The organism is Senegalimassilia faecalis (assembly GCF_004135645.1).
Classification (GTDB): domain Bacteria; phylum Actinomycetota; class Coriobacteriia; order Coriobacteriales; family Eggerthellaceae; genus Senegalimassilia; species Senegalimassilia faecalis.
In genome coordinates, this window is sequence record NZ_SDPW01000001.1 from 1555504 (window position 1) to 2016876 (window position 461373).

363 protein-coding genes, 2 tRNA genes, 6 rRNA genes and 6 pseudogenes (2 of these 377 cut by a window edge) are annotated in these 461373 nt (G+C 62.5%); 251 read left to right on the forward strand and 126 right to left on the reverse strand.

Annotated elements, in window-relative coordinates; all coding sequences use genetic code 11:
• The 3 genes from ET524_RS06575 to ET524_RS06585 form a co-directional block, all read left to right on the forward strand.
• Window positions 1-103 carry the 3' end of a TorD/DmsD family molecular chaperone gene (locus ET524_RS06575; RefSeq protein ID WP_129424277.1) on the forward strand. 611 nt of this gene lie to the left of the window's left edge, so 103 of the gene's 714 nt are visible here — the last part of the coding sequence; the start codon falls outside the window, past its left edge; the stop codon is at window positions 101-103.
• 210 nt (window positions 104-313) lie between these two features.
• Window positions 314-955 (forward strand): 4Fe-4S dicluster domain-containing protein, encoded by a 642-nt coding sequence (locus ET524_RS06580; protein WP_129424279.1) that lies wholly within the window; start codon window positions 314-316, stop codon window positions 953-955.
• An 11-nt stretch (window positions 956-966) separates the two neighbouring features.
• Window positions 967-1923 (forward strand): 4Fe-4S binding protein, encoded by a 957-nt coding sequence (locus tag ET524_RS06585; protein ID WP_129424281.1) that lies wholly within the window; start codon window positions 967-969, stop codon window positions 1921-1923.
• 18 nt (window positions 1924-1941) lie between these two features.
• On the opposite strand, the gene ET524_RS06590 is transcribed toward ET524_RS06585, so the two are convergent.
• Complete coding sequence (locus tag ET524_RS06590) at window positions 1942-2373, reverse strand: hypothetical protein (RefSeq protein WP_129424283.1); 432 nt, start codon at window positions 2371-2373, stop codon at window positions 1942-1944.
• Window positions 2374-2751: 378 nt separating this feature from the next.
• Between ET524_RS06590 and ET524_RS06595 the strand changes: the two genes are divergently transcribed.
• A complete protein-coding gene (locus tag ET524_RS06595) occupies window positions 2752-4347 on the forward strand; it encodes a hypothetical protein (protein WP_129424285.1) in 1596 nt (531 codons plus the stop codon).
• Between the two features lie 799 nt (window positions 4348-5146).
• Here the strand turns inward: ET524_RS06595 and ET524_RS06600 are convergent.
• Window positions 5147-6115: a hypothetical protein gene (locus ET524_RS06600; protein WP_129424287.1), complete on the reverse strand. Its 969-nt coding sequence runs from the start codon at window positions 6113-6115 to the stop codon at window positions 5147-5149.
• 1668 nt (window positions 6116-7783) lie between these two features.
• Here ET524_RS06600 and ET524_RS06605 point away from each other — a divergent pair.
• The gene (locus tag ET524_RS06605) at window positions 7784-9100 is read left to right on the forward strand and encodes a glycosyltransferase family 2 protein (protein ID WP_129424289.1); all 1317 of its coding nucleotides are present in this window, start codon (window positions 7784-7786) and stop codon (window positions 9098-9100) included.
• Window positions 9101-9190: 90 nt separating this feature from the next.
• On the opposite strand, the gene ET524_RS06610 is transcribed toward ET524_RS06605, so the two are convergent.
• Window positions 9191-9997, reverse strand: a complete 807-nt coding sequence (locus tag ET524_RS06610) for a ComF family protein (RefSeq protein WP_201738704.1) — start codon at window positions 9995-9997, stop codon at window positions 9191-9193.
• 351 nt (window positions 9998-10348) lie between these two features.
• Here ET524_RS06610 and ET524_RS06615 point away from each other — a divergent pair, with 351 nt between their 5' ends.
• A complete protein-coding gene (locus tag ET524_RS06615) occupies window positions 10349-11368 on the forward strand; it encodes a substrate-binding periplasmic protein (RefSeq protein ID WP_129424291.1) in 1020 nt (339 codons plus the stop codon).
• 194 nt (window positions 11369-11562) lie between these two features.
• Window positions 11563-12930: a nickel pincer cofactor biosynthesis protein LarB gene (gene larB, locus ET524_RS06620; RefSeq protein WP_129424293.1), complete on the forward strand. Its 1368-nt coding sequence runs from the start codon at window positions 11563-11565 to the stop codon at window positions 12928-12930.
• Between the two features lie 123 nt (window positions 12931-13053).
• Here larB and ET524_RS06625 read toward each other — a convergent pair whose 3' ends face one another.
• The gene (locus ET524_RS06625; RefSeq protein WP_129424295.1) at window positions 13054-16053 is read right to left on the reverse strand and encodes an insulinase family protein; all 3000 of its coding nucleotides are present in this window, start codon (window positions 16051-16053) and stop codon (window positions 13054-13056) included.
• Between the two features lie 191 nt (window positions 16054-16244).
• On the opposite strand from ET524_RS06625, the gene ET524_RS06630 reads away from it, so the two are divergent.
• The 20 genes from ET524_RS06630 (at window position 16245) to ET524_RS06725 (ending at window position 38197) form a co-directional block, all read left to right on the forward strand.
• Window positions 16245-16643, forward strand: coding sequence for an SURF2 Surfeit locus protein 2 (locus tag ET524_RS06630; protein WP_129424297.1), 399 nt, complete (start codon window positions 16245-16247; stop codon window positions 16641-16643).
• A 24-nt stretch (window positions 16644-16667) separates the two neighbouring features.
• On the forward strand, window positions 16668-17819 hold the full coding sequence (locus ET524_RS06635) for a histone-lysine N-methyltransferase (protein ID WP_129424299.1): 1152 nt from the start codon (window positions 16668-16670) through the stop codon (window positions 17817-17819).
• A gap of 219 nt (window positions 17820-18038) precedes the next feature.
• Entirely contained in the window at window positions 18039-19085 is a 1047-nt protein-coding gene (gene mreB / locus ET524_RS06640) for a rod shape-determining protein (RefSeq protein ID WP_374047757.1), read from the forward strand.
• A gap of 15 nt (window positions 19086-19100) precedes the next feature.
• Window positions 19101-20189, forward strand: a complete 1089-nt coding sequence (mreC, locus tag ET524_RS06645; RefSeq protein ID WP_129424301.1) for a rod shape-determining protein MreC — start codon at window positions 19101-19103, stop codon at window positions 20187-20189.
• Window positions 20190-20192: 3 nt separating this feature from the next.
• Window positions 20193-20717, forward strand: coding sequence for a rod shape-determining protein MreD (gene mreD / locus ET524_RS06650; RefSeq protein ID WP_129424303.1), 525 nt, complete (start codon window positions 20193-20195; stop codon window positions 20715-20717).
• Window positions 20718-20726: 9 nt separating this feature from the next.
• Complete coding sequence (gene mrdA, locus ET524_RS06655) at window positions 20727-22889, forward strand: penicillin-binding protein 2 (protein ID WP_129424305.1); 2163 nt, start codon at window positions 20727-20729, stop codon at window positions 22887-22889.
• Window positions 22890-22906: 17 nt separating this feature from the next.
• Entirely contained in the window at window positions 22907-24109 is a 1203-nt protein-coding gene (locus ET524_RS06660; RefSeq protein ID WP_129424307.1) for an FtsW/RodA/SpoVE family cell cycle protein, read from the forward strand.
• 12 nt (window positions 24110-24121) lie between these two features.
• Complete coding sequence (locus ET524_RS06665) at window positions 24122-25243, forward strand: hypothetical protein (protein ID WP_129424309.1); 1122 nt, start codon at window positions 24122-24124, stop codon at window positions 25241-25243.
• Between the two features lie 138 nt (window positions 25244-25381).
• Entirely contained in the window at window positions 25382-27529 is a 2148-nt protein-coding gene (locus tag ET524_RS06670; RefSeq protein WP_236648273.1) for a TIGR03960 family B12-binding radical SAM protein, read from the forward strand.
• Complete coding sequence (locus ET524_RS06675) at window positions 27529-28260, forward strand: TIGR03936 family radical SAM-associated protein (protein WP_129424311.1); 732 nt, start codon at window positions 27529-27531, stop codon at window positions 28258-28260. Before ET524_RS06670 ends, ET524_RS06675 begins: the two co-directional genes overlap by 1 nt.
• A gap of 231 nt (window positions 28261-28491) precedes the next feature.
• Window positions 28492-28568, forward strand: a tRNA-Asp gene (locus ET524_RS06680).
• A 24-nt stretch (window positions 28569-28592) separates the two neighbouring features.
• A tRNA-Asp gene (locus ET524_RS06685) sits at window positions 28593-28669 on the forward strand.
• A 344-nt stretch (window positions 28670-29013) separates the two neighbouring features.
• Entirely contained in the window at window positions 29014-29568 is a 555-nt protein-coding gene (locus ET524_RS06690) for a MarR family winged helix-turn-helix transcriptional regulator (RefSeq protein WP_161566622.1), read from the forward strand.
• A complete protein-coding gene (locus ET524_RS06695; RefSeq protein WP_129424321.1) occupies window positions 29559-31724 on the forward strand; it encodes an ABC transporter ATP-binding protein in 2166 nt (721 codons plus the stop codon). Before ET524_RS06690 ends, ET524_RS06695 begins: the two co-directional genes overlap by 10 nt.
• Entirely contained in the window at window positions 31721-33589 is a 1869-nt protein-coding gene (locus tag ET524_RS06700; RefSeq protein WP_129424323.1) for an ABC transporter ATP-binding protein, read from the forward strand. The genes ET524_RS06695 and ET524_RS06700 overlap by 4 nt, the downstream gene beginning before the upstream one ends.
• A gap of 44 nt (window positions 33590-33633) precedes the next feature.
• Window positions 33634-34347, forward strand: a complete 714-nt coding sequence (locus tag ET524_RS06705; RefSeq protein WP_129424325.1) for an HAD family hydrolase — start codon at window positions 33634-33636, stop codon at window positions 34345-34347.
• A 176-nt stretch (window positions 34348-34523) separates the two neighbouring features.
• On the forward strand, window positions 34524-36089 hold the full coding sequence (locus ET524_RS06710; RefSeq protein WP_129424327.1) for an ATP-binding protein: 1566 nt from the start codon (window positions 34524-34526) through the stop codon (window positions 36087-36089).
• On the forward strand, window positions 36089-36667 hold the full coding sequence (locus tag ET524_RS06715; protein WP_129424330.1) for an RrF2 family transcriptional regulator: 579 nt from the start codon (window positions 36089-36091) through the stop codon (window positions 36665-36667). Before ET524_RS06710 ends, ET524_RS06715 begins: the two co-directional genes overlap by 1 nt.
• 3 nt (window positions 36668-36670) lie before the next feature.
• Window positions 36671-37564, forward strand: a complete 894-nt coding sequence (locus ET524_RS06720; RefSeq protein ID WP_236648274.1) for an HhH-GPD family protein — start codon at window positions 36671-36673, stop codon at window positions 37562-37564.
• Between the two features lie 54 nt (window positions 37565-37618).
• Window positions 37619-38197, forward strand: a complete 579-nt coding sequence (locus ET524_RS06725; RefSeq protein ID WP_129424332.1) for a manganese efflux pump MntP — start codon at window positions 37619-37621, stop codon at window positions 38195-38197.
• Between the two features lie 89 nt (window positions 38198-38286).
• Here ET524_RS06725 and pheA read toward each other — a convergent pair whose 3' ends face one another.
• Window positions 38287-39141, reverse strand: coding sequence for a prephenate dehydratase (gene pheA, locus ET524_RS06730; RefSeq protein ID WP_129424334.1), 855 nt, complete (start codon window positions 39139-39141; stop codon window positions 38287-38289).
• 446 nt (window positions 39142-39587) lie between these two features.
• Here pheA and ET524_RS06735 point away from each other — a divergent pair, with 446 nt between their 5' ends.
• From ET524_RS06735 to ET524_RS06755, 5 genes are all read left to right on the forward strand, one after another.
• On the forward strand, window positions 39588-40850 hold the full coding sequence (locus ET524_RS06735) for a hydrogenase small subunit (protein ID WP_236648275.1): 1263 nt from the start codon (window positions 39588-39590) through the stop codon (window positions 40848-40850).
• Window positions 40851-40853: 3 nt separating this feature from the next.
• The gene (locus tag ET524_RS06740) at window positions 40854-42500 is read left to right on the forward strand and encodes a nickel-dependent hydrogenase large subunit (protein WP_129424338.1); all 1647 of its coding nucleotides are present in this window, start codon (window positions 40854-40856) and stop codon (window positions 42498-42500) included.
• A 1-nt stretch (window position 42501) separates the two neighbouring features.
• Entirely contained in the window at window positions 42502-43200 is a 699-nt protein-coding gene (locus ET524_RS06745; protein WP_129424340.1) for a cytochrome b/b6 domain-containing protein, read from the forward strand.
• Between the two features lie 90 nt (window positions 43201-43290).
• Complete coding sequence (locus ET524_RS06750) at window positions 43291-43719, forward strand: viscotoxin-A3 (RefSeq protein ID WP_129424342.1); 429 nt, start codon at window positions 43291-43293, stop codon at window positions 43717-43719.
• Between the two features lie 180 nt (window positions 43720-43899).
• Window positions 43900-44442 (forward strand): hydrogenase maturation protease, encoded by a 543-nt coding sequence (locus tag ET524_RS06755; RefSeq protein ID WP_236648276.1) that lies wholly within the window; start codon window positions 43900-43902, stop codon window positions 44440-44442.
• Between the two features lie 236 nt (window positions 44443-44678).
• Here the strand turns inward: ET524_RS06755 and ET524_RS06760 are convergent, their stop codons facing one another.
• The 3 genes from ET524_RS06760 to nth form a co-directional block, all read right to left on the reverse strand.
• Window positions 44679-45224, reverse strand: coding sequence for a CarD family transcriptional regulator (locus tag ET524_RS06760; protein ID WP_129424346.1), 546 nt, complete (start codon window positions 45222-45224; stop codon window positions 44679-44681).
• Between the two features lie 280 nt (window positions 45225-45504).
• Complete coding sequence (locus tag ET524_RS06765; RefSeq protein ID WP_129424348.1) at window positions 45505-46221, reverse strand: YczE/YyaS/YitT family protein; 717 nt, start codon at window positions 46219-46221, stop codon at window positions 45505-45507.
• Window positions 46222-46437: 216 nt separating this feature from the next.
• Window positions 46438-47100 (reverse strand): endonuclease III, encoded by a 663-nt coding sequence (nth, locus tag ET524_RS06770; RefSeq protein ID WP_129424350.1) that lies wholly within the window; start codon window positions 47098-47100, stop codon window positions 46438-46440.
• A gap of 391 nt (window positions 47101-47491) precedes the next feature.
• Between nth and ET524_RS06775 the strand changes: the two genes are divergently transcribed.
• Window positions 47492-48256 carry an HAD family hydrolase gene (locus tag ET524_RS06775; RefSeq protein ID WP_129424352.1) on the forward strand — a complete coding sequence of 255 codons (765 nt, stop codon included), beginning with the start codon at window positions 47492-47494 and terminating at the stop codon, window positions 48254-48256.
• Between the two features lie 151 nt (window positions 48257-48407).
• Window positions 48408-51929 carry a transcription-repair coupling factor gene (mfd, locus tag ET524_RS06780; protein WP_201738707.1) on the forward strand — a complete coding sequence of 1174 codons (3522 nt, stop codon included), beginning with the start codon at window positions 48408-48410 and terminating at the stop codon, window positions 51927-51929.
• A gap of 269 nt (window positions 51930-52198) precedes the next feature.
• On the opposite strand, the gene ET524_RS06785 is transcribed toward mfd, so the two are convergent.
• Entirely contained in the window at window positions 52199-52963 is a 765-nt protein-coding gene (locus ET524_RS06785; protein WP_201738708.1) for an NAD(P)H-hydrate epimerase, read from the reverse strand.
• 107 nt (window positions 52964-53070) lie between these two features.
• On the reverse strand, window positions 53071-53541 hold the full coding sequence (locus ET524_RS06790) for a methylated-DNA--[protein]-cysteine S-methyltransferase (RefSeq protein ID WP_129424356.1): 471 nt from the start codon (window positions 53539-53541) through the stop codon (window positions 53071-53073).
• Between the two features lie 120 nt (window positions 53542-53661).
• Here ET524_RS06790 and rpe point away from each other — a divergent pair, with 120 nt between their 5' ends.
• The 5 genes from rpe to ET524_RS06815 all read left to right on the forward strand — a co-directional run bounded on the left by rpe (window position 53662) and on the right by ET524_RS06815 (window position 58323).
• The gene (rpe, locus tag ET524_RS06795; protein WP_129424358.1) at window positions 53662-54366 is read left to right on the forward strand and encodes a ribulose-phosphate 3-epimerase; all 705 of its coding nucleotides are present in this window, start codon (window positions 53662-53664) and stop codon (window positions 54364-54366) included.
• A gap of 7 nt (window positions 54367-54373) precedes the next feature.
• A complete protein-coding gene (locus tag ET524_RS06800; protein WP_201738709.1) occupies window positions 54374-55582 on the forward strand; it encodes a cysteine desulfurase family protein in 1209 nt (402 codons plus the stop codon).
• Between the two features lie 106 nt (window positions 55583-55688).
• Window positions 55689-56501, forward strand: coding sequence for a histidinol-phosphatase HisJ family protein (locus ET524_RS06805; protein WP_129424360.1), 813 nt, complete (start codon window positions 55689-55691; stop codon window positions 56499-56501).
• A gap of 77 nt (window positions 56502-56578) precedes the next feature.
• Entirely contained in the window at window positions 56579-57538 is a 960-nt protein-coding gene (locus tag ET524_RS06810) for a Nif3-like dinuclear metal center hexameric protein (RefSeq protein WP_201738710.1), read from the forward strand.
• A gap of 59 nt (window positions 57539-57597) precedes the next feature.
• Window positions 57598-58323 carry a zinc ribbon domain-containing protein gene (locus ET524_RS06815; protein WP_129424362.1) on the forward strand — a complete coding sequence of 242 codons (726 nt, stop codon included), beginning with the start codon at window positions 57598-57600 and terminating at the stop codon, window positions 58321-58323.
• Between the two features lie 146 nt (window positions 58324-58469).
• On the opposite strand, the gene rpmB is transcribed toward ET524_RS06815, so the two are convergent.
• Window positions 58470-58661 (reverse strand): 50S ribosomal protein L28, encoded by a 192-nt coding sequence (gene rpmB, locus ET524_RS06820; protein WP_129424364.1) that lies wholly within the window; start codon window positions 58659-58661, stop codon window positions 58470-58472.
• A 225-nt stretch (window positions 58662-58886) separates the two neighbouring features.
• Here rpmB and ET524_RS06825 point away from each other — a divergent pair, with 225 nt between their 5' ends.
• The 24 genes and pseudogenes from ET524_RS06825 (at window position 58887) to ppdK (ending at window position 85515) form a co-directional block, all read left to right on the forward strand.
• Window positions 58887-59234, forward strand: a complete 348-nt coding sequence (locus ET524_RS06825; RefSeq protein ID WP_129424366.1) for an Asp23/Gls24 family envelope stress response protein — start codon at window positions 58887-58889, stop codon at window positions 59232-59234.
• Window positions 59235-59295: 61 nt separating this feature from the next.
• On the forward strand, window positions 59296-60927 hold the full coding sequence (locus ET524_RS06830) for a DAK2 domain-containing protein (protein WP_129424368.1): 1632 nt from the start codon (window positions 59296-59298) through the stop codon (window positions 60925-60927).
• A 9-nt stretch (window positions 60928-60936) separates the two neighbouring features.
• Entirely contained in the window at window positions 60937-63117 is a 2181-nt protein-coding gene (recG, locus tag ET524_RS06835; protein ID WP_129424370.1) for an ATP-dependent DNA helicase RecG, read from the forward strand.
• Between the two features lie 9 nt (window positions 63118-63126).
• Window positions 63127-63714, forward strand: coding sequence for a 16S rRNA (guanine(966)-N(2))-methyltransferase RsmD (rsmD, locus tag ET524_RS06840; RefSeq protein WP_129424372.1), 588 nt, complete (start codon window positions 63127-63129; stop codon window positions 63712-63714).
• A 33-nt stretch (window positions 63715-63747) separates the two neighbouring features.
• Complete coding sequence (coaD, locus tag ET524_RS06845) at window positions 63748-64230, forward strand: pantetheine-phosphate adenylyltransferase (RefSeq protein WP_129424374.1); 483 nt, start codon at window positions 63748-63750, stop codon at window positions 64228-64230.
• 155 nt (window positions 64231-64385) lie between these two features.
• Window positions 64386-64862 carry an ATP synthase subunit B family protein gene (locus ET524_RS06850; protein WP_129424376.1) on the forward strand — a complete coding sequence of 159 codons (477 nt, stop codon included), beginning with the start codon at window positions 64386-64388 and terminating at the stop codon, window positions 64860-64862.
• Window positions 64862-65422, forward strand: coding sequence for a YceD family protein (locus tag ET524_RS06855; RefSeq protein ID WP_129424378.1), 561 nt, complete (start codon window positions 64862-64864; stop codon window positions 65420-65422). The genes ET524_RS06850 and ET524_RS06855 overlap by 1 nt, the downstream gene beginning before the upstream one ends.
• Before the next feature lie 151 nt (window positions 65423-65573).
• Complete coding sequence (rpmF, locus tag ET524_RS06860; RefSeq protein WP_129424380.1) at window positions 65574-65753, forward strand: 50S ribosomal protein L32; 180 nt, start codon at window positions 65574-65576, stop codon at window positions 65751-65753.
• 117 nt (window positions 65754-65870) lie between these two features.
• Window positions 65871-66887, forward strand: a complete 1017-nt coding sequence (plsX, locus tag ET524_RS06865) for a phosphate acyltransferase PlsX (protein ID WP_129424382.1) — start codon at window positions 65871-65873, stop codon at window positions 66885-66887.
• Between the two features lie 75 nt (window positions 66888-66962).
• Window positions 66963-67808 (forward strand): ribonuclease III, encoded by an 846-nt coding sequence (gene rnc, locus ET524_RS06870; protein WP_129424384.1) that lies wholly within the window; start codon window positions 66963-66965, stop codon window positions 67806-67808.
• Between the two features lie 3 nt (window positions 67809-67811).
• Window positions 67812-71366 carry a chromosome segregation protein SMC gene (smc, locus tag ET524_RS06875; protein WP_129424386.1) on the forward strand — a complete coding sequence of 1185 codons (3555 nt, stop codon included), beginning with the start codon at window positions 67812-67814 and terminating at the stop codon, window positions 71364-71366.
• Window positions 71367-71603: 237 nt separating this feature from the next.
• The gene (gene ftsY, locus ET524_RS06880) at window positions 71604-72530 is read left to right on the forward strand and encodes a signal recognition particle-docking protein FtsY (protein ID WP_129424388.1); all 927 of its coding nucleotides are present in this window, start codon (window positions 71604-71606) and stop codon (window positions 72528-72530) included.
• 1 nt (window position 72531) lies between these two features.
• Window positions 72532-73533, forward strand: a complete 1002-nt coding sequence (locus tag ET524_RS06885; protein WP_129424390.1) for an MBL fold metallo-hydrolase — start codon at window positions 72532-72534, stop codon at window positions 73531-73533.
• 284 nt (window positions 73534-73817) lie between these two features.
• Window positions 73818-75236, forward strand: coding sequence for a signal recognition particle protein (ffh, locus tag ET524_RS06890; RefSeq protein WP_129424392.1), 1419 nt, complete (start codon window positions 73818-73820; stop codon window positions 75234-75236).
• A gap of 253 nt (window positions 75237-75489) precedes the next feature.
• Window positions 75490-75996 carry a GNAT family N-acetyltransferase gene (locus ET524_RS06895; protein ID WP_129424394.1) on the forward strand — a complete coding sequence of 169 codons (507 nt, stop codon included), beginning with the start codon at window positions 75490-75492 and terminating at the stop codon, window positions 75994-75996.
• Between the two features lie 216 nt (window positions 75997-76212).
• Window positions 76213-76452, forward strand: a pseudogene (gene rpsP / locus ET524_RS06900) (30S ribosomal protein S16); the annotation flags it as partial.
• Window positions 76453-76460: 8 nt separating this feature from the next.
• On the forward strand, window positions 76461-76715 hold the full coding sequence (locus ET524_RS06905; protein WP_129424398.1) for a KH domain-containing protein: 255 nt from the start codon (window positions 76461-76463) through the stop codon (window positions 76713-76715).
• 104 nt (window positions 76716-76819) lie between these two features.
• Window positions 76820-77233, forward strand: a complete 414-nt coding sequence (locus tag ET524_RS06910; protein WP_201738711.1) for a ribosome maturation factor RimM — start codon at window positions 76820-76822, stop codon at window positions 77231-77233.
• A 24-nt stretch (window positions 77234-77257) separates the two neighbouring features.
• Window positions 77258-77992: a tRNA (guanosine(37)-N1)-methyltransferase TrmD gene (gene trmD / locus ET524_RS06915; RefSeq protein ID WP_129424402.1), complete on the forward strand. Its 735-nt coding sequence runs from the start codon at window positions 77258-77260 to the stop codon at window positions 77990-77992.
• A gap of 82 nt (window positions 77993-78074) precedes the next feature.
• A complete protein-coding gene (lepB, locus tag ET524_RS06920; RefSeq protein ID WP_129424404.1) occupies window positions 78075-78641 on the forward strand; it encodes a signal peptidase I in 567 nt (188 codons plus the stop codon).
• 57 nt (window positions 78642-78698) lie between these two features.
• The gene (gene glyQ, locus ET524_RS06925; protein WP_129424406.1) at window positions 78699-79661 is read left to right on the forward strand and encodes a glycine--tRNA ligase subunit alpha; all 963 of its coding nucleotides are present in this window, start codon (window positions 78699-78701) and stop codon (window positions 79659-79661) included.
• Window positions 79662-79664: 3 nt separating this feature from the next.
• Window positions 79665-81752, forward strand: coding sequence for a glycine--tRNA ligase subunit beta (gene glyS / locus ET524_RS06930; RefSeq protein ID WP_129424408.1), 2088 nt, complete (start codon window positions 79665-79667; stop codon window positions 81750-81752).
• A gap of 93 nt (window positions 81753-81845) precedes the next feature.
• Window positions 81846-82736, forward strand: a complete 891-nt coding sequence (locus ET524_RS06935) for a pyruvate, water dikinase regulatory protein (protein WP_129424411.1) — start codon at window positions 81846-81848, stop codon at window positions 82734-82736.
• Window positions 82737-82788: 52 nt separating this feature from the next.
• A complete protein-coding gene (ppdK, locus tag ET524_RS06940; protein ID WP_129424413.1) occupies window positions 82789-85515 on the forward strand; it encodes a pyruvate, phosphate dikinase in 2727 nt (908 codons plus the stop codon).
• 396 nt (window positions 85516-85911) lie between these two features.
• On the opposite strand, the gene ET524_RS06945 is transcribed toward ppdK, so the two are convergent.
• From ET524_RS06945 to ET524_RS06970, 6 genes are all read right to left on the reverse strand, one after another.
• Complete coding sequence (locus tag ET524_RS06945; RefSeq protein WP_129424415.1) at window positions 85912-86712, reverse strand: hypothetical protein; 801 nt, start codon at window positions 86710-86712, stop codon at window positions 85912-85914.
• Between the two features lie 40 nt (window positions 86713-86752).
• The gene (locus ET524_RS06950; protein WP_129424417.1) at window positions 86753-87523 is read right to left on the reverse strand and encodes a DUF4428 domain-containing protein; all 771 of its coding nucleotides are present in this window, start codon (window positions 87521-87523) and stop codon (window positions 86753-86755) included.
• Between the two features lie 215 nt (window positions 87524-87738).
• Window positions 87739-88374 (reverse strand): response regulator transcription factor, encoded by a 636-nt coding sequence (locus tag ET524_RS06955; protein ID WP_129424419.1) that lies wholly within the window; start codon window positions 88372-88374, stop codon window positions 87739-87741.
• A complete protein-coding gene (locus tag ET524_RS06960) occupies window positions 88371-89849 on the reverse strand; it encodes an ATP-binding protein (RefSeq protein WP_129424421.1) in 1479 nt (492 codons plus the stop codon). The genes ET524_RS06955 and ET524_RS06960 overlap by 4 nt, the downstream gene beginning before the upstream one ends.
• Complete coding sequence (locus ET524_RS06965; RefSeq protein WP_129424423.1) at window positions 89846-91627, reverse strand: hypothetical protein; 1782 nt, start codon at window positions 91625-91627, stop codon at window positions 89846-89848. Before ET524_RS06965 ends, ET524_RS06960 begins: the two co-directional genes overlap by 4 nt.
• Window positions 91628-92117: 490 nt before the next feature.
• Entirely contained in the window at window positions 92118-92699 is a 582-nt protein-coding gene (locus tag ET524_RS06970) for a DUF5692 family protein (protein WP_236648277.1), read from the reverse strand.
• Between ET524_RS06970 and ET524_RS06975 the strand changes: the two genes are divergently transcribed.
• The gene (locus tag ET524_RS06975; RefSeq protein WP_201738874.1) at window positions 92680-93078 is read left to right on the forward strand and encodes a hypothetical protein; all 399 of its coding nucleotides are present in this window, start codon (window positions 92680-92682) and stop codon (window positions 93076-93078) included. The two genes, ET524_RS06970 and ET524_RS06975, sit on opposite strands and share 20 nt — an antisense overlap.
• Before the next feature lie 141 nt (window positions 93079-93219).
• Here ET524_RS06975 and ET524_RS06980 read toward each other — a convergent pair whose 3' ends face one another.
• Both ET524_RS06980 and ET524_RS06985 read right to left on the reverse strand, forming a co-directional pair.
• On the reverse strand, window positions 93220-93906 hold the full coding sequence (locus tag ET524_RS06980; RefSeq protein ID WP_129424428.1) for a cytochrome c3 family protein: 687 nt from the start codon (window positions 93904-93906) through the stop codon (window positions 93220-93222).
• 135 nt (window positions 93907-94041) lie between these two features.
• Window positions 94042-95697, reverse strand: a complete 1656-nt coding sequence (locus ET524_RS06985) for an FAD-binding protein (RefSeq protein WP_129424430.1) — start codon at window positions 95695-95697, stop codon at window positions 94042-94044.
• Window positions 95698-96012: 315 nt separating this feature from the next.
• Here ET524_RS06985 and ET524_RS06990 point away from each other — a divergent pair, with 315 nt between their 5' ends.
• Entirely contained in the window at window positions 96013-97500 is a 1488-nt protein-coding gene (locus ET524_RS06990; protein ID WP_129424432.1) for a response regulator transcription factor, read from the forward strand.
• 34 nt (window positions 97501-97534) lie between these two features.
• Here the strand turns inward: ET524_RS06990 and ET524_RS06995 are convergent, their stop codons facing one another.
• Window positions 97535-98443 (reverse strand): MarR family transcriptional regulator, encoded by a 909-nt coding sequence (locus ET524_RS06995; RefSeq protein ID WP_201738712.1) that lies wholly within the window; start codon window positions 98441-98443, stop codon window positions 97535-97537.
• Between the two features lie 463 nt (window positions 98444-98906).
• Between ET524_RS06995 and ET524_RS07000 the strand changes: the two genes are divergently transcribed.
• The 8 genes from ET524_RS07000 to panF all read left to right on the forward strand — a co-directional run bounded on the left by ET524_RS07000 (window position 98907) and on the right by panF (window position 107383).
• Complete coding sequence (locus tag ET524_RS07000; protein ID WP_129424436.1) at window positions 98907-99950, forward strand: deoxyguanosinetriphosphate triphosphohydrolase; 1044 nt, start codon at window positions 98907-98909, stop codon at window positions 99948-99950.
• A 65-nt stretch (window positions 99951-100015) separates the two neighbouring features.
• Complete coding sequence (locus ET524_RS07005; protein WP_129424438.1) at window positions 100016-100891, forward strand: AzlC family ABC transporter permease; 876 nt, start codon at window positions 100016-100018, stop codon at window positions 100889-100891.
• Complete coding sequence (locus tag ET524_RS07010) at window positions 100888-101229, forward strand: AzlD domain-containing protein (RefSeq protein ID WP_129424440.1); 342 nt, start codon at window positions 100888-100890, stop codon at window positions 101227-101229. Before ET524_RS07005 ends, ET524_RS07010 begins: the two co-directional genes overlap by 4 nt.
• Before the next feature lie 400 nt (window positions 101230-101629).
• Entirely contained in the window at window positions 101630-102130 is a 501-nt protein-coding gene (locus tag ET524_RS07015) for a zinc ribbon domain-containing protein (RefSeq protein ID WP_129424442.1), read from the forward strand.
• Between the two features lie 368 nt (window positions 102131-102498).
• On the forward strand, window positions 102499-104391 hold the full coding sequence (thrS, locus tag ET524_RS07020) for a threonine--tRNA ligase (protein WP_129424444.1): 1893 nt from the start codon (window positions 102499-102501) through the stop codon (window positions 104389-104391).
• A gap of 78 nt (window positions 104392-104469) precedes the next feature.
• Window positions 104470-105468 carry a tRNA (guanine(46)-N(7))-methyltransferase TrmB gene (trmB, locus tag ET524_RS07025; protein ID WP_129424446.1) on the forward strand — a complete coding sequence of 333 codons (999 nt, stop codon included), beginning with the start codon at window positions 104470-104472 and terminating at the stop codon, window positions 105466-105468.
• Window positions 105469-105610: 142 nt separating this feature from the next.
• Complete coding sequence (locus tag ET524_RS07030) at window positions 105611-105892, forward strand: YhdT family protein (protein WP_129424448.1); 282 nt, start codon at window positions 105611-105613, stop codon at window positions 105890-105892.
• A 3-nt stretch (window positions 105893-105895) separates the two neighbouring features.
• Window positions 105896-107383, forward strand: a complete 1488-nt coding sequence (gene panF, locus ET524_RS07035; protein ID WP_129424450.1) for a sodium/pantothenate symporter — start codon at window positions 105896-105898, stop codon at window positions 107381-107383.
• A gap of 219 nt (window positions 107384-107602) precedes the next feature.
• Here panF and ET524_RS07040 read toward each other — a convergent pair whose 3' ends face one another.
• A complete protein-coding gene (locus ET524_RS07040) occupies window positions 107603-109243 on the reverse strand; it encodes a cation:proton antiporter domain-containing protein (RefSeq protein WP_129424452.1) in 1641 nt (546 codons plus the stop codon).
• 146 nt (window positions 109244-109389) lie between these two features.
• Window positions 109390-110319 (reverse strand): patatin-like phospholipase family protein, encoded by a 930-nt coding sequence (locus ET524_RS07045; RefSeq protein ID WP_129424454.1) that lies wholly within the window; start codon window positions 110317-110319, stop codon window positions 109390-109392.
• A 241-nt stretch (window positions 110320-110560) separates the two neighbouring features.
• Here ET524_RS07045 and trxA point away from each other — a divergent pair, with 241 nt between their 5' ends.
• The 6 genes from trxA (at window position 110561) to ET524_RS07075 (ending at window position 116057) form a co-directional block, all read left to right on the forward strand.
• Window positions 110561-110872, forward strand: coding sequence for a thioredoxin (gene trxA / locus ET524_RS07050; protein WP_129424456.1), 312 nt, complete (start codon window positions 110561-110563; stop codon window positions 110870-110872).
• 159 nt (window positions 110873-111031) lie between these two features.
• Window positions 111032-111226, forward strand: coding sequence for a response regulator (locus ET524_RS07055; protein ID WP_129424458.1), 195 nt, complete (start codon window positions 111032-111034; stop codon window positions 111224-111226).
• A 118-nt stretch (window positions 111227-111344) separates the two neighbouring features.
• Complete coding sequence (locus tag ET524_RS07060; protein WP_129424461.1) at window positions 111345-112649, forward strand: MATE family efflux transporter; 1305 nt, start codon at window positions 111345-111347, stop codon at window positions 112647-112649.
• A gap of 140 nt (window positions 112650-112789) precedes the next feature.
• A complete protein-coding gene (gene trxB / locus ET524_RS07065; RefSeq protein ID WP_129424463.1) occupies window positions 112790-113785 on the forward strand; it encodes a thioredoxin-disulfide reductase in 996 nt (331 codons plus the stop codon).
• Window positions 113786-113904: 119 nt separating this feature from the next.
• On the forward strand, window positions 113905-114963 hold the full coding sequence (gene prfA, locus ET524_RS07070) for a peptide chain release factor 1 (protein WP_129426149.1): 1059 nt from the start codon (window positions 113905-113907) through the stop codon (window positions 114961-114963).
• Between the two features lie 11 nt (window positions 114964-114974).
• Window positions 114975-116057, forward strand: coding sequence for a N5-glutamine methyltransferase family protein (locus tag ET524_RS07075; protein ID WP_129424465.1), 1083 nt, complete (start codon window positions 114975-114977; stop codon window positions 116055-116057).
• Between the two features lie 203 nt (window positions 116058-116260).
• Here ET524_RS07075 and ET524_RS11940 read toward each other — a convergent pair whose 3' ends face one another.
• The gene (locus ET524_RS11940) at window positions 116261-116812 is read right to left on the reverse strand and encodes a gamma carbonic anhydrase family protein (protein WP_129424468.1); all 552 of its coding nucleotides are present in this window, start codon (window positions 116810-116812) and stop codon (window positions 116261-116263) included.
• 487 nt (window positions 116813-117299) lie between these two features.
• On the opposite strand from ET524_RS11940, the gene ilvD reads away from it, so the two are divergent.
• The 6 genes from ilvD to ET524_RS07110 all read left to right on the forward strand — a co-directional run bounded on the left by ilvD (window position 117300) and on the right by ET524_RS07110 (window position 126288).
• The gene (gene ilvD, locus ET524_RS07085) at window positions 117300-118976 is read left to right on the forward strand and encodes a dihydroxy-acid dehydratase (protein ID WP_129424470.1); all 1677 of its coding nucleotides are present in this window, start codon (window positions 117300-117302) and stop codon (window positions 118974-118976) included.
• Complete coding sequence (gene ilvB, locus ET524_RS07090) at window positions 118973-120931, forward strand: biosynthetic-type acetolactate synthase large subunit (RefSeq protein WP_129424472.1); 1959 nt, start codon at window positions 118973-118975, stop codon at window positions 120929-120931. Before ilvD ends, ilvB begins: the two co-directional genes overlap by 4 nt.
• Window positions 120928-121413: an acetolactate synthase small subunit gene (gene ilvN, locus ET524_RS07095; RefSeq protein WP_129424474.1), complete on the forward strand. Its 486-nt coding sequence runs from the start codon at window positions 120928-120930 to the stop codon at window positions 121411-121413. The genes ilvB and ilvN overlap by 4 nt, the downstream gene beginning before the upstream one ends.
• A gap of 154 nt (window positions 121414-121567) precedes the next feature.
• Entirely contained in the window at window positions 121568-122572 is a 1005-nt protein-coding gene (gene ilvC, locus ET524_RS07100; protein WP_129424476.1) for a ketol-acid reductoisomerase, read from the forward strand.
• Between the two features lie 338 nt (window positions 122573-122910).
• Window positions 122911-124491, forward strand: a complete 1581-nt coding sequence (serA, locus tag ET524_RS07105; RefSeq protein WP_129424478.1) for a phosphoglycerate dehydrogenase — start codon at window positions 122911-122913, stop codon at window positions 124489-124491.
• A 264-nt stretch (window positions 124492-124755) separates the two neighbouring features.
• Window positions 124756-126288, forward strand: a complete 1533-nt coding sequence (locus ET524_RS07110) for a 2-isopropylmalate synthase (RefSeq protein WP_129424480.1) — start codon at window positions 124756-124758, stop codon at window positions 126286-126288.
• Window positions 126289-126444: 156 nt separating this feature from the next.
• Here the strand turns inward: ET524_RS07110 and ET524_RS07115 are convergent, their stop codons facing one another.
• Window positions 126445-127098: a TetR/AcrR family transcriptional regulator C-terminal domain-containing protein gene (locus ET524_RS07115; RefSeq protein ID WP_129424482.1), complete on the reverse strand. Its 654-nt coding sequence runs from the start codon at window positions 127096-127098 to the stop codon at window positions 126445-126447.
• A 425-nt stretch (window positions 127099-127523) separates the two neighbouring features.
• Between ET524_RS07115 and ET524_RS07120 the strand changes: the two genes are divergently transcribed.
• Together ET524_RS07120 and ET524_RS07125 are read left to right on the forward strand one after the other, a co-directional pair.
• Window positions 127524-129605: an oxidoreductase gene (locus tag ET524_RS07120; RefSeq protein ID WP_129424484.1), complete on the forward strand. Its 2082-nt coding sequence runs from the start codon at window positions 127524-127526 to the stop codon at window positions 129603-129605.
• Window positions 129606-129774: 169 nt separating this feature from the next.
• On the forward strand, window positions 129775-130959 hold the full coding sequence (locus tag ET524_RS07125) for an acyl-CoA dehydrogenase family protein (protein ID WP_129424486.1): 1185 nt from the start codon (window positions 129775-129777) through the stop codon (window positions 130957-130959).
• A 173-nt stretch (window positions 130960-131132) separates the two neighbouring features.
• Here the strand turns inward: ET524_RS07125 and ET524_RS07130 are convergent, their stop codons facing one another.
• Window positions 131133-131918 carry a phage tail protein gene (locus ET524_RS07130; protein WP_129424488.1) on the reverse strand — a complete coding sequence of 262 codons (786 nt, stop codon included), beginning with the start codon at window positions 131916-131918 and terminating at the stop codon, window positions 131133-131135.
• Window positions 131919-132357: 439 nt separating this feature from the next.
• Here ET524_RS07130 and ET524_RS07135 point away from each other — a divergent pair, with 439 nt between their 5' ends.
• The 6 genes from ET524_RS07135 to ET524_RS07160 all read left to right on the forward strand — a co-directional run bounded on the left by ET524_RS07135 (window position 132358) and on the right by ET524_RS07160 (window position 139245).
• Entirely contained in the window at window positions 132358-133116 is a 759-nt protein-coding gene (locus tag ET524_RS07135; RefSeq protein WP_129424490.1) for an electron transfer flavoprotein subunit beta/FixA family protein, read from the forward strand.
• A gap of 59 nt (window positions 133117-133175) precedes the next feature.
• Entirely contained in the window at window positions 133176-134156 is a 981-nt protein-coding gene (locus tag ET524_RS07140) for an electron transfer flavoprotein subunit alpha/FixB family protein (RefSeq protein WP_129424492.1), read from the forward strand.
• 67 nt (window positions 134157-134223) lie between these two features.
• Window positions 134224-136287, forward strand: coding sequence for a heterodisulfide reductase-related iron-sulfur binding cluster (locus tag ET524_RS07145; protein ID WP_129424494.1), 2064 nt, complete (start codon window positions 134224-134226; stop codon window positions 136285-136287).
• The gene (locus ET524_RS07150) at window positions 136287-137195 is read left to right on the forward strand and encodes an NUDIX hydrolase (protein ID WP_236648279.1); all 909 of its coding nucleotides are present in this window, start codon (window positions 136287-136289) and stop codon (window positions 137193-137195) included. Before ET524_RS07145 ends, ET524_RS07150 begins: the two co-directional genes overlap by 1 nt.
• A complete protein-coding gene (locus ET524_RS07155) occupies window positions 137192-137995 on the forward strand; it encodes an MBL fold metallo-hydrolase (protein ID WP_161566623.1) in 804 nt (267 codons plus the stop codon). The genes ET524_RS07150 and ET524_RS07155 overlap by 4 nt, the downstream gene beginning before the upstream one ends.
• A 104-nt stretch (window positions 137996-138099) precedes the next feature.
• Window positions 138100-139245, forward strand: coding sequence for an acyl-CoA dehydrogenase family protein (locus ET524_RS07160; protein WP_129424500.1), 1146 nt, complete (start codon window positions 138100-138102; stop codon window positions 139243-139245).
• A 295-nt stretch (window positions 139246-139540) separates the two neighbouring features.
• Here the strand turns inward: ET524_RS07160 and fadK are convergent, their stop codons facing one another.
• Both fadK and ET524_RS07170 read right to left on the reverse strand, forming a co-directional pair.
• Window positions 139541-141178 (reverse strand): medium-chain fatty-acid--CoA ligase, encoded by a 1638-nt coding sequence (gene fadK, locus ET524_RS07165; protein ID WP_129424502.1) that lies wholly within the window; start codon window positions 141176-141178, stop codon window positions 139541-139543.
• A gap of 145 nt (window positions 141179-141323) precedes the next feature.
• Entirely contained in the window at window positions 141324-142520 is a 1197-nt protein-coding gene (locus ET524_RS07170; RefSeq protein ID WP_129424504.1) for an acyl-CoA dehydrogenase family protein, read from the reverse strand.
• 357 nt (window positions 142521-142877) lie between these two features.
• Between ET524_RS07170 and ET524_RS07175 the strand changes: the two genes are divergently transcribed.
• Together ET524_RS07175 and ET524_RS07180 are read left to right on the forward strand one after the other, a co-directional pair.
• Entirely contained in the window at window positions 142878-143756 is an 879-nt protein-coding gene (locus tag ET524_RS07175) for an enoyl-CoA hydratase/isomerase family protein (protein ID WP_129424506.1), read from the forward strand.
• 138 nt (window positions 143757-143894) lie between these two features.
• Window positions 143895-144509, forward strand: a complete 615-nt coding sequence (locus tag ET524_RS07180) for a flavodoxin family protein (RefSeq protein ID WP_129424508.1) — start codon at window positions 143895-143897, stop codon at window positions 144507-144509.
• Window positions 144510-144897: 388 nt separating this feature from the next.
• Here the strand turns inward: ET524_RS07180 and ET524_RS07185 are convergent, their stop codons facing one another.
• Window positions 144898-145875, reverse strand: coding sequence for a LysR family transcriptional regulator (locus ET524_RS07185; RefSeq protein WP_129424510.1), 978 nt, complete (start codon window positions 145873-145875; stop codon window positions 144898-144900).
• A 375-nt stretch (window positions 145876-146250) separates the two neighbouring features.
• Between ET524_RS07185 and ET524_RS07190 the strand changes: the two genes are divergently transcribed.
• The 5 genes from ET524_RS07190 to ET524_RS07210 all read left to right on the forward strand — a co-directional run bounded on the left by ET524_RS07190 (window position 146251) and on the right by ET524_RS07210 (window position 153234).
• Window positions 146251-148923 (forward strand): molybdopterin-containing oxidoreductase family protein, encoded by a 2673-nt coding sequence (locus ET524_RS07190; RefSeq protein ID WP_129424512.1) that lies wholly within the window; start codon window positions 146251-146253, stop codon window positions 148921-148923.
• Between the two features lie 25 nt (window positions 148924-148948).
• Window positions 148949-149692, forward strand: a complete 744-nt coding sequence (locus ET524_RS07195) for a 4Fe-4S dicluster domain-containing protein (protein ID WP_129424515.1) — start codon at window positions 148949-148951, stop codon at window positions 149690-149692.
• A gap of 140 nt (window positions 149693-149832) precedes the next feature.
• On the forward strand, window positions 149833-151152 hold the full coding sequence (locus ET524_RS07200; protein WP_129424517.1) for a GntP family permease: 1320 nt from the start codon (window positions 149833-149835) through the stop codon (window positions 151150-151152).
• Window positions 151153-151324: 172 nt separating this feature from the next.
• Window positions 151325-151615 (forward strand): hypothetical protein, encoded by a 291-nt coding sequence (locus tag ET524_RS07205; protein ID WP_129424519.1) that lies wholly within the window; start codon window positions 151325-151327, stop codon window positions 151613-151615.
• A gap of 137 nt (window positions 151616-151752) precedes the next feature.
• Window positions 151753-153234 carry a hypothetical protein gene (locus ET524_RS07210; protein WP_129424521.1) on the forward strand — a complete coding sequence of 494 codons (1482 nt, stop codon included), beginning with the start codon at window positions 151753-151755 and terminating at the stop codon, window positions 153232-153234.
• A gap of 21 nt (window positions 153235-153255) precedes the next feature.
• Here the strand turns inward: ET524_RS07210 and ET524_RS07215 are convergent, their stop codons facing one another.
• Both ET524_RS07215 and ET524_RS07220 read right to left on the reverse strand, forming a co-directional pair.
• On the reverse strand, window positions 153256-153813 hold the full coding sequence (locus ET524_RS07215; protein WP_129424523.1) for a flavin reductase family protein: 558 nt from the start codon (window positions 153811-153813) through the stop codon (window positions 153256-153258).
• A 24-nt stretch (window positions 153814-153837) separates the two neighbouring features.
• Window positions 153838-154278 carry a PadR family transcriptional regulator gene (locus ET524_RS07220; RefSeq protein WP_129424525.1) on the reverse strand — a complete coding sequence of 147 codons (441 nt, stop codon included), beginning with the start codon at window positions 154276-154278 and terminating at the stop codon, window positions 153838-153840.
• 367 nt (window positions 154279-154645) lie between these two features.
• Here ET524_RS07220 and ET524_RS07225 point away from each other — a divergent pair, with 367 nt between their 5' ends.
• The 17 genes from ET524_RS07225 to ET524_RS07300 all read left to right on the forward strand — a co-directional run bounded on the left by ET524_RS07225 (window position 154646) and on the right by ET524_RS07300 (window position 178028).
• The gene (locus tag ET524_RS07225) at window positions 154646-157534 is read left to right on the forward strand and encodes a molybdopterin-dependent oxidoreductase (RefSeq protein ID WP_129424527.1); all 2889 of its coding nucleotides are present in this window, start codon (window positions 154646-154648) and stop codon (window positions 157532-157534) included.
• Window positions 157535-157538: 4 nt separating this feature from the next.
• On the forward strand, window positions 157539-158120 hold the full coding sequence (locus ET524_RS07230; protein ID WP_129424529.1) for a 4Fe-4S dicluster domain-containing protein: 582 nt from the start codon (window positions 157539-157541) through the stop codon (window positions 158118-158120).
• On the forward strand, window positions 158117-159097 hold the full coding sequence (gene nrfD, locus ET524_RS07235; RefSeq protein ID WP_129424531.1) for an NrfD/PsrC family molybdoenzyme membrane anchor subunit: 981 nt from the start codon (window positions 158117-158119) through the stop codon (window positions 159095-159097). The genes ET524_RS07230 and nrfD overlap by 4 nt, the downstream gene beginning before the upstream one ends.
• Before the next feature lie 73 nt (window positions 159098-159170).
• Window positions 159171-160106: a heterodisulfide reductase-related iron-sulfur binding cluster gene (locus tag ET524_RS07240; protein WP_129424533.1), complete on the forward strand. Its 936-nt coding sequence runs from the start codon at window positions 159171-159173 to the stop codon at window positions 160104-160106.
• Entirely contained in the window at window positions 160103-162388 is a 2286-nt protein-coding gene (locus tag ET524_RS07245) for a molybdopterin-containing oxidoreductase family protein (RefSeq protein ID WP_201738713.1), read from the forward strand. The genes ET524_RS07240 and ET524_RS07245 overlap by 4 nt, the downstream gene beginning before the upstream one ends.
• Window positions 162385-163245, forward strand: a complete 861-nt coding sequence (locus tag ET524_RS07250) for a TIGR04282 family arsenosugar biosynthesis glycosyltransferase (protein WP_129424535.1) — start codon at window positions 162385-162387, stop codon at window positions 163243-163245. The genes ET524_RS07245 and ET524_RS07250 overlap by 4 nt, the downstream gene beginning before the upstream one ends.
• Before the next feature lie 6 nt (window positions 163246-163251).
• Complete coding sequence (locus ET524_RS07255) at window positions 163252-164580, forward strand: radical SAM protein (RefSeq protein WP_129424537.1); 1329 nt, start codon at window positions 163252-163254, stop codon at window positions 164578-164580.
• Complete coding sequence (locus ET524_RS11540; protein WP_161566624.1) at window positions 164553-165611, forward strand: DUF169 domain-containing protein; 1059 nt, start codon at window positions 164553-164555, stop codon at window positions 165609-165611. Before ET524_RS07255 ends, ET524_RS11540 begins: the two co-directional genes overlap by 28 nt.
• A 9-nt stretch (window positions 165612-165620) precedes the next feature.
• Window positions 165621-166055, forward strand: a complete 435-nt coding sequence (locus ET524_RS07265) for a GNAT family N-acetyltransferase (protein WP_129424539.1) — start codon at window positions 165621-165623, stop codon at window positions 166053-166055.
• Between the two features lie 161 nt (window positions 166056-166216).
• Window positions 166217-167287 (forward strand): (Fe-S)-binding protein, encoded by a 1071-nt coding sequence (locus ET524_RS07270; protein ID WP_161566625.1) that lies wholly within the window; start codon window positions 166217-166219, stop codon window positions 167285-167287.
• A gap of 151 nt (window positions 167288-167438) precedes the next feature.
• Window positions 167439-168761, forward strand: a complete 1323-nt coding sequence (locus tag ET524_RS07275) for an ABC transporter substrate-binding protein (RefSeq protein WP_201738714.1) — start codon at window positions 167439-167441, stop codon at window positions 168759-168761.
• Between the two features lie 40 nt (window positions 168762-168801).
• A complete protein-coding gene (locus tag ET524_RS07280; RefSeq protein ID WP_129424543.1) occupies window positions 168802-169692 on the forward strand; it encodes an ABC transporter permease in 891 nt (296 codons plus the stop codon).
• Window positions 169689-170519, forward strand: coding sequence for an ABC transporter permease (locus tag ET524_RS07285; protein WP_129424545.1), 831 nt, complete (start codon window positions 169689-169691; stop codon window positions 170517-170519). The genes ET524_RS07280 and ET524_RS07285 overlap by 4 nt, the downstream gene beginning before the upstream one ends.
• A 7-nt stretch (window positions 170520-170526) precedes the next feature.
• Entirely contained in the window at window positions 170527-171576 is a 1050-nt protein-coding gene (locus ET524_RS07290) for an ABC transporter ATP-binding protein (protein WP_129424547.1), read from the forward strand.
• Between the two features lie 765 nt (window positions 171577-172341).
• Window positions 172342-172479: a hypothetical protein gene (locus ET524_RS11545; protein ID WP_161566626.1), complete on the forward strand. Its 138-nt coding sequence runs from the start codon at window positions 172342-172344 to the stop codon at window positions 172477-172479.
• Window positions 172480-172730: 251 nt separating this feature from the next.
• A complete protein-coding gene (locus ET524_RS07295) occupies window positions 172731-177254 on the forward strand; it encodes a beta strand repeat-containing protein (protein ID WP_129424549.1) in 4524 nt (1507 codons plus the stop codon).
• A gap of 282 nt (window positions 177255-177536) precedes the next feature.
• Window positions 177537-178028 (forward strand): hypothetical protein, encoded by a 492-nt coding sequence (locus tag ET524_RS07300; RefSeq protein ID WP_129424551.1) that lies wholly within the window; start codon window positions 177537-177539, stop codon window positions 178026-178028.
• 180 nt (window positions 178029-178208) lie between these two features.
• Here ET524_RS07300 and ET524_RS07305 read toward each other — a convergent pair whose 3' ends face one another.
• On the reverse strand, window positions 178209-179438 hold the full coding sequence (locus ET524_RS07305; RefSeq protein WP_161566627.1) for a nucleotidyltransferase family protein: 1230 nt from the start codon (window positions 179436-179438) through the stop codon (window positions 178209-178211).
• Window positions 179439-179653: 215 nt separating this feature from the next.
• On the opposite strand from ET524_RS07305, the gene ET524_RS07310 reads away from it, so the two are divergent.
• The 5 genes from ET524_RS07310 to ET524_RS07330 all read left to right on the forward strand — a co-directional run bounded on the left by ET524_RS07310 (window position 179654) and on the right by ET524_RS07330 (window position 184223).
• Complete coding sequence (locus tag ET524_RS07310; RefSeq protein ID WP_129424555.1) at window positions 179654-180508, forward strand: hypothetical protein; 855 nt, start codon at window positions 179654-179656, stop codon at window positions 180506-180508.
• A complete protein-coding gene (locus ET524_RS07315; RefSeq protein ID WP_129424557.1) occupies window positions 180498-180764 on the forward strand; it encodes a PqqD family protein in 267 nt (88 codons plus the stop codon). The genes ET524_RS07310 and ET524_RS07315 overlap by 11 nt, the downstream gene beginning before the upstream one ends.
• Window positions 180765-180798: 34 nt before the next feature.
• Window positions 180799-181401 (forward strand): S24/S26 family peptidase, encoded by a 603-nt coding sequence (locus ET524_RS07320; protein WP_201738715.1) that lies wholly within the window; start codon window positions 180799-180801, stop codon window positions 181399-181401.
• Window positions 181398-183338 carry an ABC transporter ATP-binding protein gene (locus ET524_RS07325; RefSeq protein WP_129422791.1) on the forward strand — a complete coding sequence of 647 codons (1941 nt, stop codon included), beginning with the start codon at window positions 181398-181400 and terminating at the stop codon, window positions 183336-183338. Before ET524_RS07320 ends, ET524_RS07325 begins: the two co-directional genes overlap by 4 nt.
• A gap of 429 nt (window positions 183339-183767) precedes the next feature.
• On the forward strand, window positions 183768-184223 hold the full coding sequence (locus ET524_RS07330) for a transposase (protein WP_129424561.1): 456 nt from the start codon (window positions 183768-183770) through the stop codon (window positions 184221-184223).
• Window positions 184224-184240: 17 nt separating this feature from the next.
• On the opposite strand, the gene istB (ET524_RS07335) is transcribed toward ET524_RS07330, so the two are convergent.
• From istB (ET524_RS07335) to ET524_RS07350, 5 genes are all read right to left on the reverse strand, one after another.
• On the reverse strand, window positions 184241-185029 hold the full coding sequence (gene istB, locus ET524_RS07335; RefSeq protein ID WP_129423107.1) for an IS21-like element helper ATPase IstB: 789 nt from the start codon (window positions 185027-185029) through the stop codon (window positions 184241-184243).
• Entirely contained in the window at window positions 185026-186264 is a 1239-nt protein-coding gene (istA, locus tag ET524_RS07340) for an IS21 family transposase (protein ID WP_118449093.1), read from the reverse strand. The genes istB (ET524_RS07335) and istA (ET524_RS07340) overlap by 4 nt, the downstream gene beginning before the upstream one ends.
• Before the next feature lie 144 nt (window positions 186265-186408).
• A complete protein-coding gene (locus ET524_RS11725; RefSeq protein WP_201738716.1) occupies window positions 186409-186561 on the reverse strand; it encodes a hypothetical protein in 153 nt (50 codons plus the stop codon).
• The gene (locus tag ET524_RS07345; RefSeq protein WP_129424563.1) at window positions 186545-187534 is read right to left on the reverse strand and encodes a hypothetical protein; all 990 of its coding nucleotides are present in this window, start codon (window positions 187532-187534) and stop codon (window positions 186545-186547) included. The genes ET524_RS11725 and ET524_RS07345 overlap by 17 nt, the downstream gene beginning before the upstream one ends.
• A gap of 262 nt (window positions 187535-187796) precedes the next feature.
• Window positions 187797-188396, reverse strand: a complete 600-nt coding sequence (locus ET524_RS07350; protein WP_161566628.1) for an ATP-binding protein — start codon at window positions 188394-188396, stop codon at window positions 187797-187799.
• Window positions 188397-188629: 233 nt separating this feature from the next.
• Here ET524_RS07350 and ET524_RS11945 point away from each other — a divergent pair.
• The 7 genes and pseudogenes from ET524_RS11945 to ET524_RS07380 form a co-directional block, all read left to right on the forward strand.
• Window positions 188630-188734: pseudogene (locus ET524_RS11945) on the forward strand (sugar transferase); the annotation flags it as partial.
• A gap of 56 nt (window positions 188735-188790) precedes the next feature.
• Window positions 188791-189027 (forward strand): annotated as a pseudogene (locus tag ET524_RS11950) (IS3 family transposase); the annotation flags it as partial.
• Window positions 188979-189698, forward strand: a complete 720-nt coding sequence (locus tag ET524_RS07360; protein WP_161566629.1) for an FAD binding domain-containing protein — start codon at window positions 188979-188981, stop codon at window positions 189696-189698. The pseudogene ET524_RS11950 and the gene ET524_RS07360, both read left to right, overlap by 49 nt.
• Window positions 189699-190172, forward strand: coding sequence for a (2Fe-2S)-binding protein (locus ET524_RS07365; RefSeq protein WP_129424569.1), 474 nt, complete (start codon window positions 189699-189701; stop codon window positions 190170-190172).
• A complete protein-coding gene (locus ET524_RS07370) occupies window positions 190165-191433 on the forward strand; it encodes a xanthine dehydrogenase family protein molybdopterin-binding subunit (RefSeq protein ID WP_201738718.1) in 1269 nt (422 codons plus the stop codon). Before ET524_RS07365 ends, ET524_RS07370 begins: the two co-directional genes overlap by 8 nt.
• 89 nt (window positions 191434-191522) lie before the next feature.
• Window positions 191523-192056, forward strand: coding sequence for a selenium cofactor biosynthesis protein YqeC (gene yqeC, locus ET524_RS07375; protein ID WP_161566630.1), 534 nt, complete (start codon window positions 191523-191525; stop codon window positions 192054-192056).
• A 114-nt stretch (window positions 192057-192170) separates the two neighbouring features.
• Window positions 192171-192719 carry a hypothetical protein gene (locus ET524_RS07380; protein ID WP_129424575.1) on the forward strand — a complete coding sequence of 183 codons (549 nt, stop codon included), beginning with the start codon at window positions 192171-192173 and terminating at the stop codon, window positions 192717-192719.
• 56 nt (window positions 192720-192775) lie between these two features.
• Here the strand turns inward: ET524_RS07380 and ET524_RS07385 are convergent, their stop codons facing one another.
• The 3 genes from ET524_RS07385 to ET524_RS07395 all read right to left on the reverse strand — a co-directional run bounded on the left by ET524_RS07385 (window position 192776) and on the right by ET524_RS07395 (window position 194775).
• Entirely contained in the window at window positions 192776-193498 is a 723-nt protein-coding gene (locus tag ET524_RS07385; RefSeq protein ID WP_201738719.1) for a TetR/AcrR family transcriptional regulator, read from the reverse strand.
• 63 nt (window positions 193499-193561) lie between these two features.
• Window positions 193562-193798, reverse strand: a complete 237-nt coding sequence (locus tag ET524_RS07390; protein ID WP_201738720.1) for a DUF5692 family protein — start codon at window positions 193796-193798, stop codon at window positions 193562-193564.
• A complete protein-coding gene (locus ET524_RS07395; RefSeq protein ID WP_129424579.1) occupies window positions 193753-194775 on the reverse strand; it encodes a DUF5692 family protein in 1023 nt (340 codons plus the stop codon). Before ET524_RS07395 ends, ET524_RS07390 begins: the two co-directional genes overlap by 46 nt.
• 489 nt (window positions 194776-195264) lie before the next feature.
• Between ET524_RS07395 and ET524_RS07400 the strand changes: the two genes are divergently transcribed.
• Complete coding sequence (locus ET524_RS07400; protein WP_129424582.1) at window positions 195265-196530, forward strand: RidA family protein; 1266 nt, start codon at window positions 195265-195267, stop codon at window positions 196528-196530.
• Window positions 196531-196729: 199 nt separating this feature from the next.
• A pseudogene (locus ET524_RS12180) lies at window positions 196730-196927 on the forward strand (substrate-binding domain-containing protein); the annotation flags it as partial.
• Between the two features lie 40 nt (window positions 196928-196967).
• Here ET524_RS12180 and ET524_RS07410 read toward each other — a convergent pair.
• Window positions 196968-197192, reverse strand: a complete 225-nt coding sequence (locus ET524_RS07410) for an IS3 family transposase (protein ID WP_129424584.1) — start codon at window positions 197190-197192, stop codon at window positions 196968-196970.
• An 8-nt stretch (window positions 197193-197200) separates the two neighbouring features.
• Window positions 197201-198127, reverse strand: coding sequence for an IS3 family transposase (locus ET524_RS07415; RefSeq protein ID WP_129424586.1), 927 nt, complete (start codon window positions 198125-198127; stop codon window positions 197201-197203).
• 366 nt (window positions 198128-198493) lie between these two features.
• Here ET524_RS07415 and tsaA point away from each other — a divergent pair, with 366 nt between their 5' ends.
• A complete protein-coding gene (gene tsaA / locus ET524_RS07420) occupies window positions 198494-199375 on the forward strand; it encodes a tRNA (N6-threonylcarbamoyladenosine(37)-N6)-methyltransferase TrmO (RefSeq protein ID WP_236648280.1) in 882 nt (293 codons plus the stop codon).
• 448 nt (window positions 199376-199823) lie between these two features.
• On the opposite strand, the gene ET524_RS07425 is transcribed toward tsaA, so the two are convergent.
• From ET524_RS07425 to ET524_RS07470, 10 genes are all read right to left on the reverse strand, one after another.
• The gene (locus tag ET524_RS07425) at window positions 199824-200810 is read right to left on the reverse strand and encodes a DMT family transporter (protein ID WP_201738721.1); all 987 of its coding nucleotides are present in this window, start codon (window positions 200808-200810) and stop codon (window positions 199824-199826) included.
• A gap of 627 nt (window positions 200811-201437) precedes the next feature.
• Window positions 201438-201803, reverse strand: a complete 366-nt coding sequence (locus ET524_RS07430; RefSeq protein WP_129424590.1) for a 3-hydroxyisobutyrate dehydrogenase — start codon at window positions 201801-201803, stop codon at window positions 201438-201440.
• Between the two features lie 114 nt (window positions 201804-201917).
• On the reverse strand, window positions 201918-203291 hold the full coding sequence (locus ET524_RS07435; RefSeq protein WP_201738722.1) for an MFS transporter: 1374 nt from the start codon (window positions 203289-203291) through the stop codon (window positions 201918-201920).
• A gap of 253 nt (window positions 203292-203544) precedes the next feature.
• Window positions 203545-204660, reverse strand: coding sequence for a 5-methyltetrahydropteroyltriglutamate--homocysteine S-methyltransferase (locus ET524_RS07440; protein ID WP_201738723.1), 1116 nt, complete (start codon window positions 204658-204660; stop codon window positions 203545-203547).
• Between the two features lie 273 nt (window positions 204661-204933).
• Window positions 204934-205857 carry a LysR family transcriptional regulator gene (locus ET524_RS07445; protein WP_129424596.1) on the reverse strand — a complete coding sequence of 308 codons (924 nt, stop codon included), beginning with the start codon at window positions 205855-205857 and terminating at the stop codon, window positions 204934-204936.
• A 96-nt stretch (window positions 205858-205953) separates the two neighbouring features.
• Window positions 205954-206328 (reverse strand): fluoride efflux transporter FluC, encoded by a 375-nt coding sequence (locus tag ET524_RS07450; RefSeq protein ID WP_129424598.1) that lies wholly within the window; start codon window positions 206326-206328, stop codon window positions 205954-205956.
• Window positions 206325-206954, reverse strand: a complete 630-nt coding sequence (locus tag ET524_RS07455; RefSeq protein ID WP_129424600.1) for a fluoride efflux transporter FluC — start codon at window positions 206952-206954, stop codon at window positions 206325-206327. Before ET524_RS07455 ends, ET524_RS07450 begins: the two co-directional genes overlap by 4 nt.
• Window positions 206955-206983: 29 nt before the next feature.
• Window positions 206984-208150 (reverse strand): toxic anion resistance protein, encoded by a 1167-nt coding sequence (locus ET524_RS07460; RefSeq protein WP_129424602.1) that lies wholly within the window; start codon window positions 208148-208150, stop codon window positions 206984-206986.
• Between the two features lie 303 nt (window positions 208151-208453).
• The gene (locus ET524_RS07465) at window positions 208454-209611 is read right to left on the reverse strand and encodes a 5-bromo-4-chloroindolyl phosphate hydrolysis family protein (RefSeq protein WP_129424604.1); all 1158 of its coding nucleotides are present in this window, start codon (window positions 209609-209611) and stop codon (window positions 208454-208456) included.
• Between the two features lie 353 nt (window positions 209612-209964).
• A complete protein-coding gene (locus ET524_RS07470) occupies window positions 209965-210273 on the reverse strand; it encodes a hypothetical protein (protein WP_129424606.1) in 309 nt (102 codons plus the stop codon).
• Window positions 210274-210847: 574 nt separating this feature from the next.
• Between ET524_RS07470 and ET524_RS07475 the strand changes: the two genes are divergently transcribed.
• The 5 genes from ET524_RS07475 (at window position 210848) to ET524_RS07495 (ending at window position 218325) form a co-directional block, all read left to right on the forward strand.
• A 16S ribosomal RNA gene (locus tag ET524_RS07475) occupies window positions 210848-212360 on the forward strand.
• Window positions 212361-212647: 287 nt separating this feature from the next.
• Window positions 212648-215625 (forward strand): 23S ribosomal RNA (locus tag ET524_RS07480).
• Between the two features lie 124 nt (window positions 215626-215749).
• Window positions 215750-215864, forward strand: a 5S ribosomal RNA gene (rrf, locus tag ET524_RS07485).
• Together the 16S, 23S and 5S rRNA genes form the textbook arrangement of a ribosomal RNA operon.
• Window positions 215865-216176: 312 nt before the next feature.
• A complete protein-coding gene (locus ET524_RS07490; RefSeq protein WP_129424608.1) occupies window positions 216177-216794 on the forward strand; it encodes a uracil-DNA glycosylase in 618 nt (205 codons plus the stop codon).
• A 106-nt stretch (window positions 216795-216900) separates the two neighbouring features.
• Window positions 216901-218325, forward strand: coding sequence for a bifunctional folylpolyglutamate synthase/dihydrofolate synthase (locus ET524_RS07495; protein ID WP_129424610.1), 1425 nt, complete (start codon window positions 216901-216903; stop codon window positions 218323-218325).
• Window positions 218326-218559: 234 nt separating this feature from the next.
• Here ET524_RS07495 and ET524_RS07500 read toward each other — a convergent pair whose 3' ends face one another.
• Window positions 218560-218778, reverse strand: coding sequence for an acyl carrier protein (locus ET524_RS07500; RefSeq protein WP_129424612.1), 219 nt, complete (start codon window positions 218776-218778; stop codon window positions 218560-218562).
• Window positions 218779-219134: 356 nt separating this feature from the next.
• Window positions 219135-219692, reverse strand: coding sequence for a ribosome hibernation-promoting factor, HPF/YfiA family (gene hpf, locus ET524_RS07505; protein ID WP_129424614.1), 558 nt, complete (start codon window positions 219690-219692; stop codon window positions 219135-219137).
• Window positions 219693-220067: 375 nt separating this feature from the next.
• On the opposite strand from hpf, the pseudogene ET524_RS12185 reads away from it, so the two are divergent.
• From ET524_RS12185 to ET524_RS07550, 10 genes and pseudogenes are all read left to right on the forward strand, one after another.
• Window positions 220068-220160 (forward strand): annotated as a pseudogene (locus ET524_RS12185) (hypothetical protein); the annotation flags it as partial.
• 73 nt (window positions 220161-220233) lie between these two features.
• On the forward strand, window positions 220234-221463 hold the full coding sequence (gene nhaA / locus ET524_RS07510) for a Na+/H+ antiporter NhaA (protein ID WP_269089566.1): 1230 nt from the start codon (window positions 220234-220236) through the stop codon (window positions 221461-221463).
• A gap of 292 nt (window positions 221464-221755) precedes the next feature.
• Window positions 221756-223138: a bifunctional UDP-N-acetylglucosamine diphosphorylase/glucosamine-1-phosphate N-acetyltransferase GlmU gene (gene glmU / locus ET524_RS07515; RefSeq protein ID WP_129424616.1), complete on the forward strand. Its 1383-nt coding sequence runs from the start codon at window positions 221756-221758 to the stop codon at window positions 223136-223138.
• Between the two features lie 171 nt (window positions 223139-223309).
• Complete coding sequence (locus tag ET524_RS07520) at window positions 223310-224287, forward strand: ribose-phosphate diphosphokinase (protein WP_236648281.1); 978 nt, start codon at window positions 223310-223312, stop codon at window positions 224285-224287.
• 11 nt (window positions 224288-224298) lie between these two features.
• Window positions 224299-224856, forward strand: a complete 558-nt coding sequence (gene pth, locus ET524_RS07525; RefSeq protein ID WP_129424618.1) for an aminoacyl-tRNA hydrolase — start codon at window positions 224299-224301, stop codon at window positions 224854-224856.
• Between the two features lie 84 nt (window positions 224857-224940).
• On the forward strand, window positions 224941-226314 hold the full coding sequence (locus ET524_RS07530) for a DHA2 family efflux MFS transporter permease subunit (RefSeq protein ID WP_129424620.1): 1374 nt from the start codon (window positions 224941-224943) through the stop codon (window positions 226312-226314).
• A gap of 393 nt (window positions 226315-226707) precedes the next feature.
• Window positions 226708-227553: a transporter substrate-binding domain-containing protein gene (locus ET524_RS07535; protein ID WP_129424622.1), complete on the forward strand. Its 846-nt coding sequence runs from the start codon at window positions 226708-226710 to the stop codon at window positions 227551-227553.
• Between the two features lie 183 nt (window positions 227554-227736).
• Entirely contained in the window at window positions 227737-228390 is a 654-nt protein-coding gene (locus ET524_RS07540) for an amino acid ABC transporter permease (protein ID WP_129424624.1), read from the forward strand.
• A 239-nt stretch (window positions 228391-228629) separates the two neighbouring features.
• The gene (locus tag ET524_RS07545) at window positions 228630-229394 is read left to right on the forward strand and encodes an amino acid ABC transporter ATP-binding protein (protein WP_129424626.1); all 765 of its coding nucleotides are present in this window, start codon (window positions 228630-228632) and stop codon (window positions 229392-229394) included.
• 1 nt (window position 229395) lies between these two features.
• Entirely contained in the window at window positions 229396-230121 is a 726-nt protein-coding gene (locus ET524_RS07550; protein ID WP_201738726.1) for a histidine phosphatase family protein, read from the forward strand.
• A gap of 171 nt (window positions 230122-230292) precedes the next feature.
• On the opposite strand, the gene ET524_RS07555 is transcribed toward ET524_RS07550, so the two are convergent.
• Together ET524_RS07555 and ET524_RS07560 are read right to left on the reverse strand one after the other, a co-directional pair.
• Window positions 230293-232392, reverse strand: coding sequence for a DUF4012 domain-containing protein (locus ET524_RS07555; protein ID WP_129424630.1), 2100 nt, complete (start codon window positions 232390-232392; stop codon window positions 230293-230295).
• 236 nt (window positions 232393-232628) lie between these two features.
• Window positions 232629-234272, reverse strand: a complete 1644-nt coding sequence (locus ET524_RS07560; RefSeq protein WP_129424632.1) for a DEAD/DEAH box helicase — start codon at window positions 234270-234272, stop codon at window positions 232629-232631.
• A gap of 383 nt (window positions 234273-234655) precedes the next feature.
• Here ET524_RS07560 and ET524_RS07565 point away from each other — a divergent pair, with 383 nt between their 5' ends.
• The 7 genes from ET524_RS07565 to ET524_RS07590 all read left to right on the forward strand — a co-directional run bounded on the left by ET524_RS07565 (window position 234656) and on the right by ET524_RS07590 (window position 240023).
• Window positions 234656-235321, forward strand: coding sequence for a YveK family protein (locus ET524_RS07565; RefSeq protein ID WP_129424634.1), 666 nt, complete (start codon window positions 234656-234658; stop codon window positions 235319-235321).
• A gap of 3 nt (window positions 235322-235324) precedes the next feature.
• On the forward strand, window positions 235325-236140 hold the full coding sequence (locus ET524_RS07570; RefSeq protein ID WP_129424636.1) for a CpsD/CapB family tyrosine-protein kinase: 816 nt from the start codon (window positions 235325-235327) through the stop codon (window positions 236138-236140).
• Window positions 236141-236154: 14 nt separating this feature from the next.
• On the forward strand, window positions 236155-236799 hold the full coding sequence (locus ET524_RS07575) for a CpsB/CapC family capsule biosynthesis tyrosine phosphatase (protein ID WP_129424638.1): 645 nt from the start codon (window positions 236155-236157) through the stop codon (window positions 236797-236799).
• 572 nt (window positions 236800-237371) lie between these two features.
• Window positions 237372-237527: a hypothetical protein gene (locus ET524_RS11550; protein WP_161566631.1), complete on the forward strand. Its 156-nt coding sequence runs from the start codon at window positions 237372-237374 to the stop codon at window positions 237525-237527.
• A gap of 13 nt (window positions 237528-237540) precedes the next feature.
• Complete coding sequence (locus ET524_RS07580; RefSeq protein WP_129424640.1) at window positions 237541-238407, forward strand: trimeric intracellular cation channel family protein; 867 nt, start codon at window positions 237541-237543, stop codon at window positions 238405-238407.
• A 120-nt stretch (window positions 238408-238527) separates the two neighbouring features.
• Window positions 238528-239274: a 23S rRNA (guanosine(2251)-2'-O)-methyltransferase RlmB gene (rlmB, locus tag ET524_RS07585; RefSeq protein ID WP_129424642.1), complete on the forward strand. Its 747-nt coding sequence runs from the start codon at window positions 238528-238530 to the stop codon at window positions 239272-239274.
• A gap of 206 nt (window positions 239275-239480) precedes the next feature.
• A complete protein-coding gene (locus ET524_RS07590) occupies window positions 239481-240023 on the forward strand; it encodes an NYN domain-containing protein (protein WP_129424644.1) in 543 nt (180 codons plus the stop codon).
• Between the two features lie 38 nt (window positions 240024-240061).
• Here the strand turns inward: ET524_RS07590 and ET524_RS07595 are convergent, their stop codons facing one another.
• Both ET524_RS07595 and ET524_RS07600 read right to left on the reverse strand, forming a co-directional pair.
• Entirely contained in the window at window positions 240062-241063 is a 1002-nt protein-coding gene (locus ET524_RS07595) for a glycosyltransferase family 2 protein (RefSeq protein ID WP_161566632.1), read from the reverse strand.
• A gap of 218 nt (window positions 241064-241281) precedes the next feature.
• Entirely contained in the window at window positions 241282-244278 is a 2997-nt protein-coding gene (locus tag ET524_RS07600; protein ID WP_129424648.1) for a YfhO family protein, read from the reverse strand.
• A gap of 359 nt (window positions 244279-244637) precedes the next feature.
• Between ET524_RS07600 and rpoB the strand changes: the two genes are divergently transcribed.
• The 4 genes from rpoB to glmM all read left to right on the forward strand — a co-directional run bounded on the left by rpoB (window position 244638) and on the right by glmM (window position 254771).
• The gene (rpoB, locus tag ET524_RS07605) at window positions 244638-248189 is read left to right on the forward strand and encodes a DNA-directed RNA polymerase subunit beta (RefSeq protein ID WP_129424650.1); all 3552 of its coding nucleotides are present in this window, start codon (window positions 244638-244640) and stop codon (window positions 248187-248189) included.
• The gene (locus ET524_RS07610; protein ID WP_129424652.1) at window positions 248190-252602 is read left to right on the forward strand and encodes a DNA-directed RNA polymerase subunit beta'; all 4413 of its coding nucleotides are present in this window, start codon (window positions 248190-248192) and stop codon (window positions 252600-252602) included.
• 300 nt (window positions 252603-252902) lie between these two features.
• On the forward strand, window positions 252903-253388 hold the full coding sequence (locus ET524_RS07615; RefSeq protein ID WP_129424654.1) for a phosphoribosyl-ATP pyrophosphatase: 486 nt from the start codon (window positions 252903-252905) through the stop codon (window positions 253386-253388).
• 48 nt (window positions 253389-253436) lie between these two features.
• On the forward strand, window positions 253437-254771 hold the full coding sequence (gene glmM, locus ET524_RS07620) for a phosphoglucosamine mutase (RefSeq protein ID WP_129424656.1): 1335 nt from the start codon (window positions 253437-253439) through the stop codon (window positions 254769-254771).
• Window positions 254772-255057: 286 nt separating this feature from the next.
• Here the strand turns inward: glmM and ET524_RS07625 are convergent, their stop codons facing one another.
• Window positions 255058-256548 carry a glycoside hydrolase family 73 protein gene (locus ET524_RS07625; RefSeq protein WP_236648282.1) on the reverse strand — a complete coding sequence of 497 codons (1491 nt, stop codon included), beginning with the start codon at window positions 256546-256548 and terminating at the stop codon, window positions 255058-255060.
• A 481-nt stretch (window positions 256549-257029) separates the two neighbouring features.
• Here ET524_RS07625 and ET524_RS07630 point away from each other — a divergent pair, with 481 nt between their 5' ends.
• Window positions 257030-257947: a serine O-acetyltransferase gene (locus ET524_RS07630; RefSeq protein ID WP_236648283.1), complete on the forward strand. Its 918-nt coding sequence runs from the start codon at window positions 257030-257032 to the stop codon at window positions 257945-257947.
• Between the two features lie 58 nt (window positions 257948-258005).
• On the opposite strand, the gene ppk1 is transcribed toward ET524_RS07630, so the two are convergent.
• Together ppk1 and ET524_RS07640 are read right to left on the reverse strand one after the other, a co-directional pair.
• Complete coding sequence (ppk1, locus tag ET524_RS07635; protein WP_201738727.1) at window positions 258006-260729, reverse strand: polyphosphate kinase 1; 2724 nt, start codon at window positions 260727-260729, stop codon at window positions 258006-258008.
• Window positions 260730-260990: 261 nt separating this feature from the next.
• Window positions 260991-261941 carry a Ppx/GppA phosphatase family protein gene (locus ET524_RS07640; protein WP_129424662.1) on the reverse strand — a complete coding sequence of 317 codons (951 nt, stop codon included), beginning with the start codon at window positions 261939-261941 and terminating at the stop codon, window positions 260991-260993.
• A 318-nt stretch (window positions 261942-262259) separates the two neighbouring features.
• Between ET524_RS07640 and ET524_RS11955 the strand changes: the two genes are divergently transcribed.
• The 7 genes from ET524_RS11955 (at window position 262260) to ET524_RS07675 (ending at window position 279547) form a co-directional block, all read left to right on the forward strand.
• A complete protein-coding gene (locus ET524_RS11955; RefSeq protein ID WP_129424664.1) occupies window positions 262260-266186 on the forward strand; it encodes an InlB B-repeat-containing protein in 3927 nt (1308 codons plus the stop codon).
• Window positions 266086-272247, forward strand: a complete 6162-nt coding sequence (locus ET524_RS07650; protein ID WP_330854451.1) for an InlB B-repeat-containing protein — start codon at window positions 266086-266088, stop codon at window positions 272245-272247. Before ET524_RS11955 ends, ET524_RS07650 begins: the two co-directional genes overlap by 101 nt.
• 156 nt (window positions 272248-272403) lie before the next feature.
• Complete coding sequence (locus tag ET524_RS07655; RefSeq protein WP_129424668.1) at window positions 272404-274143, forward strand: polyphosphate--AMP phosphotransferase; 1740 nt, start codon at window positions 272404-272406, stop codon at window positions 274141-274143.
• Between the two features lie 366 nt (window positions 274144-274509).
• Window positions 274510-275523 (forward strand): class B sortase, encoded by a 1014-nt coding sequence (gene srtB / locus ET524_RS07660; RefSeq protein WP_129424670.1) that lies wholly within the window; start codon window positions 274510-274512, stop codon window positions 275521-275523.
• Window positions 275520-277025: an amidophosphoribosyltransferase gene (purF, locus tag ET524_RS07665; protein WP_129424671.1), complete on the forward strand. Its 1506-nt coding sequence runs from the start codon at window positions 275520-275522 to the stop codon at window positions 277023-277025. Before srtB ends, purF begins: the two co-directional genes overlap by 4 nt.
• Window positions 277026-277311: 286 nt before the next feature.
• The gene (purM, locus tag ET524_RS07670) at window positions 277312-278394 is read left to right on the forward strand and encodes a phosphoribosylformylglycinamidine cyclo-ligase (RefSeq protein ID WP_129424673.1); all 1083 of its coding nucleotides are present in this window, start codon (window positions 277312-277314) and stop codon (window positions 278392-278394) included.
• Window positions 278395-278869: 475 nt separating this feature from the next.
• Complete coding sequence (locus ET524_RS07675) at window positions 278870-279547, forward strand: DUF3800 domain-containing protein (protein ID WP_161566633.1); 678 nt, start codon at window positions 278870-278872, stop codon at window positions 279545-279547.
• Between the two features lie 216 nt (window positions 279548-279763).
• Here the strand turns inward: ET524_RS07675 and ET524_RS07680 are convergent, their stop codons facing one another.
• A complete protein-coding gene (locus tag ET524_RS07680) occupies window positions 279764-280753 on the reverse strand; it encodes an XdhC family protein (RefSeq protein ID WP_129424677.1) in 990 nt (329 codons plus the stop codon).
• Between the two features lie 223 nt (window positions 280754-280976).
• Window positions 280977-281690 carry a phosphoribosylglycinamide formyltransferase gene (gene purN, locus ET524_RS07685; protein WP_129424679.1) on the reverse strand — a complete coding sequence of 238 codons (714 nt, stop codon included), beginning with the start codon at window positions 281688-281690 and terminating at the stop codon, window positions 280977-280979.
• Window positions 281691-282455: 765 nt separating this feature from the next.
• On the opposite strand from purN, the gene purH reads away from it, so the two are divergent.
• From purH to ET524_RS07715, 6 genes are all read left to right on the forward strand, one after another.
• On the forward strand, window positions 282456-284096 hold the full coding sequence (gene purH / locus ET524_RS07690; RefSeq protein ID WP_129424681.1) for a bifunctional phosphoribosylaminoimidazolecarboxamide formyltransferase/IMP cyclohydrolase: 1641 nt from the start codon (window positions 282456-282458) through the stop codon (window positions 284094-284096).
• 224 nt (window positions 284097-284320) lie between these two features.
• The gene (locus tag ET524_RS07695; RefSeq protein ID WP_129424683.1) at window positions 284321-285196 is read left to right on the forward strand and encodes a J domain-containing protein; all 876 of its coding nucleotides are present in this window, start codon (window positions 284321-284323) and stop codon (window positions 285194-285196) included.
• Between the two features lie 219 nt (window positions 285197-285415).
• Window positions 285416-286780, forward strand: coding sequence for an ATP-grasp domain-containing protein (locus ET524_RS07700; protein WP_129424685.1), 1365 nt, complete (start codon window positions 285416-285418; stop codon window positions 286778-286780).
• A gap of 13 nt (window positions 286781-286793) precedes the next feature.
• Window positions 286794-288131, forward strand: a complete 1338-nt coding sequence (locus ET524_RS07705; protein WP_129424687.1) for a lysylphosphatidylglycerol synthase transmembrane domain-containing protein — start codon at window positions 286794-286796, stop codon at window positions 288129-288131.
• An 82-nt stretch (window positions 288132-288213) separates the two neighbouring features.
• Complete coding sequence (locus ET524_RS07710; protein ID WP_129424689.1) at window positions 288214-288642, forward strand: PaaI family thioesterase; 429 nt, start codon at window positions 288214-288216, stop codon at window positions 288640-288642.
• 61 nt (window positions 288643-288703) lie between these two features.
• Window positions 288704-289192, forward strand: coding sequence for a PaaI family thioesterase (locus tag ET524_RS07715; RefSeq protein WP_161566634.1), 489 nt, complete (start codon window positions 288704-288706; stop codon window positions 289190-289192).
• Window positions 289193-289334: 142 nt separating this feature from the next.
• On the opposite strand, the gene ET524_RS07720 is transcribed toward ET524_RS07715, so the two are convergent.
• Genes ET524_RS07720 through ET524_RS07730 form a run of 3 tightly spaced genes read right to left on the reverse strand, consistent with a single transcriptional unit; the run spans window position 289335 to window position 294040 of the window.
• Window positions 289335-290195, reverse strand: a complete 861-nt coding sequence (locus ET524_RS07720; protein ID WP_129424693.1) for a dimethyl sulfoxide reductase anchor subunit family protein — start codon at window positions 290193-290195, stop codon at window positions 289335-289337.
• Window positions 290195-290875 carry a 4Fe-4S dicluster domain-containing protein gene (locus ET524_RS07725; protein WP_129424695.1) on the reverse strand — a complete coding sequence of 227 codons (681 nt, stop codon included), beginning with the start codon at window positions 290873-290875 and terminating at the stop codon, window positions 290195-290197. Before ET524_RS07725 ends, ET524_RS07720 begins: the two co-directional genes overlap by 1 nt.
• Window positions 290876-290878: 3 nt before the next feature.
• Window positions 290879-294040 carry a molybdopterin-containing oxidoreductase family protein gene (locus ET524_RS07730; protein ID WP_129424697.1) on the reverse strand — a complete coding sequence of 1054 codons (3162 nt, stop codon included), beginning with the start codon at window positions 294038-294040 and terminating at the stop codon, window positions 290879-290881.
• 365 nt (window positions 294041-294405) lie between these two features.
• On the opposite strand from ET524_RS07730, the gene ET524_RS07735 reads away from it, so the two are divergent.
• Window positions 294406-296160 carry a helix-turn-helix transcriptional regulator gene (locus ET524_RS07735; RefSeq protein ID WP_201738728.1) on the forward strand — a complete coding sequence of 585 codons (1755 nt, stop codon included), beginning with the start codon at window positions 294406-294408 and terminating at the stop codon, window positions 296158-296160.
• 354 nt (window positions 296161-296514) lie between these two features.
• On the opposite strand, the gene ET524_RS07740 is transcribed toward ET524_RS07735, so the two are convergent.
• The 4 genes from ET524_RS07740 to ET524_RS11960 form a co-directional block, all read right to left on the reverse strand.
• The gene (locus ET524_RS07740; protein WP_129424699.1) at window positions 296515-296838 is read right to left on the reverse strand and encodes a type II toxin-antitoxin system RelE/ParE family toxin; all 324 of its coding nucleotides are present in this window, start codon (window positions 296836-296838) and stop codon (window positions 296515-296517) included.
• The gene (locus tag ET524_RS07745) at window positions 296813-297088 is read right to left on the reverse strand and encodes a type II toxin-antitoxin system prevent-host-death family antitoxin (protein WP_129424701.1); all 276 of its coding nucleotides are present in this window, start codon (window positions 297086-297088) and stop codon (window positions 296813-296815) included. The genes ET524_RS07740 and ET524_RS07745 overlap by 26 nt, the downstream gene beginning before the upstream one ends.
• A gap of 381 nt (window positions 297089-297469) precedes the next feature.
• Entirely contained in the window at window positions 297470-298747 is a 1278-nt protein-coding gene (locus ET524_RS07750) for an MFS transporter (RefSeq protein ID WP_161566635.1), read from the reverse strand.
• Between the two features lie 134 nt (window positions 298748-298881).
• Window positions 298882-299913, reverse strand: a complete 1032-nt coding sequence (locus ET524_RS11960; RefSeq protein WP_236648284.1) for an epoxyqueuosine reductase QueH — start codon at window positions 299911-299913, stop codon at window positions 298882-298884.
• Window positions 299914-300038: 125 nt separating this feature from the next.
• Here ET524_RS11960 and ET524_RS07760 point away from each other — a divergent pair, with 125 nt between their 5' ends.
• The 4 genes from ET524_RS07760 (at window position 300039) to ET524_RS07775 (ending at window position 305782) form a co-directional block, all read left to right on the forward strand.
• On the forward strand, window positions 300039-300941 hold the full coding sequence (locus ET524_RS07760) for an HAD family hydrolase (protein WP_129424705.1): 903 nt from the start codon (window positions 300039-300041) through the stop codon (window positions 300939-300941).
• A 3-nt stretch (window positions 300942-300944) separates the two neighbouring features.
• Complete coding sequence (tgt, locus tag ET524_RS07765; protein ID WP_129424707.1) at window positions 300945-302090, forward strand: tRNA guanosine(34) transglycosylase Tgt; 1146 nt, start codon at window positions 300945-300947, stop codon at window positions 302088-302090.
• Window positions 302091-302691: 601 nt separating this feature from the next.
• A complete protein-coding gene (locus tag ET524_RS07770; RefSeq protein WP_129424709.1) occupies window positions 302692-304131 on the forward strand; it encodes an alanine/glycine:cation symporter family protein in 1440 nt (479 codons plus the stop codon).
• A gap of 121 nt (window positions 304132-304252) precedes the next feature.
• Window positions 304253-305782 (forward strand): uracil-xanthine permease family protein, encoded by a 1530-nt coding sequence (locus ET524_RS07775; RefSeq protein WP_201738729.1) that lies wholly within the window; start codon window positions 304253-304255, stop codon window positions 305780-305782.
• A 68-nt stretch (window positions 305783-305850) separates the two neighbouring features.
• Here the strand turns inward: ET524_RS07775 and ET524_RS07780 are convergent, their stop codons facing one another.
• Window positions 305851-306450 (reverse strand): nucleotidyltransferase family protein, encoded by a 600-nt coding sequence (locus ET524_RS07780; protein WP_129424711.1) that lies wholly within the window; start codon window positions 306448-306450, stop codon window positions 305851-305853.
• A 144-nt stretch (window positions 306451-306594) separates the two neighbouring features.
• Here ET524_RS07780 and ET524_RS07785 point away from each other — a divergent pair, with 144 nt between their 5' ends.
• From ET524_RS07785 to ET524_RS07810, 6 genes are read left to right on the forward strand one after another with little or no spacing between them, the layout of a single operon-like run.
• Window positions 306595-307365 (forward strand): FAD binding domain-containing protein, encoded by a 771-nt coding sequence (locus ET524_RS07785; RefSeq protein ID WP_201738730.1) that lies wholly within the window; start codon window positions 306595-306597, stop codon window positions 307363-307365.
• Entirely contained in the window at window positions 307366-308001 is a 636-nt protein-coding gene (locus tag ET524_RS07790; protein WP_129424713.1) for a (2Fe-2S)-binding protein, read from the forward strand. It abuts the gene before it with no gap.
• Window positions 307994-310285, forward strand: coding sequence for a xanthine dehydrogenase family protein molybdopterin-binding subunit (locus tag ET524_RS07795; RefSeq protein ID WP_129424715.1), 2292 nt, complete (start codon window positions 307994-307996; stop codon window positions 310283-310285). Before ET524_RS07790 ends, ET524_RS07795 begins: the two co-directional genes overlap by 8 nt.
• A gap of 35 nt (window positions 310286-310320) precedes the next feature.
• Window positions 310321-310959 carry a selenium cofactor biosynthesis protein YqeC gene (yqeC, locus tag ET524_RS07800; RefSeq protein WP_201738731.1) on the forward strand — a complete coding sequence of 213 codons (639 nt, stop codon included), beginning with the start codon at window positions 310321-310323 and terminating at the stop codon, window positions 310957-310959.
• A complete protein-coding gene (yqeB, locus tag ET524_RS07805) occupies window positions 310947-311762 on the forward strand; it encodes a selenium-dependent molybdenum cofactor biosynthesis protein YqeB (protein ID WP_129424717.1) in 816 nt (271 codons plus the stop codon). Before yqeC (ET524_RS07800) ends, yqeB begins: the two co-directional genes overlap by 13 nt.
• Window positions 311763-311764: 2 nt before the next feature.
• On the forward strand, window positions 311765-312883 hold the full coding sequence (locus ET524_RS07810) for an XdhC family protein (protein WP_161566636.1): 1119 nt from the start codon (window positions 311765-311767) through the stop codon (window positions 312881-312883).
• Window positions 312884-313128: 245 nt separating this feature from the next.
• Here ET524_RS07810 and ET524_RS11745 read toward each other — a convergent pair.
• A pseudogene (locus tag ET524_RS11745) lies at window positions 313129-313401 on the reverse strand (iron-containing alcohol dehydrogenase); the annotation flags it as partial.
• Window positions 313402-313922: 521 nt separating this feature from the next.
• Between ET524_RS11745 and ET524_RS07820 the strand changes: the two are divergent.
• Complete coding sequence (locus ET524_RS07820; protein WP_161566637.1) at window positions 313923-314678, forward strand: alpha/beta hydrolase; 756 nt, start codon at window positions 313923-313925, stop codon at window positions 314676-314678.
• A gap of 159 nt (window positions 314679-314837) precedes the next feature.
• Here ET524_RS07820 and ET524_RS07825 read toward each other — a convergent pair whose 3' ends face one another.
• Together ET524_RS07825 and ET524_RS07830 are read right to left on the reverse strand one after the other, a co-directional pair.
• Window positions 314838-315308, reverse strand: coding sequence for a LysR family transcriptional regulator substrate-binding protein (locus ET524_RS07825; RefSeq protein WP_161566638.1), 471 nt, complete (start codon window positions 315306-315308; stop codon window positions 314838-314840).
• 129 nt (window positions 315309-315437) lie between these two features.
• On the reverse strand, window positions 315438-315704 hold the full coding sequence (locus tag ET524_RS07830) for a helix-turn-helix domain-containing protein (protein ID WP_129424725.1): 267 nt from the start codon (window positions 315702-315704) through the stop codon (window positions 315438-315440).
• A gap of 330 nt (window positions 315705-316034) precedes the next feature.
• Between ET524_RS07830 and ET524_RS07835 the strand changes: the two genes are divergently transcribed.
• Together ET524_RS07835 and ET524_RS07840 are read left to right on the forward strand one after the other, a co-directional pair.
• The gene (locus ET524_RS07835; protein WP_161566639.1) at window positions 316035-316574 is read left to right on the forward strand and encodes an EamA family transporter; all 540 of its coding nucleotides are present in this window, start codon (window positions 316035-316037) and stop codon (window positions 316572-316574) included.
• The gene (locus ET524_RS07840; RefSeq protein ID WP_129424729.1) at window positions 316575-316928 is read left to right on the forward strand and encodes a DMT family transporter; all 354 of its coding nucleotides are present in this window, start codon (window positions 316575-316577) and stop codon (window positions 316926-316928) included. It begins immediately after the preceding gene.
• A 231-nt stretch (window positions 316929-317159) separates the two neighbouring features.
• Here ET524_RS07840 and ET524_RS07845 read toward each other — a convergent pair whose 3' ends face one another.
• The gene (locus ET524_RS07845) at window positions 317160-317981 is read right to left on the reverse strand and encodes a PDDEXK family nuclease (RefSeq protein ID WP_129424731.1); all 822 of its coding nucleotides are present in this window, start codon (window positions 317979-317981) and stop codon (window positions 317160-317162) included.
• Between the two features lie 139 nt (window positions 317982-318120).
• Entirely contained in the window at window positions 318121-319287 is a 1167-nt protein-coding gene (locus ET524_RS07850; RefSeq protein ID WP_161566640.1) for a cellulase family glycosylhydrolase, read from the reverse strand.
• 687 nt (window positions 319288-319974) lie between these two features.
• Here ET524_RS07850 and ET524_RS07855 point away from each other — a divergent pair.
• The 21 genes from ET524_RS07855 (at window position 319975) to ET524_RS07960 (ending at window position 352294) form a co-directional block, all read left to right on the forward strand.
• Window positions 319975-321288, forward strand: a complete 1314-nt coding sequence (locus ET524_RS07855) for an aminoacetone oxidase family FAD-binding enzyme (protein ID WP_129424735.1) — start codon at window positions 319975-319977, stop codon at window positions 321286-321288.
• Window positions 321289-321301: 13 nt separating this feature from the next.
• On the forward strand, window positions 321302-323083 hold the full coding sequence (locus ET524_RS07860; protein ID WP_129424737.1) for an NAD(P)/FAD-dependent oxidoreductase: 1782 nt from the start codon (window positions 321302-321304) through the stop codon (window positions 323081-323083).
• A gap of 501 nt (window positions 323084-323584) precedes the next feature.
• Window positions 323585-330904: a DUF4430 domain-containing protein gene (locus ET524_RS07870; RefSeq protein WP_161566641.1), complete on the forward strand. Its 7320-nt coding sequence runs from the start codon at window positions 323585-323587 to the stop codon at window positions 330902-330904.
• Between the two features lie 4 nt (window positions 330905-330908).
• Window positions 330909-331757 carry a DUF4430 domain-containing protein gene (locus ET524_RS07875; protein ID WP_129424743.1) on the forward strand — a complete coding sequence of 283 codons (849 nt, stop codon included), beginning with the start codon at window positions 330909-330911 and terminating at the stop codon, window positions 331755-331757.
• Between the two features lie 64 nt (window positions 331758-331821).
• Window positions 331822-332697: an energy-coupling factor transporter transmembrane component T family protein gene (locus ET524_RS07880; RefSeq protein ID WP_129424745.1), complete on the forward strand. Its 876-nt coding sequence runs from the start codon at window positions 331822-331824 to the stop codon at window positions 332695-332697.
• A 60-nt stretch (window positions 332698-332757) separates the two neighbouring features.
• Window positions 332758-334323, forward strand: coding sequence for an ABC transporter ATP-binding protein (locus ET524_RS07885; protein WP_236648285.1), 1566 nt, complete (start codon window positions 332758-332760; stop codon window positions 334321-334323).
• A 197-nt stretch (window positions 334324-334520) separates the two neighbouring features.
• Complete coding sequence (locus ET524_RS07890; protein ID WP_236648286.1) at window positions 334521-335111, forward strand: ECF transporter S component; 591 nt, start codon at window positions 334521-334523, stop codon at window positions 335109-335111.
• Window positions 335112-335435: 324 nt separating this feature from the next.
• A 16S ribosomal RNA gene (locus tag ET524_RS07895) occupies window positions 335436-336948 on the forward strand.
• 286 nt (window positions 336949-337234) lie between these two features.
• Window positions 337235-340213 (forward strand): 23S ribosomal RNA (locus ET524_RS07900).
• A 124-nt stretch (window positions 340214-340337) separates the two neighbouring features.
• A 5S ribosomal RNA gene (rrf, locus tag ET524_RS07905) occupies window positions 340338-340452 on the forward strand.
• A gap of 582 nt (window positions 340453-341034) precedes the next feature.
• On the forward strand, window positions 341035-341898 hold the full coding sequence (locus tag ET524_RS07910) for a hypothetical protein (protein WP_129424749.1): 864 nt from the start codon (window positions 341035-341037) through the stop codon (window positions 341896-341898).
• 10 nt (window positions 341899-341908) lie between these two features.
• Window positions 341909-342802 (forward strand): hypothetical protein, encoded by an 894-nt coding sequence (locus tag ET524_RS07915; protein WP_129424751.1) that lies wholly within the window; start codon window positions 341909-341911, stop codon window positions 342800-342802.
• 13 nt (window positions 342803-342815) lie between these two features.
• Window positions 342816-343709 carry a hypothetical protein gene (locus tag ET524_RS07920; RefSeq protein WP_129424753.1) on the forward strand — a complete coding sequence of 298 codons (894 nt, stop codon included), beginning with the start codon at window positions 342816-342818 and terminating at the stop codon, window positions 343707-343709.
• Complete coding sequence (locus ET524_RS07925) at window positions 343710-344522, forward strand: hypothetical protein (RefSeq protein ID WP_129424755.1); 813 nt, start codon at window positions 343710-343712, stop codon at window positions 344520-344522. It begins immediately after the preceding gene.
• 31 nt (window positions 344523-344553) lie between these two features.
• The gene (locus ET524_RS07930; protein ID WP_129424757.1) at window positions 344554-345327 is read left to right on the forward strand and encodes a signal peptidase I; all 774 of its coding nucleotides are present in this window, start codon (window positions 344554-344556) and stop codon (window positions 345325-345327) included.
• Between the two features lie 125 nt (window positions 345328-345452).
• Window positions 345453-347168 (forward strand): hypothetical protein, encoded by a 1716-nt coding sequence (locus tag ET524_RS07935; RefSeq protein ID WP_129424759.1) that lies wholly within the window; start codon window positions 345453-345455, stop codon window positions 347166-347168.
• 60 nt (window positions 347169-347228) lie between these two features.
• Window positions 347229-348875 (forward strand): DUF2357 domain-containing protein, encoded by a 1647-nt coding sequence (locus tag ET524_RS07940; protein WP_129424761.1) that lies wholly within the window; start codon window positions 347229-347231, stop codon window positions 348873-348875.
• A 155-nt stretch (window positions 348876-349030) separates the two neighbouring features.
• Entirely contained in the window at window positions 349031-350269 is a 1239-nt protein-coding gene (istA, locus tag ET524_RS07945; RefSeq protein WP_118449093.1) for an IS21 family transposase, read from the forward strand.
• Complete coding sequence (gene istB / locus ET524_RS07950) at window positions 350266-351054, forward strand: IS21-like element helper ATPase IstB (protein ID WP_129423107.1); 789 nt, start codon at window positions 350266-350268, stop codon at window positions 351052-351054. The genes istA (ET524_RS07945) and istB (ET524_RS07950) overlap by 4 nt, the downstream gene beginning before the upstream one ends.
• A 23-nt stretch (window positions 351055-351077) precedes the next feature.
• Window positions 351078-351575 (forward strand): hypothetical protein, encoded by a 498-nt coding sequence (locus ET524_RS07955; protein ID WP_129424763.1) that lies wholly within the window; start codon window positions 351078-351080, stop codon window positions 351573-351575.
• A complete protein-coding gene (locus ET524_RS07960; RefSeq protein WP_129424765.1) occupies window positions 351575-352294 on the forward strand; it encodes a signal peptidase I in 720 nt (239 codons plus the stop codon). The genes ET524_RS07955 and ET524_RS07960 overlap by 1 nt, the downstream gene beginning before the upstream one ends.
• A 251-nt stretch (window positions 352295-352545) precedes the next feature.
• Here the strand turns inward: ET524_RS07960 and ET524_RS07965 are convergent, their stop codons facing one another.
• Both ET524_RS07965 and ET524_RS07970 read right to left on the reverse strand, forming a co-directional pair.
• Complete coding sequence (locus ET524_RS07965) at window positions 352546-353766, reverse strand: LL-diaminopimelate aminotransferase (protein WP_129424767.1); 1221 nt, start codon at window positions 353764-353766, stop codon at window positions 352546-352548.
• 189 nt (window positions 353767-353955) lie between these two features.
• Window positions 353956-354585 carry a flavodoxin family protein gene (locus tag ET524_RS07970; protein WP_129424769.1) on the reverse strand — a complete coding sequence of 210 codons (630 nt, stop codon included), beginning with the start codon at window positions 354583-354585 and terminating at the stop codon, window positions 353956-353958.
• A gap of 333 nt (window positions 354586-354918) precedes the next feature.
• Between ET524_RS07970 and ET524_RS07975 the strand changes: the two genes are divergently transcribed.
• Window positions 354919-357816: an excinuclease ABC subunit UvrA gene (locus ET524_RS07975; RefSeq protein WP_236648287.1), complete on the forward strand. Its 2898-nt coding sequence runs from the start codon at window positions 354919-354921 to the stop codon at window positions 357814-357816.
• A gap of 428 nt (window positions 357817-358244) precedes the next feature.
• On the opposite strand, the gene ET524_RS07980 is transcribed toward ET524_RS07975, so the two are convergent.
• Both ET524_RS07980 and ET524_RS07985 read right to left on the reverse strand, forming a co-directional pair.
• Complete coding sequence (locus ET524_RS07980; protein ID WP_129424771.1) at window positions 358245-358781, reverse strand: hypothetical protein; 537 nt, start codon at window positions 358779-358781, stop codon at window positions 358245-358247.
• Between the two features lie 407 nt (window positions 358782-359188).
• Window positions 359189-360661 (reverse strand): DHA2 family efflux MFS transporter permease subunit, encoded by a 1473-nt coding sequence (locus tag ET524_RS07985; RefSeq protein WP_201738732.1) that lies wholly within the window; start codon window positions 360659-360661, stop codon window positions 359189-359191.
• A gap of 465 nt (window positions 360662-361126) precedes the next feature.
• Between ET524_RS07985 and ET524_RS07990 the strand changes: the two genes are divergently transcribed.
• The 8 genes from ET524_RS07990 (at window position 361127) to ET524_RS08025 (ending at window position 371201) form a co-directional block, all read left to right on the forward strand.
• The gene (locus ET524_RS07990; RefSeq protein WP_129424773.1) at window positions 361127-361567 is read left to right on the forward strand and encodes a hypothetical protein; all 441 of its coding nucleotides are present in this window, start codon (window positions 361127-361129) and stop codon (window positions 361565-361567) included.
• Window positions 361568-361772: 205 nt separating this feature from the next.
• Window positions 361773-363221, forward strand: coding sequence for a hypothetical protein (locus ET524_RS07995; RefSeq protein WP_129424775.1), 1449 nt, complete (start codon window positions 361773-361775; stop codon window positions 363219-363221).
• A gap of 264 nt (window positions 363222-363485) precedes the next feature.
• Window positions 363486-364835: an SPFH domain-containing protein gene (locus ET524_RS08000; RefSeq protein ID WP_129424777.1), complete on the forward strand. Its 1350-nt coding sequence runs from the start codon at window positions 363486-363488 to the stop codon at window positions 364833-364835.
• Window positions 364836-365250: 415 nt separating this feature from the next.
• Window positions 365251-365913: a Crp/Fnr family transcriptional regulator gene (locus tag ET524_RS08005; protein ID WP_161566643.1), complete on the forward strand. Its 663-nt coding sequence runs from the start codon at window positions 365251-365253 to the stop codon at window positions 365911-365913.
• 195 nt (window positions 365914-366108) lie between these two features.
• The gene (locus ET524_RS08010) at window positions 366109-367002 is read left to right on the forward strand and encodes an aldose 1-epimerase family protein (RefSeq protein WP_129424781.1); all 894 of its coding nucleotides are present in this window, start codon (window positions 366109-366111) and stop codon (window positions 367000-367002) included.
• Window positions 367003-367699: 697 nt separating this feature from the next.
• Window positions 367700-368815, forward strand: coding sequence for a 5-methyltetrahydropteroyltriglutamate--homocysteine S-methyltransferase (locus ET524_RS08015; protein ID WP_129424783.1), 1116 nt, complete (start codon window positions 367700-367702; stop codon window positions 368813-368815).
• Window positions 368816-369436: 621 nt separating this feature from the next.
• Complete coding sequence (locus ET524_RS08020; protein WP_129424785.1) at window positions 369437-370312, forward strand: MerR family transcriptional regulator; 876 nt, start codon at window positions 369437-369439, stop codon at window positions 370310-370312.
• Between the two features lie 37 nt (window positions 370313-370349).
• Window positions 370350-371201: a hypothetical protein gene (locus ET524_RS08025; protein ID WP_129424787.1), complete on the forward strand. Its 852-nt coding sequence runs from the start codon at window positions 370350-370352 to the stop codon at window positions 371199-371201.
• A 138-nt stretch (window positions 371202-371339) separates the two neighbouring features.
• On the opposite strand, the gene ET524_RS08030 is transcribed toward ET524_RS08025, so the two are convergent.
• A complete protein-coding gene (locus tag ET524_RS08030; RefSeq protein ID WP_129424789.1) occupies window positions 371340-371555 on the reverse strand; it encodes a helix-turn-helix domain-containing protein in 216 nt (71 codons plus the stop codon).
• Window positions 371556-371673: 118 nt separating this feature from the next.
• Here ET524_RS08030 and ET524_RS08035 point away from each other — a divergent pair, with 118 nt between their 5' ends.
• Entirely contained in the window at window positions 371674-372750 is a 1077-nt protein-coding gene (locus ET524_RS08035; protein ID WP_129424791.1) for a hypothetical protein, read from the forward strand.
• Window positions 372751-372765: 15 nt separating this feature from the next.
• On the forward strand, window positions 372766-373473 hold the full coding sequence (locus ET524_RS08040; protein WP_129424793.1) for a hypothetical protein: 708 nt from the start codon (window positions 372766-372768) through the stop codon (window positions 373471-373473).
• A 173-nt stretch (window positions 373474-373646) separates the two neighbouring features.
• On the opposite strand, the gene ET524_RS08045 is transcribed toward ET524_RS08040, so the two are convergent.
• The 3 genes from ET524_RS08045 to ET524_RS08055 all read right to left on the reverse strand — a co-directional run bounded on the left by ET524_RS08045 (window position 373647) and on the right by ET524_RS08055 (window position 376713).
• The gene (locus ET524_RS08045) at window positions 373647-374018 is read right to left on the reverse strand and encodes an ATP-binding protein (RefSeq protein WP_129424795.1); all 372 of its coding nucleotides are present in this window, start codon (window positions 374016-374018) and stop codon (window positions 373647-373649) included.
• 349 nt (window positions 374019-374367) lie between these two features.
• Window positions 374368-375039, reverse strand: a complete 672-nt coding sequence (locus tag ET524_RS08050) for a cytochrome c3 family protein (RefSeq protein ID WP_129424797.1) — start codon at window positions 375037-375039, stop codon at window positions 374368-374370.
• A gap of 30 nt (window positions 375040-375069) precedes the next feature.
• Window positions 375070-376713, reverse strand: coding sequence for an FAD-dependent oxidoreductase (locus ET524_RS08055; RefSeq protein WP_129424799.1), 1644 nt, complete (start codon window positions 376711-376713; stop codon window positions 375070-375072).
• A gap of 341 nt (window positions 376714-377054) precedes the next feature.
• Between ET524_RS08055 and ET524_RS08060 the strand changes: the two genes are divergently transcribed.
• The 3 genes from ET524_RS08060 (at window position 377055) to ET524_RS08070 (ending at window position 380791) form a co-directional block, all read left to right on the forward strand.
• A complete protein-coding gene (locus tag ET524_RS08060; RefSeq protein WP_161566645.1) occupies window positions 377055-378524 on the forward strand; it encodes a helix-turn-helix transcriptional regulator in 1470 nt (489 codons plus the stop codon).
• Between the two features lie 28 nt (window positions 378525-378552).
• On the forward strand, window positions 378553-379488 hold the full coding sequence (locus ET524_RS08065; protein ID WP_129424804.1) for an FAD:protein FMN transferase: 936 nt from the start codon (window positions 378553-378555) through the stop codon (window positions 379486-379488).
• A 373-nt stretch (window positions 379489-379861) separates the two neighbouring features.
• Window positions 379862-380791, forward strand: a complete 930-nt coding sequence (locus ET524_RS08070) for an SPFH domain-containing protein (RefSeq protein ID WP_129424807.1) — start codon at window positions 379862-379864, stop codon at window positions 380789-380791.
• Between the two features lie 7 nt (window positions 380792-380798).
• On the opposite strand, the gene ET524_RS08075 is transcribed toward ET524_RS08070, so the two are convergent.
• Together ET524_RS08075 and ET524_RS08080 are read right to left on the reverse strand one after the other, a co-directional pair.
• Window positions 380799-381629, reverse strand: coding sequence for a deoxyribonuclease IV (locus ET524_RS08075; RefSeq protein WP_129424809.1), 831 nt, complete (start codon window positions 381627-381629; stop codon window positions 380799-380801).
• Window positions 381630-381894: 265 nt separating this feature from the next.
• The gene (locus ET524_RS08080) at window positions 381895-382950 is read right to left on the reverse strand and encodes a YeiH family protein (RefSeq protein ID WP_129424811.1); all 1056 of its coding nucleotides are present in this window, start codon (window positions 382948-382950) and stop codon (window positions 381895-381897) included.
• Between the two features lie 437 nt (window positions 382951-383387).
• On the opposite strand from ET524_RS08080, the gene ET524_RS11560 reads away from it, so the two are divergent.
• From ET524_RS11560 to ET524_RS08095, 3 genes are all read left to right on the forward strand, one after another.
• A complete protein-coding gene (locus ET524_RS11560) occupies window positions 383388-384212 on the forward strand; it encodes a TipAS antibiotic-recognition domain-containing protein (protein WP_161566646.1) in 825 nt (274 codons plus the stop codon).
• 568 nt (window positions 384213-384780) lie between these two features.
• Window positions 384781-386124: a uracil-xanthine permease family protein gene (locus ET524_RS08090; RefSeq protein WP_129424813.1), complete on the forward strand. Its 1344-nt coding sequence runs from the start codon at window positions 384781-384783 to the stop codon at window positions 386122-386124.
• Window positions 386125-386515: 391 nt separating this feature from the next.
• Window positions 386516-387094 (forward strand): carbonic anhydrase, encoded by a 579-nt coding sequence (locus ET524_RS08095; RefSeq protein WP_129424815.1) that lies wholly within the window; start codon window positions 386516-386518, stop codon window positions 387092-387094.
• Window positions 387095-387117: 23 nt separating this feature from the next.
• On the opposite strand, the gene ET524_RS08100 is transcribed toward ET524_RS08095, so the two are convergent.
• Together ET524_RS08100 and ET524_RS08105 are read right to left on the reverse strand one after the other, a co-directional pair.
• A complete protein-coding gene (locus tag ET524_RS08100) occupies window positions 387118-387594 on the reverse strand; it encodes a flavodoxin (protein WP_129424817.1) in 477 nt (158 codons plus the stop codon).
• Between the two features lie 362 nt (window positions 387595-387956).
• On the reverse strand, window positions 387957-388844 hold the full coding sequence (locus ET524_RS08105) for a ChbG/HpnK family deacetylase (protein WP_129424819.1): 888 nt from the start codon (window positions 388842-388844) through the stop codon (window positions 387957-387959).
• Window positions 388845-389235: 391 nt separating this feature from the next.
• Between ET524_RS08105 and ET524_RS08110 the strand changes: the two genes are divergently transcribed.
• A complete protein-coding gene (locus tag ET524_RS08110) occupies window positions 389236-391089 on the forward strand; it encodes a hypothetical protein (protein ID WP_129424821.1) in 1854 nt (617 codons plus the stop codon).
• A 318-nt stretch (window positions 391090-391407) separates the two neighbouring features.
• Window positions 391408-393240, forward strand: a complete 1833-nt coding sequence (locus ET524_RS08115; protein ID WP_129424823.1) for an ABC-F family ATP-binding cassette domain-containing protein — start codon at window positions 391408-391410, stop codon at window positions 393238-393240.
• A gap of 111 nt (window positions 393241-393351) precedes the next feature.
• Here ET524_RS08115 and ET524_RS08120 read toward each other — a convergent pair whose 3' ends face one another.
• Entirely contained in the window at window positions 393352-394152 is an 801-nt protein-coding gene (locus tag ET524_RS08120; protein WP_129424825.1) for an SDR family NAD(P)-dependent oxidoreductase, read from the reverse strand.
• A 253-nt stretch (window positions 394153-394405) separates the two neighbouring features.
• Here ET524_RS08120 and pdxR point away from each other — a divergent pair, with 253 nt between their 5' ends.
• From pdxR to ET524_RS08140, 4 genes are all read left to right on the forward strand, one after another.
• The gene (pdxR, locus tag ET524_RS08125) at window positions 394406-396094 is read left to right on the forward strand and encodes a MocR-like pyridoxine biosynthesis transcription factor PdxR (protein WP_161566647.1); all 1689 of its coding nucleotides are present in this window, start codon (window positions 394406-394408) and stop codon (window positions 396092-396094) included.
• A gap of 490 nt (window positions 396095-396584) precedes the next feature.
• Window positions 396585-397379 (forward strand): HAD family hydrolase, encoded by a 795-nt coding sequence (locus ET524_RS08130; protein WP_129424829.1) that lies wholly within the window; start codon window positions 396585-396587, stop codon window positions 397377-397379.
• A 119-nt stretch (window positions 397380-397498) separates the two neighbouring features.
• Complete coding sequence (locus ET524_RS08135; protein WP_129424831.1) at window positions 397499-398209, forward strand: DNA-3-methyladenine glycosylase family protein; 711 nt, start codon at window positions 397499-397501, stop codon at window positions 398207-398209.
• Window positions 398209-398793 carry a methylated-DNA--[protein]-cysteine S-methyltransferase gene (locus ET524_RS08140; protein WP_236648289.1) on the forward strand — a complete coding sequence of 195 codons (585 nt, stop codon included), beginning with the start codon at window positions 398209-398211 and terminating at the stop codon, window positions 398791-398793. The genes ET524_RS08135 and ET524_RS08140 overlap by 1 nt, the downstream gene beginning before the upstream one ends.
• 201 nt (window positions 398794-398994) lie before the next feature.
• Here ET524_RS08140 and ET524_RS08145 read toward each other — a convergent pair whose 3' ends face one another.
• Complete coding sequence (locus tag ET524_RS08145; RefSeq protein ID WP_129424833.1) at window positions 398995-400314, reverse strand: dicarboxylate/amino acid:cation symporter; 1320 nt, start codon at window positions 400312-400314, stop codon at window positions 398995-398997.
• 333 nt (window positions 400315-400647) lie between these two features.
• Window positions 400648-401043: a hypothetical protein gene (locus ET524_RS08150; RefSeq protein ID WP_129424835.1), complete on the reverse strand. Its 396-nt coding sequence runs from the start codon at window positions 401041-401043 to the stop codon at window positions 400648-400650.
• A 281-nt stretch (window positions 401044-401324) separates the two neighbouring features.
• Here ET524_RS08150 and ET524_RS08155 point away from each other — a divergent pair, with 281 nt between their 5' ends.
• From ET524_RS08155 to ET524_RS08165, 3 genes are read left to right on the forward strand one after another with little or no spacing between them, the layout of a single operon-like run.
• Window positions 401325-401564, forward strand: a complete 240-nt coding sequence (locus ET524_RS08155) for a hypothetical protein (RefSeq protein ID WP_129424837.1) — start codon at window positions 401325-401327, stop codon at window positions 401562-401564.
• Window positions 401565-401600: 36 nt separating this feature from the next.
• Entirely contained in the window at window positions 401601-402884 is a 1284-nt protein-coding gene (locus ET524_RS08160; RefSeq protein WP_129424839.1) for a Y-family DNA polymerase, read from the forward strand.
• Window positions 402877-403137, forward strand: a complete 261-nt coding sequence (locus ET524_RS08165; protein ID WP_129424841.1) for a hypothetical protein — start codon at window positions 402877-402879, stop codon at window positions 403135-403137. The genes ET524_RS08160 and ET524_RS08165 overlap by 8 nt, the downstream gene beginning before the upstream one ends.
• On the opposite strand, the gene ET524_RS08170 is transcribed toward ET524_RS08165, so the two are convergent.
• Window positions 403088-404092, reverse strand: a complete 1005-nt coding sequence (locus ET524_RS08170) for an EamA family transporter (RefSeq protein ID WP_129424843.1) — start codon at window positions 404090-404092, stop codon at window positions 403088-403090. The genes ET524_RS08165 and ET524_RS08170 overlap by 50 nt on opposite strands.
• A 119-nt stretch (window positions 404093-404211) precedes the next feature.
• Here ET524_RS08170 and ET524_RS08175 point away from each other — a divergent pair, with 119 nt between their 5' ends.
• Both ET524_RS08175 and ET524_RS08180 read left to right on the forward strand, forming a co-directional pair.
• A complete protein-coding gene (locus ET524_RS08175) occupies window positions 404212-404634 on the forward strand; it encodes a peptide deformylase (RefSeq protein WP_129424845.1) in 423 nt (140 codons plus the stop codon).
• Between the two features lie 227 nt (window positions 404635-404861).
• Window positions 404862-406856 carry a bifunctional metallophosphatase/5'-nucleotidase gene (locus tag ET524_RS08180; protein WP_129424847.1) on the forward strand — a complete coding sequence of 665 codons (1995 nt, stop codon included), beginning with the start codon at window positions 404862-404864 and terminating at the stop codon, window positions 406854-406856.
• Window positions 406857-406976: 120 nt separating this feature from the next.
• Here the strand turns inward: ET524_RS08180 and ET524_RS08185 are convergent, their stop codons facing one another.
• The 3 genes from ET524_RS08185 to ET524_RS08195 form a co-directional block, all read right to left on the reverse strand.
• Window positions 406977-407180, reverse strand: a complete 204-nt coding sequence (locus tag ET524_RS08185; protein ID WP_129424849.1) for a hypothetical protein — start codon at window positions 407178-407180, stop codon at window positions 406977-406979.
• A 357-nt stretch (window positions 407181-407537) separates the two neighbouring features.
• Window positions 407538-407768 carry a hypothetical protein gene (locus tag ET524_RS08190; RefSeq protein WP_129424851.1) on the reverse strand — a complete coding sequence of 77 codons (231 nt, stop codon included), beginning with the start codon at window positions 407766-407768 and terminating at the stop codon, window positions 407538-407540.
• Window positions 407769-407783: 15 nt separating this feature from the next.
• Window positions 407784-408968 carry an inorganic phosphate transporter gene (locus ET524_RS08195; RefSeq protein WP_129424853.1) on the reverse strand — a complete coding sequence of 395 codons (1185 nt, stop codon included), beginning with the start codon at window positions 408966-408968 and terminating at the stop codon, window positions 407784-407786.
• A gap of 429 nt (window positions 408969-409397) precedes the next feature.
• On the opposite strand from ET524_RS08195, the gene ET524_RS08200 reads away from it, so the two are divergent.
• Entirely contained in the window at window positions 409398-410954 is a 1557-nt protein-coding gene (locus ET524_RS08200) for an aminotransferase class I/II-fold pyridoxal phosphate-dependent enzyme (RefSeq protein WP_129424855.1), read from the forward strand.
• A gap of 216 nt (window positions 410955-411170) precedes the next feature.
• On the opposite strand, the gene ET524_RS08205 is transcribed toward ET524_RS08200, so the two are convergent.
• The 3 genes from ET524_RS08205 to ET524_RS11755 all read right to left on the reverse strand — a co-directional run bounded on the left by ET524_RS08205 (window position 411171) and on the right by ET524_RS11755 (window position 413728).
• The gene (locus ET524_RS08205) at window positions 411171-411959 is read right to left on the reverse strand and encodes a response regulator (protein ID WP_129424857.1); all 789 of its coding nucleotides are present in this window, start codon (window positions 411957-411959) and stop codon (window positions 411171-411173) included.
• Window positions 411960-411962: 3 nt separating this feature from the next.
• Window positions 411963-413249: a sensor histidine kinase gene (locus tag ET524_RS08210; RefSeq protein WP_129424859.1), complete on the reverse strand. Its 1287-nt coding sequence runs from the start codon at window positions 413247-413249 to the stop codon at window positions 411963-411965.
• A 209-nt stretch (window positions 413250-413458) separates the two neighbouring features.
• Entirely contained in the window at window positions 413459-413728 is a 270-nt protein-coding gene (locus ET524_RS11755) for a hypothetical protein (protein ID WP_201738734.1), read from the reverse strand.
• Here ET524_RS11755 and ET524_RS11760 point away from each other — a divergent pair, their 5' ends adjacent.
• Window positions 413729-414250 (forward strand): aldo/keto reductase, encoded by a 522-nt coding sequence (locus ET524_RS11760; RefSeq protein WP_201738735.1) that lies wholly within the window; start codon window positions 413729-413731, stop codon window positions 414248-414250.
• Window positions 414251-414336: 86 nt separating this feature from the next.
• Here ET524_RS11760 and ET524_RS08220 read toward each other — a convergent pair whose 3' ends face one another.
• From ET524_RS08220 to ET524_RS08240, 5 genes are all read right to left on the reverse strand, one after another.
• A complete protein-coding gene (locus tag ET524_RS08220; RefSeq protein ID WP_129424861.1) occupies window positions 414337-415818 on the reverse strand; it encodes an AAA family ATPase in 1482 nt (493 codons plus the stop codon).
• On the reverse strand, window positions 415815-416267 hold the full coding sequence (locus tag ET524_RS08225; RefSeq protein ID WP_129424863.1) for a hypothetical protein: 453 nt from the start codon (window positions 416265-416267) through the stop codon (window positions 415815-415817). Before ET524_RS08225 ends, ET524_RS08220 begins: the two co-directional genes overlap by 4 nt.
• A gap of 144 nt (window positions 416268-416411) precedes the next feature.
• Window positions 416412-418403, reverse strand: coding sequence for a RecQ family ATP-dependent DNA helicase (locus ET524_RS08230; RefSeq protein WP_129424865.1), 1992 nt, complete (start codon window positions 418401-418403; stop codon window positions 416412-416414).
• A complete protein-coding gene (locus ET524_RS08235; RefSeq protein WP_236648290.1) occupies window positions 418404-418976 on the reverse strand; it encodes a peptide deformylase in 573 nt (190 codons plus the stop codon).
• Window positions 418977-419080: 104 nt separating this feature from the next.
• A complete protein-coding gene (locus tag ET524_RS08240) occupies window positions 419081-420385 on the reverse strand; it encodes an amidohydrolase family protein (RefSeq protein WP_129424867.1) in 1305 nt (434 codons plus the stop codon).
• A gap of 530 nt (window positions 420386-420915) precedes the next feature.
• Between ET524_RS08240 and ET524_RS08245 the strand changes: the two genes are divergently transcribed.
• Both ET524_RS08245 and ET524_RS11765 read left to right on the forward strand, forming a co-directional pair.
• Entirely contained in the window at window positions 420916-421185 is a 270-nt protein-coding gene (locus tag ET524_RS08245) for a BrnT family toxin (RefSeq protein ID WP_129424869.1), read from the forward strand.
• Window positions 421169-421372: a hypothetical protein gene (locus tag ET524_RS11765; RefSeq protein ID WP_201738736.1), complete on the forward strand. Its 204-nt coding sequence runs from the start codon at window positions 421169-421171 to the stop codon at window positions 421370-421372. Before ET524_RS08245 ends, ET524_RS11765 begins: the two co-directional genes overlap by 17 nt.
• A 116-nt stretch (window positions 421373-421488) precedes the next feature.
• Here ET524_RS11765 and fusA read toward each other — a convergent pair whose 3' ends face one another.
• The gene (fusA, locus tag ET524_RS08255) at window positions 421489-423555 is read right to left on the reverse strand and encodes an elongation factor G (protein WP_129424871.1); all 2067 of its coding nucleotides are present in this window, start codon (window positions 423553-423555) and stop codon (window positions 421489-421491) included.
• Window positions 423556-424155: 600 nt separating this feature from the next.
• Between fusA and ET524_RS08260 the strand changes: the two genes are divergently transcribed.
• The gene (locus tag ET524_RS08260; RefSeq protein WP_129424873.1) at window positions 424156-424518 is read left to right on the forward strand and encodes a hypothetical protein; all 363 of its coding nucleotides are present in this window, start codon (window positions 424156-424158) and stop codon (window positions 424516-424518) included.
• Window positions 424519-424853: 335 nt separating this feature from the next.
• A complete protein-coding gene (gene bsh, locus ET524_RS08265; protein WP_129424875.1) occupies window positions 424854-425783 on the forward strand; it encodes a choloylglycine hydrolase in 930 nt (309 codons plus the stop codon).
• Window positions 425784-425901: 118 nt separating this feature from the next.
• On the opposite strand, the gene ET524_RS08270 is transcribed toward bsh, so the two are convergent.
• Window positions 425902-427752 (reverse strand): OmpH family outer membrane protein, encoded by a 1851-nt coding sequence (locus ET524_RS08270; protein WP_129424877.1) that lies wholly within the window; start codon window positions 427750-427752, stop codon window positions 425902-425904.
• 198 nt (window positions 427753-427950) lie between these two features.
• Here ET524_RS08270 and ET524_RS08275 point away from each other — a divergent pair, with 198 nt between their 5' ends.
• From ET524_RS08275 to ET524_RS08300, 6 genes are all read left to right on the forward strand, one after another.
• Window positions 427951-428811 (forward strand): Mrp/NBP35 family ATP-binding protein, encoded by an 861-nt coding sequence (locus ET524_RS08275; protein WP_129424879.1) that lies wholly within the window; start codon window positions 427951-427953, stop codon window positions 428809-428811.
• A gap of 324 nt (window positions 428812-429135) precedes the next feature.
• A complete protein-coding gene (locus ET524_RS08280) occupies window positions 429136-429522 on the forward strand; it encodes a glutamine amidotransferase-related protein (RefSeq protein WP_129424881.1) in 387 nt (128 codons plus the stop codon).
• A gap of 12 nt (window positions 429523-429534) precedes the next feature.
• On the forward strand, window positions 429535-430572 hold the full coding sequence (gene trpD / locus ET524_RS08285) for an anthranilate phosphoribosyltransferase (RefSeq protein WP_129424883.1): 1038 nt from the start codon (window positions 429535-429537) through the stop codon (window positions 430570-430572).
• Window positions 430573-430873: 301 nt separating this feature from the next.
• Entirely contained in the window at window positions 430874-431758 is an 885-nt protein-coding gene (gene trpC, locus ET524_RS08290) for an indole-3-glycerol phosphate synthase TrpC (RefSeq protein WP_201738737.1), read from the forward strand.
• Between the two features lie 117 nt (window positions 431759-431875).
• Window positions 431876-432622: a phosphoribosylanthranilate isomerase gene (locus ET524_RS08295; RefSeq protein WP_129424887.1), complete on the forward strand. Its 747-nt coding sequence runs from the start codon at window positions 431876-431878 to the stop codon at window positions 432620-432622.
• Window positions 432623-432629: 7 nt separating this feature from the next.
• The gene (locus ET524_RS08300) at window positions 432630-433151 is read left to right on the forward strand and encodes a flavodoxin (RefSeq protein ID WP_129424889.1); all 522 of its coding nucleotides are present in this window, start codon (window positions 432630-432632) and stop codon (window positions 433149-433151) included.
• A 578-nt stretch (window positions 433152-433729) separates the two neighbouring features.
• Here the strand turns inward: ET524_RS08300 and ET524_RS08305 are convergent.
• From ET524_RS08305 to serC, 17 genes are all read right to left on the reverse strand, one after another.
• Window positions 433730-434236: a CBS domain-containing protein gene (locus ET524_RS08305; RefSeq protein ID WP_129424891.1), complete on the reverse strand. Its 507-nt coding sequence runs from the start codon at window positions 434234-434236 to the stop codon at window positions 433730-433732.
• Window positions 434236-435912 carry a DHA2 family efflux MFS transporter permease subunit gene (locus tag ET524_RS08310; RefSeq protein WP_236648291.1) on the reverse strand — a complete coding sequence of 559 codons (1677 nt, stop codon included), beginning with the start codon at window positions 435910-435912 and terminating at the stop codon, window positions 434236-434238. Before ET524_RS08310 ends, ET524_RS08305 begins: the two co-directional genes overlap by 1 nt.
• Window positions 435913-436623: 711 nt before the next feature.
• Window positions 436624-437637 carry an NAD(P)H-dependent glycerol-3-phosphate dehydrogenase gene (locus tag ET524_RS08315; RefSeq protein WP_201738738.1) on the reverse strand — a complete coding sequence of 338 codons (1014 nt, stop codon included), beginning with the start codon at window positions 437635-437637 and terminating at the stop codon, window positions 436624-436626.
• A gap of 6 nt (window positions 437638-437643) precedes the next feature.
• On the reverse strand, window positions 437644-438306 hold the full coding sequence (locus ET524_RS08320; protein ID WP_129424893.1) for a glycerol-3-phosphate acyltransferase: 663 nt from the start codon (window positions 438304-438306) through the stop codon (window positions 437644-437646).
• Window positions 438307-438318: 12 nt separating this feature from the next.
• Window positions 438319-439635: a ribosome biogenesis GTPase Der gene (gene der, locus ET524_RS08325; RefSeq protein ID WP_129424895.1), complete on the reverse strand. Its 1317-nt coding sequence runs from the start codon at window positions 439633-439635 to the stop codon at window positions 438319-438321.
• Between the two features lie 40 nt (window positions 439636-439675).
• Window positions 439676-441088 carry a DUF512 domain-containing protein gene (locus tag ET524_RS08330; RefSeq protein WP_129424897.1) on the reverse strand — a complete coding sequence of 471 codons (1413 nt, stop codon included), beginning with the start codon at window positions 441086-441088 and terminating at the stop codon, window positions 439676-439678.
• 263 nt (window positions 441089-441351) lie between these two features.
• The gene (locus ET524_RS08335) at window positions 441352-442059 is read right to left on the reverse strand and encodes a LytR/AlgR family response regulator transcription factor (RefSeq protein WP_129424899.1); all 708 of its coding nucleotides are present in this window, start codon (window positions 442057-442059) and stop codon (window positions 441352-441354) included.
• A gap of 324 nt (window positions 442060-442383) precedes the next feature.
• Window positions 442384-443220, reverse strand: coding sequence for a 4-hydroxy-3-methylbut-2-enyl diphosphate reductase (gene ispH / locus ET524_RS08340; RefSeq protein ID WP_129424901.1), 837 nt, complete (start codon window positions 443218-443220; stop codon window positions 442384-442386).
• A 12-nt stretch (window positions 443221-443232) separates the two neighbouring features.
• Window positions 443233-444081, reverse strand: a complete 849-nt coding sequence (locus tag ET524_RS08345) for a lysophospholipid acyltransferase family protein (protein ID WP_129424903.1) — start codon at window positions 444079-444081, stop codon at window positions 443233-443235.
• Window positions 444078-444758, reverse strand: a complete 681-nt coding sequence (cmk, locus tag ET524_RS08350; RefSeq protein ID WP_129424905.1) for a (d)CMP kinase — start codon at window positions 444756-444758, stop codon at window positions 444078-444080. The genes ET524_RS08345 and cmk overlap by 4 nt, the downstream gene beginning before the upstream one ends.
• Window positions 444755-446077: a 3-phosphoshikimate 1-carboxyvinyltransferase gene (aroA, locus tag ET524_RS08355; RefSeq protein WP_201738739.1), complete on the reverse strand. Its 1323-nt coding sequence runs from the start codon at window positions 446075-446077 to the stop codon at window positions 444755-444757. The genes cmk and aroA overlap by 4 nt, the downstream gene beginning before the upstream one ends.
• Complete coding sequence (locus tag ET524_RS08360; protein ID WP_129424909.1) at window positions 446067-447239, reverse strand: prephenate dehydrogenase/arogenate dehydrogenase family protein; 1173 nt, start codon at window positions 447237-447239, stop codon at window positions 446067-446069. The genes aroA and ET524_RS08360 overlap by 11 nt, the downstream gene beginning before the upstream one ends.
• A 175-nt stretch (window positions 447240-447414) precedes the next feature.
• Entirely contained in the window at window positions 447415-448296 is an 882-nt protein-coding gene (locus ET524_RS08365) for a pseudouridine synthase (RefSeq protein ID WP_129424911.1), read from the reverse strand.
• A 13-nt stretch (window positions 448297-448309) separates the two neighbouring features.
• Entirely contained in the window at window positions 448310-449119 is an 810-nt protein-coding gene (scpB, locus tag ET524_RS08370; RefSeq protein ID WP_129424913.1) for an SMC-Scp complex subunit ScpB, read from the reverse strand.
• A gap of 11 nt (window positions 449120-449130) precedes the next feature.
• A complete protein-coding gene (locus tag ET524_RS08375) occupies window positions 449131-449922 on the reverse strand; it encodes a segregation and condensation protein A (protein ID WP_129424915.1) in 792 nt (263 codons plus the stop codon).
• 14 nt (window positions 449923-449936) lie between these two features.
• Window positions 449937-450620: a site-2 protease family protein gene (locus ET524_RS08380; protein WP_129424917.1), complete on the reverse strand. Its 684-nt coding sequence runs from the start codon at window positions 450618-450620 to the stop codon at window positions 449937-449939.
• Window positions 450621-450813: 193 nt separating this feature from the next.
• A complete protein-coding gene (serC, locus tag ET524_RS08385) occupies window positions 450814-451896 on the reverse strand; it encodes a 3-phosphoserine/phosphohydroxythreonine transaminase (RefSeq protein ID WP_129424919.1) in 1083 nt (360 codons plus the stop codon).
• Between the two features lie 263 nt (window positions 451897-452159).
• Between serC and nadA the strand changes: the two genes are divergently transcribed.
• From nadA to ET524_RS08405, 4 genes are read left to right on the forward strand one after another with little or no spacing between them, the layout of a single operon-like run.
• The gene (nadA, locus tag ET524_RS08390; protein ID WP_129424921.1) at window positions 452160-453131 is read left to right on the forward strand and encodes a quinolinate synthase NadA; all 972 of its coding nucleotides are present in this window, start codon (window positions 452160-452162) and stop codon (window positions 453129-453131) included.
• An 11-nt stretch (window positions 453132-453142) separates the two neighbouring features.
• Window positions 453143-454951, forward strand: a complete 1809-nt coding sequence (locus ET524_RS08395; protein ID WP_236648292.1) for an L-aspartate oxidase — start codon at window positions 453143-453145, stop codon at window positions 454949-454951.
• A complete protein-coding gene (nadC, locus tag ET524_RS08400; RefSeq protein WP_129424923.1) occupies window positions 454948-455958 on the forward strand; it encodes a carboxylating nicotinate-nucleotide diphosphorylase in 1011 nt (336 codons plus the stop codon). The genes ET524_RS08395 and nadC overlap by 4 nt, the downstream gene beginning before the upstream one ends.
• 1 nt (window position 455959) lies before the next feature.
• Window positions 455960-456544 (forward strand): transcription repressor NadR, encoded by a 585-nt coding sequence (locus ET524_RS08405; RefSeq protein WP_129424925.1) that lies wholly within the window; start codon window positions 455960-455962, stop codon window positions 456542-456544.
• 25 nt (window positions 456545-456569) lie between these two features.
• Here the strand turns inward: ET524_RS08405 and ET524_RS08410 are convergent, their stop codons facing one another.
• The 5 genes in view from ET524_RS08410 to abc-f are tightly spaced (at most 60 nt apart) and all read right to left on the reverse strand, a layout consistent with a single transcriptional unit that may run on beyond the window.
• On the reverse strand, window positions 456570-457550 hold the full coding sequence (locus tag ET524_RS08410) for an FHA domain-containing protein (protein WP_161566648.1): 981 nt from the start codon (window positions 457548-457550) through the stop codon (window positions 456570-456572).
• Window positions 457551-457554: 4 nt separating this feature from the next.
• Window positions 457555-459453 (reverse strand): protein kinase domain-containing protein, encoded by a 1899-nt coding sequence (locus ET524_RS08415; protein WP_129424929.1) that lies wholly within the window; start codon window positions 459451-459453, stop codon window positions 457555-457557.
• Window positions 459450-460697 (reverse strand): hypothetical protein, encoded by a 1248-nt coding sequence (locus ET524_RS08420; protein WP_129424931.1) that lies wholly within the window; start codon window positions 460695-460697, stop codon window positions 459450-459452. Before ET524_RS08420 ends, ET524_RS08415 begins: the two co-directional genes overlap by 4 nt.
• A gap of 60 nt (window positions 460698-460757) precedes the next feature.
• Window positions 460758-461219: a tRNA (cytidine(34)-2'-O)-methyltransferase gene (locus tag ET524_RS08425; RefSeq protein WP_201738740.1), complete on the reverse strand. Its 462-nt coding sequence runs from the start codon at window positions 461217-461219 to the stop codon at window positions 460758-460760.
• Window positions 461220-461229: 10 nt separating this feature from the next.
• On the reverse strand, window positions 461230-461373 hold the 3' portion of the coding sequence (gene abc-f, locus ET524_RS08430) for a ribosomal protection-like ABC-F family protein (RefSeq protein WP_129424936.1). Its footprint extends 1929 nt past the window's final position; only the last 144 of its 2073 coding nucleotides appear in the window; its start codon lies off the right edge, out of view; its stop codon occupies window positions 461230-461232.

Sequence of the window (461373 nt, forward strand, 5' to 3'; positions counted from 1 at the left end):
TTACGAGGGGCTTTCGTATATGACGGACGGTTTTTTACAGGTGGACACCGAGCTGATGGAGGACATGCTGTCTGACGACGAGGACGAGCAGCCGGCCGAATAGGGCGATTCCGTTGGCGGACGAGGCGCAGGCGCCAAAGCGCTTGGGCAGGCGTGGCCGCTGGATTTTGCCCGGCACTGCCGGCTTCGCCCGAGTCCGCAGGGCGCGGCGGCGGGAAATGCGAGGGTTGGGCGCGTTGCGCCTGGCGATAGGCGGCGGGCGCGGCGTGCGTGCGGCGTTCGCGGTAAGAGAAAGGTTCTAAGGGGGTAATTCATGGAGGAGGCCGAGAAAACGTATGCCGGCATGTCGCGGCGTGCGTTTGCCTTGGGATGCGGCGGCGCCGCAACGCTTCTGGCCTTGGGCGGCTTGAAGGTGGTGCCGGCGGTTGCGCAGGTTCGCCCGCCGGGCGGCCAGGACGAGGACCACGTGATCAGTGCGTGCGTGCGCTGCGAGCGCTGCATCGAGGCGTGCCCGCGTCGGGTGCTGCGCTCGTCGCACCTTGAGGACGGCGTCCTGGGTGTTCGCCTGCCTGCCGCCAACTTCGACGTGGGCTGGTGCGATTTCTGCACCGAGGAAAACGGCGGCGTGCCGCTGTGCGTGGAGGCGTGCCCCACGAAGGCGCTGCGTTTGGACGCGGGTGCCACGGCGCAGACCACCATCATCGGCAAGGCGGTTATCGAGCAAAGCTGGTGTCTGGCCTGGGCGCGCTACAACGGCTGCCGGTTCTGCTACGACGCGTGCCCCTACGAGGCCATCACGCTTGACGACTACAAGCGCCCTGTGGTGGTTGGAGATAAGTGCAACGGGTGCGGCGCGTGCCAAACGTCGTGCGTGTCGCCGAAAGAGGGCTCCATTGTCGAAGGCGCCACGGCGCGCGCTATCGTTGTCAAGCCGCTTGACCAGGTCAGCGCGTAAAGGGGGATGTCATGAAGTTGAAAACGTTGCGAACCATCGTCCCCTTGGCCGTGCTGGCGCTGGCCGGTGTCGGCTACGTGCTGCACGTGGGGTTCGGCGATCTTTCAGCGCTGGGTTGGGGCAGCATTTCCGTGCTGTGCCCGCTTGGCGCGCTCGGCACCATGCTGGCAAGCAAAACCATGGTGCCGCATGCGGTGATTTCCCTGGTCATTGCGCTGGTTGCCATCGTACTGCTTGGCAGGGCGTTTTGCGGTTGGATCTGCCCTGTGCCCGTGGTGTCGAAGCTGCGCGGCGCGTTTTCGCGTCCCGATAAGGCCGGCAAGGGCAAGGATGCTGCGGATGCTGCGGCGCCTGCGCCCGCGGTCGAGCTGACGGAGAAGGAGAAGGCGCTGTTGAAGGGCGCGTGCAAGTCGCACGGGTGCGCCGGGGCTGCGGCGCCGAACAACTCGCGCAACCTGGTGCTGGGCTCGGCGCTGCTTTCGGCGGCCATCTTCGGCTTCCCGGTATTTTGCCTGGTATGCCCCATTGGCCTAACGTTTGCGCTCGTGTTCGTGCTTATCGCGCTGTTCGGCTCGGGCGACGTGACGTGGTCTGTGGTGGCCATTCCGGCGTTGCTGCTGGTAGAAGTGGTGTTCTTCCGCAAATGGTGCAGCCATATCTGCCCGCTTTCCGCGCTGATGAGCCTGGCGGGGCGGCTGAACCGCACGTTCCGCCCGCAGGTGGACGTCGCGAAATGCATCGAGACGGAGTCGGGCCGCACGTGCGGGCGCTGCGCGCAGGTGTGCGAGCAAGGCATCGACCCGCGTCATCCCCAGCTGGGCACCTCGTGGAACGAGTGCACGCGTTGCGGCGAGTGTATCGAGGGCTGCCCGGGCAACGCCATCAAGCTGAAGGCGTTTGCGGGCACGGGCAAGCTGCCCGAAACGGCGGGCGCCGACGCTTTGCCGACTAGCGGCGAGAAGCGGTAACGCCTGCGTGTTGATTGCTTATTGCCCGGTGGTGCCACGAACGCCGCGCCACCGGGCCACCTTGAGGATGGGCGCTGCAGGCGGTGCGCCTATCCTCAAGGCGGCTCGGGTGTTCCTCTCCCCATAACAGGCCTTTTCCGGGCTGCCTTCCCCCTCCCTTCGAAAGGAGCGACGGACATGATCGACATTCCCAACAGCAATGCGCAGGTAAAGTGCCTGGTAGGCGCGCCGCAAACGGGACGCACCGATGCGCTGGTGCAAGAAGCGGCCCGCCGCGCCGCTGAAGGAGCGCGCGTTCTGTTCGTCTGCGCCCGCGAACGCGATAAGCGGGCAGTTGGCCAGCGTATTGATGCTGCAATTACGACTTTGCGCGCCGGAGATAATCGTGCCAGAATGTTTACTCCAGATGATGCTGATTGGGGCGTCGTGAATGACGTGATGGACGAACAAATCATCGCGGAAAGTTTCTCCGAAAAGGCTGTTATCGAAAACGCTGAAACTTCGTATGATGCGGGGAGCGCAGATGGGGCACGCGCTTGCGGGAAAGCGCTGACGATGGAGAGTACAAGTGCGCAGGCTACCGATGAAACTATTGCTTGCAAGTTTGAGGAAGAACCTTCGCAAACTGAGTCGGCGGTACGAAGTGTTGAATCATTAACGAGTGACGAGACTTTCGCGCCTGATGACACCATAGTTTCGCCGTTAATTTCACGTGATGTCGACTTCCTTTCTGGTGCTGAGGTGCGGTCTTTAACTGCTGGCTCCTTTGAAAAGGGCGAACCGGGCGCTGCTTACATTCTTTCTTGCGCAGAGGTTGCGCAAGCTGTTTTGGCCGCGTCTGAGGCGCAGGCGGTGTTTGGCCGCGGTTCGCGCGTGCTTGAGCCGTACGAGGAGACTGTTTTGCTGGAAGACCTGAAGGTCAGCCAGATGAAGAACCGCCGCCTTCGCAAAGTACTGGCGTACTTGCGTGCGGGCTGGAGCAACCTGTCCGACGATACTTGGGAGCAAACGGCTGAAGAAGACCTGGTCATCGAACGAATGCGCGCGAACCTTCGCTTTACAGGCGGCGTGCTTGCGTGCGAGGCGTCGAACCTGGCGCTGCATGCGTTGCGCGAGCACGATGCGCTGCGACAGCGCGTTTCGTGGGACTATGTGCTCGCTGACGATTTCGAGTTGCTCAGCCGCGCGTCGCAGCACTTGGTGCGCATGGTTGCCGCCTACGGCCTTACGGTGGCGACAGCCGAGCGCCCTGGTCTTCCCGGCGACGAGGAATACCCCTGCTTCGAAGGCGCGGCCGAACTTCTGGCAGCGTTTCCTGGCGCGCAGGTTGCGCGCTTGACCGAAAGCGGCCAGGCGCCCGAGGTGCGCCACCGTGTGCAGGGGTTGCTTGCCGATTCCGCCCTTGCGCCCCTGATCAGGCACGACGCGATGGGCCAGGCGACGCCGTCCGCGGAACCTCTTGACGCCGATACTTGCGAAGGCGTTGCCGAGCCCGCGTTGCGCATGGCGCCAAGTTTGGAGGCGGAGCTGCAGGCGCTTGCCGTCGAGGCGAATGCGGCGCTTGAGCGCGGCGAAAGCGTGCTGATCGTCGGTACGAATCGCCTGTGGCGGCGCAACGTTGCCGCGAACTTGCAGCGCGTTGGCCTGCCCGTTCTCCAGCTGCGCGGTGATAAGCTGCACCTGAAGGATTTTCGCGATGAAAAGCAGTGCGAGCGAGCGCGTGCCGACGCGCTGTACCGTTTACGGGTGAACGCGGCTGACGACGTGGCGTGGCGTACGCTGCTTGCGCTTGGCGACAGCGTGGCGCGAAGCGCGGCTGTCGATTACCTGCGCCAGGCGGTTGGTGCGGGCGCTGCTGGTGCACCGGTTCGCCTTCGCGAAGCGCTCGAGCTGCTTGACGCGGGCAACGTGGCGGCCGACAGCCTAACGGCCCCACTGCTTGACGACTTGCTTGCGGCATATTGCCAGGTAAAAGACGCGTTTGAATTCGAAGAGCACGCGAAGCCTGGGGATTGCGTGTTGCCGCGTGAGCAAGCGGTTTCTGGTGAGGCAGATTCGCAGCAAAACGACGCGCCGTCAAGCAGCAAGCCGAATATCTTGGTCGCAAGCCCAGATCAGGCGGCAGGTTTACGGTTTGACGTGGTCGTGTTCGGCGGCTTCGTCAACGGCCTTATCCCGTGTCGCGCATATTGCGATCCGGTGGGCATGGCCGAGCAATCGCGACGCCGGGAGCACGCCCGCGACGTGCGAACCGTATACGGCGTGGCGTCCTGCGCGCGCAAACGGCTGCTGTTCACCGGTTTCGCCACCTGCAGCCTGCAAGCGGCCGAAACCATGGACGTCCACATCGAAAGCATCAAACTCCGCAAAGGCCTGCGTACCGTAACCACCCAACCCAGCGAGCTGGCGAACCTGTTGCACTAGAGCGCCCCCCCGCCATGGGGCGTTTTCGGTGGAGCGTTCATGTCCTGCAGTGTTTTCGCCAGAGCTCTCTCGTTGCGGCGTTTGCTCCAGAACGTCATTTCGCCGCAGTATTTCTGCAAGCACGCCTTTGCTCTGCAATGCTCTTGCTGGTCCGGAATGCTCTTGCTGGTCCGCCGCGCATCGTTTTCTTCCGCCGCCGCTGTCCATTTCCCTGATTTTTTGACCCGGGGCCTCCTGCTGCGAAGAGGGGAGGTGCGTATTCGGGGAAGCCTCGAATGCGCGTGTGGGGAAATGGTTGCGGTGGGGTTCCAAAAATGCGGGAAGTGGGAAAGAGCGACTCCGGAGGGATTCCGAACAGGCGCGAAGTGGGAAAGGCAAAGCGGTGTCTTCGTTGCCGGTTGGTCACCAGGTTGCCAAAATCGCATGTTCTGGGAAGAGAGAGCAACCCCCGAATGCATGCAAGATGCCAATTTGGTCGAAGTGGGAATTTGCTTGCTCCCACTTCGACCAAAAACGGAAAGGCTGCAAGCCATTTGGAAGGCAAAGCGTAGCAAGGGAGAATGCGGGGAACATTGCGAAGGGGGGAGCGGCGAAGGGCGTCGCTTGGTCCTATCGAGCGCCCGCTTCGACCAGGTGCCGCTTGGTCCCAACAATCTGCCTACTTACCGGGTCTCGCTTGCTCTCATGGAGCGCCCGCTTCGACTGGGCATTGCTTGCTTCCGTTCAGCCGCCTACTTCGGCCGAGGGCGGCTTTCTCCGCGCAAGCACAACCTTTTCCGTTCCGCGCTGTCGCAGAACACTAAAACCGCTCCAATTTCCGAAAATCACTGAAGCAAACGTGCTTCTTCCAAAACTCGATGCGCCGTGCGTTGGCCTGTTCGTAGCGCTCAACTGCTGCGGGATTGCTGCTGGCAAGCGAGACTTTGGGCGTGCGTGGCCTTTTCAGCGCGATGCGAATCTGCTCGGCAACGTCTGCATACGAGCGATATTCCAAAGCCTGGTCTGTCGACATGCTGATGTAGGCCGCAGAATCAATCGTCGCTAGCTGGTTGCGGCGTCTTGCGTCGCGCGCAAGGCCCGCGCGGGTTGCGTGTACCGCGTCGGCGTCGTAGTCAAGCAGCACGTTCCGCTCTATCCCGTCTTTGCCGCGCGCGGTGATCGTCAAATCGGGGATGCGCGTGGCGTAGCGTGTGCCTTCCGAAGTTGCCCCGCTGGTCACGCGAACGGCCTGGTTGAGCGCGACTTTTCCGACGTTGAATCCTCCAAGCCGCGTGGGAAGGCCATATCCCATAGCAAGTGCAGATTCCATCGGCGAGCGCGCCCCATCCTTCACGAAAGCAAGCGCACGGCGGGCTTTGGCGCATCCGCGCATTCCCGGCACCGCGTCAAGGAATGCGGCAAGTTGCCTTGCGCTGGTAAGCGGCTTGTCCGCTCCTTCCCGATGCGCCACGCCGCCTTTGCTTGCGGCATCGATGCGGTAGGAGGAGCAAAGCGCGAACCCGAAGTAAATTGCCTCGTCAACCGTGTAAGTCGATGCAAGTTGGAGGAATACAAGCTCGGGGCTGCACACGCACGCAATGGCCCCGCTTGGGAACTTCGTCCGTCGGAAAGAGCCGGCGGGTAACGGTCTTGACGCCACATGGGACACGGTAACCTGGTCGTTGCGCTTTCCATTCGCGGACGAGACGAGCACGTCAAGGGGGCCTGTTGCATTGAGCTCGCTTTTCAGCGCGGCAACGAAGCTGTTTGGCGGCGCTGATAGTGGCACGTGTGTATGCGATGCCAAGGTTTTGCGGCCAGGTTTTTCGTTCGAGGATCGCATGAGAAGCCGAAATGCAGTCAAGTGGGAAAGGCAGACATCCATGGTGGTTTTCTCTTTTCGTATCGAGGTGGCTATGCTAATTGAGCGGTGCGAATGGCTGGCTGCGGAAGGATGGAGAGAAACTGGCTGGGGCCATTAGCGAGGGCGGTAACGAGTGAAGGCTGATTGTCGCTTGCGACGTTTTGCCAGTTGGTAGGTGTAGCGAGTTTGACTGACCCGGCGTGCTTGTCGGCGTTGCGGGACGCAATGCTCTGCCCGGGCTATAGGATGGGAGGGCCCGCGCCAAGATTCCGGGGCTTTTCATTATGAAGATCAAACCTTGCAGATGTTTTGCAGGTTTGACGGCTTACAACACACCTGACCTTGCGGGAATTGTCCCCGTGATTCGATCGAGAGCTCGCCGGCATGTTGCCGCTAGTCGATTTGCTTGCTTTGCACGGTTTCTTGGAGTTCGGGTTGTGGGAATTTCGGCGCTCGAAAATGCTTTGCAGACGTTTGCGAATAACGTAATCGAGAACGAGCCAAGCGTCCGATTGCGGCGATTCGGACGCGGCATTGCCGCCGGTTATCGTAGCGGCTCCATTTTGCGGCTGCGGTGTTCGAGGTCGTCTTGCTGGTGGGCTTAAATCGCGCGAAATGGGAAAGAGGCGCAGCGCGCGAAGGCGGAAAACACGCGAAGTGGGAAAGGCCAGTTCTGCGCGAAGGCGAGAAAAACGCGATGTGGGAAAGCCGGGGTATGGCGAAACGCCGTAAAGCTAGGTTTGAAGGGAATAAGCGCCCGAAATGGGAGCGATTCGTAAGGGTAGGGCTCGCTAACATGTCGAACATAGCGGGAAGTTCATCCCACTTCGGCCAAAAAGGGCATTGCTGCCAGCGAATTGGCGCGTCGAGTTGCTTGGACTGTGCTTGCCTCGGCGTTGAGAATTCGAAGCATCGCGGCTTGCTGCGAAGCGGCGGTGAGCAGTGACGTAGTGCCTGCTGCGAAATAAGAGTTTGCGCTGCTGCGTTCGTCTCGGTTCGGGGACTCGCGGTGTCGCGGTTTAGGGCGAAACGCAGTTCGCGGTGTTGCGAATTGTGCCGAAACGTGGGCTTGCGCGACATTGGAGGATCGAGGCATCGCGGTTTGGAGCGAAAGGCGGTTCGCGGTGTTGCGAGTTGTCGCGAAATGAGGGGCTGCGATGCTGCGGTACTTGTTGCTACGGGCTTGGGCGTCTCAACACCGTTTCTACTGCGTGTCCCGAAGCACTTTCGGGCCATGGTTGCTCGCGCCGCATAGGGCTTGGCTTCCCGGGCATGCGCGCAGTTGCCATAGCCGCCCGTCGCCTGACGGCTGGCGGAGAATGTGGAGAGCGTGTGCGCAAGAGGTGTGCAAACCCGACAATTCGCGCCGCGCTGGCCATGCAAAAGTGGCAAACACGCACAGATGCAGGACAAATGCGAATTCGGTCGCTATAATTCTACAAGTTTGAAACGTTCCGCCTACAGCATGAACCCGAAACGCAATCAGCGCGCGGGACGTTCCCGGCTTCCCTGCGCAAGTATCGGAGGCGGGAAAGCGCCATCAGGGCGCATAGGTCGGCCGCGAAGCGAGTGCGGCCCGTAAAAGGAGCAAAGGTGCTAGATCAGTTCTTCTCGCAGGTTTCGTTTGTTGACATATTCAACTTCTGCGTGTTTCTTGCATTCACCATCTGCTATACGTACCAGCTGTACTACGTGTTCGTGGTGCTAACCCACAAACCCAAACAGCTGGTAGCGAAAAAGAACCACAAGTTCGCCGTGGTCATCAGCGCGCGCAACGAAAGCGCCGTCATCGGGCAGCTTATCCACTCCATCAAGGTGCAGAACTACCCGTCCGAGCTCATCGACGTGTTCGTTATCGCCGACAACTGCACGGACAACACGGCCGATGTGGCTCGCGAAGCTGGCGCTACGGTGTTCCCGCGCTTCAACTCCGAGCAGGTGGGCAAGGGCTACGCGCTTGATTACGGCTTCAACGTCATTCTCGGCCAGTATGCCGACCGCGGCTACGAGGCCTACTTTGTGTTCGACGCCGATAACGTGCTTGACGTGAACTATTTCCGCGAAATGAACAAGACGTTCGACAACGGCGCCGTGGCCTCCACCAGCTACCGCAACTCCAAAAACTACGACAGCAACTGGATTTCCGCAGGTTATGCCGTGTGGTTCCTGCGCGAGGCGAAGTTCCTCAACCAGGCGCGCCTGACATTGAACACCAGCTGCGCCATCTCGGGCACCGGCTTTTTCATCTCGGCGAAGGTCATCGAGCGCAACGGCGGTTGGAAGTGGCATCTGCTTACCGAGGACATCGAGTTCTCGGCGAACTCCATCTTGGAAGGCGAGCGCATCAGCTACACGCCCACGGCCATCCTCTACGACGAGCAGCCCATCACGTTCCGCGATTCGTGGAACCAGCGCTTCCGCTGGGCGAAGGGCTTCTACCAGGTGTTTTGGCACTACGGCGCGCGCCTGGCGAAAGGCATCGTCACCAACCCGAAGGGCAGCCGCTTCGCGTGCTACGACATGCTCATGACCATTGCGCCCGGCATGCTGCTGACCATCATCAGCGTCACGTTCAACGCCATCATCATCGCGCTGGCTGCGGCGGGCATGATGTCGACGGGCGTCATGGTGGCCTCGTCGGTGTCGTCGATTTGCTTCTGCCTGATGAACTACCTGGTGTTCATGTTCATGTTCGGCGTACTTACCACGTTCGTGGAATGGGACTCCATCCACTCCACCACGGCGAAGAAGATTCGCTACATGTTCACGTTCCCGTTCTTTATGCTGACGTACGTGCCCATTGCACTGGTGGCGTTGGTGAAGAAGTGCAACTGGAAGCCCATTAAGCACTCCATCAACGTTGATGTGCAGGAGTTCGCGCAAAGCGAGTCGCGTCGCGAGCGCGCGTAAGGGCGTGTGCGTAGGGAAAATCGCAAACAACGAAGTGCAAACGAAAGGCGGTCTGCGGGCCGCCTTTCTTGCGTAGGGGATGGCGGCTCCTCACACCCGCGCGAACACGAGGCAGTGGAGCGTTTGGGCGCCGGCTGCGCGTAAGGCGTCGCAGGCGGCGGACATGGTGGAGCCCGTGGTGCACACGTCGTCGACAAGCAGCGCGTGCGGCGGCACCGTTGCGCCTTCGATGACGCGGAAGCGGCCGCTCAAGTTGCCGATGCGCCCTTTGCGCCCGAGGGTGCGCTGGTCAAGCGTGCGCGGTGGCGCAAGCAGGCCGACGCGGCGCAGGCCAAGCGCGCAGGCTACCTCGCGCGAAAGCTCGTCGACGTGGTCGAATCCGCGCCGGCGCTTCGCGGCGCCGCTGGCGGGGATGGGCACGCACACGGGCGCGTCAGTCAGCCAGCCGGGCGGAACCTGTGGCGCCATCAGGCACGCCATCTCGCGGGCAAGGCGCCGCTCGCCGCCGTCTTTCCAGCTGCGCACGATGCGCGCGGCCGCGTCGTCGTAGGTGACGGCGGCGGTCATGCCGTCGAACGCAGGGCGCCTGCGCCCGATGGCAGCCAGCATCACCTCGTTGCACTCGCAGCACTGCAGCCGTCCGAACGGCGCGCCGCAACGCGGGCAGGCGCGCCACCAATCCACGTAGCGAAGCGCGGTGCGGCAGTGCTCGCACAGCGGCTCGCCGGGCGCGTCGCACACGGCGCAGCGCGTCGGCCACACGGTTTCGGCCAACGCCTCGGCGGCGCCAAGCCCGTACAGGGCGATCGTGTTCGCTATGTTCGCGGCAATGGTCATGCCCTCAAGCGTATCAGCCCCACCTTGCGCACCTTTTGCGCACATCGCTCCCGCGAACACGCGAAACCTTGCCCGCGCGCACGCCCCCTGCAGATTCTGCGCATGCTTGTGCCGGCCGGGCGCGCATCTGCTAAACTACTTACCACTTCTTTCGAGTCTGTAGTTGCGGGCCCTCGGGGCCCTAGTCCATGGCAGATGCGGTCAAAAGGATCCACGTAAGCCGCGCGGCCCGGCCGCCGACGAGCATGGCGTATCCTAGAGGTAAGACGCACCTTCCGTTTATACGAGCGACATACCGTCGCGACGGAGGAGAGGGCGGCGCGAAAGCTAAACCCCGGTGCGCGAGTGTGGGGTCAAAAACTAGGTCAGTCGAAAGAAGCCTTTTCAAGAACTAGATGGAGGAAGTTCGGTATGAAGCATTTCAAGCGCTTTGCGGCATGTTGCGCTGCGGTTGCGTGCGCGGCGGCCATGTTGCTTACGGCTGCGGGTTGCCAGCAGCAGCAGGAGCCCTATTCTCCCCCCGAGGCAACGCCGCAGGTCAGCAAGCCAACCATCGCGCAAGAGGGCGTGCTGCGCGTGGGCGTGAACGCCAGCAACGCGCCGCTGGCCGGGCAGCCTTCCTCTTCCACGAAAATCGTCGGCATCGATGTTGACATGGCGGCGGCGCTGGCCGATCAGCTGGGCCTGAAGCTTGAAGTCACCGATGTGGGAACCGAGGCAGCTTCTGCGTTGTCGTCGGGCAAGGTTGACCTGGTCATGGGCGTCAGCAAGGCCGATTCGTCCGCCACGTTCTGGACGTCGGACACGTACCTGCCCACGGCGGTTGCCCTGTTCGCGCAGTCGTCGAACTCCACGGTGCCCACGAACACCGCGGCCACGAAAATTGCCGCGCAGGTGTCGTCGAACAGCGCCTGGGCCGTGACGAACGAGTACGACGACAGCACCATCACCACCACCGACGACCTGAAGAGCGCGTTCTCCTCCTTGCAGTCGGGCCAGGTGCAGTATGTGGCCGCCGATGCCGTGGTGGGCACGTACGTGGCGAACAACGCTGGCATGGATGTGCACATGGTGGCGCTCATGCAGTCCGTCGGCGGGTACTCCGTGGGCGTGCTTGACGGAAACACCCAGCTCAAGCAGGCCGTTTCGAATGCACTTTCCGCACTGAACAGCAATGGCGTGGCTGCGGTCATTCAGAAGAAGTGGCTAGGCCAGAAAATGGACCTATCCAGCATTAAGCTGACGGCGGGCGCGCTTTCTTCAAGCGATAGCGAATCCGACAGCAAGGATTCCGGCAAGTCCGATACCGCTGCCGACACGGCAACCACCACCGACCCCGTTGCCGCGGCGCTTGCCGCCACCACGGCCGGCCGGAATTCCTCCAGCACGGCTGCCAGCGATTCGGCAACTACTACGACTTCCACGAACTAGCGGCAGGGCGCCAAGCGGCAACCTGCAATCACGCGGCCCTTGCGTACTTCGCAGGGGCCGCTTTGCGTTTGGGCGCGCTATTGCGTAGCGAATTCGTGTACGCTGGCGAACGCGCCTTGACCTGAAGCCAGCTTCAGGTTGTGTAATATTCACGAAAGCATAGTGAAGCGATTGATGATAGGGAAGGGAACGGCTTGGACGAACGGCGGATGCGCGAAATGCTTGAACGCGTGGCGGCAGGCGAGCTTACGCCTGAATTGGCGGAAGGAATGCTTGCGGGGCAGGGCTTCACCGACTTGGATTTTGCGAAGGTTGATACGCAGCGTGCGGCGCGCACGGGCGCAGGCGAGGTGGTGTACGGCGCAGGCAAAACGGCCGAGCAAATCGCCAAGATTTGCCGCGCGCTTGCTGCGGCTGGTCAGCTATGCGTGCTGGTAACGCGGCTTGACGCAGAAAAAGCCCGCGAAGTTGATTGCCTTCTGGCGCAAGCCGATGACGAAGCGCCCGCCGGCCTTGCATTCGAGTATCGTCCCATTCCTAAGCTGGGCATTTACGGTGCCATTCCCGCGCCTGCGCGCGCAAGCTACGTTGCCGTGGCGTGCGCCGGCACCAGTGACCTTTACTGCGCCGAAGAGGCGGCCGTCACGGCCGAGGTGCTTGGCTCGCGCGTGGTGCGCCTGTACGACGTGGGCGTAGCCGGCATTCACCGGCTGCTTGCGCATGCGGACGACCTTGCGGGCGCCGCGGCCATCGTGGCAGTGGCCGGCATGGAGGGCGCGCTTGCAAGCGTGGTGGGCGGCATGGCGAAATGTCCGGTCATCGCGGTGCCCACATCGGTGGGCTACGGCGCCAGCTTCAACGGGCTGGCCGCGCTTCTGGCCATGCTGAACTCGTGCGCCTCGGGCGTTTCCGTTGTGAACATCGACAACGGTTTCGGGGCGGGCTATCAGGCTCATATGATCGAATCGGCGTGCGGAGTCGCGCGCGAAGAAAGGGGCGGCGCCATGAACACGCTGCGTTGGAATTTGTCGGAGAACGCCACGCGCGCTCAACTTCTGGGTGACACGCTGTTGCAGTTACCGGAAGGTGCGCGCGAACAGCTTGAGCAGGCGGCGGCCGCCGCGGGCGTGCCCGAGCGGCACCACCACAATATCGGCGAAGTGCTGGCCACCATCGATACGCTGGCCGTAAGCGACCGCGTGAAGGCCGACTTGCGAGCGGTGTACACCATCCTGGCTGAGGCCGAGGCCGCGGCGCACGGTTGCGCGGTTGGCGAAACGCACTTCCATGAGGTGGGAGACGGCGCGCGCATCCGCAACACGTTGCTGCTGTGTCTGGCCATCGAGCAGGCAAACCCGCAGCGTATTGTGGCAACGCCGGCGCAAACGGGCGAAGGCACGGTGATGTGCGCTCACGGCGAGCTGGCCATTCCCGCGCCGGCCACGGCGGCCATCATCGCGCGCGGCATCCCCACGGCCACCCGCAAACTACCCGGTGAACGCATGACCCCCACCAGCGCCGCCATCATCCTGCACTTCGTGGACGAGTTCGCGGGGGAATAGCGGAAGCAAGCTCAACGAACCCCCCCCCCGCACGCAAAAGCGCCCCGCATTCCGTTCGGGAATGCGGGGCGCTTGCTATCTCGCCTCATCCAGCTTGTCAACCAGCTTCGCCAGTCGAACTCGTTACTCGTTCAGCAAATCCACCACGTGCAGGTCGGCCTTGGCGCTCTCGATGATGTCTTTGTTGCCGAACACGCACAGGGCGCCCTTCGCCAGCACGCCTTCGATGGTGCCGGCCAGCTGGTGCAGCTGCTCGGGCGTGGTGTCGATCATCTGCTGGCGCGTCTCGGGGCGCGCCTCGGGGCTGCGGCGGCTGAAGAAATCGCCGTCCTGGCGGCGCACCAGCATGCGCGCCTTCAGCGGCGTGTCGAACCCGGCCACGGTGCTGACGATGTAGCCGTCCATCTCCTCGCGCGTGGGCTCGAACGCCGCCAGCCATGCGGGCGTAGCGTTCATGCGCGCAAGCGTCTCGTCGAGGTGCGGGTCGCGGTACGAATAGAAGCGCACGGTGCCCGAGCGCACAGCCTGGAACCCGGCGCCGTACGCGCCTCCCTTCACGCGCACCTCGTTCCACAGGTAGTCGTACGACAGCACGCGCGACGCGATCTGCCACGCGCCCGTGTACGGCGCGCCGAGCGCGCGGCGGTCGTAGCCGCAGGCCACGTAGCACACGTCGGTGGGCACGATGAACGCCTCGTTGAGCACCTTCGGCTCGGGAACCGCAAGCGCGGCCGCCGGGCGCTCGCTTTCGGGCGCGCAAATGTCCGCGCACTCCCAGAAGCGGTCGAACTCGGCATCGCCGCCGGCAAACGACATGGTAAGGTTTTCGGCGCCAAACAGCTTGTGCGACACTTCACCCAGGCGTTTCACCAGATCATCGGCTCGTTCGTCGAAATGCTCCAGCAAATCTTTCAGGAACTGGTAGAAGCCCACGCCGCCAAGCTGCTGGCGCACCACGCTTGTCGGCAGGAAGTACGACGTCAGGCGCGCCATGGCTGCCGAGTGCCCCGCGTTCGCGAAGCTTTGCTCCATGCCGATGCGGCGCTGCTTGAGCGCGTCGCGGATCTTGCCCGTGTCAGTAAACTGCGTGGACGCCAGAATCTCGCCCGGCAGCTTCGCCAGCCACTCGATGTTCTCCGCCAGCGCTGACGCGCCCGCCACGAACACGGGACGGAACGTGGCCGGGTCGGCTTCGTCTTCGTAAATCTCGCAGAACACCGAGAAGTTGCCCAGCTTGCCGTTCGTGAGCGTGTCGATCTCGGACGCAGTGTGCGAACCCGTGGCCAGCTTGCCCAGCACGATGCTCAGCACGGCCGCGTACGGCAGGTCTTCGAACGCAAGCGCGCTCATGTCGAAGTAGCGGTAGGCGTACGCCAACCCGCGCGTGGGCAGCGTATGACGAATGCACGGCACCGGCGTTCCCTCCACCAGGCCATATGCGGGTTCCACGGGCGCCGGGCCAATGTCGGCCACCGTCAGCTGCGGCAGCGTTGCCAGCGCCTCAGGCGAATCGGGCGTCTCCTGCAGGCGGCGCAGTTCGGCCACCTCGGCCTCAATGCGCGCGAAATCCTCGGGCGCAAAGCCCTCGGCCACGGCTGCCAGGCGCGCGGCCTCGCCGTCGTCGGCCTGCTTGACCGGGACCACTTCCACCTCGGCCATGTGGCGGCTTTCCAAAAACACGCTGCGGATAAGCTCCTCGAAATACCCCTGGTCAAGCGCGCGGCGCAGGTAAGCGAAGTCGTCCTCGTAGCGCAGGTACGTGGTAGCCAGCGCATCGTCGTACAGCCACCCGCACAGCGCCGACATGGTCAGCGCAACGCCGTCTGCCACGCCGAAGTCGCGCTCGCGCATGACGAACTCGGCGCGCGACAACGACGCCTCCACCAGCGCATGGTCAAGCCCGCCCGCGGCCAGGCGCGAAAGCTCGTCGTTCACCACGGTGCGGAACCGCTTGCGTGCGTCTTCGCCCAGCCCGCGCAGCTGGATGACCGCGAACGGCTGCTGCACGGAATCGGCCAGGTAAGCTTGCACGTCGCCGGCCAGGCCCGCATCCAGAAGCGCGCGCTTCAGCGGCGCCTCGTTGCTGCCGGCGATGGCGTCAAGCAGGATGTCGCAGGCCACGATGCGCGTGCGCTCGCGCACGTGCCCGATAACGTAGCCCAGCCCCATGCAGGCGTTTTCCGGCGCGGTTGCCATGGTGCGGCGAACGCCCAGCGCGCACACGGGCGCCTGCTCGGGCAACGTGCGCGGTTCAAGCGGCGCCAGTCCGGCCGCCGCGCGCTCGGCAGCGCGTTTCGCCTGTTCAGCAGCCACCGGCGTCAGGTAGCGCTCGTCCAAAAACGCCAGCATACGGTTCAAATCCACGTTGCCGTACAGCGTTAGGTAGCTGTTGTCCAGGCGGTAGTGGCGCTCGTGCTCTTCCAGGTAGTGCTCGTAGGTTAGCGTGGGGATAGCCTCGGGCGTGCCGCCGGACTCGAACGCATACGGCGTGTCGGGGAACAGGCTTGCCTGCAGCTGGTCGTACAGCACGCTGGACGCATCGGACAGCGCGCCTTTCATCTCGTTGTACACCACGCCGTTGTACGTAAGCTGCGGCCGCGCCGCCGCCTCGGCGCCGGTTCCTTCGCTATCTGCGCCCGCTTCGCCTTCGCCAGCCTCATCGGCCGCCACCAGCTCGTAGTGCCAGCCTTCCTGCTCGAACACCTGGCGCTTGCGGTAGATATCGGGGTGCAGCACGGCGTCCATGTACACGTCGGCCAGGTTCATGAGGTCCTGGTCGTTCGTGGACGCGACGGGGTATAGCGTTTTGTCGCCGAACGTCATGGCGTTTAAAAACGTTTGCATGCTGGTTTTCAGCAGGTTGACGAACGGCTCTTTGACCGGGAATTTCTCCGATCCGCACAGTACGGAATGCTCCAGGATGTGAAACACCCCCGTGTCGTCGGCCGGCGGCGTGCGAAACGCGATGGAGAATGCCTTGTTGTCGTCGGCGTTTTGCAGGTACAGCAGCTTCGCGCCGCTGACGTTGTGCAAAAGCGTGTACGCCGTGCCGTCGATTTCGGGCAGCGGCTCGGCCGTGAGCACGGTAAACCCGTGCAGGTTCTGTCCTTGGACCAGGTCCATGAAGACCGCCTTTCTTACTAATGTATGGCGTTGTTGCATGGCGCTATTGTCGCACAACGGCCGCGCCCCGCGCCGCGCGTTGCCGGCGCTCCGTGGTTTTTCTCGCGCACGCGCGGGCCCGGCGCGGCTATCCGATATAATCAGCGGGTAAACGCAGACGGCAAGCAAGCAAAGCAAGGCAGGAGGCCCCCGTGGCGGACGACAAGCGCTTTTCCCACATCACGGTGAATGCCGGCGAAGACGATGACGTGGTCATTCAGGCAGGCGCGTACGCCACAACGCCCCAGGTGCAGGCCGAAGCTGTCGAAGAAATGCCTGCTGACCAGGCGCAATGGAAAGCCGAAGCGCCGTCTGGCGAAAGCGAGCCCGTTTACGAGCCCGAGCCGGAACCCGCGTCTGAGCCCGCGAGTGCTTTCGAGTCCAAGCCCGCAGCGCCCCAGCACGCCGCTCGCCCGGCCGACGACTACAACGAGCAAACGCTCGAGGACCTGGAAGCCGGCCCCATGTCGGGCATGCAGAAGGCCGTGCTTGCCGGCGTGGCCATCATCATCGTGGCGGCCATCGTGTACTTCACGTGCTTCATGCACTAGTTGCAGCAATAGGAAGGTGAGACCATGTCTAAACACAGCTTCAACGTAGCCCGTGGCGCTCGCAAAGAACAACCTGATCAAGATACGTCGCTTGGCCTGACCGAGGCGTTCGCGCCCATCGGTGCCGGTGGCAGCTTCGCCGACAACGGCACGGTCGATGGCGACACGAACCTGGGCCTGACCGAAGCGTTCGCGCCCGTGCCCGCCAGCCACGGCGCGCACGCGGGCGGTTTCAAGTACCAGGGCGACACCAGCGAAGACTACGCCGACCCGGTGGAAAGCTTAGAGCCGCGCGACGAGCCCGTGTTCGGCGACGAGATTCCCGCTCCCGCGCCCGACCCCGTGCACGTGCGCGGCAAGCACGGCCGCGTGGCCGCGGTGGTGGAAGAGCATCCGCACCTGAAGAAGTCGCGCCGCGTGCGCAAGGTGCTGGTGGTCATTGTGGTGCTGCTAATCGCGCTCATCTGCGCGCTGGGCTATTACGCCTGGCAGCTGGCTAACGAGTCCAGCCGCGCCATGGTGCAGCAAACCCAGGCGCAGCAGCAGTCCACCGACGTGGGCAACCTGTCGCAGGATAATTCCGGCAAGGACGCCGCGTCGGCCACGGCGAAGAAAACCGAGGTGCCCAACCTGGCCAGCGTGCTGGGCATGACGCAGGACCAGGCCGTTGAGCAGCTGAAACACGGCGCTACCGTCACGTCCAGCAAAGACGTGAACGAAGAGGGCAACGCCGTGAAGAAAAGCGTCACCATCGCGCTGACCACCGAGCCCGCCGATACGCGTTCCGGCACGCCCAGCGTGTACCTGGGCTTGAACGAGGACGGCAAGATCATCCAGGCGGGCTATTCCGCGGCCACCGCGTCGCTGGGATACGGGTCGCTCAGCTTCGCCGATGCGGTGAAGAACGAGCACGTGGTGGAAAAGACGCTGCGCGACGCGGGCGTGCCCGTGGTCGATGGCGCGGCCACGCTGCCCACCGACAAGACGGCGTACTCCACGTACGCCACCGACGGCACCACGCTGGTGAAGGAGAACTGCTCGTTCAGCGGCCAGGTGGACATCAACGGCGCGTCGCACGACTGGTCAAGCGTGCTGCTGTACGACTACAGCACAGCCAACGCCTCCGGCAACCTAGCCGACACCATCCGCATCATCTACATCTACGTGAACGCCTAACCGCGCAAACGCAGTAAAAGGTGAACGTGCTTGAAAGAGCGCTTGTGACCGCACGGTTGCGAGCGCTCTTGCTGTTGCTTGGCGCACATATCGCGGGGAAAATGCTTAATGCGTGTCCCTGATGGATTTCCTTGCGCATGTGATGAGGGCGCAAATGCCCTGTGCTAGAATCGGGTTTCACTAGAAACGTAGCACAAGGGGTTTGCCTAAATGTCATTCTTGGATTTTTTCTCGGGGCTCACTGGCCAGATGTCGTGTGACATGGCCATTGACCTTGGCACCGCGAATACCCTGGTCGCCATCCCGGGCGAGGGCATTGTGGTCAACGAGCCTTCCGTTGTGGCTATCGAGAAAAGCACGCATCGCGTGTTGGCCGTCGGCCACGAAGCCAAGAACATGATCAACCATACGCCCGACGCATTTTCCGCCGAGCATCCGCTGCATGACGGCGTGGTGGCCGATTACGACGTCACCGAGGCCATGATCAGCGCATTCATCAACAAGGCCGCGCCGCGCAAGTACCCGTGGCAGGCCAAGCCGCGCATCGTCATCTGCATTCCGTGCGGCGCAACCTCCGTGGAGAAGCGCGCCGTGTTCGAAGCGGCCGTGCAGGCGGGCGCGCGCCAAGCATACCTGATCGAGGAACCCATGGCCGCCGCCATGGGCGCCGACCTGCCCGTCACCGAGCCTACCGGCTCCATGGTGGTGGACATCGGCGGCGGCACCACCGAGGTGGCCGTCATCTCGCTTGGCGGCATCGTCACGTCTTCCAGCCTGCGCTTGGCCGGCAACCGCATGGACGAGGCCATCGCCATGCACCTGCGCGACCTTCTGGGCATCAAGATCGGCGAGCGTACGGCCGAGATCATCAAAATCAAAATCGGCTCCATCCTGCCGTTCGAGGACGGCCGCGAACGTGACATGATCATCTCCGGTCAGGACGTCATCACCGAGCAGCCCAAGGAAGTCACCATCCAGTCCGAGGACGTGCGCCAGGCGCTTATCGCCCCGTGCGAGGAAATGGTGGTGCACATCAAGGAAACGTTCAAGAAAACGAACCCTGACCTGGCCTCCGACATCATCCAGAACGGCATCCTGCTTACGGGCGGCGGCGGACTTCTTTCCGGTTTGGACCGCTACCTTACCGACAAGCTGGAAATTCCCGTGTGGGTAAGCGAAACGGCGCTGACGAACGTGGTTATGGGTTGCCTGAAGGTTCTTGAGACCCCGCAGGCGCTCAAGCAGACGCTCATGCGCTCGAAATAGGACAAGCCTTAGGTTATGGCACTCAATTTTCAACAACAAGGCTCGGCGCTTATGCGCCGAGTTCTGCTCATTGGGCTTATCGTCGCATCCGTCGTCATGATGACGGTGTACGGGCGCGAAGGCGAAACCGGCCCGCTGCACACGCTGCAGTCGGCCGTGTCCGGCGCGGTCAGCCCGCTGCGCATCGTGGGCGGCTCCATCGAGTCGGCCACTTCCACGGTCGGCGACACGGTGGACAACATCACGGCCGATCAAAGCACGCTTTCGGGCTTGCGCGAATACAACGAGCAGCTGGTGCAGCAGTATTCCCAAATGGAAGAGTACAAGCAGGAAGCGCAGCGTCTGCAGAAGCTGCTTGACCTGAAAGACACGTACCAGATCGAAGGCACGGGCGCGCGCGTCATCGGGCGCAGCTCCGAGGCCTGGAGCCAGACGGTCATCATCAACAAGGGCTCGGACGACGGCGTTTCCACTGGTCAGACGGTTCTGGGCACGTCGGGCGTTGTAGGGCAGATCGTGTCCACGTCCTCGCACACGGCAACGGTGCGCCTGCTGACCGACCCGCAGTCGGGCGCGGCGGCCATGGTGCAGTCAAGCCGCGCGGAGGGCATCTTGCGCGGCAGCCTGGTGGGCCTTCTGTACCTGGAAGACCTTGACGCCGACGCTGAGGTGAACGTGGGAGACGTCGTTGTCACGTCGGGCCTTGGCGGCAGCTATGCGCGCGGGCTTATCATCGGCACGGTGGTGAAGGTGGACGCGCAGCAGGGCGACACGTCGCGCCGCGCCGTGGTTTCGCCGAACGACGCCATCTCCACGCTTGAGGACGTGCTGGTGGTTTCCAGCGTAGGCGCATCGGCCGATGACGACGATTCCTCGTCCTCTTCCGCCTCAAGCGCGTCGGGCGCAAGCAGCTCGTCGACTTCCGGCTCGGGCAGCTCCGCATCGACCGGCACGTCTTCGGGCTCGAACGCCAGCTCGTCGTCGAGTGGCGCCACTAGCTCGAACTCAAGCAACGCATCCGCATCTTCTGGCAACTCGAACAATTCAAACGGGTCGAACAACTCGACGAACGCGAATGCAACGTCAAGCGAAGGGGGGCGCTAACCTATGGCAGAGAAGAACAACTTCGTGCTAGTCATCGGCGCCATCGTGGCCTTCGTGCTGCAGATCGCCCTGGCCCCCGCCATCGCGCTGTTCTCCGCGCAGCCGAACTTTCTTCTGGCGTACGCCATCGTGGTGGCCATCGTTATCCCGAACGAGGCGGGCCCGGTGCTGCCGTTTGTCATGGGCCTGCTGTACGACCTGACGGGCACGGGCCCGGTCGGCGGCATGGCGCTTCTGCTGGTCATCGCATGCTTCATCGCCTCGCGCGTGTTCTCGCTTATGGACAACGACACGCTGTTCATGCCGCTTGCCATTTTCGTGGCCTGCGCGCTTTTGGCCGAGTTGGCCTATGGCATGCTGCTTATGGCGTGCGGCTTGGCGGCAAACCCTGTGGAAGCCCTGGTCACGCGCGCGCTGCCGTGCGCGCTGTACGATTGCGCCGTGGGGCTAGTGCTGTACTTCGTGATGGTGCGCCTTCTGGCGGGCGGTACCCAGGACCGCGGGTTGCGCACGCCGAAGCTTCGCTAAGGAGGCGGCATGCTTTCAGCAATCATCGCCGCTATCATCGCGCTTATCGTCGTTGCCGCCATTTTGGTGGTGCTGTACGTGGTGTTGCGCGGCCGCAAAACCGAAAACGTCAGCGTGAAGCGCGATGTGCGCTCCATTCAATCGGTGGGCGTGAAATCGTCGCTGCCCGATTCGCACCGCGTTCCTGCCGGCGGCGTGGCGCGCGGCGCATCGCCCGCTCAACCGGTGGCGAATCCTGCCGACAGCCTGAAATCTCGTTTCGTGGCTGTGGGCATTTTGGCGGGCGCTATCTTCGGCACGCTTGCCACGAAGCTGTGGAGCATGCAGGTGCTTTCCGGCGACGCATTCAAGCGCGAATCGGAAGATAACCAATACACCACCGTGTACACGCCGGCCCCGCGCGGCTACATCCTTGACGCCGACGGCAACGCCATCGTGAAAAACCGCACGTCGCTGACGGTGCTTGCCGACCCCGACGTGGCCGACGACCACGATGTGGTGGCGCGCCTGTCCACGGTGCTTGGCGTGCCCGACGGCATCGTGCGCAAGCGCATCAAGGACTCCACTTCCGGCGCGCAAAGCCAGCGCGTGGTGGCAAGCGACGCCAGCATGCGCAACGTGGCGTTCATCGCCGAGCACGCCGACGCGTTCCCGGGCATCACCGTGCAAACGCGCACGGTGCGCGATTACCCGCACGGCGCGCTGGCGGCGCACGCGGTGGGCTACACGGGCAGCGTCACGGCCGACGACGTGGCCAGCGTGGCCGAAGGCCGCGATTTGGAGCTGGGCGATGCGGTAGGCAGAAGCGGCGTCGAGCAGATGTACGACAACCTGCTTGCCGGCGACCACGGCGAGCGCAAGGTCATGGCCGACGCGCAGGGCAACGTGGTGGAAGTGGTCAGCGAAACGCAGCCTGTCAAGGGATCGGACGTGTACCTGACGCTGAAGTCGTCGGTGCAGTACGCTGCCGACAAAGCGCTTGCGGACACTATTTGCCCTGATGGCGGGGCTATTGGCTCGGGCAAAGGCACGGGCGGCGCCGTGGTGGTCATGGACGTCACCGACGGCAGCATCATCGCGCTTTCCAGCTATCCCACGTTCACGCCTTCCACGTTCGTCGGCGGCATCACGCAGGACGAGCTTGACTTGCTGCAATCAACCGAGGCGTTCAGCCCGCTGCTCAACCGAGCTGTGCAGGGCACGTACCCGGCCGCATCCACGTACAAGGCCTTCACCGGCCTGGCCGCGCTTGAAAACGGCATGGCAACGGCCGACGAAACGTGGACGTGCACGGGCGAGTGGGACGGCTTCAATTCCGGCGATGTGCAGAAATGCTGGAAGGAAGGCGGCCACGGCACGCTTGATCTGCGCGGCGGCATCGTGAACTCGTGCGACGTCGTGTTCTACGACATCGGCTACAAGTTCTGGGACGCCGGCGCGAACAAGGGCAAGTCGGCCACGCTTCTGCAGGACTTCCTGAAGAAGTATCGCCTTGACCAAACCACCGGCATCGACCTGTCCGGCGAAGCGGCCGGCCGCATTCCCACGCCCGAGTGGAAGGCCGGATACTTCCGCGACACGCCCGAGGACGCGCAGTGGAAGGGCGGCGACTACACGAACATGTGCATCGGCCAGGGCTACGTGCTGGTCACGCCGCTTGAGATTGCCGTAGGCTATGGCGCCCTGGCGTCGGGCAACATCGTCAAGCCTCACCTGCTCAAAGAGGTGCGCAACGCCGCGGGCGACGTGGCGTTGACGTATCAGTCGCAGGTGGTTGACACGCCGGACGTGTCCATGAGCGACCTGGCCGTCATCCGCAACGCGCTGCGCGGCGTCACCACCGACACCGAAAGCATCGCGAAGCTTTTCAACGAGCAGGGCATCGATCCCGAAACCGTGGCCTGCAAAACGGGCACGGCAGAATATACGGATATGGAAGATACGGCGTGGTTCGCCTGCTACGCGCCCTACGACAACCCGAAGTACGTGGCGGCGTGCCTGGTTGAGCATGGCGGCGGCGGTTCGGCGGTTGCCGGTCCCATTGCCGCGAAGGTCATGGCGGCTGCGCTTGCGTCCGATTCCGCATCGGGTGATGTGGGAACCATCGAAGGTTCGTCGGGCCGTTCGCTGGAAGGCGCCGGCAAAAGCACGTCAGGCGGACGTTCGGACTAACGGAAAGGGGGAGCACCATGCCGCAATTGCCTCAAATCAATTCGCTGCGTCATCCGGAAGCATCCATGTCGCGCTCGGCGGGTCGTTCGCGCCGCTTTCCGTGGCTGAACCTGCCGTTCCTCGTTGTCATCGTGCTGCTGGTGGGCTATGGCCTGACCATCGTGTATTCCGCCGTGCGCGTGGACGCCGACTACCAGTACAGCCGCCAGATCGGCGGCGTGGCCGTGGGCGTCATCTGCATGATCTTGATGTGGCGCTTCGATTACCGGCGTCTGTCGGAATACACCACGCTGTTTCTGATCGTGAACGTGGTGCTTATCCTGTCGCCGCACATCCCGGGCCTGGGCACCGACGCGGGCATGGGCGCGAAAAGCTGGATCAAGCTGGGCATGCAGATCCAGCCCGGCGAGTTCGCGAAGATCACCGTCATCCTGATGGACGCGGCCGTGATGGCGCGCTACGGCGGGCGGCTTGACGATCCGCGCGAGTACCTGAAGGCCTTAGGCATCATGCTGGTGCCGTTTGTGTGCATCATGACGCAGCCCGACTTGGGCACGGGCCTGGTTTACCTGTGCATTGCCGCGTTCGCCCTGGTCATGGGTGGTGCACGCCCGAAATACCTGCTTATCACGCTGGCTGTGGGCATAGCGGCCATCGCCGCCGTGTTCGCCATCGACGAGGTGTTCAAGTCCTCAACGGGAGAATACAAGCTGCTCAAGCAGTACCAGCGCAACCGCCTGCTGGTGTTCATGGACCAGTCGGGCACGGCAACCACCGACGAGGGCTACAACCTGCAACAGGCGAAGGTGGCCATCGGCTCGGGCGGGTTGTTCGGGAAAGGCCTGTTCCAGGGTACGCAGCACTCGCTGGGACTTTTGCCCGAGGCGCCCACCGACTTCATCTTCTGCGTGCTTGCAGAAGAGCTGGGGTTTTTCGGGGCGCTGGTGCTGCTGGGCCTGTACGCGGCGCTCGTTTTGATATGCTTTCGCATAGCGCGCGGTGCCGGCGACCTGTTCGGCATGGTCATCGTCATGTGCGTGGTGGGGATGTGGCTGTTCCAGATTCTCGAGAACATCGGCATGGACTGCGGCCTTATGCCCATCACGGGCATTCCGCTGCCGTTCATGAGCTACGGCTCGTCGTTCATGGTGGTGAATTTCTTCATGCTCGGCATGATTGGGTCGGTGTGGACGCACAACTCCGCGCTTAAACAGCACTAGGAAAGGAACGCCATGCAGCTTCCTGTGGATATCGGGGCGGTGCTTGAAGAGGCCGTCAACGTCGAGGCCGCGCGCGCGGTGCCTATCTCCGTCAGCGTGTATGTGGACCCCAGCGCGCCCGGCGACGTGCAGGCCCACGTGCGCCAGGCGTTTGCCAGCGCATCGGAAACGGCGCGTGTATCGCTCATCTACCTGGACGGACGCCTGTTCGAGCCCAATCCTGACGACGACATGGCCGCCATTGTGGCCGGCCTTGACGAGCGCGTGGGGGCGTGCGCGGCAGCGTGCCGCGCGGCGGGCGTGCCCACCATGGTGGCAACCACGTTGCCGCAGTTGGTGGCCGCCATCGCGAAGGCCGCGGGCAACGCCATTCCCGAGGCGGACATCGTTGCGCCGAAGCTGACGGCGAAGGTGTACGAGCACGTGTCCACCGCCGCGGCAAGCGCGCCGGCCATCGGCGCATCGTGGGGCGCTCCGAAGCCGCCGCAAGACGACGACGTGGGTATTCACGAACCCATCGAGCTGACCGAAGAAGCGCGCGCCACGCTTGATGCGCGCATGGGCGCGTGGGTTGCGGCGGCGTGCAGGGGCAAGCGTCTGGCGTTTGCCTGGGCATTCCCGTTCGTGCGCCGTCCGCTGGCGCTGGAAACCGTCAACGCCACGGCCGTGCAAAACGCCGGTGTTGGCCTGCTGTTTTTGATTCCGGGCGCCGATTTGCCCGTCATGACGCTCAACCAGGCAAAGATGTTGCTGCAGATTTCGGCCGCCTACGGTCAGTCGCTTGACGCCGGCCGCGTGCGCGAGCTTGCGGCGCTGGTGGGCGGCGCGTTCGCGTGCCGCACGGTGGCGCGCCAGCTTACGGCTGCCGTGCCCGTGCTTGGCTGGGCCGTGAAGGCTGCCGTGGGGTATTCGGGCACGCAGGCCATGGGCCGCGCGGCCATCGAGTACTATGCGGGCGGCCCGACGGTGGCGAAGTTCGCCGAGTACGTGGCTGGCGCGCGCGACAAGGTGGTTGCCGCCGTGGCGAAGCAGGCCGCGGGCGCGGCCGCCGAAAACGGCGCGGCCGCGGTGGACGCCGTGCGCCAGAAAGCCGGCGACGCGGTGGCGGGCCTGCGCGCGAAGCTGGGCCGGTAAGGCGCGGCGGCAGCCGCTCATGTCCAAATAGCAAGCTCCGGGCGCGTTGCAAAGCGTGCCCGATTGTTCTCGCGGTCATTCCGTATTTCGTGAAAAGCCCAGGTCATGTGGCCTGCGGGCAGAATCAAGGGGGATAACGTGACAGATTTGTGGCCGCGGCTTGAGCCGCTGCTGGCAAGCGCCGAGCGTCCGGCGCGCTACTTGAACCACGAGTTTGGCTGCGTGTACAAGCTCGAAGCCGACTTCAGGTTCTGCATGATGTACCCGGACACCTACGAGCTGGGGCAGGCCAACCAGGCGCTGCGCATCTTGGTGAACGTGGTGAACGCCGTGGACGGCATGGTGGCCGAGCGTGCGTTTCTGCCGGCGGCGGAATTCTGCGACACCATGCGCCGCGAGGGCCTGCCGCTGTTCTCCATCGAAAGCTGCGCGCCCGTGGCCGAGTTCGATGCGCTTGGCGTCACGCTGTCGCACGAGCTGGTGGCCACGAACGTGCTTGAGGCGCTTGACCTGGCGGGCATCCCGCTGCATGCCCAAGACCGCGGCGAAGACGACATCTTCGTGATCGCCGGCGGTCCGTGCACGTTCAACCCCGAGCCGTACGCGCCGTTTTTCGACTTCTTCATCATCGGCGAAGGCGAGGAGACGCTGCCCGAATGCTTGCAGGTCATCCGCCGCATGCGCGGTGAAGGCGCCAAGCGCGCCGACATCCTGCGCGCCCTGGCGCACATGGAGGGCTACTACGTGCCCAGCCTGTACCGCTGGCGCAGCGCCGAGGAAGCGCAGCAGGCGGGCAGCTGGATTGAGCCGGTCGAAGAGGGCCTGCCTGCGCACATCCAGAAGCGCGTGTTCGAGGGGTTCGCGGAAAGCCCCGGGTGGGAGCCGTGCATCGTGCCATTCACCGAGGTGGTGCAAGATCGCCTGAACGTGGAGGTGCTGCGCGGGTGCGCCCGCGGTTGCCGCTTCTGCCAGGCGGGCATGATGTACCGCCCCGTGCGCGAGCGCTCGGCCGACAACATCGTGAACTCGGTCATCGAAGGCCTGGCGGAAACAGGCTATGACGAGGTCAGCCTTACGTCGCTGTCGTCGACCGACCACTCGCAGATCGCCGACATCCTCACGCGCCTGAACAAGCAGTTCGAGGGGAAGGGCGTGCGCATTTCCGTGCCGTCGCAGCGCCTGGACAGCTTCGGCGTGGACATGGCGGGCCTGGTGGCCGGGCAGAAGAAAGGCGGCCTGACGTTCGCGCCCGAAGCCGGCACGCAGCGTCTGCGCGACGTCATCAACAAGCAGGTGACCGAAGACGACCTGTTCGGGGCCATCGATGCGGCGTTCGGCGCGGGATGGCGCCGTTGCAAGCTGTACTTCATGATCGGCCTGCCCACTGAAACCGACGACGACATCAAGGGCATCGCCAGCCTGGTGCAGCGCGCTTACGATCGCGCGAAGAAGGCCGTGCCCGTGGAGCAGCGCGGCAACATCCGCATGTCGGTGTCGTGCGCGCTGTTCGTGCCGAAGGCCCAGACGCCGTTTCAGTGGGACGGGCAGATCGCGCCGGAAGAGGCGCTGCGTCGCGTTGCGCTGCTGCGCCGTTCCGTGAAGTACCGCGCCATCGACGTGCACTGGCACGACCCGTCCACCAGCTTCGTCGAGGCCGTCATGAGCCGCGGCGGCAGGCAGGCGGCGGCGTGGGTGGAGGCCGCGTGGCGCCGCGGCGCGCGCTTCGATGCCTGGACAGAGCACTTTCGCGAGCAGGCGTGGCGCGATGCGGCAACCGAAGTGGGGCTTGACCCCGCCGTGGTGGCCCAGACCAGCTACGATACCAGCTACGTCATGCCGTGGGAGCACATTTCCACGGGCGTGTCCACGCGCTTTTTGGCGCACGAGCGCAAGAAGGCGGCGGCCGAGCGCACCACGCCGGACTGCACGTTCGAGCGCTGCGCCGCGTGCGGCGCGTGCCCGGGCTTAGGCGTGGACAACCAGCTGGCGCAGCCGCGCATCGCTAGTGGCTCGAACGCGCATGCAGATGAGGCTGGCGAAGGCGCCGCTGCTTCTGTGGGCGTCGCCGGTGCGTCTGGCCAGGCGGAAGCCGGCGAAACGACGGTGGTCGCCACTGGACAAGATATTGCTGCAGCTAACAAGGTTGCGTCGGCTGTTGTTGCTGACAATGATGTTGTCGTTTCCGGTGTTGGTGACGGTGCTGCAGCTGACGCGACTTCCGTCGCTGATGCGTCTAGCGATGCTGCGCCCGCTGTCGCGTCCGCAGCTGAGCGAGGGGAGGAATAATGGCCGAGCAGCAAACGCTTCGCATGCGCATCACGTTCGCCAAGCAAGGGCGCCTGGCGTTGCTTTCGCACCTTGAGATTGCCCGCGCGCTCGAACGCGCTGTGCGCCGCGCGCAGCTTCCCTTCGCCGTGTCGCAGGGCTTCAGCCCGCATATGAAGATCGCGTTCGGCGCGGCGCTGCCGGTGGGCGTGGGCGGCACGCACGAGATGGTCGACCTGCAGCTTGTGCGCTACGTGCGCCCCGACGAGGCGCTGGCGGCTCTGCAAGCGGCAAGCGTGCCCGACCTGATGGTGAAGGAGTGCGTCTACATCGAGCCGAAGGCGCCCGCCGCCTCGGCCGCGTTCCCGCTGAGCACGTATCGAGCCATCCTGTCGGCGGCCCCGGCTCAGCTGCCGGTGCCGGCGCAGGTGCGCATTATCCGCAAGAAAAAGGAGAAGGTGCTCAACGTCGCTGAGTTTCTGGTGGGCGACATGGTGCTTGAGGGCAGCGCGCTCACGTTCACGCTCGAGCAGAAGCCCACAGGCAGCCTGCGCCCCGACAAGTTGTTGGCGGCGTGCCTGGAGCAGGTCAACGGCCCCGCGCTGGCGGCTGACGAAGCAGGCCAGGAACCCGAAGAGGTGCCGCTGGCGTTTTTGCTGGACAACGCTTGGACGCAGTCCATCGAGCCGCCCACCGCGGGCCAGTCGCTGCGCGTGCTGTCCATGACCCGCATCGACCAGCGCGCAAAATAACCTGACAAGGGGACAGGTCATTCGTTAGGTTTGTGGGACAAAGGGACAGTCCCTTTGTCCCACTTTGCGGCACCAGCTTCGTCTTTCCGCCGTTTGTTATGCTTTCCCGACATGCTTGTCGAGCGTGTGTAGGGGCCGGGGAAGGCCGGATTTCGGATCGGCAAAACTTTTTGAAAAAAAGTTCTTGCGTCGGGTCGGTATCTCCTGTATAGTACATTCTCGCAGCTGAACGGGGTGTTAGCTCAGTTGGTTAGAGCGCCGGCCTGTCACGTCGGAGGTCGCGAGTTCAAGTCTCGTACATCCCGCCATTTTCTTTCAGCAGCATTCACCTTGGGGTGTTAGCTCAGTTGGTTAGAGCGCCGGCCTGTCACGTCGGAGGTCGCGAGTTCAAGTCTCGTACATCCCGCCATTCAAAATCGAAAGCCGCCTTCGGGCGGCTTTTCTTTTGTTCCCTCATCTTTCGCAGCCATTCATTCGCGATGTGTTTTTCCTTCGAGGGAAAGGCTCATAGCCAATGTGGGTATCCTGCGCGCGCTGCGCAATGATGGTCAAAGGCTTTGGCGAACTAGGAAATACGAGAGAGGCTCGCCCGAAACGGGACAAAGGGACTGTCCGTCCCATTTCGGGCGCACTTGCTTGAAATGTGTTGAGTTTTTTACCGTTACGGGCATTGTGTTGCAAATTCCTTTAGCAGTGATATGTTTTAGCAGCTAAATATTTAGGAACTAAAACATGTTGCGAAAGGAGTTGCGCATGGACGATTCCATACAGGAATTGCGTCAAGAATTGTTCTCGGCGGTTGTTCGCATGCGCCGGGCAAGCACGCATCCGCCGGTGCCGGTGGGAGTTACGCCCGCCGAAGGCCAAGCGATGATCGCGATAGCGCGTTTGGAACAGCAGGGCGCAAGCGTTCGCTCCGGCGAAGTGGCAAAATGCAGCCACTCAACGCCAAGCGCCATGTCGCAGGTGCTGAAGTCCCTTGAGGAAAAGGGCTTTATCACGCGTCAGCGCAGCGCCGGGGATTGCCGCGGCGTGACCGTCCATTTGACTGAGCGGGGCTGGAAGCTTGAAACGCGGCATCGTCGCATGCACGATCGCCGCCTTGACGAGGCGCTGGCGTATTTGGGCCAAGACGACGCCCGGGAGTTCGTGCGCATCGTGAAGCGGCTGTCCGAATTCAACGCCACGCACCCGTGGACCGTTGCTGAAGAGGATATCGCTTCGGGCTTCTATAGCGAAGCATCCGTAGACGGCCCCGAGGTGCAGCCAGGCCGAACCGTCGAACAAGGTGATGTCCCGTGCGCATAATCAAGAACCTGCTCGAGCACAAGGTTGCCGTGCTGCTGATTGTGGCGCTGCTGTGCGTGCAGGCGGCGTGCGACCTGGCGCTGCCGAACTACACGTCCGATATCGTTGACGTGGGTATCCAACAGCAAGGCGTCGAGGACGTGGCCGCAACGCAGCTTTCCGAGCGCACGCACGACCTGGTGGCCATGATGCTGCCCGAATCCGACGAGCAAACCTTCGCCGACGCCTACGCGCAAAACGCCGACGGCATGTACGACCTCACCGATACCGGCCGCGAAAACCGCGCGGAGCTCAATAGCTCCATGGCGCTGCCGTTGACGGTGGTGCACTACGCCGACCAGATTCCCGATCTTGACCTTGACCAGGCGAAAGCCGCCTACGACGCCGGCATGGTCGGCAAGGACGACGTCCTGTCTATGCTCGACCAAGCGCGCGAATCCATGGGAGACATGGCCGACACGCTTATCGCGCAGCAGGGCATCGCCGCCGCGCGCGCCGAGTACGAGCAACTCGGCTTCAACATGGACGACATGCAGATGAGCTACCTGCTGTCTACGGGCGCGAAGATGCTGGCGCTGGCGGCGCTAGGCATGCTGGTGGCCGTCATCGTGGGCTTTTTGGCGTCGCGCACGGCCGCGAAGGTTGGCCGCAGCCTGCGTGAACGCCTGTTCAACAAGGTGGTCAGCTTCTCCGACGCCGAGGTGCAGTCGTTCAGCGCCGCGTCGCTGATCACGCGCGGCACCAACGACGTGCAGCTGGTGCAGATGGTCATCGTCATGCTGCTGCGCATGGTGCTGTACGCGCCCATCCTGGCCATCGGCGGCATCATCATGATCGCGCGCACCGACCTGTCCATGGGCTGGATCATTATCGCGGCCGTGGTTGCCATCGGCGTGGTCATCGTCTTCTTGATGAAGGTTGCCATGCCGAAGTTCAAGATCATGCAGAAGCTCATCGACCGCGTGAACCTGGTGTCGCGCGAGATCCTCACGGGCTTGCCCGTCATCCGCGCGTTCGGCCGCGAGCAGCACGAGGAGGCGCGCTTCGACGAAGCGAACACGCGCCTGATGAAGACGCAGCTGTTCACGAACCGCGTCATGACGTTCATGATGCCGCTCATGATGCTCATCATGAACCTGGTGTCGGTGGGCATCATCTGGTTCGGCGGCCACGCCATCGACGCGGGCTCGCTGCAAACGGGCGACCTCATCGCGTTCATCACGTACTCCATGGTCATCATCATGGGCTTCCTGATGATCGGCATGATCTCCATCATGCTGCCGCGCGCCAACGTGGCGGCCGAGCGCATCGACGAGGTGCTCATCTGCGAACCCTCCATCGCCGACCCGGCGCCTGAACAGGCCAAAGACGCCCAGCTTGCCGCCGCGGCCGCACCGGGCGCGCAAATCGCGTTCAACGACGTGAGCTTCCGCTACTCCGATTCCGCCGAATGCGTGCTTGAACACGTCAGCTTCACGGCCGAAGCGGGCAAGACCACGGCCATCATCGGATCGACGGGCAGCGGCAAGTCCACGGTGCTCAAGCTGGCCGAGCGCTTCTACGACGTCACATCGGGCAGCGTCACCATCGATGGCGTCGACGTGCGCGAAGTCAGCCAGCATGCGCTGCGCGCCCAGCTTGGCTACGTGCCGCAGAAGGCGTTCCTGTTCAGCGGCACCATCGCCAGCAACATCGGTTACGGCGCGCAAGACGCCGGCGAAGAGCGCATCCGCATGGCGGCCGACGTGGCGCAGGCGTCCGAGTTCATCGGCGAACGCGAAGAAGGCCTGTCCACGCCCATCGCGCAGGGTGGCACGAACGTCTCCGGCGGCCAGCGCCAGCGCCTGGCCATCGCCCGCGCCCTTGCCACCGATGCGCGCGCGTACCTGTTCGACGACAGCTTCAGCGCGCTTGACTACAAAACCGACGCCGCGCTGCGCCACCAGCTGGCCAGCCGCCTGGCGGGCAAGACCGTCGTCATCGTAGCTCAGCGCATCTCCACGGTGCTTACCGCCGACCGCATCGTCGTGCTTGACGAAGGCCGCGTGGTTGGCTGCGGCACGCACGCCGAACTCATGCAAACGTGCGAGGAATATCGCGAGATCGCCATGTCGCAGCTATCGGAAGCGGAACTGAAAGGGGGTGATGCGAAATGAGCGGGAAGAGCGAGGATTTGAAGAAGGTAACGCAGCGCCGCCCGCACGGCCCGGGCGCGCGCATGATGCCGGGCGAGAAGGCCGCTGACTTCAAGGGGTCCATCGGCAAGCTGCTGCGCTTTATGGGCCAGTTCAAAGCGCCGCTCATCTGCGCCATCGTGTTCGCCATCGGCTCGGCCGCGTTCAACATCGTGGGTCCGAAGGTGCTTTCGCAGGCCACCACCGAGCTGTTCGAGGGCATCGTGGCGAAAGTGGGCGGCACGGGCGGCATCGACTTCGACGCCATCGCCGGCATCATCGCGGCAACGCTGACGCTGTACGTCGTCAGCGCCGCGTGCAGCTTCGTGCAAGGCTGGATGATGACGAGCGTGTCGCAGCGCACGTGCTACGGTCTGCGCCGCGCCATCGCCGAGAAGATCGACCGCATGCCCGTGGGGTATTTCGAGCGCACGTCCACCGGCGACACGCTGTCGCGCATCACCAACGACGTGGACACGCTTGGCCAAAGCCTCAACCAAGGCGTCACGCAGCTGATCACGTCCGTGACCACCCTCATCGGCGTAGTGGTGATGATGCTGTCCATCAACCCGCTGCTCACGGGCATCACCGTGCTTATCCTGCCGGTGTCGCTCGTGCTCATCGCCGCGGTGGTGAAGTCGTCGCAGAAGCACTTCCGCGCCCAGCAGGCCAGCCTTGGCGCCATCAACGGCCAGGTGGAAGAGACGTTTTCCGGCCACGCCATCGTGCGTGCGTTCAACCAGGAAGGCGCCGTGGCCGAAACGTTCGGGCAGACGAACGGCAAGCTGTACGAAAGCGCGTGGAAGTCGCAGTTCCTTTCGGGCCTCATGATGCCCGTCATGAGCTTCGTGGGCAACTTGGGCTACGTGGCCGTGGCGCTGGTGGGCAGCGTGCTTGCCGTGCAGGGCGCCATCACCGTCGGCGACATCCAGGCGTTCATCCAGTACGTGAAGAACTTCACGCAGCCCATCACGCAGCTGTCGCAGGTGGGCAACGTGCTGCAGCAGATGGCCGCCGCGGCAGAGCGCATCTTCGCCTTCCTCGACGAGCCCGAGCTTGAGCCCGAGCAGCCGAAGGCGAAGGCGGCCGACGTGCCCTGCGACGTGGAGTTCGACCATGTGCACTTCGGTTACGACCCCGCCAAGTCCATCATCAAGGACTTCTCGGCGAAGGTTGCCGAAGGCCAGACCGTGGCGCTGGTGGGCCCGACGGGCGCCGGCAAAACCACTATGGTGAAGCTGCTCATGCGCTTCTACGATGTTGACGCGGGCGCCATCCGCATCGGCGGCACCAATGTGCGCGATTTTTCCCGCACCGACGTGCGCGACCAGTTCGGCATGGTGCTGCAGGACACGTGGCTGTTCAACGGCACCGTGCGCGACAACATCGCCTACGGCAAGCTCGACGCCACCGACGAGGAGGTGGAAGCTGCCGCGCGCGCCGCGTACGTGCACCACTTCATCACCACGCTGCCGCAGGGCTACAACACGGTGATCAACGAGGATGCCACCAACATCAGCGCAGGTCAACGCCAGCTTCTGACCATTGCGCGCGCCATATTGGCCAACAGGCGCATGCTGATTTTGGACGAGGCGACTTCAAGCGTGGACACGCGCACCGAGGAGCGCATCCAAAAGGCCATGGACAACCTTATGGCCGGCCGCACGTCGTTCGTGATTGCCCACCGGCTGTCCACCATCAAAAACGCCGACCTTATCCTGGTGTTGCAGCACGGTGACATTGTGGAGCAAGGCACACATGAAGAGCTGCTTTCGCTTGGCGGTGCGTACGCGGAACTGTATAATTCTCAGTTCGAAGACAACGTCGAAGACGAGGAGCGCGAATAGGTCGCACGGCCCGTTTCGGCATGAAGCGAAAGCGCGTGCAACCTATGACCGCACAAAACGATACGCAGCAAACGGCAAGCCGCACGGGGGAAGGCCCGGTGCGGCTTGCCGCGTTTGATTTCGATGGAACGGCGCTTGACGGCAACTCGCCGGTCATTCTGGTGAAGTTTCTGGTGCGCCGGCGCATGCTCAACCCGTCGGTGGTGCTGCGCATCGGACTTTGGGCCGCGGCGTACAAGCTGCGCCTGCCGCAGAACGAGGCGTGGGTACGCGGGCTGGTGTTCCGCGCGTTTGCGGGCAAACCGGTGGAGCAGGTCGACCAGTTCCTGTACGACTTCTACGACGAATGCGTGGGGCCGCGTGTGCGTGCGGCGGCGCGGCAGGCCATGGAGCAGTGGCATGAGCAGGGCGTGAAGGTGGTGTGCGTATCGGCCACGTTCGAGCCCATTGTGGTGCGTGCCATGCGCGATTTGCCGTTCGACTACCAGATTTCCACGCGCATGAAGGTCAACCCCGACGGCACGTATGGTTGCGAAGTGGAAGGCTTGCCGGTGGAAGGCGACCAGAAGATGATAGAGCTGCGCCGTTTCGCGAACGCGAAGTGGGGCGTGGGCGGCTGGGAGCTTGAGGCGGCCTACGGCGACCACCATTCCGATCGCGCCATGCTTGCCGCCGCGAAGCAGGCGTTCGCCGTGTGCCCCGACCGCCCGCTGTCGCGCACCGCGCGCGAACGCGGCTACCAAGTGCTTGAGTGGTAGCGCGCCCATTCCCTCTTGCAGATAGTTGATTTTGGAAACGGCTTAGAAACGCCCCAGGTCGCGTGCGCCCTGGGGTTTGCGGGATTGTTTCAATTTCGTGCGCGCTTATGCACAGGCGCGCGTATCCGCTAAAATGTTACCGACTTATAGCTAATTACCTGAAGGGGGTTGGGTCGATGCTGGAGAGCAATATGAACAATATGCCCAGCCAAAACGATGATCGGGACAGCTCGGTTGGCGAATACCTGTCGCGTGCCGCGGCCGCGGTGGCGCAGGGCAACCAGATGCTGGCCTTGCATTTGTACCTGGCGGCGTTCGAGCGCGGCCAAGCGGCGGACGATTCCGTGCCCACGGAGGCCGCCATCGACGGGCTGAAGCGCGCGTGGCGCTTGGCGTGCAGCCTGAAAGAGCGCAGCATCGCCGAGTACGTGTTCGAGCGCATGGAGCCGTACCTGTCGTCGGACGAGGTGGCCGCCTGCGCTGAGCAGCTGCAGGAATTGGCGCTTTCGAAGCTTGAAGAATTCGGGCTGTCGCGCGATGAACTTGAGGACATGACGGACATGATCTCGCAGGACATCATCGGCGGCGATGCGCACCTGCTGCGCGTCGAGCACCTTACGGACATGCCCGCGCCGCGCCGCGAAGACGCCCCGGCGCCGCAGGTGCCCGAAGCGCCCACCGGCCAAGCGCCCGAAGATGCGCCGCAGCCGCCGGCGCCCGTTACGGCCGGTGGCGCGCCTGCGCCGGCGCGCAAGCCTGCGGCAGGTCCGGCGGCCCCCGGCACGCCGCCCGCGCAGCAAAAGCAGGTGCTGTCGTCTATGGAACACGTCACGTACAAGGAATTGGTCGGCTTCGACCAGGCCGTGGCCGACATGTCGGCCTTCGGCATCGGCATGCAGAAAGACCCGGCGTTCCAAGAGCTGGTCAAACAGTTGAACGTGCGCCACGGGCTTGACCGCATGCCCGCGTGCGACGCGCTGCTTATGCGCAGCCCCGCGCGCGAGGATGCGAACCGCTTCATGACGGCCACCGTCGGCGAGCTGGACCTTCCCGTGCTGCGCATGCGCATGGAAGAGAACATGCAGGGCATGCCGGTGCTGTGCGTCATGGCGCAGGCCGACCGCCAGCCGAAGCTCAACAAGGCGCACAACGATTTCGAGGAACCGGGCGTGCTGGTCATCGAGGACATCGACCTGTGGTCGGCCCCGGTGTTCGACGCCCCTGAAGACCTTGGCGGGCTGATCATGTCCACGCTGTCGCGCGGCGCGCGCGAGGCGGTGAACCTCATCCGCAATTCGGCCGACAACCCCGACGTGTTCGTGCTGTGCACGGCCGCGGCCGGAAACGACATCGACCCGTTCTTCTTCGACTTGCTCGGACCGCTTTCCGCCATCGAAATCGACAACCCCAACGACAAGGAGCGCGCTGACATCTGGATGGACATCGCGCGCGAGCATCCTTCCATTCGCGGGGTCGATCGCGACGTGCTGGTGAAGTACTCGAAGGGCATGCCTCGTTACGACATGTACATGGCCGCGCGCGAAGCTATCGAAGAGGCGTACAAAGACAGCCTCATGCAGCGCCGCTACATTCCGGTGACCACGGACAACCTGTTCGACAAGCTGGCTGCCTACCAGCCGCTTGAATCGGCGGAATACAAAGCGCTTGAGCAAGCGGTGATCGATGACTTTAGGAGGGAGCTCGATCACTTAGACGACCTGTTGAAGGGGGAGGGCCAGTAATGGACATCACGCGGCGGTGCGACTACGCGTTGCGCATTTTGGAGGCGGCTTACCTGCGAGGCGACCAGTACGTGTCGGTTTCCGACATTTCCGAGCAGGAGGACATCCCGTATGCGTTTGCGCGCAGCATTCAGCACGACCTGGTGAAAGGCGGGCTCATCAAAACGGTGCGCGGCGCGCGCGGCGGTCTGGCGCTTGATTGCGACCCGGCGCAGATCACGCTGCTGGAGGTGCTTGAGGCCGTGCAGGGCCCGGTGAGCGTGTCGCTGTGCGCGGTTGATTCCGAGTATTGCAAGCGCCGCGGCGGGTGCTCGTACAACAAGCTGTGGATGGGCGCCGACAGCCTGCTCAACGCGTATTTCGACTCCATCACGCTCAAGGATTTGATGGAGCAGGGCGCGCGCCATCCCGCCATCAAGCAGGCCATTGCGGCAGCGCCGCCGCGGGCGCGCATGGCGTGCCCGGTGGACGCATGCGGCGGATGCGGCGCGGCCGGCAAGGCGGGCGCGAAGGCTGCGGCGAAACAGAAGCCGGCTGCCGGCGCTTCTGCCGCGACTGCATCTGCGGACGCGGAGTAGCGCGTGGCCCGCAAGGATATCGAGGAATTGGCAGCGTCCGCGGTGTGGCCCGCGGGCGCTGCTTTGTCGCAGCAGGAGTTTTGCGCGCACGTGCGCTCCGAGGGCACGCGCCTGTACCGCGATTTGCCCTGGCGGGGAATCGACGATGCCTACGGGGTGCTGGTCAGCGAAGTGATGCTGCAGCAAACCCAGGTCAAGCGCGTGTTGGGGCGCTGGGAACACTTCATGGGCATGTTCCCCACGCCCGATGCGCTGGCTGCGGCGGCGCCGGCCGACGTGCTGGCCGAGTGGCAGGGGCTTGGCTACAACCGCCGCGCTTTGGCGCTGAAGCGCGCGGCCGAGGAGTGCTCGCAGCACCACGCCGGCGCGCTGCCAGTGGGCGTTGACGCGCTGCAGCAGCTTCCCGGCATCGGGCCGGCAACGGCGGCGGGCATCACGGCGTTCGCGCGCAACCAGCGCGCCGTGTACATCGAGACGAACGTGCGCACGGTGTTTTTACACCTGCTGTTTCCCGATGAAGAGGCCGTGCCCGACAAGCAGCTTGAGCCGCTGGTGGCGGCGTGCTGCCCGCCGGCGGGGCAGGTTCGCGCGTGGTATTACGCGCTGCTTGACGTGGGTGCGCACCTGAAGTCCCAGGTCACTAACCCGTCAAGGCGCAGTGCGCACTATACGCGCCAGTCGGCGTTCGAAGGGTCGCGCCGCCAGAAGCGCGCCGAGCTGGTGCGCATCGTGCTGGCGTGCCCGGGCATAGCGCTTGGGCAGGCGGCGAAGCGCCTTGACGCCGAAGAGCGCGCCGCCGGGCGCGACGCGGTGGACCCGCAGCTGTTCGCATCCATCGTGGCGGATTTGACGCGCGAAGGGTTTTTCCGCGAAGAAGACGGAAAGCTGTTCGCGTGATGGTGCTTACGGGGGTAGGCGCGTGCGGGTTGGGTGAAAGGCGAGAGGACTATCGTGGGTTTCGTTGAGTTGTTTTTGATCGGCGTGGGGCTGTCTATGGACGCGTTCGCCGTTTCCATCTGCAAGGGTTTGGGCATGAGCAGGCTGAACATGCGCCAGGCGGCGGTCATCTCGCTGTTTTTCGGCGGGTTCCAGGCGCTTATGCCGCTTATCGGCTGGGCGCTGGGAAGTCAGCTGGCCGATTTCATTACGCCGATCGACCACTGGATTGCGTTCGGCCTGTTGGCGTTCGTGGGCGGCAAGATGCTGTGGGACGCCTTCTACGAAGACGACGAGGCCGAAGGCGTCCAAACCGACGAGAAGCTTGACCTCAAAGAGCTGCTGATGCTGGCCATCGCCACGTCCATCGACGCGCTTGCCGTGGGCATCACGTTCGCGTTTCTGCAGGCGGCAATCGTGCCGTCTATCACCATCATCGGCCTGACCACGTTCGTCATCAGCTTCGTCGGCGTTGCCGTGGGGCACTTCTTCGGCGCCCGTTTCGAAAAGCCCGCCACCATCGTCGGCGGCGTGGTGCTGATTTTGATCGGCGTGAAGATTCTGCTGGAGCATTTGGGAGTTATTGCGTTTTAGGAAATCAGTGACACGCCCGCGGCGCTATCTAATAAGGCCCGAGCTTTCGCTCGGGCCTACGTTTTGGGACGTGACGGGAAATCCTTCCCTTACTCTACGGGGTAGCTTCCCAGGACCTTCACCTCGCGCAGCTTCAGGCGCAGGCAGTTCAGGGCCGTTTGCACTTCCAGGTCAGACGTGGAGCCTTCGATGTCCACGAAGAACATATAATCGCCCAGCGCCTGCTTCGTGGGGCGGCTTTGGATCTTCACCAGGTTGATGCCCGCGTAGGCGAACTCGGACAGGATCATCAGCAGCGCGCCGGGGCGGTTGGCCTGCAGGAACAGCGCCAACGACGTCTTGAACTTCGTGCCGGTCAGCACGGGCACGTGCCCCTGGCGGCCGATAAGCGCGAACGACGTCTGATTGCCGAAGTGGTCCTCGATGCACGCCTCTTCCACGCGCGCGCCGTACAGCTCGGCCGCGAACGCGTTGCCGATGCCCGCCACCGACTTGTCGGCCGCCGCGCGCCGCGCGCTGTCGGCGGTGGACGCCACGGTCATGGTGGGGATGCCGTGCAGCTTGTCGTTGAGGTAGCGGCGGCACTGCCCTAAGCCCTGCGGGTGGCTGACAACGGTTTTCACATCGTCGCGCGTGGCGTCGGGGTGCATGATCAAGCAGTGGTGGATGTCAAGCACGTGCTCGCCCAAGATGGTGGCGCTGGAGCGGAACGCGAAGTTGTCAAGCGTGGCGGTCACCGGGCCCTCAAGCGCGTTTTCCGTGGCAACAACGCCGTACTCGGTTCTGCCGCGGTCCACGCAATCGAACACCTCGGAAAGCGACGGGCACTCGACAAGCTCGGGGTTTTCGATGCCAAGCCGATGCGCGAACGCGCGCGCCGCTTCGTCATGATACGTGCCGGCTGGGCCCAGATAGGCGAACGAGGGAGCGGTAGCTTCACTCATGCGAACGGTCTCCTTTATGCAAAAATGTTAATTATTGTCGCGAAGATATGATAACGGTTCTGCATCAAAAATGCCGTGATAAGATACGGCGCTGGAGTGGAGACGGTTGACGATGGAGGTCTGCGACTTCATCGTCAATCGGCGTACAGCATGTTCTGCGTGCTGGGTCCACAAGCGTGCAAAAGGGATGTTCGAGCCTCTTGGCGTTCCCTATGGGAATGATCGGGAAGTTCAGGGCCTTGCCTATATATGAAGGCAAGTGTCCTATCCGTTGACCGCGTGGCGCAATGTTTTATCGGGTAAACAGCACCATTTACAGGGCGAACGGCATCGCTTGCGTGCGCTTCTGTCGCACATCTTCACTCCTCGTGCAAAACTTGGTCTAACGGAAAAGACCAGACGAGAGACACCTAAAAGGAGGTGTGCGTATGGAAGGAGAGGCCACAATGTCCGCTTTTGCGAACATGCTTGAGGCCAGGGGGGTCACTCGCCGCGACTTCATGAAGTTGTGTGGCACCGTGGCCGCTGCAGCCGGGCTGTCGCAGCTGACGGTCCCGCAGGTAGCCCAGGCGCTCGAGACGTCCGTCATCGGCGCCACGAAGGGCAACCTCTATCCGGTTATCTGGATCGAGGGCGCGTCCTGCACCGGTTGCACCGAGTCGTTCGCCCAGGCTCAGACGCCCAACGCCGCGGAAGTGGTGCTGGACATGATCTCGCTCAACTACTCCGAGACGTTGTCCGCAGCCGCGGGCTACTCGATGGAGGAAGCCAAGGAGCAGACCATCGAAGCCGGCGATTACATCCTCATCTACGAAGGCGCCATTCAGGAAGGCTGGGGCGGCAACGCCCTGCGCGTGGCGGGCAAGCCCGGCACGGAGCACCTGATCGAGGGCGCGAAGAACGCCAACGCCGTCGTGGCGCTGGGTTCGTGCGCCGTCAACGGCGGCTGGATGGGTGCTAAGCCCAACGTCACGAACGCCATGGGCGTCGAGCAGTACCTCAAGAAGGCCGGCATCAACGTGCCCGTGGTCAACATCCCCGGCTGCCCGGCCAACCCCGAGTGGCTCACCAGCGTGCTGGTGGACGTCGTGCTCATGAAGCTCAAGCCCGCTGACCTTGACCTCAACTCCGAGGGCAAGCCCGCCGGCATCTTCAACCAAACCATTCACGACAACTGCGAGCGTCGCGGCCACTTCGAGAACGGCGAATTCGTTTACGAGTTCGGTTCCGAAGAGGAGAAGAAGGGCTACTGCCTGTACCCGCTGGGTTGCCGCGGTCCTCAGACGAAGTCCAACTGCGGCGTGGTCATGTGGAACGACCGCCGCAGCTGGTGCGTGCAGGCCGGCGCTCCGTGCATCGGCTGCTGCGAGGCCAACCCGAACGATCCGGGCCAGAACTGGGTTGAGGTGAACACCCCGTTCATCAAGCGTCACCGTTCGCTGCACATCGGCGACTGGGACGTGCAGCCCACCACCATCGCCGTGGGCATCACGGGCCTTCTGGCCGCTGCGCTGGTTGTGCACGGCTTCGGCATGAAGGCCACCGGCCGTATGGACGGCGGCGCGGACTTCGAGCCCAAGCGCTCCTGGGATGCTAAGCACCCCGACAAGTCTGTCGGCACGTACGAGATCTCCGAGGCCGAGCGCGAGAAGCTGTACAAGGAGAACACGGGCCACGACGACCCGAATGCACCCAAGGGAGGGAGGTAAGCCATGACGCGTTCCGTAATCGATCCCGTAACCCGTATCGAGGGCCATCTGCGCGTAGAGATGGAAGTTGAGAACGGCAAGGTTTCCGACGCCTGGGTTTCCGGTGGCTGCTTCCGCGGCATCGAGCTGGTCGTCGAGAACCGCACGCCCGAAGACGCTGCCCAGATCGTGCAGCGCATCTGCGGTGTGTGCCCGGTGTCCCACGCCCATGCCAGCTCCATTGCTGCTGAGAAGGCCTATGGCATCACCATCTCCAACAACGCCCGCATCATCCGCAACATCCTTGAAGGCGCCCAGTTCCTGCACAGCCACATCCTGTGGTTCTACAACCTGGCCGGCCTTGACTACGTCAACCCGCTGAACGCCCTGAAGGCCAACCCCGCCGACGCCATGGATTTGGCGCGCGCGGCCGGCACTTCCACGAACAGCGATTTCATCGCCCTGAAGGAGCATCTGTCCCAGTTCGCCGAGAACGGCCAGCTGTCCATCTTCAGCGGCAACTGGTTCGACGCTGAAGACGGCACCGGCTTCAAGCTGCCGCCCGAGCTCGACCTTATCTGCACGGCGCACTACCTGGAGGCCCTGGGCATGCAGGCCAAGGCTTCCCAGATTTCCGCGCTGCTTGGCGGCAAGATGCCCCACGTCATGACGCTGCGCCCCGGCGGCACCGCGTTCGTGCCCACCGACCAGAAGCTTGACGACCTCAAGGCGCTGGTCGACGAGCTGTACACGTGGATCGAAGCTACCATGATCCCCGACGTGCTGGCCATCGCGCCGTACTACACCGACGCCCTGCAGTGGGGCAAGGGCCCGGGCCGCTACATCGCCTGGGGCGTGTTCGAGCGCGAAGACTTCAAGATGGCGAACCGCTACCTGCCCTCCGGCGTGCTTGACGAGAACCTCAACCTCACCGACCCGGACGAGAAGGCCATCGCCGAATGGGTCGGCCGTTCTTGGTACAAGGGTTCGGAAACCTACCAGGCGCCGAACTTCACCACCGAGCCGGAGTACACCGACTACGACGTGAACGACCGCTACACGTGGGTAAAGTGCCCGTCGTACAACGGCAACTCGATGGAGGCCACCAGCCTTTCCCGTATCCTGGCCGCTTACAAGCGCAACGTCCCGTTCGTGAAGGAGCACGTCGACGCGTTCCTGGAGGCCCTGGGCCATCCGGGCGACCTGTCTATCGCGCAGTCCACGCTCGGCCGTACCGCTATCCGCCAGATCGAGACGCTCTACATCGCCACGTGCATGAAGGAATGGGTCGACGAGCTTATCGAGGCCGTGAAGTCCGGTGACTCCGAGTACTTCCGCGCTCCTTCCACCACCACGGGCGACGGCACGGGCTTCTGGGAGGCTCCGCGCGGCGCGCTTTACCACAGCGAGTCGGTCAAGGACGGCAAGATCCAGGGTTACCAGATCATCATTCCGTCCACGTGGAACTTGGCTCCGAAGAACGAGAAGGGTCAGCACGGCCCGCTCGAGGAGGCGCTGATCGGCGTGCCGGTGGGCGACATCGAAAAGCCCATCAACGCGCTGCGCACGGTGCATTCCTTCGACCCCTGCACGGCCTGCTCGGTGCACATTTCCGAGCCCGCCACGGGCAAGCGTTTCGAGACCGTCACGAGCCCTTGGGGGGTGAAGTAACATGGCGCATTTGGCACACTATCGCGAGGCGCATCCGCTGCCGTTCGTTATCACGCACTGGATCAACCTTGTTGCCATGATCCTGCTGATTTTCACGGGCTTCTACATTCACTACCCGTTCTTCTGGGGTTTTGAGTCCATGGCTCGCGGCATTCACGTGTTCTTCGGCTTCGTGCTGTTCATCAACTGCATCGCGCGTCTGATCATGGCCTTCATCGTGAAGTCCTCGCCGACTGGCGGCACCCGCAAGCAGGTGACCGACTACAAGACGTGGCTTCCTCAGAAGGACAACCTGCATCAGGGCCCGCAGTGGATCAAGTACTACCTGTTCTTCAAGAAGGATCACCCGCTGGCTGCTAAGCTGGGCGTTCCGCAGAAGATCAGCTACCTGCTTATCCCCGTGCTCATCATCCTGATGTTCTACACGGGCTGCGCTCTGTGGGTGCCCACGGCTGATCTGCCGCTGTTCGCTGCCGGCACCAACCTGGTGGGCGGGCTTATGAGCATGCGCATTATCCACTACTTCATGATGTTCGTGTTCATCTGCTTCATGTTCATCCACGTGTACCTGGCCAACGTCGAAGGCATTGCCCCGTCGCTGCTCATGTTCTTCCATAAGGAGCATGGCGGCCTGGTGTACGACCCCGATATCCACAACATCATCGGTGAGGACGATCTGGGTCACGGCGAGAAGCACTAGTTCGCTTTTGTGGTCTGCGAAGGCCCGGCCGCGTTTGCGCTGCCGGGCCTTTTTCGTGCTGCGAGGGTTTGGCCTTATGCAAGGAGATTCATGGCTGAGTTGACTGATGAGCAGATTGCCGCTGAAGAGCGCTTTCTTGAGGGAATTCCGCGCTGGAACATCGGTGCGTTGTTTTTGCCGCCCATTTGGGGGCCGGCGCACGGTTTTTGGGCGACCATTTTGTTCTACCCGCTGTGGCTGTTCGCCGATAACTCGTTCTACGCGGCGTACTCGCAGCGGACGACGCTTTCGATGGTGCTGGCCGTTGTGGTTGGAGTGGTGTTGGTTACCGTGACGTTTTTGTTTGCGCGGCTCAGCCAGCCGTTTGCCGCGCATCGGGCGGTGGCGCGCGGCGTGTCGAAGGAGACGTACGTGCGCCGCGAGCGCATCTGGGCCGTGGTGTGCGTGGTGATCGGCTGCGTCATGATTGGGTTTGCCACCTGGTACAACCTGATGATTCGTCCCGGGTTGGGGGCGTAGCGCATGGCTTGCGAATGTGATGGACGTACGGTTGGTGATGAGTTGCGTGAGCGTGGGGCCGCGTGCGCTGGTGTACCCTCTGCGAATGGCGAGGGATTTGAGGATGCCTGCGGTGCTGGTGATGAGGGGCTGTCATGCGATGACGTCTTTCGGCATGAGGGCTGGGGGTTGCATGAGTATGTGCTGAGTAGCGAAGCGGTGCCTGCTGCATTGCGGCCGGAACGCATTGCGGTGCTGTGCGTTGGCAATCGGCTGATGCTTGACGATGGCATAGGCCCTGCGGTTTACGATGCGCTGGTTGCGCAGTATGACGTTCCTGAAAACGTTGAGCTGCTTGACCTGGGGTGTTTGTCGCTGGCTATGATCGACCGTGTGCGCGAGTTTGACGTGATTCTGACGGTAGACGCCGTGGACGATTCCGGTGAACCTGCAGGTACTATCTTGCGGTACGCTCCCGATGCCATGGCGCGCCACGTAGGCATCACCGCTAGCTTGCACGATCTGAAGCTGATCGACTTGTTCGATTCCGCTGCGCTGTTAGGCTATCAAGCCGAAGGCCTGTGCTTAGGCATGCAAGTGGAGAACGCGTCACCAGCAGAAGCCACCGAAGGCCTCACGCCCGCTGTGCATAAAGCGCTTCCTTTGCTGGTAGAAGTGATAGCCGGTGAGCTGGCAAGGTTGGGAAGCCCCCTTGAGAAGCGTAAATCTATCAACCAAGATTAGTTGCGGGGATTGGGTAACGTTGCAACAAAACCCGTAGCGTCGAGCGAAAGCTCGACACCAATTAGAAAGGCGAAGCGCACCACGCATCTCAACAATTGCGCTTCCGCGCAAAAAAGTGTGACGCGCCTACGGCGCTGTTCTGAAACGGTTGAGCTTTCGCTCAATCCTACGAAATCAGGTTGCAACAGCTTTTTGAACTGCGGTTTCGCCAGAGTTTAAGCCTTTATCTGCGAACGCTACTCGTTCAACTTCGCTTCCGCTTCCTTAATGCGCTTCACCAGGAAATCCTGCACCTCCTCACGTGGAATATCCAACGAAATGGCCAGCTCATCGCACAGCAAGCCTTCCGCAAGGTCCAGATACTTCTTGTCAACCGCCGTTGCATGGTGGCCGTTTTCTTCGCGGGCCAGCGTGCGTTCGTGGCACGTTTTGATGATAGGGACCAGATCCTTTGGCGACAGCGTTTTCAGGTACGCGTCGTACGTCTCCTTCATGTGACGCTGCTTGAGCGACGACGTGTTGGCCGTTGCGGGCAGGTTGTCGTCGACGTCTGCCGGTTCAGCGCCGGCTATGGAATCGATGAGGTCAAGCGCCTCTTGCTTCTGCATGACGGGGCGCATGATGGGCGGTTTTGCGGCATCGCAGGCGACGAACAGCTTCAGTGATCGTTCAAATACGGCGTGCAGTTCCCAATAATCCTTGTTGTCGAAATACTTTTCACGTTTTTCCGCGATGGTGCACACGTGGTGTTTGAAGATGACAGTATCGCCGACGTTGGCCATGAAGCCTCCTTGAGTGCGTTGCAGTGGCGGCAGACGCGCCGGGCAAAATGCTGGTGGAGGGCTGCTCGGTTGGTGTGATTTGCAATCCAACAAACATAATTATACCAGGTCGGCACGAATAAAGCCTTCGATTCTCCACAGCTTTGGATCTTTGACCGGTTTTGTGTCCGCGGATGCGTGTTGTGGGTTTTGGATTTCCTTACATCGGTCTTAATCGATGCTTTTCGAATCTCTGGAATCGCTCGCGAATTTCATTCACGTAGCTATCTTTCTGCGCGGGCTACCCCAGTTGTCCTTGTGCGGCTTGCACGACGCTTGTGCTCTTCACGCCCAAAAGTGGGTCGGACAACTTTTCTTTGAACAGCTTCATGAAGATCTTCAGTGCCAGTCCGTTGCCAAACGCGGCTACGATGGTTCCTTCGCGAATGCCTACGATGCCGCCCAGACACGTCAGAGAGATGGCGAACGTGGCGATGACGCAGAGCGGATCCCAAATCAGCTTCGCCGTGGAATTCTTCAGGCCGAAGCGGTAGCTGATGCCCTGCATGACGCCTTCGCTGGGCAGCGCGATGATGTTCGGCGGCAGATAGTACACGTAGCCGAAGCCCATGATGATAAGGCTGAGCCCTAGATATCCCAGCTGCGCCGCATAATTCGTAGGGTCGTGTGCGAACGAGAACAGTAAGTTCGTGAAGTCTACCACCACACCGAACGCCATGGACACGGGCACCTGCAGGAGGTTTTTCAGTTCGAACGCGCGGCCTTTCAAGATGATTTGCAGCACGACGAAGCTGGTGTAGAAGATGGCGGTCCAGGTGCCCATCGACCAGCCGTTCGCAAGGCCCGCCACGTAGGCCATTGATGATGCCGGCGAGATGCCCAGGCCTGATTTCACGGAGCATGAAATGGCCAGGGCCACAAGAAACAGTCCGATGCAATAGGATATCCAACGGCGCACCAAGAGGTTGGTAACGCTGAGCTTTTCATTTGCTTGCATGAAGATGCCTTTCGCGGTTTATGCGCGGCCGTTCGCGGTCGTGCGTCATGAAACGCCGCTTATTGTAGAGAGGTGCGCGCGCGGAAGCGACACCCGAACAGGGTTACTTCATGCGGTCTGCAAAAGGCGATGGGCACTGACGAAGATTTGCCCGGTTGCCTTGCGCTTTGGTTGAGAGCTACGAGTGACTCGGGTACTTTGCTCTGTTCCGGATGTTTACTTTTTGCCGGCGCTGGGGCAGAGATCTGAGAGAAAGCATGTCTCGCATTTCGGACGTCGTGCGATGCACGTTTCGCGACCGAACAGCACCCACTGGTGGTTGATGGGGCCCCAATAATCGCGCGGGTATAGTTTCAGCAGCGCTGTTTCCGTTTTCTGCGGCGTGTCCGCCGAGGGGCCTACCAGCTTCAGTTTGTGCGCGATGCGGAACACGTGCGTGTCCACCGCAATACCCTCAACAATGCCGAATGCTTCATTCAGCACTACGTTGGCGGTTTTGCGGCCCACGCCGGGCAGCTTCTGCATGAGTTGCATATCGCGGGGGATTTCGCCGCCGAATTCCGTTACCACCATGCGTGCGCATTTGATGCAGTTTGCGGCTTTAGCATGATAGAAACCGATGGTGCGGATGATGCTTTCGACATCCGCGATTTCTGCTTGCGCAAGCGCTTCGGGCGTGGGGTAGCGCTCCCACAGCGCCGGCGTTACTTTATTCACGCCTTTGTCGGTGGTTTGCGCCGACAGCAGCACGGCGATGGTGAGCTTGAACGGGTCGCCCCAGTAGTGCAGCGCGCATTCGGCGGCGGGGTAGTGCTCGTTCATGCGCTCGGCAATTTTCAGCGCGCGTTCCTTTTTGTCCTTCATCAATTCGCGCGGCATGGGCGCTCCTTTCCGTGTGCTTGGAGCAAGTATACCGCTGCGTTCCGCTGGGTATCTTTCTATTTTAGCTTGCAGGTTTGCAAGCTTTTGCTTTGGCAGTTTTGCTGTTTCAGAGTTTCAATATATCGAAGCATCCTCTAATAGCTCTACATTGCTCGCTTTCTCTTTGCGTATTTATCCGCATTACCATTCGGCAATTCCTTGTGGTGTTGTAAGTCCTTGTTGTATGGAGGTTGTTGTACGTATAACAAAGCCAGCACTTCGAATTCTTTGTGCCATATGGCCATCTATTCTTGCTACTTGCAATTCTTGAACTTCTTAAGATGGTCGCTCTTGTTACTTGCTGCTATACACTGTTGGCGAATTTTGTTTCCGAACGAAAGCGATAGCTATGCATAAGAAGTATTTCTTCTTCGATTACGACGGCACCCTTGCGGCGCCTTTGACGCAGACCATTCCGGCTAGTGCCCTTGAAGCAATTCGGCGCTTGCGGCAGGCTGGCCATTTCGTTGGGTTGGCTACGGGCCGTCTTCAGGCGAACGCGCTTGATTACGTGCAATCGTGCGGTATCACCACGCTGGTTGCCGATGGCGGCAACTCCGTAACCCTTGATGGGAAGCTTGTTTGGATGGAAAGCATGCCGGTTGGTCCGTGCAAAGATTTGCTCCATCGACTTGATGCTCAGGGCATTCCTTGGGCTGTGATGACGGAAAACGTAATGCGCCGCTATAGCCGCAGTGAAGCGTTCGAAATGGCGTCTTCCGATGCCTATGCACCCACTGTTGTAACACCTGATTTGAGCATCGACTCGCTGTCGACTATCTACAAGATGTTCGTGCCCTTAGCGCCCGAAGACGAGCATGTGGTGGACTTCGGTTCTGTCTCTCATACGCGCTATGACGCACAGTGTGTCTTCTGCGAACCTACCGACAAATCTATAGGAATCAAGAAGCTGTGCGACAATATAGGAGCACCCTATAAAGACGTAGTTGTTTTCGGAGACGGCTATAATGACCTGAATATGTTCATTCCCGAGTGGACAAGCATCGCCATGGGCAATGGCAGGGAGCCGCTGAAGCAGAAGGCGGATTATGTAACTTCGCGCTATGACGAAGATGGAATCTTGCGCGCGGTGGAACATTTCGGTTGGATTTAAAACACGAACAAATGTAGTATTTTGCGTGCGCCTCTTTAAGTGAGGCGTTGTGGCCGGGCGGCGCATGATACATTGATGCAAAGATTATTGCCGCGAAGGAATGGCCTTCGCGGCTTTTCGCGTCTGCCAAGAAGCTTGAGGCGGGGCGCATATGCGTTTGCGGGAGGAATGCATGCTCATCGACAGCTTACGATTCGCGTTGGAGCGCTCGGGGTGTTTGGACGAGTTTTGGGGCAAGTTGGATGCCGCCGGTGACGGCACGCTTGGCGTTGCGAATAGCGCGCGCCCGTTTTTGGTTGCTGCGCGGTTCTCGCATCGTCCGCAAACCACGCTGGTGGTAGTTGCTGGCGAAGAGGCGGCCATCACGTTTGCGCGCAGCTTATCGGCCTACCTTGGCGAAGACAAGGTGTTGCGCTTTCCCGAGCGCGCTGATCTTCCGTTTGCGAAAAAGCCGGCGGATTTGGCCACCATCGCGCGCCGCATGGAAGCAGCGCATGCGCTGCAAACGGGGCGCCAGGTGGTGGTGGTTGCCAGCGCGCGGGCGCTGCTGCGCATGCTGCCGCCGGCGGAGGCGAAGGCTGCCGCGCCGCTCACGTTTGCGGCCGGCGTAGAGCTAGCGGACATGCCGGGCGCACAGGCCGCGGGCATCAACGAGTTCGATGATTTGATCCACGCGCTTGAGGCGCGCGGGTTTGCGAACACGGGTGAGCTTGATGGCCCGGGCTCGTTCTGTACGCGCGGTGGCACCATCGACGTGTACCCGGGCAACCTCACGTATCCGGTGCGGCTTGATTTCTTCGGCGACGAGCTCGATGAGATTCGCCGCATCGTTCCATCCACGGGGCAAACCATCTCAAGTCTGCAGCAGGTGGAAATCTATCCGGTCGTTGAATTCTCGTGCAGCAAATCGGGGCTGGCTCGCGCCCGCAAGAAGTTGGCAGCGCAAGCAGGCACGAACCCGGCGTTGCGGCAGGTGGCGGAACATCTGGAAAACGCCGAGGGCGGTCTGCGTTTCGAAGGCAGCGACGTGCTGTTGCCGTATTTGTATGAAAAGCCGGTAACGCTCGGCTCGTATCTGCGCAAAGACGCGCTGTCGGTGCTTATCGAGCCGCGCAGCCTGTTTGACGACATGATGCACGCCTCGGAGGAGCTTGAAGCGCGCGCGAAGGGGACGAACATTGCGCTTGAGGGTTTGTTTGCGGCGGCGCCCCAGGTCAGCTTCGGCGATTGCCAGCGCGCAACGTACGTGTCCATCATGCGCGTCGGCGGCAACGTGGACGTAGAGCTGCCGGTGAAGCGCGTGGAAGTAGCCGGGCATCCCGACAAGCTGTTCGGGCGCCTGCGCAGCTTGGTGGACGACGGTTTCACGGTGGTGTTCAGCGCGCCGAACCGCCGCAGCCGCGCTGATATGATGCTGGCGTTCGTGGACCAGGGCCTTCCCATTCAGGAATGGCTTGACGCCGAAGAAGACCCTAACGACCTGGATGGCCAGAAGAAGCGCCGCCTGCGCCGCGGCGTGGTCAACGTGGTGGACGTGGACATCCCGCTGGGCATGATCATCCCGAAGGCGAAGCTGGGCATGATCAGCGTGTCCGACACGCAGGGGGCTTCAACGGCGCGTCCGAGCCGCCACATCGACATCACCGAGATCACGTTCCCGTATAAGCCGGGCGATTACGTAGTGCACGCGCAGCATGGCGTGGCGCACTTCAAAGAGCTGGTGCGGCGCGAAATCGACGGCACGGCCCGCGATTACCTGTTGCTGGAATACGCCGAGGGCGACAAGCTGTTCGTGCCGGTCGAGCAGCTCGATCGCGTCACGCGCTACGTGGGCCCCGAGGGCTCCACGCCTCGTTGCACGCGCCTGAACACGGCCGACTGGTCGCGCGCCATGAAGAAGGCCAGCGCCGCCACGAAGAAGCTTGCATTCGACCTGGTGGACGTGTACGCGCGCCGCGCAAGTGCGCAGGGCTATGCGTTCGGGCCCGACACGCCGGCGCAGCGCGAAATGGAAGAGTCGTTTCCCTATCAGGAAACGCCTGACCAGCTGGCCGCCATCGCGGACGTGAAAGCCGACATGCGCAGCACGAAGCCCATGGATCGCCTGGTGTGCGGTGATGTGGGATTTGGCAAAACCGAGGTGGCGTTGCGCGCGGCGTTCGCGGCGACGCAGGACAAAAAGCAGGTGATGGTGCTGTGCCCCACCACTATTTTGGCGCAGCAGCACTACACGAACTTCAAAGACCGCTTCGACCCGTTCGGCGTGACTGTCGAGGTGCTCAGTCGCTTCCGCACGCCGCAGCAGCAAGCAGCGGCGCTCAAAGGTTTTGCCGACGGTAGCGTGGACGTGCTGGTGGGCACGCACCGCTTGCTATCGCGCGATGTGAACCCGCACGACTTGGGCCTGGTCATCATCGACGAGGAACAGCGTTTCGGTGTGGGCCATAAAGAGCAGATGAAGAACCTGCGCGAAAGCATCGACGTGCTCACGCTTTCTGCAACGCCTATTCCGCGCACCATGCAGATGTCGCTGTCGGGCGTGCGCGACATGAGCCTCATCCTCACGCCGCCCGACGATCGCCGTCCGGTTGAAGTGCACGTAGGGGAGTGGGACCCCGACCTGGTCAGTGCCGCTATCAGGCGCGAGCTGGCGCGCGGCGGGCAGGTGTACTACGTGTCGAACCGCGTGCGCTCCATCGAAGAGGCGGTGCGCTGCGTGCAGGCAGCGGCTGGCGAAGCGCGCGTGGGCGTAGCGCACGGGCAGATGGACCGCGACACGCTTGAGAAGGTGATGGAGGAGTTTTCGGCTGGCCAGCTTGATGTGCTGGTGGCCACTACCATCATCGAGTCGGGTATCGACAACCCGCACACGAATACGCTTATCATCGAGGACTCGCAGCGGTTGGGCTTGGCACAGATGTACCAGCTCAAAGGTCGCGTAGGCCGCAGCTCCACGCAGGCGTACGCGTACTTCATGTTCCCCGAGCACGTCAGCCTCACCGAAGAGGCGCAGGCGCGTCTAACGGCGCTTGACGAGCACACCGACTTGGGCAGCGGCATGCGCATTGCCATGCGCGACCTGGAGATCCGCGGCGCGGGCAGCCTTATGGGTGCCGAGCAGTCGGGCAACATGTCGGCCGTGGGCTTCGACCTGTTCGCGCAGATGCTGGCCTCGGCGGTGAACGCCACGCGCGAAGGCGACTTGAAGGCAGCCGACGGCCTGCCGCCGGCGCTGTCCGACATTACCGTGAACCTGCCAGGGCATACCTATCTACCTGAAGAGTACGTGCCCGAGGCCGATGAACGCGTGCTGTGGTACCGTAAAATCGCAAGCGCGGCCACCGTGGGGGCCGTCGAGGACATTTACGAAGACATGGCGACTAAGCGTCCCGACATGCCGCAGGCGGCGAAAAACCTGTTCGAGAAAGCCCGCATTAAGGCGTTCGCGAACGAGCATCACATCAAAACGGTGTCGGTGGTTGCGGGCAAGCTGGTGGTCGAACCCATCGACATCCCGCGCGACAAGATGACGCCGCTGCGCCGCGCCGGCGGCCGCTACCTTGCCGACAAGCGCAAGCTGCAGCTGCCGCTCAAATACTTCCGCCTCACCGAAAAAGACAACCTCTTCACCCCCGTGGCCAAATTCCTCAAAGAAATGCACGGCGAGGAGTAAGGAAGCGGAGCATGGGTAGGTTGGTCGAATCGCGATAAAAGAACGTGACGTGCCCTATGGGCACTAACGAAAAAGGTCGGAGCTTTCGCTCCGACCTACATGTACCTACCCAAGTTGAACGTGCAAGAACAAAGACGCAACCATGCGCTACCGATTGAAAAGGGTTGCTAAATGGATCTCGTTGCTGGGCGAAAGCGCTCGCAGTCAGAATCGTAGGGTCGAGCGAGAGCTCGATCCATGGAAAAGAGCGCGAAGCGCGACACTGATTTTTATAATGCGTCGCTATATCGCCCTATGCTGTTCACCAGGGGCGCAAGCTTCATTGAGCCAGTCCATCGCGCGGCTTCTGGTTCCACCAAGCCGGGTTTGTAGACGATCATGGTTACGGTTGCGTCGGCGTGGATGCATGGTTGGGCGGCAAGGCCCGTTTGGGCTGACATGCCCGAGGGAACGTCAGCGGCAACCAGGCAGACGGCGCCAGCGTCCTCTGCCGGCTTGCGTGATGAAGCGCTTTCGTGGCGTTGATTCGCGAGTTTGATCCACGTTGCATAAGGTTCGCGCACTTCTGTACCGGAAAAGCCTGTTCCCAAGATGGCATCTACGATGCAGTGCGCTTCGTTAAGTCCCAGTTTCAGCTGCTCAGCGTTGGGCGCTACCAACACCGTCAGCGGAAGTTGGTTGGTTTGCGCAGCGGCAAGCGCCTTAAGCGCTGCGCTGTGCGCGGGCTCGGCTGTGAGGGCTTCGGCCGGCCGTGGGGTTACCAGCGTTACCGGCCAGCCGGCTTGCGCAAGCGCACGTGCGCATACCCAGCCGTCGCCGCCGTTGTTGCCGCTGCCGCAGAGCACCACTACGGGTGCGGGGCCAGCAAGTTGGGCTTGCACTTCGTCTGCGATAGCGTTGCCAGCACGTTCCATCAGCTCGGCAAGCGAGGTTCCGCCGGCAGCAATAGCCTGCTCAAGCTTCGCCACATCCGCCACATCCAAAACAGGTCGATGCTCGAAGCCAGAATCCTTCTCGATATCTTCGCCGATCATATGCGGGTTCCTTTCCAGCTGCTGACCAACGTAACGTGCGCATAAAAACATGGTGACGCGCCCTTTCGGCGCTGTCGACCGGGGGCTGAACTCTCGCTCATAAGACCTTACCCTTGCTGCTCGAAGCGCAAAAGGGCGGCGCGCACGCGGGCGGGTTTGCCTTCGCCCCAGGGCTGGCCGTTCGCGCGCACCAGCCGATGCGTGGGCACCACCAGGGCAAACGGGTTCGCGCGCACGGCGCCGCCTACGGCGCGGTGCGCGCCGGCATGCCCGATGCGGCTGGCCAAGTCGGCAGCAGTGACCGTTTGCGCATACGGCACATCGGCAAGCGCCTTCCGCACCTGCTGCTGAAACGGCGTGCCCACCTCGGCCAACGGCAGATTGAACGTGGTGCGCTTGCGGGCAAGGTATTCCTGAATCTGCGTGGCGGCTAGGTTGGTAAGCTCACTGGGTGCCTGCGCGCCCGAAAGCGCCACGCGGCCAAGGGCAACGCGCGTGATGGCGCGCCCGTTCGCGGCAACGGTAATGGGCCCGGCCGGCGTGAAATAGGTGTAGAACGTTGAGCTGCTCTGTTGCATCAAGCCTCTTTCGGTAGCTTGTCGATATTATACGGCTGCCGCGCGCCGCGTCGTCGGGCCAGGCGCGGTGCGCTAGAATACGCACAAGAAGACGAAAACCCCAAGGGGAAGGAGCCGGGCGTGTTCGAGCCGGTCAAAATCGCTCCGTCCATTCTGTCGGCGGACTTCATGAACCTGCAGCGCGACATCAAGGTCATCGAGGCGGGCGGCGCGGGATACGTGCACGTCGACGTCATGGACGGCCACTTCGTGCCGAACCTGACCATGGGCGTGCCCGTGGTCAAGCAGCTGAAGAAGATTACGAACATGCCGCTTGACGTGCATCTGATGATCTCGAACCCGCTTGACCAGCTGCCGTGGTTTTTGGACGCCGGCGCCGACATCGTCACGGTGCACGCCGAGGCCGCCGCGGGCTATCAGCTTGAGCGCGCCGTCGAGATGATCCACTCTGCTGGCGTGAAGGCTGCCGCATCGGTGAAGCCGCACACGCCGGTGGAGGTGCTGGCCCCCGTCATGGCGCAGCTTGACATGGTGCTGGTCATGAGCGTGGAACCGGGCTTTTCCGGCCAAAGCTATATTGAAGGCTCTGAGCGCAAGGTTGCGCGCGTGGTGGAGCTGGCGCGCGCGGTGGGCGCAAGCCCGCTTATCGAGGTGGACGGCGGCATCGGCGTGAAAACGGCTCCGCTCGTGGCAGCTGCCGGCGCCGACGTGCTGGTGTGCGGCTCGGCCGTGTGCGGCGCCGCCGACCCGGCCGCTGCAATCGCCGAGGTCACGCAAGCGGCCGAAGCCGCGCGCAAGGCGGCGCTTGCCGCGAAGGAGGCGTAGGGCCCAGATGGTGGCGAAGGTTCCCGACAACTACGTATACCTTGACTACGCCGCAACGGCGCCGCTTATCGAAGAGGCCGCGCAGGCCATGGCCCCCTACATGCAGCCCGGCCGCGCCAACATCGCCTACGGCGGCAACGCGAACAGCCTGCACGTGCCCGGCCGCGCCGCGTTCGCGGCGCTTGAGGACGCCCGCCGCCGCATCGCCCGCGCGCTCGGCGCGCAGCGTCCCGACGAGCTTATCTTGACCAGCGGCGCCACCGAGGCCGACAACGCCGCGCTGTTCGGTCTGGCCAACGCCGCCGTGGCCGCTCGCCGTCGCGCGGGCGCGGGCGACTTCACGCCGCACGTGGTGATTTCGGCCATCGAGCATGACGCCGTGCTTGCGCCCGCCAAGCGCTTGGAGCAGCAGGGCTTCCGCGTCACGCGCGTGGCCCCGAACCGCGCCGGCTTCATCACGCCCGAAGCGCTTGCGGCCGTACTTGATGCTAACACGGTGCTTGTCAGCGTCATGACCGCCAACTCCGAGCTCGGGTCCATCCAGCCGGTAGCCGAGCTGGCGAAGGTGGCCCACGCCGCCGGCGCGCTGTTCCACACCGACGCCACGCAGGCGCTGGGCAAAACGCCTGTTGACGTGCGCGCTTGGGGCTGCGACGCTGCATCGTTTTCCGCGCACAAGGTAGGCGGCCCGAAGGGTATCGGCGCGCTGTACGTGAAGGCGCGCACGCCCTTCGATGCGTACCTGCTTGGCGGCGGGCAAGAGGCGGGCAGGCGCTCCGGCACGCAAAACGTTGCCGGCGCAGCGGGCTTCGCCGCAGCCGTCGAAGCCGCGCAGGCCAACCAACCCGCAGAAACGCAGCGCCTGGCCGCGCTGCGCGACAAGCTGTACGCGGCGCTTGCCACCACGCCTGGCGTGCACCCCACGGTGGACGTGGCACCGGGCAGCACTGAATACCTGCCCAACATCGTGCACGTGCTGGTGGACGCGCTTGAAAGCGAAACGCTCATCCTGCGCTTCGACATGCGCGGCTTCGGCGTATCGGGCGGTTCGGCGTGCAGCTCGCACTCGCTCGAGCCAAGCCACGTGCTGCGCGCCATAGGCATCGGCGACGACGCGGCGCACGGTGCGCTGCGCATCTCCATGGGCCGCTACACCACCGAAGCCGACATCGACAATTTCATCGCGGCGGTCGGGCCGGTGCTTGACTGGGAATAACAACGATACGGGGCTGCCGCTAGGGCGGCCCCGTTGCATCTGGGCAACGAAAAGCCCGCGCGTCGGCCGCCGGCCCGCGCAGGCAGCACACCGAAAGGAAGCGAACATGGAACTGGTCACCATGCACGCGCACACGAACTACACGGGCCACGGTCACGGAACCGTGGCCGAGCTGGTGAACGCCGCGGCGGCAACCGGTATTTCCGCCATTGCCGTCACCGAGCATTACCCCATGTCAGAGGCCATGGATCCTACAAACGAGGTTTCCATGCCGTGGGAGCGCATGCCGCAGTACCTCATCGACATTGCCGCGGCCGCCGCAGCGCACCCCGCTATGGACGTTCTGCCCGGCTGCGAGGTCGACTGGCTGGGCGCGCAGGAAGACCGCGACTTTTCCGCGCTTGATTTCAGCAACTTCGTCCACGTGCTGGGCAGCGTGCACTACCTGGACGGCTGGGCGTTCGACGACCCGGCGCAGGAGGCGCGCTGGCACGACGTGGGCGTCGACGCGGTGTGGCGCCGCTACTTCGAGGTGTGGTGCGAAGCGGCCAGCTGCCGCGAGGCGCCGTTCGCGTGCATGGCGCACCCCGACCTGGTGAAGAAATTCGGCTACCGCCCCAGCTTCAACCCGCAGCCGCTCTACGACCAGGCCGCCGAAGCCGTGGTCGCCGGCGGGCGCATGGTGGAGGTGAACACGTCGGGCCTCACGTACGCGTGCGCCGAGCTGTTCCCTGCGCCTGACCTGCTGCGCACGTTTTTCCGCGCGGGCATCCCGTGCACCATCGGCACCGACGCGCACGACCCGGCCGTGGTGGCGCGCAACCTCATGCCGGGCCTGCGCGCCATGTACGACGCAGGGTACCGTTGCGTGACGGTTCCGACGAAATCCGGCGATCGCCGCGAAATCGTACTAGAGTAGTAGGTGCAAGCAATGCCCGCGAAGCGGGCCGGCGCGGGGCAGCGGGCCGCGCGCCGTGGCGAAGAAGCCGCAAACTCATGGGAAGGTACGTGATGGACATGGCTTCGAAGAAGATCAAGATCGAAGGTTCCGGCGAAGGCAGCGAGCCGAAGAAGGAATCGAAAAAGGAGAAGAAGCAGGCGCTTGCCCGCATGACGGCTGGCACGTTGTCAGCGCACACGTTTCGCCTGACGGTGGGCGCGCTCGAGCGCGCGCTTCTGGCCGAATACCCGGCGGCAGACGCCGAGGAGTGGGACCGCACGGGTCTTCTGGTGGGCGACCCGGCGGCGCAGGTGCGCGCCGTGGCCGTGGCGCTTGACCCCACGGTGGCGGCCATCGACGCGGCTGCCGAGGCCGGCGCAAACGTGCTGGTCACGCACCACCCGGCGTTTTTGGCGCCGCCCACGTCGTTCAAGCCCGCGGCATCGGTGGCGCAAAACCCCGGCGCCGGCGTGTACCGCGCCATCGAGCGCGGCGTGGCGCTTATGAACTTCCACACGGCGCTCGACGTTTCCGCGCGCGCCCAGCGCATGCTGCCCGGCATGCTGGGCCTGTCGCTGCGCGGCGTGGTGGAGCCGCTGGCGGGCTGCGCCGAAAAAGGCTATGGGCAGCTGTGCGCGGTAGCCGACGAGCGCCTGACGCTCGGCCAGCTGGCGGCGCGCTGCACCAGCGTGTTCGGCCGCGCCCCGCGCGTGTGGGGCGATTTCGACCGCCTCGTTTCGCGCGTGGTCACGTGCACGGGCTCGGCCGGCCCCACGGGCAAGCTGGCGCTTGCCAACCACGCCGATGTGCTGGTGGCCGGCGAGGTGAAGTACCACGACGCGCTTGACCTGTCGCAGGCGGGCATGGCCGTCATCGACCTGGGCCACGACACGTCCGAGCTGCCGTTTTGCCGCGTGCTTGCCGCAAGCGTGCGCGACGCCGGCGTGCCCGACGAGCTGGTCATGGTGGTGGGACAGCAAGACAACTGGGCGTACCCCGAAGCGGTACGCGTATAGCAGAAGGCAAACCGCGCCTGGCATGCGCGCTTGCCAGGCGCCCGATCATAAGGAACAGCATGAGAATCGATTCGGACGTTTTGGCAACGCTTCTGCACATGCAGGAGCTCGACGTGCAGGTCATCCGCACGAACAAGCAGCTTGAGGACATGCCCGAGCGCAAGGTCATCCTTGACGCCATGGCGCGCCGCCGCGCCGTCGAGCAGAAATCCGAGCAGGTTGAGGCGCTGGCCGAAAAGGCGGAGGCGAAGCTTGCCCGCATCACGGAGGAAGACGACGGGCTGGCCGAGAAGGCGCACCGCGTGCAGGCCGAGATTGACGAGGTCAAAGGCGACTTCCGCAGCGTCGAGGCGCGCACGAAGGAGCTTTCGGGCATCCAGAAGCGCCGCGAAGCGCTTGAGGAGGACATGCGCGCTGCCGACGCGGAGCTTGGGAAGATCAACGCCGTGCGCAACCAGGTCAAGGCCATCCTCGCGAAGATCGACGAATCCGAGCAGGCCGCGAAAAGCGTGTTCGTGGATAAGGGCGGCAAGCTCAAGCAGCATATCGCCGGGCTGCAAAAGCAGCGCGCCGACCTTGCCGCCGACGTGCCGGCCGACGTGCTGAAACTCTACGAGCGCACGTCCGGTGCTACAGGCGGCGTGCCGCTCGCGCTTCTGTCCGAAGACCGCTGCGGCGCCTGCCGCACACCCATCGACCACGGCCGCATCGTGGACATGCGCACCCAGGGCAACGTAGGCACCTGCCCGAACTGCGGCCGCATGCTGGTCCTGAAAGCCGACTAACCGCCCGAACTGGGACAAGGGGACAGTCCCTTTGTCCCAGTTTTCGTTACGGAAGCGTTTCCTCTGACAACAAGGAAAACGGCACGAAGGCAACAAAAAAGCCTGCCCCGTCGGGCAGGCTTTTTCGATTCCAGAAAAGGTTTCGCTTATGCGCGGGTGACCTTGCCGGCCTTCATGCACTTCGTGCAGACGTTGGCCTTGCGGACATGACCCTTAGCGTCCTTGATGGTGACCTTCTGGATGTTGGGACGGAACCAGCGGTTCGTCACGCGGTGGGAATGGCTGACGCTGCGACCAGCGACGGGGCCCTTACCGCAAACTTCGCAAATCTTAGACATTACTCATCACTCCATGTACCTAGGTTGCATGCATTCGGCTTCTGATAAAGCCGCTCTTGCACAAAAGCCCTCATACTATAGCACACGCTTCAACGTCCTCACAAGAATTTTTCGTGTATATGGGCTTTAGCCGCGCAGCATGCATACCGTCTGCACAAATGCATGCGCTATACTCACGAAAGAAGTTTCGAGCCCGCATGTTTTCGCGCGCCAGAAAGGAACGCCATGAACGATACCATTCCCGGCAACCTTCACGTTGCCAACGATGTCCTGGCCGACATGGTCGGCAACGCCGCGCTTGAGTGCTACGGCGTCGTCGGCATGGCCGCACCTTCGGCAGCCGACGGCATCGCCAAGATCCTGCCCGCCTCGCGCCTGCGCCGCGGCGTGGTGGTCACCACCACCGACGCCGGCGTGCACGTTGCGCTGTACGTGGTCATCGAGTACGGCACCAACATCAACACGGTGTCGCAAAACCTCGTCGACCAAGTCACGTTCGTCTTGAAGGAATATGCGCGCGTCCCGCTTGACGGGGTGGAAGTGCATGTGCAGGGCGTCAAGGTCCGCAAGTAGCGCTTTTGCCGACAACGGGCGGCGCGCCACCGCGCAGCCTTCATGAAGGAGAATCCCATCAATGTCTGACACTTATACCAGCAACGACCTGGTGAACGCCATTGCGGCCGCCAGCAAGAACCTCAGCGCGCGAAAAGACGAGGTCAACCGCTTAAACGTCTTTCCCGTGCCCGACGGCGACACCGGCACGAACATGTCGCTGACGCTTGAGTCGGTCGTTGCGAACCTGGCCAAGCTGCCCATCGGCGCTTCCGGTGCCGAAATCCGCAAGGCCATCACCAACGGTGCGCTCATGGGCGCCCGCGGCAACTCCGGCGTCATCACGTCGCAGATTCTGCGCGGCCTGTGCGAAGGTTCGGCCGGCCACGACGCCGTGAACGCCGAGTCCATCGAGGCCGCGCTTGCCAAGGCGCAGGACGTGGCGTTCAAAGCCGTGCGCAAGCCGGTGGAAGGCACCATCCTCACCGTGCTGAAAGATTCCGCCGCTGCCGCCAAGCACGCGCGCAAGAAGAAGATGTCGCCGGCCGACGCGCTGGCCTACGTGGTGGAGGAAGCCTACGCGTCCGTGCAGCGCACGCCCGAGCTTCTGCCCGTGCTGAAGGAAAACGGCGTGGTCGACTCCGGCGGCTATGGCCTGGCCATCCTCATCGACAGCTTCGTGGCCGCGCTGACCGGCAAGGAAGGCCCGCTTGTCGACGAGCTGGCATTCGCGCGCGACGCCGCCCCGAAGGTCGAGATCGAGCAGATCAACGACTGGGAAGGCAGCGAATACACGTACTGCAACGAGTTCCTGGTTGACTCCGACGTGCTCGACAAGAACGAGGCCCTGTACTTCCTGTCCACCATGGGCGACTGTGAGCTGTGCGTGGGCGAGCGCCCGAAGTTCAAGGTGCACGTGCACTCCAACACGCCCGACAAGGTGCTGGCGTACTTCCTGGAGCGCGGCCAGATTTCGGAAGTGTTCATCCACAACATGAAGCTGCAGTCCGAGGAGCGCACGGAAAAGCTGGAGGCCGAAGCCGCCGCCGAGCACAAGCCGCTGGGCTTTGTGGCCGTGGCCGCCGGCGCGGGCAACGCGAAGATCCTCGAATCGCTGGGCGTCGACGTGGTGGTGTCCGGCGGGCAGACCATGAACCCGTCCACGAAGGACCTGCTCGACGCGGCCGCCAAGGTCAATGCCGACGCGGTCATCTTCCTGCCGAACAACAAGAACATCATCATGGCGGCCCAGTCCGCCTGCGAGCTGGCCGAAAAGCCGTGCGGCGTCGTTCCCACGAAGTCCGTGCCGCAGGCCTTCGCCGCCATGTTCGGCGTGGACGCCGACGCAACGCTTGAGGAAAACGTCGAGGCCATGACCGAAGCGTTCGAGGACGTCAAGTGCGGCGAGGTCACCACGGCCATCAAGGACTCGAAGGACGCCAACGGCAACCCCATCGCCGACGGCGATGTCATCGGCATCTCCGACGGCGCCATCTACGCCGTGGGTGCAAGCGTGTCCGACGTGGTTATGGGCCTGCTTGAGCACATGGAGGCCGAAGACTGCGACACGTGCACGCTACTTGCCGGCGAAGACCTCTCCGACGAGGACTTCCAGGCTCTGCAGGCGCGCATCGAGCAGGCTTACGAAGACCTTGAGATCGACGCGCACCGCGGTGGCCAGCCGTTGTACCCCGTCGTCTTCTCCGTGGAATAGGGGCGCGCGGTGGCCGATAGGCTCACAGCTACCCTTGCATTAGATAAACCCGCCTCGCGCGTGAAGCTGGTCAGCCCGGCTCGCGCGCAGGCGCTTTCGCAGCTAGGCGTGCGCACGGTCCGCGACTTGTGCACGCACTATCCGCGACGCTACGTCGACCTGTCGAAGCGCGAAACGGTTGCCACCGCGCGCATCGGCGGGTCGTGCACTATCCAGGGCCAGGTCCACGAGGTAAAGCTGAAGCGCCCGCGCCCGCAGCTTACGCTGGTGGAAATTTCCGTCGTGGACGAAACGGGCGTGCTAATGGTCACGTGCTTTCGCCAGCCGTGGCTGAAAGACCAGCTCAAGCCCGGCATGCCCATTGCCGTGGCCGGCAAGGTGGAGTTCAACTACGGCTTCAAGCGCATGGTGAACCCCTACCTGGAGCCGCTTGAGGCGGGGCAGTCGGCCGAGGGCATGATCATCCCTGTGCACCCTGCGTGCGAGAAGATCTCGGCCGCGTGGATGCGCCGCATCGTGGAAAACGCTCTTGACATGGTACGCGGCTGCTATGACCCGCTGCCGCTTGACCTGCGCGCGAAGTACCGCCTTATGTCGCGCACGCAGGCGCTTTCGTGCATCCATTTCCCGCAATCTATGGACGAGGTGGCCCAGGCGCGCCGCCGTCTGGTGTACGAAGAGCTGCTGCTGCTTGAGCTGGCGCTTATGGAGCAGGCGCAAAACCGCAGCGCCGGCGCCACCCCCACCGCGCACGTGGTGGACGGCCCGTGCGCGGCCGCGCTTGAGTGCGTGCTGCCGTTTTCGCTCACCGACGAGCAGGTTGCCGCACGCAACGACATATTCGCCCAGATGGCAGCCCCGTGCGCGGCGAACCACATGCTGCTTGGCGACGTGGGCACGGGCAAAACGGCCGTGGCTGCCTTCGCGCTTGCCGCCGTGGCCGACACGGGCACGCAGGCCGCGCTCATGGCGCCCACCGAGGTGCTTGCGCGTCAGCACGCCAAAAGCCTGGGCGCCTGGTTCGACCAGATCGGCGTTACTTGGGGCTTGCTCACGGGTGCCACGCCCGACGAAGAACGCCAGCGCATCGTGCGCGAAACGCTTACCGGCAAGCTGCAGGTGCTCATTGGCACGCACGCGCTTTTGGAAGACGACGTGCGCTTCGACAAGCTTTCGCTTGCGGTCATCGACGAGCAGCAGCGCTTCGGCGTGGAGCAGCGCGCGGCCCTGCTCATGAAAGGCGGCGCGCCCGACGCGCTGTTCCTTACGGCCACGCCCATCCCGCGCACGTTGGCGCTGGCCGTGTTCGGCGACATGACGCTGTCCTACATCCACCGCCGCCCGCACGACGCGGCGCGCCGCACCACGCACGTGCTGGCGAAGGCCGACCAGGGGCAGGCCTACGATGCGGCGCGCGCGGCGCTTGAGCGCGGCGAACAGGTGTACGTGGTGTGCCCGCTCATCGGGCAGGACGGCGCCGCCCGCGACAGCCGCGCCGGCGGGCGCCGACGCGAAACGGACGAGGAGGCCTACGAGTACGCGGCCATCAGCATCGAGTCCGACGGCGATTTCTCGGGCGACAACGTCACGGCCGCCACGAAAGAGGCCGCCTACCTGCAGGAAACGGTGTTCGCCGACTGGCGCGTCGAGCTGCTGCACGGCCGCATGAAGACCGCCGAGAAAGACGAGGTCATGGCACGTTTTCGCGCAAACGAAACGCAGGTGCTCGTGGCCACCACCGTCATCGAGGTGGGCGTTGACGTGCCCAACGCCACCGTCATGATCGTGGCCGACGCCGACCGCTTCGGCTTGGCGCAGCTCCATCAGCTGCGCGGCCGCGTGGGGCGCGGCGAAAAGCCCGCGCAGGTGTTTTTGCTTTCCGCGTCGAAATCCGAGGCGTCGCTGGCACGCCTTGCGGCCATGGAGCGCACCGACGACGGCTTCGAACTGGCGAAATACGACTTGTCGCTGCGCCGCGAGGGCGATATCCTGGGAAATCGCCAAAGCGGGGCAAGCGTGCTGAAGCTGGTGAACGTCGTGCGCGACGAGCGCATCATCGAGGCGGCCCACGCCGACGCGGCAGCCATCATGGCGGCCGATCCCGCGCTTTCAGATCTTGACCACCAGGCGCTTGCCCTTGAGGTGCGCCGAACGTTTCCCGCAGACGCCGCCGGCGCCGCGGCCCACTAGGAGGTTGCCATGAGAATCATCGCGGGCGAATTCCGCGGACGCACGCTGCTTGCCCCGAAAGGCGACGGCACCCGTCCCACCACCGACCGCGTGCGCGAATCGGTCATGAGCACGGTGTTCAGCGCGCGCGGCGGCTTCGAGGACGCCATGGTGCTCGACGCGTTCGCCGGCTCGGGGGCGCTGGGGCTCGAAGCGCTCTCGCGCGGGGCAGCGCGCGCCGTGTTCTACGAGCGCGCCCCCGAAGCGGCGAAGGTGCTGCAGAAGAACGTGGAGAAGATGGGCCTTGAGCCGCGCCGCGCCACCGTCACGCGTGCCGACGTGCTCGAACGCGCGCCGCAGTTCTCGCGCCCGCCGTTCGACCTCATCTTCTTGGACCCGCCCTACGCCTACGCCGCCGCCGACGTGCTGGGCATGGTTGCGGGCCTGGTTGAGCGCGGCGTGGCGGCGCCCGACGCGCTGGTGGTGTACGAGCACGCGCTTACCAGCAACGACGAAGCTGCCGCCGCAGCCGCCGAATGCGGGTTCGAACTTGCATCGCGCAAGAAGTACGGCGATACTACCGTAGATGTGCTGTGTGCCAGCGCCTGCGCAGATTGATCCATCGAAACGAAAGAGGGAGTTGCACCAACCATGAAGCGTGCATTGATTCCGGGGACGTTCGACCCCATCACCAGCGGTCATTTCGACGTGATTGCCCGCGCATCGCAGCTGTTCGACGAGATCATCGTCGCGCCGGCCGCGTCCATCAAGAAGTCTCCGCTGTTCACGCTTGAGGAGCGCGTGGCGTTTATCGAGCAGGCCACGGCCGACCTGCCGTGCGTGAAGGTGGCGCCGTTCGACGGCCTGCTGGTGGACTTCGCCAAGGAAATGGAGGCCACGGCGGTGGTGAAGGGCCTGCGCGCCATCACCGACTTCGAATACGAGTTCCAGATGACGGCCATGAACTACCAGCTGTCGCCCGAGCTGGAAACCGTGTTCATCATGTCCCCGCCGCAGTACATGTACCTGTCAAGCTCCATCGTGCGCGAGATCGCGCAGATGGGCGGCGACGTGGAGCAGTTCGTGCCCGCCTGCGTCAACGCCGCGCTCAAGGAAAAGTACGGCAACCGCTAACGTGCATGCCGTTTGCCCAGCGCCTGTGTGCATGCTTTGTGCTTCACGGGCGCCGGGCGCGCTCACATGCTATTATGATTATCTGCATGCATGGGCTTTAGTCCCGCATGCTCAAACGCAGTTTCAACGCAGCAAGCCTGGGTGGAAGGATCATCATGGACGAAACAGGAGTCTTGGGGCTTTTGGAAGAGCTCTCGATTCTGCTTGAGGACTCTAAGCCGGTGTTCGGTAAGACGAACCTGCGCCAGGTCGATATCGCTGCCGCTTTCGAGATCATGGACGAGATTCGCGACACGTTCCCCAGCGAATTCTCTCAGTCGCGCCAGATCGTGCGCGAACGCCAAAGCCTGCTTGACGATGCGGAGGCCGAGGCCAACCGCATGATCGAGGATGCGCGCAGCCAGGCGATGACCATCGCCTCCGAGCAGGAAATCGTGCGCATTTCCCAACAGCAGGCCGACCAGCTGCTCGCCGACGCGCGCGAGCTTGAGCGCCAAACGCGTGCGGGCGCGGAAGATTACGCCGACGAGGTGTTCGGCCACGTCGAGCAAAGCCTCGACACGCTGCTGAACAACGTGCGCCGTTGCCGCGACCGTCTGAACGCCAACGCCATGGCGCAGGGCCGCCAGTAATGGACGCCGTGAAATTCGAGGTCCCGCCCGAGCTCTTCGTCACCGCGGAGAGCTCTTCTTTTGCGGGGCAGTTGAACTTGGGCACGCTTGAGGCCGGCCCCGACACGTATCGGTTCAAGAAGCCCATCGATTGGAACGTCACGGTCAGCAACACCGGCGACGCGCTGCTAGTCATGGGTCGCGCCCATGCGCTGGCCAGCGTGCCGTGCGCGCGCTGCCTTGACGATTTCGACGTGGAACTTGACGGGGAAGTGGAAGGGTATTTCCTGCTCAGCCCCGATGATGCCGCGCCTGAAGACATGGAAGACGACGAGTTCGAGGTGCTGGGGGCCGACAAGGTGCTAGACCTTGAGCCGCTTATCGTCGCGGCTATTTTGGTGGAGGCGCCGCTGGTGCCGCTGTGCCGCGAGGATTGCGCCGGTTTGTGCGCGCAGTGCGGGGCGAACCTCAACGAGGGCCCGTGCGCGTGCCAGGCGCAGCCCGACGACGACCTGCCGCGCATGTCCGACGGTCGCGTCAGCCCCTTCGCCGCGCTGAAGGACATCGATTTCGGGCAATAGCCTGGAATTATGGAACCTGCATGGTTTGGGTTGCGGCTGCAAACCTAACCCTTGCGGGTACGGAAATACTTTGGTAATATATCACCTCGCGTGTTTACCAAGCGAACGAGCGAGCGCCCAGCGCGCCCGACATAAAGCAAGGAGATAGATCATGGCAGTACCTAAGCAAAAAATGGGCCGCGCCCGCACTCATTCCCGTCGTTCCGCTAACGACAAAATCGCAGCCCCTTCCCGTTCCATCTGCCCGCAGTGCGGCGAGGCTAAGCTTCCGCATCGCGTGTGCCCGAACTGCGGTTTCTACAAGAACCGCGAGGTCATCGAGACGGAGTAACTCCGTCGGAGCGTGATTTAGCATTCGAGTGAGCCTCTCTTGCGCCCTAGCGCCGGGGAGGCTTTCTTGCGTTTGGCAGGCGGGTAGTGCGCCCGTAACCCTGAAGGAGGAAGTTGCATGAGCCAGAAGGTGACCATTGCCGTCGACGCCATGGGCGGCGACCATGCTCCCGACGTGGTGCTTGAAGGTGTGGCGGCCGCGCTTGCCGCCGACGCGGATATCTCGGTGGTGCTGTGCGGCCCGAAGGCCGTCGTCGAGCCGTTTGCCGCGTCGCACGAGCGTTGCCGCGCGCAGGTGACCACGCAGGTCATCGACATGGCCGAGCACCCCGCCCGAGCCGTTCGCAAGAAGAAGGACTCGTCGCTGGTGGTGGGCTGCCGCCTGGTGAAAGAGGGCGCCGCGCAAGGCTTTTTCTCCGCCGGCTCCACCGGCGCGTGCCTGGCAGCCGGAACGCTGGTCATGGGCCGCATCAAGGGCGTGTCGCGCCCGTGCCTGGCCACGGTGGTGCCGTCTCCCGTGCGTCCCATCATCATGTGCGACGTGGGGGCGAACGCAGACTGCAAGCCCGACTACCTGGTGCAGTTCGCCCAGATGGGAAGCGTGTACGCGCAGAAGATCTTCGGGTACGAAAAGCCTAGCGTGGCGCTTTTGAACATCGGCGAGGAGGACACGAAGGGCAGCCAGTTCGCCCAAGACGCCCATCAGCTGCTGCGCCGTCGCGTGCCGAACTTCGTGGGCAACTGCGAGGGGCGCGACGTGCTTGCCGCAACGTACGATGTGGTGGTTACCGACGGCTTCACGGGCAACGTGTGCCTGAAAACCATCGAGGGCGCGGCGAAAGTGCTGTTCGGCGCTGTGAAAGACGCCATGATGTCGTCCACGAAGGCGAAAATCGGCGCGCTGTGCGTCAAAGACAGCCTGCGCGGCCTGAAAGACGTCGTGTCGCCCGACACATATGGCGGCGCGCCTTTGCTCGGCGTGCGCGGCGCGTGCATCGTCGGTCACGGCAGCTCGAACGCCACGGCTATCAAAAACGGCGTGCTTACCACGGCGCGCGTTGTTCGCCAAGGTGTTTCTGAAATAATCGAGCACATGGTAGCCAAGGGAAACGACTCGGATACAATTACCCAATAATATGATGAAGCGCCTCGCGCATGCGTTACCGTATGAGGGGCAAACGGATAGCAAACGTTTTAGGTTCGAGGGCTTATGAACTTAACTGCTGAACAATCAGAAAAGCTTGAGCGCGCCGAGGAAATCCTCGGGTACACGTTCAAGGAAAAGCAATTCATCTTGTCGGCCATCACGCACCCTTCGGCCACGGAAGGCCGTTCGGTGCGTTATTCCTACGAGCGCCTGGAGTTTTTGGGCGATTCGGTGTTGGGCGCCATTGTGGCCGACGCCGCGTTCGAGCGATTCCATGAACTTGACGAAGGCGGTCTTACGCGCATCAAAGTGGCGTTGGTGTCGGGCGCAAGCCTGTCCGATGTGGCCTCTGGCCTGGGCTTTGCCGACATCATCGTGTTCGGTTCGTCCGAAACGGGCACGGGCAAGCGCGGCCTGCATTCGGCGCTTGAAAACGTGTACGAGGCCGTTGTCGCTGCGCTGTATTTGGACGGCGGAACGGACGTCGCGCGCGATTTCATCTACCGAACGCTTATCCCGCGCATGTCCGAGGAGCTGGCGTTAGAGCCGGAAAACCCGAAGAGCGCGCTGCAGGAAAAGCTGCAGGAAGACGGCATCACGCCCACGTACAAGCTGGTGGAAACGCAGGGCCCGCCGCACGACCGCACGTTCGTGGCGCAGGTGTTCGCCGGCAATCAGGGGCTTGCGCGCGGCACGGGCCGCACGAAGAAGGAAGCCGAAAGCCAGGCGGCGAAAAGCACGCTCGCGCGGCTCGGCGAGTTTTTCGGTTTGGGCATGGACGATACGGCCCGCGCCGAGAAGGCCGCCGCTGCCAAGCAGGCCAAGGCGGAAAAAGCCGCCGCGAAAGCTGAGGAAAAGGCGCGCAAGAAGCACGAGAAAGAGCGCCACAAGCAGCTGAAGCAAGGGTAAGCCGTGTACCTGAAATCGCTGGTGCTCAAGGGCTTCAAGTCGTTCGCCGACCGAAGCGCCCTTTCCATGGAGCCGGGCATCACGGCCATCGTGGGCCCGAACGGTTCCGGTAAATCGAATATCTCCGACGCCGTGTTATGGGTGCTAGGCGAACGCAACGCCAAGCACCTGCGCGGCGCTTCCATGGAAGACGTCATCTTTGCAGGCTCGTCGGCCCGAAAGGCCACGGGTCTTGCCGAGGTTGAGCTGGTGCTTGACAATTCCGACGGCAAGCTGCCCGTGGAATTCGACGAAGTGTCTATCGCGCGCCGCATGTACCGCACGGGCGAAAGCGAGTACCTGATCAACGGGTCGCTGGCCCGCCGCATGGACGTGCTGGACATCCTGCACGATTCCGGCCTGGGCACGGGCACGCATTCCATCATCAGCCAGGGCAGCCTGGATTCCATCCTGCAATCGAAGCCGGAGGACCGCCGCGCGCTCATCGAGGAAGCAGCCGGCGTGCTCAAGCACAAGCAGCGCAAGGCGAAAAGCGAGCGCAAGCTTGCCGCCATGGACTCCACGCTTGCGCGCGTGCGCGACGTGGTGGGCGAGGTTGAGCGCCAGCTGGGCCCGCTTGAGCGCAAGGCGAAGAAGGCGCGCGCCTACCAGGAGCTTTCCGCGCAGCTGACCGACGTCAGCTTGGCGCTTGCCGTGGACGATCTGCGCGCGCTGCGCCGCAGCTGGGATAGCGCGTGCGCGCAAGAACAGCAGCTGGTGGCCGACCTGCAGGTTCGCCATCAGGCCATTTCGGCGGCAGAATCTGAGGCCGAGGCGTTGCAGGAGCAGATTCGCCGCGAAACGCAGCAGGCGGGCGACCTGTCGAAGCGCTATCAGCGCGCATCGGCGGTGGTCGAGCGCTTCGATGGCGCTACGTTGCTGCTGCACGAGAAGCGCCGCGCCGCGCAAAGCTACGAGGCCGATATGCGCGTGTCGCTAGAGTCGGGGCGCGCCAAGCGCGCGGCGGCCGTGGAGGAGCGCGATCAGGCGCAAGCGCAGCTTGCCGCCGTGCGCCGCGACTTGGAGGCTGCGCAGAACAAGGTGGCGCAGCTTGAGGCCGATCGCAAGCAGAATGCCGACGAGCGCCGCAACGTGGAAGGAGAGCTTGACCGCTTGGGGCGGCAGCGTCGCGACCACGAACGCCAGGAGCAGGACGCGCGGCGTCGGTTGACGCAAACGCAGGAGGCACTGGCGAACGGCTTGGCGCACGCGAAGCTGGTGGAAGGGCGCGCGAAAGAGCTGGAGCTGGCGTTAGCGCATGCCGAGGAGCAGGCGCAAAAGCTTGAAGACAACCGCCGGGCGGCGGCCGAGGCGCTTGAGGGCGTGCAGGCCGCCGAGGCCGCGGCGCGCGCACGCGTGGCCGGCGCCATGAAGCAGCGCGATGCCGCGCGTTCCCAGGTTGACGCGGCGCATCGCCAGGTGGCAACGCTTGAAAGTCGAATTTCCGCGCTTGAAGAGGTGGAACGCACGTCGGCAGCCGCCGGCCCGGCGCGCGGGTGGCTGGTGAAGCACGCCGAGCTGTCGGGGCAGGTGCTCGACCCGCTGTCGCACGCCGTGCGCGCGCAAGAGGGCTTCGAGGGCCTGGTGGAGGCGCTGCTTGGCGCCGACGTTGCGGCGCTGATGGTGCAGCGCGCCGACCAGGCGGGCCAGCTTGTGCGCACGCTGTTGGAGTCGGGCCAGGCCGGCGAAGTGGTGCTGCTGCCACGGCAAGGCATGCAGGCGGCCGTTTCCGCCCGCGATGCCGTCGCAGCTTGCGGTGGGCGTGCGCTGGTGGATGCGCTTACCTATGGGCAGGAAGATGCGCCCGCCGTCGAGGCGTTGCTCGGCGACGTGGTGGTGTGCGAGAACCTTGACGCGGCCATTGCCGCGCACGCGGGCTGCGCGGCGCCCGTACGCTTCGTGACGTCCGATGGCTGCATCGTGTGGCCTTCCGGCAAGCTGACGGTGGGCGCAGCATGCGCCGGCGGCGAGGGCGTGCTTGCTCGCGCGCGCCAGCTTGACGAATCGCGTCAGGAGCTGGTGGGCGCGAAGGTCGCGCACGCGCAGGCGCAGGAAGCGGAGCGCACGGCCGAGGAAGCGCTGCGGCAGGCCCAGGCCGAAAGCCTGCAGCTGTCGCAGAAGCTTGCCGAGCAGCGCGGCAACACGCAGGCCGCCCAAACGGAGGCCATGCGTGCCGCCGACGCGCTCAGCTCGTGCCGCCGCGAGTTCGCCGACGTGGAGCGCCAGCGCCAGCAGGCCGACAAGACGGTTGCCGAGGCGCGCCCCACGGTGGAGAAGCTTGAAACGCAGCTTGCCGAGCTTGCTGCCGCGGCCGAGCGTCGCGCCGCGCGCACCGAAGAGCTCAACGAGCAGGTGGTTCCGCTGCGCAAAGCTGCGGCGCAGCTGCGCGATAGCTTGTCGGAAGCGAAGCTTTCCGCGGCCACGCTGCGCGAGCGCGACACGTACACGTCGCGCATCGTGTCGGCGCGCACGCGCGACGTGGAATCGGTCGACGCCGCCGAGGCCGACCAGCGTCGCCAGCTAGCGCGCAAGATCGTGGCGCGCCAGCGCATCGCGCCATTGCTGACGCTCATCGACGAGCTGTCGGCATCGGCCCGTCGTCGCACGCGCGCACTCGAAGAGCAGGCGCAGGCGGCGCAGGATTCGTCGTCGGGCCTGCATACCCAGGTCAACGCCGCGCGCGCGGCCGCCAAGGCCGCGCACGAGGCTTATGACGGCGTGAACGCGCAGCTGTCGGCCGCGCGCGTGGAGAAAGGCCGCCTTGAGGTGCAGGTCGACGCCGCCGTGAACACCATCGTGCAGGACATGGGCGTGCCGCTTGACCACGCGCTTGAGCTTGACCCGCTCGAGGATCGCGGGCAGGCCGAGGACGCCGCGTTCAAGCTGAAGCGCCGCATCGCGAACATGGGCGCCATCAACCCCGATGCCGCTGCCGAATACGACGAGGTGCGCGCCCGCTACGACTATCTGGCCGCGCAGCTTGCCGACCTTGACGGCGCGCGCCGCAGCCTGGCGAAGATCGTGCGCGTGATCGATGCGCGCATGAAAGACGACTTCGTCACTACGTTCGAGCAGGTCAACGATAACTTCCGCAGCATCTTCGCCACGTTGTTCCCCGGAGGTTCGGCCGAGCTCATCCTCACCGACCCCGACGACGTGGAGAACACGGGCGTGGAGGTGAACGCGCAGCCGGCGGGCAAGCGCATCACGAAGATGATGCTCATGTCCGGCGGCGAGAAGTCGCTCACGGCGCTGGCGCTGCTGTTCGCGGTGTACCGCATCCGCAGCGCGCCGTTCTACATCCTCGACGAGGTGGAGGCGGCCCTTGACGACAGCAACCTGCGGCGCCTGACGGCTTATCTGCAGTCTATCCGTAGCGACACGCAGCTCATCATGATCACGCACCAGCGCCGCACCATGGAGATGTCCGACGTGCTGTTCGGCGTGTCCATGCAAAAAGACGGCGTCACGAAAGTCATCAGCCAAAAACTCGACCGAGCCCTGCAATACGCCGAATAGCGAAAGCCCCCGCAGCGGGGCTTTCGCTGCTTCAAGGCCGCAAGCGTAAAGCGCCTGTTAGCGGTGCTCGATAAATTCGTGTGCGTTTTCCCTGCTCGTGCGCTTATTGCGTCAACGGGTTATACTTTGTTGCGAAACAAATGCGGGCGCGCGCCCGCAAGTGGCCACGCGGGCGAAAGGTGAGCGCCCGGCGCAGCCGCTTCTCGGTTAAGGGATCGTCACAGCAAAGGAACCACCATGGGATTTTTCGACCGCATCAGCCAAGGCTTGCAGCGCTCGCGCGACAAGTTCAAAGAAGAGATGAACGTCCTGCTTGACCGCGGGCCCGATCTTGACGAGGAATTCTGGGACGGTCTGGAAGAAACGCTTATCCTGGCCGACATCGGCGGCGCGGCGGCGTGCGACATCGTCGAGCGCCTGCGCGAGCAGGCAACGCGCAAGGCGTTGCCCGACGCCTACGCCGTGCTCGACATGCTCAACGACCAGATTGCCGAAACGTTCACCGAAGGCGGGCAGGAAATCTTGGGCGGCGATCCGGCGTGCGTGCTGTTCGTCGGCATCAACGGCACGGGTAAAACCACCACGGTGGGCAAGCTTTCCAAGGAAGCGCACGACGCGGGCCGCAAGGTCATCTTGGGCAGCGCCGACACGTTCCGCGCCGCGGCCATCGAGCAGCTGGAGGTGTGGGCGCGCCGCGCCGACGTGGAGATGGTCACGCGCGAGCGCGGTGCTGACCCGGCCAGCGTGTGCTACGACACGCTCGAGCGCGCCGAGGCCGAAGGCGCCGATCTGGTGCTCATCGACACGGCCGGGCGCCTGCACACGTCGGCCGACCTCATGCGCGAGCTCACGAAAGTGGTGAACGTCGTGCGCAAGCGCTCGCAGCTGCCCGTGTACACGGTGCTCGTCATCGACGCCACCACCGGCCAAAACGGCCTGCAGCAGGCGCGCGAGTTCAACCGCGAGCTGGACCTGGACGCGCTTATCGTCACGAAGCTCGATGGCACGGCGAAGGGCGGCATCGCGCTGGCCGTCAGCCACGAGCTTGAGCTGCCCATCATCAAGATCGGCGTGGGCGAGGGCCTTGACGACCTGCGCGATTTCGACGCGCACGACTTCGCCCGCGCGCTGGTGGGCGCCTTCGACGAACGCCAGGCGAACTAGCATGGACGGCCGCATCGAGCAGGTTCACCAAAGCCCCGACGTATACAAGATCGAGGTTCCCTTCGAGAACATCTCCACGTCGGCCACGAACTGCTACGTAGTCAAAGACGGCGACGATGCGCTGGTAGTGGACACGGGCGCGCCTACCGATGAAGGCGCCGCCGTGCTGTCGGCCGCGCTCGATGAGCTGGCCGTCGACCGCGACCGCGCGAAGTGGTTTCTCACGCATTTGCATATGGACCACGCAGGCCTGGTGGACCAGGTGGTGCCTGACGGCGGCTTTCTGCTGATCGGCGCCAACGAGGTTGCCGCGGTGCGCGCAAGCCGCACGGGCATGTTCCTGGAAACGCTGCGCCGCCTGTACCGCCGCCAGGGCGTGCCGCTGGCAAGCCTGTCGGTGGCCGCGCGCTTAGGCATCGAGGTGCAGATGTTCGACCCCGCGCGCCTGCGCACGCTTCTGCTGCACGACGGCGATACGGTAACGGTGGGCCGCTGGGAGTTTAAGGTTGTCGAAACGCCTGGTCACACGCCTGGTCACTTGTCGCTGGTCCATCCGGAAAGCCGCATTTTGTTCGGCGGCGACCACGCGCTGTTCGTCATCAGCCCCTCCATCGCGCTGTTCGCCGATGGTCAAGACGGCCTGCAAACGTACTTCGACAGCATGCAGAAGGTGCAAAACCTCGGCATCAGCCAGCTGTACCATTCGCACGGCCCCATCCGCGATGGCTTCGAGGAACGCTTCACGTGGCTGGTGGAGCACCACGAAGCGCGCCTTGCTGAAGCCGAAGGCATCATCGCGCGCATCCCGCACCTAACCGGCTACAAGATCATCCGCACGCTGAAGTGGAACGTGCCGTTCGACGAATGGGACGATATCCCCATCATGCAGCGCTGGTGCATCCTCACGCAGGGCATCGTGTACCTGAACCACCTGGTGGCCACGGATCGCATCGCCGCGAAGGACTACGGCGACGGCGTGCTGCTCTACGAATCCGTGCAATAGCCGGCGGCGGACGCGCCGCAGGTGATATGGCGGGCTGAAGGCGGGCGACAGTGGGGAAGAGGCGGCGGCTAGCAAGGTCAGGGCGGGGCACGCGCTTTTGACGTTCCGTCACCCCCTGGTGTCTGCCGTTCGTTCTCCGCGCTCACAAACACCCATCCCGAAGCGGGTCCTTATGGGCTCGCTTCGCTGTTTTTCCCGCCGGCCCGCTGCCGGCGGCCTTGTCCGCTATAATTCAAAAGATTGCAAAACCGAAAACCCACGTGACACGCAAGAAGAGGCGCTTCATGTTCGATAACCTATCAGATCGCCTGCAAGGCATCTTCTCCGGCCTGCGCGGCAAGGGCCGCCTGACCGAGGACGACATCAACTCCGCCATGCGCGAGGTGCGCATGGCCATGCTGGAAGCCGACGTCAACTTCAAGGTGGTCAAGCAGTTCGTGGCGCGCACGAAGGAGCGCTGCCTTGACGCCGAGGTGCTCGACTCCCTGTCCCCGACGCAAAACGTCATCAAAATCGTCACCGACGAGCTCACGGAGCTGCTTGGCCGCACGGACAGCAAGCTGGTGCTGTCAAGCCGCATCCCGAACGTCATCATGCTCGTGGGCCTGCAAGGCTCGGGCAAAACCACGGCGGCCGCCAAGCTGGCCTACCGCCTGAAAGCCGAAGGCCACAGCCCGCTTCTGGCCGCGTGCGACGTGTACCGCCCCGCCGCCGCCGACCAGCTGGAAACGCTCGGCAACGAAATCGGCGTGCGCGTGTTCCGCGGCGACGGCAAAGACCCGGTGGCCATCGCCGAGGGCGGCATCAAGGACGCCATCGCGAACCTGCGCGACGTGGTCATCGTGGACACGGCGGGCCGTTTGCACGTCGACGAGCAGATGATGGAAGAGGCCCAGGCTATCAAGCGCGCCGTCAAGCCCGACCAAATCCTCATGGTCGTCGACGCCATGACCGGCCAAGACGTCGTGAACGTGGCGGCCGCCTTCGCCGAGCGCGTCGATTTCGACGGCGTCATCATGTCGAAGATGGACGGCGACGCCCGCGGCGGCGGCGCGCTTTCCATCCGCGAGGTCACGGGCAAGCCCATCAAGTTCATCAGCGCCGGCGAAAAGCCCGACTCGCTGGAAGAATTCCACCCCGATCGCATGGCGCGCCGCATCCTAGGCATGGGCGATATGCTCTCGCTCATCGAGTCCGCCGTGAAGGTGCAGCAGGAAGAGGAAGAGAAGGCCGAGACCGAGCGTCTCATGAAAAGCCAGCTCAACCTCAACGACTTCATCACCATGAACCGCCAAATCCGCAAGATGGGCGGCGTGTCGAAGCTTATCGCGGCTCTGCCCGGCGGCGAGAAGGCACTCGGCCAAGGCCAGGTGGACGAGGGTGCGCTTGACCGCATGGAGGTCATCATCAACTCCATGACGAAGGCTGAGCGCGAAAAGCCCGAGCTCTTAAACGGCAGTCGCCGCGCCCGCATCGCCGCCGGCGCCGGCGTGCACGTCTCGGAAGTGAACCAGCTCATGAAGAAGTTCAACGAGACGAAGAAGATGATGAAGAAGATGATGCCCGCCGTAGAGGACATGGGCAACAAGAAGGGCAAAAAGGGCAAGAAAGGCAAGCGCCGCCGCATGGGCATCCCAGGCATGGGCGGCATGAGCATGTCGGACCTGAAGAAGATTCAAGACATGATGGGGGATGTTAAGTAGTTCCGCTTGCCTACGGCAAACGGAACCGCTCGACGCTACGGCCGCCTGCGGCACGCCGCCTGGACCTTCAACTGCGCGAGCATGGCCCAAAGGCCTATGCTCGCTTGTTTCAGGCCCATGCGACGCACCACAGGCGCCCTCGCTGACTTTGACTGCACATCGGCGTTTTTGTTTGCCGGTAGGTTTTTGACTGTACATCGACGTTATCAAACGAGCGTCCGTAGGGGATGGGCGCTTGGAGAAAGGGGAAGCTATGGAGTTGCAGATTCGTCCGTATCAGGCCGACGACATCAAGGCCATGGTGCGCATTTGGAACGAGGTTGTGGAAGCGGGCGATGCGTTCCCGCAGGTCACACCGCTGACAGAGCAAAACGCCGACGAGTTTTTCTCCGCGCAAACCGCTACGATGGTGGCCGAGGTGAACGGCATCATCTTCGGCATGTACATCCTGCACCCGAACAGCATCGGGCGCTGCGCGCACATCGCCAACGCCAGCTTCGCCGTGGCCGGCGCCTCTCGCGGGCTTGGCCTTGGCCGCAAGCTGGTGGAGAACTGCATCGAAACGTGCGGCAAGAAGGGTTTCCGCGGCCTGCAGTTCAACGCGGTGGTGGCCTCAAACGTTAGCGCGCAGCACCTCTACGAGTCCATCGGCTTCACGAAGGTGGGCAAGATCCCGGGCGGTTTCATCAACGGCCTGGGCGGCTACGAGGACATCTTCATCTACTACATCGACACGCTTGACGCCTCGCAGCCCTGCTGAGGCTGACGGCGCCGCCGGGTGCGGCCGTGCGCGCCGCGGGCGCGGATGCATGCGGCGCGGTTCGCTTTATTCGTGAACACCTGGTGATAACGAAAGCGAAGGCTTGTCAGATTGCCGCTTTCGCCTTATCATAAACAACTGCTGTTTTGCTGCGCGCTTTTAGCGGGCTGGCAATAAGGTTCATTTTTTAGAAGAAGCAAGAAGGAGTTACTCTTCATGGTTAAGATTCGCCTGGCTCGTCACGGCGCCAAGAAGCGTCCGTACTACCGTATCGTTGTTGCTGATTCTCGCTGCCCGCGCGACGGCAAGTTCATCGACGACATCGGCCGTTACAACCCGCTGACCGAGCCCGCTATGATCAAGATCGACCTGGAGAAGTGCGATCAGTGGCTGGCTAACGGCGCTCAGCCCACCGACACCGTCGCTGCGCTCATCAAGAAGTGCCGCGAGCAGGCGTAAGCATCATGGCAACTCAGACCGAGGATATCGCCGGGCTGGTTCAGTCCGTCATTCGTCCGCTCATCGATCATGAGGACGACTTGGTCATCGATGCGCGTGAAACCGAAGATGGTTCCATCTTCGTGGAAGTTCGCGTGAACGAGGAAGACGCCGGCAAGGTCATCGGCCGCCAGGGTCGCGTGATCAAGGCCATCCGCACGCTTGCGCGCGCGGCGGCTTCCAGCACGAACACGCACGTTGACGTGGAGCTGCTCGATTAATGGGCGCTTGGGTCCGCGTAGCCGAATTCACGAAAGCTAAGCATGTCAAGGGAGGGCTCGTCGCGCGTAGCGTGGCGGGTCTTCCCTTCTTGCTTGAAGAGGGCATGCACTGCGCTTTCGTGCCGCCGGTCATCGATGTGCCGCGCGAAGGCACCATATGCGATATGCGCGACGATGCGAAGGGCGTCGTTGTGTTCTTCGACACCGTCACCGATGCGAACACCGCCGACGCGCTGATGGGCTGCTCGGTGCTTGTGCGTCGCGCCGACCTGCCCGAAGGCGTGCTTGAGCTTGAAGAGGGCGGCATCGAGGGGTTCGACGTCATCGACGCGAAATGCGGCCTGATCGGCACGGCCGTCTCCATCAACGAAATGCCCGGGCAGCACCTGCTCGAGGTAGCGCGCGAAGGTTCCGGCAAAACGGTGCTTATTCCGGTAGTCGACGAGTTCCTTGAAGGGGTGGACGAAGCGGATCGGTGCATCTTCGTGAACCTGCCCGATGGCCTGCTTGACCTGTAACCGCCCCGCCAAGAAGGGAGCCTCATGATCATCGAAACGCTTTCGACGTTTCCCGATATGTACGCTTCCGTCATGGGCGCGTCCATGATGCGTATTGCCCAAGAGAAGGGCATCCTGGAATTTCACGCCCATGACCTGCGCGATTGGACGCACGACCGCCATCGCACCACCGACGACGAACCCTACGGCGGCGGCGACGGCCTTGTCATGAAATGCGCCCCCATCTTCGAAGCCTACGAAGACATCTGCAGCCGCGCAAGCAAGCCCTACACCATCTTCCTAGCTCCGCAAGGCCGTCGCTTCGACGACGCCGCCGCCTGTGAGCTGGCCAAGCAAGATCACCTGCTGTTCATCTGCGGCCACTACGAGGGCATCGACGAGCGCGCCTACACGCTGGCCGACCAGGTTATCTCGCTGGGCGATTACGTGCTTACCAGCGGCGAGCTTGCCAGCATGGTGGTCATCGACGCGGTGGTGCGCAAGCTTCCGGGCGTGCTGGGCGCCGAAACGGGCGCGCTCGGCGAAAGCTTCGCCGACGGCCTGCTGGAATACCCGCAGTATACGCGCCCGGCGAACTTCAACAGCATGGAGGTGCCGCCGGTGCTGCTGTCGGGCAACCACGGCGCCGTGGACGTGTGGCGCCGTCAGCAAAGCTTGGAGCGCACGTGGCGGCTGCGCCCCGACCTGCTTGAGGGCGTGGCGCTTACCGACGCTGACCGCGCATTTCTGCAGACTTTATCAACCGCCGATGGACGCTAGGCCCCCAGCGGTATCATAGGCAGCTAGCGCACGCGGGGCACTCCGCCTGCGTGCGGTCCATCGAAAGGAAATGCAGTACTTCATGAGCGCAGGTCAACACGCCACCGACTCGCACGGCGGCATTCTTAGAACCTTCTTCAGCATCGTTGTCATGGTCGCCTTCGTCCTGGGGCTTTCCTGGGCGCTGCGCACGTTCGTGTTCACGGCCTACGAAATCCCCTCGGGCTCCATGGAGGAAACTATCATGACCGGCGACATGGTGTTCGCCGAAAAGGTCAGCTACTACTTCCGCGACCCCGAACCGGGCGACATCGTCACGTTCACCGACCCTGAAATCCCTGGTCGCACGCTTATCAAGCGTTGCATCGCCACGGCAGGGCAAACCATCAACATCACCGGCGACGGCATTCTGTACATCGATGGCGTAGCCCAATCGGAAACCTACACGCACGGCAAGCCCACGCTGCCGCTTTCCAACAGCTCCATCACCTTCCCCTACACGGTGCCGCAAGGCCACATCTGGGTGATGGGCGACAATCGCACGAACTCGCAAGATTCCAGATACTTCGGCGCGGTCCCCACAAGCTCGGTCACGGGCAGGGGCGTGCTGGTATATTGGCCCGTTTCGGAATTCGGCGTGCTCGAATAGCCGCAAACGTGCAGACACAAGGCAAGTAAGGGAACACGGAAAAGGACAAGGAGAACCATGTCAACCGAAACCTTCGCCGCGAACGCGGGGCAGGGCGCAGGCGCAAACCAGCCGCCTACGTTCCAGGACATCGTCATGAACCTGCAGCATTACTGGGCCAGCCAGGGCTGCGTTGTTTTGCAGCCGTACGACGGCGCCGTGGGCGCGGGCACGAACCACACCGCCACCACGCTGCGCTCCTTGGGCCCCGACACGTGGCGCACGTGCTACGTGCAGGGTTGCCGCCGTCCCACCGACGGCCGCTACGGCGAAAACCCCAACCGCCTGCAGTACTACTACCAGTTCCAGGTGCTCATGAAGCCGAGCCCCGACAACATCCAGGACCTGTACCTGGGCAGCCTGCGCGCCATCGGCATCGACCCCGACAAGCACGACGTGCGCTTCGTCGAGGACGACTGGGAAAGCCCGACGCTGGGCGCCTGGGGCCTTGGCTGGGAAGTGTGGCTCAACGGCATGGAGGTCACGCAGTTCACGTATTTCCAGCAGGTGGGCGGCTTCGAGTGCTCGCCCGTGCCCGTGGAAATCGCGTACGGCCTTGAGCGTTTGACCATGTACATCCAGGGCGTCGACAGCGTCTACGACATCATCTGGGCGCGCGGCGACGACGGCGTGGAGTTCACGTACGGCGACGTGTACCTGGAAAACGAGCGCGAATTCTCCACGTACAACTTCGAGGTGGGCAACACCGATTTCCTGTTCGAAGCGTTCAACCAGTACGAGCGCGAGGCGGGGCTGTGCCTGGAACACAACCTGCCGCTGCCGGCGTATGACTGGGTGCTGAAGTGCTGCCACACGTTCAACCTGCTTGACGCGCGCGGCGTCATCTCCGCCACCGAGCGCATGGCCTACATCCTGCGCGTGCGCTCCATGGTGAAGGAATGCTGCGCATCGTATATCGCCAACGTCGTCGGCGAAGGCGAGAGCGATTGCGCGCCCGCCGATGAGAAGAAGGGGGAGTAACCCATGGCCGAAAAGCACACGCTCGCGTTCGAAATCGGCGTCGAGGAAATTCCCGCGTTCGACCTTGATTCGGCGAACAAGCAGCTTGAGAAGATGGTGCCCGCTGCGTTTACCGATGCGCGCATCCCGTTCGATTCCGTGGAGATCCACTCCAGCCCGCGCCGTCTGATCGTCATGGCCTATGGCGTGGCCGACGCAACCGAGGCGCTGGTGGAAGAATACAAGGGCCCCGCGGCGAAGATCGCGTTCGACGCCGACGGCAACCCCACGAAGGCCGCCATCGGCTTCGCGCGCGGCAAGGGCCTTATGCCCGAAAACCTTGAGCGCCGCGAGGTCAAGGGCGTCGAATACGTATTCGCCACCAAGAACATCCCGGCAACGCCTGTGGCCGACCTTCTGCCCGACATCTTGGCCGGCTTCATCACGGCCATCAAGTGGCCGCGCTCGCAGCGCTGGGCTGCCTACAGCGAGTACTTTGTGCGCCCCGTGCGCTGGATCGTGGCCATGCTCGACGACGTCGTGCTGCCCGTCAGCTTCGCCGGCGCCACGTCCGGCAACGTCACGTTCGGCCATCGCGTGCTTGCCCCCGGGGCGCACACGGTGGACACGGCCGCGAACCTGCTTGACGTGGTGCGCGCCGCCTACGTCATCCCCACGCAGTCCGAGCGCGAGCGCATCATCCGCGAAGGCGTGGCCGCCATCGAGGCCGAAACGGGCTTCACGGCCGAGTTGCCGGCGAAAACGCTGCTTGAGGTGGTGAACCTGTCCGAGTATCCGCAACCGCTCGTGTCCACGTTCGACGAGGAATTCCTGCAGGTGCCGGAAGAGATCATCGTCGACGCCATGCTCATGCACCAGCGCTACTTCCCGCTGTACGACGCCGACCACAAGCTGACGAACAAGTTCATCATCGTGTCGAACGGCAACCCGGAGTGCGCCGCCACCATCATCGACGGCAACGAGCGCGTTGTGCGCGCCCGCCTAGACGACGCGAAGTTCTTCTACGAGGAAGACCTGAAGCACCCGCTGGAGTTCTACGTGAACAAGCTGGACAAGGTGGTGTTCCAGGAGTCGCTGGGCACGGTGAAGCAGAAGGCCGAGCGCCTGGTGAAGCTGGCCGGCGCGCTTGCCGCCGACGCGCAGCTGTCCGAGGCCGACGCCGCCGACCTGGTGCGCGCCGCGCAGCTGTGCAAGGCCGACCTGGTCACGAACGCTGTCATCGAGTTCACATCCGTCCAGGGCGTCATGGGCAGCTACTATGCCGCCGCTTCCGGCGAAACGCCGCAGGTGGCGCAGGCCATCGGGCAGCACTACCAGCCGCGCTTCGCCGGCGATGAGCTGCCGGAAACCACGGTGGGCAAGCTGGTGGCCTTGGCCGACAAACTTGACACCATCTGCGGCCTGTTCAGCGTGGGCCAGGGCCCCACGGGCTCGTCCGACCCGTTCGCGCTGCGCCGCAGCGCCATCGGCATCGTGAACATGCTGGAGGCGGGCGTGAGCATTTCGCTGGCAGCGGCTATCGACTGCTCGCTGGCGGCGTTCGCCGAGCAGGGCGTCCAGTTCGACGCCGCCGCCGTGCGCGCCGAGGTCGTCGACTTCTTCGTCACGCGTACGAAGGTCATGCTGCGCGACGCCGGCGTGGAGGCCGACACCATCGACGCCGTGCTTGCCGCAGGCGTTGAGGAGCCGGCTGTCATCGGCCAGCGCGCCCATGCGCTTGAGGACGCCCGCGCCAACGACGCCGAGACGTTCGACAACCTGGCCACGGCCTATGCGCGCGCGAACAACCTGCGCAAGCCCGAGCTGGGCAGCGCCGTGGACGAAGGCCTGCTCACCGAGCCGGAGCGCCCGCTGGCCGCGGCTGTGGCCCAGGCGGAAGGTACCGTTGCCGCCGCGCTTGAGGCCGACAGCTTCGCTGCCGCGCTTTCCGAGCTGGCGGCCCTGCGCGCGCCCATCGACGGCTTCTTCGCCGACGTCATGGTCATGGACGAGGACCCGGCGCTGCGCGACAACCGCCTGCGCCTGCTCAACCGCTTCGTGGCCGTGTTCGCCAACGTGGCGGACTTCGGCAAGATGGCGAAGTCGAAATAGCGCGCAAGCGTGTAAACTTTGAAGGGCGGCGGCCATGGGGGCCGGCCGCCCTTTTTCGTATCCATCAGGCGTCTTCGCAAGGAGGCATGCTTCATGCAAGAGGAGTTCATCGTGCACGAGAACACAACGTCGCTGCCGACGATCCACGTCATCAGCGACTCGGTGGGCCTGACGGCCCAAGCTATGGCACGCGCCGCGGCCGCCCAGTTCGGAGAGACGAACCCCAACATCGAGGTGCTGTCCCACGTGCGCTCCGCCGAACAGATCCGCACCTGGATCAACGAGCACACGGCGCTGCACGCCAGCCGCGGCGACGCGCGCGTGCTCATCTTCTACACGCTTGTCGACGGCGACCTGCGCCACGCGCTTACCGAATACGCCGCCACGAAGCCCAGCGTCACGGCCGTCGACCTGCTCACCGAGGCCATCGGCTCCATCGCGAAGCTCTCGGGCCAGGTGCCCAGCAAGCGCCCCGGCGGCCTGCACGTGGCCGACCAGCACTACTTCCGCCGCATCGAGGCCATCGAGTTCACCATCGCCCACGACGACGGCCGCAACCCGCAGGAGATGACGCAGGCCGACATCGTGCTTCTAGGCGTGTCGCGCTCATCGAAAACGCCCACGAGCATCTATTTGGCGCAGCAGGGCTACAAGGTTTCCAACATTCCGCTCGACCCGTCCACCGAACCGCCGAAAGAGGTGTTCGAAGTGGACCGCACGCGCCTGTTCGGCCTGATGACAACGCCTGAGGTGCTCATCGGAATTCGCCAGCGCCGCCTGGGAAATGCTGCTGTCGTGGCATCAAAATATGCCGACCCCGAATACGTTTACGAGGACCTCGACAAGGCCCGCGCGCTCATGCGAAAACTCGGCGCAATCGTCGTTCACACCGAAAATCGCGCCGTTGAAGAAACCGCTCAAGAGATTTTGCGGTACTACGAACGGGTGCACCCCGCAGGTGCTGATATAGTTAAGGAGTCCTGATTTCACAAGTCCGGTAAAAACCAAGGACGACCTTAGGTTAGGAGTTAGAAAAGTGACTGCAGAAGTCAAGCGGGTTTACGCATTCGGCAAAGACGCCGAGGGCAACAACGTCACGGAAGGCAACACGAACATGAAAGCCATCCTGGGCGGCAAGGGCGCCAACCTTGCCGAGATGGCCAACATCGGTCTGCCGGTGCCTCCGGGGTTCACCATCTCGTGCCAGACGTGCATGGAGTATGCGAACGCCGACAACACGTGGCCTGAAGGCGCGCTCGACACCATTCACGAGTATCGTCTGGACCTGGAAAAGCGCATCGGCAAGAAAATCGGCGACGCGGAAGACCCGCTGCTGGTTTCCGTCCGTTCCGGCGCCCCCATGTCCATGCCCGGCATGATGGACACGGTTTTGAACCTGGGCCTGAACGACCAGTCCATCCACGGCCTTATCAAACAGACGGAAAACCCCCGTTTCGCATGGGACTCCTACCGCCGCTTCATCCAGATGTTCTCCAACGTCGTCATGGGTCTTGATGGCGACCTGTTCGAGAACGCCATCACGGCCATGAAGAATGCGCGCGGCGTCGCTTCCGACACCGACCTCACGGCTGAGGACCTGCAGCAGCTCGTGGTCGAGTTCAAGCAGATCTTCTCCGAGAACGTCTCGGGCGTGGAATACCCCAGCCTCGTCGTCGACGGCGTGGTGGCCTTCCCGCAGGATCCCATGGTGCAGCTGAAGCTGGCCATCGAGGCCGTGTTCGGCAGCTGGAACAACCCGCGTGCCACGCTGTACCGCAAGAAGAACAAGATCTCCGATGACCTGGGCACCGCCGTCAACGTGCAGTGCATGGTCTTCGGCAACAAGGGCAACACCTCCGCCACCGGCGTTGCGTTCACGCGCAACCCCGCTAACGGCGAGAAGGAATTCTACGGCGACTACCTGGTCAACGCCCAGGGCGAAGACGTCGTCGCCGGCATCCGCAATACCAGCCCCATCGCTGATCTGAAGCACGTCGAGGGCCTCGAGGAAGCCGGCCAGCAGCTCGAAGAGATCTTCGTGGTGCTGGAGAACCACTTCCGCGACATGTGCGACATCGAGTTCACCATCGAGCAGGGCAAGCTGTACATGCTGCAGACCCGCGTCGGCAAGCGTACCGCCGCCGCCGCGCTGCACATCGCCATCGAGATGGAGAAGGAAGGCCTCATCACGAAGGAAGAGGCCGTCATGCGCGTCGAGCCCGAGCAGCTCGACCAGCTGCTGCACCCGCAGTTCGACAAGAACGCCGAGTACGACGTGCTCGCGCGCGGCCTGAACGCCTCCCCGGGCGCTGCCGTGGGCGAGGCCGTGTTCTCCGCTGCCGACGCCGTGGCCGCCGCCGAGGCCGGCCGCAAGTGCGTGCTCGTGCGTTGGGAAACCACGCCCGACGACCTGGCCGGCATGATTGCCGCCGAGGGCATCCTGACCAGCCATGGCGGCAAGACGTCCCACGCGGCCGTTATCGCCCGCGGTATGGGCGCGCCGTGCGTGTGCGGCGTCGAGGCGCTGAAGATCGACGCCGAGAAGAAGCAGGCGGCCGTCACCGGCACCGATGTGGTCATCAAGGAAGGCGACATGATTTCGCTGGACGGCACGACCGGCATCGTGGTGCTCGGCGCTGTTGACCTGGTGCTTCCCGAGCTTACCGGCGACCTGGACACCATCCTGGAGTGGGCCGACGAGTTCCGCACCTTGGGCGTGCGCGCGAACGCCGACAACCCCGAGGATGCTCAGCTGTCCCGCGACTTCGGTGCGCAGGGCATCGGCCTGTGCCGTACGGAGCACATGTTCCTGGGCGACCGCAAGCAGATCATCCAGACGTTCATCCTGAACGAGGACGAGGACATCCGCCAGAAGGCCGTCGACCAGTTGTTCGAGGCTCAGACGGGCGACTTCTACGGCATGTTCAAGGCCATGGACGGCCTGCCGGTTATCGTCCGCCTGCTCGACCCGCCGCTGCACGAGTTCCTGGAGAGCCCGCGTGCGCTTGACGTGGAGATCGCGCGCCTGGAGGCTACCGGCGGCGACAAGGGCGTCATCGCCGAGAAGCGCGCCCTCATGGAGCAGATCGACGCCATGGCCGAGGCCAACCCGATGCTGGGTCTGCGCGGCTGCCGCCTGGGCATCGTGTATCCCATCCTGCCCGTCATGCAGGTGCGCGCCATCGCCACGGCTGCTGCCAAGCTGAAGAAGGAAGGCCTCGATCCGAAGCCCGAGATCATGATTCCGCTGGTGTCCGTGGTTCCCGAGCTGGCCAAGCTGCGCGAAGTTGCCGAGCAGACCATCGCGGAAGTGGCCGCTGAGCAGGGCGTCGAGCTGAACATCGAAATCGGCACCATGATCGAGCTGCCGCGCGCGGCCGTCACCGCCGACGAGATTGCCACGAAGGCCGACTTCTTCTCCTTCGGCACGAACGACCTCACGCAGACGACGTTCGGCTTCAGCCGCGACGACGTCGAGGCCGAGTTCATCCCGCAGTACCTCAAGGAGCGCCTGCTGCCCTACAACCCGTTCGCCACGGTTGACCCCGGCGTTGCCAAGCTGGTGAAGATGGGCGTTGAGCTGGGCCACCAGGGCAACCCGAACCTCACCTGTGGCGTGTGCGGCGAGCACGGCGGCGACCCGGACTCCATCCACACGTTCCACAACATCGGCCTGGACTACGTGTCCTGCAGCCCGTACCGCGTGCCGCTGGCGCGTCTGGCCGCCGGCCAGGCAGCCATCGAGGCCAAGCAGGCAGAATAGCCCGCAAAAGCCCTACGGCATATGGAATGCGAAGGGAGCCCCCGCGGGGGCTCCCTTTTTGGTATGGGGGGGTGCATGGTGCGTTGCTGACGGCGGCCTGCATTGCGGCCGCGCTGATAAAAGAGTGACACGCCTTCGGCGCTATCTAATAGGTGTCGAGCTTTCGCTCGACGCTACGAGTGAGGCGCGAACACTTACAACATCGCAGGTCGATAAGGGGTTCAACCCGATTTTCGTAGGATTGAGCGAAAGCTCAACCCAGCCAAAGCAGCGCCGTAGGCGCGTCACGCATTTTCAAAGCGACACTTTGGGGCAAAGGGACAGTCCCTTTGCCCCAAAAACGGGGGCCGGTTTTCACCGGCCCCCGTTGCGTCTGCGGCGCTTTGTTGTTGTTCGCTACGAGAGCGTAATGGGATATTGGCGAATCTCGTCGTAGGTGTTTTTGTCGCACAGCTCAAGCGTGCCCTTGACGTTCACAAGGTCGTCGATGCTTGCCACGTCGGCCTCGTCGAACTCAAGCCTGTCGTCGGCGCTCGTTCCCACGTTCAGGGACGTGAACAGGTACGGATCGACCATCTTGCTGTTCACCGAGAAGCTGTCGGTCAGGTAGGTGAGGCTGAGGTCCTGGTCGCTTTTGTTGACGGCCGTGAATTTGTAGCCCACGGCTCCGGTCCAGTCCTGGAACTTCGCCGTGATGGTGACGGTGATTAGGTCGTCGTCGATAATCGTCTTGTTCATGGGCTCTTCGGTATCATCGGAGATGCTGCTGGCGCTGGACGCTGCTGCCGAGCTTGCATCGGCGCTGGTGCTGGCCGTGCCGCGCACGAATACCATGGCTTCGCCGTCGGCTTCCATCGACAGCTTCTCGTCTGCCAGCTTTGCAACTACGGTGCTGCCTTCGATGGTCATCTCGGCTTCCGTGGCGCTTTTCGCCTTCCAGGTGCCTTCGATGGTTTCGCCGAGCATCGTGAACTTCAACGTTCCGTCATCGTTGAGGGTCAGCCCCACGGTCATGCCGAAGGCTTCAAGCATTGCCAGGTCGTCTTCGTTTGTGGTCTCTCCGTCGCTGGTGACGCTTGCCAGCTTCCAGTCGCCGGAGAAATTCTTGGTGTAATCGGTTTGCGCGCAGCCTACCAGTGCAAGGCAGAATGCAAGCAGCAGCGTGGCCGTTAAGGCGATGATTCTCGTGGTCTTCATGGTCTCTTCCTTTCTAACTCGTTTACTTCCTGTGGCAGATTTACGCTCCCACGGTGCCGCCGCAGTATTCGCAGCGTCCCGAGGCATCGGGCGTGGTGGTGGCGCCGCACAAGGGGCACGTTCGCGTTGCCGTGGGCGCGGCGGCGGCAACGGGCGCGGTGGCATCAGGCGCGACGACGGCTGCAGCACCAGCCTCGCGCGCCGCTGCGCGCGCATCGCACAGCGCCGAGCGGATTTCCTGCGCAATGCGATCGGCCTCGCGGTATTCAATGGAATTGCGATGCTCGATGCGGTAGTCGTTCACCCTGAACGTGATGCTTTCGTAATAGGGAAGATTTACGTGGATGGTGAGGTACACGTCGTAGTCGATGTCGTAACGTGGGGGCTCGTAGTCGTGCTCCTCGCCGTCGGAATCGGTCCAGTGCAGCTCCGTTTTCGTTTCGCGGATCTCGGTGTCGCAGCCGGTTACTTGGGAGAAGTCCAGCACGTCGGGATTGGTGTTGCGCCACTGCTTGTTCGTGGCAACCAGGAAGCGCCCCGCGTCTTCGTCGAGCAGCACTTTCGTGCCGAAACCCAGCGTGCGCGTAGGGTTGAATGCTGCCACGCGGTCGGCGTTTTGCTCACGCCACGCCAGTTGGTCGCGAATCTGGCTGACGCTTGAGCTCCGGCGGTCGCTGAACCACGGCGACAGCTTCGCTGCGCAGTCCTTGCACAGGTTGCCGTCGTCAAGCTTACGGTTTCCCAAAAGGCCAATCTCGCCGCCGCAGATATCGCAGGTCTTCTTCTCGAACATTTTTCCGAATAGTCCCATGTCATGCCTCCTTCGCGCCGGATGCCTGCGCGCATCGTCTGTGCGTGAGTTCATGATGCCGCAGGGCGGCGCGGCGCAGAAGCGCCCTGCGGCCAAGTTTTGGCTGCGGGCTTAGGACTTGCGGCTTATAGACTGGGACGGCGGAGCGGGAAAGCCTGTTGCGGCGGGGCGGGAAGCCTATGGGGCGAGGTGCCAATTGCAGCGGGGCGGCAAGCCTACTCCTCTTGCGACCCCTTCGTCATGCTGGGCACGATAAGGCCTGTTGAAACGGCATGCACGGCAAGTCTCAGGATGTTGTCGTAGCCCGTTTTCGCAAGGATCTCGGAAATGTGGCGCTTCACGGTGCCTTCGCTGAGATAAAGCTCGGCGGCAATTTCCTTGCGCGTTTTCGTTTCGCACACCAGGCGCAAAATCGCCAATTCCGTGTCGGTAAGCTGGGCGGCGTCGGAAAAGATGCTCTGCTGCGCCAAGGGGAACGTGGAGTAGCCGTCCATGGTGGAGCGAATGATGCTCAAAAGCTCGGCGGTTCCTACGTTTTTGTACACGAAGCTGTCCACGCCGGCGTTGCGCGCTTGCTCGATGAACGTGATTTCGGGCATGCCCGTCATGATGATGACCTTCACGTCGGGCCGCGCGGCCTTGATCTTGCGCGCCGCGACGATGCCGCTGGAATCGTTCTCGGTGCACACGTCAAGCAACGCGCACGTGGCGCCAGATGTCTCGACGGCCTCAAGCGCCAAGGCGGCATCGCCAAGCGAGGCCACCACGTCGATGTCGCTTTGCGCGCCGATGGCGCAGGCAAGCGACTCGCGCAGCATGGCTTGGTCTTCAACGATGGCAAGCTTGATCATGGTTGCTCCTTTCGGCCGGCTCCGTAAGGCTCCGCGCCGCTTTCGGCTGATAGGCGGGCTATTTCTATGGTGAAGGGGTCAAACGACGCAACGCGGAATTCCAAGCCGGCGTGCTGAGCGGCCTGCCGCATGCCGGGTATCCCGCTGCCAGGGGTTATGGCGCAGGTGGCGCCCCGCCCGTCATTGGCGATGCGCATGGCTAAAGGCTCATCGCTGGCGAACAGGTGCACCTCGATGCGACGCGCCTGCGCGTGCTTGACGGCATTGGTGGTTGCTTCGCGAACGATGTGCACCAGCGCCTCGGCCTTTTCGGACGCCTTGGGCAGCGCGCCTTGAACCTGCACGGAAACGCCGGAAAGGGCGAACGCCTGCACGATGGCCTCAAGCTGCGCCGTGCTGTCGGGTTCCGCGGCGTCGTCAAGGTCGTCGATGATGCCGCGCGTCAGCCGCGCTACCTCGGCAAGCGCTTCGGGCGTGGGGTCGGGCGCTTCTAGAAAGCGGTGCAGAATGGACAGCCGCTGCCCGATCGTGTCGTGGATGCGCGCTTTCATGGCAACGATGGCCTCGTTTCTTGCCACTTCCTGCACGTGGTCAAGCGAGTCGCGCAGCTCGCGGTTCGCAGCTTCAAGCAGGCTGTTCGTGCGCTGTATGCCGGTGTTGATCGATTCTTCCTCGGTGACGTCGGTGGCCATCAAAAGGCGGCAAGTGGTTGCACGCAGGTTCACGGTTTCGCGTTTGAACTGCACCATCTGTCTCCCGGGAAGCTCGATGCGAGCCTCGTCGCGCGAGTGCGGCATGTTCTGCAGCTTTGCGAGGCCTTCGAGTTCGGCCCACAGCTTGCTGGTGTCGGAAAGATCGGTGGCGAACCCCAGCGCGATAAGACGCGTGCGCATGACGTCGTTCATGTACAGGATGCAGTGCTTCTCGTTCGTCCAGATGATGCCTTCGGGAAGCTTGTCGAGCGCATCGATAAGGGAAAGCTTCGAGACTGAACATACCAGGTGGCGTATGTCAAGCAGCAACGATGCGCTGACGCGGAACACGAAGAACGCCGCGTCGGCGATAAGCAGGTAGATCGCGCCAGGGCCAAGCGCGCTGATGACGGGCGGCGTGCAAAGCACAAGAAGCGCGACCTCGAACGTCATGGCCGGCTTGCGGTAGACAATGGCAAGCGCCGCCCCCAGGCAGGCGATTCCTAGGCTTACCCACAGGATCGGCTCGATGGCCATGGTGAGGGTTCGAAGTCGAATGAGCATGTCGCCGTGGTTCGTGGAAGCCTCGCACGCAACGCAGCACGCCAATGCAAGGTGGCCCGCGAGAAACGCTTCGTAGGTTATGGCGGCCAGGGGCGGTTTGCCCGGCTTGCGGCGTGTGACTAGGAAGGCCGCGTGCAGGGCCTGCCCCGAGGCAAGCAGGAAGAAGGCGGCGATAAGCGCAACAAGCACGGCGTTTGCCGAGGTCGAAAGGAAGTTCATGGCACGTCCTTTCGCGGAATGGGGACGCGCACGAAGATGCATACGCTTTCACCATCTTGCTCGAAGCGATGCGTCGTGTTGCGTTTGGCAAGGTTCGCGCGCAGCTTGGCCAGCGTTTCGACCATGTGCGCGCTTTCGATGGCGCTACTTGTGAGCATGGCGCGTAGCTCGGCGTTGTCTTCGTGTTCGTGAACGTTCAGCATAAGAACGGCGTCGTCGGCGGCGCTTGCCGCTGCGGCAAGATCGTACAGGCAGTCGTACAGGACGCTTACCACGCAGGCGTCAAGCGCGTGCTCGGTCTGCACGAACGCGGCGCAATCCACGCCGATGGAGCGCAGGTCGGAGGCGGTTTCGTTAAACACCAGCTGCAAGCGGTCGCGGTCGAACTCGGGATCGCTTTTCTCGGACACCACCAAGGCGCCTTTGCGCTTGCAATAGGCAACCAGCAGCTTTGCTTCCGTCAGCATTTCGTTGCGTTTGGTTTTGGCGTGCGGGGTGTTTTCGGCGGGCAGGCCGTCGACCAGCTGCTTGATGCGCAGGCTCTGGTCCTTCAGGGCGTCTTCAACGTCCGCCATCAGCTCGCGCTCGTTGCGCAGCCGCCACGCCTCGCGCTGCACCGCGGCTTCCCGCTCAAGCGCGCTGTTGCTGCGCCGCAGCTGCGCTTGCTGCTCCTCAAGCGTTGCGCGCCGCGCATCTATGTCGGAAACGTCTTGCGCAAGCAGCGCGCGGCCTCCGCTGACGGGGTACACCTTGAACAGCGTGTGCGCAACGCCGGTTGTGCGAAACGCCCACGATTCGGCCGGCAGCGTATCCGAGCGCTGCACAACGCGCGCGGCTTCGTTCGTTTGCGGGCAAGCTTGCTCGGTTTGGAAGACGGTGTTGCTTTCTTCGTCAAGAATCTTCAGGTCGAAAGGCAGCTTGCGAAACGCATTTTCGTACCATAAGTATGAGGGGAACAGCTTCACGTCGAGCGCAATCTCCAGCGCGACTATCACCAAAACGCAGTACATCAGCGAGAAGTTCAGCGAAACCATGGCGATGATGCGCAGCGCATACAGCGCGTTGAGCGTGGTCCCTACGCCGGCGATCACGGCAAGGGGAACGAGCGCGATTTTGAGTTGCATGCGCGCCGCAAGGAAAAGCGTGGCGAAGAACGCGAGGTACAGCAGCACTTGCCAGCCGACGACGAGATAGTAGCCAGGCGCATAGCGGTAGCTGCCCGACCAGCTTGCATCGGCGAAGTCGAACACGAACACGCCGTGGTGCAGGTTGTTGGTGAGCACCAGTGCAATGAGCGCCGCCGTTATGCCTGCGAAAACGCGCATTGCGCGGCGTGTGGCGGGCTTGTCGTCAAGCGCGGCGGCACGCAGCGCGCAATCGAGGCAAAGAAGGGGAATGACCGTCATGGGAATGTAGTAGCAGTACCACAAAAGCGATTCGACAAGGTCGTTATCAAGGTGGAACTTCACCAGCACGGCAAGCATCCACAGCACGATAAGCCCGGCCACGCTTACCAGGTTGCGCGCTATTTTCGCATCGGGGCAGCGCAGGTAGGCGCTAAAGCCCCACGCGGCGGCTAGCGGCCCGAGCGCAATCATGTAATTCGATGACGAACGGCGGCTTGAAAAGGGGTTTGGCTCGGGGGCGGGCAGCGCGTCCGACGCCTGCATGGCACACAGCAAAAGGGCGAACGCGGCCGCAAGGGCCGCGGCAATGGCGAGCACCGTGCGCTTGGATATGTTGGCCGGGCGTTTCATGATGCCAGTATAGTTGAGCATCGTCTCATTGTTTTGGCCGCATGTCCCAACTTCGCGCGTTTGTCTGGGACACGCGGCCTGGGACAAAGGGACTGTCCCTTTGTCCCGTTGGTGCTCGGGCAGCGGAACGCCCCCCTTGTGGCCGCTTTTCAAATAGGTGACGCGCCTTCGGCGCTATCTTATAGGTGTCGAGCTTGCTCGACGCTACGAAATCTTGTTGCGGGCTTCGATGAGATTGCGGCGTTGTCGGAGCTCGAGGCCTCGATTTGTAGGGTTGAGCGAAAGCTCAGCCCAGCTAAAGCAGCGCCGAAGGCGCGTCACTGCTTTATGGGCCTTGCCCCGCGAGCGCAAGCGGCAATGGGGCTGGCGCAACGCGAAGAGGGCGGAGCATTTGCTCCGCCCTCGATTCGCCTCATCTGCAAGGGTTATCGCAGTCAGCTGAACCACGCCGTGCTCGTTGCGCCCCCGCTTCTTCCTTTCTCAGCACGGCCTTCTCGTGCAAGCCTCGCTCTTACGCGGCATTCTCCTCGCGCGACATGGCCTTCTCGTAATCCTTCGTGCCCACGAAAATCTCGTTCGTGTACGGGTTGCGGCCCAGCTTCTTGCTGCGGTAGGCCACGTATCCCAGCGCTGCGATGTTCGCGCCTAAGGCCAGCAGCGAAACCACCAGGTTCACGTTCGGGTCGTTCACCGACTGCACGGCGAAGATGGAGTCGTTGGCGAACAGGGGGCACACCTGGCAGAACATGCACCACAGCGCCAGCGTGTTCGCGCGGTTTTGGATCCAGCCGCCCTTGTTCCACAGCATGCCGGCCACGGTGGGGGCCAGAAGCAGCGCCAGGCCGCAGTACCAGGAGTGCGTCGGCAGGCAGTTGTAGGTGTAGCAGAAGTTCCAGATGTCGTAGGAGATGATGAACACCCAGGTCATGTCAGGCCACAGCATGTCCTGCTTCTTCTTCGACACGTAGATGCCGAACCAACCGGTCATGACGAAGATGTTCAAGATGCCCGCGATGCCGTTGAACACGTTGTGCCAGCCGCCGTGCAGCTCCACGCCCTCGGTGGAGATCCACGTGGTGCCGAACGCGCGCACGGCGCTTTCGCTTGTGTGCCTGCTGGTGGTGGCAAGCGGCATCCTGTCCGGCGCGCAGGTGGGCTCCATGTCATCGAAGCTGCCGGGTGCCGGCATGCTGCTGGTGGCGGCCGCGGTGTTCACGGCGTTCATCGGCACGCTGCTTGGAGCGGCGGCGCAGGTGGTGTGCTCGTGCATGGCGCGCGCCGGCAGGCGCGCAAGCTGGAATCTGGTCGGCGCGGCCGCGGCGTGCGGCGCGGTGGTGATGGTGCTGACGGTGCTCATGTTCGCGGCCATCAACACGGCAAGCCCGAACCTGGCAGCAGTAGGCGGCCTGTTCGCGCTCGACGCCGCCGTGAACGTGGCAATGCTGCTGGTAGCGGCCCGCTTCACGAAGTAGCAAGGTGTGAAAACTGCGCAGCATAATGCACGCGGCTCCATTTGACGTGCGCGCATAAAGCTCGGCAACGCAAAAGCCCCCGCCAATTCGTTTGGCGAGGGCTTTTCGCGCTTTGCGTGCGAATGGCGACGGGCTGATTGACTACTTCAGCGCTGATTCGGCGATCTGCTTGCCGGTTTTGTAGTCAACCCAGCCTTGCGGCATGCTCGCGGCGGCGTCGTTGTGGCATTCCGTGCACGCCATCACCGACGCACGGTGCGACTTGTGGCAGTCGCTGCAGGTCGCATCGCCGTGATGGTTGCTGTGCGGGTTGAACGAGCGGTCGGCCGTGACGTCCATCAGCTGGCTGCGCGTGGTGATTTCGGCGCCGGCGGCGTCGGTGTGGCAGCCGCTCTTCAGGCAAAACGCCGCTTCGTCGGACGAATTCTGCCCCGAGTTCTCCATCAGCTCGGTGATCGATGTTTCTGCGAGCGGGTAATAGTAGTCGCCCGTGATGGTTTCCGTAACCTCGCCGATCTGCTGGCCAAGGGAGGGAACGTGGCACGACAGGCACTCCACGCCTGCCTGCTTGTGCGTGACGGCAAGCATCGAACTGGCATCGCTGACGTTGTTGCCCCACTTATCGACTGCCGGCGTACCTGGTTGCGCTTCGAACGTGTCCACATAGGTGCTCATGGGCGTGTGGCACACGCCGCAAAAACCCGGTGTGTTGTGCCACGTCCAAAAACCAATGCCGGCTACGATGACCACGGCAACGACGATGCCCGCGATCAGCGGTTTCTTGCTTTTCTTTGCTTTCGCGTTTGATGCGCTCGACGGCGTGTCCATGGCTGTCTCCTCTAGAAGTTCGTCTGCGAATATATGCTGAGCGCCCGGAGGGAAGAAAGGGCGCTCAGCGAGGGGGGAAGTCCCGCATCTGCGGTGGGCTTCATGCCGGCGCGCAAGATGGGAGATAAGGATGTGCTACAGGCTTGCCACGTACTTGCCGGCCACGTAGCCCTGCGTGTGGGCGCGTCCAAGCGACAGGCCGGGCATCCACATGGTGTAGTCAACGCCTGCGAAGAAGTTGCCGGCAACGTTGCCGATGGCGAACAGACCGGGGATAGCCTCGTTCGTGCCGTCCTTGAGCACGCGCATGTGTTCGTCAACGTTCACGCCCGACACGATGGCGGACACGCGCACATGGCGATGGATTCCATAGAATGGAGGCGTGTCGATGGGGGCCAGGTACTTGGTCTCTTTGCCGAAGTCCTCGTCCACGCCCTTGGCCACCAGCTCGTTGTAGCGCTCCACAGCCTTCTTGAAGGCGGCGGCGTCGGTGATGCCGAGCTTTTTGGCCAGCTCATCAAGGGTGTCTGCCTTGAACGTGGCAATCTGGCCCTCGTAGACGCCCTTTTTCTCGCCGGGTTCCTCGGGCATATAGGCCTTGATGGCTTCCTGGTCGAACAGCTTGCCCGGCCAGCTTGCGGCCGTCTCGGTGTAGTTGTTGTCGAAGATTTGGCAGTAGTTACCTTGATCGGTTTCGCTGCGCAAGAAGTTGTTCATGATGGACATGCCGCAGGTCTCATCGCAGAAGCGCGTGCCATCCATCTTCACGGCCAAAAACGGCATGTCGCACATGGATCCCGGACCGGCATCGAAGTCATGGAGCATCTTGGTGTGCCCGATTTCCTCCATCGCGCCGCCTGCCCAGATGGCCATCTTGTGTCCGTCGCCGGTCTTGTTCGTCTGTTTGCGGCCGAGGTTCTTCAGATCGGGGATATAGTAGTTGACCATGTCGTCGTCGTTTTGGTAGTCGCCGGCGGCCAGGATGACGCCCTTCTTGGCGTTGAATTGGATGTTGCCATCGCTTCCCTTGGCGATGACGCCGGTGATGCCGCTCGAATCGCCCACCAGCTGCTTGGCCTCGGTGGAGTAGAAGAAATCCACGCCCTGCTTCTCGGCGTATTCCGCCAGGGCCTTCATGCCCTCGCCGGTGTTATAGGGCTTCGGGCCGAAATCGATGGAAAGGTAGTTCACCTCGTAGCCGTTGACTTTCTGTACCCCGGACGTCCATTTCTTGGTGGTGTCGGAAACCTGCGCGCCGCACTGCTGCGCGGTTTCAAACAGCCAGGTGATGGCCTCGCCGGAGTTCTTCGCCCATAGCTCAACCTGTTCACGCTTGGCGCGGTATTCGTGCTTGGCAAGCAGCGTGGATACCACGGCTTCGACGCCGGCTGGGTCGGACTTGTCAAGCAGGATGCCGGTTGCGGTGTTGCCCTGCGAGATGGCGGTGCTTTCCTTCTGGATGACCGCGACGCTTGCGCCTGCCTGCTTGGCGGTGATGGCGGCGGGCACGCCTGCAGCACCTGCGCCCACAATCACCACGTCGTAGTCCTTGGTTTCCTTGATGTCGGTGATGGCCGCCGGCGCATCGAGGAAGCTCGGCAGCCCGGCGCGGCTGTGGCCGGCTGCGGTGGTCGTGCCTGCGTCTGCGCCGCCCTTTGCGGCTTTGGCATCGCTGGAAGCCGAAGATGCGCTCTTGGGCGCACACCCGGCGAACAGCGAGGCGCCGGCGACGCCCGCAGCGGCGATGCCGCTCATTTTGAACAGGTCGCGGCGCGACATTTCCTTGGACATGGTTACTCCTTTCCTATGGAGGCCCGCGCTTGCGCTTGGCTTAAGGCGGGGCCTGGCAACGTTCCCCTTCCTTGCAATTCCCCGTTGCCGTGTCTTCACCGTATCTTCACAATCGCGTCGATGCATCGGCCGGCTTCGTTGTTCGGGGGGCTATTTCTATAACCCTGTCGGATAACCCACTTTCGAACTGGGGAAATGCAGCTGTTTATTTCGCCTGCCGACTCGGCAGGCGAAGCGCCTTCGTATAGAATGGAAAGCGGGGAGAGGGTTTAGCACAGCGCATAACCCTCGTTGAGAAGAGGGATGTGACGGGATATGACAAGAATCGCAGCCGCGAAGGAAGCGGGGGAGGAAAACGCCGCGCCTCAGGCACGCCGCCGGTTGAGGGGCCTGTATGCACCCATTCCGCTGGCGTTTTTGGGTCTGGGCGTGTACCGCGCGTGGATCGAGATTACGTTCGTCGGTTCGTTCGTGAGCTTCCCGGCGTTTTCGCTCTCGACGCGCGACCTATTCGATTTTAGTGCCGTTGCCGAGATGGTACTGTTTGTTTTGCTGGCCCGCAGGATCGGGCCGCTGTACACGAAGCGCTGGCCGTTCGCGTTGTGCGCGACGGCCATGCTCGCTTCGACGGTGTTGTTGTTCGCCTCGTTTTTCGCGCCGGGGCTGGCAGAATCGCTCGGCGTGGTAACCTCGGTTGCCGGCGGCGTGGGGCTGGGCCTTATCATCTTGATTTGGAGCGAGCTGTACGGGTGTTTGAACCCCATTCGCGTGACGCTGTATTATGCGGCGTCGCTCGTCGTCGGTGCGCTTATCATCTACTTATATATGGGGTTGAAGATGCCGTGGCTGTTCGTCATGACGGCGCTTTTGCCTATCGTGTCGCTTGCGAGTGCGCGCAAGGGGTTTGCGCTGCTGCCCGAGGGCGAGCGCCCGCAAAAGGCGTGGGTGAGTATCTCGGTGCCGTGGAAGATCATCTTGCTCATGGGCTTTTTCGCGTTTTCGTACGGTATCGTCGAGGCAAACGCCTACCAGGGCTATTTCGGCCCGCATTCCTCACCGGGAACGTTCGCGGTATCGGGTGTGGTGCTGCTCGGCGTGCTCGTTAAGCGCGACAAATTCGATTTCAACACGTTGTGCCGCATTGCGTTGCCGCTGACGGTGGTGGCGTTGTTCTTGATTTCCGTACTTGGGTTCACTGACGACTACCTCAGCGGATTTTGCGTGGCGGGTGGCTACACGGCGTTCTCCATCCTCATCATGGTGCTGTGCAGCAACCTGTGCTATCGCTACGGGGTATCTGCCATCTGGCTGTTCGGCATGGAGCGCAGCTTGCGGCTTGTATTCATGTTCCTGGGGCGCTGCATGTACGAATACGGGTCGGTCATCACCGTCGGCTCAGTGCGGGGGACAACCATCGCAAGCGGCATCGCCATTTTGGCCGTGGTGATGGGGACGTTTTTCCTGCTGTCCCAAAAGGAGCTGTCCAGCAAGTGGGGCGCATCGTTTTTGGTGGGGCCCGAAGGTAACGGGGAGGCCGTGCGCAAGCAGGAGCTTGCCGATCGCTGCGAGCTTTTGGCAAAACGATTCGGCCTGACGTCGCGCGAAACGGAGGTGCTCATCTTGCTTGCGCAGCGCAAGACCGTCGGCATGATCGAGCGCGAGCTCTACATAGCCAACGGAACAGCGAAAGCGCACGTGCGTCACGTGTACCAGAAGTTCGACATCCACTCCCGCGAGGAGCTGTTCGACCTACTCGGGGTGGACGGCCTGCAGGAAAACGTTGAGGCGAAAAACGCTGGTTGATGCGCTGCGGGTGCCAGTAGCGTCGGGGCGGCGTTTATCGTTCCAGCGGGCGCAGCTTTCCCAGGCTGCTGAGGCGCTCGGCTTCCTCGCGGCGTTGCAGGTCGGCCATCACCACGTGCCCGGCGCGCGCGATGTCGGCGCACTTCTCGGGCGTCAGGCGGCTCCACAGATACTTCGTGGCCACGCGGTCCACGCCGGCAAGCACGATCTGCTGCATGCGCTCTCCCTCACCGGTGGTCACCACGTACACCGCCTTGCGGTCGTCGGGCGAGCTCATGCGCTCCACCCAGCCGCGCGCCGCCAGCCGGTCGGTGGCGCGCACGGCCGTGGCGCTGGTCAGCTTCAGCTCGCGCGCCACGTCCACGATGCGCATGGGGTGTCCCACTTCGCCAAGCCGTTGCAGCACGCGGCACTCCGAAAACGTGGCGCCGTCGCACGACTCGGCAAGCGCGTGCTCCATGCGTCGGCGCAGCACCTCGAACGACGCCAAGGCGCGCGACGCGAAGAACTTGCGCGACATCTCGCGCGAAAGCGGCGGCTCGATGGTGGCGCCGGCCATGACGGCGGCCTCCAGGATAGAGCGAAACGGTGCCGTTTGCGTGGGGAACAGGCGATACAGCTGCGCGATGATGGCCGTGTTCGCCCGCTCGATGTGCGCGATGCCCGCCTCAAGCACGCGCACGGCCGACCCGCGCCGCCCCGGTGCCGCCACGCGCTGCGCGAACCCGGCGTCTTCAAGCGTGTTCACGGCGTGCGTCACCACGTTGGGCTTCAGGTCCAAAATCAGCCCCAGGTCCTTCTGCGCGATGGCCTCCGGCTCGGCGGCGGCCAGCTTCACCAGCACGCGGTACTGCGTGCAGTTCAGGCAGCTAACCTCGTGCAGGCCCGATTTCAGGCCTTCGTGGGCCAGCTCGAAGGCCACGAAGAACGCGGAATCGAGCACAAGCCGCTCGTTAGCTTGCCGTGTGGACGTTGGTGCCATGTCAGCCTTTCAGTTTCGCTACATACGTGAATACATCGTACTCTATTTCGCCCCACCTGTGGCCTTTTGTCCCACATATGTTGCGAACCTTTCCATAATCTTCGCCGCTCGCTTCGAGTTCGCGTATCTGAGCTGGCGCATGCGGAAAGCGAAAGGGATTTGCTTTTGCCGGGGAAGGCGGCGAAAGCGGCGGCTGCGGGGTTGCTCGCTTCGCCCGTTCGCTCGTTGGCGGCGCTCGGCGGACTGCAGGCAAGTCCGAGGCTTCCCAAGCGTTTTGCCGCGGCGTTGCCTCGGCGCCGCGGCTCGTGCCGTCGTGCGGGCGCGGCGGTTATCGGCTGCCCAATTTCCCCATCTGCCAGGTGCTTTGCCCAGCTGGGCGCTATACTGTGCACAGGCGGAAAACCTCAAGCGCAAGGAGGCCACCATGAACATCGTTCACCGTGAAGACCAGCAGCAGCGCGAGCACGTGCTCCTGTCGCCCGACGCCGCGTTCTCGGACGAAACGGAAGGCCGCGCGCAGTCGGCGCAGCCCGACTTCCTGCGCACGGAATACCAGCGCGACCGCGATAAGATCTTGCACTCGAAAAGCTTCCGCCGCCTGTCGCACAAAACGCAGGTGTTTCTTGCCGCCGAGGGCGACCATTTCCGCACGCGGCTCACGCACACGCTTGAAGTGGCGCAGATCGCGCGCACCATCGCCCGCGCGCTCGGCCTCAACGAAGACCTCACCGAAGCCATCTCGCTTGGCCACGACCTGGGCCACACGCCGTTCGGCCACACGGGCGAGGCCGCCTTGGCCGCGTGCCTGGCGCGCCATCGCGGCATCGACCCGGCAAGCGCCCAGGCAGCAGCGCAGTACCGCCACAACGAGCAAAGCCTGCGCGTCGTCGAGCGCATCGAGAACGGCGGGCGCGGCCTCAACCTCACGGCCGAGGTGCGCGACGGCATCCTGCACCACACCGGCCCCGTGCGCGCCGACACGTTCGAGGGCCGCATCGTGGCCACGGCCGACCGCATCGCGTACGTCAACCACGACATCGACGACGCCATCCGCGCCGGCCTGCTCACCGAGGCCGCGCTGCCCGAAAGCACGCGCCGCGTCCTTGGCCCTGACCATTCCAGCCGCATCGAGCTGCTGGTCCGCAACATGGTGGAAACCTCGGCGGCCGCCGACGACATCATGCTGTCCGCGCCGGTGTGGGACGCCATGAACGAGCTGCGCAGCTTCCTGTTCGCCAACGTCTACACCGCCCCGCAGGTGCTTGTGGAGGTGCAGAAGGCGAAATGCCTGGTGGCACAGCTGTTCGATTACTACGTTGCCAACATCGGCGAAGTGCCCGAGGAATACCGCGCCATCTCCGGCGGCGATGACCTGCAGGCCGTCACCGACTACATCGCCGGCATGACCGACCGCTTCGCCACCGCCGCGTTCAACCGCCTGTTCGTTCCCCGCGACTTCATGCGCTAAGCGCGTCCGGGCCGCAATTGCAACCCCTGTTTTCGCGGCGTGCGAACGGCTATAATCAGGCGGCTATGAAACTCTCAAACGACATCCAACCGGCGGTGCAGGCCGCCATCCCCATCGTGCTGGGCTATATCGCCATCGGCATTCCCTGTGGCATCCTTGAAGACTCCATCGGCTTAAACGCGGTGCAGGTGTTCTTCCTGTCCTGCATGTTCTATTCCGGCGCCGGCCAGTTCATGATTCCGAACATGTGGCTGGCGGGCAGCCCCATCGCGTCGATCGTGGCCAGCGTGTCGCTGGTGAACACGCGCCAGATGCTGTACTCGGCGTCGTTTGCGCCCATGTGCGCCAACGAGCGCAAAGGCCTGTCGTTTCTGTTCTCGGCCACGGTCACCGACGAAAGCTTCGGCGTGAACATGGCGAACTTCGCCACGGGAACGTGGAACGTGCGCCGCGCCACCGTGGTGAACCTGTGCTCGTGTGCGTCGTGGACGCTGTCCAACGTTGCCGGCGTGCTTATCGGCAGCGCGCTGGGCATTCCGCTAGCCATCGCCAGTTTCGCCATGACGTCTATCTTTATTTGCTTACTGGTCACGCAGAAGGTCACGTTCGAAAACGCCGTGGCTGCGTTCGTTGCCATGGTGGGCGTGTTCACGTGCAAGGCCGTCGGGCTGGCCGGCCCTGCCATCTTGGTGGGCGCCGTGCTTGGCGTGGTGGCCGCCATGCTCGTGTCGCAGGTGCGCCGAGGTCGCGTTGCCGAGGCTGCCGCGCTCGACGCGCAGGTCGAAAGCGCGCAGGCGGGCGAGGCGAATGCTGCCGATGCGCGGGCTCGCTCTTGCCAGGATGTCGATCTTCCGTGCGGTAATCCGGCCGACGTAAACGCCGCACCTCGTAATAGCGCGCAGGCGGGCGAGAGCGCGCAGGAAGGCGGTGAGGGTCGATGAGCATGCAAGATTTCGCCATCGTGTTCGCAACGTGCCTGGTCACCATGCTTATCTGCCGCTGCGTGCCGCTGTTCGCCCTGAAAGGCCGCCAGCTGCCCGAAGGCTTGGCGCGCGCGCTCGGGTTCATCCCGCCGGCCGCGTTCGCCGCGCTGGTTGCTAACGACCTGCTGTCCCCGGGCATGTTCGACGCGGGCCTGTGGCCTGCGGCTATGCCGCTTGCGGCAGCGGCCGTCGTCGTGGCGGTGGCATGGAGGACGAAGTCGCTTCTGTGGTGCGCCATCGCCGGCTGCGCCAGCTACGCCGCGCTCGCATTCTTCTTCGCCCCCGGCCTGTTCTAGTGCTGCGGCCGCCTGCGCAATGCGGCGTCTTGCGGAAACGAGCGCTTGCTCGCTTGAACTATTCTCAAAGCCAACAAGAGGACGGGGCGGTTTGTCAACTATTTGCTTCAAGCGCCAGGCGTCGGGCTACCGGGCGGTACCGGTCCTGCCGCCCGCTATCCGCGCTTTGCGTATGGTCGCTTCTCCTTGCTTCGCCTCGCGCGCTCCGCTTCCTTCGCTATCCTTCGCTGCACCTGCGCAGATTGCGGAAATTGACGGGGAATGGGGGAACATCCTTGCGGCTTTGCTATAATCACGGGTCGTATATGTGCTAATCGGGAAACCGGGCGGCCTCACCGCGCACGTTTCGCGTCAGGCGCATCGATAAGGCGCCTACCTGAAAAGAAAGAATGGGGACATTATGAGCGAACTGCTTTCGCAGCTGATCACGCCTGAAATCCAGATGGCGTTCACCGTTGTGGTGGTGCTGCTGGTCATCCTATATATCCTGTCCATCGTATGGGTTGCGCGCGACGCGTACCTGCGCGGCACGTACTGGTACGTGTGGGGCATCGTGGCGCTCGTGCCGCTTGTCGGCGTCATCGCGTACTGCCTGCTGCGCCCGCCGCTGCTGCTCATCGACCGCGACGAGCAGGAACTGGAAGTTGCCCTCAAGCAGCGCCAGCTCATGCACTACGGCGAATGCGCGAACTGCGGCTATCCCGTCGAGGCCGACTACGTGCTGTGCCCGAACTGCCATCAGCGCCTGAAGAACCTGTGCTCCCACTGCGGCCACGCGCTTGAGCCGTCGTGGACGGTGTGCCCGTACTGCGCCAGCCCCGTTGCCGGCCAGCGCCAAGCCCGTCGCGCCCCGCAGCCCCAGGCGCAACAGCGCGCCCCGCGCCCGCAGCGCCCGGAATAGCGCACGCTTACCGCAAGCAAATCGCGAGCCGCCCACAAAGGCGGCTCGTTTCGTCTTAATGGGACAAAGGAACAGTCCCTTTGTCCCATTCCGGATACGAAAGCGCCCGCTTGCGCAAGACGCTTGCCATGCAACGCCTTCGCCATTTGAAACCTCTGGCGCTTAAGGTCGGGCCCGCATGCCGAATCGTCCCAAGCGCTTCCGCTCGCTGTTGCGTGGTGCTTCTATGCGCGCGCGGGGTAATTCGTTCCAAAACAACCCGGTTACGGTAGGATGAAGGCCGTTGCCGTGGTGTACTATACGGTAACCGCAATACACATGCTGCGCAGGCGTTTTGCACCTGCCCGGCCCCAAGAAAGGAACGTATCATGGAAATCGTTTTGCCCGACGGATCGAAGAAAACGCTCGACGCCGGCGCAACCGTCGCTGATGTGGCGGCTTCCATCGGCGCGGGCCTTGCGAAGGCCGCGCTCGCCGGAAAGATCGACGGCGAGCTCGTCGACCTGACCGCAACCGTGCACGACGGCGCCGCCGTGGAGATCATCACGGCGAAAAGCCCCGAGGCGCTGCACATCCTGCGCCACTCCTGCGCTCACATCATGGCCGAAGCCGTGCAGGAGCTCTACCCCGGCACGCAGATCGCGTTCGGCCCCGCCACCGACGACGGCTACTTCTACGACTTCTTGCTGCCCGAGAACATCTCGTCGGACGATTTCGGCGCCATCGAGAAGAAAATGACCGAGATCATCAAGAAAAACGAGCCGTTCGTGCGCGAGGTGGTCACCGTCGAGCAGGCGAAGGAAATCTTCGCCGACCAGCGCTTCAAGCTTGAGCACATCGACGACCTCACCGACGAGGAGATCACCATTTACCGTCACGGGTCGTTCGTCGACCTGTGCTCCGGCCCGCACATTCCCTCTGCCGGCAAAATCGGCGCCATCAAGCTCATGAAGCTTGCGGGCGCGTACTGGCGCGCCGACGCCAGCCGCGAGCAGCTGCAGCGCCTGTACGGCACGGCGTTCTTCAAGAAGGCCGAGCTGGACGAGTACCTGCACAACCTCGAAGAGGCCGAGAAGCGCGACCATCGCAAGATCGGCCGCGAGATGGACCTGTTCATGATGCGCGACGAGGCCCCCGGCTTCCCGTTCTTCCTGCCTAACGGCATGCTGCTGAAGAACACGCTGCTTGAGTACTGGCGCGAGATTCACCATAAGGCCGGCTACGTGGAAATCTCCACGCCGCTGATCATGAACCGCCACCTGTGGGAAACCTCCGGCCATTGGGACCACTACAAGGACAACATGTACTCCACCACCATCGACGACGAGGAGTACTGCATCAAGCCGATGAACTGCCCGGGCGGCGTGCTTGTGTACGCGTCGAAGCCCCGCAGCTACCGTGACCTGCCCATTCGCGCCGGCGAGATCGGCACGGTGCACCGCCACGAGATGCGCGGCGCGCTGCACGGCCTGTTCCGCGTGCGCTGCTTCAACCAGGACGACGCGCACCTGTTCGTGCGCCCCGACCAGCTGACCGAGGAAATCGTGGGCGTCGTGCGCCTCATCGACTCGGTGTACCAGCAGTTCGGCTTCAAGTACCACGTCGAGCTGTCCACGCGCCCCGACGACTCCATGGGCTCCGACGAGGATTGGGAAGCCGCCGAGAGCGGCCTGAAAACCGCGCTTGCCGAGCTGGGCATGGACTACGAGCTCAACGAGGGCGACGGCGCGTTCTACGGCCCGAAGATCGACTTCCACCTGGAGGATTCGCTCGGACGCACGTGGCAGTGCGGCACCGTGCAGCTTGACTTCCAGATGCCGCAGAACTTCGACCTGGAATATGTCGACCACGACGGCACGAAGAAGCGCCCGATCATGCTGCATCGCGTGTGCTTCGGCTCGGTGGAGCGCTTCATCGGCATCCTCATCGAGCACTACGCGGGCAAGTTCCCCGTGTGGCTTGCCCCCATGCAGGTGAAGGTCCTGTGCGTGTCCGAGAAGAGCCGCGACTACGCGCACCAAGTTGCCGCGAAGCTCGACGAGGCCGGCATCCGCGTGGCCGTCGACGACCGCGACGCGAAGATCGGCTACAAGATCCGCGAGGCCCGCAGCATCGACCGCGTGCCGTACATGATCATCGTGGGCGAGAAGGAAGCGGAAGAGGGTACCATCTCCGTGCGCGACCGCTCCAACGAGACGCACCCGTTCGCAACCGACGAGTTCATCGCGAAGGTGCTTGAGGAAACCCGCACGCGCGCATAAGCGTTTTTTGCGGATGATGTGGCGGCCCTGCCGGCGTTTCGCCTGCAGGGCCGCTTTGCGTGAAGGGAAGGACGAAGAATGCGTAGCGCTGCTTCGCGGTTGCACAAGGGGTTTTCGTACGAGCGGCGCTTTGCGGCGTGCGAAGCGCATGCGGTGAAGGACGCCGCCGCGTGGGCGGGGCAGTGGGCGGACTGGGCCCCGGGTGGTGCCAAACGTGCGGAACCGTTTGCGCACGTGGTGCTTGACCTGGGCTGCGGCAAGGGTGAATACACCGTGGCGTGCGCGCGGGCGCGCCCCGACGTGCTGTTCGTGGGCTTCGACGTGGACGCCATCTGCACGTTGCGAAGCGCCGAGCAGGCGGCGGCCGCCGGTGTGGACAACGCGGTGTTTCTGCTGGCGGAAGATCCGTTCGCCGCTGCGGAGGACGGGCAGCGCGCGCTCGCTGGCGCCTCTGGCGCGGGCGGCGTGCCCGCGTTGGCGCCCATCGATGCGCACGCCTCGCGCGCAAGCCGCGCGGCGTCGGGCACGCCGCACCGCTCGGGCGCCCCGGCCGAGCTTGACCTGGCGCGCGCGTTCGCTCCGGGCGAGTTGGCGTGCATCCTCATGAACTACCCCACGCCGTTCCCGAAAAAGAAGAAGGCGCACCTGCGCTTGACGTACCTCGACCGCCTTATGGGCTACCGCCGGCTTCTGCGCGAGGGCGCGGGCATTCGCCTGCGCACGGACAGCCAACCGCTGCGCGACTTCTCGCTCACGCAGTTCGAGCTTGCCGGCTACCGCGTGGTGCGGCGCACCGACGACGTGCGCGCCGTGTGCCCCGACGAGCCGTGGAGCGCCTACGAGCGCAAGCTTGTCGAGCAGGGCGCCCGCGCGCTCGGCGTGTTCGCCGTGCCGGGCCCCGCGCCGGCGCACGTGCAGCAAACGGCGCCGTTGTCCCTGGTCAGCTACTTGCCCGACAACCTTGACGCGCTCGATTACGTGCCGCACGGCATGCAGGGCTGCGTGGAGAACCTGCGCAACCGCCACGCGCACGAGCGCGCCCGCGGCGTGCCGGAGTTTCGCCCGCCCGCCATCTAGCCGCATCGCCGCTCGCACCGTCTGTCGCCCGCTGTGCGGCGCGCTCAACATTTCCAATAACCGTTCGTCAGCTCTTATGCATCGCGCCTATAGCCGGCGTGGTAGCATGCTGCGCAGCGATACCAAGTGAAAGGGGAGGAACGTGTCGCAAACTCGTATTCGCACTTACGCCCAGGCCATGCGCCAGGCCAACAAGGAGGCGCGCGCAACGGTGGTTGCGCTTGCGTGCATCATCGTCGTGTGGCTGCTCGGCGGCTTTGGGCTTGCGGGCACCGACATTTGGGTGTTCCACACGCCGTTGTGGGTTATCGGCGGGTGCATCGCGCCGTGGGTTGCGGCCATCGTGGCTGCCGTGGTGCTCAGCCGCCGCGTGTTCGCCGACTTCGACCTTGACGAGGTCGTCGCGGACAGGGACGGTGAATAGCACATGGGCAATCTTGTGGCGCTTATCCCTCTAGTCATTTTCCTGGCCGTAGCGCTTATCATCAGCTTCGTGGCGCGTCGCCGCTCGGCCGGCGAAGGCGGCTTCGTGAAGGAATACTTCATCGGCAACCGCACGCTTGGCGGCTTCGTGCTGGCCATGACCACCATCGCCACGTACGGCTCCGTCAGCTCGTTCGTGGGCGGCCCGGGCCAGGCCTGGATGGTGGGCTGGGGCTGGGTGTACATGGCTGTGGTGCAGGTCACGGCGCTGGTGCTGCTGTACGGCATCGTTGGCAAGAAGCTGGCACTGGTGGCGCGCAAGCTTGACGCGGTCACCGTCATCGACATCGTGCGTGCCCGCTACGGCTCCAACGCGCTGGCCAACATCAGCGCCATCATCGTCGTGCTGTTCTTCGCCGCCACCATGGTGGCGCAGTTCGTGGGCGGCGCGAAGCTGTTCGAGGCCGTCACGGGCTATTCGTACCTGGTGGGCCTCGTGCTGTTCGGCGCGGCGGTCATCCTGTTCACCACCATCGGCGGCTTCCGCGGCGTGGCGTTCACCGACGCGCTGTGCGGCATCATCATGCTGGTGGGCATCTTCGTGCTGGCGGGCGGCATCCTGGTTGCCGGCGGCGGCTACGAGAACATCATGGACACCATCAAGGCGAACCATCCCGCCATGCTCGAACCGTTCAGCGGCGGCAGCATGCCGGCGGGGCTGTACTTCACGCAGTGGCTGCTCGTGGGCATCCTCACGTTCGTGCTGCCGCAGTCCATGGTGCGCTGCATGGGCTTTAAGGACACGAAGGCCCTGCACGGCGCCATGATCACGGGCACCGTCATCATCGGCCTCATGATGATCGGCGTCACGTCTCTTGGCGTGCTGTCGGCCGGCGTGCTTACCGGCAGCCTTGCCGACTACGGCGCCAGCGTCGACAACATCATCCCGCAGGCCATCGCGCAGACGCTGCCCGCCTGGCTTGCCGGCGTGGCCATCATCGGCCCCATCGCCGCGTCCATCTCCACGGTGTCGTCGCTGCTCATTGCCTCGTCGTCGGCCATCATCAAGGACGTGTACCTGCATTCGTGCGAACAGCGCGGCAAGCAGCCCTCCGAGCGCGGCATCGCGCGCGGTTCGCAGCTGGTCACGCTTGTGGTGGGCGTCATCGTGTTCGCTCTGGCCGTCGTGCCGCCCGACGTCATCTGGAAGATCAACATGTTCGCGTTCGGCGGCCTGGAAACGGCGTTTTTCTGGGTGATGGTGTGCGGCCTGTTCTGGCGTCGCGCCGGCAAGCTGGGCGCGCTGCTTTCCATGGCGGGCGGCACTGTGGCCTATTGCGCGTGCATGGCGGTAGGCTTTAAGGCGTTCGGCCTGCACCAGATCGTCATCGGCATCGTGGTTGCCGGCGCGCTCATGGTGGTGGGAAGCCTTATCGAGAAGCGCTCCGCCGTCGAGCAAAAGGCCGTCGACGCCGTGTTCTTCCCGGAATAGGAAACGCAGGGGCGAAAGGCGCGGGAAGCCGACGGTCTGGTTGCAACCTTGGTAACCGCGCAGGTGAATTTCGTGGCGTCGAGCGACAGCTCGACCCCAAATAGAAAGCGCGAAGCGCGCCACCATATGCCCATTGCCGCGGCAATGGGCTGGCAAGCCCCTTTGCACCAAAGCAGCGAAGTCCCTGTGCAAGCTTTCGAAGCTTGCACAGGGACTTCCTTACTTCCCGTCGTCTTCGTGGTGCGCGGCGTGCCCAAGTTCGCGCATGTGGCGGCGGTATTCGCGCACGGCTCGCTCCGCGATGCGGCGCTCCTCTTCCCAGTTGCCGTCTTTCAAGTGCGCAGCGAACGCCTTGGCGGCCTGTGCTGTGCGCTCGGCGGCCTCCTCGCGCGTCAGCGCGGCCTTCGCGCCCAGCTCGTGCAGCTCGTTCTCGTGCGCGGCGTACTCGCGGCGGGCGAAGTCGAGCATCTCGTCCATGGCCCGCTTGCGCCGGCTTTGCCGCTGCAGCGCGAACGCCACGTCTTCCCAGGCCACGTCCTTGCCGGCTTCCGCGCGCGCCTTCGTGGCCATGCGCGCGGCAATCTCCTGGCGCGCCATCATACGTTCAAGTTCCAAGTGCTCGTGCAGAATGGAGCGGATGTCGCTGGGGTGCTGTGCGATTTCCTGCACGGCTTCGATGGGCTTCGCGTCCACCACGCGGTACGTCAGCGAGGCTAGAAGCGGCATCAGAAACACGGTGATGGCGCCGGCCGCCACCAGCACGCCGGCGGTGTCTTGGCTCATAGCACCCGCCTTCGTGGCCAGCGACGTCACGGCAACGATGATGGGCAGCGCCGTGGTGCAGTACAGGGCCACGGTCACGCGGTTGTGCATGGACAGCTCGCTTTTGCCGCGGCCCACGGAAAGCGCCACCACGATGGGCACCGCGCGGATAAGCAGCAGCATGACGATGAACCCAACAAGCAGCACCGGCCGCGCGCCCACGCCCGCCAGGTCGATTTTCGCGCCCGACACCACGAAGAACACGGGGATCAAGAACCCGTAGCCGATGGCCTCAAGCTTCGACTCCAGTTCGTGGTCGCCCTCGGGAATGACGTAGCGCAGCACGAAGCCGGCGGCGAACGCGCCCAACACGATGTCCAGGTCGAACACGGCCGACACCGTCACCAGCCCAATGAGCATGACCACCGTCACGCGCACCAGCGTCTGCGACGTGGTGTTGCGTCGCGCGGCCAGGAAGCGGTATACCGTGTGGCCGGCCTTGCGGGCGCGCGACGGCACCACGGCCATAATCACGCACAGGCCGGCGAACAGCGCCAAGATCAGCAGCGTTTGCCACGTGGTGCGCGTGGTCAACAGCAGCGCCATGGCAAGCACGGGGCACACCTCGCCCCAGGTGCCGAACGCCAGGATGCATTCGCCCACGGGCGTATCGCTGAGCTTGCGTTCCTTCAGGATGGGCATAAGCGCGCCCAGCGCGGTGGTGGTCAGCGCGATGGCCACGGCAATGCCGTCGATGTCCGTGATGGAAAGGTCGGTCAAGAAGTACACGGCTGCGAAGGCCAGCACAATGGAAACCGCCCAGCTGGCCAGGCCTTTCTTGCCTTGCGTGCCCGAAAGGCTTTTCGGGTTGATCTCATAACCGGCCAACAGGAACAAAAACGCCAGGCCCAGCTCCGACAGCATGGTGATGGAATCGGTCACTTGGATGGCGCCTGCCATGTGCGGGCCAAGCAGCGCGCCGGCCAGCAGCAGGATAACGGTTTCAGGCACCAGCCCGCGCGGGACGGCGCGGGCGATGATCGGCGCGCAGGCCGCCACCAGCGCGGCGGTGAACAGGGAAATGAAGTCGATGGACATGAATGTGCTTTCTTACTTGAGCTGGCAATGCGGTTCGGTCGTTTGCGAAGGTGCTTGCGGGCTGCGCGGCGCAGCGTTCGGCGAAGCCAAGCGCTGCTCGTCCGCAAGCCTCGCTTGGCGCCGCGCGCGGTCCGCGCGCAATCGCCTTACTTCGCCAGGTATTCCTGCAGGTCGAACCATGTGCGCGCCGCTTCCGCATAGCCTTGCGCGTACAGGTCCAGCAGCTTCTCCTGGTCGTGCTCCATGCTGTGGATGGTCACGGGCTTCTGCGGGCGGATGACGAACACCTCGCCGGCGTCGTGCATGCGCACCAGCTGGCGATACGTGCGGTTGTACTCGTAGTGGCGGTGGCGCAGCCTATCAAGGTAGTAGGGGAAGTCCGCGTACACCTGCGACAGGACGGGCATCAGCTTGTTGGGACCCTTCACGTAGTCGGCCGCCTGCGTCAGCACCACCACGTGCTTTTTGCGCCCCGTAAGCATGCTGTGCACAATCGGCACGCTGTCGCACGTGCCGCCGTCAAGCAGATGCTTGCCGTCAACGTCCACGATCTGGCTGACCAGCGGCATGGACGACGACGCAATCAGATACGGCAGGTCGCCGTCGTCGGCAAGGTCCACCACGTCGTGGTAATCGGCCTCGCCGGTATCAAGGTTGCTCGACACGGCCGTCAGGCGAATGGGCGAGCGACGGTACGCGTCGAAGTCGAACGGCTCCAGCTTCTCGGGCACCTCGTGGAACGCGAACTCGCGCCCGCAGGCGTTGCCGGTGCGCGCGTAGCTTTTCAGCGACAGGTAGCGCGGGTCGTTGGCGTACTTCATGTTCAAAAAGCACGTGCGGCCGATCTCGCCCGACACGTAGCAGTAGCCGTTCAATGCGCCGGCCGACACGCCGAACACGCGGTCGCAGAACAGGCCGTGCTCCATGAAATAGTCAAGCACGCCCGCGGTGAACTGCCCGCGCATGGCGCCGCCCTCAAGTACCAGGTTCGCCGGTGTGGTGTTGCGCTCTTCCCAGGCAGGGGCCGTGCGTGCGCTTTCGCCGGCCTGCTTGCCGGCGGTATCGAAATCGCTCATCGTAACTCCGTTCTCATTGGTTCTTGATTAGTATAGCCTGCAGCGGCGCCAAGCTTCGCCGCACTCCACGATGTCAGCGTTTCGTTGACGTTTCCAATGTAATGACACCGAAATAGTAGCAATTCCGTGACGAACGCGCGCAAGCCTATCGCACGCGCGCCTAAGCCGCTACAATGGCCACAAGCAAACAAGGTTCGGCAGGCCGCCCGCAGCGGTCTGCCCGCAGAAAAGGAGGCTCATCATGAGCAAGATCATCTCTTCCGCAGAGTTTCAGTCCGAAGTCGAGCAGTCAGACGTGCCCGTGCTCGTCGACTTTTTCGCCACGTGGTGCGGCCCGTGCAAGATGCTTGCGCCCGTGCTCGAAGAGGTTGCGGCCGAAGTGGCCGGCCGCGCGAAAATCGTGAAGGTCGACATCGACGCAAGCCCCGACTTGGCGCAGCGCTTCGGCGTCATGAGCGTGCCCACGCTCATGGTGTTCCGCGGCGGGCAGGTTGCCAACCAGGCCGTCGGCGTGCAGCCCAAGCCGGCCCTTCGCGCCCTGCTCGGCCTGTAGTCGCGCTCTAGCGCGGGGTCGGGCGCGCCGCTCGGCCCCGTGTTTTCGTACGCATGCTCAACCAGCTTGGCGCGCGGCACATTTGGGGGGTAAAGTGGATACCGAACGCAATCGCTGGTAGAGAAGGGGAATGCCGCGAACACGCACTGCAAACAGAAGATGCTCGCACTCGCCGCAGCTGCGGTCGTGCTGTTTGCGTCCCTGTTTTGCGCTTCGACGGCTTACGCCGAATCCGCCGGCATCGATCGCGCCCGCGCGCTGGCGGCCGGCATGAACGAGCATTTGTCCAAGCCGCTTGACATGGCGCGGCTTATCGACATTCTGGAGAGATGCCGAGATGCGGAGAAGTCCTAGCCCCGTGTGATACCATGCACATCAAACCTGCAATCAAAGGCGTCGTTCCGCATCCCGGTTCGGCGCCTTCGTTTACGCTTGCGCCCTGCCGCATGCACCATCGCGAAGGAGAAGCCGCGTGATCACCCGCAAGATGATCCCCGAATACCTCAAGTACATCCTGCCCACCATGCTCACGTTCACGCTTGCGGGCATCTACAGCATCGTCGACGGTATCTTCGTCGGCCATGCGGTCGGCGACGCGGGCCTGGCCGGCATTAACGTGGCCTACCCGCTTGTCTGCCTTATTCTGGCCGTGGGCACGGGCCTGGGCATGGGCGGCGGCGTCATCAGCTCCATCGCGCGCGGCGAAGGGAACAGCGCTCGCGCGACGCGCGTCATCGGCGTCACGCTGTTCATGCTGTTCGCGGCATCAATTCCCATTCTCGTGCTCTACATCCTGTTCGCCGAGCAGCTGTGCGCAGCGCTTGGCGGCCAGGGCGAAACGCTTGTCCAGGCCGTGCACTACCTGCAGGTCATCGCCGTCGGCGCGCCGTTTCAGGTGCTCGTCACCGGCTGCACGCCGCTTATCCGCAACCGCGGGCAGGTGGCCTACGCCATGGCGGTGCAGCTGCTTGCCGGCGTCATCAACGTCGTGCTTGACTACGTGTTCGTCATACAGTGGGGGCGCGGCACGGCCGGCGCCGCCGAGGCCACGGTGGTTGCGCAAATCGTGGCGTTTCTGTTCGTGCTGGCGTTTTTCGCCCGCCGCGACAACCGTATTCCGCTGCGCGATTTGCTGCCCGACGCGTCCATCTGCGCGCACATCGTGAAGCTCGGCGCCGCACCGTTTGGCCTTACGCTTTTGCCCGAGGTGTCCACGGTCGTGAACAACATCAGCCTGTCGTACTACGGCGGCGAGGTGGCGCTGGCGGCCTATGCGGCCATCGCGTACGTGGCGTTCTTCGTGCAGATCATGATCCAAAGCGTCGGTGATGGCAGCCAGCCGCTCATCAGCGTGTACCGCGGCGCGGGCAACGCCGACGCCGTGCGGCGCCTGCGCAACACGAACTACGCCGTGGCCATCGCGCTTGGCATGGCGGGGCTTGGCCTTATGTTCGCCATCAGCGACCTCATCCCGCCGTTGTTCGGCGCCTCCGAGGCGGCCGCGCCCATCATCGTCTACGCGCTGCCGGTGTTCTCCATCTGCTACATCTTCTACGGCTTCACGCACACCACCACGTCGTACTTCTACGCCGTCGACGACGCGCGCTGCTCGAACGCCCTCGTCGTCGCGGAGGCGGTCATCGTCTGCGTCGTCGTGTTCGTCATGGGCCGCCTGTTTCAAGTCGACGGCATCTGGTTTGCGCCCACGGTCCTGCAGATCATCCTCGCCATCATAGCCGGCACCCTCCTCTACCGCCGCCACCGCGCCCGCAAGTAAGATTTGACAGCTCGGCTCGCTGAAGCGATGAAGATATGGTACCAAAATGGTATCAATATCCATCCTGTTGCCTTTCTCTCGTATACTGGTCGCAAACACATGCGAATGCGGCTTGAAGCCGCAGGGAAAGGGGAGCACCCATGACGAACAGCGAAAACCTTGGCAATCAGCCAAGTGCTTGCAGCAACCAGCCGGAAGCGCCCGCAAATGCTCATACCGAAACTCTCGACGTTGCCATCATCGGCGCGGGCCCGGCGGGGCTGACCGCTGGCCTGTATGCGGCGCGCGCAGGTTTGCGCGCCGCCGTGTTCGAGCGTCTGTCGCCTGGCGGGCAGCTTGCGCAAACGGAGCGCATCGACAACTACCCCGGCTTTGCGCAAGGCGCCGGCGGCTTCGAGCTGGCGTGGTCCATGAAAGAGCAGGCCGAGCGCTTCGGCGTTCGCGTCATCAACGAAGAAGTAACCGCCCTCGATGTTGCCGCAGCCCCGAAAACCCTCGTCACGTCCGCTGGTGCTTATCGTGCTGCAAGCGTCATCGTGGCCACCGGCGCTCGCCCGCGCAAGCTCGGCGTGCCCGGCGAGGCCGAGCTGACCGGCCGCGGCGTGTCGTACTGCGCCACGTGCGACGGCAACTTCTTCCGCGGCAAAACGGTCATGGTCGTCGGCGGCGGCAACACGGCGGCTGCCGACGCCATCTACCTTTCGCGCCTGGCCAGCCGCGTCATCCTCGTGCATCGTCGCAACGCCTTGCGCGCCACGCCCGTTTACCACCGCCAGCTTGCCGAGCTTGAAAACGTCGAGTTCGTGTGGAACGCCACGGTGCGCGCCCTGCACGGCGAAGACGGCAAGCTTGCCGCCGCCCAAATCGAGCACCTCGCCGACGGCTCCCTTGAAACCATCCCCGTCGACGGCGTGTTCGTGGCCGTGGGCACGCAGCCGAACACCGAGCTGCTTGCCGGTGCGCTGCCGCTTGACGAAGCCGGCTACATCGTGGCCGACGAAACGTGCGCAACTCCCGTTCCCGGCGTGTTCGCAGCCGGCGACGTGCGCGCGAAAACCCTTCGCCAGGTGGTCACGGCGGTGGCGGATGGTGCAGTCTGTGCGGAGCAGGCTGCAAGCTACGTTGCAATCTGCTAAAATTTGACAGTTCGACAATCGGTCCGGCCGCGCCACGCCGCCAGATCGTGCTGTGCGCCGCCCGCGCGCAGCAAGCAGCAACGTATGACAAGGACGCACGAACCATGCAAGATAGCGAAATGCGCGACAAGCTCGGCAAGATCATCTCCGCCTATGAAGACCTGCAGGCCAAGATGAGCGACCCGGCCGTGCTTGCCGACCAGAAGGAATACAACAAGCTGGCGAAGGAATACGCCGACCAGGGCCCGCTCGTGGAGAAAGCGCGCGAGTACCTGCAGGCCTGCGCCGACATCGACGAGGCCAAAGAAATGCTCGGCGATGCCGACATGAAGGAGTTCGCCCAGGAAACCATCGCCGCGGCCGAGGAAAAGCTTCCCGGTCTTGAAGAGGACATCAAGTTCCTGCTCATCCCGTCCGACCCGGCCGACGAAAAGGACATCATCGTCGAAATCCGCGCTGCGGCCGGCGGCGACGAGGCGGCCATCTTCGCGGGCGACCTGTTCAAGATGTACGAGCGCTTCTGCTCCAGCCGTAAATGGAAGATCGAGCTGATGGACGTCAGCCCCTCCGATGCGGGTGGCTACAAGGAAATCCAGTTCAAGGTCAAGGGCGACAAGGTGTACTCCGTCATGAAGTTCGAATCGGGCGTGCACCGCGTGCAGCGCGTCCCGAAAACCGAATCGCAGGGCCGCATCCACACGTCCACGGCCACCGTGGCCGTGCTGCCCGAGGCCGACGAGGTCGAGGTCGACATCAACGAGAACGACCTGCGCATCGACGTGTATCGCGCCGGCGGCCCGGGCGGCCAGTGCGTCAACACCACCGACTCGGCCGTGCGCATCACGCACCTGCCTTCCGGCCTGGTCGTGCAGTCGCAGGATCAGAAGTCCCAGCTGCAGAACAAAATCGCGGCCATGGCCGTGCTGCGCGCCCGCCTGTACGAGAAGATGCTCGCCGAGCAGCAGGCAGCCGAGGGCGCCAAGCGCCTCGCGCAGATCGGCTCGGGCGATCGCTCGGAGAAGATTCGCACGTACAACGGCCCGCAGGACCGCGTGACCGACCACCGCATCGGCTTTAATTCCACGTACACGAGCGTGCTGCAAGGCGACGGCCTCGGCGACGTCATCGCCGCCCTCCAAGCCGCCGACCGAGCTCAAAAACTCGAAGAAGCCGTGTAAGTTAACCACTTATGACAGACATCTGGACTATCAAAGCCGCGCTTGACTGGACAGTCGGCTATCTGGAGGGCAAGGGCGACGAGAACCCGCGCCTGTCGGCCGAATGGCTGCTGTCCGAGGCGTGCGGTCTGTCCCGCATCGAGCTGTACGTGAATTTCGACCGTCCGCTGTCCATGGACGAGCGCGACGCGCTGCGCGGCTTCGTCACGCGCCGCGGCAGGGGAGAGCCGTTGCAATACATCACGGGCGAGGCGGCGTTTCGCCACATCACGGTGAAGGTGCGCCCCGGCGTGCTCATCCCGCGCCCCGAAACCGAGGTGCTTGTGAGCGTTGCGCTCGCGCTGCTGCCGCCGGCGCACAAGCGCGTCGCGCTCGATAGCACCATCGATGCATGGGAAGGCGACGTGCTCATCGACGCGCAAACAGCCGCAGCCGAGGCGGCGCAAGGTGACGAAGCGGAAAACCCCGAGGCTATTCAGCAGTCCAAGCAGGCCATCCGCGCCTTTCTTGCCGGCCAAAACGGCGAAGTGGCCGAACCCGCCGCGCAACAGCAGGTGCCCGCGAAGCAGCGCCCGCTGCTTGTGGCCGATATCTGCACCGGGTCGGGCTGCATCGCCTGCTCCATTGCCTACGAGCGCCCCGATGCACGCCTGATCGCCACGGACATCGCGCCCGAGGCCGTGGCGCTTGCCCGCGAAAACGCCGAGCAGCTGGGGCTTTCCGGCCGCGTTCGCGTCGAGCAGTGCGACCTTGGCGCCGGCATTCCCGCTGCGGCAATCGGCGGGCTCGATCTGGTGGCGTCGAACCCGCCGTACGTTCCTACGGCCGTGCTTGCCAGCATCCCGCGCGAAGTGGCCGATTTCGAGCCGGCGCTTGCTCTCGACGGCGGCCGCGACGGCAACGACGTGCTGCGCCGCCTGCTGCCCTGGACTTCGCAGGCGCTGCGTCCGGGCGGCGGCTTCGCATTCGAGCTGCACGAAACATGCCTCGACCAGGCGGCTGAACTGGCCCGTCAAGCAGGGTTTACCCAGGTCAAAATCACGAACGACCTGTCGCAGCGCCCACGTGTCCTCTCGGGGCGCAAGCCGGTGTAAACCGGTAACCGAACAACGCGGCACAAGCATGAAGCCAGCTGGCGCAGACAGCGCCGCCGCGCAAGCTCGCTTCGCATCACGAACCCGCAAACAAAACGCCCCGATGCCATCAAACATCGGGGCGTTTCGCTATCTCGCGGCGCCGCAATCCCGCAGCTCCACGCATCTAGCCGGCACCAACTGGGCCGGCCATCGCCTGCGCGCTACATCGCAATCGTCGGCGAATCGGCCGGCACGGCATCGCCGGCGTACATGAAGCCCTGCGCCACCAGGTCGCGGCCAATCTCCACGTACTCCTCGGCGTCCACGCGGTTCGCGGCAATCTCCTCGTCGGTCAGCGCGCGCTTCACCTTCGCGGGGCTGCCGATCATCAGCGACCCGGCGGGAATCTGCGTGCCGCCCGTCACCAGCGCGCCGGCGCCGATGATGCAGTTGTCGCCCACCACGGCATGGTCCATCACAATAGAACCCATGCCCACCAGCACGTTGTCGCCGATGGTGCAGCCGTGCACGATGGCGCCATGTCCCACGGTGCAGCCGCGCCCGATGGTGGTGGGGCTGGTGGCGCCCAGGTGCACGCACACGCCTTCCTGGATGTTCGTGCCATCGCCAACCTTGATGCACGCGCCGTAGTCGCCGCGCAGGGTGGCGCCGGCGAACACGGTCACGTCTCGGCCCAGCTCAACGTTGCCCAAAATGGTGGCGTTCGGCGCAATATGGGCTTCGGGATCGATCTTCAACTGACGGTAATCCATGGGATTCCTCCTGACTTGCTGGCTAAAAGCGCCTTCATTGCCCATCTCTTTCGAAACGGAATCATCGCGCAATCCGATAATCGCACGCGCGCGGCAGGGCGTACCACGGCTAATTCGAACATTTCGTGAGAAAGCGGTTGCCATGCCGGCATCAAAGAGTATACTTACGCCCACAAGTTCATAAATGAAATGCATTGACGAGGACAGTAGAGACGAACCCATCTTCAAGAGAGCCGGCGGTTGCTGCAAGCCGGTGTTGGGCGGGCTCGAATGCCCCCTCCGAGCAGTTCTGGTGAACGTGCGGTGCGCAGCGGAAGACCTCCGTTTGGCGCGTCCGTGCAAGTAAGCTGAACCGGTGACTCCGTTATAAGTCTGCATGGTGCGTGCCAAAAGCGCGAATGCCATCTTTCGAGGTCCTGGTGCAGGTTGCTTGCAGCAGGATTTTTTCATGCCCCAAAAGGGCGAACAAGACGGAAGAAGGAATGGCATGCAACTTCGCAGCGACGCCGTCAGGTGCGGCACCCCGCGAGCTCCGCACCGCAGCCTGCTGAAGGCCGACGGGCTCACCGACGAGGAGATGAAGCGCCCGCTTGTCGCGGTGTTCAACTCCCGCAACGACATCATCCCCGGCCATAACAACCTGGACAAAATTTGCGAGGCCGTCAAGGCCGGCATCTACATGGCCGGCGGCGTCCCGTTTGAAATCTCCACCATCGGCGTGTGCGACGGCATCGCCATGAACCACGACGGCATGCACTACTCGCTCGTGTCGCGCGAGGCCATCGCCGACAGCTTCGAGTGCGCTATCCAGGGTCACGCGTTCGACGCGGCCGTGTGCATCCCGAACTGCGACAAGATCGTGCCCGGCATGCTGCTCGGCGCGCTGCGCGTGAACATTCCCACCGTGTTCGTCTCCGGCGGCCCCATGCTTCCCGGCCATCAGCCCGGCTGCACGGCCGGCCCCACCACCGACCTCAACACGCTGTTCGACGGCGCCGGCCAGGTTGCCGCCGGCACCATGACCGAAGAGCAGCTCAAGTACTACGAGGACACCGCGTGCCCCACGTGCGGCTCGTGCTCCGGCATGTTCACGGCAAACTCCATGAACTGCCTGTGCGAGGCGCTTGGCATCGCGCTTCCCGGCAACGGCACCATCCCGGCCGTGTATTCCGAGCGCCTGCGCCTGGCCAAGCACGCCGGCATGAAGGTCATGGAGCTGCTCGAGAAGAACATCTGCATCAAAGACATCATCACCGAGGCCGCCATCCACAACGCCATGGAGTGCGACATGGCCTTCGGCGGCTCCACGAACACCGTGCTGCACCTCACGGCCATCGCGCAGGAAGCGGGACACCCCATCACCATGGACGACTGGGATGCCGCCAGCGCCCGCACGCCGCACCTCGTGAAGCTGCAGCCCTCCGGCCCGCGCCCGCTCATCGACCTGTACGCCGTCGGCGGCGTTCCGGTGGTCATGCACGAGCTGGCCGAAGCGGGCTTGCTCGACCGCAGCGCCCTCACCGTCATGGGCACCATGGACGAGTACCTTAAAAACTGCACGAAGGCGGCCGACGGGGAAGTGTGCCGCACGCACGACAACCCGTTCAGCAAGGTTGGCGCCCTGCGCGTGCTGCACGGCAACGTCGCCCCGAACGGCGGCATCGTGAAGAAGTCGGCCGTCGACCCCAGCATGCTCACGCACACGGGCCCGGCACGCTGCTTCAATTCCGAGGAAGAGGCCTGCGAAGCCATCTTCGCGAACGAAATCAAGCCTGGCGACGTCGTGGTCATCCGCTACGAGGGCCCGGCCGGCGGTCCCGGCATGCGCGAGATGCTCACGCCTACGTCCGCCATCGTGGGCATGGGTCTTTCCAAGTCGGTGGCGCTGCTTACCGACGGGCGCTTCTCCGGCGCCTCGAAGGGCCCCTGCGTTGGCCACATCAGCCCTGAAGCCGCATCGGGCGGCCCCATCGCGCTGATTGAAGACGGCGACCAGATCACGGTCGACATCGAAGGCGGCGCCATCACGCTGCACGTCAGCGACGAAGAGCTGGCCGCACGCCGCGCCACGTTCGTCCCGCCAGCGCCCAAGCACAACCACGGCGTGCTGGCCAAGTACGCCAAGCTGGTTTCCTCCGCAGACAAGGGAGCGTATGTGTCATGAGTGAACCCAAAAACGACAAGCACACCTCTACCGCCGGCGAGCCGCGCGGCCTTGGCAGCCACACCGCCAAGCAGGGCACCGAGATGATCGGCGCCCAGGCCGTCGTGGCATCGCTTGAAGCCGAAGGCGTCGACCTCATCTTCGGTTACCCCGGCGGTCAGGCCATCAAAATCTACGACGCGCTGTACGACAGCAAGCAGCTGCACCATGTGCTCGCTCGTCACGAGCAGGGTGCCGTGCACGAGGCCGACGGCTATGCGCGCGCCACGGGCAACGTCGGCGTCGTCATCGTCACGTCCGGCCCCGGCGCCACGAACACCGTCACCGGCATCGCCACGGCTTACATGGACTCCGTGCCGCTCGTGGTCATCACCGGCCAGGTGCCGCGCGGCGTCATCGGCACGGACAGCTTCCAGGAATCCGACATCGTCGGCATCACCATGCCGGTGGTGAAGCACTCGTTCCTGCTGCAGTCCACCGACGAACTCACCACCACGTTCCGCGAGGCGTTCCACATCGCCGCCTCCGGCCGTCCCGGCCCCGTGCTCATCGACATCCCCTCCGACATCCTGTCCGAGAAGATGATCTTCAACTATCCCGACAAGGTGAACCTGCCGTCGTATCGTCCCACGTACCGCGGCAACGCCAAGCAAATCCGCGCGGCCGTGCAGCGCATCGCCCGCGCCGAGCGCCCCGTGCTCTACGTCGGCGGCGGCGTCATCAGCTCGAACGCCACCGACGAGCTCGTGGAGCTGGCCAACTCGCTTCAGCTGCCCGTCGTCACCACGCTCATGGGCAAAGGCGCGTTCCCGGCATCGAGCCCGCTGAATTTCGGCCCGGTGGGCATGCACGGCTCGAAGTACGCCAACCTTGCCATGACGGAATCCGATCTCATCATCGCCTGCGGCGCGCGCTTCTCCGACCGCGTCACCGGCAAGCTGTCCGAGTTCGCGCCGCACGCCGATGTCATCCACATCGACATCGACCCGGCCGAGATCGGCAAGATCCGCGAGGTGCAGATCCCCATCGTCGGCGACCTCAAGGGCGTGCTTTCCGGCATCAACGAGGCCGTGAAGAAGTCGGGCGCCACGCCCATCACCGGCCCGTGGCTCGAGCAGATCGCCGAATGGCGCCAGCGCTTCCCGTTCTATCACAGCGACATCGCCGAGGTTCCCGGCAAGATCGTGCCCGAACTGGTCATGCAGAAGCTCTCGCGCAAGCTCGACCCGGAAAAGTCCGTCGTCGTCACCGAGGTAGGCCAGCACCAGATGTGGGCTGCCCAGTTCATCGACCGCGAGCGCCCGCGCACGTTCTTGTCTTCCGGCGGCCTTGGCACCATGGGATTTGGCTTCCCGGCTGCCATCGGCGCGGCGTTCGGCTGCCCCGACAAGCAGGTCGTCTGCATCGCCGGAGACGGTTCGTTCCAGATGAACAGCCAGGAAATGGCCACGGCCGCCATTAACGGCGTGCCCGTGAAGGTGCTCATCCTCGACAACCGCGCGCTCGGCATGGTGCATCAGTGGCAGAAGCTGTTCTACCACGAGCGTTACAGCTTCACCGAGCTGTCCGCCAACCCCGACTTCTGCAAGCTGGCCGACGCCTACAGCTGGGCAAGCCGCCGCATCGAGAAGCCCGAAGAGCTCGATGCCGCGCTTGACGAGATGCTCGCCTGCGAAGGCCCGTTCCTGCTCGACGTTGCCATTCCCGACAACCAGAACGTGTTCCCCATGGTGGCTCCTGGCTCTGCCATGAGCGACGTCATGGGTGCCATCGACGTGGCCGTCGGCGCCGTGCGCACCGACATGCCGAACCAGGCTCCGGCGCCCGCGCCGCAGAAAAGCCCGTGCGCGAAGATCGACGCGCAGTTCGGCGGCCGCTGGGAAAACGATCCCGAGGATAAAGGCCCGCGCGAAGGCGAAGCGCCCGCGGCCGACGTGGAAGGGGAAGCCCGATGAAACACATCCTGTCTGTTCTGGTTGAGAACAAGCCCGGCGTGCTGTCGCGCGTCACGGGCATGGTCTCGCGCCGCGGCTTCAACATTGATTCGCTGTCGGTCGGTCCCACCGAAGACCCCACCATGTCGCGCATCACCATCATCGTGAAGGCCGATGAGCTTGCCTACGAGCAGCTCACGAAGCAGCTCAACAAGCTCATCAGCGTCTTCAAGATCACCGACCTCACCGACGTGGCCGCCATCGAGCGCGAGCTGGTGCTGTTCAAGGTAAACGCCGCGCCCGATCGCCGCAACGAGATCATCGAGATCGCCAACGTGTTCCGCGCGAAAATCGTCGATGTGGGCCGCTCCAGCCTCACCATCGAGGCCACGGGCGACGAGTCGAAGCTCAAGGGCATGGAAGACCTCTTCCGCGCCTACGGCATCAAGGAAATCACGCGCACGGGCAAAATCGCCATGTCGCGCGCCTCGAAGGACGCCTAAGGGAGCAAGCCGTGAACGATTCGCGCCAGGCGCTGTGGCAGCGCCGCTTACGCATGTGGGGCACTCCGTGAAGGATGGCCGCCAGGCACTGAATCGGTAGGGTTTCACGCTATACTTACGGGTACATCAGCCAAGAAGAAAGGACATCACCACCATGGCTGTTACGATCTACTATGAAAACGACGTCGATCCGAAGATCATCCAGGGCAAGAAGGTCGCTATCATCGGCTACGGTTCTCAGGGCCATGCCCATGCGCTGAACCTCATGGACTCCGGCGTTGACGTGCGCGTTGGTCTTCGCGAGGGCTCCAAGAGCTGGGCAAAGGCTGAAGAGGCCGGCCTGAAGGTCACTACCATGGACCAGGCTGCCGAGGAAGCCGACGTGGTCATGATCCTCGTTCCCGACGAGCTGCAGCCCCAGGTGTACGAAGAGCACATCGCTTCTCACCTGCATGCCGGCAACACGCTTGCGTTCGCTCACGGCTTCAACATCCACTATGGCTACATCAAGGCTCCCGAGGACGTCAACGTCATCATGTGTGCCCCGAAGGGCCCGGGCCACATCGTCCGTCGCCAGTACACCGAGGGTTCCGGCGTGCCGGATCTGGCGTGCGTTGCGCAGGACGCCACGGGCGACGCTTGGGACATCGTCATGTCCTACTGCTGGGGCGTCGGCGGTGCTCGTTCCGGCATCATCAAGGCCACGTTCGCCGAGGAAACCGAAGAGGACCTCTTCGGTGAGCAGGCTGTGCTGTGCGGCGGTCTCGTCGAGCTGGTGAAGGCCGGCTTCGAGACGCTGACCGAGGCAGGCTACCCGCCCGAGCTGGCTTACTTCGAGTGCTACCACGAGATGAAGATGATCGTCGACCTCATGTACGAGTCCGGCATCCACTTCATGAACTACTCCATCTCCAACACCGCCGAGTACGGCGAGTACTACGCCGGCCCGAAGGTCATCAACGAGCAGTCTCGTGAGGCCATGAAGGAGATCCTCAAGCGCATCCAGAACGGCGAGTTCGCCAAGGAGTTCGTTGCCGACTGCAAGAACAACCACAAGTGGCTGCTCGAGCAGCGTGAGGCCATCAACAACCACGAGATCGAGAAGACGGGCGCCAAGATCCGCAACATGTTCTCCTGGGTCAAGTCCGAAGAGGAATAGGAGTTACGGCTGCCTACGGCAGCCGTAACCGGTCGACGCTGCGGCCTCCTCTGGCACCCCATCTTGCCCTTCAATTTCACGGGCATGGCCGAAAGGCCAATGCCCGCTCATTTCAGGGCAACCTGGGGCACTAGAGGCGCCCTCGCTGATTTGCTCTGCACATCGAGTCTTACATGGTTGCTGGTAAGTCAACCTGCAAGGCTTGGGTGTGTGATCGGGCTCTTTTGGAAAAGGTATGCTGCCTTTCTCCGAATTAAATCCCGCCGTGCGATTGTGCGGCGGGATTTTTCGTATCATGGGGGCGTATGCGATTTCACGACGAAGGGTGGTTTGCAGCCATGGCGAAAAAAGTTCTGGTTACGGAAAAGCTTGCCGAGGCGGGTCTAGCGCGCATGCGTGAAAGGGGCCTTGAAGCTGATGTCAAGTTGAAGATGTCCACAGAAGAGCTCATCGCCACCATTCCGGACTACGATGCGCTTATCGTGCGCTCGGCAACGCACGTCACGCGCGAGGTCATCGAGGCCGGCAAGAAACTGCGCATCATCGGCCGCGCGGGCGTCGGCGTCGACAACGTCGACGTGGACGCGGCTACCGAAGCGGGCGTCATCGTGTGCAACGCCCCCACGTCGAACATCGTTTCCGCAGCTGAGCAAACCATGTGCCTGCTGCTTGCCTGCGCACGCAACACCGCTCAGGCCAACGCCAGCATGCACGCGGGCGAGTGGTCGCGCGGCAAGTTCTGCGGCTCGGAGCTTTATGAGAAAACGCTGGCTATCTTCGGCCTCGGCCGCATCGGCGGCTTGGTGGCCGAGCGCGCCCGCGCCTTCGGCATGCACCTGGTCGGCTACGACCCGTACTGCAGCCCCGAGCGCGCCGAGCAGCTTGGCGTGGCGCTGTACGACAACATGGAGGACATCCTGCCGCTGGCCGACTTCATCACCGTGCACCTTCCCAAAACGGAAGAGACCATCGGCATGTTCGGCCCCGACCAGTACGCGGCCATGAAAGACGGCGTCATCCTCGTCAACGTGGCGCGCGGCGGCATCTACAACGTTGATTCGCTGGCCGACTTCCTTGCTGCCGGCAAAATCGCAGCGTGCGGCATCGACGTTTTCGAAACCGAGCCGTGCACCGAAAGCCCGCTGCACGAGTTCCCGAACGCCATTCTCACGCCTCACCTGGGCGCTTACACCCGCGAGGCCCAAACGCGCGCCGGCGTGCAAATCGCCGAATACGTGGCCGCCGGCCTTGAGGGCAGCGTCGTTCCCACGGCGCTGAACATGGCGCCTGTGCCGCCTGAGGTCATGGACGCCGTCGGCCCGTATGTGCCCGCGTGTCAGATGATGGGCAGCATGCTTGCCCAGCTCGGCGGGGAAGTGCCGAAGCGCCTGTCGCTCACCGCTGCAGGCAAGGCCGCGCCTGCCGACCCCACCATCCTCGTTGCCGGCACCATGCAGGGCCTGCTTTCCTATAAGAACCTCGCCACGGTCACGCCCGTCAACGCCGAGGCCGTCGCACGCCGCCACGGCATCCACGTCGACACGGGCGCGCACGCCTCTGCCGGCGCCTACGCCTCTTCGGTCACGGTCGTCGCCGACGGCCGCGAAGTCGGCTGCACGCTTTCCGGCGAAGACCAGCACGTCCGCCTCATCTCGCTGCTCGGCTACAAGGTGGACATCGCTCCGGGCCCGCAGGCGCTCATCTTCGAGTACGTCGACCGCCCCGGTCGCGTGGGCACCATCGGCTCCATCCTCGGCGACGCCGGCATCAACATCACCACCATGCAGATCGTCAACGACCCCGATGCGGGCCAGGCCATCGTGTACATGAACATCGAAGGCGAGCTTGACGACAGCGTGCTCGCGAAGCTGCGCGAAAGCCTCGAGGACCTGAAGAACCTCTGGTACGTGAAGCTCTAGGCCAGAGCACGAACAGCCCCATCAGCTCGAATCAGCGCCCGGTATCCGGTGAAATCCGGTTACCGGGCGTTTTGCGCTATCGGCATCCGTTCCACATACCTGTTGCCCGGTCGTCCTACTCCTGAAGTCCGCAAAAAGCCGTCACAAGTCGAACATGGGCAGGTTTCGGTATATGGGTAGTGAGATGCTCGGACTTTTCGGGGTTGAAATGCCGCGAGTGTACTAGAATGAATGCACTCTGCAAGCAACCCGAAAGGAACAGAAATGACGCGCAAGATCGCAATTTTCGACACGACGCTGCGCGACGGTGAGCAATCGCCGGGCGCTTCCATGAACACCGAGGAAAAGCTAGTTGTCGCGCGTCAGCTGCTACGTTTGAACGTGGACGTCATCGAAGCCGGTTTCCCCATTTCCAGCCCTGGTGATTTCGAGAGCGTGCGCCGCATTGCCGAGCTGGCTGGCGACGACGCAACGGTCGTGGGCCTGACCCGCGCCGTTGAGAAGGACATCGACCGCGCGGCCGAGGCGCTCAAGTATGCCAAGCGTCCCCGCATTCACACCGGCATCGGCGTCAGCCCCAGCCACATGCACGACAAGCTGCGCATCACCGAGGACCAGTGCATCGAGCGCGCCGTGGCCGCCGTCTCCTACGCGAAGAAGTACGTCGAGGACGTGCAGTTCTACGCCGAGGACGCAGGCCGCGCCGATTACGCGTTCCTCGCCAAGGTCATCCAGGCCGTCATCGAGGCCGGCGCCACCGTCGTGAACATCCCCGACACCACCGGTTACAGCCTGCCCGACGAGTTCGGCCAGCGCATCAAGTACCTCATGGAGAACGTGCGCGGCATCGAAAACGCCACGGTGTCCGTCCACTGCCACAACGACCTGGGCATGGCAACGGCCTTGTCCCTGGCCGGCGTGCGCAACGGCGCAACGCAGGTCGAGTGCACCATCAACGGTCTCGGCGAGCGCGCGGGCAACACGGCCATGGAAGAAGTCGTCATGGGCATTCGCATGCACGGCGACGAGCTTGACGCCCACACCGACATCAACACGCGCGAGTTCATCAAGGCTTCGCGCCTCGTGTCGTCCATAACCGGCATCAACGTGCAGGTCAACAAGGCCATCGTCGGCGCGAACGCCTTCGCACACTCCTCGGGCATCCACCAGGATGGCGTGCTGAAGAAGCGCGACACCTACGAGATCATCGATCCCGCCGAGGTCGGCGCCGGCCAGTCGCAGATCGTGCTCACCGCCCGCAGCGGCCATGCTGCGCTGAAGCATCGCCTCGAAGAGCTCGGCTACGAGCTTGATAAGGAACACCTTGACCGCATGTACGACGCCTTCCTCGACTTGGCCGACAAGAAGAAGGAAGTCTACGACGAAGACCTCGAGTCGCTCATGCACGAAAGCCGTCGCAACGAAACGGCGGTCTACACGCTTGAGTCCGTGCAGATTTCCTGCGGCTTCCCGCTCACGCCTACGGCAACCGTCACGCTGCGCAACGCCGCTGACCAGGTTGTCACCGCATGCGATTTCGGCACTGGCCCCATCGACGCTATGTACAAGGCCGTGAACAAGATCGTCCAGGTCGAAAACGACCTGTCCGAGTTCTCCGTGCAGTCCGTCACGCGCGGCATCGACGCCCTCGGCGAGGTCACCGTGCGCGTCACCGCCCCTGACGGGGAAGTGTACACCGGCCGCGGTGCCGACGGCGACATCGTCGTGTCGTCCGCCAAGGCATACCTGAACGCCTTGAACCGCCTCATCAACGACAAGGCGGAGCATCGCAAGTAAGTAAAATTAACGCAAACGCATTGCCAAAAGGCCTCGCAACTTGCGAGGCCTTTTCTTTTCAGATATGCAATTCGTCAGGCTATTTCTGATTCCGTCGCCATGAAAGAAGCGGCATCGGAATCCCGATGCCGCTTTAAGTGCCAGTATGGGCAATCCTTACAGATTGCGCCGCAGCTGTGCCTCTTTGATCTCCATCTCAAGCGAGTTATGGATGATGTTGGCGAAAGGTCCGGCATTCGCGGACAGGTGCTCAACGTTGGTCTGATCGCATCGGCGAATGAAGTAATACAGAAACGCGCACGTGTAAAACTCGGCCAAGAAGTCGATGTTGTCCTGCGGCAGATAGCGGTTCGACAAAATGATGTCGATGTCGCGCTTGATCGCATTCACGTACAGGTTGTACAAATAGTTGCGCAGCGAGTACGGCCCGTTGTCGATCAGCGCCTCGCGATAGAAGTGACGACGGTTCTCGAGCACCTCGGCGAAGCACTCGAAGAACTCTGCATGGTCAAGCGAGCGCACGCCAGACTTCTGCGTAATATAGTAAGGGAAGTGGGAAATGGAATCCTCGCTGGGCTTTTCGTACAGCAGCACCGACTCCGAGAAGTGCTTTTTCAGAACCTGCCCCATGTCATAGCGGAAAATCCAGATGATCAGGCGATCTTTATTCTCGAAGTGATAGTAGAACGTTTTGCGGTTCTTTCCTGTTCTTTGAACGATATCGCTGATGGACACTTTCCGAAGCGGCATCTCGTCGCACAGCGAAACGAACGCATCCGCTATCAGCAACATGGTCGAAAGCGCGTTCATAGGACAGCTCCTCTCTGTTTGTAGCGTCTTCCCGCATCGCGCAAGCCCATTGTATAGGTCACAGATATGAATTACTAGGACATATTTGGAATAATGAGTAATTGCACGTTCTGAGTATACGTGCCGAATTACCAGAATGGTCAAGAGAAACGGGAAAACTCGTCACCAAAACCTATAAATATGTGAGTGTTGCCTATACAAAAACACACACAATCTCATTTCTGTCCATCGCACGCTAGAAATCAAGTCCGTAGAATACAACCAGAAGGTAACGAGAAGAGGTTTGAGGATAATCCGATGGCCGAAACTCGTTGAATTGGGTAACAGTGCAAAGGTAAGCAGACGAGCTCAGCTTTACACCCTTCTCAGACGAGGAAGCCCAAGCCTTTAACGCTCACTAGCATCATTCGGAAAGGAGCTGTGCTGTGGCAAAGTACCAGAAATTGCTGGAGCCCCTCAAGATCGGTAACGTGGAGCTGAAGAACCGCTTCGTCATGCTGCCGATGACCATCGAGAAGGTAGACAACTACCATGTCACCGATGACTTGGTGGACTTCTATGAGAAGCGCGCTGAGGGCGGTGTCGGCCTGGTTGAAATCGGTTCTGCATACGTGTGCGACTGCTTCAACACCACGCCGAAGTATCACACCACCACCGGTGCTTGCGGCATCTGGGACGACGAGTTCATCCCCGGCTTCAAGCGCGTTGCCGATGTGTGCCACGAGCATGGTTCCAAGGTTGCCGCTCAGCTGCAGCTCTGCTACGAGTGGCGTGCCACGGGCGAAGATCCGCTGCTGTCTTACTCTCCTTCGAAGGACGTCATGAGCGGCCCGTTCGTCGGTATGCCCGAGCGTGAGTTCACCAAGGAAGAAATCGCCATCCTGGTCGACCAGTACGGCGCTGCTGCAAAGCGCTGCAAGGAAGCCGGCATCGACATCATCGAGATTCATGCAGGCATCGGCTACATGGTCATGCGCTTCCTGTCGAAGTACTCCAACCATCGTACCGACGAGTATGGCGGATCTCCTGAGAACCGCGCTCGTCTGCTGACCGAGATCATCGACAAGATCCATGAGACCTGTGGCGCTGACATGCCCATCCTCATCCGTATCTCCGCCGACGACCTTATGCCTGGTGGCAACCGCATCGAGGACACCCTCGAGCTCGTGCCGATTATCGAGAAGCATGGTGTGGACGCTTGGTCCGTGCAGGCTGGCTTCCATGAGGCTCCTCGCCCCGTTGCTAACCAGATCGTTCCCGAAGGCGAGTTCATCGATTTGGCCAAGCAGGTCAAGACGGTCACGAACAAGCCTGTCTTCCCTGGCACCCGTATCAACACGCTTGATATGTGCGACAAGATCATGAACGAGGGCTACGGCGACGCCGTCGGCATGGGCCGTCAGTTCATCGCCGATCCGGAGACCGCCAACAAGGTTGCCGCTGGTCATCCCGAGCAGGTTCGTCCTTGCATCGTGTGCAGCCGCTGCCTCGACAACATCTTCATCGGCAAGCCGTGCCAGTGCTCCGTCAACGCTCATGTGTGGCAGGGCGTCAAGGTCGGCACTCCGGAAGAGCATCCGGCCGAGAAGCAGAAGCACGTGGTCGTCATCGGTGCCGGCCCTGGCGGTTGCGAAGCTGCTCGCGTTGCAGCCATCCGCGGCCACAAGGTCACGCTGATCGACAAGAGCGACCGCGTCGGCGGCCTGCTGAACATGGCTCAGGTCCTCAATGCGAAGATCGAGCCCCTCGTGAAGTACTGGAACGAGGAGATCAAGCTGCATCCCAACATCGAACTGAAGCTCAACACGAAGGTCGATGCTGCTGCTGTTAAGGCTCTCAACCCCGACGAGGTTATCGTTTCTCCTGGTGGCGGCATCATCGCTTTGGATGTGCCCGGCATCAACGGCAAGAACGTCGTTAAGTCCGAGGACATCAAAGAGATGTGCGCCGGCAAGGTTCCCGAGGGCAAGGGCATGCTGTGGAAGGCAGCCGTTGCAGCCATCAAGGCTCAGGGCGGCACCGTTGAGTTCATGCGCTTCGGCCTGAACATGGCGTCCGGCCCGACCGCAATCGTCGGCAAGCGCGTCGTGGTTGTCGGTGGCGGCTTCGCCGGCCTGGAAGTTGCCGAGGCTATGTGCGAGAACCGTCAGATCACGGTCATCGAGGAAGCCAAGAAACTCGGTAACGGCATTGGCATCATCGACAAGAACCCCACCATCAACCTGGTCAAGTCCAAGGGCGTCAAGCTCATGCCGCTGACCAAGCTGGTCGAGGTCACCAAGAAGGGCGCCAAGGTCCAGAACGTCGAAACCGGCGAAGAGACCCTGCTCGAGTGCGATACCGTCCTTACGTCCCTCGGCGTTGAGCAGAACACTGCTCTGTACGACGAGATCAAGGCCGTGTTCCCGAATGCCATCCTCATCGGCGACGCTACCACGCCTGCTGGCAAGGTTTTCCGTACACTCGAGGCTGTCAAGGGCGGCTACGAAGCGGCTATGTCCATCTAGCATCTGCTCTCGCAACCTTCCGCTTAGGTTCGTTGCATGACTTTTAGCGAGGCATCTGCCTCAATCCCTGAGGGGATGCCTCGCATTCACTTTCTTTTGGTTCAAACACGTAAGTGTTTTGAATAAAGGTAGGTAAGTAGTTCCCAGTTAGTTTCCTTAAGGAGGAAAAATGGATTACAGCTACACCCCGGAACAACTTGAGATCAAGCGCGGCATTCGTGAGTGGGGCAAGAAGCACCTCACCGAGGAGGCAATCGCTGCCGGTTATAAGAACCGTGGCATCGCCCCTGAGATCGCTAAGTCCTGGGTTGACGAGGGCTGGGGTCTGTATGGCCTGCCCGAGGAGTACGGTGGAAAGCCGGTCGACCATCAGACGATGGCAATGATCATCGAAGAGCTGAACCACTGCGGCGGCAACATCCCCATGGCTCCCAATCTGCTCATCATGTTCGACATGTGCGAGTTTGGTAACCCTGAGCAGGTTAAGTACGCCATCGACTACTACAAGGAGAACGGCTACCCGCCGTACTGCCTGGCCATCTCCGAGCCCGGCGCTGGCTCCGACAACCAGGGCATGACCACCACCGCCACGAAGGGCGAGGATGGCAAGATTCACATCAACGGCACCAAGACGTGGGTGACCTCTGGTGAGACCGCTGGCGGCTTCATCGTCGTGTGCAAGGACGAGGATCCTTCTCGCGAGAACAAGAACATGTCCATGTACCTGGTTCCCTCTGACGCCAAGGGCGTTACCATCGAGCCGCTGAACAAGATCGGCATGCAGATCATGCCCTTCTCCATGATCCACTTCGACGACGTGGTCGTCGACGAGGACCAGCTGCTCGGCATCAAGGGCAAGGGCTTCTATCAGCTGATGAAGAACTTCGAGTGGGAGCGCTGCGTGCTTCTGGCAGAGCTGCTCGGCGAGGCTCAGGCTGCCATGGAAGACGCCTGCGCTTGGGTCAACGATCGTCAGCAGTTCGGCAAGGGCATCAAGACCTTCCAGCTGGTGCAGGAGCACATCGTTGAGATGCAGATCGAGCTCACCAACACCCGTAACTTCCTGTATCGTACCTGCTGGAAGCTGGACAACGGCATTCCGGTCAACAACGATGCTGCTATGCTGAAGCGCTATGGTGCTCCGGGCCTGACCGACTGCTGCTCTCGCGCTCTGCAGCTCATGGGTGGCCTTGGCTTCACCGATGAGACCCGCGTGTCCCGCCTCATGCTCGACTGCCGTGGCTTCCAGATCGGTGGCGGCACCGTCGAGATCATGGTGCACATCTCCGGCCGTGGCATCCTCAAGGAGTACGCTAAGGGTGCTGAGGATCCCGATTACCTGTGGACCCTGTAAAGCTGCCTAGCGAATCTCGCTTGATAGCTGCGTAAGCTGTTAAAGCTTGCCAACCTAAAAGAACCCCGTTGCCTAGGCAACGGGGTTCTTTTTATGCGCGCAGTAACTTTTGGGCAACACAAAGCCCCAAGCCTTCTGGCTTGGGGCTTTGTTGATAATGAAGGAGATTATCTTTAGGCCGTAAGCTTTGCTTCTGCATCGTCGTGCTTCTTGAACTTACCGCGACGGCCGTGGCAATTCATGCCGATAGCTCGAATGCTGCAGAATTCGCGGTTGCGGCAACGTGCACAAGCGCGTTTTCTGCCGCGCTGAGATGCATCGTACATGCCGATGACGCCAAGCGTTGCGTTTTCCGAGTTCAACGAGCCGTCGTCTTCGCATGCGAAGCCCAATCTACGTTCTGCTTGCGTGTAGAACAGCAATTGGGTATTCGAATCAAGCGGAAAATCGCTTTCGCCTGCTTGCAACAGGTTGTCGATGTGCAGCCCCAAAGAATGCGCTTCATCGTTCACCTTCTCGGTGATGATTTCTTCAGCGCGGCCGCCCATGGCCTGCAGGCACGCATCGAATGCGGCGAAATCCTCTTTGTCGTGAACAAGCAGCACGCGCAGCGCTTGAATGTTTTCTGCGGTGTCGACGGCAACAGCAACCATGACGCAGTGGTTTGCGCGGCGCATGCGGTCGTATACGGCTTCGCCATGCAGCACCGCCATGGTGCCGACCAGTTTGATGCCGGGCTCGGTGTAATCGGGCGGAAGCGTGCAGATTGCGGGGTTGAATACCTTGTACACGCCTTTGGGGTGAAGCGTCTCGCAGCATCGCTTCGCAATGGGTGCGATGCGAGCCAGGACGTCCGGATCGTCTTTCACCGAATCGTCCAAAAACGCTGCTACGGTTTGATCGTCCAAGGAGTCGATCTTGCAATCGACCTCCTGTATTTGATGAGCTTGGACAGCCATAACTGCCTCTTTCATAATCGCTGGTACTATAGGGACTATGATATCAAGATTGGCCGTATGTTACTTCTTCGATTGCATTATATAGAAGAGAATTATTAGCTATCTGCACAAAGCATGGGACAGTTCAAAAGATATGTGCATGTTTACGTTCGTACTCAGAACGTATAATAAGAACAGATTTATAGGGGATGCGGCATTGAACCGCATATAAATCGATTCCTCATGCGTTTTCACATGGAAAGCCGTTTGAGGACAGCTTACTTCCGATGAAAAATAGGATGAAACCATAGACTTGGCCAATAAATAATCGATTGTTTTCGAAGGTTGACTACACACCTGGATATATATATCCATGTTAATCGGTCAATACCATAGATATGATGGTTTTGAATAGTACTTGCCGAATGTGCTCTGCACAAAACCACGCAAGGAGGGTGTAATGAACATCGTAGTATGCGTCAAGCAGGTTATGGACACGGAGGCTCTTATCGAGCTCGATGACAGCGGCGAGGTGATTACCGAGGGTCGTACGCAAATCATCGATCCGTATGGCGAATTCGCCGTAGAAAAAGCCGTTCAGCTGAAAGAACAACTTGGCGGGGAAGTTACCTGCCTGTGCTATGGCGACGATGGTTGCACGTCGGCCATTCGACACGCGCTTGCTATGGGTGCCGACAAGGCGGTGCTCATCGAAGACGATGCATGGCGCTCTGTTGACGCCGCGCAGTGCGCGGCGGAGCTTGCCGGCGCCCTCAAGGATCTGTCTGCCGACCTCATCATGGGCGGATGGACGTCGGGCGATACGGCAAGTGCTCAAGTTATGGGCCGCCTTTCCGCTCTTCTCGATATTCCCCTTGCGAATATGGTTACCGGCTTGGAGGCAACCGCTGATGGCGTGAAAGCCTCTTGCGAAATCGACGACGGTGTTGAAATCTGCGAGTACAAACTGCCGGTCATCATCGCTGCTCAGCAGGGTTTGGCTGAGCCTCGCTATCCTTCAGTCCGCGATGTTATGCAGGCTCGTCGCAAGCCTATCGAGCGCAAGGCCCCTGCGGGTGGCTCTCAGCCGGTGCTTGCGGTTGCGGGTCGCGATCTCAAAGGCGCCCGCAGCGGCGGTCGCATCATCGAAGGCGATACGGTTGCCGATGCGGTTGCTCAGGCGGCATCGCTGCTTCGCTCCGAGGCTAAGGTCATTTAACGCTAGCCGTTTCCCTCATTTCAGGTATAGGTGCATAACTCGAGAGGAAGGTTGTCCTCATGTCAGGTGTATGGGTTGGTCTTGAAACGAATAACGGCGAGCTTCGAAGCGTCGCCTTTGAAATGCTTACGGCCGCGCGCCGCCTTGCTGATGCATCGGGCGCTCAGGTGTGCGCCTTTGTGTGGGGCGAAGGCGCTCAGGACAGCGCAAAGGCGCTTGGCGAATGCGGTGCCGATAGCGTGGTGGTTGTAGAGCTCAGCGGTGATGCATCGGCTCGCCCTGCTGAGGTGAGCGCTGCGTTGGCTCAACTGGCTGCAGAGCAGAAACCCTCCGTGGTGCTTCTTGCCGACGGCGCTTTCTCGCGCTCGGTTGCTCCTGCTTTGGCGCAGAAGCTTTCGGCTTCTTTCGTCGCCGATGTCATCGATGTGGCATTCGACGAAAAGCCGGTCTTTACGCGCCTGCCGTATTCCGGCAAGGTCATCGAACGCGTCGCGCCTACAGATGCTTCCGCGCTCACCATCGCTTCCATTCGTCCGAAGGCCTTCGAGGCCGCGCAGCCCGAAGAGGGTCGCACCGCCGGCGTCAGCACGTTCGCGGCTTCTCCCGTTGCAGCCGCACGTGTGCTTCAAGACGTCGTGCGCGCGGTTTCCGAGCGCGTCGATCTGTCTGAGGCCGACGTCGTTGTTTCCGGCGGCCGTGGTCTTAAGGGCCCCGAAGGCTTCAAGGTGCTCGAAGAGCTTGCCGATGTGCTTGGCGCTGCAATCGGCGCTTCGCGTCCGGCTATCGACGAGGGCTGGATTGATGCTCAGTACCAGGTCGGCCAAACGGGCAAAACGGTTGCTCCTTCGCTGTACATCGCATGCGGCATTTCGGGCTCCATCCAGCACATGGCCGGTATTTCCGCTTCCAAGTACATCGTTGCCATCAATAAAGATCCCGAGGCCGAGATTTTCGCGCAGGCCGATTACGGCATCGTTGCCGACCTGTTCGAAGCGGTACCGCTGCTCACGCAGCAGATGCGCGACATGCTGCAGGCATAAAGCTTGCGCGTAGCGCACATTTTCAAAGGTAGGAAGTTCATTTCGTTCGCAACCAAGGAAGGCATACATGGAAGAAACAGCATCGCGCGAGGTAATGTGGAATATTAGCCACTCCCTCACATGGGTAATGTATCTGCTGTTCTTGGTTGCGCTCGGATTCTGCGTGTACTTTTTGGTGAAGCGTTGGCGCCTCATGTCTATCGGCACTCCCGTTGATCGCACCAGCAACTGGAAAGCTCGTGCAAAAGGCATGATCGTCGACGCTTTGCTTCAGCTTCGCGTGTTGAAAAAGCCTGGCGCGGGCATCATGCACCTCGGCATGTACGTGGGCATGATCATCATGCTTATTGCAACGGCTGTTACCGCTGCTCAGTTTGATCTGGGAATTCAGCTGCTGTACGGCGATTTCTACCTGTATTTCATGTCGCTTGTCGTTGATTTGGCGGGCCTTGCGTTCTGCATTGCCATGGTCGCATGCATCATCCGGCGCATCGTGAACAAAAAGCTCGACACGAAGCCGGGCGATATCATCGTGCTGGTTCTGCTGCTGGTCATCGGCATGAGCGGTTTCGTGGTGGAAGGCCTGCGCATTGTTGGCACCGACGATCCGTGGCGCGCATGGTCGCCTATTGGCAACATGGTGTCCATGTTATTTGTGAACTTCTCGCAGGATCAAATTCAGCTGACGCATCAAATTATCTGGTGGAGCCATATGGGCATGGCTTTTGCTCTTATCGCGTACTGGATGTATTCGAAGCTCGTCCATGTTCTGCTCATGCCCGCCGATGTGTGGTGCCGCTCGCTTGAACCGAAGGGCACGCTGCCTTACATCGACGTCGAGGACGAAAACCTCACCACCATGGGCGTTGGCGTGTTGGAGGACTTCACGTGGAAAGATCTGCTTGATGCCGAAGCGTGCATTCGCTGCGGCAGGTGCGAGGACGTGTGCCCTGCGTTCAATACCGACAAGGCCCTCTCTCCGAAAGAGCTCATCCAATCGATGCGCAGCGAGCTTGAGGTCCGTGGTCCTATCGTGTGGAAGGCGAAGCACGACGGCGCGAAGCGCGACGATATGGGAGCGTATGTCACCGCCGAAGGCGAGCCCTATCCCTTTAGCGATCAGCAGCAGGTCACGCTCGATCGCACGCTGGTAGGTGATGCGTTCAACAGCCAAGCGCTGTGGGACTGCACCACGTGCGGCGCTTGCATGGCGGCATGTCCTACGCTGGTGGAACACACGCCGAAGATCGTGAAAATGCGCACGTATCAGGTGTCCATGGAAAGCGCTTTCCCGTCCGAAGCACAGGCAACGTTCAGGAACCTCGAGAACAACGGCAACCCTTGGGGCCTTGGCTGGCAGACCCGCTCGAAGTGGGCCGAAGAGCTCGATGTCCCCATGCTTGCCGAGAACCCCGATGCGGAGTATCTGTACTGGCCTGGTTGCTCCGGTGCGTTCGATGCCCGCAGCCGTAAGGTTTCGGTGGCGCTTGTGGGCTTGCTGAAGAAGGCTGGCGTGAATTTCGCCATCCTTGGTAACGAGGAGAAATGCTGCGGCGATTCTGCGCGCCGCATGGGTAACGAGTTCGTGTACTACATGCTTGCGTCTGAGAATATCGCTACGCTGCAGTCGTATGGTGTGAAGAAGATTATCGTGCAGTGCCCCCACTGCATGCAAACCCTGTCGCGCGATTACCCGCAGCTTGGCGGCAATTTCGAGGTCATTCACCATTCTCAGCTGCTCGCACAGCTTGTCCGCGAGGGCAAATTGCAATGCGCGGCTTCGGGCGATAAGAAGATCGCCGTGCACGATTCCTGCTACCTTGGCAGGTACCAGGACGAATACGAGGCTCCTCGCGCCGTGGTAAGTGCTGCCGGCGGGGAAGTGGTCGAATTCGAGCGGTCTCACGAGAAGAGTTTCTGCTGCGGTGCTGGTGGCGGTCGTATGTGGCTTGAGGACAAATCTGGCAAGCGCATGGGCGACGAGCGCGCCAAGCAGGCTTTGGCCACATCATGCGACGAAGTTGCAACGTCGTGCCCGTTCTGCCTCACTATGCTCAGCGACGGCATGGCGGCATGCGAAAGCGAGACGAAGGTTCGCGATATCGCAGAGATTTTGGCTCAGGTGCAGTGATGATGAACGAGTCGCGAGTGCTGGGCATAACCGATGTGCTTTCGCAGGGGTCGCAGCTTGAATACACTGTGCCCGAAAAGTCTCTCGAGCGAGTTGGTGCATTTGTGGATGCGCAACGTTCGGGCTCCAACCAGAACGCGCCTGTCACTCCGCGGCTTTCTTCTACGGTCATGCTGCTGCGCGAGCGTGCTCATCCTCAAGATGGAAGCAGCTTTGCCGTGTTCATGCAGCAAAGAGCGTCTTCCATGGCGTTTGTTCCCGATGCCGTGGTGTTCCCCGGGGGAAGTTTCGATGCCATGGATGACACCTACGAGATTCCCTGGGAGGGCCCTTCGCCATCGCAGTGGGCTCAACGCATGGGATGTAGCGAAGACACTGCGCGCAGGGCTTTCGTCACCGCTGCTCGCGAAGTGTTTGAAGAATCTGGCGTTTTGCTTGCCCGTCGCAAAGATGGAAGCGAGCTTCTCAACCTTGCCGGTAGCGAAGAACTGCAATCTGCGCGCTCGCTGCTTGTGGGGCATAAGCTGGCTTTTGGCCAGTTGCTTTCCGATATGGGTCTTGTGCTTTGGACGGACCTTTTCTGCCCTTGTGCTCATTGGGTAACGCCGCCAAGCGAGCCGCGTCGATACAGCACGTTCTTCTTCCGCGCAAAAATGCCGCAAGGGCAGTGCGCCGATGGGAAAACATCGGAAGCGGTTCGTACCGGTTGGGCGAACCCCGAATGGCTGCTTGAGCAGCAGCGGGCCGGAGCATTGCTCATCATGCCGCCGACTATCTCGAACTTGTGCGATTTAACTCAAGCGCAAAATGTCACGGAAGCATGCGCGCAAAGACAGACTATCCATGTGTATCCCGAACCTACAAGAAAAGAGGACGGGACGCTGGTTTTCAGGAGCGTGGTGAGATGAAGGCTCAAACGAAGTGGAACGGCGGACAGGTGGGGAATTACGCGTATTGCGTACTGGCCCACAACGAATCGCCGCTTACGTATATCGGCACGAACACCTGGGTCATTGGAGCGCCTGATGCTTCGGGTTGCGTAGTTGTTGATCCGGGCCCCGATGATGCCGATCATTTGCAGCATGTGCTCGACCATATCGCAAGCACGGGTAAGAAGCTGTCGGCCATTATCACCACGCATAGCCATGCCGACCACGCTGGCGGCGCGTTGAGCTTGTCCCTCTTGTCCGGGGCGCCTGTGCTCACGCAGGTTGATGGATTGCTGCCGCCAGGACAGCTTTTCATTAACGACATAGGCGTCACTATCGAGGTCATCCCTCTGCCGGGGCACTCAAGCGACTCAGTGGGTTTCTACGTAAAGCAAGGGAATTTCATCCTTACAGGTGATGTGATTTTCCGTCAAAGCTCCACTATGGTTTGCTGGCCCGATGGCGTGCTGGCGGCTTATATGAACAGCCTCGACAGGCTTGCGCATTTTGTTGAAAGCCATGACGTGGAGCTGCTTTTGACCGGACACGGTCTGGTGATCGAGGATCCGGAAGATCGCATTATTCGAGCTCGTGCGCATCGCATGAAGCGTTTGAACCAGGTGGTGTCTGCGGTGCGTGCTGGCATACCTGCTCAGGCGGATGCGCTTGTCGATGCTCTTTACAACGATGTTGATTCAAGTCTTATGCAGGGTGCCCGCAGAAGCGTTAACGCGCAGCTGCGGTTTGCATACGACTCCGGTTTGCTCGAAGAGCACTAACTTGCTGAGAAGAGGCGCGTGCGCGTTCGACGGGACGGCGCGAGCCCCTTTTCATCAAGTAAAAGGAGCGCACACGGCGTGCGCGTTGCGAAAGGAGAAGGCACATGGCGTTACTGTACACAGAGGAGCAGAAGGAGCTCATCAAGGCCGTCCACGATGTGGCCGAGAGCGAGATCAAGCCGCACGTTGCAGCAGCCGACGAGGCGGGCAAGACTCCCGACGAGCTTTGGAAGTGGGGTTTTGATCTAGGGTTGCACCTCGTGGAGATCCCCGAGGAATTCGGCGGCATGGGTCTTGATTACGAGACGTGCGCCATGATGTTCGAAGAGCTTGCCAAGGTCGACGCGGCCTACGCTGATACGTTCGTCACGAACTTCGTCGCATTCCGCAACATTCACCTGAAGGGCACTCCCGAGCAGGCTCAGCACTTCGTCGACAAAACCATCGACAACGGTTTCGCGGCGTTCTGCCTGACCGAGGCCAACGCTGGTTCCGACGTTGCCGGCATGAAGTCCACGGCTGTGCTCGATGGCGACGAGTATGTGCTCAACGGCACGAAGAGCTTCATCACGAATGGCTCTATTGCGTCTATCTACGTCATCTTCGCCAAGACCGATCCCGAGGCTCGTGGCCACGGCATCACGGCGTTTTTGGTCGACGGCGACACGCCCGGTCTTTCCGCAGGCGCCCATGAGAACAAGATGGGCTTCAGGTTGTCGGACACCACCGAAGTTATCATGGACAACGTCCGCGTGCCGAAGAGCGCTGTAATCGGCAAGCCCGGCGAGGGCATGGGCATCGCGTTGAACGCTTTGAACCTGTCTCGCGCTTTCATTTCCACGCTTGGCGTCGGCATCATGCAGCGTGCCGTCGACGAGGCTGTCACGTACGCTCAGCAGCGCAAGCAGTTTGGAAAGCGTCTTATCGACTTCCAGATGGTGCAGGCTCTGCTGGCCGACATGGCCATCAAGACCGAGGCTTCTCGCGTCATGGTGAACAACTGCATGCGCCTGATGGACAAGGGCGACTTGGTGCGCGGCGAAGGCGCCATGGTCAAGACGTTCGTCACCGATTGCATGCAGGAAGTTACTTCCAATGCGGTTCAGGTGTTCGGCGGCTATGGCTTCAGCAAGGATTACCCTGTTGAGAAGCTCATGCGCGATGCGAAGGTTTTCCAGATCTTCGAGGGCACGAACCAGATTCAGCGCATGACCATCGCGAAGAACCTTGATGCTGAATATCGTTCGTAGCGCGAAACCGACAACCGTTATCTCGCGAAGAAGCCTGAGCTCGACAACATCGTAGCGAATAACGGTCACAAAGAGTGCAATGAGAAAACGCGCCGCCAAACCTTATAAGGTTTGGCGGCGCGTCCGTGTTCTGCGGCGAATTTAGCGCATCTCGTGTCGATTCGAAAACGCAAGAGATAGGTAACAGGCTCTGGATGTCGTATGGGGCTACGGCTTCAGGTTGAAATGCTTGTCTGCCTTTCGGGCATTAAAAAAGGGAAGCTTAGCTTCCCTTTTTTAATGCTATGCGCAAACGCTATTTCGGATCGTTCGCCATGCGCTCTTTCAGAATCTCTGCGAGCTCGAAGCGCTTCACCTTGCCCATCGGGGTCTTCGGAATCTCCGGCAGATACTCGATGCGCTCAGGCCACAGTCGCTTAGCAACGTGCTGAGAGGCCAGGTAATCGGTGATTTCCTTCAGGCTGGGCTCGTGCTCGTCGCGTGCAACAGCGAACGTGCAGATGCGCTCTCCCAGGCGTTCATCGGGCATGCCGATAGTAGCGGTCTCCAGGATGCCGGGGCACTCTACCAAGTCGTCGTCAATCTCACGAGCCGAGATGTTCTCGCCACCGCGGATGATGATCTCCTTCTTGCGGCCGTTGATGCGCAGACGGCCTTCCTCGTCGATGTAGCCCAGGTCGCCGCTGTGGAACCAGCCGTCGTCATCAAGCGCGCGATCGGTGCGCTCAGGCTCGTTCAGATAACCTACGAACAGGTGCGGACCCGTCGAAAGCTCTTCGCCCTGTACGCCGGCAGGAACCTCGTTGCCGTCGTTGTCCACCGTCTTGATCTCGATGCCGGGGTAGGGGATGCCGGACCAGTTGCCGCTCCATTCCTGGCACTTGTCGATCGGCACGTAAACATGCGGGCAGCTTTCCGTGGAGCCGTACACCTCGCACAGGTCGACGCCATGGAGTTTGGCGCAGTGCACGAGGCGCGCCGGAACGGGAGCACCGCCGCATAGCCACAGATTCAGCGTCTCAAGCTGCGGACCGTTGTCGAATTCGATGCACTTCAGGATGTCGTAGATAAACGGCGTGGAAGCCATGGTCCACGTGCAGCCTTCGCGGTTCATCAGCTCGATAGCCTCGCGCGGCGAGAACTGCTGCATCAGCACGCTGCGACCGCCCACAAGCATCGGGGCAATAAGACCATGCCAGAAACCAACGGCGTGGTTGAGCGGCGAGCAGTCGAACATGACATCGTCTTCGGTGCGACGAGCTTCGCCGACGAAAACGCGCTCCGAGTACAGCATGTTGTTATGCGTCAGCAGTGCGGCCTTCGGCTTGCCGGTGGTGCCGGACGTCGACAGGATAACGACGACATCGTCCGAGGATACCTCGGGCACGCCCGTGTATGGCTCATAATTGCTGCAGATGTCAGAAAGCTCGATAGTGCCGTGCTTCGCGGGCTCGAACTTGTCGTAAACCGCAATCGCTTTCAGCGAAGGCACCTGAGTCTTGACGTCGATTGCCTGCTGCTCGCAGTCGGTGTTGTGGAAATACGTGGGGCAAATGAAGGCGACCGTGCTCACCAGGTTCATGATGTAGATAAGGTCGGCGTCGTTGTAGTTCTTCGGAACGGGGTGGATAACCGCGCCGACTTTCAGGCAGGCGACATACGCGATGGCGAAACCTGCCCAGTTGGGGAATTGAAGCGTTACCACGTCGCCGGTTTCAACGCCAACTTCCTTGAACCAAGACGCCAGACGTGCAGCCTTTTCGTCGACTTCCTTGTACGTGAAACGACTGCCCTGATCGTCTGCGACGTACTCATTGTCACCGTATTTCTCGACGGTTTTGTTCCACACGTCAAGAACGGTATCTTTACCCCAGTACCCCTTCTCGTAATACATTTGCTTGCGTTGCTCATTGATTTTCAGGCCTGTGATCATGCTGCTCCGTCCTTCCTCGTTGAATCGAAAAAAGTGCATGAACTACCTAGCCGCAAACCCCTCCGCGGCTTTTACAAACAAAATGAAGCTAATGTTGTCGATCGGGGCATTTCGCGAACGCCCCGATCGACGTTGTATGGTGGAGCTAGTCTTGATATCCCAGCTGCGCTTTCAGGCGCTGGCATTCGCGAGCGATGGTAATGCGCTGCACGGTGGGTGCGCCCTCTTCAAGCCACAGCGCGCGGCAGTCGCGATACAGTCGCTCAGTCGGGCCGTACGGAGAATCTTCGAAGTAACCGTCGCCACCGAAGATCTCAAGCATTTCATCGGAGCAGGTTTTCACTGCTTGGATGGAATTCAGCTTGCAGATGGCGGCCTTCTCGTCGACGTACTCGTTGTGCGGGTCCACGTCGAAATCGCGCGCGAAGTCGTAGACCAGGCAACGCAGCGTGTGCGTAGCGGCGGCCATGTCGGCAATCTTCATCTTGATGGCTTGGCGCGTGGCGATGGGCTTGCCAAACGTGATGCGGTCGTTGGCGCGAGCGATGCTCATCTCAAGCATGCGCTGGCACATGCCAAGGTTGGATGCCGCAATGTGAACGCGGGAGATGGACAGCGAGTGGATGGCCACTTCCATGCCCTGGCCCTCGCGGCCCAGCAGGTATTTCGGGTCGAGACGCACGTTCGTGAATTTCAAGCCCGCATGGCCTGCGCCGCGGCAGCCCATCATGTGGGGCATTTCCACCAGCTCGAATCCCGGAGCGTCCATAGGCACCAGGAATGCGGACAGGCGGGAATCTTTATCGTCGTTCGGGTCGGTGACCGCGATGACGTAAGCATACTGAGAGCAGTCAGTGTGGGAGATAAGCCACTTCTCGCCGTTCAGCAGGTAGGAGCCGTCCTCTTGGCGGATGGCGGTGGAGTGAACGTCGGCGCCGGTGCCGCCGGTTTTCTCGGTAAGCGCGAAGCACGTGAACACGGACTTATCCTGGAACTTGTTCATCAACTCGGCTTTGACCTCAGGCGTGCCGTATTCGTTGAGGATGCGCCAATTCAGGTCGGCAGAATAATGAAGATGCATGCGCATGCCGCCCGGGCCGCGGCTGAACTCTTCCTGCACCTTGAGGATTTCGAGTTCGTTTAAATCCCATCCACCGTACTCGGACGGGAGTGCAAAACGGTAAAGATCGTTCTCGCGCGCCAGATCGAAGAATCGCTGCGGAAATACGTTGGTCTGCTCGACCTCTTTCTGCATCTCCTCGAACGGACCTTCCGCAAGCGCCCGGACCTTGTTTAGAAACTCAGCAAATTGCTCGTCGCTGATTTTCGCGTTTGGGTTCATACGCATGCCCCTATTCAATGTATTCCTTCAGAACTCAACATGTGGATTAAACGGAATTCCGTTTGCCTTCCATGTCTTGTTCCCCTTGCTGTCTCACATGATAGCGAGCGAAATCGCGGTTGTGCGGCGTGAAATCATCGTTGTTTATCGAGGCATTCTTCAGTTCGATAGACCAAACCTATCGAATTTAAAAAAGCGTGCAACAGAACTTCAGATGTGTGAGGGGGCGGAAACAGAATTCAAAATTTGTCCATAGAAATCATTCGTAAAAGCCGGCATTCTGTTATCAGTCCAACAGACGACAACACAGTCTGGGACAAATTTTCAAAACTTGAGTAAATCAAGAAAGGGGTCGCCATGAGCGTCTATCAGGAAAGCTATCATCTGCCGGAGTTTACCTACGAGTATGAGAAGCTGAAGATCGACAAGCGTGGTCCGGTTTACGTTTGCGCATTCGACGATGCACAGAACCTCAACGCCATGTCCTACAAGCAGATGGCTGAGTTCAACGACTTCCTGATCAAGGTCCGTATGGACAAGGATTGCCGTGTTATCGTTCTGACTGGTGAGGGCCGTTCCTTCTGCGCCGGCTTCAACCTGAACGACCTGGCTCTTGATCCGCCGGAGGATATGGGCCGCATCCAGCGTGACTTCTACATCATGCAGCGTATGTGCTCCGATCAGATCGTGAACATGCGTCGTTGCGAGCAGCCGATCATCGGTGCTCTGAAGGGCTACGCTGTTGGTGGCGGTCTGTCCATCTCCTGCGCTTGCGACCTGCGTGTTCTGGGCGAGTCCTACAAGATGAACGCTGGCTACCTGTCCATCGGCTACACCGGCACCGACATGGGTGGCGCTTTCTTCCTGCCCAAGATCGTCGGCTACGCTCGCGCCGCCGAGATCCTGATGAACCCTGCTCGCCACGACGCTCAGCAGCTGCTCGACTGGGGCTTCGCGAACCGCGTTGTCGCCGACGACGACGTGCTTGAGACCGCCGTTGCCATGGCAGAGGATATGTGCAAGCAGACGGCTCCGTTCGGCCTGCGCCTGACGAAGGAGTGCCTGCAGACCTCCCTCGACGGCACCAGCTTCGAGAACGTCATCAAGATGGAGAACCGCAACCAGGTTCTGGCTTCCAACACGAACGACGGCATCATGGGCACCCTCAAGATGAACCCGCACAACAAGCAGGACGTCAAGGAGAACCCGGACAAGTACGCGTTCCACAACATGTAAGTCTTCAAGGCTTGTGTGAATTCGTGCCCTCGATCTATAGTGGTCGAGGGCACTTTTTTGCTATAGGGGTATAGCTCTCGATTCATCGGCACCCTCCGATGGGTCTCTGAGGGCTTCTGGCAGGAATAGGAGACGAGAATGAACATCTTGGCCATCAACGGTAGCCATCGTGCCGGAAAAGGCACCGCAGCGCTTCTGAACGCTGTTCTGGAATCTGCGGGCCACCAGGGCGCTACGTGCGAGTTGATCGAGCTTTCTCATCTGGATATCCGCTTCTGCAGCGGTTGCAACGCGTGCTTGGGCAGAAATCGTTGCGCCATGCACGATGATATGGACTTGCTGTACGACAAGATGATGCGCGCTGATGGCATTGTGCTTGGCTCTCCGGTGTATTTCGGAACCGTGTCGGCCCGCATGAAGAACTTCATGGATCGCACGCGTCCGCTGCATATGGTGGACAATGCTCTTGCAGGCAAGGTGGCCGGCATGGTTACGTGCGCCGGTTTGCCCGATTGCGGATGCCAAGGCGCACTTGCTGCTATGGACCACTTCTTTGCGACGCATGAGATGCTGGTCGTTCATCCTCGTCCGCTGGGTCCTGTCACGGGTGACGGCGTTGCGGCAACGCAGCTTTCTCGCTTCAATGAGGCCGGCGATCCTGAATGGCGCAGCGTCAAAGATGATGAGAACGCGTTCAAGTGCGCTCGTCGCCTTGGGCATGATATGTTTAACCTCATTGCGCGTCTTTCGTAGCTTAAGCTCCCATAACTTTCTGATTACGGGTCGCAAGCATAGAGCTTGCGACCCGTTTGTTGTATGGGGGATAGGGTATCGAACTCGTTGAATCCGAATAGATTTAGGTTCCTATCACCTCAATCGAATGGTGCTTTGTTCTTTGCGTTGCCTTGTCTTGCGATCTTTGCCAAGCAAAGCCGGTTGGGGGTGCAATCAATTCAATAAGCCCTTATGGCACAGTTTTCGGTGGTGTTATAGAACTTGCAACCTTGTAGGATATCGATTTGAGACAGTACGATGATTCGCTTATAGTTGTGATCCTCTGGTTGCAGGATGGGCTTTACGATAATATCAGAGCGACTTGGTTATACCCCGTTATCCCAAAGTCTGGGATAACGGGGTATAACTATTCCGAAGGGAGGACGGTACGGCCCGGCCGGACAAGCAGGTGCTCGTTCTCCAGTTCTCTGTCGGCGAAGTAGCCCTCGGGGATGTTCTCGCGAACGAAGTCGGCGAACGCGCGTGCCTCGTCGCTCGGGGAGTTGCTGGAGGGCCAGGTGAGGGACACGGGGTACCACATGGTGTCGGTGGCCACCTTGAAGCGGACGATGCCGGGCTCGTTGCGGTAACGGCTGGCGATGCTCTCCGGCAGCGACGCCCAGCCGAGCCCCGCCTTCACGCCCTCCACCATGGCCTCGTGGGTGTCGAAGCAGCCCACCATGTTTTGGTCGCGCAGCGAGAGGCCGTAGCGCTCCCGGAAATGGCGGTTGCCCACCATGTGGCGGCCGGAATGCCACTCGTAGACGATCATGGGCCACTTCAGCAGCGTTTCTATGGGAACCGGCCCGAGCGTCTGGTTGTAGGGCGCCTTGTCGGGCGCCAGGAAGACGAGTTTCTTGTAGCCGAGCACTTCGGTCACGATGCCCGGCTCGGTGGGCTGGTTCTCGAGAATGGCGAAGTCGAGCTCGCCTTCCTTGAGCTTTTGGACGAGCTCGGGCTCGTAGCCGGCGTCCAGGTGCACCCGGGCCTCGGGACTCTGACGCATGTAGAGCGCGACGAGCCGGGGAAGGAGGGCCACCCCGTCGGCATAGCTCATTCCCACGGTGATGTTTGCCGGGAAATGCTCGTCGATGGCGGCGATTTGCGCGGCCATGACCCGTTCCATGTCGGCCATGCTCTGAGCGAACTTCACGGCCACCTTTCCCGCCTGCGTAAGCGAGATACCCGTGGAGGTCCGATTGATGAGCGGGGTACCGAGCTGCTTCTCGATGGAGGCAATTTTTTGCGACAGCCCGGGGCGCGACATGTACAGCTGACCCGCCGCCTGGGAGAGGCTCTTCGCCTTCGAGAGGACGAGCAGAACTTCGATATCGTCGAACAACATGAACCCCCTCGTCGGCGGTGGCGTTCCGCCTCGTTCGACATCAATCCAGCTCAAGCCCCTGCTCAGCCGGATTTTACCCCTTACTGCATATATTAAACCCGCCCAAAGGGCGGCCGTCAAGAGCCTTTGCCCAAAAGGGTGGCGCGATTTTGACGGGGCCTGTAAAGAAAACCTCCATGTAAACGATCCTTTGCAGCCTCTGCAAGCAACCGCGACGGCAAATCGGTGACTGACAGGCCAACAAGAAGCCCTCCCTTCCTATGATATGACAAAAGACACGGAATCTGCCGAGGCGAAACGGGTTTGGCGAGCTCTCCTTCGGCGGAGCCTTTCTGTGCCTTTTTGGAAACGAGGAGAAGAGAAGAGGAGGAATCGATGGACAAACAAGGCATTATCGAGTCCAGCCGAAAGCGCCGCGAGGGCGAGCGCATCTTCTACACGTCCTGCCCGGCCAACGGGTGCTGGGACTCGGCCTGCGTGCTGAAGTGCCACGAGAAGGACGGGAAGATCATCGCTATCGAGCCCGACGACTCCGTGAACCCCAACGACTCCCGCGAGGACTGCGGTTGGGAGAACACGTGGAAGGGCAACGTGCAGATGCGCCCCTGCGCCATGGGGCATTCCTGGAAGAAGGAGCTGCACGCCGAAACGCGCCTTCTGCATCCCATGAAACGCGTGGGCGAGAAGGGCCCGGGCCGGGGCTACTTCGTCCAGATCACCTGGGAGGAGGCGCTGGACACCATCGCCGAGAAGATGATCGAGATCAAGGAGAAGTACGGCCCCTACGGCATCTTCCATTCCCAGTACCCCAGCTTCGAGAAGAACGGCTTCCCGCTGGCCCCTTGGTGGGAGGCGGGCTTCGGTGCCTGGGGCGAGCACTCCACCTCGGGCCATGCCGCCGGCGAGATGCTGCACCTCGGTGTTGACCTCACCAAGGTCACCCGCGGCCTGCAGAACTCCATGCCCGGTTTCGAGGCGCCCGACTTTTTCAACTCCAAGCTCTTCGTCATGTGGGGCATGGATCCGGTGGTCGCCTGGTTCGGCCCGACGTCCTACTACATGCAGCTGGCCCACGAGTACGGATTGAAGACCATCGTCATCGACCCGCGCTACACCCAGTCCGCCGAGATCCTCGCCGATCAGTGGATTCCCATCCGTCCCGGCACCGACCTGGCCATGATGCTGGCCGTGGCCCAGGTGCTCTTCGAGGAGGATTTGGTCGACCACGCCTTCGTCGACGAGTGGGTCGACAAGGAGGGCTTCGAGGAGTGGCGCGCCTACGTCATGGGCGAGGGCGAGGACGGCATCAAGAAGACGCCGGAGTGGGCCGCCCCCATCACCGCGGTGCCCGCCGAGACCATTCGCGAGTTCGCGCGCCTGTACGGCACCGAGAAGCCGGTGCACCTCCAGTACTTCTACTCTTGCGCCAAGCGGCACATGGGCGATTACTCCGCCTCGGCCTCGATGCTTTTGCAGGCCATGACCGGCAACATCGCCTGCCACGGCGGCTGCGAGTCCGGCGCCTGCCTGCCCACGCCGGGCCGCGTGCCGGCGCCGCGGGCCGACTGGCACCGCGATCCGGGCGACTACCAGGTGCCGGTGCTGTTCAACAACAACTGCCTCACCGAGATCCTCGCCCGCCAGGACGACTACTGGTCGGGCAAGATCACGGAGTCGGAGTTCCGGCACCTCATCGGCAGCCCGAACAACGACTGCCCCTTGCCCAACATCCAGATGATCATCTTCGAGAATAACTACGGCAACAACCACTCGAATGTGAACAAGCGCTTCGCCGGCATGGCCAACACCGAGTTCAACTGGGGATTCCAGTGGCACATGAACCAGCCCACCGCGGAGCTCTGCGACATCATCCTGCCGGCGCCCGTGTGGCAGTTCGAGGGCATGGACGAGTACATGTACGGCCACCAGCGCTTCGTGAGCGGCCCCAACGGCATGCGCAACTACTTCACCTTCTGCGCCCGCGGCCTGGACTTCCCCGGCGAGGTGCGCTCGAAGGAATGGGTGTGGACCGAGATTGCCAAGCGCCTGGGCGACGAGGTCGTCGAGGGCTACAACCCCCGCATGAAGGACGTGGCGGTCGAGGACTGGGTCGATGCCCAGGAGGCCATCTACAAGGAGGCCTTCGAGAAGTGGGCCGACAACGCCACCATCATGGCCTATCTCGGCTTTGACCATCGTCCCACCTGGGAGGAGTTCAACGCCCATCCGGTCATCCGCACGGAGATCGACGAGCCGTACTACCCGTTCAAGTCCGCCCTGGACAGGGGGGAGAGCCCGTTCAACACCCCCACGAAGAAGATCGAGTTCTCCTCGAACTTCGTGAAGACCCACGACATGACCGAGAGCCGTTGGCGCGGGCGCATCGACCCGATGCCGGTGTGGAGCCCCAGCTACGTGGAGGGCGATATCGGAAGCGCCTCTAACGACGGCTTCTACAACCCGAAGGTGAAGGACTACCCGCTGTCGCTCGTGACGCCCGTGTCGGTGTACCGTCAGCACTCCTCCAACGACAACAACCCCTACATGCGCGAGGACGTCTACCGCCACGCCGTGTGGATTTCCGGCGTGGACGCCAAGGCCCGCGGCATCAAGGACGGCGATCTGTGCCGCGTCTACTCCGATCGCGGCGAGACGATGCTGACCGCCTACGTCACCAACCGCTGCATGCCCGGCACCGCCGCGGTGCACCATGGCGGCTGGTACCAGACGGGCGGGGAGGCCTCCGAGATGAACGTGTTCGGCCAGGACATGCGCGGCACGCCCAACATCCTGCTGGACGACGGCCACTTGCCGCACATCCTCGGCGCGCTGATCATCGCCGGACTGGTGCAGGTGGAGAAGGTGGCCGACGGCGATGCCGAGGGCTTCGGAGGCGAGGCCGAGCGCGGCGGCGCCCGCGGCGCCATGGTGGCCGTGGCCTGTCGCGATCGCCTGGCCAAGAAGGACGGTGCCCGGGATGCGGCGGCCGTGGCCATGGAGGCCGCCGAGAACGGCTCCGATCCGGCGTGCGCCGTCGAGAACGCCTAAGCGAGAGAGAACGAGAGGAGGAACAATGACCCAGTACGGATTCTTTTTCGATATGAACCGCTGCTACGCCTGCCAGGCCTGCAGCATCGCCTGCAAGGACTGGAACGAGATCGAGCCGGGCGCCGAGAAGTGGATGACGGTATACGAGTGGGAGGGCGGCACGTTCCCGAACCTGCGCCTGCACTCGTTGGCCTTTAGCTGCGCCCACTGCGAGAACCCCGCCTGCGTTGCGGCCTGCGAGAGCGGCGCCCTGTACAAGGAGGAGGAGTACGGCGCGGTGCTGGTGGACCAGGACAAGTGCACCGGGTGCCGTCAGTGCTACGACGCCTGCCCCTACGGCGCTCCCAAGTTCGCCACCGACGAGCCCACGGCCAAGATGAGCAAGTGCACGATGTGCGTCGATCGCCTGGCCGAGGGCAAGCAGCCCGCCTGCACCATGGCCTGCCCGCTGCGCGCCTTCGACTTCGGCCCGCTCGATGAGCTCATTGAGAAGTACGGCGACGTGCGCTACTGCGAGGGCATGCCCGGCCCCGATGCCACGAGCCCGGCCTTCCTCATCTGGAACCCGCGTGAGAAGACCCCGCTTGTGCCCTACGACGTGAAGGAGGCCATCGCGCTTAACCAGCAGCGCGGCGACCTCGGCACCATGTTTGAGAGCGAGGAGGACCTCACCGTCTTCGAAGAGGGGACCATCGGCCGCGACGGGCTGAAGATGAAGCACAGCTCGAACATCGAGCTCATGCGCGCCACGCGCAACGACATGGCCTGATTTCGGGCACTGTCGCCGTGGACGGGCGGGCGTCGGGAGGGCGCCCGCCCCTTTTTGGACATCTATGCTCTGTTGCGGATATGGAGGATCTGCAAGGGGGCTTAGAGGAGAAGATAAACCTCTAGGAAAGGGGAAAATTCATGGAGTGGATCGGAGTAATCGGCATTATCGTCGGTCTCGTCTTCTTCGTCGTTGCGGCCATGAAGGGCTGGAACGTGCTCATCACGTCTATCGTGACCGCCATTATCATCGCGCTGACCAACGGCATGGACATCATGAACTCGATGGTCGGCACGGAAAAATCCTACGTTACGGGCCTTGCGGGATTCATCCGCGGCAACCTGCTGATCTTCATGGGCGGCGCCATCATGGGCGAGTTCATGGACAAGTCGGGTGCTGCCAAGGCCATCGCCCAGGCCATTATGGCCAAGGTGGGCTCCAAGAGCCCGTACTTCGTGCTGCTGGGCATCTCCGCGGTGGGCGCCCTACTCACCTATGCGGGCATTTCGATGTTCGTGGCCATGTTCGCCCTCATCCCGCTGGCGCGCCCGATGTTCCGCGAGTGCAACATCCCGTGGCATCTGTTCTGCGCGGCTTGGACGCTGGGTGCCTGCTCGTTCACCATGGCCATGATCCCCGGCGTGCCGGCCGTGGCCTGGATCAACGCCTCTAACGGCTGCGGCGTGTCGCTGACCGCCGCCCCCATCATGGGCATCGTGGGCTCCATCATCGCTATTGCGGTGAGCTGCGTCTACATCAAGTTCGCTTTGAAGCGCGCTGAGGCCAAAGGCGAGCACTACGTTGCCGACGACGATGACAAGGAAGTGGAGGCCGACACCAACATTCCGCCCCTGGGCCTGGCTCTCCTGCCGCTCATCGTGCTCATCGCCGTCATCATCGGCCTGTCTGCCACCGGCATGAAGAACGTCGTGTACATCGGCATGGTCTGCGGCGTCATCGCCTCAATCATCTGCTTCTTCAAGTACCTGCCGAGCCTGCGCGACACGCTGGGCAAGGGCGCTGTTGCCGGTGTGGGACCCGCTGTGTTCACCTCCGCTGCTGTGGGCGTGGGCACCGTGGCCGCCGCCTCTGCGGGCTTCACGGTCATCTATGAGGCCATCTTCAACATGCCCGGCGGCACCTACGTGTCCGCTGCCACCATGGCTGCGGCTCTCGGTGGCATCATGGGCTCCGGCTCGGGTGCTGTGGGCATTATCGCCCAGAACTTCCTGGAGCCCTACCTGGCCACTGGCGTCGACCCGGCCGCTCTGGCGAAGATCATCGCCACCTCTGCCACCATCGGCGGCGCCCTGCCCAACTCCGGCGCCATGTTCGGCATGCTCGCCGCCATGGGCCTGAACCACAAGAACTCTTACAAGCACATCGCCGCCATTTCCATCGGCGCCGGCTTGTGCTCCCTTGTGGTCATGATTATCATGGCCAACGTGGGCATCTACTAGGCCAGACGGCCCCAATGAGATGGAGGCGCGCAGAATCCGCGCGCCTCCCTTCGGGAGGACGGGCATCCTCCAGGCCCTGCCCTCCACCACCGATTTGCGCCTGCCTCGTCAGGCGTTCGGATAGAAACGTGTCGCAAAAGCGGCGCGTCCGTTCGACGAAAAGGAGACCACCATGTGCTTCAGACCAGCCAGCGCGGCCGCCTCGGGTCCGGCCGAGTGTCCCGAGTGCCACAAGACCATCGAGGCCGTTGACGGCATCGAGCTTAAGAACTGCCCGTTCTGTGGCTGCGATTTCACGCCTTACCTGAACGGCAGCAAGCCCGTGCCCGGCGCCCCCGCGGCCCCCGGCGCCCCGAAGCCGCCTTCGGCTCCGGGAGCCCCCAAGGCCCCTGGCGCCCCGAAGCCGCCTTCGGCTCCGGCAGCCCCCAAGGCCCCTGGCGCCCCCAAGCCGCCGAGCGCCTAGGGATCAGCGCCTAACGCGCACGCGAAGGGAGCTGGGACGTGCGCCCAGCTCCCTTCCCGAAGGCTCCCTCTTTGCGAGGGGCGGGAGTCTTCGGGAAGGGACCATCCGTCGATTGTTCGAAAAGGGGGCAGGTGTCGATGGGTTTCAATGAGGAGAAGGTCAAGGGGAAGCCGACGACCGACGTGGCGAAGCGCTCGAGGGGTCGCGCGCCGTCGGAGGGGGAAGGCTCCCCCAAGAAGAGGGGATCGGCGACTAGTCAAGTGTCGCTGTTCGAGCGCGTTCCGCAATCGGAACGTCTCGCCTGGCCGGATATCGCGGCCATTCTCTCCGGTGTGGTGTCCAGCCTCTCCAAGCTCATGGGCGGTGGCATTGTAGCCTTTTACGCCGGCTGCCAGATGGGCGGCGTCACCGTGGCCATCACTTTTGCTCTCTCGTTTCTGCTCACGTGGTTCGTGGGACGTATCTGCTATCGGGAGGGCTTGCCCAGCAATGTGGTCTCTCGCTATTACATCTTTGGCAAGAAGGGCTCGGCGGCGGGTTCTCTCATCTGGATTTTCGTAATCGTCGGCGTGCTCGCCGTGGGCACGGTGCAGCTCGGCAATGCGATTCTTTTTGCCTTTGGCTGGGAAAGCGAGGTCGCGCGTTGGGCGCTGTTCATCGGCATCTCGTGCGTGTGGGTGTTTATGGCGCTGTTCGGCACGAAGATCATCGCCCGCATGAACGCCGTTTTCGTTGTAGCGCTGTTCTGCGTCATGGGGTATGTCATCTACCTTATTGCCGCCGATGGGCAGCTTGTGGAAGCGGCCACTCACGGCATCCTCATTCCTGGCGTTGAGCCTGTGCAGGGTTTTGCCTATTCAGTGAACTACGCCATCATGACAAGTGGCCTGATGGCCCTGTTCGCCGCTGATTTTACGCGGTTCGCGCGTCGTGAGCGCGATATCGCTCCTATTGCCGCTACAGGGAGCATCTTTGCCATCATCACCTACATCTGCGGTGCACTCATCGTGTTCTACGGCTTCGACAAGTCGGTGGCTTACTTCGCGGCCCAGGGCATGGATCCGACGTTGGCAGCCCACGCCGCAGTGACTAATCCCGGCGTGTCGCTGGTATTGGCTGCCGGGGGAGTGGGGTTGGCGGTCATCTGCCTGTCGCAGATGAAGGTAGAGACTTCGAACTCCATCGGCGGCGCGAACGCGGTGGAGAACCTTGTGAATTCGATCACGGGTCGATCGCTTCCTTGGGCCGCCGCGGTCGTGGGCGCCAACGCCATCGGGCTCGCCTTCATCCTGTGTAACATCCTCGATCAGGTGAACGCGTTCATGAGTTATAGCTCCATCCTCACCTCGTCCTGGTGCGTGCTGCTCATTACCGACTATTACATCGTCCGCGGCAAGATGGGCATCGGGCGGCAGGGCATCGATATGGACAAGCCCGAGAAGTCAGTGCACTGGCGCGGCGTGGGCACCATCGCCGTGGTCACGGTGATCGGCAGCGTGCTATACGCCACGAACCTCGTGGCCGTGCCCTTCCTCGTGGTGGCCCCGCTCACCATGGTCGTCTATATCGCCGTCAGCTGGCTTCTGCGCGACAAGATTCGCGCCGGCGCAATCGGATAGGGCGATAGCAAGCTGCTTGGCTTAGCTTATACGCCCGGCGGTGGCGAAGGTGGTGTGCTCCAGGCACAGGAGGGTCGGCTCGGTGACGAGGCGGCCCTTTTCGGTGCTGGGAAGACGTGTGGCGGCGACTTCGATTTCCAGGACGAAGAGACGGTGGTCGCCGGCATCGCCGACTGAGGACACCTTCGCCGTGAAGGTGGATAGCGCGCAGGCCGGGTAGGGGAGCGCCGTACCTCCTGCTTCTTCCCAAGCGCAGGTGAAGCCCTCGCTCTTGTCGGTGGTGCGCCCCGAGTGCGAGCCGCACCACAGCACGGCTCTTGCGGCGTCGGCATCGACGGTGGAAAGCGTGCAGGTGCCCGTCTGCTCAAGGATCTCGCAAGTGAACGAGGTCGGCTTCAAGCCCAAGGCTACCAAAGGCGGCTCGTAGGAGAGCGGCGCGCAAAAGGCCACTGGCGTGAAGTTCGCGCGGCCGTCGCGGGCGGTGCCGATGACGACGACGGGTCGCGGTCCCAGCGCCGCGGCGATGGCTCGTCCCGACAGCGGTTGCCAAGGTGCACGGAAGGTATCTTTGCTGCTCATGAGACCTCTTGGCGGTTAGCGCCGCTACTCGGCATGGCCGAGACAGACCGGCTGGGCCGGTACGGGGATCCTCAGCGCGGCCGATGCCTCCTCGCGCAGCTCCTGGATGGTGGCCATGTAGCAGGCTAGGGCATCGATCCAGCGGCGCAGGGCCGCACGGCCCTCGGGCGTGAGCGAGAACAGGCGCTTGGCGGCGCCGGAAGTGGGCGTGTCCCACTCGGAGGTGACGAACCCCTGCTCCTCCATCTTCTTCAGCGTGCGGTAGATGCCAGCCGGATCCGGCTTCTTGCCGCCGAACATGGGGGAGGCCGCCGCCTTCTGAACGATGACGTAGCCGTGCAGGGGCTCGGCAGACTCGGCCAGCACGATGAGGATGGTGGGCTGGGACATGCGCGAGAGGGACTTGCCCAACTCGGCGCACTGCTTCAGGTCGTCATCGGATTTCGGGTTGCACGCATGCCACATAGGGCGGTCTCCTCGACTCTCTCAAGAACTTGCTTGCTTGCAATAATAGACTAAGTCAAACATTTTACCAAGCCCAATTTTGCGGATATATACTCAGCCTGTTGATACTACTTATTTCGGAAGAAAGTCATACCGAAAGGCTCATTTTCTTCGACGGACCCCCTTCTGATCTGGACTTTCAGCCGTAGGCAATTATTAGAGCAAGTCAAACATTGATCAGTCTAGTATCTGTCATTGATATGATCTACTCTATGCCAGAGACGTTTAGTAGATCGAAGCTCGAGAGGGGCATCCGGATCTGCTGAGGAGCCGTCCCAGGGCCTGCCGAAGGCGGGCGATAAGGAACGAGAGAAGAGGAGAGTTGTCCATGGGGAACGAGATTGACATCCACGCCCCCGGCGTAGAGATGCGCAAGTCGCTGTGCTACTTCTGCCATGCGAACTGCGGTGTCCTCGCCTATGTGAAGGACGGGGAGGTGATCAAGATCGAGGGCGATCCCAATTACTCGAACCAAGGCGGCCTCTGCTGCCGCGGCAACAGCGCCCTTCTGCATCTGAACCACCCCGCCCGCATCAACCATGCGCTCAAGCGCGTGGGCAAGAAGGGCGAGGGCAAGTGGGAGAAGATTCCCTACGACCAGGCCATCGCTGAGGTGGCCGAGCGCCTGAACCAGATCAAGGAGGAGTCCGGCGCCGAGGCCGTGGCCTCGGCCGGCGGCACGACGCGCACCGACGACTGGGCGCGCCGCCGCTTCATGAACCAGTTCGGCAGCCCCAACGGCTTCCATAATGCCCTTCTGTGCTGGATTCCCACCTTCATGGCCGAGACCTGCGTGGCCGGCTGGTCGCCCTTCGAGACCGATCTCGGCTCGGCCAAGGTGGTCATGCTGTGGGGCATGAACCCGGGGGCGTCATCTCTGGGCGCCATGCGCGGCTACACCGACCTGCAGAAGGCGGGCATGAAGATCATCGTGGTGGACCCGCGCTACTCCGAGACGGCGTCGAAGGCGGATCTGTGGCTGCCGCTGCGCCCCGGCTCCGATTCGGCTTTGGCCCTGGCCATGCTCCGCACCATCATCTACGAGGGCCTTTACGACTTCGCCTTCGTGCGCGACTGGTGCCAGGACTTCGACGCCTTGAAGGAGCACGTGCGTGACTACACGCCGGAATGGGCCGCGCCGCTCACGTGGCTGACCCCGGACCAGATCCGCGCGGCGGCCCGCATGTACGCCGGCAACAAGCCCGGCTGCATCCAGTGGGGCTGCACCTGGGACCAACTCGGCACCGCCTCCACGACGACGAGCCTCACGTTGGCCCTCATGCGCGCCATCTGCGGCAATCTGGACGTGCCCGGGGGCGACGGCATGCCGGGGCCGGCCCTGAACTTCCTCACCGACGAGGAGATGGAGGCCAACGAGTGCCTGCCCGAGGAGCAGAAGGCCAAGCAGATCGGCTCCAACAAATTTAAGCTGACGAGCTGGCCCGGCTACACGTTGATCTCCGACAACGCCAAGCGCACCTGGGGTAAAACGCTGCCGGCCGAGTGGTTCTGTGAGGCCCACGGCCCCAGCGTCTTCAAGGCCATCATTACCGGCGACCCCTATCAGATTCGCGGCCTCATCGTGAACGCCACCAACCCGGTGAACTCCTACGGCGATGCGAAGATGACGCTTGAGGCCCTGAAGAAGGTGGAGTTCCTCGTCACCGTGGAGTACTGGATGACGCCCACGGCGCTGCTCTCCGACTACGTGTTCCCGGCCGCCGGCGCGCTCGAGCGCCCGACCATCGTGACCCACTACGGCGCCACGGACTCGTTCCTCGGTGGCAAGCGCGCCATACGTCCGCTTTACGACCGCCATACCGACATGACCTTCTGGCGCAAGCTGGGCCTGGCCTGTGGGCAGGATCCGGAGATGTGGCCCTGGGAGACCGAGGAGGAGGCCTACTACCATATCCTCAAGCCGCTGGGTCTCGCCATCGAGTGTTACGACGACTTCGTGGACAACTACCGCATGTACTACCCGCCGCTGCACCAGAACAAGTACGTCGCCAACGGCGGTTTTTGGACCCCCTCGGGCAAGGTGGAGTGCGACTCTTCCATCCTGCGCGAGCTGGGCTATGCGGGCATGCCCACCTATATTGGCTGCTCCGAGAACGAGATCGACGATCCGGAGGTGGCGGAGAAGTACCCCATCGTGCTCACCACGGGCGGCGGATTCATGCCCTACCACCATTCCGAGCACTTCCAGATGCCCTCCATCCGCTATCTGTATCCCGATCCCTACTTTACCCTGAACCCCGATTTGGCCGACAAGCTCGGCATCGCCGAGGGCGACTGGTGCTGGATCGAGACGCGCCGCGGGCGCATCAAGATGCGTGCCAACGTGAGCCCGGAGATTCACCCCAACGTGGTGTACTGCCCCCGCGGCTGGTGGTTCCCCGAGCGCGACGGCTCGGCCGATCTGAACAACCCCTTCGGCTGCCTTGAGTCGAACACTAACGTGCTCACCTCCGTGGACGATTGGGACTGCGACCCCATGGGCGGCTCCTGGGCCAATCGCGGCCTGCTCTGCCGCGTCTACAAGTGCACCGAGTTCGACCACGAGTACCGGCCGGCCGATGCCCAGTGGTCCATCCCCGGCGACTCCTCCGAGCCCGGCGTCACCGTCATGCCGTCGGACCAGCGTCTGGCCCGCGAGAAGGTGCCCTTCGAGGCGCCTGAGATGGAACCTGCGCCCGAGGGCTACTACCGCGTGTGGCAGAACGGCCAGCTCTACCAGGAGGGCACCCATTTCCGCCTGGACGAGTCCGGCTGGCTCGTGAATCCCCGCACCAAGGGCTACCACGACGCCTATACCGGCTGGCGCTACGATCCCGACAGCGAGCTGCTCGTCGACGACGAGACCGGCACGTTCTATGACATGGACCGCCAAGAGGTCAACTTCGTGGGCGGTGTGCGCTGCTACCCGGGCCAGGGTGCGCCCTTCGAGGTCCCCGAGCAGTTGACGTGGAACGAGGAGAAAGGTTATGCGCAGCTGAACGAGCTTCCCTACGTGTACGATCCGGCCTCCGGCTGGCTCATCGACCCGGACACCGGCGCCTATCACGAGGCCTACTACGGCTGGCTCTACGACGGCGCCACCGACCAGCTCGTCTCCGAAGACGGCACGCGCTACACCATGGAGTACAACCCCATTGAGGCCGAGGAGGCCCAGGCCGCCGCTATCGGGGCCGCCGACGAAGAGGAAGGAGCCTAACGCTATGACCCGTTATGTCATGGTCGTCGACCAGAGCCGCTGCATCGGCTGCCAGTCGTGCACCGTCGCGTGCCGCACCTGGAACGACCTTCCCCTCGACATCATCTACAACCCGGTCATGACCGAGGGCACGAAGGGAACCTTCCCGGACGTGTACCGCACTTGGACCCCCACCCAGTGCATGCACTGCGCCAACCCCGAGTGCGTGCCCTGCTGTCCCACCGGCGCCAGCCAGCAGGACGACGATGGCACCGTTTGGGTTGACTCCAAGAAGTGCATGGGCTGCAAGGTGTGCGTGAACGCGTGCCCCTACGGGATGCGGGACGTGTCCCACATGGTGCCCCGCTTCGACCAGTACGTGCGCAAGTGCACGTTCTGCCGCGATCGGCGCGCTGCCGATCCGGCCGCCGAGCCCTACTGCGTGGCCACCTGCCACCAGCGTGCCCGCATCTTCGGGGACATCGACGATCCCGAGAGCGAGGTGTCGAAGCTCATCAACACCAATCACACCGAGCGCCTGTTCACCGAGCTCGGTACGGACCCGCAGATCTACTACATTCCCGAGATGGGAGGCGGTGCGCGATGAAGCATCACTACTGGGAGGCCCCCATTGTCATCTACCTGTTCCTAGGCGGCCTCGGCGGCGGCATCTTCTTCCTGTCCGCCCTGTTCGACCTGATCATTGTTCCGGGCTCCGGCTTGCTGTTCTTCGCTCCGGTGTTCTTCGCCCTGGCGGCGCTGGCCCTAGGCTGCTTCTTCCTCGTCTTCGAGCTGGGACAGCCGCCGGTGTTCTGGCGCGTGTTCACCACCAAGACCGCCATCATCAAGTGGGGCGCGGTGCTCCTGTCCGTTGCCATGATCTTCGGCTTCGTGTGGTGGGCCAGCTACCTGTACGTGCTCGGTTGGGAGTGGACCTTCGGTTTGGCCGCCGCCCTTGAGGGCGTCCGCCCGATCATGCTCGGCGTGGCCGGGGTGGCGGGCTTCGGCATCATGGTGTACACCGGCGTCATGCTCTCCACGCTGAAGGCCCACGCCTTCTGGGCCACCCCGGCGCTGCCGGTGCTGTTCACCATCTCGGCGCTCTCCACGGCTTGCGCGGCTATCGCGCTGTCGCTGGGAGGGGCCGTGGACGTGAACGTGATCGGTGCGGTGATGGCCGAGCTCATCCACGAGATTGTGCACATCGTCGACATCGTGCTCGTCGTGGCCGAGATCACCGTGCTGCTCATCATGGTCTTGAGCTTCTACGGCGCAGGCAACGTGTGCGCCCACGAGGTGGCCGCCCGCTGGGTGCGCGGCAAGACGGCGCCTCTGTTCTGGGGTGGCATGGTTTTCGGCGGACTGGTTCTGCCCCTGGCGCTCTACGTCTTGGGCGCAGGCTCCACCGGCTCCGAGGTCCTGGCGCCCATCCTGGTGCTCTGCGGCGGCCTGCTGCTGCGCTACCTGTGCGTCTATTCCGACGAGCGTGCGCCGCTGCCCGGCGAGGAGCGCTTCTACGAGCGCCTTCCGAAGAGCGACGCTGAGTTCCTCAAGGCCTGGACGAAGGGCGAGAACCTTTACTAGGTCGCCTTTGGATTGAATTCGGGGCCGCGCCTTCGCCCGGCGCGGCCCGCGTTGCAAGAGAGGAGATACCGCTATGGACGGCATCCTGATGACCGATGCGCTGACCGGCTGCGCCGTAGCGGTGGCGGCTGACGGATCGTCGGCGCGCGTGTCCGAGGGAGGGAGCCGCACGCGGGCCGCTTCGGTCTTCTTCCCTGGATGCTCACTGCTCAACTACGCCCCGGCCCTGGTCTCCACCTTGTCGGACTATCTCGCGCAGGCCGGCGCGGTGGACGGCACCTCGCTTCTGTGCTGCGGCAAGATCCTCGACTTCGAGGACGATGGCGCGGCCCGGCGGGCGGCCGTCGACGAGGCGCTGCGCCGGGCCGTGGAGGCGGCGGGCACCGAGCGCATCGTGGCCGCGTGCCCGAACTGCGCGGCTGCCCTCAAGCGCGCCCTCTCGACCGAGGTGGGCGCGCCGTGCGCGGAGGTGGTGGCCCTGCCCAAGGTGCTCGCCGAGCTCGGCTGCCGCATCGATCCGGCCACGGCGCGCGAGGTACTCGCCGCCAAGGGCTTCGCGGGCAAGGACGCCCCGAAGATGTGGGTGCACGACTCGTGCCCCGACCGCGGCGACTACGACTTCGGCCGCGGCGTGCGGGCGATGCTTCCCCCCGAGATGCTCATCGAGGACAACCTCGAGCCCTCGTCGCGCTGCTGCGGGTCCATCGCCCGGGCCGCCGGCCGGTACGAGGCGGCGCTCGCCCAGGGGGCCCGGCGCGCGGAGCACGCGGCCCGGCACGGCGCCGATGCCATGGTCACGGCTTGCATGAGCTGCGCGGCGTCCCTGGCCTCGGCCCAGGACGGGCTTCCCGTCGTCCATTACCTTGAGCTGCTCTGCGACTACCCCATGGACTGGCGCGTCGCGGCCCGCCCCCTGTCCCTGCGCTTCCTCATCGAGAACGAGCGGAAGGCGCCCGACGGAGGCCGCGACTTCGAGCTTCTTCCGGCGAGGGAGGGGGAGGCGCGGTGAGTGAGTCCGTCGAGCGTCCGAGCAACTGCCAGTACTGCGGCTACGCCTGCGCCGTCATCGCGACGGTGGAGGAGGGCCGCGTGACGAGGCTGCGCCCCGATCCGGCCCGCTACCCCTACGGCGCCTCGGTCATGGCCTCCTGCAAGCGCTGGCCTATGAACGTCGGGGCGCTGGATGCGCCGGACCGCGTGAACTATCCCCTGCGGCGGGTGGGAGAGCGGGGGAGCGGCCGATGGGAGCGGGTGAGCTGGGACGAGGCGCTGGACGACATCGCCGCGCGGCTTTCGGCGCTCGCCGAGGAGCACGGTCCTGCCACCCTGGCCAGCGCCATCGGCGGCCCGCATTGCTCGTTTTGGCCGCTCCACCGATTCATGAGCCGCTTCGGCTCGCCGAACAACATGGGCATCGGGCAGATCTGCTGGAACCCGCGCATCTGGATGGACATGGTCACCTTCGGCTGGACCGTGGAGGCCGATATCGTCCCCGGGCTCACGGAGTGCCTCGTCCTGTGGGGCACGAACCCCGCCCAGTCCGATAACTCCGCCTTCTGGGGGCATATCCAATCCTATGCCGCCGGCGAGGGGTCTCTCGTGGTGATCGACCCGCGCAAGACCGAGGCCGCCGAGATCGCTGATTTGTGGCTGCCCGTGCGCCCTGGCACCGACGCGGTTTTGGCCCTGGGCCTTCTGAACGCGATCATCAGCGAGGGGCTTTGTGACGAGTCGTTCGTGGAGGCGTGGTGCCACGGCTTCGACGAGTTGGCGCGCTGTGTTGCCCCTTGGACGCCCGAGGAGGCGTCGAGGGTCTGCGGCGTGGACGCCGACGACATCCGCCGGGCCGCCCGCCTGTTCGGCTCGGCCCGCGCCGCCGCGCTGGTGTCCGGCCGCGGCATCGACCAGCTCGGGCGCGCAGTGCCCCACGTCCATCGGGCCATCTGCTGTCTGCGCGCTATCACCGGCAACGTGGATGTCCCGGGCAGCTGCCTTCTGGCGGAGGCGCCGGACTTCATAAGCGAGCAGGCCATGGAGCAGAGCGACGCGATGGCGCCCGGCTGCCGCACGGCGTCCCTCAACGCCGGGCGTACGCCCCTGCAGAGCTTCGAGGGCTACGACGCCCTGCGCGCTCTCACTGAAAGACACGGCCGCACGCCTCCCATGCGCTACCTCACCTCGGCCCTGCCCGACTACGTGCTCACCGCCATGGAAACCGGCGAGCCCTATCCGGTGCGGGCGCTCATCGTGAACGCCACCAACCCGCTGCTCACCTACGGCGACTCCGCCCGTGTGCGCCGGGCGCTTGCGGGCCTCGATCTGCTCGTGGTGCTCGAGTACCGCATGACACCCACGGCGGCTCTGGCCGATTACGTGCTGCCCGCGGCTGGCGCCCTCGAGCGGCCGGTGCTCCAGGTGCACGGCGGTGTGGCCAACGCGGCCTACGGCGGGCCCGCTGCGGTGGCGCCCCTTTACGAGCGCAAGCGCGACTACGACGTGTTCCGCGATCTGGGACTTCGCCTGGGCCAGGAGGATGCCTGGCCCGAGGAGACTTTGGAGGAGGCCTTTGCCGCGAGCTTGGCGCCCACGGGCCTTTCCTGGGACGAGTTCTGCGCCACGGGCCTGTACTGGCCCGCGCCCACGCCGCGCAAGCACGAGCTGCCCGGCGCAGACGGCGCGCCCCGGGGGTTCGCCACGACTACGGGAAAAATCGAGCTGGCGAGCGAGTTCCTTCCGCGCTTCGGTGGCTCGCGCGTGCCCGAGCCGATCGTGGTCGGCGCGTCTGGGCCCGGAGGGCGCGCCGCGTTCGGCGAGGTGGCGCCTCGGGACGGGGGCCTGCCCCTCACCCTGATCACCGGCGCGCGGCGCCAGCCCTACAACGGTTCCATGTACTTCGAGAACCCGCGCTTTCGGAAGGCGTGCCCGGCGCCACAGGCCACGGTGAGCCCCGCCACGGCGGCGGTCCTGGGCCTTGGGGTGGGGGATCCCGTCGAGGTTCGAACTGCCGTCGGCACGGCGCGGTTCCTTCTGGAGGTCGCTCCCATGCGCGACGACGTGGTGAGCGTCGACTACGGCTGGTGGCGTCCCGAGGAGGACGCATCCGCGCCGCACTTCGGCGCCATGGACGAGTCCAATGCCAACCACCTTACCAGCTGCACGGCCGAAGAGCCCCTGATCGGCACCTGGCGCTACAACGCGATTCCGTGCCATATCGCGCCCTTCGCCGGGCGACTCTCCTGGCAAGACGATAGAGAAGATACGACCATACCGAGAAAGGACGAGACAGCATGACCAACCGCAAGTGCGCCTTGCTCATCTTCAGCAAACCGCCCGTGCCCGGCCTCGTGAAGACGCGCCTCACGCGCGAGCGGGGCGGCATCCTTACGCCCGAGCAGGCCGCCGAGTTCTTCCGCCGCAGCCTCTACGACGTGAGCGAGCTTTCCATGCACGCGCTCATCGAGCTGCAGCGCGAGAACGACGCGGCCGTGGCCGCCGATCCGACGGCGGAGGCCGTCACCTACGACTTCTACGTGTCCACCACCCCGGCCGACAACGTCCAGCTCATGCGCGAGACCTACGAGGCTATCGGCCCGTGGCCCATGGAGGTGCACTACCTGACCGATGCGGGCGCCACCTTCGACGACCACTTCGACGACGCCTTCTCGCAGCTGTTCGCCTTGGGCTACGATGCGGTGGTGTCGGTGGGAGGCGACATTCCCACGCTGCCGAAGAGCCACATCACCCAGGCCTTCCAGTGGCTCGACTACTTCCGCTCCCTCGGCACGCCCGGTTTCGTGCAGGCGCCGTGCCAGGAGTGCGGCACGTCTTTGGTTGGCTGGTGCGCCGAAACCCCCATGGACAACCAGGGCGTCTACTACAACACCGGCGGCAAAGCGGCGCTCGACGCCTACGTGGAGAAGCTGAAGGCCACCGGCGCCCCCTCGGCGTACCTGTCGCCGGTGGCCGATGTGGACGAGGGGAGTGATCTGGCCCACGCCATCTCGTGCCTGCGCGCCATCGAGGAGGCGGCCCCGCACCAGGGGCTGTTTGTGCCCCGGCGCGTGCTCGACTGGATCAATTTCCTGGGGCTGAAGGTGACCACTCCCCCCAACGAGAACCACGACCCGCGCCAGTATATTGACAAGTAGGAAGCCATGGAAGAGACGTTGAAGGAGAGAACCGAGGCGCTGTGCCCGGAATGCCTCTTACCGCTGCCGGCCACCATTTCCGCTGATGGAGACGGCGTCGTGTGGATGGAGCGAACCTGCCCCGATCACGGGCTTGTTCGCACGCGCATCTGGCCCGATGCCGATCACTACCGCTGGCTGACCTCGCTGGCGCTGCCCAAGACGCCGCCCAAGCCCAACTGCGCGGCCTCGTCCCCCTGCCCGACGGGCTGCGGCACCTGCGCCCGCCACGAGCGGCGCGGCACGCTGCTGGAGATCGAGGTGACCCGCGCCTGCAACCTGCACTGTCCGGTGTGCTTCATGAGCGCCGAGGATCCCACGGGCGACCCGACGCTGGAGGAGATCGGCGCCATGTACGACGTCATCGCCCGCGCCGTGGGCACCGATGGGGCCGTGCAGCTCACTGGCGGCGAGCCCACCTGCCGCGCCGATTTGCCGGACATCATCCGCCTGGGCCGTAAGAAGGGCTTCTGGGGCATCGAGGTGAATACCAACGGGCTTGTCATCGCGAGTCGCCCGGGATATCTGGAACGCCTCGTGGAGGCGGGCCTCACCGGGGTCTACCTTTCCTTCGACGGTCTGACCGGGAGCGTGTACGAGGCCACCTGCGGTCGGGATATCCTGGACGTGAAGCGGCGCGCCATCGAGCGCTGCCGCGAGGCGGGCGTCCAGGTAGTGCTCTCCGTGGCCGTGGTGTCCGGCGAAAACGACGGTCAGCTCGGCGACCTTCTGCGCTTTGCGCTGGAGAACGCCGATGTGGTGGCGGGGCTCGCGTTGCAGCCCGCCTTCACCTCGGGCCGCTTCGAGGCCGAGGCTCCTGTGGCGCTCACGGCGGGGGACGTCATCTTCAAGATGGCCGAGCAGTCCGAGGGACTTTTGGATGCGGAGGACTTCTGGCCGCTCGGGTGCTCGAATCCGCTGTGCGATACGGGCACCTTCCTCGTGCGCGACCGCCGCGAGCCGTCCGAGCGCTATCACGCCTCCGGCTTCTACCCGGCCACCAAATCGATCACCTTCGAGGAGTACCGTGCGGCCTATAGCCCCGACAGCCCGCAAGGGTCGGTCATCCCCGACATCTTGGCCGCCCGCGGGGTGCCGGTGCACGACGGGCTTTCCATCATCGTGATGAACTACATGGACGCGAGCACGATGGACCTTCGCCGACTGCGCGAATGCTCCATGATGGTAACGGTGCCCGATGGGCGCGCCATCCCGTTCTGCTCGTACCATTTAACCGACGGCGCCGGGCGGCGCGTGTACGCCCCCTGGTGCAAGGAGGAGTTGAGGAGCCTGTGACCCAGAAGATCGAGCTTCACGAAGGCGCCCTGGAAGTAATGGAGGCGGCCCAGTTCGCCGACACGACCGCCGTGAGCCACGCCGTGCACTTCGACGGCGCGCTCTGCACCGGGTGCGGTTTGTGCGAGGCGTTCTGCCCCATGGAGGTCATCGCCATGGAGGACGGCCGTCCCGTGGCCGTGGCAGAGGAGGCCTGCTGGGGCTGCGAGACCTGCTCGGGCCAGTGCCCGGCCCATGCCATCCGCATCGAGGCCACGGCCCGGGCCGCGGCGGAGGCCGACGAGCCCTGCGCACCGCCGCTGGATGCCGCGACCCGCGAGCGCTACCGGGAGTGGGCGGCCGTCCTGCGCGAGGTGCTGGGGCTGCGCTGGCACCCCGTGGCCGTCTCGCTCATCCGGGCCGGCGAGCCTCTGCCCGACGTGCCCTTGCCCGAGGAGCGGCTGCGCTTTTGCCAGGCGCTCATGGCGGCCCGGCGCGGACGAGCGCTCATGATGCCCGTGAACCGCCATGCCTGCCCCGACGGCACCTCCATCTTGGGGTTGGCGCCCATCCCGAAGAAACTCGCCTCGGGGGAGCTGTACATCCTGTTCCACAAGCTGGACTCGGTGGAGGCGGCCCGTCGCATGGTGGCCGAGCGCCCGAGCCTGCCGCCGCGCTCGGTGCGCGCCACGGTGACCTGCCCTCTGGATGCGCCGCGCTGTACGGCGGAGGTGGTGGCCGTCGTCGGAACGCCGGAGCAGATGATGTGGCTCTCCATGGCCACGTCCTACTACACGGGGCACCGCCACGACTTCCATGCCTCGGGCTATAATGCCCAGTGCGTGGAGACGACGCTCATCCCGCTGACGTCCGGCGAGATCAACATCTCCTTCGGCTGCTACGGCTGCCGCGCCTCGTCGGATGTGGACGACACGCTCATGATGATGGGCATTCCCGTGACGCTCATGGACGACGTCGTGCGGGGCCTGCGCGAGCTGGGCCGCCGCGCCATCCCGCAGTCCCGCGACAAAGTGTACCTGCCACCGTTCTAGGAGGAATCCGTGACCGAGAGCCCCTTCTCCATACGCGACGGCCGCGAGGCCGATCTCGCCTATCTGAACGCCTACGCCGCCGCCGAGGGCATGGATGCGCTGCCCTCGGCGACAGGCGTGCGCGTCGCCGTCAACGACGAGGACGTGCCCGTGGGCTTCCTGCGCCTGCAGAAGGGGGAAAACGGCGTATTCCACGTGAACCCGGTCGTGTCCTGCGCCACCTGGCGCGGATGGGGCGTGGGGCGCGCGCTGGTGGAAGAGGCGCTCGCCCGCGTCGGCGAGCTGTACTTGGTGGCCCGGGGCGCCTCGGTTCCGTTCTATCGCGCCCTGGGCTTCAAGGAGGTGCCCTGGGACGCCATCGCCCCAACGATCGCCGCCGACTGCGACGGCTGCGAGATGCGCGGCGAGTGCGCCCCGCTGCCCATGGGAAAGAAGGTGCTATGAGCTGGAGTTCCGCTTTCGAGACCGTTTCCTGCGCCGCGGACCGGTGCCGCCGCTGCGGTGCGTGCGCGCCCCGCTGCGAGGTGCTGCAACCGGCGGGGGAGGCCCTGACCGTGGGCGGTCTCGCCGCCGCCTTTGCCGAGGCGGGCAACGCCGAGGGCGTCTTGGGGCTCGCCCACGCCCGCCCCGACCTCGTCTTCGCCGTGCGCCGCTGCTGCATGGACGGCTTCTGCACGCTCATCTGTCCCGACGGCATCGAGGCGCGGCCCGTGTTCGCGGCCCTGCGCGAGCTTCTGGCCCTGGCCGGCGTCACGGGCATCGACGGCTTTACCATGACCCAGGTCGATCGCGAGTGGCACATCTTCTCGGCCTACCGCGCCGTGCACGGCATCTACTACACTGATCTGCCCCTGTTGGAGAACGCCAGCGAGTGGGGCGCCGACACGCTGTTCTTCCCCGGATGCTCCCTGGCCAGCTACGCCCCCGAGCTCACGCGCGCGGTGTTCGCGTGGCTGAGGGAGCAGGGGATGGAAGTGGCCCTTTCCGTGGACTGCTGCGGGAGCCCTTTGCGCTCGGGCGGTTTCGCCGACCGCTGCGAGGCCTTCAAGCACCGGCTTGCGGAAAGGGCCGTTTCGGCGGGCATCAAGCGAGTGGTGCTCGTTTGTCCCGGCTGCCGCGACGAATGGGAGACGGCCGAGGGCGCCGAGGGTCTTGAGCTCATCGCGCTGCCGGAGCTTCTGGCGGCGGCAGGAGCGAAGCCGCTGCCCGAGAAGCTGAGGGCCCTGGCTGGGAACGAGGCGCCGGTGGTCACGTTCTTCGACTCGTGCCACGACCGCGACGGGCGCTTCGGCGGTCCTTTGCGCCGCATCTTCGACGACGGCGCCTGCGTGGAATGCGCCCACCACGGCGCCAACGCGGTCTGCTGCGGCGCTGCCGGGGCCGTGTCCCTGGTCGATCAGGGCATCTGCGACCGTCGCGCCCGCCGCGCGCTCGACGAGGAGCCCCGCGCCGCCGGCGCCGAGCTCGTCGTGGCCAACTGCCCCACCTGCGCCTACACCTTCGCCGCCGCCCGCCGCGCCGATGCGGCATCGGGCGAGGGCGCCGCGGGCCCGGCGTTCTGTCAGTACCTGGAGCTGCTCTTCGAGCCCGGCTTCGATTGGCCGGGCGTCTTCGGCCGGCTCGAGTCCATGTGGTCCGGCGAGTACGGCCCCTGGCTCGCCCAGGAGCTGCTCTGAGGCATCCTCGCCGAAGGGGAGGACGCCTGGGGGCGGTTTTCCAAAGACCCCTTGACTCTCCGAGGTCTTCCTATAGAATTGCGTTAGTCTACTAGTAGACACAATCAAATAGTAGAACAGTCCAAATATAGCAATGGGAGGAACGAACACCATGGATCAGGAATTCTCGAAGGTGATTGCCGAGGCATCGCGTGCCCAGATGAGCCGTCGGCGCTTCGTGGGCGTGGCCGGCGTGACGGTCGCGGCCCTGATGTTCGGCGGCACGTTGGCGGGCTGCTCGGGCGCGGGCGATACGAAGGGGGACGGCGGCGCCGGCACCGCGGCCGGCGAGGTCGATTACGGCGATTGGAACGCCGTGCTTGAGGCCGCCAAGGGACAGACGGTCTCCTGGTACGGATGGGGCGGCGACGAGACGCGCAACACCTGGATCAAGACGGTGCTCGCCCCGGCGCTCAAGGAGAAGTACGACATCACGCTCGATCTGGTAGGCATGGACATCAACGACATCTTGACCCAGCTCTCCGGCGAGATGCAGGCGGGCGTGGAGGAGGGCTCCATCGACTTCATCTGGATCAACGGCGAGAACTTCTACTCCTGCAAGGAAAACGGCTACCTCTGGGGCCCCTTCACGAGCTATCTGCCGAATTTCAACGACTTCATCGACGGGCAAAGCCCCGAGGTCGAATACGACTTCGGCTCGCCGACCGAGGGCTTCGAATGCCCCTACGGCAAGGCCCAGATGCAGATGTGGTACAACAGCGACATCGTCGATGCCCCGCCGACCACCGTCGAGGAGTTCAAGGCCTTCTGCCAGGCCCATCCGGGGCAAGTCACCTATCCGGAGCCCGGCGACTTCACCGGCACGGCCTTCATCTCCTGCCTCATCGCCGGCGTGGTTGGCAAAGACAAGTTTGAGAAGCTGTCGTCTCTGGAAAACCCCACGGAGGAGAGCGTGCTCGCCGTTGTGGAGCCCGGCCTGGACTACCTGCGCGACCTGAAACCGTACCTTTGGAAGGAGGGCGCGACCTTCCCGGCCGACTCCTCCACGGTGGCCACCATGTACGCCGACGGAGAGCTCATCCTGAACATGGGCTACGGCGCGCCGCAGGATCTCGTCAAAACCGGCCAGCTGCCCGAGTCTACCCGCTCGTTCATCTTCGACACGGGCACCGTGGGCAACTCTAACTTCATGGCCATCGCCGCCAACGCGCCCCACAAGGCCGCGGCGCTCGTGGCCATCAACGAGGTGATCTCGCCTGAGATGCAGCTGTCCATCTACGAGAACATCGGCAACATCTCGGTGCTCGACATGGGCAAGCTCCCCGAGGCCGATGCCAAGGCCTTCGCCGACGTGCCCCTTGGCTCCACCCAGATTCCCTTGGAGGAGCTGCTCGACCATCGTATCACCGAGGCCGCGGGCCCGGTCATTCCGATCCTCGAGAAGCTGTGGCTTACGCGCGTGGCGCAGCAGTAAGGTTTCAATTAAGCGCATCCGCGCTGTCTGAGAGGAGGCGATGGCGGCCATGGACCGTCTGGCGATGCGGCGGCGCGGGCGCGCCGTCGCCCCCTATCTTCTCATGGCGCCGGCCCTGGTGCTGGTGGCCGTCTTCCTCTACGGGGTGGTCAACGGCGTGCTGCAGGGGTTCGGCATCATGCCCTTCCTCGGCCTGACCGATTTCACCCTCGACTATTGGGGCGAGGTGCTCACCCGGCCCGACCTGGCCGCCTCGGTGGGCTTCAGCCTGTATATCGCGCTGGTCTCGTCGCTTGTCGCCCTTGCCGGCGGCATCGTGCTGTCCGCGGCGCTGTGCGCGGTGAGGCGCACGCGGCTGATCGCCCTCATCGATGTGCAGATCCCCCTCATGTGCGCCCATATCCTCGTGGTGTTGGCCATGGTCTCGCTGTTTTCGGGCTCGGGGCTTATGCCGCGGGTCCTGTTCCACCTCGGCCTCATCGGGTCCCCCACGGACTTCCCCTCTATCGTGGGGGACCCGAGCGGGTGGGGCATCATCGCCACCTACGTATGGAAGGAGGTGCCCTTCGTGGCCTTCTGCACGGTGACGCTCATGGGCCATGTCTCGGACAGCTTCGGGGAGGCGGCGGGAACTCTCGGCGCCTCGCCTCTGCGCTCGTTTCTCACGGTGACGCTGCCGCTTTGCAGAGGGGCGCTCGTGAAGGCTTTCCTCGTGGTATTTGCCTTCGCCTTCGGCGCCTACGAGGTGACGTTCCTTCTGGGGGCGACGGCGCCCAAGGCGCTGCCCGTGCTCGCCTACATTGAGTTTCAGAACCCCGATATCATGAACCGCTGCATCGCCATGGCCCTCAACGGCGTCATGGCCGTGGTCACCACGGCGGCGGCCGCGGCGTACTTCGCCGTGCTGCGCCGCGAGGAGCGCGACCGATGAGCCCGCGGCGCGGCAGGGGCCTATCGGGGAAGGCGGCGGCGCGGGCGCTCGTGGCCCTGCAGGCGCTCTGCGTCCTGGGGCCCGTGGCGATCATCGTCGTCTGGGCGTTCACGGCCTCGTGGCCCTGGCCCTCGCTTCTCCCCGAGACGCTCTCTGCCCGCGGCGTGGAGGAGCTGTTCGGTCCCGCCCAGCGCCTGACCGACGTGCTCGGCACCTCGGTGGGCATCGCGCTTGCCACGGCGGTGCTGACCACGACGGTGGCCGCGCTCGCCGGGCGCGCCCTGTCGCGATACCGGTTCGCCGGCCGCGAGGTCTTCCGCTTCGCGGTGCTCACGCCCTTCCTCATCCCGGCCACCGTCTTCGCCATGGGCGTCCAGGTGGCCTTCATCCGGGCCGGGCTGGCCGGCACCGTTGCGGGGGTGGTCGTCTCCCATGTCATCGTGGCTCTGCCCTACGCGTCGCTGATCATGGTCGACGCCATGGAGGCTGCCGGCTCCCGCCTCGAGGAACAGGCGCGCCTGTGCGGGGCCGGCAGCGCGCGGACGTGGGCGACGGTGATTCTGCCCGTGCTCGCCCCTTCTCTTCTGTCTGCGGCCTCGATGAGCTACATCCTGTCGTTCTCCCAGTACTTCATCACGCTGCTCGTGGGGGCGGGGAAGGTGAAGACGCTGGCGCTCGTCATGTTCCCGTACCTGGCCGGCGGCGACCGCACCATCGCGAGCGCCTACGGCGTGGTGTTCCTCGCCGCCACGCTCATCGTCTTTCTGCTGTTCGAGGTGCTGCTGCGCAAGCAGGCCTCCCGCGAAATCGACTACTTCAACGGATAGGAGCGCCATGGAGTTGTCCGTGAGCCATATCAACCTGACCTTGGGGTCTGGGCGCAAGACGATGCGGCCGGTGCTGCGCGATGTGTCGTTCACCGTGCCCGACGGCGCGTTCTGTTCCCTTCTGGGGGAGTCGGGGGCGGGCAAGTCCACCCTCCTCAAGGTGATCGCCGGCATCCTGCTGCAGGATTCGGGCAGCATCGCCTTCGACGGCGCGGCCGTGGACGGCCTTCCCCCTCACAGGCGCCGGCTGGGGTTCGTGTTCCAGGACGTGCGGTTGTTCCCCCATATGACGGTGGAGGAGAACGTCGCCTACCCGCTGCGCATGGCCGGGGTGGGCCGTCGCGAGCGGCGCGCCCGGGCACAAGAGCTGATCGAACGCGTGCAGCTGGCCGGCTTCGGGCCGCGCCCGGTGCAGACGCTCTCCGGCGGCCAGGCCCAGCGCGTGGCCCTGGCCCGGGCCATTGCGGCGGCACCAGCTGCCCTGCTTCTGGACGAGCCGTTCTCGGGGTTGGACGAGAGCCTGCGCGACGACATGCGCTCGCTTCTTCTGCGTCTGCACCGCGAGGAGGGCGTCACCGCGCTCATGGTGACCCACGACGCCAACGAGGCCCTCATGATGTCGGACACCATCGTGGCCCTCGATGGGGGCCGGGTGACGCAGCTCGGCGCCCCGGAGGTGCTGTACCGCGACCCCGCCACGGCCAAGATCGCCGCCTGCTTCGGCGACTGCTCAGTGCTTGAGGGCGCGGTGCGCGCGGAGCGGTTCTCCGTGGGGGAGATCGCATTGCCCGCCGTCGGCGTTCCCGACGGGCCGGCCGTGGCCGTGGTACGCCAGGGGGCCTGCTCGCTTGGTCGGGACGGGGAGGAGGCGGGGAAGCCCTGCGCGGGCGAGGCCGTCGTGCGCTGCGGCGTCTATGCCGGGGCGGCGTACCTGGCGCGGCTCGACGTGGCAGGCCAGACGCTCACGGTGCCCACGGCCGCGCTCCCCGGTCCTGGCGAGGCCGTGCCCGTCTTCATTGGCGTCGAGGGCTGCTTCGTCTTCTCTCGCCCATCATAAAAAAGGGGGCTGTATCGAAATCACTTCTGATACAGCGCCGCGATCCGGCGGAGCTTGCGAGTTGAATGATTTTGCGAGCTGGAGGACCTCGAATCAAGGACCTAGCGGAAAATTCTCAAGTTCGACTTGGTGTTTGGGTAAAAGAAGGCGCTGGAGCCCTCGCTATTCGGCTTCCGTCATGGTTCGGGGGACCTACAGGGAATCAGCCGCTGGTCGATAACGCTTGTCCGCCATCAGCGTGAATGCTTGATGCTCAAACGGGGGAGGGGGACGAGTCTGCCGCCCATAGAGTTGCATTTGTTTAAGATTTGGACACGATAATAAGCGAGTATTCTGCTATGATACTCTCGATTCATTCTGCGTGCGCGATTTTGGATCGGGGGCGACACCATGATTCAATCGAAAACGATTGAACTGATTATTCCGAGGCAGAGTAAAACTACCTGCCTTGTCGCCAGCGTACTGCATCCTGGCTCGGACTATGTCTGCAAAAGGGTACCTCCTACACAGCGGAGGCACCCTTTTTTCTTTCCCTGAGGCAATTCGGGCGGATTTTAGCGAAGAGGTCGCGCGGCGCCATCCTGAAGCGAAAACATGATTCGCCATATCGGCGCGATTTCGCATCGGCATTACCGTGATGCGCTGCAATCGTCCGCAAAGCCTCTCCCATCCGGTAAATCACTTCCTGCCAAAGGCCGTAACGGCGGGAATGGATTTATAGCAACTGTTGGAATCGAGGAAAACGGAAAGGAAGATGAAAGGGAGATGAAAACTAGTAACGCGAACAAAGTCATCTCGGTCCTGATGAGCGTCGCGATGTGCCCCATGATGGTGCCCAGTGCGGCGTTCGCGGCTGACGACGACACGGCATCGGGGGGGGTTCCTCACCCTCGACTGAGCTGACTCAGCCTTCCGGTCAGGCCGAAGACGCCGATACGGGCGCAAGCCCGCGTACCACGTCCGCCACGCAGCCCGAAGCAACCGGCAAGACATCCGGCACGACGACAACGTCGAACGAAAACGCAACCTCCGCAGCTACGGCTAGCGAAGCAGCCTCCGCAGCGGCAACTGGCGAAGAGGGCAGCGAATCCGCAACCGGTGAAGAAAGTGCTACGGCGGCAGTCGCTGAAGTCAACGGCACGAGCTACCCCAGCTTGCAGGCGGCAATTGACGCTGCATCGCGCAATGCAACGGTGAAGCTGCTGGCGGATACGTACGAGAACGTTACCATCTCTGCAAACGCGATTACGCTTGACCTGAACGGCCACACCCTGAACGGCGGTACAGCCAAAGCCAAGCCGGCTCTGACGATTGACAACACCAGGGTTACCGTCCAGGATTCCAGTGAGGCTCAGACGGGCACCATCATGCGTGAAGACACCGCGGAGAATTCCGGCGTTTCCTCCCACTACGTCATTGACGTCCAGGGTGGTAGCGGATTCCTGCTGTTCAACGGCGGCACCGTTAAGAACAACAGCGGTACGGCCAATGGCGCAAAGGGCGCGTCTCTTGTTCGCGTCGGCAACGACAGCAACAAAAAAGCCCATCCGGTCATGACCATTGCCGGTGGTACCTTCACGCAGGACAACTTCATCGCCATTAAAGTTGACTTTGGTACCCTCCATGTGAAGGCCGGTGTGATTAACTCTAAGAACAGCTACGCGATTGAAAACTGGCTGAATGCCAATATTAAGGAAAACGCAGTTGTCAATGGTAATGTTTCGACGTGGACGTACGATGGCGGAAGCAATTCCAATCTGAACATCAGCGGCGGCACCGTCAACGGTAACGTTGAGTCAGTGACTTACGACGGCGCCGAGGGTAAAGCAGCGAAGGTGTCCATCACGGGCGGCACCGTCAATGGCACGCTGAACACGGTTGACTACAGCACGGGTACTACTTCCAACGACCCCACAAAGGCGACGATCGAGGTCACGAGCGGTACGTTCAGCACCGATCCGTCCCGTTATCTGATCGAAGGCTCCACTGCCACCCCGAATGCCGATGGCACCTTCGGCGTGGCAAAAGCTTACCTTGCCCAGGTTGGCGAAACCAGCTATTACACTATGGACGAGGCATTCAAGGCGCAGACCGCAAGTGGCAAAGCCATCACTTTGCTGCGCGACTACACTACGGGCAGCACGTTCAACTCCGGAAGCATCGCTCGCGTGGTTGACCTGAATGGCCACACCTGGACGTGCACCGGAACCGATGCAAACTCCGCGGCGTTCGAGATCAATTATCCCAACGTATCGCTTACGGTGAAAAACGGCAAGGTTGTAAGCTCGCAGCTCATCGGCTTGATTCCGTCTGCTATGGGCGGCACCATCAAGTATGACAACTCCACCCTTACGTTCGAGGGCGTTGAGGCAACTACCACCGCCACGAGCGGCATCGAAACGAACGGCAACAACACGAACGACACCGTTGTCCTGAAGGACAGCACGCTCAACGTTCCCAACGGCTTCGGCATTTACTTCCCCAGCAGCGGAACGCTGACCATCGACAATTCCGCGATCAACGCGAAGACGATGGGTGCGCAGGTGTGCTCCGGCAACCTGAACGTTGCTGCCGGTAGCGCGATTACGGTGTCGGGCGACCCGGTTGAGAAGCTCGAAGGCGACGGCGCCATCCAGGATGGCGCGGCGATTTCCATCGTCAACCGCCCCGGCTACAAGGGTCTTGGTCAGGTTGCCATCACTGGCGGCACCTTCACGGCGAAGGGCGATAACGCAGCCATCAAGGCTTACAGCTGGGATTCCTCAACGAAACAGGAGTCGGATTTCGACAACGCTGCTAAGACGGTCGCCGTTTACGGTGGCACGTTCTCTTCCGCAGTCCCTCAGGCTCTGTGCGCTGAGGGTTGCGATCCTATCGACAACCCTGACGGTACACATGGGGTTTCCGGTTCGGCCGCGCAGGTGGGCTTTAAGGCATTCAATACCCTGCAGGCCGCTATCGACGCAGCTCAGGACGGCGAAACCGTCACGCTGCTGGCGGATGCGACCGAAGATGCAACCGTGGCTGCTGGCAAGAACATCACGCTTGACCTTGGTGGCAAGACGCTGACGAACACGAATGCCGGCAAGGCTTCGCTGACCATCGCGGGGGACGCCACGGCTACCGTGAAGAACGGCAGCATTGTTGGTGGCACGGGCTACTACACCATCGATAACTACGGCACAGCCACGCTCGAAGATGTCACGGCTACGGCGGGCAACACGGATTCCTCTATGATTAGAAACGATGGCACGCTGACCATCAAGAGCGGTTCGTATTCGGGTGGTCTGAACGTTGTGAAGAGCGAGGAAGACTCAACTCTTAACATTAACGGCGGCAGGTTCGAGCTGAGCTATGCATCGTCGCAGGGTTTTACCGGCGTTATTCTTGCTTATGGCAGTACGATTATCTCTGATGGAGAATTTATCTGCAATGCTCCGTATAAGAAGTATTCCAGCCCGCAGGTTGTTGTAACTGGCTTGGTGGAGGGTCACCCGTCCTCCACGAAGGTTACAGGTGGTACGTTCGTCAATAATTCCAAGAACTCTAGGGTGGAGATATTCTGGGCACTCGGCAAAGCTACCAGCGGCAACTTCGAGGTCTCCGGCGGTACGTTTAATAAGAGCATTACCGAAGGCTACTGCGCCGATGGCTTCATTCCCACCAAGAACGCGGATGGCACCTACGGCGTCAAGGAAGGCCACTATGTTGCTCAAATCGGCAGCAAGAAGTATGAGACGCTGGCCGACGCGATTCGTCTGGCTGCAAAGGGTAAGACCATTACCCTACTGACGGATGTCGAGCAGAATAGCCAGCTGACCATTGGCAAGAACATCACGCTTGACCTGAACGGCAAGACCATCAAGAACACGCAAGACATCTGGGGCAATAATGCCAACGCCATCCTGTCCATCACAAATGGCGCCAAGGTGACCATCACTGGCAACGGCACCATAGATGCCAAGGAGAACGACTGCTACACCATCAACGTGGTGAAGGGCGACCTGACCATCGAAAACGGCACTTTCTACGGTAACGTCAGCGTTGTTCAGGTGGAGGAGGGCACCCTGTCCGTCAAGGGCGGCACCTTCGACCTGCGCCAGAAGTGGGAAGGTAGCAGCAAATATCTGTTCAACTGCATCGACAGTGCATATGTGGACGGCAGTGCGAATGTCGCCATCAGCGGCGGTACGTTCGTCGGCTTCGACCCCAGCGTCTCCCCCGAGGGCGAAGGCACCAGCTACCTGGCTCCCGGTTACGCTCCTACTGACAACGGTGACGGCACGTACGGCGTGGTTGCCGGTGTGGCTCAGATTGGCAGCAAGGCGTACGCCACTCTCGCTGGCGCTGTAGCAGCAGCCCAGGACGGAGACACCATCACGCTGTTGTCTGATTGCAGCGGCGACGGCATTGTCGTCAAGGGCGACACCTTCCCCAATGGTTTGACCATCGACTTCGCGGGTCATTCCTACACGGTGGGTGGCAAGCTTGTTGGTAGCACGGGAACCGCCTCGAACGGCTTCCAGCTGCTCAAGGGCAACACGATTGTGATGCGCAACGGCTCCATCTTTGGTGATGCAAGCGTTGCGGGCGACGACATGACTCAGTGGTCGGGCTCGCCAGCAATCATGATTCAGAACTACAGCAACCTGACCCTTGACGGCATGACCGTGAAGGGCGGCAAACAAACGTGCTACACGCTGTCGAACAACAACGGCGATACGGTCATTAAGGATTCGACCATCGTTGCTGGTCAGAATAAACAAGTCGGCGGACCGTGGGCATTTGACGTGTGCAGGTATGCTTCGTATCCTTCCGTAAGCGTTACGGTTGAAGGCAATAGCGTCATCGAAGGTAGCGTTGATGTGAGCGGTGCTATTGGTAAAGATCAGAGCCGCCAGCTCACCATCACGGGTGGTAAGTTCAACAAGGCAATCCAGGTGAGCACTCAGCCTGCGAACATTGCCATCAGCGGCGGCACGTTTGCCACTGAGATTCCTGCCGAGTATTGCGCTGCGGGCTATGCTCCTGCCGACAATGGTGACGGTACGTACGGCGTTAAGCTTCCTGAGGGCGCGTATGCATTGCAGGATTACCGCAGCGGTGACCTGGCCTCTTGGACGTATCCGACTCAGGATGGCATGGCGTTCGCTGGTTGGTATAAGGACGCTGCATTCGAGACTCCTTGCACCACGAGCGATGTCGAGGGCGCTGCTTATGCCAAGTTCGTCAAGATCACCGATCTGCTGCAGTTCAAGGGCGGTTCGCTGAGGATGGACGTTGGTGATCCGGCTGAGCTTACTTATCTGCGCTTTGGCTACACCATGGCCATCCCCGAGAAATCCACGTTTATTGAGAACGGCTGGTACTACAAGAGGGTTACCGTTAGCTCGCCTGATGATGTCCGCTTTGTGGCATACAACAACGCAATGAATAACGACGGGACTGTTACGGCAAACCTCGTATTTAACGAGGTGAAGACGAGCCTTTACACCGCAAACTTCACTGAGAAAGCATTTGTCAAATATGTCACCGTTGATGGAACTACCGTCGAGGCCGTTGAGAGCAATTACCAATCGCGCTCGGTAATCGATGTTGCAGGCGCCATTCTTGAACACCCTATGGCGAGCAAGGCTGAAAAAGAATATGCCAAAAAAATCAAGTCCGCAATTCAGTAGAAAGTTGGATGATATGCAAAATAGCTACGAAACCCCCGAGATGGAGATCATCGAACTGGAAGACCGTGACGTTATCGTTGCTTCTGGTGGTTTTGTTGATGGTCCTGGTGATAGTGGCACGGGCGACTTCTAACAACCGCACCAGCTTCGTAAGGCCTTGCTAAACCAGTCGCGCGGGGCCTTGCGATCACGCTCGGTTTGATGGATCTCTCGAAGGGCGGGCGGTTTCGCCCGCCCTTCGTTTTGCAGATGTTCAGCGATTGAACGAAGGGTATCGAATCTATGGATACGCGGAAACGTAATGTGCTTATCGGCGCGGGCGCGGCGATTTTGGTTGTCGTCGTGGTGCTTGTCGCGTTGGCGGTATCGGGCGGCTCGGGTAAGGACTCGGGCCAGGATAAGGCGACGTCAAGCACGGAAAGCGCTGCTACTGCCGCTTCCGACGCAGCTTCCAAAGATACGGGCGCGATGCGCGCCTCGGGTGACGGCACGGCCGACAACCAGGTCGACGCGTCCGAGGTGTTCGGCGATTCCTCTAACGCTGCGGCGGGCAAATCCGCTGATGGCACGTCGGCTTCCGGCGGCAACACCCCGAGCGCGAGCGGCTCCGACTCTGGTTCCGCTTCGGGCGGCCAGTCGGGCGGCGCGAGCTCGGGTAACGGTGGCTCATCCGAGAATGGCTCGGGCGGCTCTACCGACAACCAGGGGGCCGGTGGCGCCGATCCCGGCGTCAAGACCGAAGCCGACGGCTCCACGTGGACGGGCTACTACTAAGTCGCCGATTCTCCGCGCGTCGCGCACGATAACGCACAGCTTAATGCGGGTCCCAGGAATGCAAGTGCACTCCTGGGACCCGCCTTCTTTAGCAGCCTACGTTTCCTGCGGCGATTCTTCCCCCGCCTTCGTTTTAGGCCAGTCGCTTTCTCGCTCTTTCCCTTGGCGGAACTCAGCTTCTCACATCCTGGTGACCTCAAGGCGTTTCAGCAGGTCGACTTCCTGTTGGGCGCTGCGTGCGTCGTTGACGAGCTCGCTCATGCTCGCGTTGCGCGCAAGCCCCTTGCGGATGACGTGCCCGATTTGGTAGATGCACGCGGCCGGGGCAAGCCACGCGTGCTTGCGCGCCGGCGCCCAATGGGAGCGCCCGCCCGTGTACAGGTAACGAACCAGGGCCGCGGGGCTGCGGAAGCTGTGCATCACGATACGCGTTGCCTGCGTGCCGCGCTCCATTTTGCGACCCATGTTCCCTCGGTGCATGATGTAGAGCAGAAGGTCGTCGGCAAGCTGCGCATCGGCGCCGTCGAACCACGTTGCCGAAGTCTGAAGCCCCAGGTAGGTGCGGCACAGCCACGTTGTGGTGATTGCCAGCTTCTCCATGCCGATCTGCTGCGCGGCGTGCCGGAACTCGTGCTCCCAAAGCTCGTCGGTCAAGTACGCCGCCACGAACATCTGCCAATCCAGGATTTGGCGAAGCCCCAGCCCCGACCCTAAATGCTGGTTGACGTGCGCGAGTAGCACCAGCCCATTCTCGAGCGGCGGCAGCACGGGCACGCTGAAACCCGCGACGTCGGTCCACTCGGCGCGCGGGATGGCATCGTAAATGGCCTGGTCAAGGAAGTCCGCTTGCCGCTTATCGGTGCACGTGCTGAAGTAACGGTGCAGCTCGATTTCGGGGCAGCCGGCTTTCTGGAACCCCGCGTGGCGCGGGTTGATTTCTAGCGGAGCATCGTTTTCCCAGCCCAGGCGCTCTAAAAGCGCAAATGCCCGATCGAAATCGGCAGGCGGCACGATAAGGTCTATGTCGCCCATGCTGCGGCTGTTCGCCTGCGGGTAGTTTGCCGCAGCCGCCGCGCCCTTCAGCACGGCAGTGGGGATGCCTGTCTGGCGAAACTCGGTAAGCACGTCGTCCTGCGCCATCATAAGGCGATGCCAGCCCGCCAGGTTCTTCCCGGCAAGGGCAAGGTATTCTGCCTGGTCGGTGGAGGAAAGCCCGAGGTTCTCGATAGCGTTTGCGGGATAGCCGATGACCGATTGCGCCACCAGCTCGGCGCGCACGGCGGGCCACAGGCCGTCGGGGAGCCCAAGGGCGGGCACGGCTGCGGAAGCCGCATCGCGCGCATCATGCGGCAAGGCGCTTTCTGCGGCGATCATCTTGATCGTATACTCTTCGGCGGCGGAAAGGTCCACGGATGCTTCCTCTCGATGCTTCGTCCCGGTATGCATGGGCGTGCGTGGAAATTGCTTGCGCGCTTGACGGCCGGCTATGCGCTCTGCCTGTGCGTTTATAATAAAACAACGGCGATTACCAGGCGGAAAATGCCTAAACACGATGCAATTCAGGTGTTTTGCGCGCCCGCTGTTGCCTTTCGTGCCCACCATCGCCTTTCCAAGGAGCTAGGCCTATGTTCTGCGTTAAGTTAGCCGGGGTACTGATTGCTGTGGAGGCACGCTATGCGTTCACCGAGCGGCTTTGCGCGGATTATATCGTCGATGTCTCCGCTAGCGAATGCGACTTTTCGGTATCGGTAACGCCCGAGGAGATAGCGGCGGAAAATGACGACGAAGTCGCGTTTTCGCCTGCATATTGCGAGTCGTTGGCTCTCTACCGCAAGATTTGCACACGCATGGTGAACTACAACGCGTTCCTTTTCCATGCAGCGGTTATCTCGTATGCGGGCTGCGGCTTCGCGTTCGCGGCGAAAAGCGGCACGGGCAAAAGCACGCACATCGCGCAATGGATGCGCGCGCTGGGCGATGACGTGACGGTGGTGAACGGCGACAAGCCCATCTTGCGTTGGAAAAGCGGGGAAGGCCCCAGCGCGGAAGCGGGCGCGGTTCCAGGCAGGGCACCTGATGGGCAGCACGCGGACACATTCTGTGACCAGCCCTCAGGTACGTTCATCGCGTACGGCACTCCATATAACGGCAAGGAGGGCTGGGGGCAAAACGCAAGCGTTCCCCTTCGCGCCGTCTGCTTTATCGAGCGCTGCCAGCCGGGCGAACCCGACCGCCTGTCCCGGTTGGAGGACGATCGGGAAATCATCGCGCGCATCATGAAACAGGTCCTGCTGCCGAAGGACCCCGTTCTGGCTCTTCGCCAGCTGGAATTGCTGGACAGGTTGGTGGGCAACGTGCCGTTTTGCATGCTGCGATGCACACCGACCCCCGCCGCCTTCGACGCGGCGTTCCAAATGGCGCTGTGCGATAATAAAAGCGAATCACTACGTTTAAAAGAAGGATCAAAGCATGAAGATTAAAGACGGTTTCATCATGAACAAAGTAGGCAGCCAACACGTGGTGGTGCCGGTGGGCGAAACCAGCATGAAGCGCCACTGCATGGTCCGCTTGAATGGCACGGGCGCGTTTTTGTGGGGTCAGCTTGCCGCGGATACTGTGGAGGAAGAGCTGGTCCAGGCTTTGCTGGCGGAATACGCGGTCGACGAGGGAACGGCGCGCGCCGATGTCGCGGCATTTTTGGGCAAGCTGCGCGATACCGACTTGCTGGACGAGTAGGGCCGGAGTCTAGGTTGTTGTTGACGGGCGATTCATGACGAGCGAGAAGGACATATCTTCCGCGATGTTGGGCGCGGGTGTATCGACGATGGGCGGGGGCTCGACGTTCCCGCCTGCGCTTTCCACTGCCGTTGCTGGTTCCGAGCCGCGCAAGATCGAGGACGTGCTGGCTTCCGAGGGCTTCTACATGGGGCCGCCTGCGGGCGTTTCCATGTGGCCGATGCTGCGCAACCGCCATGACGTGATGCTGGTGGTGCCGGCTCGGGGCGAGCTGCGTCGTTACGACGTTGCGCTGTATCGCCGTGGCGGGAAGTACGTGTTGCATCGCGTGGTGGGGCATTTCGACCGCGGCTCAGAAAAAGGCTACGTGATTTGCGGGGATAATTGCGTCACGCTGGAGTACATCCCGTGCGTGGACGTGCTGGGCGTGCTGCGCGGCTTCTATCGCGACGGCCGCCATATCGATTGCGAAACCTCCCGCGGCTACCATGCGTATTCGAAGCTGTGGGTGGCGTTGTTCCCCGTGCGCAAGGTATGCAAGGGCGCAAATGCCGCCATAAGGCGCGCGGGCAAGCGCGTGCTCGTGTCGTGCGGCCTGCGCGATCGCGACACCGTTGGCAAAGCGGGGCGGAAATGATGCGCGGGGCGGCGCGCGAGCAGGACAAGGTCACCTACGCGTGGCTGTTCGCGCAGTCTAAGGCTCAGCATGGCCGCATCGTGGCGCTATCGGCGCTGTGCGCATTGCAGGCGGCGGTGCTCGTGAGCTTCGCGCTGGCGTGCCGCGCCGTCATAGACCAGGCGGTCGCGGGAAACGTCGACGGCTTGCTGGCAAGCGCGGCGGCTCTTGCGGGCGTTATCGTCTCGCAGCTGGTGTTGCGTCTGGCCATCAACGGCACACAGGAGCGCATCCGCGCCCGCTTTGCCCTTGAGCTGCGAAAATCCATGCTCGACAGTATCTTCACCGCGCGCTACGGCAACGTTTTGCGCTTCCATTCCGGCGAGCTTTCCAACCGCATGTTCTCCGACGTGCAGGCTGTATCGAACGGCGTGTCCACCATCATCCCAAGCTTCGTGTCCATGATCGCACAACTGGTGTTCGCCATCGCGGTGCTCGCGCTGATCAGCCCGCCCATGGTGGCGCTGTTCGTCGGGGCGGCGCTGCTTTCGTTCGTGCTGGCGCGCACGTTGCGCGGACGTTTGAAGGCGCTGCACAGGGCGGTGCAGGAAAAAGAAGGAGCCGTGCGCGTCTTCTTGCAGGAGGCGCTTGAGCATCAGCTGGTCATCCGTTCGTTCGGTGCCCAGCCTGCCACAAGCGCGCATGCTGATGTGCTGCAGGAGGACCATTTTGCAGCGCAAATGCGCCGCCGCGGATGGTCTATCGCCGCGAACGCCAGTTTTGCGTTCTTCTTCAACGCGTTGTATGCCGTGGCGCTCACGTGGTGCGCGTTTGCGCTTTTACACGGCACCATGAGCTACGGCACGCTTATGGCGGTGCTGCAGCTGGTGGCGCGCATCCAGGCGCCGGTTTCCAGTTTGTCGGGCATGCTGCCGCAGCTGTATCAGGCGCTCGCGTCGGCGGAACGCCTAATGGAGGTTGCGGAGCTTTCGCATTCGGAGAACCGCTTGCCCATGACGGCTGCGGAGTTTTATCAGCGGTTCTCAGGCGTGCGGATATGCGATCTGGCGTTTTCCTATAGGGACGAAGAGGGCGGTAGCGAAGCCGAAGCGGCGCCGCAAGCTTCGGGTTGCGATGCTGCCGGCGGTGAGGGTGCGGGGGCTTTGAGCGATGCGGTCGGCGGCGTGCTTGCTGGTGACGCTGCCGAAAAGACGGCCCTAGCATCTTCCGAGGGCGAAGTTGCAAGCCTTTTCTGTGATGGCGCGTTTGTGCCGAAGGGCTCGTTCGTGGTGGTAGAGGGGCCTTCAGGCTCGGGAAAGTCCACGCTGTTCAAGCTGGTGTTGGGTGCCTACGACGCTGATGGTTTCGCATATGAGTTTGCCGACGATGCACCGGAGTGCGGAGAAGCTGCAGATGGGGAAGATCCCGGAGCGCTCGTCGCTTTCGATGCCCCTGCGGTTTCGTGTGGGCTAGTCGCACCTGCGATTAACGCAGCGGTTACGGCTTGCCCCGCGTCTCAGGTGCCGCCGAGGGTGTTCGCCTATGTGCCGCAGGATAACTTCCTGTTTGCAGGTTCGGTGCGCGAAAACGTGGCGTTTGCGGCTTCTGATGCGACCGATGACCAGGTAAAACGTGCGTGCGAAGCAGCGTGCGCGTGGGGTTTCGTGAAAGAGCTTCCGCAGGGGATCAACACGATGATAGGCGAGCACGGGCAGGGGCTTTCCCAAGGGCAGCTGCAGCGTTTGGCTATTGCGCGCGCGGTGTGCTCGGGTGCGCCTATCATGGTGCTCGACGAGGTCACAAGCGCGCTCGATGATGCGACCGAAGCGGCTGTGCTAGCCAACATAGCCGCATTGCCGGGCAAAACGGTTTTCGTCGCCGCACACCGTGCAAAAGCTCGCGAGTTCGCCACCATGCGCCTTCGCGTGGAGAACGGCATGATGCGCGAAGTGCGTTAGAGGATTTTCGGGCGTCGGTTGCTTTGGGCGCTTCGAGGCCTTTTGCCCCTTGTGCCGCCCTGATTTCCCGGTTAGACACTTAGGGGCTGTATCAAAACTATTGCTACAGCATGGCCCGCCAGGACCGAAAGGTCTTGGCGGGCCTTCCTTTTTCAGCCTCCCAGATTATCGCCTTACTATTGCGAATATCGATTCGTGTTCTTATAAAATGGCTTTTGACCTGCGCATATAGTATACGCGGCCTGCGCCATCCCGCGCTGCGAGCACGTCAAGGAGAGGATCGGGCGCCTGCCCGCAAGCTTCGCGGCCGATGCCGGCTACGGCAGCGAGGAGAACTACGCCTACGTCGAGCGCGAGGGCGCAGACGCCTACGTCAAGCACAGCGAGCTCTTCCGCGAGTGCCGCAACGAGAAATGGCGCGACGACGAGATGGGGGTCGCCAACTGGGCGCACGACGAAGAGTCCGACGAGCACGCCTGCCCGGAGGGCCGGACGCTTGCCTTTTGCGGAGAATCGCGGCGGGTGTCGGACCTGGGCTACGAGAGCGCGGTGCGGACATACGAGCGCGAGGACTGCTCGGGCTGCTCCCGCAGGGCGAGGTGCTCGAAGTCGGCGGACCCGGATTTCCCGAAGCGGATCCAGGCGAGCCCGGCCTTGAACGCCTTCAAGAGCCGCGCCGGCGAGATGCTGCGCACGGAGGCGGGGTCCGCCTTGCGGAAGAGGCGCTCCGTCGACGTGGAGACCGTGTTCGGCGACGTCAAGAGAAACCTCGGGTTCACGAGGTTCACGATAAGGGGTGTTAGCGTCAATATATTTTTCACCATTTTCACCAACGTATTTTCGCCAATCGCGCCAACGCGGATGCGCCGGATTCGCCAACGCTGATGCGCCGCTTCCGGCGTCTAGGCGCCCTCCTCCTTCCCGTCCTCACCGCCGATGGATACGTCCTTCAGGCGATATGACCGTCCCGTTATCTTGATCATCGCGCAATGGTGGCAAAGCCTGTCGGCCACCGCCGAGGCCGTGACGTTGCTGCCGAACACGTCGCCCCACCTGCCCACCGGCACGTTGGTCGTGACGATGGTCGACCGCTTGAGCGCGTAGCGCCTGTTGACCAGCTGGAACAGCAGGTCGGCGCCCTCCTTGCCGATGTCGAGGTAGCCGAGCTCGTCTATTATCAGCAGGCTGCAGTGCTCGTAGAACCGCATCCTGCGCGCCAGCGCCTCCTTCGCCGAGGCGTGCTTGAGGTCCTCGACCAGCCTCGAGCAGTCGGCGAAGTACACCTGCTTGCGGGCCATCACCGCCTCGTGGCCTATGGCTATCGACAGGTGGGTCTTGCCGACGCCCGGGCTGCCGACGAGCACGACGTTGTCGCCGCGGTCGATGAACTCGAGCGTGGCCAGCTGCTCGACCAGCCCGCGCGGCACGCTCGGCTGGAAGCCCCAGTCGAAGTCGGCCAGCGTCTTTATGTAGGGGAAGTTGGCCATCCTCGTGCGGCGCTCGTCGTCGGCGCGCCGCTTGAGGGCTATCTGGGCGTCGGTGAGCTCGAGCATGGCGTCGACCAGGCTCTTCCTCCCGTCGGCGACGAGCCTGACGTACTCGGGCACCGACGACGCCATGCCCTCGAGCCCCAGCTCCTCGAGGTTGGCCGCCAGGCGGTTGAGGGGGCTGGCCTGCACGGCGGCGCTCACAGCGAGCCCCCTATCGAGTCGAGCAGGCCGAGGTTGGCCGCGGCGGCCGCCTCGATGTCGCCGGCGGCGTCGCCGAACCACCGCTTGCCGGCCATGGCCTCGGCGTAGTGCGCCGGGTCGTAGGCCGGCCCGCCCGCCACGTGCGTCGCCACCAGCTCGCCGCCGACGTAGCAGTCCATCGCGCCGCCGGGCATGCAGACGATGCGGGCGGGCCTGCCGATGCAGCGCCTGGGCACCGACATGGGCTCGCCGTGCGCGCTCACCAGCATCGTGGCCGGCACCCTGGCCACGCGCACCACGTCGCCCATCGCCTCCTCGAGGGCGCGCAGGTTGCCGACGGGCAGCAGCGCGTCCTTCTCCTCCATGAACAGCGCGGAGGGCGGCAGCCCCGTGGTCTCGTTGGGCTCGGAGTTGCTGGCGTCCTCGATCCGCGCGACGATCTCGTCGATATCGTCCCAGCCGTCGAAGTCGCCCTGGTAGGCCATGAGCCGCGACAGGAAGCGGTTCGACGACTCGACCTTGCCCTTCGTCTGGGGGCTGCGCGGGCGGCACAGCTTCAGCTCGAAGCCGGCGGCCTTGGCGAACTCGTATGCGCGCTGGACCTTGAGGCGCCTGCCGCCCTTGATCGTCACCAGGGCGGACATGTTGTCCGTGACCCACTCGCGCGGCACGCCGCCGAGCCTCGCGATCGTGGCGTACATGCACCTGACCAGGTCGTCGGTCGTCCTGGTCCTCGACCGGATGAATATGTGCCTGCGGGAATGGCCCAGCGTCGCCGCGAACACGTTGAACTCGAACAGCTCGCCGTCGCGGTTTGCCATCTTGACGGACTCCTTCCAGTCGAACTGCAGCTGCAGTCCGGGCGGCGTCTCGAAGCGCGGGTGCGGCTCCGGGCCCCCGGAGGCCCCGACGGCGATGCCGTTCTTGCGCATGAACTGGGTGAAGGCGTTGTAGCCGGCCAGGTCCTCGCCGGGATACCTGTGCAGCAGCCACTCGTGGATGCCCTTCTTGGTGACTCCCGGCAGTTGCGCCTTGGCTGCCACCTCCTCGATGTGCGCGTCGAACGAGCCCGCCCTGTCGCCGCGCCCGTCGTGGGGCCGCCCGCCCTCGGCCCTCCAGTACGACGCCACGGTGTGCCTGTCCTTGCCGTAGCGCTTCGCTATGTCGCTGAAGTTGGGCTTTATGCCCGCTTCCCTGTACATGTCCAACTCTCCGATCAGGTTCTTCTCCGCCACGGCCCGCTCCTCCCGAAAGCATCGTTCGCTCGTCGATCGAAGCGTAAGTCCCGGCGTTGGTGGAAATGGTGAAAATGCGTTGGCGCAAATGGCGGGATTGCGTTGGCATGATTGGTTATTGAGCGTTGGTCAAAATGGTTGTTTTTACAGTAGCGCTAACACCAGGTCGAGGTCCTTGGTGGCCCTGAAGTCCTGCCCGGCCTCGCCGAACAGCAGGTCGCAGGCGCCGCCGCCGATCAGGACGTACTCGCCGTCGTGGCCCGCGAAGCGCTCCTTGAACTTATCGATTCCCCTCATGATCGCCTCCAAGCACCCGGGTCAAAACGTTCTCGATCTCGCCCGCGACGCGCGGGTCGTCCCTCTCGTCGGCGGGAAGGGACAGGATGGCCGAAAGCGGGTCGACCGCGCATCCCGGCGCCGGCACGGGCTCGTAGCGCAGCACCTGCACCACGCACGCGGGATTCTCTGGCTCGTCGAGGCCGGCGTCGCGCGCGCCGGCCGCCAGCCCCAGGGCGCGCTCCTGCGCTTTGGTCGCGGCGAAAGTCGGCCAGGGGTCGTCCTGCAGCATCGAGAGCCCGCACAGCGCCGAGATCCCTCCCAGCGGGAGATCCATGTCGGGCACGCGGCCCAGGCGGTGCTCCCTCGCGACCGGGCTCGACATGCGCGGCTCCAAGCGACGCCACATCGCCATCTTGTCCCTGCCGGGGCGCAGCACCCGCCGCCGACCCTCGGCGGCGACGATCGAGGGGTCGGCGGCCGCGAGCTCGTCGAATGCGCGAGAGGCGGTCATCTTCGCCGCGCCGAGGAGGCCTGCCGCCTGGGTGACGCTGGCGCCGTCGAGGTCGCCGTAGAGCGCCATGAGCGCGAGGCGCTGCGCCTGGGGCGAGAACGTGCCGACGTCTGTCTGCCGCCTGTCGCGCGCGTGGCTGCTTCCGCTGCTCAGCGCGATTCCCAGGAACGGCAGGTACACCTGCTTGTCCGGGGCGATGAAGGGCAGGCCCGCCTCGAGCATCCGCCCGACCCTGTAGCCCGTGGCGTCCTCGAGGGCGAAGGCCACGGGGGTCCCCAGGGCCGCCTCCAGGGCGTCGCGGTGCTTCGCCATGGTCTTCACCGTCGGGCTTTCAGCGGGGGAGGCCACGGCGAACGGCACGCCGAAGGCGGTCCACCGCTCCAGGGAGTACAGCCCCCTCAGGTAGAGGGGGAGCCCCGAGGCGTCGACGGGCTCGCAATCGACTCTCGTGTGCAGCGTCTTCTCAACGTGTTCCCTCATGCTCCGCCTCCTCATGTAACTAAACAATTATCAATGTACCATTATGAATGGTACATAGCAAATCAATTAGTTACATTTAATGACGCCTTGCGGGCCCTCGTGGTCTTTCGGAATCGCGATGCGTCTAGCAGGGCGCTCCGCTCGTTTTTCCCTGCGTTTTCGTCTCGACAAAAGAGATATCTGCTCATGCCCGCGGCATTCGGCAGGCTTGTCGAATGCCGCGGGCAGTAGCGGGCAGTAGCGGGCAGTAGCGGGCAGGCACTTACCTCCCGCTTGCTCGATAGTACCGCCTTGGGTCGTGCTGGTTTGATCCGACCCATTCGAGAAGTCCTTTTTCGGCAAGGCGCTTCAGGGTCTCCGTCGCCTTTACCCTCCCGACCCCCGTTTGCTCCATGAGCTCTTTTCTCGCCACGCAACCCGAGTCGTGCGCAATCTGCATGGCGACCTTCTCGGTTTCGCTGAGTTTTTCGAGGGAACCGGGGGAGGCGGCGTCTGTTGAACTGATGGCCGCGGCGTCACTCGTCTGTGCCCCGGGACGCTCGAAGCGTATTACGGTTGGGTTGACGTCCTGGCGGTAGCTGAATGCCACGCCAGCGGCGTCGCGCGCCCTCTTGATGCGCGGTATGCCGGTGCCGTACTGCTCGATCATGCCCGATCTGAAGAGCACCTGCGCGATGTTCGGGTTGCGCTGCTTGGAGTCGCCGCCCGATCCCTCGAGGTGCCTGTCGGGGGAGTCGCCCTCGGGGAACAGCCCGGGGCTCACTATCTCGATGAAGTCCATGTAGACGTTTACCTGAACGGACGTGCCGGTCGTGTAGTCGCGGTGGCAAAGCGCGTTTGCTTGCCCCTTCCACGTTTTCATGCGCCTTAATGCCCTTTGTGAAGAATCGTCCCATTGGGAAACGGGTCCCAATGGGACGATTTTGGCATCAGGCATAGGGGAAATCGGTGCGTGCCGTGCGTTTGAAGCTATGTGCTATTCCGATTCTCTAATGCGTCCCAGGCGGCTCGAAATGCTCCATCGAAATTGCTGGCAATCCTCTCCACCTGCGCAAAATCCCCGTCCTGCCTTGCGTTTTCGTCTTGGCAAAAGGGATGTCCGTAGTCGGACCGCGCCCCGCGCTGCCTTCTGAGGTTGCAACCTATAACGACTACCAACATCAGCGCTTACTGGTTAAGCCTGGTTTGACTTGCTACTGGCAGACTCGTCGCAATCGCGACTCCATCACCTTCGATGAGTGGGTCGAACTCGACCTTTGGCCAGGTCGATGTCGAAGAAGGGGTGCAGCCCGGACGACTCGGCGATGGAGGGATTCTTCGGCAGGCTCAAGAATGAATTCTTCCACCGTCGGGACTGACCGGGCGCGACGGTACCCGAGTTCTGCCGAATGCTCGACGCCTATCTGAGATGCTGCAACGAGGAGCGGCCGAAAGAGAAGCTGGGATGGCTGAGCCCGATGCAGTACCGCAGAAGCTTAGGGCTGGCCGCATAGCCGGTCCAAAGAAACGTCCGCATCCCCTTACCTTGGACGCTATCGAGGAGACCGACGAGGAATTCCGCATCGGCGCCATGGCCGCCCTGCGCCAGATGGAAACCCACGCCGGCCTTGACGCCTATTCCTGCGGCGCCATCAAGGCGGCGTTCCAAGACATCGTTGGCGTGCAGTTCCGCAACGGCGCTACGCCCGGCGGGAGCCTGTGGCGTCGCATGGGCTTCTCCGACATCGTCACGGCATTTCTTGCCATGGACAGCTACGTCGAGTTGCACGAAGGCGGCATCGTGCCTCTGGAATGGTTTGTGAACATGCCCTACGACAAGGACATCCTCGTGCGCCTCATCGTCAAGAAGCGCGCCGGCGCGTTCGCGTACCGGGCCGTGCGCAAGCAGCGCACCGACCTTCTCACGCTCAACTGCATGGCGGCGAAGCTGGGCGACGAATACCGCGTGACGATGGGCGCTCGCCCGGGTCGTGCCGTGCTTCTGCGCGACGACCAGGACATCCTTGCCGACGGCATCAGCGAGGCAAGCACCGCGGCGTTCGCCGAGCATGCCGCGGGAAGCATCCGCGTTTCCGGGAACATGTGGGGCAGCGTCGAGTATCGCCGCGCGCTCGCGCCCGTGCTCGTGCGCCGCGCCCTGCTGATGTTGGGGGAGGTGCGTTAGATGGAGGTCAAGATCAAGCTGAACAGCAAAACGGTGGTCGACGACGTCTCCGCCGACATGCTGTTCATCGATTTCGTGCGCGCTCACGGGTGCAAAAGCGTCAAGCGCGGCTGCGAGACGTCCGCGTGCGGCTTGTGCACGGTGATGCTCGACGACGTGCCCGCGCTGTCCTGCTCCACGTTAGCCGCCCGCGCCGACGGCCGCAGCGTCTACGCGCTGGAAGGCCTGCAGGCCGAGGCGTCGGAGTTCGTGGGCTTCATCGCCGATCAGGGCACCGAGCAGTGCGGTTTCTGCAACCCCGGCTTCGTTATGAACACCATCGCGCTGCTGCGCGAGAACCCCGATCCCACCGACGACGAGATCTTGGCGTACCTGAGCGGCAACCTGTGCCGTTGCTCGGACTACGTGGGCCAACTGCGCGGCATCCGCGCCTTCTTGGATGAAAAGCACGGCAAGGAGGTCGAGCGTGGATAAGCCTGAATACCGCTCCGTGGGCAAGTCGGTCCGCAAGAAGGACTCGCTGCAGCTTCTGCTGGGCAAGCCCGTCTACACTGAGGACATCGCGCCCGACGCGCTGGTGGTCAAGCTCCTGCGAAGCCCCCATGCCAACGCCATGGCGAAGGCCATCGACACGTCCAAGGCGAAGAAGGTGCCTGGCGTGGTGGACGCGTACACCTGGGAGGACGTGCCCGACCAGCGCTTCTCCAACGCCGGGCAGACCTACCCCGAAACCAGCCCCTACGATCGTCTGGTCATCGATCGGCACGTGCGTTTCGTGGGCGACGTGGTGGCCATCGTGGCAGCCGAGAGCGAGAAGGCGGCGCAAACGGCCCTTTCGCGCATCAAGGTGGAATATGACGTGCTGGAGCCCGTCCTGGATTTCCGCACCGCGAAGGACAACCCCGTGTTGGTGCATCCCGCGTTCGTCACCATGAAGACGGGGCGTCCGGCCCTGTGCGTGTTCTCGCGCAAGGAATCGCAAACCTGCGGGTCGCCGCGCCACGAGATGGAGGTCAAGGTCCGCCTGGGCGCCAACGAAGACGGCCGCATCCGCGCGCTCGAGGTTACCACGCTGTCGAACTCGGGCGCCTACGGCGAGCACGGCTGGGCCACGGTCGGCCTGACCGGCCACAAGTCCATCCCGCTCTACCCCGGCTCGCTCGAGGCGTTCAAGTTCGACGCGAACGTGGTGTACACGAACATGCAGCCGTCCGGCGCGTGCCGCGGCTTCGGTGCCACGCAGGGCCAGTTCGCCGTGGAGAGCGCCGTCAACGAGCTGGCGGCGAAGCTGGGTCGCGACCCGGTGGAGCTGCGCGAGCAGAACATGGTGCGCGAGGGCATGGCGATGCCCGCCTACTTCGGCGAGGTGGCCAACGCCTGCGCCCTGGACCGCCGCATGCAGCATTGCAGCGACATGTTCGGGTGGAAGGAGAAGTTCCCCGTACGCGACATGGGCAACGGCAAGGTGCGCGCCGCCGGCATCGCCATGTCCATGCAAGGTTCGGGTATCTCCGGCATCGACGTGGGCTCGGTCACCGTCAAGCTCAACGACGACGGGGGATACATGCTGCTCATCGCCGCGGCCGACATGGGCACGGGTTGCGACACCATCCTGGCCCAGATGGTCGCCGAGCATATGGAATGCCCCGTGGAGGCCGTGAGCGTGTTCGGTGCGAAGTCCATTAGCGAGATCGTCATGAACACGCCGGCTCCGGCGTTGGCGCAGGCCATCTAACGGGCAACGGGCGTGTGGCATCGCGAGCTGCCCATCCTTCCCGAGCGCATTTTGTTGGCGAAACCTGAGGAGTAAGCATTCTAAGCAGCTTGCTACATATCCAGCGTGGGCTTACGGCCATCATCGGCAGTGGCGGCAAGTCCACGCTTTTGCGCGCCTTGGCCGAGGAGCTGTCGCGCGATGCGCGCGTGATCGTGGCCACCAGCACGAAGATGCACGTGCCCGACTGGTGCCCCGTGGTGCTGGGCGCGTCGCTCGATGACGTGCGGATGGCGCTTTGCGAAGCCTCCATCGTGTGCGCGGGCTCCATCCATCTGCCCATGGGGAAGCTGGCCGAGCCGCGGGCGGCGTTTTCCGACCTGGTCTGTTCGGCGGACTATGTGCTGGTGGAGGCGGACGGGGCGAAAACGCTCCCGCTGAAGGCGCATGCCGAGCACGAGCCGGTCATCCCCGCGTGCGCAGGGCGGACGGTGTGCGTGGTCGGGGTCGACGGCTTAGGCGCCCCCCGTCTTGCAGACGTGCCACCGTCCGCAGCGATTCGCGCAGCTGGCCGGCGTTTCCGTCGACGATGCGGTCACGCCCGAGGCGGTGGCGGCGGTGCTGCGCGCCGAGGGGCTTCATGACGTGGTTTTGATCAACAAGGTGGAGACCGCCGCCGACTGGCGGGCGGCGCAGCGCATCGCGGCGCTATGCGAGACGCCGGTGGTGGCGGGAAACCTTTGGAGGGACGATCTTCGATGTTTGCGGTGATCCGCGGCGCCGGCGATATCGCCGGCGCCATCGCGCCGCGCCTTGTGCGATGCGGCGCTTCCGTGCTTATGACCGAGATAGAGCAGCCTTTGACGGTACGCCGCACCGTTGCCTTCAGCGAAGCTGTTCGCGTGGGGAAAGCCCAGGTGGAAGGTGCGACGGCCGTGCGGGCGCAGGACGTTTCCCATGCCTTGGGGCTGCTTTCCGGCGAAGGGGTCGTCCCCGTTCTGGTGGACCCCGCGTGCGCGTGCGTCAAGGACGTGGCGCCCGACGCGGTGGTCGATGCCGTGTTGGCCAAGCGCAACCTGGGCACTTCCATGGATATGGCGCCCATCGTCGTCGGGGTCGGCCCGGGCTTCACCGCGGGCGTGGATTGCCATGTCGTGGTGGAAATCGTGCGCGGGCATACCCTGGGCCGCACGCATTACGAGGGGTCGGCGTTGTCGAACACCGCGGTCCCCGGCCTTGTGGGCGGCTTTGCGGGTGGCGTGCTTGAGACCATCCTTCATGTAGGCGGAACGTTTTCGGCTCGATAGGGCGTGAGGCGTTAAGCTGCTGCGATGGCCTGCCACAATCTGGCGAAGGCGTCGCGCTAAGCCGCGCCATCGGGAGATGGCGTCGGGCGCGAAGGCGCATCAGGGTGTTCCGGCCATGGCGGCGGATCGATCACCGTCATGTCAAGGCGAAGCGTTTGGGCGATAAGCGTTGCAAGCTCGTCGTCGGTGATGTCGGGCTTGGCCTTCATCATCCCCGCTAACCCGAATATGAGCAGGCCGAACGTTTCGGGGATCAGCTGGATCTCGATGGTTCGGTACGCCATGTACTCGGACACGATGTAGTTCTGGATGCATGTCACCACCTCGCGGACGGCCTGCGTGGCGAAGCGGTCGCGCAGGCCGAGCTCCTCGAGCACGGAGAACATCGGGCGAGGGTCGCCCGATGCGGTGTAGAGCGCGCGTCGCAGCATGGACACGCAGTTTTTCAGTTCCGAGGGGGTTTCGCCGAACGCGCGCAGCTCGTTCCAGGTGGACACGCTTTCGACCAGATCCTCAAGATAGTCCTCGATCACGGCGTCGGTGACGGCTTGCTTGTCGGGGAAGTAATAGTACAGAAGGCTGCGCGCCACGCCGGCCTTGCGTGCGATGGCGGCCATGCTGGTGGCGGCGACCCCTTCGGTTTCGTAAAGCTCGCGCGCCGCCAACATGATGTCGCCGGCGGTGCCTTCAAGTCGTGCGCTTTGCCTGACCTGCCGCGTGACGGGGTGCGGCAGGTCAGGATCGAATCCGGGTAACGGCTTGCTGTCCAGTGCAGACACGGGGCTCCTTCGCATGTTGGGAAGCCGCCGCGCTGCGTGCGCTAAGGCGCGGTTCGCTGTAGATCAGCGGTTTTCCTCGACGACCTCTCGATAGCTCTTCGTGTCATTATAGAGCTCGTCTTTAAGCGGGTTAAGGCGCCGTGCGCGGATTCGGCGTAGCTGGTAGGCGGCAAGGGCCGCATTGGCGATGAGCGCCACCAGGCTGACGGCGAAGAACGCGTTCGGGTTGTGGGTCGTGGGGATCTCGGCGAATGTTACGGGCGCTCCACCAGGGTTTTGACGCGGCCCTTCTCGTCCCATGCGGCCGCGTAGCCGAACTCCTCCAGGTTAGCCAGCGCTGCCTCGCGTTGACCCTCGGGAACGTCGATGCTCTCGAGGTACACCCTGCGGAAGCGCGGGTTGTCGATGTAGAGCTCCTGCTTGAAGGGGTTGCGCTTCTTGCCGAAGATCGTGTAGGCCTGGTAGATGAACACGCCCGCGTTGAAGATGAGCGCGATGACCGAGATGGTCATGTGGGCTGCAGGGTTGTTGGTGGAATGGACCACGAACGCCGGATGCAGGAAGAACCAGGGGATGGTCATGGTGACGATCATGTTCACGGCAAGCGTGCGGACGCGGTGCTGTGCGTAGGCGCCGCGCTTGATGAAGAACGCCGGGATGGTGCAGGCTGCCAGAAGCACCAGGCCGCAGTACATGGAGCGGTCGGAGACGCTGTTGTAGGTGTAGGCGAAGTTCCACAGGTCGTAGCCGATGATCCAGAACCACAGCTGATCGGGCCAGACGTAGTCCTTCTTCTTACCGCGGCTGACGATGATGCCGAAGAAGCCGCAGATGCAGATGGCGTTCAAGATGCCGGCGATGCCGTTCATGACGTTCCACGGGCCGCCGACCACCATGTAGCCGTCAACGATGCCGTTGACGCCCGTGAGCTGGAAGTCGCGGATACATGCCTCAAGGATGTTGATGGCGAAGATGATGGGCGGTATGCAGACGATGTACTTCTTCTGGAAGGCGGGGAAGTAGACGATCAGCCAGCCCAAGACCGCTCCGGCTAAGCACGAGTAGGTCTTCACCCACTGGAACCAGGTGCCGGCGCCCGTGCCCTCGACCGCGGTATGGGGCCAGACGAAGACGGTCAGAACGACCGGTAGCGCGATGAATATGACCGCGCCGACCCATTTGTTCAAGCGCGATAGCTCGTTCATGCCGATCAGAAATGCCAGGTACAGCAAAACGCTCACGCACGCCGTTGCCGATAGCGGCTCGTAGAAAAACATGGTGAATCCCTCCTCCTTGTATGCTTGCAGGCCGTCCGGGGCGCCGTTCGGCACTCTTGCGATGGCGTGCATCCGGCTTCGGCCCGCTCCCTTCGGTGAGAGTGTAGCAAGGGCTTTTTCCGTTGGTTTGACGGTTCGCTCTTGATTCGTCAGGGATGGGCTTCGACGGCAAGCGGCTGTTTTTCGCCGGGAAACGTGATTGACGGAACGGTAACGGTTGGAAAAATCTGTGCAGAAAAAGGCATTGATTGGTATGCGGAATGAACAGGGTTTCGCTGGAAAATACGCGCGAAACATAAGGATTATGGGATCGGGCAATCATTTTTCCGCTTAGATTCCCGGGATTCAACCGATAGAAGCCGGCAACGAATTTGCTGAAAATCGATTGACAATGACAATCGTCGTCACGTTTAATGCGCTGAGACGCAAGTCGTGGGAAAACGTATTTGCGCAACCTCATTGAAGGCTGTCAACAGAAAGGGTATTGCCATGGCGGATAACGTGGTAGTGGCAAGGAACACCGAGAACGCACCGAAGTGCCCGATGTGCTCTCAGACCGTCGCTTTCTCCCATTACAACAACCTCTCGGCCCAGCTGCCCGTCGATCCTAGGACCGGCGCTATCGTCGAGGGCGGTGTCAAGGAGCAGGCAGAGCAGTGCTTCCGCAACATCGCAGCCATCGTTGCGAGCATTGATCATGACCTGAACGACGTCGTTCGTGTCACCATCTTCGTCAAGGACATCATGGACCTCGACGCTGTGGAGAGGGCTTACAAGTCCTTCTTCACCACCTACGTGCCCGCCCGCACCATCGTTGCCGTCAACGATCTGCCCATGGGCGCCCTGGTCCAGGTTGAGGCTCTGCTCACCAACGGCGAAGGCACCATCCCGAACGAGCCTCAGGCCGGCGATCTGGTCAAGTACGCCAACAACACCCACAACGCCCCGTTCGACGCAATGTCCACGCAGTCCGTGGCGTTCTCCCACTACAACAACATCACCGCTCAGCTGCCGATCGATCCGGTTTCCAACCAGATCGTCATGGGCGGCGTGCAGGAGCAGACCGCTCAGTGCCTGAAGAACATCAAGGCCGTCCTGACCGCCATGGATGTTCCGTTCGACGATATCGTCAAGGTCACCGTCTTCCTGAAGGACCTCGGCGACGTCGAGGCCATGAACGAGATCTACAAGCGCTTCTTCCCGGATTCGGGCATCGCCCGCGCCGTCAACTACCTGCCGGCCCGCACCGTGGTCGAGGTCGCCGACCTGCCGCAGCATGCGCTCGTGCAGATCGAGGCCGTGTGCTCCCACGGCGACGGCACCCCGCCGCAGGCCGTCGAGGCCCGTCATGGCCTGATCATCGAGGCCAACAACATCGCCGACGCTCCGAAGGACGAGCTGTCCTCCCAGACCGTGGCGTTCTCCCACTACAACAACATCTCCGCCCAGCTCGGCATCGACCCGGCTACGGGCGCGCTGGTCGCCGGCGGCGTGAAGGCCGAGACCGAGCAGGCTCTCAAGAACATCAAGGCCATCATCGAGAGCGTCGACCATGCCCTGGAGGACTGCGTCAAGGTGAACATCTTCGTGAAGGACATGAACGACATGGACGCCGTCAACGAGGTGTACGCTCGGTTCTTCCCCGAGGGAACCCCCGCTCGTCGCGTGGTCGGCGTTGCGAACCTGCCCATGGGTGCCGCCATCCAGATCGACGCCATCTTCGGCAACTTCGAGGGCACCCCGCCGATCGCCTAACGAATCATCTGCGGATCCTTGTCGATCATCGGTCAACCGATGGTTTTGGAAAGGGAACGGGTTTTCGCCCGTTCCCTTTCTTGCATTTGGGGAAGGTTTGAGCGCGGGCGCGCGTTGCGGCTATGGATGGCTGATAGCTTGAGCGTACGGTGGGGGTGGGGCGGGCGCGGCCGCCTCGGGCGCCGTGCTCGCCTGCGGCGTGCTGGCAGGGTGCTCCTCCGACAAGGGCGAGCAAAAGGCCGAGCAGCCGGAGCAGACCGCTGCAGCCAGCCTTGAGGGCAAAAGCCTCAACATCTATTGCGGCGCCGGCATGACCAAGCCGTTCCAGGAGATTGCGGACGCTTTCAAGGCCGAAACCGGCTGCGAGATGAACATCGCCTTCGCCAACGCCGCGCAGATTCAGACGCAGAGGGGATGCGGACGTTTCTTTGGACCGGCTATGCGGCCAGCCCAAGGCTCCTCCGGTACCGCATCGGGCTCAGCCATCCCAGCTTCTCCTTCGGCCGCTCCTCGTTGTAGTATCTCGGATAGGCGCCGAGCATTCGGCAGAACCCGGGCATCGTCACGCCCGACCAGTCCCGATGGTGGAAGAATTCATTCTTGAGCCTGCCGAAGAATCCCTCCATCGCCGAGTCGTCCGGGCTGCACCCCTTCTTCGACATCGACCTGGTCAGGCGGTTCTTCTCGCAGATCGCGATCCATCCGGGCCAGCGGTAATGGCACCCGCGATCTGAGTGCGCGCGGGGCGCTGCCCTTTGGAAAGGGCGCCGCACGCGGCTTCGAGGCTGCTGTTGGCGAGCTCCGCGTTCGAGCCCGTGCCGACCGACCAGGCGGGCAGGCCGCCGTCGAAGCAGTCGAGGATCGGGGACGGGTGCACCTTGCCGCCCGGCAGCCCGAACTTCGCGATGTCGGTGAGCCGCAGCTCGTTGGGCGCCGCGGCTCGGAAGGCGCGGTTGACCAGGTTCTCGGGCGCATCGGATATCTCGCCCTTGTACGAGCTGTACCTCGCCCTCCTCTTAGCGTACGCGACCGCCAGCCCCTCTTCGCGCATGATGCGGCGCACCGCCTTCTCGGACACCGCGACCGGGTCGTCCCCCGACCGCAGCGCGTGCGTGACGTAGCGGTAGCCGCGCGAGGCGCTCGCGCCCTCGAGCGCCTCGCGCACGCGCGCCCGCAGCCCGGCGCGCTTGTCTGGCCTGCAGAGCGCCGCTCGCTTGTACTCATAGGAGCTCTTCGATATCCTCAAGGAACCGGTGAGCTCTCTCAAGCTTCTCCCCGTCGTCGCCCGCAGCTCGTTTACGGCCAGGGCCTTCTCCCTGTCCGTCATCGCGCTGGGGCTTTCGGCTTTTAAAACCTTCGTCGCCGCCCTCAGGATGTCGTTCTCGAGCTCGAGCTGGCGCACGCGCTCCTCGAGGCTCCCCTCGAAGCCGTCGTACGCCCTGTCCTCGGAGTCTCCCATGGGCTCTATGGGGCCCCTGTCCGCCGCCGGGCTCGGGCCTTCTGCGGCTCTCGCCCAATTGCAGGCCGCCGCGGCGCTCGATACCCCCAGCATCTCGGCGACGTCCTTGCCGGCCATGCCCGACCTCACGAACGCCACGGCCTGCGCCTTCGGCGCCGGATCGTGATGGCTCCAGGGCCTGCCGGATTTCCTTTCGTGCGACGCGTCGCGCCGATTCAGCCAGTGATACAGCGTTTTGGCGCGTGGGGTATCCCAGCCTGCGCATCGCGCGCGTCACCGACCCGCCGCACTCCTCGACCGTTTCGACGGCCCTGCGCTTCTGCTCTTCCGCGTAGCTTGGCATTCGCGAACTCCTAACCGGACCGATTCGGTCCAACTATTTGTCCGCATCCCCCAACCCGGCGAGATGGCGAAGAATCGAATCGCGAAAGCGGCGGTGCCGCATTCGCTGACTGTACCGCCGGCTTCTGCGTTGTTCGTGGGCGCGTGGTAGGCCGCGGTACAATGTCGAGTATGGAACCTATCGCACACATTCACACCGACATGCCGCAGAAGTTCGGCATCCCGCGCAACAGCCTTGTTGCCCCGCATCTGCACGGGCGCATCGTGTTCGAACCGGAGTTCTCGTCGAACCTGGCGGTCACGGGCCTGGACGGGTTTTCCCACATCTGGCTTTTGTGGCAGTTCGAGAACCGCGTCCCCGGTGGCACGGCAGGCGACATCGCCGCCGATGCCGCAGCCGCGTCCGTCCCCGACGCAGCTGCGGATTCTAACGCCGCCGCCGATGCCGATGCTGCGGCTGCCCTCGACGCGGCTGCAGCATCTAGCGCCGCGGTCGATGCTGGCGCTCCCAACAGCGCCACAGCTCCCGGCGCTCACCGCCACCCGGCGGCCGACACGTGGTCGCCGACGGTGCGCCCGCCGCGCCTCGGCGGCTCGAAGCGCATGGGCGTGTTCGCCACGCGCAGCCCGTTTCGACCGAACCCCATTGGCCTTTCGTGTGTGAAGCTCGACCGCGTCGAGCTGACCGACGCCGGCCCCATCATCCACGTGTTCGGCGCCGACCTGCGCGACGGCACGCCCATCTACGACATCAAACCCTACATTCCGTTCGCCGATTGCCATCCGGACGCCGCCGCTGGCTTCGTCGACGAGGTGCCGTGGCACGAGCTTTCGGTCGATTTCCCCGATGACCTGGCGAAACAAATCACGCCGGGCAAGCTTGACGGGCTTGTGGAGGTGCTGCGCCAAGACCCGCGCCGCGCCGGCAGCAAGCACGAGCCCAAGCGCGTGTACCGCCTTGCCTACGCGGGTCAAGACATCGGCTTCACTGTCGACGGCGACACGCTCCACGTTGTAGAAATCCGCGAAGGCCGTAACTGGTAGCGCAAATACTTCCGAAGAAGGGCTAACGCGCCAAATTAGGCCCAGTGGCCCTTCTTTCTTGCGTGCGGGCGCGAGCGCCAAAGGCTATACTGCGTTTCCCCAGGTCACCGACGCTGCGAGAATCGGTCTGACCGGTCTTTCATCTGCAGACCTTCAAGCTTTGGGCTTCAACGCCCAAAGCTTTACGAACCCGTTTTCGTTAGAGAGCTTCTCGAGCCCGCCGTTGCACGAAGCGCTGCACCCTTACCGCTTGAGGCAGAGATATCGCGAAAAATCGCTCATGTATGTGATTTGCTGACAGCAGGCGGGCTATTGTCACTAATGGCGTGGCTGTGAACTGGGGAAACGTAACCGTGAATGAAGCGTTTGCTTGCGTCGCCGAGTTAAATCACATACATGAGCGATTTTTCGCGACGCGCGCCCGTCGGCCGCAACTGGTAGTTCGGTCCTACTTTCCCCGTTTCGGCAAAAACTGCAGTTGCGACACGCACACGCCTGCCAGGATGATGCCCACGCCGGCCCACTCCACTGGCCCAATGGGAGAGCCCAGCACCAGCATGGCCACGAACAGCCCCGCTGGCAGTTCGGACGCCGCAAGCACCGTGGACAGGCCCGTGGGCAGATGCGGCGTCCCGATGCTGAACAACAGCACGGGCAGGAAGAACCCGCACGCGCCCGCGATCAGGCCCAACGGCGCGATGCCCTGCACCAGCACGCCGGACACGATGAAGTCGGGGCAAATGAGGTGCGACATCACCACCGCGCCGCCGCAGATGAGAAACCCGCGCTGCGCCTGCGAGCATTCCGGCTGCACATGGCCCGAAAGCGCCATGAACGCCGCGCAACTTACGGCGGCAACCAGCCCCGCGGCAATGCCCCACGGGTTGCAGCTGGAAAGATCGGCGGCGTACAGCCCGCTTGCGAATACCGTTCCGAACACGATGATCAGCGCCGACACCACCTGGCTTGCAGCGGGCGGGCGGCGCGTGATGGCAACCTGGATTACCGTGCCGATCCACGTGAACTGGAACAGCAGCGTCAACGCCAGCGGCACGGGCAGCACGCTCATGGCGTACGTGTAGAAGATGGAGGTGATGCACGTCACGGCGCCGATGCCCACCAGCTTGGCCGTGTTCGCGCGCCCGATGGCGCTCCACCTGCGTCCGCGGGCAAAATCGATGCCTAGCAGCACGGCGAACAGGGCAAACGCAAACCACATCTGCGCGGCAGCAATCTGCGCCGAGCTGAATCCGGCAGCATAGGAGAGCTTGTAGCACGTGGCGTTGAATCCGTAGCACGCGCCGCCGAAGAACACGAGCGCCACAGCGCGCGCACGGGCAGCGGCACCTTCGGTGCGGGTGGTGGCAGAAAGGCCACGCTCCGCTCGCGAATTTGCGCCTGCTGGCCAGTTTGCGCCAGCGAGCCCCTCGGCCATCGCGTCGGCAACCGGTTTACACCGTTCAGCTGGTATAGCCGCTGCATTTTCGCCAGCGCTCGTTGCGAGCGTCACGGGCGATCCTTTTACGCGAGTTTGCCATGTAGGTTGCATTTCTGCGGAACGCAGGGAGGGGGATTGGGCGACAGAAGTTCCTGCAGCAGCAGGGGACAGGGCATGGTTCGACATACGTATGCACGCTCCTTCATGCAATCGGGAAGCTGCGTGGGCGAAAACCCGGCAGCAAAGCGGTTGCGTGGCGAAAAGAAGACGCACAAAGTCTGGAAAAGTCCACGCGCAGTTTATCAGACCTATATTGTATCAACGAAGTCAAGCACAGCGTTGACCTGCGAATTTACCCCTCAAGCGCAAAACACCGCGCGCCCTCGGTTTCCCGAACGCGCGCGGCGCACCATGCAAACCAGCAAGTCCCGCAAACCCGCTAATCCGCAAGCCTCGTGAACCCCACAAAGCCCACGAGCTCGCAAACCCGCGAACCCCGCAAAGCCCACGAACCCACAAGTCCTGCAAACCCGCAAAACTCCGCGACAAGCGCAACAAAAGACTCGTCCGCGATTCGCAAACCCGCAAACCCGCAAACCCCGCAAACCCGCAAAACCCTACGAACTACAGCTCGCAGCGGTCGAACTTCGCCAGAATCTCGGAAGCGGCGGTGCAAGACGGGCAGCCGCACCATTTCGCGCCCTGCTCCTTGCGCTGCTTCTGCTCGGCGGCCATGGCGGCGGCTGTCTCTTCGCCCATCAGCTGCTTCGCCGGGCCCTCGGCAAAGGCGATCACGGCATCGATGGTGTTCGGGCGGCCGTCCAGGTAGTCCACCAGCGTTTTCGTGGCGGCCTCAACGGCGGTATCGTCGGCGCCTTCGACGGCCTGTTTCCACGCGGCAGCGGCGTCCTTGGTCTCCTGCTTGCTCGAATCGGCGGTGGCCAGCACCTCGGCGCGCTCGGCAACGTAATCAAACAGCTCCTTGTCCATGGGGACAGCTCCTTTCACATCGATTTCTTCCGAAACCAAATTATAAGCCGCCCCCGCAGCGCGCCAAGTGCTTACCTTCAAGTAAGCGCCTGCAAACGCCCGCGCCTGCGCCCGTCACTTCGCGCGATACGCCAGCATGCATACCAGCGACACCAGGCAGAACCCGGCCGCACACACCAGCATCTGGAAGAACCCCGCGGCCCCCGGCGAGGCCGTTACGAACCCCAGCAGCACAGCCGGCGCCACCGTCGTGCCCACTTGCCGCACCAGCGCGATCGTGGCAATGGCCGACCCGCTTTCGGCGGGGCTCGTGTTCTCCAGAATCATGTAGTTCGTCGGCGCACCCATCGCAAAACCCATGCCCAGGCCCATGACGGCAAGCCCCGCAATCAGCAGCACGGCGTTCGCGCTGCCCAAGCTTGCCAGCGCCAGCATGAAAAAGCCCACGGTCGCAATGGCCAGGCCGCTCATCAGCACCGGCTTCGGCCCGAACTTGTCGATGAGCTTGCCGCCCAGCGGCGGTCCGAACATGCACATCACGCCCACGGGCAGGATATACAGCCCGCCCGAGCCCACCGGTGCGTCCATGATGAACTCGGCCACCTCGGGGATCAATGTCATGGTGATGGTGACGCAGCCCACGAAAAAGCTCACCACCATCGTCACCACAATGGCGCGGTTGCCCAAATACTCCAGGTGGAACACCGGGCTTTTCGCACGCCGCTCCACCAGCACGAACGCCACCAGGAACACGGCGAAGCCCGCCGCCGGCCCCAGCACAGCTGCCGAGCCAAGCGACGCGGCCAGGTTACCCACGTCGATGCCCTGCAGCGCCAGCAACAGCAGCAGCACGGTTATCACCATCAGCACCGATCCGGCCGCATCAAGCGGCTCGCGGTTATCGACGGTGCGGTTCGGCAGCACGCGCACCCCGGCAATCACCAGCGCTGCGCACACGGGCAGCGCGAAGAAGAACAGCGCCGACCAGTTCTCGTTGCCCACCAGGCCCATGATCAGGCTTCCCGCGGCGGCGCCCAGCACGTTGGCGATGCCTGCCACGGCGGCGGCGATACCCAGCGCCATGCCCTTCTTCTCCTGCGGAAACGTTGAGCCGATTTCCGCATTTGCCACGGGAATGACGCCGCACGCGCCCACGGCTTGCACCAAACGGCCCGCCAGCAGCACCTCGAAACTGCCGGCCATCTGCGACAATCCGCATATCAGCGACCCTGCGCCGAACGTGATCAGGCACCCCAGAAACACCGGCTTGCGCCCGCGCATGTCGGCCAGCTTGCCCACCACAGGGATGCACGCCGCGTAAAACAACGTGTAGATGTTGATCATCCAGATGCCCGTGGCGTCATCGAGGACGAACTGCTCCTGGATGACCAGGCGCACCGGCGCCACCATGCCCACGTACAGCCCGCCTAGCAAAAGCCCCAGCAGGTACACGACGAATATCGACTTCAAATTGTTTTTGCTGCTCAAAACACGCCTCGTCCTTCGCGAATGATTTCGCCATACCATAGCACTCCCGGCGCCCCGCCGGGCCATCGCCACGCAATCAGGCCATTCGGCAGGGCTCGTGGCAGCCTAGCGTGTGCGTGGGGAAGGGGTTGTGGTTGCCCGCCGCATGGGCAAAGCCATAGTCACTTGCATTTCCCCAAAACAAAAGGTGCCAAGCCATTCCGCTTGGCACCTTCCTCGGCATGTTATGCGTACGTCTCGCGCCCTGCGCGCACTACCCCCACACGCGCTCGGCGATGCGCTTGACCAGCGCGATCTTCGCCCACTGGTCGTCCTCGGTCAGCACGTTGCCTTCCTCGGTGGAGGAGAACCCGCACTGCGTGGACAGGCGCAGCTGCTCAAGCGGCACGTACTGCGCGGCCTCGTGGATGCGCGCGATAACGTCGTCCTCGTTTTCTAGCTCAGGGAACTTCGACGTGATCAGGCCCAACACTACTTTCTGGTCCTTGATGTGCGCAAGCGGTGCGAAGTCGCCCGAGCGGTCGGAATCGTACTCCAGGAAGAACCCGTCGTAGTTCGCGCCGCCGAACAGCACCTCGGCCACCGGCTCGTAGCCGCCCGAAGAGAACCACGTGGAGCGGAAGTTGCCGCGGCAAATGTGCGTGGTGATGGTCATGTCGGCGGGCTTCACCTCAAGGATGCGGTTGATCATGTCAACATAGTTGCGCGCAACCTCGTCAACGTCGATGCCCTCGGCGGCGTACGCCTCGCGCTTGGCCGCATCGCAGAACTCGCCCCAGCTTGTGTCGTCGAACTGCAGGTAGCGGCAGCCGCGGTCGTAGAACGCGCGCACGGCGTCGCGGTACACTTCCACGATGTCGTCGAACAGCACGCGCTCGTCCTGGTAGCGCTCGGTGGGGCGATACGTCGCCTTGCCGCGCACGCACGGGATCAGGTGCAGCATCGACGGGGCGGGGATGGTCAGCTTCGTGGGGTAGTCGCCGGCAATGTCGCGCAGCGCGTCGAAATGGGCCAGGAACGGATGGTCGCCGAACGCGATCTTCCCGCGGAACACCAGCTGCGCGCCCTTGGGCTTGGGGCCCTTGAACTCCACCGACCACGTGTCGGCGTCAACGTGCTCCACGTTCTCAAGCGCCTCAAGGAAGTCGAGGTGCCACATGGCGCGGCGGAACTCGCCGTCGGTGACGGCCTTCAGGCCCGCCTGCTTCTCCTTTTTCACCAGCTCGGCGATGGCCTTGTTCTCGGCGGCGGTCAGCGCCTCGCGCGTGATGGTGCCGGCGGCGAAATCGGCGCGCGCCTGTTTCAGCGCCTCGGGGCGCAGGAAGCTGCCGACGATGTCATAGCTGTAAGGAGGGTTCGTTGCGGTCATGGAGGCCATCCTTTCGTTCGATGTTGCGTACCTCAAGGATGTCACACTGGGCTAAGATAGAAAACTATCCGTTCGTTAGCATTAACCATATCTAAAAGCTATGGAAAGCGAAAGCACCGCACCTGCCGCGTTCAAGTCGCTTGCTCCATGAAGCGCTTCCTCGGCAATCGGCAACGGCAACGGTAAAACCACGTGCCCGACGCCCCGCGCTTGCGCTCGGCAAGGCGCCACGTACCGGCACTTCGCGCGGCCGCCCCCCGTGCGAAGCTTTCGCTATACGCCCTGCTCGTTTTGGTATTCGCGCACGTAATCGCGCAAAAGCTGCAGGTAGCGCTCGGCAATCGACGAAAGCGGCCGGTCGGCGCGCTTCACGTACCCCAGCTCCATGTGCTCGCTGCTTTCAAGCGGAATGGACACGATTTGGCTGCCGTTCAAATCCTCGGACAGGATGCCGCTTGAGATGGTGTACCCGTTCAGGCCAATGACCAGGTTGAACAGCGTGGCGCGATCGGTCACCACAATGCTTTTGTCCACCGCTTCGGCAATGTGCAACTCTTCGGCGAAGTACAGCGAATTGCGAACACCCTGGTCATAGCTCAGTCGCGGGTACGGCGCCAAGTCGGCAAGCGTCACGCTTGGGCGCGCCGCCAGCGGGTTGTCGCGGCTGACGAACACGTGCGGCGAGGCGCAAAACAGCGGCTCGAAATGCAGGTCGGCTGACTTCACGGCGTTCGTGATGACGCTGCCGTTGAAATCGCAGCGGTACAGCACGCCCAGCTCGCTGCGCTGCACGCGCACGTCGTCGATGATGCCGGCCGTGGACGTTTCACGCAGCGAAAACTCGTAGCGGTTCTGGTCGAATTCGCGCACCAGCGACACGAACGCGTTCACCACGAACGCGTAATGCTGCGTGGAGATGCCGAACACGCGTCGCGGCCGGTCCGTGCCCTTGTACTCGCTTTCCAAAAGCTCGGCCTGCTCAACCACCTGCCGCGCGCGCGACAAAAAGCGCATGCCCTCCTCGGTGGGCACCACGCCGGTGCGCGACCGCGTGAAGATGGTGATGTCCATCTCGCGCTCCAGTTCGGATACGGCCTTCGACAAGCTGGGCTGCGCGATGAACAGCCGCTCGGCCGCCGCAGTCAGCGACTCCGACTCGGCAACCTGGATGACGTATTTCAATTGCTGCAGTTTCATAGCCGCTATTCTACCAGCCGGCCCTGCTCCGGCAACTGCCCTTTCGGCACAAGAAACAGGATCGAAGCGGCCCGCCCGCGAACTCCGACGCCGCCCCTACAATAATGCGGATACGCCTGCGAACCCTGCGCCCGCCGCCCCAAGCGTCAACGCGTACGTGGCGGCAACGTAGGCTGCCGCCATGCCGCGCCGCCCTTCGCCCGCCAGGTCAACGGCCTCGCAGTTCATGGTGGAAAGCGTGGAGAACCCGCCAAGAAAACCCATGGTCAGCGCGGTATACGCCATCTGCCCCATGGCAAGGCACCCCGCAAGCGCCGCGCCGGCGATGGTACAGGAAACCAGGTTCACCAGCAGCGTTGACCACGGGAACGGCCCGGCGGCTTTCGGCTTCAAAAACGTCAGAGCCTTGTGTCGGCACAGCGCCCCGCAAGCACCGCCAAGCCCCACCAGCAGAAACGTCGTCAGGCTCATCGTGCATCGCCTACGCTTTCCCCGCGCCCGCGCTCGGGTCCTCCGCTCCGCGTTCGGCCACCATCCCGCTTCGTCACCGAGGCCTCTGGCGCGTTCACCCCTACAGCGTCTTGTTTGCGGTCGTCAGAAAGACAGCGGGAATCGGCCCCGATTTCCGTCTCGCAGCAAGCATGGCGCCCCGGCGCTCCGCCCCTTTCGTGCCGCTTTGCAAGTTTGTCGGCAACCGCCTTTCCCGCCAGCGCGGCCCCGAACGTGGTGGCAACGGTGATTCCCAGATACGCGGCGAACATCCCATAGCGCCCGCTCTGCAAAAACGCCAAGTTCTCGGTCGAAAGCGCGGCGATGGTGGTGAACGCGCCAATCAGTCCCACGCCCATCGACTTCACCAGCGGCGCGGGCAGCTTCGTGCGCCGCGCCACGTACTGGTTGATAATCTCAAGCGTGAAGCAGCCGAAGATGTTCACGGAAAGCGTGGCCACGGGAAACCCGCCGCCTGCTGGCAGCGCTGCTTCCAGCGCATAGCGCAGCGTTGCGCCCAAAAAGCCCATCAACAGCACCAGCGGCGTTAACGACCGCGGGCTGCGCAACGCGTGCTCCACGGAGTCTGCAATGCTCCCGTGCACCATGCCTTCTTCCGGTCGAAATGACAACGACGCTACACGCGAGGAATCTCCAGCATCTTCTGCTTCAGGTCGGCTTCCATGCGGCGCATCTCGGCCTCGGCCTCGGCGCGCTTCTGGCGGCCTTCCGCCTGAATCTGCATAACCTCGTCGAACGTCTTGATAAGCGTCTCGTTCGTGTTCTTCAGGGTTTCGATGTCCACGATGCCGCGCTCGGATTCGCGCGCGATGTCCACGGTGGAGGTGTGCAGCATCTCGGCATTCTTCTTCAGCAGGTCGTTCGTCATGTTCGTGACGGCGTTCTGCGCGCGAGCGGCCTCGGCGGAGTTCGCGATGCCCAGCGCCAGCACCATCTGGCTTTTCCATAGCGGGATGGTGTTCACGATGGTGGTCTGGATTTTCTCCACCAGCACGATCTCGTTGTTCTGCACCAGGCGGATTTGCGGGGCGGTTTGCATGGCGATGGTGCGCGTCAGGTCCAAATCGCCTAGCTTTTTCTCGAAGCGCGTGCACATGGCCTCAAGGTCTTGCGCGGCCTGCGCGTCTTCGGCGCGCCCGGATATGCGCGCTTGCTCCGTCAGTTTCGCCAGGTCACCGCTGCGAACCTCGGCAAGCTTCTTCTTGCCGGCCAGCAGGTACATGGTCAGCTCTTTGAAGTACGTCAGGTTCAGCTCGTACATCTTGTCAAGCGTGGCGGCGTCCTTCATCAGCGTCATCTGATGGCCCTTCAGCGCCTCGACGATCTTGTTGACGTTCGCTTCGGCCTTGTCGTAGCGCGTGCGCAGCGCGTCTACTTTGCTGGCGCCCTTCTTGAAGAAGCCGAACAGGCCCTTCTCCTCGGTGGCGTCGAAGCTGCGCAGCTCGGTGACCACGTCGGTGATAAGCCCGCCCACTTCGCCAAGGTCTTTCGTGCGCACGCCCGAAAGCGCCGTTTCCGAGAAATCGGCCATTTTCTTCTGCGCGCCCGCGCCGTATTGCAGCACCATGGCGGAGTCGCGCACGTCGATTTGCTGGGCGAACGAGTCGACCATCTGCTTTTCCTCGTCGGTCAGCATGCTGTCGTCAAGCTGCGACGTTGCCTGCTCGGGGGCGGACGGGACGGTGGCGGCGGGCTGCGCAACCAGCTCGGGCACCGGCGCGTCGTCAAGCGAAGGCGTCAAGGTGAGCTGGGGTTTTACTTGCTGGTCGTTGGCGTTTGTCATAGCGCTTCCTTTCGTCGTGACTCCATCGTGATCGGTGTCTCGTTTTGAATCATCATTTCATCGGCGAAGCCGATGTCGTTACCGTTCATGCTTCGGTCCCTCTCGACTGTTCAAGCTCCTCATCAAGCCGATGCGTCCCAAGCAGGCTTGGAATCCGAATTCTCATCCCGCGGTTCAAGCCAGAAACCCGAATCGTAAAGCCCAAGGTCATGCACGCTGCGACGAGCAGCCGATTCCGCAGGCGAGGCAGAGTTTCGCAACGCTTCAAACCTCACGCAACATCAAACGCTGCCGTCCTGGCGTTCAGCTGCGTTTGGCGCTATCGAACGGCCCGTCCACCAGGCCTTCTTGCGCCAGCACGGTGTGCAGCACCGAAATGTCGGACGACACGTCTATGGCCATGTCGCGGAACAGCGAGTCAAGCAGCTTCTCGAACGCGGTGTTCAGGCTGCCAAGAGCCCCTTCGATCTCGCGTTTGGACTGCTGGATGCTGCTACTTTGGATAGGCTGCCCGTCAAGCTCGCGGTACGCGTCAAGCAGCTTCACCGTTGTGGGCAGATAGTAGTCCATCAGGCGGTCTAGGTCGTCGATGACCTCGGGATTTTCGGCGGCGCAATCCAAAATGGCGCGAACAACGTGCTCAATCTGGTCAAGCGTGCGCGAAACGTCTTCGCCGGGGATGACCTGGTTGCTCTCGCGAATCTGCGCGATGAACCCTTCGCCGCGCTCGAGAATCTGGCGCTGCTGCGCCGTGGGCTCGGCTTTCGGCTCCGCCGCGCGGGCCGATTCCGCCAAGTCGCGTTGATGCTGCTGGCGCAGCGCCTCGGCGCGTTGGCTTTCGTACTGCTGGTAAGCGCCCGGCGTCATAAGCAGCATGGTTTCGCTATTGTCAAGCGCCGCTTGCCTGAACAGGCCTTTCGCCAGCATCTTCTTCACGTTCTTGCGCACGTTGTCCGCCGTGTCGGCGCATGCCGCGGCCAGCTCTTCGATACTGCAGCGGTCGCGCAGGCCGATGACGTCGCGATATCGCTCGAAGCGCTTCGCCAGCTGCAGCTTGCGCCCGCCCACGGCGGCCATGACGGCGCAGGCGGCGCCCGCAACCAGCGACGTGGCCGCGGCGCCCCAGTTCACCAGCAGCAGCAACCCGCCGCACGCAAGCAGTGGAACGGCCAGCGCGCAGCCCGTTGCCGTCAGCGCCACGCCCGCCCCGCGCTCCGACGAGGGCTTGGCGTACAGGGCATTCATCTGCTCTTCCTGACGTTTGCGCTGTTGAATGGCTGCGTACTGCTCCTGGCCGCGGCGAAACCCGTCGGATGCCTGCGCGATGCCTTTCCCGATGCTTTGCGCGGCAACGTCGATGCTGCGTTCGATGGAGGACTGCAGGTTGCTGAAATCCTTCGAGTTCACGGCGTTTTGCACCGCGTTGGCAATTTGGTCTGCAATGTTGTTTGAGGAAGCCATGGTCGCCTCTCCGGCAAGCGCTGCGCTTGGCCGAGCTGGAAATCCGTTTCTGCGATTTTACCGCAATCGGCAAGGCACGCCTATCGAACAGGCTGCGGTGATATGCCGCGCGTTTCGTATCAATATGGAAACGGTTTGCCCGCAGCTTGCCACGTAAACGAAAGCGCGCCCGTTCGCGATGTCCAGCTGGAACCGCGAACAGCCGCGCAAAGCGAAAACGCGCTCGTCTGCGGTGCCCACCCGGGACTGCAAGTGGCAGCGTAAACAACAAAGCGGTCGATCGCTATTCCAACCAGAACCGCGATCGACCGCATCTACACCTATATAAAGACTACCTACTTGCTTTCACGAGACTACAACGAAAGGGAAGAAGCAGCTTTCACAGCAACTTCGCGTTTCGTCTCGCCCTTCACCGGACGCAAGCGCGTGCCCATCGGACGCGACAGCCGCTTGATAATGAAGCGAATCGCAGCATATAAAGGATAGGCAACCACAGCGAAATCCACCAGGAAGTTCGACACCGCCTGCAAGCCGCCCGCAAACGTGCCGGCCTCAAGCGGCCCGGCAGGCGACCCCGCGGCAATCCACAGCGCGTAACTGACCAGCATAAGCACCGTGTACGATGCCATGTACCACGCAAAATGCATCTGCAAACGTCTCATGCCAACCCCTTCCAACGCACCTTCGCGCTTCGCAAACTCGCCAAACGGCCCCGAGCGAAACGCCTCTTCATGCTCACGTTCAATGTAATACCCCAATGTAAAAACCGCGTACGGCGCGCGTAAGAAAAGAGGTTCAAGTGTGCTAGTAACGCAGGTGCGCGCTTTCGATCGGAAGCGGAGGCGCGCGCAAGACCGAGCGTGACGGCGGGCGCGCGCAGCCCGAGGCGCTCCTCTGTAGGCATGAAGCCAGCATCCCGCCCTAAAACCCAAATATGTAGGAAACGTGGAGAAACCGCCCAGCAGAAAATAGTCCTTGCATCGGGGCGGGGAGGCGCGTATTATTCAATCTTGCGCCAAGCGCGAAAGCGCGAAGGCCGAAAGCCGCGGGGGCGACCCCGCAGGCGGGAACCTTGAGAACCGGATACTGGACAAGAGACGATCACAATAGCCAGTGAAGCCAGCGCAGGCAGGGCCTACCTACTTTGAGCCCGCCTGCCCCGGATTTACAATTTCTTTTAAAGTTTTTCTTTTTATGCCAAAGATCGCGGGGACGGGAGACCGGCCCCGCTCTTCTTCAACGGAGAGTTTGATCCTGGCTCAGGATGAACGCTGGCGGCGTGCCTAACACATGCAAGTCGAGCGATGAAACCGCCTCCGGGCGGACATGAAGCGGCGAACGGGTGAGTAACACGTGACCGACCTGCCCCCCGCCCAGGGACAGCCCCCCGAAAGGGGGATTAATACCTGGTACTCCGGCAAGGACGCATGTCCTGGCCGGGAAAGCCTTGGCGGCGGGGGATGGGGTCGCGGCCCATCAGGTAGACGGCGGGGCAGAGGCCCACCGTGCCGACGACGGGTAGCCGGGTTGAGAGACCGACCGGCCACATTGGGACTGAGATACGGCCCAGACTCCTACGGGAGGCAGCAGTGGGGAATTTTGCGCAATGGGGGCAACCCTGACGCAGCAACGCCGCGTGCGGGACGAAGGCGTCCGCGTCGTAAACCGCTTTCAGCGGGGAACACTTCAACGAGGGTACCCGCAGAAGAAGCCCCGGCTAAATACGTGCCAGCAGCCGCGGTAATACGTATGGGGCGAGCGTTATCCGGATTCATTGGGCGTAAAGCGCGCGTAGGCGGAGCGCTAAGCGGGACCTCTAACCCGAGGGCTCAACCCCCGGCCGGGTCCCGAACTGGCGCTCTCGAGTGCGGTAGGGGAGAGCGGAATTCCCGGTGTAGCGGTGGAATGCGCAGATATCGGGAGGAACACCGACGGCGAAGGCAGCTCTCTGGGCCGAAACTGACGCTGAGGCGCGAAAGCTGGGGGAGCGAACAGGATTAGATACCCTGGTAGTCCCAGCCGTAAACGATGGGCGCTAGGTGTGGGGGATAACATCTTCCGCGCCGCAGCCAACGCGTTAAGCGCCCCGCCTGGGGAGTACGGCCGCAAGGCTAAAACTCAAAGGAATTGACGGGGGCCCGCACAAGCAGCGGAGCATGTGGCTTAATTCGAAGCAACGCGAAGAACCTTACCAGGGCTTGACATCACCGTGAAGCGGCGGAGACGCCGTGGCCGGAAGGAGCGGTGACAGGTGGTGCATGGCTGTCGTCAGCTCGTGCCGTGAGGTGTTGGGTTAAGTCCCGCAACGAGCGCAACCCCTGCCCCGTGTTGCCAGCATTCAGTTGGGGACTCGCGGGGGACCGCCGGCGTCAAGCCGGAGGAAGGCGGGGACGACGTCAAGTCATCATGCCCCTTATGCCCTGGGCCGCACACGTGCTACAATGGCCGGTACAGAGGGTTGCCACCCCGCGAGGGGGAGCGGATCCCGCAAAGCCGGCCCCAGTTCGGATCGGAGGCTGCAACCCGCCTCCGTGAAGCCGGAGTTGCTAGTAATCGCGGATCAGCACGCCGCGGTGAATACGTTCCCGGGCCTTGTACACACCGCCCGTCACACCACCCGAGTCGTCTGCACCCGAAGCCGCCGGCCGAACCCCTCCGGGGGGCGGAGGCGTCGAAGGTGTGGAGGGTGAGGGGGGTGAAGTCGTAACAAGGTAGCCGTACCGGAAGGTGCGGCTGGATCACCTCCTTTCTAGGGAGATTCGACCAATCAAGAGAATCGCTGCCTCACTGGAAGTCTCTTCCATCCAGCATCCGGCTCCCGGGGCTCCCGCCCCGAGGCACCTTGACAGCCGAACAGCGAAGCGAAGCGAAAGCACAACGACGCGGGGCCGGGGCAATCCCCCCGGCCCCCGAGAACGAATTATTTAGAATCGATCCAATTAAGACGATTCGGATTCTTCACGATCGCAACGATCATTCATCTGGTATTCTCTATCGATTTGAACGACCTGTACTAATTCAGTCAGGATCCCTTGGATGGAAGATGTTAAGGGCGCGAGGCGGATGCCTTGGCGCGGGAAGTCGACGAAGGGCGCGGCAAGCTGCGATAAGCCCGGGGGAGGCGCAAACGGCCTTCGATCCCGGGATTCCCGAATGGGGGAACCCAGCGGGGGCAATGCCCCGCTACCGGCGCCTGAATCAAATAGGGCGCCAGGAGGCAACCGGGGGAACTGAAACATCTAAGTACCCCGAGGAAGAGAAATCAACCGAGATCCCGGGAGTAGCGGCGAGCGAAACCGGGCCAGCCCAAACCGGCGCGCGTGTCACAGCGTGCGGGCGCTTCCGCGCCGGGGTTGCTGGGCGGGACGCGAGGGGGCCGCACCCCCCTCCCGCTGTCATAAACCTGCCCCTCAGGGGAACGGCCTGGGAAGGCCGGCGGAACAGGGTGAGAGCCCCGTACCCGAAGAGGCGCAGGCAGCGGGTTCCCGATTCCCAGAGTAGCGCGGGGCACGTGAAACCCCGCGCGAAGCAGGGGGGACCACCCTCCAAGGCTGAACACTCTCCCGCGACCGATAGCGAACCAGTACCGCGAGGGAAAGGTGAAAAGCACCCCGAGAGGGGAGTGAAACAGCGCCTGAAACCTCGCGCCCACGAGCAGCCGGAGCAGCCATCGCGCTGTGACGGCGTGCCTTTTGTAGAATGAGCCAGCGAGTCACCGCGCGCGGCGAGGTTAAGCTATAGAAGCGAGCCGCAGCGAAAGCGAGTCTTTAAGCGGGCGACGTAGTCGCGCGCGGTGGACGCGAAGCCGGGTGAGCTACCCATGGGCAGGCTGAAGCGGGGGTAAGACCCCGTGGAGGGCCGAACCCACTTCGGTTGAAAACGGAGGGGATGACCCGTGGGTAGGGGTGAAAGGCCAATCAAACCCGGAGATATCTCGTTCTCCCCGAAATAGCTTTAGGGCTAGCCCCGGCCGTTTTCCCGCGGCGGTAGAGCACTGGACGGAGGAGGGGGCCTCACCGCCTACCGATGCCGACCAAACTCCGAATGCCGACGGGACGGAAAGGCCGGGAGTCAGAGCATGTGGGCTAAGCTGTGTGCTCGAGAGGGAAACAGCCCAGACCGCCCGCTAAGGCCCCCAAGTCGTCGCTGAGTGGCAAAGGATGTGCCCCTGCCCAGACAACCAGGATGTTGGCTTAGAAGCAGCCATGCATTCAAAGAGTGCGTAACAGCTCACTGGTCGAGTGGGGGCGCGCCGACAATTCACGGGGCTAAGCGACGCGCCGAAGCGGCGGAATGTAGACACATTGGTAGGGGAGCTTCCCCTGGGCGGAGAAGCCGGAGGGCGACCGACGGTGGAGCGCAGGGGAGTGAGGATGCTGGCATGAGTAACGAGAGCGGCGCGGGAAACGCCGCCGCCGTAAGCCCAAGGTTTCCTGGGGAAGGCTAATCCTCCCAGGGTCAGTCGGGAGCTAAGGCGAGGCCGGAAGGCGTAGCCGATGCGCAACAGGCGGACATTCCTGTACCGCCTCTGGACCGCTATTCAGACCGACGGGGCGACGGAGAAGGGTACGCAGGCGGGGTTCTGGACGCCCCCGTGAAAGCGCGTAGGCCGCAGGGCAGGCAAACCCGCCCTGCAGGAAGGCCGAGACGCGAGACGAAGCCGCATGGCGAAGCTGCGGAGCCCACGCTCCCTGGAAAAACCCCTAGGCAGGGACAGAGGCGCCCGTACCAAAACCGACACAGGTGGGCGGGTAGAGCATACCGAGGCGATCGGGGGAACCATGGTCAAGGAACTCGGCATAACCGCTCCGTAACTTCGGGAGAAGGAGCGCCGCCCGGGGTGGAGGGACACGCTCCCCGAGCCCTGGGCGGCCGCAGCGAAACGGCCCAAGCGACTGTTTACCAAAAACACAGGACTCTGCCAACCCGCGAGGGGAAGTATAGGGTCTGACGCCTGCCCGGTGCCGGAAGGTTACGCGGATGCGTTAGCACTCGTGCGAAGCGCTGAAGCCAAGCCCCGGTAAACGGCGGCCGTAACTATAACGGTCCTAAGGTAGCGAAATTCCTTGTCGGGTAAGTTCCGACCTGCACGAACGGCGTAACGACTTGGGCGCTGTCTCGACCATGGACCCGGTGAAATTGCACTATTCGTGAAGATGCGAATTACCTGCGGAAGGACGGAAAGACCCCGTGAACCTTCACTGCAGCTTGGCATTGGCCGTTGGCTCGGCGCGTAGAGGATAGGCAGGAGGCATCGAAACCGGGGCGCCAGCCCCGGCGGAGCCGCCCTTGGAATACTGCCCCCTCCGTTCCGGCGGCCTAACGCGGCGCCCTGACCGGGGCCGCGGACCGTGCCAGGCGGGTAGTTTGACTGGGGCGGTCGCCTCCTAAAGAGTAACGGAGGCGCGCAAAGGTTGGCTCAGGACGGTCGGCAACCGTCCCGAGAGCGCAAGAGTGCAAGCCAGCTTGACTGCGAGGCGGACGGGCCGAGCAGGTGCGAAAGCAGGCTCTAGTGATCCGGCGGCACAGAGTGGAACGGCCGTCGCTCAACGGATAAAAGGTACTCCGGGGATAACAGGCTGATCTTGCCCAAGAGTCCACATCGACGGCAAGGTTTGGCACCTCGATGTCGGCTCATCGCATCCTGGGGCTGAAGTCGGTCCCAAGGGTACGGCTGTTCGCCGTTTAAAGCGGTACGCGAGCTGGGTTCAGAACGTCGTGAGACAGTTCGGTCCCTATCCTCCGCAGGCGCAAGTGGATTGAGGAGGTCTGCCCCTAGTACGAGAGGACCGGGGTGGACGGGCCTCTGGTGCAGCGGTTGTCGACCAACGGCACGGCCGCCTAGCTACGCCCGGCACGGATAACCGCTGAAGGCATCTAAGCGGGAAGCCGTCTCCGAGATGAGTCCACTTTCCGGTAAGGGCCCGGGTAGAACACCCGGTCGACAGGGCGCAGGTGCAAGCGGGGCGACCCGCTCAGCCGAGCGCTGCTGATAGCCCGAGCTCTTCGCATCCTCGTAAGGGATTTTGCGAGGCGTCGATGTGCGGGCAGCTTCCTTCGCTGCACGGCCGCCAGGGTCGCCCCGGAAGGGGACCCGGGCAGGCTCATATCCATGAGCCGCGGGGGAGCGCCCCCCGCGAGCGCGACCACAGAGGCGGGGATCACCCGGTCCCATCCCGAACCCGGCAGTTAAGCCCGCCTTCGCCGAGAGTACTGCAGCGCAAGGCTGCGGGAGGGCAGGGCGTCGCGCTCGCGGAGGGCGCTTTTCTATGCGCGAGCGGCCGCAGAGGCCGGCAGGGCCCGCGGGGGGATCGTCCCCCCGCGGGCCCTTCTTGCGTTTTAGGGCGTCTATGAGCGGGTCCCCTTCCGCGCTCTGGGGCCTGCTGCGCGCGGCCTATTCTGCGTTCCGGGGGCGCCTTCTCTTGCGCGCGGGTCTCTTCTGCGTTCTGGGGGATAATGAATGGCTATGAGTCGGCTTTTGCCCTTACCAGTCCTTGATTCTTTGGGGTTTGATTGCTTTCTGTGATAGGCTTTATAGCGTTGACGGTCTGAACAGGGGGTTGTAGTGCCTAAGCCTCATATTCCTTTGGATGAATTGAACTTGCAGGTGAGGGGTTGTCGGCGGTGCCCTCTTGCTGATGGGCGCACGCAAACGGTTTTCGGCACGGGAAACCCCCATGCCCGGGTGTTGTTCGTTGGCGAAGCTCCTGGGAAAAATGAGGACTTGCAGGGCGAGCCTTTTGTGGGGGCTGCCGGGCATTATTTAAATGAACTGCTGGGAGTTGCTGGCTTGCGTCGCGAGGACGTGTTCATCGCGAACGTGTTGAAGTGTCGGCCGCCTTCGAATCGCGACCCTCGTCCTGAGGAGATTGAGGCGTGTACGCCGTTTTTGCGTGAGCAGACGCGAACCATTGATCCCGAGGTCATCGTGACGCTGGGGAAATTCTCAACGCAGTTTATCTTGAAGACGCAGATGGGCATCTCGCGCTTGCATGGGCATGCCTATAAGGCGGGCAAGTTTTTGGTGTTTCCGATATTTCATCCTGCTGCTGCTTTGTATGACGGTGCTAAGCGTGAGGCATTAGAGAATGATTTCGTTACGCTGAAGGAAGTGCTGCAGATGCTTGATGCGGAAAAGATGAAGGCCGCTCAGCAAGGTGATGGTGCTGCGTCTGCTAGCTAACAGCGTTCGCTCTTAGCGTCATGTCCCTTTTGCTGTGGGCATTCTGCTGCTTTTTCTGACTATTCGCATGCTTGCGTAACGCTTGTTGTAGAACTGCTTACGCGTAATGATTGCGTTGTGTGACGCTCACTTAATAGATTGCGGGTTACTGGTGATTTCTGACTCATTTGAAGCGGGGGATTTCGATCCCATTGCGTATATCAACACTCCCTATTGGCAAGCCTCTCGGCTGGGGCTTGACCGTATTCGAGAGCTTCTTGAGCGTTTGGGGCGCCCGCAGGATTCGCTTCGGTTCGTGCACGTTGCGGGCACGAATGGGAAGGGCAGCACGTGTTCGTATATTGCGAGCATACTGCAAGCTGCTGGCTATACCACGGGCTTGTTTACCAGTCCCTTTATCGAACGATTTGAAGAGCGCATTCGCGTGAATGGGCTCGATATCAGCTACGAGGCGCTTACGCGCGTCACGCTTGAGGTTCGCAAGCATGCTGAGGCGATGGCTGCTGAATGCGACGACCATCCCACAGAGTTCGAGCTGATGACGGCTGTCGCGCTGCAATATTTTGCGGAAAGCAAGTGCGACATCGTGGTGCTTGAGGTTGGCCTTGGCGGTCGTTTGGACTCTACGAACGTGATTGATGTGCCCGAGGTTGCGGTTATTGCGCGTATTGGGCTTGATCATACGAACTTGCTGGGCAACACCACGGCCGAGATTGCGGGCGAGAAAGCGGGCATCATCAAGCCTGGTTGCGCGGTGGTGTCTTGGCCTCAAGATGCTGAAGCGATGGCGGTGGTTGATGAGGCTGTGCGAGGTTGCGGCGGTACTGTTTCCTGCCCTGAGTTCTCTTCCTTGAGCGTTGGCGAAATAGTTCATGTTGAGGAAGCTGATGCTGCGGCTGGCCAACCATCGGTGCTTCGCTTCTTTACGTATAAAGGTGTTGCGTATACGACGTCGCTTCTGGGGAGCTACCAGCCGAAAAATGCCGCGCTTGCCCTTGAGGCGGTGTTTGCGCTTCGTTCACGTGGGTGGAATATTTCCGATGACGCTGTGCGTTCTGGTGTTGCCGCTGCCAGGTGGGCGGGCCGGTTCGAGGTGCTGCCGCGTGTGAGCGGGCGGCCGTTGATTGTGGTTGATGGCGGTCACAACCCCCAGGGAGCTCAGGCGCTTGCCGATTCTTTGGCGGATGTTTTCCCTGGCAAGAAAGTCGTTTTGTTTTCAGGCGTTATGGCTGATAAGAACCATGCGGCAATGCTTGCAACCGTACTGCCGTATGCCTGTGCGTTTGTGGCGGTGACGCCTGACAACCCTCGCGCATTGCCGGCACCGGAATATGCCGCCGAGGCGAAACGTGTTGTGGCTGACCTGGCCGACGGAGCGGAGCTGCCGGTGTATGCGGCGTGTGATTACGATGACGGTGCCAAGCGAGCTGGCGAATATGCTGGCACTGATGGCATTATCTGTGCTTTTGGCAGCCTGTACAGCATTCACCAGACGAAAGAGGCGTTTCGGGCTGCGGGTCTGATTGAGTAGCTCCGAGTCGCGCTGCGGTTTTGATTGCGCAGCTGTGTGTTGTTGGTGGTTGAAGGCTGCACGCCCAAACGCGCGATGGCTTGATGCAGCGACAAGCGGATGTGCGCGTTTCGGGTTTGGACGGCTGATATCAGTGCCGTGTCAATCGCTAGAGAGCTTTACGCTTGCTGAATAGAAAGAAGCCGTTCAGACATCTATCCGGACGGCTTCTTTGTTGGTGCTTTGTTTTGCGACTTACAGGTTGTCGATGTACTCGACCAGGTCGCCGACGGTTTCGAGGCCTTCGGGCTCGCCGAAGTCGACGTCGCACTTCTCCTCGAGGTCGCAGATCAGCTCGACCATGTCGAGGGAGTCGATGCCGAGGGACTCGAACGTGGACTCTTCGTTGACGGTTTCGGGCTCGATATCCAGGTTGTCCTGAAGAACTTTTTTGATGGTGTCGATGGTAGCCATAGTGGCGAATCCTTTCTCAAACTAGCAACGCAGGTATGGTAGCACAAACCGCGCGCGGGCTTTGCGGTTCAAGATGAGCCGACACGCACGAATCATACGTGCTGCACAGGTGAAAACAGGGAAAGGGAAGGACTGCGTTTGGATATTGCAGGACAATCAGCTCTGTAATGCTGCAGCGTGTTTGGCGAAATGGTGAAGCGCACTGCGTGTGTTGGCTTCTGCGCTGCAGGCTGTTCGCGGCTTGTTTGTTAGCTGGGGCTGCGGGTCGCTGCGAACGCTGCAGCGAAAGAGGGGTACTTGCAAAACAAAAGTGGCCGCGCAAAGGTGCGCGGCCACGTGGTAACGGTGAATAATCGCTAGTCGACTTGCTTCAGCAGGCCGTAGCCGCCGCCGGTGCGGCGATACAGCACGTTGACCAGGTTCGTGTCGCGATCGATGTACGCGAAGAAGTCGTGACCGAGCAGATCGATCTGCACAAGCGCTTCCTCTTCGGTAAGCGGCTGGAACTGCATTTCCTTCACGCGAACCACTTCTTCGTCGGCGGTGAACTCTGCCATGAGGCTGTCGGGATCGAATTCGCCTACCGGTGCGGCAGCATCGGCGCGAACCTTGCGGTCGAGCACGCGCGTCTTGAACTTGCGAAGCTGGCGAAGAACCTTAGCGGCGGCAACGTCGATGGCGGCGTACATGTCCTCTTCGGATTCCTCGACGCGAACGATGTGGCCCTTCGTGCGCAGCGTAACCTCGCAGATAGCGGGGGTTGCGTTTGCAGGGTTCTTCTCCACGTGCAGGACGACTTCGGCATCAAGCGGATTAATGTCCATGACCTTCATGGAATTGCCGATTTTTTCCTCGGCGTACATGCGCAGCGCGTCGGTTACAGGCATCTTGCGTCCGGTGACGGTAATGCTCATGTCAATCACCTCTTCCTCGCGGCGGATAAAAAAGTTCGACGGGAATCGTGCCTGCTCAAGGCCATAAAAGGCCACTGTGAAGTGCGTTGCAGGTTGACCCCTTTCGTCGAACCGGTACAAACAGCATAGCGCACTTTACGGAGATTTTGCAGCCGAATTTGGCGGTATTTTCGGGTTCGTTCGTAAACGTTTTGAAAACGCCCACGCCACGTTCCCGGGCGTGCCGCATCGCCCGCATGATAGACTGTCCGAACCAAGGGATTAAGGTAGGACATGCACGATAATCGCATTTACATCAAAGAGGTTCAGGGGCATCAGCATCGCTGGCAGAAGCTTATCAACCTGACGCATTCTTCCACGAAGGCCGCCGGTGCCATGCTGCTTGCCGCGGTGGCGGCGCTTGTGGTGGCGAACACGGCCGCGCACGAGCCGTTCCTGGAGTTCTGGCACACGCACATCGGGTTTTTCTTCGGCGACGCCGTGGGCGAGATGTCGCTGGCGCACGTGATCAACGACGTGTTCATGGCGGTGTTTTTTCCTGCTGGTGGGCCTGGAAGTGAAGTACGAGCTGACGGTGGGCGAGCTGACGAACATCCGCCAGGCGCTGCTGCCCATCATGGCGGCCGTTGGCGGCGTGCTGGCGCCCATCGGCATCTATCTGTTGTTCAACGCGGGCGACCCCGCCACCGCGGGTGGTTGGGGCGTGCCGACGGCCACCGACATCGCGTTCGCACTGGGCATTCTGGCGCTTCTGGGCAACCGCGTGCCGGCGGGCGTGCGCGTGTTTCTATCTACGCTTGCCGTGGCTGACGACATCATCGCTATTTTGGTCATCGCTATTTTTTACGGACAAAGCCCGTCGCTTGGTTGGCTTGCCGCGGCGGCGGCGGTGCTGGCCGTGCTGGTGGCGCTTAATCGCGGGCATGTGTACTCTCTTGCGCCGTATCTGCTGGTAGGCGCCGTGTTGTGGTACTGCGTGTACATGTCGGGCGTGCATTCCACCATCGCCGGCGTGCTACTGGCGTTCACTATTCCGTCGGGGTCGCGCGTGAACCTGCGCAGTTTCGCCACGTGGTCCGACACGCAGGTGCGCGAGGCCAGCCGCGCGTACGATCCGGACGAGCCGGTGCTGGCGCAAAGCCAGTATGTGAAGACGGTCGAGCATCTGTCGCACGTGGCGCGCCAGGTTGTCCCGCCGGCAACGCGGCTTGAGCACAAGCTGTATCCGTGGGTGTATTTCGGCATTTTGCCGCTGTTCGCGCTGACGAACGCCGACGTGAGCTTCGCGGGCATGGATGTGGGCGCGCTGTTCGGCTCGCCGGTGTTCTTCGGCATCTTCTTCGGCCTGCTGGTGGGCAAGCCGCTTGGCATCATGGCCATGAGCTTTTTGGTGGTGAAGCTGAAGCTGGCGAACTTGCCAGAGAACGTGAACTGGCTGCATATGCTGGGCGCGTCTATTTTGGGCGGCGTTGGCTTCACCATGGCCATTTTCGTGGCGAACCTGGCGTTTACCGACGCGGTGCTGGTTGCCACGGCGAAGCTGGGCATTTTGCTGGCGTCGCTGGCCGCCGGCGTGCTGGGCTTCACGTTCCTGTTGGTGCAGGCGCGCGGCGCGCAGAAGCAGGGCGTGGCGTTCGTGCGCGCGGCCGATGGTGCCGAAGAGGATTTTGCGGCGCTGCCGACCGCCGATCGCGAAGATGCCCGCGAAAGCCGCGAGATGCTGCACGACCTGGGCGAAGGCTACGAGAGCGATCCGCGCGGCTTGGCATAAGCGGCGCGTTGGGTGCTTTGAGACTTGCTGCCGGATGCTTGGCTGCGCTAGATGAGCTGGCGGGTCTTTGGGGATGTGTGGCGCTGCGTGCGTGGCGTTCGCTTCCTGAATTGCGGCGTTGGTAACGCTAGGGTAGTGGCTGTGTGCGCTTGGCGTGCAGGCGGCGGGGCGTCAAGGGGCGTTGCGGTATACTTTTCTGCAGTTCAATCGCTTGCGGCGCGGCGGGTTTCGCCTGCGGCGCTGCGGTGCGCGAAAGTTCGCGCTTTCTTGCCAGCCTACTGAAAGGAACGCCATGGAAGCTGCCGCCATCGTTTTGGCCGCGGGTGCCGGTACCCGCATGAAGTCGAAAAAGCCCAAGGTCGCACACGAGGTCTTGGGCAAGCCGCTCGTGCGCTGGGTTGTTGATGCCGCGCACGCTGCGGGCGTTTCGCAGGTGGCCACGGTAGTGGGCCATGCGCGCGAGCAGGTTATTCCGCTGGTGGAAGGCGATACGCAGGTAGTGGTGCAGGAAGTGCAGAATGGCACGGCCGGCGCGGTGCTGGCTTGCGCCGATGCGTTCGCCGGTTTCGATGGCTCGCTTTCCGTGCTGACGGGCGATTGCCCGCTTATCAAGCCGGAAACCATTGCTCGCCTGGCTCAAGTTCGCGACGAACGCAACGCGGCCGTGGTGGTGCTGACCATGAAGCTTGACGACCCCACCGGTTATGGACGCATCATTCGCGACGAGGCGGGCCAGGTTGAGCGCATCGTCGAACAGAAGGATGCCACGCCCGAGCAGGCCGCCGTCAACGAGTGCAATTCCGGGTTCTATTGCTTCGATGCCCGCGCGCTGTTTGACGCGCTGGCCCAGGTCAGCAACGATAATGCACAGGGCGAGTTTTATCTGACCGACGTGCTGGAGATCTGCCGAAACGCTGGCCGTCCCGTGCTGGCGCTTGCCACCGACGACGCCACCGAGTGCTTGGGCGTGAACTCGCGCATCCAGCTGGCGCAGGTGACGAAGGTCATGCAGCGCCGCATCAACGAGCGCCATATGGCCGCCGGCGTCACCATGGTAGATCCCGATCAGGTATGGATCGGCCCCGATGTGGAAATCGAGCGCGACGTGGAGCTGTTGCCGCAGGTCATGCTCATGGGCGCCACGCGCGTGGGCGAGGACAGCGTCATCGGCCCGAACACGCGCCTGACCGACACGTGCGTCGGCCGCGGCTGCACCATCGAGGAAACCGTTGCCATCGAGGTGCAGATCGACGACGCCGCAACCGCTGGCCCGCGCGCCTACCTGCGTCCCGGCACGCACCTGTGCGAAGGCGCGAAGGCCGGCACGCACGTGGAAATCAAGAAGTCCACCATCGGCCGCGGCAGCAAGGTTCCGCACCTTAGCTACATCGGTGACACCACCATGGGCGAAGGCGTCAACATCGGCGCCGGCTCCATCACGTGCAACTACGATGGCAAGAAGAAGTGGCCCACCACCATCGGCGACAACGCGTTCATCGGCAGCGACACCATGATGGTGGCCCCCGTGACCATCGGCGCCGGCTCCATTATCGGCGCCGGCTCGTGCATCACGAAGGAAGTGCAGCCCGACGCGCTGGCGCTCACGCGTCCCGAGCAGCGCGAGGTTCCCGGCTGGGCGGCAAAGAAGCGCGCCCGCCAGGCCGCCGAGGAATAGGCGGCAGTTTCGCCCTTTGCTTTGAACGCCCCTTCCGAACGCTCGGGAGGGGCGTTTTCGTATGGCGTGAAGTCCTCGTAGAAGGATGGCTTGCTATCTGGCCTTTTCCCACGCGCGCAAGTAGAATAGGCAACAACTGACAATTGCGAAGCGATGCGAAGGAGCACGCGCATGACTGCGGAAATGGAAAAGCGTAAGAGGATGGCAGTGTTTTCGGGTTCTTCCAACCTGGAACTTGCGGACAAGATTGCGCAGGAGCTGGGGATTTCTCTGGGCAACGTGAAGCTGGAGAAGTTCGCGAACGGCGAGATTTACGCTCGCTACCTGGAAAGCGTCCGCGGCGCCGATGTGTTCATCGTGCAGTCCGTGTGCTCAAGCCCGAACGGCTTCGACGTGAACGACAACCTCATGGAGCTGCTCATCATGATCGACGCCGCAAAGCGCGCCTCCGCGCACAGCGTCAGCGCCGTCATCACGCATTACGGCTACGCGCGCCAGGACCGCAAGGCCGCGCCGCGCGAGCCCATCACCGCGAAGCTTGTGGCCGACCTGCTGACCGCCGCCGGTGCCGACAACCTCATCGCCATCGACCTGCATCAGGACGCCATCCAGGGCTTCTTCGACAAGCCGGTGAACCACATGACGGCCATGCCCATCTTCGTGGACTACTTCAAGCAGATGGGCTTCAAGCCCGAGGAGCTGTGCGTCGTGTCCCCCGACGTGGGCCGCGCGAAGGCTGCGAAGAAGTTCTCCACGCTGCTTGATTGCGACATCGCCATCATGCATAAGGATCGCCCGAAGCACAACCAGGCCGAGATTACCGCGCTGATCGGCGACGTGAAGGACAAGACCTGCATCCTGAACGACGACATGATCGACACGGCCGGCAGCCTGGTCGCCGCCGCTACCACGCTGAAGGCCAAGGGCGCGAAGAAGATTTATGCTTGCGCCACGCACGGCCTGTTCAGCGGCCCGGCTTACGAGCGCCTGGAGAATTCCTGCATCGAAGAGGTTGTGGTCACCGACGCCGTGCCCGTGCCGCTTGAGCGCCAGACCGGCAAGATCAAGGTGGTCACGCTGGCTCCGCTGTTCGCGCAAACCATCAAGAACGTGTACAACAACGGTTCCGTGGCTTCGCTGTTCGAATAGGGTGCGGCTGCATGTTTTTGATCGTTGGCCTGGGGAATCCGGGCGAGGAATATGAGCACACGCGGCATAACGCCGGTTTTGACTCGCTTGACTTGGTGGCCGAGGAAGTGGGCGCGCGCTATTGGAAAACCGAGTGCGGCGCGCTTACCGCTAAAGGCGTCTGGCGCGACAACGACGTGGTGCTGGCGAAGCCGCAAAGCTACATGAACACGTCGGGCGGGCCGGTGAAGCAGCTGATGAACGCATACGGCGTGAAGCCTGACCACTTGATCGTCATCCACGACGAGCTTGACATCGACCCGGGCACCATCCGCGTGAAGTTCGGCGGCGGGCACGCGGGTCACAACGGCCTGCGCAGCATCTGCGACAAGCTGGGCACGCGCGATTGGTTCCGCGTGCGCTGCGGCATCGGCCGCCCGCCGGGACGCATGCCGGTGGTGGACTGGGTGCTTGGCCGGCCGAAGAAAGAGCAGGCCGACGACTTCTCCCAGGCAACGCACCTGGCCAGCCAGGCCGCCCTTTCACTCATAACGGACGGTTTGGACAAGACGCAGCAGCGCTTTAACTAGTACAATGGATGCAGGCTGCATCGCATCGGGGACGCCTTTGGGCGTCTCCGTTTTATGTGCGGGGGTACAGAAAGCGGAGCGGATATGTCCTTATCTGAGAAGGGGCGCACGTATGCGCTGTTCACCATTGTTGTGCTGGCCTGCGCGTTGGGGTCGCTTACGCAAACGGTGATGAATTCCATGTTGGGCGGCGTGAGCGCGGATTTCGGCGTCGATGCCAGCGTGGGGCAGTGGCTTACCACCATTTACATGCTTGCGCTGGGCATCACTGTTCCCGCCGTCACGTTCTTGTCGCAAAAGCTGTCTGTGCGCAACGTCGTGTATTTGGCGCTGTGCTTGCTTTTGGCCGGCGGTATCGTCGATGTGCTGGCGCCATCGTTTCCCGTGCTGGTGGCGGGGCGCGTGCTGCAAGCGGTTGGCGCGGGTGTCACGCTTCCCGTGGTGCAGTCCATTGCCATGACGCGCTTCCCTGCGGGGCAAAACGGCACGGCCATGGGCATTGCGGGCATTGCCATGGGCTTTGCGCCGAACATCGGCCCGCTTATCGGCGGCGTGCTGGTGGATTCGTATGGATGGCGAAGCTTCTTCGTGCTGTTCGATGTGGTGGTGGTTGTGCTGATCCTTGCCACAACGGCCCTGGTCAAGCGCGAGGATGCGCCGTGTCGGGACGCGCGTTTCGAGGTGGTTTCGTTTCTGTACTCGACGCTGGGCTTCGGCGGGCTGCTGCTGGCGTTCTCGAATGCGGCAAGCATGGACATCGCTTCCGCGCTGGTGTGGGCGCCCGCGCTTGTGGGCGTTGCGTGCTTGGTGCTGTTCGTGGTGCGCCAGAAGCGCATCGAGCACCCGCTTATCACCATGCAGATTTTCCAGTTCCCGCATTTCCGCATCAGCTTCATTGCGCAGAATTGCCTGTTCGCGTCGTTTATGGGCATCACGTTGATCGTTCCTTTGTATGTGCAGGGGCTTTTGGGTTTGAGTGCCGTTGAGGCGGGGCTCGTGTTCGTGCCCGCCACCATTTTGGCCGTGGTGGTCAATCCGCTTGCGGGTATCCTGTCCGACAAAATCGGCGCGCGCCCGGTTGTGCTGGTGGCATCTACGCTGCTGACGGTGGGGGCCGTTTCCATGGCGTTCACGGACGAAAGCACGCCTTTGTGGTTGCTGACCCTCATGCAGACGGTGCGCGGCATGGGCGTGAGCGCGCTGATCGGCCCGCTGAATTCGTGGGGCATGGGCGGTCTTCCGGGCCAGATCATGATGGACGCCAGCGCGTTTTTCGCGGCGGTGCGCCAGGCGTGCGCGTCGCTTGGCACGGCGGTCATGGTGCTTGCGATCACGGCGCTTTCCGCTGCGGCAGCAACAGGGGCCGTTGGTGCGCAGGTGGCTTATCAGGCGGCGTTCGGCATTTCCGCGGCCCTTGCGGCCTGCGTCTTCGTGGTGGCGGTGACGAAGGTGCGTTAGCGCGCGGCGTGCGTTAACGGGACGTGCAAGTCTGCGGGCCTTGAAATTGACGTTGACGAAGGCCGTGCTTGGGAAGGGCGCGGCCTTTTCGTATGCCTGTTGTGAGTGGCGACGACGCGTGCGGTAACTGGTGTGCGGTCAGCACGTCTGATGGGGGGTGTGCTCGATTCGTTGATGTCTAACGTTTGTGGTTGGCGCGCGCATGGCGCGGAAGGCACGCGGCCCTTGCTGTCGCGTGCAGCGCTTGTGCCGTTCGCGGTCGTTTTCGTCACGATGGTTGCCATGTGCTGCCCGTCTGGTATACTGCACTTCAGCACTCTACTGTAGTAAAGTGAAAGAAACGGGAACGCGCCAGGCGAATCGGCGATGAGCGGGCGCAGAAGGGAAGGCACCATGAAGAAGAAGCTTCTTGGCCTGGTGGCATGCGCCGCCACGCTGGCGCTGTCCGGCGCGCTGCTTGCGGGCTGCGCTGGCTCGGGCAGCAATGACGAGGCTGCTGACAACAACGCCGCATCCACCGACAAGACCACGCTGACCGTGGGCTTCGATCAAAGCTACCCGCCGTACGGCTTCGTGGGCGACGACGGCAAGTACACCGGTTTCGACCTTGACCTGGCCCAGGCCGTGTGCGACAAGAACGGCTGGAGCTTCGAGGCCACGCCGATCGACTGGGATGCCAAAGACGCGCTGCTGTCGCAAGGCAACATCAACTGCATCTGGAACGGCTTCACCATGGAAGGCCGCGAGGATGGGTACACGTTCTCCGACCCGTACATGCTCAACGAGCAGGTGGTGGTTGTGAAGGCCGGCAGCGACATCAGCGATTTCGCGGGCCTGTCCGGCAAGACGGTCATGACGCAGGTTGACTCTGCGGCGCTTGACGTGCTTGAGGGCGACCAGGCTGAGGTTGCCGCCACGTTCAAGGGCGGCGCGGCCCAGACCATCGGCGATTACAACAACGCGTTCATGCAGCTTGATTCCGGCATGATCGACGCCGTTGCGTGCGACCTGTCCATCGCGCAGTACCAGATTTCCGCGAACCCGGGCAAGTACGTGCAGCTGGAAACCCCGCTGTCTACCGAGCACTACGCCGTGGGCTTCAAGAAGGGCAACACCGAGCTGGCCAACCAGGTCACCGAAACGCTGAAGCAGCTTGACGCCGACGGTACCGTGAAGAAGCTGTGCGAGAAGTACGCCAGCTACGGCATCAGCTACGACAACTGGGTGCTGGGCAAGTAAACGGTTTTCCCTGTTCGCAGGGGTAGAAACGGTATTCAACGCTGCGCAGGTCGGGGGTGTGCTTCCGACCTGCGCAGCGGTTTGCATGCGTGTGGGGCACCGTGAACTAAAGTTGCTTCGACGCAAAGAATGCGCAACGGCCGTCGCCTGAGAAGGCGGCGGCTTTCGTGCGAAAGGAGATTCATGGAATTTGGAACCATGATGGGGCTGCTGCTTTCGGGCTTGCAGTTTACGGCCATCATCTTCGTGGTTACGCTCGTAGGCGCGCTGCCGCTTGGCGTGCTGGTGGCGCTTGGCCGCATGAGCAAGTTCAAGCCGCTGTCGCTGTTGGTGCAGTTCTACATTTCGGTCATGCGCGGCACGCCGCTGATGCTGCAGCTGATGATGTGGATGTTCGGCCCGTACTACATTTTCGGCATCTCCATGGGGCCGGATTGGAAGTACGGCGCGTGCTGCATCGGCTTCATCCTGAACTATGCCGCGTACTTCGGCGAGATTTACCGCAGCGGCATCCAGTCCATCCCGCGCGGGCAATACGAGGCCGCCGAGGTGCTGGGGTACTCGCGCACGCAAACGTTCATGAAGATCATCCTGCCGCAGGTGTTTAAGCGCATCCTTCCCGCCATGGGCAACGAGATCATCACGCTGGTGAAGGACACGTCGTTGGCGTTCGTGCTGGGCATCATGGAGATGTTCACGCAGGCGAAGGCCATCGCCGCAGCTCAGACAAGCATGATGCCGTACGTTATCGCCGCGCTCATCTACTGGGTGTTCAACTTCGTGGTGGTGATGGTGCTTAACCGCATCGAGAAGAAGATGGATTACTATCATGACTAGGTGATTCCGTTTTGCCTACGGCAAAACGGAACTGCTCGATGCTGTGGCCGCTTCTGGCACGCCGTCTTGTCTTTCAACTTCACGGGCATGGCCCAAAGGCCAATGCCCGCTCGTTTCAAGGCAATACGACGCACCAGAAGCGCCCTCGCTGACTTTGGTGCTACCTGCGGCGTTTTGACTTTGTGTTGCGGGGTTTTCGCATTCTCGTTTCGTTGTTCCTGCTGATTGGACTATTTATCATGACTAACCCTCTTGTTTCGCTTTCGCATGGTCGTAAGAGTTTCGGCCAGACTGAGGTGCTGAAGGACATCTCGCTGTCTGTTGAGAAGGGGCAGGTTGTTGCCATCATCGGGCCTTCTGGCGGCGGCAAGTCGACGCTGTTGCGTTGCATGACGCTGCTTGAAACGCTTGACGGCGGCAGCTTGTCGTATGGCGACCTTTCAGTGGCAACTGATTCCGGGTCGGGCGCCGTGTATGGCGGCAAGGCCGTGCTTGCGCAGGCGAAAACCCGCTTCGGCCTGGTGTTCCAGAACTTCAACCTGTTCCCGCACTATACGGTGCTGAAAAACGTCATCGATGCGCCGCTTTCGGTGCAGAAGCGCCCGAAGGACGAGGTCTTGGCCCAAGCGCGCGAGCTTCTGGCGAAGATGGGGCTCGCCGGGAAAGAAGATATGGTGCCGTGCGAGCTTTCCGGCGGCCAGCAGCAGCGCGTTGCCATTGCCCGCGCGCTGGCGCTCAACCCCGACGTGCTGTTCTTCGACGAGCCTACCAGCGCGCTTGACCCCGAGCTGACGAAGGGCGTGCTGAAGGTTATCCGCGACTTGGCCGACGAGCACATGACCATGGTCATCGTGACGCACGAGATGTCGTTCGCGCGCGACGTGGCCGACCACATCATCTTCATGGATGGCGGCTACATCGTTGAGGAAGGCCCTGCCGAGCAGGTCATCAACAATCCGCAGCATGACCGCACGAAGGCGTTTTTGGCCAACTACGGGGATTAGCATGGACGTAACGTTTTACATCACGCGGCACGGGCAAACCGTGTACAACGTGGCCAGCCGCGTGCAGGGCTGGTGCGACTCGCAGCTTACCGACGAGGGCATTCGCGTGGCGCGCAAGCTGGGCGAGGGTTTTGCGAACGTCGGGTTTGCGCAGGCGTATTGCAGCGATGCCGGCCGTGCCGTGCAGACGCTCAACACCGTGCTGGCGGCGCGTTCGAAGGCGAACCCTGCGGCGCAGCTGCCGCACATCCACGTGCCCGATCCGCGGCTGCGCGAGTGGTGCTACGGCAACTTGGAAGCGGGCCCGGGCGAGGAATTGCACGCGGCCCTGGCGCGCGGCTTTGGCGAGGATTTGCCGTTCGACGAGCTGAACCGCCGGCTGCCGCAGGTAGCGGGCGTGCTGGCCGACCAGGACACCACGGGCCGCGCCGAGCGTTTCGACCAGGTGCGCGAGCGCCTGACCAGCTTCTTCAACGATGCGGGGCAGCAGGCGCTTGCTGCTGGCGGCGGCAACGTGCTGGTGGTGACGCACTCGTTCGTGGTGCGCAGCGTCATGTATCTGCTGGATTCTTCGCGCGTGAACGACCCGCTGAAAATCAAGAACGCCAGCGTCACGCAGGTAACTTACGACGGCGAAACGTTCACGTTGGGCGAAACGGCTTCCACACGCTGGCTGGGCGAAGAGCCCGAAGAAGCCAACGCCATCCCGTTCGGCTTCAAGATGTAGCGCCGACGCGCGGTTAGTGTAAGGCTGCGTCAAGGAGTCGAAGGTGAGAAGCCGCATTTCGCATCGCATGCACTGCAAGACTGTTGCAGGCGCCGTTTCGCTTCCGCAAACATAAAGAAGGCTCGCATCGGAATATCCGGTGCGAGCCTTCGTGTTTTAGCTTGCGAGCGCCTAGCTCTCGTGGTATTTCGTGAGCGTGGGCGTGGTAACAAGCTGCAGGTCGCCTTGCACGTCGGCGGGCAGCGTTACGGTGTACGTGAACGTTGCCGTGGTGCCGACGGGCAGCGGATTGTTCGGTTTCGCTACCATACCGCCGTCGACATCGCATGTGTACGTGACATCAATGCCCTGGTACGTGGCCTTCCCCAGCGTTGCGCCGTTCGATGCGACCACGTCGGAGATGCTGCCGCCAACAGGCGCATAGAAGTACAAGAATGGGTTCATATTGCCGCGGTTCGAGTCTTCGGACATGATGTAGTCGCCGCCGGCAAGCGCCTCCTGTTCAGTGAGGAAGTTCGTGAGCGTGGTGGTGACGTGGTACGTGCGCGAGCCGTCAGAGCCGGCAACCGGGCCGCTGACCTGCGTGTCCATGCCAAGCCACCAGCCAAGCTTGCTGCCCAGCCAGTAGTTGATGAACACGCCGAGCGTCGGCTGCTTCTGCGTGGCGGCCGTCATGGATCCCGAGTAGCCCATATCCTCGATGTTCTGCTGCTCGGTGGGGTTTGCAAGCCAGATCATGACGCGGCGGTCGTCGAGTCCGCCCATCATGACGTTGACAAGCTTCATGAGCGATGTCGCATTCATGTTGTCAAGCGCGGCGTCAAATGCATATCCAGCTGCTTCGGAGAACAGCGCGTCGACGATGTCGTTGCCATCGGCCATATTCGCGCCGCTGGAAAGGTATTTCCAGTACAGGTCGTGTTGCAGCACCTCAGTGGCATTCGCGCCGTCAATGTAGGTGCCGTCGGACAGCGTGAAGCTTTCGCCTGTTGCGGCAAGCAGGTCCTGCACCATGGTGGGCGTGATAGAGATGACGCCGTCAACGGCCTGGCCGGATTTCTCTTGATAGGCGGTGGCCCAAATGCTGGCAACGCGCGGATAGTCGGGGTTGAAGCCGTTATCCCATGAATACTGCGTGTACCACGGGTAGAACAGGGTGTTTTCCTCGTCGGTGATATTGCACTGCGCTGGCGTGTCTTCGACCATCATGTCGTAGACTTTCGTGAAGTCTCCCAGCTCGATCTGGCCGTTGTCGATGGATAGCGTGCCCATGGAGCCGGGGAAGCCGCCCGATGCGCGAATCTCGGCGCTGTTCTGCGCGGCAAGCAAGTACGTGCGGTTGCCGTCGGCACCAAGCAGCGCGCCGATGATGGGCGCGAACGTGTTCGCCTGCTGGAACGTGGAGTTGATGTTTGCGAGCTTGTCTTTTGCGGGGTTGAGCATCTTCTCAAGCTGCTCGATATGCATGGAGGGCAGCGCATTGAGCTCGTCGGCGCAACGCTGCATGGTCGGCGCGCAGCTTTGGATGGAGCCGAGCAGCGTGGAGATAGCTGCGATGTTCAGCGAGCCGTCTTGGCCGATGCATTCCGAGGGAGGCGTTTGCACCAGGCTTTGCGTCAGTGGCACGATGGCGTTGTCAGAGGCGTCGGTGAGCACGTCTGCGATGGTCTGGGCACTTTTCACGTCTTCGCCGATGACCGGAATCACGCCGGCAACGTTCCATAGGGGCGATGAAAGGGCCTCGTCGAGCGTTTTCGCAGACGCTTGCAACTTGGTTGCGCTTTGGGCGGCGCCGGCGAAGTCCTGACCGGTGATGGCGGTTTGGACTTCGTTGACGGTTGAAAGGATGCCGGAAGCCTGCGCCTTCATGTCCTTCGCCGACAGCGCAAGAGCCGCACCATAGCCGCCAACGCCCACGATAAGGCACACGATGACGACGATGGCAACGATGAGCCCGGTACGCTTCTTCTTGCGCTTCTTCTTCACGCGGATCATGCCGTCGTGGTTGTGGTTGCTCGGCGGCAGGGGTTGGAAGTTGTAGTCCCTGTTTCCGTAGGCGTTGCTGTAACCGCCTTGCGGCGCGCCGAAATTGCCGCCGTAGGGCTGCTGACCGAATTGCTGCGTCGGTTGCTGCGGCTGGTGGGGCCGCTGCTGATGCGGCTGCCCATACGGTTGGTTTTGCTGCGGTCGCGGCGCCCCCGCGCGTGACTGGCCGGGTTGCTGGCCGAAGCCGGGCTGGTTAGGCCGCGAGTGTTTTCCTTGGTTCTGCATTGCACTCCTGACTCGTTTGTGCGTACGGAGTAAAAGTCTAGCACGTTGGACGCAAGGTTCCAGGGGCTTGAAAATGAAGCCATAAGGTTGATTGAACTGCGCGGATAAACGAAGGAATGCATGTAACGTCCGCCGGTGCTGTAGCGTTTTGAGCACGGCGAAACGGCGGCTTGGGACATGAAAAAGCCCGGAAGGCGGTGCCTTCCGGGCTGGTAAGTCAGCGTGCCTTCGACGCGCTACTTCGTGAAGCGGCTGTAGTCGTAGCCGCCTTCGCCGCCGCGCTTTTTCTTGTTAGCGGGCTTGTTCTGCTTGTAGGAGCCGGCCTGTGCCTTGCGCTCCTTCTTGTGCAGGCGCGACTGGGCGTTCTTCGCGTTGCGGCGCGCGCGGTATTCCTCGTCGGAAAGCCACTCGCGGTTGTTGTCGCGGCCGCCGCGGAAGTCGCGGTTGCCGCCCTTGCCGCGCCCGTTGCCGCCGCGGTTGTCGCGGTCATAGCGTCCGCCGCGATCGTTGCGCGAGCCGCGGCCCGGACGGTCGTCGCGACCCGGGCGCCCGCCGCGGAAGTCGCGGTCGTCGCGCTCATAGCGGGGCTTGCGGGCATCGCGGCGCTCGTCGGTGTTCGGACGGCGGCCTTCGCGCTCGGCACGCTCGGCGCGCTTCTCGCCCTGACGGCGTGCGCCGGCCGGCTTGCCGCCGCCGCGACGCGTGCCGCCCTTGCGCTCGCCGCGCTTGGGCTTCTCCAGGATGGACGGGTCGGTCTCGTAGCTTTCGATGGTGGTGAACGGGATGTCCTTGCCGATAAGCTTCTCGATCTCGCGCAGCGTCTTCACCGTTTCGCGCGTGACGAACGAGATGGCGAAGCCCTCTTCGCCGGCGCGGCCCGTGCGGCCGATGCGGTGCACGTAGTCCTCAGCCATGTCGGGCAGGTCGAAGTTGATGACGTAGTTCACGTCGGGCACGTCGATGCCGCGGGCCAGCACGTCGGTGGCAACAAGGATGTCGGTCTTGCCGCGGCGGAAGTTCTCCAGCGCGCGACGGCGGCGGCCCTGGGTTTTGTCGGAGTGGATGGACTCGGCGTGGAAGCCGTCGGCCTCAAGCGCCTCGGCGCATTCCTCGGTGCGGTTCTTCGTGCGGGCGAACACGATGACGCGCTCGTGGCCCTTCTCGTTGAGCACGGCCTCAAGCAGCTCCTGCTTCTTGCGGTTGGCGATGGGCATGATGTATTGCGTGACGGTTGCGGCCGTTTCGCCGTTGCGGGCGATCTCCACGATGGCCGGGTCCTTCAGCAAATCGCCCAGGTTCTTCTGGATGGAGCTGTCGATGGTTGCGGAGAACAGCAGCGTTTGGCGGTCTTCGGGCGTGTGCTCGACGATTTTGGTGACGTCGGGCAAAAAGCCCATGTCAAGCATGCGGTCGGCCTCGTCAAGCACCAGCACGGACACCTCGGACAGGTCAACGACGCCGCGGTCCATCAGGTCGTTCAAGCGGCCAGGCGTGGCAATGAGCACGTCGGTGCCGCCGCGCAGCTCGCGGATTTGCGGGCCGTAGGGCGTGCCGCCGTACACGGTGGTCACGAAGTGGCCCGTTTTGCGGGAAATCTGCATGCACGTGCGGGAAATCTGCTGCGCAAGCTCGCGCGTGGGGCTGACGACGCACACGCGCGGCGCGCGGCCGCGGCCCTTGACGCGGGGCAGCGTGGACAGCGTGGGCAGCAGGAATGCCGCCGTCTTGCCCGTGCCGGTGGAAGCGGCGGCGATAACGTCGCGGCCTTCCAGAATGTAGGGGATGGACTGCTCCTGAACAGGCGTGGGAGCGTCGTAGCCCATGCGCTCGACGGCGGCAAGCGCCGCCTCGGACAGGCCGAGTTCTGCAAATGCGGTCATGTGAATCCGTTTCTCTTCGCGGTTGAGAGCGCACACCGTTAGCGACGCCCGAACGGACGACGGCAGCCAAGCGCTTTGCAACCTGTACCAATGAATCGCACCCGCCCCAGGCGGCGTGCTTGCGCTTGACGCGAGCCGCTTTCCGTATGTCTTCTGCGGTGCGTTTATGTGAGCGCGCGAAAAGAAACAAGAAAGAATTTCGTGAGAAGCAACCTGCTTATTATGCAGACGATTTCATAAAAGTGAAGCGGATATCCCGCAAAACCGCGCGAATGTGCATGAATCTCCACGGCATTTGGGGCTTCGCGGCAATTTTGGCCCCGAGCAAATGCGACATACTATAATAGTACGGCTAATGTCCAACACTATGAGAGGTTCCTCGCATGACTTTGCTCGAGCTGCTTCAGCTGATGCGCAAGCATCTGAAGCTTATGATCATCTTGCCTGTGGCGTGCGCCCTTGTGGCCGCCGCGGTTTCATACACCATGCTGCCGAACACGTATACGGCGTCTACGAGCATGTACGTGCTGGCGAAACAGACTGCGAACAACAGCGATAACGGGGTTAACTATTCCAACCTCAACGCAAGCCAGATGCTGGCAAACGACGTGTCCACCCTGCTTAAGAGCGACCGTATCGCAAGCGATACCGCCAAGGACCTGCACCTCGATTCGCTGAAGGGCTATTCCACGAAGGTCACCAGCGAAACCACGTCGCGCGTCATCACGCTTGAGGTTACGGGTGCTGATCCTAATACCGCAGCCACCATCTCCAACGAGATGGCAAGCAACGTGTCGAAGGTAGCGCAGGAAGTTATGGATGTGCAGTCCGTCAACGTTATCGACGAGGCAACTGCTCCTACGGCGCCTTCCGGACCAAACCGTCCCATGTATGTTGCCGTGGCGTTTCTGGCCGGCCTGTTCATTGCCATCGCCATTGTGGTGGTGTCCGACATGCTGAACACGAAGGTGCGCAACGCCGACGAAATCGAGGAACTGCTGGGCCTGCCCGTCATCGGCCGCATGCCTGCTATTAAGGGAGGTAAATAAGCCATGGCTCGCAAACCCAAGCGCGGCGACGATTTGGAGATGCAGAACGCCGCTAAAACCCTGATGGCGAACATCCGCTTCATGAGCGTCGATAACCCCATTCGTTCGCTGGTGTTCACCAGCTCCATCCCCAACGAGGGCAAATCCACCGTTGCGTGCAACGTGGGTCGTGCCATTGCCACGTCGGGCATGCGTGTGTGCCTGGTCGAGTGCGACATGCGTAACCGCACGCTGGCCAATATGCTGGGCGTTCGCTCTTCAGGCGGCCTATACGCCGTGCTGTCCGAAACCATGCCGCTGCAGCAGGCCATCGTGCCGGCGGGCGTTGACAACATGTTCCTGCTTGATGCCGAGCCGCATATTCCGAATCCGGCCGACATCCTGGCTTCGAAGCGTTTCGCTTTGCTGGTCGACAAGCTTGAGCAGATGTTCGATTACGTGATTTTCGATACGCCGCCGGTGGGCATGTTCGTGGACGCCGCCGTGGTTTCCACCATCGTGGATGCTGCCGTGCTGGTGGTGCGTGAAAACTTCACGAAGCGTCAGACCGTTTTGCAAGCGTATGATCAGCTGCAGAAGGCGGGCGGCCACGTTGTGGGCGTTGCCATGAACTACTGCAACGTCGAGAAATCCGACTACTACTACGCGTACTACAACCAGCAGGGCAAACGCGAAAAGGGAACGGAATCCGTGCCGCAGGTTGATGCACGCCAGTTTGCTCCCGAGCAGGCTCGCAAGAGCGGGAAGCACGGCAGCCACGGTGGCGCTGCGAACCCCGCGAACTACGGCCGCATGAGCAACAACGGAGTACGCAGGTAAAAAGGTAGGGCGACGTGCTGGATTTGCATTGCCATATTCTTCCTGGAGTTGACGATGGGTCAAGCTGCCTTGGCGAAAGCATTCGCATGCTGCATGCTGCCTATAAAGCAGGCATCACGGAGATTGTCTGCACGCCGCATTGCCGCGACCCGTACTTCGATTTCGAAGGCATGTGGGACGCATTCGACCAGTTGAGACGTCGTTCGCCTATTCCTTTGCGCATGGGGTTCGAGGTGAACATTCGCAAACTGCGCGAGCTGGGTATGGATTGGGCGCCGCAGCTGTGCTTCCAGGATTCCAGCGTGCTGCTGCTTGAGCTTTCCACGCATGCAACGAAGCGCGACTTCGAGGACTACGAACGTGAGATCTACGAGCTGCAGGGTATGGGGCTCGACGTGATCATCGCCCATCCCGAGCGCTACAACGCCATCCAGGAGGATATCTCCATTGCACGGCGCTTGGTGGATTGCGGCTGCCTGTTGCAGGCGTCATCGGACTTCATTAAAGGCGGGCGCTTGGGCAAGGAGCGCAAGCCGGCGCTGAAGTTGTTCGAGGCCGGCCTGTACACCTACATTGCCAGCGATGCCCACTGCGTCGAGCATTATGAGGTATACGCGGAGGCCGTGCAGAAATTCGGGCCGAAGCTTCGACCGATGTAGAAACGCTTTATCATGAAAAGCCCGCCTTTTGGAAGGCGGGCTTTTGCATATGGTCGCGCGAGGTCGGGCGGCCTTGCGCACATGGAAGACGAGTGCCCCTTATGTGGACTGAAAGTTGGGGGATTTAGGCGTACCGTCACGTTAGGGTCTACGGGCATCACCACGCCGCAGAATGCGTTCGGGGCGCTGCCGATTCAGCGTGCTTGCCGGCGAGATTAGCGTGAAGGGCGCGGGGGAATAGGCGGCGTTTGCTTTTGCTTGGCGGAAGGCGTTGGGCTGTTGTTGGTGGGGCGAAGGCGACTCGGCGCGGGGGAAGGAAGAATGTGATCGCTGCTGCGGACGTCGCTGCTTCGTTTCTGTATCCTGGCTTGCTTCGCCGCTGAGCAGGCCGGCAATGGATTCCGGCGCTTGACCGCTGCGGCATGGCGGCCAATCAAGTTGGCCGCCGCGGGTCGTGCAGCTACCTCTGGCGTTCTTGCGATGAATATGGTTATATAGGCGCTAACAAGCGAAGCGGGCGTGCCTGACTGGGCGCGCTCGCTTTTCGCGCTAAGCAGGCGAAATGAGGGCGCATGCTTAGCGTGGCATATGGTGGCGAAGCGCCCTGCGCGCAGTGGCCGGGGTCGGGCGAAAGGCCCCAGGGCGCGGCGGCGCGGGAGCGTGCTTGGCGGGTGGGCGCGGCGTGGGCGAACGCGCTGGCGTGCGCCGGCCTTGTTCGCGTGCGCTGATGTGAGGTGCAAGATGGAAACGTTGCTGCAAAACCTGTTCGCTGATACGCCCGTGCTGACGGTGCCTTGGAGCATCGACTACTTCAGCGTTATCGCCGGCGTGTTGACCGGCGCGCTGTTCGCGTGCGACCGCAAGCTCGACATCATCGGCACGGTGGTGTGCGGGCTCATCACGGGCTATGGCGGCGGCGTGCTGCGCGACACGCTGATGCAGGGCACGGGCGTGTACTTCACGTCGCACCCCGACCTCATCGTCGTCTGCATCTTGCTGTGCGCGTTCGTGTTCTACTTCCGCGGCGTGTTTCGCCACTTAGAGGCTACGGTGTTTTTTGCCGATGCGCTGTCGGTGGGCCTGTTCGCGCTGGCGGGCGCGTCGAAGGCCGTGGCGTTTCAGCAGGGCATGGTGCTCAGCATCATCATGGGCGCCATCACCGCGGTGGGCGGCGGAGCCATCCGCGACATTTGCGTAGGGGAGATTCCCAGCGTGTTCAAGCGCAGCAACTATTATGCCGTGGCCGGTTTGGGCGGCGCTACGGCGTACGTGGTGCTGGCGCGCTTCGGCTGCCCGCTTGCGCTGGCGGGCGTGGCCTGCGTGTTCGCCGTGGTGTTTTTGCGCTACTGGAGCGTGTACTTCGATTGGCGCACCACGGCCGAGGCCGATTTGACGCCGCGCGTTGCGCGCGGGCTGCGCCGCGCGGGCGGCGTGGTTACGGGCGTGTTCTTGCACGGTGGCGACGACGAACGCCGCCGTCGCCACCGTGCAGTGCAGACTGGCGGGATGAAGCCCGCTGGCGGTGGGGGAGACGACGCGTACGATGAAGGCGGCGAGGCGTCTGGACAGCACGCGGAAGACGAAAGCTGGCCTCAGAATTTACGGTAGCGGCTTGCCCGGCGCTTGGCACCCGTGGGGGTCTTGTTGCGTTTGGGCGCAGCCGCGGCGCACAGCCGCTTGGCCTGCTACAATGCAGCTACTACTGACGAAAAACGAAAGGGCCTTTTCATGGCTGATTACATCGAGGGCAAGCGCCCCGTTATCGAGGCGTTCCGCACCGGCGTGCCCATGCGCCGCATCCTTATGGGCGACTACATGAAGCGCGACCCCATGATTGAAGACATCATGCGCAAGGCGAAGCGCAATGGCGTGAAAGTCATCCAGGTTCCGCGTGCAGAGCTTGACGAGAAGTCGGCGCGCGGCAGCCACCAGGGCGTCATGGCTGAGGCCGCCCCGTTCAACTACGCGGGCATCGGCAAGGTCATCGACGACGCGAACAAGTACGCCGAAGAGCACGACGGCCGCGCACTGGTGGTGTTATGCGACCATCTAACCGACGCGGGCAACCTGGGCGCCATCAGCCGCAGCTGCGAAGCGGTGGGCGCATCGGGCCTGGTCATCCCCAACAAGCGCAGCGCGCGTGTTGAGGCGTCCACGTACAAAAGCTCGGCGGGCGCCATCACGCACGTGCCCGTGGCGCAGGTGTCCAACATCGTGCAGGCCATCCAGCGCCTGCAGGAAGAGGGCTTTTGGGTGTGCGCCGCAACCGAGCACACCGACGATGTGGTGTGGGACGCCAACCTGAAGGGCAAAATCGCCATCGTGCTGGGCAACGAGCACGACGGCGTGTCCCGCCTGGTGCTCGAGCGCTGCGACTTCTTCGCGAAGCTGCCGCTTGAGGGCGAGGTGGCCAGCCTGAACGTCGCCCAGGCGGCAACGGCCGTCATGTACGAGTGGCTGCGTCAGAACAGGTAGGATTTGGCGAAGGCGTCAAGCGGGCTGAGAGCTCGGCGGGCGCGATGAGCGAACGCCCGCATACGGTTGGGTGTGCCTTCGCGGTTGCCTTTGTGCGATTCGGCTGGCGGAGTCTTGGCGGGGTCCATGCGGCCTTGGCGCCGCGCGGGCCGTTCAACGGGCTCAGCAGTTTTAGCAAGTAATGAATGCGAAAGGAGGGATGTGCGATGGCGAAGCAACGCAAACGGCTGCTGCTGGTGGACGGCTACAACGTGCTGCGCTCGGGCAGTCGGTATCAGGAAGCGTTCGCGCATCCCGACTATACCGACGATGCGTTCAACACCGCGCGCGAGCGGCTGATCAACGACGTCATCAACTATGCGGGCCGCGATTACAAGGCCGTCATCGTGTTCGACGGCGCCGACAACGAGTTCTCCACCGGCGAAGTGGAAACCATCGGCGGCGTGCGTATCATGTTCAGCCCCGCCGGCACGTCGGCCGACAAGGTCATCGAGAAGCTGGCGCACGACGCGCGCGTGCGCAACGTGGAAACCCTGGTGGTTACGTCCGATGCCACCATCCAGGACACCGTGTTTGGCTTCGGCATCGACCGCATGTCGGCGAACGGGTTCTCGCGCGAGGTGGGTATGTACTACGAGGACGTGCACCTTGACGAGACGCCAAAAGTGGCGCTGAAACGCACGCTCGGTGACCGGATTAAACCGGATGTGCTCGAAAAACTGAAAGCCATGCGCGACGGCAAAGCGTAAAGTGAAGCGGCCGGAAGGATTTCCTTCCGGCCGCTTTCCTACTCCTGCGTGCTGTCGAGGTGCTCCTTGGCCAGGTAGATGGGACGGCGCTTGTTCTCGATGTAGTCGCGTCCCAGGTATTCGCCAATGACGCCCAGCACGGCAAGCTGCAGGCCGCCGAACAGCAGGATCAGGCAGGCAAGCGAGGGGTACCCGGGCACGTTCGTGCCGTACAGCACGTATTCGCCTAGTACGGCAAGCAAGTAGACCACGGCGGCGACGGCGCACAGCGAGCCGATCCAGATGGCAACCTTCAGCGGCCACGTGGTGAACCCGAAGATGCCGGTGGCGGCATAGCGGAACAGCTTCCTGAACGACCACTTGCTTTTGCCGGCGGCGCGCTGCTCGGCCTCGTAGGGCACCTCAAGCGTGTTGAAGCCGATCCATGCGAACAGCCCCTTGCTGAAGCGTTCGCGCTCGGGCAGCGCAAGCAGCGCATCGCGCACGCTGCGGCGGAACACGCGGAAGTCGCTGACGTTGGCGGGGATGGCAATGTCGTCGGCCATGCCGTTAAACGTGCGGTAGAACGCGCGCTTGAACAGCTTCAGCACGAAGCCTTCCTTGCGCTGAACTTGGCACGCGGCAACGCAATCGACGTCAGGGCTTTCCATGAGCAGGCGGTACATGCGCAGCGCATCGGCGGGCGTTTGCTGCATGTCGGCGTCGATAAGGCAGATGGCGCCTCCGCGCGCGGCCTGCATGCCGGCGTACAGCGCCGATTCCTTGCCGAAGTTGCGCGAGAACGTGACAGCTTGCACGGCGTGGCGGCCACGTGCCGTTTCGACGACGCGGCGCAAAAGCTGCGCGGAGCCGTCTTGGCTGCCGTCGTTGACGAACACGATCTCAAGCTTCACACCGGCGTTCTCGAAGCATTCCGTGGCCGTTTTGTAGAACAGCGGGATGTTGTCCGCCTCGTTGTAGCAGGGAACCACCAGCGTCAGGTCGTATGTTGCCTGAGCGCCCGGTGCTGTTTGCTGCGTGTTCTGCGCGTCCGTGCTCACTTGAGTTGCCTTTCCTTGTAGGTAGCGTGTTGCCTGGCTTCTGCTGCCGGTGCAAATCGGTTTATTCCCTGTTCGCGGAGCGTGCGCAGCGGTTCAGCTACGAAGCTGCCGTGAACTGGCTGCTCCGTTTGTTGCGCCGCTGGCGCGCACGTGCTGTCTTGCGACGGTACGGTGCGGTTCACCGCATCCGCCTTTCGGGTTGCTGTTTCGAGTTAGGTTCAGCTTTGTCTTGCCCCCATGCTACGCTTGTGCGCCGCCGCGCGCCATACGCCGAACAGCGTAACGGATGCAATGCTCACAATCGCGCCCGGCACCAGCCCCGGCGTCAGGTAGCGCAGCTCGATGGTATTCTCGCCTGCGGGCACCTGCACGCCCATCAGTCCCTCGTAGGCGGGGTTTAGCTCGGCGGGTTGACCATTGACCGTGACGCTCCAGCCGTTCTCGTAGGGCTGGCTGATCACCAGCGTCTCGTCCTGCGCGGCGTTAAACGTGGCGGCGATGTGCCCGTTTTCGTACGCGGTCAGCGCGAAGCTGCCGGCAGCCTTGATGCGCGAAAGCTGCTCGGAAAGCGAGCCGACGTCAACGCTGACCACCTGCAGCAAGTTGCTAGCGTCAACGTCCCAGAAGTCGTGCTGCGTATCCGCCGGCGTTCCGTCTTTATGCTTGATCTCGAATGAGTCGTCGCCAAGCGGCACGATCGAAACCTGCATCGGCTGCCCTGCGCGTCCTTCGCCAAGCGTCACCTCGTTGAACGACCCGCGTCTGCCAACGGTTTGCACGAACCGCCCATCAACGTACACGTCGCACATGATGCCGTTGTCGTAGAACAAGTCGAGCAGGCACAGCGTGGGCGCGTACAGCATCACCGGCCCGTCGATTGCCGGCGTGATGGTAAACGTGCGGCAGGTGCCGTCGCTGTCGTTCTCGCTGACGGAAGGGGCGGCGAACACGTTGGCAGCGTTATCGGCAGCCGCGTTAAGCAGAGCGTTTTGGCTCTCGAACGGCTGGCCTTCTTCCCATTCGACGCTTGTTTGCCCGGTGGTGCCCCAGCCAAGCGGCAGCGCCAAGTCGTTACGGTAAAGGTTGTAGGCGCCGCGCAGCGTCTCGGTTCCCGCAAGCGTTGCGGCAGCGGGTGCGCTATCGTCGACGATGTGCGTGACGCCCAGCAGCGCATCGGCCACGATGTTTTGGCTGCGGTAGTACGTGCCCACGGGCGAGTACTTCGTGTAGCCAAGCGCGGCCAGCAGCTCCTGGATGCGCGATTCCTGCGTGGACGAATAGTGATCGAACGTGCTGTAGGCCAGCAACAGCGCCATGTTGTCGGGGCCGTATGCCTTCGTGGAGCCCCAGTACGGCGCCGCGTTCGCCACGCGCGTGAGCTCGATGCCGCCGTTTTCGCAGGGCGCGTCCTGCGCCGGAAGCTGCTGGTAGAACGCGCGCATGTTCGCGACATCGTTGGCATAGCCGCTTACGGGATAGCAGCAGGGCGTCAGCTGCAGGTAAGACGCGTACACTTGCTCGCCAACAAGCAGGATAGCCAGCGCGGCGCACGCAACGGCCGATGCGATGCGGCACGACGCGGCGGGACCCGCCGCGCTGGCGAGGTTCGCGCCGGGCGTTTTGCTGTCGGCAATGCGGGGCGCGGCGTCCTGTTGCGCGTCCGTTTGCGCAGCCGTCGCTGCGGGCTTCGCCACGCTTTGCGCTGCCGCGCCTTGCTTGCCGCCATCGCTGGTTTTGCGGGAAACCGCATCGGTTGCGTAGCCGCCGTGCGTTTCCGCCGCCGTCGTGCCCGCGTGTGCGATTGCCGCTGCAAGCACGGTGAACCCGGCAAGGAGCGCAATCTCAAGCATGGCCAGCTTGAAGCTTGGGAGCCACGTTCCTTTTGCCACTCGCGTTGCCACGATGGACGCGGCGAACACGGCAGTCATGACGCCGCCGCCCCATGCGATGGCGCGCACGCGCCGTTCGCGGTCAAGGTTGCCCAGCCGACACATGCCCTCGGCGGCCAGTAGCACCAGCACCAGCAAAATAGCGAATCCGTTGCGGTTCGTGTACGAGCTTTCCACCACGAACCCGCTCCACACCGTGGTCCAGACGGGGAATATCAGCGAGCTGGCCATAACGGCGAACAGGATGCCGCTTGCCAGCTTCGCGCGCTTGCTAACCGCGCCGTTCGCGAAAAACACGCCAAGCCCCACCAGCGCGAACGCGGATATGACGATGGCGGGCGTGTTGCCGTGCGGATTCACGCCGGGCAAGGTGCCGATGCAGAACAGGTTGGGCACGGCCAGCGGGTTGTGCGATAGTCCCAGCGACTCGACAAGCGACGAGAGGCCCACCAGCCCGCCGCCTTTGCCGCCCAAAAGCGACAGCGCGGTGGGCAGCAGCAACACAAGGCTTGCGCCCACGGCAAGCAGCATGGTGGCGGCGAAGCGCACGCACGTGGCAAGCCGGCGCCCGCGCAGCTGCTCGGCCCGCGCAAGCTCGCAGAAGAAGTACAGCACGCTAAACAGGCACACCATGTAGCCCGTGTACCAGTTGAACAGCACGGCTGCGGTGCAGGACGCGAACAGCCCCGCGCAGCTTCGGCGCTGCACCAGGCGATAGGCGCCCAGCGCTGCAAGCGGCAGCATGATGACGCCGTCAAGCCACATGATGTTGCTGGCGTATCCCAGCACGTAGCCCGACAGCGCGTACGTGCTTGCCAGCGCAACCAGCAACCCGTGCTGCCACCACGGCGCCGCAACCGTGGCGCGCCGCGCGCCGCGCAGGTTGGCCGCTGCGGGGGCCAGGAAACGTCCGCGCAGCAAGGTCAGGCACGTCAGGGCGCAGGCGGGGATTTTCAGCAGATACAGCACGCTGAAGAATTTCGGCATGTCCTCGGGCTGCCAAAAGGCGGCCAGCAGGTTGAACGGGCTTGCCAGATAGTACGAGAACAGGCTGAACATGCCGCCGCCAAGCCCGGCCGCGTTGCTGTACAGCAGGTCGGCATCGCCGCGCAGCACGTCGGAGAACCATCCGAAGTAGTCGACGTATTGCAGCGGCATGTCGTACAGCATCACCGAAACGTCGCCGAACGGGTAGATACCCGAAGCGGCGAACGCGGCCAGCACTACGACGAAGGGGACAAGAAACGCCAGCGCATACGGCGCGGCGGTTTTCGCGAAGAGGTGCTCGCGGTCGGCGTCGGATGAAACGGTGATTGGCAATTGCATGATGATAAGTAGCCCTTTCGGTATGCTCCGAGAAAAGGGGGGAGCAGCACCCGATACTACCGGTGCTGCCGCTTCGGCACAACTTTGTACGCCCGCGCGCGCAAACAAACTAAAGCATCAACACAAGCCTCCCCGCTGCGCGCTCGGCCCCTTGCGCGCTTGTTTTGCCGTCCGGGCGTGGTAGAATGCCTTTCGGTTGCGCGGGTTGCAACTGCGTTTCCCCAGGTAGATGGGCGAAACAACAAAAAACCTCCACAGTTCGTAAAAATTTTCCTTGACGGGCTTGACCTTTCGCCGTATTCTAGCAAATTGCAACTTTTTCGCAGTTTTGCGGATGCACCTGAAGGAGGAAAAGCCTCGTGGCCCAAGACAAAAATGCTGGTCAGACAGTACTTTATCGCAATCGCCGCTCGTTTGCGAAGATTCCTGACGTCATGGACGTGCCCAACCTCATCGCCATTCAAACGGATAGTTTCAAATGGTTCATGAACGAGGGCCTCGATCAAGCGTTCCAGGACATCGCCCCGATCGAGAACAACACCAAGGACATGTGCGTCGAATTCGGCGACCACAAGTTCGGCGAACCCAAGTACACCGTCGACGAGTGCAAAGAAAAGGACGTCAGCTATCAGGCGCCCCTGTTCGTTGAAATCCGTTTCATCAACCGTGAAACGGGCGAGATCAAGGAGCAGGAGGTGTTCATGGGCGATTTCCCGCTCATGACCAACCGCGGCACCTTCATCATCAACGGCACCGAGCGCGTCGTCGTGTCCCAGCTCGTTCGCTCCCCGGGCGTGTACTTCGGCTCCGAGCGCGACAAGACCTCCGACAAGACGCTGTACAACGCAAAGGTCATCCCCAGCCGCGGTGCATGGCTGGAGTTCGAAACCGACAAGCGCGACATCCTGTCCGTGCGCATCGACCGCAAGCGCAAGCAGCCCGCAACGCTGCTGGTACGCGCGCTTGGCCTGGCCGAAACCCGCGAGGAGATCATCGAGCTGCTCGGCAACGACGAGATGGTGCTGCGCACGCTCGACCGCGACCCCGCCACCACGAAGGAAGAGTCGCTCATCGAGCTGTACAAGCGCTTCCGTCCCGGCGAGCCGCCCACCATCGATTCCGCGCGTACGCTGCTTGAGGGCCTGTTCTTCAACCCGCAGCGCTACGACCTGGCGAAGGTTGGCCGCTACAAGATCAATAAGAAACTCGGCTTCGATCAGGAGGAGTCCACGTGCTCCACGCTGACCGAAGAGGACATCACGAAGACCATGCAGTACATCATCGGCCTGCATGCGAACGCTGATGGCGTGAAGGTCGACGACATCGACCACTTCGGCAACCGCCGCATCCGCACGGTCGGCGAGCTGATCCAGAACCAGTTCCGCATCGGCCTGTCGCGCATGGAGCGCGTCGTGCGCGAGCGCATGAGCATGCAGGAGCCCGACGAGATCACGCCGCAGTCGCTCGTGAACATCCGCCCCATCGTGGCGGCCATCAAGGAGTTCTTCGGCTCCTCGCAGCTGTCCCAGTTCATGGACCAGGCCAACCTTGCCGCAGGCATCACGCACAAGCGCCGTCTGTCCGCACTCGGCCCGGGCGGCCTGTCCCGCGAGCGCGCCGGCTTCGAAGTTCGCGACGTTCACAATTCCCACTACGGCCGCATGTGCCCCATCGAGACGCCTGAAGGCCCGAACATCGGCCTTATCGGCTCGCTGGCAACGTTCGGTCGCATCAACCCCTATGGCTTCATCGAGACGCCGTACCGTCGCGTTGTCGACGGCAAGGTAACCGACGACATCGACTACCTGACGGCCGACGAGGAAGAAAACCACACCATCGCCCAGGCAAACGAGAAGTTCAACCTGGAAACGCGCGAGTTCGGCACCACCGACAAGGACGGCAACTTCGTGCCGGCCACGCGCGTGCTGTGCCGCACGAAGGACGCCGACGGCGTATTCGGCGAGCCTGGCGAGGTGCTGCCCGAGCAGGTCGACTACATGGACGTTTCCCCGCGTCAGATGACGTCGGTGGCTACGTCGCTCATTCCGTTCTTGGAGCACGACGACGCAAACCGCGCCCTCATGGGTTCGAACATGCAGCGTCAGGCCGTGCCGCTGCTCAAGCCGCACGCGCCGCTTGTCGGCACCGGCATGGAGCACCGCATCGCCGTTGACTCCGGTGAAATCCTCATCGCGCAGAACCCCGGCGTGGTCGACTACGTTGACGGCCAGACCATCATCGTGCTGAACAACGACGGCGAGTACGACGAGTACCTCGTGCCGAAGTTCCAGCGCTCGAACCAGTCCGGCTGCATGAACCATCGCCCCATCGTCCGCAAGGGCGACGAGGTGGCCGCTGGCGACGTGCTGGCCGACGGCCCGTCGTGCGACGGCGGCGAGCTGGCGCTGGGCCAGAACCTCATGGTCGCCTACATGCCGTGGGAAGGCTACAACTACGAGGACGCCATCATCGTGTCCGAGCGCGTGGTGTCCGAGGACCTGCTGACGTCCATCCACATCAGCGAGTACGAGCTTGATGCGCGCGACACGAAGCTGGGCCCCGAGGAGATCACCCGCGAGATCCCGAACATCTCCGACGACATGATCGGCGACCTGGACGCCGACGGCGTCATCCGCGTGGGCGCCGAGGTGTTCCCCGGTGACGTGCTGGTGGGCAAGGTCACGCCGAAGGGCGAAACCGAGCTGACCGCTGAAGAGCGCCTGCTGCGCGCCATCTTCGGCGAGAAGGCCCGCGAGGTGCGCGACACGTCCCTGAAGGTGCCGCACGGCTCCGGTGGCCGCGTCATCGATATCCACCGCTTCAGCCGCGCCGCAGGCGACGAGCTGGCGCCGGGCGTCAACGAGCTCGTGCGCATCTACGTGGCTCAGAAGCGTAAGGTCCAACAGGGCGACAAACTGTCCGGCCGCCATGGTAACAAGGGCGTTATCTCCCGCGTGCTGCCGGTCGAGGACATGCCGTACCTGGCTGATGGCACCCCCATCGACGTCATGCTGAACCCGCTGGGCGTTCCGTCTCGTATGAACGTCGGTCAGCTGCTTGAGAACCACCTTGGCTGGGCGGCGAAGTGGGGCTGGAACGACGATCCGAGCTCCGACGAGCCTGTCGAGGGCCCGCAGTTCGTGGCCACGCCGGTATTCGACGGCGCCACCGAGGAGGAGATCTCCGACGCCATCGAGGCCGCTAACCGCAACCTTATCAACTGGAACCACAAGAAGTACGGCGACCTGGCGCGCGACGAGTTCGTGCCGCAGCTGTCCCGCACGGGCAAGACGTGGCTGTTCGACGGCCGCACCGGCGAGAAGTTCCGCGAGCCCATCACCGTCGGCCAGACGTACATCCTGAAACTCGGCCACATGGTCGACGACAAGATTCACGCCCGCTCCACCGGCCCTTACAGCCTGATCACGCAGCAGCCGCTCGGCGGTAAGGCGCAGTTCGGCGGCCAGCGCTTCGGCGAGATGGAAGTGTGGGCCCTGTACGCGTATGGCGCGTCCAACGTGCTGCAGGAGATCCTGACCGTGAAGTCCGACGACACGTCGGGCCGCGTGAAGTCCTACGAGGCCATCGTGAAGGGCGAGAACACGCCCGCTCCCGAGGTGCCCGAGAGCTTCAAGGTTTTGGTGAAGGAAATGAAGTCGCTGTGCCTCAACGTCGAGCTTGAGGGCCACGACCACCAGACCATCGACGTGACGCACGACCCCGATCTGGACGACGTGAAGAAAGACAACGCTGACCAGGCTCTGTTCAACGCCATCGCTGAAGATGCGCGCAAGACGGAGGCCGATGATGCCAGCGCTTTGGATAGCATCGCTGCCGAACTGGGAGAATTGATGGCTGACACGAAGCAAGACGACAACAACGACCTGATCGGCAAGGAGGACGAGCGATAAATGACGACGGAATTCGACGTTAACAATTTCGACGCCCTGCGCATTTCCCTGGCTTCCGCCGAGGACATCCGCAGCTGGTCGCGTGGCGAGGTCAAAAAGCCCGAGACCATCAACTACCGCACGCTCAAGCCGGAAAAGGACGGCCTGTTCTGCGAAAAGATCTTCGGCCCCACGAAGGACTGGGAGTGCGCGTGCGGCAAGTACAAGCGCGTCCGCTTCAAGGGCATCGTGTGCGAGCGCTGCGGCGTCGAGGTGACGCGCAGCAAGGTTCGCCGCGAGCGCATGGGCCACATCGAGCTGGCGGCCCCCGTCAGCCATATCTGGTACTTCAAGGGCTCCCCGAGCCGCTTGGGCTACCTGCTTGACATCCCGCCGAAGGAGCTGGAGAAGGTTCTGTACTTCGCAAGCTCCATCATCACGTCCGTGGACAAGGAAGCCCGCGACGAGGACGTCGAGGACCTGCGCGACGAGCTGGCTGCCGACCTTGAGGAGCTCGACGCCGAGCGCGACCGCCTCATCGAGCAGACGCGCAAGCTGTCCGTGGACTACGTGCCCGAGGACGACGACTTCGTCGACGACATCGACGAGGATGAGCGCCTCACGCCCGAAGAGGTCGAAGAGGAAATCGCCGACATCTACGAAGAGTTCAACGAGCGCAAGGCCCTGCGTCAGGACGCGTTCGACCTGTTCCTGAAGATCGAGCCGAAGCAGCTGGTGCCCGACGAGTCGTTGTACCGCGAGATGCGCGCCAACTACCGCGACTACTTCACGGGCGGCATGGGCGCCGAGTCCGTGCGCGACCTGCTTGACGCCATGGACCTTGAGGCCACGGCCGAAGAGCTGCGCGACGTCATCGCCAACGGTAAAGGCCAGAAGCGCGCGAAGGCCATCAAGCGCCTGAAGGTGGTCGACGCGTTCCTGAAGTCCACGAACAAGCCGTCCGACATGATTTTGGACGTTGTGCCGGTCATCCCGCCCGATCTGCGCCCCATGGTGCAGCTCGACGGCGGCCGTTTCGCCACGTCCGACCTGAACGACCTGTATCGTCGCGTCATCAACCGCAATAACCGCCTGAAGCGCCTGCTTGACCTCGGTGCCCCCGAGATCATCGTGAACAACGAGAAGCGCATGCTGCAGGAAGCTGTGGACAGCCTGTTCGACAACGGCCGTCGTGGCCGTCCGGTCACGGGCCCTGGCAACCGTCCGCTCAAGTCGCTGTCCGACATGCTCAAGGGCAAGCAGGGCCGCTTCCGTCAGAACCTGCTGGGCAAGCGCGTCGACTACTCCGGCCGTTCGGTAATCGTCGTCGGCCCGACGCTGAGGCTGCACCAGTGCGGCCTGCCGCAGCAGATGGCGCTGGAGCTGTTCAAGCCCTTCGTCATGAAGCGCCTGGTGGAGCTCGAGTACGCTGCCAACATCAAGGCCGCCAAGCGCGCCGTCGATCGTTGCGCCAGCTACGTGTGGGACGTGCTGGAAGAGGTCATCGTGGACCATCCGGTCCTGCTGAACCGCGCACCAACCCTGCACCGTCTGGGCATCCAGGCCTTCGAGCCCGTGCTTGTTGAAGGCAAGGCCATCAAGCTGCATCCGCTGGCCTGCACCGCTTTCAACGCCGACTTCGACGGTGACCAGATGGCCGTGCACGTGCCGCTGGGCGCCGAGGCTCAGGCCGAGGCCCGCGTGCTCATGCTGTCCGCGAACAACATCAAATCCCCGGCTCATGGCCGCCCGCTGACCGTGCCGACGCAGGACATGATCATCGGCTCCTACTACCTGACGGCAGCCCGCGACGGCTTCCCGGGCGAGGGCCGCGTGTTCATCGACTTCGCCGATGCTCGCAACGCTTACGACGCTCGCGCCGACGTTGACCTGCAGGCCAAGATTCAGGTGCGCCTGACGAAGGACACGAAGGTGGCTTCCGCGTTCGGCAAGTTCGAGGACTGCAAGGCTGGCCAGCGCATCCAGACCACCATCGGCCGCATCATCTTCAACGACTCGTTCCCCGAGGACTACCCCTTCTTGAACTACCAGATGAACAAGAAGGAGATCGGTCGCCTGGTCGAGGACGTCACGAACCGCTACGAGCTGGCCGACGTGCCGGCTATCCTGGACGGTTTGAAGGCCACGGGTTACCACTACGCAACCCGCGCCGGCATCACCGTGTCCGTCTACGACGCCACCGTGCCGCCGAGCAAGGCCGACATCCTGGCTGCCGCCGACGAGAAGGTTGCTGCCATCGACGAGGACTACGAGATGGGCCTCATGAGCCCTGAAGAGCGCCACAAGCAGGTCGTTGACATCTGGACGGATGCCAACGAGGAGGTCGGCGAAGCCATGGCCGCGAACTTCGACCTGTTCAACCCCATCTTCATGATGGCCGACTCCGGTGCTCGAGGCAACATCAAGCAGATTCGTCAGCTTGCCGGCATGCGCGGACTTATGGCCGACACGAAGGGCGGCACCATCGACATTCCCGTTAAGTCGAACTTCCGCGAGGGCCTGTCGGTGTTGGAGTACTTCGTTTCCACGCACGGCACTCGAAAGGGTATGGCCGACACCGCTCTGCGTACCGCCGACTCGGGTTATCTGACCCGTCGTCTGGTGGACGTTGCGCAGGACGTTATCGTGCACGAGATCGACTGCGGCACGAATATCGGCGTTCCGTACCCGCTGCACAATGAAAAGGGCGAGCTGGACGAGAACCTCATCGGCCGCTGCCTGCTTGAGGACGTCAAGGCTGCCGACGGCTCGGTGGTCATGGAGGGCGACAACTACATCACCTCTCTCGACCAGCTGGCCGCTATGGAAGCTGCAGGCGTCGAGGAAGTCACCATCCGCACGGTCATGACGTGCCATGCCGAGCACGGCGTGTGCCAGAAGTGCTACGGTTGGGACTTGGCCACGGGCCGTCCGGTCAACATCGGCACGGCGGTCGGCATCATCGCCGCCCAGTCCATTGGCGAGCCCGGCACGCAGCTGACCATGCGTACGTTCCACGCCGGCGGCGTTGCAGGCGAGGACATCACGCACGGCCTGCCGCGTGTCCAGGAGCTGTTCGAGGCCCGCAAGCCGAAGGGCCAGGCAGTGCTGGCGGAGATTTCCGGCACGCTGCAGATCAGCGCCGACAAGAACTCCAAGACGCTGACCATCCACGACCAGGAAGGCAACTTCCGCGAGTACGTGGTGTCCGCTCGCGCCACCATGCTCCCGGGCGTTGAGGATGGTTGCCAGGTTCGCGTGGGCCAGCAGCTCACGAAGGGCTCCATCAACCCGCACGACCTGCTGCGTCTGACCGACCCGAACACCACGCTGCGCTACATCGTGGCCCAGGTCCAGGACGTGTACGTGTCCCAGGGCGTGGACATCAACGACAAGCACATCGAGGTTATCGCGCGCCAGATGCTGCGCAAGGTGGCCGTGCTTGACGCCGGCGATTCCGACTTCCTGCCGGGCCGCCAGGTCAACCGCTTCGAGTTCGAGAACGTTGCCAACGAGCTTATCGCCGAGGGCAAGAACCCGCCGGTGGGCCAGCCGCTGCTGCTGGGCATCACGAAGGCCTCGCTGGCCACGGATTCGTTCCTGTCCGCCGCATCGTTCCAGGAGACCACGAAGGTGCTCACCGACGCCGCCATCGAGGGCAAGGTCGACCACCTGGTGGGTCTGAAGGAGAACGTCATCATCGGCAAGCCGATTCCGGCCGGCACGGGCCTGAAGCGCTACCGCGACGTGGGCCTTACCTACAAGGGCAAGCCGACGGCGCCGGTCACCGGCGACACGCTGCCGGATTACGCTCCGGACGACCTGCGCAAGATCGAGGACCTGCTGCCGCAGCCGCAGGATTGGTCGCTCGACGGCGAAGGCTACCTCAACATGGGCGGCAACTATGGCAGCTACTACAGCGGCCTGTCGCTGGGTCACCGCGGCCCGCAGCTGTCCGACGAGGACGCGCGCCTGTACATCTACGATGACCTGGGCGTGTCGCAGCGCTGGGCCAACAAGTTCAGCGAGGCCGGCATCGAGACGGTTGCCGACCTGGTCGGCCACACCGAGGACGACCTGCTGCGCATCGAGGGCATTGGTGCGAAGGCCATCGAGGAGCTGAAGGAAGGCCTTGAGCAGCACGGCCTGCTGCATGTGATCGAGGACGACCTGAGCGCGTCTTCCGATGACATGAGCCAGCTGCTTGACATGGTGTTCAGCCCGGACGACACCATCCTCATCGGTGGCGATCAGCCGGCCACGTTCAACACGGAGGGCGAGGACATGCTGGGCGAGGCGCTGCCGCCGCGCAGCTACCACCGCAACCTGGAGGAGCTCGACGAGCTTCTTGGCTCTTCAGCCCTGGGTTTCGGCCTGACCAGCCGTGAGCACGAGGAGAACTCCAACGCCGCGCAGGAAAACGGCGACGAATAGCAACTGCTAGCGAAGGGGCGCGCCACGGCGCGCCCCTTTCTCGTTGAGAAAGCGGGACAAGGGGACAGTCCCTTTGTCCCACTTTTCGTTACCGAATGGTTCCGGGGAAAGTGCAGGCTGCAGGCAGTGGCCCGGCGCTGCTCGGCGGCCGTTGGCGCGGAACTGGATTGCGCTTGAGATGCCGGTTTCGCAGGTCGGCGCTGCAAGGCTGTGCGTAAGCTCGCTTTCGCGTTTTCGCCTGCATTCCGCAACTGCCCGTACGTACTTGCTTGGACGTTATCGCTGATGGAAAGAGGATTCATGTCCGAGAAAACTTACATTCCCGCTGGCGAGCAAGGTCAGGTGCCTGCTTCGCAGATTGGCGCCACGCTTGAGGCGCTTGCCGGCACCATCCATGCGCGCCGCAACGCGGGCGATGAAAGCTATACGCATCGTCTGCTGACGGGCAATGCTGATTCCCCGCTGAAGAAAGTGGTTGAGGAATCGAACGAGGTTGCGCTGGCCGCGAAAGACGTCGAGGCCGCTCGCGCGCTGCTGGCGGGCGTTTCCGGCCACGAGGGCTCGCATTCGGGCATGGTCGAGGCGTTCGCAAAGCAGGCAGACGCCGCTTGCGACCATCTGCGCTACGAGGCCGCCGACGTGGTGTACCATCTTCTCGTTGTGCTTGAGCGCTACGGCATCGATATCGATGAGTTTGCCGCAGAGCTGAACAACCGCATGACCGACGAGGAGCGCCCTGCCGGCGCTGTTCGCCTGCACGAAGAGCACGTGAAGCGCGGCAAGTAGCGCTTCGTTTTCGTAAACGTTTCAACAGCTATCGAAAAGGGGAAAGATATGGCACGTCTTTTCGGCACTGACGGGGTTCGCGGCGTCGCGAACAAGGAATTGACTTGCCAGATGGCCTTCCAGCTCGGCCAGGCCGCGGTGGCCTTCAAGGGCCGCACCATCCTCATCGGCAAGGACACGCGCCTGTCCGGCGACATGCTGGAGTCGGCCGTGGCCGCCGGCGTCATGTCCATGGGCGGCACGGCGCTTTTGGCGGGCATCATCCCGACACCGGCCATCGCGCTTCTGACGCGCGAGCTGCACTGCGACGGCGGCATCGTCATCTCCGCGTCGCACAACCCGCCGGAGTACAACGGCATCAAGATCTTCGACGGCCAGGGCTTCAAGCTGCCCGACGCCGTGGAGGACGAGATCGAGGCGTTCATGGCCCGTGGCGGCGCGGCGGCCGACGAGCTGCCGAACGGCGACGAGGTCGGCGTGGCCGTGCCCGTGGACAACGCCTGCGAGCTGTACATCCAGCACGCCGTTGACACCGTGGCCAAGCAGGGCATCGACTTTAAGGGCCTGAAGGTGGCGCTCGACGTGGGACACGGCGCGTCGTGCATGACCAGCCCCGAGGCGCTGCGTCGCCTGGGCGCCGAAGTCACCGTCATCAACGAGGACTTCTGCGGCACCGACATCAACGTGCAGTGCGGCTCCACGCACCTGGAGCCCCTGCGTGCGCTGGTGGCCGAGTGCGGCGCCGACGTGGGCATCGCACACGACGGCGACGCCGACCGCGTCATGCTCATGGACGCAGACGGCAACGAGATCGACGGCGACATGGTGGAGGCCGTGTGCGCCATCGACCTGAAGCAGCGCGGCCTGCTGGCGGGCGACACCGCCGTGTCCACCGTCATGGCGAACCTGGGCTTGACGCACGCGCTGCGCGACGCGGGCATCAACCTCATCCAGACGAAGGTGGGCGACCGCTACGTGCTGGAGGCCATGCGCGAGGGCGGCTACGTCATCGGCGGCGAGCAGTCGGGCCACACCATCTTCCTGGAGCACAACTCCACGGGCGACGGCTTGGTCACGGCGCTGCAGTTTTTGGCCGCGTGCAAGCGCGCCGGCAAGACGGCCGGCGAGGCGGCGCGCGTCATGACTCGCTTTCCGCAAACGCTTATCAACGTGCGAGTGAAGGACAAGCATGCGGCCGATGGCAACCAGGCCATCGCCGATGCCGTGGCAGCTGCTGAGCAGGCGCTCGGCGAGGACGGCCGCGTGCTCCTGCGCCCCTCCGGCACCGAGCCGGTGGTGCGCGTGATGGTGGAGGCCATGGACGAGCAGGCTGCCGAGCAGCATGCGAAGGCCATTGCCGAAGTGGTGGAGCGCGAGATTTAACGCTTCGATTTCAACGTTTCGTTGAAATCGGGCGCGATTTTCGGTGAAACGATTGAAGCCGCTGCAGGTGTGATTCCTGCAGCGGCTTTTTGCATGATGGGGGGACGGACCGAGCGGGTGGTCGAATGCCCTGCGTGAAGTTGACCGCCATCAAGCAGACAGAGGTCGGTGTAAACCGGTAACCGAACGATAGGGGGAGGACGTAAGCACCTGCTGTTGAGGGCAAAAGAAATGGGCCGCGCTTGCGTTGCCGTAGAGGCTTGCGAGCGCGGCCCGATGGCTGCGGTTACTTCAGCGAAAGCGGCTTGGTGGGGCTTTCGGAATCTGCGGGCGTTGCAGCGTGCGCCGGCTTCGCGACATGCGCCGGAGCCTTTGCGCGAGCAGGCGTTTCGTCGGCTATGCCCGTAACCTCGGCAAGCCATGCGGCATCAAGCGGTCGCGCCGTCTCTGCTTCGGGCGCGGCGTGCGCGCCGGCGTGGGCCGACGCGCTTTCGCGCACAACCTTGCGGCGCCAGTACATCCAGAAGCCCAGCGCACCTGCAGCCGCTGCCGCAAGCGCGGCAAGCAAACCGCTTACGACGGGGTTCGCCTGGCGCGCAGGCAAGCCCGGTTCAGGCACGGAAACGCGGAAGTCGTCGAGCATGGGGGTGCTTACCGTGTGCATGGCCGCAGGCGTCAGCACCTTGTCAAGCGTGACGTCCTTCTTGGCTTCCTCAACAGGCTTGTCGTATTCCGTCAGGTCGTACGCGTCGATGTAGGCCTTCAGCGTGCGCGAATACGATGTGCTGGTCGCATACCGCCCCTGCAGGTAATCGCAGGCATCCTCGTAGCTTCGCGTGTTCGACTTCTTTACGGGGTTGTACAGGCTGTTGTTCGTCAGCAGCCCCACGTAGTCCTCAAGCGATTCCAGCATGGTGGGGTATTTGCGGAACTCGGCGATGATGGTTTCCAGATTGCCTTTACCGTCGTCCTCCTGCGTTTTCATGCGCACGCTTTTGCCGTCGTAGCTGCCCTTGATGCCGAACAGGTTGTTGTACGGCTCGCACGACAGGCCCGAAGAGCCCGAAGCGGACTCCACCACGGCCTGCGCGATCATAACTGATGCGTACAGGTCACTTTGCTGGCACAGCTCGCGGGCGTCCTCGCCGATGGTGTCGATGAACTGCTGCGTGGTGAGGTTGCGCGCAACGTATACGATATCGTCGGCTAGAAGCTCGCTTTCCTGCACCATATCATCGGGGGCGTCTTCAACCTCTTCGGCTTCGGTGGTTTTGGCTGAGGAAGCCGCGCTGCTTTGCGCGGTGTCCGTGGTTTTGCTTGCGGATGTCGAGGGGGTTTCGGAATCCGCTTTGGTTTCCGGCTTAGCCTCGGGCGTTGCGGGTTCGGTAGGCGAAGGCGCCGCCGCGGCGATTTCCGCTTGCGCGTCGGTGATCAGCTTCGCAAGATCCTTGTCAATGTCGGCAAGAGCCTTCGCGTCGATGAGCGCGAAGTCCTCCGCGGGCACGTCCTTACCCTTCAGGTAGTCGGAAAGCGCGTCGGTGCCTTTGAGCTTAGCTTTCTTGCACGCCTCGATGATGGCGGCGTTCTGCTCGTCGGTTCCCTTCCACCGCTTATCGATGGTCACGGTTGTTGCGCTGCTGGCTTCCGATTCGGTTTGCGCAGCCGCGGCGGTGGCTGCTTGGTCGGCCGACGCCACCAGGGGGGCGGCGCTGACCGAGGCTGCAACGGCGACGGCGAGCGTAGCGCGGGCAATGCGGTTCGTATAACTGTGGTTCATCGTTCCGTTCTCTTCGTTCTTATCCATGGTTGGAATATAAACCAAGGATAACTTATGTTGTGCGTTTGCTCAAATCTAGAACACGGCGCTCACCCATTCAACAAAATTTGGGAATCGTCACGAAACCGTTTTAATTAATCCGATGCGAGAATAATATCAGCGCATATCTCGGTAAGATTTGCGCAAGATTGCGAAACGAAAGCGCGTAAGGTTCGGCGCGCGACGTGCGGTTAGCGTGGATGCCGCATGCTTGTCGCCTAAGGTTACCTGCGCTGTTGCGGGGCGCCGCGCAGGGCGGGCGCGGCGGAAGGCGACGGGACATTGTCCTGCGAAAGCCAGCGAGGTCATAAGGCGCTCGCTTTTGTCCGCTCCGCCTTCCGTAACGAATTGCCGTCAATCCTAAAACCTACTAAATCCAGTTGACCCCGTGGTATGATGGGAAATAATTTATAGGCGCTCACAGACGAGAGGGCGAGGACGTATGCTGGACAAAGATCAGTTGAACAACATCGTTGCAGGCATTGCCAAGAACTACAGCGAACGCGAGGAAATCTTCTTCACCGACCCGTGCAAGCACTTTCCGAACAAGCAGGCCATCGAGGACATTGTCATGGACCTGCGCCGCGTCATGTTCCCGCGGTACTTCGGCGACGAAACGCCCACGGGCACGAACCCCGAGTACTTCATCGGCGAATCGCTCATCCGCATCGAGGATTCGCTGCGCCGCGAGCTGCGCGAAGCACTGCTGTTCCGCGGCGATGTGCCCGAGGACAAGATTGAAGCGCGCGTCGACGAGATTTGCAGCACGTTTTTCAACCGCCTGCCCGAGGTGCAGCGCATCCTGCTGACCGACGTGCAGGCCGCGTTCGACGGCGATCCGGCCGCGCAAAGCAAGGAAGAGATCATCTTCAGCTACCCGGGCTTTTTCGCCATCTTCGTGTACCGCATCGCGCACGAGCTGTACGTGCAGAACGTGCCGCTGATCCCGCGCATCATGTCCGAGTACGCGCACGGCGCCACGGGCGTCGACATCAATTCCGGCGCGGAAATCGGCGAGTACTTCTTCATCGACCATGCAACGGGCGTGGTCATCGGCGAAACCACGAACATCGGCGCGCACGTGAAGGTGTACCAGGGCGTCACGCTGGGCGCGCTGTCCACGCGCGCGGGCCAGGCGCTGGCAGGCGTGAAGCGCCATCCCACCATCGAGGACAACGTCACCATCTACAGCAACGCCAGCGTGTTGGGTGGCGAAACCGTGGTGGGCGAGGGCTCCATCATCGCCGGCAGCGCGTTCGTGATTTCCAGCGTGCCGAAGGGCAGCCGCGTCAGCCTGAAAAACCAGGAAGTGAACGTGCGCACGCCGAACAAAGAACACGACAAGTGCTGGGAGATTTAACAGCGCGAAAAAGGTAGCGAAATGAAGGCGGCCCCGCAGGTGCGGGGCCGCCTTTTTGCTAGCGGATGATTTTTGCGAGGATGCGGGAGATGAGGCGTGGCTTGCCGTTGCGGGGGCGCACTTGGATACCCGAGTGTGACGGCGCCTGCATCGGCTCGTTGAGCACGTGCGCCTTGACGGGCGTGGGCTTCGCCACCTGCTGGCTTGCGCCCGCAGCGCCCGCGGCGGCGGGCTTTGCTGCGCTGCTCGCGCTCTGCGACTCGCTTGCGCCTTGCGCGCTGACGCTTGCCGCTTGCTGCGCGGCCGCGTGCGCACCCGCCTTGCCGTCTGCGGAAACGCTTGCGCTTGCCACCTTGCTGCTGTTCGCGCTGCGCGCTGCAACGTCGGCTTCGGCGGCCTTCGCGGCCGCTTCGGCCTCAAGCGCGGCGGCCTTGGCGGCCTCGGCTTCGGCAACGGCCTTCGCTGCGGCTGCCTCGGCCGCCGCGATGGCCTCGACGCGCACTTCGGCCTGACGCATCTCGGTGCGATGCCGCTCGGTCAGCTGGAAACGCGCCTTCGCGCTGCGCTGCGCTTCGGCTTCGGCCGCATGTGCGCGGCGCTTCCGGGCTTCCTCGATCAGCGCGTTCTGCGAATCGAACAGCGCCTGGCCGGGCTCGGCCAGCGCGCCGAGCTTCGTGTAGCTGCCGTCGGGCAGAAGCTCGCGCAGCTTGGCGGTGTCGCGCAGGCACGTGTCGAAGTACTGCAGCACCTGCTCGCGCAGGGCGTCATCAAGAATAGGCCAGGCAATCTCCACGCGCTTCTCCATGTTGCGCGTCATCAGGTCGGCGCTTGACAGGTACACGCGCGCGTTGTCGCCCACGCCGAAGCCGTAAATGCGGCTGTGCTCAAGCAATCGGCCGACGATGGATACCACGCGCACGTTGTCGGTATAGCCCGGCACGCCCGGGACCAGGCACGATATGCCGCGCACCAGCATGGTCACCGGCACGCCTGCCTGGCTTGCCTCGGCGATCTTCACGATGATTTCCTTGTCCGTGACGCTGTTCGTCTTGAAGAACAGCCCGCACGGCTTGCCCTGGCGCGCCAGCTCGATCTGCGCGTCGATGCCCTCGATGATCTTCGGTTTGATCTGCAGCGGCGCCACCCACAAGATGTCGTAGTTGTCGGAGGCGTTTTCCAGCTGCATGTTGCGGAAGAACTCCGTGGCGTCGCGGCCGATGGTGTCGTCGGCGGTGATGAAGCTGAGGTCGGTGTACAGCTTCGCCGTTTTCTCGTTGTAGTTGCCCGTGCCCAGCTGCGTGATGTGCTGCAGGCCGTGCTCCGTTTGACGCGTGATGCAGCATATCTTGCTGTGCACCTTGAAATCGCGGAAGCCGTAGATGACGTTGCAGCCGGCCTCTTCGAAACGCTGCGACCACTCGATGTTGTTCGACTCGTCGAAGCGGGCGCGCAGCTCGAACAGCGCCGTGACCTGCTTGCCGTTCTCGGCTGCGGCGATAAGTGCCTCGGCTAAGTGCGACTGGCGCGCCAGGCGGTACAGCGTGATCTTGATGGAGATGACGCTGGGGTCGGCGGCCGCTTCGCGCAGAAGCTGCACGAACGCGTCCATGGACTCGTAGGGGTAGCTCAGCAGCACCTCGCGCTCGCTGACCTGGTCCATGATGGGGCGGCGGCGGTCAAGGCAGGCCGGCCACTGCGGGGAAAACGGCGTGTTCGTCAGCGCCGCGCGTGTTTTCTCGGGCAGGCTTGAGGCAACGCCCCAGGTCCAGCTCATGTCAAGCGGCACCGAGGTGACGTAGGTTTGGATGGGCTTGAGCCCTAGGCGCTTGAGCAGCATCTTCTGCAGCACGCTGGAAAGCGGGCGCTCGGATTCCAGGCGCACGGGGGCCAAACGCCCGCGGCGCTTCAGGATGCGCTTCATGTGCTCGCGGTAGTCCTCGTCGGACTCGTCAGTGCCTTCGGTGGCGTCCAAGTCGGCGTTACGCGTGACGCAGATGACGTTGGTGTGCTTGACGGTGTACATGCTGAACACCTGCTCAGCCACCATTTCCACGGCGTGCTCAAGCAGGATGAACTGGAAGCCCTCGCCCGGCAGCTTGATAAGGCGCGCGCACTGGCGCGGCATGGGCAGGATGCCCACGGTGACGCCCTCGGCGCCCAGGTTCTCGCTTTCCTCGGCGGAAGGGTGGATTTTGGCGGCCTTGACGGTTTTGCCGTCCTTGGCCTTGTCCTTCTTCTTGGGCTTCTTCGGGCCTACTTCCTCGTTAAGGCGCACGATGACGTAGAGCGACCCGTTCTCCAGGTGGGGGAAGGGGTGGCGCGAATTGATGATCTGCGGGGACAAAAACGGCATGATGTTGGCTGCCGTGTAGTCGGCCAGGAAGGCGCGCTGCTCGTCGTTGAGATCGGCGGGGCGCAGATGGCGCACGCCGTGCGCGGCCAGGGCCTGGCGCACCTCGGCGTAGGTTTGCTCCTGCACAGGGTACAGCTCGTGGCAGCGCTTATGGATGGCGGTGAGCTGTTCGGCGGGCGTCATGCCCGTCTTCGAGTCGAGGACCTGCTTCTTCAGAAGCGACAGGTCGGTCAGGCTGCCCACACGCACCATGAAGAACTCCTGGAGGTTGGACCAGAAGATGCTGATGAAGTTCAGGCGCTCGAGCAGCGGCACGGTTTCGTCGGCGCCTTGGTCGAGCACGCGCTCGTTGAACGTGAGCCACGACAGCTCGCGGTTCTGCATGTAGGGCGTGGACCCTATGTGCGTTGTGGATTCGTTTGCTTTCATGGCGTTCCCTTCCCTCGACGTCATAGATGAAACGTGCGCCGGGCGATGCGTCTTCGTTGATTCGATGTGCGTGCGACCGCTTGCGGGCGGTCAAGTGGAATCGATGATTGCATAACGTGCGACGCCAAGGCGACGGGGTTCCCCAACAACCACGTCCCCTCAACTCATATTTTACTCTGTTTTGATGCTGCGACCAGTCGAATCCTCCACCGGGCCCGAAAATATGGGGTGAAAAAGGTAACGATTCTGTTTCGGATTCGATCAGTCCGCTTGCGGGGGTGCCGACACGGCCCCGAGCATGCGCTCGATCAGGTACCCTTCGCGCACGCCGTGCTTGCATATCACCAGCTTATCGGCGCCAAGATGGCGGAACAGCTCCGCTAAGATGACGCAGCCCGGTACCATGGTGTGCACGCGCTCGGCGGAAGCCTTCAGGGCCGCGTGCCCGAAGGCGGCCGGGTTGCTGCGGCAGGCTTCGAGGATCTGGAGTACCTGCTCGGCCTGGACCTCGCGCGGGCGCGTTTGCAGCTCGTCGAGCTGCTGGACCAGCTTGGCCGCCGCGCGCGTGGAGCCTCCCACGCCGTAGAGCGTGGGGCCCTTGTAGGGCTCGAGGCTGGGAAGCTTGCGCAGGTTGCCGCGGAACTCGCAGGCTATGGCGTCCATCTCGATGGGCACGGGCAGGATGTTGCGGACGAAGCGCGCGAACGAGGACAGCGAACCCTGGCCGAGGCTGACATCGTCGCTGTCGCGGCCGCCGTCGACGCGGGTGAGCTCGGTGGAACCGCCGCCGATGTCGACGAGCGTGCCGCGCTCGAGCGGGGTGGAGCAGCGGGCGCCGACGAACCCGAGGTGCGCCTCGTCGCGCGCGGACAGCAGCGTGACCGCCAGCCCGCAGCGCCGTTCGATTTCCGCGACTGCCTCGGTGCAGTTCACGGCGTTGCGCAGCACGGCGGTGGCGAACACGTCGACGCGCTTGCAGCCGAAGTAGCGCACGCGCTTCATGTGGCTTTTCAGCACGTTGACGGCGCGGTCCACGCCGTCAGAGGTGAACACGCCGTCTTCCACGAACGCGGCAAGGCCCGCCATCACCTTGTCGTTGATGATGCTCTTGAAGTCCTTGCTGGAATAGGTGCTGCGACGATCGTCCTTCACTTCGTAGATGACAAGGCGAATGGAGTTCGACCCCAGGTCGATGACGCCGTAGGTGGGCATTGCCGTTTTCCTTCCTCGATGGCGCTATGCGCCGGTCCCGCTTTGCGATGGCGCCGGCGCGATGCGTCGGCATGAAGTGAACCTTACCCATGATAAAGGTTGCGGGCCTTCGCTTGACGTGCGTAGGCGGCGCTGACGGCTTTTGGGCGAAGAATTTACGCTCCCTTAACGTTGTCGCTTTCGGAGAGGGGAAGGCGGCGCGGCGGTGGCCTGCAGCTGCCGGATTTCCGTGTGGCGGGGCCCTGCCATCCCTTACAATATAAGGTATGCATTCCCTTGCGTTCCGCGGGTTGGAGACGCAGTTGAAAGGTGCCTTCTATGAAGAGCGTCGGTATTTGCAATGCCCTTCTCCGAGTGCTGCTTTCCGTGGCGCTCGTGGTCTCGTTCACGCCCATCCCTGGCCACGCGGCCGAGGGTGCGTCGGCGCAGGGAGGGTCCCCCTCCGCGTCGGTTGGCGAGCAGGCCGCTTCGCTCTCGGAGGGTTCGGGCGAAGCGGCTTCGGCTGCCGACGCCGCCGCCGGGGCCTCGGCCGCCGCCGCCGATGCGGCGGACGACCCGGTAGAGCGCGCCGCCGACGAAGAGCCGGCGCAGCAGGGGGTCCTGTACCCGTTCGGCAAGCTTATGGCCAGCGGGTACATGTATGCGTGCGACAAAGAGGGCAATCTGACGAAGCCTGTCGACAAGGACGACCCCGAGCGCAACGCCATTTCCGCGCGTGACGTCACGAACCTTATCGTCGACTACCACGTTGCCGATATCCCCGAGGACCTGTGCGAGGGCTCGACGAGCCTGACGTCGGTGTTCTTCGAGAATGATCGCCTGGATTCCATAGGCGACTCCGCCTTCGCCGATTGCGCGAACCTTTCCCAGGTCAGCTTCTCCGATATGCATATCGGCTCCATCGGCGCGCGGGCGTTCGCCGGTTGCTCCTCGTTGGCCAGCCTTTCCATTAAGAAGCCCGCTGAAATCGGCGCCTTGGGGGAAGGGTGCTTCCAGAACAGCGGCCTTGAGTCCACCGGTTTGGGGAATATGAAGGGGCTGACGTCCATCCCCGCCGACGCGTACGAGGGGTGCCAGAACCTGTCCGACACGGGCTTGGGGCAAAACCAACAGATCGCCTCGGTGGGCACCTGGGCGTTCGCCAACTGCCCTAATCTGCACCTGACGGGCCTTGAGACGAACACATCGGTGAGCCAGCTGGGCGAAGGGTGCTTCTCCGGGTCGAACCTTGACGGCGGCTTGGTCTTGCCGAGCGGCTCGCGAATCGAGCAGCTGCCCAGCCGGGCGTTCGCCGGCACGAACATGGACTATGCATATTTCCAGTGCGATCATGCGGTGCTCATCGACAGCGACACGTTCCCCAAGCGCGGGATGCAGGTGATGGTTCCGTTGGGCCTGGTCGGCCTGTATCGGTCGGGCCTTCCCGAGCGGAACTGGGATAGCTGCAACGGCGCAACTCCCGTCAGCGTTGCCGAGTGCCTGAAGGGCCTTCGGATCGAGTGCGATCCTGACGTCATGGAGTACGCCGAGGACGACAAGGTTTCCCTTGCCGGCATGAAGGTCACGTTCGACCACGTGTATGGCAGGAGTTCGTTCGATTACGAGGACTTGAAGAACTGCGCGTTCGCCCAGTTCATCGAGGTATATCCCGACGAGGGGTATCTGTTCCGCCCAAGCTTCCACGGCCAGCGCATCCATATGACCTACGACGACGGCGAAGTGTATTTCGATGCGTACTCGACCGAGCCCATGCGCGAGCGCGGCAACACCGACTTGGCGGTGGATATCCGCTACGGCGGCGCGCTCTCCTCCGGGGACAGCGCCACCGGCGCGGGCCAGTACAAGCCCGGTGAAACCTGCGTGGTGGTGGCAAACGCCACCACGCCCGGCAGGACGTTCGCCTATTGGACCGACGAGCAGGGAAACATCCTTTCCGAGGACCAGTGGTACGAGTTCGCGGTGGAGCGGGACACGCTGCTGACGGCGGCGTTCGCCGACAAGGCGAAGGTGGCGCCCGAGGTGCGCCTGGGCAGCGCCGAGGGGCAGCTGGTTGTCGGTGCAAAGGCCAGCGTGTTGGTCGACGGGCGCGACATGGGGACGAGCTTCACGACCTATGCGGGCAAGCATGTGACGCTGACCTGCGAATACGATGCATTGAAGTATCGCCTTGACCATTGGGAGAGCTCGCTTGACAAGCACTATCTGGGAAGCCGCCCTGGGGATACCATCGAATATGACGCCGTTGTTGGCGAGACGCCTATCGCCGTGCTGGTGGAGTACGGGCAGCTGAACGTGTCCGCGAAAAGCGCGTCGGGCCTGGCGCTCGGCCAGGTGAGCGGCTCGGGAACGTACGAGCTGGGGCAGACCGTCAAGCTGTCGGCGATTCCGGCGAAGGGGTGCCGCTTCCTGGGCTGGATGCATCGCGGCGAGCTGCTGTCCATCGAGGCTTCGTATGCGTATCGGGTTCAGGACTTCGACGAGGTGACCGGCTGGTTCGCGTTCGATTTCTCGCAGACGTGGGTGGCCGTGCGCGCCGCGTCGGCGCAGCCCGATCGGGGCAGCGTTACCGGTTCCGGTATGTACGAGGAAGGTGCCCAGGTCACGCTTACCGCAATGCCGCATGTGGGCTACGCCTTCGCCGGTTGGTTGCGCGACGGCGAGCCCATCAAGGGCGGGGAAAAGCTGGTCGTGACCGCTGAAAGCGCTGCTCAGACGGACGCATTAGTAAAGCGGTCACCGCTTTACACCGCTACCTTCGAGTCGGTTGCGTGCAAGGTGGGTTACGAGCAGACGCTCGACACGGGTGGCCGGACGCTGATGGAAGGGGTGGAGGTCCCGCAGGTGACGGGCAGCCTTTCCGCAGAAGGCGGCCAGACGGTCACGCTTGACGCCAAGGCCTTGGGCATGCTCGATGACGATACGGTCTTCACCGGCTGGTTCGATGCCGCCACGGGCGAGCGCGTGTGCGAATCGGTCGTGTACGAGTTCGCGGCAGCAGGCGACGTCGCGCTGCAGGCGCGGTTCTCCCTGAAGGAAGTGGGCGTGCATATCAACCCCGCTCAAGCAACCGATCGCTCCGAAGCGTACGCCTATCTGCAGGTGGATGCGGCTAACTGCTACCGCAACGTCGGCGAGACCGTCCAGCTTTCCGCGACGCTTGACAACGCGCAGTTCGTGGGGTGGTACGCGGCTGACGGCGACGGCTCCGTGGCCATCAGCGACCAACCTACCTGCGAATACCAGGTGGCGAAGCCCGTGAACGAATCCGCGCAGGTAGAGGTCACGCCCTGGTACTCGGCGGTCCCGGCGAGCGTGGTGCTGAGCGTTGCCGGCTCTGACGAGGACGGCAACGCTCCGGGCTACTTCCTGACCTCGGGCCTGTACGGCGTTGGCCAGCAGGTGACGGTGAACGCGGTGCCCGAGCCGGGCTACGTGTTCGACTACGCCACCGACGCGCTGGGCAACACGGTCCCAGCAGCGTCCGACGGCTCGTACACGTTCCTGCTGACTGGCGACACAGAGCTGATAGCGCATTTCCGCGTGGCGGAAAACGACGACGAGGCGTTCGAAGCGCTCAAAACCGCGCTGCTCGCGGTGCTGGGCACGGTGGGGGTCGTCGCCGCCATATACGGCTTGGGCGAGCTGGTGGACCCCATCATCGCGCAGGCCATGATCGACATCGCCGGCGCCGAGACCATCGAGGAGCTGGCCGAGATCGGCAAGAACGCCCTCAGGGAGATCAAGGACATCTTCGACCATCACAAGCACGACAACGACCCGAACAAGCCCCACGGCGACCACTCGGTCGAGATCTTGGCCGCCGCCCATCCCGCGGAGGGCGGCACCGTGCGCGGCGGCGGCATCCACTTCGAGGGCACCATCGCCGAGCTTGAAGCCATCCCCAACCCGGGCTACCGCTTCGTGTGCTGGAAGGAGGACGGCGTCGAGCGCTCCGTGTCGCAGCGCATGCAGATTCGCATCACCGATGCCACGCCTGAGGTGGTGGCCATGACGGCCGTGTTCGAGCGCAACGTGCGCATCACCACGTCCGCCGAGGTGACAGGCGTCGATGCCGGCATCCCCACCGGTTTGCAACGCCACGCCCGATGTGCAGACGCCGCGACAGGGCCAGGAGGCGAAGGTCATCGCCACGGAAGGCGAGGGCTATGCGTTCGTCGGCTGGTTCGAGGACGGCATCGAGGTCTCGAAGTCGCCCGTGTACGTGTTCCCTGCCGAGGTCGATAGGCACCTGGTGGCGAAGTTCCGCAAGGCCGACCGCACCATCGTGGTGGCCGCCGACCCCGACGAGGGCGCGCAAGTGCTCTGCGACGGCCTGCCCGTGGAGGGCGGCGTGGTCAGGGCTGCCGACGGCGACATCCTCACGTTCACGGCGGTGCCTGCGGTGCGCGCCGACGACCCGGATAAGAAGTACAAGCTGGTGGAGTGGCGCAAAACCGACGATTCAGGGCGCACCGCCATCGAACGCGGCGATGTGTGCGAGTATCGCGTGGACGGCAACGGGCGCGTCGCGGCTGTGATGGACGGCAAGGATGTTCACTCCGTTCGCGCGGCCGCCGATCCCGTCGAGGGCGGGACGGCCACGCTCAAAAACGGGGAAAGCATCGGCGAGGTGCTCGACGTGCCCGAAGGGGAAAGCCTCACCGCCACGGCGGAGGCCCGCGAGGGCTACCTGTTCGATGGCTGGTATATCAGCTACGGTGCCGCCGACGTGGCGCCCACGTTCGCTTCCCACGACCAAACCTATACGTTCGCGCCCGTGGCCGACTGTACGGTGACCGCCCGCTTCCAGCGCCTGTGCAAGGTGAGCGTGGTGGTCGAACCCGTAGACGATCTTGCCGGGAAGTACACGGTGACCGGCGACGGCTATTGCGAAAGTGGCAAGCCCGTCACCCTTTCCGTGAAGCTTGCCGACGACGTGCGCGACAAGTTCACGTTCAAGGGTTGGTACCTTGGCGATTCCGGGGTTCCCATGGGAACGGATCCCAGTCACCTGGAGCTCACCCCCGAGCAGGATACGGCGGTGCGCGCGGTGTTCGTGCCCAATCGCTACCGCATAAGCGTGGAGACCGATTCGCTCCTGGTCGAACGCGGCACCGTCGAGATCGAGGGGCATCCCGGCGCCGACGCGGTCATGGCGGAGTACGGAAGCACCGTGACCATCAAGGCCAACCCGAACGAGGGCTTCCGGTTCGCCCATTGGAAGGACGGCAAACGCAAGAAGCATCCCGAGCAGCAGCTGACCGTGCGCGTGACGGGGGACCAGACGTACAAGGCGGTGTTCAAGGGCGCGGAGCCCGAGGTGGTCATCGCGGCCGATACGTGGCTCGGCGGAACGGTGACCTGCAACGGCATCGAGGTCACGCCGACGACGGATTCCTTCTCGTTGGGCGATACGCTGCATTTGAAGGCCGAGCCCAAGACAGGGTACTTCTTCTGGGGCTGGTACGTGAACGGCATCTTCACCAGCCTCGATATGGAATGCGATGTGGTGGCGAAGGGGCTGACCGCCAAATCGGAGCGGTGCACGGTCACGGCGGCGTTCAAGCCCTACGAGGTGGTCTGCCTGCCCGTGGCAAGCCCCGCCGACGGCGGGTCGGTGCGGGCCAGCCGCGTGTTCACCGAGCGTGGCGCGGAGGTCGATCTCAAGGCGCAGGCGTCGCCCGGCTACGAGTTCACGGGCTGGTATTCCGCTACCGGCGAGCTGGAGTCCACCGCGCCCGAGTTCACGTGCCGCCTGATGCGCAGCCACGTGCACGTGGCGCATTTCGAGGAGCGCTCCTACGAGATTTCGGCGGTGCCGGCAGTGGCCGGCGACGGCGGGGTTTTGATCGAGGACCGTTCGGCCGGCTGGGTCGAGGGCGCCGGGGTAGTTGACGCCGGCTATTCGGCGAACCTTTCCGCCCACGTGCTTTCGGGCTATGCATTCGAATACTGGGCCGATGACCGGGGCAACGTGGTGAGTCGCGATGCGGATTATCGCTTCGTGCCCTCTGGTGAGATGAAGCTGTTCGCTGTGTTCTCGGCTAAGCAGTTCACCGTGAACGTTTCCGCAGGTGAAGGCTTTGGCAGCGCCACGGGCTCGGGCACCTACGCCGCGGGCAAGGTGGCGTGCGTCAGCGCCATCCCCGATGCCGGGGCGCATTTCGTCGGCTGGTTCAGCGGCGGCGCCTGCCTGTCCACCGATGCCACGTACCGCTTCCCGGTGAGCGCGGATATCGACCTGGAGGCCGTGTTCGGCATGGGCTCGTTCACGGTGAGCACCATCGCCTCCCCGACGGAGGCAGGCTACGTGAGCGGCTTCGGCGGCTTCGACGAGGGGCAGCGCACCACGCTGTCGGCCACGGCCAAGCCCGGCTTCACCTTCGATTGCTGGCGCGATGCGCAGGGCGCGCAGGTCAGCGGCCTTCCCGAGTGCACGGTGGCCGTTTCGGGCGATGCCGCGTACGCCGCGTGCTTCAAGCGCAACTCCTACGGCGTGTCGCTCAGCTCGAATGTGGAGGGCGTCGGCGAGCTGTCGGGCGAGGGCGTGTACGAGTTCGGTCAGGTGGTGCACGTGCAGGCGCGGCAGACCGACGACCGCCGCTTCGTTGGCTGGCAGCTGGTGGGCGCCGACGGCTCGAAGACGCATTTCGCCGACGACGCGGACGCCTGGTTCGTGCTCGACGAGGGCCTGATCGAAGCCATAGACGACGGCGTGCTGGAGCTTGAGGCGCAGTTCGCCGACCCGTACGAGGTGGCGGTCAAGGCCACCCCGGTGGTGAAGGGCAAGTCCACGAACCGCCGTTGCCGCGTGCAGGGCACCGGCGCCTACGAGGCGGGGGAGACCGTCACGCTCAACGCCGTTGCGGGCCTGGGCTACCGGTTCGTCGGCTGGACCTCCGACCGGGAGGGGCATGTCGTGGTCAGCACGGACGAGGTGCTCAGTTTCGAGGCCAAGTCCGACGTGCTGTACTATGCGCAGTTCGAGGCGGATGGGCAGGTCACCATCACCGCGTCCCAAAGTTCCATTTTGCGCGGAAAGGCATTCCTGACCAGGGGAAACGGATTGACCAGCGCTACGATGACCTGCGACAAGGGAGACCCGTTCGTGGCTATGGCCATCCCGTGGGCTACCTATCGCTTCTCGCACTGGATCGACGATGCGGGCGCCATCTTGAGCTACAACGCCGTGTACGTGGGCATCGCCCAGCAGGACATGCAGCTGACAGCGGTGTTCTACGACGCGGGTTTCGACCTGCAGGTGGACACGTATCCGGCTAGCGCGGGTTTCTCCACGGTGGTCCCCTTCACCGGCGACGGCTACCTGACGGCGACGTGGATGGTGACCATCCCGTTCCCCGGTTGGAGGTTCCGCTGCTGGATCGATGAACGCGGCGCGCCGGTGGGCTTCAGCCCGATCATCGTGCGGCCGGCGGTGGCGAACAAGACCTACACGGCGTATTACGTAAGGGATTCATGGAACGTCTTGGCGGTCGACCCGCGCGACGGCGGGCATATCGATGGCTCGTCGGAAAACGATGAGTGGGGTTGTGCCGTGGTCGACAAGGTGGAGAACGGCTCCTCGTGCACGTTGCGAGCCGTGCCTGATGAAGACTACGTTTTCGATGGCTGGTATGCGATCGGGGAAGGCGGCGCCGTTGGGAGCGAGCCGTTGAGCACCGACGCGGCTTGGACGTTCGCGCCTGACGCCGACATGACGGTGACGGCCAGGTTTGTGGAGAAGCCCATGCTTTCGGCGAAGGCGTCGGCGGTCAACGGCACGGTGGATCCTGCCAGCGTGGCCGTGCCTTGGGGCGGCAGCGTCTCGTTCACGGCTGCGCCCGATGCGGGGTGCTACCTGGAGCGCGCGACCGCGACCGACGTGCGCGATGACGGCTCGGCCGCAGATGCCGTCGAGCTTGACATAGCCGACTACCAGGGCGGAAGCTATCGTGCGACCTTGGACGGCGTCAAGGCGCCGCAGGAACTGGCGTTTTTGTTTGCTCGCGCGAGTCAGCCCGTGGTGAAGGCGCAGCCGCAAGGCGCCAGCGTGCATGAGGGCGAAGCGGTGACGCTTTCGGTTGCGGCCGATGCTGCCGAGGACGTTCTTGCCCACGAGGAGGTATCGTGCGGGGTCGCGGCGACCCATGAGCTGGGCTATCAGTGGTTCCGCGTGACCGACGGCGGCGATGACGTGGCGCTTGAAGGCGAAACGTCCCCTTCGCTGACGCTGGCTTGCGTTGCGGCGGCGGATGCGGGTTCGTACTATTGCCGTGTCACGCAAACGTATCTGGGCACGGTGACGTCCGTCGAGACCGATCGGGCCGAGGTGTCCATAGCCAAGCGGGAGGACCTGGCGTTCAACGCATGCGGGTTGCCCGTTGCGACCGCGCATAGCGAATATGCAGGGGCCATAAAGCCCGCTACCGGCGGTACCGCGCCTTATGCGTATGTCGTTGCGCCTGACAGCGCGTTGCCTGAGGGCCTGCGCCTGGAAGTTGCCGAGGACGGCGCGGTGCAGATCGTGGGAACGCCGGAGAGCGCGGGAGTGTTCGGCTTTGGCATCGTGTGCTCTGATTCTGCTGGTCAGACATGTGTTGCCCGCTTTGCGCTGATGGTTGCGCCGCAGAAGGCGGATTTGTCGTTCGCCGAGGGGAACTTCGTGTACGACGGTCAGCCCCAGGCCCCCGAGCTTGAGGGCGTCCCGGCTGAGTGCGCCGGCTCGGTTGCGCTGTCCTTCTCGGGAACGGGCGGCACCCGCTATTCCGGCAGCACGGCTCCCACGGATGCGGGCACGTACCGGGTGGTGGCAAGGCTGGCCGCAAACGGGTGCGTCGGGCGCGCCGTCGCCGAGTTTGCGATTGCGCAAAAGCCCGTTTCCTTCGACATCGCGGCGGTTGATTGCGTGTACGACGGGAATGCCCATGGCGTGCAGGTGGATGCGTGCGGGCTGCCCGAGCAGGATTATTCCGTGGCGTACGAGGGCAAGGACGGCACCGCGTACGGCCCGACTTCGGAGGCTCCCCGCGACAGCGGCAGCTACGTTGCGACCGCGCGCGTGGAGAACCCGAACCTGGTCGGGGAGCAGAAAGCCTCGTTCACCATAGCGAAGGCGCCGCAGGCCATCACGGGCCCGACATCGTATTCGGGCGTGTTCGGCGGCCCGGGCATCGTCTTGCAGAATACGGCGAAGACCCCGGTGACGTTCGAGCTTGTGCAGGACGCCGACGGCGATGCGCTCGTTTCGCTGCAGGGCTGCTATGCCACGATCAATGCAGCTGGCGTCGCGCGCGTGATCGCCCGCGCGGCCGAGAGCCGCAACTACCTTGCTGCCGATGACATGGAGCTGACCATCTCGGTGGCGCCTGCCCAGCTTCTGGTGGCGGTGGACGATGCCGAGCGTATGGAAGGGGAGAGCAACCCCGCCTTCACCAGCAGCTTGGTGAGCCGTGCGAACACGGATGGGGTGGAGGTGCGTTATTCGTGCGATGCCGACGAGAAGTCCCCGGCTGGCGACTACATTATTACTGCAAGCGTCGACGACCCGAACTTCGCCGCGACTATCGTGCCGGGCACGCTCACGGTGGAGCCGGAGCCCGATCCCGGGCCGGGGCCTGTGGACCCCGACAACCCTGATCCGGGTCCCGATCCGGTAGACCCGCCCAATCCGCCCGGCCCGGGCCCCGACCCCGACCCTGATCCGGTCGATCCGCCGAATCCGCCGGCGCCCGATCCCGATCCCGATAACCCCGATCCGGGCCCCGATCCCGTAGACCCGCCGAGCCCGCCCGACCCCGGGCCGGGCCCTGATCCCGTCGACCCGCCTGATCCCGGACCCGGCCCCGACCCGGTCGACCCGCCCGATCCGGGGCCTGATCCTGACCCTGACCCTGGACCGGGGCCTGTGGATCCGGATAACCCCGAACCCGCGCCGGATCCCGCGAACCCGCCGTCTCCGGGCCCCGGGCCGGACCCGATGGACCCTGACAGCCCCGATCCCGGACCCGGGCCCGGGCCTGGCCCTGACGACCCGGATAACCCCGGTGGTCCCGATGACCCGGGCAAACCGGACCCCTTCGACCCTTCGAAGCCGGATCCGAGCGATCCTCCGGGCTCCGACCCCGCCAACCCCGACGGTTCGTCGTCGGGCCCTGGCTCCGCCAAGGCTTCCGGAGTCGCGGCTCTCGGGCAAACAGGCGCCGCGGCCGCCAAGACCGGCGCTGCGGCAACCAGCGTCGCTGCGCTCGTCGCGGTGGCCCTGGCGGCCCTGGCGGCAATCGTCGCGATACGCCGGCGTCGCAGGTAAAGTCAACGGTTGGTTACGATTCCCTGTCGCCGCCGTTCCCGCTTCGGCGTGTGCTAGCATGAAGGCAAGGATTCCCGCCATGCTGCACGCGCCGTTGCGCTGCTCGGAGCCGCTAGCCGTGTGGGATGGTATCGATCGCGAAGGGGAGGGCCGCCTATGCTGGAGACCGTCGATTTCTCTGAGGAGCCGCTTCCGAAGGAAGAGTACAAAGCCCGCCGCGACCAGCTGACCGAGCAGCTGGTGGTGCTGCAGCAGCAGGCGCGCGCGGCCGGCGTGGGCCTGGTGGTGCTGTTCGAGGGCTGGAACGGCGCGGGCAAGGGCAGCCGCATCTCCGACCTCATGTACAACCTGGATGCGCGCGCCACCAGCGTTTACGTCACCGAGAACATCAACGTGGCCGACATGGCGGCGTTTCCCGGCAACAGCCAGGGCGTCACGGGCTTTTACCCGTCCATGCAGCAGTTCTGGAACGCGCTGGGCATGCGCGGCACCATCACGTTCTACGACCGCGGCTGGTATACCACGTCGGTGCAGCGCATGCTGTATACCCAGTTCGGGGACGTGAAAATCAAGCACGGAAAAGTGAAGCGGCCCAAGGCCGCCGTGGCGCGCGCCGTGCACGAGGCCGCCGAGGAGCGCCACATCGACGCGCTGCGCGGCGCGCTGGCAAGCGCGGCCGACTTCGAGAAGCAGCTGACCGACGACGGCTACGTGGTGGTGAAGTTCTTCGTCCATGTGACGAAGGAGGCGCAGCGCAAGCGCCTGACGCGCCTGCGCGAAGACCCGGCCACGGCCTGGCGCGTCAGCGACGGGAAAATGGCCACCATCGGCGAATACGAGGAGGCGTACCGCCTGTACGACAACCTGCTTGAGGGCAGCGACTTCTCGTACGCGCCGTGGCACCTGATCAACGGCGAGGACAAGCGCCGCGCCAACATCGCCATCGCCGAAACGCTGGTGGACGCGCTTTCGCGCGCGCTGGCGGCCGCACCCGACCCGGCGGCGGCTGCAGCGGCGGCAAAAGCCCAGGCCAACAGTGCCGGCAGCCTGGACGAGGCTCCCATCGAGGGTCGCAGCGCCGATGTGCAGGCCGCCATCGAGCAGGCCGCGGCGGCGCAGGCGGCCGAGCAGCACGCCCATGCGCCGCGTGCCAGCCGCTTCCGCATCGTGTCGAAGCTGCCGTCGCTTGATAAGGTGGACCACACGCTGTCGCTTGAGCCCGACGAGTACAAGCGCCGCCTGAAAGCGCAGCAGGAGCGCCTGAACAAGCTGGAAATGGAGATGTACCAGGCGCGCGTGCCGCTTATGGTCATGTTCGAAGGCTGGGACGCGGCGGGCAAAGGCGGCGCCATCAAGCGCGTGGCGCAGGCGCTCGACGCGCGCGCCTACACCATCTTCCCCAGCCCGGCGCCCACGAAGCCCGAGCTGTTGCACCCGCACCTGTGGCGCTATTGGACACGCCTGCCGAAGGCGGGGCACGTGGGCATTTACGACCGCAGCTGGTACGGGCGCGTGCTGGTGGAGCGCGTGGAGGGCTTCGCGTCGAACGCCGAATGGGCGCGCGCCTACGACGAGATCAACGAGTTCGAGCAAGACCTGGTGCGCTGGGGCGCCGTGCTGCTGAAGTTCTGGGTGGACGTCAGCCCCGACGAGCAGCTGGCGCGCTTCCGCGCACGGCAGGACGACCCGGCAAAGCAGTGGAAGATCACGGACGAGGATTGGCGCAACCGCGATAAATATCCGCAGTACAAAAGCGCTGTCGAGGACATGTTCCGCCTGACGTCCACGCCGTTTGCGCCGTGGATCGTGCTGGAGTCCGACGACAAGCGCTTCGCCCGCGTGAAAGCGCTCGAAATCATCAACGACGCGCTTGAAGCGCGCTTGCACGGCGAGTGATTGCGCGGTACTATGACGTTTCAAGTAATACAGGATTAAGGCGTGAAAACGCTGCTAAAACTTCGGAACTAGTAAAAGGGGATTATCATGGATTTGAGCGTTCTTCCTGGCTGGACCATTCCGGTCATCGTTGCCATCATCGTGCTGATCATCGTGGGCTTCATCGTCAAGGGCTTCCTCGACGAAATGAAGAAATAGCAGGCCGTGCATCGCACGCTGCGGCAACAAGATAGTGGATTTGCGGTTTCGTACGTATGCGCCCCCTGTACCGGGGGCGCTTTGCGTATGATGGTAACGAATTCGAAACGAATGCGCTGCGCGCGGTGCGGCTTGGCCGGCTGCGCGCGGCGTTAAGGGAAGGCCCAGATGTCCGACAAGCAGCATGCTTCCAGCTCGCGTCGCGGGGCGCACGCGCGCCCGTCCGCGCCCGCAAGCCAGCTCGCGCCCGCGCAGCCCGGCGCGTTTCGTCCGGCCGCGGCGCAAACCGGCGCGTACGCGCGCGAAAACTACGGCAGCGCCGCTCGCGCCAAGCGCGGCGGTGGGGTGTGGCGCGTCGTGTTCATCGTGGCCATTATCGTGTTCGTCATTGCCGCCAGTGCGCTTGCGTTCATCGGCTACGGGTATTGGCACGGCCAGCAGAACAACAAAGAGCTTGCGGCCACGGGCTTCAACCCGCCCGATACCGCGCAGCTTGAGCGCACCGACCTGGCCAGCTTCACCGTTGATTGGGATGCCTTGCGCGCCATCAACCCCGAAACCATCGGCTGGATCTACATTCCCGGCACCACCATCAACCTTCCCATCGTGCACACCGACGACGATGCGCACTACCTCAAAACCGATTTTTACGGCGAAACGAACTGGGCCGTGTCGTTCGGCGCCATCTTCCTGTCTGCGGAAAACGCCGCCGATTTCTCCGACGCGAACAACATCGTGTACGGCCACCACATGAACGACGGCTCCATGTTCTCGCCTATCGCCGATTTCGAGGACCCCGACACGTTCAACGCGCGCCGAACCGTGTACATTTTCACCCCGTCCGGAAACTACCGCCTGACCACGTTCAGCCTGGTGCACTGCGCCGCCGACGACCCGCTTGCGCAAACGGTGTTCGCCAGCGAGCAGGAGCGCGCCGCATACGTGCAGGACAAGGTAGACCGTTCCGTCGTGTCCGTCGAGGGGCTGCCCTCGGCTACGGATATGAACCACACGTTTACGCTCGCCACCTGCGATAACTCGGCCCAAAACGGCCGCTGGGTGCTGTTCGCGTACGTGGCTGAGCAAACCGCCGGCGCGGCTGTGCCCGCCGGCGCAACCAGCATTGTCAACCCCGAGGACGTGGCCGCCGTCGATGAAGCGGCAAAGGAGACAGCAGCATGAGCACCTCGATTCTGCCGGGAGAGCGCCCCGACCGCTTGGAGGAGGAGTGCGCCGTGTTCGGCGTGTTCGCCCCGGGCGAGGACGTTGCGCGCATGACGTGCTTCGGCCTGCAGGCGCTGCAGCACCGCGGGCAGGAATCCGCCGGCATTGCCGTGGGCGATGGCGAAACCATTATGGTGTCGAAGGACCTGGGCCTGGTCACGCAGGTGTTCGACGAGGCGCGCCTTGCCGCGCTCGAAGGGTTCGTGGCCGTGGGCCATGCGCGCTATTCCACCAGCGGCGCCGCGGCGTCGTGGGAGGCCGCGCAGCCGCACATCTCGGCCATCGACGAGACGCTCATCGCGCTGGCGCACAACGGCACGCTGGTGAACACGAACTCGCTGCGTGCGCGCCTGATTGACGAGGGCATCCAGCTGCGCGCCGGCACCGACTCGGAAGTGGCTGCGAAGGCTATCGGCAACGTCACGCAGAAGACGCACCACCTGCGCGAGGGCATCCGCTACGCCATGGAGCACCTGCAGGGCGCCTACGCCATGGTGCTGGCCAGCCCCGATTGCCTGTACGCGTTCCGCGACCCCAACGGCATCCGCCCGCTGTGCATCGGCCAGCTGCCCGACGGCCGCGGCTGGGTGGTTTCCAGCGAAACGTGCGGCCTGGACATCGTGGGCGCCGAGTACGTGCGCGACGTCGAGCCCGGCGAGATCGTGCGCTTCAGCAAGCAGGGCGTCACGTCTGAGCAGGGCGTTTCCGCCGCCAAGCGCGCCAGCTGCATCTTCGAGTACGTGTACTTCGCCCGCCCCGACTCCATCATGGACGGCCAGTCGGTCTACCAGGCGCGCCGCAACATGGGCCGCATCCTGGCGCGCGAGGCCCCGGCCGAGGCCGACCTGGTGCTCGGCGTGCCCGACAGCGGCATCCCGTCGGCCATGGGTTTCGCGTTCGAAAGCGGCATCCCGTATTCGGACGGCATCGTGAAGAACCGCTACGTGGGCCGCACGTTCATCCAGCCCACGCAGGCCATGCGTCAGCTGGGCATTCGCCTGAAGCTGAACCCGCTGCCGTCGGTCATCCGCGGCAAGCGTCTCGTGGTCATCGATGACTCCATCGTGCGCGGCAACACGTCGAAGAAGCTCATCGAGATGCTGCGCGCCGCCGGCGCCACCGAGGTGCACTTGCGCATCGTCAGCCCCGAGGTGCTGTGGCCGTGCTTCTACGGCATCGACACCGACACGCGCGACCAGCTGATTGCGGCGAACATGACGAACGCGGAAATGTGCGAGTGGATGGGCGCCGATTCGCTGGCGTTCATCAGCCTGCAGGGCCTGCGCGACAGCCTGCCCGACGTGCGCACGCCGGGCTATTGCGAGGCGTGCTTCTCGGGCGATTACCCGGTGGAGATTCCGTCGTACACCGCGCGCAACAGCTTCATGACGAAGGCCGACTTCGCTGAGCAATACGCCCGCGAGGCGGCCGAGGCCGAGAAGACTCAGATCAGCGTGTAAGAAGCGAAGGCGAAGGCTGCCGGTTGCAACCGGCAGCCGGCAGTGTGCGAGGTGCGGGGCGCGTCCCCGGGGCAGGCCCGGAAGGCAGGCCCGGAAGGCAGGCCCGGAAGGCAGGCCCGGAAGGCAGGCCCGGAAGGCAGGCCCGGAAGGCAGGCCCGGAAGGCAGGCCCGTGGAGGCTTCAATGCTTTCTCGTGATGCGGCGGTTTCGCGCTTGGGCGCGCCGGTATGGCCTTCGCCATGTAGTAGGTAACAGGTCCTTTGGACTTCAACGATAAGGAGCAAACAGTGAGCAAGCAGGAAGTCACCTACGCAGCGTCGGGCGTGGACATCGCCGAGGGCGCGCGTGCCGTTGACGCCATCAAGGAAACCGTGCATTCCACGTATCGCCCTGAGGTGGTGGGCGACATCGGCGGCTTCGGCGGCCTGTTTTCCATCGCGGCGGCCAAGGACATGGCCGAGCCGCTGCTGGTGTCCGGCACCGACGGCGTCGGCACGAAGCTGAAGGTGGCGCAGCTGGCGGGCAAGCATGGCACCGTGGGCATCGACCTGGTGGCCATGTGCGTGAACGACATTCTGGCGTGCGGCGCCGAACCGCTGTTCTTCCTGGACTACATCGCCATCGGCAAGCTGCGCCGTGAGCACGTGGCCGAGGTTGTGGCCGGCATCGGCGAGGGCTGCCGTCAGGCGGGCTGCGCGCTCATCGGCGGCGAGATGGCCGAGCACCCCGGCGTCATGGATCCCGACGACTACGACCTGTCCGGCTTCACCGTGGGCATCGTCGACAAGCCGAAGATGCTGGATCCCGAAAGCGTGCGCGAGGGCGACGTGCTTATCGGGCTGGCGTCGTCGGGCCTGCATTCGAACGGCTATTCGCTGGCGCGCAAGGTGTGCGTGGAGGGTAAAAGCCGCGAAGAGCTGCTGGCGCCCGTTGAGGCGCTGGGCGGCCAGTCGGTGGCCGACGCGCTGCTGACGCCGACGCGCATCTACGTGAAGCAGGTGCTTGGCACGCTCGCGGCGTGCCCGGGCGCGGTGCGCGCGCTGGCGCACATCACGGGCGGCGGCATTTCCGAGAACTTGAACCGCGCCCTGAACGAGCGCGTGGATGCGCAGGTTGACCTGGGCTCTTGGCCGGTGCCGGCTGTGGCGAAGTACGTGTGCGACGCCGCCGAGCTGTCCGAGCCGCAGGCGCTCAAGACGTTCAACATGGGCGTGGGCATGATTTTGATCGTGGACCCGGCACGCGCCGAAGAGGTGGAGGCTGCGCTGGTCGAAGCCGGCGAGCAGACGTACCGCGTCGGCTGCATCGTTGCCGGCAAGGGCGAAGTAACCTATGCGGGCGAAGGCAACCTCTACGGTTTCGAGGGGTAAACGCCTGCGACGCGCAAGGTGCGCCGGCGAAAGCGCGCGAGAGGGAAAGCGCCGATAAGCGAAATGCCTAGCAAGGGCCGCTGCAGTATTCGAGCTGTAGCGGCCCTTGGCGTTTGACGGTCTTTTGGGCGCGTGTATTTGGTTTTCCGCGCCCAGGACGTTGTCGCGGTCCGCCGTTTCGCTGGAGTTTTTGCTTCTTGGGGCGCGCTCCAGGTCGTTTGATTTGTTGCACAACAAATCAAACGGTTGCTTTTCTACATGGATGCTACCTCGGCCATGTGCTGATCGATAACCCTCATTCCCCGAGAGGGGACGGATTGGTATTTTTATATTGTTAAGCGTACGCATGTTCGCTATAATTAGTCTTGTAATAGCGCGTTGGTTAGTGGTATAAATGACATTGGTCCTCCCGAAAGGGTCGGCCTCCAAGAGCCGGGGGGTTTCCCCCGGCATTTTTTTATTGGAGGCAAAACCTATGCGGGAGATTTCAATATTCGTGGATGAATCGGGCGATGCTGGCGAAACGTCCCGCTTCTACCTGATTACCCTTGTGTTTCACGAGCAGAATCTCAGCATCTCCAATGTCGTTGCAGTTTACGAGCAAGATTTGGCTAGGCGAAACATGGCGGATATTCCAATGCATTTGGGACCCCTTATGAACGGCAATGATGACTATAAGCTCCTGACGACTGCCGAGCGGAAGCAGTATCTATCCTGCTTCCGTATTCTCGTTGAGCATATGCCATTCTCGTACATTACGCTTGCATATGAAAAGGCGCATTTCAATGACGAGATTGCCAAGCTTCTCATGCGTATGAAACGCGATCTTACACAGTTTCTGTTTGATCGCTTCGAGTACCTTAGCCGGTTTGAAGCGGTAAAAGTTTATTATGACAATGGACAAAGCATCGTGACAGAGGCAATTCATGATGCGGTCGAATACGTCTTGGCCAAGAACGCGATTATTTATAAGGACGCAAGCCCACGTGATTACAGGCTCTTTCAGGTGGCTGATTATATCTGCTCGCTAGAGCTTATTGATGCAAAATACTCATGCGGAGCTCAAAGCAATACTGACGAGAGGTTTTTCGGAGCTTACGGATCGTTTAAGAAAAACTGGTTAAAGAAGTTACGGAGGAAGCGGCTTGTGTGATGAAGGGGCAAGTCGTTTGTCGTACTTTGTAGGTTTCAAGTAATGACTACTGGTGAATTATGAGTTTGCTCAAGGTCCTGAGAATTGCTGGTTTGCTGCAGGTATGACGGGGATGATTTTTGCTGGGAAAGCACTGCGTGCGATTAACTGCATATAAAGCAAGCGGGCCCGCGGCTAAGGCTGCGGGTCCGCTTGCGTGCTTTCGTTGTCGGTGCGTTAGCGGCCGAGGCTTGCGTCGTGCTTTGTTTGCGCTTCGGCGCTGTAGCGCTGGCGGTAGCGCACGTCCACCAGCTCGGCCACGATGGCGATGGCCAGCTCGGCGGGGGTTTTCGCGCCGAACTTCAGGCCGATGGGGCGCTTGATGCGCTCCCACTGCTCTTCGGTGGCACCGCGCGCGATCACTAGGTCGTGCACGGTGGAGTTCTTGCCCTTGCAGCCCATCATGCCCACGTAGTGCACGCCGTGGCGCACGGCCCACACGCAGCTGTCGGGGTCGAACATGTGGCCGCGCGTCAGCACGCACACGTAGTCGCCGGGCGCGGGCGTTAGGCTGGCCAGCCCGTCGAAGTTGCTGCCTTCAAGCAGCACGCGCGTGGCATCGGGGAAGCGCTCGGGCGAAAGGTACGCCGGGTCGTAGTCGACGGCCGTGACGGCGAACCCCACGTGCGCAGCCAGCGCCGACACCTCGGCCGCCGCGTCCGATGCGCCGAGCAGCCACACGCGCACCTGGTCGAACAGCGGCACGGAAAGCCAGGTCAGGCCTTCGAACTGTTCGTTGTGCATGCTTGGGCCGCGCGTGACGTCCTTCATCTGGAACACGTCGCGCGGGCTTGGCGTGCGCGCGGACACGATTTCCTTCGCGTCGTTGCAAAAGAACACGGCGCCTTGCCCGTCGGCCGAGCCCACGTCGCCATACTTCTTCGTGACCTCGTTGTCGGTGTTGGCCTGCGCTGCGGCGGCGTCCCACACGATCTTGAAGCCCAGCCAAGCCAGGTCGCCCTCGTTCATGGCGCGCGCGGCGCGCTCGAACACCGGTGCATCGGCTGCCGTGAGCGCGGCGGCAAGTTTGCCCAGGTCATCGGGCGATATGTGCGCGTTGCCTGCCAGCGCCTGCGCGCTGAAGCACGGGAAGTCCTCGACCGAAAGCTCCACCGCGCGCCCAGCGCGCAGTTCGGCAGCAATGCTCTCCAGCAGTTCCTTGTTCATGTAACCACCTTCATATCGTATGGTACTCACATTGGGTACGCGTCTTTGAGGCACCAGTTCTCGATGCCCCGAAATTCAGGAAAATCAGCAAGTTGCTTTACCGGCATTGACGTGGGATTACTTTCGTTTTACCACGTCAGACGCTTGCAGAAAAATGAGAATTTTGGGGCGTGTGAAAAGCACCGGGCGGCAAAGCGGTGCGCTCGCCGCCATTTCGCTCTTCTTATCGCAGCGTGCCCACGTGGCGACGCAGGGTGTAATGCCCTTGATGCGTGCCGACGGTGCACGCGTTGGCGGCCTTATCCTGGGCGGCTGCGCCGCCTTCGGGCGCTACGTGCACGTGGCCGGCGTCGTCGACGCTTACGCGGCCGGCGGCAATCCAGCCGAGCACGCGCGGGTACAGCTCGTGCTCAACCTGGTGAATGTGCGCTTCAAGCGTCTCGAGCGTGTCGTCCTCGGCAACGCGCACCGGCTCCTGCGCCACGATGGGGCCCTTGTCGTAGTCCTCGTTGGCGAAGTGCACGGTGACGCCCGTGGCCTTCACGCCCGCCGCGAACGCGTCGGCGATGGCGTGCGCACCCTTGAACGACGGCAGCAGCGCCGGGTGCAGGTTCAGCACGCGGTTCGGGAACGCGTTCAGCATGACCGGCGTGACCTTGCGCATGTAGCCGGCCATGACCACGTACTGCGCGCCGGCGGCCTGCAATTCAGCCACGATCTGCGCGTCGGCCGCTTCAGGGTCGGCGTATACCGCGCGGTTGAGCGACGTTGTGGGGATGCCGGCCGCTCGCGCGCGCTCGATGCCGTACGCGTCGGGGCGCGATGAGATGACTTTCACCACCTCGACGGCAAGGCCGTTTGCGGTCTGATCGATGATGGCCTGCAGGTTCGTGCCGCTGCCGGACAGCAGCACGCCGATTTTCAGCTTCTCAGTCACGGTGAGCCTTTCGTTTGGCGGGTGTGGGACGCGGGCGCCGCGCCTTGCGTCCCAATACGTTTGCAGCCAGTATACGCGCAGGCGGCAGCCCAAAAGCCCCGCCGTTTACAAGCGCCACTAAGTATTCAAGCAAGAAGAGACGGCCGCTGCCCTTTGGCGTAATGTCGCGAAGAGGTTCGACGCTGCAAGGGCATGGGATGAGCACAAACTAGCGGGAGTTCGTTTGGCGGAGTGCCTAGTTTTGACGTGGATTGGTGATTCCCGCGTGCTTCGCAGGCGAATAGTGGGGGTGGGCGAGATGGTCGCTTTCGCAATCTGCTCGATGCTTGGCAAGTAAATAGCGAGAGAAGCAAATGCAGGTGTTTGCCTCTTCTTCGGCGTGTGTCACGCGGTCTTTTCATTTGCTCATCGCTTTTTCGCGTCGCGCGCTTGCCCCTGTCGTTGCGCAGTTCGCCTGTTGCTTTGCCGTTCTCGTTTCGCGACCTCGCCGAACGTTCTAAGATGAGCGCATGCGACGCGAGTCGTTCGCGTTGAGCGGTTCGCTGGCGGTAGGCGAAGGCTCGGGCGCTCTTGCAGCGGCTAGCAGGGAAGGGTGCTCGCTCGCAGGGGCGTTCTCGTTGCGGGGGCGCTCAGGCGCCGGCGCCGACTGCGGCTGCGTGCTGCTCGGCTGCTCATCTTGTAGGTGGCGGTCGGCGCGACACCATAAGGCAATTCGCGGGCGCGCGCCCGCTTTGCGACAGGAAACGGTTTGGAAGGAGCAAGTAAGTGGCAGATCCGAAGGTCAAGCGCGTACTTATCTCGGTGACGGACAAGACGGGCGTCGTCGAGTTCGCCCGCGCGCTGCACGACGAGTTCGGCGCGGAGATCATCTCCACCGGCGGCACGGCGCGCGTCATCGCCGACGCTGGCGTGCCGGTCACGCCCATCGACGAGGTGACGAAGTTCCCCGAGATGATGGACGGCCGCGTGAAGACCCTGCACCCCATGGTGCACGGCGGGCTTCTGGCGAAGCGCGACAACCCCAAGCACATGGCAGAGGCGGCCGAGCACGGCATCCAGATGATCGACATGGTGGTCGTGAACCTGTACGCCTTCGAGAAGACGGTGGAGTCCGGCGCGGACTTCGGCACCTGCATCGAGAACATCGACATCGGCGGCCCGTCCATGCTGCGCAGCGCCGCGAAGAACTTCGAGAGCGTTGCGGTGGTCACCGACCCCGAGATGTACGAGGGCATCCTGGCCGAGATGCGCGAAAACGGCGGCGCCACCACGCGCGACACGCGCATGGAGCTGGCGCTTGAGGTGTTCGAGAAGACGAACGCCTACGACGGCGCCATCGCCGACTTCCTGTTCGACCAGATCCAGGCCGCGCATCCGCATGAGCACGGCGAGGGCTGCGGCTGCGGCTGCGAGGACGGCGAAGGCCAGGGCGAGTTCCCGCCCGAGTGCGCGCTGTACATGGAGAAGCAGCAGGACCTGCGCTACGGCGAGAACCCGCACCAGCAGGCCGTGTTCTACCGCGTGGAGGAATTCGCCCAGGAGCACAGCCTGGTGAACGCCGAGCAGCTCAACGGCAAGGAGCTGTCGTACAACAACATCCTGGACACCGACGCGTGCTGGTCGCTGGTGCGCGAGTTCGACGAGCCGGCCGTTATCATCCTGAAGCACCAGAACCCGTGCGGTTCGGCTACGGCGGCCACCATCGCCGAGGCCTACGACAAGGCGTTCGCGTGCGACCCGAAAAGCGCGTTCGGCGGCATCATCGCGGCCAACCGCACCGTCACGCTTGAGATGGTCGAGCACATCAACGAGAACAAGCAGTTCGTGGAGGTGCTGATCGCGCCCGAGTTCGAGTCGGCGGCGCTGGAGCTTTTGCAGCAGAAGAAGAACCTGCGCGTGCTGCGCACCGGCGGCGTGGACGCGCCGGCGGCCGTGGAGGTGCGCTCGGTTGACGGCGGCGTGCTGGTGCAGGACGTGGATCGCGTGACCGAGGACCCGGCCACGTTCACCGTTCCCACCGACCGCAAGCCCACCGACAACGAGATGCACGAGCTCCTGTTCGCGTGGCGCGTGTGCAAGGGCGTGAAGTCAAATGCCATTCTGGTGTCGCGCGACCATGCCGGCATCGGCATGGGCCCGGGCCAGCCCAACCGCGTGGACAGCGCGCTTCTGGCGTGCAAGCGCGCGCACGAGGCGTGCGAGCGCATGGGCGTTGAGGCGAAGGGCCTGGTGTGCGCCTCCGATGCGTTCTTCCCATTCCGCGACAACGTGGACACGCTGGCCGAGTGGGGCGTGACCGCCATCATCCAGCCCGGCGGCTCCATCCGCGACGACGAGTCCATCCAGGCATGCAACGAGCACGGCATCGCCATGGTGTTCACGGGGCACCGCCACTTCCGCCACTAGGCGGCGCGTGCGAAAACCGTTTGCTGAGCAGCGGCGACCCCTCGCGGGGCCGCCGCTTTTTGCGTGCAGGGGGCTTGCTTGGCCGCCTCTCGGCTGGATTGTTCGTGCCGTTCGCGGACTTTTGGATGATTTCTCGTGTCGGTTTCGTTCTCGGATTCTGACGAATGCGTGACATCGGGCTGACGTTGCTGCCGCGGCCGACGCCGTCCCGTATAGTCAGCGTTATGAAAAAGTCAGAAGCACTCAAAATACTGGGCCTTTCCGAAGGCGCCACCGATGATGACATCAAGCGCGCGCACCGTAAGCTTGTCATCGCGCATCACCCCGACAAGTTCCCGCTCGACTCGAAAGAGCACGCCGAGGCCGAGGAGCTTACGAAGCAGATCAACGAAGCGCGCGACGTGCTGATCAATCGCAGCTGGACGCCGGAGTTCGACCCGCGCCGCGACCCGCGTCCGTATGCGGGTAACCCGTACGCGCACCCTTCGGGCTACGGTGCCGGTGCGCCGGGCCAGGGTGGCTCGGGCGCGGGCGCCGGTTCCGACCCGTTCGACCCCTTTGCCGGCTGGCCGTTCGGCACGCCGGGGCAAACCACGTACGTGTGGACTAGCTGGGACGGCATGCACGGCGCCTCGCGCGGTCAGGGCGGCACGAACGCCGGCTGGCCGTTTGGCGACTTCACCGTGGAGTACGACCCGTTCGACCCCTTCGCGCCGTTCCGCGCCACGCACGCCGACACGCAAACCAGCGAGGAAATCTTCGCGAAGGCGAAGAAGGACCTGCGCATGGAGGCCGGCGTGGTGGCGGGCAAGGTGGCGGCGCTTGCGCTGCTGTCGATTGTGGGCTCGGCGGCAACGGGGCTGTTCCTATACGTTATGGCGTCGATTATCTACGGGCTGTACAAGCGCATGGGCAGTCTGCTGGTGATGCTGCTCGTGCCCATCATGCTGTTCGGCGCGCCGCTGATTTTCCTGCTGGCGCCGCACAACGGCCTGGTCAACGGCCCGCTGACCATCGCGTTTCTGATTTCGGTGCTGTTCGACTTCCAGAACATCCGCGACAAGGCGCGCGTGTACAATGCCGCGAAAGTGGGGCTGTAGGGTCTTGGCGAATTTGCCTATTGGAGAAGGCGCGAACCCAAACCACGGGTTCGCGCCTTTTGCTGTTTTTGGGGCGCGTGTTTCAGGTTGGCAACCGTTTGCGTGGGGGCTGGACAACCGGGGCGTTTTGAGGCGGCGCTCGCGGTATACTTGCAGGTTGAAGATGGAACGTTTTAGCGCTGCGAGGCAGGCGGCGCGTTCGCTGAAAGGGGATGGGACGTGGTTATCCTTGACAAGCCGTATGCTTCGCCGCAGCTGCTTGAATGGCTGGAGCAATCCCAGCACCCGGTGCTGCGCAACGCGTTCTCGCGCCGCGAGGCGTTTCGTTCGGGTCGCGCGCTGAACCTGGTGGACGCCGCCGAAGCCGCCGCGCGCCTTGATGCGGGCGAGCGCGTGTACACGAACTCCGAGAACGCGCTTGCGTGGATTTCCGAGCACGTCGACAACGGGTCGCTGACGCGCGCTATTGCAACCTTCAAGGACAAAGTTGCCATGCGGAAGCTGTTGTCCCAGCTTGACGAGGGTTTTTTCTTCTGCGCCTGCACGGCTGAGCAGCTGCCGCAGCTTGATTTCGCCGAGCTTGCCGCGCACGTGCCGTTCGTGGTGAAGCCCGCCCGCGGGTTTTGCAGCATGGGCGTGCACGTGGTGACGTGCCGCGCTGAGTGGGACGCCGCGCTGGCCGACTTTGCGCGCAACGCGGCTACGTGGGCGGCAATGTATCCCGATAGCGTGGTTGCCGGCAGTGACTTCATTCTGGAGCAGTACATCACGGGGCAGGAATACGCGCTTGATGCGTACTTCGACGAGGCGGGGGTGGCGCACGTGCTCAACGTGCTGCGCCACGACTTCGCCGGCCCCAACGACACGTCCGACCGCATGTACACCACGTCCGCGGCCGTCGTGCGCGAGAACGCGCCGGTGTTCGAGGCGTGGCTGACGCGCGTGAATGCCCTGGTGGGCGCACGGAATTTCCCCGTGCACGTTGAGATGCGCGTTGGTGAAGACGGCGTGGTGCGGCCCATCGAGTTCAACCCGCTGCGCTTTGCGGGCCTTGGCGGCACCGACGTGGCGCAGCACGCGTTTGGCTTCCGCACGTACGAGGCGTTTTTGACCGGTGCGCTGCCCGATTTCGACGCGGCGTTCGCCTATGCGGGCAACCATGTGTACACCATGTCGCTGCTGAACCCGCCGGCGGGCGTGACGGGTGCGGAAACGTTCGATTACCAGGCGTTTTCCCAGCGCTTCGCCAACGTGCTTGAGCTGCGCCAGTTCGACGTGCCTACGTTTGGCTGCTACGGCTTTCTGTTCATCGAAACGGATGAGAGCGCGCAAGGTGCTGCTGAGCTGGACTTTCTGCTGCACTCCGACCTGCGCGAGTTCATAAGCGGTCTGCAGCCTGTTGCCGGCAGCGTTTCGCCTGCGGCTGCGTGCGCCAGCGACGCCGGCGTTTCGGGTGGCTCGGCCCGGTGCGCGGGCGTGGCGCGCAGCGATGGCGATGCCGCTTCGGATTGCGTGGCTCAGCGCGGCGTCGGTGCGACTTCAAACGATCAGACCCTGCGCCCTGCGTGCGCGCAAGGCGAATAGTAAGGGCTTCTGCATGAAATTCAACGTGAAAAACCTGTTCATGGGCGTCATCCTCATCATCGTGCTGGCGGTGGTGTTCCTGCGCGGCGACCAGCTGGTTGAGCTTGGCGAAACCATGAAGCAGGGAAGCCCCCTGCCGCTGGCGGCGGCCATTCTCACGCAGCTGTGCAAGTACTTCGCGCAAAGCTTCGCGTACTCGCGCAGCTTCGCCGCCGTGGGCGAGTACATGGAGCCGAAATCCACGTTGCCGCTGGTGTTCGGCACGTTCTTCATGAACACCATCGCGCCGTCCATGAACCTGGCGGGCACCACGCTGGTGGTAGACGATGCGCGCCGGCGCGGCATTCCCGCCGGCAAGGCCACGGGCGCGGCGCTGCTGATGCAGATCACCATCGACGGCGCGTTTTCCACGCTGATGGTGTGCGCGTTTATTTTCCTTGCGGCCACAGTGGGCTTGTCGCCGGTGTGGTTCTGCATGGGCATGGTGGTGTTGTGCCTGGTGGGAACCATGGTCATGCTGCTGGTGCTTGCGTATCGCAAGCCCGACGCGCTCATGCGCATCCTGCGCCCCGTGGAGCGGCTGAGCTGCAAGGTTGTTTCGCGCGTGCGCAAAAAGCCGCTTGAACCGTGGGCCGATCGCATTGCGAAGGCGTTTTCCGAGGCGGCCGGCATGATTGGCCACAGCCCGAAGCCCACGCTGCAGACGTATGGCTGCTCGCTGATTGCCAGCCTGTGCGAGCTGTCGTGCTTCGTGCTGGTGGGCATCGGCTTTGGCGTGCAGAACGCGCCGGCGCTGGTGTGCGGCTACGTGGTGGCAACGCTGTTCGCCATGATCTCGTTCACGCCGCAGGGCGTCGGCGTGGTTGAGGCGGCCGTGGTGGTGGCGTTTACCAGCTTCGGCGAGACGGCGGCGGCAGGCACGGCCATCGGCCTGGTGTATCGCGGCATCGTGTTCTGGATGCCGTTTATCATCGGCGCGGTGCTTATCAACACCACGAAGGCGTTCAAGGGCGACGTGAAGCAGGCGGCTTATGACCAGGATATGGGTGCTGTTGCAGGCACAGCTGCCACGGCGGCGCGCCTGGAAGAGGAAGCGCGCGCCGATGCCGAGCGCCTGCGTCGGGAAGAGGCAGCGGAGCGGGGCGGTGCAGCTGCGGCTGATGTGCAGCTCACGGTGCCGCTTGCGGGCGGTGGCGTGCCGTTCGACCGGCGCGAAACCGAACTGATTCCCGAAGTTGCCCAGCCGATTGATGTGCTGCCGCAGGCAAATGCGCCGTTGGATGAGGCGCCGACGCAGCAGCTCAAAGCCGCAAAGGACACGCCTGCCGATTTGTCCGGCGAAGCTGATTAAACGTATCAGTATACTGGGTTTGCAAACCAAGTTGGAGCAAAGGGGCTGCGCTTGCGGCCCCTTCGTGTTTTAGGAGGACGTTATGACGTTGCTTGACACCCTGGGCATCACCACGGTCAGCGTCAGCGCCGATCGCGTGGAGATGCGCATGCCGGTGCGGCCCGAAATCTATCAGCCTCACGGGTTTCTGCATGGCGGCGCCACCATCGCGCTGCTGGAGTCGTGCGCAAGCCGCGCCGCTGAGGAGCGCACCGATTTCGACAAAGAGTTGATCTTCGGCTTGGAAACCACCATTCGCCACAAGAAGGCGCGCAAAGACGGCATGATCACCGGCGTGGCCGAGCTTGAGCGCGAAGAGCCTTCGTACGGCGGTCGCAAGCAGTTCTGGCACGTTATTGCCACCGACGAGCTGGGCGACACCATTTCGGAAGGCACGTTCATTACAAAAATCGTTACGAAAGAGCACTTCGCCGAGAAGCAACGTAAACAGGCCGAAGCTCATCAGAAGTAGTGTTTCCCTCATGCCGCACGCGTCCGCGTGCGGCGTGCTCGTTTTTCGAGAAAGGAATCTTATGACAGCACCCGAAGGACCCATGAAAGAGCATGTGCGCGTAAGCTTGCAGATGCTGTACGACCGCAACCGCGCCTACATCAACGACCTGAACCCCGAGGTTATCGAGCCGGGCTATACGCGCAGCGCCGTGACCATCCCGGAAAACGCCACGAACACGGGCGGCGGCACGTTCGGCGGCTTCTTGATGGCCATCATCGATGTGGTGGGCTCCACCATCACGTGGTCGTACGGCAAACACGCCGTTACGCAAACGTGCAATGTGAACTTCATCCGCGGCGTTAGCATTGGCGAGAAGCTGGTGCTTGAGGCTCGCAACGTGCACTTCGGCCGCACCACGTGCGTGTCCGAAGTGGTGGTGTCTGACGAGCAAGGCAAAGTGCGCCTGACGTCCACGTGCACGCTGCACATCGTTGCCGACATCAAGCCCGATGACGCCATCGTAAAAGAAGCTTACGAGCGAGCCGGCCTTGCGCAAGGCGAACAGTAGCGCAACAGCATAACGCGCGAAAAGGCCCTTACGGGGGCTGGATTCGCGTTGCAAGGGGGGTGGGGAAACGAATCCTGCCTCTGTAAGGGCCTTCAAGCTTGAGCGGGGCGCCGTCTGCGATGCGGCGCCCCGCTTTTGCTTCCTAGTAGATACCGAACACCGAGGCGCCTGCCAGGTAGAACACGGCGCGCAGGCACACGGCGCCGATGACGGCGCATACCACGGCCGCCGAGCCGTACACCTTCCAGTTGCCGGTCTTCTTGCCCATGTAAGCGCAGGCAATCGGAGCTGCGCAGCCCAGGACGATCATCAGCAGCGTGGGGATAAGGCTTTCGCCGCCGAAGATGTTCAGGCCGGATGCGGTGATGTCCTTCATCGGGTGCGTCAGGTCGTAGTAGTTGCCCACTTCGCTGACGTGGGTGGTGTTGATCATCAGCGCCGCCGCAAGCGAGGCCACGGCATTGATGATAGAGCCGACGAATGCGGGCATGCCTAGCTCAGAGGCGTCTTCGCCAACCGTTTCGCACACCACGGCTACCGTTGCGGGGCCCAGGATGCACGCCACGCCCAGAAGCGACACGATCCACAGCACGTTGCACCAGGCCGGACGCGCTTCCATCATGTAGGAGTGGCCCATCACCATCACAAGCACGGCGCTCGTGACGATGGCCAGGATGGCAACCCACTTCGGCACGTTGCCTTCGTTCTTGCGCAGCATGGCCAGGTAAATCACGGCCACGATGGCAAGCACGATGATGGCGATAAGCTCCTGTGTGATGCCGGAGGTAATGTGGCCGAAGCCGTTGAAGATGCGCTCCCAATGCTGCAAGTGGAAGAACACGGCGATGCCGCCAACTACCAGAAGCACTGCAGAGACAATCCAGCAGCGTATCTGCGCTTTCTGCCCGGTGCCCTTAAGCGCCAGGTACGCCTGCGTGGCGAACGTGCCCGCGCACCACGACACGAGCGTGGTGAAGATAATCAAAGGCCATTGGAGTTCCATTATTCATCTCCCTTCCACTCGCGGTCGCGCAGCACGTACACGAAGCTCGGGTCGTTGCCCGCGTTCGGCAGGTGGTGCACCTCGGTTTGCTTGTCGTAGGGCTGCCCCAGCTCGCCAAACGTGATGCGGTTGCCCTCGAACAGCTGGTCGTACTGGAAGTCGTTGTGCTCGCGGTCGGCCTTGTAGGCGTTGCGCGGCGCTTCGAAGCTTTCGATACCCTTGTCCAAATCGCCGAAGAAGCGGGCGCGGCCGCCGCACTGGGCCACGCACTGGGGCAGGCCGCCCTGGCTGGTCAGCTGCTCGCACAGCGTGCACTTTTCAACCACGCGCTCTTCCTCGTTGAGGTAGCGGACGTTGTAGGGGCAGGACATGGCGCAGAACTGGCAGCCGATGCACTTGGCCTTGTCGATCTGCACGGTGCCGTCGGCCATCTTGTGGCTGGCGCCGGTGGGGCATACCTCGACGCACTTCGGGTTCTCGCAATGCTGGCACTGCACGCTCAGGTAGTACATGTCCACGTGGTTGGACGTTTTGTAGTCCTTGCGCTTGTAGGGGCCGATGCGCAGCATCTTGTTCCAGTACGAGCCGATGGGCACGCCGTTGATGACCTTGCAGGAGACCATGCATGCCATGCAGCCCACGCAGCGGTTCAAGTCGGTGAGAATGGCGTATCGCGTCATGGTTTATGCCTCCTTCCTGATTTCATAGTCGGGCATCCATTCCTTCAGACGCGGGTCGGAGGAATCGTGGATGATTTCGGTGCCGTCCTCGGTGGCGCAGGGAATGACCTTGCCATCGGGGCAGTTCTCAGGCGTTGCCTTGTAGATCTTGCAGCGCACGCCGCGCATGTGCGTGGAGCTGATGAACTTGTCGGCGGCCATGGGGTCCCACAGGCACTCGGCGTTGGACAGCTTGAAGCCGTGCGTGGGGGCCGGAAGCTCCGGGAACCACCAAGCATGCTCGGCGTTCGCCCAGCCTTCGGCAATGCCTTCGTACAGATCGACGCACTGGCGAATCTTCGTGCAGTACTGCTTGCCCAGGTCGGAGTGCGGCTCCACTTCGATCCATGCCCAGTCGCCCTGCTTAAGGCCCAGCTTCTCGGCGTCGGCGGGGTTGAGCTCCAGGCGCGGTACGGGCCACAGCTCGCGGCACCACGGCAGCTGCCTGTGCTCGGAGTGGAAGTACACCGGGATGCGGCGGCCGGTGGTCAGGATGATCGGGTAGTCCTGCTTGGACTGCTCGGTTTCCCATTCGCCGCCCGGGGCGCTGACGCACGGCTCGTAGTTCGGCATGATTTCCTTCATGACGTCGAACTTGCCGGGCTGGAACTCGTTGGCCTTGTCCAGGCAGTACGTCTCGAACATGATGGACCAGATTTCCACCAAGCCCGAAGGCGTGGGGCAGCCGAAGTTCTTGTCCGTGGGAGTGCCGTCTTCGTTCTTCGACCAGGGCGAAGCGGTGCAGGCGTCTTTGCCCATACGCATCCAGCCCGTCTCGAAGCGGCGGTACGTGCCCCAGCGGTTCGGCTCAAGCACCTTGGCGTTGAACCAGCCGTGCTCCTGGAAGTCGTCAACATACTCCTGCATGTGCTGCCACTTGCAGCCGGGGTAGCGGTCGCCGAAGCCGTCGATTTCGTTGTGGGCGCGGAACCAGTCTTCCATGCGCTCATCGGAGTCGTAGGCGCCGGGTGCGTCGCCCTTGATGTTCGTCCACGTGCCGTTGGGATTGCCCTGTTTCTCGAACGACTCGAAGATCAGGCGATTCACGTCGTAGTCAAACTTCACGTCTGCCGGGGGCTCGACGGCGCGGCATGTCATGCCGATGCCGCCCGATGCGCCCTGGGACACGCGGATGTTGTTGATTTCCAGCCAGTGCGCCACGGGGAGCACGATATCGGCCATCTCCGTGGAGGGGTGATGGAACATGTTCAGGTCAACCCACATGTCAAGCGACTGCAGGGCGTCCCATGCCAGGTTCGCGTTGCCCTCGTTCATGAACGAGCCGGCCTCGTTGATGCCCGCGCGAATGGGGTACGGGTCGCCGGTGAGGATGGCCTCGTACATGCTGGTGACGTCGCACCACTCGTTGTACAGCGCCGTGACGGGGTACTTGTCTGCGCCCACCATGTTGGAGTACACGTCGTACTGGTCGGGCAGGTTCGTGATCTCGTACTTCGGCACCGTGCCCTCGTACATGGGCGGCAGCGCGCCTAGGCCGGACAGCACGTGCTTGACGGCCTGCGGCATGTTCGTGCCCGGGGCAGCGGTGGACTGCTCGTCGACAGGCGTGCGCGAAAGGCCGCGGTTGCCGGCGGGACCGTCGAAGTTGCCGGTGGTGTAGGTGAGATTCAGCACCGCGCGCACGGTTTGCGTGCAGGCGCCTTCCTGGTCAGGAGACAGGTTCAGGTGGATGCCGCCGTTGCCGTACTTCTGGCCCTCGGGGCGCGTGGCCCAAGCCAGGCAAGCGTCCTCGATGAGCTTCGGATCAAGCTTCGTGATCTTTGAGCACCAGTCGACGGTGCAGTCCTTCACGGACTCCACCAGGTAAGACCATACGGGGCGCACGGTGTGCACGCTGCCGTCGGCCAGCGTCACCTGATGGCTGCCCGTCATGTCGAAGTCGATGCCGGCGTCGGTCAGCTCGTTGTAAGACAGCGGGGGCAGGTAGCCTTCCTGCGACGTACCTTCGTACACGACGTCCATCTGTTCGCGCGTAGGCGCGGTGTGGTGGCAGCCTTCCCACTGGGTTTCATCGGTATCCCAGTACACCAGGCCGCCCTGGCCGTCGTTGGCGTTTTTATTCCAGGCCATGAACCTGCGGCACGAGCCGCCTTCTTTCAGGTCGGATTCCTTCAGCAGGCGCGTCTTCAGTTTTTCGCCGGTAAGGTCGGGCATGACCTGCACGTTCGTGGACAGCGTGTGGTAGCGGCCGCCCGTAGGCTCCATGTCGTCGACCACCAGGATGGGGCTGTTCGTCCAACGCTTGACGAATTCCCAGTCCACCAGGTCGTGTTCGATGATGATGTGCTGCCAGCACAGCGCCAGCGCGCAGTCGGTGCCGGGCTCAAGATTCAGCCAGTAATCGGCTTCTTTACCCGAGCCGGACAGACGCGGGTCGATGCAGATGTGCACGTCGGCCTCGGTCATCTTGTCCACGATGTTGCGGCACGAGTCGTCGTAATTCGAGTTTTCAGGCGAGGTGCCCCACTGCACGTACACGCGTGGCCCGTCGCGCAACGCAAACCACGGGGCGCCGTCAACAGAGCTCAGCCAGCCCATCAGACGGCGCGGGCCTTTGCAGATGGAAGATGCCACGCGGCTGTTGGGGCTGTCGAACAGCCACTTGTAGAATGCGTAGGGACCGTATACCCACTGGCGCGACGTGCCGCACATGCCGAAGCAAGCCTGGCCGCCGTACTTTTTGATGACCTCGTTGAAGCCCTTGCCGATGGATTCCATGGCCTCGTCCCAGCTGATTCGCATCCAGCCCGGGTCCTCGCCCTTGGGGTTCGTGCGCTTCAGGGGGTGGTAGATGCGCTGCGGATGGTAGCACGCCTGCAGCGATGCCTGGCCCTTCGAGCAGTGGTTGCCCGAGGACTGCGAAGACGACTGGTCGCCTTCGGTTTTGATGACGCGCCCGTTCTGCACGGTCACCCAAACGCCGCATTCCATCTTGCCGCAGCCACGGCAGCAAGAGCGGATGCGCTTGATCTCGGACGCTTCGGCTTGCGAAACCTTGTTCTCAGCGAGCGCGGTTCCGTAGCTTGCAGCGCCGACGGTCGCTGCGGCGGCGGTTGCAGCCGACAGTTTCGCGAACGTGCGACGTGTCATAGTCAGCTTCCCCATGAATCCTCCTCCTTGTTCGTCTGCGTTCCCGGAGAAAGGTGGGTTGGCGATGCGCCGTGCGCCATGATGTATCGAACGCTCAGACGATGGCGTTCGGCTTGTCGCGCCCCCTTGGCGACTGCCCCCTCCGGCATTGGGTTCCCTCAACCCGACGGCTTGAGTATGCCTGCTTTCGCGGGCGCGCACATCATGCATTAGATGAGAAATCGGGCGCGAAACGCGCAAAAGTGCCTATAACACGTTTTGCATGATATTTGCGAAATACCTGGTCAAACGTATATGATGCCTTATTTTCGCGTTTCGTTCGCCATGATGGGTCGATGGTACAATAGTGATGGGGAAATAATTGAGCGTGAGGGGAACGCATGAGGGGAGTTGTAGGCGACCAAGCCTTCGAAGAGGAAGCGCTTGCTCGCGAGGGACACGATATCCGAACATTTTTCAATAGCTGCGTGTGGGGCTTCGGGTTCATTCGCGCGTGGGTGTACCTGATGTTTTTGGGCATGGGCGTCGGTGTGCTTTCGGGTGCGCCTGATTCCGTTTGCCTTGCCGTGTACGTCAGCTCATCGGCGGCGCTGACTGTTACGTTGTTTGCTGGCGGCTTCGTCCCGCATGTCGTCGAGCGAGTGTTGACGCGTCCAGCTGGCCAGGTCGCTTCCATAGCGGCGACGGTTTTGGGCACCATCTGCGCGGTGGGCGCAAGCACTCTGGCCGACGCTCCGCTTGCCTTACTGCTGATAGGCGGCGTGGCAACGGGCGTGGGCTCGGGCCTTATCCATTTGGGATATGGCGAAATCCACCGCAATCGTCCGCCTGCCGATGTGGGCATCGAGATTCCCGTGGCGGTGCTTATCGCCGCCGTGGTGTTCTCTGCCGTGTCGTTTACCCCGTTCGCCGTTCAGCTTGCGGTGACGTCGGCGTTGCCGGTGGCATCGGGGCTGATCATGATGCGCGAAAGCCGCCGTTTCCGTGCGTGCCCGGCGCTGGTGTGGATGGATCACAGCTCGCGGCTGATCATGCCCACGCCGCGCCTGATCGTGCGCGTGGGCGCGTGCGCGCTTGGCATCGGCCTGGCCGATGGTGTTGCCCGCCAGGTGTTCATCTCGCTCACGGGCATTTCCTCGTTCGATTTCTATCACCCTGCCATGCTGACCAGCAGCGTTGTGCTTGCCGTGCTGCTGGTGGGCTTCGAGCTGCTGCGCCGCGACAACACGTTTCGCGGCCTGTACAAGCTCATCACGTTCACCATTGCGGCTTCTATTGCGTTTGTGCCGTCGCTTTCGAACCTGGCGGGGCTGTATTGGCTTGGCCCGCTTATCACGCTTATCGGCTACAACGCATTCAACGCGTTCGTGTGGATTTTGCTGGCCGACCTTACGTACAACTTCCGCTTGTCGGCCGCTGCCACGTTCGGCATCGGGTGGGGCATGCTGACGCTTGGCAGCACCGCTGGGCAGATGCTTGCCGCGCCGCTTGGCTCGACGGTGCCGCTTACGCCGCAGTTGGCAAGCTTTCTTGCGGCGTGCGGCACACTGGTGGTGTTCGCCGTGTGCCTGTTCGTCATGAAAGACGATGACTTGGTGGACATTGTGGACCGGCAGAACATGGTCATGTCCGTTGGCGAAAACATGGCCGATGACGAGGGCGAATGCGGCGAAGACGACGAGGAGGGCGACTCGCATGCGCAAGCCCTTGCGGCAGGAGCGATTATCATTCAGCATCAGATTGGCGTTGCGCGCACCATCGATGAGATTATGGACGATGCAAACATCGACCCAGCTGACATTCCCCACATAGATCCGTTAACGCCTGAAGAGGCGGCAAACGATCCGATTGCGCAAAAGCTTGCACCGCTTGTTGCGGAATCGAAGGAGAACCCGCCCAAAAAGAAGCCGGCCCCGTTTAAAGCTAGGTGTACGAAGCTGGCGCGCGATTGCGGCTTGACGCCGCGCGAAACGGAGATTCTTATCTTGTTTGCGAAAGGGCGTTCGGCGGCGCGCATCCAAGAAGAGCTGGTCATATCGCGCGGCACGGTTACCACACACCTGCAGCACATCTACCGCAAGGTGGACGTGCATTCCAAGCAGGAGCTGCTCGATGTCATCGAGGCGCAAAAGTGAACGCTACGTGGCGGCCTGGGCTCAATCGACGCAGCACCTTGCTCTCGCAGCTTCGCAATGCGATGAGCCCGACATATGATCTGTCCCCTTGTCAGGTCTACGCGCATCGGGCGCGCTGCTTATGAAATCATTTTGTATACACAGGTAAACTTCAGACAGTTTTCAGAGTCGCTCTTTATAAGCAGCCGCAAACAGGAAAGCAAGTTGCGCGCTAGGGTTTCTTCGCGCGCTTTTTGATGTTAGCGTCGCGCTTCGCGCTGCCTTGTTGGGGCGGAGCTTTCGCTCAGCCCTACGAAATCTAGCGGCAAAACCTGACAAGGGGACAGGTTCCGCCGAAACCGATGGGGCCGTCATCTATATCGGCATGCGGGTTAAATCGCGACTGCCGAACAGAAAGCGCCTGACTTCCATCACATCGCCTTCAACAACGTAGAACACCATGTAATTTCCTACTGCGAACCGATAATATGTTTGGGCGCGTGGGCGACTTGAGCGGTAAACCGTGGCTACCGTCAGATTCTGCTGATAGTCAAGAATCTTCGCTTCCACCTGGTCGATGAGATGCTCCGCTGCGGCCATGTTGCCAAGCGTGTTCGCGATATAGGACGCGGCGTCGTTCAGATCGCCCCAGAACAGCGGCAGGTAGTGCAGCTTAAAGGGCTCGGGCGTCTCGTCCATAGGAGAGCCCCTTTCGGATGGAGGAGAACACTTCGTCGTGCGTGTAACGTTGCGTCGTCGTTGCCGCTTGCTTGTCTGCGGCATCGAGCGCATCTTCGACTGACCCGTTGATGTGCTCGAATTGTTCCATCGACATAACCACCATGGATCCGTAACCGTTCTTCGTCAGAAACACCGGGCCGCTTTCGCGCACGTCTTTTTCCACTTCGCCATATTTGTTGCGCAAGTCTGAAATGGGACGAATATTCATGAAGCGCCTCCTCTCAAAATCTTACCCGAATTTTATCATGCCTATGGGCGAAGAGGTCGTTTTGCGTTGGCAAGAATCTTGGATTCCTGTAGCTTCGAGCGACTCGCCAAAGTTTTGCGGCAAGAATAGCGGTTTTCTGTAGCTTGAAATGTCCTTGCAGAACCAATTTTCCGGCTGAAATGGTAAGAATCTGAGGCTTCTGTAACGTTGGAGACGTTTTGGTGGTACAGGAATCGTGGATTCTTGCCAAATGGGGCAGCTAAGCCGCTGCTCGGGAACAGAATTCCCGAATTCTTGCCATAGGCGATCCGCCGTCTTGCCATGTTGCGACGTTGCGTATAAGGGGCGTCGCAACATCCTGTTGTTCGCCCGAGGTCCTGGTTACGCGGCTTCTTTCGCGCGCTTTTCCGTTGCTGCGTACATGCTGATGATGACGGCCGCCGCCACTACCAAAAGCGCCAGCAGGATGGCGTACGACACGAGGTACGTGCCGAACGCTTCGGTCAAAAAGCCTGGTAGGAATGTGAAAATGAAGCCGCCCAGCGCATAGCACACCTGGAAGTTCTTGATGGTGCGCGTTTCCTTGCCGCGCGGCGCCAGCTCGATGGACCACACGGAAATGCCCACGGTGCCCAGCGACATGCCCAGGCCGAACATGAACGCGCCCGCGCCCGCAAGCCCGGTGTTGCCCATGTCCGACAGGCACAAAATGGCGGTGCCGCCGATGTAGAGCGCGAAGAAGGCGATGGACCCGTTGCGCGTGCCGACGCGGTCGAACACCACGCCGCTGGCAAGCTTGGCCACCGTCAGGCACGCGCCGCTGATGGCCACCATGGCGGCGGCGCTTTCGGCGCTGAAGCCTTCGGACGTGAACAGCACGGCCAGGTAGTTGCCGCCGCCCACCGATGCGCAGCCGATGGCCACCATGGCCACCAGCAGAAGCGGCATGGCCTTCGGCGACAGGTTGCGGTTGGCGTGCCGCTTGCGCGCGGGTTTGTCTTCGCCAGCATTGCGGCTGCCGGCGGTTTGGCTGCCTTCGCCAGCTTTGCCCTCGTAGGGTTTCAGCCCCAGGTCACGCGGGTCGTTTCGCAGAAGTGCGAACGTTATGGCACCCAGCACCAGCGCCAGCGCCGCCTCGAACGCGAACGCCGAGGACAGCCCGAACGCGTCGATAAGCGCCACGGCCGAGTTCGGGATGATGACGGCCGCCACACCCGACCCAACGGCCGCCACGCCGGCGACGGTGGCCACGTTCACGCGGAACCAGCGGTTGATAAGCATGGTCGAGGCGATCATGCCGCCCAGCCCGTAGCCAAGCCCCGTGAACACCGACGCGGCGCACAGCCCGGGAAAATTGCCCGTGTTCAGCGAATACAGCAGAAATCCGATGCTCACGAACACCGACGCCAGGCACGCGCCGGCGCGGCAATCGAGCAGGTCGTAGTAGCGCCCGACTACCAGCATGGCCAGCAGCGACACGAACGTGCGCACGGACACGATGATCGACCCGCCCGAGTGCCCCACTCCCGGCAGGTCGACCAGGTACGGCTGATACACGGAAAACGACGTCGACGGCAGGCCGATGTTGGTGAACAGGATAAGAAAGCAGCAAAACGCCACCACCACTTCGTAGTGCTGCTTGATTTTGGCAAACGCCACGTTGATACCACCTTGCGAATCGGGGCCGCGCCCCGGGGATGTTGAACGAAGCCAGCATAGCAGCCGATTGTTACAGCCGGTGAAAACCTGCGGTATTTTCAGATTAGGCGGGCGCGGTCTGTTGCGGCGTTCGGCTATTTCCCCTGTTCGCGTAGAGCTTTGAGGATGGCGCGTTTGCGGGCTTGCTTTTGGTCGTAGGCGGCGCGTTCGGCCTTGTGACGGGCGCGGGCGGCTTGTTCGGCGGCGTGCTCGCTGGCATGGGCCGCGCGTTCGGCGGCCTTCGCTGCGGCGCGCTCGGCCTTGCGTTCGGCTCGTTCGGCGGCGGCTTCCAAGTCGCTGATGCGGCAGCCGCAGAAGTTCTGCCGGTACATGCCTAGCTGGCGGCTTCGGCGCGTGGCCTCGTCGTAGTAGGGGCGGAAGTCCTCGAACACGGGCGCGATCCCCGCGCCCGCTGCGGCGCGCTCGACCTCTTCGCGAATGACGTCGGTATATTGGTAGGGGCTGACCGAAAGCGTGGTGCCGATGCCGTCGAACCCGCGCTCGGCCGCAACGCGCGCCGTCTCTTCCAGGCGCATGCGATAGCACGCGCGGCAGCGGGCTTCGCGTCGCGCGGGGTCCACGGAAAGCACGGCCGCGCGCAAAGGGGCGCTCTCGGCCGGCGCGTTCGAATTGACGTGTTCGCCTGCGGGGGTGGAGTCAGTGAGGCTGGCTTGCGAAGCGTGTTCGGCGCCATTGTTTCCGCCGCACGTGCTTGCGACGGCCGCGGCATGGACATCTGCCTGCGAACGAGCACCTTTTGCAGCGGATGCGGCTTCCAAGTCCGCGCGCTCGTCTTCGCCGCCTTCTTCCGCCTGTGTGCCGGTAACCGATTGCAACCGGCTGCTTGCGGCCGCCCCTGTGCGCTGGCGCTCTACGTCCGCAATGGCCGCGTCCCCGATGCGCCCACACACGTTTTCCCAGCTCGCAGGGTTGTACGGCCCCTCAAGCACATCGAAGCCTTCCGCGCTGGCCCACGCGCGCAGCGTTGCCAGCCGGTGCTGGTATTCCTCGGCGGGGTGGATGTTGGAGTTCGCATAGTAAATGGTGATGTCGTGCCCGGCGGCCTTCAGCAGGCGCGTGGGCTCAAGCGAGCACGGCCCGCAGCACGCATGCAGCAACAGTTTCATTCGAACTCCTTTTTCGATGGGTATTGCGTCGCCGCCGCGGCGCTTCGCCTATACTACCACGCAGGCAATTATGCAACCCACCTGCGGCAAGCCCATTCGGGCAAGCTTGCGGAAAGGCACATCATATGGAGAAAAGAACCTACCGCGCCGTCTTCTTCGACCTTGACGGCACGCTGCTTCCCATGGACGTCGACGCGTTCATGAAGCGCTATTTCGCCGCGCTTGGCGGTTATGTGGCGCGCATGGGCATCGCGCCCGACCAGTTCATGGCCGGCATGAAGCGCGGCATCACCGCCATGGCCACTAACGATACGGGCCATGCGAACGCCGAGTCGTTCTGGCCGGAGTTTTTGGCCGCCATCGACCTGCCCGACGGCGTCATGCCTGAAACGCTCACCGACGCCATCACCGACTTCTACGAGAACGAGTTCGGCAAGCTCGGCGACGACGTGGAGCCGAACCCCGCGGCCGCGCGCGCCATCAACGCGCTTGCCGCCAAAGGTTACCCGCTGGTGCTGGCCACCATGCCCATGTTCCCGCGCCGCGCCGTGGAGTGGCGCCTGACCTGGGCCGGCGTCGATCCGGCGGCCTTCGCGCGCATCACCACGTACGAGAACTCCACGGCCGTCAAGCCCAAGCCGAATTACTATGCGGAAAATCTGGCCGCCGTCGGCGTCGATGGGCGCGATGCGCTGATGGTGGGCAACAACACGAAGGAAGACCTGGCGGCCTGCCAGCTTGGCTGCGATGCGTTTTTGGTCACCGACTTCCTTATCGACCCGGTGGGCTTCGAGGTGTTCAGCGTGCGCCACGGCTCGCTCGAGAAGTTCGCGAACTGGGTGGAAACGCTGCCTGTGTGCGGCGACCCCGCGCAGGGCGTCGGCGATGCGCTTGTGCCCGCTGTCGCTCGCGAGCGCGCGCTTGCGGCCAACGGCATCGAGGACGGCACGGCCGGCGGTGCGAAAACGCTTGAGGAAGCCGGTCGCTCCGGCGGCGCCAGCTTCGTGATCAACGGGATGGAGGACTAGCCCATGGCCCTGTTCGATTGCACCATCGAGGCGCAAAGCGGCCACGCCCGCGCGCTTTCGTACGAGACGGCGCACGGCACGTTCCGCACGCCCATGTTCATGCCCGTGGGCACGTCGGCCACGGTGAAGGGCATCACGGTCGACCAGCTGCACGACCTGCAGTCCCAGGTGGTGCTGGCCAACACGTATCACCTGTCCATGCGCCCGGGCGCCGACCTGGTCGAAGAGGCCGGCGGCGTGCACAAGTTCATGAACTACGACGGCCCCATGCTTACCGACTCGGGCGGGTTCCAGGTGTTTTCCCTGGCCGACACGCTCAAGCTTGACGCCGATGGCCTGACGTTCCGCAGCATCTACGACGGCAGCTACGTGCGCTGGACGCCCGAGTCCAACATGCACATTCAGGAGCAGATCGGCGCCGACATCGCCATGCAGCTGGACCAGTGCACGCCGTACCCGGCCGAGCGCAGCTTCGTGGCCAACGCCGTGGACCTGTCGGCGAACTGGGCGCGCCGCTGCCTGGCCGCGCACAAACGCCCTGATCAGACGCTGTTCGGCATCGTGCAGGGCGGCATGGAGCTTGACCTGCGCATGGAAAGCATCCGCCGCTTGCGGCAGATCGAGGACGAAAGCCTGGCCGCGGGCGGGCGCCGCTTCGGCGGCTTCGGCATCGGCGGCTACTCGGTGGGCGAGGACCACGAGACCATGTTCGAGACGCTCGGCCAGGTGGCGCGCGCCTGCCCCGAGGACCGGCCGCGCTACCTTATGGGCGTGGGCAACCCCACCACGCTCGTGCGCGCCGTGCGCGAGGGCGTCGACATGTTCGACTGCGTGCTGCCCACCCGCACCGCGCGCATGGGCACCGCGTTTTCCAGCACGGGCCGCATGAACATGCGCAACGCGAAATACACGCGCGACTTCACGCCGCTTGACCACAACTGCACGTGCCCGACCTGCCAAAGCTACACGCGCGCCTACCTGCGTCACCTCGTGAAGCAAAACGAGATGCTCGGCGCCATTTTACTGTCGGTGCACAACCTGCACTTCCTGCTCGACCTCATGCGCCGCGCCCGCGAAGCCGTGCTGGCCGACGCCTACGAAGAGTTCTGCCAAGCCTGGATGAACTCCCCAGCCGCCAAAGACTACTAAGCAGCGGGACGACCCCCGAATCCGGCAAGGGGGCAGGTCGTTTGTCGTGGATGAACTTCCCCATGACAAGGGGCATTTGCCAGGTTCGGACCGCCCTCTCTGCATCGTGGCGAAAATCGGGCGTCTTGTCCCAAACTCGCTCGAGTTTGGGCTTGTTAACTCGCGCACGATCCGCATTGAACCTGCATGTTACTGAACTGGGAAAACGCCACACAAGTTTGCCTGGAAGTCATTGCCGTATCGTTAAGTCCCAAACTCGAGCGAGTTTGGGACAAGGCAAGGGAGCAGACGTGACGAGGGCCCCCTACGGAACAAAAATCGCTCATGTATGTGATTTAACTCGATTTGGTGAATTAGCGAGAAGAGCGGCAAGCTTGTGACCTGGGAAAACGCAAGCAGTTGTTGTTGCTTTAGGTGGCGTGGCGCAATTAAATCACATACATGAGCGATTTTTGCGCGCAGCAGGGGGCTTGCCCTTCGAAATGGCACCATTTTTGCCGGATGCCCTGCGCATTGCGTATTTCATAAACCGTTTACAAAATGCCACCGGGTGCAGGGGTACAATGAACCCTCGTTTTACACGGATTTGACGAGGTATTTCATGGATTACATTGAGGTTTTGAACAACATCGACGCCGCCGTTTGGGGTCCGCCGATGATCATCCTGCTTTTGGGCTGCCACATCTACACCACCATCCGCACGCGCGGCATCCAGCGCAAGCTGCCGCTGGCGCTGAAGCTTTCGGTCACGAAGGACAACGGCGCGCAAGGCGACGTCAGCAACTTCGGAGCCATGGCAACATCCTTGGCGTCTACGCTGGGCACCGGCTCCATCGTGGGCGTGGCCACGGCCGTGCTTTCCGGCGGCCCGGGCGCGGTGCTGTGGATGTGGCTGACGGGTATCCTGGGCATGGCCACGAAGTATACGGAAGTGTACGCGGCCATGAAATACCGCGTGAAGGACCGCCAAGGTCACATGATGGGCGGCGCCATGCACGTGTGGGAGCAGCGCTACAAGCGCCCCGACGGTACCGTGCCGTGGTGGGCGAAGTTCATGGCCATCTGGTTCGCCGTCATGGCGTGCCTCACCATCTTCGGAGTCGGATCGGCCGTGCAGACCAGCGCCATCACCTCGGTTGCGCAGGCGAACTTCGGCGTGGAGCCTTGGATCGTCGCCGCAATCGTGTGCGGTAGCGGCCTGCTCATCATCATGGGCGGCTTGGGAACCATCTCCAACATCTGCGAGAAGCTCGTGCCCATCATGGGCGTTGCGTACATCTTGGGCTGCGCCTATATCCTCGTTTGCAATTGGGCGTTCATCGGCGAGTCGTTCATGTTGATCTTCGAATGCGCCTTCACCCCTCGCGCGGCTTTCGGCGGCGCGGTGGGCAGCGGCATCATCGTGGCGCTGCAGTTCGGCTGCGCGCGCGGCCTGTTCTCCAACGAGGCTGGCCTGGGCACGGCCCCGCTCATCAGCGCCGCCGCCGAGTCGAAAAACCCTGCGCGCCAGGCGCTCGTGTCCATGACCGGCCCGTTTTGGTGCACGGTGGTCATCTGCTTCGTGACCGCCTTGGTTATCGTCTCGTCGCTGTGCGCCCACCCCACGCTCATCCAGGATGCCGGCGTCACCAACGGCGCCACGCTCGCCAACGCCGTGTTCGCCACCATCCCCTACGTGGGCGCGCCCATCCTCATGCTGGGCATCCTGTGCTTCGCCTATTCCACCATCATCGGCTGGAGCTACTACGGCGAGCGCGTCACCCTGTACCTGTTCGGCCGCCGCTGGGTGCCGCTTTACCTGGGATTTTATATCTGCATGGGCTTTTTGGGCGGCGTGGGCGTCGGCGACGTGGCCTGGACGGCCACCGACATCGCCAACGCGCTGATGGCGCTGCCGAACATCCTCATGGTGCTCCTGTGCGCCGGCATGGTGGGCAAGGAAACGAAGCACTACGTCTACGACGGCAACATCGACGAAGAACTGCGCGAAGAAATTCACGAGCTGCCCGAGAAAAGCGTGTTCCTGCGCAAGAAGGCATAGCCGCGCAGCGGTGCTGGCGAGTGTTTGTCACCTGCGTGTAAATTGGCCGGGTGTCGCACTGCGCGGGGTCAGTTGGTGGTACCTTTTTGACGTTTTCCTGGTTTTTTCGAGAGAGGTGGAAATGGAAGAGGAAAAGCGCGACGCGGCAGCGCCGGCTTGCGAAGGTGGGTCGGCGCCCGCCCCCAAGGGCGCGTCGGAGCCCCAAAGCAAGCCCGCTACTGCAACCGAGGGGGGCGCGCCCGGCACGGTGAAATCGCTTGGCGTCTTCTCGTTCGAAGGCGATATGCCCTTGTCCCAGGCGGTGCCGCTGGGCTTGCAGCACGTCCTGGCCATGTTCGTGGGCAACTTGACGCCGCTGCTCATCGTGACGGGCGCATGTGGCCTGGCCGGCGCCGAGTTCGCCGACGTGCAGCTGTCGCTGCTGCAGAACGCCATGTGGATTGCCGGCGTGGTCACTCTGGTGCAGCTGTTCGGCATCGGCCCTGTTGGCGGTCGCGTGCCCATCATCATGGGCACGTCGTCGGGCTTCATCGGCGTGTTCAACTCCGTGGCCGCATCGATGGGCGGCGGCCTGGTGGCGTACGGCGCCATCATGGGCGCGTCGCTGATCGGCGGCCTGTTCGAGGCGGTCATCGGCTTTTTCATGCGCCCGCTTCTGCGGTTTTTCCCGCCGGTGGTCACGGGTACCGTGGTGCTGTCGATCGGCCTGAGCCTTATCAGCGTGGGTGTGAACGCGTTCGGCGGCGGCAACACCGCCGTTGACTTCGGCTCGGCCGAGAACCTGTGCCTGGCGCTGGTGGTGCTGGTGGTCATCCTGGCCGTAAAGCACGCGACGAAGGGCTTTCTGAGCGCATCGTCCATTCTGGTCGGCATCATCGTCGGCTACGTGCTGGCCGCCATCATGGGCCTGGTGCTTCCCACCACCGGCATTGGCCCCGACGGCGCCGAATACACGAAGGCATGGGTACTGAACTGGGATAAGGTTGCCGCGGCGTCGTGGTTCGCCATTCCCAATCTTATGCCTGTGGCACCCGTGTTCGACATGCGCGCCATCGCGCCGGTGCTGGTGATGTTCATCGTCACCGCCGTGGAGACCATCGGCGACATCTCCGGCGTCACGCAAGGCGGCATGGACCGCCCGCCGTCGAACAAGGAGCTGTCGGGCGGCGTGGTGTGCGACGGCCTGGGCTCAACGTTTGCCGCTGCGTTCGGCGTGCTGCCGAACACGTCGTTCAGCCAGAACGTCGGCCTGGTGACCATGACGAAGATGGTCAACCGCAAGGCCCTGGCGTGCGGCGCCATCTTCCTGATTTTGTGCGGCCTGTGCCCGAAGCTGGGCGCGCTGATTTCGATCATGCCGCAGTCGGTGCTGGGCGGCGCGGCCGTTATCATGTTCGCGTCCATCGTGGTCAGCGGCATCCAGCTGATCACGCGCGAGCCTTTGACCCCGCGCAACCTGAGCATCGTGTCCGTGGCGCTGGGCCTGGGCTACGGCATCGGCGCGAACCCCGCCATCCTGGCCGGCGCGCCCGAGATGGTCAGCCTCATCTTCGGCGGCTCGGGCATCGTGGCCGCCGCCGCGGTGGGCGTCATCCTGAACATCGTGCTGCCCAAGGACGAGAAAACGTTCCAAAAAGACGCCAGCATCTAGTCGGTGCACGTGCGCGAAGAGTGCGGTGAATGCCCCCGCAAGGTTTATGGCCTTGCGGGGGCATTTTGCTATCTGGCGATGTGATCCTGCAGTTTTCGCAGGTCGTCGGTGGTGTCTATGTCGAAGAGCTCCCAGGGGCTTGCTGCTTCCACGGTTCGTACGCGCTCGGGGTGGGCTTTCGCTACGTAGCCGCCGCCTTTGCCTGGCGGCAGGTGGCGTAGCTCGTCGAAGGCCCAGGTGGGGAACAGCACGGGCGCGCCGGGCTGCCCGCGAAAGCTTGCACGCCAGATGCAGCCGGGGTCGCGCTCGGCGGCGGCAAGCAGCGCGTCGATGGTGCGCGCCGCAACAAGCGGTTGGTCGCCCTGGAAGAACGTGACGGTATCGCAGCAGGTCAGCGCGTCCATGCCCAGCGCCACGGCCTCGTTGCGCAGCGGCAGGTCGTGCACAACGGCCCGCGCACTGGCCTTGCGCGCCAGCTGCGCCACGTCGGCGTGACGCGTCACCACCGCGCGCTCGGCGAAGTGCCCCTCGGTGGCTCGCAGCACGTGTTCTACCAGCGGCATGCCTGCAAGGTTCGCCATCAGCTTGTTGCCGCCGAAGCGCGTGCCCGACCCCGACGCCATGATGATGCATGCGTGCGAAAGCGGCTTGTCGGTAGGCGAGGTCATCGGTGTGCCTTTGCAGATTCGATGGTTGCAGGGTGGCGAAAGCGCCGTTTGGATTCGGGAAATTCGCCGTTCACACTATAATAGGGCCGTTTGTGTAAACCTCAAAGTAATGGGGCGAGTACCATCATCACTTTTCAAAAATATGTGCGCCCGCAAACCGTCGAAGAGGCGTGGGAGCTCAACCAGAAGAAGCGCAACCGCATCGTCGGCGGCATGATGTGGCTGAAGATGGGCAACCATTCCATCGGCACCGCCATCGACTTGTGCGACCTTGGCCTGAACGAAATCGAGGAAACCGCCGACGAGTTCCGCATCGGAGCCATGGTCACGCTGCGCCAGCTTGAGCAGCACGTTGGCCTGGCTGCCTACTCGTGCGGCGCGGTGGCAGCGGCGCTCAAGGACATCGTGGGCGTGCAGTTCCGCAACGGCGCCACGGTGGGCGGCAGCCTCTGGCGGCGCATGGGATTTTCCGACGTGCTCACCGTGTTTCTGGCCATGGACAGCTACGTCGAGCTTCACCAGGCGGGCATCGTGCCGCTTGAGCAGTTCGCGAACATGCGCTACGACAACGACGTGCTTGTGCGCCTGATCGTGCGCAAGCGCCCCGGCGCGTTCGCGTACCGGGCCGTGCGCAAGCAGCGCACCGACCTGCCGTCGCTGAACTGCGCGGCCGGCGTGATCGAAGGCGAATATCGCGTGGCGGTGGGCTCGCGTCCGGCGCGCGCCGTGGTGCTGCGCGACGAGCACGGCTTGCTTGCCGGCGGCGTCACCGAGCAGAGTGCCGCTGCGTTTGCCCAGTTCGCGGTCGAGAACGTTGTGGTGTCCGGCAACATGTGGGGCAGCGCGGAATACCGCCGCGCGCTCGTGCCCGTGCTGGTGCGCCGCGCGCTTTTGGCGCTTGAGGAGGTGTGCTAGATGGAAGTGAAGCTGACGCTGAACGGCCGCAAAGTCGCCGACGACGTGGCCGCCGACATGCTGCTCATCGACTTCGTGCGTGCCCATGGCTGCACCAGCGTGAAGCGCGGGTGCGAGACGTCGGCCTGCGGGCTGTGCACGGTGCTGCTTGACGGCGTGCCCGTGCTGTCGTGCTCCACGCTGGTGGCGCGCGCGGCCGGCCGCAACGTGCAAACGCTGGAAGGCCTGCAGGACGAGGCGTCCGCGTTCGTCGGCTTTATCGCCGACCAGGGCGCCGAGCAGTGCGGCTTTTGCAACCCCGGCTTCGTCATGAACACCATCGCGCTGCTGCGCGAGAACCCCGATCCCACCGACGAGGAGATTCTGGCCTACCTTGCCGGCAACCTGTGCCGCTGCTCGGGCTACGTGGGGCAGTTGTGCGGCATCCGCGCGTTTTTGGACGCGCGAGATTCGGAAGGTGCCGTGGGCGCGGAAGGCGTTGAGGGCGCGGACGGCCTCGGCAACGTTGACGTTGCATCAAGCGCGCAGGACGCGCCCGAGGCTGCGCTTTCACCGAAGGCGTCGGGCGTAGATGGTGCAGCAGCTGCGCCGGCCGCAACGCGCAAAGCGGGCGCGGAAGGGGGCAGCCATGAGTAACCACGCATATTGCCAGGTGGGCAAGTCCGTTCGCAAGAAGGATTCCCTGCAGCTGTTGCTGGGCAAGCCTGTGTACACGGCCGACATCGTGCCCGACGCGCTGGTGGTGAAGCTGCTGCGCAGCCCGCACGCCAACGCCATGGTGAAGGCCATCGATGTGTCGAAGGCGAAGAAGGTCGACGGCGTGGTTGACGTGTTCACCTGGGAAGACGTGCCCACGCAGCGCTTCTCGAACGCCGGGCAAACCTATCCCGAAACAAGCCCCTACGACCGCCTCATCATCGACCGGCACGTGCGCTACGTCGGCGACGTGGTGGCCATCGTGGCCGCCGAAACCGAGCAGGCCGCCGACAAGGCCCTGTCGCGCATCAAGGTCACCTACGACGTGCTGGAGCCGGTGCTCGACTTCACCCGCGCGCTGGACAATCCCGTGGTGGTGCACCCTGAAGACGACTGGAAAATGCTGTGCGACCTGGGCAGCGACAGCAAACGCAACCTCGTGTCCACCACCGGCGACGCCGACGGCGACATTGAGGCCGTGCTGGCCGACTGCGACGTGGTGATCGACCGCACGTACCACACGAAGGCGTTCAACCAGGCTATGATGGAGACGTTCCGCACGTTCACCGAGCTGGACCGCTACGGGCGGCTGCACGTCATCTCGTCCACGCAGATTGTGTTCCACGTGCGCCGCATCCTGTCGCACGCGCTCGGCATCCCGAAAAGCCGCATCCGCGTGGAGAAACCGCGCATCGGCGGCGGGTTCGGCGCGAAGCAGACGGCCGTGTGCGAGATGTACCCCGCGTTCGTCACCATGAAAACGGGCCGCCCGGCCATGTGCGTCTACACGCGCGAAGAGGCGCAAACGTGCGGCTCGCCGCGCCACGAGATGCAGATCCGCGTGCGCCTGGGCGCGAACCGCGACGGCCGCATTCGCGCGCTCGACGTGGACACGCTGTCGAACCAGGGCGCGTACGGCGAGCACGGCTGGGCAACCTCGGGCCTGACCGGCCACAAGTCCATCCCGCTGTACACCGGTTCGCTGGAAGCGTTCAAATTCAAGGCCGACGTGGTGTACACGAACACCGAACCGGCCGGCGCGTACCGCGGGTTCGGCGCCACGCAGGGGCAGTTCGCCGTGGAAACGGCCGTGAACGAGCTGGCCGCGCAGCTGGGAGTGGACCCCATCGCGCTGCGCGAGCGCAACATGGTGCGCGAAGGCATGGCCATGCCCGCGTACTATGGCGAGGTCACAAACGCGTGCGCGCTCGACCGCTGCCTGGCGCGCTGCCGCGAGCTGTTCGATTGGGACGCGAAGTTCCCCGTGCGCGACATGGGAGGCGGCAAGGTGCGCGCCGCCGGCATGGCCATGTCCATGCAGGGCTCGGGCATTTCCGGCGTTGATGTGGGGTCGGTTACCGTGAAGCTCAACGACGACGGCACGTTTATGCTGCTCATCGGCGCGGCCGACATGGGCACGGGCTGCGACACCATCCTTGCGCAGATGGTGGCCGAGCACATGGACTGCTCGGTGGACGATGTCAGCGTGTTCGGCGCCGACACCGACGCGTCGCCGTACGATTCCGGTTCGTACGCGTCGTCGACCACCTACATCACCGGTATGGCCGTGCAGAAGGCGTGCGACAAACTGAAGGGAAACCTGTGCGCCATCGCGGCGAAGGTGCTCGACTGCCCGGCCGACGAGCTGGCGTTCGAAGACGGGCGCGTGGTGCGGCAGGCCACGGGGCAGACGGTGGAGCTTGCCGCCATCGCGCAGAGGAGCCAGTCGTTCTGCGACATCCCCGCCGAGGCCACCGCGTCGCACACGTCCCCGGTGTCGCCGCCGCCGTTCATGGTGGGCATGGTTGAGATCGAGCTTGACCGCGAAACCGGCGTCGTCGAGGTGCTCGACTACGTCAGCGTGGTCGACTGCGGCCTGCCCATCAACCCGGCGCTGGCGCGCATCCAGGCCGAAGGCGGCATCGTGCAGGGCATCGGCCACACGCTGCTCGAGGACGTTACGCGCACGAAAGCCGGCGCCATGCGCGAGTCGAGCTTCTTCACGTACCGTCTGCCCACGCGCCTCGACGTGGGGCGCATCCGCGTGGAATTCGAGCAATCGTGCGAGCCGACGGGCCCGTTCGGCGCGAAATCCATCGGCGAGATCGTCATCAACACGCCGGCGCCCGCGCTTGCGCAGGCCATCTACCGCGCCACGGGCGTGTGGCACCGCGAGCTGCCCATCCTGCCCGAGCACATTTTGCTGGCGAAGGCGGGGCAGTAGGCATTCTTTGCGATCTGTTGCAGATTCGGCCGGGGGTGACGGCCATCATCGGCGGGGGCGGCAAGTCCACGCTGTTGCGTGCGCTGGCCGACGCGCTGGCGCCGCACGCGCGCGTATTGGTGGCCACCAGCACGAAGATGTACGTGCCCGATTGGTGCCCCGTGGTGCTCGACGCGTCGCTTGCGGCCGTTGAACGCGCGTTTGCGGAAAGCCCCGTCGTGTGCGCGGGCTTATTGTGCGAGTTGCCGGGCAAGCTTGCGGCCCCGGGGCTGGCGTGGGAGGCGCTTGCGGGTGCGGCCGATTACGTGCTGGTGGAGGCCGATGGGTCGCGCCATCTGCCGCTGAAGGCGCACGCGGCCCACGAGCCGGTGGTGCCGGCGTGCGCGAGCCGGGTGGTGTGCGTTGCGGGCATCGACGGTGTGGGGGAGCAGGTGTCGCAGGCGTGCCATCGGCCGCAGCTGTTCGCGCAGCTGGCGGGCGTGCCGGTTGAGGCGCCCGTGACGCCCGAGGCGCTGGCCGCGGTGCTTGGCGCAGAAGGCCTGCACGACATTCTGTATATCAACAAGGTCGAAAGCGCCGAAGCGTGGCGGCAGGCTGAGCGTGTGGCGCAGCTGGCGGCCACGCCCGTGGTGGCGGGAAGCTTGCGAAGGGGTGAGTTTGCGTGCTTGCGGTGATCAGGGGCGCGGGTGACATTGCCAGCGCCATCGCGCTGCGTCTGCACCGCTGCGGCATGCGTGTGGTCATGACCGAGATCGCGCAGCCCTTGACGGTGCGCCGCACTGTGGCGTTCAGCGAGGCCGTGCGGCTGGGCGAGGCCCAGGTCGAAGGCGTGCGCGCTGTGCGCGTTGCTAATGCCGGCGAAGCGGCAGCCGTACTGGCAGCTGGGCAGGACGTTCCCGTGCTGGTCGACCCTGCGTGCACATGCGTACGCGAGCTTGCGCCCGACGTGGTGGTGGACGCCATCCTGGCGAAGCGCAACGTGGGCACGCGCCGCGACATGGCGCCTGTTGTGGTGGGCGTGGGGCCGGGTTTCACGGCGGGCGTCGATTGCCATGCGGTGGTGGAAACCATGCGCGGGCACACGCTTGGCCGTGTGTATTACGAAGGGTCCGCCCTTGCGAACACGGCCGTTCCCGGGCTTATCGGCGGGTTCGCCGGCGAGCGTGTTTTGCGTGCTCCGTGCGATGGCGTGTTCTACGGGGCGTGCGCTATTGGCGATCACGTGGAGCAGGGGCAGGCGGTGGCCTTCGTGGACGGCCAGCCGGTTGTGGCCATGCTAACGGGCGTGCTGCGCGGCCTTGTTGCCGACGGCGTGCCGGTTTCGCGCGGTCTGAAGTGCGGAGACGTTGATCCGCGCGACGATGCCAGCTATTGTGCGTTGGTCTCCGACAAGGGACTGGCCGTGGCGGGTGGCGTGCTGGAAGCGATTTTGCACGTAAGCGGCGCACTGTCAGGCGGCGAAAGGCGGGAAGGTTGAGCATGCGAGAAATCGCGGAATGCATGGCGGCCGCGTTGGCCGACGGGCGCGATGTGGTGCTGGTTACCATTGCGGGCGGCAAGGGCTCGGCGCCGCGGCATGCGGGCTCGCAGATGCTGGTGGATGCGGAAGGCCTTGCGTGCGGCACCATCGGCGGCGGCGCGCTGGAAGCCCACGCGATTGCCCAGGCACGCGCGTTGCTGGGCAGCGGCCACGGGCGCTTCGAACAGCTTGATCTTGTGGCTGACCTGGGCATGGCGTGCGGCGGGAGTGCAAGCTTGCTGTACACGGCCGTGCGCGGCGGCGATGCGCGCTGGGCGCAGCTAGCCGCCGCCATCATTCGCTGTTTGGACGAGCGCACGCCGGCAACTTTGCTGCTGCGTTGCCCCGAAGGCCAGCAGCTGTTCGAAGCTGCGGCGGCGCTGGTTGACGGCGATGGCAAGGTGCTTGCGGGAGATTGCGGCGCGGTGCTGGCCGATGCGACTGAAACTGCTGGTGCTGGTGGATTTGCCAGTTTGGGCAACGGTTCTGACGCCGTAGATGATGACGGCGCAGCCGGCCGGGCTGCGGTTTGTGATGCGACGCCGTTGCATTCTGTGGGCGCCGCGGCCTCGCGCTTCGATGGAGCTTGGCTTGCTCTTCCGCTTGAAATGCCTGTGCGCGCTGTGGTCTTCGGCGGGGGCCACGTGGGGCGCGCCACCGTGGCGGCGCTTGCGCGCGTGGGGTTCGCCTGCACGCTGTTCGACAGCCGCCCGGAGTTTGCTTGCCCGGAAGATTTCCCCGACGCCCGCGAAGTGCTGTGCGGCGATTTCGGCAGCATCGCCGCGTCCATATCGCTTGACGAGCGCGATTTCATTCTCATTATGACGCCTGGTCACAACTCTGATTTCGCCGTGCTTGAACAGGTGCTTCGTCAGCCGCACGCCTACGTGGGCCTTATCGGCTCGCGCCGCAAGATTGCCGCCGCGCGCCAGCAGATGCTTGCGGCGGGCATCCCGCAGGCAGACATCGACGCCGTGCACATGCCCATCGGCCTCGCCATCGGTGCGGAAACCCCCGAAGAAATCGCTATCAGCATTACCGCCGAATGCATCCAAGCCCGAGCAGCATTGCGCCGGTAAAACCTGACATAAGCTGACAAGGGGACAGGTCGTTTGCCAGGTTGAATGCGAAAGGCCTTGCGGTTCGATGGGAACTGCGAGGCCTTCGTTATTGTGGTTGCCTTGCGGGCGGGTTCCTTACAGGCAAGCCCCTGGCCGTGGTTGCAATCGGTGAACGCGCCCAGCCGGTGCTCGATCTGGTGCGCCCGGAAGTCGGTGATGCGGCCGAGCTTCAAGATGCCGTTCTCGGCCATGGCGGAGTCCCACATCAGGTTGCCGCGCGCCTGCACGGCAACAACCTTGCAGCAGTCGATGACCGAGCCGCCGCCCACGGCCAGGATGTCGGTGACGCCGTGCTCGCGCGCCAGCGCTGCGCCTTCCTGGACCTTGGCGTACGTGGGGTTCGGCATGATGCCGCCAAAGTCCACGACGGTTTTGCCGGCGGCTTCCAGCTGGCCGCGCACCTGGTCGTACGGGCCGCTGCGCTTGATGGGACCGCTGTCGAACGCCAGTATCACCACGTCGCCCATGCGGGCAATCTCGGCGTCAAGCGCCTACGCGGTCGTGCCCTCGCCGAAGTGGACGCGGAGGGGGGTACGAGTAATCGAGCGGAATCATATGCATCTCCTTGTGATGTTGCGTGTGGTTGCGTCGGCCGCGTGCGGCGGCTTGGCGCTGAGGGCCCGCAGCCGCGATTCGCGGTGCGCCGATCCCTTGCTTGTGGCCCTAGCGTAGCTACCGGTAGTAACAACCGGTCAAGCGTCAGAGCAAGCGAATTCACCAGCATCACGTTTTTTCTACTACCCACATCTGCCAATCGGACCACCCACTTTGTAGGTGCGAGCGAAAGCTCGTGCCCAAATCGCAAGCGCCGAAGGCGCGCCACCAATTTCCTCCTCCCGCAAACAACGCCATGCTTCCGCGTGCGTGGGCTGTCGGTGTCTTTTCAGCTTCGGCGCATTTCGCAATCTCGCAATGGGATATCGTGCTTGTCGGTCAATGGTAGAAATAACTAATCGAATGGCAATGCAGGGGATTGCGAAAGGCGAAGGGGATGGCTGTGGCGAAGGATTCGAAAAACGGGCGCGCGTGGCCGCGGCGCGCTGCGATTGCGCTTGTCGCGGCGATCGCGCTGTGCGCGGTCGGCTTCGGCGTTTACGTAAGCGACTACTATCACGCGGGCTCGGACGCGCAGTCGCTTGTTGCTGCCGGCGAAGATTCCGCGGGCGCGCGCATCACAGACAATGGCTCATCTATCGCGGTGGGCGATCCCGCTTCCGAATACGGCGTGGTGCTGTACCCGGGCGCGAAGGTGGCCGCGCAGGCCTACGTGCCGCTGGCGTGCCAGCTTGCCGACCGCGGCGTGTACTGCGTTATCGCGAACATGCCGTTTAACCTGGCGTTTTTCGGCATTGATTCCGCGAATGCGCTTATGGCCGCCGCCCCGCAGGTTCAGCATTGGTGGCTTGCGGGCCACTCGCTTGGCGGCGCGATGGGCGCACAGTACGCTGCCGGCAACGCCGACAAGCTCGAAGGCGTCGCTTTCCTGGGCGCTTATGCCGCCAGCGATTTGTCGACCACGAACCTCAAAGCGCTGGTGATATACGGCAATGCCGATGGCGTGCTCAATCGCGGTAAGCTGGCTACGAACGAGACGAATCTTCCCGCGGGCGCGCAAACGCTCGTCATCGAGGGCGGCAACCACGCCGGTTTCGCCGACTACGGCCCGCAAGCAGGCGACGGCGAAGCAAGCATTTCGCCAACCCAACAACAATCTCAAACCGCCGCAGCCATCGCAAACGCCATGCGGGCATAAGCGGCATTGAGTATCGGGTAGGGGCGGAATTCGCCACACGAAGGCGGACTTTGGGAACGAGCTGCCCTCCTTTTCGGGGGCGAATTTCGCTTTCCGACGCTTTTATCTCAGCGCGAAATGCTCGCCGTCGCTTATGCTGGTAACAATGGCACAAGCCACCTATAATCCCAGGTCATTCACCGTTTGCTTTGTGCAGGTTATGAACTCTTGCGTTGCCAGCGATGCGTGGGCAAGCGAGGGCACGGCGATGCCCAGCTCCACGAAGCGCGGTGGGTTGAACGGCAATTCCACCACGCTGCCGTGCCAGTTTTGCGCCATCAGCTTGTTGTTGATACTGATGCCCAGACCCGCTTCCACCATGCAATACGAGGTGTAGCTGCTGGTGGTGGTGCAGCGCACGTCGGGGTGCAGTCCTTCGGCGGCCAGCAGCTGCGAGGTGTCGGTGTTTTGATGCGGGCTTGTTTCCACGAATGGGACGCCTTCTAGCTCGCGCAGGGGGAAGGCGGCGTCGTGCGCGCGCGGGTGGTCGGCGGGCAGCCATACCACCAGCGGGTCTTGCCGCAGGGGAATCCAGTCGCCGCGAAACGGCCGCTTCGCGAAGATGGCGCAGTCGATGGTGTGCTGCTCCACCCAGCTGCTCGTTGCCCGCTTCCATGGTGCGCATGCGCACGCCAGGGTGGCTGCTTTGGAAGGCGCGAAGGATGTTGGGAAGCCACGTTGCGGCGGTGCTCGAGTAGGAAGCTACGGAAATCTCGCCTTCTAGCAGGCCTTTGCAGCGGCGGCTTGCTGCCGGGCGCGTTCGGCGGTGAGCGCAAGTTCGCGCAGGAACGGTTCAAGTGCCACTCCGTCCGACGTTAACGCCACGCCGCGCGAGGTGCGCGCGATAAGCGTTATGCCCAACTCGGCCTCAAGCGCGTTGACCATGCGCGTGATACCCGATGCAGTGTAGCCAAGTTGCTGCGCCGCGGCGGACATGCTGCCCAACTCCACGGCAGTCACCAGCGCGCGACATTTCTCGCTATCCATGAGCGGTCTTCCTCCTAGGGTTTTGCCGGTAAATATCCCGGCCGTTCGTTGCGGGGCGAAAGTTTTTGCGGGCGCGTATGCGGAAGCGAGCGATTACTTGCACCCTCGAGGCTATGGCGTGCGTGAATGCCTCTTGCAAAATGCGCGGCGCGCGTTCTCCGTGCAATGCAAACGCTCTTCGCGCTTCCTCAGCGGCGCGCGCACCCATTTGCTATGATGTAACGTCATAACCATATTACCAATCATTCGCTTCTGTCATAGCGAATGATTTCGTACCCTTGTCCTGGTTTACCCGTCAAAGAGAGTTTCGAAGCACGGAAAGGGGCAATCATGACGCACATGCAAGCATCAGTGTTGATGGTATTGGTGGTGCTTGCGCGCAGCATCGCGTATCTGTTCTCGAAAACGCTGCTGGGCGAGGTGGCGCCATTGTGCCTGCTGGCGCTGCGTTTCGGGCTTGCATTCGCGTTGCTAGCTATCATGTTTCGCAAGCAGCTTCTGGCGGCGTCGCGTGCAGAGCTTGCGCGCGGCCTAGGCCTCGGTGGGCTGTTGGCGGCGCTCATGTTCTGTGAGATGCTGGCGCTGAAAATCGCGGATATCACGGTGGTTTCATTCATCGAGAACACGGCGGTGGTGCTTGTCCCGCTTGCGGCGGCCGCGCTATTCGGCGTGAAGCTTCGTGCGTCCTCGATGTGCTGCGCGCTTGTGGCACTTGGTGGCGTGGCGCTGCTGACCGTGTGTGGCACGCATGCCAGTATCGGCGCAGGAGACGGGTTCGCCATGGCTGCTGCGGTGCTGTATGCGCTGTTCATCGTAGTGACGGCGCGGTTCTCGCGTGCGTGCGACCCCATCGTGCTCGGCGTGGCTTAAATGGCCGGCGCGTTCGCGGTATGCGCAGTGGCCACGTTCGCGCTGGAAACCCCGTCGCTGCCGCAAAGCGCCACAGGATGGGGCTGCCTGGCTGTGCTGGTGCTGGTGCTGGTGTGCAGCGTGTTCGGTTTCACGTTTCAGCCGGTGGCGCAAAAGTACATCAGCGCAGTTCAGGCGGGCATGACGTGTGCAACGAACCCGGCATGTGCCTCGGTAGTTGGCGTACTGGTTCTCGGTGAACATCTGACTCCGCTCGGTTGGTGTGGTGCCGCGCTCGTGCTAACGGCGCTGATCATCTCAACGTTGCTGGGCAACAAGGCGCGTGAAGGTAACTCGGCGAAGGCCGCTGAGTGATATTTGCTCGGTTTTTCGGTGGTGGATTTTACGAAGGTGGTAGCGCGTCGAAAATGCATTGTCGTTTAAATGAAAGACTATCGTTTAAGGGAAGCGCCGACAAAAAGTAAACGCTGTTGTGCGCGGTGTCCTTGCTTTCTTTGGCTTCGGATTCGGCTCGATTTCGACATTTTTCGGCTTCGTACAAAAAGAAATATGGCAGTGTCAATTAGCGCTGCTTCACTCCCGCATCTATCTGCTGAAGGTCCTAGAGAGAATGTCATCGAGGTTTCGTACATCCTTGTCTTCTATCGAAAGAAGCTGGTAGCCATTTGATTGATAGAAATGAATCTTGCGCTCTTTTCGCTGAAGATATTCCTGGGTGCCTAGTCCCCATATTTCGATAAATAGCTGGCGAGACGGAATGAAGAAGTCGCTGCAATAATTCGTGCTATCAGAGCTTGAGAAGACCGCTTTTTCGTAAGCGTGGCAAATTCTGTGACTGAATAGCCAATTGTCAACGAGCATCTCGTTTTTCGAGCGGACGTAATGTCCATCTTCGCATCGGTACTGAGCTGGCCATTTTAGCCTGAAATCAACGAGTTCATCGCTTTGCTCGAAAGCTGCTGCGGAGTGATCATTTGCAGGGGAATTACACGTAGCGGTCGTTTTAATACCGCCGGTAGCGCTTTTGAGAGATAGAAGCCAGACTGCGTAGAAAACCGAAATAGCAGTTGATTTTTGAGTTGCTCCTAGTGACTGCATGCGGTCTGCGATTCGATGATAGGCGGTAAATTTGAAGTAGACTTGCGCATCGCGCATTGCTTGGTTCAGGGTTTGTTTGAATCGCTGAATCTCCGGACTTCTATATCCCGAGAACATTCCGTTCGAATCTTTTCCTGTGCTGATTGAGCGCACAAGGTTCATGAAATCCTGCGCGGATAATAACTCATTTAAGTCTTGCTTGAAATTCTGAATGAACTGTTCGTGAGAGTAGAGCTCTCTGGTGCATATGGCTAGCTTCTCTTCTCGAGACATACTGTTGGTAGAGCGGGATTTGTTAGAGGCGTTCATTCGAACCTCCTTAAACGGAAAATGGTGATGATTTCAATAGTATAATTCATTGCGACCGTGAAATACGCCGTCGATGTGGGGTGGGCTCAGCGGCAGATTTGGTGCTGCTTAGGTTGCGTGTTGCGGAAATGACGGGTGTCTAACCCGTTATGGGGCCGGAGCTTGGTATGGCGTTGCCGCTTAGGATGAAGCCGATGTCTTGGGCGGTGGCTTGCGGGGCAAGCGTGCCGTTGTAGCTGACGGAATCCAGCGTTAGCTCGGTGCCGTCGACGGAAACGGTTGCATTCCAAGAATCGCTGATGGTAACGGTTCCGCTTAGCGGCAGTCGCACGTTCCAGCTGGTCACGGCGCTATCGCCCTTATTCGTGACGGTGATTACATAGCGGAAGAACTTTTGACCGTCGGCTTCCCACCGGTCGGCCACCGTGGCGGTCCAGTCGAACGTGCCGGTGCTGCTGTGCAACACATCGCCGGCCGCGGCAGAACCCGAATCGTTTGCGGAAGCGGCTGACCCCGCTGTCGTGTTTGCCGTGCCAGCTGCCGCGCCTGTTGCGCTTGCGGCGCTTTCGCCTTCGCTATGAAGCACGTCCCACAGCCAGGTGCCTTCTTCGGACAGGTCGTCGGCGGTGAAGCCCGACGTTTTGCCGCACGTGCTTTTGAACAGCGCCGATGCCTCGTCTTCGTTCGAAAGGTTCCAGCAGGTGTGGCTGACGCCCAAATCGTTCATGGTTGCTACCCAGGCATCGGCCGACGCGCAGTCGATGGTGCCGTTGCCGCTGGCGTCGCAGATGCCGAATTCGCTGACGAACACGGGAAGCCCAGCGCGCACCGCCGCTGCCATGCCGTCGCGCACCAGGTTGTACAGCTCGTCGCGGCCGCCGCCTTCGCACCAGCCGCCGTTTTCGGCGGTGTACAGAGCCAGGCGCACCACGTTCGCGTTCCAATCGCGGCGCAGCTCGGTGAAGAAGGCGGGGTTGACGTAGCCCGGGTACCACGCAAGGCCGTGCGTGGACGCCCCGCGCAGCTGCACGGGATTGCCGGCCTGGTCGCACAGCTGCGTGCCCACCACCTGCAGCGCTTCGGCGCTCGACGGCGTGGCAACGCCGCCTGCGGCTGGGGAGGGCGCTTCGTCCTCGGCGCCGTCGCCCTCGACAGGCGCGGCCTGCTGTGCGACCGTTTCCGGTTGCGCAGCGGGTTCGGCCGCCGTCTGGGCGCACCCGGCCAAACACCCGGCAACAAGAAGCGCCGCCGCCACCAGCGCGGCGTGAACAACATCCCAAAAGCGGCTTCTCGTCAGCAAATTCATGCGCAACCTCCTGTTTCCCTTCCCGTCATCAGAGCGTGCAGACGGATGGGATGTCGATGCGGACTGGCTTGTTCGGAGGTATTCGGCCGTTTCCACGTTCGCTTTGGCAAGAATTCTCTTGTTCTGTATCTTGTCGGCAAGTTCGGTCGTTGTTTGGCAACAATCCGATGTTTCTGTAGCCCGATCCTTCAAAGTCATCGCCAGGGTAATCGAAACCTGACAATGGGACAAAGGGACAGTCCCTTTGTCCCACTTTCGGGCGGCGGCCTTTCTGCGCTCGCCTCGTTCGCCCCGACCTTCGGCTGCGTCCACCCGGCCCTCCGCCGCCTGCCCGCTTTATCGAAAAGCCGCTGCAAGGCTATCTTGATGGGCGCCTGCGGCTGCGGCGGGCGCCGTCTTGCGCTTGGCGTCGTGGCAAGAAAAGCGGATTCCTGTAGCTTTCGGCCCGAGAAGCGGACCTCGCGGCAAGAATCCGGGATTCCTGTAGCGCCGAAGGGGCCCAAGCGGTGCAGGAACCCCGGATTCTTGCCAATTCCAGGCTTCCGAGGGGATTTGCCGCTACAGGAATCCAGAAATCTTGCCAAGACGAAGGCCGCGGGGCTCCCGCCATGCAGGAATCCGGAAATCTTGCCAAAGCCGCGCACTGGCCGGGGTCGCAAGTTGCCGCTTCGCCGTATAATCGCAGACATGGATACTATCGCAATCATAGGAGGCGGCGCGGCGGGCCTCATGGCCGCCGTCGAGGCCGCGCTGACGCTGCGTGCCACAGGTGCGCGCGGCACCGTCGTCGTATACGAGGCCGATGCCGAGCGCGTCGGCCGCTCCATTTTGGCAACGGGCAACGGCCGCTGCAACATTTCGAATGCGGAAATCAGCGCCGACGTGTACCGCAACGCCGAGTTCGTCGGCCACGCGCTCATGGCGCTGCAGGGCTGCTACGTCAGCGAACGCGGCGGGGCCACCATCAAAGCAACCACGGCGAATCCCGTACTCGAACGCTTCTCCGACCTGGGGCTTTGCGTGCGCGAAGAGTCCGAAGGCCGTTTGTACCCGCAGGCGAACAAGGCCACCAGCGTGCTTGACGTGCTGCGCGCCGGCGCCGATGCGCTCGGCGTGCGCGTCCAGGTCGGCAAGTGCGCCGAGCGCGTGGACGCGCCGCGCGACGGACACGGCTGCTACAACATCCGTTTCGCCGACCGTTCCGTGGGGCATGCCGCGGCGGTCATCGTGGCCGTGGGTGGCCGAGCGGCGGCAAGCGTGCAGCTGCCCGAGCCGCTGGTTTGCCAACCGCTGCGTCCCGTGCTTGGGCCCCTGCGCGTAACGAAAGCGGACGCCAAGCTCACGCGCCAACTCAACAACATCCGCGTGCGCGGCGCCATCGCGCTTATGCGCGGTGGGGAGCAAGTCGCCCGCGAACGCGGCGAGGTGATGTTCCGCGACTACGGCGTCTCGGGCGTGGCGGTGTTCAACCTCTCGCGCTTGGCGCGCCCCGGCGACACGCTGGCCGTCGATTTCCTTCCCGATATCCCGCCGCAGCAGATGGGGCACTTTCTTCTGGCGCGCCGCAAGCGCATGCAGCGCTGCCTTGGCGCGGCGCCCACGTGCGAGCGGTTCCTCAGTGGCCTGCTGCTGCCGGCCGTTGCCGGCGTGCTGCTGCGACGCGCGGGCCTTGCGCCTGCGGCCGAGTTTGCGAAAACCGATGCCGCGAACTTGGCGGCGGCGCTTAAAGGGTTTGCCCTCACGGTTGAAGGCATCGGCGACGAGCGCCAGTGCCAGGTTCGCCGCGGCGGCTTTCCCGTCGGCGCGTTCAACCCCGAAACGTGCGAATCCAAGGCGCACCCGGGCTTGTTCGTTGTGGGCGAAGCGCTTGACGTCGACGCCCCGTGTGGCGGCTACAACCTGCATTGGGCCTGGTCAAGCGGTATGCTAGCTGGCCACGCCGCCGCGCAGCGTGCCCACTGCAGCCAAAACACCGGCGGCAACGGCCGCCGCGCCCGATAATCCGGAGGAACCCATGCTCGAGATTTCAAACCTCGCCTTGCCGCTTGACGCCGGGCTCGAAGGTTCGCAAGCCGATAAGCTCGTGCGTCGGGCCGCCGCCCGCGCGCTCAACGTCCCGCCGCGCGACATCGCGGAAATCCGCCTGCTCAAGCGCAGCGTCGACGCGCGCAAGAAGCACGATGTGCACTTCGTGGCCACCCTCGGCGTGACGCTAGCCGCCGGCGCGCAAGCCGAAGCCGCCGCCATCGAAGCGGCCGTCGGCCGCAAAGGCGCGCCGAACGTGAAGGCGCACCAGCCCTACGATCCGCTGCAGGTTCCGCAAGCTGCAACCGCGTCGCGTGCCGCTGCCGAACCGCGTCCCATCGTGGTGGGCACGGGCCCCGCGGGCCTGTTCTGCGCGCTGTACCTGGCGCGCGCCGGCCTGCGCCCGCTTGTCGTCGAGCGCGGCGCTGCGGTCGACGATCGCCTGGCCGCCGTCGACGCATTCAACGCCGGCGGCGAACTCAACCCGCACACGAACATCCAGTTCGGCGAAGGCGGCGCGGGCACGTTCTCGGACGGCAAACTCACTACGAACATCAAAAGCCCCTGGTCGCGCCACGTGCTGCACCTGTTCGTCGAAGCCGGCGCCCCCGAGGAAATCCTCTGGCAAGCCAAGCCCCACATCGGCACCGACCTGCTTGTCAACGTCGTGCGCACCATGCGCAAACAGATCGTGGCAGCTGGCGGCCAGGTGCGGTTCGAAACCCAACTGACAGGCTTGCAATTCGAAAACGGCGAACTTGCCGCCGCCGAGCTCACCGACGTTGCAACTGGCGCCGTCGAGCGTATTCCCGCGCGCCGCATCGTCCTTGCCTGCGGCCATTCCGCTCGCGACACGTTCGAGCTCATCCGCGACGCCGGCGTGCATATGGAGCAAAAACCGTTCTCGGTCGGCGTGCGCATCGAGCATCCGCAGCAGCTCATCAACCGCGCGCAGTATGGCAAAGCTGCCGATCATCCCGCTCTCGGTGCGGCCGACTACAAGCTGTCGGTGCACCTGCGCCCGAAGGCGAAGAAGGCGCAGCAAGCCGCTGACCAGCAGGGTCGCGGCGTATACACGTTCTGCATGTGCCCGGGCGGGGAAGTGGTCTGCGCGGCCAGCGAGCCGGGCGGCGTCGTGGTCAACGGCATGAGCCGCTTCGCGCGCGACGGGCGCAACGCCAACAGCGCGCTTCTGGTGGGCATCGGCCCCGAAGATTTCGAAAGCGCCGATCCTCTTGCTGGCGTGCAACTGCAGCGAAACATGGAACGCGCAGCATACGAGGCCTCCATCGCCGCAGGTGGGAAGCCCTATCAGGCTCCGGCGCAAACCGTGGGCGATTTCCTTGCGCACACTGCGGGAAACACCAGCAAAAACGTGCGCCCCACCTACGCCCGCGGCGTAGCCTGGTGCGACTTGCGCAGCGCGCTCCCGCCGTTCGTGGCCGACGCCATGGCCGAGGCGCTGCCGCTGCTCGACCGACGCCTGCACGGCTTCGCCGACCCGCAAGCGGTCATGACGGGCGTGGAAACCCGCAGCTCAAGCCCCGTGCGCATCGTGCGCGGGAAAAACCTGCAAGCGCAGCTGGCCGCCGAAGCCCCCGATCCCGATGTGCAAAACGCCCCTGAACCCGAAACCGGCCTCTACCCCTGCGGTGAAGGCGCCGGCTATGCCGGCGGCATCATGTCCGCCGCCTGCGACGGCTTGCGCGTGGCCGCCGCCCTCGTTGACCAAGTCATGCAGCCCGGCCAAAAGCCCATGTCATCGCAATAATCGTAGAGTCAAGCGCAAACGAACGCACCATGTAGGGCGAGCAAAAGCGCGGCCTCTCATAAACGGGGCGAAGGGCGGCCAGTCGTCCTGATCCTTCGTCTCTTTTACTGCGCGCGTGTGGTAGAATGACGTGTTTGTAAATTGGCATAGATGGTTGCGCCGGGCACGGCGCGGGCGCGCGGAAAATTCCGGACGCTTGGGGGAATGCGGGTGCGAATCCCACGCTCTACCAGGAACCGTATACGCTGATGAACGGGCTGGGGAATCGGTCGCTCGCGAACGCTGCGCGGGTGCTGTTTCTCGGCAAGCACCGCCGCAGGTATGCGGGCCGTTCAAACGAAGCAAAGTCGGAATGCCCATCCATCGCGGGAAAGCCCTGGAAGCGAGGTACCGATGAACATCGGCACGTTGTTCTCGCGCGTAGTGCGCGGCGAGCAAGCCTGCAACGAAGCAGGCAAAGCTGCCCTGCCACCTGGCAAGGCGGGTCATGAAATTCCAACAATGAAATCACCTGGTCAGCGCGCGCTTTCTGTGTTCTTGGCAGTAACGCTTGCTGTTTCCATGACGCCTTCTGCCGCCTTGGCAGACGCCCAGGCGGCCGCCGGCGCGCATGCTGAGCAGGCGCTTTCGGAGGCGCAGCAACCAGGTAACGCTGCCGCAAGCGACGCGGCAAGCGGCGCTGCCAGCAAGCAGGCCGCCCAAAGCGGCGAGGCCGCCTCAAGCCAGCAGTCTGGCTCGCAGCAACATGAAACCGAACAGGCGCAACAGCCCGCCGAAAGCAAGGAAAGCGGCGAATCGGCTTCCGCAGGTGCCTCCGTGGCGCAAGCTTCGCCGCAAGCCGCCGAAGCCTCTGGCGTCACCGACAACGCCACGGCGCCTGCCGTCCAGTCCGACGTTACGCTGACCTCGTCCGCGAAGGTCTACATCCAGGACAAGCAGGACAAGGACAGCACTTGGTCGAACAAATACGGTTCGCTCTCCGCGGGCGACGTGCTGTGGGCCAACATGTACGACGACGTGGAAACCACTGACTACTGGGGCGACCCTGACACCGAGACGAAATCCATCGCCAACCCTGGCACGTGGACGTACACGTGGCTGGCAGGCACGGAAAAATCCGGCACCATCGATTCCTACACTGAAGAAGTCGGCCACGAGCAAAGCCTCACCGTCACGTCTGAAATGGCGGGCAAGTACTTCATCTGCAAGGTCACCGCTAACGGCAAAGATTACTACGGCCCGGCAAAAAGCTATGGCGAAGGCGTCAACGCGAACTACATTCCCGGCCCGGTCTTGGCGGTCGGCCAGGCAAGCTTGTACAACGTCAAGCTAAGCAATTCCACTCCGTCGGTCGGTGACGCGCTCACCGCTACGGCATACACCGACTACTCCACGTCGGCCTCTGCCGACATCAACGTAACTTTCACCTGGTATTCCTCGAGCTCCTCCTCCGGAACCTGGACCAAAATCGAAGGCGAAACAGGCGCCACGCTCACGCTCACCGATGCGCTGCAGGGCAAGTACATCAAAGTTGTCGCCAGCGCCGGCGTCAACGACGTCGAGGCGAAAACCTCCGAAGCTGTCATGGCCGCTGGCGCCGTCAAGCTTGCCGGTGTTAAGCTGACGGCTTCTAGCAAGGAAGTCGGCGCCACGCTGACCGCGGCGGCATACGCCGGTTCTTCTTACAGCCCCACCTATGTAGACAACTCCAAGGTCACCTACACCTGGAAGTACTATAAGGGCACATCGGCGCCCAACTCCTCCACCACGTGGACGGACATTCCCGGCGTCGTCGGTTCCACGTTCACGGTGACCGACGACTACGTCGGCTGCTACATCACCGTGTCGGCCAAGGCCGGCGCGAATACCGTTACTTTCGGCAGTTACCCCGACTGCGGCGTCGGCCCGTTCAAGCTTGCCGGCGCGGTCGACATCTACTCCGCAGTGCTCGCCGACGCCGAAAGCGGCTCGACGGGCTACATATATACGGCTGACCAGACGGTTCGTGCCCTTGCAAGGGAGCAGGGTGCCGCTAGCGGCGTCTACATTGACTCCGAAAAGCTCATCTATCAGTGGCAGGTGAGCGATTCTGAGACCGGCACGTATACCAACATCGAGGGCGCAACCAACCAGGTGCTCCCGCTTTCCGCTTACGAGGGCAATTTCGTCAAGTGCGTCATCACGGCGAAAGTTGGCGGCAGCACTTACCCTACCAAGCCAACTAAAAAAATCGCTGCACCCGGTTCGGTCAACGTCAGCAGCGTCAAGCTCAGCGCGTCCGGCAAAGTCAACGTGGGCGACACCATTACTGCCACGGCCACCGCTTCGGGCACCGATGTATCCGACAGCGATCGCGTGACCTGGCAGTGGTACTGGGGCGAGTCCGGCACTACCTGCACGAACAAAATCGAAGGCGCAACCTCGCGCAGCTTCACCGTCACCGATGCCTACGAAGGCAAGTACCTCGTTGCGGCTGCCGACGGCGGCTTCGGCGAGCAGACATCCTCGTCGGTCGGCCCTGCGGTGCAGCCCGGCTCCGTAACCTTATATAAGGTAGAGGTCACCGGCTCGGCCAAGGTTGGCGCCACGCTGACCGCTACCGCGTACAAGAGCAGTTACACGCAGGTCGCCTCGACTGACCGCGTCAGCTACCAGTGGCAGTACGCCGACACCAAAACCACCGCGGATTCCGCTTTTAAAGACATCGCGGGCGCCACGGGCGCAACGTACCAGATCACCGACGCCATGGTGGGCAAGTACCTGCGCGTCAAGGTTGTAAGCGACGGCACCGTGGTCAGCACGCAGAAGCCGGGCTATTACGGCTCGGGCACCACGCCCGTTGACCCGCTCGGCCCGGTCACCATCGCTGGCCAGTACACGCTCACCGCCGTCGAACTGCAGAACGCTTATTCGGCTCTGCTGCAGGTAGGTGCAACCATCAACCCGCAGGCTAAGGTTGCCAGCGGCTATTACGACAAGGATGCCCCCGAGGACGCCAAGCTCACCTACACCTGGTATGCCAAGGGCGAAGGCGATGCCGATTGGCAGCAGGTGACCGAAGGCGTTGCGGCAGACGGCTCGCTCACCATCGGCACGGCGCTTGTGGGCAAATCGCTCAAGGTCACGGCGTATTCGCTCGACAACACTGTTGAGTGGGCGTCGGGCACCACGGTCACCCCGGCCGGCCAGTACAACCTGCTGCGCGTGACCACCACGCCGCAGTCCATCAGCTCCTCCACGCACGTTGTGGCAGGCGACACCGTTAGCGCGCAGGCTCAAGCCGTTCGCGCTGACGGCAGCTCCACCACGGGCGTCACCGTGAAAGACGGCGTGGAGTTCACCTGGTATGTCGCCGACAAGGCTGACGGCTCGTTCTCTGCGCTTGAGGGCGTAACGGGCGCAAGCATCGCCGCTCCCGACGCCGCCGCAGGCAAGTACCTCAAGGTAGTTGCCGAAAGCGGTTCCTCGCGCGTGGAAACCGTGTTCGCCAACCCGGTTATCGACCGCACTTCGCTTGAGGCCTTGGCGCAGAAACTCTCTGCTGCCAACTTCAAGCCCACGCCCACCTACGGCGAAGACACGAACATCAATGACGTGCTGTCCGCCAAAATCGCCGAACTCGGCTTCGAGGGTGTTTCCGTCAAGGTCAAGTCGGCAAGCTTCACCGTTTCTAACGACAAGGCCACGGTCGGCATCTCCGCCGAGGATGACACCAACGGCAACATCACGTACTTCTACATGGACCCGAATGACTACTCGGGTTACACCTTCGACAGCCTGCGTTCGGCCAGCGTTTCCTTCGTGCTTTCGAAGGACGGCCAGTCCATCGACTACAAGCCCGGCAACATCACCGTGCCGTGGAACGAGGACATGCTTGAGCAGCTGCTTGACAACGCTGCGCAGGATCTGGCTATTGGATTTGCGTCGGGCGATACGGCCGATGCGGTCACCGGTAACCTTTCGCTGCCGTACCGTGCTGGCTCGAACAGCAAATTCGAGGTTACGTGGGAATCGAATAGCAATCAGATCAATATTTCCGGCTACGGTTGGAGCAACTACAGCGGCAAGGTGGTGCGCACTGCATCCGACCGCGACGTGACGCTTACCGCCACGGTCAAACTCATGCCGAACGTTGGCGGCAGCGGCAACGGCGCTGAGGTGACGGGCGAACACGCCTTCTCCATTACGGTCAAGGGCGACCCCCAGAAGGTGGCCGCCGAAAAGGCCGCGCTGCAAGCCAAGGTTGACGCCGGTTTCACCTACGATCAGGTAAAGAACTACGGCACCGATACCGTTGCCAACAAGGATGGCCTCACGTCCGACCTGCAGATGCCGACTACGCGTAACCTCGACATCGATGGCAAGTGCTATGAGGTGAAGTACGCGGCCAGCACCGACGACGTGACGTTCAACGGCTACAAGGGCACGGTTTACCAACCGCAGCCCGGCGAGCAGTCTGCGAACACGAAAATCACGCTGACCGTCACCGACAAGTCCAATCCCGAGATCACGGCCTCGAAAACGCTCGACTACGCGGTGGCCCCGCTTTCGCAGGCCGAGCTTGACGCTGAGCTTTCGCTTATGGAGCAGGCGAAGGCCGGCTATGCCCAGGCCATCCTGAACGGCCAGGATGCATCGAAGGTCACGGCGAATATGCATGCCTTCCAGAAGGCATATCTCGATGCCGACGGCAACCTTGCCTGGAGCTACGACCGTGCTACTACCGATGCGACGGGTTTGGGCATCGTGCCGGTGGAACTGCCGGGCTATGACGATATGTCGGGCAATGATTGGCGCCTGTTCAAATCCAGCAACAGCGCCGTTATCACTTCCGAAAACCTGCTGGTCAAACAGCCGGAATACAACACGAAGGTAACCATCACCTCCTCGCTTTCCAGCGAGAAGTTCGCCCGCTACGCCCAGCGCTATCCCGACAACGCAACGTATGCCAAGCTGGCGAATCAGCAGGTTGAGGCGACGGTCACCGTAATCGGCACCAGCGGCATCGTCAACCCCATTGTCAATGCCACGTGCTCGGTTATCGGCGTTGACGCGCAGGGCAACCAACAGACGTGGGCGGCCGCGCAGCCCTTCGAGCTGGCAAACGGCTCCACCGCTGCCGACATGACCATCAAGCTGTTCAATCAAGTCGGTCTTGTTGCCGACTACGATCCGGACACGGCGTACGGCTTCTACCTGAAGAGCATCACGTCGCCGTTCGATAGCAACCTGACGCTCGGCTACGACGCGACTACGTACAAATATTGGCAACTGTTCGTGAACGGCAAGGCCGCATCTGCCGGCGCAAGCGGCATCCAGCTTGAAGAGGGTGACTCCATCATCTGGTGCTACTCCGCGTACGGCGACCCGGCACCTTCCGACAAGCTGTCCGTGTCCTTCCAGGTAGTGGGCCAGGACGCCGATGGCGCTCAGCAAATGTGGGCGGCCCCGCAAACCGCCAGCATGCCGGAAGGCTCCACCGCGGCCGACCTGTCGGAGCTGATGTTTGCTCAGGCGGGCATCAAGGCTGACACGGGTAAGGGCTCGTACGGCTGGTACCTCAATTCGCTGACGTCTCCGTTTGAAGGCGGTCCCACGCTCAGCTCCGAGCAAGTTGATGCAAGCACGTGGAAGTACTGGCAGTTCTTCATCAACGGCCAGCTTGCCAACGTCATGGCTGGCAACTATACGCTGCAAGCGGGTGACACCGTGACGTGGGTTTACGGTGCCGACGGTGTCATGCCGGGCCAAGTCTCGGTGGCTATGCAGGTCTTCGGCAAGGGCGCGAACGGCAAAGCCGAGCGCTGGGCCGATGAATCTCGCCACGTGTTCCTTGAGGGCACGAAAATTGGAGATGTCGTTGATGGGTACCTGACCGATTGCGGTTTGAATCCCGTTCTTTTCGGCGATAGCGATGCTTGGGTTCTGTTCTCCTTGCAGTCTCCGTTTGATTCTGGTCGCGTGCTTTCACGAAAATGGCACGTCATTGTCAACGGGAATGATATCGACACTTTCAAGAACGGTTCTATCGAGTTTAAGACGGGCGACAGCGTTGCGTTCGTGTATGGCAGCGAAACTGTCCCCGACCTCGACGAAGTAGTAATCGATCCCTCCGCCGAACGTCCGAACTGGAAGGCCGATTGGGCTGGCGATACGTCGCGCCCGACCAGCGCAGCTACGCCCACCGACTTCCTCAAGAATTCGTGGACCTTTAACTGGAAGCAACATGGCACGAATCTGTACAGCAACGCTAGCGAGCCGATCATCGTCAACGGCTACATATATCTGGCCGTTGACAAGCAGCTGCTGAAAATTGACGCTGCTACCGGCGTTAAGCTGGCGCAGGCACCCCTGGCAGGTTCCATCGGCTACACCACGCGCCCGGTTTATGCGCAAGGCGTCGTCATGGTTCCGCTCGATGGTGGTGCCGTGCAGGCGCTTACCGCCGACACCCTGACCACCGTATGGTTGACCGACGCAGTTAGCTCGAAGGCCCAGTCAAGCTCGCAAATTACTGTGGACGGCAATTACGTATACGTCGGCACGGGCGAGTATGTGGGCGCAAGCACCTACAATAACGGCTATCTTACCTGCATCAATATCCTTACGGGCGCTATCGCTTGGCAACATCGCAATGCCGACGAGGGGTATTACTGGAACGGCGCAGTAGTCGCGGGCGGTTATGCCGTTGTGTCCACCAGCGCCGGCACTATCGAGGTGCTTGACCGCTCAACGGGCGCAGTGGCAAGTACGCTTGCGCTCGGCGCGTCGGTGAACTCCGCTTGCGTTGTGTCCTCTGATGGTTCCACCATCTACGTAGTCTCGCGCGACGGCAAGCTGCATGTACTGAAGATTGAGACTGGCGCTACTTCCAGGAGCGGGGTGGCTTCATACGCCTCTATGGCTCCTGGCGGAATCATTTCTGAGGAGAAGGTAGTCGATCTCGGTCTTACGGGTTCCGCCTGCACGCCTACCGTCGCAGATGGCGTCATGTATGTTGGCGGCGAAAGCGCTTCTGGCGCGGTGCTTGCTATGGTCGACCTCGCAACTCTTTCGATTAAGACCATCGCCAACGCTGATGGGAAAGCAATTCCCTGTGGCAACCCGGGTATGGGCGGCATCAAGGCAGCGCCGCTCGTGTCCGTGCGAAACGGTGCCACGTACGTGTACTTCACGGTGAACTACGGTGTACTAGACGATAATGGCAACTGCATTGGCGGTGGCGGCGTCTATCGCTACAAGGTTGGCGAATCCGAGGCGCAGCTGGTATACGATGCAGCGGGTCACAACAACTATTGCGACTCGCCGGTCATCGCCGACGCAGCGGGCAACCTGTACTACATCAACGACTCCGGCACGCTGTTCAAGCTGGCCGGCGGCGGAACCACGCCCGTTCCGATGCCTGACCCTACTCCGGATCCCGCGCCTAAGCCCACTCCTAAGCCGGATCCCTCCCCGGAACCGAAGCCTACGCCGAAGCCGGCAACGGACCCCGGCGACAGCACCATTCCTCAAGGCGGGCTTGTTGCGCCCACCCAGCTGCCGCTGGCAGGTGCTCCCGTTGCAACTTCGGCGCAGACCGCGCAGCCTGCAGTCGACCAGGCTTCTGCCGAAGCTTCCGATGCAGGTAAGGCCAGCGCGGAGCAGTATTCTGCAACGGCAACAACCAGCGAGTCTCGAGCGGTAACCGACCAGGGCGAGCAGGCTCCCGCTGCTCCTTCGTGGCCGTTTATCGTGCTTGGCGTTGGCGTGGCCGGCGCAATCGGCACATGCGTCTGGCTCATTGTCGCCAAGCGTCGCGCCCGTTCGAAGAAGGCTTAACGGCATGGCTGATCGTGATGATCCCAACGCTACCCGCATCTCGGCCGAGGCTGCGGCCCTAACGGTCGGCAGCGCAGGCGAAGATGGCGTGAAAGCAGCTGCCGGCAAGGCGCCTCTTGCGACCAAAACGAAAGTCGGCATTTCGGTGCTCGCCGCCGCTTCGCTGTTGCTCATTGCCGTCGCGGCATTCGCGCTTGCTGGTGGGCCTTCCGCACTCAACGGGGCGGTTTCAGCCGATGGTTCGGACGTCGCATCCTTGTCGGTTCAGCCAACGGCTGGCAGCACCGGCTCGCCTGACGCGGCATCGGACGCTAATTCGCAAGCAGCGGACTCGCCCGAGGGCGGCACCAGCCAAGCGCAAGCAGACGCGCCTTCGCAAACAAGCGAAGGCGCTGGCCAGGCGGCTTCCGCCGCGTCCGCCGATTCGCCATTTGGCGGCAACGGGGCAACCGCATCGGCGCCCGCCGCTGGCAACGCGCCCGCATCCGGCTCGACTGCAAGTGGTTCCAGCTCGCAGCCGTCAACCGATGCGCCGCCTGCGCAAAACGCCGTGAACGTTTCCGTGTCCGTTGACAGTTCCGCTGCCGGCGGCGGCGTTTCCGCAAGTGGCAGCTTCTCGTTCGCTCCGGGCGCCACGCCGTACGACGCCCTGTGCGCGCTCGGCCTGTCCGTGAACGCGCGCAGCACCGGATACGGCACGTACGTGGCCGCAATTGGCGGGCTGGCGGAAAAGGAGCACGGAAGCCAATCCGGCTGGATGTACTCCGTTAACGGCAACACGCCCATGACTGCTTGCAGCAATTACGTGCTTTCCGACGGCGATTCCGTCGTTTGGTACTATGTTGCTGGCTAGTCGGTAGGTTTCAAGCCGGGTGCTCGATGGCGCCCGGCTTTTTCGTGAACGGAGCTTCGATATCGTGAACCAAAACGTGTTTCACCTCTATCATCCCGTTGTGCCGTTTGCTTATCTGGCCTGCGCTCTTGCGCTTACCATGGCATGCATGCATCCCGTGTTCGCCTGTCTGTCGCTCGCGGGTGCGCTTGCCTGCTCCGTGGTGTGTCGCGGCTTGCGCCCCACGCTGCTTTCGCTTCGCTGGGTCATTCCGCTTTGCCTCATTGTTTCCGCAGCGAACCCCTTTTTCGTGGCATCGGGGTCTACCGAACTGTTCCGCATCGGGCCGCGCGCGGTCTATGCCGAGGCGCTTGCGTACGGCTTGTGCTCCGGCGCTGTGTTCGCAGCGGTGTTCTTGTGGTTCGCTTCCTATTCCGCCTGCCTCGACAGCGAGCGGTCGATGATGCTGTTCGGTAACCGCCTGCCAACCATCACGCTCATGGTGTCCCAGGTCCTGCGGCTTGTCCCGCAGTTCGTGAGTCGGGGGCATACCGTCTTGTCTGCTCAAGCGGCAACAAGCGCAGCGGCGCCTCTGACCAAGCGCGACAAGACGGCCGGCCGGTTGCGCGTGGTGAACGTGTTGATGGGCTGGGGGATGGAAGACTCCCTTTCGCGCAGCGATGCCATGCGCGCCCGCGGATATCACTGCGGCGTCGTGCGAACGTCGTACCGGCACTTTCACTTTGGTCCCGCAGACAAGTGTTTGGTAGCTGTTGTGGTGGTGCTCGCGGGGATATCAGCTGCGTGCGCCGTCAGCGTGCTTTCGGGATTCCGCTTTTATCCCGCTATCACAGGAGCGTCGCCCTGGTGGCTATTCTTGCCATACGGCCTGCTTATGGCCGTCCCGCCCCTGCTCAACGCTGCCGATTGTCTTCGCTGGAAAGTTCGCACTTTACACTAACCGCGTTTCTCGCGCCGCTTCCCGGAGTACCCGCCGCACGCATAAAGAAAAGGATGCATCGTGCCAGCTGATAACTCGCAAATCACCTCGATAGGGAACTGTGCAATCGAGGTCGAACACTTCTCGTTCTCTTACCCGCAAAACGACGCTGCTGCCGCTCGCAATGCCCTGCAGGACATCTCATTCCAGGTTGAGCAAGGCGCCTTTTGCGTGCTTGTCGGCTCAACGGGCTGCGGTAAAACCACGCTTCTCCGCTCGCTGAAGCCGGAACTGGCCCCCGCCGGCTCCGCGTCCGGCTCGTTGAAACTCTTCGGCAAACAACTCGTGCAAAACGACCACCCTGCTATGAGCCCATCGGAATCGGCCCGGCTTATCGGCTACGTCATGCAAGACCCCGACGCGCAAATCGTGTGCGACACGGTTTGGCACGAGCTGGCGTTCGGCTTGGAGAACATCGGCACTAACCCAAACGAGATACGCCGCCGCATCGCCGAGGTTGCGCACTACTTCGGAATCGAACCGTGGATGCACTCGAAAACCGAGGACCTTTCGGGCGGGCAAAAGCAATTGGTGAACCTCGCCGCTGTACTTGCTTTGCGTCCCCAGCTGCTCGTCCTCGACGAGCCCACGTCCCAACTCGACCCTAACGCTGTGAAACAGTTCCTGTTCATACTTTCACGCGTGAATCGCGAGCTCGACATCACGGTGGTCATGGCAACGCATTCGCCCGAAGACGCCGCGCTGTACGCCACGCAACGCGTCGACCTTGACGATCCTGGTCCCATCGCCTCGTTCGACCAGGCAGCCGCTGCCATGCAAAGCCGCCGTCTGCAACGAGCCTCGCTGCTCCAACACGCCGAAATCGTTCTTGATATCAGCAACCTCTACTACCGCTTCGACAGGCATGCCCCATGGGTCCTCCGCGGCGCGTTCCTGCAGGTGCAACAAGCAACCGTGCATGCTCTTGTCGGCGGAAACGGCTCCGGCAAAACCACCATGCTTCGCTGCCTGGCAAGCGTTCTCAAACCGCAGCGCGGCAAGATTCGCAATGCGCTCGCCTCGTCCCAGGCTCTCCTTCCGCAAGACCCCAAATCGCTCTTCGTGTGCGACACGGTGCGCGAGGAGCTCATGGAGTGGGCCGACCGCTGCGGCTACGATCAGCATCAGGCGCAGCGCGTCAGCAAGCGCATGGGCTTGGCCGATTGCGCCGAGCAGCACCCATTCGATCTTTCGGGCGGTCAGCAGCAAAAGCTTGCAATCGCCAAGCTGCTGCTTGCGAATCCGCAGCTGCTTTTCCTCGACGAGCCCACCAAAGGCCTCGACCCACAATCATGCGCCGCGCTGTCGCAAACAATCAAGTCCCTCGCCGACGAAGGTCACACCATCGTCCTGGTGACGCACGACCTGGATTTCGCGTTCGCAACGGCGGACACGGTTTCGATGCTGTTCGATGGCGAAATCGTTTGCACCGAGCCAGTCGAAGGATTCTTCAAACACAACCTCATCTATCGCACAAACGCAGAAAGCCGCCTGTTCGGAAACATCGTCAAACAGGATCAACAGCAAGGCGAAAGCCCCAAACCAACTGGGGAAGAGCGCGCCAGGACAGAGGCGCATACGTTATGAGAACCTTTGCGAAAATCCCAACGTGCGTATGGGAGGCGATATCCATCATTGCCACCCCGGCGGTGCTTGTTGCTTGCGCTCTCTTACATATTGAGCAAACCGCTCTGCTGTCGTTTGCTGTGGTCATGCTTTCGCTCGTGATCTTCTTCGCCGGCTACGAGGCGTCTGCGCCGCGACTGCGCGACATCATGCCAACCGTGGTGCTTGCCGCGCTAGCTGCAGCAGGGCGCATCCTGTTTGCGCCTATTCCGGATTTCAAGCCCGTAAGCGCCATCGCCATCATCGCAGGCGTTGCATTCGGCCGAAAAAGCGGCTTCATGGTCGGTTCGCTTGCAGCTTTGGCGTCGAACTTCTTCTTCGGCCAAGGAGCATGGACTCCCTGGCAAATGTACGCATGGGGCCTCGTCGGCTACGGCGCCGGCCTGCTCGCCGAACTGCGCATGCCTAAACGGCCTCAAGCACATACCAATAAAGAAAAGGGCAACGACAAGGCCGAAGAAACCGAAAAGGACGTCCAGGCAACGCGCGCAATTGATGCGCATCCAATCGTGATTTACCTATATGGGTTTCTCTCGTGCTTAGGTTACGGCTTCATTTTAAACGCATGGAGCATCCTCAGTTTTTATCACGCGCAAGCCAGCGGCTTGGCAGGGGTCTTGGCGGTATACGCCGCAGCATTGCCTTTTGACGTGCTGCACGCTGTAGCAACGGTGGTCTTCCTTCTTGCGCTGTACCGCCCCTGGACAAGGAAGCTCAGGCGCACGAAGGCCAAGTTCGGGCTTCGCTGACGTCAGATGTGTGCAAAATGTGTAGAACCCAGCATCTCGAAGATGGGGGCTTGCCAAGGCGGCGGGGGAGGCGTAAAGTAAATCATCGCCTTGAGGGGCGGCAAGCGAAAGCGGGCCTGCTCCGAAGGGAAAGCCGCGGGGGAGACCCCGCAGGCGGGAACCTTGAGAACCGGATACTGGACAAGAGACGATCACAATAGCCAGTGAAGCCAGCGCAGGCAGGGCCTACCTATTTTGAGCCCGCCTGCCCCGGATTTACAATTTCTTTTAAAGTTTTATTTTTTGCCAAAGATCGCGGGGACGGGAGACCGGCCCCGCTCTTCTTCAACGGAGAGTTTGATCCTGGCTCAGGATGAACGCTGGCGGCGTGCCTAACACATGCAAGTCGAGCGATGAAACCGCCTCCGGGCGGACATGAAGCGGCGAACGGGTGAGTAACACGTGACCGACCTGCCCCCCGCCCAGGGACAGCCCCCCGAAAGGGGGATTAATACCTGGTACTCCGGAAGCGGCGCATGCCGCTCCCGGGAAAGCTTTCGCGGCGGGGGATGGGGTCGCGGCCCATCAGGTAGACGGCGGGGCAGAGGCCCACCGTGCCGACGACGGGTAGCCGGGTTGAGAGACCGACCGGCCACATTGGGACTGAGATACGGCCCAGACTCCTACGGGAGGCAGCAGTGGGGAATTTTGCGCAATGGGGGCAACCCTGACGCAGCAACGCCGCGTGCGGGACGAAGGCGTCCGCGTCGTAAACCGCTTTCAGCGGGGAACACTTCAACGAGGGTACCCGCAGAAGAAGCCCCGGCTAAATACGTGCCAGCAGCCGCGGTAATACGTATGGGGCGAGCGTTATCCGGATTCATTGGGCGTAAAGCGCGCGTAGGCGGAGCGCTAAGCGGGACCTCTAACCCGAGGGCTCAACCCCCGGCCGGGTCCCGAACTGGCGCTCTCGAGTGCGGTAGGGGAGAGCGGAATTCCCGGTGTAGCGGTGGAATGCGCAGATATCGGGAGGAACACCGACGGCGAAGGCAGCTCTCTGGGCCGAAACTGACGCTGAGGCGCGAAAGCTGGGGGAGCGAACAGGATTAGATACCCTGGTAGTCCCAGCCGTAAACGATGGGCGCTAGGTGTGGGGGATAACATCTTCCGCGCCGCAGCCAACGCGTTAAGCGCCCCGCCTGGGGAGTACGGCCGCAAGGCTAAAACTCAAAGGAATTGACGGGGGCCCGCACAAGCAGCGGAGCATGTGGCTTAATTCGAAGCAACGCGAAGAACCTTACCAGGGCTTGACATCACCGTGAAGCGGCGGAGACGCCGTGGCCGGAAGGAGCGGTGACAGGTGGTGCATGGCTGTCGTCAGCTCGTGCCGTGAGGTGTTGGGTTAAGTCCCGCAACGAGCGCAACCCCTGCCCCGTGTTGCCAGCATTCAGTTGGGGACTCGCGGGGGACCGCCGGCGTCAAGCCGGAGGAAGGCGGGGACGACGTCAAGTCATCATGCCCCTTATGCCCTGGGCCGCACACGTGCTACAATGGCCGGTACAGAGGGTTGCCACCCCGCGAGGGGGAGCGGATCCCGCAAAGCCGGCCCCAGTTCGGATCGGAGGCTGCAACCCGCCTCCGTGAAGCCGGAGTTGCTAGTAATCGCGGATCAGCACGCCGCGGTGAATACGTTCCCGGGCCTTGTACACACCGCCCGTCACACCACCCGAGTCGTCTGCACCCGAAGCCGCCGGCCGAACCCCTCCGGGGGGCGGAGGCGTCGAAGGTGTGGAGGGTGAGGGGGGTGAAGTCGTAACAAGGTAGCCGTACCGGAAGGTGCGGCTGGATCACCTCCTTTCTAGGGAGATTCGACCAATCAAGAGAATCGCTGCCTCACTGGAAGTCTCTTCCATCCAGCATCCGGCTCCCGGGGCTCCCGCCCCGAGGCACCTTGACAGCCGAACAGCGAAGCGAAGCGAAAGCATGACGACGCGGGGCCGGGGCAATCCCCCGGCCCCCGAGAACGAATTATTTAGAATCGATCCAATTAAGACGATTCGGATTCTTCACGATCGCAACGATCATTCATCTGGTATTCTCTATCGATTTGAACGACCTGTACTAATTCAGTCAGGATCCCTTGGATGGAAGATGTTAAGGGCGCGAGGCGGATGCCTTGGCGCGGGAAGTCGACGAAGGGCGCGGCAAGCTGCGATAAGCCCGGGGGAGGCGCAAACGGCCTTCGATCCCGGGATTCCCGAATGGGGGAACCCAGCGGGGGCAATGCCCCGCTACCGGCGCCTGAATCAAATAGGGCGCCAGGAGGCAACCGGGGGAACTGAAACATCTAAGTACCCCGAGGAAGAGAAATCAACCGAGATCCCGGGAGTAGCGGCGAGCGAAACCGGGCCAGCCCAAACCGGCGCGCGTGTCACAGCGTGCGGGCGCTTCCGCGCCGGGGTTGCTGGGCGGGACGCGAGGGGGCCGCACCCCCCTCCCGCTGTCATAAACCTGCCCCTCAGGGGAACGGCCTGGGAAGGCCGGCGGAACAGGGTGAGAGCCCCGTACCCGAAGAGGCGCAGGCAGCGGGTTCCCGATTCCCAGAGTAGCGCGGGGCACGTGAAACCCCGCGCGAAGCAGGGGGGACCACCCTCCAAGGCTGAACACTCTCCCGCGACCGATAGCGAACCAGTACCGCGAGGGAAAGGTGAAAAGCACCCCGAGAGGGGAGTGAAACAGCGCCTGAAACCTCGCGCCCACGAGCAGCCGGAGCAGCCATCGCGCTGTGACGGCGTGCCTTTTGTAGAATGAGCCAGCGAGTCACCGCGCGCGGCGAGGTTAAGCTATAGAAGCGAGCCGCAGCGAAAGCGAGTCTTTAAGCGGGCGACGTAGTCGCGCGCGGTGGACGCGAAGCCGGGTGAGCTACCCATGGGCAGGCTGAAGCGGGGGTAAGACCCCGTGGAGGGCCGAACCCACTTCGGTTGAAAACGGAGGGGATGACCCGTGGGTAGGGGTGAAAGGCCAATCAAACCCGGAGATATCTCGTTCTCCCCGAAATAGCTTTAGGGCTAGCCCCGGCCGTTTTCCCGCGGCGGTAGAGCACTGGACGGAGGAGGGGGCCTCACCGCCTACCGATGCCGACCAAACTCCGAATGCCGACGGGACGGAAAGGCCGGGAGTCAGAGCATGTGGGCTAAGCTGTGTGCTCGAGAGGGAAACAGCCCAGACCGCCCGCTAAGGCCCCCAAGTCGTCGCTGAGTGGCAAAGGATGTGCCCCTGCCCAGACAACCAGGATGTTGGCTTAGAAGCAGCCATGCATTCAAAGAGTGCGTAACAGCTCACTGGTCGAGTGGGGGCGCGCCGACAATTCACGGGGCTAAGCGACGCGCCGAAGCGGCGGAATGTAGACACATTGGTAGGGGAGCTTCCCCTGGGCGGAGAAGCCGGAGGGCGACCGACGGTGGAGCGCAGGGGAGTGAGGATGCTGGCATGAGTAACGAGAGCGGCGCGGGAAACGCCGCCGCCGTAAGCCCAAGGTTTCCTGGGGAAGGCTAATCCTCCCAGGGTCAGTCGGGAGCTAAGGCGAGGCCGGAAGGCGTAGCCGATGCGCAACAGGCGGACATTCCTGTACCGCCTCTGGACCGCTATTCAGACCGACGGGGCGACGGAGAAGGGTACGCAGGCGGGGTTCTGGACGCCCCCGTGAAAGCGCGTAGGCCGCAGGGCAGGCAAACCCGCCCTGCACGCAAGGCCGAGACGCGAGACGAAGCCGCATGGCGAAGCTGCGGAGCCCACGCTCCCTGGAAAAACCCCTAGGCAGGGACAGAGGCGCCCGTACCAAAACCGACACAGGTGGGCGGGTAGAGCATACCGAGGCGATCGGGGGAACCATGGTCAAGGAACTCGGCATAACCGCTCCGTAACTTCGGGAGAAGGAGCGCCGCCCGGGGTGGAGGGACACGCTCCCCGAGCCCTGGGCGGCCGCAGCGAAACGGCCCAAGCGACTGTTTACCAAAAACACAGGACTCTGCCAACCCGCGAGGGGAAGTATAGGGTCTGACGCCTGCCCGGTGCCGGAAGGTTACGCGGATGCGTTAGCACTCGTGCGAAGCGCTGAAGCCAAGCCCCGGTAAACGGCGGCCGTAACTATAACGGTCCTAAGGTAGCGAAATTCCTTGTCGGGTAAGTTCCGACCTGCACGAACGGCGTAACGACTTGGGCGCTGTCTCGACCATGGACCCGGTGAAATTGCACTATTCGTGAAGATGCGAATTACCTGCGGAAGGACGGAAAGACCCCGTGAACCTTCACTGCAGCTTGGCATTGGCCGTTGGCTCGGCGCGTAGAGGATAGGCAGGAGGCATCGAAACCGGGGCGCCAGCCCCGGCGGAGCCGCCCTTGGAATACTGCCCCCTCCGTTCCGGCGGCCTAACGCGGCGCCCTGACCGGGGCCGCGGACCGTGCCAGGCGGGTAGTTTGACTGGGGCGGTCGCCTCCTAAAGAGTAACGGAGGCGCGCAAAGGTTGGCTCAGGACGGTCGGCAACCGTCCCGAGAGCGCAAGAGTGCAAGCCAGCTTGACTGCGAGGCGGACGGGCCGAGCAGGTGCGAAAGCAGGCTCTAGTGATCCGGCGGCACAGAGTGGAACGGCCGTCGCTCAACGGATAAAAGGTACTCCGGGGATAACAGGCTGATCTTGCCCAAGAGTCCACATCGACGGCAAGGTTTGGCACCTCGATGTCGGCTCATCGCATCCTGGGGCTGAAGTCGGTCCCAAGGGTACGGCTGTTCGCCGTTTAAAGCGGTACGCGAGCTGGGTTCAGAACGTCGTGAGACAGTTCGGTCCCTATCCTCCGCAGGCGCAAGTGGATTGAGGAGGTCTGCCCCTAGTACGAGAGGACCGGGGTGGACGGGCCTCTGGTGCAGCGGTTGTCGACCAACGGCACGGCCGCCTAGCTACGCCCGGCACGGATAACCGCTGAAGGCATCTAAGCGGGAAGCCGTCTCCGAGATGAGTCCACTTTCCGGTAAGGGCCCGGGTAGAACACCCGGTCGACAGGGCGCAGGTGCAAGCGGGGCGACCCGCTCAGCCGAGCGCTGCTGATAGCCCGAGCTCTTCGCATCCTCGTAAGGGATTTTGCGAGGCGTCGATGTGCGGGCAGCTTCCTTCGCTGCACGGCCGCCAGGGTCGCCCCGGAAGGGGACCCGGGCAGGCTCATATCCATGAGCCGCGGGGGAGCGCCCCCCGCGAGCGCGACCACAGAGGCGGGGATCACCCGGTCCCATCCCGAACCCGGCAGTTAAGCCCGCCTTCGCCGAGAGTACTGCAGCGCAAGGCTGCGGGAGGGCAGGGCGTCGCGCTCGCGGAGGGCGCTTTTCTATTGCGCGAGCGGCCGCAGAGGCCGGCAGGGCCCGCGGGGGGATCCGGTCCCCCGCGGGCCCTTCTTGCGTTTACGGGGGATGTGTCCGGTCGCGAGCCTCGCTGTGCCTGGTGCATGCGCGTAGCTGGCGCCGGCTTTCTATGCGTTTTGGCTTGCAATGGTTTGAAAAAGCCGAAGGCGCGGTGGTTTCGCTCGGTCGCTGCAGCAAGACTTTGCAAATCCATCGCGCCTTATGGGCTTGTCGAAGTCTCTTTTGATAAACATCTAGGCCGTGTGCTTAACCAAAGTGGATATTACTTCCTTCGACGTGAACTACTGTAACACGATATGCTTCAAAGCTATTTCAACGTTTCGTTGAAATTCTTGTCCAGCTTCAACGTTTTGTTTCGACTTTGACTTTCTTGTTGATTCTGTACACTTCTCTCTGGTAAAATATTTGGCTCATTTTTCTATTTGCTAATTCGTGAGCGTTTCTATTTTGCTGGCTGGTGTAGAGGATGCTGTATCGCTTAAAATAGGGATGTTTGTCTACTTGAGTTTCTAACTAGTTTTGAGGGAGGAAACGTTGTCCGATTCGCGGCAATTGCGTAAAACGTTTCGACGTACGCTTGTTGTGCTGCTTATCGCTGTGCTTGCTGCTGGAACGGTTACGTATGCGTGGTATATCTACAACACCTCGCGTCACGTCACCGACGTCAAAATGGCTGCTGGCACGGGTGTGACGTTCCTGATTTCGAACTCTTATGATGGCGATTACAAAACATCTGCTGGCTTGGCGTTTCAAGGTTTTCTTGATCCTGTTTCCACTGACAATATGGAAATTGGGTTCCAAAAGGTAACTGGGTTCACGGGCGGCACTTCGCAATCATCTTTGCTTGCGAATGTATTTGCTCCTGCTCAGTCTTCGGATTACTACGAAACATCGCTGTTCCTTACTACCAGCTCAGTCGCTACCGATGTGTATCTTGCTGATATTGCCTACGATGATGAAGATCCGGACAATCCTATATCGACGGCGCTTCGTGTGGGCTTTGCCGTGCATGCTCCTGGGCAAGGCCAGCCTGTTGTGTCGCAGTATATTTTCGAATTGACGCAGACGCATAATCCGCAAGGGCGATATAACACGTATAACGGATCGGCGGGCGATGTGCTTGATAGCTCGCGCTCGGACGGCTCTACGGTTACGTTTACGCCGCTGAATTCGTCGAACTACTGCCAATACAACGATGATACGGGTGAGTTGGCGTTGCTTCCCTCATCGACCATGCTGTGCTCTTTGCCTGCTGCCTCGGCGAATGCCGACCATGGCACGCCGGTGCAGGTTGACGTATATGTGTGGCTTGAAGGGTGCGACGAGGACTGCACGAACAACTTGGCGAATACGAATCTGGAGTCGCTTGCGCTCCACTTTGCTGGCAAGCAGGGTTAGGGGCTTCTGTATGGGTAAACAATTGCATGAACCGGTGGCCATCGCTAGTTCCGACGCACGTACTGCGCGGAAATCGTCTTCGATTTTGCGAGACGTGTTCTCGTCGCGCCGGCGTATGCTTATTGCTGCGGCGTGGCTGCTGTTGCTGCTTGCGGCGTTTTCTGCCGCCACATTCGCGTGGTTTAGCAGCTCTCGCTATACCAATGTTACGCCCGCGGCTCACACGGTCAGCGATAGCGGGTATGACCTGCTTATCGGCGCCAGCCAGGGCGGGCCGTTCGACACGGAATGTGCGCTTTCGCAGACCGATAAAACGCTTTATCCCATTTCGACTGCGGATTTGACCTCGTTTTGGCGTGGAACGTTTCAGAATGCGAATGGCATTACCACGGAGTATGCGAACTGCACTGCAAATGTTGATGACTATGCGTTGACGGGTACGTTTTACCTGAAGGGCAGCTCCGCTCCTCTTGCCGTGTATCTGTATCAAAGTCAGATGAACGTTACCAGCGACCCTCAGCTGTTGGCGGCTTTGCGCGTGGGTTTCATTATCGAAGGCAGTTCCGGTTCACAGACGTATATCTTCTCGTGCGATGACTTGGGCAGCACTGCGGGCGCTACGTCGCGTCGCACCACGGCGCAGGATGGCGTGGTGGTTAGCGGTGCCGGATCGTGGAACTATGTTGCCGACCCTTCGCTGTCCATCGGCGGGTATACCATGGACGGCACGGGCGATGCTCCGGTTGCGCGCGCTGGTGCGCAGCCGTTGTACACGCTTGCGGCTGATGAAGTAGTGCGTGTGACGTATTTCGTGTACATGGAAGGCTGCGACGACAATTGCAGTAATGAGGCCCAGTCGCGCGATATTTCGCTGCAGTTCGCTTTTGCGGCAACGCGGGCGTAAGGGGGCTGACGCTATGAAGGATACACAACAGGGAAGCGCATCGAGGCTTCGCTTCGTGCAGGTGGGCATCGTAGTTGCGCTGTTCGTGCTGCTTGCTGCGTTGGGCGTTGCTACGTATGCGTGGTTCACCAATAACGCGGCCGTCAACACGAATTCTGTCTCCGTGCACAGCGATGACAGCAGTTTGGTCGTTGATTTGGGCGATGCGGCGTCGGGCAGTTGGTCGTCGTCGGGCGATGTTGCGCTGTCGTCGAATAGCCCCGACCCGCTTACGCTCTATCCGGTTTCCACGTTCGATCTGAATGGCTTTGCGGAATGCACGCACAACAACGATGCAGGTGAAGCCGTGCATTTCGAGCAAGCGGCTGATGGCGAGCATTTTTACCATGGGTGGATTGACCTGCGTGCTCGCGTAATCGGTTCCGGCGCGGGAAATGCTACGGGTGCCGTGAATTTGTACTTGGGCGATTCGCTGGTTCCCTCCGATGCCGACCCTGAGCTTTTGCGTGCGGCGCGCGTGGGGCTGAAGTTCTCGCGTGCGGGCCAGGTGGTGATGACCTGCTATTTCGCGCTTGACGGCTCTGATGGCGGGCATCGCGGCGATCACCCGGCCACGCGCCCGGGGCTTGACGGGTATGCCGATGGCATGCTTTTGGGATGGCAAAACGGCTCGCTGGCCTGCGCAAATGATGGTTCTGAAGATTTCAACGCATATCTGATGGGCTCGGGCGATTCGGCCATGCGTCCGCAGAATGCGCTGCTGACCATGGACCAAGGAACCGATTACCGTTTGGACGTGTACTATTACATCGAGGGGACCGACCCGGATAGCGCCGACTACCTGTACGGCGATGTTGGCGTGGTGCACCTGAACCTGTTCGCGGTGCTTGATGGGCAGGGGGCGTAAATGGGCATGCTGAACGGCGCGTCGCCTTCGGGCGTGACGCGTGGCAAGAGTGATGCAGCGGGTGTGCGGGCTGATCAGGACTTGAAGCATCGCCTGGCTACTACGGCGCTGCTGCTTTCCTTCGCGGTGGTGGCCATCGCCATGGCTACGTTCGCCTGGTTTTCCATTGCCGATAGCGCGAAGACGCGCATGCTGGCCATGGATGCCACGGCGGACGGGTCGCTGCGCTTCGACTTGGACGCGCACGATGATTTCGAAAGCTATGTGCATACGCTGGGGTTCGATGCCATTTCGTCTCGCATATCGTCTGACCTGGGCGTTGACATTGACGCGTCGAGGTTGGAGCCGGTGACCACGTCGGATTACGAGACGTTCACGCTTGAGGATGGCTCGGTTGCCCAGGCGTCAAGCGGCTCGTACTTGGAGTTCACGCTGCATTTCATCAGCCAGAAGGACGTGGTGGTGCGGCTGACGGGGCAAGATGGGTCGGATGGCGCCGCGGGCACGGCGTTCTCCTCGGCGGTGGACGGGTTGCCGCTGGCCATGCGTATGAGCTTTACTGCTGACGGTCAAACCTGGGTGTACGACCCGAATGCTGCAACAAACGCAACCTCCACGGGCGCGGCGACGGTGTTTGGCCTTGATAAGGGCGAGACAACCGAGGCGTCAAGCATGTTTGACCTGGTAGCGAACACGGATAAATCCGTAATTGTTCGCATTTGGTTGGAGGGGACCGACACAAATTGCACTAATATGGTGAAGGGTGCGGATTATTCCGTCTCGATGCGCTTTGTGGGCGTCGAGCTGCAATAACGATTAGTTGAATCGCGCGAAAGGGAGCGAAATGCAAACCGTGAAGAAAGTCGGGTCGATCGTCATCAGCGTGGTGATGTGGATCATCATTCTGGTTGCCGCGTTGTATGCGTTCACCACGCTTGCCACGAAAGACGACGGCAGCGTTTCGAACCTGGGCGGGTTCACGCCGATGACCGTGCAGTCGGACTCCATGTCTCCGACGTTCGATCAGGGCGACTTGATTGTTATCAAGACGTGCGACACGTCGAAGTTGCAGGTGGGCGACATTGTGACGTTCCACACCATCATCGATAACCAGTATGCGCTGAATACGCACCGTATCGAGTCGATTGATGAGCTGAACGGCATACGCAGCTTCACTACGAAGGGCGACAACAACGATGTAGCCGATACGCACATCATCTCGGATGGCGACATTGTTGGCCAGTACGTGTTCAAGATTCCCGGCATGGGTAAGGTGATGGACTTCCTGTCTTCCACGTGGGGCTTCTTGATCGTCATCGTGCTGCCCATGCTGCTGTTCTTCATATATCAGGTGTATCACCTGGTGATTGTGGGCATGAACCTGAAGCGCGCCATGGCCGAGGAAGATCGCATGGCTCGCGCGGCGGCTATTGTCGATGGCGAAGGATCGGATGCCGAAGCGGGGTCTGACGTTGAGCGTGCGGAGGCTGCGCGCGCTGATGCGGAGGCGAAGCTTGCCGAGGCTCGTCGTTTGAAGGCGGAAGCTGAGGCGGCCTTGGCGGCAAGCGGCAAGGCTGGCGATGCTGCCGGTGGACGCGATAGCAAGGACGACAAGTAGCCTGGCGCGTGGACGCTGGCTGCGGTCGGCAAGGGCGCTGTGCCTGGCGGGCGCCGGAACGACGATCGTATAACCGTGCCGTGCGCGTTGACGTGCGGCACGTGGGGTAGAGAGGACCGGAATCAGTGAGCGAGTTTCTGGGGTTTGCCTGGGAGCTGTTGGCGAAGGTCGTGTACAACATCGCAGCCGTCTTCAGCTCTATTTTGAACCTGCTGGTATTCGGCTGGCTGGACTATTTCAGCATATTCAAGACGTACTTCGATACGTTCGACATTGTGGGCAAAATCGGTGCCGTTATCTTGTTTGCCCTGCTTATAGCAGTGCCCGTGTTGATTGTGCTTATTTGCGTGCACCGGTGGCGCGTCAACCACCAGCTGAAGCACGACGACACCAGCAACAAGGCGCTGTATCGCGAAATCGGGCGCCTGAACAAGCAGGTGCTTGACCTGATGGACGAGAAGAACAAGGTGCTGGCCTTGAAGGTCAACGCCATGGGCGGCACGGAGCGCATCCCCTACATGGGCGCGTCGGCGCTGGTGGACGACACGCTGCCCACGGTTGGCAACGTGGTGGGCGGTGCTGCGGCCGGCGCTGCCGCTGCCGACGAAGGCGCTCCGGTTGTGGGCGTTGCGGCTAGCGGCGTGCTGACGGGTTCTGCGTCGCTTGCGCTTGACGGCGAAGGCGTTGCCGATGCCGCGGCCGCCATGGCAAAGGCCACGGTGGAGGCCAAGACGCTGGCCGAGGAGCGCGAAATCGCCCAGGCCAACCGCTTCCCGAAGCTGTCGTTGGTGGATCTGAAGTATCGCGACTTCGTGCCGCCGACATACGACAACGAGATTTCGCTCGTGGACTTCGTCGAGGGCTACCGCGCGTTCGCGTGCAGCGAGATGCAGCTGTATTACACGCCTGAGATCGTGCGCCGCTATGTGGCCGGCATGGCCGCCAGCAAGCTGCTGATTCTGGAAGGCATCTCCGGTACCGGTAAAACGTCGCTGCCGTATTCGTTCGGCCGTTACCTGGACAACCCGGCAACCATCGTGTCCGTGCAGCCTTCGTATCGCGACCGCACCGAGGTGATGGGCTACTTCAACGAGTTTTCCAAGCGCTTCAACGAAACCGAGTTTCTGCGCGCCATGTACGAAGCCGGGCTGCGCCCCGACCCCAGCACCATCGTGCTGGACGAGATGAACCTGGCGCGCGTGGAGTACTACTTCGCCGAGATTCTTTCCGTGCTTGAAATGCCCAGCCATGACGAATGGGTGCTTGACCTGGTGCCCACCGCGTGGGCGGGCGACCCGAAGGAGCTGCACGACGGCAAGATCACCGTGCCCGACAGCCTGTGGTTCGTGGGCACGGCGAACAACGACGACTCCACGTTCACCATCACGGACAAGGTGTACGACCGCGCCATCCCCATCGAGCTTAACGAGCGTGCCGATGCATTCGAGTGCCCGGCGCATGCGCGCGTGCACGTGACGGCCGAGCATCTGCAGTACCTGTTCCAGAAGGCCAAGGTGGAGCATGTGGTGTCCGAAGAGGTGCTTGAGAAGATGCACAAGATGGACCAGTACCTGCAGACGCGTTTCCGCCTGGCGTTCGGTAACCGTATCATCAAGCAGATGTACGACTTCATCCCCGTGTACGTGGCATGCGGCGGCACCGAACTTGGCGGCATGGACTACATCATCGCGCGCAAGGTGTTGAAGAAGTTCGAGTCCATGAACGTTAGCTTCGTGCGCGACGAGATCAAGGGCCTGATTGAGTACATCGAGAAGACGTTTGGCGAAGGCGGATTGCCCGACAGCGTCTCGTACCTGCAGCGCATCCAGAACATGTACTAATTGCTTGCGAGCCTGGCTGTTCGGCCGGGCTCGCGTTGACGACTGACGCGGGAGTTTGCAATGTCGGACACCATCCAAGATCTTTACGACAGCTTTTCCACTCAAATGGAGCCGATTCAGGCCGACGACAGGTACTTCCGCTACCTGTTCGAGATGGCGCAGGCTTCCGATACCACGCTTGAGCAGAAGCGCGAAGAGCTGGTAAAGGTGATCGACGAAGAGTGGATCTCCATGATCGAGGATTCGCTTGACGCCATCAACGCCATCATCGAGAAGCCGCGGCGATTCATCACCACGGAAGAGGAAGTGGTGCCTGTTTCGCTGGCGAAGAAGATCTCGGCCGATTCCGTGCGACACCTGAGCCAGAACACGCAGTTTTTGGCGCCGTCGGACGACGGCGGCATTCATCCGACGAAGATTCTGAACGTGAACACGGTGGAGACGTACGACCTGTACGAGAACCGCTTCGTGTATCACCTGATCCAGCGCCTGCTGACGTTCGTGGATAAGCGCACGGACGTGATCTTCTGGTCGACGGGCAATGAGATTCGCAACCGTTTCAAGATGCATAGCAAGATCGACGATGCGTACGAGGAGATCGAGTACAACGTCGAGATGACGGTGAAGAACCGCCAGAGCTTCGCGGAAAACGATGCCGACAACATGGAAACGTTCATGCGTATCGACCGCGTGCGGCGTTTGGTGATGGCGCTGCGCAATGCGTCGTTTTGCCAGATCATGGCAGGGTGCGCCGCAGTCCGCAGCCCTATTCAGCGTACGAACCTCATCATGAAAGACCCGAACTACCGCAAGTGCTATCAGCTGTGGCAGTTCATGGAGCGCTACGACAACGTGGGCTACACCATTGACGTCAAGGATTCCGAGATGGCCTTCGACGACGAGTACATGGTGCAGATGTACACGAACCTTATCAACAACTATGCGGTGTTCAAAAGCCTGACGTCGGACGACCGCAACCTCACCGAGCTTGAGAGCGTGCATCGCGATCCGGTGAAGCCGAAGTTCGTGAAGGAGATCAAGGAAGAGCTTATTGCCAGCCCCGACATCCCCGATGTTGAGGTGCGTCGCGTGTTCGTGGAAGAGGTGACGCAGGCGCAGCTTGATGCCGAGGCGGCGCTAGAGTGCGAGCGTGCCGAGCGCGAGGAGCTGGAAAGCCAGCTGAAGGCGTGGAAGGTGCAGGTGCACGCGCTGACCGACGAGCGCGACGACTTGGCCGACGAGCTGGACATGGCGGCCACACGCGAGCAGGCGGCCACGCAGCGCGCGCAGGTGGCTGAGGCGGCGCTTGAGGATGCGAAGGGCTCGCTTGAGGATGCCGAGGCCGGCAAGCGCGCCGCTGAGGCGGACGCGCAGAAGGCGCGCGAGGACGCGGCCGCGGAAGTGGAGCGCATGCGCGCCGAGGCGACGGCCGAGGTGGACGCTGCGCTGGCTGATGCGGCGGCAAAGGTGAAGGCTGCTGCGGAAGCGGCCGATGCGCGCGTTGAGGAGGCGCAGCGGGATGCCGCTTCGCAGGTGGATGCGGCGCGCGCGGCGTGCGAGACGGAGGTTGCCGGCGTGCGCAGCGATGCGGCTGCGGCCGCCGAGCAGGCGGCGGCTGAATTGACGCAGGTGAAGGTGACGGCCGCCGATGCCGCTGCGGCTGCGGATGAGCGCGCGGCGGAGTTGGAGAGCGCGCGCGATTGTTAGCGCTACTGTAAAAACAACCATTTTGACCAACGCTCAATAACCAATCATGCCAACGCAATCCCGCCATTTGCGCCAACGCATTTTCACCATTTCCACCAACGCCGGGACTTACGCTTCGATCGACGAGCGAACGATGCTTTCGGGAGGAGCGGGCCGTGGCGGAGAAGAACCTGATCGGAGAGTTGGACATGTACAGGGAAGCGGGCATAAAGCCCAACTTCAGCGACATAGCGAAGCGCTACGGCAAGGACAGGCACACCGTGGCGTCGTACTGGAGGGCCGAGGGCGGGCGGCCCCACGACGGGCGCGGCGACAGGGCGGGCTCGTTCGACGCGCACATCGAGGAGGTGGCAGCCAAGGCGCAACTGCCGGGAGTCACCAAGAAGGGCATCCACGAGTGGCTGCTGCACAGGTATCCCGGCGAGGACCTGGCCGGCTACAACGCCTTCACCCAGTTCATGCGCAAGAACGGCATCGCCGTCGGGGCCTCCGGGGGCCCGGAGCCGCACCCGCGCTTCGAGACGCCGCCCGGACTGCAGCTGCAGTTCGACTGGAAGGAGTCCGTCAAGATGGCAAACCGCGACGGCGAGCTGTTCGAGTTCAACGTGTTCGCGGCGACGCTGGGCCATTCCCGCAGGCACATATTCATCCGGTCGAGGACCAGGACGACCGACGACCTGGTCAGGTGCATGTACGCCACGATCGCGAGGCTCGGCGGCGTGCCGCGCGAGTGGGTCACGGACAACATGTCCGCCCTGGTGACGATCAAGGGCGGCAGGCGCCTCAAGGTCCAGCGCGCATACGAGTTCGCCAAGGCCGCCGGCTTCGAGCTGAAGCTGTGCCGCCCGCGCAGCCCCCAGACGAAGGGCAAGGTCGAGTCGTCGAACCGCTTCCTGTCGCGGCTCATGGCCTACCAGGGCGACTTCGACGGCTGGGACGATATCGACGAGATCGTCGCGCGGATCGAGGACGCCAGCAACTCCGAGCCCAACGAGACCACGGGGCTGCCGCCCTCCGCGCTGTTCATGGAGGAGAAGGACGCGCTGCTGCCCGTCGGCAACCTGCGCGCCCTCGAGGAGGCGATGGGCGACGTGGTGCGCGTGGCCAGGGTGCCGGCCACGATGCTGGTGAGCGCGCACGGCGAGCCCATGTCGGTGCCCAGGCGCTGCATCGGCAGGCCCGCCCGCATCGTCTGCATGCCCGGCGGCGCGATGGACTGCTACGTCGGCGGCGAGCTGGTGGCGACGCACGTGGCGGGCGGGCCGGCCTACGACCCGGCGCACTACGCCGAGGCCATGGCCGGCAAGCGGTGGTTCGGCGACGCCGCCGGCGACATCGAGGCGGCCGCCGCGGCCAACCTCGGCCTGCTCGACTCGATAGGGGGCTCGCTGTGAGCGCCGCCGTGCAGGCCAGCCCCCTCAACCGCCTGGCGGCCAACCTCGAGGAGCTGGGGCTCGAGGGCATGGCGTCGTCGGTGCCCGAGTACGTCAGGCTCGTCGCCGACGGGAGGAAGAGCCTGGTCGACGCCATGCTCGAGCTCACCGACGCCCAGATAGCCCTCAAGCGGCGCGCCGACGACGAGCGCCGCACGAGGATGGCCAACTTCCCCTACATAAAGACGCTGGCCGACTTCGACTGGGGCTTCCAGCCGAGCGTGCCGCGCGGGCTGGTCGAGCAGCTGGCCACGCTCGAGTTCATCGACCGCGGCGACAACGTCGTGCTCGTCGGCAGCCCGGGCGTCGGCAAGACCCACCTGTCGATAGCCATAGGCCACGAGGCGGTGATGGCCCGCAAGCAGGTGTACTTCGCCGACTGCTCGAGGCTGGTCGAGGACCTCAAGCACGCCTCGGCGAAGGAGGCGCTGGCGCGCAGGATGCGGTTCTACGAGCACTGCAGCCTGCTGATAATAGACGAGCTCGGCTACCTCGACATCGGCAAGGAGGGCGCCGACCTGCTGTTCCAGCTGGTCAACAGGCGCTACGCGCTCAAGCGGTCGACCATCGTCACGACCAACGTGCCGGTGGGCAGGTGGGGCGACGTGTTCGGCAGCAACGTCACGGCCTCGGCGGTGGCCGACAGGCTTTGCCACCATTGCGCGATGATCAAGATAACGGGACGGTCATATCGCCTGAAGGACGTATCCATCGGCGGTGAGGACGGGAAGGAGGAGGGCGCCTAGACGCCGGAAGCGGCGCATCAGCGTTGGCGAATCCGGCGCATCCGCGTTGGCGCGATTGGCGAAAATACGTTGGTGAAAATGGTGAAAAATATATTGACGCTAACAGCGATAAGGCGGTTGCGCGGGCCGATGCCGCTGCGGCGGCGCTGGACGATGCGCGTGCGCGTGCGGCTGCCGAGTTGGCGGGCGCGCAGGATGAGTGCGCTGCGAAGCTGGCGGCTGCGCAGAGAGCGGCTGCGCGGGAGCTTGAGGGCGTTCGCCAGCAGGCGGCCGATGATAAACAGGCGGCGCTTGATGCGGCGGCGGCGAAGCATGTGGCCGAACTTGAGCGCGCGAACGCCGAGGCCCAGCGCAAGATTGCCGAGCTGACTGCCACGTTGCAGCAGGTGGAGCGCTCTCTTGAGCGCGCCGAGAAGCGCGCCGAGGGCAACAGCCTTTCGCGGTATCTGCTGGCGCGCCTGCGCGGCGAAGAGGTGCCCGACAGCGCGGACGACGGCGATTCCAAGGGCGGAAAGCATTGATGAAACACGTGCTGCGCGTGGTGAACGCGCTTGCCGCCGTAGTGATTGTGGTGGCGCTGGTGGTGCTGCTGCGCGCCACGTTCACGCCGGCAGGGGAGGTGCCCACCATTGGCGGGTATGGCATCCTGCGCACGCTTACTGGCAGTATGGAGCCGGCCATCCCCGTGCATTCGCTGGTGGTGGTGCAGCAGACGGACCCGGCTGAGCTGCAGGTGGGCGATATCATCACGTTCGAAGCTACCGAGGGTGCGCTTGACGGCGCTCTGAACACGCACCGCATCGTGCAGATAGACGAGGGGTCGGCGGGCCCGGTGTTTCACACGAAGGGCGATGCGAACGCTGTGGAGGACGCGCAGACGGTTTCGGCCGACCACGTGATCGGGCGCGTGGTGTTAGTATCGGCTGGCCTTGGCGTGATCGTGTCGTTGCTGACGAATCCGCTGCTGTTCTTCCCATTGATTGTGGTGCCGCTTGCGGTGCTGCTGGTGCTGGAGATTCGCAAGATGGTGAAAAGCGCCCGCGAGGTAGCGCAAGCCGAAGAGCAGGCCGCGCTGGCGCAAGCGGTAGAGATTATCAAGCGCCAACGCGAAAAGCAAGCGGAGCAAGAGGCCGGAGAGCAATCGGCGGATGCGGCTGGTGGGGGTGACGACGGGTCGCCTGCAGGTGAGCGTGACGAAGCTGATGAAGCGTCCGAAAGCGATTCTCTCGAGAAGAAGTAGCGGTTGGCTCTTGCTGCTCGCTGGGTGAACGGCGCTTGGCGCTAGGTGCGCTCTCCTGTCAGGCTGCTTATGAAAGGGCGTGTTTGCGAGCGGTGTCGCACTGGATGGCTATCGCGTGAACGCGGTTTGTTGTCGGGGACGCGTGCCGAAACGTTGGCTACTTTACTAGGCTCTCTTTGCTTGCTAACAAAAAGCGGGGACGGCATTGTTGCCGTCCCCGCTTTCGTATGCGCTGCTGTTTGCGTTCGCGCTTAGGCCATGAGCTTCTTGATGCGGTCCATGGCTTCTACCGTGGCATCGGCGTCGCCGAAGGCGGTCAGGCGGACGTAGCCTTCGCCGGAGGGGCCGAAGCCTGCGCCTGGCGTGGTGATGATGTTCGCTTCGGTCAGCAGTTTGTCGAAGAACTCCCAGCTGCCCACGCCCTCGGGGGTCTTGCACCACACGTACGGGCTGTTCACGGCGCCGTACACGGTGAAGCCGGCAGCCTCGAGGCCTTCCTTGATGACGCGGGCGTTGTTGCGGTAGTACGCTAGCGTTTCCTCGATTTGGCGCTCGCCTTCCTCGGTGTAGATGGCCGCCGCGCCGCGCTGGATGATGTAGCTGGCACCGTTGAACTTCGTGCACTGGCGGCGGTTCCACATGGCGTTGAGGCTTTGGCCGTCGCGCACGAGCTCCTTCGGCACCACGGTGTAGCCGCAGCGTGCGCCGGTGAAGCCGGCGGTCTTCGAGAACGAGCGGAACTCGATGGCGCACGTCTTCGCGCCTTCGACCTCGTAGATGGAGTGCGGCACGCCCTCTTCGACTATGAAACGCTCGTAGGCGGCGTCGAACATGATGATGGAGCCGTTGGCGTTGGCGTAGTCGACCCACACTTTCAGCTGGTCGGCGGTGAGCACCGTGCCGGTGGGGTTGTTCGGGCTGCACAGGTAGATGACGTCGACCTTGCCCTCGGGCAGTGCCGGGCAGAAGCCGTTTTCGGCAGTGGTGGGCATGTACGTGATGTTCGTCCAACGCTCGGCGGCCTCGTCGTAGTCGCCCGCGCGGCCGGCCATGGCGTTGGAGTCAACGTACACTGGGTACACCGGGTCGCACACGGCCACCACGTTGTCGACGTCGAGGATGTCGCCGATGTTGCCGCAGTCGGACTTGGCGCCGTCGGAGATGAAGATCTCGTCGTCGGCGATGTCGACGCCGCGGGCATGGAAGTCGCGCTTGGCGATGGCGGAGCGCAGGAAGTCATAGCCCTGCTCGGGGCCGTAGCCGTGGAACGTCTCGGCCTTCGCCATGTCCTCGACGGCGGCGTGCATGGCCTCGATGACGGCCGGCACAAGCGGGCGCGTCACGTCGCCGATGCCCATCTTGATGAGCTTGGCCTCGGGATGCGCTTCGGAGTACGCGGCGGTGCGGCGCGCGATCTCGGAGAACAGGTAGCTGCCGGGGAGTTTCTGGTAATTCGGGTTGACCTTAGCCACGAAGGACCTCCTTGCATTTCACGGGTTCCAGCAACGGGGCCGCAGCGTGCGGCGCCCGCGTTTTCAGTCGGCGTCTATTGTGCCGCAACGGCGCCCCGCGCGCAGCAGATTTAACGGGGAAAGCCGCTATTTAACATGGAAAGCCCCGCGTGGTTGCGCGGGGCTTTCGGGGAAACGTGCGTGCGAGCCCTAGCGGATGTAGTTCGTTTGGGCGCCGCGTTCGGCTTTTGGTGCTTCGATGCCTGCGGCGCGTCCGGCTTCGATGCACTGCAGCAGCCATGCCATGTTGTGCGCGATGTTGCGCATGGTCTGCATGCCTTCGGCGTCCTGCGCCGCTTCGCCCGGCGTGCGGCCGTGGGCGTTGTTCCAGTACGTCGACGACACGATGGGCATCTGGTTGATGGTGAAGTACTTGTTCAGCACGTCGAACGACGCCGTGGTGCCGCCGCGGCGCGCAACGGCAACCGCCGCGCCCGGCTTGTGCGCGAACGCCTTGCCGCCGGCGTAGAACGCGCGGTCGAGCGCGCACATGATGCGGCCGGTGGGATGCGCGTAGTACACGGGCGTGCCGAACACGAAGCCGTCGGCGCCGGCGGCCTTCTCGATCAGCTCGTTGACCACGTCGTTGGCGATGGCGCACTTGCCGCCCAGCTCAGCGCACTTGCCGCACGCGATGCAGTCGTTGACGGGCTTGTTGCCCAGCCACAGCGTTTCGCACTCGATGCCGTGGCCCTCAAGGGCGCCGGCAACCTCGGCAAGCGCGACGGCGGTGTTGCCCTCCTGGCGCGAGCTGCCGTTGATAAGCAGAACTTTGCTCATGATGGATCCTCTCGTCTTTGATGCCTGCTTATTGTATAGGCTTGCGGGGCGTGGGGTGAATTTCGCACCGAAATCGCAGGTGTGCTGCCGCGCCTCTCCCATGCGTCGAGGGCACTTGGTTGCAGGGGCGAAGTTTGGCTTGCCTCGAAGAAAGGGCGCCGGTAGCGTGAAGCGCACGATGAGTAAGCGGATCGGGGAATTATATCCCGTTGACGGCTGCCATCGTTTTCTTGTTTATGCCTTCGTTTTCCGTGCTTGAACCGCCTTGGCTTGAAGTTGGCTTCAACGCCTATAATCTTGGGCGAATGATATGTGTTTTCGAAAGGTTTCATTATGGTATCTCGCCTTCAGGATCCGTCCACTGCGCATGCTTCTTCTGACGAGTTCGCCGCCGCGCAGGGCCTTTCCGCGGCTTGCGGAGTGGGCGGCGCGCCCGACCGCATCGAGGTTCGCGGGGCGCGCGTGCACAACTTGCGCGGCGTTGACGTGGACATTCCGCTAGGCAAGCTGATGGGAATCGCCGGCGTGTCGGGCAGCGGGAAAAGCTCGCTGGCGCTTGGCGTGCTGTATGCGGAAGGCTCGCGGCGCTACTTGGAGGCGCTGTCGACGTACACGCGCCGCCGCATGGGGCAGGCCGCGCACGCCGACGTGGACGACGTGCGCTACGTGCCCGCCGCGCTTGCGCTGCATCAACGCCCGAGCGTGCCGGGGGTGCGCAGCACGTTCGGCACCATGACCGAGCTGCTGAACAGCCTGCGCCTGCTGTTCTCGCGCGTGGGCAGCCACGCGTGCCCGCATTGCGGAACGTACGCGCCGCCTTCCATGGCCGTTGCCGCCGAGCAACCAATCGTGTGCACCTCGTGCGGCCAGCGGTTTTGGGGCCCGGGCGCCGAGGACATGGCGTTCAACAGCGGCGGCGCGTGCCCGACGTGCAGCGGCACCGGCATCGTGCGCACGGTCAACGAGGCCGCGCTGGTGCCCGACGAGAGCAAGACCATCAACGAGGGCGCGGTGCTTCCGTGGGGCAGCCTGATGTGGGACCTCATGAAGCAGGTGTGCGGCGAAATGGGCGTGCGCCTCGACGTGCCGTTTCGCGACCTGACGCCCGCCGAGCGCGACATCGTGTTCCACGGGCCGGCCGAGAAGAAGCACATCCTGTACCAGGCGAAAAAGGGCGACAACTTCGCTGAACTGGATTTCACGTACTACAACGCCGTCTACACCGTGGAGAACGCGTTGGCGAAGGCGAAGGACGAGAAAGGCCTGGCGCGCGTGGCGAAGTTTCTGAGCGAAGGGCCGTGCCCCGATTGCGGCGGCACGCGCTTGTCGGCGGCGGCGCGCGGACCGCGCGTGCGCGGCGTCAACTTAGCGCAAGCGGCTGAGATGACGCTTGACGAGGCGGTGAGCTGGGTGGATGGCGTGCCGGCATCGCTTCCGGCCGAGTTGCGCCCCATGGCGGTTTCCATTTGCGAGTCGTTTCTGCATACAGCGCGGCGTCTGCTTGAGCTGGGGCTGGGGTACTTGTCACTTGATCGCGCGGGCGCCACGCTGTCCACCGGCGAGCGGCAGCGCGTACAGCTTGCGCGCGCGGTGCGCAACCGCACCACCGGCGTCATGTACGTGCTCGATGAGCCTTCGATTGGCCTGCATCCGGCCAATATCGACGGGCTGCTTGGCGTTATGCGCGACCTCATTGCCGACGGCAACTCGGTGGTGATGGTCGATCACGACACGCGCATCCTGTCGCAGGCCGACTGGCTGGTGGAGATGGGGCCCGAGGCAGGCGCCGGCGGCGGGCACGTGGTGGCGCAGGGAACGCCGGCGGACTTGCGCGCAAACCCCGCGTCGATCATCGGGCCGTATTTGGGGAGCGAAGACGACGGCTCGGGAAACGCATTTGACGCACGGGCGGCGGACCTGCATGGTAAGAGTGAGGGCGGACGGAATGAACCGCTTAAGGCGAATGCGGCTGTTGAACGTGCGGAACATAGCGACCATGCTTGGTCGGATTTATCCACAGACTGCGACGATGTTTGCGAGGCGGGGAGCGTGGTTTTGGGTGAATTCGGTGAGTGGCGTTCCCGTTGCAGCATCGATGACCTGTTCGCGGCTGGGGCCATCCATATGGAAACGAATGCGTTGCACACGGTGCATCCGCTGGTGGTCGACCTGCCGGTGAACCGGTTGATAGCGGTTACCGGTATGTCGGGAAGCGGCAAGACCACCATGGTGCTTGAGGAGTTGATTCCTGCGCTGACCTCGGTGATTGCAGGTGAGGCGCTTCCCTGCGCCGTGCACAGCATCACGGCTGACGGCATTTCGCGTGTGCAGCTGGTGGACGCTACGCCTATCGGGGCGAACGTGCGCTCGACGGTAGCGACGTACTCCGGCGTGCTTGACGACCTGCGCCGCGCGTTTGCGCGCACCGAGGTGGCAAAGGCGGCGGGCTTGAAGGCCGGCGCGTTCTCCTACAACACCGGCAAGCTGCGTTGCCCCACGTGCGATGGTACGGGTCAGGTGTCGCTTGACGTGCAGTTTCTTCCGGATGTGGACGTACCGTGCCCCGATTGCCGCGGAAGCCGCTACAGCGCGCAGGCCGATGCGATTCGTTGGGCGGGCAAAACGAAGGAGACGTTGGCCGGCAAGGGTGTAGCGCCGAATCCGGACGGCGCGCATGCTGCTGGCGCCCTAGTTGGTGGCGCGGGCCGTGCTTCGTTTGCGGGAGCCGATGAGCCCCTCGATTTCGCTGCGCCAGGTGGTGAATCCGGTCACACGCTTCCGGAGCTTATGGCCATGAGCGTTGACGAGGCGCTGGTCGCGTGCACAAGCCTAAAGAAGGCGCGCGAGCGGTTGCAAACGCTGCATGACCTGGGGATTGGCTACTTGACGCTTGGCGAGGCGACGCCGGCGCTTTCCGGCGGCGAGGCGCAGCGGCTGAAGCTGGCAAGCGAGATGGGGCGTGCGCAGGACGGGTCGCTGTTCGTGTTCGACGAGCCCACCATCGGCCTGCATCCGCGCGACGTGCGCACGTTGCTGGGCGTGTTTCAGCACCTGGTCGAGCAAGGGGCAACCGTGGTGGTCATCGAACACGACCTTGATTTCATTCGCAATGCCGATTATGTGGTTGACCTGGGGCCGGGCGGCGGTCAGGCCGGCGGGCGCATCGTGGCAACCGGCACCCCCGAGCAGATTGCCGCGAACCCCGACAGCATGACCGGCCGGTATTTGTAGCAGCGCGGACAAAATGCTTTCGGTCGGTAGGAACGACTAGAAGCGTGACGAGCGGATGTCTGTAGCGGAGTTGGCGCCTTATTCGCGTGTTAGCATTGCGAGCGTATTCAACTTCTCGAAAAAATGGCCACTTTTGGTCAACTTTTTGAGAAGTTGAATACGCATGTTGCCACCCTATCCTCATTTGGCGTCTCGTGTTGATTCTTGTCTTTGTTATTAAACGTTTGAACTGGGGATATGTTAACTAAAACCGCAAGGCTTGTACTTCGTTGTTGCGGCTTGCGTGATGGCGGTTCAGCTTCTTGGATTATTGTCCTGAATATGTTCAGCAACTCGATTTTTTGCCCAACAGTGGCTATATTTTCGAGAAGCTGAACCCAGGGCTGCGGGTGCTGAACTGTTTGCGCTCGTTTGTGCAGACATTCTGGCTAGCCTTGAGCGTTTGGCGCTTTGTGCCCATTGTTGCCGGCTTTTTCGCGCTGTGCGCGGGCGCGGCGGCGGGCTGCTTGCTCTGCTTCGATTTGGCGGGCGAACTCGTCCATTTTTCGCTCCCCTTCGCTTTTGATGCCGAACAGCGTGCGGCCGCTTGAGACGCGCGGTTGTGCGCTGCCGTTCATCTGCACCTGCACCTGCTGTTGAATGCGCTCCCATCTGCGCTCGAAATCGCTGGTCATTTGAGTGCTCCTGTTGTTGCTTGTGCTGCGTTTGCTCAACCGTGTTTGCTTTGCGAAGTCAGAAACGGCGTGCGGGCAATGGGGCTTTGGGCGGCGGTCGATAGGCTCTCTTCCCGCTTTGCTGAAAGCGCCTTTTTGCTCGCGCGTCGTTTGGCTAACAAGGTCGTTTTTCGCTTCGCTATGATAGCGCGGCTGGGTTTCGCGCGAAGGTGCGTTTCTTGGAGTCGTTGGTGTTTCTGGTTTGGCGGCAATTGCGCCGCCTGGCCGTTTTGCTATACTGGCGGCCGCCAATCGAATAGTTTGCCCTGCCGCCGGGTAGGGAACCGAGCACTCGGATGGATCGCGTCGTTAGGCCTTTGAAGACGCGGTTCGCCGGGTGCTTTTGTTTTCCCTGGAAAGAGTTTGCGCCTCTCATCTATCGTGTTCGCCAAAACGTGCAAGAAAATGCGAATTTCGGGGCCTGCGCGAAAGGTTAAGACGCCGGACTGTTTCACGCAGGGTCGTTCGTAACGAATATGCTAGCGATAATGACTTGCTGTTGTGGCAGCGCGCATGAAAACGGCGTAAGGATTGATGTCGATGGGCCGGAAATGCCCCGAAATTCGCGAAAAGTTGCAAAAACGCCCGCGCGGTGCTGCGCGGGCGTTTTCTGTTGATAGGTTATTGCCTCAAGAACGGTGCGGATGCGGCCGATTCCCTTAGCAGCCTTCGCCGGCTGTTTGGGGGCCTTCGGTTTGCGGGGCGCCTGCGGGCATATCGTCCTCGGCGGCTTCGCTACGCTTCTTCAGCAGCATGGACACTGCCAGCGCGGCCACGGCCAGCACCAACGTGAACATGAAGCCCCAGTGCACGCCGTTCGTGAACGCGATGGCGCCGCCCTCGGCACTTGCGGCCTGGCCCATGCCAAGCAAACTGGTGGCCACGGCCGTGGCAACGGCGCCGAGCACCTGCTGCAGCGTGTTCATCATGGTGGAGCCGTCGGCGTTCATGCGGTGCGGCAGCGAGTTCAGGGCGCTCGTTTGGCTGGGAGACATGGCCAGAGGCACACCGATCATCATGATGACGTGCGCGCAGATGACGTACGCCACGGGTGACTCGGGCGTGGCCAGCAGGAACATGACGGCGCCCACGATGGACAGCGCGAAGCCCGCGCGCGCCGGGATGCGCGCGCCGATGCGGTCGTACAGCTCGCCAGCGATCACCGACACGATGCAGTTCACGATGCCGCCGGGCAGCATGAGCATGCCGGCCATGGCCACGGGCAGCATCATGCCGCTTTGGATGTACTGAGGCAGCAAGTACATGGCCGAAAGCGTGATGCCGAAGTTCAGCATGACCAGCGTCACGCCCACGCGATAGCCCTGCTGGGCGAACACGCGCACATCAAGCACGGGCGTGTCCATGTGCAGCTGGCGCCACACGTACACGGCAACGCACACCACGCCGATGACCAGGGCGGACAGCACCTCGACGCTGGTCCAGCCGTACAGGCTGGCAAGACCGGCGCCCAGCACGATGCCGCCGAAGCCCAGGCACGACAGCACGCACGACAGCACGTCGACGGCCGGCCGCGTCAGCTCGTAGGGGTTCACCAGGAACTTCGCCGCGAACACCATGGCCACGGCCAGCACCACGGCGAAGGCGAAGAAGATGGCGCGCCAGCTGAAGGCGCCCAGCAGGATGCCCGACAGGGTGGGGCCGATGGCCGGCGCAAACATGATGATGAGCGCCGTCAGACCCATGGCCGCGCCGATTTTCACCGGCGGGAACACCTCGAGGACCACCGCGAACATCATGGGCAGGATAAGGCCCGTGCCGATGCCCTGCACCAGGCGGCCGGCCAGCATGATCTCGAAGCTCGGCGCAGCGCCGCTGATCACCGAGCCGACGAAGAACGCGCCAAGCGCGAACAGCGTAAGCTTGCGCACGCTGAACCATTTCATAAGCAGGCTGGCGAACGGTAGAACAATGCCGATGACCAGCATATATCCAACAACCATCCACTGCATGACGGCCGTCTCCACGCCGAAGGCGGCGGAAAGCTGCGGCAGGGCGATGTTCAGGGACGTTTCGCTGAACATGCCCGTGAAGCCGCCCAGGTACAGGCCCATCATGGTGAGGTAGGGGTTCGGCGTCTTGATACGCGCCTCGTGGGGATTAAAACCTTGCATATTGTGTTCCGTGCATTCCTTTCCGATTCCAGCAGCAGCGCCTTGCCTGTTCGTGGGCTCGCCTTCGCTCGGGGCTTCGCCTTGCCCTGTGCCTGGGATAGCGAAGGACATGGCGGAGGCTGTTTGGGCGAACGCGATTCCGGGCAAACAAAAAGCGGGCCTGCAAAGGAAGCTTTCATCCTTTGCAGGCCCGCTGTATCCACGGCGCTACTGACTACCACTAATTGTCTTTACCTTAGCAGAAGCAAGGCCCGTTTCGTAAGCGTTGAAATTGTGGAGAATGGGCGCATGGCGGCGGCTTCCAACCCGCCCCTCAACATGGAGCTGTGGGGCAACACTTGCGCGGTTTGCGCTAGCGAGACGCTCGTTATGGCTGTTGAAATCGGACCGCAACGCTTTTGTCACGCTTGGTTCGGTACCGTTTCCTTATCGGTTGTTCAAACCAGCAAACGAAAAGGGACGGAAATGGAAAAAGCGGAGCCTTATCGCAAGGTCCTGAAGGTCATGTGCGTCTTCTCCATCGTGTACGACCTGTTGATGATCGCGCTGTTCTCGATTATGGCGGCGGGCCTGTTCGATTACGACATGGCCACCTCGCTTTTGGGCCTGCCCCAGGACATGCTGGGCGGCGTGAGCCTGGCCTCGGTCATGCAGACGCTGGGCGTGATGATGATTGCTTCCCAGGTCATTCACTTGATCGGCATGCTGTTTGTGCTGCGCGGCGTGAAGCACCCCGCGAAGATGAAGCCCGGCATGGTTCTGTACGGCATCCTTTCGGTGTTCTCGATTTTCGGTCTGATCAGTAATCTTGTTGGCGGTACGCTTTCCGGCATGATTGTTGGTTCGTACATCGCGATCTGGTTCATGCTCTACTGCACTTTGAGGGTCAACAAGATAGCGAAGTAGCTGCTTGTAGACTTTGACCGAATTGCACGTTGAAAAGGCGCTTCGGGCCACAGGGCTCGGGGTGTCTTTTCGTTTTGAGCCATGTGGCTCAACTTTGCTGAAATGGGCCTGAAAACTGCCCGCGCGGCGGCACGCGGGGGCGGTGTTTGATAAGCTGTCACCAGGAAGCAACGCACGCTTCCGCATCCCAATCGAAGGAGTCGCCATGGCTCAGGAATCTGTGAACTATCAATGCCCGAACTGCATGGGCCCGCTGCATTACGTGGGCGAAAGCGGCAAGCTCGAGTGCGATTTTTGCGGGTCGTCGTTCACGCCTGCCGAGGTGGAGGCGGCGTATGTGGCCAAGCAACAGTCGGCCGACGAGGCGGCGCAAGAAGCGGCCGCGCGCGCTGAGGCGGGCGAACAGTCGGCATTTGACCGCATGGCCGATGAGGCCGCTGGCGCGTCGTCGGTGGTCACCGACGAGGTCATCGACGCCGCCGTTGCCGTGGGCACGCAGGCCGATGACCCCATCGCGTCGTTTCTTTCGCGCGCAAGCTGGAACGACGAGGAGCGCGAGGGCATGCGGTCGTACGTGTGCTCGTCGTGCGGCGCGCAGCTGACCGCCGACGCCACCACCGCCATCAAGGAGTGCCCGTATTGCGGCAACCAGGCCATGGCGCCCGGCACGTTCGTCGATGGCGCGAAGCCCGATGTGGTCATCCCATTCAAGCTGGACAAAACGGCCGCTGAACAGGCGCTTACCAACTACTACAAAGGCAAGAAGTTTCTGCCGAAGGAATTCGCCGCCGCCAACCGTATCGCGCATGTGCAGGGCGTGTACGTCCCGTTTTGGCTGTACGACGGCACGGCATCGGGCCAGGGCACGTTCGAGGCGCGCAACATCCGCACGTGGCGCGAGGGCAAGTACGAGGTGACGGAAACTGACGTGTTCCGCGCTTGGCGCGAGGGTTCGTCGGCGTTTTCGCGCATCCCGGCCGACGGGTCGGCGAAGATGCCCGATGGGCACATGGACGCCATCGAGCCGTTCGACTACAACGAGCTGGTGCCGTTTTCCGTGGCATACCTGCCGGGGTATTCGGCCGAGCGCTACGACCAGGATGCCGACGAGTGCCGCCACCGCGCCGAGCATCGCATGGAGAACACGCTGACCGAACAGCTGCGCGGCACGGTTACGGGCTACGATCAGGTGGATCCGGGCCATGTTGACGCCAACGTGGAGTTCGGCGAGCTGCAGCAGGCGCTGCTGCCGGTGTGGATGCTGCACACGCGTTGGAACGACGAGGATTACCTGTTCGCCATGAACGGCCAGACGGGCCGGCTGGTGGGCGACCTGCCGGTGTCGCCGCTGAAGGTGGTGCTGTGGTTCGTGGGGCTGTTCGCGGTGTTCGCGGCCATTATGGTGGGCATCGACGTGGGCTTTTTGGAGCTTGAGGACACTATGAGCCGCGTGCTGGTGGACGCGGGCGTGCCGCTGGCCATCGCGGGCGGTACGTGCTTCTTCTTCTACTCGGAGATGAAGACGGCCAAAGAGCAGGATTTGGCGCACGCCTACGTTGCCGACGGCGGGTTGAACCTGACGGGAAGCCACGACCAGTTCGTCAACTCGTTCCGCACGAGCACGCTGGTGGACACGGGGGACGACGACCGGTAACCGATAGCAACCGGTAGCCGTGCGCGGCGCGTGGGCGGCATCGTGGGGTGGCATGCCGCAAACGAAACGGTTTCGTCACGGAATTGTTCCATCGCCGTGAACTTCGGTATAAGTAGGTTCTGCATCGGCTGGGCTGGCTGCAATTTGGGGCGACTTGCGCGGCCGCTCGTTGGCATGGCGTGGCAGCGGTTTGCCCGCGGCGGCTGGCAGATATTCGATAACGGTTTCAAGGCGCGAAGGCGCCCGAAGGAATAGGAGAGAACCATGGGTCTTTTGAAAGCAGGCGCGGGCGCGCTCGGCGGTGTTCTGGCGGACAGCTGGCGCGACTACTTCTATTGCGATGCGCTTGAGGCGGACGTGCTGGTGGCGAAGGGCCAGAAGCGCACGTCGAGCAAAGGCCGCAGCTCGAACACGAAGGGCGAGGACAACATCATCTCCGATGGCTCGATCATCGCGGTGAACGAGGGCCAGTACATGATTATCGTGCAGCAGGGCGCCATCGTGGACGCGGTGGGCGAAGCCGGCGAATACGTGTTCGACAAGTCCACCGAGCCCAGCCTGTTCTTCGGCGACGCCACGCTGAAAGATCGCGTGCTGCAGTCGTTCGAGCGCGTGGGCGCGCGCTTCGCGTTCGGCGGCGATGCGGCCAACGACCAGCGCGTGTACTTCTTCAACGCGAAGGAGATCATGGACAACAAGTTCGGTACGGCAACGCCGGTGCCGTTCCGCGTGGTTGACGCGAACATCGGCCTGGACACCGATTTGTCCGTGCGTTGCAACGGCCAGTATTCGTACCGCATCGTCGACCCGTTGATGTTCTACAAGAACGTGTGCGGCAACGTGGACGATGTGTACACGCGCGACAAAATCGACGCGCAGCTGAGGTCTGAGCTGGTCATGGCGCTGCAGCCCGCGTTCGCGAAGATCTCGGCCATGGGCGTGCGCTATTCGGCGGTGCCGGCGCACACGATGGAGCTGGTGGACGCGCTCAACGAGGCGCTGGCGGACAAGTGGGCATCCACGCGCGGCATCCAGGTGGTCAGCTTCGCCGTGAACTCCATCAGCATCCCGCCCGAGGACGAGCAGATGATCAAGGATCTGCAGAAGGCCGCCGTTATGCGCGACCCGAATATGCGCGCGGCGAACCTGACGGCGGCGCAGGCCGATGCCATGCGCACGGCGGCGGGCAACACCGCCGGCGCTGCGGTGGGCTTCATGGGCATGGGCATGGCGGCCGGCGCGGGCGGCATGAACGCGCAGTCGATCTTCGGGCAGGCCGATGGCGGCGTGCCGCAGAGCCAGTATCCCATGGCCGCTGGCGGCGGCTTTGCCACGCCGGGTGCGCCGACAGGCGCGCCGGCCGGCGCGGGTGCGGGTGAATGGACGTGCTCGTGCGGCGCTACGTCTACGGGCAAATTCTGCCCGAATTGCGGCAGCCCGAAACCCGAGCCGGTAGCCGCTGGCGAGTGGACGTGTTCGTGCGGCGCGAAGAACACTGGCAAGTTCTGCAGCAACTGCGGACAGCCCAAGCCCGCCGCTGATGGCTGGGATTGCAGCTGCGGCGCGCACAACACCGGCGCCTTCTGCAGCAACTGCGGTACGAAGCGCCCGTAGGGCGAACGAAGTGCCTGTCGCGTGCGGCGGCAGCCTGTTCGCTAACGGTATGCGCGCTGCGCAGGTTTGCGCTGCGTGGTGAACTTTTTCAGGGGCGGTTGCCGCAGACGGCAGCCGCCCCTTTTGCCTGCTGAGTTTGAGGTTGGCCGCTCATTTTGCATTGGATTGGCGAAAAATGTCGAAAATTCGAAGTAGAGGGGCAGAATCTCGCCGTTGACGCTTGCGTTGGTAAGGTTTTGCGGGGGTTGAGGTTGCGTCGTCAGTTACGAACGATGCGTTACTTGTAACTATCGATGATGATATGCATATTGGGTCTGCGACAGCGCAACATTGCCCCTCTACTTCGAAAAAGTTGCAGAAAATACTCGTGAAGGCCAAAATGTTCTAGAACCGACATTTTTGGATGGAGTTTGTCATGCCTGCACGTTTATCAGATGCGCCCCTGTTCAGGGGCATTCCTGCGGAAGACGTCGACGCCATGTTGCCGTGCCTTGGCGCGTCGCGGCGCGCGTATCGCCGAGGCGAGCGCGTTATGAGGGCGGGCCAGGTGGCAACGCGCGTTGGCGTGCTGCTTGAAGGGCGGCTTCATGTCGAGATGCCCGATGCGTGGGGCAACGTGAGCGTGCTTGAGTCTGTTGGCCCTGGTGAGCCGTTCGCCGTTGCGTATGCGTGCGGCAAGGAAGGCCTGCTGGATGTAGACGTGGTGGCCGACGCCGACAGCACTGTGGCAACGCTTGAAGCCGCTCGCGTGCTGCATCCGTGCGAGCGGCAATGCGCGTGCCACGGCGCATTGGTGCGCAACTTGCTGATGTCTATGGCGAACAAGAACATCGCCATGAATCGCCGCGCCATGGCCATGGCACCGAAAACCGTGCGTGGCAAGATTCTTGCGTACCTTTCCGTGCAGCAAACCGTTGCGGGCGCGCCCGAGTTCGCCATTCCGTTCACGCAGGAGAAACTGGCCAGCTACCTGGGCGTCGATCGCAGCACGCTTTCGGCTGAGCTGTCGGCGCTGCGAAAAGAGGGCGTTATCGACTACAAGGGGCGCACGTTCCGGCTGATGGGCAGCGGATTGTAGGAGTGGCGCAAGTAGTGCGCGCCTGCTTGTTGCGGTGTGCCCGATGCTCCAGGAACCTGCAATCTGGAAGCGCTTGCTATTGCGACGCGAATGGCGGATATTCTTTGGATGAGAACGCTTTGACTTTTTGATTGTCGCAGCTCGTGGGGCGTGGTATTGCGAGATGCGATGACTGGGTGAGACGAAAGGACTTGCATGTCTGAACTGGTTGAAATTCGCGGCAGGCACGTTGCGGCGGCTATCGATCCGCTGGGCGCGCAGCTTTCGAGCCTGCAGCTTGAGGGGCGCGAATACTTGTGGCAAGGCGATCAGCGGTTTTGGGCGCGCCGAGCGCCGGTGCTGTTCCCGATTGTGGGGTCGCTGCGCGGCGGGTGCGCGCAGTCGGCGGCGGGCCCGTGCAAGATGGGACGCCACGGCATCGCGCGCAATTACGAGCATGCGGTGGTGGAGCGGGCAGCCGATGGAAGTGCGGCGACGTTCGAGTTGCGCGACTCGGCGGAGACGCGCGCGGCGTACCCGTACCGTTTCGTGCTGAACATGACGTATGCCCTAGCGGGCGACGCTTCGCTTTCGCAGACGTTTCGCGTTACGAACACGGGCGATGTCACGCTGCCGTTTTGCGTGGGCGGGCATCCGGCGTTCAACGTGCCGCTGCCCGGTGCGCAGGGCGAATCGTTCGAGGATTACGAGCTACGTTTCGCCGAACCTTGGACGTGCTCGGTGCCGGTGATCGGGCCTGATGGCCTTATGAGCTGGGACGACGCCTTCGAGTGCCCGCGCAGCGCGAACACGCTGCCGCTGACGCACGCCACGTTCGACCACGATGCGCTTATGTTCTCGCACGTCCCGGGAAGCACGCTGACGCTTGCGGGCAGGAAAAGCGGCCACGGTGTGAGCGTGGATTTTCCGGGTTTCGACTATATCGGCGTGTGGTCGGCCGCCGGCGACGCGCCATTCGTGGCGCTTGAACCCTGGACCGGTCACACCACCGCGGACAACGAGGACGACGTGTTCGAGCACAAGGCTGGCATGACGCTGCTTGAACCTGGCCAAACCATCGAGCGCACGTTCACCATCACGCTGTTTTAACGCAGCGCGCTAAAGATTAACTGGCTAAGGATTGGGAGGCGCGGGCAAAAGAGCTGGTGAGGGGGCGAATCGAAGCAAATGCCAGTTCTTGATTGCAGCGGTGAAACTTTTTCGCTATTAGTTTGCCCTGCTGTTTAGCACCGCCTGAAGTGATTCTGCCAAATTTGGCGCTTCCGCGTTGCGCGTTCGATGCGCGTCTACATATAAGCCCGGCACCTTTCGAAAGCCGAAACGCATCTTACCTGGAAACTTTCGACAGCCGATACGCACTTTGCCCGGCAACCCTCAGAACTCGACAAGCGCCTTGCGTAACAACTCTCGACAGATGAAATACTTTCTGCGCCCCGCCTGGAGCTGCCATGCGAAGTCATCGAAGGGCGCGCCGTGCTCCCGCTGTATTCCATAGCTTTTAGCTATGGAAGGCCCAACAAGATTGCTATTTCACAAGAATGGAAAGGTGAGTCATACTGCTTGCTCGTGAAATCGATTCCATATCGCTTGTGCTCGAGCAGTGCGGCGCGGGTGCAAAAACCACCGCCGCGCCCACGACGCAAGCAGCCCACAAGCCAAAGGCTCTGGGCAAGGCAAACCCGCATACGGGGAAATCAGAGCGGATACCCGACCTTCTGCCCCAATCCCGCCGTAGGCCAACCTTCGTCTTGCAGAGCCAATGAAACACCAGATGAAAGGCACCATCATGACGAATTACGGACCGAATAAGTACGACGTTGTCGGCAGCTTCCTGCGCCCCGCCAAGCTCAAAGAGGCGCGCGAAGCCTTCGCTGCCGGCACGCTTGACGCCGCGGCGCTCAAGGCGGTCGAGGACGAATGCATCACCGACTTGATCGCAAAAGAGAAGGCCGCTGGGCTGCGCTTCATCACCGATGGCGAGTTCCGCCGCGCCACGTGGCACCTCGACTTCATGTGGGCGTTCGACGGCATCGGCCATACCGCCACGAAAGACGGCCTGCCCTTCCACGACGAGGCCGCCAAAATCGACGACACATTCCTGACCGGCAAAGTTGCGCTCACCACCGAGCACCCGTTCGTCGAGCACTACCGCTTCGTGGCGCAGTTCGAAGACGAGCAGACCACAGCGAAGCTGACCATCCCGGCGCCCGCCCAGTTCATCGAGCAGTTCATCATGCCCATGAATCGCGAAGCAACCGAGGCGCACTACGCCGACGATGTCGCGCTTGAAGACGATATCGTTGCTGCATATGGCCAGTTCATCAGCCAGCTTTACGCAGCCGGCTGCCGCAACCTGCAATTTGACGACTGCTCGTGGGGCTGCCTTGTCGACCAGAAGGCCGAGATGTTCTTCGGCACGGATCAGGCGGGGCTTGCACGCATCAAGGAGCAGCTGCTGCGCATCAACAACCGCGTGCTCGACGCAGCACCAGCCGACCTGCGCATCAACACGCACGTCTGCCGCGGCAACTTCCACAGCACGTGGGCCTGCGAAGGCGGCTACGACGGCGTGGCCGACGCGCTGCTGGCAAACGAGCACGTCAACACCTTCTTCCTGGAATTCGACGACGAGCGCTCCGGCAGCTTCGCGCCGCTGGCCAGCGTGCCGGCCGGCAAGCAAGTGGTGCTCGGCCTCATCACCACGAAACGCGCCGAGCTTGAGGACAAGCAAGCCGTCATCGCCCGCATCCACGAAGCGGCGAAGTATGTGCCGCTTGAGAACCTGTGCCTGTCGCCCCAGTGCGGCTTCGCCAGCTGCGAAATCGGCAACAAGCTCACCGAAGAGCAGCAGTGGGCGAAGGTGGCCCTGGTGCGCGAAATCGCCGAAGAGGTGTGGGGCTAATGGGAAGCCGAGCATTCCCTCTTCCGTCAACTGAATCGACGTAGCGAAACAAAACTGTCAACTGTTTCTGCTTGCGTTCAAGCGATCAACCGACTCGGACGCAAGCAGAAAACGCGGGGTTGAGCATTCGGCTCAACCCTGCGTTCGTTTCATGCATTTCTGCTTAGTGCCTCTCGGTTGACGATGGTTTCCGGTCAAGTTGCATTTCGGTTGCAAAAGATTCCTGCACGATTTGCTGGAGTGGTTCGGCAGTTCAGGAACTCGTAAAAATGGCCATTGTTGGGCAATATTTTGAGATTCTGAATGGCTGATTTCTACTCACCTGTTTGATCGCCCTGATTTCTTATCGCCTATTCCAAGAATCCCTTCGTTGATTACATATTTTGATGCTCAATTTCGCCCTGGCGGTGACTGGCGAAAACACTCATTCAGCTTTTTCGCTGTTTGTCCCAAATTCCTTCAGCTTCTCGGGATATTGCCCAACAGTGGCCACTTTTTCGAAAAGCTGAACATTATTTGCTTCGCCTTCCTCCTTGGCGCCCGGCTGGACCGTATTCGCAGATTTTGCACGCCCTATAGCGAAAGGGCCCTTGGGCCGACATCGCTAGGAAAGGACTGCATATGCGAACGCCAAACGCATCGTCGTCTAAAGCACGAGAAATCAAAGTAGAGGAAACTCTCACGAGTTCATCGCCGAATCCTGCTTGCTGTTCAAGCGTTGAACAGATTTGCTGGAATTCGGGAGGACGGCAGATGAACAACGCACACGAGCACGGTGGCTGGACGATTTCGGAGGTTGAGCGCCTGACGGGCTTGCCGCGGCGCGACATCCAGCGCTGCTGCTACAGCGGGAAAGGAGGGCTTGGCATTATAAAACCCCAGGACAGCACGTGGGGAAGAAGAACCTATAGCGCACGTGATGTCGCAACGCTGTTCGTGGTCCGCCTGGAAAAGCAGCAGGGGCTGAGCCTTCCTGAAATTGGCGAAAAGCTGCGTAAGCGCCCAGTAATCGGGAGCGAGGTGGAACCCGGGCTGCTGGCCGTGCACATAGCAAGGCTGAAAGAGCGGCAGGAAGAAGTCTCGGGGCAGCTGTTGGCTGCACGAGCGTTGCTGATGGCTTCGCAGGGCGCAGAACCGTTGTTGGCTGGCGAGCTTGTCGAGAACGAAATCGATGCGCAGGTGGTTGAGGCCCTTCGCAAGATGGCGGACGAAGAGGCAGAGCAGATCGATGCGCATGCCGACCGTGTTGCCTGTCGCGGGTGGTTGCTTCGCTCTTTTGCACTGCTTGCGGGAGACGCTCATTTTTCTGAAGCATCAGAGCGCGCCACGCTTGCGCTTGCTGGCGCGATTGACGGTATCCATGAACGCTACAACGTGTCGCATGTTGCCGCAAAGAAGATTCTGAACTGGGCATTTACTGCACCCGGTATGTCCGTGGTCGTTGACGTTTGGCTTGGACCGGGAACTTACGAGCTGCTTTTGCAGACGCTTCATTAGTTCGCGGCTATAAGGATTACGAATGAAAGGAACCATTATGAAACAGGCGATTATCGCTGCGACAAGCGCCGCAACGCTTGCGCTTGCTCTTACGCTTGCGGGTTGTGCCGCACCTCAAGACCAGCAATCGAACGTCGAGCAGAAAGTTAGCGAGGCTCAGCAGGAAACGGCCGTTCAGCAAAGCGAATCGATTAAGCCTTCTCCCGATAAGTACACGTGGTACGTCAAAGACTACCGCGGAATGAACGCGGCATCTGTTGGCTATACCGCTTTAGACGAGTTGCGTCACGACCGATATGGTGGCGGTACCCTGGGGATCGTGTACGTCAGCGCGGATGGATCGTACATTAACCCGACGGACGAAGAAAGCTTGAAGCAGTACGTTGTTTACGATCAAAACCTCAAGCCCAATACCGAGATAAAGCTTGAATTTCTGAAGCAGGAAGACGGGACCGAATACGACAATCTTGTGGCAAGCGAGTCTCAGGAAGAGGTCGTGCTTGCGGTAAAGAAAATTGGGGAAGCTGACGCTACGGCACCGTGCATGACCGCAATTGATTCCTCGCCGGATAAGTACACGCGTGCGTTGCGAGATTACGTTGGGCGCAATCTCGCATCGTGTGGATATATCAGCATGGCAGGCTCTCTTGCCGACCATTACGGTAGCGGATACATCGCGATGAATGTGCTATCCGGCGATGGAAGCTACATCGAGCTCGATGACAAGGATTCGTTGGCTGACTATGTGGTAGTTGGGCAAAGCATGCAGCCGAACACCATGATCACCATGGAGTTCAGCAAGAAAGCTGACGGAACGGAATACGACAACCTTGTGAGCAGCCAAAGTGTGAAGTCGCTAGACCTGAAAGTGGCAAAGCTGAATTCCTGATGCCTGCGCAATACGTGGAGTGTATATGAGCTAGCAAGTTTTGGGTACGGGCCGATGCGAAAGTGTCGGCCTGATTTGGCTCGGCCGGCGCGTGCGTAAGCCTTTCGGGGGGGGCGGAAATACCGGGGTTTGTGCCGGCTAGAAGTCGATCAGGTCGCGCACGTTCACTTCAAGGGCATCGGCCAGGCGGCACAGGATGTCGAGGCCCACGTTCACGGTGCCGTTTTCGATTTGCCAAATGTGCGTTTGATTCGAGCCGATCATCAAGGCAAGCTTGCGCTGGGACAGCCCTTGCTGCTCCCGTAGCGCCTTAATGCGCTCGCCCAACCGTTTTCTGCGCTCGTCTGTGTTCATAAGCGCATCGTAAAAGCTACAATGTTTAGGGTGACTTGCTATAGCAAGTCAGCAATCAAACGCCCAAACGAACCGCATGGGAAGCGGCGTCGGTATGCAGGGAAAGGAATCAGAGGATATGGCAGAAGAGCAATCCAGCGAAATCGTTCCAGAAGAGAGCTCAGAAGTTGAATACGAGCTTCCTGCGCTCAGCGAGGCCGAGCAGGATGAAGCCGAGCAGTTTGCGCTTAAGGTAATCAAGGCTGCAGCATCTCTTAAGGTGATTCGAATCGACCGCGGGAAATTTCTTCGCACTGAGTTGAGAAAACATTGTCCAGACGCCAACATCGACCTTGCTGTAGCGGAGACGCCGGGTGCTGCGGGCATCCCTTCAGAAGTGCTTGATGCTATCGCTGTTGAGGCGATTGATTTTGAAACGAAAAAATGCGCTGCACTTTCCTTTGCCGCAGGCATTCCAGGCGGTTTGGCCCTTGCTGCCGCAGTGCCTGCGGACTTGGCCCAGTACTTCGCACATGTTATGCGCATTGAGCAAAAGCTCGCGTATGTTTATGGCTGGCAGTCATTTCTTGAAGACGGCGACGAAGTTGACGACGAAACGCTTGCGAAGTTCATCATGCTTTTAGGTGTCATGATGAACGTTGGTGGGGCGGCGAATTCCATCAACGCTTTTGCAAACCAAGTTGCTCGCGCTGGAGTGCAAAAGGCAATTCAAAAGCAAGCGCTCACGAAAACCGCGTTCTACCCCATACTGAAAAAGGTGCTTCGCGTAGTAGGTGTTCAGCTTACCAAGGAAACGTTTGCGAAAGGTGTTGGAAAGATCGTCCCCGTTGTAGGTGGTCTGGTGTCGGGTGGATTGACATATGCGACATTCAAGCCTGGTGCCGAGACATTGAGAAAGCATTTGCGTAAGCTTCCTGGCTCGGGAGTTGAGCAAGACGCTCCCGATGTCAAGCAAATCGATGTTGTGGCAGATGCCGCGCACGCAATCGCTGATGGAGCAGTGCAAGTTGGAGCAATGGCGGCCAGCGGGGCAGCTGCGGCAGGTGAAGCTGTTGTAGCAGGTGCCGCGGCAGCCGGTGATGCGGCCGCAAAGGCCGGCGCCGCCGCGGCGGAAGGGGCTGCGCAGGTAGGATCGGCAATAGCGGACGGCGCGGCAAACATCGGCAAGTTCTTCGGTTCGTTTGGAAAACGATAGAGAGGCGGTTTGTGCATGGGAGCACCATTTGATGTTTTCTCCTTTGCTAATGACGTCGGCAAAGGAGTCGGCGGTCTGGTCAAAGGGGCTGCCGATGTTGCTGCAGGCGCCGTTGGCGTAGCGGCAAATCTCGTTGAAGGAGCCGCAAGCGAGCTTGCAGGAGCCAATGAGCATTCAGACGCGCGGGAACTGCCGGAAGCTCGCTATCGCGACGGGATGGTTTCGGAAACCAACGATGTCTCTATCTCCTATGTACGCGTTCGGCGGATCGAACTCGATCACGAGCAAAGAGTTGTCGAAGGACCCGACAAATATCTTCGGCTCTCCCATAGAGGCCTTGAGTTGTTGAATCGCGACCCCGACCTTGCCGAAGGTTGGCTGACCAAACTTGCAAACGCATTCGATGATGAACCTCCTGCCCCGCTTGACCCCGAAACCGCGATTCGAGTTCGCAATTGTTCGGTATATTCGAAAGAGAAAGACGCTGGACTTGATTGGCTGCGCAACGCGTCGATTGGCGGCATCATCGGGGCATTAACACCCGGAAAGTTTGTTGCCGCTGTCGGAGGTGCGATTCTTGGCGCTACGTTAACGCCCGGACCCGAGCGACGCTGGTTTTTGGATATCCTCGATTACGATATGAACAAGTGGGTTTTCGAGCTCGAGAATGAAGAAGCAGGTAAAAAGGTGATTTCGTTCCTTGATGAATATTTGGCTGTTTAGCTCGGCTATCCAATATCAACGAATGTGATATTAGCTGACGATTCCAATAATGGTTCGATAGATTGATAAGCATTCATGATCGAAAAGTCCCCGTGCTGGCTCCAGAAGCTGTAGCTCTATTTCAGTATGATTCTGGAGCCTTTGTCTAATCAAGCTGCGTCTTCCAGATTGCTTCATCCCAGCAACCACTTCCAGGCTGGCATTACATGGATCACGCCTTCGGGGATGTTGATGCTTGATTCTTCTTCGAGCGTAACTATGGTTGCGGCGTCTTTTTCGAAGCGTGCCATGGCTTCTTGTAGAGCGGAGACTTCGCGTTGACGCGTAGCCTCGTTTTCCATGTTTAGGGATACTTGTATCAGCTCGTAGGCAATTCCAAACGCCTCATCGCCTTCGATGAAGTCTATTTCCTTGCCGGATTTCAACTTGAGCAACGCAATGGACCCTACGCGAGAAGATGCGCGGCGCCGCATTTTCAAGTATACGGCCGTCTCAAGCGCCCTGGTCAGGCTATCGCTTGTGGCAGGAGCCAGCGCGCACGGCACATGGCAATTCTTTCGGTATCGACGATGCGTCGCGCGGCAATATCCCAACCGGGAACTTCCTCAATTTCGTTGAAGAAAAGGTAGTTTCCTTGCGAGCGGTTTGATAGGTGTTTCATAACCTGTAACAGATTTTGACAGATTCGGGCTCAAACTGTAAAAATCTGTTACAGGCTTGTGGTTGCGGCGGGGCGTGCGGCCTTGATCGATAGCCTTCACTTGGCCTTTAGACGTGCGAAACCCGCAGGTGGGAATTCCTGACCTGCGGGTTTCACGTTTGTGCGCCTGTGTCGAACGCTGTTGTTGCTAGCTTGCTCGAAGCAGGTAACTTGCGCCCTCTTCTGCCAGCAGCTTACTGCTCGTCGGTTATACCGGCGGCTTCCTCGAGCAGCTTGCTGTCGGTGTAGCTCAGCCAGCCGTCGGGCACCACGGCGTCGGTGTGGCACTGCGTGCAGTAGTTCACGCTGGCGCGGTGAGCCTTGTGGCACGTGGTGCACTTCTGCTCGCCATGCTGCGGCGTATGCGGGTTGATCTTGCCCATCCACGCCGTCTTCTTCTCCAGCTCATCGCGGCTGTAGGGGTGGCAGCTGCTGTTCATGCAGAACTCGTCGGAGTTCTCAAGACCGCGCGCCTCCACCAGCTGCGTGGCCGAGCGCTCGTCAAGCGGGCTGTCGAAGTTGCAGCTGATCCACTCGGTGCCCTCGGTCATCTGCTCGTTAAGCTGCGGCACGTGGCAGTCCATGCAGGTTTTGCCCACCTGGTTGTGCACGGCGGCCAGCATGCTGCCGGCGTCTTCCACCTCGTTGCCCCACTTGTCGGTGGCCGGCTGACCAGGTACGGCCTCGAACGTGGGCAGGTAGGGATCCATCGGGTCGTGGCAGATGGCGTTGCAGAAGCTGGGCTGCTCGTGCCACACCATGAAGCCGGCGCCGGCCACCACCAGCACGGCCACGATGCACCCGAGCGTGATGCCTAGCCGCTTGCGCTTCTCGCCCGCGCGCTTAGGTCCTTGCGATTCGCTCATCGCTTATCTCCTTTCGATACGGGCGCGCCCTTAAGCGATGCCCAGCACGTTGCGGACGGCGATGCGGCCGAACGCGCAGCATTCGCCCAGGTTGCCACCGCCGTTGTACATGTCGCACCACACGCTGCCGAATTCGCCGGCGCTGTACAGGTTCGGGATCACGTCGCCGTTGAGGTCGAGGATCTGCGCATGCTCGTTGCGGCGCGGGCCGCCGTCGGTGTTCAGCATGGTCGACGAGCAGTGGCACGCATGGAACGGAGCGCCCTTGATGGGGGTCAGCGTCTTGGCCGGGCGATAGAACGCCGGGTCGTAGCCGTCTTCGCAGTACTTGTTCCACTGCTCGACGGTCTTCACCAGCTCCGCCTTGTTGATGCCGGCCTTGTCCGCCAGCTCCTCGATGGTGTCGGCGGTGAAGCCATAGCCTTCGCTGGACGGCTCGAAGTTCGGGGCGGTGGAGTAGGCCATCATCTTCTTGTAGCCCTCGTCGTCCAGGATGTACCACGTAGTCTTCGGCATGGGCAGGTGCGGCCATTCGCCACCGAACTGCATGTGGCCGTGGCGGCTGCCCACGTTGATGTTCAGCGGGTTCTGGTCGATGACCTCCCAGTCGTGCTCGTGGTCGGAATCCCAGTCCATGAAGAAGCGACGGCCGTTTTCGGCAACGGTGATGCCGAACTGCTTCGGCGTGCGCATGGTCACGTCCTCGCCTTCGATGGGCGAAACGCTCGTCCACATGCCGGCGCAGCTGTTCATGTGCCACATGTCAGCGCCGATGCGAGCGCAGATATAGTGGCCGTCGCCGGTGTTCATGCGGCCGGCGATGCAGCGCGCGGTGGCGGCGGACAGATAGTCGGCGCGCATCTGCTTGTTGTTCTCGAAGCCGCCGCAGCACATGATGACGCCCTTGTTCGCCTTCACGTACACGGTCTGGCCCTCGTAGGTGTACACGCCGCCGAGGATGGCCTTGCTCTCGGGGTCCTGGATGAGCGCCGTCAGCGGGGCGTTCAGCTTGTGCGTGATGTTCGGGTCGTCGGCGATGACGGAGTTCACGAACTTGATGACGTGGTCGTACTTCTCGTCGTTGAAGAACAGCACGCCCAGGTTGTAGCCGTGCGGCAGCTCGGCATACTCGGGGTAGCACGTGTCGCCGGTACCGGGGTGGAAGTGCTCCGTGGCCTTGAAGTAGCCTTCCTTGAAGCCGGGCAGGCTTTCCAGCCACGTGCGGTTCTCGTGGATGCCCTCGGCGAACGCATCGAGCACCGCGTCGGGCGTGTTGTCCATCTCGCCGCGCAGCTCGTAGAGGTACTGGCGGAAGCCTTCGGCGTGCTCGTCGTCGGTCCACAGCACGCGGCCGGCGGAAAACGGGCTGTCGCCGTCGCCGAGCACCAGCGTGCCCTTCTCAAGCAGCAGCGCCTTGGCGCCGTTGCCCTCGGTGGCCACCGTTGCCGCAGCCGCCTGGCCGGCAAGGCCGCCGCCGACGATCAGCACGTCGGTCTCTTCGTCCCAGTCGATCTCGCCGATAGATTGCGCGAAGTTGTTCTTGTTGGGTTCCTTGCCCTTTGCCGTGCATCCGCCAAGTGCTGCGGCGGCCGTGCCCGCAAGCAGGGTTGCGCCCGCTGCCTTGATGAAGCTGCGACGCGATTGCGTCAGGTTCAGATCGGCCATCGAATCCATCTTCGTCCCTTTCCGTGAATTCTTGTTCCCACGTTCGTGGCTGATGCACACGTTACGCGGCTGCCGGCCGGGCATCTTCACCCGCAGCTGGGGCTTCCCATGCGCAAAAACGGGTGAAATCGCAGTACCCGAAGCGGGTGAGATGGGTGTTATCGCAGGTCAAGCGAATGCTTACCAAAGTGGTTTGCGCTTAAGCACATTTGCGAGGTTTTGGGGCGTTGTGGAAAAATATAGCGGTAAATTTGCGTATAGATTAGGAAAATAGTCACTGAATTGGGGGTTCGACCTCACTTCAGCATGCTATGATGCCGTCTAAAACAAGCAGGGAAGAGGGGAACGGCATGGCAAAAGAGAGCGTTCAAAGCGCAAAGGCATCGCGCGCGCGAACCGTGCAAGCCGACAAGTCGAAGGCTGGCCAGAAGAAGGCGGACGGCGCTGTCGCCAAGCCGGCCGCCAAGCCGCGCCTGGCTTCCATCGGCATCTGCTGCACGCTGGCGTGGGCGTTTCTTATCAACGCCGCCGGCGGCGAGGCGCCCACCGGCCAGCTTTCGTGGCAGGTTTCCTACTTCGCGTTGGCTATTGCTATGGTGGCGTTCGGCTTCATCGCGCGCAGCAAACCCGCGTTCGTTGAGTCGCCGGCGGCAGGCTACGTTGCCGCGGTGGCCGGCGCATTCGGCGCCGCCGCGCTGCTGTTCTCTAGCGTCACGCCCGCGCTTGACGCGCTTGAGTACCCCGCCACCATCGTATGCTCGTGCGTGCTGGGCTGGTTGTACCTGCAATGGGGCGCTTTCTACACGGGCGTGAACCTGCGCATGGCTATCGGCTGCCTGTTCATTGGCAACACTGCTGCGTCGGCGCTGAAGTGCGCGGCGCACTTCAGCCCCTTCCCGCTAATGTGCGCTATCACTATGGCGCTGCCCGTGGCTTCAGTGCTGCTGTGCCGCATGGCGCTCATTGACGCGCCTGCCGGCGGGCGGGCCGATGTGCGATTTGAGTCCCACAACCTACGCGGTCTGTGGAAGGTGGCGGTTGCGGCGGCGGTGCTCAGCTACGTTACCGCGTTTTTGGTGGGCACATCGTTTGGCAACCAAAGCGCAGCGGCGCCCGATGTGTTTCTGCTGGGCCGAGCGTTCGAGGTGCTCATCTCGGGCGTGGTGTTGGCAGTGGTGATTGGTGCGAACCGCGCGTTCAACTTCGCTCAGCTGTGGCGCATCGTACTGGCGGTGCTGGCGCTCGATGTGCTAAGCCAGGCGCTGTTGCCGCAGATCACCGTCATTCGTTGCGTGGAAAGCAGCGCATGGGACTTGCTGGTGCTGTTCACCTGGCTGACCGTTATCGACATTGCTCGCCACGCGAAGGCTGACCGTAACATGGTCATCGGCATGGGCTGGGCGGTGTACGCTGCTTCATTTGCGGCGGGCTCGGTGCATTCCAGCTGGTTTTCGTCGGGCAGTTTTGGAATCGCGTTCACCACGCTGCTGATGTTTGCGCTGGCCATGGTGGGTACGTTTTTCCTGGAGGTGCGCGACCAGGATACGAAGTGGATTTTCGCCGAGCTGTCCGGCGAACGCGTGAGCGCGCCGCAAGATCACCGCAGCATCGACGAGCGCTGCGACGCCATCGGCGCCGAACGCACCCTGACGCCGCGAGAGCTCGAGGTCATGAAGATGCTGTGCAAGGGCCGCACGAAGTCCTACATCGCAGAAACGCTGTACCTAACGGAAAACACCGTGCGCAGCCACACGAAGCACATCTACACGAAACTCGACGTTCACAGCAAGCAAGAACTGATGGACCTGGTGGGCGCGTAAAGGGGCCTTGGCAAGGGAGGGAGACTTCGTGCGACAGCTCAATTCCATAACGTTTCGGCGGTTTGACACCGTGTGTTCGGTGGCTGCCGATGTTGATGATGGCGCGTTGGCCGAAGTCAAGGCGTTGTGCGAACGCTATGAGCTGTTGTTGAGCCGTTTCGATCCCAACAGCAAGCTTTTCGCGCTCAACGCGGCAGCGGGTGAATGGGTCGAGGTGGGCGAGGAGCTTACTGGCATCCTGCGCGTGGCGCTTTGGTATTGCGAACGTACAGGCGGCTTGTTCGATGTCACCATGGGGAGCGTGTGCCGTTTGTGGGACTTCAAGCGCGAAATCGTGCCCGATGCGGATATGGTTGCCGAAGCGCTTGCGCACGTCAACTGGCGAAACGTTCGGGTGGACGGGGCGCGGGCGCGCATTGCCGATCAGCAAGCAAGTATCGACCTTGGCGGCATAGCGAAAGGCGTTATCGCCGACGGCGTTGCCGAGCTTCTGCGCGGTTGCGGGGCAACCGCGGGCGTGATCAACCTGGGCGGCAACGTGTTGACGCTTGGCGGCAAACTCGATGGCAGCCCCTGGCGCGTGGGTTTGCGCGCGCCCGTTCCCTCGGGCGGAAAGCTTGAGGCCGCATCGTTTGCCAGCGTTGCCGTGCGCGGAAAGTCGGTGGTCACCAGCGGCGTGTACGAGCGCGCCTTCGTGCGCGATGGTCGCGTGTTGCATCACATCCTGGACCCGCGCACGGGTCTGCCCGCCGTAACCGACGTGCTGTCGGCCACCGTGGTGTCTGGCGCCTCGATCGATGGTGATGGCTTCACCACTGCGTTGGTGGTCATGGGTGCCGCGCGCGCCCTCGCTTTCGCCGAGCAAACGCCTGGCATTGAGGCGATTATCTTGACCATCCAAGGTCAGCTGCTGCACACCGGCGGCGTTGAGGGCGAAGCTGGGCGATTCTCGGTAAGCGCATAACCATTGGCGAAGAGCGAGCTCAACCAAGCAATAAGGTGGCGCGCCCTTTGGGCGCTATCTATGAGGTGCGGAGCTTTCGCTCCGCGCTACGGGAGCGTTCGCAAACCCAAGTTCATTCGCAGGTCAACCCCGTAGCCTCGACCGAAAGGTCGACACCTCATAGAAAGCGCCGCAGGCGCGCCACCAACTTCTCAAGGCGCCCGCAAAACGCGGCGCCCGCTTCCTAAAACGCCCTCGGCACACGTTTGCTCAACGCGGGGCGAGCGCATCATGACCAGTCGTCGCAACTTTTTCAAATTGGGGTCCAATCACGCAGATGCGGGAAAGCGATTCAGGATACTATGGTTCCAACGCCTCGAGAAAGGACCCATCTATGATCCTGCTGTCTATTATCTTCCTGCTTGTTGTGTTGGCTGTTGTTTCTGCCGTTATGGGCTCGCCCATGTTCTTCGTGGTGCGGCAACAGGAGTCGTCCATCATCGAGCGGCTTGGCAAGTTCAACCGCATCGTCACGCCTGGCTTTCACGTGATGATTCCGTTCATCGAGCGTCGCGCTGCCAATGTGAACCTGCGCACGCAGGAAGCGCGCTATTCGCTGAACGGCAAAACGAAGGACAACGTCACTATCGGCACGGCCGTGTCCGTGCAGTTCCGCGTCGAGCAGAATCAGGCACCGGTGGTCGAGCAGTCTGGCGTTTACCGCAGTTACTACATTTTGAGCAATCCTATCAACCAGATGGAAAGTTACATTGCTGATGCGCTGCGTTCGGCCATTCCCGGCTATACGCTCGACGAAGTGTTCGACAACAAAGACCTCATCGCGCAAAACGTCAAAGATTCCGTCACCGAGCTGATGGCGGGCTACGGCTACGAGATCATCACCACGCTTATCACCGACATCGAGCTGCCGAAGGACGTTGAGCGCTCCATGAACGCCATCAACTCTGCGCAACGCGACCAGGAAGCCGCTAAAGCGCTGGCCGAGGCGGAGCGCACGAAAACCGTGGTGGCAGCAAAAGCCCAGGCCGAGGCCATGGAGCAAACGGGCATCGGCATTGCCAACCAGCGCAAGGCCATCGCCGACGGCATCGCAGCGTCGCTTGATACCATCAAGTCATCGGGCGTCACCGCTCAAGAGGCAAACGAGCTGTTCCTGTATACCCAGTGGGTGGAAATGATGAATTCGTTCGCCGAATCCGGAAAAGCGTCAACGGTGGTACTGCCCAGCTCCTTCGACAGCAAGTCCTCGATTCTGCCCGATATGCTTGCGGCTCAGCAAACAGAGAAGGGCTCGGGGGAATAGCGGACGCTTAACCCGCCAACTTACGGAGCAGTTCGATCTCTGCGGCGTAACCGGGCAGTTCGTTGGGGGTTTCCAGAATGAACGGCAAATCGCGCAGCTGCGGGTGCGTGACGATGCGCTCGAATGCTTCCAGGCCGATGTAGCCTTCGCCGATGCGTTCGTGGCGGTCTTTATGGGCGCCACAGGGGTTCTTCGAATCGTTCAAGTGCACGGCGCGCAACCGCTCGATGCCGATGACTCGATCGAATTCGTCAAGCACGCCGTCAAGGTTGTTCACGATATCGTACCCACCGTCGTGCACGTGGCACGTGTCCAGGCACACGCCCATGTGGTCTGAAAGCTCCACGCGCTCGATGATGGCCGCCAGCTCCTCGAACGTGCGGCCGACCTCGGTGCCTTTGCCTGCCATGGTTTCCAGCAGAACCGTGGTGGTCTGCTGGGGGCGCAACACCTCGTTCAGCAGGCCTGCAATCAGATCGATGCCCACATCGGCGCCCTGCTTCACGTGGCTTCCCGGATGGAAGTTGTAGTAACTGCCCGGCACGGCCTCCATGCGCACCAGGTCGTCGGCCATACACTCGCGGGCAAACTCGCGCGCATGCGGCTTGTCCGAGCATGGGTTCAACGTATAGGGCGCATGCGCCACCAACGTGCCGAAGTTGTTAGCGGTTAGCAATTCGCGCAAGGCCGCGGCGTCAGCGGGATCGATTGCCTTCGCCGAACCGCCGCGCGGATTGCGCGTAAAGAAGGCGAACGTGTTGGCGCCGATGCCCAGCGCGGTCTTTCCCATGGCAAGATAGCCCTTTGATGTGGATAAATGACATCCGATGGTCAGCATAGTCAATTCCTTCCTGCGACTGAGCAACAAAGCCCACCGACGGCTCATTGCGAATGACGGCAAGGCGAAGTGCTGCAGCCGCGTTTCGTAGTTTTAATCGAAAGTGCCATAGGCGCACCACGTAATTCTTAACAAAAACCCGCCCGCCGGCGAGCAACCACCCTTGACGCTCCAGCCTTGTTCGTAGCTGAGCACCCATCGTTTCGCGAACAGCGCACTTAACCAATACAACTATCGCAATTGTTCAAGTTGCCTGCGCTGTCGTTTACCACAATCCCAAAAAGTGCTGCACGCCTAAGCTGGTGCAGGCGATAGCGACCCAGCATGCGGCGCCGAGGACGATGGGTTTCGCGCCCGACTTCACCAAGCCAACCACATCGGTGTTCAAGCCGATGGCCGCCATGGCAACCACGATGAAGAACTTACTGAGCGTTTTCAGCGGATCGAACACGGCGCCGCTTACGCCCGCCGCCGCAGCGACGGTGGCCACCAGCGATGCGCACACGAACAGGATGATGAACGTCGGTAACGCCCGCTTCAAGCTGAAGCCCGATGCCGCATTCGCCTTGGCCTCGGTACCGTTTGCACTGGTCGCCGTCTTGCGCTCGCGCGCCGAAACCCACATCCCCAGCACGAACGTGATGGGGATGATGGCCAGCGTGCGCGTCAGCTTCACGATGGTGGCGTAATCCAGCGAGTTTGCGCCGGGGTGCATGCCGTCCCACACCGCCGCGGCAGCGGTTACCGACGACGTATCGTTTACCGCTGTGCCTGCGAACAGACCGAACCCGTCGTTCGTCATGCCGATAGCGTCGCCAAGCGTGGGGAAGATGAGCGCGGCTAGCACGTTGAACAGGAACACCACCGAAATGGCGTGCGCCACTTCCTGGTCGTCGGCCTTGATAACTGGAGCCGTCGCCGCAATAGCCGATCCGCCGCAAATCGACGAGCCCACGCCGATGAGCGTAGCCGTGCGTCCGGGAATGTGCAGCACGCGGCATAGCACAGCCGCCGTGATAAGCGATGCGGAAATGGTGGCCAGGATAACCGGCAGCGACAAGGCACCCACCTGCGCCAACTGCGTCAGCGGCAAGCCGAACCCCAGCAGCACCACCGCGGTTTGCAAGATTTTCTTCGAGGCGAACTTGATACCGGGGCCCGCCGCGCCTTTGTTCTTCCACACCGTTGCGATCACCATGCCCAGCAAGATTGCGAACACGGCGCCACCGACCAGCGGCACAGCCTGGCCAAGAAACCAGCAGATGACGGCGATGGCGGCGGATACGGCAACGCCGGGAGCTAAGGTGCGGATGCGGGACATGGAACTCTTTCTAGCTAGGGTGAGCGCAGGCGGCGAAAGCCGCTCGCGATTGCGAACCTCAACACTATAGCCCAGTTCAAGCACTGCGGTCTCAAAGCCATTGCAACCCCATGCGTGTTCCTGAGGTGACGGGTTCCCTTGCGGAATGCGAAGGCGAGTGATGAGCACGGTACTGGCGTAGCGGAAGCTGACGAGGGGAGCGCAAAGTTCTCTAGGCGAAGCATCAGGGGTGAACCCTTCGCGCGCACTTTCCTAACCCGGGTATGCGCGAACCGGCGAATCGACCTTGCCGGTTTCGCCCTGATTGTTGCGGTTCGGCGGCGCGCAATGCAACCAATGGTTTCTTGGAATTCGCTGTCCACCTCGGTAAAGTGAGGGCATCGGATAACGAACGCAGGGCACGCAAAGCACGGCTCGGCGAAGGGAAGGGAAATGCCATGTCATTCGGGAAAACGCTTATCAACCTGCGGAAAAGCCGCAACCTCACGCAAGAGGAGCTAGCGGCGAAGCTGTACGTTACGCGCCAGGCGATTTCGCGATGGGAACGCGATGAGGTGGTGCCAGGCATCGACATGCTCAAACTTATCGCGGTGACGCTCGACGAGCCGATCGTGCACCTGCTGGACATGCCCGAGCACCTTTGCGAAAGCTGTGGCATGATTTTGACGCCCGACGACTACGGCACCAACGCTGCGGGACGTGAAGATGAGCACTTCTGCAAATGGTGCTATGAGCAGGGAGCATACACGTACGAAACCACCATGGAGGCCATGATCGAAGACTGCGCGCCGCGCCTGGCCGAAAACACGGGCATCACGCGAGACGAAGCGGTATCGCTGATGGGCGCGGTCTTGCCGCACCTCAAACGCTGGAGCGCCGTGCACGCCAATGAGCAGCGATACGGCGCCGAGGCGCGCGAACGCTACAGCAGCGAAGCAGTGGACGCCGCAAACGAAAGGCTTCTGTCCATGGATGACGAAACGTGGGAGAGCAAAGAGCAGCTTGAGCGAGCCATCATCGAGCAGCTGAAAATCGCCTTGCCCACGGGCGATACCGCCAGCAGCGCCGCAGCGAAGCTGGCGCACATGCACGCCGAATGGATTGCCATGCAATGGGGCGAGGGCGCGTACTCGCCGGCAGCGCACGTTTCGCTCGCGCAAAGCTACCTTACCGACAGCCGCTTCACCAGCTATTACGACAACAAAGCCGGCAAAGGCGCCGCGCAATTCCTAGCAAACGCAATCGAGGTGGCCGGCGTTTAGGGACGAAAGAACGCACAATTGGGCAATAATGAGGGGTGCTTAAGCGGTAAGCCACGCAAAAAGGGAAGGAGCCCCGAGAGGCTCCTTCTTGTCTGAGCTGCGCTTTCCATGCGCGGCTCGCTTTTGCGCGGTTGAACTTGCGGTCGCCGTGCGCGCCGTGGCCGCACGCAAATCCGTTGTAACGCGGGTTTTGCGCCAACGTTGCCTCGTCGGCCGACTGCCGCCACACCGCACCCGTCTTAGCCGGTCGGGCGGTCCGCTTCTTGCGTTTTCCAGACATGCGCCTCACCTCCTTCGTTAACCGCTGTTTCAAGCTGGCACCAGTATATCTAGCAGTTGCTTAGCGGCAAAGTATTGCCATGCAGACGTAACAACCGAAATCTTTAGCAGCGATCAATCATACTTAGTGAAAATAGCGAAAAACTGGTTATCGGGGCAAGCGGGCATCAAAAGAGAGAGTCGTGCTGCGTTTCCTGCCACAGCTGCGCCCGCCAGCCGATTTCGTGCGGGCGGGTCGGGTGCGCTCCTCTACAATGCAAACGTTTGCACCCAAACCGAAAGGTCCCTCATGAGCGAAAACGCGCCTTCCCGCACCGCCCCCGAAACCCCGCCCGCCGTCTACGACGCCACCACACTTGGCAAGCCCCGCATGTTCGTGCTGGGCATCCAGCACATGTTCGCCATGTTTGGCGCCACCATCCTGGTGCCTGTGCTCACGGGCCTGTCGGTCAGCGATACGCTGCTGTTCGCCGGACTGGGCACGCTGCTGTTCCACTTCCTGGCGAAAGGGAAGGTGCCAGCGTTTTTGGGCTCGTCGTTCGCGTTCATCGCTGGGTACGCGGCCATCGCACCGAACGGCGAGGCGGATCTGCTTCCCTACGCGTGTCTGGGCGTTGCGTGCGCCGGCTTGCTGTACCTGGTGCTTTCCGCGCTGTTTCGCCTGTTCGGACCCGCGCGCGTCATGCGCTTCTTCCCGCCGGTAGTCACCGGCCCCATCGTCATCTGCATTGGGTTGATTCTGGCCAGCTCCGCCATTGCGAATTGCTCGACGAACTGGCTGGTGGCCATCATCGCCATCGCAGCCATTATCGTGTGCAATATCTGGGGACGCGGCATGGTGAAGATCGTGCCCATCCTTATCGGTGTGGTGGTCAGCTACGTGACAGCGGCGGCGCTTGGCGAAGTCAACTTCTCCGGCGTGGCGCAAGCTGCATGGATTGGCTTGCCGTTTACCTGGGACAACACCGTGTTCTCGCTGTTCGGCGAACACTTCGACGCTGGCCTTGCCATCACCGCCATCATCACCATCATGCCGTTGGCGTTCGCCACCATGATCGAGCACATCGGAGACATCTCCGCTATCAGCTCCACGTGCGAGCGCAACTTCATCGCGAACCCCGGTTTGCACCGCACGCTGCTCGGCGACGGCCTGGCCACCATCCTGGCCAGCCTGTTCGGCGCGCCCGCGAACACCACGTACGGCGAGAACACCGGCGTGCTGGCGCTGACCCGCGTGTTCGATCCGCGCGTCGTGCGCATTGCCGCGTGCTGCGCCATTGCGCTGTCGTTCTGCCCGAAGTTCGCGGCCGTCATCGGTGCTATGCCCGCTAGCGTCATCGGCGGCGTGTCGCTGGTGCTGTACGGCATGATCAGCGCCGTGGGCGTGCGCAACCTGGTGGAGAACCACGTCGATTTCCAGAAAAGCCGCAACGTGCTAGTGGCGGCCATCGTGCTGGTGCTTTCCATCGGCATTGCGTACAGCACTGCCGGTGCGGTGACGTTCGACGTTGCGGGCGTGACCATCTCGCTGTCGGGCCTGGCCATCGGCTCGCTTGCCGGCATCATCCTGAATGCCGTGCTGCCGTACAAAGACTACGAGTTCGACATGGGCGAGCTTGGCGAAGGGGAGTAAAGGCATCGCGCAGAAATGCTTGGAGGTGCGCGAAGCGGCGGTGAATTCGCTCGCCGACGAACGGCAATCGCAGTTGCTGCCGCTAAGTGGCAACGTGGAGAAAGAGCCGAAGGCCCAGCTTCCGCGGGCCTTGTCGACGGGAAGTTGAGCGTGTTCGCTCGAGGGCTTCGCCGTTCGCTGCGGGACCCTGCACGCCTTGACGCGCAAAGCTGCGTATGGTCTGCTCGAGGGTTTCGTCGAGTGTCGCAGGATTAACCTTCACGCGCCGAGGTGATACTGTTCGGTTTTATTTGGTTTTCGCCTGCATTCGCTCCGTTTGGTGACCGTTAGCTTTATATCGTTGAGGAAGTATGCAAGAAACCAGGAAAGAAATGGACAGGAAGCGAACAGTATGACGCACGAAGCAAATAACATTTCCGCTGATGAAGCCCTTATGCGCTTGCGCGAAGGCAATGCGCGCTACCTGCAAGCCGCCAACGCTGCGGGGGATGTGTCCCCCGCGCTGCGCCGCGCTACGTTCGAGCACGGCCAGCATCCCTATGCCATCGTGCTGGCATGCTCGGACTCTCGCGTTATTCCCGAGGCTATTTTCTCGGCGGGCATCGGCGAGCTGTTCGTCATTCGCGTGGCCGGTAACGTGGTGGACAACCACCAGCTTGGCAGCATCGAATACGCTGAGGACCACCTGGGGTGCAACTTGGTGGTGGTGCTCGGGCACACTGCGTGCGGCGCGGTGGACGCCGCTCTGCACCATGAGCCCTACGGCACGGTGAAGTTCATCACCGACGAAATCGCCGATGCCATTGGCGACGAGCAGGACGAGGCCGCAGCGTGTCTGGCCAACGTTGCGCATAGCGTGCGTCGCGTCGAGGAAAGCCGCAAAGTGCGCGCTGACGAGGCCGAACACGGTTTGTGCGTTGTTGGCGCGCTCTACCACACGGACACCGGCGAAGTTGAGTTTTTAGACTAGGCTAGTATCTGCTTCAGCAGTAGCTACTTCCCGTACTTTTCGACGAACTTTGCAAGTTTCGCCGCGTTCGCGCCGTTCAGCACTTCACCGGCGGTAAAATCGGCGGTGGGCGCGCTCGGCTTCAGCGCGGCAACGGTTTTGCCCATCCCCGAACCGCCGGATGTGGCAAACGGCACCACGCGCTTGCCGGCGAAATCGCCGCTCTCCAAGAACGTGTTCACGATGGTGGGCGCCACGTACCACCAGATGGGGAAGCCCATATACACCGTGTCGTAAGCCGCCAGGTCCGGGCATGCGTGCGCGATAGCGGGACGGCTGTTCGGATCGTTCATCTCAAGGGTGGAGCGGCTGTTCTTGCTCGTCCAATCCAGGTCGGCAGCGGTATAAGGCTGCTCGGGCTCGATTTCGAACAAATCCGCGTTTGCGGCTTTCGCCAGTTCCTTGGCCAGCGTGCGCGTTGCGCCCGATGCGCTGAAGTATGCAACCAATGCCTTGCTCATAGCTGTTCCTTTCGGTTCGTTTCGATGTAACGAACCGATTGTCGACCCTAAAGTTAACTTCAAGTCAAGGGGAAAAAACCTTCAGGCCGTAGCCTCACTCTAAAAATCGCTCATGTATGTGATTTAATGGATTCGCGAGAACTGAATCTTCGCACATCGTTACGTTTTCCCAGGTCACAAGCGTGTCAAATGTGCGTATATTCCGGCCAAGATCAGCAAATCACATACATGAGCGATTTTTGATTTTGCGGCAGGCGTGTAGCGGCAAAACTGGCGGATTGGGGAAGCGCGAAGAGCTCGTCCATGGTTTGAGCTTCGAACGCCCTTGCCTCTGTTTGAACGGGAGCTCATGTGCCTTGTTACTATGCGAGCGACCGGTTGTGCGCTAGCTTTCTCAGGCAAGCGGCCTCTCTGTCGCGCGCTTCGGATGCGCACGCCTGCGCGAATGGTTCGTTTTGCGGGTCAAGGCACTGCTCAATAGGCACGCTGACCGGGTGAAACAGCACTTCGACGTTTTGTGCGCGGTCGCGAGCGATGCTGTCGAACGCTTCGACAAGCGGCCACGACACCTTATCCATGGCACCCGAAAGCACCACGCCGCAGAACAGTGAGCTGGCGCAACCCGCCGGCACCTTGCCCCGGTTGCTGCGCCACAACCACGTAATCAGCGCGTCTTTGGCCAAGTTAATGGGGGGCATGTGGTTGCCGACCGCGCGATGGGGACGCAGCGGCTCCACGGGACAGCGCAGGTGCACCAACGTGCAACCCTGCTCGCGCACCGTCGCCATAGCCGCGTCGAACACGGCGGGCACCGCGTGCGTGTGCTGGTGGCTATCCAGGCGCAACACGTCTTTCATCTGCGGAAACGCCTGCAAGTAACGCGTGATCTGCGCTTCGCATTCACGTTGAAGCTGCCGGCGGAACTCCCAGCGCTGCGGCCCGTGCGACAGCTTCAGCAGCCCCACGAAGTCGTTGCAAAACGTCCCGCGCGCATTCACCAGAAGCGGAACCTCGGCCGTGCTTGCGCAAGGGCGGCCTTCCACCAGGTTCAAGTGCAGCGCCATTCTGAGTGCGCCTGATTCAACATACGGTCGCGCCAGGTCAGCAGCGATTTCAAACGCCGGGCTGTTCACGAAGATGCTGACCGACGACAGCGCTCCGTCGCCGCCGCATGCGCTTGAAAGCGCAAGGATATCCCGGGCTTGCTGCTCGGTGATTCCGTAATCGTCGGCGTGAAACGCAACGCCCATGTTCGCCCCTTCGTCTTGCTGAACCGGTTCTCAAGCCGCGCCGCATAAAAGCGCAACCGCCCTGGCAACCCCCGGGTGCCGAAAGCAGTACCCATAATCCTACGCTATTGTGTCAAACGTTTGGATGTCGCCCACGCGCCCTCATTGCGGAACCACCTGCAACCACCTGCGAAAACGCGTACCTTTCGCGCAGGTTCCTGCGTTCCGGTACATTGCAGAAATCGGCCGCTGACCAGCCAATATGTAAACAATTAGAGTGAGATGCAGGTTTTTCTGCGCAGCTTATCCTTGCCTGCGGATACGATGCTAGACTACAGTGCGCACAACGACGAGATTTCAAGCGAAGGCAAACCACCATGAAGTTCTCATCTCGCGCGCAAAGGGGATGCGCATGAGCGAAAGCACCACCAATAGCGCTACCGCAAGTCATACCGAGCCCGACGCCGGGCACTCGAACGCCGGCGCATTCGCGCGCCTGCGCGCCGTGCTGGCCAACCCGCGCTTCCATGTCGTTCTGCTGGTGGCGGGCAGCCTGTTTCTGCTGACGGACGCCTTCCACGGCAACATCTGGTTCGACGAAAGCTATTCCGTGGGGATTGCAAACCACAGCTTCGCCGATATCTGGTACTACAGCTCCGGCGACGTGCACCCCGTGCTTATTTACTGGGCGTTGCACGTGCTCAACCTGGTGTTCGGGCAGAACATCACGGTATACCGCCTCTTCACGGTGGCGGGGGCCATTGCGCTGGCAACGTTGGGGTACACGCACGTTCGGCGCGACAGCGGCTGGAAGGTTGGCGTGCTGTTCAGCTTCTTCGCCCTGTTCACGCCTTATATCTCGTTGATGTCCGTTGAGATTCGCATGTATTCGTGGGCTACGTTCGCCGTCATGCTGTGCTTCATCTACGCCATGCGCATTATCGACACGCAGTTGTCCGTCATACCGCCGGCCATCGCGCAGGCTGCGAAGGGGAAGAAGTGCTGGGCCGGCACGCCGCGAAGCTGGTGGCTTACGTGCTTCATTGCCAGCTTGGCGTGCGCTTACCTGCATTATTTCGGCGCAATGTCTGCATTCATGATCAACCTGGTGCTGCTGGTGGCGCTTTGCGTGCGCGCCTGGCAGCGCCGCCGCGGCGGCCCGGCTCCTCTGCCTGATGGCAAGCGCGCAAGCGCCCCGCTTATCGTATTGATTATCGGCTGCGTGGCGCAGGTGGCGCTGTACGTGCCCTGGATTCTTACGGCGGTGACCAGCCAGATGGGCGTGGTCGGCGGCACGTACTGGGCGAACATCGTGCTCCCAACCACGTACATCGAGCTGGCAACGTACCCGTTTCTTACCAGCCCCTTGTCGTTCGCCGCGCGCGGCAGCTATGGCACAGGCATGCAAGTTGCCGTGAAGGTCATTGGATACGCCGCTATCGTGGTACTTGCGTTTTTGATCGCCTGGTCGGCGCGCTGGGCCACTTGGCGCGCTGGCCTGCATCGCCAGCAGCGCCGCGAGCTGCTGGCCCGCGCAGGCGCTGCCAGCGCCGCGCCTGTGAAGCACCTGCGCGCGAGGCACTTCTACGCATGGCTGGTTTCCAAGCCTATCGCGCCCGTCGTTGCCGCGCTGGCGGTGTACTTCGGGGTGTTCGCCATTTCTTGGACCGCTTCAATGGTCATGAACTCCATGATCTTGTACTACCGCTATCTGTTCGTGGCCATTGGGCCGCTGCTGTTCGCCGCGGCGGCGGTGTTGTCCCATGTGCACACGAAACCTCTGGTAGCGGGTGTAATTGCGGTTACGCTTTGCGCCTCGGTGGCCAACCAAGCGCTGCTTTTGCGTGACGATTACGACCCCGCCAACAACGTGCCGATCGAGAAGTTCCGCGAAACCGTCGACAGCGTTTCCGAGCAAATTGGCGGGCAGATGCCGCTGGTGGTGTCCACCGACATCGGCTACATGGGCGTCACCGCGTGCATGTGCGAAGACGTGCCGCAAACGTACATGGACTGGCAAAAGGGCAACTGGGACCGCGCGTACATGGCCTATTCGCCCACGCTGGTCAGCAAGAAATCGTGGGAGATCATCTTCGACAACTTCCACGGCACCTTTATTTGCACTGGTCAGGCGCAAAACGACAGCCTGCCGCGCGACATCTCCGACCTGTCGCAAAAAGACGGCTTCACGCTGCTGGAATATCATACGTATTACCGCCCGTATGAACGCACGTGGATGACCATCGCCGTTATGACGAAACAGTAGAAGAGGCAGCAAGGTTACCTGCACGCCAGACACATTGCGGGAAAGACGAGACCTTGCAGCTGTTGGCCGCGCAGCACCGGGAGCTTGACCGTTATTGGTGGGTGCAGACCATCCACAACCGCATGACTGATGGCAATTTGAAAACCATCGTTTGAACTGGTCTCATATCGAGTTTCCGCAGTTCAAAGGATTAACGGGAAACATATCGTTCTGGGTGGTTTCGTGCGCGTGGAATCGTGCTGGGCAGCTTTTGCTATCATGGTGTGCGCAAAATAACACGGGCTGCGCTTGCAGCCCTGTTCAGGATAGAGGTTTCACATGGCGTTTATGCTCGGCTGCGAAAAGGTGGCGGTGGAGTTCCCCACGAAAACGGTGTTCGAAAGCGTGTCGCTCGGCGTTGACGAAGGTGACCGCATCGGCATCGTCGGTCGCAACGGCGACGGCAAGTCCACGCTGCTTTCCGTGCTGGCCGGCGTGCTGCCGCCCGACGAAGGCCGCGTGCTGCGCAACGGCGCGGTGCGCGTGGGCGTGTTGGGGCAGTCCGACAACCTGAACGACGAAGACACCGTCGAGCGCGCCGTGGTGGGCGACATCCCCGCATACGAATGGGCCGGCGATGCGCGCATCCGCGACATCATCGCAGGTCTAGCGTCCGATATCCCGTGGGATGCCCAGGTGGGCACGCTTTCGGGCGGCCAGCGCCGCCGCGTGGACCTGGTGCGCCTGCTTATCGGCGACTGGGACATCCTGGCCCTTGACGAGCCCACAAACCACTTGGACGTGCGCGCCATCACGTGGCTGGCGAACCACCTGAAAACCCGCTGGCGCGCGGGGCAGGGCGCGCTTCTGGTGGTCACGCACGACCGCTGGTTTTTGGACGAGGTGTGCACGCGCATGTGGGAAGTGCACGATCGCATGGTCGAGCCGTTCGAAGGCGGCTTTTCCGCTTACATCCTGCAGCGCGTAGAGCGCGACCGTTTAGCGGCCCTTGCCGAGGAAAAGCGCCAGAATGCGCTGCGCCGCGAACTGGCATGGCTGGCGCGCGGGCCCAAAGCGCGCGGCACGAAGCCGAAATTCCGCGTCGACGCAGCTCACGAGCTTATCGCCGACGTGCCGCCGCTGCGCAACGAACTGGAGCTCAAGCGCATGGCCATGGCGCGCCTGGGCAAGCAGGTGGTGGAGCTGAAAAACGTTACCGTCGGCTTCGACGGCAAGCCCGCGCCCGTGCTTGACCACGTCGACTGGATCATCGGGCCCGGCGACCGCTACGGCATCGTCGGCGCCAACGGCGTAGGGAAAACTACGCTGCTGAAGGTCATCCAGGGCAAAATAAAGCCGCAGACCGGCTTCGTGAAAATCGGCAAAACGGTGAAGTTCGCCGTGCTTTCGCAGCATCTCGACAACCTTACGCGCTTCGGCAACGACCGTGTGCGCCAGGTCATCAGCAACTACACGCGCCGCATGATGCTTGACGGCAAGGAAATGACGCCGGCTCAGCTGTTGGAGAAGCTGGGATTTTCGCGCGCTGACCTCAACGAGCCGGTGTGCGACCTGTCGGGCGGCCAGAAGCGTCGCCTTGCGCTCATGCTCATTTTGCTGGATGAGCCGAACGTGCTGATCCTTGACGAGCCAGGCAACGACATGGACACTGACATGCTTGCCGCCATTGAAGAGTTGCTTGACGCGTGGCCGGGCACGTTGCTGCTGGTCACGCATGACCGCTTCCTGATGGAGCGCGTGACCGATCACCAGTTCGCGCTTATCGATGGGCATGTTCGCCACCTGCCGCGCGGCGTGGACGAGTACCTGGAGATAACGGCGCACGCCGCTGCGCCCGCAGGCCGCGCTAAGGCGCCGCAGGGTAGCGCCGCGGCTTCGGCCGAAAGCACCGCCGAAAGCAAAAGCACGGCGGCAGGTCCGCAGCTTTCCGGTGGCGAGATTCGCGAGCTGAAAAAGCGCATGCGCAGCTGCGAGAACAAGTCGAACACGCTGCGCGGCAAGATCGAGCAAGCGCAGGCCGACATGGCCGCCGCCGATCCGTCCGATTTTGAGGCGCTTGGCAAATTCCAGCAGCAAATCAACGACTTCCAAGCGCAAATCGACGCGCTCGACGAGCAATGGCTCGAAGCCGCCGAAGTGTTGGGGGAGTAGCGACGCTCAAACGCGCGAGCGCCTCGGACCGCAGATGCCCGAGGCGCTCGCTTTTTCCAGCCGGCCAGATCCGGATAGAAACCCAAGGTAGGTAGTGGGTAGAGTAGTTGTTTACGGACGCAGGCCCATGCCGCCTTCAAGCGTGATGGTCTCGCCGCTCATGAACTTGAAATCAGGCCCGCACAGCTGCACCACAGCACGGCCGATTTCGGTCTCGACGTTGCCGTAATGGCCCATCGGGGGCATGTGCACGTTGGCCTCGTACGCCTCGGGGTACTGCTCCTTGAAGTTCTCAAGCGCCGCCGTCCATGCAAGCGGGCACACCACGTTGGCGTTGATACCATCCGGGCCCCATTCGGTGGCCGCCACGCGCGTCAAGCCGCGAATGCCTTCCTTGGCCGCCGCGTAGGCGCACTGGCCATAGTTGCCGAACAAGCCCGCGCCGCTGGCAAAGTTCACAACGGAACCCTTCGTCTCCTTCAGGTGCGGGTAGCACGCCTGCATGTAGTAAAACGCCGCGTATAGGCCCGAGTACAGCGCCAGGTCAAATTGCTCGGTGGTGTGGTCGGCAATGGTGACGCCGGATGCGGAAGCCTGTGCGTTGTTCACCAACGCGTCGATGCGACCGAACTCGGCCATGACCTGGTCGACGGCGCTTTGCACCACGGCCTTGTTGTCGGCACCGGCATTCACATCGGCCTGGATGGGCAGCACGCGGATGCCGTACTCGCCTTCAAGACGCTCTTTTGCCGCCTCAAGCTTTTTGACGTTGCGCCCGGTGATGGCCAGATTCGCGCCTTCTTTTGCGAACGCGGTGGCAATGCCGAAGCCGATGGAACCTGCAGAGCCGTCCTTAAGCGCGGCGAAACCCGCGCCGGTGATGATAATGGTTTTCCCCGTAAAGTAACCCATGGTCGTCTCCCGTCTAAAGTGGCCGCCCACCTGGGCAGGCGGCCGTCTGAGCTGCTGGCATGCAAGGGGTCGCCGCACGCTCGTCTGTAGGGCGAGATATAGTGTAGAAAAGGTTTGGTTCTATCAAAAGAACCAAACTCGTGATACTTTTACAAACCAGATGAACCAGTTGCACCGCCATGCGCGACGCCGTTTGGGCGCGGTTTTGCGCCGTAGCCCGCGAGATTTGCGCCTTTCGCGAAAGGATGTCCCGATGTCAGACAATCGCTCCGTGTTTCTGCTCACGTACGATTTGCGCGCAAGGGGCACCAGTTCGCTGTACGAATTCCTATACCAGTCCATTCGCGAGGATATCGCGCGCGGCGTTATCGCGTGCGGGACGAAGCTGCCGTCGAAGCGCGTGCTGGCGCGGCACCTGAACATCGGTGTGGCAACGGTCACGGCAGCCTACGATCAGCTGATAACGGAAGGGTTTATACGCTCCGAGCAGCGGCGCGGGTACTTTGTGGAAGACGTGTCGAATTACCGGTTGAAACCGGTAACCGGAAGGGGAAGCGGGCTAGCGGGAGCGCAGCGTAAGGTGAAAAGCCTTGCGAGCGTTTCGGACAGCAACGTGGGGAAGCGCAATAGCGCCCCTGATCAAGCCGCGTTGCCCGTCGCAGACCCTTTGACCGCCGCTGGTGCAACCGCAAGCGACTCTCGGCACGCCAGCATCGCCGACGAGGATCGGCCCCTAGCATGCTCGCCTTCTTCCGTTAGTGCCACCCCGCATGCCGCCGACGTCATCAGCCAGGCGCACGATCCCGAATTCTTCGTCGACCTGAAGGCGAACCGTACCAGCGTGTCGTTGTTCCCCACGTCGGTGTGGGGCCGCTACATGCGCGAGGCGCTATCGCTTCCCACCGACAGCTTGCTGCGCTCGGTGCCGTTCAACGGCCTGCCCGAACTGCGGCGCGCCATCGCATCGTATCTGCATCGCACCCGCGGCATGGACGTATCGCCCGATTGCATCATCGTCGGCGCCGGCAGCGAATACCTGTACGGCCGCTTGTTGCAGATGCTGGGACCCACCACGACGTTTGCCATGGAGAACCCTGGCTACAAGAAGTTCGCCTCCATTTCCCGCGCATTCGGCAACCCGTGGCGGCCGGTGCCCATCGATGAATCGGGCCTGCTCATCGACGAGCTTGAAGAATCCGGCGCCGACGTGGTGCACGTGTCGCCTGCCAACCATTTCCCCACAGGTATCGTCATGCCTATCAAGCGGCGGCTGGAGCTGTTCGAGTGGGCCAACCGCGCGCGCAAGCGCTACATCATCGAAGACGATTACGACAGCGAATTTCGCTACAACGGCCGCCTTATCATGCCGCTGTTCGCCGACGATGCCTCTGACAAGGTGATTTACCTCAACGCGTTCTCGAAAACCATGGTGCCGAGCTTGCGCATCAGCTACATGGTGCTACCGCCGAAGCTGCTTGCCCGCTACGTCGACACCATGAGCTTCTACTCGTGCACCGTCTCCAGCTTCGAGCAATACGCGCTGGCACGCTTTATCGACGAGGGGCACTTCGAGCGGCACATCAACCGTACGCGCAACTTTTTCCGCCATCAACGCGCCACGGTGCTGCGCGCCATCGCCGAATCGCCGCTTGCCGCCATCTCGCACGTGGAAGAGCGCAACGCCGGCACGCACTTCCTGCTGTACGTGCGCACGAAGCTCAGCCTCGATGAGATTCGCAGCCGCGGTGCTGAGCTGGGGTTGAACATCTCGCTGTTCAACGACTACCTGCTCAGCGACGGCGGACCGAACCGTACGACGAAGCGCTTCGAGGAATACTCGCACGGGGAGGCCGCCATCGTGGTGAATTACGCGGGCATCGAGCCCGACCGCGTGGACGAGACCATCCGCCGTCTTGCCCAGGTGTTTCCGGAATACGCATGACGGGAGGACGTCAATGTGCCGCCTTTTCCGGTTCATGAAGACGCACGTTAGTTGATCGCGCCGTTTTTACGACAGACCCCACACCGATAAGGTGCGCTTTGCGTTCAAAGCTGGAGGGTAATCGGAAAACCCCAAAGTAATCACGTATGCAACTGTTTTTGTGCACACAGTCGCTTACGCTGAACTTGCGACAGAAGCTTTTCCGAACAAGATACCGGCTGCGATAAGAGCTTGAGGAGAAATTGCACGGTCTGCGATGCACAACCATCGTACGATCCCGCATCAGTCCTTGCTGGTTGATTTTGTCCGCAGTTAACCAGCCGTCAACGGCGCGTCAACGATTAGTCAGCTTCCTGCGCAGGTTTCGTGGCGCAGGCCCGCTTTCCTGCAAGCCGAAATACAATGGCGGCAAGTTCAGGATGTGAGAAATCGCCGGGCGGACCGGCAGCGATGCCGTGGGGGCATCGCAAGACCTGTGAGGAGGCCGCATATGATCAAACTCATTGCCAGCGATATGGACGGAACGCTTCTTGACGGCGACGGAAACGTGCCGCCTGAAACTTACGACCTTATCCGCAGGCTGAACGCCGTCGGCATCAGCTTCGTTGCCTCGTCGGGCAGGCGCTTCGATACGCTTCAGGAAATGTTCGCACTCGTAATGAACCAGATGGATTTTGTTGCTTCGAACGGAGCGCAGGTTGTGGTAGCGGGCAAGCTGGTTGACCGCGAGGTGTTCAGCCATGCAGCCCTGCGTCGCCTCAAGTCGATCGTCGACCTGTTCGATAACCTGCACCTGGCCATTTTCGACCGCAAAATAACCTATCTGCTTGACGACGAGGCGCGTTTCGAACGCGAGCTCGATAAGAATCTGCCGAACCCGGTCCGTGCGCTTGAGCTGCCCAACCCTGACACCAGCATCATCAAGGCATCCATTTACTGCGATGACGCCGTTATGGACATGGCTTATATTTTGGAGCGCGAGCTTGGCGAAGACTTCGTGTTCGCACCTTCCGGCCGCAAGTGGATCGACATCATGCAGCGCGGCGTCAGCAAGGCAACCGGCATCAGCCAAGTCATGGCTGCACACAACGTCAAGCCCGCAGAGGTTATGGCGTTCGGCGACGCTATGAACGATTACGAAATCTTGCGCATGGTCGGAACCAGCATCGCCATGGGCAACGGTCGATCGGCCATCAAGCAGATTTCCACAAAGGTAATCGGCACGAACGCCGAGCACGCCGTCCAACGCGAAATCGCCGCTTTGCTTGCAATAATGGGGAAGTAATCACCATGGTGTCAATCCTTCATTTTTTCCAAAGCCTCTTGAAATATCGAACCTTTGTTTGTATTATACCTATCATACATTTGTTCGCAAGAGGTTTTTCGAAAATGAATTGAGGTCGTATGGATGGGCAAAAGGCGGTAACGCAAGCAACTGGTTCATCGGTTATCGATGCATCGCGTAGTCCAACTACGGCTTGCTTCGAGTACGGGGAAACGGAAACGACCTATCTCGCTCAAAAAGACGCGCGCTTCGCCGAGGTCATCCAAACAATAGGACACGTCAGTCGTGCGTTAGACCCTGATTTGTTCTCAGCAACGGCTCATCACATTATTGGGCAGCAAGTTTCGCTTGAAGCGCAGCGGACGGTCTGGAACCGTATGCAACAGCTGCTTGGACAAGTAAGCCCTGAAACGGTAGCAGCGGCTTCTGTTGATGACTTGCAAGCATGCGGAACAACATTCCGGAAAGCCGAGTACATTCATGAGTTCGCGCAAAAGGTTGTATCAGGGGAATTTGACCTTAATGGAGTTCGCGAAATGGACAATGAAGCTGCCATTGCGTCTCTGTCCAGCTTGCGCGGTATTGGAACTTGGACGGCAGAGATGATTTTGCTGTTCTGCCTTGGACGCAAGAACATTTTCGCGTACGACGATTTGGCGATTCAACGGGGTTTGCGTATGGTGTATCACCATAGAGCTATCACCAGGCCGCTCTTCGAAAAGTATCGCCGTAGGTTTAGTCCTTACTGCAGCGTAGCAAGTCTTTATCTGTGGGAAGTTTCGAAAGGCGCAATCCTCGGAATGCGCGACTACGCGCCGAAGAAACGTTAATGGCTGAAGGAGGATTTATGTATGTTACCGAATACGATACCGGCATTGCAGGAAAGCTAACGCTCGGAGCAGACGAAAAGGGCCTTTGCGGAAGCTGGTTCAATAACGATAGATATTACCTCACGGGAATAGATGAGCCGTTAGAAAGAAACGACCAACTGGCCATATTCCAAAAGACCTCTGAGTGGCTTGATCGTTATCTGGCGGGTGAGAGACCTGACCCGCATGAGCTTGCGTTGCATCCGCGGGGTACTGAGTTTCAGAAGCGCGTTTGGAGCGAGTTGTCGAACATTCCGTATGGGGTGGTAGTGACCTACGGGGATATCGCCCGGGGCGTTGAACGGGCAACGGGCAAACGAACTTCCGCAAGGGCTGTCGGTGGTGCCGTGGGCAGGAACCCCCTCTGTCTCATAGTTCCATGTCATCGCGTAATCGGAGCATCAGGTAGCCTCACAGGGTTCGGTGGAGGTATACCTCTGAAAATTGCGTTACTGAAGCATGAAGGCGTCGATGTGCAGCAATTCAAGATTCCCACGAAAGGGACAGCGCTCGAAGGAAAAAGAAATGCGCCCCCTTGGGAATGACGGGAATGACCAGAAGAGGATATTCGTTCTCTGCGTTACGCTATTCGAGCGCATACAGCAAGCCGCCCCGCGCAATGGCGGGGAGGCTTGAAGAGCGTCAGTTGAGGCAAGCGCGCCTTAGCAGATTAGCGAAGCTGCAAAATCGAATGGATCACGGAATGAACGGAATAGGATACCTTGCGTTGCGTTAGTCGCCTTGGGTTATGCAGCCTTCGCGGCCTTGCGTGCTTCCTTGCGCTTCTCGAGGTGATCAACGCACACGGCGCAAGACTGGTCGCCCGTGATATTGACGACGGTGCGCATCATGTCGAGCACGCGGTCAACGCCGGCAACCAAAGCGATGCCCTCGACCGGCAGGCCGACCGACTGCAGCACCATGGCCAGCATGATCATGCCCGAACCCGGCACGCCGGCAGTACCGATGGAGGACAGCACGGCGGTCATCACGATGACGCACTGCTGGCCGATAGTCAGGTCGATGCCGAACACCTGAGCGATGAAGATTGCGCAAACACCCTGGTAGATGGCGGTACCGTCCATATTAATGGTGGCGCCAAGCGGCAACACGAAGCTGGTGATCTCGCGGCGAACGCCAAGCTTTTCAGAACATTCCATGTTCACCGGAAGCGTGCCCACCGAAGAAGCGGAAGCGAAGGCAAACGCCATGGCGCGGAACTGGCCTTTGAAGAACGTAATGGGACCCATCTTCGCGATGGCTTTGACCAGGCCGGAGTAGACGATAACCATATGCAGAATCATGGCTAGGTAGGCAACCAGGATCAGCTTCAATAGCGGCAGCAAGATATCGGGGCCGTTCGTAGCAACAACAGGCGCGATCAGGCCGAACACGCCGAACGGCGCGATGGAGATAATCATGTGCATAATCTTGATGCACACTTCCGACATGCCGTTGACGAAGTCGGCAACAGGCTGAGCCTTCTTGCCAGCTGCAAGGATGCCGAAGCCGAAGAACAGCGCAATGACGATAATCTGCAACATGCTGGCGTCAGACATCGGCTGCACAAAGTTCGACGGGAAGATATTCACAATGGTGTCGATGAACGACGGGGCTTGCTTTGCCTCGTAGCTCAGTTCGTCGGTTGTGAGCGTGTAACCGCCACCAACGTTGAAAACATTGGCGATAACCAGGCCAATTACGATGGCGCACGCCGTGGTGCACAGGTAATACACGATGGTTTTGCCACCGATGGCGCCAACCTTCTTGATATCGGACAGGCTGATGACGCCGGCAATCATCGAGAAAATGACTAGTGGCACCACGATCATCTTAATCAGGTTCAAGAAAATGGTGCCAAGCGGCTTGATGTACGTGGTGGCAATGTCGGGCGTGCCTTGCAAAGCCAAGCCGGCAATAACGCCAAGCGCCAACGCGATAAAAATCCACGTGGTTAGCGACAACTTCTTGAAGCAAGGCTTGTTCGCGTGCTCGGCGGAATTCGCGTTTGCAGCCGCTTTGATATCGGCCTTGGCCTCGTGTTCGAAATCGGATAATTCGGACATGAAAATCCTCTCTTCAAGTACCGTCATCATGCCGAGATGACTTCCAAACGAATCGCTTGCAATTCATCTCGAAATGCACATAAATGCATACGAATTGTACCCGATACCGTTGAACTGTCTACGCAGCAATGTTAGGTTTTCGACGTTTGAAACCTAAAGCTTGGTAAGCGCGTAGTTAGATATTATCGATAATATATCTTATGTTAATCTAGCTATTTCTTAGCTATTTTCCCGATCGGTTGGTTGATTGCAATCTCTTAGGTAAACGTTTGTGCAGTTCAGGGGGCCGTTTACCTCGACCTGTTCAAAAGCCAGCTCGCGCATTGGAATTCTTTACCTGCGAGAATTCAATCGACCTTGGCCTGCCGTTTTTCGGTTTTTGGGACCTTTGGCCATTTTGGGTTCCGCTCCCTCGATCGTCACGTCCTCGGCATAGACCCACCAGCGATCAGTTTCGGGTGCTCCTATGGCCGGCGAGCCTTCGCGCCGTTCCTGGAACAAGTCCGTTTCGTGACGACCGAACCGCACGTGATAACGCGTTGTCTTCGCACCTTTCTGCATTTGTCCGGGTTGGCCGCGATACAAGACCTCGTCAATGCGAAAGGTTCGTCCGTCGGGCCAGCAAACAACCAGCGGGTCAACTCGCCCCTCGTCGGTTACATGCACAACAACGCCAACGTACATTTTATGCACGCGCGTTCTTCGTCCCTCTTTCACCTTGTAGTCCATGCAATCTATTATCGAACAATCGTTCGTTGAAAACTAGCGAACAGACTGTGGAGAGCGCATGACGTTACCGACATACGCTTACACCCCGGGTAACGGCGAAACGCGGTCATTGCATAAAACTTCGCATATAAATCTCGAACATATGTTTGTATTTTATATGCTTGCATGATATACTTGTTTTGCCACTCCGGAATGCGGCATAAAGCTATTGGTCTTTCGTTCGCGAAGGGCCTCCGGTGGCCGGGGGTTTCCCCCGGCATTTTTTTCTTCAGGGAGGCTCCATGAGCAAAGATCTTTCTATTTTTGTCGATGAATCGGGAGATCCAGGGAGCGAATCTAAATGCCACGCAATCACGCGCTATCGTTTTTCTCAAGTTGCGGACTACATCTGCACGCTTGAGCTCGAAGCGCTTAAATACCGCGAAGGGACCGAAGGTCGAACGAGCACGCTCTTCTTCGGAACGAAGCGCCAATTCGAGCGAAACTATCTCAAGAAGATCCGCAAGAAACGGTTGGGATAGCGGATGGAGTCGAAACATGCTGTAGCTGGATGCGTTATGTGCATCGATTTGAAGTCGTTTTATGCCAGCGTGGAGTGCGCCGATCGCGGCCTGGACCCGTTCGTCACCAATCTGGTGGTAGCCGACCCCGACCGTTCGGCCAACACCATCTGCTTGGCCATTACCCCGGCCATGAAAGCGCTGGGCGTGAGAAACCGTTGCCGGGTGCGCGATATCCCCGAAGGCATCGACTACATGGTGGCGGTACCGCGTATGCGTCGCTACATGGAGGCAAGCGGGCAGATTGTGGCCGCCTACCTAAAGCTGGTAAGCGCCGAGGACGTGCATGTGTATTCCATCGACGAATGTTTCATCGATGCGGCGCCCTACCTGCGCTTATACCGTACCGACGCGCGCACATTCGCGCGCAAGCTCATGGATGCCGCCTTCAGGGTCACGGGCGTCACGGCCACGGCAGGCATCGGCGAGAACATGTTTCAGGCGAAGGTGGCGCTTGATATTTGCGCCAAGCACGCGCCCGACGGCATCGGGCAGCTTGACGCCGAATCATTCAAGCGAGAGGTGTGGTTTCACCGCCCCATCACCGACATCTGGGGCATTGGGCCGGGCGTTGCGCGGCGTTTGGCGAAGCACGGCGCATACGACCTGGCCGGCGTATGCGCCACCAATCCCAAGGTGCTGCACCGCGAATTCGGCAAAAACGCCGAATATCTCATCGATCACGCTTGGGGTTTGGAGGCGTGCACGGTGTCGCAGGCGCGCATGTATCGCCCGCGCGGGCATTCGCTCTCGAACGGGCAGGTGCTCATGCGCGACTATGCGCCGGCTGAGGCCGAAACGCTGTTGCGAGAAATGGTGCTGTCTTCGGCGCTTGAACTGGTGGAAAAGGGTTTGTGCGCGCAGGTGGTGTCCGTGTGGGCAGGGTATTCGGCTAGCAACTTTCCTCACCAATCGTGGGAAAAGTTCGGGCCTTGCGGCGGGGCGGCGGCCGGTGCAGGCGGGTCGGCAAAGCTGCCGAAACCCACCAACGACGTCGGCGTACTCACCGATGCGGTGCTGTCCATGTTCCGAGCGCGCGTTGCGCCTGGCATCGCCATCAGGCGGCTCACCGTGGCATTTGGCGACCTGGTAGGCACAAACGAGGTGCAGCCGACGCTGTTCGACGACGATCGAGCCGAACAGAAGGCCGCCGCCGTGTCGCGCGCGATGGTGGACGTGCGACGCCGCTTCGGCGCGAATGCGCTTATGAAGGCAACCAGTTTGAAGGAAGAGGCCAACGGCATGGAACGAAACAACCAGGTAGGAGGCCACCGTGCTTAGCGAAGACGAAGCCTGGGCTGCGGTCAGGCTGCCCACGGCCGACACGTGGCCGGGGCTTTCCGCAGACGAACGGGAATATCGAGCGCAAGTGCTCGACGCCATCGCTCGGCGCATAGCAGCTGACGGCATACGGGTTTCGGTCCCCTCGCCCGACCGCGGAAGCCAGTTCATGGCGTTCGCCGCGCTCAAAGGCTACGACGACGTTATTGCCGAGGTCGAGGAATCAGCGGCTTCGGCTTGCCGCCAAGAGTGACCAGCGCCAGCATGCCCAGCATCAGCACAAGGCCCGCCCAGTCGAAGCCGGAAAACGCCGTGCCCAAAAACACCCAGGCGCACACGCTGGCGCTGACCGGCTCGATGGCGCCAAGCAAGCTGCCCGTCACCGACCCCACGGCGGCAACGCCGCGCAGGTACAGCCCGAACGACACGAACGTGCCAAGCACCGTCAACCCGCCAAGAAGCACCAGCCAGCCGAATGCGTCCATGCCCGCCACGGACTCGGGGGCGCCTGCGCCGCCAGCCAGCTGCACCGCATAAGCTACGCCCGCGCACGCGCACGTCACCAGCATGCCCACGCCTGTTGCGGCGAAGCTGCCAAAGCGGTCGAACAACCCGCAGTTGCGCGGAACCATCACGTACAGCGCAACGGAAAGCGCGTTGAGCAGGCCCCAGAACAGCCCCGCGGCCGGTAGCACCAACGTCCCCAGGTCGCCTTGCGTGGCAATAAGCACCGTGGCCACGAACGCGCATACCAGGCCCGCAAACTCGCTTGCTTTCGGCAGATGGCGCCCAAGCACGCACGTGAACAGCATCACGAACACGGTGCCAAGCATCTGCAGTACGGTGGCGGTGCCTGCGTTGGTATGCGCAATGGTCATGGAGTAAGCGAACTGATCGACGAACAGCGCCACGCCGAACGCAAGGAACGCCAGCTTCGTGCGCGCTTCGCTTCCCCACATCAGCTGCAAAAGGTAACGGCGACGGAAGAACAGAACGCCGAAGAAGATGAGCGAGGCAACCAAGGAGCGAACCGCCGTAGCGAACATCGGCGTGATGCCGTAGTGCGAAAACAGGTACTGCGCGCACGCGCCGGAAACGCCCCACAGCCCCGCGCCCACCAGCGCGCACGCAACGCCGACCCAGAACGTGCGGCGTGGCGCAGTCGCGTACGCGCGCTCAGCTTTGCAAGCTTTGTCGGGATTCGCCATGGTGAACGACGCCTTTCTTCCTGGTGAGGGCTGCATACGATAGAATAACGGAGGCGATTGTATAGCAACGCGCGACGCAAAAAGGGGCGGCGCGCGATATCGAACCGAAGGATACGCACATGAGCATTAAAGAACTGGTGCACGACGAAGCGCTGCTGTCCACGCCGTGCGAAAAGGCAACGGCCGCTGACGCCGAGGTGGCGCAGGACCTGTTAGACACCATGGCATCGCTTGACGACGCCGCCTGCCTGCACGCCAACCAGATCGGCGTGACGCACAACCTGTTCGCATACGTCGACGAGAAAGATAAGCCGCACGTCATGCTCAACCCCGTCATCAAGCTGGGGTTGGCGGCAAGCAAGCAGGTCGAAGGCTGCTTCACCCACGAAGAGCCCGTCACCGTCACGCGCTACGACCGCATCAAGGTTGCGTACGAAGAGCTGCTCGATGGCAAGCTGGTCGCACGCAAGGGCGATTTCCGCGGCTGGGTGGCGCAGCTTATCCAGCACATGGCCGACCACGGCAAAGGCAAGTTCATCTAAGCAGCAAACGAGCTCGAAGGCGCAACGCTTTCGAGCTCGTTTCATTTAACGCGCAGTTCGTCTCATCTTGAAGCGACGGCACGGAAGGGCGCCCGAGCAAGGAATATCATCAGGCAAGCTGCTGCACAGCCGTCAACGCACAGGAAACCACCCGCCCGTCGCTCAGCTAGAAGCGAAACGCACCACGCCCGCCCTCCCCGCTAAGGCCCTCGAAGAACGGAGCAGCCATGACCAGCACCCTTTCCCGTCGAAGTTTTCTTGCAGGCACCGCTGCATTTGCCGCCAGCGTTGCCGCCCTTGGTCTGCCGCGTCGCGCTTATGCGGATGACGCGCAAGCCGCCGAGGGCGCCGTGGTCATCTTGCACACCAATGACGTGCACTGCGCAGTCGGCGAAACCGATGCCGCAGGAGCTATCCCGCTGGGCTATTCGGCGCTTGCAAGCTACGTTGCCGACCGCCGCAGCGTTTTCGGCGCCGAAAACGTCACGCTGGTAGACGCGGGCGACGCCGTGCAGGGAAAAGTGATGGGTACGATCACGCAAGGTCAGGCGCTCATCGACATCATGAACGAATGCGGCTACGGCATCGCCATCCCAGGCAACCACGAGTTGAACTACGGCATGACGCAGTTCAACCACCTGATTGGAAGCGCGAACGCGAAATACCTCAGCTGCAACTTCACCGACAACCGCACCGGCACGCCCACGCTTATGTTCGACCCGTACACCATAAAAGAGTATCCGCTCCCAGCAGGCGGGACGGTGCGCGTGGCGTTCGTGGGCGTCACCACGCCCGCCACGCTTACGGCATCGTCGCCGCGCTCGTTCTGGCGCAGCGACGACGACCACACCTGCGTGTACGGGTTCTGCGAAGACGAAACGGGCAGCAAGCTGGCACAAGCGGTGCAAGGCGCCGTCGACGAAGCTCGAGCAGCGGGCGCAGAGTTCGTGGTGCTGCTGGCGCACCTGGGACAAACCGGTCAGCCCAGCCAGTGGCGCAGCGATACGCTGGTTTCGCGCTGCGAGGGCATCAACGTGGTGATCGACGGACATTCGCACGAGGAGTACGTGCAAATCGTGCAGGATCGCAACGGCGACGATGTCGTTATCGCGCAAACAGGCACGCAATTCTCTAGCGTGGGGCAGGTCGTCATCATCCCGGAAACGGGAACCATACACGCCAGCACGTACAGCTACGAGGCCTCGCTTCTGCGTGAGACGCGCAAGCCTGATGACCCTAGTTACGTGAAGGAGGTCGCTTTCGGCCGCGATGCGCAAACGCAAGCGGTGGTCGACGAAAAAGCTGCCGAAGTCGAAGCGCAAACGGGAACGGTGGTCGGCCGCAGCGAGGTAGACCTGTTCGCCTATGAAGCCGACGGCTACACCTGGGCGGTGCGCGCACACGAGACGAACCTGGGCGACTTCGTTGCCGACGCTTACTTGTATTACGCCTCGAACAACGGCGTGATGCCGGACGTGGCCTTCGTCAACGGCGGCGGCGTGCGCACGAACTTGCTTGCAGGAGACGTTACACGCGCGGACCTCATCAACGTAAATCCCTTCAACAACCAGCTGTGTTATACCCAAGTAACCGGCCAAGATTTGCTGGATGCGCTGGAGCTGTCGGCCCGCGCATACCCCGAGCTGCTCGGCGACTTCCTGCAGGTATCCGAGGGCCTGACATTCACCATTCGCACCGACATCGACTCGCCCGTCGTCCTAAACGGAAACGAGTTCGCGGGCTTCAAAGACGGCGCCGAACGCCGTGTACGGCGCGTCACGCTGCACGGCAAAGCCATGGACCCGGCGGCCACCTACACGCTGGTGTGCCATTCATATTATCTCGTGGACGGCGGCGGGTCGTACAGCATGCTCACGAAGAACCCCGTCACGCTTCTGGGCCTGGACAACGATGCGCTGATGGAATACGTGCAACTGAACCTGCACGGCGTCATCGGGCAGGAATACGATGGCGCTGCAGGTCTCGGCCGCATGGCCACGCAAGTCGGCCCCGACAAAGAGGAAAAGCACGAAAAGGAGCAAGAGGAAACCCCGGACCCCGCACCCGCTCCAGAGGACAACGCCCCAGCTCTCGAATCCAACCCCAAACCACTAGCCGCAACCGGCGATGCTGCGGCAACGGTAGCAGCGGCTGCAGCCGCTTTCGGCGTCGCAGTAGCCGCAGGAGCAGCCGCGGTAGCGGCCGAAGCCGAACGGCAGTAAACGCGGCATCGAAGCTATAAACTCGAAAAGAGCAGCTTGACTGCAGCGAGAAAGTTAGGACCCTGATGGGAAAGCCCCATCAGGGTCCTAACGATTCCTTAAGTCAAACAACGCGCTTCGCTAGTCATCAACTATGAATTGCTCCAGGTCGACGCCGAGTTCTTCGGCTTTCTCGCACAGTTCGTAGCCATCGGCGTCATCCATGTCCGCCAAGTCGAGCATGGCTGCATCGAAACCCTCTGCGGCCGCCGTGCCGCAATAGTCTTCCACATAGTCGCGCAATTCATCCACATCGATTTCCGCCATAATGTCCTCCATCGCCATGTTTAATCGGCACCTTAGTTGATGCGTGGCATCATCTTAGCAATGGCCCCATGAAACGTTTTTCCGCTAAAGCAGTTGCCAGCTTAAAACTAGCGGTTGTTCCTATCGCACTGCCAACAATAACTTTTCGCACATGCGGCGGTAAAGACGCAGTGGGTTACGCCGAAGACAGGCCACCACAACCGGGGCTTCAACATGGCGGGACGCGCCCCCAGCCCTCGGTCCCCCTGCATGCGCCTCTCACCATCGTCCCAACGCAAAGTGAGCCAGCGCCTGGGGATGGCGCTGGCTCATGCTGAGGGATGGCCACTTGGGTCATCGTTGGGATATGCGGGTTTGTCTTCCCTGTTCGCAGGCTTAATGGAACATGGGGATCATCAGCCACAGGGCGAACAGCACGATGGCCACGCAAGCGGTGAAGCACACCACCGACACCACGCGGTGCAGCAGGTGCGGGGTGCCTTGCGCGTCCACATCGCCGGCGGCCCACAAGCGCAGGCCCGATGCGTACAGCACGCTGATGGCGCAGGCCACGCCCACAGCCACGGCCAATACGGTTGCGAAGTTGATGAGTTCGGAAGCAATCATGGTTCGGGGCCCTCCTTAAGCCGCCTGGGGCTGGTTATTCGCGGTAGTGGCAGCGGCGGAAACCGCAACCGAGGGGTTCAGCTTCACTTCGTGGCTGTCGTTTACGTTACCGCTGTTCACGGGGTTGCGCTTCGACAGACGGAAGATGATCAGCGCCACGCACACGGCAATGGCCACGGTGGCAACGGTGCCCCACACGCCGGTCTTCGCCAGCGCGCATGCCAGCGCGCCCACCACGCCGGCCGCCGGGAACGTGACCAGCCATGCCACCAACATCTTGCCGGCAACGCCCCAGTTCACGGGGTTGCCCTTCTTGCCCAGGCCCGTGCCGATGATGGAGCCGGAGCACACCTGCGTGGTGGACAGCGCGAAGCCCAGATGCGAGGACACCAGGATGGTGGTGGCCGACGCGGCTTCAGCGGCGAAGCCCTGCGGCGTGCTGATTTCGGTCAGGCCCTTGCCCAGCGTGCGGATGACGCGCCAACCGCCCATGTACGTGCCGGCGGCAATGGTCAGGCCGCAGATGGCAACAACCCACAACTCGGGGCCGGAACCGGAAGGCTGCAGACCCACGGCAATCAACGTCAGCGTGATAATGCCCATGGTCTTCTGCGCATCGTTCGTGCCGTGCGACAGCGCCACCAGGCACGCCGTGACCGTCTGACCATGGCGGAAACCGGATTCCACCTGATCAGCGCGCATGCGTTTCACCACGGCGTAAATCAGCTTCACCGCGCAGAACGCGGCCAGGCCAGCCACAACCGGCGACACCAGCGCTGGGATGAGAATCTTCGTGAGCACGGCGGCGAAGTTCACGCCTTCAACGCCCGCGCCCACGATGACGGCGCCCACCAGGCCGCCGAACAGCGCATGGCTACTCGAGGACGGCAGGCCCACCAGCCACGTCAGCAGGTTCCACGTGATGGCGCCGATCAAGCCCGCCAAAATGAACTCGGGGGCGATGGTGACCACTTGCTCGTTGATGAGGCCGCCGGAGATGGTCTTGGCCACCTCGACGGAAAGGAAAGCGCCGACCAGGTTCAAAGAGCCCGCGGCGATGACGGCGGTTTTGGGCTTGAGCGCGCCCGTTGCGATTGAAGTCGCCATGGCGTTGGCGGTGTCGTGAAAGCCGTTCGTGAAATCGAACGTCAAGGCGGTGACGATCACCAGGCCAACGATAACCAGCGTTGCCGGATCCATGTGCTTGTGTTCTCCCTTCGAGAGTAAGGTGCGACCTGCGTCTCGTCTTCAGCGCCGCAAGCGCGCAGCATGCCCCATCGCATGCAGAAGAAAAGTCTACGGGCGCTGTGTAAAGCGAATGTAAAGCCGCATTCAGGCGCGGGTAATGCTTTTGCGGAATCGCGTTCACAACTACATTGAGCGTCGCGACTTCGTCGCTCTTTTGGATAGCCCTCGCTCAAGCCTACGAGTTTCGGAATGTTCAAGCCGTTGACTCTCGCGCTTGTTAGTTGAGTTTCTTGCTCAACCAATGAGATTGAACATTGCTGTTTACGTGTTCAATTTGACAACTACGCAAACTTTGCTGAAATTGAACATCGATGGTGCTACACTCTCATGAAATTGAACACAGAATTGAACATTCGCTCTGTATTGAACAAGGAAGAAGCCATGGATCAAAACACCTTTGCCGCTCGATTAGCCGCCGCAATGGACTCGGCCGGACTCAAGCAAGCCGACTTGGTCCATGCCGCCGAGCAACGCGGCGAAAAGCTGGGAAGAAGCCAGATCAGCCAGTACGTTGCGGGCAAGTCGACGCCACGACGCGAAGTGCTTGAGCTGCTTGCAAGCTTGCTTGCCGTCGAACCTGATTGGCTTGAAGGCGAGCCCGGGCAGGCGGAGCCTTCGGCAACCACCTCCCCTGCCCAAAGCCAACCCGCATTCGTCCAGCAGCAAGATAGCAACCCACTCGATTCCTCCAACCCCACCGACAATCAAGGGAGCAAGCCCATGCGTCAGTTCAAGAAATCCTCCAAGCTCGACAACGTGCTGTACGACGTCCGCGGTCCCGTTGTTGACGAAGCTGCACGCCTGGAGTCCCAAGGCATGCGCATCCTGAAGCTCAACATCGGCAACCCCGCCCCGTTCGGCTTCCGCACACCCGACGAGGTGGTGCATGACATGCGTCACCAGCTGCCGGATTGCGAAGGCTACAGCGACTCGAAGGGCCTGTTCAGCGCCCGAAAGGCCATCATGCAGTACTCGCAGATCAAAGGTCTTCCCAACGTAGACATGGACAGCATCTACACCGGCAACGGCGTCAGCGAGCTTATCAACCTGTGCATGCAAGCGCTGCTCGACACTGGCGACGAGATTCTCATCCCCTCGCCCGATTACCCGCTGTGGACGGCATGCGCCACGCTTGCCGGCGGCACGCCCGTACACTATGTGTGCGATGAGCAGGCCGAATGGTACCCCGACATCGACGACATCGAGCGCAAAATCACGCCGCGCACGAAGGCCATCGTCATCATCAACCCAAACAACCCCACCGGCGCGCTCTACCCGCGCGAGGTGCTGCAGCAGATCGTGGACGTGGCGCGCAAGCATCAGCTCATGATCTTCTCGGACGAAATCTACGACCGTTTGGTCATGGACGACCTTGAGCACGTGTCCATCGCATCCATGGCGCCCGACCTGTTCTGCATCACGTTCTCAGGGCTGTCGAAATCGCACATGATCGCCGGCTACCGCATCGGCTGGATGGTGCTTTCCGGCAACAAGCACTGTGCCGAGGACTTCATCCTGGGATTGAACATGCTGTCGAACATGCGCCTGTGCTCGAACGTGCCGGCGCAGTCCATCGTGCAGACGGCGCTGTGGGGTCACCAAAGCGTGCGCAACTACGTGGTGCCGGGCGGCCGCGTGTACGAGCAGCGCGAGTACGTGTACAAGGCGCTCAACGACATCCCCGGCATCACCGCCGTAAAGCCGAAGGCGGCGTTCTACATCTTCCCGAAGATTGACGTGAAGAAGTTCAACATCACGAACGACGAGCAATTCGCGCTTGACCTTTTGCATGAGAAGAAGATCCTGCTGGTGCCCGGCAAGGGCTTCAACTGGGACAAGCCCGACCACTTCCGCGTGGTGTACCTGCCGCGCATCGAGGTGCTCAGCGAAGCCATGGGACAACTCGGCGACTTCCTGTCGCATTATCGCCAGGCGTAACGCCTGCCGCGCAGTCGCTTAAGGTGCGCGGAACCTTACAATAACAACGCCTTGGCACCGCAGTGGTGCCAAGGTGTTTTGCATTTCGTGCAGCAAGAAGGCCGCTTTTAAGATGCGAGGTGCTGGAGGCACGTTACTTTCCGAGTCGCGCAACATCATTCGGCTTCGAAGGCCCTAGCCTCGCAAACGCTTCGAAGGAAACGGGGCTCGCAGCTCCTACTCTCGCGAAAGGCTGCCGGCCGTCATTTCCACCCACGAATACTGCGACATGTACTCGCCGCGATACAGGTTCACCGCGTCTGGATCGCCGTCAAGGAAGCGGTAATAGTCGCAGTCGACGCTTTCGGGCACGATGGCAATCTCGTCGCGCCCACGCACGATAACGTCCTCGGCGCCTGCGTCCTTCAAGGCGTTGCGCAGGTCGCTGATAAGGTTGCGCACCTGCGTGCGGCGCGACGGCGAGTGCGCGTCGTCTCCCCACAGCACGCTGACCAGCTCGCCGATAGTGCAACGAGAACCGCGGCGGTCGATTAAATACGCTAGCATCTCCTTGCTTTTCGTGCGCTTGAAACGCAGCGGCTGGTCGTTCATGAACACATCGAAGTTCCCGAAGCAGCGCACCTGTAGCTTGTCCGTCTTCTCAAGCTGCACCGGATGACGCAGGTTCTCAAGCGCGGCGCGCACGTCCTCTTCCTTCACGGGCTTAAGCAGGTACCCGCTCGCATAAAGCTTGTGCGCCTCGAAAGCGTATTCCTCATAGGCGGTCACGAAGATGATGTTGACGTTCGGGCGCACATCCTTGATGCGTTTCGCCAGTTCAAGGCCCGTCATCTGCGGCATTTCAACATCAAGGAACGCCACGTCGACGGCATGCGTGCGCACATACTCCAGCGCGGCATCAGCCGTACGCACGCCTTCGCACGTTCCCTCGGGATCCAGGGTGATCACTATGCGAACAACCGCGTTGACCGCAAGCTGCTTATCGTCGACTACCAGCGAGTTCATATCTCAAGACCTTCTTTTTGGAATCGTTATGGTCGCTTTCGTGCCCTCAGGCGAACTTACCACAGAAAGCGTGCCTTCACATAAAAGTGCCAGTCGAGAACGCACATTCTGCAACGCAATGCCAACATGCTTGCCCGTGGTGGGCAAATCACCGAACCCGCGCCCGTTGTCGGCCACGCAGATATAGTACGCGGAAGAATCTTCCCACGAGCTGACTTTGATCACGCCGCCTTCGATACCGGAAATACCATGTCGCACGGCGTTTTCCACCAGCGGCTGCACGCACAGCGGCGGCAGGTCGAAATCCTTCGCCAGCAAATCCCACTTCACGGAAAACTCGCTTGACGGGTCGATCTGCTCAACGGCCAGGTAAGCCTTCACGTGCTTCACCTCTTCGGCAAGCGTGACCGTACCGCCGGCGTTGACCACTTGCAAGTTGCCGCGCAGGTAATCCGAGAAGTTGTCGATGGCCTTGCACGCGCGCTGCGGGTCAACAACGCACAGCTCGCGCACCGACTGCAGCGCGTTGAACACGAAGTGCGACGTGATTTGGCCGGAAAGCGCCTTCGCCTGGCTTTCCGTCAGCTCAAGGTTGCGCAGCACCAGCTGTTGCTCTTGGCGGTGCTGAAACTCCATATAGGCCATCAGCAGCGATAGCGAAAGTGCCGGATATACCAGCATCAAATCGCGAAACGCCAGCTCAAGCGATGCAGCCAGCACCGGAATGCCCAGCAGCAGCACCCAGGAGCCGAACGCGCGCAAGACGTTGCGTTCATCCTCGCGCAGCGCCACGAATGCCACGATGAGGTTCTGCGCCAGCACGGTAACGGCGAGCAAGCTAGCCCACGGGCCCCACGAGAACACGTTATAGGCATTGGTGGAATACAGTACGCCCGTGGAGAAGTTCATGAGCAAGCAAACCAGGTTGAGTGCGCCGATGAAAATGATGACGCTTGCCACAACGCGCTCGGACGGAGCCGAAAGTTCCTTTCTCCCCGTGATCCACGCGCACACGTACAGCGCGAACGCCGTATACACGAACGGGCCGAAAAAGTACGTGATGCCGTTTCCCATGCTGGTGAGCGCGTACGCAAGCGGCGTGTCCGCTGCATCGAACACCCATGCCAGCAGGTCGCCGGCCGTGTTCACCGCATGCACCACCACGATGGCGAACAAAAACGGCTCGAAGCCCATGGAGCGCCGGCGCAGCAGCATCACCGTGCCAAGCGCGCCTAGAAAGATGATAGAGATGACCTCCATCGTGATGTTGATGTACTGAAACAGTATCAAGGTAAGTCTCTTTCGCAAAACCGCGGCACCGGACGCGCCGACCTCTTGCCCGATTATACGTGCTATCAGGCGATTCCACCATTCTGGATGACTGTACAGATACTGCGGCGTTCATGCATTCGGCTCGCGCGAGGGCGTGCATGCTCGGAAGAAAGGCGCTGTTCTTTTTGATGCAACGCCTCGTTTCTGCTCTAACTATGGCAGCAATGCTACGATTCCAGTTCCTTGATGTGGACCTTTTTCGAGGTGAGCAGGTAAGCCCACAACAAGGCGACGATTACCATGCTTGCAAGCAGCAATGCGCCAAGGCCAAAAGCATAGTCCTGCACGCTGAACAGAGATACAAGCCCCATGCCCACCACACCGAAAATGTTCACGGAGAAGTTGATGAGCGCGCTGGCGCTTCCGGCATCGCGGTCGTTCTGCGCAAGCAGGATGTTAGTGGTATACAAGCCTACCAGCTGCACAACCTGTAACACGTGGCGCTCCAAAACGGCTTGACCACGTTCACGAGCATGCAGTGCCGCTACAATCTGCTGTATCGCGAAGACGAGCGCGAAATGATTCCCGTGTGCCGCCAGTTCGATATGGCGCTGACGCCATACAGCCCGCTTGCGTCGGGGCATCTGTGCCGACCGACCTGGGACAGCGAATCGAAGCGCTCCACAACCGACACCGCTATGCGCAACAAATACGACCGAGACCGCGAAATCGACATGCCGGTCATCGAGCGCGTGGCAAAGGTTGCCGCAGACCACCATGCGCCCATGGCGCAAGTTGCCTTGGCGTGGCATTGGGCGCGCGGGGTGGAATCCCCCATTGTTGGCTGCTCGAAGCCCGAACGCGTTGATGACGCAATTGCCGCGCTTGATGTGAAGCTGACGGCCGAGGAAGTCGACTTCATGGAACAGCCTTACGTAGCGCACGGCCTTGTTGGGCCGAAATCGCGTCCAGGCGAAAAGTCCCTGGCCGGCACCACGAACGTAAAGCTTGAGAAGTGAAGCTCGACGAGCGCAAGTTCTCGAAACGCCTCCTGCAAGCCAGCATTTGCTTGCAGGAGGCCGCAACGCAACAAAGCAGCAACAAACTACGAAGCAGAAATAGCGTGCTCTCTGCCCCAAGCGCGAATCTGAGCAATACCCTCGTTCGCCTCGGAAATAGACACCACCGAGTCGAAGTGCGTTGCCAAGGTACTTGCATCGGGAGCCGGAGCATGCCCAAACGCAACGCGCTCGGCATAGTCTTTGATGGACTGCTCGATGTCCGAATACGAAAAGCCCTTCGTTGACGTGACAAGCACTTCAATATCCTGCGGCGAGAACTCCTGGTGCAGCGACGTTTTACAGTAATGCCGCAGCGCCTCGGCGCGCTCAGCACGGTTCGGCAAATCAACGAAGAACACCTCGGAGAAGCGGCCTTTGCGGAACAGCTCGGGCGGCAGCTTCGAAACGTCATTGGCGGTTGCTACCAAAAACACTTTCGCCGGCGACTCCTGCAACCAGAACAGGAACTGCCCAAGCACGCGCTTTCCCACATCGCTTTCATCCGAGCTAGACGCCAAAGCCTTCTCGATTTCATCGACCCACAACACGCAGGGCGCCACGTTGCCGATATAGTCGAGCGCCTCCTGCATGCGTCGCTCCGTCTCGCCAACGTATTTCGCGTAAACCGAACCCATATCGAAACGCAGCAACGGCAATTCCCAGCGAGAGGCAACCATTTTTGCGGAGAACGACTTGCCGCAGCCGGGAACGCCAACCAGCAGCACACCCTTTGGCGTATGCAGCTCGTATTGCTCAAGCAAATCGGACGGAGCGAAAAACACCTCGCGCTTGCGGTCGAGCCATTCCTTGAACGTGTTCAAGCCCGCAACCTCAAGCCCAGGCTTGCACGCCACCGGGTCGACGTTAGGAACCGCTGCGAATAGCAGCTCTTTCTGCGACGCGACGGAGAACACGTCCGAGGACCCCAACGTGCCCTGGGCAACCAAAGACGCTTCCAGCAGGTTCACAACCTGCGCTTCCGCCAAACCGCGCACGAGCGTTGCCATGCGTTCACAATCGTGGTCGCTCCATGACACGTTTCCGGGGTGGCGCGCGCAGAAGTCGTCCACAAGCGCACGACGTTCGCGATGGTCGGGCAAATCAAGGTGCAGGCACAACCCGAAGCGCGACAAGCGCTGCCACACCGGTTCAGCGGCAACGGTGACGATGGTATTTCCCGTTTCCTTGGCCAGATACACGGCCGACAACAGCTCTCGCGTATATGCCCCGTCCACGTCGATCTTATGCGTGTCCCCCAGCACGAAAATGCAGTTCTGGGATTTCTGGAACAAGTCGTTGAGATACGGCAGCGGATCGGAGTGGACGTCCACGGGCATGCGCGTCTCGGGGCCAAGATGAACCACCTGACGCGCATCGGTGTACAGGAACATGTCGAAACCGTTTTCCTGCGCAATTTCGCGCACCATGCGCTCGGGGCGATGACGATCAACAGATTGCACGGTCACAAACGGAATGCCCGCGACGATGTAGTCGCGCAGAGCCTTTTTCGTTTCTTGATAGTTCATTTCTTCCTGCAACGCCTTTCCTGCAAACAGTTGAGGTAATACGCTGCATCGTCAGACGCTGCAGCGGGAACGGTAGCACGAACATGGCCAAGGGCGCCTGACATGTTGCGCAAGATGTCTTCTTCAAGCGCGTTTTTCCAGTCCACGGGGATGCCGTTAACATCCCGGAAAAACAGCAGGTTGTCGCACGCATCGCAAAAACGCGAGCAAACAAGAAACACCCCGTAAGCATCCTGCACGTCAAGCGATTTCAAGCGCGCGAACAGCGCATCGTCGAGCGCATCAAGGCAACTGACGCAGTACTCGCAGATAAGCTGGTAGACACGCCCGACAGCAGGCGGCTCGAACGTACCGGCAGCGAAGGTGGCGGCAATGCTTTTCGAGCAGCGCCCATCTACGGCATCCGCAAACGCTACCCAGTCTTGATATGTTGCCAGTTGCTCATCCATGAGTTATCCAGTGTATCCCATCTTGCATAAGAGCCAGTCACAAGACGACACTTGACCAGCGCTTTTACATACAAACGTGCACAAATTCCAACGACAACCCTTATCGAAAGCCGCAGCCACTACGCAAGGACTGCACGCAATACGCTACTGCACCTCGTTGCGATATGCCGCAATCTCATCCATGAACGTCTTGCCATACTTCTCAAGCTTTTTAAGGCCCACGCCGCTCACGTCCAAGAACTCGTCATCGGTTTGCGGCAAGCGAGCGCACATATCGCGCAGCGTGGCATCCCCGAACACCATATACGGCGCAAGTCCCTCTTCGATTGCCAGCTGCTTGCGCAGTTTTCTCAGGCGCTCGAACAAGTCCTGATCGTACGCCGCATCGGGACCGTTTGCCGTACCAGAGCCGCCAAACGAGTGCCCGCCCAAGCGGTTTCCGCCAGACTGACGTGCCGGCTGGCGAACCACCTGCTTCATGTTCATGCGGAATTCCGGCATGGCAGCCTCGCGGAAACGCGGTCCATACCCAACAAGCGGATACTGCCCTTCGGTGATTTCCAGATACTCCCCCGCCGCAAGCAATTCCACAACTTCCTTCAGCTGCGCTTGCGACATGCTGACCGTGTTAAAACATTGCGCGTGTGTTAGCCCAAGCTGCTCAAGCTTCTCGACATTCGTTCCGCGCAGCACGTCAACCACCACGCCTTTGCCGAAGCGACCGCGAAGTTCTTTCACGCAGCGCATGACCGCCCGCGCCTCGGCCGTTACATCGACCGGCGTGAACCCGCCCTCGCAATTCAAGCAATTGTGGCACGTAAATACCGGAGAGCCCGAACTGCCCGTCGATTCAGACGCGGAGACAGACGAACCTGCAGTTGAGCCCACGACAGAAGTGGCACCAAGAGCATTTTCGCTGGCGGCAGGTGCTTTTACCGCCTGATCGCCGAAGTAGCGCAGCATGTAGCCACGCAGGCAGTCGCACGTCAGGCAATACCCCTCCATAGCCGCAAGCATACGACGGCGCGCAGCTCGAGCCATGCTTGCCTCTTCCTCGGTCATGCTTTCGTTCCCACTGTCCTGCTCCAGGAAAAAGCGGCACGTTGACAGGTCCCCGTCGCTCCAATACAGCATGCATTCGCTTGGCAGCCCGTCTCGACCGGCACGCCCCGCTTCTTGATAGTAAGCCTCGATGCTGCCGGGCATGTTGTAATGGATGACATAGCGCACGTTCGGCTTATCGATGCCCATGCCGAACGCGTTTGTGGCAACCACCACCGATGCGTCATCATTGATCCAAGCCCGTTGGTTTTGGGTACGCTCCTGATTCGACAAGCCGGCATGGTAGCGCACCGCGCGCACGCCCGCTTGGACAAGCGCTTCGTGCACTTTCTCGACGTTTTTGCGCGTGTTGCAATACACCACGCCCGAATCATCGGGGTGCGCCTTGGCATGCACCATGATGCGCGCAAGCTTTTTGCTAGGCTCAAGCCGCTCGACGCTGAAATGCAGGTTTGGACGATCGAACCCTGTGACAATCTGATAGGGGTTCTGAAGGCCCAGCAAGCGCACGATATCGGCGCGCACGCGTTCAGTTGCCGTAGCGGTAAAAGCCGCCACGGCAGGGCGTTTGGGAAGCTGCTTGATGAACTGCCCGATGCGTAGATACGAGGGTCGGAAATCCTGGCCCCACTGCGACACGCAATGAGCCTCGTCCACCGCAATCAACGGAATGCAGGCGCGCGATGCAAACTCCAAAAACCGCTGGTCATCCAAGCGTTCAGGCGCGACGTACAGCAAGTCAACCTCGCCGGAAAGCGCCCGCTCCATCACGCGAGCTTGCTCGGAGGCGGACAGCGTGGAGTTCAAAAACGCCGCCTGCACATCAGCTTCCCGCAAACTACGAACCTGGTCGCCCATAAGCGACACAAGCGGGCTTATAACAAGCGCCACGCCGCTTATAACCACTCCGGGCACTTGGTAGCATATTGATTTTCCCGCACCGGTGGGCATAACGGCCAGCGTGTCTTTGCCGCCAAGCAGCGCCTTGACCACACCAAGCTGACCAGGCCGAAAATCCTGATAGCCGAAGTGCATTTCAAGCGCCAAACGCGCCTGCTCGATAGGTACCGACATTTAAATCACGATCCCGTTGCAATGGTCGATTTCGTGCTGGATGATCTGCGCGGTAAAGCCCGAGAAGCTTCGCTCGTGCCGCACAAACGAAGCATCCTGGTACGTAACGTGAATCTTCCGAAACCGCTCGCAGGGGCGTACGCCAACAAGTGACAAGCACCCTTCTTCTGTTTTGAACCGATTCGATGCATGCATGATCTCGGGATTGAACATAAGCTCGGGCGTGCCATTATTATCGAACACGATGATGCGCTTCCTTACGCCAATCATGTTCGCGGCCATACCCACGCAGGAATCTGCATGTGCTGCCAGGGTATCGAGCAAGTCTTGCCCGATGGGAACATCCTGCTCAGTAGCAGGTTCGGACGGCATGCCAAGCAACAACTCATTGCGCATTATCGGTTTGATCATGATTGCCTCCATATCCTCACGCTTTTCAACTGGTAACCACCTCAACCGAACGTCGCGAGACAAGGCACGCAATCCGAAAGCAAGGCAGGATAAGCCGCACCGCCGATCATCTGCCACGCCCTGAAAACGGAAAAGGGATTTCGCATGGCGTAACTGTACCATGTGAAATCCCTTGATTCAATAAAAATCGAACAACTGTGCGGTTTTGCACGATTATCGACTTTGACACTAGGAAATACCCGCGCGCTCCAGTGTGCGAAAAGCTGCTAGCGGGGAAGGAATTTGTCCAGCTCAGCGTCGAGTTCGGGCAAATGCTTCACCTGCAAGCTATCAGCGAACCTACCGCGCACCATGACGCGGCGCACGTTACGCAGCGCCTCCAAATCGTCAAGCGGGTTGGCGTCAAGCACGATCAGATCGGCCGATTTCCCCACCTCGACGGAACCGGTCTCGTTGCCCAAGCCAATGATGCGCGCGTTGCCCAGCGTGGCCGTGTGCAACGCAAGCTGACGGCTAGCGCCAACGATGCGCTCGAAATACACCAGCTCGCGCCACATGTCGTACTGCGTGACATAAGGGCACGCGGAGTCCGTTCCCAGGCCAACGGGGATGCCGGCTGCCAGCGCCTTCTTCGCGGCATCCACGATGCCCTCGTAAACGATGCGCCCGTTCGTCACCTGCACGTCGGTTGAATGCGTCATCTCGGGCGGCAGCTTGATAAACGGCAGCGCGGGCGAGATAGTGCACGTCAGCGCGCTGGCGCGCCCGACGCCGTTTTCGCGGAACGCCGCAAGCAGCTCGTCGTCGAGCACGCCGCCGTGCTCGATAGTGTCGACACCTGCCTGCAGGCCCACGCGCACGCCTTCACTGCTTTCGATGTGCGCTGCGGTATGCATGCCCAGCTTATGCGCCTCGTCGACAGCCGCCGCGGCAATCTCGGGCGACATGCGCAGCACGCCCGGCTCCCCTTCTTTTTCGGCATCGAAAACGCCGCCCGTGATGAACAGCTTCACCAGATCGCACTTATGAGCAAAGCATTCGCGCACGATTTCACGAGCTTCATCAGGCGTTTTCGCAATATGAGCGAACAGACCGGCACCGTGGCCGCCCGGCACCGTCACGCCAACGCCCGACGTGACCAGGCGAGGCCCCACATATTTGCCCGCATTGATGGCATCGCGCACCCACACGTCGGCAAAACCCGGATCGCCCACGCTGCGCACCGTGGTAACGCCGCTGGCAAGCTGCTGTTGGGCGTGCTTGCGCAGCGTGCGGTGCAGATACCAGCGCCCGATGGGGTTGCCGACCACCTTGTCGATAAGGTCGCCCGCCGCGCCCGCACTGGTGGGCTTGCCGCTACCGCACAGGTGAACATGCAGGTTGACCAGGCCCGGCATAAGGTACGCGCCTTTAAGGTCAACCTCTTGCGCGCCTGCCGGCCCAACCGTCGAGCCGGCAGGGCCCACCGCGCTGATACGACCCGCCTCGTCAACGGCAACGATCATATTCGGTTGCGGCTGCATATCGCGCGTGCCGTCAAGCAGCGTAGCGTGCGTGAAAACGTAGGACATGGCTTCCCCTTTTCGCCAAGCCGCCGCATGCGCGCTGCACACGACGGCGAATGTACTGTGCAGCGAGCGTATCAATAACCCGCGCGAACGTCCAGCGTTACACCCCATTTGAGGAAAAACACGCTCGACGAGCATGCGCGGCAAAACGCGAAATCGCACTGCAAAACGGCCGAGTCACCAGGAGAAACGATAGCCAAACATCAGCACAGCATGCGAAACGCCACTTCTAGCGCGTATCCGAAAATGCCGCAAGCAACCAATAATGCTGCACGGCCGCAACCATCCACGAAGCAATCCTGCAAGGTTTCGCGTGCTTTTCGCGCATATATCGGCAAAAGGTGCGCAAGGTTTGCCTGCCATACTTGAGAACGTGGCGACAACGCAAAGCAGCACGCGGGCCGTGGAACGGGAGACGCCCCGGCCGCTTTTGCTCATCTCCCCCGTGCGCCGCACAGATAACGAAACGGGCGGGCTCCTTCGCAAACTCGAAGCTCGCCCGCCACGTTCCCCGGCGACATAAAAGAGAGCCTATGACGGACTTTGAATACGACCCCCGCAAAAGCGAGTCAAACAAAATGAAGCACGGAGTGGATTTCGAAAAGGCAAAAGCACTTTGGAACGACCCGAAAGCAATACTGGTACCTGCTCGCAGCGATGATGAAATACGCTATCTAGTCATCGGGAAAATGCAAGGAAAACATTGGACGGCCGTAGCTACCAACAGAGGCGCAAACGTGCGTATAATATCAGTAAGAAGATCAAGGCAAGAAGAGGAGGCCCTGTATGACGAAAACAATTAGCGCCTCGGAACTCGATAGGCTTTTTGACGAGGGGAAAGAAAACATCTTACCGTATTTCGATCTCTCAGCCATCGCAAGAATCAATGACCCAGCATCACACATCGCGAATTGCCGCTTAAACGCAAGCAAAGATGACACAACGCACAAGGCCGATTGCGCCGCGTTTTCCAACCCGTTAATCGCGTAGAGCGCCCGGCGAACATCATCTCGTAAGCATATATACGTCCAGCAGAAAGCGGGCCCGATTCGATTGAAATCGGGCCCGCTTTATCATTAACCATCAGCACGAACTACCGCGAAACGCTAACCGCGAGCTGCCTGGTATTCTGCGACGAGCTTCTTCGTGACATCGGCAGGCGCGGGGTCGTAGCCTTCCAGCTGGATGAAGTACGAGCCCGAGCCGCGCGTCATGGCGCGCAAATCCTTCGTGTAGCTGACCACCTCGGCATACGGCACGCGCACCATGATGACCGTCTCGCCTTCATCGGTGGAATCGGTGCCCACGATACGGCCGCGACGCGTAGAGATGTCGCCCATAACGGTGCCGGCGTATTCCTCGGTTACCACGATGTCCATGTTCGCCATGGGCTCAAGCAGAATGGGCTCGGCCTTCTCGCATGCCGCACGGAAGCCGATGCGCGCAGCCGTTTTGAACGCCATCTCGTTCGAATCGACCGAATGATACGAGCCGTCGAACACGGCGCACTTGATGTCCACCATGGGGTATCCCGCCAAGAACCCTTCGGCCATAGCCTCCTGCACGCCCTTGTCAACGGCGGGAATAAGGCCGCCGGGGATGGCGCCGCCTTTGATCTCGTCCACGAATTCGTAACCCGCGCCCGGGTTCGGGCTGATGCGCAGCCAGCAATCACCGAACTGCCCGGCGCCGCCCGTCTGCTTCTTGTGACGCCCCTGCGCTTCGGCGGTTTTGCGGATGGTCTCGCGGTACGGGATGCGCACCGGCACAAGCCGCGCCTCAACCTTGGCCTGTTCCTTCATGCGCGCCAGCAGCGTTTCCACCGCCGCCTCGCCCATGGCAGTGACGATAGTCTGGTGCGTTTCCTCGTTGCGGCTGATGCGCAGCGTGGGGTCGTTCTCGGCGGCGCGCGCCAAAAACGCGCCCACCTTGTCCTCTTCCTTCTTGTTCGCAGCCTCGATGGCAACGGGATACTGCGGCACGGGAAGCGGCAGCGGGTCGATGGCGGTGCTGCCAAGCAGCGACAGCGTGTCGGACGCGCGCGTGTCGGCAAGCTTCGGCACCACGATGATATCGCCGGCCTTCGCCGATTTCACGTCCGTGGCCTCTTTGCCCATCATGACGTACAGGTGCCCCAGGCGCTCTTTCTTGCCCGTGCGCGAGTTGATAAGCTCCATGCCCGGCGTAAGCGTACCGCTGAAGATTTTCAGGTAGCTCAAGCGTCCCACAAACGGGTCGGCAACGGTTTTGAACACGAAAGCGGCCGGCTCGCCGTTTGCGTCCACGAACGTCTCGTTGCCGTCTGCCAGGCGGAACGCCCCGTGATGGCGCGGGTGCGGGAAATACGTGCAGATGTCCTTCATCACGCAGCGAATGCCCTGTTCGATGATAGTGGAGCCGACGTACACCGGAATGAACAGCTCCTGCGCGATGGCCTGGTCAAGCAGCCGCTCAAGCTCTTCCTGCGTCAGCTGCTCTGAGCCGTCCAAGTACTTCATCATCAGCTCGTCGTCGGCCTCGGCCACCAGGTCGCACAGCTTGTCGCGGGCGATCTGCGCTTCTTCCTCGTACTCGGGCGGAATGTCCTCGATGCGGTCGTCGGTGGTGCCGTCCTGGTCGAAATAGCGCGCCTTCATGCGCAGCACGTCGATAACGCCCTTGAAGTTCTCCGCCACGCCGATGGGAATGGTGACCGGCCCCAAGCGGCTGCCGAAACGCGCGTGCAGCTGCGCCATGATGGTGTCGAAGTTGGCGTGCTCGCGGTCGATGTGGTTGATGAACACGGCGCGCGACAGGCGCATGCCCTCAGCCTCGCGCCACAGTTTCGTGGTCATGACTTGTGGACCTGCCACGGCGTCAACCACGAACAGCGCCATTTCGGCAGCCTGCATGGTAGCAAGCGTGTCGCCGATGAAATCGGGGTGGCCCGACGTGTCAAGCAGGTTGATTTTGTAGTCGTGGTACGGGATAGGCGCAATGGACGTGCCGATAGTGAACTTGCGGCGAATCTCCTCTTCATCGTAATCCAGATACGATTTGCCGTCGTGCGTGGTACCCATGCGCGGCGTGCGGCCCGAAACGTGCAGCATGGCTTCGGCCAGCGACGTTTTACCGGCGCCATCTTGGCCCACCAGCACGATATTGCGAACATGTTCGGTAGCAGGAGCTGCCATAAGATCACCTTCCCCTAATAAGGCGACCGCGCCAAATCCCCAAAAGGCGCGAGCGCAAACGAACCGCAGTGTTGCAGCGCGCCGATTGCTTCAGAAGAGCCCCGAAGCTAGACCAAGCGGAAGCACCGCCCCATCGACGCGAGAATGCGTTGGCTACAGTGTAGCGCAATTTGGTCGCCGAACAGGGAAAACGTTACTGTATGGACACGCCCCGGGGCGTGTCGCCGAGCCCGCATCAAGAAGACGGGGAATGCCACAGCGGGCAGGTGGCTGTTCAAAGCGTGTTGCACTTTCGCATACACCGCACATGAGCAGGTAAAGAAGAGTTGCGCGCTCGCGATATCACGCGCGAAGCACGCGGTGCAGGCGCCAATGCATCAGCGTCTGCCAGGCCGCCGGCAGCCGCAAAGCCCATCAAGACGATATGGGCAACGCGTTACGCGTTGGTGACGGTTCGCCACGCAGCTGACAGGCCGGGCACGCGGCGCGGTATGGTACCGAAAGCGGAACGAGGCTGCTATGCCCGTCCCGCACAACAAACTCTCGCGCGGGGTACAGCCCCGCGTCACCGCGAAGCACGGCAACGGAAGAAGGCAGCACATGGCGTTTCCCCGGCACCCCATCATCGACGTCACCCCCATCGACGCGGCGCGCGGAGCAGCGCAAACCGCAGGGGCGACCGCGCACACCGCCGCGGAAGCCTTCACGCCGCCAACATTCGGCAAGCAGAAGCAGGCCGTTGATAACGAGCCGTTGCACACCACGTTCGTCGACGGCTTCGGCAACCCCGTTAGCGAAAAAGGCGGCGGTCGTATAAGCGGCGCGGTGCAAACCGTTGCGGGTGTGGCGGTCATGGCCGTTGGCGTGCCCATGCTTATTCTGCCCGGGCCCGGCGTGCTGGCCATCGGGGCCGGCGCCGCTATCGCAGCCGGCGGTGTAAAGAAAATGCGCAACGGGAAATAAGCCCGTCGCTCGTATCGTCAAGCTCCTCAAAGCGCTGTTTGCATCTACACAACAAGAATAGGGTTGTCGGTGACCGATTTATACCGACAACCCTATTCCTTGCTCTGCGACAATGGCGCTCCCATGCAGCCAAACACGTTACTTCCCGTAAACCACAGCGCAACGACACCGTAACGATTTCGAGCAACACGCACGCTGCGCATTCTCGGTGCCGTACCATGCAATCCAACAAGCAAGAGCGAACGCGCTGGGGCCAAAAGCAAGCGCGGCGCCTAAGAGCGCAAGCACAACAATTTCAACCCTCCCCTTCGCCTTCAAGCAGAAAGGAAGCACCCATGTGCACAGCCATTCGATTCACCGACCCTGACGGCAACCTGTATTTCGGCCGCAACCTTGACTGGGCGTACGGCTACGGCGAAACCATCACGTTCACGCCGCGCAACCACCCCGCCAACACCGGACACCGCGCTATTATGGGTATGGCCATTACCTCCGACGACTTCCCGTTGTACTTCGACTGCGCCAACGAGGACGGCCTGGCCATCGCCGGTCTAAACTTCCCCGGCTACGCGCATTTCCCCGAAACGGCGCGCCCGGGCACCACCGCCGTGGCGCCGTACGAGTTCCCGCTGTGGGTGTGCTCGAACTTCGCAAGCGTTGACGATGTGGAGCGCGCGCTGGCCGACGTTACGCTGGTGAACAAGGGGTTCGGCAGCTTCCCCGTTTCTCTGCTGCACTGGATTATCGCCGACGCCACGGGCTGCATTGTGGTGGAGTCTACCGCCGAGGACCTGCAGGTCATGCGCGACCCGGCCGATGTGCTGGCAAACCAGCCCGGGTTGGCGTGGCATCTGGAGAACCTGCGCAGCTATCTGAACGTCACGCCCGAAGCACCCGCTTCCGCGAACTGGGGGAACGCCAAGCTCACACCGTACGGCGCCGGTGCGGGCATGCGCGGGCTGCCCGGCGACGTGTACTCGCCGTCGCGTTTCGTGCGTGCTGCGTACCTCAATGCTCACCATGCGCCGAAAACCGGCGAGCAGGCCAACGTGGCACGCGTGTTCCGCACGCTTGGCGGCGTGGCCATGGTGGAAGGATGCGCCGAGATGAACGACGGCGCCAACGAGCTGACCATTTTCACCAGCGCCTTCTCGGCGCGCGAGGGCCGCTACTATTACAACACCTACGAGCAGCCCGCCTACGTCAGCGCGGCGTTCACCGACTTCGACCTCGATGGCACCCACGTGCAGCAGGTGGCAAAGTAGGCGGAATTTCCGAAAGCGGCCTTTTTATAGGCTTGAAAGGTTCCAAACGAAACGCAAAGCACTTGCCGGGTTGCGGTGCCCCACCAGCTTCAGCCAGTGGGGCACTCAAATGTTGGCGCTATTTCCCGCTGTAGGCGTATGTGGGCAGGTGCTTGCCGCAGTGGCCGATGACCAGCAGCTTCTTGTCGTGGTCGGGATAGAAGTGCACGCGCAGGGGTGATTGGCCCTCGATCGAGCGGCCTTTGACGTGGGCGGACATGTCCACCACGCGCCCGTCGTAATCAAGCTTGCGCAGGCGCATGAGGGCGGGGTCCTTCGCGGTCATGGGACCTTCCGACAGCGCCAAGCGCAGCGTCGAACGCTCCTCGAAACGCGCCGGGATGTCCACCGATTCGTCGCCGAACACCAGCGGGTACAGCACAACAGCCATGTCGCGCAGGGCCGCCCATGTTTCGCGCATGTCGCCCATTGCGAACTCGCGCGCCGCTTTCTCGGCATTCGGGTGCACGTACAGCCGATCGGGAAACGCGCGTTTGGCCAGCAGCAAGGCGCCCAGCGGCGTTTGCGGAAACTCCAGCGTGTTGAACAGATCGGCGCGCGCCTGCACGGCGGCGGCCTGCTCTTGCGCGCGGCGGGCCGTTTCCTCGGCAAGCCGCAGGTTGTGCTGCAGCGTGGCCGTTTTCGACACCATGGTGCCGATCATGTTCTGCTCTTTTGCCAGCTGCGCACCCTGCGCGTTGTAGGCCGCCGTCAGGTCTTTTTGCTCCTGAACCATGGCTTCCATGCGCGTTTTCATAGCGCGACAGCGCGCTTCGGCCTGGATGGCGGCTTCTTTGATGGCATCGATGTTCTTGATGTCGCGTTCGCGCTGCTCGGCCTCTTGACGCGAGCGCTCAGCCTCGCGTTCGGCCTGCTTGCGTTCGCGTTCGGCCTGCTCAGCCGCGCGGCGAGCCTCGGCCTCGCGGGCGGCTTGCTCCTCGGCGGCGCGCTGGCGCTCTTCGGCGGCCTTGCGGGCGCGCTCCTGCTCGTCGCGGCGCTCAAGCTCGCCTTCCTCGAACGCCACGAACGTGGTGCGCCGTGCGCCTTCGATTTCCCGAACGTCCAGGCCGTCGGTCAAAAACAACGCCAGCAGCTTGTCGAGCACCGGCGCCGTTTCCAGCCATGCGCGCTCGTTGATCCAGCCATACGCGCCGGGCTCGGGCGGGTCGTTTAGCGGCGTGGCCGCCAGCACCTCGCGCCGCTTGCGCTGCCCCGCTTCAATGGAACCCACCGCGTAATACAGCGGCACGCTGACCATGTCGAAGCGGTCGCCTTTTTCCATAAGGATGTTGTACAGCACCACCAGGTATTTCGACATGGTGGTCAGATGCAGCACGGCGCCGACAACGGGAAGCTCTTCGGAAGGCGAAGGGATGTCGGCTTGCCGCAGGTCAACGCACACGCAATGCCCCGTGATCACGCCGATGACCGTATCGAGCGAAAGCGACGTGGGCAGCTCGGCGCCGCGCGCGAAACGCGCGGCGTCGGCCGTGATGCGCACCGTCACGGGCTTTTCAGCCCACAGAGCCAGCGCCGACGGGCCGCCCAGATAGCGCGACGGCTTGATGCGGCGCGCCTTGCCCTTCACGAACGAGTCGCGAATCTCGCGGTCGCCTTCGATGGACGTGCCCGCAGGAAACAGCGTCTGCACGGCCACGCTGAACTTGATTCCTGCATCGATTGCACCCGTGAGCAGGCCCGTTGTCTCGGCAAGCGTGGGGCGCGCCTCGTATTCCATAGGGTGCGAAAGCCGGTAGCGCGCAACCGTGTCCGCCCAATCGACGTCGCGCTGGCCGGTGGTCTTCCACTCGTAGCACTCCATCAAGTGCGCGCAGAAGTCCTCGTCGGGCTCATCGTACGTGAACACGCGCTCCTCGTCCGCGCAGGCGGCGGCGTCGGAGGTCGTTTCAAGATCAGCGTTCACGGGCACATCGATTCTCTTCTGGTTGCTATAACCTATGTATAGTAGCATGCACCCGCACGCACGGCGGCACCAGTCGGCCGCTGCATGCAAATGCCACGCAAGCGGTGCTATTTTCCTCGCGCGAGCACGCGTTGTGCTATCATGCCGCAAAGGACGAGTGACGCGCCCGGCATTCCGCGGCGCTATATGAGAAAGAAGGAACCAATGGCAGAAGAATGCTCGCACGAGTGCGGCAGCTGCGGCGTTTCCGGGTGCGGCGAGCGCACTTCCGGCGGCCCGACGAAGCTTGAAACGAACAAGCGTAGCAACGTCAAGCACGTCATCGGCGTGGTATCCGGCAAGGGCGGCGTGGGCAAATCCCTGGTCACCAGCCTGCTTGCCAGCGAAATGAACAAGCGCGGCAACAAGGTCGGCATCCTGGACGCCGACATCACCGGCCCGTCCATCCCGAAGACGTTCGGCGTCACCAACCCGCTGACGGCCGACGCCGACGGCATCCTGCCCGGTCAGACGCAAACGGGCATCAAGATCATGTCCACGAACCTCATGCTTCCGAAGGGCGACCTGCCGGTGGCATGGCGCGGCCCGGTGGTGTCTAACGCCATCCGCCAGTTCTGGAGCGAAACGAACTGGGGCGACATCGACTACCTGTTCGTCGACATGCCTCCGGGAACCTCCGACGTGCTGCTGACCGTGTTCCAGTCGCTGCCCGTCGACGGCATCGTCACCGTGTCGGCTCCGCAGGAGCTGGTGGCCATGATCGTGGGCAAGGCCGTGAACCTAGCGCACGACATGGACGTTGAGGTGCTGGGCCTTGTGGAGAACATGGCGTACTTCAAGTGCGACGAATGCGGCAAGGCGCACCACATCTTCGGCGAGCCGCAGGGCAAGGAAGTGGCCGAGCGCTACAACATCCCCGCATACACCACGCTGCCCATCGACCCGAACTTCGCGCGCCTGTGCGACGAGGGCAAGGTCGAGGATTACGACGTGGAAGGCAAGCTCGACATCATCATCGACAAGATCGTCGAAGCCGCCAACAAGTCCGAAGAAGCTGCTGAATAGCTTCTGAGCTGGGCGTAACAAAATAGCCCGCACCTCACGAAGGTGCGGGCTATTTTGTTGTCGAATGTAAAACGGTGACGCGCCTGGAGCGTCATCGTTTTGCGCGGCGATACGCTCGCCCGTGCCACCCGGAAGGCGCCAAACGAATAGCCGCGTACCGCCGGATGAAGCAGGGCACGAACCGCACCGATCGGCGAGCGAGCTTGGCAAGAAGCCAAGAAGCAGCAGGTCGGAAGCGGAAACATACCGCTAGCGCATGCCTATCGCCGCAGCGCAGAGTCGGCCCTTCCCCATCCGGCCCGAACACCGAAGGAGGTGCTGCACATGTTCCCCACGCTCGATAAGGTGCGCGCGTATGCAGCCGAGGGCCGCTACCGCCGCGTGCCGGTGTGCATGGAGCTGCTTGCCGACCGCTTCACGCCAACCGAGGCGCTGCGGTGCCTGCGCTCGGTTTCGAACCACGTGGTCCTGCTGGAAAACGCGGAAGCCGACGGCACGCAGGGGCGCTACTCGTTTTTGGGATTCAACCCCACGCTGGAACTTTCGTGCACGAACGGGCTGTTGCGCATTCGCGAAGGCGGCACTGACGACGGCGAGGTTATGGCCGTCGAAGACGCCGCCGCGCGCACGTTCGGCGTGCAATTTCATCCCGAAAGCGTCATGACGCCCGATGGAGCCGCCATCATCGCGAACTTCCTAGCGCTGGTCTAGAAAGGAACCCTCATGATCACCGAAGCCATCCATAAACTGGTCGACAAGCAAGACCTTGCATATCAGGAAGCCTACGACACCATCTGCGAGATTATGTCGGGCGCCACCACGCCCGTGCAGACCGCCGCGTTTTTGGCCGCGCTGTCCACGAAGCCAACGAAAGCCGAGACCATCGACGAAATTGCCGGCTGCGCCACCGCCATGCGCACGTTCGCCACGCCGGTGGATTACCCCGAGCCCACGCTCGAAATCGTAGGCACCGGCGGTGACAAGGCGCACAGCTTCAACATCTCCACCACCGCCTCGCTGATTATCGCGGCCGGCGGCGTGAAGGTGGCCAAGCACGGAAACCGCGCTGCATCGTCAAGCTCGGGCGCCGCGGATTGCCTGGAGGCGCTGGGCGTCAACATAGAGCAGAGCCCCGAGCTGTGCTGCAAACTGCTTGATGACGTGGGGATTTGCTTCCTGTTCGCGCAAAAGTACCACGCGGCCATGAAGTACGTCGGCCCTATCCGCAAGGAACTGGGCACCCGCACCGTGTTCAACATCTTGGGGCCGCTCACCAACCCGGCCAGCCCCAAGAACATGATCCTGGGCGTGTACGACGGCGCGCTGGTGGAGCCGCTGGCGCGCGTGCTGGTAAGCCTGGGCGTGCAGCGCGGCATGGTGGTGTACGGCGAATGCGTGCTCGACGAGCTTTCGTGCGCCGGCCCCACGAAGGTGTGCGAGTTCGGCGGCGGCGACTTCCACGCGCCGGCGTTTCGCACCTACGAGCTGACGCCCGAGCAGTTCGGCATGGCCCGCTGCACGCGCGACGATCTGCGCGGCGGCTCGCCCGAAGAAAACGCGCAGATCACGCGCGATATCCTGTCGGGAGCCGAGCGCGGATGCCGCCGCGACACCGTCGTACTCAACGCCGCAGCCGGCCTGTACATCGCCGACGCGGTGCCATCGCTACGCGACGGCGTGGCCCGGGCCAGCGAGCTCATCGACACCGGCGCCGCAACCGTGAAGCTCAACGCCTACATCCAAGCCAGCAACGCGCAATAGCGCCGCCGAAAACCAAAAAAGTGCTCATGTATGTGATTTAATCGACTACCTTACGATATCCACGAATACAGCAAAGCTTTGACCAGGGAAAACGCAACTATTATTTCGAGCTTGCCCTGGCAAAGCCAAGCAAATCACATACATCGGCAATTTTCACGCAGGGTTGGCTGAAATCGCCGACAAATGGCAATGCGCCGCCCACGAAAGGAGCGCAAGTCCCGAACTCGCTCGAGTTTGGGACAGATAGCTTGCAGCAACGTCGTTCAACGTTGCTGCAATGAGCCAAGCAGAAAGGACGACGTTGAACATTCTTAATCAGATAGCTGAGCGCACGCGGGAGCGCGTTGCCGAGCAGAAGCGCGTGCGGTCGCTTGCGAGCATGCAGCAGGCAGCCGATGAAGCGTTGACGCGCGATTGCGAGCGATGCGCTGCCGAAAAGCCCGGCCCCGACGGGCTGCCGCTGTCCGGCGAGGCGTTCGCGACGGCCCACGCCGCGGCGCCGTGCAGCTTCCCGTTCGAAGGCGCAATCGAGCGCCCCGGCGTGCAGTTCATCGCCGAGGTGAAGCGGGCAAGCCCCTCGAAAGGCCTCATCGCGGCGGATTTCCCATACCTGCAGATAGCACGTGATTACGAAACCGCAGGTGCGGCGGCCATTTCATGCCCGACCGAGCCGTACTGGTTCCAAGGCCGCAACGAGTACCTGACCGAAATCGCCGAGGCGGTAAGCATCCCGGTTCTGCGCAAAGACTTCGTGGTGGACGAGTACATGGTCTACGAGGCGAAGGCGCTTGGCGCGCAGGCGGTGCTGCTGATATGCGCCATCCTTGACGATGCGCAGCTTACCGCCTACCGCCAGCTGTGCGACCAACTTCGCCTGTCTACCCTGGTGGAAGCTCATACCGCCAAGGAGATTGAGCGCGCCGTCGCCTGCGGGGCACGCGTGATCGGCGTGAACAACCGCGACTTGAAAACGTTCGATGTGGACATGAACGCCGCCCGCGCGCTGCGCGACTTGGTGCCGCCGCACACGCTGTTCGTGTCCGAAAGCGGCATCGCAACGCCGGCCGACGTCGAGGCGGCGCGCACCATGCGCGCTGACGCCGTGCTGGTGGGCGAAGCGCTTATGCGCGCCGACGACAAGCGCGCCAAGCTCGCCGAGCTGCGAGGAGACGGGCAGCCAAGGTAGCCAGCCGAAGCGTTCGCCAAACATAGCCGCCCGGCGGGTGGCCCAAGGGAAGGTCCTCGCGCAGGCCTAAGCCCTAACGGGAAACAACAGCGAAACGAAGGAAAGGACGAACACGCCATGGAGCACCTGATGGTAAAACTTTGCGGCTTGCGAACCGAAGCCGATGTTGCAGCCGTCAATGCAGCGCTGCCCGACTTCGCCGGGTTCGTCATCGAGGTGCCGGGCAAGCGCCGCAGCGTGGCGCTTGAGGCAGCTATCGCGCTTGCGAAGCGGCTCGATAAGCGCATCCGCCCTGTCGGCGTGTTCGTGAACGCGCCGGTTGAAACCGTCAATCGGTTCCTTGCGGAGGCCCCAAACGCCGCAGCTCAACTGCATGGCGAAGAAGACGCCGCGTACATCGCAAGCCTTCGCCAAGCAGCAGGCCTCACCATCCCGCAATCGCCAACCATCGGGCAGAACGCAGACGGCGAAGCACCATCGGCTACCGAAACGAACGACGCGCACAAGACTTCGCGCCCGAGCGCGCGAAATGCCCGTATCATCCAGGCATTTCGCATCCGCAACGGCACCGACACGCTGAAAGCCGCCGCAAGTGCCGCCGACTTGGTGCTGCTCGACAGCGGCGCGGGAACGGGGCAAACCTTCGACTGGCGATTGCTCACCGGGTTTCCTCGCCCATTTCTACTGGCAGGCGGCTTAGGCCCCGAAAACCTTGCGCAAGCCATCGAACAAGCAGGCGCAGCTGCAGGCAAGCGGTTCCTTGGCGTTGACATGAGCTCTAACTTGGAAACGAACGGCACGAAAGACCCCGCGAAAATGCTCGCCGCCGTACAAGCGGCTCGCGAAAGGCGCCGATGGCGCTGAGCGTTGAGTGAAAGCTCAACCCATCCAAAAGAGCGCGCAGCGCGACACCAACTTCAAGAGCACACCAACGACAGTGTTCTCGTGGTCGGGCCACACCCTTACCGCCGCGCAGCACCTCAACGACATCGTAGACGCCGACTTCTTCCGCATCGAACCGGCCGAGCCCTACACCACGAACTACAACGAGGTGGTCGACGTCGCTCAGGCCGAGCAGAACGCCAACGCCCGCCCCGCGCTGGCGCAAACCGTTGAGGATTGGGATAGCTACAGCACCATCTACCTGGGCTTTCCCGTGTGGTGGTACGATGCACCGCAAATCGTCAAGACGTTCATGGACGCCCACGAATGCACCGGTAAAAACGTCGCCGTGTTCAGCACTTCGGGCGGCAGCAGCACCGAAAGCTGCCTGGGCAGCCTGCGCGCCATCGCGCCGGGCGCCACGTTCACGCGCAGCGTCACGATTGACGGCGATGCCGCGTCCTCGCAGCTTACCCAGCTTGACACCTGGCAAGCGGGGCTGGGGCTGTAATGGCCAAACGCATCACCATCCCCGCCGAAGGGCGCGGGCGGCGACGGTATGGCTTGCGGCCGCTGGCGCAGGGGCGTTCGTTGACCTGAATATCGCCAGCTACCTGTTCTTGCAGGTCAAGTTCGTATTCGCTGACTTAACGATCCCATTCTGGCTGACCACGGCGAAATACACCTTGGTTGCAGCCCTGTTCGCTGTAGCGGGCAACGTCGTGGATACCGCCCTGCGAACAAAGCGCTAAACGAAGCAGCAACGCACTAACAAGTTCGCATGGTCGACAGCCGCCCTTTTGCTCCGACAGGCCATTTTCTGCGCCTTTTTCGAAATAGAGGGGCACCGCCTCAGGCCTGCATGGTTATCGGATCCAGATCTCGTCATCGTTTCACCTGATGACGGTTACCCATATGATACTTATTAGATCCACAAGACCTCGAATTCCGGCAATTCGAGGTCTTGTGCCGCGTCAATCGCCCCTCTTCTTCGAATTCTTTGCACAAAAACGCCAATCCGACGCAAAATGCAATCCTTCCGAGGCCGTTCCACATCAGCGTTTAACTTGCAGCCACAGAACAACCGCGTTACGCGAACATCTTCGCGAAGATGTGCTTCACGATGTCGGTGCGACGCACCACGCCCACGAGCGCGCCTTCGTCGTTGACCACCGGCAGCTTCTTGAACTTTTTCTTCGACAGCATGGCCGCCACGCGCGCGATAGACTGCTCGGGCTTCGCGCACACCACCTTGCGCACGGCGAAATCCATGACGCAACGCTCTTTGAGCTGGTCAACGCGCTCTTCGAAGCTCATGTCATCGAAGTACAGCATAGACGCGTCGCCGCCGGTGAACAGCGTGTGCGCGCGATGCTGGGCCACCGCGCCCATGATGTCGCCGTCGCTGATGAAGCCCACCACGAAGCCGTCCTCGTCCACCACGGGCAGGCTGCTGACGCCGCGCTCGGTCATGATGCGAACCACGTCAGCAATGGTGGCGCTGGCCAGGCACGTGAACGGATCGGCAATCATCACCGCCGACACCGGCGTGCCGGCGGTTTCAAGCGGAATGCTCTCGGGAACAATCTCGGACATTAGCGGTTCTCCTTTACGGAAGCGGAAGCGGATGCAGTTGCGGATGCGGAAGGCGAAGGGACAGACGGCGTGTCAGCTCCAACGGGCGAAGCAGCGTGCTCCAAGGCAGACGACGTGTCGGCATCGGCAGGCGAAGCAGCGTGCTCCAAGGCAGAAGCCGAAGCAACGCCATCGGAACCAGAAGGCGAAGTCGCCGCAGATGAAGCAGCCGAAGAGCCCTTTGCGGCGCTGTTCGCAGCAGCCGGCGAAGAGACAGCTTTGCGCTTCGCGGGGCGCACGGCAACGATGCAGTACACGAGAGACACCAGGCCGATGGCGGCGCACACCTTGTAGGCCACGCCCGCACCGGTGGCGGTTGCCGCCTGGAGCGTTGCGCCGGCCGCAGTGCCACCAGCGGTCACCGACGTCATAACCGTGACGATAAGCGCCGTGCACAAGCCGCCGGCAACCTGACGACCCGTGTTCGCGATGGCGTTGCCGTGCGCAATCATCTCGTTGCGCAGGGCGTTGACGCCCCATGTGTTCACGGGCATGTTCGCCAGCGCCTGACCCGCCGCCTGCAGCATGCAGAACAGAGCCACCACCAAAATGGGCGTAGCGGTAGACGACAGCGACAGGGCGAACAGCGCGCCCGTCATCAGGGCCAAGCCCACCACGGAGATGACGCGCGGGCCAAATTTGTCGAACACCACACCAGAAATGGGGCTGATGATGATGCCCACGGCCGCCGCGGGAAGCATGGCCATACCCGTCTCGAACGCCGAAGCGCCCAGCGCGGTCTGCAGCAGAAGCGGCAGCAACGTGTTCGTAACCAGGCACGCTGCGTTGATAAGCGTCACGATGATAGCCGCCACGCGGAACTCGCGGGTGCGCAGGCAACCCAGATCAAGCAGCGGTTGCTCAAGCTTGCCCTGACGGCGCGCAAACAGCACGAGGCACACCACGCCGGCAGCCACCGAGCCCAGCACCACAGGGCTGGTCCAGCCAAGCGATGAAGCGGTAGAGAAGCCGTACAGCAGACCGCCGAACGCCACGGTGGACAGCGCCACGGAAGCGAAGTCAAGCTTGGGGTTCTTCAGCTCGCCGACGTTCTTCAGCATGAATACTCCCATGACCAGCACAATCAACGAAAGCGGCACGATGGCGCCCACCATGGCGCGCCAACCGAATGCGTCGATGACCGCGCCGCCGGCAACGGGGCCCACGGCGGGGCCTGCGCTCATGACGATGCCGGCCATGCCCATGGCCGTGCCGCGCTTCTCCACGGGAAACACCAGCATGGGCACAACGGCAACCAGCGGCATCAGCACGCCGGATCCGGCCGCTTGCAGTACGCGGCCCACGATCAGCCACAAGAAGTCGGGCGCCACAGCGCACAGCAGCGTGCCCGCGGCAAACGCCACCAGCGCGCCAAAGAACAGCTTGCGCGTAGAGAACTTGTCGATCAAATAGGCGGAAACCGGCACCATGATGCCGCTGACCAGCGGATAGATGGACATGATCCACTGCGCGGTAGACGCATCGATGCCGAAGTCGGCCATGATGACCGGCAGCGCCGGCGACATGACGGTTTGGTTCAGCAGCGCCAAAAACGCGCCGAGCACCACCACGGCTACAATGCGCACCTGCACGCCGGTGATTTTCCCGCTAGCGGGGATTGAAGAAGTTGAAGACATAGGCACTCCCATCGTGAGACCTTAGCGCTGCGCAGCAGCAATGGCGCAGCAACCAAGGGCAATGCGCAAGCGCTTGAACAGGCAGCCATTTCGCGAACGATTCAAGTCGGCAAATCGAGCTAGCGCGAAACAACCGATCGATAACGGTTCGCCGTCGGCACACGCGCCGCCCATCGACAGACGGGTCTGGCGCAGCGCCAGCGCACAGCACATTGCAAAATATTCGATTAGTTACTGAAAATTTCAGAAAGAGACGACCCGGCGCTTACGAGCGCAGCCCATAAGCGGTCGTCGCGCGCGGCGGCCAATCGCGCCCGCGCCCGCAATCAGATACGGCACGTAGAAAGCGGCTGGTTCAGGCAAACCTGAGCGCACGCCGAAACGCCAGCCCACACCAGCGGGCGGCGCAAAGAAGCATATGTCATACTGAGATTGTTCATAGCGGAGAGGTACCTTACCCCAACGACGCCGCACCGGTGCGCACCCAACCGCCATCTTCACCGTTTCCGCATCGACTGGGACAAAGGGACAGTCCCCTTGTCCCAGTTTCCGTTGCTGAAGCGTTACGAGACGACAACAAGGCCGCGCAAGAGGCCAAAAATCCTGTCAAACGCCCTGTCCCCTTGTCAGAAGCTGACATGGGGACAGGGCGTTTGACATATGGTTAATGGGGAAATGGCGGGATACGACCACCGTTTCCCCAGGTCAAAACTACAGGCCGTAGAACTCCGTGGTCAGGGGGCGGGCGAACAGGTCGCGGGCGGCTACGTTGGGGTCGGCGCCTTCCCACACCACGCCGCGCACCACCTCGGTGATGGGCAACTCAACGCCGTAGGCCTCGGACAGTGTCTGCAGCGTTTTGCACGCCAGCGCGCCCTCCACCACCATGTGCGTGCGCTCGCGGTACTCGTCAAGCGTACCGCCGCGCGCCAGCTCAACGCCAAACGAGCGGTTGCGCGAGTGCTCAGACGTGCACGTGGCAATCAGGTCGCCCGCACCGGCCAGACCCATGCACGTGATGGCCTGCCCGCCGCACTTCACCACCAAACGGCTCATCTCAGCCAGGCCGCGCGTCATGAGCATGGCCGCCGTGTTGTCGCCATAGCCCAACCCGTACGCCACACCCACAGCGATGGCGATGACGTTCTTGAACGCCGCACACAGCTCCACGCCCGTCACGTCGTCGCTGGTGTACGCGCGGAACGTCGGCGAGGCGAACAGGTCGCGGAACAGCACCGCCGTCTCCTCGCCCGACGACGCGATAACGGTGCCGGCCGGCTTGCCCTTGATGACCTCCTCGGCGTGGTTCGGCCCGGACAGCACGGCCAGGCGGTCGCGGTTGCCCAGCTCGGACTCGAACACGCCCACGGGCAGGTAGCCGCTGTCGGCCTCGACGCCCTTCGAGCAGATGATGATGGGGAGATCGTCGTCCACCACGTCCCCGATGGCGCGCGCCACGCCGCGCAGCAGGTTCGACGGCGTCACGATGACGGCTGCCTTCGCGCGCAGCAGCGCGTCGCGATACGACGTGGTGGCCACGATGTTGCCGGACAGCACGGTGTCGGACAGGTAGCGCGGGTTGACGTGCTCGTGGTTGATGCCGTGCACCACCGAGTCCTTGCGCGCCCACAAGCCAACGTTTTGCCCGTTCAGCGCCAGCGTCTGCGCCAGCGCGGTTCCCCACGAGCCGGCGCCGATGACTGCAACCTTCATGTCGTCGTCCACTTCCCCTTACGCCTTCTTCTTATCGCCGATGCGGCGCTCGCACCCATGGCGCAAACGGTCGATGTTCTCGCGGTGCGCCCACACCACCGTCAGCGCGGCAACCGTGGTGCACAACCAGGCCAGCGGCGCGAACGTGGCGAACAGGAAATAGTACGCCGCGAAAAATGGGCAGGCTACCGCCGCCGCAACTGAGCCCAAAGACACGTACCGGGTGGCAATGACCAGCACGGCAAAGATGAGCAGCTCAAGGCACGCGCCCTGCCAGCCGAACGTCACGAACAGGCAGCCCACGGCCACGGCAATGCCCTTGCCGCCCTTAAAGCCCAGCCACGGGCTGAAGATGTGACCCCACGTGCAGCCCAAAAACGCCACGGTAACGAAGTCGTCGTAGCCGATGACGTGACCCGACAGCGACATGCCGCCGCCGAACGCCGCCGCAGCGGCCGCCGCGATAAGCCCCGACACGATGCCCTTGCCAAAATCCAGCACGAACACCGCGCCGCCACCCACTTTGCCCATGGTGCGCAGCGCATTGGTGGTGCCGATGTTGCCCGACCCGTGCTCGCGAATGTCGGTGTGGAAAAACACCCTCGAGATGATGACGCCCCACGGGATGGACCCCAGCAGGAACGACGCAACGAAAACCCCTAATGCTCCCAGCAGTTCCACAACGAATCTTCCCTAGTCCTTTTTCTTGAACTTCAGCTTCACCGGCGTGCCCGTCAGGTCGAACGATTTGCGCAGGCGGTTCTCCAGGAAGCGCTCGTAGTTGTCGTTGACCAGGTCGGGGCGGTTCACGAAGAACGTGAACTGCGGCGGGCACGTGGCCGTTTGCGTGACGTACTTCATGCGCAGGATGGCCTTGCCCTTGCTGACGGTGTGACCGTTTTCGCGGATTTCGCCCAGCCACACGTTCAGCTGGTTCGTGGGGATGGTCTTGCAGAAGTTGTCGTAGGCCACGTTGACGGCGTCCCAGATGCGGTGCACCGACTTGCCGGTCAGCGCGCACGTGGCAACCACGGGCGCGTAGCCCACGAACGTCATGCGGTCCTCGATCTTCTGGCGCACCTCGGCCTTGGCCTCGGGGCCTTCCACCAGGTCCCACTTGTTCAGCACGATGACCATGGCGCACTGGCGGTCGGCGGCGAAGCCGGCCACGCGCTGGTCCTGGTCCGTCAGGCCGATTGAGCCGTCGATGACCAGAAGCGCCACGTCGGCGCGGTCGATGGCGCGCATGGCGCGCACGAAGCCGTAGTACTCCACGTCTTCGTCGATCTTGCTTTTCACACGAAGGCCGGCCGTGTCCACGATGGTGTAGCGCTGGCCTTCGTGCTCCACCACGGTGTCGATGGCGTCGCGCGTGGTGCCAGCCACGTCGGACACGATGGAGCGCTCGCCCGCCGTCAGGCGGTTCGTCAGCGACGACTTGCCCGCGTTCGGGCGGCCGATGATGGCGATGCTGATGCCCGGATCGGCGTCGTCCTCGGCGGTGACCTCGACTTTCTTCAGCTCCTCCACGATGGCGTCCAAAAGGTCGCCCGTGCCGTTGCCGTGCACCGACGAGATGGCCCACGGGTCGCCCAGGCCCAGCTGGTAGAACTCCCACACCTGGTCCATGGTGTCGGGGTTGTCCATCTTGTTCACGCACAAAAACACGGGCTTGGACGTTTTGCGCAGAATGCGCGCCACTTCCTCGTCGTCGACGTTGATGCCGGTGCGGCCGTCCACGATGAACACGATGACGTCGGCCTCGTTCACGCCGGCGAACGCCTGCGTGCGGATGGAGCCCTGGAACGCGTCGTCGTCGCCCATCTCGATGCCGCCGGTGTCGATGAGCTTGAACTCGACGCCGTTCCAGTCGGCGATGTGGTACGAACGGTCGCGCGTCACGCCGCGCATCTCGTGCACGATGGCCTCGTCGGCCTGGGCAATGCGGTTCACGAAGGTGGACTTGCCGACGTTCGGCCGTCCAACAACCGCCACGATGGGCAGAGACATATCGAATCCTTTTCGGTTGGTGAAAACTACTTCGGACGCGCTAGCTGCGCGCCAGGTCGACGAGTTCCGGAAAGAACCCAGTCGCGTTACAGGATACCACGGTAACCGGGGCCCCGGCGGCCTTCTCCATATCCTCTAACGTTGCGTCGTCAAGCGTGACGCCGTTATCGTTGAAAATGACGGACGGCACCACATAGCGCCAACCCGGATGCGCGGCCGCATCGGCGCGAATGGCCGCCGCGATGTCGCAGCTGCACAGAAGGCCCGTGACGTCGACGTTGCCGCCGAAGAACTCGTTCTTCACGAACAGCGGCTGCAGCACGTCGGCGGCGGGGCTTTGCGCGAACAGCGGGCCGAAAAAGTGCTTCGTGGCGAAACCGGAGATGTAGCGCACGCGCATGCCGGCCGCGCGCAGCGCCTCGGCCGCTTCGACGTCCTGCCCCGCCTCGGCCGCAGCATCCCAGTCGTCCACGAACGAGCGGATGATGCCCACGCCGTCCTCGAACATGCCGAAGTCGCCGTAGTGCTCGCTAGGCGGCAGGTTCGCCAGCAGCTCGTCGCCGTAGGCGTTTGAGTAGAACTCGTCGGCCGCGAACGCCCACAGGTGCCCACGCTCGGCCAGAGCACGCTGCTGAGCAGGCACGATGGTGTCCATGGCAGCACGCGCGGCCACGGGGTCGTTGAAGCTTTTCGTGAAGCACGTCTGGTGCTTCGTGAACCCTAAGGGCACGATGCAGATGTCCAGGATGCCCGGGCGCGCGTAGGCCCACTCAAGCGTTTCGCGCAGCACGTCGCCGTCGTTCTCGTCGGGCATCAGCACGATCTGCGCGTGGAATTCGATGCCGGCGGCAAGCAGGCGGTCCATGACGTCGATGCCGTGCTGGGCGTGGCGGCCGATGATGCGGCGGCGCACCTCGGGGTTCGACGCGTGCAGCGACACGCGCAGCGGGCTGATGGCCTGGTCGATGATGCGCGCTTCGTCTTCGGCCGACAGGTTCGTGAACGTGACGAACGTGCCGGACAGAAAGCTCAGGCGGAAGTCGTCGTCGCGCAGCGTCAGCGACGGGCGCATGTCGTCGGGCAGCTGGCGCATGAAGCAGAAGATGCAGGCGTTGCGGCACTGCTTCACGCCGTCGAACACCACGCCGGAAAATTCGAAGCCCCAATCTTCACCTTCGCAGCGTTCAAGCTCCACTTCGCCAGCTTCGCCGTCGGTGTCGATGTAGCCGAGCGTGATGAAATCGTCGGCGGTAAGCCAGCGCCAGTCAATCATGTCGCGCACGGGCTGGCCGTCCACGCTGGTGATGATGCAGCCTGGCGTGAACCCGACGTCGTCGGCGGGGCTTTCAGGCAACACGTACTCGATGACGGCGCGCGGAGGCTCGGGCGCACGACGACCGCGACGCTTCTTCGCCGCCTCAACCGCCACGTCCTCGGGAGGATACACGCCCACGCTTCCACCGCCTTTCCATCCAAAAATGGGACAAAGGGACTGTCCCTTTGTCCCATTCGAAATTTGCTCAGCCGAACATAGTAGCGCAAGCCAACCAACGCACCCATCCCCTCCGCGGATTCTGCGCAAGAAGGATGCGAGGGCCGAACGTTGTCAAAGAGCCTTTGACAATTGAAGACACAATAAATAGTAAGCGGTTGCAGCAAACTGTGCCACAACCACTTACTAGCAAGTCGAAATGATGAGGAAGACGTGGAAAGCTGCTACTCTTGTCTGCCGGCGGCGGCTAGGGCGTCGCGGACGGCTCGGTATTGGCGTTGGCTTACCGGCACCTGCGCGCCTGTGGTCATGGTCAGCGCCTCGCGGCAGCCGCGGATAACGTGCTCCATGTTCGCCAGATAGCTTTTGTGGCAGCGGACGAAGCTGCCGGGCAGCTGTTTTTCCAGGTCGGATAGCGCCGCATACGCATAGAGCTCGCGGCCGTCCACGTACGATACCAGCACCTTGCGGCCCTGGCTTTGCACGAACTGCACCTCATGCGGGTTGATGACGTGGGTGGATCCGCCGGTGCGCAGCATCACGGGCGCGGCAACACGACCAATCATGCTAAGCACCTTGTCAAGCGCGGCGCGCACCTCAACAGGCGAAAACGGCGTGAGCAACAGATACTGATGACGCGTGGAATATACCGCCGACGTGTACGCTTCGCGCGTGCAGGTGTAGATGACCAGGGGCAACGCGTGATCGGCATCAAGCTTCCTCACCAAGTCGATGCCGCCCTCGTGCACGCCCCCGGCATTGATGGGCACCACCAGAATGTCAACGTGCGGCGCCCGCGACACGCGCTCTTCGGCAACCTGCGCACCACAGCACTCGAATTGCAACGTAGCCCACGCAGGATGGCCCGCGATGAGCGTCTGCAGGCGATCAATGTTCGCTTCGTCATCTTCGATTGCCAAAATCCTGCACATAGACGCACCCCGCTGCTTCCGTCATACAGGCGCACCACCAGGGAAAACGCCTGCGTTCACATTTCTTGCAGCTAGCGTATCGCGGCTTTTGCGGAATTTGTTGTACAACAAATTGCAACGCGGCAAGTTTTTGGCAACAGGCTTTGCATCGTCGAACAGCTCAACGCGCTTCGCGCGCGATGTGAAACCGATTGCAAGCGGCAGAATAATGATGTGGCGAGCTGCGCGCTTTCTATTTGGAGCTGAGCTCTCGCTCAGCCCAGCTAAAAGAACACGAAGCGCGACACACAGGTATTGCGAAACGCCCCGCAAACGGACACGCCCCTACATCGCCTCTAACGCGCGGACCACGGAGTCGATCTGGTTGTCGGGGGTGGAGGCGCCGGCGGTCACCCCCACGGTTTCGCAATCGGCGAACCAGGCGGGGTCCAGTTCGGCTGCCGATTCCACGTGGTGCGTGCGCGGGCATTCGGCGGCGCAGATCTCGGCCAGGTGCGTGGTGTTCGCGGAATTGCGCCCGCCGATGACCACGATGGCGTCCACTTCACCGGCAAGCTTGGCCGCCGCCTGCTGGCGCTGGCGCGTGGCCGTGCACACGGTATCCTTCACCTCAGCCTCAACGCCGCGCTCCTTAAGGCCGGCCAGCACGTCTTCCAGCGCGTCGCGCGTTTGCGTGGTCTGCACCACCACGCCCACGTGTTCGGGCAGGTCATTCGGCAAATCGGCGCCGCATTCCGCAACGCACACGCTGCCGCCGGCCTCCTGCGCGTAGGCCACCAGGCCCTCCACCTCGGGGTGGCCCGCTTCGCCAACCACCACCACGAAGCCGCATTCGCCGGCAAGCTTGGCGGCCGCCTTCTGCGCGCGCGACACGTGCGGGCACGTAGCGTCGATGACGGGCAGCCCCTGCGCCTCGCAGCTGCGACGCACTGCCGGCGTCACGCCGTGGCTTCGAATGATAATGGCCCCGTGCGTAGCCTCGTCCGGACGCTCCACGGCGCGCACGCCGCGCGCATCAAGTTCCGCAACCACCTGCGGGTTGTGGATAAGCGGCCCAAGCGTGAACGCGCTGCCATCGCCTTCGCTTGCCTTCAAGGCCAGGTCAAGCGCACGCTGCACGCCATAGCACGCACCAGCGTTCTTGCTACGGAAAACTTGCATGTCGCATCCTTCCTACGCGGCCTTCGGCTTCTTTGTGGGGCGCGTCAGTTCGATGGCCTCCTCGGGTGTGTGCTCGGGAATGGGGTGCTCGGCGAACACCGCGGTGAAATCGCGGCCGTCGGGGAACAGCACCACCATGTCCACCTGCTCGCGCGGCACCTGCTGGTGCAGGGCGAACACCTCGCGCATGGCGTACCATGTGCAGCCCTCAAGTCGGTCTTCCTTCGGCAGGAAGTCGAAATCGGACACCACGATGGGCTTGCCGTACTCCGCCGTGATCTTCGGGAAGCGCAGCCGCTCGCCCTTGCGCTTGACGTTCTCGGCGTTGCGCACGCACATGGGCACGATGGGCGCCTTGCCCATCTTCGCGATGAACGCGGCGCCGGAGTGAATCTCGGGCTTCTTGCTGCCCTTGTCGCGGCGCGTGCCCTCGGGCAAAATGCCCACCAGCTGGTTGCCTTTCAACATGTGAGCTGCGCGTTTGATGGCCGCGCGGTCGGCGGAATCGCGCTTGATGGGAAACGCCCCCACGCGCGAGAGGATCTGCCCCACCAGGCCGCCGGCGTTGTCGAACAGCGTGTCGCGACCCATGAGGCGCACGAACTGGCTGGGCCGCGCGCCCATGTACATCAGCACCACGTCCAGAAACGACGTGTGGTTCGACACCACCACCGCACCGCACTTGTCCTTGAACGCGCGCAGGTTCTCGCGCCCGTCGATGCGATAGCGGAAGCAGATTTTGAACACGAAGCCGATAAGCGCATACGCGAGATTGGCGAACCAGTGCGGAATCTGCTTCTCGTCGGTGGTGCCGCCCAGCGCTCGGTCCCACATGTCCTCGTACTTCAGAAACACGCTCATGCGCGGGCGCCCTTCTCTTTGGCCAGTTCGCAAATACGGTCGATGACCTGGTCGATCGTGCGACCCGTGGAGTCCATCTGCACGGCATCGGCCGCAGGCTTGAGCGGGCTGGCGTCGCGAGAAGAGTCGATCTCGTCGCGGCGCACGATGTCGGCAAGCACCACGTCGTAGTCGGTGGAGCCCACGCCGCGGCGCTCGTTTTGCGCCACGCGACGACGAGCACGCTCGGCCGCCGACGCGGTCAGGAACACCTTCAGCTCGGCCTCGGGAAACACCGCCGTGCCGATATCGCGGCCTTCCACCACGTAGTTGCCTGCGCGGCCAATGCGCTGCTGCTGGGCCACCAGCGCCGCGCGAACAGCGGGAACGGCGGCAACGGGGCTGACGGAGCGGTCGATTTCCGCCGTGCGAATGGCGTCGGTGACGTCGGCGCCGGCAATGGACACGCGCCGCGGCAGCGGGTCGCCCGCCTCGTGCGTGAACGCGATGTCGTTGTCGTGCGCAATCCGCGCAAGAGCCTCGGCATCGTCAAGCGACACGCCTTCGTCAAGCGCCTTCCACGCAACGCAGCGGTACATGGCGCCCGTGTCCAGGCACGAAAAGTCCAGGCGGCGCGCCACCGCCTTCGACACGGTGGATTTTCCCGCCCCCGAGGGGCCATCGATAGCGATGATCATTGAGCAAGCCTTTCAATGTCGGTCAGAAAGCCCGGGTAGCTGACGCCCACGGCTTCGAAATTCTTGATGGAAACGGGCACCTTGCCGGTAAGCCCCACCAGCGACCACGTCATGGCCAGGCGATGATCGCCCAGCGAATCGAACTGAAGCCCCTCGGGGACCGCCAGGTCGGGCTGGCCTTCGATGTACAGGTCGTCGCCTTCGCACCACGCGTCCACGCCCAGCTTGGCAAGCCCGTCGATAATGGCGGCCAAGCGGTCGGTTTCTTTCACGCGCAGTTCGTTGACCTGGCGAAACACCGTGACGCCATGGGCATGCGCCGCCACAAGCGCCAGCACGGGAATCTCATCGATGATGCCGGCGATCTTCTCGGCCGGAACCTCGCATCCGCGCAGGTGCGGCGTGTAGCACGCCTCGATGATGCCGTAGGGCTCCTTGCCCGCCGCGCCCGTGCGCGACATGCTGACCTCGGCGCCCATGCGCTCGAGCGTGCGCGTGAAGCCGATGCGCGCCGTGTTCAGGCTGACGTTTTCCACCTGGATGGTGCTACCCGGGCACATGACGGCCGCGCACACCAGGAAAGCCGCCGACGACGGGTCGCCCGGCACCAGCACCTCGCTGGCCTGGGGCTGCGCGGGGCCGGTGACGCTGGCCGTGCGCTCGCCAGCCGTGGTGGCCACGCCGTATTCGGGCAGCATAAGCTCGGTGTGGTTGCGGCTAGGCGCGGGCTCGTTCAGCGTGGTGGTGCCGTTGGCGTACATGCCGGCAAGCAGCACCGCGGTTTTGAGCTGGGCAGACGCCATGGGAGCGTCGTAGGTGATAGGGTGCAGGCCGCCGCCCACCACCGTGATGGGCAGATGCTCCTGGCCGGCCGGCTCGAAGTGCGCGCCCATCTTCATGAGCGGCGCGGTGATGCGGCGCATGGGGCGCTTCTGCAGCGAGGCGTCGCCCGTAAGCGTAGCGCGGATGGGCCACGGCGCCAGGATGCCCATGAGCAGCCGCACCGTGGTGCCGGAGTTGCCGCAGTCGATGGGGCCCTCCGGCTGCGAGGGGCCCGCCGCACCCCAGCCGGTGATGCCGCCGGCCAGGCTGCCGTCGGGCTGCTTTTCGAGGCTGACCTCGGCACCCAGCGCGCGCACGGCCCCGATGGAGCTGCGCACGTCGGCGGAATCGAGCACGCCGGACACGCGAGAGGTGCCTTCGGCCATGGCTGAGAACAGCACAGCGCGATGGCTGATCGACTTGTCGCCCGGCACGTGCGTGGAGCCGCGCATGGGCGTGCCAAGCGGGTTGATGACGGTGATGTCGCTAGCTGACATGAGCATGCTCCTTCGGGGAAAGCGGCGAGAACGAAACGGAGAACCCGGCGTTGATAAGGTTCATGGACAGCTTGCCGATGTCGCCCTCGTCGGTAAGCACCAGCGACAGCACGGCCGAGTCCTCGGTGACGTGGTCGATCTCGATGGACTGGATGTTGCAGCCCACCTTCGACGTGATGGTGGTCACCTCGGCAACAACGCCCGGGCGGTCTTCCATGGGAATGCGTACTTCCAGCAAACGCTCGGTGCACGGCACCCATGCGGCAGGCAGCGCGCGGCGAGCGTCGGCCGACTCGGCCAAAAGCTGCGTGAGCGTGGCCCGGTCGTTGGCCTCAAGCGCGTCGGCGAACTGGCCGATGATGCCCTGCATCTCGCGCAGGCCCGCGTCAAGCGCGTCCTTGTTGTCGAACGCGATGCCGCACCACAGCTCGGGCGAGCCGGCCGCGATGCGCGTTGAATCTTTGAAGCCGCCGGCAGCCAGGCGCATGAGCGCGTCTTGGCCTTTCGCGTGGCGCACGGCCAGCTGCACCAGCGAGCTTGCCATGAAGTGCGGAACGTGGCTGACCACGGCCACGGCAGCGTCGTGCTGCTCGCGCGGCAGGCTGATGACGCGCGCGCCGATGGACGTGACCAGCTCGTGCAGGCGCGCGAAGTGCTCGGCCGGCGTGTCGGCGTCGGGGCACAAAATCCAGTACGCGCCCTTGAACAGGTCGGCGCGGGCGCCCTTGATGCCGTTTTTCTCGGAGCCGGCCATGGGGTGGCCCGGCACGTAATTGTGCGGATACGGAAGCGTTTCGGCGGCCATGCCGATGATGCGGCTTTTCGTGGACGCCGTGTCGGTGATGATGCCGCGGTAGTCCCACGCGGCCAAGTCGCGCAGATAGCCCTCGACAACGCTGACGGGCGTGGCCAGAACCACCAGGTCGCAGCCATCTTCGATAAACGCGCGGAACTCGGGGGCGTCGGGGGCCGCCGTGGCGGTTGCCCAGCCGCGGCTGACAGCCTCGCTGCGCGTGGCCACGTCGGTATCCACGGCAAGCAGCTGCGCTTCAGGGCGCGCCTCGCGCAGCGCAGCGGCGAAGCTAGCGCCGATCAGCCCGAAGCCGATGACGGCAACCTTGTTAAAGCCCGCGCTTCGGTTGTTTTCAGTTTGTTGTGCCATGTGGCGAAAGAGACCTTCCAGATCCGATCTAGGGTAGGACGTTCGGGCACGCGCCGGCAGGCCCCGAAAACACGAATGGCCAGCCGGAAGCGCCCGGCTGACCATTGTAACGCAAACGCCGCCCGCTCGCCCAGCGCCCAGCACACCACCAGCATGGCAACACGATTGGCAAGCGTTACTTGATGGACGCGTGCAGGGCCGCTACTTCTTCGGGCGTCAGTTCGCGCCATTGGCCGCGGGGCAGATCGCCCAGCTCGATGGGGCCGAAGCTGTCGCGGTGCAGGGCTAAAACCCCGTGCTTGATAGCGGAAAGCATGCGTTTGACCTGGCGCTTTCGCCCTTCGCGCAGCACAACGCGCACCACGGCGCGCTCCTGCGAGCGCTTGCGCAGGATAGCGGCGCGCTGCGGGCTGGGCACGCTGCCGTTCGGCTCGTGCTCGGGCACGGCCGGCGGCACCTCAAGCATGGCCAGCGCCCGCTTGGCCTCGGCGCCTTCCACCAACGCCGCGCGCGCCGGCGCCGTCATGCCGTCGTCAAGCTGGATGCCGCGCTCAAGGCGTTCAAGCTGCTCAGGCGTGGGCTTGCCGTTCACCAGCGCCAGATAGCGCTTCTCCACATGGTGCCGCGGGTGCAAAAGGCCGTTGCCCAGCTCGCCGTCGGTGCTGAACAGCAAAAGCCCCGTGGTGTCGAAGTCCAGCCGCCCGATGGGGAACAGCCCCGGGAAGCGGTCAGTGGGCACCAGCTCGGCCACCGTGGGGCGGCCCTGCGGGTCGGACATGGTGGTGACGTAGCCGGCCGGCTTGTGCAGCATGATGGTGACGGGGCCTTGCGCCAGATGCACGGGCACGCCGTCAACGGCCACTTCGTCAACAAGCGGATCGACTTTGCTGCCCAGCTCGGTGACCACCTGGCCGTTCACCGTCACGCGACCGGCCGTCATGAGGTTTTCCGACCCGCGGCGGCTTGCCGCGCCGGCGCGCGCCAGGAACTTCTGCAGGCGCATAGGCACGATGCGCTCGTCAGGCTGCTGCTGATTGGGCTTCAACGGTTTGCTCATGATTGCACTCCCGCTATTCGTCATCTGTTTCAAAGGTTAGATTATCGAAGTCAATCTTATCGACCAACCCAAAGCTTGCAGCCATCGCATCTGCAAGCGTTTGTTGAGCGGCCTCGCCAGCAGGGCCAGTTTGCCCGCCGGAAAGCTGGCCGGCATCGCCTTCGTCATCGAAATCGAAGCGCACATCGGCAAACGGGTCGTCATCTTCGCCATCGGCCTGCGCGGCCGGCGCGACGTACACGTTTTCCGAACTGGCGCTCAGCCGCTCGCGGATAAGCTCGCGCGTGGCGTCGTCGGGCGCGTACTGGTCCAAATCGGGGAGGTCGCGCACCGAGCGCAGGCCGAACTTCTCCAGAAAGCCGCGCGTGGTGGCGTACAGCGTGGGGTTGCCCGGCGCATCGGCCTGGCCGGCTTCGCGCACCAAGCCTTTCTCCACCAGGGAGTTTATGGAACTGTCGGAATTCACGCCGCGCACGCTGGCCACGCCGGCGCGCGTGACGGGCTGCAGGTACGCCACGATGGCAAGCGTTTCCATGGCCGCCTGCGACAGCTTGCGCGTGTCCCACGACAGCACATAGCGCTCCACCAGCTCGTGATACGCCGGGTGCGTGTACAGCCGCCAGCCGCCCGCAACCTCGCGCAGCTGGATGCCGCGGCCTTCGCGCTCGAAGCGCTCGCGCAGGTCAACCAGCGTTTCCTCCACCAGCTTCGGGTCTACTTCCAGCATGTCGGCAAGCGTGATGACGCCCACCGGCTCATCGGTTACGAACAGCAGCGCCTCAACGGCACCGGCAAGCTGACTTTCGTCCAAACCTTGAAACATTGCGGCCTTCCCTATTCCTCGCCTACCGACGTGAGGGCGTCTTCGCCGTCGAGCAGAAGTTCGCCGGAGCCCTCGATGTAGTCGATGTCGATATCGCCGAACAGCTCGGACTGCTGAACGGTTACCATGGAGCGCTTGTACAGCTCCAGCACCGCCAAAAACGTGACCACCACCAGCGGTTTCGGCGTCTCAGGCGTCACCAGCTGCGAGAACCGCAGGTGCCCCAGGTTCTTGATGCGCTGGTGAATGGCGCGCACGTGCACCTCCACGGGGATGGGCTTCGCCGCGATGTGCTCGCTTTCCAGCAGGAATACCTCGCGGCGCGCCAGCGCCTGCGCGGCCAAAAGCGCCAGCGAGTCAAGCGACACGTCGCGCAAGAAGTCGGGCATAAGCTCAAGGAAGCTGGCGTCGGGCCCGAACGGGCGCGGGTGCATGCGGCCTTCCATCACGAACCGCTCGTGCAGCGCGGCGGCGGCGTTCTTGAACTGCTTGTACTCCAGAAGGCGATCCACCAGCAAATCGCGCGCTTCCGATGGCGCCAGCTCGGCGATGTCGTCGTCAAGCTGCATCTGTTCGCGCGGCAAAAGGCTGTCGGCCTTGATTTCCAGCAGCGTGCTGGCCACCAGCAGAAAGTCGCTGGCCACGTCCAGGTCAAGGTTTTGCAGGCGCGCCACCTCGGCCAGGTACTGGTCGGCAATTTCAGTGATGTTGATAGCCCCAATGTCAACCTTCTGGCGGCTGACCAGGTACAACAGCAGATCGAACGGCCCTTCGAAGCTGTCTGTGCGAACGCGATACGACACTCAAGCGCCCCGCTTTACGAAATGCGGAACGGGAACAGCAGATTGCCCACGTTGCCCGCCGTGACGTCCAAGTAGATGCCGAACGGGTTCACATGGATGATGTACGGCAGCAAAATGGCCACGATCATGAAGATGGGGAACGCGTACTGCTGCACCTGGTAGTACTTCGGCAGCCACTTCACGGGCATGAAGAACGCGAAGATGGAGCTGCCGTCAAGCGGCGGAATGGGCAACAGGTTAAAGAACATCAGGTACAAGTTGATGAGCGCGAACATGGGCAAGAACATCAAGTAGAAGTAGTGGAAAAACTCGCTTTCCACCACCCATTGCGCCACAGGGCAGAAGCCGTACAGCACCCACGCCACAACGCCGGCAAGCACGGCCAGCAGCAAGTTGGCGGCCGGGCCGGCCAAGCCGACGATGAGGTCGCCCTTGCGCGGGTCTTTGAAGTACGCCGGGTTGTACGGCACGGGTTTGGCGTAACCGAACACCGGCATGTTCATGGCCATCAGCAAAAACGGCATGATAACCGTGCCGAACGGGTCGATGTGCGCCAGCGGGTTGAACGACAGACGCCCCGCACGCTTCGCCGTGGGGTCGCCCAGTTTGTATGCCGCGAAACCGTGCGACATCTCGTGCAACACGATGGCGGGGATGAAGCTCAGGATAGAGCAGATGAGATAAGGAAGTGTAGTCATAATTTGTTCAGTATACCGTCATCTGCCGAAAGAAGAAACCGGGAAACGAAAGCTAACAAAACTGTAACCTGCGCAATGTAACCTGCGCGTACGAGCTGTGCGGCATTCGATCGCAAAACTAAACGGGAGCGAAGAGATTGCCCCCTTCGCTCCCGCATTCGCCAATGAGGATGACGTCGCGCGCCGAAACTCCTTACGCGTTTTCGCGCTCGAACTTGTCCATGAACTGCACGAGCGCCTCCACGCCCGCCTTCGGCATGGCGTTGTAGATGCTGGCGCGCATGCCGCCGACGCTGCGGTGGCCCTTGATGTTCTCGATGCCGGCGGCCTTGGCCTCGGCGATGAACTTCGCGTCCAGGTCGGGGCTGCCCGTGACGAACGGCACGTTCATAAGCGAGCGGAACTCCTTCTTCGCCGTGCCGCTGAACAGCTTCGACTGATCCAGATAGTCGTACAGGATGGCCGCCTTCTCCTGGTTCATGCGCTGCATAACCTCAAGGCCGCCAAGGCCCTTGAGCCACTGGAACACCTTGCCGCACATGTAGATGCCGTAGCACGGCGGGGTGTTCGACAGGCTGCCGGCGTCGGCCTGCGTCTTGTAGCGCATGATAGTGGGCGTGAACGGCAGCACGTCCTCGCGGATAAGGTCGTCGCGCACGATGACGATGACCACGCCGGCCGGGCCGACGTTTTTCTGCACGCCGCCGTAGATAAGGCCGTACTTCGTCACGTCCATGGGCTCGGAGAGGAACATGCTGGACACGTCGGACACGAGCGGGATGTTGCCGGTGTCGGGAAGCTTCGGGTAGCGCGTGCCGTACACCGTTTCGTTCTGGCAGATGTAGACGTAGTCGGCATCGGGGGAAAACGCCAGGCCGTCCACATCGGGCACGTACGTGAAGTTTTCGTCCTCGGAGCTGGCCACGCAGTTGGCCTGGCCGTACAGCTTCGCCTCCTTGAACGCCTTCTTCGACCAGTTGCCCGACACGATGTAGTCGGCAACCTTGTTCTGCATGAGGTTCATCGGGATGGCCGCGAACTGCTGCGTGGCGCCGCCCTGCAAAAACAGCACGCGGTAGTTGTCGGGGATGCCCATGAGGTCGCGGATGTCCTGCTCGGCCGTTTCGATGATGCCCTTGAACGCGGCGGAGCGGTGAGACATCTCCATGACCGACATGCCCGTGCCCTGGTAATCGAGCATTTCCGCAGCGGCAGAGGACAGCACCTCCTCGGGGAGCACTGCCGGACCGGCCGAGAAATTGTACACACGAGCCATGCTGAACCTCCTTGGGTTTGCGGTCAGGGATGCGGTGCGCGGTGCGCGGTGCCGCGTTGCGCAGGTTTGCGTTGTGCTCAGTATGACGCGCAAACATGTTGAACCTACCGGCGATGCGGGAATTGCCCGCAGACGGCGAAAGCGCGGCGCGGGCGGCGAAAGGTGGAGAAACCTTGAAACTTTACAGGTGACTTGTCAGCTGTAAAGTTTTGGTGCCATACTGCGGCGTCATATATAAGGTACGAACCCTCTGGAGCATCATCATGAGCGAAGCGAACGCCCCCCAACAGCGCGCCGATCAGGCCGCCGGCACCATCGAGGCGCTAACGAAACAAATCCAGCAACTAAAGGCGCAGCGCGACGCCGTGATTCTAGCGCACTACTACGTGCCGCCCGAGGTGCAGGACGTAGCCGACTATGTTGGCGACAGCTTCGCACTGGCGAAACTGGCCGTTGACCTGCCACAACAAACCATCGTGCTTTGCGGCGTGGAGTTCATGGGCGAATCGGCGAAGCTGCTGAACCCCGAAAAGCGCGTGCTTTTGCCCGAGCCGGGCGCCGACTGCCCCATGGCGCACATGGTGCGCAAAGCCGACATCGACCGCGTGCGCGCCGAGCACGACGACCTTGCCGTAGTGTGCTACGTCAACTCCACGGCCGAGGCGAAAACGTGGTCGGACGTGTGCGTGACCTCGTCAAACGCCGTGAAGATCTGCCACGCGCTGCCGCAGCGCAACATCCTGTTCATCCCTGACATGAACCTGGGCCGCTACGTGGCCGAGCAGCTGCCGGAAAAGCACGTCATCCTGAACAAGGGCTACTGCCCGCGTCACGTCACCATCAACCGGCAGCAGGTCATCGATCTTGAAGAGGCCTACCCCGAAGCCGTGGTGATGGCGCACCCCGAGTGCCCGGCCGACGTGCTTGACGAAGCCGACTTCATCGGGTCGACGAAAGGCATGATCGAGCACGCCACCGCCTCGGACGCGCGCGACTTCATCGTGTGCACCGTGGTGGGCATCCTGCGCGAACTCGAGCGCCGCAACGCGGGCACGAGCAAGCGCTTCCACTTCCCCGCCACCACGCCGCGTTGCGTGAACATGGACCAGGTGACGCTGCCGAAGGTAGCCGCGTGCCTGCGAAACCCCGCGCCATACGAAGTGCACGTCAGCGAAGAGCTGGCCCCCGCCGCCCGCGTGACGCTCGAACGCATGCTGGAATACGCCGCAAAGTAGATGAGAGCGAAATGAACGATTTACCTGCAGAAGCAGCGGATGCTAGCATGCACGGCAACCGATTTACACCGGTGGTTGACACAAGGGCCCAGGGTAGCAACGAACGAGCTTGCGGCCAAAACGAATCCCTGGCAACGCTTCGCCAAACCGAAGTCGCCAATGCAACCGGTAACCAGCTTCAACCGGTCGCAGAAACAACCGCCGCCGCCGAAGCACCCGCATCCCAAAACGCTTCCATAACTCCGGGCACCAGCCCGGAAGCAATCACCTGCGACGTGGTCATCGTGGGCTGCGGCGTGGCCGGCCTGTACTGCGCGCTTAACCTGCCGTGCCAGCTTTCCGTGGTGATGCTGGCGAAGACCACCGTCGACGAGTGCGACTCCATGCTGGCGCAAGGCGGCATCTGCGTGCAGCACGACGCTGACGACTACGCGCCGTTCTTCGAGGACACGCTGCGCGCCGGACATTTCGAAAACCGCTGCGAAAGCGTAGACCTGATGATTCGCGCCAGCCGCAGCGTCATCGACAGCCTGATTGGCTACGGCGTGCACTTCGAACGCGACGAGGCCGGCCAGCTGCGCTACACGCGCGAGGGCGCGCACAGCCGCGCGCGCATCTGCTTCCACGACGACACCACCGGCGCCGAGATCACCACGAAGCTGCTGGCCGCCGTGCGCAAGCTTGGCAACGTGCGCATCCTGGAAAACACGCGCATGAACGATATTCTCACCAGCGAAAACGGCGCGAGCAACCAACGTTGCAGCGGCATCGCGGCATTCGACGCCGCCGGACGCGCGCTGCGCATCAACGCGCAGGCAACGGTGTGGGCGTGCGGCGGCATCGGCGGCACGTACGAGCGCTCCACGAACTTCCCCAGCCTCACCGGCGACGCGCTGCACATCGCGCGCGCCCACGACATCGCGCTTGAGCACACCGACTACGTGCAGATTCACCCCACCTCGCTGTACACCACCGAGCCCGGCCGCGCGTTTTTGATCTCGGAATCGTGCCGCGGCGAAGGCGCGGTGCTGCTTGATGCGCACGGCAGGCGCTTCGTCGATGAGCTGCAACCACGCGACGTGGTAAGCGCCGCCATATACCGCCAGATGGAGCGCGAAGGGTCCGACCACGTGCGTCTTTCGTTCGCCAATGTGCCGAAAGACGAGATCACGGGACATTTCCAGCACATCTACGAGCACTGCCTGGCCGAAGGGTACGACATCACGCGCGAGCCGATTCCCGTGGTGCCCGCGCAGCACTACTTCATGGGCGGCGTGCACGTCGACCGCGCCAGCGCCACCAGCATGCCCGAGCTGTACGCCGCGGGCGAGACAAGCTGCAACGGTGTGCACGGCAAGAACCGCCTGGCCAGTAACTCGCTGCTTGAGTCGCTGGTGTTCGCACAGCGCGCCGCTTGGGATATCGCGCGCCGCCGTGGGCTTGCCGCGCCGCATCCGCAGACGTACGCCGAGCATCCTGCCGGCGCCGACGCGCAGGCATACGAGCGTCTCTGCGCGCTGGCAAGCGAAAAGCTGCAGGCCGCGAGCACGCGGGAAAGCGAAGAGACACGGTCGCACCTTGCGACGTGCGAAGCGGACGCACAAAACGACGACGCAACGCACGGCGACAAAGCTCACAATGCACATAGCGCCGTATCACGCCGCAACGACGGCGCGCACGTTGCGACATCAAGCTGCTACGACTCCTCCAACGGTGCATATGACGCCGCGTCCAGTCGCCCAGATTCAACGCACCCGACGCCCCGCGCCGCCAACCCCGCCCACACCACCGCCCGCCAGAAGGAGGCCGTTGTCGCATGAACTCCATCACGCTGACCACCGTTGCCGAGCCGCTCATCCGCCAAGCGCTGGCCGAGGACATCACGAACGAAGACGTGTCCACTGCCGCCATCATGCCCGACGCGCGCCCGGCTGCCGTTGACCTGATTGCGAAGGCCGACGGCGTGCTGTGCGGCCTGGACGTGTTCGAGCGCACGTTCGCCATCCTGGACCCTGCAAGCCGCGTGCAGCGCTTCGCACAGGAGGGATCGACCGTTTGCGCAGGTCAAGTGCTTGCCACTGTAACCGGCGACGCGCGCGCGCTGCTTTCCGGCGAACGCGTGGCGCTGAACTACCTGCAGCGCATGAGCGGCATCGCCACGTACACGCGCCGCGTGGCGCGCCTGCTTGAAGGCAGCGGCACCACGCTGGTGGACACGCGCAAGACCACGCCGAACATGCGCGTGTTCGAGAAGGAGGCCGTCCGCACGGGCGGCGGACGCAATCACCGCTACAACCTCTCCGACGGCGTCATGCTCAAGGACAACCACATCGCGGCCGCGGGCGGCGTGCGGCAGGCCGTGGCGGCGGCACGCGCCTACGCCCCGTTCGTGCTCAAGATCGAGGTGGAGTGCGAAACGCTCGACCAGGTGCGCGAGGCCGTGGAAGCCGGCGCCGACATCATCATGCTCGACAACATGGATCACGCCACCATGGCGCAGGCCGTTGCGTTCATCGACGGGCGCGCCGAGACGGAGTGCTCGGGCAACATCGATGCGGACAACGTGCGCGCCATCGCCGATCTGGGCGTCGATTACGTGTCCAGCGGCGCGCTGACCCATTCCGCACCCATCCTGGACGTGTCGCTCAAACACCTGCGCATGCTCGACGAAGCGGGTATAAATGGCGAAGGTGAAGCTTCCACCTGCGCAAACGCAGAATGCGACGAAGGCAAGCAAGCCGAGCAAGCTTCCCCGTCGTCCTTGTGCGACAATAGCTTCACGGCACATAAATGCCCCGAGCACCCAACCGTAAAGGCAAGGCGATAGCATGACGAAAGCGCAAACCCGCCGCAAGGCGCTTCTGCGGCTGCTGCGCGAATCCAGCGCACCGCTTGCCGGCGGCGCGCTGGCCGAACAGCTTGGCGTCAGCCGTCAGATCATCGTGCAGGACATAGCGCTTTTGCGCGAAGCGGGGGCGAATATCGTGGCCACCACGAAAGGTTACGTGCTGGCCGACGCGGCAAGCGCAGCGGAGCAGCCGGAAAGCACCGGTGCAGAAGGCGCCGCGCCAGCCGAGCCGTTCGAGCGCACGTTCAAGGTGCACCACGGCGTCGAGCAAACGAAACACGAGCTTGAGACCATCATTTCCGCAGGTGGACGCGTGAAAAACGTATCCATCAGCCATCGCGCCTACGGCCGCGTGACCGCGCCGCTGGACATTTCCACCCAGGCCGACATCGACCGCTTCATGCAAGATATCGAAAGCGGCAAGTCCTCGCCGCTGTGCACCGCCACCTCGGGCTACCACTACCACCTCATAGCAGCAGACAGCGAAGAGGCACTCGAAACCATCGGCCGAGCCCTAGCCGACGAAGGTTACCTTGCCCCCTTGCTGCCGCACGAACAGGGATAACCGCAGGAGTGAATCCCAACAGCCCCTACTCCCAGGTTTCGGGCATGCCTTCTATCAGCATGAACCTGGTGGCGCTGCCGAGCACCAGCTCGTCGCCGGCGTGAACCTCAACCGGCACCGCCGTGCGCGCACCGGCGCCGCGCGGGGCTTCCACGACCACTTCCGAGCCGTCTTCGCCGCTGATAAGCACGGTGCCGTTCGAGCTGCCCATGCCTTCCACGCACCACTTGCCCTGTTCGTTGCACCAAACGCGCAGGTGATGGCCCGAAACGTCCGGCTCCACGTCGGCGATATCGTTGGGCCCCAGCGCAAGCGCGCCTATCTCGATGCCATCGGACAGCGGTTGCACCCAATGCAGCGCGCCCGACACCATGCCGTTCACCACGCGCAACAATCCTAACGCCTGCGCCTGCGAACGCGGGTCGGCCGGCGCCGATGCGCACGGCCCCGCTTCCATAACAGCAGCCGGAACGGTTTCAAGCCGCCCGCCGTGCACGCTGCGCACGTAATCGAGCACGTAGGCGCACGAGCGCTTCACGTTCGCCGAACAGCCGGCCGCCACGAACAGCACACACGCCAGCTCCGCGCGCTCCTCTTCGCTATAGCCCGAGCCAGCCACCAGGCGCTCCTGCACGTTGTCGTACAAAGCCAAGTCCTGATGACAGCCGCGCAGGGCCTGGCGCATCATGTCGCCGCCCGGCCCGGTGATCACGTCAAGCACGCCGCGCGCCGAAAGCTTCTTGCCCTCGCTTGAGCGCAAACGAGCGCACACGCGCAGCGCCGCCACGCCCCAATCGCTGAAGTAGCGGTCCTGCAGCGAGCCAACGGGCGCGTGCACGATGAAGCGCGACACCCACGTGCGGTCGTCCGAGCGCGAAAGCGGGCTTTTCCCATCGGCAAGCGGGCGGCCGGACAGCACCAAGCGCGCCAAATCCTTATGGCTGATGCCGCCGTAGCGTTTCATCGTTTCGAACAAGGCGCCGCACGGCGTCAGTTCCACAGCCATCCCGTTACGCTCCTTCGCTTGCTTGCGCGCCGCCCGCACCGAGCTGCGCATCGTCGATCTCGTACTCCGGCTCAACATCGGCTTCCGCAGCATCCCGCGCCGCAGCCTCAAGCGCCGCCGCACGCGCAGCGGCAAGAGCGGCGCCATCAAGCGCCGGGCCGCCATCAGGAAGCGCGCGCAGCCGTTTGACCTGCGGTAACGCAACATTCAATGCATAATCGGCCACCAGGACGAACCATCCAGCCGCCATGGCGGCCACCAGCGCCGCCGCCAAGCCATCGGCTTTCTGCGCCAGCTGGAACTGCAGGCAGCCCAGCAGCTTGAACCCCGCTGCGCCCGCAACCGCAACACCGGCCGTACCGCGCAAAAACCCTGCGCGCGTGCGCGACCCGCCTGCCCGAAGCGCCAAGCCGGCAAGCGCAGGCACCGCCAACGCAGCCGTAACCGCCACTCCCGGAACCGCGCCTTCCCAGAAGGCGCCGCCCAGCGAAAACGAAGCTGCCGCGCCGTTCACCAACACGCCGGCGGAAATGGCCACCGCGGCAAGCGCAACCGCCGCCACGCACTTCGCCGTTATGCGCACAAGCGAAAGCGCGCCGTTCGGCGCATCGGGAAACCCGCCGATCAAGCCGCCGGGCACGCAAGGCACCAGGGGCTTTCCCGAAAGCGAGCGCTCGACGTTTTCGGCATAGTGCACGGAAAACGACGACAGCGCCTCGCGCACGGCCGCGGCCGCCGGACGGTCGGCCTGCTCGCGCGCCAGGCAGTCGGCAAGCACCTCGGCGAACATGCGGTCCACAAACGTGAGCGCATCGGCCGCCTCCGCAACACTTGCCGGCGCGGGCAGCTTGTCCTGCGCCTGCTGCACGGCCACCGCAACCTCGGGCTCGCGCGCCAACACGTCCACCAGCGCATCGGCGTCCTCGTGCGCCATGACCGCCGGCGGCGCAGCCGCAGCCATTTTCGCGCGATACGGCGAAAGCGGCCGTCCATCGTCCGACAGGCCATGCAACTCGTACGGCGCATGCCCGCTGGCCAGGCGATACACCACACTTGCTGCCGCATACACGTCGATAGCAGATGATTTCCGCAGCTCATCAAGGCCCGGAATGTCGTCGCTGAGCATCTCGGGCGGCGCATAGTCGGCCGTGGCCCCGCGGAACACCGCGTTTTCGCGCGTGAACGACGTGGCAACGTCCACATCGGCAGACGACCCGAAATCGATAAGATACAGGTCGAACACGCCTTCCTCAACCTGCTGCGCCAAACTCAGGCGCGACGTGCGCACCATGACGTTGCGCGGGCTGATATCGCGGTGCACGAACCCGCCTTCAACGAATCCCATGCGCGCCACCAGGTCGAACAGGTCGCGACCGATGTGCGCCGCCACCAGCGGCGACACCCGACCTGCCCCGTCCACGGCAAGCGTGCGGCGCACGCGATCAAGCGTGACGCCTTCGACCCACTCCATGACGATGCACGGCACGCCGGCAACCTGGCCGCGGCCGAACAGGCGCGGAAAGCCCTTCAAGCCCGAAAGCTTCGCGTGGCATTCATACTCGCGCTCAAACGCCGCCCGGGCAGCGCGGACGCGGCGCGCATGCTCCTCGTCGGATTCCGCACCATGACGCTGCGGGTCGGCCAAAAGCTTCAGCGCCACGTGCTCGCCCTGCGCGTTGCGCGCGTGCTCCACGCGCCCCGTGCCGCCGCTGTGGCCTTCGCCTTCCAGCACGAACAACGTGACGAAACGACGCCGATACGCCGCGCGATCGGCATCAGCCAGCACAAACGGCGCCTCGAAACCCTCAACGCGCGCGACGCGCATAGCCGGCGCGGCAGACGCAACCGCAAGCGACCCTGTTCGCGCATTGCGACCGCTCGCATTTCCACTCCACCCGCTCATAAGCTGATACTCGCAAGCACTTCGTTGAGCTGGGCGGCCGTTACGCTGTTACCATTTGCATCTTGGTCGTTCCAAATGGGCTCCATCCAACGGTTGTAACCATCGGCGGGGTTCGCATACGCCAGGTTGAGGTTCCACGCGTTGTAATACGGTGTAAGCGCCTGGTCAAGCGCAATATAGGCACGCTGCAAGTTGCCTTTCTGATCGGTCCAGCGCGACCCCTCGGGACAGTCGTAGTTGCGTAACATAAGGAAATCAGTAAGCGTTTGGCTATCGATAGCCGAGCACTCGTCGTAATCCGCCTGGCGCACGTCCAGCGAACCATGCAAGGCGTCGCTGCCGAACGAGCCGATGGCCGCGTTCAGGCGCGACACGTAGGTGTTCACGCGGTTCAAATGATCAACCAACAGCGCGTAGACCTGAGCTTCTTCTGCTTCAGAAGGACCCGAGGGCGTAGGCGTTTCCGACGACCCGCCGGACGCAGAGCCGCCTGAAGAGGAGCCGCCCGCCGTTGAATCGCCGCCAGTCGCGCCAGAACTCCCGCCGCCAGCCGCGCCCGCGCCCGACCCCGACCCGGACGAAGCGGAGCTGCTGGAATTCGATCCCGCATTCGAAGCGGCGCTGGACGAAGGGGTCTTCGAAGCCTCCACGGCCTTCGTAAACGACGCGTCAACCGCGCCGGACGGCGAACCCGCAGCAAGCGACCCCGCACCCAGCACGCCACCGAACGCGCCAAGCCCCAGCGCTGCCGAAACAGCGTTCTGTTCAGCAACCTCTTGTTGGTCAACGGGCCCAACATTGCGGGAAGGCCCATCGGACGAAACGACGCTGAGTTTCGCGGCATCGTCGGTCGACGCAAACGCAAGTCCCAAAGGTACAAGCGAAGGGACCGGAGGCTCGTACAGCAGGCCGGGGATGGTGGACACATATCCCGCCACACCGCCGACAAGCAGCGTGAAGGAAAACAGAGCAAGCGCCGTCATAGACGCAGGAACGCCCGCTTGCCAGCGCAAACGCCGCGCGCGGCGCGCCGGCCGGTTCGTGCCGGAAAACGTTGGCGTGGGGCTTGGACTTGGAAGCGGGCTGGCGCTGCGAGCAGTCGAAGGCGTTGCCGCGCCCGAAGCCTCGCCGCCACCCGCAAGTTCGCCTGCGGTGTTACTTTCGCCGCAAGATGAAGCAGCTGCACCGTCGATTCGCTCGGCGGCATCGCTTTCGCCGCGCACCGTTTTGCGCTCCTCGTCCATATCGCACCCCCTTCGCTTGTTCCCGGTTACCGTCTCGAAAGCGCCAAAGCCGACCCGGCTTTACGCCATGTTCGGCCAGCCCTGTTGCCGCAGTGCCTCGTACGCGGCAATTGCCACCGAATTGCTTAAGTTTAAGCTCCGCATACCCTCGCGCATAGGGATGCGCACGCAGGCGGAAGCGAATCGTTGCATAACGGCCTGGTCAAGCCCACGGCTTTCGCGCCCGAACACCAGATAGGCGTCCCGCCCGTAGGACACGCTGGCGTAGCTGGCCTGCACATGCCCCGTGAACAGGTGCAGCTCATCAGCGGCATGCGCTTCGAAGAACTCGTCGGCGCACGACCAGCGCACGATGTCCACGTCGTCCCAATAGTCGCAGCCGGCGCGCGCCAGGTTGCGCTGCGTCACGGCGAACCCCATGGGCTCCACCAGGTGCAGCCGCGCGCCGATGCACGCGCACGTGCGCGCCACGTTGCCCGTGTTCTGCGGAATCTCGGGTTCCACCAGCACGATGTTCAGCACAGCCTTCGCCCTACCCTTCCGCCGCCTGGCGCGCCATCTCGGCTTCAAGCTCTTCGTTGAGCATGAACCACTCTTCCTCGGCGGCCGCGATGCGCTGCTTGAGCTTGGCATGCTCGGCCACGGCGTCCGACGAGGCGTCCTCGTTGATGTAGAA

What these genes read in the sequence shown, in the direction of transcription:
- ET524_RS07835 (WP_161566639.1), top strand. Translation starts at nt 316,035, where the DNA reads ATGACGCACATGCAAGCATCAGTGTTGATGGTATTGGTGGTGCTTGCG.
- ET524_RS07535 (WP_129424622.1), top strand. Translation starts at nt 226,708, where the DNA reads ATGAAGAAGAAGCTTCTTGGCCTGGTGGCATGCGCCGCCACGCTGGCG.
- ET524_RS07990 (WP_129424773.1), top strand. Translation starts at nt 361,127, where the DNA reads ATGGAAAAAGCGGAGCCTTATCGCAAGGTCCTGAAGGTCATGTGCGTC.
- ET524_RS07760 (WP_129424705.1), top strand. Translation starts at nt 300,039, where the DNA reads ATGGAGAAAAGAACCTACCGCGCCGTCTTCTTCGACCTTGACGGCACG.
- trxB (WP_129424463.1), top strand. Translation starts at nt 112,790, where the DNA reads ATGACGAACAGCGAAAACCTTGGCAATCAGCCAAGTGCTTGCAGCAAC.
- ET524_RS07290 (WP_129424547.1), top strand. Translation starts at nt 170,527, where the DNA reads ATGGAGTTGTCCGTGAGCCATATCAACCTGACCTTGGGGTCTGGGCGC.
- ET524_RS06960 (WP_129424421.1), bottom strand. Translation starts at nt 89,849, where the DNA reads ATGAACTTCCTTTCGACCTCGGCAAACGCCGTGCTTGTTGCGCTTATC.
- ET524_RS08090 (WP_129424813.1), top strand. Translation starts at nt 384,781, where the DNA reads ATGAGCGAAAACGCGCCTTCCCGCACCGCCCCCGAAACCCCGCCCGCC.
- ET524_RS07425 (WP_201738721.1), bottom strand. Translation starts at nt 200,810, where the DNA reads ATGGCCGAGGGGCTCGCTGGCGCAAACTGGCCAGCAGGCGCAAATTCG.
- ffh (WP_129424392.1), top strand. Translation starts at nt 73,818, where the DNA reads ATGTTCGATAACCTATCAGATCGCCTGCAAGGCATCTTCTCCGGCCTG.
- pheA (WP_129424334.1), bottom strand. Translation starts at nt 39,141, where the DNA reads ATGAGTGAAGCTACCGCTCCCTCGTTCGCCTATCTGGGCCCAGCCGGC.
- srtB (WP_129424670.1), top strand. Translation starts at nt 274,510, where the DNA reads ATGTCCGACAAGCAGCATGCTTCCAGCTCGCGTCGCGGGGCGCACGCG.
- ET524_RS08025 (WP_129424787.1), top strand. Translation starts at nt 370,350, where the DNA reads ATGAAACAGGCGATTATCGCTGCGACAAGCGCCGCAACGCTTGCGCTT.
- nadA (WP_129424921.1), top strand. Translation starts at nt 452,160, where the DNA reads ATGAGCGAAGCGAACGCCCCCCAACAGCGCGCCGATCAGGCCGCCGGC.
- ET524_RS07970 (WP_129424769.1), bottom strand. Translation starts at nt 354,585, where the DNA reads ATGAGCAAAGTTCTGCTTATCAACGGCAGCTCGCGCCAGGAGGGCAAC.
- ET524_RS06885 (WP_129424390.1), top strand. Translation starts at nt 72,532, where the DNA reads ATGGACGGCCGCATCGAGCAGGTTCACCAAAGCCCCGACGTATACAAG.
- mreD (WP_129424303.1), top strand. Translation starts at nt 20,193, where the DNA reads ATGGCAGAGAAGAACAACTTCGTGCTAGTCATCGGCGCCATCGTGGCC.
- ET524_RS07725 (WP_129424695.1), bottom strand. Translation starts at nt 290,875, where the DNA reads ATGACGCGATACGCCATTCTCACCGACTTGAACCGCTGCGTGGGCTGC.
- ET524_RS07275 (WP_201738714.1), top strand. Translation starts at nt 167,439, where the DNA reads ATGGATCAGGAATTCTCGAAGGTGATTGCCGAGGCATCGCGTGCCCAG.
- ET524_RS08205 (WP_129424857.1), bottom strand. Translation starts at nt 411,959, where the DNA reads ATGAACTCGCTGGTAGTCGACGATAAGCAGCTTGCGGTCAACGCGGTT.
- ET524_RS07115 (WP_129424482.1), bottom strand. Translation starts at nt 127,098, where the DNA reads ATGAACGCGCTTTCGACCATGTTGCTGATAGCGGATGCGTTCGTTTCG.
- ET524_RS07185 (WP_129424510.1), bottom strand. Translation starts at nt 145,875, where the DNA reads ATGTTGTTCGACGATATCGAAGTTCTGCTCGTCCTCTCGAAGGCGAAG.
- ET524_RS07695 (WP_129424683.1), top strand. Translation starts at nt 284,321, where the DNA reads ATGAAAAAGTCAGAAGCACTCAAAATACTGGGCCTTTCCGAAGGCGCC.
- ET524_RS07215 (WP_129424523.1), bottom strand. Translation starts at nt 153,813, where the DNA reads ATGAGCAGCAAAGATACCTTCCGTGCACCTTGGCAACCGCTGTCGGGA.
- purF (WP_129424671.1), top strand. Translation starts at nt 275,520, where the DNA reads ATGAGCACCTCGATTCTGCCGGGAGAGCGCCCCGACCGCTTGGAGGAG.
- ET524_RS07285 (WP_129424545.1), top strand. Translation starts at nt 169,689, where the DNA reads ATGAGCCCGCGGCGCGGCAGGGGCCTATCGGGGAAGGCGGCGGCGCGG.
- scpB (WP_129424913.1), bottom strand. Translation starts at nt 449,119, where the DNA reads ATGTTTCAAGGTTTGGACGAAAGTCAGCTTGCCGGTGCCGTTGAGGCG.
- ET524_RS07625 (WP_236648282.1), bottom strand. Translation starts at nt 256,548, where the DNA reads ATGAACCACAGTTATACGAACCGCATTGCCCGCGCTACGCTCGCCGTC.
- trpD (WP_129424883.1), top strand. Translation starts at nt 429,535, where the DNA reads ATGATCACCGAAGCCATCCATAAACTGGTCGACAAGCAAGACCTTGCA.
- hpf (WP_129424614.1), bottom strand. Translation starts at nt 219,692, where the DNA reads ATGAGCATTACCGTCACCGGACGCAAGATGCCTGTAACCGACGCGCTG.
- ET524_RS07775 (WP_201738729.1), top strand. Translation starts at nt 304,253, where the DNA reads ATGGAAGAGGAAAAGCGCGACGCGGCAGCGCCGGCTTGCGAAGGTGGG.
- ET524_RS07470 (WP_129424606.1), bottom strand. Translation starts at nt 210,273, where the DNA reads ATGAGACGTTTGCAGATGCATTTTGCGTGGTACATGGCATCGTACACG.
- ET524_RS07810 (WP_161566636.1), top strand. Translation starts at nt 311,765, where the DNA reads ATGCGAGAAATCGCGGAATGCATGGCGGCCGCGTTGGCCGACGGGCGC.
- ET524_RS08100 (WP_129424817.1), bottom strand. Translation starts at nt 387,594, where the DNA reads ATGAGCAAGGCATTGGTTGCATACTTCAGCGCATCGGGCGCAACGCGC.
- ET524_RS07350 (WP_161566628.1), bottom strand. Translation starts at nt 188,396, where the DNA reads ATGAAAACGTGGAAGGGGCAAGCAAACGCGCTTTGCCACCGCGACTAC.
- ilvB (WP_129424472.1), top strand. Translation starts at nt 118,973, where the DNA reads ATGAGTGAACCCAAAAACGACAAGCACACCTCTACCGCCGGCGAGCCG.
- ET524_RS06715 (WP_129424330.1), top strand. Translation starts at nt 36,089, where the DNA reads ATGGACATCACGCGGCGGTGCGACTACGCGTTGCGCATTTTGGAGGCG.
- ET524_RS06935 (WP_129424411.1), top strand. Translation starts at nt 81,846, where the DNA reads ATGCAAGAGGAGTTCATCGTGCACGAGAACACAACGTCGCTGCCGACG.
- ET524_RS07140 (WP_129424492.1), top strand. Translation starts at nt 133,176, where the DNA reads ATGTCAGGTGTATGGGTTGGTCTTGAAACGAATAACGGCGAGCTTCGA.
- ET524_RS07010 (WP_129424440.1), top strand. Translation starts at nt 100,888, where the DNA reads ATGAGCATGCAAGATTTCGCCATCGTGTTCGCAACGTGCCTGGTCACC.
- ET524_RS08245 (WP_129424869.1), top strand. Translation starts at nt 420,916, where the DNA reads ATGACGGACTTTGAATACGACCCCCGCAAAAGCGAGTCAAACAAAATG.
- ET524_RS06990 (WP_129424432.1), top strand. Translation starts at nt 96,013, where the DNA reads ATGACAAGAATCGCAGCCGCGAAGGAAGCGGGGGAGGAAAACGCCGCG.
- ET524_RS08405 (WP_129424925.1), top strand. Translation starts at nt 455,960, where the DNA reads ATGACGAAAGCGCAAACCCGCCGCAAGGCGCTTCTGCGGCTGCTGCGC.
- ET524_RS07870 (WP_161566641.1), top strand. Translation starts at nt 323,585, where the DNA reads ATGAAATCACCTGGTCAGCGCGCGCTTTCTGTGTTCTTGGCAGTAACG.
- ET524_RS07045 (WP_129424454.1), bottom strand. Translation starts at nt 110,319, where the DNA reads ATGAGCGATTTCGATACCGCCGGCAAGCAGGCCGGCGAAAGCGCACGC.
- ET524_RS07395 (WP_129424579.1), bottom strand. Translation starts at nt 194,775, where the DNA reads ATGTTTTTCTACGAGCCGCTATCGGCAACGGCGTGCGTGAGCGTTTTG.
- ET524_RS07040 (WP_129424452.1), bottom strand. Translation starts at nt 109,243, where the DNA reads ATGTCCATCGACTTCATTTCCCTGTTCACCGCCGCGCTGGTGGCGGCC.
- ET524_RS07560 (WP_129424632.1), bottom strand. Translation starts at nt 234,272, where the DNA reads ATGACCGCATTTGCAGAACTCGGCCTGTCCGAGGCGGCGCTTGCCGCC.
- ET524_RS07205 (WP_129424519.1), top strand. Translation starts at nt 151,325, where the DNA reads ATGTGCTTCAGACCAGCCAGCGCGGCCGCCTCGGGTCCGGCCGAGTGT.
- coaD (WP_129424374.1), top strand. Translation starts at nt 63,748, where the DNA reads ATGAAGCGTGCATTGATTCCGGGGACGTTCGACCCCATCACCAGCGGT.
- ET524_RS07875 (WP_129424743.1), top strand. Translation starts at nt 330,909, where the DNA reads ATGGCTGATCGTGATGATCCCAACGCTACCCGCATCTCGGCCGAGGCT.
- ET524_RS08070 (WP_129424807.1), top strand. Translation starts at nt 379,862, where the DNA reads ATGATCCTGCTGTCTATTATCTTCCTGCTTGTTGTGTTGGCTGTTGTT.
- bsh (WP_129424875.1), top strand. Translation starts at nt 424,854, where the DNA reads ATGTGCACAGCCATTCGATTCACCGACCCTGACGGCAACCTGTATTTC.
- ET524_RS07615 (WP_129424654.1), top strand. Translation starts at nt 252,903, where the DNA reads ATGTCCGAGAAAACTTACATTCCCGCTGGCGAGCAAGGTCAGGTGCCT.
- ET524_RS07995 (WP_129424775.1), top strand. Translation starts at nt 361,773, where the DNA reads ATGGCTCAGGAATCTGTGAACTATCAATGCCCGAACTGCATGGGCCCG.
- ET524_RS08035 (WP_129424791.1), top strand. Translation starts at nt 371,674, where the DNA reads ATGGCAGAAGAGCAATCCAGCGAAATCGTTCCAGAAGAGAGCTCAGAA.
- ET524_RS08055 (WP_129424799.1), bottom strand. Translation starts at nt 376,713, where the DNA reads ATGGATTCGATGGCCGATCTGAACCTGACGCAATCGCGTCGCAGCTTC.
- plsX (WP_129424382.1), top strand. Translation starts at nt 65,871, where the DNA reads ATGAGCCAGAAGGTGACCATTGCCGTCGACGCCATGGGCGGCGACCAT.
- nrfD (WP_129424531.1), top strand. Translation starts at nt 158,117, where the DNA reads ATGAAGCATCACTACTGGGAGGCCCCCATTGTCATCTACCTGTTCCTA.
- ET524_RS07960 (WP_129424765.1), top strand. Translation starts at nt 351,575, where the DNA reads ATGAAACACGTGCTGCGCGTGGTGAACGCGCTTGCCGCCGTAGTGATT.
- ET524_RS08170 (WP_129424843.1), bottom strand. Translation starts at nt 404,092, where the DNA reads ATGGCGAATCCCGACAAAGCTTGCAAAGCTGAGCGCGCGTACGCGACT.
- ET524_RS07365 (WP_129424569.1), top strand. Translation starts at nt 189,699, where the DNA reads ATGGAGGTCAAGATCAAGCTGAACAGCAAAACGGTGGTCGACGACGTC.
- ET524_RS07310 (WP_129424555.1), top strand. Translation starts at nt 179,654, where the DNA reads ATGTTCTGCGTTAAGTTAGCCGGGGTACTGATTGCTGTGGAGGCACGC.
- ET524_RS06980 (WP_129424428.1), bottom strand. Translation starts at nt 93,906, where the DNA reads ATGGACACGCCGTCGAGCGCATCAAACGCGAAAGCAAAGAAAAGCAAG.
- ET524_RS06750 (WP_129424342.1), top strand. Translation starts at nt 43,291, where the DNA reads ATGGCTGAGTTGACTGATGAGCAGATTGCCGCTGAAGAGCGCTTTCTT.
- ET524_RS07830 (WP_129424725.1), bottom strand. Translation starts at nt 315,704, where the DNA reads ATGGATAGCGAGAAATGTCGCGCGCTGGTGACTGCCGTGGAGTTGGGC.
- ET524_RS07840 (WP_129424729.1), top strand. Translation starts at nt 316,575, where the DNA reads ATGGCCGGCGCGTTCGCGGTATGCGCAGTGGCCACGTTCGCGCTGGAA.
- ET524_RS07225 (WP_129424527.1), top strand. Translation starts at nt 154,646, where the DNA reads ATGGGGAACGAGATTGACATCCACGCCCCCGGCGTAGAGATGCGCAAG.
- ispH (WP_129424901.1), bottom strand. Translation starts at nt 443,220, where the DNA reads ATGCAAGTTTTCCGTAGCAAGAACGCTGGTGCGTGCTATGGCGTGCAG.
- ET524_RS06735 (WP_236648275.1), top strand. Translation starts at nt 39,588, where the DNA reads ATGTCCGCTTTTGCGAACATGCTTGAGGCCAGGGGGGTCACTCGCCGC.
- ET524_RS08160 (WP_129424839.1), top strand. Translation starts at nt 401,601, where the DNA reads ATGTGCATCGATTTGAAGTCGTTTTATGCCAGCGTGGAGTGCGCCGAT.
- ET524_RS07460 (WP_129424602.1), bottom strand. Translation starts at nt 208,150, where the DNA reads ATGACAAACGCCAACGACCAGCAAGTAAAACCCCAGCTCACCTTGACG.
- ET524_RS08360 (WP_129424909.1), bottom strand. Translation starts at nt 447,239, where the DNA reads ATGGCACAACAAACTGAAAACAACCGAAGCGCGGGCTTTAACAAGGTT.
- ET524_RS07255 (WP_129424537.1), top strand. Translation starts at nt 163,252, where the DNA reads ATGGAAGAGACGTTGAAGGAGAGAACCGAGGCGCTGTGCCCGGAATGC.
- serC (WP_129424919.1), bottom strand. Translation starts at nt 451,896, where the DNA reads ATGGCTCGTGTGTACAATTTCTCGGCCGGTCCGGCAGTGCTCCCCGAG.
- ET524_RS07280 (WP_129424543.1), top strand. Translation starts at nt 168,802, where the DNA reads ATGGCGGCCATGGACCGTCTGGCGATGCGGCGGCGCGGGCGCGCCGTC.
- ET524_RS08410 (WP_161566648.1), bottom strand. Translation starts at nt 457,550, where the DNA reads ATGGCTGTGGAACTGACGCCGTGCGGCGCCTTGTTCGAAACGATGAAA.
- ET524_RS07795 (WP_129424715.1), top strand. Translation starts at nt 307,994, where the DNA reads ATGAGTAACCACGCATATTGCCAGGTGGGCAAGTCCGTTCGCAAGAAG.
- ET524_RS08420 (WP_129424931.1), bottom strand. Translation starts at nt 460,697, where the DNA reads ATGGACGAGGAGCGCAAAACGGTGCGCGGCGAAAGCGATGCCGCCGAG.
- ET524_RS07180 (WP_129424508.1), top strand. Translation starts at nt 143,895, where the DNA reads ATGAACATCTTGGCCATCAACGGTAGCCATCGTGCCGGAAAAGGCACC.
- ET524_RS07455 (WP_129424600.1), bottom strand. Translation starts at nt 206,954, where the DNA reads ATGGTGCACGGGAGCATTGCAGACTCCGTGGAGCACGCGTTGCGCAGC.
- ET524_RS11550 (WP_161566631.1), top strand. Translation starts at nt 237,372, where the DNA reads ATGCTTAGCGTGGCATATGGTGGCGAAGCGCCCTGCGCGCAGTGGCCG.
- ET524_RS07555 (WP_129424630.1), bottom strand. Translation starts at nt 232,392, where the DNA reads ATGCAGAACCAAGGAAAACACTCGCGGCCTAACCAGCCCGGCTTCGGC.
- ET524_RS07110 (WP_129424480.1), top strand. Translation starts at nt 124,756, where the DNA reads ATGACGCGCAAGATCGCAATTTTCGACACGACGCTGCGCGACGGTGAG.
- ET524_RS07740 (WP_129424699.1), bottom strand. Translation starts at nt 296,838, where the DNA reads ATGGACGAGACGCCCGAGCCCTTTAAGCTGCACTACCTGCCGCTGTTC.
- rpmB (WP_129424364.1), bottom strand. Translation starts at nt 58,661, where the DNA reads ATGTCTAAGATTTGCGAAGTTTGCGGTAAGGGCCCCGTCGCTGGTCGC.
- ET524_RS08015 (WP_129424783.1), top strand. Translation starts at nt 367,700, where the DNA reads ATGACGAATTACGGACCGAATAAGTACGACGTTGTCGGCAGCTTCCTG.
- rlmB (WP_129424642.1), top strand. Translation starts at nt 238,528, where the DNA reads ATGGCTGATTACATCGAGGGCAAGCGCCCCGTTATCGAGGCGTTCCGC.
- ET524_RS06660 (WP_129424307.1), top strand. Translation starts at nt 22,907, where the DNA reads ATGCCGCAATTGCCTCAAATCAATTCGCTGCGTCATCCGGAAGCATCC.
- ET524_RS08365 (WP_129424911.1), bottom strand. Translation starts at nt 448,296, where the DNA reads ATGAGCAAACCGTTGAAGCCCAATCAGCAGCAGCCTGACGAGCGCATC.
- ET524_RS07985 (WP_201738732.1), bottom strand. Translation starts at nt 360,661, where the DNA reads ATGCAAGGTTTTAATCCCCACGAGGCGCGTATCAAGACGCCGAACCCC.
- ET524_RS08060 (WP_161566645.1), top strand. Translation starts at nt 377,055, where the DNA reads ATGGCAAAAGAGAGCGTTCAAAGCGCAAAGGCATCGCGCGCGCGAACC.
- ET524_RS11765 (WP_201738736.1), top strand. Translation starts at nt 421,169, where the DNA reads ATGACGAAAACAATTAGCGCCTCGGAACTCGATAGGCTTTTTGACGAG.
- ET524_RS07675 (WP_161566633.1), top strand. Translation starts at nt 278,870, where the DNA reads ATGCGGGAGATTTCAATATTCGTGGATGAATCGGGCGATGCTGGCGAA.
- ET524_RS08345 (WP_129424903.1), bottom strand. Translation starts at nt 444,081, where the DNA reads ATGAGCGTGTTTCTGAAGTACGAGGACATGTGGGACCGAGCGCTGGGC.
- ET524_RS07220 (WP_129424525.1), bottom strand. Translation starts at nt 154,278, where the DNA reads ATGTGGCATGCGTGCAACCCGAAATCCGATGACGACCTGAAGCAGTGC.
- ET524_RS07925 (WP_129424755.1), top strand. Translation starts at nt 343,710, where the DNA reads ATGGGCATGCTGAACGGCGCGTCGCCTTCGGGCGTGACGCGTGGCAAG.
- ET524_RS07735 (WP_201738728.1), top strand. Translation starts at nt 294,406, where the DNA reads ATGAGGGGAGTTGTAGGCGACCAAGCCTTCGAAGAGGAAGCGCTTGCT.
- ET524_RS07410 (WP_129424584.1), bottom strand. Translation starts at nt 197,192, where the DNA reads ATGTCGAAGAAGGGGTGCAGCCCGGACGACTCGGCGATGGAGGGATTC.
- ET524_RS08180 (WP_129424847.1), top strand. Translation starts at nt 404,862, where the DNA reads ATGACCAGCACCCTTTCCCGTCGAAGTTTTCTTGCAGGCACCGCTGCA.
- ET524_RS07430 (WP_129424590.1), bottom strand. Translation starts at nt 201,803, where the DNA reads ATGGACAAGGAGCTGTTTGATTACGTTGCCGAGCGCGCCGAGGTGCTG.
- ET524_RS07915 (WP_129424751.1), top strand. Translation starts at nt 341,909, where the DNA reads ATGGGTAAACAATTGCATGAACCGGTGGCCATCGCTAGTTCCGACGCA.
- ET524_RS07580 (WP_129424640.1), top strand. Translation starts at nt 237,541, where the DNA reads ATGGAAACGTTGCTGCAAAACCTGTTCGCTGATACGCCCGTGCTGACG.
- ET524_RS07930 (WP_129424757.1), top strand. Translation starts at nt 344,554, where the DNA reads ATGCAAACCGTGAAGAAAGTCGGGTCGATCGTCATCAGCGTGGTGATG.
- ET524_RS06965 (WP_129424423.1), bottom strand. Translation starts at nt 91,627, where the DNA reads ATGCTCAACTATACTGGCATCATGAAACGCCCGGCCAACATATCCAAG.
- ET524_RS06765 (WP_129424348.1), bottom strand. Translation starts at nt 46,221, where the DNA reads ATGCAAGCAAATGAAAAGCTCAGCGTTACCAACCTCTTGGTGCGCCGT.
- ET524_RS07855 (WP_129424735.1), top strand. Translation starts at nt 319,975, where the DNA reads ATGGATACTATCGCAATCATAGGAGGCGGCGCGGCGGGCCTCATGGCC.
- ET524_RS08230 (WP_129424865.1), bottom strand. Translation starts at nt 418,403, where the DNA reads ATGTCGGTACCTATCGAGCAGGCGCGTTTGGCGCTTGAAATGCACTTC.
- ET524_RS08150 (WP_129424835.1), bottom strand. Translation starts at nt 401,043, where the DNA reads ATGGACTACAAGGTGAAAGAGGGACGAAGAACGCGCGTGCATAAAATG.
- ET524_RS08010 (WP_129424781.1), top strand. Translation starts at nt 366,109, where the DNA reads ATGTCTGAACTGGTTGAAATTCGCGGCAGGCACGTTGCGGCGGCTATC.
- ET524_RS07200 (WP_129424517.1), top strand. Translation starts at nt 149,833, where the DNA reads ATGGAGTGGATCGGAGTAATCGGCATTATCGTCGGTCTCGTCTTCTTC.
- ET524_RS07600 (WP_129424648.1), bottom strand. Translation starts at nt 244,278, where the DNA reads ATGCAATTGCCAATCACCGTTTCATCCGACGCCGACCGCGAGCACCTC.
- ET524_RS07170 (WP_129424504.1), bottom strand. Translation starts at nt 142,520, where the DNA reads ATGAACCCAAACGCGAAAATCAGCGACGAGCAATTTGCTGAGTTTCTA.
- ET524_RS07240 (WP_129424533.1), top strand. Translation starts at nt 159,171, where the DNA reads ATGGACGGCATCCTGATGACCGATGCGCTGACCGGCTGCGCCGTAGCG.
- ET524_RS07445 (WP_129424596.1), bottom strand. Translation starts at nt 205,857, where the DNA reads ATGAAACTGCAGCAATTGAAATACGTCATCCAGGTTGCCGAGTCGGAG.
- rsmD (WP_129424372.1), top strand. Translation starts at nt 63,127, where the DNA reads ATGAGAATCATCGCGGGCGAATTCCGCGGACGCACGCTGCTTGCCCCG.
- glyQ (WP_129424406.1), top strand. Translation starts at nt 78,699, where the DNA reads ATGTCAACCGAAACCTTCGCCGCGAACGCGGGGCAGGGCGCAGGCGCA.
- ET524_RS11960 (WP_236648284.1), bottom strand. Translation starts at nt 299,913, where the DNA reads ATGAAACTGTTGCTGCATGCGTGCTGCGGGCCGTGCTCGCTTGAGCCC.
- ppk1 (WP_201738727.1), bottom strand. Translation starts at nt 260,729, where the DNA reads ATGAAAGCAAACGAATCCACAACGCACATAGGGTCCACGCCCTACATG.
- mfd (WP_201738707.1), top strand. Translation starts at nt 48,408, where the DNA reads ATGCGTTTGCGGGAGGAATGCATGCTCATCGACAGCTTACGATTCGCG.
- ET524_RS06790 (WP_129424356.1), bottom strand. Translation starts at nt 53,541, where the DNA reads ATGCAACAGAGCAGCTCAACGTTCTACACCTATTTCACGCCGGCCGGG.
- ET524_RS06895 (WP_129424394.1), top strand. Translation starts at nt 75,490, where the DNA reads ATGGAGTTGCAGATTCGTCCGTATCAGGCCGACGACATCAAGGCCATG.
- ET524_RS06710 (WP_129424327.1), top strand. Translation starts at nt 34,524, where the DNA reads ATGCTGGAGAGCAATATGAACAATATGCCCAGCCAAAACGATGATCGG.
- ET524_RS07360 (WP_161566629.1), top strand. Translation starts at nt 188,979, where the DNA reads ATGGCTGAGCCCGATGCAGTACCGCAGAAGCTTAGGGCTGGCCGCATA.
- ET524_RS08155 (WP_129424837.1), top strand. Translation starts at nt 401,325, where the DNA reads ATGAGCAAAGATCTTTCTATTTTTGTCGATGAATCGGGAGATCCAGGG.
- ET524_RS06635 (WP_129424299.1), top strand. Translation starts at nt 16,668, where the DNA reads ATGTCTAAACACAGCTTCAACGTAGCCCGTGGCGCTCGCAAAGAACAA.
- glmM (WP_129424656.1), top strand. Translation starts at nt 253,437, where the DNA reads ATGGCACGTCTTTTCGGCACTGACGGGGTTCGCGGCGTCGCGAACAAG.
- tsaA (WP_236648280.1), top strand. Translation starts at nt 198,494, where the DNA reads ATGTCGAGTATGGAACCTATCGCACACATTCACACCGACATGCCGCAG.
- ET524_RS07730 (WP_129424697.1), bottom strand. Translation starts at nt 294,040, where the DNA reads ATGGGGAAGCTGACTATGACACGTCGCACGTTCGCGAAACTGTCGGCT.
- ET524_RS06665 (WP_129424309.1), top strand. Translation starts at nt 24,122, where the DNA reads ATGCAGCTTCCTGTGGATATCGGGGCGGTGCTTGAAGAGGCCGTCAAC.
- ET524_RS08110 (WP_129424821.1), top strand. Translation starts at nt 389,236, where the DNA reads ATGAGCGAAAGCACCACCAATAGCGCTACCGCAAGTCATACCGAGCCC.
- ET524_RS08080 (WP_129424811.1), bottom strand. Translation starts at nt 382,950, where the DNA reads ATGTCCCGCATCCGCACCTTAGCTCCCGGCGTTGCCGTATCCGCCGCC.
- ET524_RS08280 (WP_129424881.1), top strand. Translation starts at nt 429,136, where the DNA reads ATGTTCCCCACGCTCGATAAGGTGCGCGCGTATGCAGCCGAGGGCCGC.
- ET524_RS07400 (WP_129424582.1), top strand. Translation starts at nt 195,265, where the DNA reads ATGGCGGATAACGTGGTAGTGGCAAGGAACACCGAGAACGCACCGAAG.
- ET524_RS08105 (WP_129424819.1), bottom strand. Translation starts at nt 388,844, where the DNA reads ATGGGCGTTGCGTTTCACGCCGACGATTACGGAATCACCGAGCAGCAA.
- ET524_RS08130 (WP_129424829.1), top strand. Translation starts at nt 396,585, where the DNA reads ATGATCAAACTCATTGCCAGCGATATGGACGGAACGCTTCTTGACGGC.
- ET524_RS08220 (WP_129424861.1), bottom strand. Translation starts at nt 415,818, where the DNA reads ATGAACTATCAAGAAACGAAAAAGGCTCTGCGCGACTACATCGTCGCG.
- ET524_RS06800 (WP_201738709.1), top strand. Translation starts at nt 54,374, where the DNA reads ATGGTGGCGAAGGTTCCCGACAACTACGTATACCTTGACTACGCCGCA.
- ET524_RS06580 (WP_129424279.1), top strand. Translation starts at nt 314, where the DNA reads ATGGAGGAGGCCGAGAAAACGTATGCCGGCATGTCGCGGCGTGCGTTT.
- ET524_RS06810 (WP_201738710.1), top strand. Translation starts at nt 56,579, where the DNA reads ATGGGAAGGTACGTGATGGACATGGCTTCGAAGAAGATCAAGATCGAA.
- ET524_RS07780 (WP_129424711.1), bottom strand. Translation starts at nt 306,450, where the DNA reads ATGACCTCGCCTACCGACAAGCCGCTTTCGCACGCATGCATCATCATG.
- ET524_RS07440 (WP_201738723.1), bottom strand. Translation starts at nt 204,660, where the DNA reads ATGACCGCAACGAACCCTCCTTACAGCTATGACATCGTCGGCAGCTTC.
- ET524_RS07550 (WP_201738726.1), top strand. Translation starts at nt 229,396, where the DNA reads ATGGACGTAACGTTTTACATCACGCGGCACGGGCAAACCGTGTACAAC.
- ET524_RS07495 (WP_129424610.1), top strand. Translation starts at nt 216,901, where the DNA reads ATGATTGCGTTGTGTGACGCTCACTTAATAGATTGCGGGTTACTGGTG.
- nadC (WP_129424923.1), top strand. Translation starts at nt 454,948, where the DNA reads ATGAACTCCATCACGCTGACCACCGTTGCCGAGCCGCTCATCCGCCAA.
- ET524_RS07720 (WP_129424693.1), bottom strand. Translation starts at nt 290,195, where the DNA reads ATGGAACTCCAATGGCCTTTGATTATCTTCACCACGCTCGTGTCGTGG.
- ET524_RS06775 (WP_129424352.1), top strand. Translation starts at nt 47,492, where the DNA reads ATGCATAAGAAGTATTTCTTCTTCGATTACGACGGCACCCTTGCGGCG.
- ET524_RS08135 (WP_129424831.1), top strand. Translation starts at nt 397,499, where the DNA reads ATGGATGGGCAAAAGGCGGTAACGCAAGCAACTGGTTCATCGGTTATC.
- ftsY (WP_129424388.1), top strand. Translation starts at nt 71,604, where the DNA reads ATGGGATTTTTCGACCGCATCAGCCAAGGCTTGCAGCGCTCGCGCGAC.
- ilvC (WP_129424476.1), top strand. Translation starts at nt 121,568, where the DNA reads ATGGCTGTTACGATCTACTATGAAAACGACGTCGATCCGAAGATCATC.
- rnc (WP_129424384.1), top strand. Translation starts at nt 66,963, where the DNA reads ATGAACTTAACTGCTGAACAATCAGAAAAGCTTGAGCGCGCCGAGGAA.
- ET524_RS08310 (WP_236648291.1), bottom strand. Translation starts at nt 435,912, where the DNA reads ATGTCTTCAACTTCTTCAATCCCCGCTAGCGGGAAAATCACCGGCGTG.
- ET524_RS06705 (WP_129424325.1), top strand. Translation starts at nt 33,634, where the DNA reads ATGACCGCACAAAACGATACGCAGCAAACGGCAAGCCGCACGGGGGAA.
- ET524_RS07155 (WP_161566623.1), top strand. Translation starts at nt 137,192, where the DNA reads ATGAAGGCTCAAACGAAGTGGAACGGCGGACAGGTGGGGAATTACGCG.
- ET524_RS06985 (WP_129424430.1), bottom strand. Translation starts at nt 95,697, where the DNA reads ATGTCCAAGGAAATGTCGCGCCGCGACCTGTTCAAAATGAGCGGCATC.
- ET524_RS07300 (WP_129424551.1), top strand. Translation starts at nt 177,537, where the DNA reads ATGGATACGCGGAAACGTAATGTGCTTATCGGCGCGGGCGCGGCGATT.
- ET524_RS08380 (WP_129424917.1), bottom strand. Translation starts at nt 450,620, where the DNA reads ATGACTACACTTCCTTATCTCATCTGCTCTATCCTGAGCTTCATCCCC.
- ET524_RS08195 (WP_129424853.1), bottom strand. Translation starts at nt 408,968, where the DNA reads ATGGATCCGGCAACGCTGGTTATCGTTGGCCTGGTGATCGTCACCGCC.
- ET524_RS06910 (WP_201738711.1), top strand. Translation starts at nt 76,820, where the DNA reads ATGCACTGCGCTTTCGTGCCGCCGGTCATCGATGTGCCGCGCGAAGGC.
- ET524_RS06760 (WP_129424346.1), bottom strand. Translation starts at nt 45,224, where the DNA reads ATGGCCAACGTCGGCGATACTGTCATCTTCAAACACCACGTGTGCACC.
- ET524_RS07250 (WP_129424535.1), top strand. Translation starts at nt 162,385, where the DNA reads ATGACCAACCGCAAGTGCGCCTTGCTCATCTTCAGCAAACCGCCCGTG.
- pth (WP_129424618.1), top strand. Translation starts at nt 224,299, where the DNA reads ATGTTTTTGATCGTTGGCCTGGGGAATCCGGGCGAGGAATATGAGCAC.
- ET524_RS07015 (WP_129424442.1), top strand. Translation starts at nt 101,630, where the DNA reads ATGAGCGAACTGCTTTCGCAGCTGATCACGCCTGAAATCCAGATGGCG.
- ET524_RS11940 (WP_129424468.1), bottom strand. Translation starts at nt 116,812, where the DNA reads ATGGATTACCGTCAGTTGAAGATCGATCCCGAAGCCCATATTGCGCCG.
- ET524_RS07000 (WP_129424436.1), top strand. Translation starts at nt 98,907, where the DNA reads ATGAACATCGTTCACCGTGAAGACCAGCAGCAGCGCGAGCACGTGCTC.
- ET524_RS11560 (WP_161566646.1), top strand. Translation starts at nt 383,388, where the DNA reads ATGTCATTCGGGAAAACGCTTATCAACCTGCGGAAAAGCCGCAACCTC.
- ET524_RS08295 (WP_129424887.1), top strand. Translation starts at nt 431,876, where the DNA reads ATGGAGCACCTGATGGTAAAACTTTGCGGCTTGCGAACCGAAGCCGAT.
- pdxR (WP_161566647.1), top strand. Translation starts at nt 394,406, where the DNA reads ATGTCAGACAATCGCTCCGTGTTTCTGCTCACGTACGATTTGCGCGCA.
- ET524_RS07500 (WP_129424612.1), bottom strand. Translation starts at nt 218,778, where the DNA reads ATGGCTACCATCGACACCATCAAAAAAGTTCTTCAGGACAACCTGGAT.
- ET524_RS07320 (WP_201738715.1), top strand. Translation starts at nt 180,799, where the DNA reads ATGACGAGCGAGAAGGACATATCTTCCGCGATGTTGGGCGCGGGTGTA.
- ET524_RS06740 (WP_129424338.1), top strand. Translation starts at nt 40,854, where the DNA reads ATGACGCGTTCCGTAATCGATCCCGTAACCCGTATCGAGGGCCATCTG.
- ET524_RS07715 (WP_161566634.1), top strand. Translation starts at nt 288,704, where the DNA reads ATGACAGCACCCGAAGGACCCATGAAAGAGCATGTGCGCGTAAGCTTG.
- ET524_RS06945 (WP_129424415.1), bottom strand. Translation starts at nt 86,712, where the DNA reads ATGAAGACCACGAGAATCATCGCCTTAACGGCCACGCTGCTGCTTGCA.
- ET524_RS08115 (WP_129424823.1), top strand. Translation starts at nt 391,408, where the DNA reads ATGGCGTTTATGCTCGGCTGCGAAAAGGTGGCGGTGGAGTTCCCCACG.
- ET524_RS07610 (WP_129424652.1), top strand. Translation starts at nt 248,190, where the DNA reads ATGACGACGGAATTCGACGTTAACAATTTCGACGCCCTGCGCATTTCC.
- ET524_RS07210 (WP_129424521.1), top strand. Translation starts at nt 151,753, where the DNA reads ATGGGTTTCAATGAGGAGAAGGTCAAGGGGAAGCCGACGACCGACGTG.
- ET524_RS07160 (WP_129424500.1), top strand. Translation starts at nt 138,100, where the DNA reads ATGGCGTTACTGTACACAGAGGAGCAGAAGGAGCTCATCAAGGCCGTC.
- ET524_RS08395 (WP_236648292.1), top strand. Translation starts at nt 453,143, where the DNA reads ATGAACGATTTACCTGCAGAAGCAGCGGATGCTAGCATGCACGGCAAC.
- ET524_RS08120 (WP_129424825.1), bottom strand. Translation starts at nt 394,152, where the DNA reads ATGGGTTACTTTACGGGGAAAACCATTATCATCACCGGCGCGGGTTTC.
- ET524_RS07630 (WP_236648283.1), top strand. Translation starts at nt 257,030, where the DNA reads ATGCTGGACAAAGATCAGTTGAACAACATCGTTGCAGGCATTGCCAAG.
- ET524_RS08000 (WP_129424777.1), top strand. Translation starts at nt 363,486, where the DNA reads ATGGGTCTTTTGAAAGCAGGCGCGGGCGCGCTCGGCGGTGTTCTGGCG.
- prfA (WP_129426149.1), top strand. Translation starts at nt 113,905, where the DNA reads ATGCGCGACAAGCTCGGCAAGATCATCTCCGCCTATGAAGACCTGCAG.
- ET524_RS08305 (WP_129424891.1), bottom strand. Translation starts at nt 434,236, where the DNA reads ATGTCCGAGATTGTTCCCGAGAGCATTCCGCTTGAAACCGCCGGCACG.
- ET524_RS07975 (WP_236648287.1), top strand. Translation starts at nt 354,919, where the DNA reads ATGGTATCTCGCCTTCAGGATCCGTCCACTGCGCATGCTTCTTCTGAC.
- ET524_RS08095 (WP_129424815.1), top strand. Translation starts at nt 386,516, where the DNA reads ATGACGCACGAAGCAAATAACATTTCCGCTGATGAAGCCCTTATGCGC.
- ET524_RS08275 (WP_129424879.1), top strand. Translation starts at nt 427,951, where the DNA reads ATGGCAGAAGAATGCTCGCACGAGTGCGGCAGCTGCGGCGTTTCCGGG.
- ET524_RS06700 (WP_129424323.1), top strand. Translation starts at nt 31,721, where the DNA reads ATGAGCGGGAAGAGCGAGGATTTGAAGAAGGTAACGCAGCGCCGCCCG.
- trmB (WP_129424446.1), top strand. Translation starts at nt 104,470, where the DNA reads ATGCGTAGCGCTGCTTCGCGGTTGCACAAGGGGTTTTCGTACGAGCGG.
- ET524_RS08415 (WP_129424929.1), bottom strand. Translation starts at nt 459,453, where the DNA reads ATGAGCGGGTGGAGTGGAAATGCGAGCGGTCGCAATGCGCGAACAGGG.
- ET524_RS06745 (WP_129424340.1), top strand. Translation starts at nt 42,502, where the DNA reads ATGGCGCATTTGGCACACTATCGCGAGGCGCATCCGCTGCCGTTCGTT.
- ET524_RS08260 (WP_129424873.1), top strand. Translation starts at nt 424,156, where the DNA reads ATGGCGTTTCCCCGGCACCCCATCATCGACGTCACCCCCATCGACGCG.
- panF (WP_129424450.1), top strand. Translation starts at nt 105,896, where the DNA reads ATGGGCAATCTTGTGGCGCTTATCCCTCTAGTCATTTTCCTGGCCGTA.
- ET524_RS08140 (WP_236648289.1), top strand. Translation starts at nt 398,209, where the DNA reads ATGGCTGAAGGAGGATTTATGTATGTTACCGAATACGATACCGGCATT.
- serA (WP_129424478.1), top strand. Translation starts at nt 122,911, where the DNA reads ATGGCGAAAAAAGTTCTGGTTACGGAAAAGCTTGCCGAGGCGGGTCTA.
- lepB (WP_129424404.1), top strand. Translation starts at nt 78,075, where the DNA reads ATGAGCGCAGGTCAACACGCCACCGACTCGCACGGCGGCATTCTTAGA.
- rpmF (WP_129424380.1), top strand. Translation starts at nt 65,574, where the DNA reads ATGGCAGTACCTAAGCAAAAAATGGGCCGCGCCCGCACTCATTCCCGT.
- ET524_RS07545 (WP_129424626.1), top strand. Translation starts at nt 228,630, where the DNA reads ATGACTAACCCTCTTGTTTCGCTTTCGCATGGTCGTAAGAGTTTCGGC.
- ilvN (WP_129424474.1), top strand. Translation starts at nt 120,928, where the DNA reads ATGAAACACATCCTGTCTGTTCTGGTTGAGAACAAGCCCGGCGTGCTG.
- ET524_RS08190 (WP_129424851.1), bottom strand. Translation starts at nt 407,768, where the DNA reads ATGATTGCTTCCGAACTCATCAACTTCGCAACCGTATTGGCCGTGGCT.
- ET524_RS08040 (WP_129424793.1), top strand. Translation starts at nt 372,766, where the DNA reads ATGGGAGCACCATTTGATGTTTTCTCCTTTGCTAATGACGTCGGCAAA.
- ET524_RS08185 (WP_129424849.1), bottom strand. Translation starts at nt 407,180, where the DNA reads ATGGCGATGGAGGACATTATGGCGGAAATCGATGTGGATGAATTGCGC.
- ilvD (WP_129424470.1), top strand. Translation starts at nt 117,300, where the DNA reads ATGCAACTTCGCAGCGACGCCGTCAGGTGCGGCACCCCGCGAGCTCCG.
- ET524_RS07710 (WP_129424689.1), top strand. Translation starts at nt 288,214, where the DNA reads ATGACGTTGCTTGACACCCTGGGCATCACCACGGTCAGCGTCAGCGCC.
- der (WP_129424895.1), bottom strand. Translation starts at nt 439,635, where the DNA reads ATGTCTCTGCCCATCGTGGCGGTTGTTGGACGGCCGAACGTCGGCAAG.
- ET524_RS08335 (WP_129424899.1), bottom strand. Translation starts at nt 442,059, where the DNA reads ATGTGCAGGATTTTGGCAATCGAAGATGACGAAGCGAACATTGATCGC.
- cmk (WP_129424905.1), bottom strand. Translation starts at nt 444,758, where the DNA reads ATGATCATCGCTATCGATGGCCCCTCGGGGGCGGGAAAATCCACCGTG.
- ET524_RS07055 (WP_129424458.1), top strand. Translation starts at nt 111,032, where the DNA reads ATGCTCGCACTCGCCGCAGCTGCGGTCGTGCTGTTTGCGTCCCTGTTT.
- ET524_RS08050 (WP_129424797.1), bottom strand. Translation starts at nt 375,039, where the DNA reads ATGAGCGAATCGCAAGGACCTAAGCGCGCGGGCGAGAAGCGCAAGCGG.
- ET524_RS11955 (WP_129424664.1), top strand. Translation starts at nt 262,260, where the DNA reads ATGAAGAGCGTCGGTATTTGCAATGCCCTTCTCCGAGTGCTGCTTTCC.
- ET524_RS06850 (WP_129424376.1), top strand. Translation starts at nt 64,386, where the DNA reads ATGGACGAAACAGGAGTCTTGGGGCTTTTGGAAGAGCTCTCGATTCTG.
- ET524_RS06675 (WP_129424311.1), top strand. Translation starts at nt 27,529, where the DNA reads ATGGCCGAGCAGCAAACGCTTCGCATGCGCATCACGTTCGCCAAGCAA.
- ET524_RS06855 (WP_129424378.1), top strand. Translation starts at nt 64,862, where the DNA reads ATGGACGCCGTGAAATTCGAGGTCCCGCCCGAGCTCTTCGTCACCGCG.
- ET524_RS06815 (WP_129424362.1), top strand. Translation starts at nt 57,598, where the DNA reads ATGAGAATCGATTCGGACGTTTTGGCAACGCTTCTGCACATGCAGGAG.
- ET524_RS08235 (WP_236648290.1), bottom strand. Translation starts at nt 418,976, where the DNA reads ATGGTACAGTTACGCCATGCGAAATCCCTTTTCCGTTTTCAGGGCGTG.
- ET524_RS07075 (WP_129424465.1), top strand. Translation starts at nt 114,975, where the DNA reads ATGACAGACATCTGGACTATCAAAGCCGCGCTTGACTGGACAGTCGGC.
- tgt (WP_129424707.1), top strand. Translation starts at nt 300,945, where the DNA reads ATGGCCCTGTTCGATTGCACCATCGAGGCGCAAAGCGGCCACGCCCGC.
- ET524_RS06585 (WP_129424281.1), top strand. Translation starts at nt 967, where the DNA reads ATGAAGTTGAAAACGTTGCGAACCATCGTCCCCTTGGCCGTGCTGGCG.
- ET524_RS07570 (WP_129424636.1), top strand. Translation starts at nt 235,325, where the DNA reads ATGGCTCGCAAACCCAAGCGCGGCGACGATTTGGAGATGCAGAACGCC.
- ET524_RS07135 (WP_129424490.1), top strand. Translation starts at nt 132,358, where the DNA reads ATGAACATCGTAGTATGCGTCAAGCAGGTTATGGACACGGAGGCTCTT.
- thrS (WP_129424444.1), top strand. Translation starts at nt 102,499, where the DNA reads ATGGAAATCGTTTTGCCCGACGGATCGAAGAAAACGCTCGACGCCGGC.
- ET524_RS07540 (WP_129424624.1), top strand. Translation starts at nt 227,737, where the DNA reads ATGGAATTTGGAACCATGATGGGGCTGCTGCTTTCGGGCTTGCAGTTT.
- ET524_RS07190 (WP_129424512.1), top strand. Translation starts at nt 146,251, where the DNA reads ATGGACAAACAAGGCATTATCGAGTCCAGCCGAAAGCGCCGCGAGGGC.
- fadK (WP_129424502.1), bottom strand. Translation starts at nt 141,178, where the DNA reads ATGATCACAGGCCTGAAAATCAATGAGCAACGCAAGCAAATGTATTAC.
- ET524_RS06830 (WP_129424368.1), top strand. Translation starts at nt 59,296, where the DNA reads ATGTCTGACACTTATACCAGCAACGACCTGGTGAACGCCATTGCGGCC.
- ET524_RS07150 (WP_236648279.1), top strand. Translation starts at nt 136,287, where the DNA reads ATGATGAACGAGTCGCGAGTGCTGGGCATAACCGATGTGCTTTCGCAG.
- ET524_RS07530 (WP_129424620.1), top strand. Translation starts at nt 224,941, where the DNA reads ATGTCCTTATCTGAGAAGGGGCGCACGTATGCGCTGTTCACCATTGTT.
- ET524_RS07195 (WP_129424515.1), top strand. Translation starts at nt 148,949, where the DNA reads ATGACCCAGTACGGATTCTTTTTCGATATGAACCGCTGCTACGCCTGC.
- ET524_RS08175 (WP_129424845.1), top strand. Translation starts at nt 404,212, where the DNA reads ATGAGCATTAAAGAACTGGTGCACGACGAAGCGCTGCTGTCCACGCCG.
- ET524_RS08145 (WP_129424833.1), bottom strand. Translation starts at nt 400,314, where the DNA reads ATGTCCGAATTATCCGATTTCGAACACGAGGCCAAGGCCGATATCAAA.
- ET524_RS07940 (WP_129424761.1), top strand. Translation starts at nt 347,229, where the DNA reads ATGTCGGACACCATCCAAGATCTTTACGACAGCTTTTCCACTCAAATG.
- ET524_RS06615 (WP_129424291.1), top strand. Translation starts at nt 10,349, where the DNA reads ATGAAGCATTTCAAGCGCTTTGCGGCATGTTGCGCTGCGGTTGCGTGC.
- ET524_RS07125 (WP_129424486.1), top strand. Translation starts at nt 129,775, where the DNA reads ATGGATTACAGCTACACCCCGGAACAACTTGAGATCAAGCGCGGCATT.
- ET524_RS08030 (WP_129424789.1), bottom strand. Translation starts at nt 371,555, where the DNA reads ATGAACACAGACGAGCGCAGAAAACGGTTGGGCGAGCGCATTAAGGCG.
- ET524_RS11725 (WP_201738716.1), bottom strand. Translation starts at nt 186,561, where the DNA reads ATGAGGGGAATCGATAAGTTCAAGGAGCGCTTCGCGGGCCACGACGGC.
- ET524_RS07450 (WP_129424598.1), bottom strand. Translation starts at nt 206,328, where the DNA reads ATGAGCCTGACGACGTTTCTGCTGGTGGGGCTTGGCGGTGCTTGCGGG.
- ET524_RS06950 (WP_129424417.1), bottom strand. Translation starts at nt 87,523, where the DNA reads ATGGGACTATTCGGAAAAATGTTCGAGAAGAAGACCTGCGATATCTGC.
- ET524_RS07345 (WP_129424563.1), bottom strand. Translation starts at nt 187,534, where the DNA reads ATGAGGGAACACGTTGAGAAGACGCTGCACACGAGAGTCGATTGCGAG.
- ET524_RS07380 (WP_129424575.1), top strand. Translation starts at nt 192,171, where the DNA reads ATGTTTGCGGTGATCCGCGGCGCCGGCGATATCGCCGGCGCCATCGCG.
- ET524_RS07145 (WP_129424494.1), top strand. Translation starts at nt 134,224, where the DNA reads ATGGAAGAAACAGCATCGCGCGAGGTAATGTGGAATATTAGCCACTCC.
- ET524_RS06625 (WP_129424295.1), bottom strand. Translation starts at nt 16,053, where the DNA reads ATGGACCTGGTCCAAGGACAGAACCTGCACGGGTTTACCGTGCTCACG.
- ET524_RS07005 (WP_129424438.1), top strand. Translation starts at nt 100,016, where the DNA reads ATGAAACTCTCAAACGACATCCAACCGGCGGTGCAGGCCGCCATCCCC.
- ET524_RS07390 (WP_201738720.1), bottom strand. Translation starts at nt 193,798, where the DNA reads ATGGGACGAGAAGGGCCGCGTCAAAACCCTGGTGGAGCGCCCGTAACA.
- glyS (WP_129424408.1), top strand. Translation starts at nt 79,665, where the DNA reads ATGGCCGAAAAGCACACGCTCGCGTTCGAAATCGGCGTCGAGGAAATT.
- mreC (WP_129424301.1), top strand. Translation starts at nt 19,101, where the DNA reads ATGGCACTCAATTTTCAACAACAAGGCTCGGCGCTTATGCGCCGAGTT.
- ET524_RS08075 (WP_129424809.1), bottom strand. Translation starts at nt 381,629, where the DNA reads ATGCTGACCATCGGATGTCATTTATCCACATCAAAGGGCTATCTTGCC.
- ET524_RS11545 (WP_161566626.1), top strand. Translation starts at nt 172,342, where the DNA reads ATGAAAACTAGTAACGCGAACAAAGTCATCTCGGTCCTGATGAGCGTC.
- ET524_RS07655 (WP_129424668.1), top strand. Translation starts at nt 272,404, where the DNA reads ATGCTGGAGACCGTCGATTTCTCTGAGGAGCCGCTTCCGAAGGAAGAG.
- ET524_RS07920 (WP_129424753.1), top strand. Translation starts at nt 342,816, where the DNA reads ATGAAGGATACACAACAGGGAAGCGCATCGAGGCTTCGCTTCGTGCAG.
- ET524_RS07705 (WP_129424687.1), top strand. Translation starts at nt 286,794, where the DNA reads ATGAAATTCAACGTGAAAAACCTGTTCATGGGCGTCATCCTCATCATC.
- ET524_RS07230 (WP_129424529.1), top strand. Translation starts at nt 157,539, where the DNA reads ATGACCCGTTATGTCATGGTCGTCGACCAGAGCCGCTGCATCGGCTGC.
- aroA (WP_201738739.1), bottom strand. Translation starts at nt 446,077, where the DNA reads ATGTCAGCTAGCGACATCACCGTCATCAACCCGCTTGGCACGCCCATG.
- ET524_RS08225 (WP_129424863.1), bottom strand. Translation starts at nt 416,267, where the DNA reads ATGGATGAGCAACTGGCAACATATCAAGACTGGGTAGCGTTTGCGGAT.
- ET524_RS06785 (WP_201738708.1), bottom strand. Translation starts at nt 52,963, where the DNA reads ATGATCGGCGAAGATATCGAGAAGGATTCTGGCTTCGAGCATCGACCT.
- ET524_RS07860 (WP_129424737.1), top strand. Translation starts at nt 321,302, where the DNA reads ATGCTCGAGATTTCAAACCTCGCCTTGCCGCTTGACGCCGGGCTCGAA.
- ET524_RS07790 (WP_129424713.1), top strand. Translation starts at nt 307,366, where the DNA reads ATGGAAGTGAAGCTGACGCTGAACGGCCGCAAAGTCGCCGACGACGTG.
- trmD (WP_129424402.1), top strand. Translation starts at nt 77,258, where the DNA reads ATGATCATCGAAACGCTTTCGACGTTTCCCGATATGTACGCTTCCGTC.
- ET524_RS07175 (WP_129424506.1), top strand. Translation starts at nt 142,878, where the DNA reads ATGAGCGTCTATCAGGAAAGCTATCATCTGCCGGAGTTTACCTACGAG.
- ET524_RS07640 (WP_129424662.1), bottom strand. Translation starts at nt 261,941, where the DNA reads ATGCCCACCTACGGCGTCATCGACCTGGGGTCGAACTCCATTCGCCTT.
- mrdA (WP_129424305.1), top strand. Translation starts at nt 20,727, where the DNA reads ATGCTTTCAGCAATCATCGCCGCTATCATCGCGCTTATCGTCGTTGCC.
- ET524_RS07325 (WP_129422791.1), top strand. Translation starts at nt 181,398, where the DNA reads ATGATGCGCGGGGCGGCGCGCGAGCAGGACAAGGTCACCTACGCGTGG.
- ET524_RS07520 (WP_236648281.1), top strand. Translation starts at nt 223,310, where the DNA reads ATGACTGCGGAAATGGAAAAGCGTAAGAGGATGGCAGTGTTTTCGGGT.
- ET524_RS08020 (WP_129424785.1), top strand. Translation starts at nt 369,437, where the DNA reads ATGCGAACGCCAAACGCATCGTCGTCTAAAGCACGAGAAATCAAAGTA.
- ET524_RS07680 (WP_129424677.1), bottom strand. Translation starts at nt 280,753, where the DNA reads ATGAACAAGGAACTGCTGGAGAGCATTGCTGCCGAACTGCGCGCTGGG.
- ET524_RS06805 (WP_129424360.1), top strand. Translation starts at nt 55,689, where the DNA reads ATGGAACTGGTCACCATGCACGCGCACACGAACTACACGGGCCACGGT.
- ET524_RS06825 (WP_129424366.1), top strand. Translation starts at nt 58,887, where the DNA reads ATGAACGATACCATTCCCGGCAACCTTCACGTTGCCAACGATGTCCTG.
- ET524_RS08240 (WP_129424867.1), bottom strand. Translation starts at nt 420,385, where the DNA reads ATGTCCTACGTTTTCACGCACGCTACGCTGCTTGACGGCACGCGCGAT.
- glmU (WP_129424616.1), top strand. Translation starts at nt 221,756, where the DNA reads ATGGAAGCTGCCGCCATCGTTTTGGCCGCGGGTGCCGGTACCCGCATG.
- ET524_RS07590 (WP_129424644.1), top strand. Translation starts at nt 239,481, where the DNA reads ATGGCGAAGCAACGCAAACGGCTGCTGCTGGTGGACGGCTACAACGTG.
- nth (WP_129424350.1), bottom strand. Translation starts at nt 47,100, where the DNA reads ATGCCGCGCGAATTGATGAAGGACAAAAAGGAACGCGCGCTGAAAATT.
- ET524_RS06955 (WP_129424419.1), bottom strand. Translation starts at nt 88,374, where the DNA reads ATGATCAAGCTTGCCATCGTTGAAGACCAAGCCATGCTGCGCGAGTCG.
- ET524_RS07770 (WP_129424709.1), top strand. Translation starts at nt 302,692, where the DNA reads ATGGATTACATTGAGGTTTTGAACAACATCGACGCCGCCGTTTGGGGT.
- ET524_RS07130 (WP_129424488.1), bottom strand. Translation starts at nt 131,918, where the DNA reads ATGGCTGTCCAAGCTCATCAAATACAGGAGGTCGATTGCAAGATCGAC.
- ET524_RS07465 (WP_129424604.1), bottom strand. Translation starts at nt 209,611, where the DNA reads ATGGCTTCCTCAAACAACATTGCAGACCAAATTGCCAACGCGGTGCAA.
- ET524_RS07850 (WP_161566640.1), bottom strand. Translation starts at nt 319,287, where the DNA reads ATGAATTTGCTGACGAGAAGCCGCTTTTGGGATGTTGTTCACGCCGCG.
- ET524_RS07745 (WP_129424701.1), bottom strand. Translation starts at nt 297,088, where the DNA reads ATGAATATTCGTCCCATTTCAGACTTGCGCAACAAATATGGCGAAGTG.
- ET524_RS08200 (WP_129424855.1), top strand. Translation starts at nt 409,398, where the DNA reads ATGGATCAAAACACCTTTGCCGCTCGATTAGCCGCCGCAATGGACTCG.
- ET524_RS06905 (WP_129424398.1), top strand. Translation starts at nt 76,461, where the DNA reads ATGGCAACTCAGACCGAGGATATCGCCGGGCTGGTTCAGTCCGTCATT.
- ET524_RS08005 (WP_161566643.1), top strand. Translation starts at nt 365,251, where the DNA reads ATGCCTGCACGTTTATCAGATGCGCCCCTGTTCAGGGGCATTCCTGCG.
- ET524_RS07565 (WP_129424634.1), top strand. Translation starts at nt 234,656, where the DNA reads ATGACTTTGCTCGAGCTGCTTCAGCTGATGCGCAAGCATCTGAAGCTT.
- ET524_RS07315 (WP_129424557.1), top strand. Translation starts at nt 180,498, where the DNA reads ATGAAGATTAAAGACGGTTTCATCATGAACAAAGTAGGCAGCCAACAC.
- fusA (WP_129424871.1), bottom strand. Translation starts at nt 423,555, where the DNA reads ATGGCAGCTCCTGCTACCGAACATGTTCGCAATATCGTGCTGGTGGGC.
- ET524_RS06690 (WP_161566622.1), top strand. Translation starts at nt 29,014, where the DNA reads ATGGACGATTCCATACAGGAATTGCGTCAAGAATTGTTCTCGGCGGTT.
- trxA (WP_129424456.1), top strand. Translation starts at nt 110,561, where the DNA reads ATGAGCAAGATCATCTCTTCCGCAGAGTTTCAGTCCGAAGTCGAGCAG.
- ET524_RS07845 (WP_129424731.1), bottom strand. Translation starts at nt 317,981, where the DNA reads ATGAACGCCTCTAACAAATCCCGCTCTACCAACAGTATGTCTCGAGAA.
- ET524_RS07330 (WP_129424561.1), top strand. Translation starts at nt 183,768, where the DNA reads ATGGGGGTCGCCAACTGGGCGCACGACGAAGAGTCCGACGAGCACGCC.